Raw genomic sequence first — 459,938 nt, 5'->3', positions numbered from 1 at the left:
GTATCGGCGCGGTGCACTCCGTGGTGTTCGGCGGTTTTGCCGCCAAGGAACTCGCAACGCGTATCGACGACGCCGGCCCGGTGGTGCTGGTGACGGCGTCGGGCGGCCTCGAACCCGGGCGCACCATCGAATACCTGCCGATGGTCGAGAAGGCTCTGCAGCTTTCCGCCACTCCGGCGCACACCGTCATCGTGAAAAATCGTGAACAGATTCCCGGCTCCGCTGCCGACTACAAGTCCAGTGGCGCAGCGTGGTTCGACTGGGACGAGTTGATCGCCGACGCCACTCCAGCCGCTCCGGTCTCCGTTGCTGCGACGGATCCGCTCTACATCCTCTATACCTCGGGCACCACCGGTAAGCCCAAGGGCGTTGTTCGTGACAACGGCGGACACGCGGTGGCGCTCACGTGGACGATGAAGAATCTGTACAACATCGAACCCGGTCAAGTCTGGTGGACTGCTTCCGATGTCGGCTGGGTGGTCGGCCACTCCTACATCGTCTACGGCCCCTTGTTCGCGGGCGCAACCAGTGTCATGTACGAGGGCAAGCCCGTCGGAACCCCGGATGCCGGCGCTTTCTGGCGCATCATTTCCGACTACAAAGTATCGGCTTTGTTCACTGCCCCGACGGCAATTCGCGCTGTCCGCAAGATGGATCCCAATGCGGAAGAACTTGCGAAGTACGATATCTCGTCCCTGGACACGTTGTTCGCCGCCGGGGAGCGCCTCGATCCCGACACCTACGAGTGGGCGACACGTGTCCTGGATCGTCCCGTCGTCGACCACTGGTGGCAGACCGAAACCGGTTGGGCGATCTGTGCCAACCTCCGCGGTCTCGAACCCATGGAGATCAAGGCCGGCTCCCCCACCGTCGCCTGCCCCGGCTATCGCGTCGAAATCGTCGACGGCAAAGGCGAACTCGTCGGAGCGGGCACCGAGGGCAACATAGTCATCGGCCTGCCGCTACCTCCCGGAACCCTCGCCGGACTGTGGCGCGACGACGATCGGTACGTCAAGTCGTACCTCTCCACCTTCGACGGCTACTACCTCACCGGCGACTCGGGCTACATCGACGAGGACAACTACGTGTTTGTTCTCGGCCGCAGCGACGACGTGATCAACGTTGCCGGACACCGCCTTTCAACCGGAAGCATGGAAGCAGTTCTTGCCGGTCACCCGGCCGTCGCAGAGTGCGCGGTCATCGGCATCCACGACGAACTCAAAGGACAGCGGCCCAGCGGCTATGTCGTCCTCAAGTCCGGCGTCGACATCGATCCCGAAACGCTCCAGAAAGAACTGGTAGCCCGGGTCCGCGATCAAATCGGTGCCGTTGCCACGTTCCGCGACGTGACCGTCGTGCAGGCGCTCCCGAAAACTCGATCCGGCAAGATCCTGCGCAAGACGATGCGTCAGATCGCGGACAACGAGGAGTACACCGTACCGTCGACTATCGAAGACATGTCCGTTCTGGATGATCTGACGAAACTTCTTCGCGGATAGCAATTTTCACGATTCCCCTACCCGATCCAGCATGAGCACGCAGTATGAGGATGTTCTGCGATTTCAGTACTTCAATCGGGTAGGGGAAGTTACATGGGCACTTTGGACGGACAGGTAGCGTTCATCACCGGAGCAGCACGCGGTCAAGGCCGCGCGCATGCAGTCAAGCTTGCTTCGGAAGGCGCAGACATCATCGCGGTGGATCTCTGCGCGCCTGTTGCCACAGCCGGATACGACATGGCGACCGAATCGGATCTGGCCCAGACCGTGAAGCTGGTCGAGGCCCAGGGCCGACGCATTTCTGCCTCGGTCGCCGACACCCGTGATCTTGACGCTCTGAAGGAGGCAGTCGACGCCGGCGTCGAGAAGTTCGGGCGTCTCGACATCGTCATCGCGAACGCCGGCATCGCCGCGTCCGCGAAACTGTCGTGGGATCTCAGCCCCGAAGAGTTTCGCGAACTGATGGACATCAACGTCACCGGGGTCTGGTTGACCACCAAGGTATCGATCCCCCACATCATGAACGGCAACCGCGGCGGATCCATCGTGCTGATCAGCTCGATGGCAGGGTTGCGCGGCGTGCCGGGCATCGTCCATTACTCGGCTTCCAAACATGCCGTCCGCGGATTGGCGAAGTCACTGGCCAACGAACTCGGTTGGGCCGACATCCGCGTCAACTCCGTTCACCCCGGCAACGTACGCACCACGATGATCGACAACGAACCGATGGTCCGAGGATTCCGACCGGACCTGGAAAATCCGGTTCTGGAAGACACTGCGCCCATCATGTCGAAGCTGAACTTGCTGCCGCACCCGTGGGTGGAACCCGACGTGATCGCCGATGCGGTGTTTTATCTGGTGGGGCCGGCGGGACGGGGAATCACAGGAATCGCACTGCCAGTCGATCTGGGAACGTCCGAGAAGTTCGCCGGCGGATAAACGCAGGAGGGTTCGGGACACAAAAAAATTGCCGCTGCCGGATGGGTCTCGAGCACCATCCGGCAGAAGCAATTCTCGGCTTGATCAAGCCTTCGTAGCAACAGAACAAGTAGTCGGCAACCTCATAGGCGCTCCTCGTCTGAAGTAGGAAACTCATGTGTGGGATGCGCAACAAACCCAAGACCCACAATAGATCCATTTTCGCGAAACCGCGCGTCAAACGGCAGTATTTTTTCAGATTCAGACAATCGCGGCAAGCCTCTCATCACCTACGATCAACAGAAATCGCTCAATACAGGGGGAACGCGTCATGTCCGTCAGTTACACCGTGTCCGATCCGATTCATGGGGATGTCGACGTCCTGTTCGACCCCGAAATGGGCGTCGTAGAAGTCCGCAACGGAGGTTCCTGCGCGACCCTGACTCGCACAGTCAGCTCCCCACACCGTGAGGGTATTCCGATCGGTACCCGCACCCAGTCCGAACTGTCGCTCGCGCTCGACGGCGACACTGTGAAGCTCGAGGTGGGCAAGGGCGTTTTGTCACGTCGCTCGTACTCCGTGTCTGCTGTCGTCGACGGATCAACACTGACGTTGGTCCCCGTCGACGACGCAAACAGTGCCTTCACTCGCGACGGGGATCGTCTTGCATTGTTCTCGAAGGACGAGGAGACGGATCCTCGGCGCACGGACGCAGTCTGGACGACAACGCCGAGTCGCAACGAACTCGTCATCGGATACGCGCTGGCCGAGGCGTTCGATTGTGGAGCACTGAACGGGGCCGTAGCGCTATTCGAATCCCTGATACTCGGCACTCCGCAGTAGCCCTCAAAGCAGGTGAATCACCAGCAAGATCACTGCGATAGCCGGGAAAAACATCTGCACGACCGCTGCGCGGGCTTTGTCCGGCGAGGAGAGGATCAGGACGAGGCCGGCCGCAACCATCGAACCCGTGCCGGCCAATACAAGCGCGATTCCGACTGATGCAGAACCCGTTGCCGCGATCACGATGCCTATCACCGAGACAATGGCCAGGAAGAGGTTGTAAAAGCCCTGGTTGAAGGCCAGCGGCTTTGTGGTGAGCGCTTCTTCCTCGGACTTCACACCGAATGTCGCCCGAGTCTTCGGTGCCGTCCAGAGGATCGATTCGAGGACAAAAATGTACACATGTACAACGGCTGCGAGCGCCGCGAAGATGTAGCCGGCAACGTTCATCAGTGGGCTCCTGAGGGTGCGAATGAATTTTGTATCGGTCAGTTCAATATATACTGGATCGGACGATACAGAAAGGGTTGAGTTCGATGGGCCGATCACAGGAATTCGATACCAAGACCGTCGTTGCCGCAGCTCTCGACGTATTTTGGTCCCACGGATACGAGGGCGTGTCACTTACCGACCTCGAGACAGCAACCGGCCTGAGCCGGTCCAGCCTCTACAACTCCTTCGGCAACAAGCGCGGCCTCTTCGATGCCGCCGTCACGATGTACCTCGATTACGTCATACGTCCACGCCTGCGAGGACTGACCGAAAACCCGGGCGTCGACGCCATCGATAAATACCTCTACTCGCTGAGCGTTGCCATCGCCGCCATGACGCCGGAATCACCACGTCGCGGATGCCTGCTTCTGAACACAGCGACCGGCATGGGCGCACATGACGACGCACTCGCCGAAGTGGTCCGCAATTATCGCCGAGAACTCTCCGACGCACTCCGGTCCGGATTGATCGCGATATTTCCCGATGCACCGGCCCTCACACTCGATGATCGGACTCGAATTCTGTTGTCCTGCAAGATAAGCGCACTGATCCTCGCCCGAGTGGACACCCTGCAGGCAATCGCCATTCTCGATACTGCGCGCCGAACAACCAACGAGTGGCAGAGCTAAACCGAAACCTTCGACGCCAGAACCTGATCCACCAACTCGGAAACCCGTAACGGGGACAGTGGTTCGAGGTCGAACAATATGCGGTAGACAATCGGTGCGACAACGTGGTCCACCACCGAATCACCATCCACCGCAGAAGCTTCGGGCCAGCGCGCAAGTATCACGTCGATCTGGGTACGACAGAAATACGCACATTTGAACTTCTTCGTACCCTCGGACGCGAGAGCGTGATCGTCGCTCATCAGCACATCGCGAAGCGCGGCACGCCCCACCGGCGTCGACATCTCCTCGAGGTACTCCTGCGACCAGGCCGTCAAATCTCCACGCAGCGAACCGGTCTCACGTGGCGGAGCGTCGGGACGCAACTGTTCGATCGATACGTCGGCAAAGACCTCGTTGATGTCGCCCCAGCGCCGGTAGATCGTAGACGGAGTGACACCCGCATCACTCGCAATCATGGGCACCGTGATCTCGGCCCGCTCATGCCGCTCCAACAGCGCACGAGCAGACGCGCGCACGGCCTGTTGAATGCGTGCGCTGCGGCCACCAGGGCGCGGACCTGTGGTCGGAGTCATGGATCCGATACTAACGCAAAGATATTGCGTTAAGCCAGGGCTGGGCGTACCGTTCTAAAAGCAAAGAATTTGCGTTTGATCCCTTAGTCGTACCGAAAGCGCCACGCGATGACAACAACCGTTCTACAGAAGACTGTGGGCGCCACACGGCCCCGACTCGGCCGTGGCGCCACGTTCACGCTCATCGCAGTCATCATCGCTACCTTCCTCGGCGCGTCCGCTACTCCGACCCCTCTGTATGAGCATTACCAGCAACTGTGGGGGTTCTCCTCGCTTGGATCGACGCTCGTCTTCGGCATCTATGCTCTGGCACTGCTCGCGACGCTACTTACGGCCGGGTCGCTGTCCGACCACATCGGCCGCAGGCCAGTCCTCCTCGGAGCCCTTGTCCTCGAAGCATTTTCGTTGGTTCTCTTCGCGTCGGCCGACGGCTTGACAATGTTGCTGATTGCCCGCGTCATACAAGGCATCGCGACCGGCGCTGCCATCAGCACACTGGGTTCTGCCCTCATCGACCTCGAACGCACACCGGGACGGGGCTCCGTCATCAACAGTGTTGCTCCGACGGTTGGCCTGGCCGTCGGCGCCGTGGGTTCCAGCCTCATCACCGAACATCTCCCGCGCCCCACCAGCACTGTCTATCTTGTCCTCCTCGTCATCGTCATACTCGAGATCCTCGGAGTCTGGGCTGCTCCCGAAACCTCCGGTGGACGCCCCGGTGCCTGGAAATCCATGCGGCCCGCCCTCTCCGTTCCACGGGAGGCGCGCACGATGATCGCTCTGACCGCACCGTGCTTGATTGCAGTCTGGGCACTGGGTGGTTTTTACCTCTCACTCGGACCAGCCTTGGCGCGCAACGCACTTGACGTCCACAGCTCGCTGATCGGCGCGGTCATGGTCGCCACTCTCACCGGATTCGGTGCCGCCGCTGTGCTCACGTTCCGCAATCTCGGCGGCCGCACGGTCATGTTGATCGGCACCACCACGTTGATTCTGGGCGTCGGAATCACACTTTTGGGTGCCGAAATCTCTTCCACCGTGGCAATTTTTGCCGGAACTGCGATCGCGGGCATCGGATTCGGGGCCGGTTTCCAAGGCACGATTCTCACCGTTATGCCACTCGCCGACAACCACCAACGCGCCGGCCTTCTGTCCACCGTGTACGTCATCGCTTACCTCGCCAACAGCCTTCCGGCATTGCTCGCGGGCTATCTCGTCGGCAAGATCGGTTTGGTCGACACCACCCGCAGCTACGGCGCACTTGTCATGGCCTTGGCGGCAGTGGCACTGATCGGACTCTTGGTCACCGGCGAGCGGAAGAAGTCGGTGCCGTCGGTCATCGAGTAGTCGCCCCACTCAGCCCTTGATCTCGCCGTATCGCCGGAGCGCCTCCTCACGCTCGAGGGCGTGGTCCACGATCGGATCCGGATAGTCGGCTGGGCGCATCGCTTTCGGTGAATGCACTGCCTTTCCCGGAATCCCCCGCAGTTCGGGAACCCACCGCCGAACGTAGTTGCCGTCGGGATCGAACTTCTCGCCCTGAGTTGTCGGGTTGAACACCCGAAAGAACGGTGACGCATCGGTTCCCGAACCGGCGGTCCATTGCCAGCCATGCTGATTGGATGCCAGATCGCCGTCCACCAGATGCGCCATGAAGTAGCGAGCACCGCGCCACCACGGAATATGCAAGTCCTTCACCAGGAATGACGCAACAATCATTCGGACACGATTGTGCATCCAATGCTCGGTCGCCAGTTGACGCATCCCCGCGTCGACGATCGGAAAGCCTGTCCTACCCTCGCACCATGCCTGAAATGCCACGTCCGAATCGGCACCGCGGTCGTGGCGCAAACGGTCGAACTTCGCGTCGTAGTTTTCGCGCGCACTGTCCGGCCGCTGAAACAGGATGTCCGCGTAGAAATCTCGCCAGGCCAACTGCCGACGATAGGCCTGGGGTCCGTCGCCGGTACGTCTCGATAGATCGGCCAACATGGTTCGCGGATGAATGGTGCCGTACTTCAAAGGGATCGACATCCGGCTCGTCGTATCGAGGTCGGGCCGGTTGCGTTCGTCGTCGTACCGATCAAGACTGTTCTCGCAGTAGTCTTTCCACTGTTCGAGCGCGCTGACCTCACCGGCCGGGTAGAGATTCTTCCCGTTCGCCGCGGGAATTCCCTCACGCGCAGGGCCACCATCGCGATCATCCGGATCGAGCCATCGCACCGTCTGCGCATCTGTTGCAGCCGGTCCACGCCAGCCATGTTCCATCCACTGACGGAAGTACGGCGTGAAAACCTTGTACGGATTGCCGTCTGCTTTGGTGACGCGCCCCGGCGCAACGGCGTAGGGCGATCCCGTCGCGATCAGATCTATCTGCCTCGTCACTGCCGCATCTCGCCGCCGTCCGTACGGTCCGTAGTCGGCGCTGATGTGAACCTCGGTTGCCCCGACCGAGCGCGCCGCAACTGGCACCAACTCGACCGGATCACCGCGAACCACCGTCAGCCGTCCGCCGAGCTGCTGGTCGAGCGCCGCCAGATTGGCAAAAAGCTGATCCTGACGCGGCGCCCCCGCCGGCCCGAGCAAATTTTCATCGAGCACGAACAGCGCCAGCACTTCTCCCCCGGCGTCAGCTGCCGCCAGGAGTGAGGGAAGGTCGCTCACCCGGAGGTCACGGCGAAACCAGACGACGGAGTTGTCCACTCCGCCAAGCCTACCGACCACACCGAACCAACTAGACCAGGACAGGCTCGGACTCCGGCACTGGGGACGGAGCCTTCTTCATTCCTGCGACCACGCACAGCGTAATTCCGACGGCAATCCAGCACGCCAGCACCAGAATTGGCTTCGCCGCACCATGGCCGTCGAAGAACGCCAGAGAACGAACCGCAGCACCAGCAGCACCCGGCGGGAGCAGCTGCCCGAAGGCGCCCCAGCCTGCCGGCAGCCACGCGCCCGTGGTTGCCATTCCGGAAAGCGGGTTGGCCACGAACATCATCAGAACGGCCCCGAGCCCGAACCCCTTCATACCCAGCAAGGACTCGAGACCCAGAATGGTCAGGGAGATCGCGGAAATTCCCAGTGCGAGTGCCAATGAGGTGAGGACATAGTTGCCGTCCAGGCTGTGGGTACCGAACTGCAGGATGGCCGTCAAGGCAAAGCCTGCGACTACCGCGATACCGGCGGCGCCGGACACCCGCTTGCCGATACTGCGCGGAAACAGTTGCACCAGAACGATAGCGGGCATCATGCCGCCGAAGACGAGCGGCAAGGCGAGAGCGGTGAGCCCTGCGCCGGCCGGGTCGTCCTTCGTCAGAGGAACTACGTCTTCGACAACCACCTCGGTCCCGGAAGCTTCAGACAATGCACTCGCCACGCCGGTCAGTGTTTGAGCAATGGGTGCACCTCCGGCGGTAGCGATCAACATTCGTGGACCATTCGCATCCACGACAATTCCGCCGACCACCTCCCGGTTCCGGATTGCGTCGCGAACAGCGTCAGCGTCAGCGAACTGGTCGAACGCGAATGCACCAGGCTTGTTCTCGCCTAGCGACGCCGTGATCTGCGTCGTCGCCGGAGCAGGACCTGCGATTCCCAGCTTCAATTCGTGCGCGCCACTATTGACCGAAGGCAAGACAAACGCCAGGAGCATGAGGCCGATGACGGCGGAGAGGCCGAGCACCACGGCCAGTAGCTTCTTGCCGTCCTTCGGATCGGAGACAGTCTCCATGAATAACCCCTTCATAAGTGGAGGATTTCCCTCCGGCTCTTGTGGAAGATATTCCTCCGGTTATGATGGGTTGTCAATACCGGAGGTGGAAATGAGAGCCGATGCGCTCGAACGCAGGAATGCGATAGTCGGAGCCGCGCGCGCGGTGTTCACACAGCGTGGGCACGACGCGCCGCTCGACGCCGTTGCCGAACTCGCACATGTTGGCATCGCCACGCTCTACCGAAATTTTCCGACGCGCGAGGAACTGGTGACGGCCGTTGCCGTCGCGACGCTCACCGACGCCCGAGAAGCCGCCGAAACCGCACTCGCGGGAATGCCAACCGATCCGAGTCTGGCCTGGCAGAGCTTGGTGGACCGACTCGTAGAGCTGAAGTTGGGCGCGCTCATCCCGGCACTGGTCGAGCGTAGTTTCGCGGAGTTCCCTCCGGAGGTTCTCGAGGCCCGCGAACTGACCAAAACTCAGATGACCGCCGCAATCCGCGCCGCACAATCCGCCGGACTCGTCCGGCCTGACCTGCACCCCTTCGAGTTCGTCCTGGCTCTGGCCCGGCTGACCCGCCCCCACCCCGAACTGTCGGACGAGGCGATACCGAACCTCGTTCCACGGCTGGTTGCCATATTCGTGGCAGGCCTACGACCGGACGGCACCGACTTGCCGATCTGATAAACAAAACTGCCATTCCTGGCAGGGCACAATGGGACGGTGACCGACACACCGCTCATTCTCGTGGTCGACGACGACCCCGACGTCCGCACCTCGCTCGAACGGGGGCTGCGCCTTTCGGGGTTCTCGGTCCTGACCGCTGTCGACGGCGCAGACGCCCTCCGAGTGATCGCGAACAAGCACCCGGACGCGGTAGTTCTCGATATCAACATGCCCGTCCTCGACGGCACCGGTGTGGTGACGGCATTGCGCGCGGCCGGCAACGAGATACCCATCTGCGTGCTCAGCGCCAGAAACTCCGTCGACGACAGGATTGCCGGACTGGAATCCGGTGCCGACGATTACATGGTCAAACCGTTTGTCCTCGCCGAATTGGTCGCGCGCGTCCGCGCAATGCTGAGGCGGAGCAACGCCCCTGCCGGCGACCACTCCGGAGGCACTAACACCCTGCGCATCGGAAACCTCGACATCGACCTCTCCGGTCGACGGGTTCGCATCGACGGCAACGAAGTACCTCTGACCAAGCGCGAATTCGAATTGCTCGAAGTCCTGGCCCACAACTCGGGAATCGTCCTGACCCGCGAACGCCTCCTCGAACTCGTGTGGGGGTACGACTTCGTGGCGGACACCAACGTCGTCGACGTGTTCATCGGGTACCTTCGCCGAAAATTCGAGTCCGGCGGATCGCCTCGCCTGCTCCACACCGTCCGCGGCGTCGGATTTGTTCTTCGGGAGAACCCGTGAAGCGGCGGCGCTTCTCACTGCGAATCCGCGTCGCTGCCGCCGCAGCGCTGGGGGCGACGTTCATCGTTCTTGCACTCGGCGTTGTCGTTGCACTCGCGATCGCGCGAAACAATCTCGCGCAGTTGGATCGTCGACTCGAGACCGCGTCGACGGTTGTCGTGGCCAACGCCGCCACCGCAGGTCCGTTCCTCGGCGCTTTCGGCGATGCTGGTGCGTTCTCTGTGACCATCCGCAACGACACTGACGGCAAGGTCATGTCCAGTACCCCCACCAGGCTCCCGGCTCTGCCGGTGGGTTCGGAAACCGTCGAGGTTGACGGAACCATGTATCGCGCCTACACCGCCGAAGCTGATGGAATCAATGCTCTTGTCTCTCTGGCAGTTCCCTACGCGGAGGCCCGCGACATCACTGTCGATCAGCAAAAGCAGGTGGCATTGTTCGGGCTGGGTGCTGTGGCCGCTGCGGCCGCGCTGGGCTGGCTGTTCGGCGGACCGGCAGTGCGTCCACTCGTTGAATTGACACGCCGGATCGCCCGACGCGACCCTGACCTCGCCACCCAGGTCTCCGGCATTCGAGAAGCGGATGAGCTTGCGGCAGCCGCAGAATCGATGCTCAGGGACGTTGCCAGCGCACAGGCAGCCACGACGTCGGCTTTGGCCACAGCTCGAGATTTCGCCTCGGCAGCAGCACACGAACTCCGAACGCCGTTGACGGCCATGCGCACTGACATCGAAGTGCTGTCCATCCATGATCTGGATCAGTCACAAAGACACGAAATTCTGGTCGATCTCGCGCGCGCCCAAGGACGAGTGGAATCGACATTGCGCGACCTCGAGCGGCTAGCCAAGGGCGAGTTGTCCACGGCCGAGGATTTCAAGGACACCGATCTGATCGAAGTGTGCGATATTGCCGCCGACGAAGCGCAACGCCTCCATCCGAATCTGCGGGTGAGTGTCGAAACCACCGATTCGCCTCTGCCCTACCGCATTCACGCATTGCCGGGTGGCATCCGGTTGATCCTCGACAATGCCATCACCAATGCCGTGCGGCATGGCGGCGCCACCGAAGTGCGGATCACCCTGGGATGCCGTCCCGGCCCGCCCGCGACATTCACCATCACCATCGACGACAACGGGTCCGGCATTCCCGAAGGCGAGCGCGAGGCAGTGTTCGAGCGGTTCACCCGCGGCTCGACTGCCGGTAAATCCGGCTCAGGGCTGGGGCTGGCGCTGGTCGCTCAGCAAGCCTTCCTCCACGGCGGCAGCACCTCGCTTCACGACAGCCCGTTGGGCGGAGCACGTTTGTCTGTCGAACTCCGAGATGCGCCCGCGCAGAACTGAACCCAAGGTAGGAACGATGTCCGAACCCTATGTCGCGCAGCCTGATCGCTACGAGACCATGCCCTACCGTCGCACCGGCCGAAGCGGATTGAAACTACCCGCTATTTCGCTGGGACTGTGGCACAACTTCGGTGACGACGTTCCGATCGACCGCCAACGAGCAGTGCTACGACGCGCATTCGATCTCGGTATCACTCATTTCGACCTGGCCAACAACTACGGCCCGCCGTACGGCAGTGCCGAAACCAACTTCGGACGAATACTGCGGGAGGACTTCGCGTCGTATCGTGACGAGTTGATCATCTCGTCCAAGGCCGGCTGGGACATGTGGCCAGGCCCTTACGGTTTCGGTGGCTCCCGCAAATATCTGCTCTCGTCACTCGACCAGTCGCTGGGCCGGCTGGGCATCGACTACGTCGATATCTTCTACAGCCACCGCCCCGATGCGGAGACGCCGATCGAAGAAACTGCCGGAGCCCTCATCAGCGCCGTCCAGCAGGGCAAAGCGCTGTACGCCGGGATCAGCTCGTATTCTCCACAGCGCACCCGCGCCATCGCCGCCTTGCTTGACGCGGCCGGCGTTCCGCTACTCATTCACCAGCCGAGTTACTCGATGCTGAACCGCTGGATCGAGCAGGATCTGCTGAGTACGGTCGACGAACTCGGAGTCGGTGTGATTGCGTTCTCGCCCTTGGCGCAGGGGATGCTCACGGACAGATATCTGAACGGGATACCCGAGAATTCTCGTGCAGCACAGGGAAAATCATTGGATCCGTCGTGGCTCAGCGACGACGCACTCGAACACATCCGCGCCTTGGACGCTATCGCGAAAAGTCGAGGTCAATCGTTGGCGCAACTCGCGTTGAGTTGGGCATTGCGCGATCCGCGTGTCACCTCGGTGCTGATCGGGGCATCCAGCGTCGCGCAACTCGAGTCGAACGTCGGCGCACTGGACAACCTCGAGTTCAGTTCCGCCGAACTGGCCTCCATCGATCAGCATGCCCGCGACAGCGGCATCAATCTGTGGGCGGAGGCCAGTTCGATCTGAACCATCACAATCCGTGCGACTGCTAAATGCTCGGCAAAACCACGTTGACGTGCTCGCCCTCTTCGAAGATTGCGGAGGCCGGTCCCACGATCAAGGGATCCGGGGTTCCCACAAGCTTGTGATCCTTGTTGGGGTATTCGAAACTGGCGAGCACGTGACGCATCGCTTCGAGCCGTGCCCGCTTCTTGTCATTGCTCTTGATCACGGTCCACGGAGCGTCTCCTGTGTCCGTGTAGAAGAACATCGCTTCTTTGGCCTGGGTGTAGTCGTCCCACTTATCAAGGGAGGCAAGGTCTGTGGGTGACAGCTTCCACTGACGCACCGGATCTGTTCGGCGGGCGGCAAATCGCGCTAACTGCTCTTCTCGACTGACCGAGAACCACAATTTGTGCAGGTGAATCCCGGAGTTGACGAGCATCCGCTCGAATTCCGGTGCCTCACGCATGAATTCGAGATACTGGGTCGGGGTGCAATATCCCATCACGCGCTCGACGCCGGCGCGGTTGTACCAAGACCTGTCCATCATGACGATCTCGCCGCCGCTGGGCAGGTGCGCGACATACCGCTGGAAATACCACTGCGTACGCTCGATGTCCGTCGGCTTCTCGAGGGCGACGACGCGTGCCCCGCGAGGGTTGAGATGCTCGGTGAAACGCTTGATCGAGCCACCCTTGCCGGCCGCGTCGCGGCCTTCGAAGATGATCAGAACTTTCTGACCGGTGTCCTTGACCCACAGTTGCAGTTTGAGTAGTTCGATCTGAAGCCGACGCTTCTTCCGCTCGTACTCACGGCGCGACATCTTCTTCTCGTACGGATAGCCCTGTCTCCAGGCATCCGCGAATTCAGCAGATTCCAGCCCGCCAAGTTTGGCCGTCAGACTCGCGATCTCGTCGATCTCCTGCGCGTAGTCCTCGGTCACGGAAATTCTGGTTGCGGTAAGTGGCAGGTCAGGAACCCTTCCGTCCACACCATTCGACTCTGGACTCATAAAATGTGCGCTCCTTACCGTTGAGCATCCGGAATGTGAATTTTACGCGCTCCTGTCCGGACACGTACGATCTCTGCGGCAATTACCATCACGCCCGCAACCGACACGTCCTTGCATCGCAGCGCACCGATGCACGCACGGTACTTTGATTCGAGGTAGCCACGACGGCTGCCGCTCGAGCACGAGAGAGTTCTGAAAACATATGCGCGTTGACGGACGGGACATCCCGGTAACGGGAAGCCTTCTGCCGCCGCTGCAACGCAGAACCAGCGACATCATGCGTGTGGCCGTCGCTGCTGTACTCATGGGCGGTGTGATCGCCGGTTCATTGATTACACGCAGCCAGTGGGACGCTCTCGAGACGTCCGTTTCGAACATCGTCGGCGTTCTCTCCCCCAGCCTGTCGGACACCGTCTACCTTCTGTACGGCATCGCGATCCTGGCACTGCCGTTCGCGATTCTCATCGGACTGATTGTGGGTCGACGGTGGAAGCTGCTCGCGGGATACGCCGCCGCCGGGCTGATCGCGCTCGTAGCGCTGTCCTTCACCGGTACCGGACTCGCAGCCCCGAAATGGCATCTCGACGTACCTGACCGCCTTGACGCCACCTTCCTCTCACAGTTCCTCGACGACCCCCGCTGGATCGCGATGCTGGCCGCTGTTCTGACCGTATCGGGTCCATGGCTGCCCAAGAAGTGGCGTCGCGCCTGGTGGACCCTGCTCCTGCTGTTCGCCCCGATCCACCTTGTGGTCAGTGCGATCGTGCCGGCGAGGTCGATGCTCGGACTGTCCGTCGGTTACCTCATCGGTGCCGTGATCGTGCTCGTCGTCGGCACTCCGGGTCTCGAGGTTCCGTTGGATTCCGCGGTCCGGGTGCTGTCGAAACGCGGCTTCCGTGTCACGGCTTTCCGCGTGGTCAGCCCGTCGGGCATCGGCCCTCTCGTCCTGTCCGCGGCGATCGATCAATCCCCGGACGGCGAACTGTGCGACGCGTTGACCGTCGAACTGTACGGACAGAATCAGAGAAGCAGCGGGGCGATCCGCCAGACCTTCCGCTGGATCTCCTTCCGCAATCGTGAAACTCCCCCGCCCCACGGATCACTGCGCCGCGCCGTCGAACATCGCGCGTTGATGGGAATCGCCTTCGCCGATATCGGGCTCGCCAGCTCCAAAGCCGTCGCGATCTCGGTACTCGACCGCGGCTGGCAAATGTACGCGCGTCCCTCGCCACGCGGAATCCCCCTCTCCGTCGCCGCCCAGGAGCACAAGACCGAGGACCTCGACGCCGAAGGTGAGTCCTCGAAACTTATCGACGCACTGTGGCAGACACTGCACACCGCCCACATCCATCAGATGGCCCACGGCGACCTCCGCGCATCCGAGATCCACGTCGACGGCGGAACGGTCCTCTTCGGCGGTTACGCGTATTCCGAGTTCGGCGCCACCGAAGTGCAGATGCAGTCGGACAACGCACAACTTCTCCTGACGACTGCATCACTGTTCGGTGTCGATCAGGCAGTGGAGACGGCCATCCGAATTCAAGGCGCAGAAACCATTCTCGGGGCCAGTGGCCGGTTGACAACCGCGGCGATGCCGAACCGTATCCGCCGGGGAATCCCGGACTCCACCCCGCTGATGACCGAGATCCGCGACGAGGTCGGCGCCAAGAACGGCATCGAGAAAATCGCCCCCGCGCAGGTCACACGATTCAGCCGGAATCAGATCATCCAGTTGGTGCTGCTCATCGGATTGGTCTACGTCGCGTACCCATTCCTCAGCCAGGTACCGGCCTTCATCACCGAACTCAACACCGCAAACTGGTGGTGGGCACTCCTGGGACTTGCCGTCTCGGCACTGACCTACGTCGGCGCCGCAGCGGCCCTCTGGGCCTGCGCATCATCCATGGTCAGTTACCGACACCTCCTGATCATGCAGGTAGCCAACACATTTGCAGCGACGACGACGCCCGCCGGCGTCGGCGGCTTGGCACTCAGCGTCCGCTTCCTGCAAAAGGGCGGACTGGGCACCGTCCGAGCGACCGCAGCCGTTGCCCTGCAACAAACCGTTCAGGTAGTCACCCATGTCGGTCTGCTCATCTTCTTCTCGATCGTCGCCGGCCGAGACACCAATCTGTCGCACTTCATTCCGGGTTCGACGGTGCTCTACCTCATCGGCGGCATCGCACTGGGAATCCTGGGCGCCTTCATGTTCATTCCCAAACTCCGGCAATGGCTCAACAACGATCTCCGGCCACAGGTCACCGAAGTCCTCGGAGAGCTGAGCCAGTTGGCGCGCAACCCCACTCGATTCCTCATCATCGTCGGTGGAAGTGCCGCAACAACTCTCGGCGCAGCCCTCGCATTGTGGGCAAGCGTCGAAGCGTTCGGCGGCGGAACAACGTTCATTACCGTCACCATCGTTACCATGATCGGTGGAACTCTCGCGTCGGCCGCACCGACGCCCGGTGGTGTCGGCGCCGTCGAGGCCGCCCTCATCGGTGGACTGACTGCTTTCGGGCTGCCGCCGAGCATCGCAGTTCCGTCGGTGTTGCTCTACCGAGTACTGACGTGCTGGCTGCCCGTCTTCTGTGGCTGGCCGACTCTGCGGTGGCTGCAGAAAAACGACATGGTGTGATGCCGAAAACCCGTCGGTGACGAACACTTTCCAGCATGGAGGTCAGGAAAAACCACCGGAGCCTGATCGCCACCTGATCCATCGAGACGTCACACCGTCCTTCGGGATCGATGCACCAACTGTTCGACGCCGTCGAGAAGCAAGCCGAGCGAGAAGCCGAAGTCGATGTCTTCGGATTCTTCGGCAGCAGGCTCGTCTTCGAGCCCACCTTCTGCTATCACAGCACTCAGGTGGGGGAAATCTTCACGATTTACGACACGTGCAATGACGGCCTGGTACGCCGCTTCGTCGGCAACAGTTTGTGCGGCCAGATCTACGACAAAACGAGCACGGCCGATCACGAACAGCGAAACGTTGGTGATCACTTGAAACTTCGACGCCGCAGTCAGTTCCACACCCGCCAAGGCGCCCAATCCAGCGTCCAACCAGGCCATGTTGTTGGGTCCGGTCGGCGGAGCAGTGATCGGTAACTTCAGCCACCACGGCCGACTCACCATCATTGCGTATTCCTGATTTGCCCACGCCTCCAACTGAACTCGCCACGACGCATCCTTGGGAAGTACTGGCGGAGGTCCGACTACTCGATCCGAAATCAGTTCGAGCAGTTCGTCTTTGCTCGACACGTATCGATAGAGCGACATCGTGGTAAATCCGAGCGATTTGGCGACCCTGCCCATCGACAGGGCTGTAACGCCCTCGGCATCAGCAAGTTCGATCGCAGTGTCAAGAATTTGTTCGAGACTGAGACCGCGTTTGGGACCGCGCGTGCCCGGCTGGTCCAGACCCCAGGCCAACTCCACAACTTTCGGTAACGCGCCGTCGTCGCCGGTGTCCATACCGTCCCATCTCTTCGCTCTTGCCATCATCCTAGAACTGTGTACGCTATAAACACGAGTTTATGGTGTACACAGTTCTCTACCGGAGGTTCAGATGCCAACAAAAGTCCCCGCAATCTCAGCCCGCGGAATCCGTAAGCGCTACGGCGACCAGCACGTACTCGACGGACTCGACCTGTCAGTACCCTCCGGATCCGTCTACGCCCTACTCGGAGCAAACGGAGCCGGAAAGACCACGGCAGTCAAAATTCTCACAACCCTCATCCCGTTCGACTCCGGCGACATCACCGTCGCGGGACATTCACTTCGCGACGATCCTCAGAACGTTCGCCGACGGATAAGCGTCACCGGCCAGTACGCAGCGGTCGACACTCTGCTCACCGGAACCGAGAATCTGGTATTGCTCGGCGAGCTGAATCACCTGGGCCGGAAGGGTTCCCGACACCGCGCCGACGAATTGCTCCAACAATTCGACCTCACGGAATTCGGAGGCAAGCGTGCAGGCGAATACTCCGGCGGCATGCTCAGACGACTCGACATTGCAATGAGCCTGGTCGCGCAACCGGAGATTGTTTTTCTCGACGAACCCACGACGGGCTTGGATCCGCGCAGTCGCCACGAAATGTGGTCCATCGTCAGAACGCTCACGAAGTCGGGTGTCACAATCTTCCTGACCACCCAATACCTCGACGAGGCAGACGAGTTGGCAGACACCGTCGGCGTATTGAACGGCGGCCGACTGGTCGCCGAGGGAACACCGGACGAACTCAAACGGCTGGTTCCTGGTGGACACGTGGCGCTGCAATTCGAAAATCCGGCGCAACTCGACTACGCCGCAACAGTATTCCCCTACGCACACAAATCACCCGAAACTTTGACCCTGCAGATCCCGTCGGACGGGGCCGTGTCGTCGATCAGAACAATCCTCGACTCCATCGACGACCCAACGGTCACCGTCGAAAAATTCTCCGTGCACACACCCGACCTCGACGACGTGTTCTTCGCCTTGACCGCTCAATCCGAGATTGCGAGTGTCCGATGACAACAACAGCTACCACCGATTCCGCGGTGATGCTCCGGCGAAATCTCAAACATGTTCTACGCAGCCCGGATTCGATGATCACGGCAATAGCGCTACCGGTCATACTCATGCTGCTCTTCGTGTACGTGTTCGGCGGAGCCATCAACACCGGCAGCGAGTACATCGACTACGTAGTTCCCGGAATCATTCTGCTGTGCGCAGGTTTCGGCGCATCCACCACGGCGGTGAGCGTCTCGAGCGACATGAAGGACGGAATCATCGATCGCTTCCGGACCTTGGCGATCGCGCCGTCGTCGGTCCTGACCGGGCACGTGCTCGCCAGCGTCGTCCGCAACATTCTGACCACGGCAATCGTGATCGTAGTCGCCCTGATCATGGGATTTCGCCCAACCAGCGATCCACTGCGCTGGCTCGCTGTCGCCGGCGTGATTATCGCGTTCGTCTTCGCGATGTCATATCTTTCGACAGCACTGGGCCTCGTGGCCAAAAATCCTGAAGCCGCCGGCGGATTCACCTTCGCCATCATGTTTCTGCCCTACGTCAGCACCGCCTTCGTCCCCGCAGAATCCATGCCGTCCTGGCTTCAGGGATTTGCGCGGCATCAACCGGTCACACCGATCATCGAGACGGTGCGTGGGCTCCTGATGGGGACACCGATCGGAAACAGCGCCGTCATCGCACTCGCGTGGTGCCTGGGAATCGCGGTCATGGGATTTGTGTGGGCGAACTGGCTCTACCGACGCAAGACTACGAGTTGACCCGAGACCCGCGCGCGACCGGAGCCTAGACGCGTCTCCGGATCGCAGCGGCCAATTGGTCCACGGTCGGGTAGCCCTTCAACCCGTCCTCCGTCGGATAGACGCGACACGCCAAGTCGGTAACTCTGTCAGCGTCAGGGAAGGCGTCGACACCATCGATCAGAATCGTCGGCGATCCCGCGAACGGTACCGCCGCTGCCTCGTCATCGGTGGCCAGCAACCGGTACGACACTGCGACGTCGACCAGGCCGACCTCCGCCAACGCTTCCTTCACTCGTACACCGGCTTCGTCGGAGTTCGGGCACTGATCCACATACAAAATCTCGATGTCCATACCGTCATTATCGCCACTGCGACAAAAGAAGCGTCCTGCCCGACCAGACGGTCGAGCAGGACGCTTCTTGAAAATCTGTACCAGCGGTACTGCGACTTACTTGGCGTTGAGCAGATCGATCACGAACACCAAGGTCTTGCCGGAAAGCTGGTGGCCGGCCCCGGCCGGGCCGTAGGCGAGCTCCGGCGGGATGGTGAGCTGACGGCGTCCGCCGACCTTCATGCCGGGAATGCCGTCCTGCCAACCCTTGATCAGACCGCGGAGCGGGAACTGAATGGACTCGCCGCGGCTCCAGGAAGAGTCGAACTCTTCGCCGGATTCGAATTCGACACCGACGTAGTGAACGTCGACGGTGCCACCGGGAACGGCTTCGGTGCCTTCTCCGACAACCAGATCCTTGATGACCAGATCGGTAGGCGCGGGGCCTTCCTGGAATTCAATTACGGGCTTGCTACTCATGATGTCCTCCTGAACTACGATCCGGACAGGTCCGGGTGTCGAGGCGAAATTGTTTTGGTGAGTGAAACTAGCGGAAAGTCATGTCGCCAGTAGCGCGTTAGCGGGACGTCATGTCGCCAATAGCGCGTTAGCGGGACGTCATGTCTTTGTAGTCACGCTCGGTGTAGCCGGTGTAAATCTGACGAGGGCGGCCGATCTTGGTGGCCGGATCCTCGTGCATTTCACGCCAGTGTGCGATCCACCCGGGCAGACGGCCCATGGCGAAGAGCACGGTGAACATGCGCGGAGGGAAGCCCATCGCGCGGTAGATCAGACCTGTGTAGAAGTCCACGTTCGGGTACAGCTTGCGCTCGATGAAGTAGTCGTCGGTGAGAGCCGCTTCTTCGAGTTGCATTGCGATGTTGAGCAATTCGTCGTCGCCGCCGAGCTTGCCCAGGATGTTGTGCGCGGTCTCGCGGACCAGCGCAGCGCGCGGGTCGTAGTTGCGGTAGACGCGATGCCCGAAGCCCATGAGCTTCACGCCGTCTTCCTTGTTCTTGACCTTGCGGACGAACTCGGCTGCGGTGCTTCCGTTGGCCTTGATCTCGTCGAGCATCTCGAGCACGGCCTGGTTTGCGCCGCCGTGCAGCGGGCCCCAGAGTGCGTTGATACCGGCAGAGACCGACGTGAACATGTTGGCGTCGGAGGAACCGACCATGCGCACGGTGGAGGTGGAGCAGTTCTGCTCGTGGTCTGCGTGCAGGACCAGCAGCATGTCGAGTGCCTTGGCGACCTCGGGATCACCCTGGTACGGCTCGGCCGGGAAGCCGAACGTCATGCGCATGAAGTTCTCGACCAGGCTCAACGAGTTGTCCGGGTAGAGGAACGGCTGTCCGACGGACTTCTTGTACGCGTATGCCGCGATGGTCGGCAGCTTCGCAAGAAGACGGATGGTGGAAAGCTCCACCTGCTCCGGATCCTCGGGGTCCAGGGAATCCTGGTAGTACGCCGAGAGCGCATTGACTGCAGAGGACAGAACCGGCATCGGGTGTGCGTTGCGCGGGAAGCCGTCGAAGAACCGCTTGAGGTCCTCGTGCAGGAGCGTGTGGCGACGGATGCGGTCCGTGAAGGACTCGAGCTGGACCTCGGTGGGAAGCTCACCGTAGATCAGCAGGTAGCTGACCTCCATGAACGTCGACTTACCGGCCAACTGCTCGATGGGGTATCCGCGGTAACGCAGGATGCCCTTCTCGCCGTCGATGTAGGTGATTGCGGAACTGGTGGATGCAGTGTTCACAAAGCCGGGGTCAAGGGTGGTGTACCCCGTATTGGCCAGCAGCTTTCCCAGTTCGATGCCGTCATTGCCCTCGGTTGCCCTGGCAATGGACATCGTGTGCTCACCACCGGGGTAAGTAAGCGTGGGCTTTGTGTCATTGTCAGCGGGCACGAAGGATCCCTCTCAAGCTCAAACCAACGAGTAACTTCATACGATTCAACTAGAAACTAGTCGCACCGAACAAAACATGCCGAGGGAGGGTAGCTCCGCGAAGGATTTCAGCCCTCGATGAGTTAGACATATCCCCCGAAACTGAAACAAGTTTCATCGACTGGGGCGCGGACGCACGCGATCCGATGTTCACACTCGAAAACCTACCGTGAACTGCCCATTTGCCGACGGGTTGTCGTTTTGCACCACATCGGCCCGCCGTGAAACCCGCTTCACAGCCGAACTGCGTTCAACAACTCACCTCCATCGGGGTCGTCCACAGCTTCGTTACGCGCTCCCAGCATTTGGGATTGGAATCACAACGCGCGGATCCCCCACGTGCCCGTCCATGTCTTCCCCGGCCCGAGAACCAACATGTCGATTCCCGAATTGAAGGCGTCGGGTGGGCACGTCATCGGCTCGAGAGCCAACGCCCGTCCACGATCCGGATAACCCTTGTCGTTTGCGGGATCTGCGATGAACGCCTGAATCCAGGGGAACTCACGCGTCGTCCACAGCGCCGTCCCGGTGCCGTCGGGTGCGAGCAACTCGTGCTGCGTGCGTCCGCTGCCGTCGCCGACGTCCAACGCGCTGTACGGCGTATCCAACTGCACACCTTCGAGCGAACGCGGCGTCCGGAAATCGAAATCCGTGCCCGCAACAGGCTGCGAATACGCGTTGGGCAGCAACCGCTGCGGATCGATCGGCAACCGCGTCCCCGCAGCCAGATGGAGAGAACATTCGTCGAGCGGAAAATCGCCGGCCCGGATGAACGTGTGCATTCCCAGTCCGAACGGAGACGGCGTCGCGCCCTTGTTGGTCGCAGTGTGTGTCACGGTCAAGCCGCTCTCGTCCACCGCGTAGACGATCGTCAACTGCAACGGGTAGGGCCAACCCTTGTGTAATCCCACGTCGACGGACAATTCGACGCGACTGTACGTGTGGTTGACCAGACTCCAATTGCGTCGACGAACGAACCCGTGGCTGGCATTCCCCAAAGCCGGTTCCGTGATCTCGAGCTGATGTTCGATACCGTCGAACATGAAGTGGCCGTCACGGATCCGATTGGGCCAGGGCGCCAGCACCAGTCCGGCGGACAACGGCGGTTTCGAACCGAGCTCCCAGGTTTCGGTGAGCGCACGACGCCCTGACGGACCGTCGTGATCGAGCAATCGCAATCCGGCTCCCGCCGCCGCGATCTCAGCCCGATAGCCGCCACCACGGATCTCGAACCCACCTCTACCCGTGCTGTGCGGTTGCGTCATGGACTTAAGTTTCCACCACGAACCGTCCGCAAACCAGGACGTCAGGCGGCGCGTCCCACCTTGTACCGAACGAACGTCGGGAAGGCGATTGCCGCCACAACGACCCCGACAACCACCAGAACGCCACCGCCGGCCGCCGCCACCCCCGTTCCGAACAGGAAAGCCGCACCGCCGTGCAGGACGTCACCGATACGCGGGCCACCCGCCACAACGACGATGAAGACGCCCTGAAGCCGACCCCGCATGTCGTCCGTCGCAACTTGCTGGAGCATCGTGCTGCGGAAGGCTGCAGACACCATGTCGACGGCACCGCCGAATGCCAGGAATGCCACCGCTGCCCACAGATAAATCGCGCTGGAGCTCGGACTCGCGAAGTACACGGCCACACCGAATCCGATCATCGACAATCCCCACAAGACGATGCAGACCAGAATTGCCTTGCCCTGGTATTGAACTCGTGGCAACCACCCGGAGAAGACGCCGCCGAGTACGGCACCCGCCGACATCGCCGCGAACAGCAGTCCCAGAGCAAAACCGCCCTCGGGTGGGCCGCCGAAGGTTTCTTCCGCAATCTCCGGGAACAACGCCCGGGACATGCCGAACACCATGGCGATGATGTCGACGACAAAGGACGCGAGCAGCACCTTCTGTGTCGCGAGATAGGAAAACCCACTCAGGACTTCTCGGAAACCTGCGCGCTTCGACGTTCCGGTCGGCGGTATCGACGGGAGCTTCCACACGGCCCACAACGTGGCCAGCAGAAAGATCGAGTCCAGCAGGTACAGCAGAGCCAGACCGGCCGTCGGAATGAGCACACCCGCCAACAGCGGCCCGGCGATCGCACCGAACTGCACCACAGTCATGTTCAGTGAGTTCGCAGCCGGCAACTGCGCTCCCGGAATCAATCGCGGAATGATCGCGGCCCGAGTCGGCTGGTTGACCGCGAAAAACGCCTGTTGCACCGCGAACAGTGTGAGAACCAGCCAGACGTTGTTCACGTTCAGAGCAGCTTGAATCCAGAACAGCACCGACGTGACACCAAGGCCGATCGAACTGATCATCAACAGCCGTCGACGATCCATCACGTCGGCGAGGGCGCCACCCCACAACCCGAAAATGATCAGGGGAACAAGACCGAAGATTCCCGTCAAACCCACATAGCCGGAACTGCCGGTGATGACGTACACCTGCTGCGGGACTGCGACCACACTGAGTTGGGCGCCGATAACCGTGACGATTCCGGCGGTCCACAACCGTCGATAATCAGGATTCTCGAGCGGAGTCGTGTCCGCGAGAACACTCTTCACGGCTGGAGTCGAACTGCGGACCACCGACCGTCGACGACGGCAGTTCGGACCCGATTGTGCATGCGGTTGGCGCGGCCCTGCCAAAATTCGACGATCTCGGGGCGAATCAGGATCCCGCCCCAATGCGGTGGCACCGGAATCTCACCGTCGACGCCGAAGCGCGCAGCGACTTCACGGAGTTGTTCGTCCAACGCGGCCCGCGATTCGACGGGTTGTGATTGCGACGACGCCCAGGCCCCGAGCTGAGACCCCCGCGGCCGGGTGCGCCAATACTCTTGTGTCACTTGCTCACTCACATGCTCGGCCGCGCCTCGCACGATGACCTGCCGGGCGAGCGTCAGCCAGGTGAAATTCACCGACGCAAAGGGGTGGGCGTCGATCTGACGCGCTTTGTCGGAGCGATAGTTCGTGAAGAACAGAACCCCGGCTTCGGACAAGCCCTTACAGAGAACCGTCCGGGACGTCGGGTGCCCGTGCTCGTCGAGAGTGGACAGTGTCATCGCGTTCGGTTCTGGCGCCTCGGCCTCGACGGCGTCCTGCAGCCACTGACGCATGAGCGGAAGCCAGCCGTCCTCGACCTGACTCACATCCAATTCGACGCTCATCCGATCGTGCACAGCCTCTGATTCACTGCCAGGTTGCGGATACCCCACCCGCATCGCAGCCAGTTCGTTGTTCACTACCACCGGGTCCTGACGTTCCTTCGACACAGCCCAGAACGCTACTCCCGGGTACTCACCGGTCACCGGCCGTGCGGCACCCGCTAAAGTTTGCCGTGGCTAGACCCGATTCGAATCGCAGGCCGCATCAGCGACCGCAGCTGAATCGGGACGAGAAGATTGCGCAAGACAACGCGAAGTGCGTGCTCATCCCGCGAGCACTTGACGCGCAATCGCTGAAGGCTGAGGCAGTGCGACTCTGACCGGGCGCACTCGAACGAGGAGAGTCCACGAGAATGGCAGTGAGCGCAGGAATACCCGACGATTTCGTCAGCGGACTCGAAGGCGTAGTCGCCTTCACCAGTGACATCGCCGAGCCCGACAAAGACGGCGGCGCACTGCGCTACCGCGGCGTCGACATCGAAGATCTGGTCGGCCAGAAGGTTACCTTCGGTAATGTATGGGCCCTGCTCGTCGACGGACGCTTCGGCGCAGGCTTGCCGCCCGCCGAGCCGTTCCCCCTGCCCATCCACACCGGTGACGTCCGTGTCGACGTCCAGGCCGGACTCGCGATGCTGGCTCCCATCTGGGGCTACGAACCGCTACTCGACATCGACGACGAGACCGCCCGCGACCAGCTCGCACGCGCATCCGTCATGGCACTGTCCTACGTCGCACAGTCGGCGCGCGGCATCTACCAGCCCGCAGTTCCGCAGAAGCGCATCGACGAAGCCAAGACCGTCACCGAACGCTTCATGGTCCGCTGGCAGGGTGAGCCCAACCCGGCCCATGTCGAGGCAATCGACGCGTACTGGGTCTCCGCTGCCGAGCACGGCATGAACGCCTCCACCTTCACCGCCCGCGTCATCGCCTCCACCGGCGCTGACGTCGCGGCTTCCCTCTCCGGTGCCATCGGCGCTATGTCCGGCCCGCTGCACGGCGGCGCACCGGCACGCGTTCTCCCGATGATCGAAGAGACCGAGCGCACCGGCGACGCCCGCGCCCTGGTCAAGGGAATCCTGGACCGCAAGGAAAAGCTCATGGGCTTCGGGCACCGCGTTTACCGCGCCGAAGATCCCCGTGCACGCGTGCTCCGCGCCACGGCGAAGCGTCTCAACGCCACCCGCTACGAAGCCGCTGCAGCTCTCGAGCAGGCCGCTCTCACCGAACTGCGTGAGCGTCGTCCGGACCGCGCGATCGAGACCAACGTCGAGTTCTGGGCTGCTGTCATCCTGGACTTCGCCGAGGTTCCCGCGCACATGATGCCCGCCATGTTCACGTGTGGCCGCACCGCCGGCTGGTGTGCACACATCCTCGAACAGAAGCGTCTCGGTAAACTGGTTCGTCCGGCCGCCATCTACACCGGCCCGGCACCCCGCTCCCCCGAGTCCGTCGAGGGCTGGGATCAGATCAGCCACGCGTAACACCTGCTCTAATCACCAATCACGGTAGTACAGAACACAAGTGAAGGAACAGAAAGAAGCGATGACCTCCACACCGATCATCCCCGCCGATCTCAAGCCCGCTGACGGACGCTTCGGCTGCGGTCCTTCCAAGGTTCGCCCCGAGCAGCTGCAGTCCCTGGTCGACGTGGGCGCTTCGGTGTTCGGCACCAGCCACCGCCAGAAGCCGGTCAAGAACGTTGTCGCCAGCGTTCGTTCCGGCCTCGCCGATCTGTTCTCACTGCCCGAGGGCTACGAGGTCGTCCTCGGCAACGGTGGAACCACCGCGTTCTGGGATGCCGCAGCCTTCGGCCTCATCCGCGAGAAGTCGCTGCACCTGACCAACGGTGAGTTCAGCTCCAAGTTCGCTTCGGTTGCCAAGGCAAACCCGTTCATCGGTGACCCGATCGTCGTTTCCGCTGATCCGGGCAGCGCACCGGTGCCGGTTTCCGACCCGTCCGTCGACCTCATCGGCTGGGCACACAACGAGACCTCCACCGGTGTCGCAATCCCCGTCTCCCGCCCCGCGGGTTCGGAGAACGCCCTCATCGCCATCGACGCCACCTCGGGCGCCGGCGGACTGCCGGTCAACGTTGCCGATTCGGACGTCTACTACTTCGCTCCGCAGAAGTGCTTCGCCTCAGACGGTGGTCTGTGGATCGCGCTGATGAGCCCGGCCGCTCTCGAGCGCGTCGAGGAGATCAAGACCTCGGGTCGCTGGACCCCCGACTTCCTCTCCCTGCCCATCGCCGTGGACAACAGCTCCAAGGATCAGACGTACAACACCCCGGCGCTGGCAACCCTGTTGCTCTTCGCCAACCAGATCGAGTGGATGAACAGCAACGGCGGCCTCGACTGGGCCACCGGACGCACCGCTGATTCTTCCTCGCGCCTGTACAACTGGGCCGAGGCCAGCGAGTTCGCCACCCCGTTCGTCGCTGATCCGGCACACCGCTCGCAGGTTGTCGGCACCATCGACTTCAACGACAATGTCGATGCAGCAGAGGTTGCGAAGATTCTGCGCGCCAACGGAATTGTCGACACCGAGCCTTACCGCAAGCTCGGCCGCAACCAGCTGCGCGTCGGCATGTTCCCGGCCATCGATCCCGAAGACGTTTCCCAGCTCACCAAGAGCATCGACTGGGTCGTCTCACAGCTCGGCTGAGCCATTTCTCGACTCGTTCCATCTGCTGGCCCCCGATTCCTTTCGAATCGGGGCCAGCAGTGTATTCAGACCAATCCGACGGATTCCGACCTGAACAGCTGCCACGCGCACTAACATCCCAATTCTGAACTGAACTGGGATTATTGCCATCAATCAGACCGGGGGACCTTATGTCCGAATCAGAATTCGTCGATTCATCCGCCTCATACGGACAACCTGCCTCGAGCGGACTGGCAATGAAACGCCGAAACCCGTTTGCAGTGTGGATCGGTCTGCCCCTCATCACGCTCGGGATCTACGTATTCGTCTGGTACTACAAAATTCACAACGAGATGTCCGAATTCGATCGTCGCCGCAACATCCCCGTCGCCGGCCCGATGCTTGTCCTCCTTCTGCTCAGCTGGACGGTGATCGGACCGCTCATCAGTTTCCACAACGCCGGCGCACGTGTCCGCGACGCACAGATCGCGGCGGGACTGCCACCGACGTGCTCGCCGACACTGTCGTGGATTCTGGCGTTTGCCTTCGGACTGAACACGCTGTATTTGCAGATCGAACTGAACAAGATCGTCGATCGCTATCCCGGCGCCCTGCCGGAGACGCCGGTTCCGCTGTACGTGTGACGTAGGTCCGAGCGGCACACCCTTCGGGAGTGTCCTGCCGGACCGCTGATCACAAATGAATTACAGTAAATTGCGGCGCAAAGTCGCGAGCCGACGCGATAAGGGAGGTCAATGTGCGAGAGCTTCGAGTGATCGGACTTGAACCCGATGGATCGCATGTGGTGTGCGCGGACGCCCAAACCGGCGAGAAATTTCGTATCCCCGCCGATGACAAACTGCGTGCAGCATCTCGGGGCGATATGGCTCGACTGGGCCAGATCGAGATCGAGACCGACAGCCAGCTCCGCCCCCGGGAAATCCAGGCCCGCATCCGCTCCGGCGCTTCCGTCGAGCAGGTATCGAGAGAAGCCGGGATTCCCGTCAGCAAGGTCGAGCGATACGCCTACCCTGTCCTCCTGGAACGCTCCCGTGCAGCGGAAATGGCGCAAGGCGGCCACCCGATCCGCGATAACGGCCCAACTGTGCCGACCCTCGCAGAAATCGTGACTCACGCATTTCGTGCCCGCGGGCACACCATCGACGACGCCACGTGGGACGCCTGGCGCGACGAAGACAATCACTGGGTTGCCCAGTTGCAGTGGCAGGCCGGACGCAGCACCAATGCCGCGCATTGGCGTTACCAGCCGGACGCACACGGCGGGACGATCGTTGCACTCGACGACACCGCATTCGATCTGATCGATCCGGATTTCGGCCGTCCGCTACGTGGTCTGGCACCCGTCGTGGACGAGAAGCCTGAATTGTCACGGGTCGATAACGAATTCGTTCCGGTCGAAGAAGTCAAGACCGAAATCGATATCCAGACCGAGGTGGCGGTTGTCACCGAAATCCCGACGGTCACAGAAATCGCGGCTCCGGCAGAAATTTCAGCACCAGTCGAAATCGAGCCCGAACCCGTAGTTTCCGAAGAAATTCCGGAACCGGTGGCAGAGACCACACCCAAGACAGCACCGCAGCAACCATCCACCAAGGACAAGCGCGGAAAGCCTGCGCTCCCGTCGTGGGACGACGTTCTCCTCGGCGTACGTAGCAGCGGACGCTGACACTGCAACCCTGCGCCCCGACGGGCAAGCCGTCAGCCGATTCGTCGTATTCTTCTTAACAGCTAAGTACAGGAGAAAGGGCGATCGGTGGCCGCACGGGTATCAACAATCTGGTTTATCGACAGCAGTGACGCGCGCGCCGAACTGAGCACGTACCCCCAGCCCGATCAGAGCGCGGCGCTTGCGACGGCAAAGCGGTTGTACCCCGGCAAGGACTTCGAATCCCTCGGGCCACATCCACTCTCGACGGCCGCCACCGTACAACCCGGCTACGTCTTCGTCGGGGTGTACCAGAACATCAGCGTCGTCTGTAGCACCGAACTGAGTTCCGTCCTTCCTTCGGAACTGCCTGCAACGTGGTTACTTTCACCCCACGCACCGCGAACATTGCTGGTCAGTTCCGTCCCCGGCCGCGCTCAGGGTTCCTTCGCACTGTGGGAAGACGGCCAGTTGCGGCGTTCGTTCAGCGCACTGCCGATCGACATCGTCGAGAACATCGGTATCCCGGAAACCTGGGAATTGCCGTACTGGGCCGGCGAGCACCCGTTGCGCTATCCCCCGGGCGTATTGCCCGACCCGCAGTCTTTGCCGTTCCATCCCCAGCAGTTCGCTGAAGCCGCCAATGCAGAGTGGCTCGGCTTCCGGTACACGGGCACCCCTCATGACGACGACCTCGACAAGACACAAATCTTGTTGTGGGGCTTCAAGATTCACCAGAAGGTCGAAGCACCGAAGATCACGTTGGAGCTTGTGGCACCGAAGGCGAAGTTGGAACTTGCCGCCCCGAAGGTGGAGCCGGAACCCAAGACGGTTTCCATTCCGGAACCGGCACCCGCACCGGAGCCAGAGCCGACACCAGAGCCGACGCCAGAGCCAGAAGCGATCGAGGAACTTCATCCCCCGATCGAAGAACTCGAGACCGAGACTGTGGAACCGATTGCCGAAGCTGCGGAGCCGATTGTCGACGCGGCAGCACCGGAACCTTCAGCCCCAGAACCGGCAGCACCGGAACCTTCGGCGCCGCAACCGAAGAAGCGTGGCCGCCTGGCCCGGTACTTCGGTTTCCACTGACACGATCGGGCAGAACCGGATCCGATCAGGCCGCTATCGCAGCGATCCAGCCCAACGGAATACCCACTACCGCACCGTAAACCACCCACCGCCATACGGGAACCGCTCTCCACCGCCAGACCGTCGGCGCCAATCCTCCGACGGCAACGATGTTGACTAGGATCGCCAGTACCACGTTGACGTTTGCGAGCCCCTCACTGAATGCGGCCACGGCAACCGTAGACAGCATCGCGGCGAAAATCGAAACCGCGACTCCGGTAGCCCAGGGAGTTCGGCTCGGCATTACTGCATTGTCCTGACGCGTTCATAGAAGGCCATCGCGGCGGCAGTGGCGACGTTGAGCGAGTCGGTTCCCGGCGCCATGGGAATCTTGGCGCGAATGTCTGTGGCGCGCATGGCATGTTCGGTCAATCCCGGACCTTCAGCTCCAAGCAGCAATGCAACTTTGTCGCCGGTCATAGCCTGAGCCAGGGTCACGGCCTCAGGATTGGGCGTCAGAGAGATGAGCTGAAAATCGTTGCTGCGCAGTTCTTCCAGATCGTAGGGCCACTTTTCGACGTGTGCGAACGGCACTCGCAGAACATGGCCCATGGAGACGCGAACCGAACGGCGGTACAGCGGATCTGCACATCCTTTGCCGAACAGGATCGCATCGACACCGAGACCGGCGGCGTTGCGGAACATCGAGCCGAGGTTTTCGTGGTCGTTGACGCCCTCGAGGACGGCTACCGTTTTTGCGTCTCGCAAAACATCCGAGACGGCCAACGGCGAAGGCCGACCGGCTGCGGCAAGCACCCCACGATTGAGATGGAAGCCCACCACTTCGGCCATGACGTCAGCGGTTGTCCGGTAGAAGGGAACGTCGACGCCGTCGAGATCGTCGGCCAACTCGAGGAGTCGCCGCTCGACACCGAGCAGGCTGAGGGTCGGGAAGCGGGATGTGAGGAGTCTCTGCGTGACAAAAACTCCTTCGGCGATGACCAGACCCTTGCCTTCCGGCAGGTCCGGGCGGCGATCGGAAGAGTTGAGATCGCGAAAGTCATCCAGCCGAGGATCGGCGGGATCTGAAATATCGATAACGTGAACCACTGCTCTATCGTGCCGTATCGCGTACGGCAGTCAGTCACTGCTCCCGTTTGCCCTGAACATCGAAGCAAAATGGGCGTCGAGAACTTGCGCAACGGCGGCAGGATTCACTCTCCGCGGATCGTTGACGCCCTGCACAGCGAGACCGTCGACCACGGCGTGCAAACGCATCGCCTCGACGTCCACAACGGCGTCCGACCGAAGGAAGCCGTCGTTCTGCAGTGCCGCGACGAACTGACGGAAGTGATCGAACAAGACTTGATCGGTCCGATCGCGTACTGCGGTCAACGCTGAATCGGTTTGGGCTGCGGCCGCAAAGGCGATGGACACCTGCATTTCCTCGCGGCGATCATCGTCGAGCGGAACGAACTGATCTGCGAACTGACGGATGGCGCGCCGCATATCAGGGTCGAATTCGATAGCGCCGATCCGCTTTTCGACGCGGAGGACCACCAGCTCCATGGCGAAAACCAACAGCTCGGACTGGGTCGCGAAAAAATGCCGAAGCGAACCGGTAGACATTCCTGCCTCGTCGGCGACGGTCCGAACGCTGGTGGCCGCGATCCCGTCGCGTCTGATTACTCGCCAGACGGCTTCGGCTATCTGCTCGCGCCGCATCTCAGCGCTCATTCGTTTCACCACTTCACAAAACTAACACGACTGTGCTAGTTTTCCGTAACTAACACAGTCGTACTAGAAATGAGGTCTCATGATCATCCACCTGATCGTTGCCTGCGAGATAATGTTCTGGGTCTTCATCGCTGCGGGACTAGCCGCCCGCTATCTACTCCGAAAGCCGACGCTCGGTGCTGCACTGTTGATCTGCGCGCCGCTGGTCGATGTTGTACTCCTGGTCGCGACAGCCCTCGATCTGCGCGGCGGTGGCCAGGCAAACTTCAGCCACGGGCTCGCTGCCGCGTATATCGGCGTATCCGTCGCGTTCGGGCACAGCCTCGTCGCCTGGGCCGACGCCCAGTTCTCCTACCGATTTGCCGGCGGTCCCCGGCCCGTCGCGCCGCCGAAATACGGCACCCCGCGGGCACTGCGGGAGTGGCGCGAATTCGGAAAAGCAGCTCTGGCCTGGGCCATCTCGTGCGGCCTACTGACCGTCGCAATCTTCCTCGTCGACGACGCCGGTCGTACCGAAGCGCTCGAAGGTTGGATCAGCAACCTGACGCTGGTTCTCGGAATCTGGGCCGTCGTCGCGCTGAGCTACACGCTGTTTCCCAAACGAGAAAAGCTCACGGCACGCGGTTAGCTTCCACCGCTTGCTCTGCCGCATCACAGACAACAGCAGGCCGCACGTCGAAAACCGGCAACCTACCGCCGCCGTCGGGCATCTTCAGTCGTAGCTTCAGGCGCTCACTGCGCAGCAGATACACACCGGCCAAGGCACCCGCCAACAGGGAGATCGCTCCGCCCACGATCAGCGGTGCCCGAGGATCAACAGTGTCAGCCACCCAACCCAGCACCGGACTTCCGAGCGGTGTTCCGCCGAGGAAACTGAGCATGTAGATGCCCATGACCCGTCCGCGCATCTCCGAAGGCACCGACATCTGCAGGATGTTCATCGCCGACGTACTGAAGGTCAATGTGAGTGCGCCGGCGGGTATCAGCATCAACGCCACCAGCGGATAGGTCGGCATCAGGCCGACGGCTATTTCGAAGGCACCGAAGCCCGTGGCAGCAAAGAGGAACGTGCGCAAGCGGGGCGCTTCCTTACGCCGCGCGGCGTACACCGCTCCCGCCAACGTGCCGACCGCCAGCGTGGTGGAGAGCAGTCCGTAGGCGTCGGCGCCTCGATCGAATGTGGTTCGAGCCATCACCGCGAGGCTGATCGGAAAGTTCAGTCCGAACGTCGAGACCATGAAGACGGTCAGCGTGATCACGCGCAAATCCTTGCGCCCCCACACGTACCGGAATCCGTCGCGCACCTGCCCTTTGGCCCGAGGAGCGGGTTCTGACGGCGTCAGCTCCTTGGTGTTCATGAGCGAGAGCGCGATGAGAACGCCGGCAAACGTCGCAACATTGAGCAGGAACACCCACCCGGTGCCGATGACGTTGATCAGTACACCGGCAATTGCCGGGCCGATGATGCGAGCGGTGTTGAAGGTCATGGAGTTCAACGCAATTGCGTTGGACAGGTTTTCCTTGCCCACCATTTCGATGGTGAACGACTGCCGCACGGGAGCGTCCACCGCCGAGACGCATCCGAGAGCGAACGCAATCACGAAGACGTGCCACATTTCGACGATTCCGCCCACATCGAGCAGTCCCATCACGAGCGCGCACGACGCACTCGCCCACTGGGTGAAGATGAGGATTCGACGCTTGTCGTACCGATCGGCGAGGACGCCGCCCCACACCGAAAGAAACAGGGTGGGCCCGAACTGCAACGCCATCACGATGCCCACGGCCAACGCATTGCCGTCGGACAGCGTCAGTACCAGCCAGTCCTGGGCGATGCGCTGCATCCACGTTCCGACAAGCGAAACGATCTGCCCGGACGCCCAGAGCCGATAGTTTCGGTTGCGGAGTGCGGCAAACATGCCGGAGTCGGGATCACGGGGCACAGCCCCATCTTGCCCCTACGATCGTTCGTTCCGGTAATTATCTCGGACCGAAATGATGCGGCGAGGTTACTCGGGCGCGCTCACCATAACGGTGATGATCCCGACGGCGCCACGAAGTGTCGCGAGTTCGTCGGCGTTCAAGCCTGAAAGCTGCTCGTTCATCCAGGCCTCACGTGCGTGAGTCTCGTCAGCCAGCAAAGCCTGGCCGGCGTCGGACAACGTCACGATAATCTGACGCCCGTCGGTGGGGTGGGGCGAACGCTCCACCAACCCCTTCTCGGCCAAGGAAGCAACCACCCTGGTCATCGATGGCGGCTGAACCTTTTCGCGAGCCGCGAGGGCGCCGGGCGTCATCGGCCCGTCTTGGCTCAGGGTGGCCAGAGCAGAAAGCTGCGTCAGAGATACCTGCGCGTCGGCCCTTCGGCCTCGCAGGTGCCGACTGAGACGCACTACAGCCAACGACAAATCACTGGCCAACGCACGGGTTTCGGTGGTCACGCGAGAACAATACGTCAACAACTAGCCGGTAACCGGGTAATCGGGTACCGGCTAGTTGAAAGTTTTACGTAAGTGCGTCGGTAATCGGTCCAACCGTGAAGTAGGCCATGAAGAGAGCCGCCACGACCCACAGCAACGGGTGAATCTTCTTGGCTTCACCGCTGGCGGCGTTCAAGACGACCCACGAGATGAATCCGACGCCGATGCCGTTGGCAATCGAGTAGGTGAACGGCATGACGACCATGGTCAGGAATGCGGGCAGGGCAACCGAGAACTTCGTGAAATCGATGTCACGAACCTGCCCGATCATCAGTGCACCGACAATTACCAGCGCTGGTGCTGCTGCCTCGATCGGCACCACCGAATACAGCGGCGTCAGGAACATGGCGACCAGGAACAGCAAACCTGTCACGACATTCGCCAGACCTGTGCGGGCGCCCTCGGCGATACCCGAAGCCGATTCCACGAACACGGTGTTCGATGACGCCGAAGCTCCACCACCGACGATCGCACCGGCACCTTCGACGACCAGAGCGCGGCCGACATTGGGAAGGTTGCCGTCCTTGTCGGTCAGTCCTGCTTCTTTACCGAGGCCCGTCATGGTGCCCATGGCGTCGAAGAAATTGGCGAGAACAAGGGTGAACACCAGCAGGCTGGCAGCCAGAACTCCGATTCGAGTGAACGCGCCGAACAGGCTGACCTCACCGACCAGACTCAGGTCGGGCATGCCTCCGAACATGTCGGGGATCGCGGGAACACTCAGGTTCCAGCCCTTCGGGTTGGTTCCGAGCGACGGTCCGACGTCGGCAACTGCCTCGATGATCGCAGCCACGATGGTCGTCACGACGATGCCGATGAGCAGGCCACCGCGAACCTTGCGCACCACGAGGACGCCCATGAGAAGGACACCGAAGATGAAGACGGCAGTCGGCCACGATGCGATGGAACTGTTGATGCCGAGTCCGACGGGAACACTCGTGCCCGCGGCGTCCGGGATACGACGGACGAATCCGGCGTCGACAAAGCCGATGAAGGCGATGAACATACCGATACCAGCTGCGATCGCCGATTTGAGCGCGTTCGGAATCGCATTGAAGACCGCGGTTCGGAAACCGGTGAGCGCCAACACCACAATGATGATGCCGTCCAGGACCACCAGTCCCATGGCTTCGGGCCAGGTGACCTGCGGGGCGATCGTCACTGCGAGCAGGCTGTTGATACCCAGGCCGGCCGCAATGGCAAACGGGTAGTTGGCGATGACGCCGAAGGCGATGCTCATCAGTCCGGCGACCAACGCCGTGACGGCAGCCACCTGGTTGACCGGCAGGATGTTTCCGAGGACGTCGACCTTGGCGACGGCGTCGTCAGCCGAGAAACTGCCGAGGATCAGTGGGTTGAGCACCACGATGTATGCCATCGCGAAAAATGAGACAACACCGCCGCGAACCTCGGTGGAGATCGTGGACCCTCGTTCACTGATCTTGAAATATGTGTCGAGAATTTTCCCGGATGCCGCCATGTCTTCTTTCCTCATTGCCTCGGAGGTCGCCTTTACCGGCGCACATGAAGGCCGGTCGCACTAAGGGAGAGTAAGGCACGGTGGCACAGGTAGCGTTAATTTCGTGAACGAGACTCCGAACACAACAAACTTGATCGAGCGATTGTCCGCACCGGGACAAGCTCTCATCATCGGCACGGCGGTGTGGGTAGTTGCCACCGTCGTGGTCCTGCTGAGCGGCGACCGCTGGTCCGACGTTCTACCCGTCTGTTACGCCGGAATCGGCGTCGGGTTCCTCGGATACGGCCTGTTCTGGATTCAGCGCCGAGCAGCGCTGCGAGGCAGCAAAGGCGCCCAACAAGGTGCGGGTCTGACCGACTAGCTCAGGCGGGCTGCAGCTGCCGGCGCTGCAATCGACTCGAGCCCCAGATCCACAGCCCGGCCCACATGACTCCGAAGGCCCAGCCGGCCATAACGTCGGTCATCCAGTGCGCGGCCAGGTAGACACGAGAAAACCCGACGGCGACGGTATAGACCGCAAGCACAGTGAGCATGGCCACTTTTGCGAGCCTCGGCAATGTCAGACGAACGACCACGGCGGCCACCACCGTCGCGAGAATCGCCGTCATCATCGCGTGCCCCGACGGGAACGAATACGAATCGATCTCGACGAGCCGCTCCGGGATCGGCGGACGGGTCCGCGTGAAGATGTGTTTGAGTCCCGTCATCACCAGCAGCCCGGTGAGCATGGAACCGGCGACCATCAGAGCGTCGACGCGTCGGGCGCGCATCAGAAGTGTGATTGTCAGAACCGACGCGATCATCCACACGCTCAGGGTGCCGCCGCTGTCGGTGATGACGTCCACTGTGTCGACCAACCACGGCGTGCGCTGATGCACGGCTGTCTCCAGCACCCAATTGTCGAACGACACCTGTTCCCTCACATCTCCTCGGGCTGGGCCCACACACGCATCACGTGATGGACACCGTCGCCGTCCACCCACCAGGGGACGGTCACGGTTCCCTCGGCAGCGCCGCTCAGCCGGATCGTGAGCTCGTGGTGAATCACTACCTCGCCCTCGGGTACCTCTCGTCCGAGCGCGGCAAATGCCAGGACGGCCTGCGGCTCCTCGGCCCACAACCGGGTAACTCCACTGCTCGTGACCTGACCGTCGACAGCCGACGACGCAGTCGCGATGTCCAGCAGGTCAGCCAACGCTTCCGCAGTCTCGAAGCTGCCCAGGACAACTCGCTGCGCGGGCAACGCCGGACCGAACCACGGCCGATCGAGTACCAGGGCGTCGCCGGGTTCGACGAGGTCGCCGGACAGTCCGCGAACGAAGCTCGGCAAGCTCAGCTCGTCGAGATCGAGAACGCGACGCCGGGCGGCGTCTGCCAGGTGGCGATGAGCACGTGCAACGACGGCCGGCGTGGGCATCCGCAATGGATCCGCGAGTCGATCGAGGAGGAGCTGAGCCAGTTCCGGGTCGTCGACGGTATCCGCCGCCAATACTCCGCGCAGATCGTCAGCTTCCGGGTGGTCTGCTACGTCGAGCAATCCCTCGAATGTGCGGTCGTGGGGTGCTCGCAGCAAGCCCAGGATCTCGCCGCCCAGTTCGGCATTCGAACGCAGCCACCACGCGGTGTAGCCGCGGCGGTCACCCAGCAGCGGGCGCGTCGCGGGCGACTCCATGAGAAGCGACAACGCTGCTGCCCAACGGTTTTCGTCGACCAGATCGAGGTCACGCACAGCCTCGATGTGCTCGGGATCCTCACTCAGGGTGTCCCACCACTGATCCTCGGAATCGAGATCGTGATCCGGTCCGGACGGCAACTCTTCCCGGAAGACGGTGAAGCCCCAACCGACACCGACTACTCGAAGTGCCTGCTCCCCCACCTGTTCCACAAAACCTGGATCCACAATGCCGAACGGTGAATCGTCGACCAGCACGGTCGCCAACGGCGCTCCCGGCAGCAACAACTGATCGGCGGAACGCAGTTCCCCGTCAGAATCGGGAAGCAACACTTCACCGATCCATGACGGCAACGCACCCGGCGCGACATGCGCAGCCAAAGCCAACACCGTCGACGCCAATTCCGTTGCGACGGAATCATCCTGATCGGCGGCGTCTTCGATGAGTGCATGCAATGCGGGGTCGGACAGCAAATCCGTTGCAGTCGCACCCACTCCGCCCAACCGCGCAAGCAACGGGTGCGATGCCTGCGGGTGCACCAGCCGTGTCCACGGCACCGGCGGCACGGATTCACCGAGTTCACTACCCAGAACTACTGTTCGCGGGCCGGTGACAATTCGCCCGTCCGACAACGGGACCGGCAGCGTACCAAGCTCTTCCACGGCCAGCGCGTCGACGACAAGCGGCTCCAGAGCGCCGTAGAGACGCCACCACCACGACGGTTCCCGCTCCAGCCCGCTGAGCAGTTCCGCGATTCGAGCGAGCCCGATTCGGTGTGTCGACACTGCCGCCAGCGCGCGTTCGTGGCGCGGACCCGAAAGTTCCGGCACGACCAAGCCGCCGATGATGTCGGTGAGCAACTCTGCCAACTCGTCGCTGAGCCCCGGAACGACCGACGCACGTTGCGGCGCCCGGTCCGGTTCACCCACTACGGGAAGCCAGGGATTTTCCTGCAGCTCCTTCAGAAGCGCCTCGCGCAGAAGCGAATCCGTCTCACTACGTGCAAAGGCGGGCACCGGGACCAGTGTGGTTCGTTGATCGACCGGCAACGCTGCAACAAACTCGGCGTACCCCGCCGCGAGCGGCGCGATGGGCGCACCGGGCAGGATTCGTCGCCGATCCGGCTGCATCGCGATGTCTGCGACAACGAGCGTCGGAATAGACAGTTCTTCATCGGATCGCGTCGGCGCCCGAAGGACGTCGTCACCGACCGGCGCGGCCACTCCGTGCTTGACGGGAACAATCCAGCGAGCACGGGCAGTTCGATACTGCCACCACACCTGGGAATTGATCGAAATCTCGGTCAGTCCGGATTCCAGGACTCGCTCGGTTCGTTCAAAGGTTTTGTTGCCCAACCGAATCGAAGATAATCCGGGAAGTTCGAGAAGCAGATCGACTGCCTCGGCAGCCATCCGGGACACCAATGCGCCGCCGTCGATATCATCGCGAAGCGTCAGCACCACTTCGGAATCAGCACCGGCGCCGGGTCTCTCGTCCGACGGCCACACCAGCCGCAGCACAGGCACTCCCGAGTCCGGAACTCGAAGGCCGGCTTTCTCGATCTCTTCACGAGTCTTCTTGGCGGAGAACCGAATCGATCCGGTCGTCGACCGCAACTCGAGCTCGTCACTGACCGACAATACTGCCGAGAAACCGACACCGTACCGACCCACGACGCCATCGTCGGCGTCGACCTTGCCGGAAGCGCGGAGTGCAGTGAGTGCGTGAACACCGTCCTCGTCGAGCGGCCGGCCGGTATTGGCGACGGTCAGAACCTCACCGTCCAACACAACACTCAAGGATCCCGGTACGCCTGCTCTCGACGCCGCATCGGCAGCGTTCTGAGCCAACTCCGTCAGCAACCGGTCACGGTAACCCGCTGCGGCCAAATCGGATTCGGTGGCCGCGTCTTCACGTAATCGGGTAGGCGAATCCGCCCACGCCCGTAGCGTGGCCTCGCGGAGCGCCGCCGCCGCGAACGGGTCGTCTACTCGGTGGATACCGAATCCGAATCTTCGGCGACTGCATCATCTGCGGCCTGTGCCGGCATGGCAGTCATCTCGATAGCCCCGTCGTCATAGGCGTCGAAAGCCGGTGAACCGGCACCGAGAGGGAGGGTGGTGTCGGAATGCGCACCGCAGCCGTAATTCGCGTGCACAACACGGCCGTCAGCGGAAAGCTCGTTGCCGCAGACGCCGAATGCAGCACCGAGCGATCCTGCCAGCGGCAGGAAGAAGCCGCACAGCCCACACGTGGACGGAGCTGCCTTCGCCATTTCCGATTCAGGTCCGAAGTCGCCTTCGAACCAGCGCTGAGCCGCCTCGAGTCGACCCTCACGGCTCATGACCTTCTTGCGTCCGAAACCGAGTTCCAGTGCAACGTCGTCGACCTCGGGGTCACCAGTAGCGACGTATCCGGGGACGAGGCGCGGATCCTGCGCCGGCGGAGCCAAAAGATCGCCGACCGACAAGTCTCCGGGGCGAATCCGCTGATCCCAGGGCAGCCACGCGGGCGCCACCAATGCATCGGGGCCGGGCAACAAAGCGAGTTCGCTGATGGTGGCCCGGTGATCGTTCGGCCCGGCCGCTACGACAACGGCCCACTGCCACCCGTTGTAACCGGGAATGTCTGCGGCGAATCGATGGGTAGCGGCAAATTCATCCTCCGACGTGACGCCGAGGTATGCACCGACGCCACCCTCGTGCAGCTCTACAACAGCTGCTCGGGCAAGCTCGACGGCATCGGCCAGTACGGGGCGCGGCACTGCACGCTCTGGAGAAGTAGCAACACTCACTCCTCCAGTTTGCCGCACCACTAGAAGTCCGCAACGCACTGGGCTGCAATGCTGGATAGATGAGTAGGTCACGCGCCGGTTCTGCAGCTGTCGTCTCGGCACTCGCCGTGATCACTTCGGTCGTGACGGGCTGCTCTCCGACGGGTCCGGGAACCCCTGCTGCAGGAGACAACGGGCCGGTACCGACGTTGTCCGTCGAGGTCGTCGACGTCTATCCACACGACGCCGACGCCTTCACCCAAGGCTTGGAGATCGACGGCGACAGACTTTACGAAAGCACCGGGCGCGTCGGCGAGTCATGGGTGCGTTCGACGGAGATCGGTAGCGACCCGGGTTCCGGCCCCGAAATCGCCCGAGCGGATCTGGCGCCACCGTTGTTCGGTGAAGGCATCACGGTCTCCGGAAACTCACTGTGGCAATTGACGTGGAAGAACGGCGTCGCAATCGTCCGTGACAAGGACACTCTTGTCGAACGTGACAGATTTCCGCTCACCACTCAGGGTTGGGGCATCTGCGCGCTCGAGGATCGGTTGGTAACCAGCGACGGATCGTCCAGCCTGAGGTTTCACGATCCCGAGACCTTCGACGCGATCGGTTCCGTCGACGTCACTCGCGACGATAAGCCGCTCGCGAATCTGAACGAACTGGAATGCACCGACGACGGAACCGTCTTCGCCAACGTTTGGCAGACGGACACGATCGTGTCGATCGATCCGGAAGATGGCCAGGTGACCAGTGTGATCGACGCGTCGCCTCTGCGCGCCAGGCTGAACACCGATGGATCCACTCGCACCGTCGACGTGCTCAACGGAATCGCCCAGATACCCGGAACCGACCGCTTTCTTCTCACCGGTAAGTACTGGCCACAGATATTCGACGTGCGATTTGTGGCCTGAATCGACTTTGCCGCCCAACTCGTCAGGGGTGTGCGTGGTCGCCTCCGCAGTACTAGGACAGAATTGAGTGGTGACCGGACCGCGCGAACCCTACGACCCCGATACTCGGCGAATTCCGAACGAGTCTGCGGGGCAGACCGACTCCTCTGGTCAGGCAGTCCACCCGGGTTACGACAACTACCCGCCGGCTGCGCGGCCGTCCGGCCGACGTGCTCCGTTACCGCCGCTGCACCCCATTCCCGAGTCTCGTGACGAAGCTCCGGACACGTCCGATTCGAAGGGTTCCGGCTCGAAAGGCGATCCTGCCGACGCTCCCAAAGCCCCGCCGATGCCGCGCAAGCTCACGGTCACCCGAGTCGCGGCGATGCGCAGTCGGGAACTGACCAACAAAGGTATTGCGACGTTCCAGCGTGCAGCCAAGGCCGACGGCGCCGACAAGTCCGGCCTGACTGCTTTGACATACGCGGTGATGACCAACAACGCGACCGACGCCGCTCTCGCTGTGGCCCTGGCAAATACGTTGTTCTTTTCCGCGGCCACCGGCGAGGACAAAACGAAGGTCGCTCTCTACCTCCTGATCACCATCGCTCCGTTCGCGGTGATCGCACCGCTCATCGGACCGATGCTGGACCGGTTGCAGCGCGGGCGCAGAATCGCGCTGGCGTCGTCGTTCGGTATTCGAACGTTGTTGGCGCTGATCCTGGTGTTCAACTTCGACAGTTGGATCCTGTATCCGGCCGCACTCGGCATGATGGTTCTGAGTAAATCGTTCTCGGTACTCAAGAGCGCGGTCACTCCACGTGTGCTCCCGCCCGAAATAGACCTGGTCAGAGTCAATTCTCGGCTCACGGTTTTCGGATTGATCGGTGGGACTATCTGCGCCGGCGCCGTCGCGGGCGCACTGGCACTCGCGTTCAAATCTCCCGGAGCGCTCTGGTTCGCGGTGGTGGTCACCATTTTCGGCGCGTATCTGAGTATGCGAATTCCGTCGTGGGTCGAAGTCACCGAAGGCGAAGTTCCCGCCACCATCACCTACCACCCGGACGAGGCACATCACGCCGGCAGTGGACGTGCCCCTGGCATCAAGAGCGCCAAGGTACGTCAGCCACTCGGACGCGCCGTCATCATCGGTTTGTGGGGCAACGGAACAATTCGTGTTCTGACCGGTTTCCTGACGCTGTACATCGCGTTTGTCGCCAAATCCCGCACGGACCACGAGCCTTTGCAGCAGGCCATGATGCTCGGCTTGGTCGGTGCCGCTGCAGGCTTGGGCAACTTCGGCGGCAATGCGGCCGGTGCGCGACTCAAACTGGGGAGACCGGCCGTCGTCGTTCTTCGATGCACCGCCTCCGTCTGGATCATCGCGGTTATCGCGGCGCTGACCGACAACCTGATGACAGCCGCTCTGGCCACTCTGATCGCGTCGGCTGCGAGCGCTTTGGCGAAGGTTTCACTCGACGCGTCACTGCAGCACGATCTGCCCGAGGAATCGATCGCGTCCGGATTCGGTAGATCCGAAACCGTCCTTCAGTTGAGTTGGGTACTGGGTGGCGCGCTGGGCGTTCTGCTGCCTACTGAATACTGGATCGGGTTCACTGTCGTTTCCGTGTTCTTGACGATCGGTCTTCTGCAGACGTTCCTGTGTTACCGAGGCAGCTCACTTCTGCCCGGACTGGGCGGCAAGCGACCAGACCTGGCCGAGCAAGAAGTGACAGAAGTGATCTACACCGGCAAATCCGATCGAGGACAAGGAAGTACTCCGCAGTGATCATGCGTGCAAGAACAAAGAAGATCGTGGCTGCGATCAGTGTCCTGATGGTGGTGGCACTAGCTGTCTACGCCTCGGTTTTGTTCGTGATCATCAAGAACATCAACGACGAGCCCGACAAGCTCCCGCAGATCACTGCCTACGCTCACGGTCGGACCATCGAAACCCAGCCGGCGGGCTTCTGCACGATCGACCTGTCTCAGTGCGCTCAGATCGGCGAAATCTACGAACTCGACGTGCCGCAGGGCTCCGCGTTGCAGTTGTCGTTGTCGAAGGACGTCTCGACTGCGGAATGGGCGATGCTCGCCGTCTACCAAGACGCCGACGGCAATCAGTCCGGCGAACCCCGCTTCTTCAAGGCTGACGAGGCGATGGCAGTCACCGTCGAAGCGCTGCCGGAGAAGCAACTAGTGGGAGTGGAGATTCACCTTGCTGTCGGTGAAGGCAGCGAACAGGGACTCCTGATCTGGTCGATCAAGACCAGCTGATCCAGAAGAAAATGCCCGGCACACCAATTCGGTGTGCCGGGCATTTCTTTGTTCTCAGGCTGGTCAGCTGTCGAGCTCGCGGGCCACCGCGCGGACAACCTCGGAGATCCGCTGAGCAGTCTTGCGGTCCGGGTACTTTCCGTTGCGCAGGTCAGGCTGAACCTTGGCTTCGAGCAGCGTGATCATGTCCTCGACCATGCCGTGCAGTTCGTCCGGCGTGTGCTTGCGGACAATCGGCTCACGGCGCTGCGTCGACGCACCGCGCAGAGTCGGGGCAGGCTCGAGAACCTTCAGGCTCAGCGCCTGGGGGCCGCGTCGGCCGGCCGCCATGCCGAATTCGACCTTCTGGCCCGCCTTCAGGCCCTCGACACCTTCAGGAAGGGCAGAGGCACGTACATAGACGTCCTCCCCTTCTTCCTGCGACAGAAAGCCGAAACCCTTTTCGACGTCGTACCACTTCACCTTGCCGGTCGGCACCGCGTTCACCCGCTCATCACTCGACTGGGGCTTGTCGCCCCAATATTCTCGGGAGGCTCGAGTACGAGCCCCATGGTCCTGCTCAGCTTCGATCGAGAGGTTCGACCGAAGAATGCAAAAGAACGCGCCCCGAACTTGCTTGACGGGACGCGCAGTCACTCCACAGTCTACCTGTGAGCAACCGGTATCGGCACTCGCGTTTACGGGCACTACCCTTGTACCTGTGGACTCTCAACCGAACCCGAGCACTTCCGGAACCGGAAACGGTCTCTTTCGAATCGCAATCGGGCTGTTTCTTGTCGGGTTGCTCGCGATTGTCGCTATCTTCGCGGTAAAGATCTTCAGCGACACTCCTCCGGGATTGGTGCTGTACCTGTTCGCGTTGGCCTGCCCAGTCGGTTTCCTGCTGGCCATCGTCTACACGTTGAGGTCCGGTCGACGCGCACGCTGAATTCCCTCACGTACCTACCGAAAGGTCGCTGACCATGAGATTTATTCTGAATATCATCTGGTTGGTCCTCGGTGGTCTGTGGCTGGCGCTGGGGTATTTCATCGCCGGCATCATCTGCTGCATTCTCATCATCACGATTCCGTTCGGCATCGCGGCCTTCCGTATCGGCATCTATGCCCTCTGGCCGTTCGGTAAGACCGTTGTCGACAAGCCGACGGCCGGTGTCGGTTCGATGATCGGCAATGTCATCTGGTTCATCGTCGCCGGCATCTGGTTGGCGATCGGACACGTCGTCACGGCTGTCGCGATGGCGATCACGATCATCGGAATTCCCTTGGCCATCGCGAATCTGAAGATGATTCCGATCTGCTTGATGCCCCTGGGCAAGGAGATCGTCGACGTTGACCGCGTCAACTACGCATAAGCTCCACAGCTGTTCCAGATAACGGTGTGACCTTAATCACATTACGGATAGATAACGGAACAGCCACAGGAGAGCTGTCACTGCAGAACCCCCCGCTACCTGGGCAGAGTCTCCTGCGCATTTACCCCACGCTCTGCATCCCGATCGACGCGCCGCGTTATCAAATGGTGACACGGGCGAGCAGAGCCGTTACCGTGAATTTCGGCCGGGAAACTCGGCCACCTCCGGCCCGCCGCGCCAAGCCTTGTCCCGCGGGTACCGGAATTTCCTAAACAGACATTCCAGGGACGAGGACGGGGGACCCAAAGTCCTCTCGGACACCGGTTCGGTTGTTTTACACAGTCGAATCTTGGGGTGAAGCCAGACTCTTTCCAGCCAGGAAAGGCGAGGCCGGGCAACCTCTCAGCCCGAACCCGACAGCTGACCTCGCAGGCGCGTGTGGAGAGGAATTCACGATCATGAGCGGACGCCATCGCAAACCCACCACTGCAGGCCGCACTGTCGCCAAGGTCGCCGTCACCGGCGCCATCATGGGCGTAGCAGGACTCGCAGCCGCAGGTACCGCCAGCGCAGCGCCTGATTCCGACTGGGATCGCCTCGCACAGTGCGAAGCCGGCGGCAACTGGGGAATCAACACCGGCAACGGCTACCAGGGTGGACTGCAGTTCTCCCCCAGCACCTGGAACGCACACGGCGGCGGAGAATATGCCGCCACCGCCAACAACGCCTCTCGCGAGCAGCAGATCGTTGTTGCCGAGCGCGTTCTCGCCAACCAGGGATGGGGCGCCTGGCCGTCCTGCTCCTCGAGCCTCGGCCTGAACAGCGGCGCAACGCAGCGCTCCGCTCCGGCCACCGTGACCACTCCGGCTACCCAGGCACCCGCACCGGCACAGGCCGCTCAGGTCGTCGCACACCCGGTTTCCGAGGCCATCGACCAGGCCATCGCCTTCGCCGAGGACAACGGCATCGTTATCGATCCTCAGATCCTCGCAGCTGCAGATACCGCGAAGTCCTTCCTCAAGTAGGACCGCGATCTCGCGTTCCGCTCGAACGCACAGCACAAGAACATACGAAGAAGGCCCGCACCGGTTGGTGCGGGCCTTTTTCGTGGTTGGTCGTTAGCGGTTGATGACGGTGTACGGATGGATGTAAGGGAGTGACTCCACCGGCACGGGGAAGGTGGTGTCGTCACCGAACGGTGAAAGTCCACCTGAACGGGTCGATGACAATTCGGTCACTGCGTGATCTCCGTCTGCAGTTTCCGGCCATCCTGGATCTACATAGTGCTGCTTCGAATTGTTGGCCACGAAGCCATTTTGACAGGACGCCGTTACGCAGTACATACCAGGTCTCTAATCTGATAGGCGATGACCGAAATACGTGGCACCTCGACGGGCAATTCCCGAGCTGACAGCCTGACCGAATGGCTGTCGGCCCGCACTGACGCCGAGTTGACGGAACTACTGCGTCTTCGGCCCGACCTCGCGGTACCGCCGCCCAGCACAATGGTGGTTCTCGGCGGGCGTGCGCAGCAGCGTGCGTCGGTCAGTCGGGCAGCTGACGAGCTGGACACGCTCGATTTCGGGATCCTCGAACTGATGGCTCTGGCCGGGGCCGAGGAAACGCCGATGTCGCGCAAGGAGTTGAACGACGCTCTCGCCGAACGCGCCCTCACCGGCAAGGGCAAGGTCACCAAGAAGGCCGTCGACGCTTCTCTCGCGAAGATGCGTGCGACTGCGCTGATCTGGGGCACGGATCCGATCAGCATGGTCCCGGCTGTCATCGACAGCATTCCGTGGCGGGTCGGACGCGCTCTCGAGCCCGTCGAGTCCATGTCGGAAGCCGAGATCACCGCGGCACTGAACGCGCTCGAGAAGCGTGAGCGCGACCTACTCGAGACCCTGGCCAATTCCAGCCCCATCGGCAGAACCCGCGACGCCGCTCCGGAGACTCCCGCAGACCGCCCGGTGCAGAAGTTGCTTGCAGCCGGCTTGCTCCGCTGGCTGGACGAGCAGACCGTCGAACTACCGGCAACTGTGCGTCAAGCGATCCGCGGTGAACCTGTCTTCGATCCGACCACCCTCACCGCGCCGGTCATCACGGGCGACAAGCTCAAGCCGGCCGACGTCAATGCTGCGGCAGCCGGCGAGGCCCTCGAACTGGTTCGCCAGAGCGAAAAGGTTGTTGCCGTGCTCGGCGCGGCACCCGCTCCCGCATTGAGGGCCGGTGGGCTTGGCGTACGCGAACTCCGTCGCATCGCGAAGGCTGCCGAACTCGACGAGAGCCGGGTCAACTTGCTGGTCGAGCTTCTCTCGGCGGCCGGGTTGATCGCCAGCGGTACCCCCGACCCGACTCCGAGCGTCGACACCTCGGACGACTACTGGACGCCGACGGTGGCTGTGGACGGTTGGCTCAACGCCACTACGGCACGCCGGTGGGAGGTACTGGCGTCGGCCTGGATCGACGTTCCCCGGGTCCCCTGGATGATCGGGATGCGTGATCCGTCCGACAAGCCGATAGCTGCGCTGGCGGAGGAAGGCCGCGCGCCTTCCGCGCCTCGCGACCGTGCGTCGGTGCTGGGGTTGTTGGCCGAACTCGACAGCGGCCAGAGTGCTTCACCCGCCGAGGTCAGTCGCCTGCTGGCGTGGCGGCATCCGCGGCGGAGCGGGCGCCTTCGGACGTTGGCCGTCGAAAACACACTCGCCGAGGCGTCGGCGCTCGGATTGGTCGCTCGGGGTGCGCTGAGTTCGCCGGGTCGCGCAATGCTCCATGGCGGCGACGCCGAAGCCGAGATGGCGGCAGTGTTGCCCAAGCCCATCGATTACTTCCTCGTCCAAGCGGACCTGACGTTGGTGGCTCCCGGACCGCTGGTGCCGGACCTGCTCGAGCAGGTGACGTTGGTGGCGGATATCGAATCGGCCGGCTCGGCATCGATGTATCGCATCACGGAGGGCAGTATCCGCCGGGCACTCGATGCCGGGCTGACTGCGACAGAACTACAGACGATGTTCAGTACAAAATCCAAAACACCTGTTCCTCAATCACTTTCATACCTCATCGACGACGTTGCGCGCCGGCACGGCCGATTGCGCGCCGGAGTCGCGGCGTCGTTCATCCGATGCGAGGACGCCTCCCTCCTGGCTGAAGTACTGGCGTCCGCCGTCGCGGAAACGTTGGCCCTACGGGCCCTCGCACCCACTGTCGCCGTATCCCAGGCCCCACTTCGGGAAGTACTCGCGGAGCTGCGAGCCGCCGGGTTTGCGCCGGCCGGTGAGGATTCGTCCGGGGCCCTGGTCGATCTGCGACCACGCGGTGCACGGATACAGAATCGCCGTTTGCGGCAAACGCCGCGAACACAGTCGAGTCCATCGCCGGAACAACTCGAATCGCTGATACGAACGTTGCGCGCCGGTGACCGGGCGTCCAGCCCCGGCCGTGGTGGTGTTCGAGCGGACGGATCGAGGGAAAGCAGCGCCGCCGCCATCGCGTTGTTGTCCTCGGCAGCGAGAGCGGGCAAGAGCGTCAACATCGGCTACGTCGACGCCCAAGGCGTGGCTACGCATCGAATCGTCGACCCCGTCAGCGTGGGCGGTGGACAGCTGGATGCATTCGATCCGGCGAGTGGCGCAGTGCGCCGGTTCACACTTCACCGGATTACTTCGGTGACCCCGATCGACGAAAAAAAGTCGTAACTGGCTTTTTTCTGTAAATGAAGTATGGTCGTGGTCAGTTTGTGATTGCCACACTTCAAAAACTGAGGAGCGACAATGGCTGACAAGGCGCCGGGTAAGAATATGAAGAAACCCGCCCAGTCGATCAAGGAACGCCGCGCAGAAAAGCGCGAAAAAGCTGCGGATTCTTCGGAATTAATTCGCAAGAGAAAGCGGAGCTGATAAAAAGCCCTTCTTTTTCCACCGACGACAGATTCCATCATGCATACCGAAACTGACACGCTCAACCACCTCCACGAAACGTTCGACCAGTTCAGGTCCAGTAGCCGCGGCGCAGATCCCAGGTCACGTGGATACGCTGCCGGGATGACACTGGCTGCGGTCTGCGTCCTCGACGAGAACGCTCGACGGCCCGGAATCCTGTTATCGGGCCGTTCGTAGCACAAAGGATTTCTGCTGTGAAAAGAACTATCCACGCCCTCGACCGAATTCAAACTCGACTCGAATCGGAACTCGATTCGACGCCAGGCGACAGCGAAAAGAATATCGGCTATCGATCCGGAATTTCGGAGGCGATAACTCACGTCATGGAAATGCGAAAGACAGCCGTGGCCCAGAAATAAATAATCTCCTCCGCCAGGAATAGTCGTCAACTGTGCCACGTTGACGTAGGGGTGCCCCGAAACGGGCACCCCTATTTCGCGTGGTGTTATGCGTGCCACTTGGCGTATGCACTGCGATACCAGGACAATGGCAGGGTTGCCGCGCACGATGCCTGCGGTGCGCCGCACTGCCTCATCCGCCACACCAGGAGGACTCCGTGACCGACGGACCGTTGATCGTCCAATCCGACAAGACTCTGCTCTTGGAGGTCGATCACGAGCGCGCGGGCGAAGCCCGGCAAGCTATCGCGCCCTTCGCTGAGCTCGAGCGAGCGCCCGAGCACGTCCACACCTATCGCATCACTCCCCTGGCGCTGTGGAATGCTCGCGCTGCCGGACATGATGCCGAGCAAGTTGTCGACGCTCTGGTCTCGTTCTCCCGCTTCGCGGTTCCCCAGCCGCTACTCGTCGACATCGTCGACACGATGGCCCGGTACGGCCGACTGCAGTTGGTGAAGAGCCCGGTCCACGGCCTGATCTTGATCAGCCTCGACCGCGCGGTTCTCACCGAAATCATGCGGCACAAGAAGATTGCGCCGATGCTCGGCGACAAGGTCGACGACGACACCGTCATCGTCCATCCGAGCGAACGGGGCCGCCTCAAGCAGATGTTGCTCAAGGTGGGCTGGCCTGCCGAGGACCTCGCCGGGTACGTCGACGGAGAAGCTCATCCCATCGATCTTGCCTTCGAGGAAGGTCATTGGGAGCTGCGCGACTACCAGCAGATGGCTGCGGATTCGTTCTGGGCCGGCGGTTCGGGTGTCGTCGTACTCCCGTGTGGCGCAGGCAAGACCATGGTGGGCGCGGCCGCCATGGCAAAGGCCAAGGCAACCACTCTCATCCTGGTCACCAATACCGTCGCCGGGCGTCAGTGGAAGCGCGAGCTCATCGCACGGACGTCACTCACCGAAGAAGAAATCGGCGAGTATTCGGGTGAGCGCAAGGAAATTCGACCGGTCACGATCGCGACGTACCAGGTCATCACGCGTCGAACGAAGGGTGAGTACAAGCACCTCGAACTGTTCGACTCCCGAGACTGGGGCTTGGTGATCTACGACGAGGTGCACCTCCTCCCTGCTCCCGTGTTCCGGATGACGGCGGATCTACAGTCGCGTCGGCGCCTCGGACTGACCGCGACGTTGGTGCGTGAGGACGGCCGCGAGGGCGACGTCTTCTCACTGATCGGCCCCAAGCGGTACGACGCTCCGTGGAAGGACATCGAGGCGCAGGGGTGGATCGCTCCGGCTGACTGTGTCGAGGTGCGTGTGACCATGACCGACGCCGAGCGTATGGCGTATGCGGTTGCCGAACCCGAGGAACGGTACAAGCTGTGCTCGACGGCGCACACCAAAGTTGCTGTCGTGAAATCGATTCTGGCCAAGCATCCGAATGCGCCGACGTTGGTGATCGGCGCCTACCTCGATCAGCTCGATGAACTGGGCGAGGAATTGAATGCTCCGGTGATCAAGGGTTCGACCAAGAACAAGGAACGCGAGATCCTTTTCGATCAGTTCCGCAACGGGGAGATTCAGACCCTGGTGGTGAGCAAGGTTGCCAACTTCTCGATCGACCTTCCGGAAGCATCTGTTGCCGTTCAGGTTTCGGGAACCTTCGGCTCACGCCAGGAAGAGGCTCAGCGCCTCGGCCGACTGTTGCGCCCCAAGCACGACGGCGGACAGGCTCACTTCTATTCGGTGATCTCACGCGACACTCTCGACGCCGAGTACGCAGCGCACCGTCAGCGTTTCCTCGCGGAGCAGGGCTACGCCTACCGGATCACCGACGCAGACGACCTGCTTGGCCCCGCCATCGGCTAAACACGATTCTGTAACAAGTTTCAAATATTAATTGGACGTACGTCCATTTGTCGGTATGGTGCCCCGTGTCACAGTTGTGTTCAACGGCCGGGAGTCATGCATGCGCTCAATTACACGTCTACGTGGTCGACCGGGCGGAGTCGTTGCACTTCTGACGGCTTCGCTGCTGGCCACGACGTTGCTCGTCGCGGTCACCGGCGTCGGCACGGCAGCCCCGAGCGCCCCGGACAACACGGTGTACCAGCTCGCCAACGGTTGCTACGCCGTGCAGAGCGCGTCCGGCGACTTCGTGCGACGCGACGCCGCCGGGTATCGCGCGGATCGCGCGTCCGCCGACGAAGCTGAACCGTTCCGACTCCATGCGGCGCAACTGGGCCGGTTCATGTTCTACGGCGTCGACGGGTCCATGCTGGCCCACGACGGAACCAACACTGTGGTCGCCACTGCGGCCGCAACTCCGATGACGGACTGGACCGTGATGTCCAGCGACGAGAACTTTGTCCTCACCGCCACCACGAACGGCCGACAGTTGGTCACCCGTGACAATGCCTTGGCGATGGCCGAACCCGGAAGCCAACCGGATACCGGTTCGTTCACCCTGGTTCCTCGCACCGGCTGTGCCGATTTCCCGGAATCCGAAGTCAATGCCACCGGCAATCCCACCGAGATCGGACTGGGCGGTGAAGTACGCGGATTCATCGACACACACGTACACATGAATGCTTCCGAGTTCATGGGCGGAAACCTGCACTGCGGAAAGCCTTTCGATCCTCAGGGCGTGACCGCGGCACTGGTCGACTGCCCGGACCACCAGCCCAACGGTATGCCCGCCCTCCTGGAAAACGTTCTCTCCTACGGCAACCCGTTCGAAACCCACGACACCACCGGTTGGCCCACCTTCGCGGATTGGCCGGCCCAGGACTCCCTGACCCACGAGCAGACGTACTACAAGTGGGTTGAGCGAGCATGGCGCGGCGGACTGCGTATCTTCACCAATCTTTTTGTAGCCAACCGTGTTCTGTGCGAGCTGTATCCCAGTAAGCGCAATCCGTGCAACGAGATGGAAACGGTGCGCATTCAGGCCGAGCAGACCCGTGAACTCCAGGACTACATCGACGCGCAGTACGGCGGGCCGGGACGCGGCTGGTTCCGTATCGTGAGCTCCCCTGCCGAGGCCAGGCAGGTTGCGGCGGACGGAAAGCTCGCCGTCACATTGGGCGTCGAGGTTTCGGAGCCGTTCGGCTGCTCCCTCCGCAACGGTGTAGCGCAGTGCGACGAAAACGACATCGACCAAGGTTTGGACGAACTCTACGATCTGGGCGTCCGGCAGATGATCGTGACGCACAAATTCGACAATGCACTCGGTGGAACACGCTTCGACGGAGGCATTACCGGAGTTGCCGTCAATATCGGTAACTACCTGGGCACCGGAGAGTTCTGGCAGTCCGAGCCCTGCCAAGGTGTCGCTGAGGACAACGAGCTGCCCACCAAGGTGGACGGCGCCCAAAATCTGATCGGGATGCTTCCGCCCGGCGTGACACTCCCGGTGTACCCGGCCGGCCCGCAATGCAATTCACGCGGACTGACCTCGTTGGGCGAGCACATGATCCAGGGTTTGATGGACCGCGGAATGATCGTCGACATCGACCATTTGAGTGTCAAGGCTGCTGACGACGCCCTCACCATGCTCGAAGCTGCCCACTACTCGGGCGTCGTGTCGAGCCACAGCTGGAGTGACCCCAGCTATTACAAGCGGATTTACGCACTCGGCGGTTTCGTGGCTCTCTATGCCGGTCAACTGGAATCGTCCGACGGCACATCCGAGACCGACGGCAAACCCAAGGAAAAGGGTTTCATCCAGGCGTGGCGAGAAGCTCGGGAAATGCGTAGTGACGACTACTACTTCGGTTTCGGATACGGCGCCGACACCAACGGGTTCGGGCCCCAGGCAGCGCCCCGAGGCGATGCGGACGTCAATCCCCTGCAGTACCCGTACACCGCATTCGACGGCACCGTCATGGACAAGCAGCATGCCGGAACCCGCGTCTTCGATGTCAATACCGACGGTGTCGCGCAGTACGGACTGATTCCCGACTGGATTGCCGACATGCGTATCGCGGGTGGGCCTGACGGTGACACGATCATCGACGACATGAGCCGAGGCGCCGAGGCCTACCTGCAGATGTGGGAGCGCGCGCGGAACTAGCTACGCTGGTGGTGGCCCCTGAAAATCTCAGGGACCACCACCACCGCAGTTCCACCACCGCAGTTCCACCTTCGAAGGAATACATCAGTGGCTGAATTCGAGTTCACCGTCGACAAAGCTCACGCGAGGTCCGTCAACGACACGTTGGCCGACGTTCGTCGTCTGCAAATTTCTGCGGTGATCTTCGCCGTGTTGCTGGCCGCCGGAGGAACCTGGCTGATCCTCGTGGGAGACGTCTGGTCCATCATCGTCGGCGCTGTATTGGTCATCGGAGCCCTCAGCTCGCTGGGTGTTGCGTTGTGGGCACCACGCAAGGTAGGCAACGCCGAAAAGTTGTATCGCGAGAATCCTCTGGTCCCCGCGATCGTGAGCGAGATCCATCCCCGAGCTGCGACATTGACCGCGCTGATCGATATCGCGAAGCCGGCGGCGGGAACACCCAAATACGCACTGGTCAGCCGTAATGTCCGGCTCAACCCGAAGTGGAAGGTCGGCGATCGCATTCCGTCGGTAGCCCTGCGCTCGGATCGTTCCACTCGGAGCAAGGACGCCGTCTGGGAGATGGTCAGCCCGATGCCGATCGAATGGGGAACCAAGGACTCGGCGGTACTCGCCCGAGCGGTGGGCGCGATCAGCGACAGTGAGTGGAAATTCCTCCAGAGCCGAATCTCTGATTCCGAGGAAGTTCGCACCCACCCCGAACGCCGCGTCCTGGTCGATCCGGCCGACCTCCCGGACAACCTGCGCTAACGCGGTTTTTGTCTAGCGGCCTTCGCGAACGCGATTCCCTCTAGCGGCCTTCGCGGACGCGATTCCCTCTAGCGGAGAGCCGGCAGTACTTCGCGTTCGAACAATTCGATGCCCGACGTGTCGTAGGCGGCCTCGGGGAAGTAGAAGATTCCGTATTCGAGCCCTTGTGCTTTGAGTGCCGACAGATTCTCGATGATCTGTTCGGGGGTTCCCACTGCCGGCATTCCGCGGAAGGCGGCCAGCGACGCGTCGGCCGCGGCCTCACCGACCAGCGGCGTCAGACGAGACTTCAGCGTTTCCAGTCGCTGCGCCACTTCTGCTTCCGTTGCACCGATCGCGACGTTGTAGTTCGCCGAGCGCACGATGGCGTCGAAATCGGTACCCACTGTGTCGCAGTGCTTCTTCAGGATCTCCGACTTGCGGGCAAAAACTTCCGGTGTGCCGTCGAAGTTGGTGTACTGCGCGTACTTTGCCGCGATCTTCAGCGTGACCTTCTCGCCACCACCGGCGATCCACAAGGGAATTCCTCCCTCCTGCAACGGAAGCGGACGGCAGATGGCGCCGTCGACCTGGTAGTACTTGCCGTCCAGCGTCGCAGTGCCCGCGGACCAGGCCTGACGGAAAATCTGAATGCCCTCGTCGAGCCGACCGAGACGTTCACCGGCGGAGGGGAACCCGTAGCCGTAGGCATTCCACTCGTGCTCGTACCAGCCGCCGCCGATTCCCATCTCGACGCGCCCACCGCTGATCAAGTCCGTAGTGGCGGCAACCTTGGCCAGGTAGGCCGGGTTGCGGTAACCCATGGCCGTACACATCTGACCGAGCCGGATGCTCGACGTCGATGCGGCGAGCGCGGCCATCAGAGTCCACGCCTCGTGCGTGGCTTCTTCCGTCGGAGCCGGGACCGTATGGAAGTGGTCGTACACCCAGACCGACTCCCACGGGCCCGCTTCGGCACGCAGCGTGAAGTCGCGCATAACCTCCCATTGCTGAGCGGGGTCGATGCCGACCAGGTCGAGACGCCAGCCTTGAGGTACGAACAGTCCGAATCGCATGTGGCGAGAGTACCTACCTACCGCCATGTTGCGCGCGCGGAACCTCACTAGACTCGAAGGATGTACATGCCGACGACCACACAGGCCTTCGAATCACACCGCGGCCATCTGATGGCCGTCGCGTACCGCCTGACCGGTAGTTTCAGCGATGCCCAGGACGCCGTGCAGGAGTCGTGGATACGGCTACAGAATGCAGAATCCGAAAAGACTGCCGGGCACGAGATTCGGGAACTACGCGCGTGGCTCACCACCGTCGTCGGGAGAATCTGCCTCGATCGCCTGAAATCTGCGGCTGTTCGTCGAGAAAGTTATGTGGGACAGTGGCTTCCAGAACCGATCGTCACGTCGATCTCGGCATCCTCACCTCCCGATCCACTCGACTACGTCGTGCAGCAGGAAGAGAGCCGGCTAGCCGCACTGATCGTTCTCGACACCCTCACGCCCGCGCAACGAGTCGCGTTTGTCCTGCACGACGGCTTCGACGTGCCGTTCGCCGATATCGCCCGAATCCTGGGCATCGAAATTGCTGCCGCTCGCCAACTGGCGTCACGCGCACGCAAGGCCGCATCCGCGGCTCCCGAACCAGTAGGGAGCGAGGAACATTCGGCAGCAGTGGAACGCTTGGTCGCGGCCATCGCCGGCGGAAACTTGGATGATGTGATCGCAGCACTCGACCCGGATGCCGTATTGATCGGCGACGCCGACGGAAAGACCCGCACCGCAGTCAATATCGTGCGCGGCAGCGATCGGGTCGCACGGTTCTACCTGGGACTGGTACGCAAGTACGGACTGAACGCGGTGATGTCGATTTCGCCGGCCATGGTCAACGGTCAACTCGGCTGCGTCATCGCCGACTCCCCCGGCGACGACGACCACCCGCCGTTCCCGATGCGCGTTGCAGGATTCACAGTTCGCGGCGGTGTCGTGTGCGCGGCCTACGATCTGGCCAATCCGGACAAGCTCAGCGGCGTATCAGGACTCGATCACACGGAGTCCAAGCGCAGGTAGCGCGATTCCCATTCTTCGAGGTGCGGCCTGGAAACCTGTGTACCGAACCAAAGCCTATGCAGCACATCAGACCCCAGATGGTGGAGATCGGTGTGCTCCGCCCACCGCTGCGTAGCCCACTCCGGCTCGTTGTGTGCAGCATCGATTCCTGCCATCGCACTGCCCCGCAGTTCGAAATCCAAGTCACGACGCAACTCGGATAGTTCCGACCAATTTGCCTGCGTTGCATAGTGCCTTGTTCGAATTTCGGTGAGCAGCTTGTGCAGGACACTGCGCGCTCGGGCGTCAACCCAGGTCAAGGTTCGCCGATGCGCATGGCGGCCGACGCCCCACAACACAATCAACGCCACCGCTACTCCGACGGCAGTTTCCAGCATTCGACTCAGGATCAAGTGCTCAACTGTTCCGTGAGCACCACCGGCCGCACCGAGAAGAATGGCCATCGGGGTGATGAAAATGACTGCGACGCCATAGTTTCGCACGAGAAACATCTCGATACCCAGCATGAGAACCGCGAGTACCGCGACGAGCACGAGGCCCGTCGGACTCCACAAATACACCGCGCCGAGCACCAGTAGTCCCAGAATGGTCCCGCCGATCCGGTGAATGCCGCGATACGTTCCCAGAATTCGATCCGGTCCTTGATGAAGAACCATCGCCGCAGCGATCACAGCCCAGTCCGGCCTGTCGATTCCGAGCAGAACCGTCAGGCTGCCGGCGACGGTACAGGCCACCAACAAACGCAGAGCGGTTATCGTCGCACGACTCGACGGATTACACGCTCGCAAGAATCTGTATCGAATTTTCGGATCCGGCAACGGCGGGTGCGCTCCGATGTCGTCGACGTCGAATGCGGGGTCCGTCAGCAACTCCGGATCATGATCGCTGGAGATAGTCCTCGCCATCACTATCTGGGCGCGTTCCAGTTCGCGAGCGAGAGGGTGCTCCGTCCCGACGATTCCGCCGCGGTACAAGCACTGCCAGGCGTCGTGCAGTCGCAGTGCTGCCGCGTGACGCTTGTCCCTCACCGACTCCGGCGGGCGGTAATTCGGTTGTGCGGCAACGTACTCTTCGACGGCGGCAACAGCGGCTCGGACAGCGTTCTTCTCCACTGCTCGGGGCGCCCACAGGATTCCCGCCATGGACACAGCCAGCGCACTCGCGCCACCCACCGCAGTCCACAAGGCAACTTCCCGGGGCGGTTGCCCGGGCGTCGCAATAACCGAACTGATCTCGGTCGTCAGAAGCAGAAAGAACGCTCCCGGTGGCCCCAGCCGAAGTGCGTCAACGGTGAACGCACACGTCGACACGACGACAGCCATGACAAGAACGACGAGCACCAGAAGAGTTTCCGATGATCCCTCCGAAATCGCACGATGAACGGGTTCGCCTACCGAGGCGCCGATGAACGAGAGCGCCGTCAGCGCCAAGGCTGCGATACCGACTGCCTTCCATCGGCTCCGATACGGGCGGCCCTCGCCGTAGATCGACGCGAAGGCTCCCAAGCCGACCAGCAGTGACGAGGAGCCGTAGCCCAAGAGTGTCGCGATGGTCGCCGGTATCGCCAGGGCAAGCGCTACTCGGACTGCTCCGGGAAATCTGTTTCCGACCGGTGGTAGTCCGAACAGGACGCTGCGGGCCGGACGTGGCACTGGCACTGCGGCAACCCCTGGTCGTACTTCATCGGGGTCCACTATCTGTCCTTCGTGCCGTCGTATCTCGAATGGTGAGCATCCCTATCTGTGTCATCCCATTCTTGTCCTGCGGTACAGCCCACCGCGCAGCGGGTCCAGCCACGTGCGGCTTATTGACACTTCGTCAACAGTGTGGATGATTGATGGAGCGTCCCACGTACGGGTCGCACTGCACCGACCGGGAGAACGACGATGACGCAAGGATCCACAGCAACCCGCACGGACGAATTCCGTTCACCGTGGATGGACGACGAACTGGCCGCGGTCGCCGAACTGGCACAAAACTTCTTCGACAAGCATGTGACGCCACATCAGAAGCGATTTGCCGATCAAGGATTTCCCGACAAGTCGGTGTATCGGGAACTCGGAACCCTGGGCCTGGCAAGCATGTCCATTCCCACCGAGTACGGCGGTGGCGGCGGCACGTTTGCACACGACGCCGTGTTGTTCCACCAGCAGGTAATGGCCGGTGACCACTCACTCCAACTCGGCGTGCACTCGGGAATCGTTCCCCACTACCTCAATGCCTACGGCACCCATGAACAAAAACTGCACTGGCTACCCAAACTGGCGAGCGGCGAGTGGGTCGGCGCCATCGCGATGACGGAACCCGGCACCGGCTCGGACCTGCAGAACATCACCACCCGGGCCGTCCGCGACGGCGACGACTACCTGATCAGCGGCGCAAAGACATTCATCTCGAACGGGCGGAACTGCGATCTGGTGATCATTGCCGCCAAAACCGATCCGACGCTCGGAGCCCGTGGAGTGTCGCTGATCGTGGCCGAGGTCGATGACAACACAACAGGTTTCGAACGAGGCCGGATTCTCGAGAAGGTCGGACAGAAGGGCCAGGACACCACCGAACTGTTCTTCGACCAACTTCGCGTCCCGGCAACCAACCTCCTCGGCGACCGTGAGGGCGCAGGATTTGTGCAGTTGATGCAGCAGTTGCTACCGGAGCGCCTGATCTGCGGCGTGGCCGCCACCGCTGCGATCGAACGCGCTCTGGCACTGACCATCGAGTACACCAAGTCCCGAAACATGTTCGGGCAAACACTCTTCGACCTTCAGAACACCAGGTTCGAGCTAGCTGAATGCGCAGCAATCGCCAAGATCTCCCGAACATTCATCGACGATTGCATAGCCAAATACCTTGTCGGGCAACTCGACGCGTCAACCGCAGCCATGGCCAAGTACTGGCTCACCGATCAGCAGTGCGCGGTAATCGACCGATGCGTCCAATTGCATGGTGGATACGGCTACATTCTCGAATACCCCATCGCGCAGATGTACGCCGACGCACGCATCTCCCGGATCTACGCCGGATCGAACGAGACGATGAAGGATCTCATCGCGAGGTCGTTGTAGCCCCATTATCCGTTGCCAGAGTGGGGATTACGTCGCGGACGATGGCAAGCAAGCTGACCACCAACAACGTGTGCACTTGTTCACGCTCCAGCAACCCGGTGACAAGCCACTGCTTGCTGGCAGCCTTTGCCAGTCCGCCGTACGCGACGATGGCAGCGTGAACCTTAGCCGCATCTTCGCCACTCGGCCGCAGATCAAGGGCATCCATCATACGCTGCGCCGCAACAGAATCCGCATCCTGCAGAATCTGGTCCATTTCCGGGTCACGTCGAAGATCGTCGGACATGACCGTGGACATCCACATGCCGCGGTGCCGCCCGGCAACGTCGAGCCAGCGATCGATCACGGCATCGACGCGCTTCTCGGCACTTGTGGAGCCAGGAAGGCGTTCGACCGCCAATTCGGGGATGAAGACAAACCGTCGTACGACGTCCAGGTAGAGGTCACGTTTGGAGCCGAAATAGTGATTGAGGAGTGGACGTCCGACGCCGGCAGCCTTGGCCAACTCCGTCATCGACACGTCGGCGTACGACTTGTTCTCGAAAACCTCTGCGGCGCTGACAATGATCTGTTCGCGCCGGTCTTGCGGGCCAAGCCGTTTTCCGGTCACGCCTTGCCCGCCGGAGTGCTGTTCACCCTCGCCTGCGCCTCGATCATCAGCGAGATGTGCTCCACCAGACGCTTGCGCGAGATCTTGGAGGACTGAGTGTGCGCCTGATAGATGAACGCGAGTGCCCCGAACAGTCCGACCGAGTTGAGTTCGGAGTTGACGGCATCGCGCTTCTCGCCGCCGTACATCGCTTCGAGCGCGAAGGAAATCGGGTTGGTGAACTCTGCCATCAATTCCCGGCCACGGTCCCACAGGGCAGGTTCGGCCTGGGATTCGACAAACATGATGCGGCCGCGCCGCGGGTCCTTGGTGACGTAGGCGGTAAAGGCCTTGACAACATGTCGAATCAGCAAGGGTGGTTCGACGGGTGCGGTTTCGAGGGCGGCCAGAATTGTGTCTCGCGCGCCGAGAACAACCTCGTCGAGTACCGCGACCAGCAGTTCGTCCCGGCTACCGAAGCTCTCGTAGAAGTACCGCTCGGTCAGCGCAGCTTCGCGGCACGTCGCGCGCATGGTGGCCGCAGCAGCGCCTTCGGTGCCCATAATCTGCATTCCGGCTTCGATCAGCTGAGCACGCCGCGCAGCGCGTCGATCTTCCGGTTCCAGACCACGCCACCGTCTCGGGCCACTGCGTGCAGTCTCGGTGTCCGTCATGTCTCCATGTTCTCACTCCGGCGCGATAGCCAGGGCCTCAGGTTATCCATTCCATAACTGACATCACCATCTGTCAACAATTCCAATTCTGACATCAACCGCTGTTGACATCACCTGATGTCAGACTTACTCTTCGTTCAGTTGTTCGCGCACCAATCAGGAGGCGTCACACATGGTTGAGATCGACACAACCTCGAAGCAAGCCACTCCTCGAGATGACTCGAGAACTCGCCGCACCCGAGTGGTTGTCATCGGAGCCGGCTTCGGCGGGATCGGCACTGCTGTTCGCCTCACACAGGCTGGGATCGACGACTTCGTCATCCTCGAACGTGCCCAAGAACCCGGCGGAACGTGGCAGGTCAACACCTACCCTGGCGCACAGTGCGATATCCCGTCCATTCTGTATTCCTTCTCGTTTGCCCCAAATCCCAACTGGACCCGCCTGTACCCGCTGCAACCGGAGATCTACGACTACCTCCGCGATTGTGTGCGGAAATTCGGTCTCGAAGATCGACTGCACTGCGGCCAGGAGGTCACGGACGCGTCGTGGGACGAAGACAAACAACTCTGGCGGGTACACACTGAGGATTGCATCTGGGAAGCTCAGTTCCTGGTTGGCGCTACCGGCCCTTTCAGTGCGCCGGCCGTGCCGAACTTGCCGGGACTCGATTCCTTCGAGGGCCAGGTATTCCACACCGCAGACTGGAACCACGACCATGATTTGAACGGTGAACGCATCGCCGTAGTAGGCACGGGCGCTTCGGCAGTTCAGATCATTCCGCGGCTACAACCGATCGCCCAGGCGTTAACCGTCTTCCAGCGAACACCCACGTGGATCCTGCCTCATCCCGATCAGCCGATGACCGGTTGGCCCAGCACCCTGTTCGAGCGCGTACCGGCTGCCCAGCGCATCGCTCGGAAAAGCCTCGATCTGTTGCAAGAAGCCATGGTTCCGGGGTTCGTGTACAAACCTGCTTTGCTGAAAGGTTTGGGCGCCCTGGGCCGCGCACATCTGCGTCGTCAAGTCCGCGATCCCCAATTGCGCGCAAAGCTACTCCCCCAGTTCACATTCGGATGCAAGCGTCCGACCTTCTCCAATGCCTACTATCCCGCGCTGGCTTCAAGCAATGTCGATGTCGTAACCGACGGCATCACGGAAGTTCGTTCGAACGGAATCGTCACCGCCGACGGCGCACTCCACGAAGTCGACACCATCATCATGGGAACCGGTTTCAAGATGGGCGACAACCCGTCGTTCGGCATCATCAAGGGCCGCGACGGGCGCAGCATCGCCGAGGCGTGGAACGGCAGCGCCGAGGCTTTCCTGGGTACGACGATCAACGGTTTTCCCAACTTCTTCATGATCCTCGGACCCAACTCGGTGGTGTACACCTCGCAGGTCGTCACCATCGAGGCTCAGGTTGAATACATCTCGAGTTGCGTACAACAGATGGACGAGCAGGGAATTCGCACCATCGACGTGCGTGCCGACGTCCAGCAGCAGTTCGTGGACGAGACAGATCGGCGGCTCGCGACCAGCGTGTGGAACACCGGTGGTTGCAGCAGCTACTACCTCGTCGACGGCGGCCGCAACTTCACGTTCTACGGAGGATTCAACCGATCTTTCCGCGCCCGAACCCGACGAGCCGATCTGACGCATTACGAGCGCCGATGGCCGGTCGTCGAAGCGACGGGGAATTTCGACGCGGCGAGCGAAGCGACGGGGAATGTCGACGCGGCGAGCGAAGCGACGGGGAATTTCAGAGAATCCGTGAGGAGCCAGTGATGCTCGGAATCAAGACTTTTCGAGGTAAGCCCGTCGTAGCCGCGACCGGGGCCCGCCGCTATACGGACGAGGCTCACGCAATCGCTGCGCGCGACGTCGAATTCGACTGGGACGGTGTACCGCTGCACTATGTTCCGAACGAACCGATGGTCACCCACGTCATCAACTTCATGCATCTGGTCCTTCCCGAGGGCGAGCGCGCTATGTCCGCCACTCTTGCCGAAGCTCTACCGCTCATCGAGGATCCTCGGCTACACGAGGAAGTAGTGGGTTTCGTCGGCCAGGAAGCAACCCACGCGTCGTCGCACAAGGGCGCGCGTGAGCACCTTGCCGAACTCGGCATGAACATGGAACCGATGTCGAGCCGCATGGATTGGCTGGTGGACAAGATCCTGGGTGACAAGGGTTTGAGCGGAAAAGCCAAGCACGCGTGGCTCTGTGAGCGCTTGGGCTTGTTCGCTGCGATGGAGCACTTCACCGCGGTCTTCGGCGAATGGCTGCTCACCGATCCGGCATTGGAAAACGCCGGCATGCACCCGGTGATGCTGGACATGGTCAAATGGCACGGCGCCGAAGAAGTGGAACACCGCAACGTCGCTTTCGACGCCTATATGTACGTCGACGGCAGCTACGCGCGGCGCGTCCGAACGGCACTGCTCGCCAGCTTCACCCTGATCGTGCTGTTCGGTGCATCGATGAATTATCTGTTCCGCCAGGATCCGTCAAAAGCCAAGGGCCACTTCTGGCCTGTGCAATTGATCAGCGCGACGCGTCGCGGTCTGGTACCCAATCTCAAGTTCTTGATCACCGAAATGCCTCCCTACCTGCGACCGAGTTTTCACCCGTCACAGATCGGCGACATGGACGTCGCGATGCGCTATCTCGCGCGTTCGCCTGCCGCGAATCACTCCTCCTGAAAAGGGCTTACGGATGAACAAGACCAAGGCTGACAACGCCACGTCTTTCGACCCACCCCGGTCGCTTCGACTGGCGGCTCAGGCGACGGATGCCTACCGACGCATCTTTGCCGCCAGTGCCGCGGCGCCGCTGCTTTCCCGTCCGAAACCCGTTCGCTACAGCGGGTTCGACATGTTGCTCGATGTGTCGTCGGTACAGTCGGAATGCGAGGACGTTGTCAGCATTACCCTGACTGCTCCCGGCGGAGAAGCCCTTCCGGCGTGGATTCCCGGAGCACATCTCGACGTCCTCCTGCCCTCCGGCAAGCAGCGGCAGTATTCACTGTGCGGAGATCCCAGCGATCTGTCTTGCTATCGGATTGCGGTGCGGCGCATCGCCGACGGCAACGGCGGATCCCGCGAGATTCACCACGACGTTGCGCCTGGCATCCAATTGAATGTCCGCGGGCCACGAAACGCCTTCCCTCTCGTCGAAGCACCGTCGTACCTGTTCATTGCCGGCGGAATCGGCATCACACCCATTCTCCCCATGATTCGGCGCTGCCACGAGCGTGGAATACCGTGGAGCTTGGACTATCTCGGCCGATCTCGGGCCACGATGCCGTTCCTCGACGAGATCGCGGACTGCACCAGCGGACAGGTCACGATTCGACCCGACGACGAGTTCGGACTACCCGATATCGCATCGATAGTCTCCGCTTCCACGCCGGGCGCTGCGGTGTATATCTGCGGTCCGACGCCGCTGATGTCCTCGGCACGTGAAGTCATGGTGGCCGTCAACCCAACCGGTTCCCTGCACAGCGAACGCTTTTCCCCGCTGCCGGTGGTGGACGGAAACGAGTTCACTGTGCACCTGGCCAAAACTGGTGTCACCGTCGACGTGGGCGCCAAGGAGAGCACCTTGGCAGCCGTCAGACGCGTCCTCCCGGGCGTCGCCTACTCCTGTCAGCAGGGATTCTGCGGAACATGCAAAGTGCACGTTCTCTCCGGAAACGTCGATCACCGCGATACCTTGCTCACCGACACTGAACGGAGCGAATTCATGCTGACCTGCCAATCACGCGCTACCGGTGGAAGTTTGGTGTTGGACCTGTGAAGCGCTCCTACGCCCTCGAACAGGCAGACGGCGCATTCTTCCAATCCGCACCGATCAAGATCGTTCACGCGATCGAGAGTGACGTGGATCCCGAAAGCCTCTGGCGCACATTGACTGCCGATGACGCACTGGCGTCCTGGGCGCGTGGACTCACACGGGCAGACTGGACCTCCACCAGGCCGTTCGGGGTGGGCTCGACTCGCGTTGTAGAAGCCGCCGGCGGTGTTGCTTCGCTGAACGAAAAGTTCTTTCGCTGGGACGAAGGAACGCAGATGTCATTCTATGTCGAGGCTTCCTCACTTCCCGGATTCCGCAAGTTCGCCGAAGACGTCCTGGTGCAACAGATTCCGGGCGGAAGCCGCCTCACCTGGACCTTTGCCGTAGAACCACAGCGCTGGTTCTCGCCGGCCCTCGCGCTCTCACGGCCGGTCCTCCACCGTGTCACCAAGGGATGGGCGCAAGGCGCCATTGTCCACGCACGCCAAGGAGTCCGGAGATGAAGACAACTATCGAACGCGGCACCGATGTGGCCGACGCCGTTCGCATTGCTCGTGTCGCTGCTACGTGGTGGGCCGGACTGGCATTTAACGAGCGCGCCCAACTCCTGGACCGGTGGCGCGGAATCATCGCACGCCGAGCACCGGAACTAGCGGAGGTCATTCATCTCGAGATGGGTAAGCCGCGCCCCGACGCGATGCTCGAAATTGCGATGGCTCTCGAGCACCTCGCCTGGGCGTCGAAGAATGCGGGCAAGGTGCTCGGTCGACGGTCGGTCCGATCGAGCCCGAGCACCTCGCCTGGGCGTCGAAGAATGCGGGCAAGGTGCTCGGTCGACGGTCGGTCCGATCGAGCTTGCTCACGATCAATCAGGCTGCGAGCCTGGAGTACCGGCCACTCGGTGTGGTCGGGGTGATCGGCCCGTGGAACTATCCGATTTTCACTCCGCTGGGATCCATTTCGTTTGCCCTGGCTGCCGGCAATGCCGTGGTCTACAAGCCGAGCGAGTTCGCGCCGGGTGTCGGCGAGTGGTTGGGGCGTGTCTTCGCGGAAGTCGTACCCGAGCATTCGGTACTGCAGGTGATCACCGGAGACGGATCTGTCGGAGCAGAGTTATGCCGGTCCGGCGTGGACAAGATCGGTTTCACCGGATCTACGGCGACCGGCAAAAAGGTAATGGCAGCGTGCGCCGAGACTCTCACTCCCGTACTCATGGAGTGCGGCGGCAAAGACGCGTTGATTCTCGACTCGACCGGCAACGTCGATGCTGCGGCAGATGCCGCAGTCTGGGGCGCCCTGTCCAACTCGGGTCAGACCTGTCTCGGCATCGAGCGTGTCTACGTGCACGAAGACGTCTACGACGAGTTCCTCGACAAAACAATTGCTTTGGCGTCGAAGATCCGCGCAGGCTCGGGCGCGCAGGACAAGATCGGCCCCATCACGATGCCGTCGCAGGTGGATATCATCCGCCGTCATCTGACGGACGCGGTTGCCAAGGGTGGACGAGTAGTCCTCGGCGGGCCTGGTTCCATCTCAGGCCAATACGTACAGCCGACAATTCTGGTCGACGTGCCCGAAGACAGCCTTGCCGTCACCGAAGAAACCTTCGGTCCGACAATGACCATCACCAAAGTCCGCACCATGGACGAGGCGATCATGCACACCAACGCGTCGCGATATGCGCTAGGGCTCAGCGTATTCAGCAAGAACGGCGTTGCCATCGCAGACCGGATTCGGTCCGGAGGCGCTTCGGTGAATTCATACGTCATGTACGCCGCAATTCCCAGCCTTCCGCTCGGTGGTGTCGGCGAGTCCGGATTCGGACGTGTCCACGGCGCCGACGGACTCAAGGAATTCACCTACGCGCGGGCCTCGAGCCGCCAGCGTTTCCCCTCGTTGCTACCGCTGACGACATTCCGTCGTACCGCCCGAATCGATTCGCTGGTCAAGGTTCTCATTCGCGCACTACACGGAAGGCACTGAAAAGATGACAGGACGCTGGTCAGCAGTGACGGGCACGGTCCGGGATCTCGGAATTCCGTTGCCGGGTAGGCGAGTCGACTACGACCTCTCCGGAAAGGTCGTCCTGATCACCGGCGGCGGGGACGGCATCGGATTGGCCCTGGCTCGCACAGTGCACTCGCGCGGCGCAACTGTGGCGCTCGTCGATGTGAATGGATCGTCGCTCGCTGCAGCCAAGGCCGAGTTGGGTTCGGAGCGAGCAGTAACGGTGACGGCCGACGTTCGCGATCGGGAGGCCATGAGGGCAGCCGCGAATTCCGTGGTGACCCAACTCGGACGAGTCGACGTGGTGGTGGCTAATGCCGGAATCACGCCTCCCCCGGCAACATTGAGGCAGATCGACCCGGCTGAATTCGACCGGGTCATCGATGTCAATCTGATCGGTGTGTTCAACACCGTGCATCCACTGATCGACGAGGTCGTTCGCAATCGCGGGCACATCGTTGTCGTGTCGTCGGCAGCATCGTTTGCGCCGGGGGTTGGCGGGGCGTCGTACATGATCAGCAAGGCCGGGGTCGAAGCTCTCGGCCGCGCACTACGTTTGGAAGTAGCCGGTCGCGGCGCAACTGCCGGTGTCGCTTACTTCGGAATGGTCGATACAAAACTGGCGCGGGCGACGCTCGACGATGACGAGATCGGACGCAAACTTGACGCGATGCTTCCCGGTCCGCTGCGTCACCGGATCTCCCCGGAGCGCGCGGCAACAGTGATCGCCGACGCCATCGCGCGCCGCGCCGGCAGAACGCTGGCGCCCGCTGCCTGGGAACCGTGGGCGTGGGGCCGCGGCTTCGTCAACATCCTCGCCGACAGCTATCTGGCGCGGGATACGCAGACACAGCAGCTCATTCGCGAACTCGAGACAAGAACCGACAACACCACCAGATCCAGGAGCGCCTCATGACCACACTGTGTTCAGCCTTCCAACGAGTCTCCGCCGTGGCGCCCGACGCCGTCGCAGTGAGAACCATCGGTGGTACCCAGACTTTGACCTGGCGCGACTATGCCGATCAGGTCCGCGACGTTGCTGCTGGATTGACCGGGATCGGAGTCAAACGGGGTGACACCGTTGCCCTGATGATGGGCAACCGGATCGAGTTCTATCCGATCGACGTGGGTGCCCAGCACGTCGGAGTCACCGCTTTTTCCATCTACAACACATCTTCGCCCGAAGCCATCCGCTACATTCTCACCAACTCGGGTGCGCGGGTTCTTATCTGCGAAGCGAAATACGTGGAGAAGGTCAAGCAATCAGGGGCATCGGTAGAAACTATTGTCGTCATCGATGCCGATTCCGCCGATCTTCCGGACGGAATCCTGACACTTGATCAGCTGAAGGCCTCGGCTCCGGAGACATTCGACTTCGAATCAACTTGGAACGCAGTACAACCCACTGACGTCGCAACCTTGATCTACACGTCCGGAACCACCGGAAACCCCAAGGGCGTCGAGTCGACGCATACCGCCTTGCTGTTCGAAACCAACGCGGTAAGCAAAGTCCTACCCGTCGAATTCGGTGACCGCATCACGTCGTACATGCCATCCGCGCACATCGCGGATCGGATGACGTGCCTGTACATGCAGATGGTGTTCGGAACCGAAATCACCGTGGTACCCGACCCCTCGATGGTCGCGGCCGCGCTTCCGGACTGCCGACCCACCATCTGGGGCAGTGTTCCCCGAGTGTGGGAGAAGCTCAAGGTTGCAGTCGAATTGGCGGTAGCCAACGAACCTGACGACGCACGTCGCGGAGCGCTCCAGTGGGCCCTGGCCGTGGGAGGTAAGCGCCTCGCGCTCTTGCGGACGGGCGACGCTGTTCCCCCGGAACTGGAAGCGGAGTATGCCAAGGCAGATTCCATGGTCCTGTCCGCGTTGCGCGCAAAGCTCGGCTTCGCCGAATTGAAATGGGCCATTTCCGGTGCCGCCCCAATTCCACCGGACACGCTGGCATTCTTTGCCGCACTGGGTATTCAGATTTCCGAGATCTGGGGTATGTCCGAGCTGACCTGCATCGCCAGCACCGCGCCGGCTGATCCCACCAAACTCGGGACGGTCGGAAAACTTCTTCCCGGCATGGACATGCGCATCGAGTCCGACGGTGAACTGCTCGTACGCGGCCCACTGGTAATGAAGGGCTATCGCGGCGAGCCGGAAAAGACTGCTGAGGCACTCAGTTCCGACGGTTGGCTCTCGACCGGTGACATCGTTACCGCGGATTCCGACGGATACCTGACGGTGATCGATCGGAAGAAGGAACTGATCATCAACGCGTCGGGCAAGAACATGTCCCCGGCCGCAATCGAAACAGCCGTCAAGACATCGTCATCGCTCATCGGCGAGGTAGTCACAATCGGTGACGGCCGACCGTTCAACACTGCACTGATCACGCTCAAGGCGGAAGCTGCCCTGGATATTGCGCGAACGCTGGGACTGGCGGCAGATGCTGCCGTACTCGCCAAGGACTCCCGGATCGTCGACACCATCGCTACTGCTGTCGGAGAGGGGAATTCACGGCTGTCGAGGGCGGAGCAGATCAAACGCTTCTGCGTACTGCCCACGTTCTGGGAGCCGGGAAGCACCGAACTGACTCCGACGATGAAGCTGCGCCGCAAGCCCATCGCGGAGAAGTACTCTGCCGAAATCGCCGTTCTCTACACGGATTCCATGACCGGCGACTTCTACGAACCGGCGCCCTGCGCGTAGATCAGCGTTTCGGTAGCTTTCACGACAAAGGTAGCGGTCGAGCCTGGAACCAAATCCAGTTCGGCCGCTGCCGCAGTGGTGATGTCAGCTGACAAACCAGGTTGCCCCTCGTCGTCTTCGGCACGCACGCGAACTACCGATCCGCGATTTTCGATCTCCGCAACCGTGACGGTAAAGGCGTTACGCGGACTTCCATGCGGTGGGTCGAGAAACACTGATACGGCACGCGGCTCGAACATCGCAACCGCCGGGCTTCCCACTGCGACATCAACTTCGGTTCGTCCCGCAATGTCGGTACCGCCCGGCGTTCGCATTGTTCCCTCGTCGAGCATGTTTCCGCTTCGGAGATTGATTCCTGCGATCCTGGCTGCGAAGGTACTGCGGGGACGCGTCAGAACAGTTCGGACATCGCCGTATTCCACGACTCGCCCGCCATCGAGAACGACCACGGTATCCGCGAGCGCCAGAGCGTCGAGCGCGTCGTGGGTGACGAGGACTGCGGTGCGGTCGCCGGTTCGTAACACTCTGCGCAGCAACGACCGTAGGGCAGGTGCCGAGGCCACGTCCAGTGCCGCCATCGGCTCGTCGAGGAGAAGCAACTCCGGTTCTGCCGCCAGCGCCCGCGCGACGGCAACCCGCTGTGCCTGGCCCCCGGACAACTGCGACGGCTTCCGTTCTGCGAGTTCACCGGCATCAACGGCGTCAAGCCAGCGGCGGGCAATCTCCGCCGATTCGCGCCGCGATCGACCGGCACTGTGAGGTGCAAACGCAACGTTGTCCACCGCACTGAGATGAGGAAAGAGCAATGCGTCCTGGGCGAGAAGCACGGTACCGCGCTTGTGCGGCGGCAGGGCGATTCCGGCTGCGGTATCCGTGAGTACTCGCGAGTTGAGCTCGATCATCCCGCGATGCGGATGATGCAGTCCCGCAACAGCAGCCAGCACTGTGGATTTGCCGGCGCCGTTGGGCCCGAGAATCGCTGTCACTTCCCCGGCCACGACTTCGAACTTGGCGATAACGTCGCGTTCCGGTATCTCGACGTCGATGTGCAGTCCGCTCACAGTGATCCCGCTGTTCCGCGGCCGCGAACTGCAACGACGATCAACACTGCGACTACAACGAGTACCAGCGAAAGAGCCACGGCTGCATCTGGATCTGTCTCGCGCTGTAGATAAATTTCCAGCGGCAGGGTACGGGTCACACCTTGGAGGCTGCCGGCAAACGTCAGCGTCGCACCGAATTCTCCGAGTGCACGGGCAAACGCCAGGACCGCACCCGAAACGAGGCCGGGCAGCACCAGCGGAAGAGTCACTCTGCGAAGGACTGTGGTCGGTCTGGCACCGAGCGTCGCGGCCACGGCCTCGTAGCGAGTTCCTGCCGTACGCAGCGCACCTTCGAGGCTCACCACCAAAAAGGGCAGAGCGACAAAGGTTTGCGCCAACACGACAGCGGTTGTGGAGAAGGCGATCTGAATTCCGAGCACCTCCAACTGCTCACCGATCAGCCCTTTACGGCCGAAGGTGTAGAGCAATGCGATGCCGCCCACTACCGGCGGCAAAACAAGAGGAAGGAGGATCAGCGACCGCAGAACCGACAGACCCCGAAAACTGCTGCGCGCCAGCACCACAGCCATCGGGACGCCGAAGAGAATGCAGAGAATCGTGCTCATAGCAGCCGTCTTCAAGCTCAACTTCAACGCGGCAATCGACGATTCCGAGGTCACGAGTTGCCAGAACTGCGACCAGTGAACGGTCGACATCATCGCTATCAGCGGGACTATGACAAAAGCCCCGCCGATCAGCGCGGGGAGATAAATCCAGACCGGCAACCCGAGCGGAGCGCGAGTTGCCGGTTTGATTCGCATCACGGGGCGGCAAATCCTGCGTCACTCAGGACGGCCAGCCCCTTCGACCCCTTCACCAGATCAACAAACTTTGCTGCTGTTGATGCATTCTTCGAATCCTTCATCACCGCAATCTGGTACAGGTTGACCACCGTGACAGCTTCGGGAAATTCAACGGTCTCGACCTTGTCGCCGGCTGACTTCGCGTCCGTGACGTAAACGATTCCGGCATCAGCCTGACCTGAGGTGACCTTGTTCAGCACGTCGGTCACCGACGATTCCTCACTGACCGGCTCGAGTGTTTGACCGGTAGCGTCTTCGACCTTCTTCGTGGCTGCACCACACGGAACCTGCGGGGCACAGATCACCAAGTGTGTTCCCTCTTGCGCCAAATCAGCGAACGACGTGATGCCCTTCGGATTTCCTGGCGGAACAACAATCGTGAGGGTATTGCTCGCGAAGTCCGATGGTGTTCCTTCTACGACGCCGGCGTCGGTGGCCTTCTTCATGTTTGCGGCGTCCGCTGAGGCGAATACATCGGCCGGTGCACCCGCGATGATCTGTGCAACGAGGTCGGAAGAGCCGGCAAAACTGAAAGTTACTGTGGATCCCGGGTTCTCGGACTCGAATTCCTTACCGAGTTCGGTAAAAGTTCCCTTCAATGATGCTGCCGCAAAGACGGTGATGTTGCCGGTCACACTCGCCGGTACCGTCGATGTCGTTGAGGTGTCGGAGCTGCTGCAGCCAGTCACCAGAGTAAGCGAAAGTGCACCGGCGGCAACGATTCCGAGAATTTTCTTCACTTTTCCCTCACGGTGTTTCGACGATTACGGCGTTTCTACGATGACGGTGGTGGCTTTAACTACGGCAACGGCAATGCTGCCGACTTCGAGACCGAGTTCACGGACTGCGTCGGTACTCATGAGCGAAACCACGGTGAACGGACCACATTGCATCTCGACCTGCGCCATCACTTTGTCGGTGACAACTTTGGTGACGAGGCCCGCAAACCTGTTGCGCGCCGAACTCCCACCGCTCAGCGGATCCGTCGGAGTCGGCGCGGAGTTGGTGCGAGCAAACACCGCCAACTCGGCGCCGTCGATGACCTTACGGCCCGCGTCGTCCGTCGAGGCGCTCAGTTGACCTCCGTCGACCCAGCGCCGGACGGTGTCGTCACTGACACCGAGCAGGCCGGCCGCTTCCCGGATTCGTATGTTGGGCACCACGTGATCGTAGGGTGTGACGCTCCGCGAAACAAGACAATGCAACCGCACATGCGTGACAAATAGGTAAATTGAAACGCACCTGCGGATATGTCAGTGTCAGTCTTCTGCCCACGGGACACGGCAGGAATCAGTACTGAACCCTTGCTCGGTAATCCCGAGCGCGGAGTACATTCGCGAACGCATGTTCTCCAAGCCGATCTGGTAGGTCAACTCCACCACCCCCGCCTTTCCGAACCGGCGCTCCAGGTCCGCTACCTGCTCGTCGGTAACGCCGTGCTCACCGTGCGGATCCCCCGTCATCGCGTCGGCGTAGGCGATTGCTGCTTTTTCGTCATCGCTGTAGAGCGGTGAATCCTGGTAATGGGCAATCTCTTTCAACCTCTCCACATCGAGGCCGTCCAAGCGCGAGAGCATCGTGCCAAAGTCGACGCACCACGAACAACCCACCGTCCAGGCCACCCGGTAGACGGCAAGTTCGCGGACATTCACCGGTAGGACCTTCGACGCCTTCTTTACCGCCATTTCATGACGGGCTGCGGCGAGAAACAATTTCCGATGGTTGGCGAGAACTGCAAAAGGTTCGGGGACCTCACCGAACTGTCGGGCGGTGAACTTGTAGGCCACTTTGATCAGTGGGCCGGCATCAGTCGGCGCCACGGATGGAATACGCGTCATCACAAACCTCCAGATTTCCTCGGCCGCCGTAATTCGACGCCGTCTACAGCGTTGGACGAGGAAGCAGTTCTAAACGTGACAAAGCAGCCCTCCTGCGGCGATGTGAAGATGCAGCACTAGCCGACTAAGCTGCAGGGATGCCTTCGACGCCCCGCAACCGCACTGTCTCGCGTCTGCAGCCATTCGCGTCCACGATTTTCGCTGAGATGACGGCGCTGGCGACTCTTCACGACGCCGTCAACCTGGGTCAAGGATTTCCCGATACCGATGGCCCCGCTGCGATGCTCGAGGTAGCCAGGCGGGCAATCGCCGAGGGCGTCAATCAGTACCCGCCGGGACCGGGCATGCCCGTCCTGCGCCGGGCCATCGCTGCCGACAGACTTGCTCGTTACGGCCTGGGTTTCGACCCCGATTCCGAGGTGCTGGTCACGGTGGGTGCCACCGAAGCAATCAGTGCGGCAATCCTGGGTCTGGTCGAACCGGGAGAAGAAGTAGTTCTCATCGAACCGTATTACGACTCGTATGCCGCATCGGTGGCACTGGCCGGCGCCGTGCGTCGCACCGTTCCACTGGTCGCGTCGGGTGACAAGTTTGTCGTCGACCTCGATGCGGTCAAGGCAGCGATCACCTCGAACACGAAGATGCTGGTAGTCAACAGCCCACACAACCCCACGGGAACTGTGTTCACCGAGGCAGAATTGCGGGCAATCGCAGAGATTGCGTGCGAACGCGATCTGATCGTGTTGAGCGACGAGGTCTACGAGCATCTGGTGTTCGACGATCTCACGCACACCCCGATGGCATCGTTGCCCGGAATGCGCGAACGCACGGTCACAGTATCCAGCGCCGCAAAAACTTTCAACGTCACAGGCTGGAAGACGGGATGGGCGATCGGCCCCCGCGAGCTCATCGACGGAGTGCGCGCGGCCAAGCAGTTCATGTCATTTGTTGCGGGCGCTCCGTTCCAGCCGGCGGTGGCATACGCATTGACCAACGAACAGCAGTGGGTCGCAGACCTCCGAACAAGCCTGCAATCCAAGCGTGACGTGCTGAGCGACGCTCTGTCTGACGCGGGATTCACGGTGCATTCCGGCGGCGGCACCTACTTCCTCCTCGCGGACATTCGCCCCCTGGGCGAAACCGATGCCGGAGATTTCTGCCGTGCGCTTCCGGAACGCATCGGCGTCGCTGCCGTCCCGGTGGACGTCTTTGCCGATAACCGTGACAACTGGAAACACCTGGTGCGGTTCGCGTTCTGCAAGCAAGACCACATTCTCTCCGAAGCTGCACGCCGCCTCCACCTGCTTCAGGGAGCCGCTCACCCATGAGCGCCCGGACCATCCCCACAGCATTTGTCCAGCGCTACCTCATGTTCTCGCCCGACAACAACATCGATCTCTCGAATGCGTTGCGGGCAGCAGGGATCGACCTCGCTACGCTGTCCGACCCTCGCGCACGTCTGACCCCCGCTCAGGTGACAACCTTCGTTCAAACCACCTGGCAACTCACCGACGACGAATTATTCGGCCTCGGCGGCGCTCCCGTTCCGCGAGGAACATTTCGTCTGATCTGCCTGACATTGATTCACTGCCGTGATCTCGGTACCGCCTTCGCCCGGATGGCTGACGTAATCCGCGCATTGCCCGGCCTGGCACCCTTGTCAATCGAGACCGGCGAGGACAGCACCCGCATCAGTTTTTCCGTCCAACCAAGGGCTGAAATTTCCGAACCTGATGTGGCAGCACGTGTTACAACCGATTTTGTCCTCATTTTGCTTCACCGTTTTGCGGCCTGGCTGATCGGCAAACGCGTACGACTTCGCGCCATCGAATTCCCCTACGAAGCCCCAGACGCCCGGCTAGCTCAGGACTACGACTACATCTTCGGTGCACCCGTCACGTTCGGTACATCGCGCGCCGCTTTGGAATTCGACAACTCCGCTATGCGGGCACCGATAATCCAGACTGAGGAATCCCTGGAGGAGTATCTACGCGAATCTCCGATTCAGCTGATGTCTGAGCGCGACTACGACAGCACAGCATCAGCACAAGTGCGTCGAGTCATCGAACTCGGCGTGAAGGGTCGCACCTCGACGGCAGACGAGATTGCCGAGATGCTCTCGATCAGCGTGCCTCACCTGCGAAGGTTACTTCGCCGCGAAGGTACGTCACTGAATCAATTGCGCGAAGAAGTGCTCCGAGATATCGCGATCGCCGGACTGGGACGCGGCGAGTCCGTCGAACTACTCTCGTCCCGCCTCGGATTTTCCGAGCCCAGTGCGTTCCGCCGCGCCTTCAAGCGGTGGACGGGCGACACTCCCAGCTCCTACCGCTAGCTGACGCAGAACTCGTTGCCTTCCGGGTCCGACATGGTGATCCACACACTGGGGCCTTGTTGTCCACGGTGCAGAACCTTCGCGCCAACCGCCTCCAACTGGGCGGCCACGTCCTCGCGGTTGTCCCCCACCCGGATGTCGAAATGAAGGCGGTTCTTCACGGTCTTGGATTCCGGCACGAGCTGGAAGAGAACCCGCGGCCGTTCCGAATGCTCCGGATCGCTGATAGCCGCGCCTTCTCTCCAGACGAGCACGCCCTCGAACGTCGTGGTGTCGGATTCTTGCGCGTGACCCGCTGCGACGAGACCTCTGATGAAGTCCTCATCGCTCGGCTCAACTACCCATCCGAGTGCACTAGCCCACCATTTAGCCTGCTCATGCGGGTGTGCAGAATCTACTGTGACTTGAAATTCGTATCCCATGCTCTGACGTTAACGCTGCCCACCGACATTCCGTGTCCCCGCCAGAGCGAACGGCACGTTCAGTCGATCTGAGGCGATGAACATGCCGTTCGCACCAAAAAAGGGGCTCGAGTATCAGTCCACACTCTTGATCGTCTTCATCGTGATGAGAGAGGTCACCCGCGACACCGCCGGCAGGCCGCTGAGTTTGGTGGCCAGGAACTGTTCGTAGGTCGCGAGATCCTTGACTGCGACGCGGATGAAGTAGTCGGGGATCCCGAAGAGTCGTCGACATTCGATCACCTCGTCAAAGGCTGCCACGCGCGATTCGAAGTCCTCGATGGTGGCTTGGTCGTTGACACTGATCTCCGCGGTCACGATCACCTGAAACCCCCGGTCGAGGGCTTCCGGACTGACAACAGCCCGGTAGCCGGTGATGACACCGTCGGCCTCGAGTTTCTTGACCCGACGTAGGCACGGCGACGGCGTAAGCCCCACCAGATCCGCCAATTCCGTGTTGGTCAGACTGGAGTCCTGACGGAGGTGGAATAAAATTGCGTCATCCATGGCATCCATGCGGATATTATTGCGCAGAATTCAAAATTTGCGCATTCTGGGCAATCGTAAACCTCGCATTTTGTACTACATTTTCGTGGTGATCGAATCATCAACATCGACGGACACAACTGCCGTCGATGCCCACTCTCAGAGCCCGGCGTGGCGACGCGCCTTTCAGCTGTCGCTGCCCGTCGGCATCGGCCTGTTGCCGCTCGGCGTTGCCCTCGGCGTCCTCGTCGTACAACAGGGACTGAATCCTTGGTGGGCAATGGTTTTCACCTCGTTGATCTACGCCGGCTCACTCGAGTTCATTGCAGTCGGCATGGTTGCCGCAATGACCCCACTGCCGTACATCGCACTGACGGCATTGCTGGTCAACTTTCGACATGTCTTCTACGCGTTGAGCTTCCCGCTGAACAAGGTGCAGAATCCCCTCGCGCGCTTCTACAGCATGTTCGCCCTCACTGATGAGGCCTACGCAATGTCGGTCACCACCGACCCGAAAGCGCTGTCAGGCCGCGTCATCGTCTTCTCACAACTCTTCCTGCACAGCTACTGGGTTGGCGGCGCAATTCTCGGAGCTACGGCCGGGCAGTGGATTCCCGATTCCCTTGTCGGCCTGGACTTTGCGCTCACAGCACTGTTTGTCGTCTTGTCGATCGAGGCGATGCGTGCCCAGAGCGGATTCGTAATTCCCGCGGCAGCAGTAACCTGCGCTCTGCTGGCTCGTCTGATCGCACCCGAGCACGTCCTGCCAATCGCAATGGGCGGGTTTGTTGCGTTCCTGATCGTCCGCTACGTGGTCAACCAGCAAAAGGCGAGCACCGATGCCTGACACCACGTACATCTTCAGTGCCGTCGCTACGATGGCGATCGTCACATTCGCGTTGCGCGCCATACCGTTTGCAGTGTTGAAGCCTCTCCGTTCGTCGGCACTCGTCGCCTACCTCGGCATCTACATGCCGGCCGGAATCATGCTGATCCTGGTGATGTACTCGCTGAAGAACGTCTCGGTTACGGGCCCGTCGCACGGGATACCGGAATTGGTTGCCGTCGCGGTCACCGCCGGAATCCACTTGTGGCGCAAGAACGCGGTCCTGAGCATCGTCGTCGGCACAGCCTTGTACGTGGGCATGGTCAATACCGTTTTTGCGTGACTCATTGCCCATCCGGAAGCAAAGCACCTTTACTTCCAGATGGGCAATTTGTAACCTGAATACCCTTATCTGAACAGCTGAACACATATACGATTTTAGTGGTGCAAGTCGGCCCACAACTCGAAATCGGCGGTGTTCGATGACGATGACAAACGCGACAGGGACAAGAATCATCGGCGCGTGGCGGAGCTTGGACCGCCCCCAGCGTCGCAGCATCATCGGAATGACTGTCACAGTAGTGGCGCTCAACGCCCTCGGATGGGGCGTCCTCCTCGGACTGGTGGTGCCGGGGCACTTCACCATCGAAGGCAGCGTCTTCGGCATCGGACTGGGCGTCACTGCCTACACGCTCGGAATGCGGCATGCCTTCGACGCCGACCATATTGCGGCCATCGACAACACCACACGCAAACTGGTAGCCGACGGTAAAAAACCTATGTCCGTAGGGTTTTGGTTCTCGCTTGGGCATTCAACGATCGTCTTCGTACTCGTAGCCCTGCTTGCGCTGGGCGTCCGCCAGTTGGCGTCGAGCCTCTCCGACGACAATTCCGATCTCGCAAAGTGGACCGGCCTATTTGGAACCACCATTTCCGGCACCTTCCTCATCCTGATCGGCGTCCTGAATCTTGTGTCTCTCATCGGGATTCACCGCGTCTACACCAAATACAAGGCGGGAAATTTCGACGAGGAACAACTCGAGAAGGAGTTGGACAACCGCGGAGCCCTGAACAAGATTCTGGGACCGGTCATGAAAATGGTGCGCAAACCCTGGCACATGTACCCCGTCGGATTGCTTTTCGGTTTGGGCTTCGACACCGTCACCGAAGTCGGGCTCCTGGTGATAGCCGGCGGCGCCGCCGTGACCGGATTGCCCTGGTACTCGATCATGGTCCTGCCAATTCTCTTCTGCGCAGGCATGGCTCTGTTCGACTCGATCGACGGATCGTTCATGAACTTCGCCTATGGCTGGGCCTTTGCGCAGCCGGTCCGAAAGATCTACTACAACATGGTGATCACAGGCTTGTCCGTCGCAGTCGCCCTGCTCATCGGAACACAGGAAATCATCTCGATCTTCACCGAGAAACTCGATATCGATACCGGAATTCTAGGTGCCATCGGGAACCTCGATTTAGGTGCGATGGGTTTCATCATCGTGGGGTTATTCGTCGTCACCTGGCTCGTAGCCGTCACGGTATGGAAGTTGGGCCGTATCGAGGAGCGTTGGCAGGCGCAGTCTGCGGCGGCAGCTGAATCTGCGTAGGTTTCGCCGCCGAACTTCGTGGGTATAGAACGAGAGCGGCGGCAATTTCGGAGCGAGGGGTCTGCCGCAAAGTAGGTCTGCCGCCCGGCTGTCACTCGCCGGGAGGTGGGCCGCCCTCCACCTCCAGCAGAGAATCCACGACATTGAAGCATCTAAGCTCCGCCACAGTTATAGAACATATGTTCGATAACGGGTGTACCGTGGACCTTATGACCGCCATGATGCAACCGTCACTCTTCGACAACGGTGAACTCGGCGTCGAGTTGGCTGATCTCGACCACACCCTGGAGCGACGCCGCCTCACGGCAGGCGCGTGGGTCGATCATCGGCCGGCCTGGCTGACTGGGTCGGCAGCAGTGTTCGACAACCTCGAGAATTCCGTACCCTGGCGTGCCGAACGACGCCAGATGTACGACCGCGTCGTCGATGTCCCTCGTCTGGTGCATTTCTACAACGAGAACGAACCTCTGCCGGATCCCCTACTCGCCGAGGCGAAAAGCGCATTGAGCCGGCATTACCGCGACGAACTCGGCGAACCGTTCGCCACATCCGGCCTGTGCTTCTACCGCGACGGCTCCGACAGCGTCGCCTGGCACGGAGATGACACCGGGCGTAGTCGCACGGAAGACACGATGGTGGCCATCCTGTCGCTCGGCGCAGCCCGCCCGCTACTGCTTCGGCCGCGCGGCGGTGGTGAATCGATCCGCTTCAACCTCGGGCATGGCGATCTTCTGGTCATGGGCGGTTCATGCCAACGGACGTGGGAGCACTGCGTACCCAAGAGCGCCCGCGCACTCGGCCCTAGAATCAGCGTTCAGTTCCGCACACATGGAGTCAGATAGCGGCGGTCAAGACAGTCCCAGTCAGTCACACAAGGCCAGCCGCCGGACGCCGGCGACGGCCGCATCTCCAGGGCATCCTTGAGGAAACTGACCGGTTTCCCTGCATATGGGCGGTTTGACATTCGCATGTGAGCCACTCAACAATCATGCGAACAACCCGTGAACATGTGTTCGTTATACGAACATGGCTCTTCCGTCTATGTCCTGGAGAAAGCAATGAGCACTATCGAACGACCCGCGACACGCGTTCGCGCCGCGATGTGGGTCGCCCCACTGTGTTGGATCGCCGTCCTCCTCGACGGATTCGACCTCGTGGTCCTGGGTGCAGTCATCCCCTCGCTGCGCGAGTACGGCGACTGGAATCTGAGCACAAGCGCGATCACGATCATCTCGACGTTCGGCCTCGTCGGTATGACGATCGGTGCACTGACCATCGGCACCCTCACCGACATCATCGGTCGACGCAAGGCACTGATCTATTCAGTCGCGGCCTTCTCGCTGTTGACGCTGCTGTGCGCAGTTGCCCCCAACCCGTTTATCTTCGGAGCGCTCCGCTTCCTCGCTGGCGTCGGTCTCGGTGGCGCGCTGCCCACGGCGTTGGTACTGGTGAACGAGTTCTCGAAGAAGCAGGGCGGCGGCTCAGCCTCCACAATGCTGATGACCGGTTACCACGTCGGAGCCGTCGCCACCGCAGCCCTCGCCCTCGTGCTGATCGACCCGTTCGGCTGGCATTCGATGTTCATCGTCGGCGCAGCACCCGCGCTGGTGCTGATTCCGCTGATGATCAAGTACTTGCCGGAGTCGCCGGCTTACCTACTCGCCCACGGCCGTCGTGAAGAGGCCGAACAAATCGCCGCGCAGTACGGACTCGTGCTCGAGGCCGCGCCGGCCACCGATGCCGATGCCGATGCCGCCGTCGCAAGCGCAACCAACCCGGTGAAGATGCTCTTCTCGCCGAAGTTCCTGCGGAACAGCATCGCTATCTGGGTCACTTCGTTCATGGGTCTGCTTCTCGTCTACGGCCTCAACACCTGGCTACCGACGATCATGCGTGAGGCCGGCTACGAACTCGGCGCTGCTCTGACATTCCTGCTGATCCTCAATGCCGGTGCCGTCGTCGGCCTGCTCGTCGCGGGCCGTGTCGCCGACAAGGTCGGCCCCCGCACGGCTGCCGTCGTGTGGTTCACCGGTGCAGCCATCTTCCTCGCGCTGCTCAGTGTCAAGGCAGGGGGCGCCATCTACGTCATGGTGTTCCTGGCCGGCTGCTTCGTCTTCAGCGCCCAGGTGCTCGTGTATGCCTTCACCAGCGCCAATCACCCCGCGAATATTCGCGCGACGGCCCTGGGCTGGTCGGCCGGCGTCGGACGTCTCGGCGCAATCTGCGGCCCGATCCTCGGCGGCGCACTGCTCGGCGCCGGATACGCAGTGCCGTGGGGCTTCTACGCCTTTGCGCTGGTCGGCCTGATCGGTCTGGTTGCGATCTCCTCGACCCGCAACATCGGCACTGACGCCCCCTGACGTTCGGACCAGTTGGCAAGAGTCGGTAGACGAGACCCCCTCGTCTACCGACTTTTCTTGTACCTGGCCGAGATTCAACCTTGCGAGCCTCGGGAAATCACTACAAATCTCGAAACGACGGGGACGATTCCGTGAGCGTCAAAAAGTAAACTTTCACTCAGTGAAATTGGTACTAGCTAGGCAATGAGGTAAGAGGCGAAGGTAGTGGCAACGTTTCACCAATCCTCAGCACAACCAGGAGTTTTCACATGGCCACCACGCGTACCCAGGTCGGAATCATCGGAGGTGGCCCGGCCGGCCTCATGCTCTCGCACTTATTGCATCTGCAGGGCATTGATTCCGTGGTACTCGAATCCCGAACCCGCGTGGAGGTCGAAGGCACTATCCGTGCCGGCGTACTCGAGCAGAACACTGTCGATCTCATGGTGGACACCGGTCTCGGTGACCGGTTGAAGCGAGAAGGGTTGGAGCATCACGGAATCGAATTGCGTTTCGGTGGTCGTGGACATCGCATCGCGTTCGACGAGTTGACGGATGGTCGCGCGGTCACGGTCTATCCCCAGCACGAGGTGCTCAAGGATCTGATCGAACGTCGCCTTGCAGACGGCGGCGACATTCGCTTCGGTGTCTCCGAGGCCCGCGTCCACGGCCACGAATCAGATACCCCGAGTATCACTTTCGTCGATTCCGACGGAAACGAGCAGAAGCTCGATTGCGCTCTTGTAGCCGGTTGCGACGGTTCTCGAACCGAAACACGCAAGCTCATCCCCGAATCCACGGTACGGACCGATCATTTCCGCCAGTACCCGTTCGCCTGGTTCGGAATCCTCGCGGAAGCACCGCCGTCATCGGACGAACTGATCTATGCCAATCATGAGCGCGGTTTCGCACTGATCAGCACTCGCACTCCCGACGTTCAGCGCCACTACCTTCAGGTTGACCCCGACGATTCCGTCGACAACTGGTCCGACGATCGAATCTGGGATGAGTTGCACCTGCGCGTCGACGGCGAAGGCGCAGAGATCAAGGACGGCAAGATCTTTCAGAAGTCAATCCTTCAGTTCCGCAGTTTTGTCTGCGAGCCGATGCAGCACGGCAATCTGTTCCTCGCGGGTGACGCCGCACATACTGTGCCACCGACCGGCGCGAAGGGCATGAATCTTGCCATCGCAGACGTCTTTGTGCTCTCGAAGGCGATGGAACACTTCTTCGTGAACTCTGATCGAAAGCTGTTGGAGGCCTACACCGCAACCGTCCTGCCGAGAATCTGGCGGACGCAGCACTTCTCCTGGTGGATGTCGTCGATGCTTCATCGCCTGCCCGACGAATCAGGCTTCGGTCACCGCCGCCAGTTGGCTGAACTCGATATGGTGACCCGTTCTGTCGCGGGCCGCACACTGATTGCCGAGAACTACGTTGGCACACCCCTGATCTTCTAGTGGGGCTCGAATGGTCGTCGACTGTCAGTCACAATAAAGAGGTGACAGTCGACGACCGTTCCCTGATCGGCCGCGCATTTACCGTGCTCGGCGCATTCGACGCCGGCTCTCCCCGGTTGAGTCAATCCGAGATCAGTCGGCGTACCGGTCTGCCACTACCGACGGTCCATCGCCTGTGTGGGCAACTGATCGTCCATCGCGCGCTCGAGCGAATGGATGACGGCAAGTACGAGATCGGCGTGCGCCTCTGGGAACTCGGGGCACTCGCTCCGGGCGCCCACGGGTTGCGGCACGTGGCGTTGCCCTTCCTCGAAGATCTCTACGAAGCCACTCACGAGAACGTGCAGCTGGTAGTTCGTGAGGGCGTGGAGGCCTTGTATCTCGAGCGATTGTCGGCGCACACTGCGGTCTCCGTAGTCGGTCGGGCCGGCGGCAGGTTGCCCCTCCACGCGTCTAGCGGAGGTTTGATTCTTCTGGCCCACGGCGGTGCCGAACTCCTTGATCGAGTACTCGACCGAGGGCTGGAATCGTTTACCCCTCAAACGATTACCTCCGAACACGTGCTGCGCACCAAACTCGACGACATCCGTCGCACCGGCTTTGTCACCTGCCGTGAGCACTTGAACGCCGGAACACTCGCCTTGGCCGCACCGGTCCGAAAAGGTCGGGGGTCCGTCGTCGCGGCCGTGTCGATTGTTGTTCCGGTAGGGCATGATCCGGCTCCACTGGTCCCGGCATTGATTGCTGCGGCACGCGGCATCTCACGAAGAATTGATCTGGCATTCCTCGACTGATACGGCGCGGGAGCTATGCCGAACCCGCGCCGTATCAACCTCTGTCAGAGAATCAGTTTCGCACCGGTCGCAGCAACTACGTCGTCGACGCTCACACCCGGTGCCGTTTCGATCAGAACCAGACCCTCGGCAGTCACGTCGATGACAGCCATGTCGGTGATGATCCGCTGAACGCAGCCCTTGCCGGTCAACGGCAGTGAGCATTCTTCGACGATCTTGTGCTCACCCTTCTTGGAGACGTGTTCCATCATCACGATCACACGCTTGGCGCCGTGAACCAGATCCATTGCGCCGCCCATTCCCTTGACCATGTGGCCGGGAATCATCCAGTTCGCGAGGTCACCCGTTGCGCTGACCTGCATGGCGCCGAGCACCGCAACGTCCACCTGACCGCCGCGAATCATGCCGAACGACGCCGAGGAGTCGAAGAAGGACGCACCGGGAAGAACCGTGATGGTTTCCTTGCCCGCGTTGATCAGTTCGGGATCGAGTTCATCTTCGGTCGGGTACGGCCCGACACCCAAAACGCCGTTTTCCGAATGCAATACGACGGTGATGTCGGTAGGAAGGTAGTTCGGAACAAGCGTCGGCATGCCGATGCCGAGGTTCACGTACTGACCGTCCTCGAGTTCGCGTGCGACTCGCGCCGCCATCTCTTCACGGGTGAGTTTGGTAGGTGTCACTGCGGTCATGCCTTCACCGTCCGATTTTCGATTCCGACCGTCACGGGGCCGACGTGGACCACTCGCTGAACATGGATGCCGGGGGTGTGGATTTCGGCGGGGTCGAGTTCGCCCGGCTCGACGAGGTGCTCTACCTGAGCGATGGTGATCCGACCCGACGTTGCCGCAGCAGGATTGAAGTTCTGTGTGCTCGCGCGGTAGACGAGGTTGCCGTGGCGATCACCCTTCCACGCATGAACGAGTGCATAGTCCGCGACGATGCCGCGTTCCATCACATAGGTAACACCGTCGAACTCGCGAGTTTCCTTGGGCGGGCTGGCAAGTGCGATGCCGCCATTGCCGTCGTAGCGCAAGGGCAGGCCACCGTCGGCAACCTGAGTCCCGACACCGGCCGGAGTGAAGAATGCCGGAATGCCCGCTCCACCGGCGCGCATGCGCTCGGCTAGTGTGCCCTGCGGCGTGAGTTCGACTTCCAGTTCACCGCCGAGGTACTGGCGGGCGAACTCCTTGTTGGAGCCGACGTACGAGCTGATAGTCCGGCGGATCCGCCCGTGTTCGAGGAGCACACCAAGCCCGAAGCCGTCGGTACCGCAGTTGTTGCTCACGGTCTCGATCGACGTCGCGCCTTGCTCGAGCAGTGCATTGATGAGGATTTCCGGCACTCCGACGAGCCCGAATCCTCCGACAGCAATAGTGACGCCGTCCGGCACGTCCGCGACGGCCTCGGCTGCAGTGGGAATGACTTTGTCCATCATGTTTATGACAGTAGCGCGAAGCGTGCGTATTGTGAACCCCAGTACGCATTGCGAACACTGCTAGGGCTCAGCGTCTCACAGGAGACGCCCACAACTACCGCCCGAACTTTGCCGGACGTTTGTTCTGGAAAGCGCTGACACCTTCGGCAAAGTCGGCACCCGCCAGCAGTTCCAGCTGACCCGACCGCTCGCGCTCGAAAGCAGCGTCGAGTTGACCGAGCGTGGCGTCGTTGATCGCGTCTTTCGTCCTCTGGAAGGCAATTGCGGGGCCGTCGACCAGACGGCGAGCGAGAACCTCGACCTCCGCATCGAATTCACCGTCCGCATACACCTGGGCAATGAGCCCGGCCTGCAAAGCATCCGACGCTGTAAGGCGCTCAGCCAACAGCGACATTCGCATCGCCCGCGCGCGACCGATCGATGCCGCAACCAGTGCCGTGGCACCGCCGTCGGGCATCAGTCCGATCCTGGTGAAGGCCAGCAGGAAGTAGCTGGATTCGGAGGTCACCGTCAGATCGCAGGCCAACGCCAGCGACACTCCGACGCCGGCAGCCGGACCGCGCACAGCCCCGATCACCGGACGTGGAAATGCCCGAATGGACGCGACGACTCGATTGGCTGCGTCAATAACCTCAGGCGATGGCGGGTTGGACAGATCCACGCCCGCCAAGTCCGCACCGGTGCAGAAGGCCCGCCCGGAACCAGCGAGAACTGCGACCCGTACGTTCGGGGCGTCCGAATGCCGCTCGAATGCATCGACTATCGCGTCGAGCACTTCGACATTGACAGCATTCATGCTGGCAGGGCGGCTGATTGTGACGCGAAGAATGTTGCCCTCGACAGTGCAAACGACACCGGGATCGACGGTGGTCATGGCGAATTCCTTTACGTAGCGCTGGACACGAGAACCAGATTTTTGACCTGCGGCCGCCCAGATGGTAGCTATTTAGCGAGCGTTAAGTAACCATAGTACAGATTTAAGGAGTCCCTGTGGCCGACGAATCGATCACTGCCGAGCCCGCCGCTCTCTACGAGCGCCGAGGACCAATCGCAATCATCACCCTGAATCGTCCACGCGCGCTTAACGCGGTCAACGGCGAGCTGGCGACAGCCGTCGGCACACTGATCGAGCAGGCCGACACGGACAACGACGTCCGCGTCATCGTCATCACCGGCGCCGGACGCGCCTTCTGCGCGGGCGCCGATCTGAAAGCACTCGGCAGCGGCGCGTCGCTCGACGCCGACGGCCATCCGGAGTGGGGCTTCGCGGGGTACGCCCAGCATTGGGTGAGCAAGCCAACCATCGCTGCAGTCAACGGATTTGCGCTGGGCGGCGGCACAGAACTCGTCCTGGCATCGGACCTCGCCGTCATCGACGAGCAGGCACAACTGGGCCTGCCGGAGGTCAAGCGTGGACTGTTTGCCGCAGCCGGCGGCGTGATTCGCATGCAGCAGCAGATTCCCCGCAAGATCGCTCTGGAACTCGCACTCACCGGCGAGCCCATCAGCGCTGTCGACGGACTGGCCCTGGGTCTGGTCAACCGCGTCGCACCCGCTGGCACAGCCCTCGAGATGGCTCTCGAATTGGCGCAACAGATCGCTGCAAACGCACCCCTCTCGGTCCGCGAGTCGAAGGCCATGATCCACCACACCGCTACATCTTCGGACTGGGAACAGGACGCGTGGGACAAGAACGCTCAGGCCATGAAAGTGGTCTTCACCAGCGCCGACGCTCAGGAAGGCCCGAAGGCCTTCGCGGAAAAGCGTCCCCCGGTGTGGCAGGGACGCTGACCTCAGTCGAGTCATCTTCCGCTACAAGACAATCCCCCACACACGCCGGGTTCCCATCACAACCCGACGTGCCGAAATACCGAGCCTGAGGCAGAAAACCGATGCAACGTAAGCACTTCGAAGCCGACCACGAGGACTACCGCGCAACCGTCCGCGAATTCCTCGCCCGTGAGATCGAACCTCACTACGCGAAGTGGGAAGAGGATCGGCTTGTCGACCGCGCGGCGTGGCTCGCCGCCGGCGCATCCGGCATCCTCGGTCTCAACATCCCCGAAGAATACGGCGGCGCAGGCGTCACCGATTATCGGTTCCGGCATGTCGCGTTCGAAGAATTCGCCCGCACCGGCACCACGTCGTTCGGCTCCGGCCTTAGCGTGCACGACGACATCGTCGTCCCGTACATCCTGCATCTCGGCACCGAGGAACAGAAGGCCCGCTGGCTGCCTCGCATGGCTAGCGGTGAGGTGATCACCGCGATCGCCATGACCGAACCCGGTGCCGGCTCGGACCTGCAAGGCGTTCGGACTTCGGCAGTACGGGACGGCGACGAGTGGGTGATCAACGGCCAGAAGACGTTCATTACCAATGGAATCCACTCCGATTTCGTGATCGTCGTGTGCCGCACCGACCCTGAAGCCGGGTCGAGGGGCTTCTCACTGATTGCTGTCGAACGCGGGGCCCCCGGGTTCACCCGCGGACGCAAACTCCACAAGGTCGGACTGGCCGCTCAGGACACCGCAGAACTTGTCTTCGAGAACGTGCGCGTTCCGGCGGAGAACCTCCTCGGTACCGAAGGCAAGGGATTCCAGCACCTGATGGAAAACCTTCCGCTCGAGCGGATCTCCATCGCCGTGTCGGCAATCGTGGCTGCCCGCGCCGCCTACGAATGGACCAAGAACTACGTGTTCGAACGAAAGGCGTTCGGAAAGCCGATCGGCGATCTTCAGAACACCCGATTCGCCCTTGCGGAAATGCGTACGGAGATCGAGGTGACCGAATCCCATATCGACCGAGCAGTTATCGCTTTGAATGCCGGCGAGCTCACGGCAGTTGACGCGTCGATGAGCAAGTGGTGGGCGACGGAACTCCAGAAACGCATCGTCGACCGCTGCGTGCAGTTGCACGGCGGCTACGGCTACATGATGGAATACCCGATCGGCCGTGCCTACGTCGATTCCCGGATTCAGACCATCTACGGCGGCACCACCGAGATCATGAAGGAAATCATCGGCCGGGACATCGCCGCCGAGTTTCGCTGACTCGAGATCCTTGAACAGGATTGACGGACAAGGCCGTTCACGTCACTGATTGCCGAGCGGACCGATGCGCTCGGTCTCGGACTCACCAAGTTCGAGACCGAGTGCGCCGATACACATCTGATCCAGAGTGTCGAGCAGGCTCTCCTCGTCCGCTTCGTCGCCCTGGACAAGCCACAGATACAGCGTGTGGTCGACCATCGCCGCCATGGCGCGGGCAGCCATCACCGGATCGAGGGACGCTCGGACGTCGCCCTGTTCCTGCCAACGAGCGATGGCCCGGGCTGTCTTGTCGATCAACTGTCGACGGTGTTCGTGGCGAAGTTTGCGAAATTCGGTATTGAATGTCGCGACCTGTTCAACAATGGCCATGAGCTTCGCATTGCGGCGGTACGCCTGGTAGTACAGCCGGTTGGTGGCAATCAATCTCGCCGCCGGCGACAGATCGGGGTCGAGGGGTTCACGGCGATGCACGTCGTCGAAGAGCCGCTTGCTCAGCTCCTGGAACACATCGTCTTTCGACTCGAAGTACCGGTAGAAGGTCCCGTAGGATACGGATGCTTCCTGAGCTATCTGCTCAACGCGGGTTTCGAGAAACCCAACCTCCTCGAAAACCTTGCGCGCTGCGTCGAGCACACTGTCCCGCGTCTTTCGACCCCGTGCAGTCAGGGTGTCGACGGACGGCGGCGCTGAGGATGTGCCGGCAGATAACTTACTCACCGTCATGAGTGTCCAAGAAACTGACATGACTGTCAAGTCATGTCAACTCGACGAATACAAAGCGCTCGACCCCTCCAGCGTAGACATGCCACACGGGAAGGGTCGAGTCCAATTCGAAATCAATTGTGCGACAGCCGAAGCAAGTGCCGAGGATTCGCCACACGTAGCCGCGCGAGTACCGAGGTCGAGATCAACCGGCGAACGGCTGCGTCCGAGTACGAGACGGCTCCCACCCGAATTCGATCGGCCAGGTCAGCTTCGGATGTGCAATCGAGAGCTGCAAGCAAGTCCGCCAACTCCTCCGTGCTGTCTCCGGCACCGAGCTCTCGCCCTGCTATGCCCAGCAGGTTGACGCAGATCCTCAGCAGGTACCGTTCGCGTTCGTGCACCCCGTCGAGCACTGGAGCAACATCATCGCGAAGAGTGCCGGCGACAAGTTCAAGGATCTCCGACAGACTCGGACGGTCGTGTAGCGATGGAGCCGTCACATCCGGTAGCGACGGGGCGTCGTCGAGCAGACCGAGAATCAGAAGCAGGTCGTACTCGGACTCACACACTCGTCGTCCGATCGCGGCCAGTTCGATGGAGTTCTCGGCGCCACCGAGGTGCCGCTGCGACTGGAACTGACTCAGCACCAACCACCGCAGCGTGCCGTACGCCTCCCACCAGTGCAGTTCGGCGTCCGACGGCCGAATGCCCGTGGCGCGTTCATAACCATCGAGTAGTTGTTCGCGGGTACCGATGCCTGCGACTGGAGGCTGCGCGCCAAAACGCCACGCGCGCACGCAGAGCCAGCCGAGATCCTCGATCGGATCACCGAGGTGGGCGAGTTCCCAGTCCAGCACTCCGCGAATTCCGGCGTTGTCGACCAATACATTGCCGAGTCGGAAGTCGCCGTGCACCAACGCGTCCGGGCGCTTGGCCGGCCGGTTGTCCCGGAGCCATCGAAGTCCGACCTCAACAGCGGGACGAGGTTGGTCCATACCCCGGTACACAGCCTCGAGCGCGTCCAACGGGTCGCCGCTGTCGAGCATCCCGAGAGTCCCGGTGTCGGCACTGTGAATCTGCCCGAGCACGTAACCCATGTCCTCGGCGAGATGCGTCCGCACGTCGTCGAACTCGGGATCCCGCTGCAATTTACGCGGGATCGACTCACCGACAACCATGTCCATCACCAGATACGGAGCATCTATGCCCGGTGCCGTGTCCCCCGATGCAAGGACAGCCGGAACCGGAACTCCGACTGCGGAGGCTGCCCGCAGGCATGCCACCTCGGCCCGCATCCTGTCAGCGTCGCCGTGCCCGGGTGGGTCCCGTCGCAGCACAACGTCCTGCGATCGGCCGTCCGCGCCGCGAATCTCAACCGCCCAGATCTGACGGCTCGCGCCGCCGGTGAGCTGACGCGGATCGCCGACGGTTATTTCAGTGCCGAAAGCGTCACTGAGCGCACACCGGATTCCGTCACCGAGACTGCCGGCAGCGTGAGTCACAGCCATGGCGCGGCACTGGGGTCGCGTAGCAGTCGACGCGCGGTCGACATGCGGTGTACCTCGTCCGGACCGTCGTAGACGCGTGCGTAGCGAGCCTGGCGGTACATCCGTTCGAGTGGGGTGTCGGCGGTCAGTCCGAGTGCGCCGTGCACCTGGATGGCGCGATCGATGACGTCGTGCAGCATCCGGGCTCCCCAGAACTTCACGAGACCGATCTGGATTCGAGCATCCTCGCCGGAATCCATCACACGGGCCGCGTCGAGGGTCATCAGACGGGCTGCCTGAATCTGTGCCGCGGATTCCGCGATGTACCGGTGGATCTCGCCCTTCTCGGCAAGAAGCGACCCATGTACGTAGCGGGTATTCGCGCGCTCACACATCAACTCGAATGCGCGTTGCGCCTGACCGAGCCAGCGCATGCAGTGGAAAATACGGCCGGGTCCGAGACGGTCCTGGGCGACGACGAAGCCCTTGCCCCGTTCACCGAGAAGGTTGGCCGCCGGAACTCGAACGTCGGTGAGCCGGACCTCGTAGTGATCGCTGGGGTCGTGGCCCATGGTCGGGATCGACCGGACGATCTCGAACCCGGGGGTGTCGGTCGGCACGATGATCGCGCTGATCCGGGAGTGCCGGGGCGTCGACTCGGGCTCCGTGCGAGCGAAGACCGAGCAGTACCCCGCGTTCGCCACACCCGTGGTGAACCACTTGTGCCCGTTGATGACCCAGGTGTCGCCGTCGAGTTCCGCGTGGGTCTCGATCAGAGTGGGATCGGAGCCTGCGGTATCCGGCTCGGTCAAACCGACCGACGGCAGGAACTCTCCCGCGACAATCGGCGGGATCCACCGCTGCTTCTGCTCGTCGGTGCCGTGCTTGCGCAACATCAAGGTGTCCTGCATGGATACCGAGCCGACTGCCAACTGGCCGAATTCGGATCGGCCGATGACCTCGTTGAGGTAGACGAAGTCCAGGAACGGAACTCCGCCACCTCCGACGTCGCTCGGGTGCCCGAGTGCCCACAGGCCTAGTTCCTTTGCACGCGAGCGCAGTTGACCCAGAGCCTGGTGGGCGACCTCGTCCTCTTTCACGAGGACGGGTTCCATCGGAATTACCTCGTCGTCAATAAATGCGCGCAACCGAGTACGCAGTTCGGCGATGTCGCCTTCGGGTTGGTTCACAGTCATGAGTGCCTCCTTGTAGCAGCAGCAAGTTGCAGGGGCCGGGTGGCGGCCGAGTCGACGTACTCGTCGATGCGAGTGATCAACCCGTTTTCGACGCGGACGAACAGGCTGGCCGGAATCTCGAGTGGGCCGTGTCCCGGGAGAGTGCCGCGCACGACGTGCTGTTGAGCAAATCCGTCGGGCAGCATGTAGCGCCGGATGTCTTCGTAGCGGAAGTTCTCGAGGGTGCGGGAGAGCCAGCGCAGGGTGCGAAGATTCTCCGCAACCGTCTGCTCCAGCCCGTCGTCGTTATGCCAGATGCGTGCGTCCGGCGAATACAGTTCGGTGAGTGTCGCTTCATCACCACCGGAGACGGCGGCAAAGAACCGATTTGCGAAGTCCTTCATGCGAAAATGCTTCTCCTCAAGGCAGTTACAGCACACAAGCTACTGTCAACACCCCGCCCGCACGGAGCCGGGTGTTGACAGATGACGTGAATATGGACAAACTATCCAAGAACATGACATGACTGTCAAGTCACATTCTTGCCCCGTTTCGCGCCATGGCATTCCCTACATCCGGGGCAGCGCCTCGGACAACAACACAGCTAAGGATCGCAATGAACGCCAATCCGAAGTTCGAATTCCGCGGAATCAATCACCTCGCGCTCGTGTGCTCGGACATGCAGCGCACTGTCGACTTCTACTCGGGAACCCTGGGTATGCCGCTGGTCAAAACGCTCGATCTTCCCGGCAACCTCGGACAGCATTTCTTCTTCGATTGTGGAAACGGAGACACGCTGGCGTTTTTCTGGCTGGCGGATGCGCCCGACGCAGTTCCCGGAATCTCCGCCCCGGCCGGACTGCCTGACCGGGACGAACTCGTCAGCGCTGTCGGCTCGATGAATCACGTCGCGTTTGCCGTCCCGCCGGAGAAGTTCGACGAGTACCGCAAGCGACTCAAGGCCGACGGCGTGCCGCTGAGCATCACCCTCAACCACGACGACAGCCCGGAGGGCGCGTCGCGAGAGATCCATGAGGGAACCTTCGTCCGGTCCTTCTACTTCCAGGACCCCGATGGCGTCCTTCTCGAATTTGCTTGCTGGACGAAGGAGTTCACCGAGGCCGACGTCGCACACACACCGAAGACCGCCGCAGACCGCACCGTTCCCAGCGCTTCCTGATACCCCGAGCTTCCTGAAAACCCGAAAGGAACCAGCATGCCGCGTCTTCGCGAAATCCCCCGCTCCGAGGTAACCGACGAGAAGATCCTCTTCTTCTACGACCGTCTGTTCGGCGCCGACAAGGACCCCGCCGTCGATCACGGCACCATCCATGGCACCCCGGGCGACTGGTGGTCCGTGTTTGCTCAGTCCCCCGACGTGTTCCGCCATGCCGTCAAGGGATTCGCTCTGTACCGCAATGCAGACCTCGATCCACTCCTGCGCGAGCTCGGCCAGGCCCGCGCCGGATACGCACGCGGCAGCCAATTCGTCTTCTCCCAGCACTGCAAGCAGATGCGCTCCCTGGGCATGACCGAGGAGAAAATCGCGGCCCTCCCCCACTGGCAGGTCAGCGACCTGTTCAGCGACATCGAACGCGCCGTCCTCGCATACACCGACGGACTCGTCTACGACGGCGGCCGCGTACCCGACGAGGTATTCGCAGTCCTGAAAACGCACCTGTCCGACAAGCAGATCATGGAACTGACGTACATCACCTGCATGTACGACATGCACGCCACCATCTGCCGAGCTCTGAAACTCGAATTCGACGATCGCCCCGAACTCATCGAGGAAGTTCGAATTCCCGACGGCGTCGTTGTCGCCGACCTGTCCGCCGACCTCTCCGGGGAATGACCCGCTAGTCTTCATCGAGACTACCCACTACGTAAGGACTGAACATGGAACTTGTTGCCATCCTGGAACTTTCATTCAAGCCGGATTCCCTCGACGCCGCGCGTACTGTCATGACGCGAGTCCTCAAGGAAACACGAGCATTCTCCGGCTGCATTTCCGTGACGACAGTCGTCGACAGCAAAAGCCCCACTACGTGGCGATTCATCGAAACCTGGGAATCGGCCGAGCACGACGCCGAGTACCGCAAGTTCCGCGCCGGTGAGGGAGCTATCACCGATCTCGGACCGCTGCTTGCAGGCGCACCGTCGCTGACGACGGGAACCGTCGACCCCCAGGTCTGAAAAGAACATGCTCAGACGAAGGCCTCCTGTCGCGAAGTCACGACGGGAGGCCTTCGTCGTCACGTCAGTTGGTCGCTTGAACGGCGGTACCGGCGGACTTCAAGTCAGCCCATTGGCTGTCATCGATACCGGCCAGAGAGGCGAGGACTTCCCGAGTATGTTCGCCCAGACCAGGCCCCGGCACCGGAGTGGCCGGCTGCGACCGGGAGAACTTGGGTACGACGCCGGCGGCGGGAACTGCAACACCGAACTGGTTGACGAGGCGGACCACCATATCTCGCGCGGCATACTGCGGATCGGCGAGCATGTCCGGGGCCGTGTAGATTCGGCCGGCCGGAACGCTGTTGTCCTCCATGGTCTTCAACAGCACATCGCCGCTCATCGTCGATGTCCACTCACCGATAATGGCGTCGATCTCGGTCATGTTGTCGCCGCGCGGGCCATGGGTTGCAAACTTCGGATCGTCAGCCAACTCGGGACGACCCATTGCAGTGCAGAGCCGACGGAAGACGGTATCGGCATTCGCGGCGATAATGACCTCAGCTCCGTCCGACGTGGGATACACATTCGACGGCGCCACGCGGGGCAGCACCGATCCCGTACGCCCGCGCGTGATTCCGCCGATTTCATGATCGGCCATCGTTGATTCCATCAGGGCCGCCACTGCCTCGTAGATCGCGACGTCCACTTCCTGGCCCCGACCACTGACAGACCGCTCATGGACCGCTGCAAGAGTTCCGATCACCGCGAACAGCGCAGCCAAGGAGTCCCCGAGGCTGATGCCCACGCGGGTCGGAGGCAGTCCGGGATTGCCTGTCGTGTGACGGATTCCGCCCATCGCCTCACCGACGCTACCGAAACCTGCATCCGTCGAGCGCGGCCCGTTCTGACCGAACCCCGAGACATGAACGAGGATGACGCGCGGGTTGATTTCCGAGAGGGTCGGGTAGTCCATCCCCCACTTTGCGAGCGTGCCGGGCCTGAAGTTCTCGAGAACGATGTCAGCTTCGGCGACCAGCTTGCGCACCAGCTCGCGACCATCCGGCTGACGCAGGTCGATTGCTACCGACTTCTTGTTCCGTGCAATCGAGGGCCACCACAGGCTTTCGCCGTCCACCGTGACACCCCACCGCCGCATCGAGTCACCGGATTCGGGCGCCTCGATCTTGAGCACCTCGGCCCCGTAATCGCCCAACAACTGGCCCGCGAAAGGGCCGGCGATGAAGTTTCCCAGTTCGAGCACGCGCAGGCCGCTGAGCGGACCGGAAGTTGTAGTCATGGCGAAATTGTACACAATCTTGCAACAAAGCTCGATAATATCCCTGAAACACACCACTCCTGCATACAAAGACAGAAAGTCTGTCGGGATAGGCTTGTTTCGCATCAATCCCACATCAAACGAAGAGGCACCGTGGCAACCACACCGCAGGCACCGGGTCAGGTCGCCTACTCCCAGATCCGCCAGGCGATCGTCGAAGGACGCTACAAGCCTGGACAGCGTCTGATCGAACAACGGATCGCCGAGCAGTTCTCGCTGTCCCGCACACCGGTGCGCGAGGCGCTTCGGAGACTCGAGGCCGAAGGTCTTGTGCTCAGCGAGCCAAACCGGGGATCCATCGTCCGAACCCTGTCCGTGGAGGATGTCTCGGACCTGTACGGACTTCGCGCCCGCCTCGAGGCGTATGCCGCTGAACTGGCTGCCTCGCGCATCGACCCCGCCACTCAGAAGGTTCTCGACGCAGGGATCGAAGCTTTTGCGCTCGCCCTGACACTCACTTCGGTTGACCCTGTCGAGCAAGTTCGAGCAGTGGACACAGCAAACAGCCAGATCCACCGAGCCATCATGGCCGGTGCAAAGCACGAGCGACTGAGTCGCCTGCTCGAACGGACCACCGACGTTCCGTTGGTCTTCCAGGCGTTCCGCCAGTACGACCGCGCCCAGACCGAGCGGTCACACCTGTTCCATCAGCTCATTCGCGACGCGATCGTCGCCGGCGATGGAAGCCGGGCGTCCGCACTCATGCACGAGCACGTCCTTCAGGGCCGCGATGTACTTCTCGCCCACCTCGCGGTAACCAGCAGCGACGAGGTGGACGAGTTGTTCGGCGTCTCAGCGTGGGAAACCGCCGGCGCGGGCGAGCTGGCCGGGAACCTGAGCCCCGAGTACCCCGCCGAGCCAGTCTGACGCCGTGATCAACTCGGGAAGCAGAGCACCCGTGGCGATTCCACTGCGGTCGAGGAGATAGACCAGATCCTCAGTCGCGATGTTGCCGGTGGCATCCGGAGCGAAGGGGCATCCGCCAATTCCGCCGATCGACGAATCCAACACTGTCACACCTGAATCGATTGCTGCGACAGCGTTTGCATAGCCGGTGTTGCGTGTGTTGTGGAAGTGGGCGCGCAACCGAATTCCGGGCGCGATCGCGGCGGTCCCTGCGACCAATCGTGCTACCTGGGCAGGCACTCCCACCCCGATCGTGTCGGCCAGCGCGATCTCGTCCACCCCCAACTCGGCCACCTGCCCGGCCAGAGCAAGGACCGCAGACTCGGACACCTCTCCCTCGAACGGACAACCGAACGCGGTGGCGATGGTGACCGACACCCCGACGCCGGCGGAGCGGGCATCGTCGACGAGATCACGCACTATGTTTACCGAGTCCGCGACCGACATTCGTTGGTTGCGCTGACTGAAGGTTTCGGACGCAACGACGACGACGTTGACCTCGTTCACGCCTGCTGCCACCGCGCGATCGAAGCCGCGGCGATTGAGTACGAGACCGCTGTACGAAACATCGTCACGACGAGGCACCCCGGCCATGACGGCCTCCGCATCGGCCATCTGCGGCACCGCGGCCGGGTGCACGAAGCTGGTGGCCTCGATGCGACGTAGCCCGGAAGCAATGGCCCGCTCGATCAGCGCAATCTTGTTCGCCGTCGAAACATGTACTGCCTCGTTCTGCAGCCCGTCTCGCGGACTCACTTCAACAATCTCCACGGCATACCCTTCCTTTCCAGCACTGCTCGGCAAGCCATGTACCGATCACGAATTATTGTATACAAACTATTTTCTCCACCGGAGTTGGCAACATCGCGAAAACCGGTCACCGTCTGCACAGCACCACCATTCAACCTGCTGGACTTCAAGTCCGATCATTCAACCGCCTCCGGCATGCGCTTGTGATCCATGGCACTTCTGAGATAGATTGTGTGCAATTCACGGCCGCTTGATCTCGTTTCGACTGGAGCCCCACATGTTGTACAGCGATCTTCTACGGCGGAACGCCACTCGCTTCCCCCACAAGACAGCACTCGCAATGGATGACGGATCCGATACCCGGACCTACGCCCAACTCCACCAGCGCGCACTACGCCTGGCCAACGGTTTGAGCGGTCTTGCAGCTCCCGGCGACCGAGTGGCCCTGCTGTCCGAAAACAGTCTCGAGTACGTCGAGGCCTACTACGGTGTCCCGGCTGCCGGAATGGTCCTGACCCTGCTCAACTACCGGTTGCACCCCAAAGAGTGGGTCTGGATCCTCAACGATTCCGGGGCTCGGGTGCTGATGGTAGAAGCGAAGTATCTCGAGGTGATCGCCGACTATCGATCCGAGCTCACGAGCATCGAACACATCGTCGTGATCGGTGAGGGCGCAACGGGTTTCACGACCTACGAAAACGTCCTCCAGTCCGCGTCGACGATTGCCCCCCAGCTTCAGATCAGCGATGACGACGATGCCTGGATCCTGTACACGAGCGGAACGACAGGCAAGCCCAAGGGCGCCCGGTTGAGCCATCGCAACCTCAACACCGCCCTGATCCAGTCCGCAATCGAGTACGACCCGCGTCCGGATACCTGCTTCCTCAACGCAATGCCCCTGTGCCACATCGCGGGCTATCTGACCCCGCTGCACCAGTTCCACGGCGGATCAGTGGTGATGATGTCTGGCTGGGACCCCGAACGGTGGATGCAGTTGGTGCAGGACAACCGCGTAACCAGCGGCGGCTTCGCTCCGACAATGATGCAAATGCTTCTCGCACATCCGAAGATCAACGACTACGACCTGAGCAGCCTCGAATGGATGGGCTACGGGGCGTCGAAGATCCCGGCAGATGTGTTGCGCCAGACCATTGATCGGTTCGGGCCAGTTGTCTATGCGGGCATGGGAATGACAGAACTCGGCGGCAACATGCTCACGCTCGACAAGGCCGCGCATATCCGCGCAGCCAACGGCGAGGAGCACCTCCTCGACGCCGTCGGCAAGCCCATGTCCCTGGTCGATGTCCGCGTCGTCGACCCACTCGAAAATGACTGCCCCACCGGAGAAATCGGTGAGATCGTCGTTCGAGGCGACCAGGTGACCAATGGCTATTTCGGCAATCCCGAGGCGAATGCCCAGAGTTTCGAGGGCGGCTGGTTCCACACCGGCGACCTGGCACGTCAGGACGAAGAGGGCTTCCTCTACATCGTCGATCGCGCCAAGGACATGATCATCTCCGGCGGCGAGAACGTGTACTCCAGCGAGGTCGAGAACGCGATCTACACCAATCCCGACGTCCTGGGGGCCGCTGTCATCGGCACCCCCGACGAGAAGTGGGGCGAGATAGTCACCGCCGTCGTGGTCCGCAAGCCCGGCACCGCACTGACCGCCGACGACGTTGTCACCAGCTGCAAGTCGCAGCTCGCCGCCTTCAAGCAGCCCCGCAAGGTCATCTTCATCGACGAGATGCCCCAAACCGTCAGCGGCAAGATCCGCAAGAACGTCTTGCGCGATCAGTTCGCAATCAACTGACGCTAGCTCCCTGCAGTACCAGAACTCCCGCAGCACACGAACTCCCGCAGTACACGAACCGAGGAGACCCCGATGTCTTTCACAGTTGTCACCACCGGACTCAAGTTCCCGGAGGGGCCGGTGGCACTGCCCAACGGCGATGCATTGGTCGTCGAGATTCACCGTGGGACGCTCACCCGCGTAACCCCTGACGGGATCAACACGGTGGTCGCGGAAGTCGGCGGCGGCCCGAACGGCACCGCTATCGGCCCCGACGGCCGCGCGTACATCGCGAACTGCGGAGGGATGATCGCCACCGAAGTGTATGGATATGTCTTCGCCGGCGGCACCCCCGAGCACTACACCGGCGGCAGCATCCAAGCTGTCGATCTCGAAACCGGCGAGGTCGAGACGCTCTACACCGAGTGCGACGGCGTCCCCCTCCGCGGCCCCAACGATATTGTCTTCGACGCACACGGAGGCTTCTACTTCACAGACCACGGAAAGAGCAACGAGCAGGGCAGCGACCACGGCCGACTCTTCTACGGCACCAGCGACGGTTCTTCGATCCGTCTCGTCGCGTCAGAGATGAATGGCCCCAACGGAATCGGTCTCTCTCCCGACGGCACGCGCCTCTACGTCAGCGAGACCTACACCGCGCGCGTCTGGTGGTGGAACGTCACCGGTCCCGGCGAGATCGTCGGCGGCCAAACTCTTGCAGGCTCCGGAGGTGGCAACTTCCTCTGGGGTTCGCCAGACTTCCGCTACTTCGACTCCCTCGGAGTCGAAGCCAACGGCAACATCTGCGTCGCGTCACTGGCTACGCCCGGCATTTGCGTGATCAGTCCGGACGGCGAATTGGTCGAGTTCGTCAGCATCGACACCGACGGCGACCCCGGCATCACGAACATCTGCTGGGGCGGCGAGGACATGCGAACGGCATACGTCACCGCATCGAGCACCGGCAAACTGCTCCGATTCGACTGGCCCCGAGCCGGTCTCGTCCTCAACAACCAGGGTTCCTTGGTCTGACGGACGCACTATCGACAACGTGATGGCGTGAACTTGGCATAACAGCTGCCGAGGCCACGCCATCACGTCTATCCGTACCTATGCGACTGAAATGCCTGTCGCCGCATCGTCACCACCAATCGCAGCGACGATGCGGCGTGGAGATGTCGTCGAATGCTGCGTCGTCTCCGATCTGCCAACGCCGAAGGTCAGTCGAGATCCGAGATACCGCGTGGCGCCGCTCCCGCCGAAGATCACGCCGGCGACCCTCGCCGTCGTAGCAGAGCGAACAGCAGCAGATCCGGGTTCCGGTGTAAGTGAATGTCCAGCAGCAGGTTTCCTGCGACTGCGACCACCAGTCGAACACCGGGACAGCCGGGAGATCGCAGACTCCACCACGGTGATCATGGGTAGCTTCGATACCCACCTCACGTCGAGTCAGGCGAACCCACAGCGGTGCGTGTGAATCAGTACGGGACAAGGCAGTGCCTTTCGGGCTCGTGCGCCCCGACCCGCTATCCCCGAATGAGGACGGACCGGGGCGACGGTTGGTCACCCACGCCCAGTGCCTGCCGCAGCATGCACGTCCATCCGAATTGGGTCATGGCACCGATTCTGGCACAGTCCCCCGACAGATGACCTGTCAGCCGAACTCGATGTGCGCGCGAATCGCGCCGTCCTCTCGAAGCCAACCCTTCGCCCCCGCGTACTTCACCATCGCTTCGAAGCCTGCCAGCCAGTCGTCCCCAGCGCCGGCCTCGCCCGCAAGTCGCGTAACCGCAGCCGCGGATATCCACGCATGGCCATCCTCAACCTCACCCGCCGCAACAGCTCCGAGAGCCATTCCGACCCTCTCGACGTCGTAGCCGATGGGAGCACACACGGCAAAGGCCGTGAAAGTATCCCGATCCGCCAATCGAACACCACCGTGTTCATCCACCGTCACCTGCACGAGCATTCCTCCATTCAGAATATTTTCGACTCGCCGGGATGCGAGAAATCCACTGCCCCAACGTGTTAATTACTCAGTCGCCTCGATGTCCGTTCGCGAACTTCGTCATCTTAGGCCTTGACGAACACAAAAACTGAAACTACCGTCAGTTTTAGTTTTTACTGAATTCGGAAGGAACATCGCATGGAAATCGGTATTCTGAGCCTCGGCGACCACGTACCCAATCCCCACACGGGAGTCCGGAACTCGCAGCAGGACCGTCTGCGCTCCATCGTCGACAGCGCTGTCGCGGGCGAGGACATGGGCTTCTCCATGATCGCGCTGGGCGAGCACCACTTCAACGACTACATCATTTCCTCGCCCGAACTGATGCTCGCCGCGATCGCGGAGCGCACGGAGCGAATGCGTCTGGCTACCGCGGTGACCCTGCTCGCCACCTCGGACCCCGTCAAAGTGGCCGAGGATTTCGCGACCCTCGACCTGCTGTCCAATGGTCGTGCCGAGATCGTCGTCGGCCGCGGCATCAACCCGGAAACCTATGCGGCATTTGGCGGTCTGGACCCCAAGCAAGGTCACGCCATCATGGCCGAGAAGGTTCAACTGCTCGATCAGCTCTGGAAATCGAAGGAACCCTTCAGCTGGTCCGGCGAGTTCCGCGGCCCCCTGGACAACGTGCAACTCAAACCCTCGCCACTCGCGGGCGCACCCCGCCTGTGGATGGGGACCGGCACCACCGAGGAGTCCGTGCGCCGCACCGCCGCACAGGGATTGCCGCTGATGCTGCCGAGCATCTTCGCTCGCATCGACACCTGGGGACCCCTTGTGAAAATCTATCGCGAGCTCATGGAGGAGCAGGGTAAGCAGCCGATCGTAGGCTCCTGCAGCTACATTCACGTAGCGGAGAACGGCCAGACCGCGCGCGAGCAGTGGCGCCCCTACCTGACCGGCTACGTCTCGTGGGCGCGCAATCTGCTCGGCAGCAAGGCTCCGGTCGACTACCAAGACCTGATCGAGGGAACCGCACTGTGCGGCAACCCGGAAGAGGTCCTCGATCGCATGGGCACGTTCAAGGACGTCATAGATCCCGACATCCACCTCGCCGCCTTCGACTGCGGCGCACTCCCCCACGAGATGCTCATCGACACGATGGCGCTGTTCGCCTCCGAGGTCATGCCCAAGCTGTAAGGGCATCGACGTCAGCGATATCGATACAATCCAGGCCTGCAGCTACGAGATCTAAAGGGGCCATCAAGGTGCATACACCGAGTACCGAGCACGCGGGCACGAAGGGGCAGCAAACCGAGCAGCTCATCAAAGCCGCGGCGCGCACCGTCTTCAAGCGCGACGGTTACCTCAATGCCAGGATGACCGATATTGCTGACGAGGCCGGCAAATCTCCGGGAACGCTCTACAACTACTTCGACAACAAGCGGGAGATCCTCCACGCAATGTTGGAGGACTTCCTCAACCGCGTCCTCGACGATGGGAACCCTGATCCGCACGGTGTGTACACCGCGGAATCACTGAGATCCGCCGTCGCCGTGTTCTGGCGTACCTACACGGAGTTCATTCCCGAACTGGTCGGAATCACGCACGCGGCGGCGGTCGAGAACGAATTCATGCACGCGTGGATGCAGATCCGCGAAGTCGGCGTCCGACAGATTGCCGGACGAATCAAAGTGCTTCAGCGCGAAGGGACAACGGATCCAAGTGTGGATCCGTACGTTGCCGCGTCAGCTCTCTCGTCCATGCTCGAACACAGTTGTTATCTCTGGCTGGGCATGAATGTGCAAGGGGTAGGCCGACCCGAGTCCGATGACCAGGCGATCGACACCATCACCTATCTATGGTCGCGTGCGCTGGGAATCGAATAACCTTCACAACGAATGAGCGCCGGCGGTTCACCGGCGCTCATTCGTTGTACGTCAACGCAATACGACGCTCAGTTCAGTAGCGCCGCTACCACCGAAAGCGATGCATCCGCATCCCCGCGCTGCCCTCGCATACTCGACGGGGTTTGAGCCAGCGAGCCTTCCGCGACGTCGTGGTCATGACGCCACTCGACAAAGGTGCGGTGCTCGACCATGAGCCAGCGACCGTCTCGACGCTCGAACCGGTCGATGTACCGACCACCCGCAACGCCCTCGTAATCCTCGTTTCGGCCGTCCCAGAACGCATGTGCGGGAGCTGTGGGCGGAACACGGTGGTAGGCGGTGACGTACGTTTCAACTTCAGCGACGTCGCCGTCAAAGGAGAACAGCATGTTCCCCGTCTGGTGGTGAGTCCGTTCGAGAGAACCCATCGATACGCGTGCGTTCTCCACCATCTTCTGCCAGGGCAGCTCGTTTCCGATGAAGACAGTTTTCCCGTCCTCGTGGAATACGCTCGCCATCAGTTCCCAGCGGTTCCGATCCACGGCGTGGCAGAAGCGATTGACAACATCGGCGATTTCGGCGCGGTCAACAAGCCGACTGGAGTCCGCTCGGCCGAGATCATTTGTGCGCCAAGCCTCGACGACCGATCCTGAGATACCGTCCTCTCGCTGTCCCCGTGCCTGCGCAGTGACAGCAGCCAGGCCGCCTTCTCGCGACGGACGGTGATTGCGCCACTCCGTGAGCAGGCGCCGGTCCGCAATCCGCCAGCGACCGTCGCGGAGCTCGAATCGGTCGATATAGCGAGCACCGAGCATAACTTCGTATGCCTCACCGGTGCCACCGAAAGAACCACCGGCAGGCGCATCATGCGGCACTGCGTGAAACGCCGTCACATAGGTCTCGACATGTGCGACGGTCCCCTCGAACGCAATCATGATGTTGCCGACCTGGTGGTGCGTCGCGTCGACCGGCTCGAGAAGCGCGGAGCCTTGCGCGACGAATTCGCGCCAGCTTCCACCGATCGAAGACAATCGACAAGTGGCATCCTCGTGGAAAACCGAGTCCATCAACCACCAGCGCCGACGATCCGTCGCATGGCAGTACCGGTGGATCACATCTTCGATTTCTGCTCGGGCAGATAGTGATTCGAGCGTGTACGTAGTGCTCATGTGTCTCTGTCCGTCCTACGCTTCGGCAGGCACGCTTGCCGGCAGATCGCACGAAGCGGTGCCGTCGTCGTTGAGCACGCACACCGGGCAATCTTCCAGATCAGCACCGAGCGCGAGATCCGCCGCCTGCACCATCTCGGCAAAAAGCTCCTGACGCTCCGATCGCGGCACCCGCGGATCCCTCGCCGTGCGCAAGCCGAGCTCGATCAGCGTCTCGAGCTGGCGGTAGCCGGCCGTGGTCGGGTCCACGATGGGGACACTCGAGCGGGCAGCGAGGATCTCGGCGACCGGGCTCATGCAGTTGCAACCCAGAATGACCGACTTCGCGCCGTCCTGCACTGCGAGTTCGATCTCGACAAGGATGCGCTCGATGATGTCCTCGCGCCCGGCCTTCATCTGGGTGAGGAAGTTGTCTTCATCGGCCAGAGTGCTCTGCTCAGCATGGGTCGAGACGTAACGTACCGAGATGCACTGCCGTCCAACAGGATTATCGCGCAGGAGACGCTCGTAGACGAAGTCCATCGTCTCCGGCCAGATCGTGACGATGCTGAACTTCTCGCCGAGAGCCGCTGCGGCCAGCAGGCTGGCCTCACCACTACCGACCACCGGGATATCTGTGGCGGCGCGCGCTGCAGCCAGACCGTAGTCCGGAACCCCGCCGATGAGCACTCCGGCGTACCCGTCGCGAGCGGCCCGCATAGCAGCCTCGGCGTAAATGAAATCGGAGAGCAGGAGGTCGACCGGGTTGATCGGGGTCACTCGAATCCCCGTGAACACCGACTCGACGGAATAGCCGGGGGCGATCAGGCGCTCGGGGACGGGACTCTTCTGCTGGCCCGTATTCATTTCGAGATATGCGATCCGCTTGGTCAACTGAGTCTCCTTGACATCGAGGTGATTCGAGCCACTTCCAGCGACTCCTGTGAGGAGGCTATCAGAAGACATTTCTACTGTGAAGAAGGTGCATTCAATCTTCCAGAACACCGAAAGCCTTGAACAACAAGCAGATACAGCAAACCCTGGGCAGCGCAAGAATCACACTGCCCAGGATTTCATGAAACCTAGACGTCTCGGTAGAGATCCCCGTGCTGAACGCGCATGACCTTCTTGTCGAGCTTTCCGACACTCGTACGCGGAAGCGCGTCGACATACAAGATCGTGTCCGGGAGCTGCCATTTGGCGAAGGCACCGTGAAGCAATGTGTGGATCTCAGCGAGCGCAACGTCCTCACCATCCGTCGTCACCATGATGACGACCGGACGTTCCTGCCACTTCGGATGCTCGACACCGATCACTGCGGCCTCGGCTACCCGAGGATGCGCAATGATCGCGTTTTCCATGTCGATCGACGAAATCCATTCGCCGCCACTCTTGATGACATCTTTGAGCCGATCCGCAAGTTTGAGATAGCCGTTCTCATCGATGGTCCCGATGTCACCGCTTCGCCAGTAACCGTCAAGGAATCGGTCGGCGTCGTCGTCAAGCTTGTGGTATCTCGCGGTGATCCACGGCCCCTTCAGCAGGACCTCGCCCTGACTCTTGCCGTCGTGAGGCAAGTCGTTGTCCTCGGTATCCACGATCCGCACGTCGACACCGCCCGCGGGAAGACCCTGATAGCGCTTGATGTTCCACCATTCGTCCTCCGACACCTTGCCCTGCAAGGTCACCTTGCGGCCGTAGTTGACGAAAGCCATCGGGGCAGTCTCGGTAGCCCCGTAGGCATGGATGAAATCGGCGCCGGTCAAGTCGTAGAACCCACGCATGAGCGAAAGCGCGGGCTCGGTCGCGCCGGACAACAAGCGAGTTCGACTGAAATCCGGTTTGACGTCGAGAGTCTTGATGTAGTCGAGCATCGGCTGGAAGATTGCCGGAGCGCCATTCGCGACAGTCACACCCTCGGCGATCATCACATCCGCCAGCATGTCGGTGTCCTCAGCCGAATAGCGCCCGGGCAGAACGACCTTGGCCGCGACGTAGACAGCGGACTGCGGCAAACCCCAGGACTGACTGTGGAACATCGGCGTAATCAGCATGACCGCGTCGGCGGCGCTCATCCCGTAGGACGAGGCCTGCGTCAGGGTGTGCAAATAAATCGCTCGATGCGAGTAGTACACGCCCTTGGGCCGGCCGGTGGTCCCGGTCGTGTAGCAAGCACTGTAGGCGGAGCTCTCGTCGATCATCGGCCAGTCGATCTCCGGCGATGCCTTCGCGACGAGGTCTTCGAAATGACGGACATTCGGTAACGTTGTGGTGATGTCGGATAAAGGCTTGTCGGACATGACAACCCAGGTAACCTCCGGCGCGAAGGGTGCTACCGACTCCGCGACGCTCAGCAAACTCTCGTCCACCAGGACGACAGACGCACCGCCGTGCGTCGCGACATAGCCGACATCCTCAGGTGCCAGGCGCAGGTTCATTTGCAGCATCACTGCTCCGGTGCCGGGGATGGCCCAGTAGAGCTCGAAGTGCCGCTTGCTGTTCCAGTCCAGGATTCCCACGACGTCACCGGGCGCGACACCCAGATCGGTCAGGGCGTTCGCGATCCGCTTGATGCGTGCATACGCGTCGGCGTACGTGTAGCGGTCCCATCCCCCGTCACTCGTGCGATAGACGATCTCGCGCTCGGGGTAGTTACGCGCCGAATGACGGATCAACGTGGTGGTGTTGAGCTGATAAGAATCGTCATTCGTCGACGGATGTCCCTGGACAATCGCGGTCATTACGCACTCCTGGTATCCGGTTATACGAGGCGGCAGCGGCCGGGATGCCGACCCGCCAACGTGTGTCCTGGACTTGATATTTCGTCAGATTGAAAGTCAATCCCACGCATTATTCTGCAATGCAGAACGCTTCTCTGCACAAAGAATCGCACAGGCCGACTACGTTAGTCAAGGAATGAAGGCCGAAACCGTAAGCCGCCACAGCACTCTCAAGCAGCAACCATGGCCAACGCGAGATCGGCGTACTCCCTGGCGATCTCACGCGGCGACTGGCCGATTCCAGGCCGGTACCAATCAGCCACAGCGACGCACATCGTGACGATCGCCGTGGAGGTAGATGCTGCCGGCACCGTTCCCACCTGCCCCTCATCACGGCAGGCTTCGACGGCCGACTGAATAATGTCCCGGACCTTGCGTCGCAACTGGAGATGCAGCAACCGGCCAGGCTCGTCCAGGGACCGCAACTCCGTGGACGCGAGCACCGCCGAGGCCTGACGGTACGTGTGAAACAGGATCACGCACTCGACAAGATTCGTCACCCGCTGCGCCGGCGAATCTGCTTCGGCGTCTGCCGCTACGCATCGACTTATCAACTCAGCCATTGCGCCCTGCAACAATTCGGTAAGGAGAGCATCCTTGCTTTCCACGTGATAGTAAACGCCGGCCATCGACAATCCACACCGGTCGGCGATCATCCTGACCGTGGCAGCGTGATAACCCACTTCCACGAAGACATCCAGCGCCGCCCGGAAGACCGGGGCGAGGTCGAGCCGTTCAAAGTCCCGCCAATCCTCGAACGCTGGACTGGCGGGTTCGGCTGGACTCGGATCCAGCGGCACACCGAGTGCAGTTGCGAGTGCCTGCAGACGCTCAGCCCCCGGCATACTCTTGCCGTTCTCGAACTCGCTCAGCGAGGACGGACTCATGCCGATCTGCTGCGCCAGTTGCCTCAACCCCATCTCATGCTCGATGCGCGCTGCACGCATCCTGACGCCTAGCCCGTCCCCACTGATTCGTCCCACCACCGCCATGCGCACCACGGTATCCCGCCGACTCGCGATTACCCGGCTAGACGGCCGCCATCCAGAACGATGGTCTGCCCGGTCATGTACGCAGAGTCCTCGCTCGCGACAAATAGCACGGCGTCGGCGATCTCCCCCGGTTGACCGTGGCGTCCCAGGAGTTGATGCGCCCGGATGGGTCCGACCCGAGCGGGGTCGTTGAAGACATCCACGGTGGCCGGTGTCTCGATCAGCCCCGGAGCCACACCGTTGCATCGAATGCCCTGCTTGCCGAAGTCATACGCGACCGACCGAGTCAGGGCTACCACTCCGCCCTTCGCCGCAATGTAAGCGGCAAACGAAGGGCCTGCAATAAATGCCGCGGTGGAGGCGGTGTTCACGATGGCACCGCCGCCGTCCTTCACCATGTGCGGGATCGCATACTTGCAACCCAACCACACGCTCTTGAGCGTGACTGCCAGAGCCTGGTCCCACTCTTCCTCGGTGGTGTCGACGGCGCTGCGGTTCAGCGGAGCCCAGTAGGCGTTGTTGTGGAGAACATCGATGCGGCCGTACGCGTCGACTGCCCCCTCGACCATCAACTCGACCGACGCGGCGTTGGCAACGTCGACCACCGACACTCGCGCGGCGCCACCCTCAGCCTCGATTGCCGACACCGTCTCTTGTGCAGCCGTCTGGTTGATGTCGGCTACCGTCACCTGCGCGCCCTCTCTGGAGAAGGCCAGTGCAGTCTCGCGGCCGATGCCGGAGCCGGCACCCGTGACGATTACAGATTTACTCTCAAAGCGGTTGCGGCTAGTCATTCCGACGCTCTCTCCTGCACACTAATTCTGCCAAGCAGAAGTGATTTCTGACACAAGTAGAGTTGCACGTCCGACGGGCTTCCGTCAATAGCACGTTCCCCAATTGTTCGAAACTTAGCGATCGATAGTCCTTGACGAACCAAACAGGTGGCAATACGGTCATCATGAGATGTTCGAGCGATGCGGATCACACCATGAGGCGAATACTGGCCCACTGGCCCGGACCCGCCAACGATGCAACGCAGACGTCTCCCATCCCCGGCAAATACGTTCGGCGTCGTCCGTGACGCCCAGTCAGGAGCATTCCCATGAGCGACATCCTCGAGTTCGCCGACCAGTTCTTCAACGCCGTTGCGAGCGGTGACATCGACGCGGTGGCCAGCTTCTATCGCGACGACGTCACCGTCTGGCATAACTTCGACAACATCGACCAGTCCCGTGCGGACAACCTCGCAACCCTCGCTGGAATCTCCGGCCGCTACGACGCTTTCGGGTACGAGGATGTCCGCCACACCGCAGTCGAGGACGGCTTCCTCCGCCAGCACGTCATCAAGGCCACGATCGGAGAAAAGACCGTCAACGTCCCTGCAGTCCTGCGCGTGTACGTCGAGAGCGGAAAAATCCACCGCATCGAAGAGTACTTCGATCGCGGCCAGCTCAACGTCGTCTTCAGCTGATCCGACCCACACCGACGCCCCCCAAAAACGGAACAGGACGCAGGGCCCGATCGATACCACGATCATCATGACGTTCGAAACTTAGCGATCGTTAAATCTTGACGAACCGAACACCCGGTAATACCCTCGAACCGAGGTAGCGGCGCGACAGGCGTCACAAAGCAAGGAGAGTGTGAGATGACAAATACGGAATTCGAACTCGGTGGCGTGTGCCACCTGGCCCTGGTCTGCAAGGACATGGAACGCACTGTCGACTTTTACACCAACGTCCTGGGCATGAAGCTGTCCATGACACTCTCCATCCCCAACGGCGGCCAGCACTTCTTCTTCGACATGGGTGGCGGACAGTTCATCGCGTTCTTCTGGTTCGCCGACGCAGCCCCGTACGCTCCCGGCATCGCGTCACCGGCGGCAATCCCCGGCATCGGCAAGGAAATCGCGTCGGCGCACGGCTCCATGAACCACGTCTCGTTCAAGATCCCACTCGACAAGTTCGACGAGTACAAGGCCAAGCTCGAGGCCAAGGGCGTACAGACCGGGCCGATGCTCAACCACGACATGTCCGAGCGTGGAATCAGCTTCGGAGACAGTGACACCACCTATGTGAAGTCGATCTACTTCTTCGACCCCGACGGCATCCTGCTCGAGTTCGCAGCCTGGACGCGCGAACTGCGCGAAGACGACGTCAAGTACGCGCCTCGGACCGCAGACGGCGGCCTTGGCACCTCGGTCGGGGCTGCTGCCAAGTGAGCGAGATGCTCGCGCTCGCCGACAAGATGTTCGGAGCACTTGTGCTCGGTAATGTCGCCGTACTCGACGAGATCTATCACGACGACGTGAAGATCTGGCACAACTGGGACAACGCCGAGCAGTCCCGTGAGGACAACCTTCGCATCCTCTCGGGCATCCCTACCCGCTACGACGACTTCGGCTACGACGAGCCGCGCTGCGTCGCCCTCGAAGATGGCTTTATGCGCCAGCATGTCATCCGGGCGACCATCGGAGACAAGACTGTCAATGTGCCCACGATCTTTCGGGTATTCGTCGACGGTGGCAAGGTCCGCCGCATCGAGGAATACCTCGACTCAGGCCAACTCCGCAAGGTCTTCGCCTGAGTAGAACTCAGTCAATAGAAAAGCCCTGCCGATCAAACCGATCGGCAGGGCTTTTCGTTGTACCAGATTGCCGCACAAGAAGATTCACCCCGTCTAGAGATCGCAGAAAAGATGCAGCGGCGTAATCGACCTCACGACCGCGTGCGCACCCTCGTGGTTTCCTCTTCCAGGAAGAACTTACTTCTGCTAACGTGTTACATGTGATGTGAGTCTCGCTTGGTGGTCGGCGAGCCAACAGCATCCAATTCCCAGTCTCAGTGTGAACGCGCGCCTGGTCTATTGACACACCCTCTGAAGGATGGCAATGAAGCGAATAATTCAAAGGCGGGCGCTTTCCGCCTTCGTCCTCATATCGACTTGTGGGCTCATAGCCTCCGGATGCGCTTCCTCCGCCGGCTCATCTGACAGCAGCAACGCACCGAAACTCGTTAGGGCTGAGGTGATTGGCGAGCAGTCACCCGAGGGAACCGCCTTGGAAAATGCGACTCTGACGTATGCATCTCATGCGCTGACCAATACGCTCGACCCGATCAAGGGCAGAACCTCCGCCTGGCTCGGCGGCACCGAAATGGCCACAATTTACGACGTCCTGGTGCGGTGGGACCCAGAATCCGCAGGCATTGTCCCTCAGATGGCCGAGTCGATCACCGAGGCTCCCGACAGACTCTCGTGGACCGTCACACTTCGTGACGGGGTTAAGTTCAGCAATGGCGACACCCTGGACGCGGCGGCCGTTGTTGCCAGCACCAATCGCATGACCGAGGGCAATGCAACAAACACCGACCAGTTCCGGGCGAATGTACGGTCCATGGAGACGCCCGATCCGCGTACCGTGACCTACTACCTGAACAATCCGTGGAACGACTTTCCCACGCTCCTGACCTCCGGGTTCGGCATGATTACTCATCCGGACTCGTTCAAGGACGGGAAATTTGTCGAGCCGATCGGCGCTGGCCCGTTCACCGTCAAATCTGTCAATCCCGGAGTCGAACTCGTTCTTGCGCCACGCGAGGACTATTGGGGCGGGAAGCCGAGAATTGGCGGACTCAAGTTCGTAGACCTTCACGGTGAACAGCCAATGGTCGACGCACTCAAGACGGGCGAGGTGCAGATGGCGTACCTCAGAGGGGGTGAGGCCATCGAGACGATGCGGGCCGAGTTCCCCGGTTACTACGAGCCGGTAAGCATGGTCGACAACGGCATGATCAATATCAGGGAAGGCCGTGCCGCCCACGATATCCGGGTCCGGCAGGCAATTGCGAAGGCGATCGACCCTGCCGTGATCAATCAACGCGCCCGAAAAGGGCTGAACTCTCCGGGGCTCGAACTGTTCCAAGAGTGGTCCGCCATGCACGGGTCGATCCCCGGTCCCACTCAAGACGTCGAGGCCGCCCGCAAGCTCGTCAATGAGGCCAAAGCAGATGGCTACAACGGAAAATTGACGTTCGCCTCTCTGACAGATCCGGCGTCGATCGATCTGGCGCTGGCAATGCAGTCGCTGCTCCAAAATGTCGGCTTCGAGGTTGAAATCCAGCCCAATGCAACGAAAAACGATATTGCCAAGGTTTTTTATGTCACTCATGACTTCGATGTCAGCGTTGCCGGCACAGCGGTTCCCGACTCCGCCCCGCTCCTGCGGCTTCAAGGCCTGCTCACGACTGGATCCAGCCAAAATGTAAGTGGCTACGGCAATCCCAAGATGGATGACGTGATTTTTCGGATTCAGACTGCCGCCACTGTAGAGGCGCGCAGGGCTGGATTCGAGGAGATGCAAACGATCCTCAACGAGGATGTACCGATCGTGCCTTTGGGTTCGGGCGCAAACTTCATCACCTGGGCACCGAACGTCCATGACGCGAAGCCTGGCATGGACGGACTGACGCTCTTCGACAAGATCTGGATCTCAGACTAGGTAGCACCCGCCTCGACTTGTCGTGGACATTCGAGCAAACGAAGCAGCCCCGCCGATGAATTCGATCGGCGGGGCTGCTTCGTTGTATTACCCTGTTACACAATAATATTCATACCATCTCCAGATCACAGGAAGAACGCTGCGACCTCGTCTACCGCCTGGGCCAGGGCGTCCGCAATCTCCTCACGGGTCACCTCGGACATCCGACTCTTGGGCGTGGACACATTCAACGTGTAGCGCGCCCCGCCGTACTCGCCAAGCGAGACCGACACCGACGCAACTTCATCCTCGGACTCTTCGTCGCTGGTAGCGAAGCCAACTTTGCGAATCTCCGCGAGTTGGCGCAGCAGCGCCGAACGCTTGGTGATCGAGTGCGAGGTCAGGCCCGTCAGCTTCTCCTCGGGATACAACTCGCGCACCGCTCGGTCATCCAGCGCAGCGAGCAACGCCTTGCCGGAGGATGTGCAATGCGCCGGCATCGTCATCCCCATGCGGGACCCGACACGCACCGCCCTCGCGCTCTCGACCGAGTCCACGAAGGTCACCGTGTTCCCGTCAAGCCGGGCCAGATGGACCGTCTCACCCAGACTGGTCGAGAGACGCTCGAGCACCGGATGTACCCGTGCCCGTACGTCCGTCTGACGCAGGACCGCGAACGCTATCGTCGTCAAGGCGGGGCCCGGCTCGTAAGCCCGGGAGCCCTCGACCTGGCGGACGAAACCGCGGTACTGCAACATCGCCAGCAACCGGTGCGCGGTCGACGAGGCCACCGAGAGGTACTCACTCACATCGGTCAGCCGGATGCTGCGGCGTTCGCCCAGCAACAGCAGGATCCGAAGTGCGTTATCGACCGACTCGATCGGATACTGCGGACGGTTCGGAGATGAATCTTCCTTTACGGTCACGCAGGTAGCGTAACGGCAGAAGTGCGCAGAGCATTCTTTGTGACCTTGCCCGACGCGTTTCGTGGCAACATATCGACCACAACGAGGTCGGTCGGCAGCTTGTAGCGGGCCAACCTCTCCCCTGCCCAGACGCGCAATGCCTCGAGAGTCAACTCCACCGCGCCCGGCTTCAACGAGACCACCGCAACCGGAGTCTCACCCCACCGCTCGTGGGTCCGGCCGATCACGGCAACCTCGGCGATATCGGGGTGGCCTGCCAGCGCATTCTCGACCTCGGCGCAATAAATGTTCTCGCCGCCGGAGATGATCATGTCCTTCGCGCGGTCCACGACATAGATGAAGCCCTCTTCGTCCATCCGCACCAGGTCACCGGAGTGAAACCAGCCGCCGGCGAAAGCCTGTGCCGTCGCTTCCGGGTTGTTCCAGTACCCGGTCATGAGTCCCGTTCCGCGATAGACGATCTCGCCGACCTCTCCGGGCTTCACATCCGCCATGTCAGGGTCGACGATGCGAGCCCAGACCCCAGGCGCCGGGCGGCCGACGGAGCCCAGCTTGCGACGCGAGTCCTTGGCCTCGAGCACACACGTAACCGGGGACATCTCGGTCTGCCCGAAAAGCGCGAGGCTCGACGCGCCCGGCAGCACCTCGCCCATCTTGCGGAGCAAGGTGTCGCTGGCCGGCGCCGCGCCCCAGGAACTGACACGGAGCCGGGACAGATCACGCGGCGCCCGCTCCTGCTCGTCGCAGACCGCCTGCCATTGGGTGGGCACGAGGAACGTCGAGGTGACCCGCTCACGTTCCGCAACGTCGAGCAGGCCGCCCGCGTCGAAGGAGACGCTCGGCAGGATGACCATCGTCGCGCCCACCAGGATCGACGGGGCCACCAGGCCGATGGTTCCGATGTGGAACAGCGGCGCGGCGCAGAGACTGACCTCGTCGTGCATCTCGAAGCGGAACGCCATGAGGTTTGTGGTCGACTGCGCTGACAGGTTTCGGTGAGTGAGCACGGCGCCCTTGGGGCGTCCGGTGGTGCCCGAGGTGTACATCAGCAGCGCTGACTGTGCCTCTTCCACCTCCTCGACTGGTTCACTCGAACCGGAGTGAGAGAGAAGAACGTCGTATGACGTTGCACCATCAGTGCTCTCGCTACCGAGCTGGAACACCTGCACCGGACCCGAGGCCTCTGCAACTGCCGCAATTCCGGTGGCGCTTGCCTGTTCGTCCACGAAGAGGACGACAGACCCGCTGTTGTCGAGTGTGAACGCCACCTCACCGACGCTCAGCCGGAAGTTGATCGGCACCGCGATAGCACCGATTCTGTTGACGGCGATCATGATCTCGATGTATTCGGCCTGATTGCCCATCAGCAGTGCAACGCGGTCGCCCGGGCCCACGCCTCGCTCGGCGAGTGCGGAAGAGACGGCGACCACTCGCTCCTGAAGCTGCGCCCAGGTTATCCGGCGGTCGCCGAAGACGATGGCCGTCAAGTCGCCGCGTTCAAACGCATGCCGCGCAACCTGATTGACCCAATGCTGCTTTCGCGCAAGTGCCAGGTCGTCCATCTCGATGCTCGTAATCACCACTGCGCCTTAGGGAAACGGTCCGCGATCCAATCGCACATCACGTCGGCGACCGCTTCGCGGGTACCGGGCTCCTGGAAGTAGTGATCTCCGGGCAGGTCCTTACGCGACTTGTCTTCGCTCGCAATGGCACTGAACAGCGTGTCCGCGTCACTCGGGAACACACCGGAATCGCCATCCGGGTTGATGACCAACGCCGGCACCGTGATCTTCTCCATGTGCATTTCCGCGCGGCACTGGGATTCTTCGAGGCTCCACATGTGCAGCCAGCTCCGCAGTGTGGTCCCGGCGCTGAGCCCGCGGTCGCCGCGGTTAGCCGCAGGAGTCGCCCCGCGGTAGCACTGACCTTCCGGTCGACTGCTCGGCTCGAGCGTCGCATCCATCATTCGGGGATCCGCCCATGTACGCGGGACACCGAAATGACGGTCGTAGTAGCCCGCGGCGGTAACTCGGGCTAGCTCTTCCTGGGCCCAGGCGGTGATCCGGTGGTTGCGGGCAACCTGCGCGGCACGGTACTTCTCGATGAACTCCTCGGAGTACGGCGGACCGTTCTCGGGGTTGAACAGGTCAAGTTCGGGGTCCGTCAGCGTCGGGTCGTTCTCGTCGACGACGGCGGCGTCCAGCCAGTCGGTCAGCACATCGGGCCGACCGCCGTGCGCAGCGAGGGAAATGTAGGCATCGCCGGCAATGAGGTCGTTGATACCCACTGCGGGTTCCATATCGCGGGCAGGACGGATGCACGGCGAAGTGGCTTGCGCCTGGTAGGCCGCCATCAGTGAGCCGCCGCCGGAATTGCCAAGCAGGATAACCTGATCCACCCCTGCATGCTCCTTGAGCCAGCGCACACCCACGCCGATGTCGACCAGGGCTTGGTCGAGGTTGAAGAGCTCCTCGTAACCGCGGTAGCGGGTGTTCCAGCCCAGGAATCCAATGCCTCGCGCAGCCATGAACTCGGCGATGTAGTGCTCCGAGAAATCAATTTGGTAGTGCGTAGCGATCATCGCGATGCGCGGCTTCTTGCCGGCCGGCGTGTAGTACAGGCCCTGGCACGGGTAGCCGCCGGCCCCCGCGCGCTTCGCGCCGGGGGACTCGGTGCTGACAAATTCCTTGTGGATGGTCGGGCTGGTGGTAGCGCCGGTCATGGTTAGACAACCTCGTATTCGTTGAGACTTGCGTACTTCTTCAAATGCGTAAACATCAAATCGACCCGTTCGAGGACGATGGGATCCGTCAGCCGGCCTTGTTCGTCAAAGTGATTGGGCGCAAAGCTGAGGAGAATCTCGGGCCCCGGCAACACCGGTGACCGCGAGAAGACAAAGGTGTGACGCAGTTCGAACTGGCTGCGTGCTGTGCCGAGGCGGCCGGGCGTCGCGCCCATGATCGCCACCGGCTTGCGCTCGAGTACCGAGCGTCCGAGAGGAAGCGAGAGCCAGTCGAGTGCGTTCTTCAGAACACCGGGGACGCCACCGTTGTATTCCGGCGTGGCGATCACAAGAGCATCAGCGGCCTCGACCTCGGCGCGCAGTGCGTGGACGCTCTCGGCCTCGTTGCCGAAATCGTCTTCATTGAGCATCGGGATCTCGCCCAGCAGCTTCGTGATCCGCACGTCGACGTCGTCCGGCGCCATTGCCGCGGTCGCTTCGAGGAGCTTGCGGTTCCACGATTCTGCGCGGAGGCTGCCCGCAATCGCGCAGATTACAAATTTTCCGTCTTTCATCATGCAGCTCCCAGATAGGCCGCGACGACAGCTTCGTCGCGGATAACCTCAGCGGGCTTGCCGAGGGCAATTCGTTGACCAAAGTTGAGGACACAGACGCGATTCGAGATACCCATGACCATCTTCATGTCGTGCTCGACGAGCAGGATGGCCACGCCGAGATCCCGGTTCACCTGCACGATAGTCTCCGTCATCTCGGCGGTCTCGTCGTGGTTCATGCCCGCGACGGGCTCGTCGAGCATGATCAGCCGAGGTTCCATCGCCAGCGCCCGCGCCAACTCGATTCGCTTCTGTGTGCCGTGCGGCAGCGATCCGACCGGGGTGTCGGCCAGATGCTCGATCTGCATCAGCGCCGCAACCTCGCGAACCTTCGCCACCGCTGCCTTCTCCTCGCGCGCCGAGCGGCCCAGCCACAGCATGTTCTCGAGGGCCCCCGCGCGCATCGCGTTGTGCCGCGAGAGCAACAGGTTGTCCAGCACCGTCATGGCCGGGAAGACCTCCACGTTCTGGAAGGTCCGGGCGATGCCCTTCTTCGCGATCTTGTGAGCCGGTAATCCGAGGATTTCCGCGCCCGCGAAGCGCACCGAACCGGATTGCGGTGCGTACACGCCGGAGATGCAGTTGAACAACGAGGACTTACCGGCACCGTTCGGACCGATAACGGAAAACAACTCACCCTCGACGATTGAGAAGCTCACGCCGTCAATAGCTTTCACCCCAGCGAAGCTCAGAGAAAGATCCTCGATCTCCAACAGGTTTGCACGCGTCTCAGACATGCTGGATCGCTCCTTCGGTATCGATTCCCTTGTCCCGCACAGGCTCTGATGCTCCTACTGCCGATGCCCCCAGGTAGAGTTCGGCGATTTCCGCATCGCCACGCAGGTCCTCCGACTTGCCCTCCTTGACCACGCGGCCACCTTCGAGGACGTAGGCATACTGGGCAATTGCCATTGCCATCGCCGCGTTCTGCTCAACGAGCAGAATGGAGGTGCCCTCTTTGTTGATGGCAACGATCACGTCCCGGACATCAGCGACGATTTTCGGCGCCAAGCCGAGGCTTGGCTCGTCGAGCAGAAGTACCTTCGGCGCGGACATCATCGCCCGCCCGATCGCGAGCATCTGCTGCTCGCCGCCCGAGAGGTAACCGGCTTTGCGCTCCATCAGGTCGCCCAGCCGCGGGAAGTGGTGCAGCACCCTCTCGCGCGCCTCGAGCTCCTGGGCCTTGCGATAGCGCCGGACATAGGCGCCGCTCGCGAGGTTCTCGGCCACGGTCAGTCCGGGGAACACCTGTCGACCCTCGAGCGCCTGCGCGAGCCCGGCCTTGACACGCTTCGAGGAGCGCTCATTGGTGACGTCCTTGCCCAGCAGCTCGACCTTGCCCGAGGCGACGGCGCCGCCGTGCACGCCGAGCAAACCCGAGACGGCACGCATCAGCGTTGACTTGCCCGCGCCGTTGGGCCCGAGAAGGCTGACGATCTGACCTTCGGGAACCGTGAGGCTCACGTCTTCGAGCGCCAGCGACGCTGCGCCGTAGCGAACACTGAGCCTGTCGATAACCAGCGAGTTCATTTGCTACCTCCGGAAATTCGGGCTCGGATCCAGTCAATAGGTCGCTTGAAGAGTGCGACCAAACCCTTGGGCTCGAAGATAAGAACCAGCACGATCACGAAGCCGTACAGGAACTGCGAAAGCAGAGGCGCGGTAACGCCGCCGTCGGCGCTCGCGTCCTTCGAGACAAACGGGAGGTACGGCGAGAGAACGTTGACCATCTCCGGCATCGCCTTGATGAAAAACGCGCCGAGAATAGCGCCCGCGATCGTGCCCATACCACCGATGACAACCATGGCGATGAAGTCGACGGAAACCATCATCGTCCACTGACTCGGCGTGAAGTAACCCATGTAGGACACGAGTAGAGCGCCGGAAACACCGGCAAGAGCCGAGGAAATAACGAAGGCGACGACCTTGGTCCTGGTCACCGGTATACCGGCGACGCCGGCAGCGATGTCCCGGTCACGGACCGCCATAAAAGCGCGACCGAGGCGCGAGCGCTTGAGGTTCCAGGTCAGCACGGTGACGACGAGCAGCACTGCGAGCGCGAAGTACCACCATGCCTGGAACGACGTCAGGATTTCCTCGCCATCCGCCGACCAGTAGCCGTCCAACAGATCCTGACCGTTGATCTCAACCGCAGCGGCAGTTCGACCATTGACGCCACCGCTCATACTGGTCCAGGTCTCCCAGACGTACGTCCCGATGAAAATCAGGGCCAACGTCGCAACCGCCAGGTAAAGCCCGCGGATGCGCACTGCCGCCGGAGCGACCACTCCACCGGCAAGTCCGGCAACCACAGCGGCGGCGGGCAACCACACCCAGACCGGGAGTCCCTCATCGACTCCCAGCCAGGCTGAGGTGTACGCACCGATCGCCATGAATACCGCGTGGCCCATTGAGATCTGACCGGCAAATCCAGTGATGACCTGCATACCGAGCGCGCCGACTGCAGCGATCAGCGCGAAGATTCCCACGCCCATCCAGAGATCGGACTGCACCACCCACGGAACAACGAGCATCGCCGCGACCCACACTGCAACCCAGACGCGCGTGCTTCGCTTCTTCGTCCGCACGACCGGGGCGGGAGCACCTGCGGTGTCATCGTCGATGGGTGCGGGGGGTTCGAGAGTTGTTGTCATCGGTCAGACCCTTTCAATGCTTTTACTGCCGAAGAGTCCGTAGGGCCGGACCACCAGCACGGCAAACATGACGATGTAGGGCAGGACCTCGTGCAGTCGGCCGCCACCGATATCCGACAGGTAGTAAGACCCCATCACCTGGATCAGGCCGACGATCAGGCCGCCGACGATCGCACCGACCAACGAGTCCATGCCACCGATCACAATCGCGGGAATAGCAAGCAGCGCAACGACGCCCAAGGACGGAGAGACAACCCGAGGGAAGGACGCAAGGAAGACGCCGGCCACCACGGCAAGGAACGCCGCGAGACCCCACGAGAGTGCGAACATCCGCCGCACATCGATTCCCTGGGCTAGCGCCGCTTCCTGGTGACTGGCAGTCGCGCGGAGCGCCAGGCCGTACGGAGTCTTCTGGAAGAAGTAGGCCAGCCCGGCGAGGACCACCACGGAGGTGCCGATCGTCGCAATGCCACTCCACGGCAGAACCACTGAGCCGACATTCACGGTGCCGGAACCGACGGGGCCGGCCGAACCATGAGTGCCGACGCCCCAGATCATCAAGATCGCCTGGTGAAGCATGATCGAGATGCCCAGTGTCGCAAGTACAACGGTGGTAACGGATTTCCCGACCATGCGGCGCAAGAAGACCGCCTCGATCAGGACCGCAAGGACCACCGTGGTAATGACTGCGATGACGAACGCCAGCCCCCAAGGCATGACGGCCATCAAGGCCAGCACGGAGTAGGCACCAATCGCCACGATCTCTCCGTGGGCAAAGTTGAAAGTATGTGAGCCTTTGAACATGATCACGAACCCGAGGCCGATCAGTCCGTAGACCATTCCCAGGGCGATGCCCTGGAAGCCGAGCTGTAAGAAGAGCGACATTTCCCCTTCTACTCCTTTAGTCGAACAACATGTGGCACTTGTGGCTTCAGTCGAACAATGAGTAATACCTAGACAGCTAGAAGCCGTTTGCCTCGCCCCAGGCCTTCGCCTCGTCGGTGGCCTTGAAGTCTGCAACCGGGATCATCATCCCGTTGGCATCCACGCGGTTCACCCGCGTCTCGTAGCTGACGATCGAGTCGCCATCCTTGAGGTTGACGGCGGGCAGAATGCCACCGAAATCGACGTCGAGGTTTTCCATCGCCGCCAGCACGCCATCACGGGTGAGATCCTTGTTCTCACAAGCCTTTTCAAGCACCGCCTGAGTTGCCACGCCGCTGAGCCAACCGACTACCTGAAAGTTGCTCGGCTCCTCGTTCGGCGCGTACTTCGCCAAGGCCGCCTTCATGTCTGCGATGCCCTGAACATCGTCGGCGAGCACGCCGTAGCTGGCGGACACGTAAATGTTGTCCATCAGGCCAGCGAGCGGCTTGGCGAGCGCCGCGTTCCAGGCCGCCGAGTAGCCAACCCACTTGGGCTTGAAATCAAGCTGCGCCGACTGACCGACGATGCCGGCGGTCTGAGCCATCGTATTGCCGAGGATCACGACCTGAGCGCCGGACTGCTTCAGGTCGGCAACCTGAGCGGTGAAGTCGTTATCAGTGGGGGTGTAGGTCGCGCTAGCGACCACCTCCACTCCGTCGATCTTGTCCGCGGCGAACTTGACTGCGCCGGCGTAGATCTCGCCGTACTGATCCGCGGGGGTGATCACAGCGACCTTGAGCGGATTGGCGGCGCTGGCGCCGGCCTCCTGAGCAGCCCAGACGAGACCGTTGATCAGCTCCACTTCGAAGGGCGGGGTGTAGATGGAGACCTTGTCGAGCTTGATCGCAGAAGTGTTGAGAGAGGACGCGAAGGTAGGCATGTTGTCCTTCGCGATGTTGTCCTTGATGGCCATCATCGCCGGCGTGCCAACCAACTGCGGCATCATCAGCACCTTGTTGTTGATGGCACGGTACTGCTGCGTGGCGACCTGCGGGTCGTACTTGGTGTCCATCTTGTGCAGGACGAGTTGGCGTCCGCAAATTCCGCCCGCGGCATTGACTGCGTCGACCTGAACCTGCATGCCTAGCGTGCCCGAGGTCGCCGCCTGGGCAAGCGGACCGGAGTAGTCGGACAGCAGTCCCAGGTTGATTTCGGTGTCGGTCACACCAATACCCGTCTTGACGCCGCCGGCACTTGTGGAGGTGCCACTGTCCGACCCACCGCAAGCGGTGAGCGTGAGCATCGCAGCGACCGCGACAGCCGGAACCGTCTTCCTCAACATCATCAAAATGCCCCTTTTGCAATCTGTGACCTGACCCACATCGAATCAGTGCTCCTGTGCATTGAACAGCTCCACAGCCCTCTAGTCAAGGCCTGTCTAGCGATCGCTAAGTGCCAAACGTCAGTCTCGCTAGCTGCAGGTACTTGCAAATATTTCTCTGTGCAGAGAAGATTTCTGCCAAACGTGCAGGTCGTCGAGGCTCGGGCAGAGTTCCAGAAGTCGAGCTGTCCGGTCGTCCAAGCCACTCCCTGCATCCGGGATTCTCTGAGAGAAAATTCCGGTTGGGTCGGGTATGGCAAACACCTCCGGGGGTTCACGAAGACCGGAGCGTCAACGTCCTGGTCCTCGACGAACGGGAGCCTTTGGCCGCCCCCGCCGTGCACCTCCGGAGGTGTTTGCGAAGCACTAACTCAACTCAGATCGGTCGAACAGCGTCCGGTCCCCGACTGTCAGAAACCGTTTTCCGTGCCCCAAGCGCGAGCCTGATCGGTCTCGGACCAGTCAGTGATCGGGATCAGCAGGCCGTCTGCATTGATGCTGTTCATCCGACTCTTGTAGCTGACAATCGAGTCGCCGGTGCCGAGGTTGACAGCCGGCAGGATGCCACCGAAATCGATATCGAGGTCCTGCACCGCCGCCAGAACACCCTCACGGGTGAGATCCTTGTTCTCGCATGCCTTTTCCAACACTGCCACGGTGGCCACACCGCTCAGCCAGCCTGCGACCTGGAAGTTGCTCGGCTTCTCGTCCGGCGCGTACTGAGCCAGAGCTGCGTTCATATCCTTGATGCCCTGGACGTCATCGTTGAGAGCCCCATAGCTGGAGGAGATGAAGTAGTTGTCGATCAGGCCAGCGAGCGGCTTTGCCAGCGCTGCATTCCAAGAGCCCGAGTAACCGACCCACATCGGCTTGAAGCCGAGCTGGGCGGACTGACCGATCAAACCGGGCGTCTGAGCCATGGTGTTGGACAGCATTACGACCTGCGCACCGGAATTCTTGAGCTCCGTGGCCTGAGCGGTGAAGTCATTGTCCGTGGGGCTGTACGTCGGGCTGGAGACAACCTCGACGCCGGGGATCTGCTTCGCTGCAAACTTGACCGCACCCGCGTAGGTCGTGCCGTATTCGTCCGCCGCCGCGACGACGCCGACCTTGAGCGGATTGGCTGCGCTGGCGCCGACCTTCTGAGCGGCCCAAACAAGGCCGTTGATCAGCTCTACCTCGAAAGGCGGGGTGTAGATGGAAACATCCTCGAGCTTGAGCGACGACGAGTTGAGCGATGCCGAGAAGGTCAGGATGTCGTCCTTCGCAATGCTGTCCTTGATGGCCATCAGCGGCGCAGTACCCATCACCTGCGGGATCATCACGACCTTGTTCGCAATGGCGCGGTACTGCTGCGTGGTGACCTGGGGGTCGAACTTGGTGTCCATCTTGTGCAGAACGATCTGACGCCCGCAGATCCCTCCGGCAGCGTTGACCTGGTCCAGCTTGATCTCCAGGCCGATCGAGCCGGACGTAGCCGCTTGCGCGATCGGACCGGAGTAGTCGGTGAGGATCGCAAGGTTGATCTCGCTGTCGCTGACACCCTTCCCGGTCTTGACCCCATCCGAACTTGCGGAGTCTCCACCGGCCGACCCGCCACAAGCAGTCAACGTGAGCATCGTGGCGATTGCGAGGGCTGGAGCAGCTTTCCTCAACATCTTCAGTACGTCCCTTCGGGTTGTGACCTGACCCACATCGAAACTGTGGTCCTGAGCATTGAACAGGCATGAAGGCCGACAAGTCAAGACCAACTTATCGATCGCTAATCTCATTTCAACAATCACTTAACCTGGACTAATGTGAACAAATTTCTCTGTGCAGAGTAAGACTCTGCCGAACACCGAACCATTGGGCGCACAACCCACAGGGCCGAGCCAGCAGCGATGCCTAGCCGACTTCAGCGATGTCGACTGGAAATATTCGCCGACATGACGTAAAGCGAATCGGACCACACAACCCGAGCCGCATTCCACCGTCAATCCAAAACCAGAACCACTGTGAGCCAAGTCCCAGACAAAACAAGATTGTACACAATTTGCCAAATATTCCTATCAATGAGCATGAAACTTGCCATTTCTGCATACAAAGACCGTCACGGCCCTATGTGGACAGGAGCGGGACCGACACGTGCGACCGGTCAACCGACAAAGTCGAACTCGGCCCAGATTCGACAGCGGTAACCGTCGGACAAGAATCCGCTGCATCTCATCGAGTAGATAGACAACGTGCTACGAATCTTCTTGCTATACGCCAAGCTTCGTGACATCGGCCTGATCGAGCCAGTATGCGTCTCACGGTCACGTCTACAAGTGCTCTTCATGCGGCCGTATGTGGATTTCGCCAGGCGTTGGATCACGCCTTTGCGAAACAGACATGCCTGGCCGCTATCGCGTTCTCGGTTCTCCGACAAGCCGACGTGTGGGAACGACTGCGCCTAACAGAAGTTCGGACCGCCGAAACCAATTGCCATCGAACATATTCGATGATTTCCCACACCGTCGGCACCTAATCCGATTGTGAAGGATTTCGTTCGCTGAGCGAGCGAGATCCTTCACGATCAGCAGGGCACAACAGCTATTGACGTTCCACACAACACATGACTACTTTGATGTCGATGCGAAATATCTAATACTGCTACGCATTTCGATTCCCAGGTCCACAGCAAGCCCACAGAGGCGGCAGGCCCGTGGCGGCCGATGGACACACAAACCCAGACTTCGGGAGTTGTTGCATGAGTATCGATGTCGATAAACACATGATATCGGCGCGCACCGAGACGGAACCGGTGTTGCGCATGGAGGGGGTGTCGGTAGATTTCATCACCGACCATGGATGGACCCGCGTCGTCGACGGAATCGATCTGTCGATACCGGCGGGGTCGATTGTCGGTGTCGTCGGGGAATCCGGGTCCGGAAAAACGGTGACTTCGCTTGCAGCGATGGGCTTGTTGCCGGCCGCGACGTCGAAGGTAACGGGGTCGATCCGGGTGGCCGGACGGGAACTCGTCGGTCTGACGGATCGCGAATTGGCCGACGTCCGCGGTACGGAAATGTCGATGATCTTCCAGGAACCCCGGCGAAGCTTGGATCCCGCTTTCTCGGTCGGATCCCAGATCGCCGAGGTAGTGCGCCGGCACGACGGGGTAGGACGGAAAGCTGCGTGGGCGCGCGCGGTGGAGATGCTCGATGCGGTAGGAATCGACAACGCGGCGGTACGCGCCCGTGCCTACCCACACGAGTTCTCCGGCGGAATGTGCCAGCGTGTGATGCTGGCAATCGCCATGGTCTGCAAGCCTAAGCTGCTGATCGCCGACGAGCCGACCACCGCATTGGACGTTACGGTACAAGCGCAGATGCTCGAGTTGATGCGAGAAGTGCAGCAGCAGTTCGACGTTTCCATTTTGTTCATCACCCATGACCTCGGCGTCGTCGCGCAAATGTGTGACTCCGTCAACGTCATGTACGCAGGGCAGGTCATCGAGTCCGCGTCGGTCCGGGACCTCTTCCTGTCTCCGCAACATCCCTACACGCAGGGGTTGCTCGACGCGATTCCCGACCACCGCGACCGATCGGCCCCACTCAAGGCGATTCCCGGAGCAGTACCCGCACCCTGGGACTGGCCGCAGTCGTGCAGATTTGCGCCGAGATGCCCCCACTCCGGGACGGAATGCGAAGCCGGAACTATTCCGCTCGCCTCGAACACGTCGACAGAATCCGCGCGCGCAGTGCGGTGTGTGCGTGCGAATGATCTGGTGTTGGAAGGAATCACGGGATGAACCCACTACTCGAAGTATCAGATTTGGTGAAAACTTATCCGTCCAAGCGAGACCTGCTCGGACGCGTACGTGAACGCACCACAGTGACCGATCATGTCTCGTTCACCGTCGAGCGCGGCGAGACACTGGGGATCGTAGGCGAATCCGGCGCCGGCAAATCCACCGTCGGCCGACTTGCACTGCGATTGATCGAACCGGACTCAGGTTCCGTGAAATTCGACGGCCAGGACGTACTCGGAATGTCGAAGACGGAGCTGCGAACCTTCCGTCAACGGGCGCAGATGATCTTCCAGGATCCTTTCTCGTCCCTCGATCCGCACATGACAATCCGCGCCGCGGTGGGAGAACCCCTCACGATCCACCGTGGATTGAAGGGCGCGGACCGCGACGCCGCCGTTGTTGCGCTGTTGACGCGGGTCGGACTACGAGCCGATCAACTCGACAAGTATCCACGCGAGTTCTCCGGCGGACAGCTGCAACGCATCGCCATTGCACGTGCGCTCTCCACCGAGCCGGATTTCATCGTCTGCGACGAGCCGGTGGCCGCACTGGACGTGTCGATTCAGGCTCAGGTCCTCAACCTACTCATCGACCTGCAACGTGAGCGAGGATTGGCGTATGTGTTTGTCTCGCATGACCTGTCGCTGGTCAGATTCTTGGCACACCGAGTCGCGGTGATGCTCAAAGGCGTCATCGTCGAGACCGGCCCCACTGAGCAGGTCTTCACCGATCCTCAGCACCCGTATACCAAGACGTTGTTGCAGGCGATCCCAGATCCGCGGGCGCAGTTTCTCGATCTACGAACCGACGCCGTTGCAGGCCCAGCGATTTCCGGCACTGTGAAGGAGTTGTGATGCTCAACCTGATCGCCAAGCGAATCGCGTCGGCTGTCCCGATGTTGTTGCTCGTCAGCTTCTTCGTCTACGCACTGGTCGACCTCGTGCCGGGCGATGCAGCGGCCGTGCTGGCCGGTGACAATGCCACCCCCGAGCAGATCGAACAGACGCGGCAGGCACTCGGTCTGGATCAACCGTTGATCGTGCGGTATCTCGACTGGCTCGGTGGAGCGCTGACCGGAGATCTGGGAACCTCCCTGTACAGCTCTCAGAGTGTCGTACACATTCTCGGGGAACGGCTTCCGGTCACTCTCTCGTTGACACTCGTGACCATGCTCATCGTGATAGCCGTCGGACTGCCGGCGGGAATTTTTGCCGCCGTGCACCCGAACTCGTGGTTGGATCGGACTCTGACGGTGCTCTCGAGCGTGGCAATGGCAGTGCCGCCCTTCATCGTTGCGCTGGCGTTGGTGATCCCGCTGGCAATCCTCAGCCCGATCTTCCCGGCCACCGGATACGCGCCGTTGGCCGACGGAGCCGGTGTGTGGCTACAGCATCTGATCCTTCCGGCGATTGCGATTGCGGCTATCTCGGCCGCCGAACTCGCCCGGCAGACCCGCGCCTCACTCGTGGACGTACTGGGCAAGGACTACATCCGCACTACCCGCGCAAAAGGGTTGCTGCGGAGCACAATCATCGGCAAACACGGCCTCAAGAATGCCGGTGTACCGATTGTCACGGTGCTGGGACTGCAGGTCTCACGGGTACTCGCCGGAGCGGTGACCGTGGAGTTCGTCTTCGCCCTTCCCGGCCTGGGAACCCTCGCGGTAAGTTCCGTCTTCTCTCGCGATGTCCCGGTGATCCTCGGGATCGTCATGCTCTGCGCGGTGCTCATCGTGCTGATCAACGTGCTCGTCGATGCCACCTACGGCTACCTCAACCCCCGCGTCCGCGTCTGAAAGGCCGATCATCATGCACGACAAGACCGTTGCCGGTGTGACACGTCCACCGAATCCCTTTGTTCACTTCTGGACCACCAGCCGTCCGCTTCGATTGCTCCGAGGCAATCGACTCGCGATGGTCTCGTTGGGGTTCCTCGTCTTCGTCATCCTGCTGGCCGCCTTCGGTGGCCTGCTCGCACCGTACGATCCGAATGCGCAAGACCTGTCGAACAGCTTCGCCCCGGCGAGTGGATCCCACCTGCTCGGTACCGACATCTACGGCCGCGACATGCTCAGTCGACTCTTGGATGCGGCTTCGGTGACGCTGGCCGCGATCGTTCAAGCCGTCGGCGTCGCTGCAATATTGGGAATCCCGTTCGGATTGCTCGCCGGACTTGTCGGAGGCGCAGTCGGCACCGTGCTGTCTCGAATCTCCGACGCCTTGCAATCATTGCCGCCCCTGATCCTGGCCATCGCTATCGTCGGCATCCTGGGTCCTGGCCTGACAAACGCGATGCTCGCCATCGGTATCGTGTTGGCCCCCTCACTGTTCCGGCTCGCACGCGGCGCAGCCGAGTCTGTCGCTACCGAAACCTACATCGAGGCGTGCCGAGCACTGGGATGCTCCCAGTGGCGCCTACTGTGGCGACATGTCCTTCCCAACGCTGCATCGCCAATTCTGGTGCAGCTCACCTTCTCCGCCGGAGTTGCCATTGTCGCCGAGGCATCATTGAGCTTCCTCGGCCTCGGAGTTCAGTCGCCGCAGACATCTTGGGGCAGCATGCTTCGTGATGCGTTCGACAACGTCTACACCGCGCCAACCGCATTGATCGCTCCGGCGATCATGATCGTCGCGACCGTTCTCGCATTTTCGACGTTCGGCGACGGCCTTCGCGACGCCTTGGAAGGCACCGGCACCACTCGAAAGATCAGGCTGCTCAGCCGCAACAAGTAATATTCGGCGCCGCCATCTGCTGTTGCTGTGCGCCTTTATTAACCCTCCGCGGGTACCGGGGTCCGATCGACGACTAACTCACTTGTGAGCTGGTCCTCGATCGGACCCCACTCTTGTTCCCCGGGAAGTACATCACGCCATCACGGTTAGTGCAGCTACAACCAGTGGTACTCACTGTCCCCCACAATATTCCGCCACCGTCAGGACCAGCTGATGGATGGTTGTGATCCACCCAGAGAAATGCCACAGCGAACACGACTGTCAATCAGTCCTGTTCGCTGTGGCGAGTGAGCTGTATTCGGCTACCTAGCGGAGCGGTCTACTTCGCGATACCGACGTGGCGTAGATCGGGGACGCCCTGGATATGGGACATTGCCATATCGGTGGCTCCAATAACTTTGTCGGAGTATGCAAACTGAGTGGGTGTGGCGCAGATGAAGACGTTCATCGCCTGCTCGGTTGCGATCGAGGCTACGTCCTCGAGGGCTAGCGTCTGCTGATCCGCTGTGAGAGCCGGGTCGAAAGCACGGTCCAGAGTCTCGTCGAAACCGGCCGGACGGGGGCCCGGGAATAATGCCGGCGAACGGTACCAGTACTGGAACGACTGCAGCGAACTCGCCCGCGGCACGCGGCCGTTGAGTACCGCGTCGTAGGCGTCGCCTTGAGTGAATCGAGTGTTCATCTCTGCCTGATCGACCTCTTGATAGTTCACCTTGATCCCGACGTTCTCGAGCTGCGAGCGAACTGCAGTCGCGATTTCGACCACGGGTGAAACTCGCGCCGGAGACATCATGTCGATTTCGAGGTTGGTGACGCCTGCCGTTGCCAGGATCTGCCGGGCACGCTCGGGATCGAAGTCGTAGCGAATCGGTGGGTCCTCGAGGAATCCGACCTGTCCGGGCGTGGCGGCCTGCGGATTGGGCGTGCACTGACCGTGCAGGATCGACTTGTTGATCCCGTCCCGATCGATTGCGAAGTTCATCGCCTGGCGAATCTCCGGCCGAGCCATATCGGCGGAGTTGGTGTTCACATTGACGACGTAGGCCGTTGACGGCGGGTACGAGTAGAACCCGAATCCACGACCCAAATTCGATGCCTGAGTGTAGTCGCCGGGCATTGCGTACGCGAGGTCGATCTGGCCGGAGCGCAATGCGTTCATGCGTGCGTTGCCGTCAGCGAATCCTGTGATGGTGATCCGTTCCGGGAGTTGCGCTGACGGGTCCCAGTACCCGTCCCGACGCACATACGACACCGAGTCGCCGACGCGCAGAGTGTCGAGAACGTACGGGCCGGACCCGACGGGACGCACGTCAAGGTCGGGGTTGCCGACAGCCTTCGGGCTGATGAGCATTCCCTCGACGCCAGACAACACGTACGGAAGATCCGAAGCCGGACGATTCGTTCGTATCGTCACCGTCGACGCATCCGGAGTTTCGATGTCCGACACCATCGAGAAATAGCTGGCGACAGTCGATCCCGGCAAACTTCTCGCTCGTTCCAGGCAGGCCTTGACGGCCGCAGAATCGAGGACCGTGCCGTCGGAGAAGGTGACATCGTCGCGGAGCTTGAATGTCAGGGACCGCCCGTCCGGTCCGAATTCCCATCCGGTAGCAACCATGGGGGCGAGTTCGGACCCGTTCTCCCCGTTCACGATTTGGGTGAGACGATCGTAGAGCGGCGTCAGGTAAGGAAATGCCGCGACGGTCGAGGGGACCGTGTACGGATCCACCGGACGAGGCGGGAGGAAGTACCCCACTCGCAGATGACCCGACGGGTTCGCGGCCGAAGCATCGAGAGTCGCGAGTTCGCCATTGGACGCTGCACTTTGACCGCCACATCCGGTCACCGCCAATGCAAGTACCACTGCGGCACCGCATATCTTTACGCCTGGAAATCTCATAGATTGGTTCCTCTCACAGAAGTGATGTCGACGCCGGCACCCAGGGAACCGGGTACCGGTAGGGAATTGCTCTACAGATGCCCTACGAGCACTCAGGGCTAGCGCTGGAAGCGCTTTTCGATCCATTCGGCAATCACGTCAGCGACGTCCGAGCGGGTATCGGTGGGCTTGTCGAAATAGTGATCACCGGGCATCTCAACGGCAGACTTGTCCATCGACGCGAGGCCCTCGAAAAGTGCCGCTGCATCACTCGGGAACACACCGGTATCGGCTGCACCGTTGATGACGAAGCTAGGCACCGAGATGTTCGCCAAGTGCGGGCCGGCATTGCACTGCGAGGTTTCCTGACTCCACATCGAGAGCCACGTCCGCAGCGTGCACGAGGTCACCAAGCCCCACGTCGATCCGTTCGACTGCTTGGGCTCACCGTGGTAGCACCAGTCCGGCCTGCGATCATTGGCGTCGATGGTCGGATCGACAAACCGTGGATCCGCCCACGTCCTCGGAACCGTGAAAACGCGATCACGTTGGCCGGCTTCCGCCACGCGTCGCAGTTCTGCCTTGGCCCACGCTGTGATCCGCGCATTGCGGTCGCGCTGTGCCGCCCGGTAGCGGGTGAGGAATTCGGCAGTGAAGGGTCGCTCCAAGTCCGGATTCCACAGGTCCAGTTCAGGATCGATGAGCGTGGGGTCGTTCTCGTCGATAACTGAAGGGTCGAGCTGACTGGTCAACACGTCGGGGCGACCCTGGTGCGCCGCCAGCGCGATGAACGCGTCGCCGGCAATGAGCTCGTCGAGCCCCGGTGCGGGTCGCATCCCGGGCAGCGCAACAACATTCGGTGTAGTTGCATGGGACTGGTATGCCGCCATCAGTGAGCATCCCCCGGAGTTTCCCAGGATGATCACCGTCTCGACGCCCATTTCCTCACGGAGCCAACGCACTCCGACTCCGATATCGACGAGCGCCCGATCGAGAAGGAAGTGCAGCGGATCGTTGCGGAATCGGGTATTCCAACCCAAGAATCCGAATCCACGTGCCGCCAGATGCTCAGCGAGGTAGTGCTGGGAGAAGTCGACGTTGTAGTGGGTTGCAATCACGGCAACCTTCGGCCGCGTTCCCCGGGGCCGGTGGTAAACGCCCTGGCAGGGCCATCCACCTGCCCCGGCCCGGGACGCCCCGGGCGCCGCCAGACCGACGAACGTGGTCTCGATCTCGGATAGCTGCGTCACGAGTTTCTCATGCCTCCATCAGGAATGCGGCTCTGCCGAACTGGAGAGCCTGGTCAGGAATTGAACGAAAGTGCCTGGCGATTCGGCTGGGTGCACCCAGAGTTGCCGGCATGGCCCCCACGGAGACTGCGTCGGTGAATCAGTCGGCGGACCAAGAGTTTTAACCCCGGCAGTGGCGAACCGCTCTGCCAGCAGATCGACGTCGTCGACCTCGAATGTGGTCATGTAGTGGCCGGCCCGACCCGAATCGAGGGCACGTTGAAGCGCTGCCCCTTGAGGCTGCGTTGTATCGGTCGGGACGGTGATCTCGACGTTGGTGTCACCGGCCAGCTCGAACACCGTCGCCGAAAGGCCCCATTCCGGAACGTCGTACGACGGATTCGCGATCGCACCGAGCCCGGTCAGCGTCGCGAGCGCCGAGTCGACATCAGAAGCAACCAACACCTGAGTAAACGGTCTGGTACCGGGCGTCGTCTTCTCGAATTTCCTTGGTCCGTCATGAAGTTGGAGGAGTTGAGTGAACGCACCACCCATCGCCGCCGGTTTCAACCACAACATTTCGGCGCGCTCGCCCACCGATTCGGGGGCGAGCTGCGGCGGGCCCAGGACATCGATCCTGGCTTCTCGGACACGATCGTAAGCGGCTCCGATATCTGCCACGTCGTAGCACGACAAATATGTACGCGCACCGAAGCGCTCGACGAATGCAGCAATCGCGGCACCGTTGCGCTTGGTGGTGTCCACGCCACTGATCAGCTCGAGATAGCTCCCGTCGTCAAACCCGAATGTTGCTACCTTCGCACCCCATTCGGTGCGATACGCGAGGTCGGAGAGCACAAAACCCAGGCGCGAATACTGCTTCACCGCTGCGGTGAGGTCGGGAACGGCAATCGCCAGCCCGACATACCGACCAATGATCGAGGTGGGCGTCATGCCCTGGTCCGTGGCTGGTCTGCCGTGAGGCCGAGTATCTGCAGCGCACGCTGACGAACCTCGTTCTTGTGCACTTTGTTGGACATTCCGCGAGGGAGCGGATCATCCTGGAACAGAACGTATCTGGGCGCCTTGTATCGAGCTAATCGCTGACGGCAGTACTCGATCAGTTCGTCGGCCGTCGGGCCCCCTTCTGCGCGCCGTGCGATCAACGCCGGCACCTCTCCCCACTTCTCGTCGGGAGCCGCGATCACCACCAGTTCGAGGATTCCGGGATAGCCGGCAAGTACGCGTTCGATCTCGGCGGGGTAGATGTTGACGCCACCCGAGATCAGCATGTCCTTGGCGCGGTCGACCACGTAGTAGTACCCGTCCTCGTCCTGCCTCACGAGGTCGCCGGTGCGCAGCCAACCGTCGACAAACGCATCTTTCGTGGCCGCGGGATCGTCCCAGTACCGCTCCATGACCTGAGGCCCGCGCAGCAGCAGCTCGCCGACCTCACCGACGGCCACGTCCTCACCGAAACCGTCCACCACCCTCGTTGTCGTCTGCGGCGTCGGGATACCGGTGGAACCCAACTTCGCTTCCGCCATCGCACCAGGCAGAGCCAGACTCAATCCTCCGCATTCGGTCAGACCGTAGCCCTGGCACACGTGGAGACCTCGACGCCCGAATGCCTGCAGCATCGCAACCGAGATTGCCTGGCCACCGGTACCGAGGGTTCGCAGGCTCGACAAATCAGCCGTCTCGAAAGTTGTTGACTGCGTGATTGATTCCAGTATCGATCCGACTGCAATGAACGTGGTGATACTCCGCTCCGCGAAGACCTCGAGTGTCCGGGCCGGATCGAACTCGGCGTCGAGCACCGTCTGGCCGCCCACCGAGTACAGAGGCATCCACATCCCGATCAATCCACCGGTGAACGCGAGCGCGTAGGGGAAGTACGTGCTGTCCGTCCAATTCCAGGCATCGATCGCGATCCTCTCGGAGCACGCCGCGAGAACATTACGGTGGCTGAGCACCGCGCCCTTAGGTGCTCCGGTCGTTCCCGACGTGTAGCAGATGAATGCGGGGTGCTCGCCCGCAAAGTGCGCCTGTGGATCCTCCGGCACCGATTCCGTGACAAGTTCCTCGAACAAGATTTCGTCGGCTCGCGCCGACGTTGTCACGACCCGTCGAAGCCGATCGACGGATTCTTCGTCGCACCCGAGGAGTGCGTCGAGCATCGCGCGGTCTGCAACGATCACCGTCGTACCGCTACGTTCGATGATTTCGGCCAGCTCCGCGGGAGCCAGTCGGTAGTTCAGTGGCACAAACGTCGCGCCAATCTTGAAGCAGGCCAATACCGTTTCGCAGAACTCGATGCAGTTGGGTACCAGCGTCGCCACTCGATCGCCGAGCCCCACCCCGAGGCCGCGCAGTCCTTGCGCGAGCCTCGAGGTGCGATCGTCCAGTTCTGCCCACGTGAGTTCGCGATCGCCCAATGCAATCGCCATCCGATCCGGGTCTCGTTGCGCCCAGTATCGCAGTGGTCCAGCCAGATTCATGTGTTCTCCTGAAGAAATTCAGTGACGGACGAGGCGGCGGATGCTCCCGTCACCGTCGCATCCGATGATGATCGACCCGTCCTTGTCGATGGTCACCGACGACCGGCGACCGTCATCGGCCTGCAGGCGCGGCAGTCCGAGTGGAAGATCCACTGCAACCGCCTCGCGTCGCTCACCGTTGCGGCTCACACAGACGATCTGGCGCTCACCCGGATCTGCGACCACCACATAGTCTTCGGTGAGCGCCACGCCTTGCGGTCGTTTGAATCCATTCAGCGCCAGCGGTTCTCCGTCACCGAGAACGAGCACCGATCCTGCAGTCTCGTCACTGACGACGATTGCGCCGCTGAGTCCGGAAATCGCGGTGATCGTCGCGAGCCCCGACGACATTCGAGATACGACGGTGCCGTCCAGTTCCAGAACCACGACATCGCCGTGTCGCATACCGACCAACAACTGACCGTCACCGACACCAACAGCATTGACTCCGTCGGAATCCTGGCCGAAGTACTCGGAGTTCGCTCCATCGAGCGAACCGTAGATCTTGACCCACTCCCCCGAATCGTCCCGGCGGAACACTTCGCCGGCCTGGGTCAGCGCCACCAGGGTGCCCCCGACCTCGGCGATACCGACGGCAACAAACGGCTGGTCGAGTAGCAGTCGACTGATCCGCACGAGGTCGCCCTCGCTATCGACACGGCACACACTTCCATGGTCGGCAACAACAAAGCCTTCAGTGGCAGTGGCAATCTGGTAAGGACCCAGGAATGAACCTGCCGAAAGAACTTTGTCGAGCTCGCCGGTCTCCATCGAATACCGCGCCACACTGGCCTCCACAAAATTGGAGACGTAGATGTAGCCGCGTGTATCGATGTCGAAGTTGTCGACGCCCGGAGCGAGGCTGACCAACCTCGTCCAATCTCCGGTGTTCAGATCCACGGCTGTCACCTCACCGATACTTGCCTGGGTGACAACCAGCCGCCCGTCAGGTGCAAACTTGACCGCTGTCGGATGAGCGAGGCCTTCGACCACAGTCTCGATCGCGCCGGATTCAGGATCCACCGCCAGCACTGTTCCCGCAAACACCTGCGGCATATACAGTCTCCGGTCCGGACCCATTTCCAGGGCATTGAGCCAATCCAGGTTCTCGGCAATCACGCGAACCTTGTTGCGCTCGAACTTGTCGATCTCCAGGACCCGGCCGCCCTCGCGCATCTCGTCGACATACAGCTTGTCGGTCACAGGATCGACGGTGATGCCGTTCACGGCTGGGCATTCGTCGACCAGCACGAAGTACGTACCGTCGGCGCGCAGACCGGTGATTCGCCCGTTCATCGTTTCAGCGGCGTACACGGTCCCTTCGGAATCGAAGGCGATGTCGTCCGGGCCTCGGAGCTCAGAGCCCATCGGCGAAGCATTCGACAGGACGTCATTGTCCGCATCCCATGCTGAAAGATGTTCTCCGACAAGCTCCGAGATCCACAGCCTGCCGTCCGCATGAAGTCGCACGCCGTTCGCGCCGAACAACCGGGAAGGCTCCCGGACAGTCTCGATCGACCAACCGGTTGCCGCGCTCGGCGAAGTGTCCAGGTAGATGTCGAATCGAGAGACCTTGGCGTTACTCGAAGATTCACTCATCCGACATCCCCTAGACCACAGCGGCGGTGTCGGAGAATACGGCCTTGCGCTTCTGACGGAAGGCAAGCTCGCCCTCGGCCAGATCCTTGCTCAGAACGCACACGACCTGGGTGCGGTCCTCCATTGCCAATGCGGCCTCGAGGCTACCGATCTCCTGAGAAGCATTGAGTGCTTCCTTCGACATCCGCAGCGCCAAAGGCGCCTTGGCGGCGAGGATCTCAGCCAATTCCACGGCCTCGTCTACGACGTTGCCGGCACACACTCGGCTGACGAAACCGATACGTTCAGCCTCGTCGGCCTGCACGCGGCGACCGGTCATCAAGATCTCCGTTGCCCGGCCACCGATGATCCGCGGGAGAAAATAGCTGGCACCCATCTCCGAGACGGACTGGCCGATATTGATCTGTGCCGCAGAGAAATACGCCTCCGGAGCTGCCAACCTGATGTCACTTGCCATCGCGATCGAGAAGCCGCCACCGACAGCCGGCCCGTTGACGGCCGCGATCACCGGCTGGGGGATGCGGCGCAACTTGGCGATGACGCCGGAGTACCACGACTGAACGGCCGTCCAGTGCCGATTCGGGTCACCCTCGACACCCGTCGGGAAAACCTCGCCCGACAAGTCTGCACCCGAACAGAATCCACGGCCCGAGCCGGTGAGCACAACAACCTTGACGTCGTCGGCGCGCACCAATGCATCGAGCTCCTTGGTGAGTTCGATGATCAGGTCGGGGTTGAGAGCGTTCAGTCGACTGGGACGATTGAACGTAATCTGCTGAACTCCCGGAGCAGGCCTGGAAACGATAATTGGGCTATCAGCGGCCATGATAAGGACTCCAATCAGACGGCTAACGAGCCCTCGAAACCGTTGTTCGGCGCGGCTCGTTGCCTAGGGGGAAATTGGGATGGCGATCGCCCGGTTAACCGGTACCGGTTGTCACACAAAGCAATCGGCGCGATCAGAACACCACATGGTGCGATCGGCGCGGTCTGAGCATCGCACGAGATCGGACACGACACAAGTGATTGCAGAAATTCAATCTGCACACCAGAATCTGCTACGGTTCGTGATACACCACACATCAGTGGGGCAACTGTGATGTGCCCGCATCTGTCGGCGGCACATCATCCCTGCCCACATCCGTTTTTGGAGGACGTCATGAAACTGGGCCTGAACCTCGGATACTGGGGCTCCGGAAGAGATGACTGCCTTGATCTCGTAAAACTCGCAGAGGACGTGGGGTTCGATTGCGTGTGGTCCGGCGAGGCCTACGGGTCCGACGGTGTCACTCCCCTCGCCTGGCTGGCGGGCCAAACGTCCCGAATCGGGCTCGGCACAGCAGTTCTCGGAATTGCCGGCCGCTCCCCCGCACTCACCGCGCAGACCGCCGCCACCATGGACCATCTCTCCAACGGCCGATTCCGACTCGGTCTCGGTATGTCCGGACCGCAGGTCGTCGAAGGCTGGCACGGCATCCCCTACGGCAAGCCCCTGAAGCGAACCCGCGAGTACGTCGACGTAGTCCGCCAGGCGCTTCGCCGAGAGGCACCCCTCGAGCATCACGGCACGTACTACGACGTCCCCTACACGGGCAGCGACGGCACCGGCCTGGGCAAGCCGCTGAAGATGATCCTGCATCCCTACCGCGAGAACCTCCCGATCTATCTCGCGGCGATCGGGCCACGCAACATCGAACTGGCCTGCGACATTGCCGATGGATGGTTCCCCGTGTTCTTCTCGCCGCGCCGGTACGACGCCATCCTTCCTGCCGGGTTCACTCCTCGACCCGACTTCGACCTGTGCCCGATCCTCGATGTTGTGGTGGGAGACAACGCCGCCGAGTGCCGCGCCCAGGTCAAGCCGAGCATTGCGCTCTACGTCGGCGGAATGGGCGCTCGCGGAAAGAATTTTTACAACGACGTGGCGTGCCGATACGGCTACGCGGACGCAGCAGAGAAGATTCAAGACCTGTATCTGGCCGGACGCAAGGAAGAAGCGATTGCCGCGGTACCGGACGATCTCGTCGACGAAATCGCGCTGTGCGGACCGCCGGAACGCATCAAGGAATTGATTGAGCCGTGGACGTCCGCACCGATCACGTCCATGTCCCTCATGACCCGACAGCCCGAGGCCGTTCGCCTCATGGCCGACCTTCTCACTTAGGAGGATAATCGTGCAATTCGGTTTCACCCCAGAACAAGCCGCCCTCCGCGACGGCGTACGCCGCTTCCTCGACACCTCCGATCGGCAGCAGAATCGCCAGCTGGTCGACTCCGACCTCCCCTACGACACTGCAATGTGGCGCCGTGCAGCTGACGAACTCGGCTTGATGTCCGTACCGATTCCTGCCGAATTCGACGGTGCCGGTGGAGGAATGGTTGAACTCGCAATCATTTTGGAAGAGTTCGGGCAACGTCTCACGAGGTCCCCATTCCTCGCCACTGTCGGCCTTGCCTCGACAGCGCTGCTCGCGAGCGGCGACAGCACAGCCTGCGCTGAGTACCTTCCCCGCATCGCCAGCGGCGAGCTGATCGCCACTTTCGCACTCCCCGTCGGCGTCCATTCGATGGCACACCTTCCGGTCGACGCCAGTGATGACGGACGCCTGACCGGTGTCGCCGAAGCAGTCATCGACGCCGAGTCTGCAGATCTGCTCATCGTGCCGGCGCAAACGTCGTACGGCACCGACCTATTCGCTGTTCAGCGCGCCGACCTGGATATCCAGGCCGACGCTGCCGCTCCGGCCTACGACCTGGTTACCCGATCGAGCCGAATCCGATTCGACGACACCCCCGCCGTACGACTCGGCGCTCCGGACCCCGACAAGGTCGAGCGTGCGTTCGCACTTGCGATCATCGCATTGGCAGCCGAGCAGGTAGGCGGCGCTCAGGCGTGCCTCGACGACTGCGTCGAATACGCCAAGACCAGAACACAATTCGGACGTCCAATCGGATCGTTCCAGGCTATCAAGCACCGCTGCGCCGACGTTCTCGTCAAGGTCGAGGGAGCACGCTCCCTGCTGTACCACGCTGCCTGGTTGGCTGATCAAGGCGCGACCGAAGAACTTATTCTGGTGGCGGCGATGACGAAGGCGTGGTGTTCGGATACCTACGTGCTAGCCGCCGAGGCGAATCTCCTGACCCACGGCGGTATCGGGTTCACGTGGGAACACGATGCACACCTGCATTTCCGTAGATCCCGTAGCCGCGCACTGACACTCGGAAGCTCCGACGATCACCGCGATGCGGTTGCCGCTCGACTTCTGCTCGCTGAGACCCGCTAGGAGCACCCATGGATTTCTCTGATTCGCCGGATGACATCGCCTACCGGGAACGGGCCGCGGCGTGGCTTGCTGCCAATGCACCTGCCTTCGAAGAGCCGGAAACGGGAAGATTGAGCGTGTTCGGGTTTCGCTCGAGCACGGAATCCGTTTCTCACGTGGAACAGTCACTTGCCTGGCAGGCCCACAAGCACACAGAAGGCTGGGCGGGCATCGGCGTCGCGAAGGAGTACGGCGGCGCAGGCGGTAGCATCCCCCAAAAGCTCTTGTTCACCGAGGAAGAGGGCCGATACCGGCTACCACTCGATGCTCAGTCGGTCACGATGGGAATGGTCGTGCCGACCCTTGCCCAGTGGGGAACCTCCGAGCAGCGCGAGCGGTACCTCCTGCCACTCCTGTCCGGCCGACAACTGTCGTGCCAGCTGTTCTCCGAGCCTGACGCCGGATCCGACCTTGCCGCCATCCGAACCACCGCACGCAAGACCGCCGACGGCTGGGTGATCAACGGGCAGAAGATCTGGACGTCGTACGCTCAGTACGCATCCTTCGGCTACCTCCTCGCCCGCAGCGAGGACGCCCCTCGGCATCATGGTCTGACCGCGTTTCTCATCGACCTGAAGCAACCGGGAGTCACGGTTCGACCGCTGAAGCAGGCAACGGGGGCGCATACCTTCAACGAAGTCTTCTTCGATGACGCGGTGGTCCCGGATGACGCGGTCCTTGGCAAGCCGGGCCAGGGTTGGGCAGTAGCGATGAGCACCCTGATGGCCGAGCGCTACTCACTCGAACCGGAAATGGTTGGCGCGCAACCACTGCTGGAGCTTCTGCGCACCACCGACTATCCCGTAGACCCGACGATCAACCGACAGTTTGCCGACGTGTACACGATCCAGCACATCCTCGGCATCCTGAAGCTCCGACTGCGCACTGCGGCCGGCGAAGGCCGCGCACCGGGACCGGAGGGATCGATCACGAAGTTGCTCTCGACCGACGGACAGTACCTCGCGGCAGACACCGCGATACGTGCCCTCGGTCCGTCCGGGGTCCTCGCGAACCCGTGGACCGAATTGCTCACGGGCGCCCTCGGGATGCGCATTGGCGGCGGAACCGACGAGATCATGAAAAACGCTATAGCAGAACGGGTTTTGGGGCTTCCCCGCGAACCACGACCCCAACAGCAGTGAGAAAGGTCCTCGATAATGACCAGTGATGTGACCAGCCCCCGCAAGCTCCGCGCAGTTGCGATAGTAGGCAGCCTTCGAGCTGATTCCTACAATCAGTTGTTGCTGGACAACGTCATCCGCTTAAGCCCGGATGATCTGGAGATTTACCAGTTCCCCCGGTTTGCGGAAATTCCGTTGTTCAACGAGGACCAGGCCCGTCTGGGCCCGCCCGACGCCGTGGCCGAACTCCAGGCTGCAGTTCGCGCTGCCGACGCTCTGGTCATCGCGACGCCGGAGTACAACTACGGCGTACCCGGAGTGCTCAAGAATGCACTCGACTGGATCTCGATGCCACCCGGAAACTCCGGACTCGAGGGCAAGCCGATCGCCCTCGTGGGCGCATCGCCGAGCATCTTGGGTACGGCACGCGCGCAATCCCAACTGCGCCAGTCGTTTGTGGCAACGGATTCCCACGTAGTGAACAGTCCGGAGGTCTTTGTCACCCGCGCGCACACCCGATTCGAAGCCGGTGTTCTCACCGACCCGGGTGCCACGAAACTCATTGGGCGCCTGCTCGATAACCTTGTGCAACTGATTCGCATGGTCGACCCCGCCGACGTGCGACTCACCGAGCCGGTAGCCGCACGTTGAGCGGACCCCTGGCCGGGATTCGCGTGTTGGAACTGCAAGGCATGGGTCCGTTGCCTTTTGTCGGCATGCTGCTCTCGGATCTCGGCGCGGACGTTGTCCGCATTGATCGTGTCGGCCCCCGTACCGAGTCGCTCGTCGAGCACGAACCTGTTGCCCGAGGCCGACGCTCGGTGGCGCTCGATCTCAAGAATCCTGCGGGGGTGGAGACTCTCTTACGTCTGTGTGAGAGTGCAGATGCGTTGATCGAAGGCTTCCGTCCTGGCGTTGCAGAACGGCTAGGCATCGGCCCGGCAGCCTGCGCAGCGCGCAACCCGCGCCTGGTCTACGGCCGGATGACGGGCTGGGGCCAAGAAGGCCCGCTGGCCCAGACCGCCGGTCACGACATCAACTACATCGCACTTGCCGGCGCCCTCCACGGCATCGGTCCACGCGACCGGCCGGTCCCGCCCGGCAATGTGGTCGGCGACTTCGCCGGGGGCGGAATGCTTCTCGCTCTGGGCGTGGTGAGCGCATTGCTCGAGGCCAAGTCGTCCGGCCAGGGCCAAGTGATCGACGCTGCCATCGTGGACGGAGCTGCGCTCCTCACCACAGCGATGCACGAACTCATCAGCTCGGGGGAATGGTCCGAGGAGCGCGGCTCCAACGTCTTGGACGGCGGCGCCGCCTACTACGACGTATATGAGACAGCCGACCACCGATTTGTCACGATCGGCGCTCTCGAATCTCGGTTCTACGACGATCTGTGCACGCGTCTGGGTGTAGTTCTCGACCGCTCCGACGAAGCCTCGGCCCGCGCCGGGTTCGCCGAACTGTTTGCCGGCCGCACTCAGCAAGAGTGGTGCGATCTGCTCGAAGGCACCGATGCCTGCTTTGCGCCGGTGCTCACGCCGACGGAGGCCACCAAGCATCCAGCGAACCTAGCGCGAGATGTCTTCGTCGAGGTCGGCGGTGTCATCCAGCCGGCTCCGGCCCCCCGGTTCTCCCGGACGCCTTCTCCCATCCCCGTGCCCGGCGTTGGTCCAGGCACGAATACCCGTGCAGTTCTCAGCGATTGGGGCCTCGGTACTGCGGAGATCGACGGCCTACTCGCGACCGGAGCTGTCAGCCAGCGCGTCTAGTACCTGCATATGAAGGAGAACACTGAATGACCGACAAGACCTTCACCGCCGATGATCGTGCGGCAATCATCGAGACCTGCACGAAGATGACCTATTTCATCGACGAGCGCCAGTGGTCCGAACTCCACACGGTGTTCACCGAATCCATCACCCTCGACTACGGCGACCTTTTCGGTGGCCCTCCGACAGACACTCCCCGCGCGGTGTACGTCAAGAACGCCGAGCGCCTGCTCGGCAATCTGGATGCGACCCAGCACCTCGTGTCCGGGCACATGGTGAGCGGCTCCGGCGACGAAGCCCGGTGCATCTCCCAGGTAGTGGCAGTTCACGTGAAGCCCAACAACTCCGGGGATTCCATGTGGACCTCCGGCGGCCAGTACGACATGCGTCTACAGCGCTGCGAAGACGGATGGCGAATCAGCGCGGTGCGCGCAATCCAGCGCTGGTGCACCGGCAATCGCGAGGTACTAAGGCTGGGCAAGCTCAACGTCTAGGTGCATTTGCACCTGGACGCCGGATTACAACTCGAACTCAGAGACACACTCAGACAGTCTGCAAAGGAGAGAAACGTTGACCAACACGGAATTCGAACTCGGTGGAGTATGTCACCTTGCCCTCGTCTGTGAGGACATGGAGCGCACCGTCGACTTCTACACCAACATCCTGGGTATGAAGCTGGCGAAGACCGTCGCACTACCCGACGGCGGCCAGCATTTCTTCTTCGATATGGGCGCGGGCCAGTACTTGGCATTCTTCTGGTTCCGCAATGCGCCGAAACGCGCTCCCGGAATCGCCTCGGCGGCAAACATTCCCGGCCTCAGCTTCGAATTCGAGACTGCCCACGCGTCGATGAATCATGTGTCGTTCAAGATCCCGGTCGACAAATTCGACGAGTACAAGGCGAAGCTCGAGTCCAAGGGCATCGTGACCGGTCCGTTGCTGAACCACGACGACAGTGAACGCGGCGTCACGCGAGACGTACACGAAGGAACTTACGTTCGGTCGATCTACTTCTTCGATCCCGACGGCGTTCTCTTGGAGTTCGCTGCCTGGACGCGAGAGCTGCGCGAAGGCGACGTCGCCCACGCGCCGGTCAACAAGTACGGAGTCCCGTCGACCAGCATGAGCTGACGATCCAAGTGGTCAGTGCATCAGGATATTTGCACGCCAGATAAGACCTGAGCCGCAGGGCCTGAACCCGTTAGCACCGGGCTCAGGCCCTGGAGCTTGGTGGAGCCCACTTCCAGCCGAAATCCGGAACTCACCGCACTGACCGTCCAGCCCGGTGCCGACTCGGTTAGCTCGGCTGGTATGTAGCCGACTCGGTGCAGTATCTGTGCGGCTTCGCATTTCGGGTCGAGGCCGAACACTCGCATCTGTCCCGACGTCGGCCGGTACAGTCCGAGCAGAATCCGGATTGTTGTGGTCTTTCCGGCGCCGTTTGGGCCGAGGAATCCGAATACCTCGCCCGGCTCGATGTCGAATTCGACGTCGATGATCCCCCCGGCGAACACCGAACTTCCGGGTGAGGTGCTCGACGCTGACGATCGGTGTCCCGCTCGTGGCCACTCTCGAATGTGGTTCCCGAATCACGCTTCGCGGTGCAGGCACACGACCTACAGAGTGGGGTCGCCAGCGGAGCAGTGAGCTTCCCGGCCAACGGGACACACCCCACACGGCGGTGATGCAGATCACTATCATGTGGGATGTTTGCACATCCCGGTGCCGGAAGGAACATCGATGAACCTGAACACCCTGCTTTCGGAACGCGAGATCTCTCGCGCGGTCACCCGTTTTGCACGGGCGATGGACGACCGCGACTGGTCCGTGCTGCATGAAATCCTGCTGCCCGACGCGACCGCAGACCTGGGCACCGGAACGCTGCACGGCCCCGCCGAAGTGGTGGCGTTGATCCGATCGTTCCTCGACCACTGCGGGCCAACCCAACACATGCTGGGCAACCAGTTGATCGACGTCGACGGCAGCTCCGCCGTCAGTCGCACCTACGTGAGCGACATGCACCTCGGGGTCGGCGAGCACGAGGGCCTGACCTTCTCGACCCTCGGCGACTATGACGACCAGTGGGCACGGGTCGACGGTGTCTGGCGAATGAGTCACCGTACCAAGCGAATGAGCGGCACGAGAGGCTCGATCGAGGTGCTCCAACCTCAATCGACTGGCCGGGTTGCACCCAACTATCCCACCACCGACGTCGAAGCGATTATGCAGCTCAAAGCTCGCTACTTCCGTCTGATGGACACCAAAGACTGGGACGGATTGGCTGCCGTGTTCACCGAGGACGTCCTGATCGACATGATCGAATCCGGCGGTGCGATCACTCGTTCAGTGGACGAGTACATGCCATTCCTGCGTGCCAGCATCGAAGACGTCACCACCGTTCACCACGGCCATACGCCTGAGATCGCTCTCACCTCCCCGACTACCGCAACGGGCCTGTGGGCGATGGAAGACAACCTGTGGTGGCCTGACGGAGGTCCGATCGGCAATCTACGTGGCTACGGCCATTACCACGAGGAGTACCGCAAGACCCACAACGGCTGGCAGATTGCGTCCATGCGCCTGAGCAGGCTGCGTACCGACGTCACATCGGCCTGACTCGTCTGCCCCAGAAGTTGGACTGAGACACGCAGTTCCAACTTCCGGGGAGCAGTTTTTACGAACAGTTCGCGCTCAGCCGAGCCTGGATACCTCGTGACGCCACGCGGCTCCCAGGTTGAGGCCGGAGCCCAGGTTCGGCAAGTCAGCCAAGTCCTGGGCGCTGATCGGGCTCAGCGTGCCGCCTGCCGAGACGATGGTCAACGACAACGACGCGATCGTGTCGACCGAGATGGCGCGAAGCACCGCTTCCTGTACCGAAGTACCGGTGGAGGTGAGGCCGTGTCCGCGCATGAGAACCACGGGCCGGTCCCCCAGGGAATTAGCGACATCGTCACCGAGGCCGGCGTTGTGAATCAAAGCGGCCCGGGGGAATACGGGCACTCCCCCGTGAGCCAGGACGGCTCCCGGAATGTCGTAGGCGCCCACGATGGGCAAGATCGGCAGGCCGGCAAGATCGGCGGCCACAACATTGGCCGGGTGCGCGTGCACCACGGACATGACATCGGGGCGAGCAACGAGCACCCGACTGTGGAGCGGCAGTTCGTACGGCACGGTGTAGCCGTCGAGTTCACCGGGAGCGCCTGCTTCGCCGGTCAATTCGACCAACCGAATATCTTTCGCCGTCGTGTGCGCCAACCCGCGCTCTTGCGCGCCGCGGCACCGAACCAGCAGCTTCGTCTCGTCGATCCGGTAGCTGATGTGCCCGAGAATACCGGGCGCTAGTTGGCGAGCCGCCAAAACGCGGCAGCCTTCCGCAACCAGTTCGCGCAGTTCATTCAGTTCCGCAGACATCATCGCTTCACCGCCGGGGTAGAAAGTTGCGTATGCACCGCATCGGCGGGGCCGCCGGCAGCGATAGTCCGCCGGAGCTGAACCGACGCTTTGGGCCAGTTGACAGTAAATCCGCCACTTGCCCGGCCGTCGGAGTCCTGCCAGATCGCTGCCAATCGCAGTGGATCGGATTGCTCCACCACTAGCGGATCAGCCGTGGTGTCGCGGGTTCCGAACAACTGAATCTTCCAGTTGTACTGATCGCTCCACACATAGGCCACCGGATCGTGCGCCTGTAGATCATCGGGGTGAACAATATTGTGGGCCACCGTGTTTGCCTGCTCGACAGCGTTGGTCCAGTGCTCGACGCGCGCCGATTTGTCGAGCCGCGGTTGGTACCACTTCGAGATGTCACCAACGGCGTGAATGTGTGTGAACGTGGGCGTGCGGCCGTATTCGTCGCACACGACACCGTCGTCGAGTGTCAGGCCCGAGGACTCCAACCACCCGACATCGAGAACTGCACCAATTCCCACAACAACGGCGTCGACGGGGAATTCGGAGCCGTCGGAGAGCTGTGCCCGCAGACCTCCGTCAACGCGATCGAGTGTGCTGACCGTGGTACCGAACTTCGTCTCGACACCATTGGTCCGGTGCAGATCCGAAAGTCGTTCTCCCAATCCATCTCCGACAATACGAGCCATCGGGATGGGCGCCGGATCAACGATCGTGACTTCGATGCCTTGCTTACGTGCAAGTGAGGCCACCTCCGCACCGATAAACCCAGCACCGACGACGAGGAGACGGCTCGCACCCTGAAGGCTCTCACGCAGCGCGCGAGCGTCGGCAAGAGTGCGGAGTACATGCACACCAGGACCGGTCCACGGCGAGGGACGAGCAGCGGCGCCGGTAGCGATCACCAGCTCGTCGTAGTCGAGAACTACGCCGTCAGCGAGCACCAGCTGGTTGGTCTGCGCACGCAATTCGACTGCGACACTGCCTAACACCAGCTCGATGCCGAGCTCACGCGCCTCCTCGGCGGTGAGCAGCGGAACGTGTGCGTCGCCGTCGAGTGGCACTTTCGACAGCGGCGGCTTGTCGTACGGCAGATGCGACTCGGCCTCGACTACCGTTACAGCCCCGGCGTAGCCCTCATTACGCAACGCCCGGGCCGTACGGATTCCGCCGACGGAGCCGCCGACGATAAGAACCCCGCCGCTCACTCGTCCTCCAGCCAGAGGGCGTTGGCGGGGCAGCTCTTCGCCGCGGTCTCGACCCGCTGGCGGTCGGACTCGTCCACGCGGGCCTTGAGCAGCACCACCAGGCCGTCGTCGTCCATGTCGTAGACGTCGTCCGCCGCGACCACACAGTTTGCATAGCCTTGGCACAGGTCGAGATTCGCTTTGAGGATTGCCATTGAGGATTCTTCTTTCGGTAGGTCGCGTGGTGCGACTCTTAAACTTTGATGCCCATTCCGCCGTCCGAATGAACGACGCGGCCGGAAATGCCACGTGATCGGTCGGAGGCGAGGAATACGTAACTCCACGCATGGTCGATGCCGGAGAGGGCGACTCCCAACGGGTTTCGGCCGGCGAGTTCCTTCGCGCGGTCCGGTCCGTCGAGCCGATTCTCAGTCAGACCCAACGTCGCGAGCCCACTCAGATCGGTGTTCAGCGTGCCGCCGGGGGCGACGCCGTTGACACGGATGTCCGGCGCCAGCTCGTAGGCGAGGGTGGTTACCAATCCCCGGACAGCGAATTTGGATGCGACATAAAGGGTTCCACCACGACCTGGGTAGTAGGCCGACGTCGACTCGGTGAGCACGATGGAACCGCCCGACTCACGCAGCGCGGGCGTCGCGGCCTTGACACTGTGCAGGTGCGATTTGACGTTGATGGCAAATATTTCGTCGAATGCCTGGTCCAGCAAGTCGGCATCGATGCTCTCGAGCTTGCGGTAGAAGTCGAAGACACCGACGCAGTTCACCAGAATGTCCAGTCCACCAAAGCGATCCACGACTGCAGCGACCGCAGCCTGGTTCGCGGCAGCCTTGGTGGCGTCGCCCTGGACAACCTCGACCTCGGGGTGCTCGGCCGCGAGGGCCTCGCACTTGGCCGCGTCGAGCTCGAGAACACCGACGCTGGCGCCCTCGGCAAGGAAGGCGTCGACGACACCGCGCCCGATGCCCGAGCCGGCCCCGACGATAAGCGCACGCTTACCGTCGAGCCAGGCGGTCACGAAGCGTCCTCGGTGTCGAGGAGCGACTGGAACGGTTTCCCGACCATCGCGGACAGTGTCGTCTCGTTCTGCCACGTCAGAGCCTCGAGCTCGAGAGCGTCGAGAGTGATCCACTGACCGGACTTCGGTGATTCGATAAGCAGCCGAACGCCGTTGCGGGTGTGGACCTTCGAGATCCGCATATCTGCGAACTCGTTTGCGATGACGATGGTTTCACCGTCGCGCTGGTCCTGCAGCACGCCGAGCCGTGAGTTGGCCAGGGCTGCCGCGGCGGCGTCCTCGGCCTCGCCTTCCCAACCGAGCTTCACAGGAACACTGCCAGATTCTGCATGCGCAGCACGGACTCGTCGGCGGCGATGTGCCGACGGGCCAGACGCCAGACGCCGTCCTCGAGACGCAGCAGGTCAACGCGACCAACCGAGAGCAGCGAGGGCTCCAGCACGTCGCCGCGACTGCGGAACAACAGGACTGCCGACTCGACGACGAGCTCGTTCTCGTTCTCCGTCGCGAAAGTGCGGACGTTGGACAGGTGGTGGCGCAGTCGCGACGGGGGATCCTCGGCCCACGCGTGGCCGGTATCGAAACGCGCGACGCGGCGACTCAACGAGTACTTGTCCTCGTCGAAGTGCGCCATGTCCTTGGCCGTGTCGTAGCCGGTACCCAGCGCCGTCGTGACGCGGATCGGCATGAAGTAGTGGATGTCCTCGGCAAGCGTTTCCAGCCAGGCGTCGTAGTCCTGCCGGTCGAGGATGTATGTCTCCTCCACGAGCCAGCGGTGCGCTGTCAGGTGCCGCTGATCGTCGAACGCCAGCGATGGGCCCACGGCCGCGGTCTTCGACGCGTCCTGTCCGAGAGGCGAACTCGCGGAGTCGATGGGGATGTAGGTGCTCATGGTTACGCCTCCGCCTTCTCGCTGCTGCACTGCGCTGCCGTCTCACTGCTGCACTCACCATCGACATTGGGAGCACCGACGTGGATGTTCTCCGTCACGGGCGCCGGCTTCTCCAGGTAGTCGGCCCACTCGTTGAGTAGGTGCCGCTGGTTGTATTCGCCGTAGCCGACATGTGCGACGCCGGGACCGCAGAACTCGTCCTCGGTCAAGGGCTGCACTACCGGGCTGTCGTCGTGCAGCATGCCCATGCGGCCGTTGAGCAGCAGTCGACGGGCCATCGAGCCGCCGGCCGTGTTGGTCAGGGAAACCCAGTTCTCGACGTCATCCTGCTCGAACATGCCGCTCGAGCCGAAGCACATCAGGTAGGCCTTGTAGGAGAGCTTCTTGAACTCCTCCGGGGCTTCCTTGTCGACGACGAACCACGAGAGCACCTCGGTCTCGTCGGCGCTGATGGGCTGCCACTGGCGGATAGAGATGAAGGGCAGGACGTCGTCGCCTTCAGCGACCTTCGGCCAGTTGTGGACCAGGCTGATGTTCGGGAAGACAGATGCAGCCGAGATCATGAAGCCGTCGCGTCCGATGACGTCGACCTGCTCCTGGGACCACTGCTCCTTCATACGCTCGATCATCTCGTCGGGGTAGCCGACGTAGCTCATCTTCTCTTCGAAGGTTCCCGGAGGCAGCTTGTACGTGGTGCCGCCGCCCTTGCCGGCCCAGTACGTGTTGCCGTCCTTGCGCTTCTCCGCCTTCGGCTCGCGGAACAGGCCGATCTCGACGACGGAAGTGTGGGTCTGCGGCGTGTGGTACATGTCGCCGGCGAAGTTCTCGGCGCCGATCTTCCAGTTCGCCTTGACTCGCCAACGCTGCGGTCCGCGGATCTCGACGCCGCTGGCGCTCTGCTTCGTGTAGTAGTCGAGGTAGAACTTGAAGTCGCCGAGGAAGTCCTCCAGCGGCTCGGCGTCCGGGTCCATCGATACGAAGATCAGCCCGTTGTAGATGCCCAGACTGGGCGCGGGCAGCAGTCGCTGACCCTTGCGCGCGAAGCCTTCCTCGCCGCCGTAGGCCTCCTTGTGGAACGGCATGCCGACAATGCGGCCATCGTTCTTGTAGGACCAGCCGTGGTACGGGCACCGGAAGTGCGAGGCATTGCCCTGCTCGGCGCGGCACACCTGCATACCGCGGTGCAGGCACATGTTGAACATCGCGTGAATCTCGCCGGACTGGTCACGGCTGACGATGAACGAGTTCTCCATAACGCGGCGTACGACGTAGTCGCCGACCTGCGGCAACTCCGACTCGTGCGCAACGAACATCCATGCGCGGCTGAACAGTCGCTCCTTCTCGGCCTCGAAGACCTCTGCGTCGTTGTAGATGTGCGCAGGGAGCATGCCTCTTCGGACGTTCGCAATAACGTCATCCGCGTCACGCATGAGAAGCCTCATTTCGATAGTTTTCTGATGTACAGAAAGTTATTCTGCTTTCAGGAAGGGTCGATGTCAACCATCAGTTTTGTTCCGGCGCACCGAGTAGAGTCTCCGCAGAGAAGAATCAGTATCTGTAAAGCAGAGAAATCGAAGGCGGCTGAGTTTCCTGCTCCACGAAAAATAGCCACCGCACACTTACGTGCACGGTGGCTTCACACACTTACTTCCACGCCGCTTCACCACCCGGATCGCCAGGCCTGAGACGCGCGGTGAGGCTGTGGGGATTGCGAGAATCCCCCCAACTCACAAGACGTCCGCGAGTTCCTTGAGCAGCGCAGCCTTGCCCTTGGCGCCGACGATCGTCTTGATCGGCTTGCCGCCCTTGAACAGGATCAACGTCGGAATCGACATCACCTGGAAGTCGCGGGCCGACGCCGGGTTGGCGTCGATGTCGAGCTTGGCGATGGTCAGCTTGTCGCTGTTCTCACCGGCAATTTCCTCGAGCACCGGAGCGACCATCTTGCACGGGCCGCACCAGGTTGCCCAGAAGTCGACCAGAACGGGCTTGTCACTGCCCAGAACGTCCTGCTTGAACGAATCGTCGGTGATGGTGACGGTATTCGACACGATTACTCCTCGAAAGTGGTGAACGAGCTGCGGTCAGAAATCAGGGTGCGCCGACGACATCGACGGCATGACCGGCGGCGTCGAGGGTGTTGGCGGTGATGTCGCCGCGATCGGCCAGCCAACGTTCGGCGTCGATGGCGGCGGAACATCCGGTGCCGGCAGCGGTGATGGCCTGACGGTACGTGTGATCGACCAGGTCACCGGCCGCGAAGACACCGTCGACGGAGGTGGCCGTGGAACCGGGGGCGACGCGGACGTAGCCGGCGTCGTCGAGATCGACCTGGCCCTTGACGAGTTCACTGCGCGGATCGTGGCCGATGGCGACGAACATGCCCGTGATGGCGAGGGTGGAGGTTTCGCCGGTGACGGTGTCGCGGACCTTCAGGCCGGTGACACTGTTCTCGCCCAACACTTCGAGGGGTTCGGTGTTGATCAGGAACCGGATCTTCTCGTTCGCCTTGGCGCGTTCGAGCATGATGCGCGAGGCCCGGAACTCTTCGCGGCGGTGCACCAGGGTGACGGAGCGGGCGAAGCGGGTGAGGAAGGTGGCTTCTTCCATGGCGGAGTCGCCGCCGCCGACGACGACGATGTCCTGGTCGCGGAAGAAGAACCCGTCGCAGGTGGCGCAGGCGCTGACGCCGCGGCCGAGCAGGCGTTCTTCGCCGTCGATGCCGAGGTAACGGGCTGCGGCGCCCATGGCCAGGATGATCGCGTGGGCGGCGTAGGTTTCGCCGTTGGCGACGACGGTTTTGATCGGCTGGCGCAGGTCGATTTCGTCGACGTCTTCGGTGCGGATGTCGGTGTCGAAGCGCAGGGCTTGTTCGCGCATCTGTTCCATGAGGTCGGGGCCCATGATTCCTTCGCGGAATCCGGGGAAGTTTTCGACTTCGGTGGTGGTCATGAGGGCGCCGCCGAACTGGGTTCCCTCGAAGAGGAGGGGCTGGAGCTCGGCGCGCGCGGTGTAGACACCTGCGGTGTATCCGGCGGGGCCGGAACCGACAATGATGACGTCATGGACCGTTGACGGAGTGGTCATGCGAGCCTCTTTCACAGGGCAAATGGGAAGCTCGGGCGATCGCCCGATATCGACGGAGCCGCGACCTCGACGATCAGGGCCTACAGGCGGGATTTGACATCGGCACATTGGACCTGACTGATCCGGACAGCCGAACAGGTTGCCTAGCAAGACCATTCGGATACCGGGGGGTGCCAACACGCTCCCGAATGAACAGTGCCCGACTTCCTAGAGTCACTTGGCTGTCTATAGTTACGCATAATACCTCCATAGCGATCGCTAAGTAAATTCATCACTACGCGAGACATTGCAGGGCAATCCCGACTCCCTCAGACAGGACGACAAGAACTCTCATGATCTCAACAGCATTCACGGAAACGTTCGGCGTTCGCCACCCCATCGTGCAGGGCGGCATGCAATGGGTAGGACGAGCGGAACTCGTTGCCGCCGTTGCCAATGCCGGCGCACTCGGATTCATCACTGCACTGACCCAGCCCACACCGGCCGACCTGTCGAATGAAATTGCCCGATGCCGCGATCTCACAGATCAGCCATTTGGAGTCAACCTCACGATCCTTCCCTCCATCACTCCGCCCCCGTACGACGAATACCGCCAGGTGATCATCGACTCAGGAGTGAAGATCGTCGAAACCGCAGGCTCCAACCCCGGACCGCACCTGCCCATGTTCCACGACGCCGGAATCAAAGTTCTGCACAAATGCACCACCGTGCGTCACGCAGTGAAGGCTCAGGATCTCGGAGTCGACGGCATCAGCATCGACGGCTTCGAATGCGCCGGCCACCCCGGCGAGGACGACGTAGCCGGACTGGTCTTGATCCCCGCAGCGGCAGAGAAAATCTCGATTCCGATGGTCGCGTCGGGTGGATTCGCCGACGCCCGAGGACTCGTGGCCGCGCTGGCCCTCGGCGCCGATGGCATCAACATGGGCACACGCTTCATGTGCACCGCGGAATCCCCGATTCACCAGAACATCAAGGAAGCAATCGTCGCCGCCGACGAAACACATACCGAACTCATCTTCAGACCACTTCGAAACACCGCGCGTGTCGCAAGCAATACCGTAAGCCGCGAAGTTGTCGAAATACTCTCACGCGGAGGACAATTCGAAGATGTTCGGGAACTCGTCGCCGGCGCTCGCGGGCGCACCGTCTACGAAAAGGGCGACCCTGACGCAGGCATCTGGACCGTCGGCACCTCGCAGGGCCTCATCCACGACATCCCCACCGTCAACGAGTTGGTGCAGCGCATCATGTCCGAAGCCGAGGACATCATCGGCGCACGACTGCGCTCGATGACCGAAAGCATCTCGGTCTAGAACAGGCAGGTCGACAACGCCGTCCTTTTCGTCAACGACGGAGACCTGCCTCAACTGCAGTGAGGTGGACACCGTCCACCATCGTGATGACAGTCGCACCAAGTGTGCGTATTGTGAACCCAAGTACGTATTGCGAACAGAAACCGAACGACGAGGTTCCCCATGTTGCATCTACCGCCGCGGTACCAGCGGCCGACTGGCGTCAATGCCCCGGCCGATTTCGCGGACTACAAGACCACCTCTCTGCGCCACCCCAAGCAACCGCTGAAGCTGCTCCCCCAGCGCCTCACGGAACTGACCGGGCCGGTATTCGGCGAGGACCGCGTCGGCGCGGGCGAAAATGATCTGACCATCGCCAACGGCGGCGAAGCACAGGGCCAGCGCATCGTGGTTCACGGCCGTGTTCTCGACGGTGACGGCAAGCCCGTCCCCCACACACTGCTCGAGGTGTGGCAGGCCAACGCCGGCGGACGCTACCGCCACACCGGCGACAACTGGCCCGCTCCGCTCGACCCGTTCTTCAACGGTCTCGGTCGCTGCGTGACTGATGCAAACGGGCACTACTCGTTTACGACCGTCAAGCCCGGCGCCTACCCGTGGATGAACCACGACAACGCCTGGCGTCCCGCACACATCCACTTCTCGTTGTTCGGCACTGCCTTTACCCAGCGCCTCGTCACTCAGATGTACTTCCCGGACGATCCGATGTTCTTCCAGGACCCGATCTACAACGCGGTTCCCGAAGAGGCACGCCACCGTATGGTCAGCGTCTTCGACTACGACGCCACCGTCCCCAACTGGGCTCTGGGATTCCGCTTCGACATCGTCCTGCGCGGGCGCAATGCATCCGTATTCGAGAACGAGGAAGATCACGATGACTGAGAAGCCGGCACCCATCTACCCGGTTGTACCTGGAGATTTCACCACGACCCCCTTCGGCGTGACCCCTTCGCAGACCGTCGGACCTTACTGGCACATCGGCCTGCCGTGGACCGATGGCCCGGATGCAGCTCCCGAAGGCGCCGACGGCCGAATCACGCTGGCCATCACCGTTATCGACGGCAGCCGTGCCCCCATCTCCGACGTCATGATCGAGACGTGGCAGGCCGACGCACTCGGACGCTTCAACCATCCCGATGATCCGCGCGGCGTCGTGGAGCTCACTCCGGCCGGCTTCCGCGGGTTTGCCCGCAGCGCAGCCGATTCCACCGGAACGGCCCTGGTTAATACCGTCAAGCCCGGCGCGCTTCCTACCGAATCCGAGGTGGAGGAAGCTCCACACGTCAACGTCTCGGTATTCGCCCGCGGCATGCTCGACCGTCTTGTCACTCGGCTCTACTTCCCCGAAGACACTGACGCGCATGCGGTTGATCCTGTGCTGAGCTCGTTGACCGAACGCGAACGCGCGAAGTTGGTGGCTACCAAAGTCGACGGTGGGTACTCCTGGACGGTCTATGTTCAGGATGCCAACGCAGACGGCGTCGAGACGCCGTTCTTCGAACTGTAAGAGGAGTGCACATGCCCACCCGCGGCGACTTGTTCGATCCGGTGTTCGGAGCCAATAAGGTGGCCGAGCACCTGTCCGACCAGGCCTGGGTCACGGCCTTGCTCGACGTGGAGGCCGCGCTGAGTTGCGCAGCCGCCACGCTCGGGTTGGCCGACGGTGAGCACTGCGCTGCCGTAGCTTCGGCTGCTGCGGAGTTGTCACAGCCCGGCGGCCTCGACATCGCGGCGTTGGGGCGCGCCTCTGCTGCCGGCGGAAATCCCGTTATTCCGCTGGTGAAGATTCTGCGCGAGAGAGCGGCGCTAGCCGGGGTCCCCGGCAAGGTTGTGCATCCAGGCGCTACCAGCCAGGACATCATGGACAGCGCACTGATGTTGTTGGCACGACGGGCCGGTTCTGTCGTGCTCGCAGATCTGACCCGGGCCGCCGACGCCGCAGCACACCTCGCCCGGACCTACCGATCCACGCCGATGGTAGCGAGAACCCTGGGCCAACAAGCACTTCCGACTACCTTCGGCTTGCTCGCAACCAGTTGGTTCACTGCACTCGACTCTGCGGCTGCCCGACTCGACGCCGTATTGTCGACGCTTCCCGTTCAATTCGGCGGCGCGGCAGGCACACTCGCCGCGTCGTATCCAGACGGTCTCACCCTGGCCGACGCGTTTGCCGACGAGCTCGGGCTGGCCCGGCAGGTTGTGCCGTGGCATACCGATCGCGTGACCATCGCCGAGTTGGCCACCGCCCTGGGCATTGTGGCCGGCGCAGTATCCAAGCCCGCTACCGACATCACCACCATGGCCTCCACCGAGTTGTCCGAGGTAGCCGAAAATGCTCCCGGTGGTTCGTCTGCCATGCCGCACAAGCAGAATCCCGTCGCCGCAATCACCGCGCGCGCCGCAGCGAGACGCGTTCCCGCATTGGTCGCCACCGCCCTGTCCAATATGGACCATGAGTTCGCACGGGCGGCTGGTCCCTGGCATGCCGAGTGGGAAACCGTCACCGATCTCCTCCGACTGGCCGGCGGCGCAGCACACCAACTGTCGGTCAGTCTCACCGGCCTGCAGGTACATACCGATGCAATGGCACGCAATCTCGACATCACCGACGGCTTGATCCTGGCGGAGCGTGTCACCAAAGCGCTCTCGGCGCACACCGACCGTGCACGTGACATCGTTACTGCTGCAGCCGCTTCCGGCACTCGCCTGGATCAGGATCCGGCAATTACCGAACATCTGAACCTCGCCGAGCTTTCCGAACTTCTTGATCCAGCACACTATCTAGGCCACGCCACCGATCTGGTCGACAGAGCCCTGGCGGGGCGCCCCACAGGAGATTCACGATGAGCGTCGCCCTCAACTTTCAGCAGTCCGGCAATCCGGCGGCTCCCGCAGTGATCCTCCTCGGATCGCTCGGCTCCAATCTCTCCATGTGGCAGCCGCAGATTCATGCACTGTCGAATCGGTTCCGGGTCATTGCCGTCGATCATCGTGGCCACGGCCAGTCGCCGGTGCCGGCCGGTCCGTACACCGTCGCGGACCTCGGTGGGGACGTCATCGCGCTGCTCGATTCCCTCGAACTCGAGTCGGCGCATCTGGTCGGGCTCTCCCTCGGCGGCGCCGTCAGCCAATGGATTGCCGCGCACCACCCCACTCGCGTCGATACTCTGACCTTGCTCTGCACGTCGTCGCAGTTCGCCCCCGCCCAGCCGTGGATCGACCGCGCCGAGGCTGTGCGCACCGACGGGATTGCGTCAATCGCTGAGGCCGTAGTGGGACGCTGGTTCACCGCCGGTCTTACCGAGCAGGATCCCGAGTTGGTCGCTCGCCATATCGCGATGGTCAAAGCAACACCCGACGAGGGTTACGCCGCCTGCTGCGAAGCACTCTCGACCTGGGACGGCCGTGCCGACCTCGCCCGCATCGTGGCTCCGACGCTCCTCATCGCCGGCGAGCAGGACGTCGCTACTCCCCCGGCCACGGTGGCGGCAATCGCCGACGGTATCGCCGATTCCGTGATGCACGTCGTCAACCCTGGCGCGCATCTCGCTAGCGTCGAGCAGGCCGGACGCGTCACCAAACTCATTGCTGCGCATATTACTTCGAATACACCGGCTGTAGCTCAGCGCAGCGCAACCATCGAGGCCGGGATGACCGTCCGTCGTCAGGTCCTCGGCGACGCTCACGTCGATCGGTCCATCGCCGGGTCCACCGAGTTCACCGCACCGTTCCAGGATTTCATCACCCGCACGGCGTGGGGTGACATCTGGTCGCGCCCCGGCCTCGATCACCACACCCGCCGACTGCTCACGTTGGCGATCCTCACCGCTGTCGGTAACGAGCACGAACTCGACATGCACATCCGCGCCGCACTGCGTGCCGGGACAGATCCTGACGAACTCGTGGAAGTATTTCTCCATACCGCGGTCTACGCGGGCGTGCCGAACAGCAATCAGGCTTTTGCGCTGGGAAAGCAGGCCCTCGCCGATCTCACGCCGAAGCCCGAGGAGAACACCACATCATGAGCGAGAACGAGCAGTCGCCGGGACCGTCAACCGACTACGTCCAGTCGCTGGCCCGCGGACTGTCCGTCATCAAGGCGTTTGACGCCGAGAATCCGCGTCAAACGCTCAGTGATGTTGCCCGGCACACGGATCTCACACGTGCCACTGCGCGTCGGTTCCTGCTCACTCTCGTCGAACTCGAGTACGTTCGTACGGATGGTTCGGTGTTCTGGCTGACACCGCGCGTACTCGAACTCGGCTACAGCTACCTCTCCAGTTTGTCCCTGCCCGAAATCGCGGGCCCACATCTGGAAGCGTTGTCTGCCAAGGTCCGTGAATCGACCTCCGTGTCCATCCTCGACGGCGACGACGTCGTGTATGTGGCTCGTGTTCCGGTCAGTCGCATCATGACAGTCTCGATCACCATCGGCACTCGCTTCCCCGCCTACGCCACGTCCATGGGTCGCGTATTGCTCGCCGGGCTATCCGACGCCGCACTCGATGCGTACCTGACTCGGGTTTCCTTTACACGGCTCACCGGTAAGACTGTCTCCACTGCTGTAGGCCTGCGCGCCGAGCTGCAGAAGATCCGTGCCGACGGCTTCGCCGTAGTTGACCAGGAACTCGAAGAAGGATTGCGTTCGCTCGCCGCTCCCATTCGAGATGCAACCGGCGACGTGGTTGCGGCAGTGAACATCTCGACCCAGGCCGCTCGATACTCCGCCGAAGCCGTTCTCACCGAATTGGTGCCGGCAGCCCTCGCGACGGCGGATGCCATTTCCGTCGACCTCGGCCGCACCCAGTCCTCGAACAATCCCTCGACCGCGACTCGCTGATCGAGACACACCACAAGGAACCATCGTGCCTGACGTAGTTATCTGTGAACCCCTCCGAACCCCGGTAGGCCGCTTCGGCGGCGTCTTCCGTGACATCGCGCCAGAAGATCTTGCCTCGACCCTGATCGCCGAACTCATCACGCGCACTGGCATTTCCGGCGCTGATGTAGACGACGTCATTCTGGGACAAGCCTCTCCGGGAGGAGAGGCTCCCGCGATCGGACGCATCGCCGCGCTCAACAGCGGACTGGGCATTGACGTTCCGGGTATGCAGGTGGATCGCCGCTGTGGATCCGGATTGCAGGCAATTATCCAGGCAGTCATGCAGGTTCAGTCCGGCGGCAGCGATCTGGTTCTCGCCGGCGGCGCCGAATCGATGAGCCAAGCCGAGTTTTACGCCACCGGAATGCGTTGGGGCGTCAAGGGAGAAGCCGTTGCGCTCAGCGACCGGTTGGCCCGCGCCCGCGTCACTGCCGGTGGCCGCGACTTCCCGGTTCCCGGTGGCATGATCGAAACCGCCGAGAACCTGCGTGCCGAGTTCGCCATCAGTCGTGAGGATCAGGATGCACTGGCAGTGCAGTCGCATCAGCGCGCCGTAGCCGCCCAGAAGAACGGCATCTTTGCCGAAGAAATCGTTCCGGTCGCCGTTCCACAGCGCAAGGGCGACGCCCTTCTCATCGACACCGATGAGCATCCGCGTGCTGATACCTCGATGGAATCGCTTGCCCGCCTTCGCCCCATGCGCGGCAAGATCGACCCCGACGCGACCGTCACCGCCGGAAATGCGAGTGGCCAGAACGACGGTGCCGCACTGGCAATCGTCACCACAGCAGAGAAGGCACGTGCGCTGGGCCTACGCCCCCTTGCCCGCCTGGCGAGCTGGAGCGTCGCCGGTGTTCCTCCCCGCACCATGGGTATCGGCCCCGTCCCAGCCTCGGAGAAAGCACTGGGTCGCCTCGGACTGACCTTGGCCGATATGGACGTCATCGAACTCAACGAAGCCTTTGCCGCACAGGCACTTGCAGTTCTCCGCACCTGGAAGCTCGAACCCAACGACGCGCGGATCAACCCCAACGGTTCCGGCATCTCGCTCGGCCATCCGGTCGGCGCAACCGGTGGACGAATCCTGGCGACCTTGCTTCGCGAGATGGACCGTCGCGAAGCCCGCTACGGCCTCGAAACGATGTGCATCGGCGGCGGCCAGGGGCTGGCGGCAGTGTTCGAACGCCTCAGCTGACACACTGCGGAGAGCCGCCACCGAACGTAGGGCGACTCTCCGCAGGTCATGCGTCGTTGAGGCTGTCCCGCAGCGCTTTTCGGTTGAGCTTGCCCACAGCCGTTTTCGGAACCGATTCGGCAAAGACCACGCGTCGCGGCTTTTTGTACGACGCCAACCGCTCGCCGACGTGAGCTACCAATTCCGCCTGCAGTGCGTCATCCTCCGCAATCCCTTCCTTCAGCACCACCACGGCCGTCACAGCTTCCACCCATTTTGCATCCGCCGTACCGACCACTGCCACTTCGCGCACTGACGGATGTGTCAGTAGCGCATCCTCGACCTCACGCGGGTAGACGTTGTATCCGCCGCTGATGATCATGTCCGACGCACGATCCTTGAGGAACAGGAAACCTTCGGCGTCGAATTCACCGATGTCGCGGGTGTGTACCCAGCCGTCGTCCGTGAATGTCTCCGCATTGAGCTCGGGCGCGTTGAAGTAGCCGGAAATCGCGGACGTCGAACGGATGACGATTTCACCCGGTTCCCCTTGTGGCACTTCGTTGCCCTTGGAATCGAGCAGTCGAATCTCGACGTCGATGGCCGGCTGACCGCAGGACAGCAACCGTTCCGGGGTGTGATCTTCAGGCCGCAGAACGGCAATGCACAGGGGTGCTTCGGTCTGTCCGTAGTACTGCAGGAATCGATGCTGCCCCCAGGCGTCCATCGCTCGTTCGATGGTCGCGAGCGGCATCGGCGATGCACCGTAGATCACCGCTTTCAGGCTGGAGATATCGGCCGTGGTGAAATCCGGCCGTTCGACGAGCATTTGAATCATGGTCGGCACCAAGTTGATTGTGGTGGCCCGATGCTCGGTTATCGACGTCATGAACGTCGACGGATCGAATCCCGGGAGAATCACAGTCTTGCCGCCGCGCAGCCAGAACGGAAGGACGAAGACTCCGCTCGCGTGAATCAGTGATGCCGCATGCAGCATCGTATCGTCCGGTGTCACCGGCACGAGGTTGAGCAACACGTTTCGGCAGATTCCGGCGTAACTACTCTGCGTGTGCTGCGCCGCCTTGAGAGTTCCGGTAGTCCCGGAGGTGAACAGCGTAAGGATGACGTCCTCTGCCTCGACCTCGACGTCCGGAATGGTCGCGGGCATAGTCCGAGCCTGGTCCAGCAGAGAATCCATTCCGCCACTCGGTGTTTCGAGCCCGATGAACGTCCGATCCGGGAATCGCTCGGCGAGGTCAGATGCACGGTCTGCGAGGTCGGGGCCGAATACGATATAGGCACTGTCCGTGTCCTCGAGCATCCTCGAATGCTCGTCGAGTGAGAGTCTCGAGTTCAAAGGCACCCGGTTGATTCCGGCCTTCACGCACGCAAAATCTGTCGGCACACTGGCGAGAGAGTTGTTGACCAACAGTGCAACTCGCGATCCGCGCCCAACTCCCAGCGCAATCAACGCGTGCGCCAACCGGCTACTGAGTTCATCCACTTCGGTGAAGGTCATCGACTGATCGCCGAACACGACTGCCGTGCGCGGTCCATGCTGACGGGCGCCTCGAACGATCAAATCTCGGGTGATGGGCATCATGTGGCGTTCTCCTCGTTCGGATCGTTGTTTTCGAAGCGGCCGTGGCGTCCGGCACCAGCAGCAAATTCAGCGGCGCCGCGTGCGCCTTCGGCGGCAACAATCGGATTGCCGGCAACACCTTCTGCTCGAAGTGCCTCGGCGAGGGGAAGATCGAAAGATCGATAGGCCGACTCGCGGTCAGCCAGCATGCAGAGCTGAGGAAATGCCGTCAACTGACGCGCGAGTTCCTGTGCCGCAGCCAAGGACTCACCAACCGGAACAACACGATTCACGAGTCCGAAGGACTGCGCTTCCCTCGCATCAACCGGGCGGCCGGTCAAGATCATGTCAAGTGCGCGGCCTTGCCCGACGATCCGGGGCAGTCGCACCGTCCCACCATCGATCAGTGGCACTCCCCAACGTCGGCAGAAAACTCCGAAAACCGAGTCTTCCTCGCACACTCGTAGATCTGCAAGCAAGGACAGCTCCAATCCCCCAGCCACCGCGTATCCACTGACCGCAGCGATCAGAGGCTTGGACAGCGCCAACCGGGTGGGGCCCATCGGGCCGGTGCCGCCACCTTCGGGGTGCAGTTCATGCACGCGGGCAGGATCCGAGACAGCAGTCAAATCCGCTCCGGCGCAAAATGTTCCACCCGAACCCCAGAGAATCGCGACTCGCTGGGTGTCGTCGGCCTCGAACTCGAGGAACGCATCCCGCAGTTGTGCTGCCATCGGTCCGTCCACTGCATTCTTGCGATCCGGACGGTTCATGACGATGGTGGTGACGCCGTTGTCTCGCTCGACGTAGACATCTCTGCCCGGCTGATCGGAGTCGGTCACGATACTTCCTCACTTCTCACGGTTAAGGTTTCCCAATACCCACCATGCCACTTGTAACAAGATTTGTCAGGAGTTGTCGAAAAGTTGTTACAAATTGATCGAGCGTTGTCCGCCGGACGAGTTGTCCTGGATCTGGCGACGGCAAGCCCGGAGACCGAATTCAGCACGACAATGCTGACCCGAGCAGGCGAATTGATCGGCGTCACCGCGTCAAGCATCCGGGTGGCGGCCGGGCGCCTGTGCAAAGAAGGAAAGCTACGTCGCACAGCCCGCGGAACCTACATCCTCAACCCAGAGGGATTTCCGACCTACGGCGAGGTAGAAGGGTGGCGTACACGTGTGGATCGACTCCGGACCTGGGATGGGTCATGGATCGCTGTCGAACAATCTGCATTGAAGCGAAGCGACCGTACGGCCGCTCGCCGACACGACCAAGCACTTCGCCTGGCGGGCTACGCAGAATGGACGCCGACGCTGTCAGTACGTCCGAATAATCTCGACGGCGGCGTCGGCAACGCTCGATCGGCACTGCACAGGCTCGGCGCATCACCCGAGTCCATGGTCATGCGCGTCGACTCCCTGACCGACGACGACGACGCGGCCGTGCGCGGTTTGTGGGATTCAGACACCTTGCTCGCCGAAATCGCCGATGCCCGCGAGTCACTGACCACCGCCGAAAAACGCCGATTCTCGGTCAGCCGCGAAGAAGCCGCTCGCGAATCGTTGCTCCTCGGCAGCGCCGTGATAGCGGTGATCATCCGAAATCCACTCTTACCCGAGGAACTCGAACCCCAACAGCCGCTGAGGGACCTGATCACTCACATGCTCGAGTATCAGGTCGCCTCACGCGAATTGTGGTGGTCACTACTACAGCTCTGACGGTTGTGAGTCAGGCCCGCCGAGCTGCAACAGCCTGCGCCAGACGATCCAATTGCGCTGCAGTGGTGGACCAGTCGATGCACGCGTCGGTGATGGACTGTCCGTAGGTGAGCTCGTCGGCCTTGCCCAAGGTCAGGTCCTGACGACCGGCTTCGATGAAGCTCTCCAGCATGACGCCGGCAATTCCCTGCTCGCCTTCGGTGAGACGACGGGCGATGTCGTCGAGCACGATGACCTGACGCTCGTGGTCCTTGCTGCTGTTGCCGTGGCTCGCGTCGATGACCACGCGCTCCGGCAGATTCGACTTACGCAGTCGCGCAAGGGTATCGGCGACGGTCTCGGCATCGTAGTTCGGACCGTCGCTGCCGCCGCGAAGGATAACGTGACAATCCGGGTTTCCGGCGGTGCGGATCAGTGCGGCCTGACCATCGAGATCGGTGCCGGGGAAGACGTGACTTGCTGCCGCAGCGCGGGTTCCGTCGACGGCTACCTGCACATCACCTTCGGTGGAGTTCTTGATGCCAACGGGCATGGACAATGCGCTGCACAGCTGGCGATGCACCTGGCTGGCCGCAGTGCGGGCACCGATAGCTCCGTAGCTGACGAGGTCTGCGATGTACTGAGGCATGATCGGGTCGAGGAATTCGCAGCCGACCGGCAATCCGAGACCGGACACGTCGAGAAGCAGCTTGCGGCCGATACCGAGACCGGTATTGACGTCGTACGTGCCGTCGAGGTGCGGGTCGTTGAGCAGACCCTTCCAGCCCAGCGTCGTACGCGGCTTTTCGAAGTAGACGCGCATGACGATGTGCAGGTCATCGCGCAATTCTTCGGCCTTGGCGGCCAGTCGACGGGCGTAATCCATGGCAGCTTCGGGATCATGCACCGAGCACGGTCCGACGACGACGATGAGTCGGTCGTCATCGCCGTTGAGGATGTTGATGGTGTCGGCGCGACCGGTACGCACAGTTGCAGCCGCGACCTCGTCGGGAGCGTGCTGAGCACGGATAGTCGCCGGTGAGACGAGCGGACTGATACTGACAGTGCGCTGATCATCGAGGCTGTCCGATGTGGCTGTGGTGTTGATGGTGACAGTCATGGGGTTTCGGTTTCCTGTTCTCAGGCCGACCCCAGAGGTGAAATGAACTCCAGCGAGCCGGTCTGTAATCCGGCTCTTGGGTGGAGGTTGTCAGCGCATGGTTACGCTGGCAGGCCCACCCGGGGCCGGCCTGCTAAACCAGAAATACACGCGCTGCATGTCGGCCACCATACCTCGAGTTCAGCGTGAGTGTGAATGGCCACCGTAGGCCTGGCGGTCCAATCGATCAGAGGCTCGACATGAGCGTCGTGCGCATCGCGAGTCCACCGTGGGGCGGAGGGCACCTGTTCGAGCTCGATCGTGCGGCACCTCGATTCCAGATCGCAGGCGTCAGTCGGACGGCGTAATCGGCGTCGACCGAACCTTTTCGATGAATTGACGAGTTTCCTCGGCGTCCCGCGGACGGTAGACACGCATGCCGTAGTAGAACTTCTGCCCCTCGGTCGCGCAGATGACGTTCGGATTGTTCGCTACGCGATCGTCGCCGAACCAGACGCTGATGGTGCCGTCGTCGTTGCGGACCAGTTCGCTGTCGGAAAGGCCGGGTCGGTCAACGTCGAGCCAACCCATCCCGTCGTACTTGATCACCGAGAAGTATCCGTTGTGCTCGTAGTCCAGCGGCGGAACATCGAAGGTCCACACATCAGCACCGGTGGATGTGGCCTCAGCCTGGAAGTACTGTGCATCCTCGGGCGGCAGACCGCCCCAGCCCAGGCGGGCGGCCAGCAGGTGCTGGTAGGAGTCCGTGCTGGCTGGGGTACCGAAGCCCTGGGAGAAGTCCGCTTCAGCGGCATGGGTTTCCAGTTCGGCACCGACCGACTTACGGGTGTCCTCGTCGAACTCCCGACCTTGATACGGGTTGGCGGTCGCGGCGGTGATCCGGCGCGCGTCCTGTAATTCGTGGGCACGTTCGAGCCCACCGACAGTCGTGGTGCGGCCCGCGACATACACGTGTGTGCCGGCGGAGAGGTCGGTATTGCGCACCGTCAACGTCTCACCGGGGTAGATCACTCCGACGACGTAGTGGTTCTCGTCGATGATCTCCGCAACCTGGTATTCGCTGGACGGCGCGAGCGAGAAAGTGGCCTCCTCGGTCACGTCGACGACCGCGAAAGAGTAGATCAGGTCCACGTTCGACCGGATCACGACTTGGGTTTCGACGCTCACCGGTACCCGGGAGTGGAAGTACTCGTTGACTGGGGCCTTGGCGAGTTGCTCCCGGAAGTAGTGCGCGGTTTCAGCTTCGACGAAGTTGTCGCGGGTCACGATGTCGGCCACGGGCGTCCCTTCTCTCACGAACAGGTCAAGTCGACGTTAATCGCCCGTGGAACCGCTGGCGTCGCCCATCTCGGGTGAAGCCGCCGGCCTCACCTCGTTCAGCCAACCCGGCTACGCCTCCAGAAGAAATGCGCTGCGTACCTGACGCACACCATTGATCTGCACCTCGACGGCGTGCTCACCGGCGTAGTACTTGCGTGTGCTGATCGGCTTGAAGGAATGCCTCTTGGCGATGAGTGCGGGGACTCCGGGTGGAAGCGTTCGCGTAGTCAGCTTGAAGACCTTGGGCGTTGTCTGCCCGTTGGCCTTGACGTGATGAACGATGTAGTCGATCACCACGGTCACCGAGTCACTGCCGTTATTCGTGACGGCGAAGTCGAAGTTAAGTTCACCACCTGCATCGACGACGTCACGATCGATCACGAATTCCGAAACCACTACATTGACCGGCGGCGCGAACCCCAAGAGCGACAGTGCATCTGGGTCACCGGACTTCACCAATGTCCGTAGGGCATGTTTGACGACCTTGAGGGTGTTGGAATCGGAAGCCTGCAACCAACGCTTCGCAGTCGATACGGCCAGTGCTGCATCAGCACGACTGAGATCGTTGAGGTGGTTCGCGACCGATCGCCTCACGTACTCGGACTCGTCGCGGTACAACGCGTCGAGAATCGGAATCGTGGACTCGGGCTGCGCTGTCAGTGCCTTCACTCGCCGAGCCCACGGCAGCCGTGTCCGCGTTCCCTCGCTGGCAAGGCGTCGAACGTGCTCGTCCTCGTGATCAGTCCATCCGAGCACTATCTCCAACGCTCGCTCGAGATTCGCGTCGAGGAACGTACGAATCGCGAATTCACCGGTCAAACGGCAAGTCAGCTCGGCGAGTAACGCCATTCCGTCGTCGAATCGCTCAGGATCTTGTGTTGCCGACACTGCGACAGCTTCTGTGACCGGCCAGATCATCCACCCGGTGAATGCGTCCTCGGCCAAGGCTGCGCGAATGATCTGCGCGAAAGCCGAATAGTCGTCGGGAAGCTCGTTCAGCATCGCATCCCGGACAACCCGTGTGCGTTCACTCAGGCTCAATCCTTCGAATCCCGCGGCCGAGCCTCGCACGCCGTCCAGACGTTTTCGCCCCGTCGCGCGTTCGAGACAACGCGCCAAGTCCGCGACGACAGCCGTTCCGAGTAGTTCATCTGCGGTCGGCATCAGCACCACGCCGTGAGTTGGTCGGTCATGCGGGCAGAGTACGTCCAACGTCCGACAACCTTCGCCGTAAACCCATGACAGTTGTCATGGGTAAAAGGTGACGGACAGCCGAGGAACAACTCTCCCCGAGGCGGCAGATTGAACCTATGACCTCAGCACACGCACTACAGACACAGTCGAGAGTCTCGGCGGGTGACGCAGTCCGGTTGACCGGAGTCCGCAAGGAGTTCGGTTCCGTTGTCGCCGTCGACGGTATCGACCTGAGCATCGAACCCGGCGAGATTGTTGCGTTCCTCGGTCCCAACGGCGCCGGAAAGACCACCACGGTCGACATGATTCTCGGGCTGTCTCGGCCCACATCGGGCAAGGTCGACGTTTTCGGGATGCCACCTCATGCCGCCATCGCGCGGGGACTCGTCTCCGCTGTCATGCAGAGCGGCGGATTGCTCCCCGAGTTGACCGTTGCCGAGACCGTCGCCCTGACCGCGAGCCTCTACGCCCACGCGCGTCCGGTCGACGACGTCCTCGACCGGGCCGGAATCCTCGATATCTCCGGGCGACTCGTGAAAAAGTGCTCCGGCGGTCAGCAGCAGCGCCTCCGGTTTGCAATGGCACTTCTGTCGGATCCGCGGTTGTTGATTCTCGACGAACCGACGACCGGAATGGACGTGGAAGGGCGACGAGACTTCTGGTCGGCAATCCGGGCAGACGCCGACCAAGGTCGCACCGTGCTGTTTGCAACGCACTACCTCGAGGAGGCCGACGCGTATGCCGACCGAATCATTCTTGTTCGGCACGGCCGGATCGTTGCGGACGGGACAACATCGGAGATCAAGTCGATGGTCGCTGGGAGGACGCTGCGAGCGCACATCCCGAATCTGGATAAGCAAGCCCTGCAATCGATTCCGAACTGCGATTCGATCGAGCTGAACGGCGACACTCTCGTAGCCCATTCCCGGGACACCGATTCCGTCGCACGCTACCTGCTCACACACACGCAAGCACGCGACCTCGAAATCATCTCGCGCGGACTCGAAGACGCGTTCATCGCGCTCACCTCCGACACCACCGAAGGACAATTGTGATGACCCGAGTTTCCGAAACCCCCACTTACAGAGAAGATCGCGCCGTTGCACCGCTCGGCGGTTTCAATACAACCTTGCTGCGCATCGAGTTTCGACGCTTGACCCGCAATCGACGGACGATGATTTCACACTGATCATGCCGGTGGTGTTCTATCTCGTTTTCGGTCTGGGTCAGGGAAACGAGGATCACGGTATCGAACACGGAAATGTCGCTGCCTACATCATGATCAGTATGGCGCTGTACGGCGCGATGCTTGCCACGACCAGCGGGGGCGCAATGGTCTCCATCGAGCGCGCGTCGGGTTGGAGTCGCCAACTGAGGCTGACACCACTGACACCGGTGGCCTATATCGTCGTCAAACTGATCATGGCAATGACTCTCGGCCTCATCTCCATTCTCGTCGTATATCTCGCGGGTTCGTTCACCGGTGCGCAGATGGACGGATCGCTCTGGTTCACAACAGCATTGATCGCTTGGCTAGGTTCTGCCATCTTCGCCGCTTTCGGCTTGTTCATGGGCTATCTGCTGCCAAGTGAAAACGTCATGCAACTTCTCGGCCCCGGTCTGGCACTGCTGGCCTTCGGCGGCGGACTCTTCGTGCCCTTGCAAGACGGTTCGGTCTGGGCAACCATCGCTCAATTCACTCCGATGTTCGGCATCAACGCGCTGGCACACGCACCACTGACCGGCAATTCCCTTCATTGGACCTGGATCGCCAATATCCTGGTGTGGTTCGCCATCTTCGCCGTCGGCGCGGTCTGGCGATTCCAGCGAGATACGGAGCGTGTGTAGTTGTCCGAGACCACCCACCGAGCCGATTCCGTCGCACAACCGCGATGGAATCGTTTCGGCATTCTGTTTGCCGCCGTCTGGATGGTCTTTCTCGGTGGCCCGCTCATCGAAGGGTGGAATCACCGCGACGAACTGCGTGGTTGGGCGGGCATTCTCGCCACGCTCGGATTCAGCACGCTGTATCTCCACACCTTCTACCGAGCTCAGCAGCGTCGTCGGATCACAAGTACCGAGCCGACGCTTCTCTGGGCCGCTCTCACACTGGCGGGACTCACAGCGCTCGCTGCTGTGATGATCATCAGCCTCGGTCCGACCGGCCTTGCCGCTGCGCCCTACCTCGCTGTCACCGCCGTGACCATGCTGCCGACCGTGGCCGGCGGCGTCCTCACGTTGATATTTGCGGCGTCAGTGGAAATCGTCAGCGCTTCGGCCGGATGGGGAAACTATTCCGGCCTGTCACTCGGAGTGTGTGCCGCCGCTTTTGCCACGTGGGGCGTCATGTCCCTCATCCGGCGCAATTTCACGATGCTCCACGAACGCGAAGAACAGGAACATCGCGCTGTCATGGAGGAACGGGCAAGAATGGCCCGCGATCTTCACGACATCCTGGGGCACTCACTCACAGTCATCACCGTGAAAGCCGAGCTGGCCAACCGATTGCTCGACATCGACATAAACCGGGCCCGAAGTGAACTCGACGATCTCGAACGCCTTTCCCGCGATGCGTTGGCCGATGTGAGATCAGCAGTCGACGGTTTTCGCACTATCTCGCTTCCGATGGAGATAGCCCGTGCTCGCGAGGCCTTACGCGCCGCCGGCATCGAAGATCACACTCCGAACAGCACGGAAATGGTTCCCGGTCACCTCCGAGAGTTGTTCGCCTGGACAATTCGTGAAGGCGTCACCAACGTCGTACGCCACAGCGCCGCAACACAATGCACAATCACAGTGGACGCGAACAGCGTTGAAGTAACCGACAACGGTGTCGCTTCGGGGCGTGCGACGATCGGCAACGGATTGACCGGCCTACGTGAACGCGCAGCGTCCGCCGGAGCACGCGTCATCATCACGAGCCCGTCGCCACAAGGTTTTTCGCTACAGGTGCTGGAGCAGGAGACAACGTGACGATCCGCCTACTGCTCGCAGACGACCAAGCTCTGGTGAGAGGGGCGCTTGCCGCGCTCCTCGATCTCGAATCCGACCTGACGGTAGTTGCCGAAGTCGGCCGCGGCGACGAGGTGGTGGCAGCAGCGCTCGAGCACCAACCGGATGTGGCATTGCTGGACGTGGAAATGCCGGGGATGGATGGCATTGCAGCCGCTGCGGCACTGCGCGACGCAGTACCGACGACACGCATCCTGATCGTCACCACCTTCGGGCGCCCGGGGTACCTCCGGAAGGCACTACAAGCCGGGGCAGCCGGGTTCGTCGTCAAGGACACTCCCGCGCGACAACTCGCAGACGCGGTACGACGGGTGCACGCGGGATTGCGCGTCGTCGATCCGACGCTGGCAGCGGATAGCCTGGTCAGCGGAGAGTCGCCCTTGACCGACCGCGAGACCCAGGTCTTGCGCGCCGCCCGGACCGGCGCGCCCGTAGCCACCATCGCTGCGGAACTCTTTCTCACTGCCGGCACCGTTCGCAATCACCTGTCGTCGGCGATGGGCAAGACCGGTGGCACGACGCGCGCGGAGTCCGTTCGGATTGCGAACTCGAACGGGTGGCTTTGATCAGACACGCTCATTTGGTCGAGCAATTCCGTCGCAATTGACTGGTGTGCAATCCCCTCGTCCAGCGACGGCCAGAAATTCACGTATCCTCAACGTAGTTCCGCGAACTAGCAAGACATTGCCGCCCAGGGAAGGGTTGGCTCACAGTCTGGTTATGATGCAGTTACCAATAGGTCCGGGGTGGGCGATACAGGAGGGACGGGGGGTAGTGGTGCACAGGTTCAGCCAACGATTGAATTCGTTGTTCGAATCCGCTCCTAGCCACGTCACCAATGCACTTGTGGTACGAAGCATGACCGAACACGGCTGCCGTATTTCGACGCCCTATCTGTCACAACTCCGAACCGGAGTCCGAACCAATCCGTCACCTGAAGTTGTTGCCGCCCTCGCCGAATTCTTCGACGTAAACCCGGACTATTTTTTCAGCCCATCCCAGCAATTACCGTTCATCTCCAGCGGCGATGCTGATCTCTCGTTGCTGGAACAACTTCACAACGATCGTCTGCGTAACCTGGCGTCGCGCGTCATCGATTTGTCCCCCGCATCGCAGGCTCTGCTCGTCGAGATGGCAGAAAATCTCCGATCATCCGAAAATTTGCCGCGTGTACCACCGGACTCCAGCGCGTACACCTGGCGAACGTAGGACACCCCCGGTGCGCCTTTCCGGCAGTCCTCACTACCGAAAAGGCGCACGATGGTCAGCTCAACCAGGTATTACCGAAGAGCATGATGGCGTCCACGCTCGGTGTCACACCGTGCACGTTCTGGCCCCACGCAATGAACACCTTGCTGGAGTTCACTACTGCCATCGGAGCAGTGTCGTTGACCAACTTCTGGATGTCGTCGAGAACAGCCTTACGCTGGTCGACCCCCGCTGCTGCCTGCAACTTGCCCAACGACTGGTCCATCTGAGGGTTCTTGTACCCCAGGATATTTGACGGCGATTCACTGAACAGGTTGCCGTACATCCGCGTGTACGGAGACTGCTCCAAGACATTGAACCCCGTGTACGAGATATCGAAATCATGTTTTGCGAACTGCCGGGAGATCAAATCGTTGATGCTGGTGGCGTAGGAGATGTCGACGGTGAAACCGACTGCCTGCAACATCGACTGGAAGGCCAGCGCACTTCGTTGCGTCCCGGGATCATTCATCCCGACGTAGGTGAGCTTGCCGTCGTAACCGTCAGCTTTTGCCTCGGCCAGATACTTCTTTGCAGCCTCGGGATCGTAGCCGTTGCCCGGTACGGATCCATGCCACTTGGACCACGACGCAAACATGTCGGTTCCCGGCGACCCGAATCCGCCTTGAACTCGCTCGTTGAACGAATTCGGGTCCACTGCAGCAACAATCGCCTGACGGACACGCACGTCCTTCGCCGCGCGGTCATCGCGCTGGTTGATGGCCAACACACCGGCCATGCTCGCCGATGTCACAAATCCAGGATCGCCGGCCTCGAGAGCTTCGTGCATGTAGTCCGGTGACCGTAGGTACGCAACCTGAACTCCGTCCGTATGCAGGCCTTCAAGTTTGGCCTGCTCGTTCACAATTGCCGGGAAACGAAGCTTTTCGAGATACGGTGCGCCATCCCAGTACGTCGGACGCGCCGCGAGAACGAGTTCGTCCTGAGATGCGAACTTCTCGACCGTGAACGGACCCGCTCCGACGGGAGCAAAAGTACCGGTAGCCATCGACGACGGCGCAACGATCATGCCGGGACCGGTGGTGAACATGATCGGGAACTCGTCCCACGGCTGAACGAGAGTGAACACGATAGTGGTCGAATCAGGTGCATTCGTCTCTCGGACAGTCGTTTTCCACACCTGCGAGTGAGTGCCCTTCTTTTGCAGGTAATGGTCGATGCTCCAGAGAACAGCTGCACTGTCTACCGGGGTACCGTCACTGAACGTCGCGCCGTCTCGAAGCTTCAGCGTCCACACAGTGTTGTCGGCATTCGCGGACAAAGACTGCGCCAACTGCGGAACATATTGTCCGGCTTCGGTATCGAAGCGCATCAAGAGGTCGTAGATTGCGGCCATTTCACTACCGCCGGAGGCCCCACCGTCCTGCCGATCTGCTGGATCGAGGCTACTGATTCCGTTGTAGGTCGCAAACGACACCTCACCGCCGGACTTCGGATCCCCGCCGTCGCCTTGATTGCCGACGACGCCGATCGTGACGTCCGACGCATCCGTCGTCTCGCCGCCACTGTCACCGGCGCAGGACGTCACGACGAGTGCTGCCGACGCGAGTACAACCATCCAGATTCGAGCACGAACCCCGTACGAGCTTCTCATTCAACCTACTTTCAGCTTCCCGGATTCCGGCTCGTCACTGCCGTCCACCCCAATTGGTCATCGGTCCATTGATAGACGACCAGCGCAGTTTCTGTATGCGAATTCTAGAGATTGACCGAATCGTGCAGATCTGAACCAATGGCCGACACATCAGTAATTACTGCGAAAAGATGCTGTCAGCAGCTAATTTCCGTCGAATCGACTGAAAATCTTCTCGACTGAAGTTCTCAAAAAATGAAATCGCATTCTAAATTTTTTGTCAGTCTCGGAGAACCAGGGAGATGACGTCTTCGACATTGCGCTGCGCCTCGGCGAATCCGATCCGCCCACTGCTCCACAACGCCAGCGCAGTCACCATCGTGCCGCCAACAGCGAGGGAAGTAATTCGCGCGACCTCCGCCGGAACACCATCCATCAGTTCGAACATCACGGTCCGATGTGCAGCCGCACGTTGATCCAGCGTCTCGATCACGAATTCGTCTGCTGACGAATGAAGTTCGATCTCCAGACGGGCAAAGTTCGGTCGCCGTTGAAACGCCTTCATCTCACGGCGATGAAGGTGAAGTACACGCTCGCGGACATTGAGGTTGCACATCCGGGGGTCCTCCTGCACCACACGCCGTTCCACGTGAAGGCCACTCCACTCGACCATTGCCGCCGCGAGCAGTTGTTGCTTCTTCGGAAAGTAGCGGTACAGAGTTCCGAGAGCCACGCCCGATCGTTCGGATACGTCCTTCATCTGAATACGATCCGAAGGGATCTGCGTCAGCATGTCGATTACGGTGCACGTCAAGCGATGACGCCGCTCTAATTGACCGGCGTTCATGAGTTCCATGCTCATCGGGGGTTCATCGCTAGATGCAATCACGGAGTCACGGTAATTCACCTGGTTGCGGATCGGTGGCGATCCAGCGATATTCGCCGCGGCAATCTCGCCGTCCGATGCACTGTCGATTCGTGATGCTCACCGTTGGTTCGAGCCAATACCGGCGCGACGACGCGTCGCCTCGGCCACCGACGCCCAGAACTGCCGGACACAAGGGTTCCCCCTCACCGGGCAAGCGGTGCACCGACCCACAAACTAGTACATAAGTTAATTAACTGATGTACAAAGATCACCTTCCAGCCGCGATAGAGTGACGGCATGAAAGCCCAGGAGAGCACCGGCGAACTCAATTTTTGGTCGTTCATCGAGTTGGCGAACAAACGACTCGCTGACGAACACGGCTTTCGCCATCACCTGGCCACCGAGGTTCTACTGACTCTCAATCGCGCATCCAACGTGGTCACCTACGATCTCGAGTCGTCGATCCATCGGCCGCGCGGCTGGTCGTGGTCGTCCTTCCGCTTGCTGTTCGTAACCTGGCTGGCCGGACCGATCGAGCCGAAAGCCGCTGCTGAGCTCACCGGAATGAGCCGGGCCGCGGTCTCCAACCTGTCCAAGTCACTGGTCGCCGACGGCCTGATCGACCGACGCCCTACCGAGAACGACGGCCGATCCGTCCAGCTCTATCTGACCGACAAGGGCCGAGAAGCCATGGTCGAGGCGTTTCGAGAGCAGAACGAACGCGAACACGCCTGGGTCAGCGTCCTCAGCGAGGCTGAGCAGCGCATCCTTGTCATGCTCCTGGACAAACTGATCACCAATCGCAGCCAGTTCGACGTCCGCGGACGCAACTGACCTAGATCCGATCACGTTCAAGGGTTGCGCCTGTCACATCATTTTAGTTAATGTATTTACTATCTACTTGATGTGAGTCAGACGGAAACACCTCAGAAGGAGCCCAGTCATGGCGTTCTACCGACAACTCGGCAATATCCCACCGAAGCGTCACACGCAGCACCGTGACGAGACGGGCAACCTCTACTACGAAGAACTGATGGGCGAAGAGGGATTCTCCTCGGACTCGTCACTGCTCTACCACCGCGAGATTCCGTCGTCGATCGTGGACGCCACAGTCTGGGAACTGCGCGACCAGAGCACCACTCCCAATCACCCGCTCAAGCCGCGGCATCTGAAACTGCACACCTTGTTTCCCGAAAGCACCTGGGGACACACCGATGTCGTGACCGGTCGTCGGCTGATTCTCGGTAATGCCGACGTTCGACTCTCCTACGTCGTCGCAGCCGCCGCATCTCCCCTGTACCGCAATGCAATCGGCGACGAAATGGTCTACATCGAATCCGGTGAGGCCACCGTCGAAACCGTCTTCGGCGCACTCGAAGCACGTGAAGGCGACTACGTCCTCATTCCGATGTCCACCACCCATCGTTGGATCCCCAAGGGCGACAAGCCGTTGCGGGCATACGCGATCGAAGCCAACAGCCACATCGTTCCGCCCAAGCGGTACCTCTCACGATTCGGTCAACTTCTCGAGAATGCGCCGTTCTGCGAACGAGACCTTCACGGACCCACGGCGCCGATGATTGCCGAGGGCACCGACGTCGAGGTGCTGGTGAAGCACCGCACCTCGCACGGCATCGTCGGGACTCGAATGGTCTATCCCACGCATCCTTTCGACGTCGTCGGCTGGGACGGATGCCTGTACCCGTACACGTTCAACATCTCCGATTACGAGCCCATCACAGGCCGCGTTCACCAGCCGCCGCCGGCGCATCAGGCGTTCGAGGGCAACAACTTCGTGATCTGCAACTTCGTCCCCCGCAAGGTCGACTACCACCCGCTGTCGATCCCGGTTCCGTACTACCACTCCAACGTCGATTCCGACGAGATCATGTTCTACTGCGGTGGAGACTACGAGGCGCGCAAGGGATCCGGTATCGGTCAGGGTTCCATCTCGGTTCACCCGGGTGGCCACGCGCACGGCCCGCAGCCGGGTGCCTACGAACGCAGCATCGGGGCCGAGTTCTTCGACGAACTGGCCGTGATGGTCGATACGTTCAGACCGCTCGAGCTCGGTGAAGGCGCACTCGCGTGCGAAGACGACTCCTACGCCTGGAGCTGGGCCGGACGGGGGCCGCAGAAATGACGGTGATCTCGCCACTCCTACAAGGGCTCTGCGACGACGCCGCCCTGTTCCCGCCAGGCAATGCGCCTCTTGCCAAGGCGATTCCGGCCCACCATGCCTATCGTCGCGCTGACTACGCTGCACTTGTCGGGCCGTTCATCTTTCCGGCTCCGCGATTGGGCGAACTGGCTGCTCACCTGTCCGGTGACAGTTCCCTGTCATTGAGTCTCACGGTTCCGACGGGTCCGGCTGACACAGCGGCCGCGCTGGCGAGCGCCGTCGATCTCCCGGGGGTTCGTGTCATCGCCGTCGAGGTGGGAACACCCGCCGGGGTTACCGCTGACGAGGCCTTCGACGAACTCGCGCGCATTCGTTCCACGTATCCCGACATCGAAATTTTTGTGGAAGTTCCCCGTGACGGCCGGCGCGGTGACTACCTTGCTGCGCTGACAGCGGCCGGATACTCCGCGAAGTTTCGGACCGGAGGCATCGTCGCCGAAGCGTATCCGGATGAGGACGAGCTTGCCGACGCCATTATTTTTGTTGTTCGCGCAGGCATTCCGTTCAAGGCAACTGCCGGACTACACCATGCCGTGCGCAATACGGATCCCGAAACAGGATTCGAGCAACACGGCTTCCTCAACATCCTGACAGCTGTCACCGTCGCGGCCGCGGACGGCGATCGATCCGATGTTGTTGCAGCACTTGCCGAGCGTGATGGCTCCGCGATCGCGCGCGCCTTGAGCGGCATGACGGACAAGGCAGCTGCAGATGTTCGTCGACGGTTCCTCTCGTTCGGAACTTGCAGCATCACCGACCCCTTGACCGAACTCGAAAGCCTCGGACTGATCTCCGCCGGCCCGAAGACAGAAGGAACACTCGTATGACCACTACGACTATCGACATTCCCGCCGATTCCTTGTTCGGCATCAACAACCTTCCCTACGGAGTGTTCTCGCCGGCCGGCGGAGCGCCGCGTGTCGGTGTGCGAGTTGGCGAGGTGGTCATCGATCTGGCTGTAGCGCTGAATGATTCCGTCTTCGCGGAGCCGACCTTGAACGCCTTCATGGCTCAGGGCCGGGGACGCTGGGTGTCGGTACGTGAACAGATCACAGAACTCGTATCGGGTGAAATCCCCTCGGAAGCAGTATTTTCCGTCGACACCGTGACCCTGCATCTCCCCATCACCGTTGCCGACTACGTCGATTTCTACGCGTCGGAAAACCACGCCACCAACCTCGGTCGACTGTTCCGCCCGGATGCCGCTCCCCTGATGCCCAACTGGAAGCACCTCCCCGTCGGATACCACGGTCGCTCGAGCACCATCGTCGTCTCCGGTACCGACATCATCCGTCCGTGTGGTCAGCGCAAGACTCCCGATCAGGAGAACCCGGACTTCGGACCGTCCCGCCGGCTGGACATCGAAGCTGAGATGGGTTTCATCGTCGGAACTCCGTCGACAATGGGTGATCGCATCACTCCGGACGAGTTCTCCGAGCACGTCTTCGGCGCAGTTGTCGTCAACGACTGGTCTGCCCGTGACATTCAGGCATGGGAATACGTCCCCCTCGGCCCCAACCTCGGCAAAAGTTTCGCGACGTCGATCTCCCCGTGGGTCGTGCCGCTTCTCGCCCTCGAAGCAGCCCGGATCGATACTCCCGTCCAGGATCCGGAACCTCTGCCCTACCTGCGCGGTGACGAGAAGTGGGGCCTGGACATCGATTTGGCCGTCGAGTGGAACGGCCACGTAGTCTCACGGCCGCCGTACGCACAGATGTACTGGTCGCCGGCACAGATGCTTGCCCACACCACCGTCAACGGAGCCACCGCCAGCACCGGCGATCTCTTCGCTTCGGGAACGATTTCCGGCCCCGAGAAGAACCAGCGCGGTGCCTTCATCGAATTGACCTGGGGTGGCAAGGAACCCGTCGCCGTAGGCAGCGAGACGCGCACCTTCCTCGAAGACGGCGACACCATTTCCATCTCGGCGACCGCACCGGGCATCGGTGGATCGCGTATCGGGTTCGGCGAGGTTACGGCCGGCATCCTGCCCGCAAGGTTCTCAGCGTCTCACTGAGGCACCTGCAGGGCCTACATGCGAACACGGACCAACGCGATGAGGGCGTTGGTCCGTTTCGTCATGCCCAGATCAGAACGACTCGAAATCGTTGACATACAACGACATCAGCGCAACATGCTGCCGAGGTTGCGCGCCGCCGCGACGACCTCCGCACCCAAAGCGTCGCGGTCATCCGTGTCGAACACCGAGATTCCGAGGCTGGCGAGAGCGTCTCCGCGCCGACCGGGAATGACGGCCGAGATGCCGAGCACGGAGGGAATGAGCTCTCCGTCGGTCATTGCGTAGCCGCGAGCACGCGCCGCGGTAATCTCTTCACGCTCCCCTCCGACGGGTGGCAGCGAGGCAAGGATCGACAGGCCTGCCGATCCCCGATTAATCGGGTCGACCTGACCCGGGTGGAACGCCACATGGACTTTGGCGCTGCGTGGTTCGACAACCATCAGTGCGCGCACCTCACTCTCACTCTCGCGGACTACGAGGTGAGCGGTGGCCCCGGTAGCGTCGGCGAGCGCTTCGAGGATGGGGCGGGCCAATGTCCGCAGATCCTGCTCGACAGGCTCAGCCAGAGTGACCAGCCCGGCACCTAGCGTGACGCGCTTGAAGGAATCCTTGCGGCACAGGTGATGAGCCTCGAGCGTGCGAATCAGCCGGTGCGCCACAGTGCGGTGAACACCGATGCCGTCCGCGATGTCAGTGACCGAGAGACCATGCGGATACGACGTCAAGAGCTCCAGAACTGCAAGTCCGTGATGCAGCGTTTTTGACATGCTCGTGTCCACCTGAACTGCGCTTTTGCGCGGTCGATGCTCCTCGTTGAGTTCCGACATGGACTCCCCTTCTTGACGTATGTGAGGTGTGCCACCTACGCTTTGTTTATATCGCACACCACGTGCGATTATCGCACACAAACGAACGAGTTGCACATGTTTCGGCAAACGCATCGAATCGTGTCCGGAAAGAAGTTGTTCTGATGAGTGATCCCTGCTCCTTGGCGCCAGAGGTCATTACCTCGATTCACCAGCTCTACGGAATGCAGAGCCACCTCATCGATACCGGTCAGTCCGATTCCTGGGCAAAGACTTTTACAATCGACGGCGAGTTCCATTCACCCAGCTATCCGGAACCTGTCGTCGGATTCGCGGAGCTGACGGCCTTTGCCGACCGCTTCTGCTCAGGAGCATCAGCAGCGGGTGAAGTTCACCGCCACGTGCTGACCAACCTGGTGATCGAGGCGCACGAACCCGGCGTCGTCACCGTTCGGGGCTACTTGCAGATCGTGGCAACCGTCATCGGCGGCGAATCGCGACTGGTGCGGATGACGACGATCACCGACCGGGTGGTTCGAACCGGCGAAGGATGGCGAATCGCCCAGCGCATCGTCTCCCGCGACGACGCACCCCTCTCTTCGAACCACGCCTGAGCAACCAAAACTTTTTAGTACCTGACCATTTTCAGTAGGAGATACAATCATGACCGCAGTTGCTGACCAGTCCAATCCCGGCCGTACCGTCGCCACCCAACTGTTGGCGCTGTACCCGGAGTTGGCCGGCAAGGTCGCCGTCGTGACCGGTGCGGCGCAAGGAATGGGTGCGACGTTCACCGAAGGCTTGGCGACGCGCGGCATCAACGTAGTGGGCGCCGATATCAACGAAGAGCAGATGCTCGCCACCGCTGAAACCATCAATTCGGCACTGGCCTCGATGTCCTTGGCAGACAAGCCGGGCCGTGTAATCGGTGCCCGCGTCGACGTCACCAAGCCCGACGAGCATGAATTGCTCGCCCAGCTTGCCTTGAAGGAATTCGGCCAGGTGGACTTCTGGATCAACAATGCGGGCATCTTCCCGTTTGCACTCGCCGAGGAGATCACTCCCGAACAAATCGGCGCGACACTGAGCGTCAACGTCGAAGGCGTGCTGTACGGCGCTCAGGCTGCGGCCCGCCACATCAAGCCTGGCGGCGCCATCGTGAACATGTCTTCCGTGTCCGCTCTGCGCGTGCGTAAGGGCCGCGGGGCGTACTGCACTTCCAAGGCTGCTGTCGCCCACCTCACCGAATCGCTGGCAGTAGAGTTCGGCGACAAGGGAATTCGTGTCAATTCCATCGCTCCCGGCTACATCGACACCGCCATGACGAAGTGGGTGCAGGAAGACCCGATCGCACTCGCCAACGCACTCGATGCAGTGCCGCTGCACCGCCTGGGGTCACCCGAGGAGGTCTTCGGCCCGCTGCTGTTCCTGCTCTCGGACAGCTCGCGCTACGTCACCGGCCACAGCATCGCAGTCGACGGCGGGTCACGGCATGTCTGATCAAACGTCATACCCCGGAGTTGTTCTCGTCACCGGCGGCGCTGCCGGTATGGGTGCACATCATGCGCGCACCCTCGCAGCGCGTGGGTCGCACGTCTGTGTTGCCGATGTTGCCGATTCTTCGGAACTGATCGAAGAGATCACCGCCGCCGGCGGATCGGCTTCGGGGCACACTCTCGACGTCACCGATGCCGCAGCCTGGACGAGTCTGGTCGACGACATCCGCACCGCCCATGGCGAACTCGGCGGCCTGGTCAACAATGCCGGCATCTCGCGTCGACTCGAATTCATGGACACCCCGGACGAGATCTGGGAACTGACCATGAAGATCAACCTGTTCGGGCCGTTCTACGGAATGAAGGCCGTGGCGCCGTTGATGCGTGAAAGTGGTGGCGGTTCCATCGTCAACATCTCGTCCATCGCCGGTCAGATCGGTTACTTTTCACCCGCGTACTCCTCGAGCAAGTGGGGCCTCACCGGCCTGTCGAAGTCGGCTGCCGGCAACTTCGCCCAGTGGGGCATCCGCGTCAACTCGGTGCATCCGGGAATGGTCGGAACTGCCCTGCTCGGTACCACGAGCGACTTCATCGACGCGTCTCTGAAGTCAGTTCCCCTCGCGCGCATGGGAACTCTGAATGAAATTACCGAAGCCGTGCTCTTTCTGCTGTCGGACAAGTCGACGTACACCACCGGTACGGAAATGACGGTGGACGGCGGACTGGTCTCGAACGGCTTGTACCACCGCGTCATTGCGGAGACTGGAGAACTTTCATGAGTGACGACTGGGACGTCATTGTCATCGGAGGCGGTGGAGCCGGGCTGGCGGCTGCCGTATCGGCTGCCGAAGAAGGCGCGTCGGTGCTGCTGTTCGAGTCCGAAACCGAACTCGGCGGCTCCACCCAACTTTCTGCCGGAATTTTCACCGCAGCAGGCACGAGTGTGCAGGCCGGTCTCGGCATCGAAGACTCTGCGGAGAAGTTTTTCCAGCACTACATGGACCTCAACCAATGGCTGCTCGCACCCGGGTTGATCCGCGCCTTCTGCGAAAATGCCGGTCCGACACTGGAATGGCTCATCGAACTGGGCGTCGAAATCCCCACGTCGATCTCCGGCAATGCTCACCAACCTGGGCTTGCGCAAGCCGGCGTCGAAGATGTCTGGCGCGGCCACGTCCCGAAAGACCAAGGCTATGGTCTTGTTCAGACTCTGGACAAGGCGCGTCGTAAGCACGGTATCGAAGCAATCCTCGGCACACGGGTACAGAAGCTGATCAAGGAAGACGGTCGGGTTGTCGGTGTTGTTGCCGACGACATCGAAGTTCGCGCCGGAGCCGTCGTGGTAGCCACCGGTGGATTCGCACAGAACCCGGAACTTGTCGATCAGTACTTCCCCGTCGCTAACAAGGCGGGCGACGATTTGTTCGTCGTTGCAGCCGAAGGCAGTCGCGGAGACCACATTCGGTTCGCACATGAACTGGATATGCCCATCATCGGTGACGGCTGGGGCCTGATCATGCCCACCGTGTATTTCCAGCGGTTCCATCACTGGCAGTCCGGTTTCCCGCCGAAGTCGCGCATCTACGTCAACCAGAGCGGTCGCCGGTTCATGGACGAGGACGCATCGTATGCGGTCTCCACCGGAATCATCGATCAACAGGGCGGCTACGGCTGGATGATCTTCGATGAGAATGCTCGCGTCGGTCTTGCTCCCGGATACGCGGATTGGAACCCGGAGCGTGTCGAAGAGGAAGTTGCCGCCGGCAACACTCATCGCGCCGACACCGTCGAAGAACTTGCAACACTCATCGACGTCCCCGTCGCAACTCTTCAAGCGACGGTGAACAAGTGGAACGAACAACTACCGAACGGCCGTGACGACGACTACCTTCGTCATCGGACGCTGCGCAACAAGGGTGCTGTCGGCAATCCCGACAGCATCGGGACAGCACCGTTCTACGCGGCGAAAATCCTTCCCTCAGAGCTGGTCTGCACCCACGCCGGTATGGAAATCGACTCCACTGCGGCCGTACTCGGCCGCGAGGGAAACCCCGTCGAGGGTCTCTATGCAGCCGGTGAGGCCGGCGCCGGAATCCTCGGATTGCGATATGTAGGCGGAGGCAACGCCGTTGCCAACGCTCTGACCATGGGCCGCATCGCAGGACGTAATGCGGCGAAATTCACCCGGACCAGCGTTTCCGACGCAGCAGTCCATTCCTTTGCTCACGCCTGACGTCCATCGTCTGCGCAGCACCGAACCAAGTCAGTAGGGACCAAAATGTTAGAGAATGAGACCATGGCGCGAGCCGAGGACAGCGAGATCAGCGAAGTGACACCGCAGGGTCAGTCGACCACGAAGGTCATTCGCGCGGCTGTGGTCGGTACCGTCGTCGAGTACTACGACTTCGGTATCTACGGATACATGGCGACAACCATTGCGGCACTGTTCTTCGTGTCGCACGACCCGAACGCTGCGCTCCTCGGCACGTTCGCGGCATTTGCCGTCGCATTCTTCCTACGCGTTCCCGGTGGCATCTTCTTCGGCCACATCGGTGACAAGTACGGGCGAAAGAACGCCTTGTCGTGGACCATTCTGCTGATGGTGCTGGCCACCGCAGGCATGGGTCTACTGCCGACCTACGCCACGTTGGGTGTCTGGGCGACTTCGATTTTGGTGCTCGCTCGCTGCCTCCAAGGCTTTGCCGCGGGTGGAGAACTCGGTGGCGCCAACGCTTTCGTTTCCGAATCTGCACCGGCCCGCTGGCGCGCCACGCAAACCTCGATGGTCAATACCGGAACCTACCTGGGTTCGTTGGCAGCATCACTGATGGCATTGGGCCTGACCTCGGCCTTCACCCACGAGCAGATCCTCGAATGGGCCTGGCGAATTCCGTTCCTGCTCAGCCTCCTGATCGGTGGCATCGGTATCTGGATCCGTAGCCAGATGGAAGACACCCCGCAGTTCACCGAGCTCCAGGACAAGGGCGAGACGAAGAAGCTCCCCATCCGGGAACTGCTCAGCACCTCCGGCGGCAGCGTCGTCAAGATCATTCTGCTCGGCGCACTCATCACCGGCGGCTACTACATCGCATCCGTCTACGCGGCTACTTACCTCCAGACCACCGGCGGTCACTCCTCGCGAGTCGCATTCCTTTCGACTTCTCTTGCACTGGTACTCGGCGTCATTACGCTGCCCACCTCCGGATACCTGGCCGACAAGTACGGACGCCGTCCGGTGTTGTTCGCCGGTAGCGCCGCAGCAGTACTGCTCGGAATCCCGATGTTCATGATGATGGCCGGCGGAAGTGTCTGGCAGGCCGTGGTCGGGCAGTCCGTTCTGTTCATCTGTGTCTCCGTCGTGAACGGTGCGTCGTACGTGACCTACGTGGAAATGTTGAAAGCCTCTGTGCGATACAGCGGTCTGGCACTGGGCAACAATGTCACCAACATGTTCCTCGGCGGCACTGCACCTTTCATCGCGACGTACCTCATCACCCTGACCGGAAATTCGCTCGCCCCGGCCGGATACTTCGTATTCTGCGCCGTGATCACCTTCGTCACCGTGTTCTTCATCAAGGAAACCAAGGGCATCGCCCTGCAGGTCGACTGACCACACCGATTCCAGGACAGGAGATTTCACTGTGACCTTCGCCGACAAGCAAGCGATCACCGAAGTTCTGTACCGGTATGCCCGAGCGGTCGATCGAAAGGACTTCGACAGCGTCGGCCGCTGCTACTTCGACGACGCGATCGACAACCACGGTGGCTACATCGGAACCGTCGACGGGCTGATCGAAGATATGAAGATCCGCCACAAGACGATCGACTCGTCGATGCATGTCATTTCCAACATCTTGATCGACGTCAACGGCGATGTCGCGCAAGCGGAGTCATACTGCCTGTGCTACCTGCGCCAAGAACGCTCAGGCACGAACACCGCGCAGACACTTGCCACGATCAAATGTCGTTACGTCGACCGGTTCGAGCGACGACGCGGTGAATGGCGAATCGCCGATCGCATCGTGGTTTTCGACGAATCGCGTGAAGAGTTGGTCGAGAACGTGCTCCCGCAGAGCTGGGTCACATCACGGCGATCCTTCGAGGACCCGGTGTACACGCGGGTCCCCTGAGCACTCGCGGACGGTTTTTCACCACCCCCAACCGAGCGAACGTACCTTCCGTCGCATCTAAGGCGCCGAAAGGTACGTTCGCTCGGATTCTGTGTGCCTAACTAGCTGAACACCAACTCACCCTCGTCGACGCCGACAGTGATACTGCCGCCTTCTTCGAGGAGATCGTCGAGCAGCATGTCGGCGATCTTGTCGTCGACTACCCTCTGGATCGAACGACGCAACGGACGCGCCCCGAACTCCGGCTGATGACCATGTTCGGCGATCCAATCCACGGCGTCAGCCGTGAACTCGATCTCGATGCCCTTGGACTGCAGCCTCTTACGGCTGTCGTCGAGCAGCAAGTCCGTAATCCGGTGCAACTGCTCGGTATCGAGCTTGCGGAAGATCACGATCTCGTCGATCCGGTTCAGGAACTCCGGCCGCATCGACTCACGCAGTCGCGCCATCACACGATCACGCAATGGCTTTTCAGCCGATTCCGCGTCGCCGGTAATGAAGCCGAGCCCACCGGACTTGCTCGAGATGATGTCCGAGCCGAGGTTACTGGTCATGATCACTACGGCATTCTTGAAGTCCACCGTGCGACCCTGACCGTCGGTCAGACGGCCGTCGTCGAGCACCTGAAGCAAGGTGTTGAACACGTCCGGGTGCGCCTTCTCGATCTCGTCGAGCAGGATCACCGAGTACGGGTTACGACGCACTTGTTCCGTGAGCTGTCCGGCCTCGCCGTATCCGACGTATCCGGGAGGTGCACCGACCAACCTGCTGACCGTGTGCCTTTCGCCGAATTCACTCATGTCGAATCGCAGCATCTTGTTCTCGTCGCCGAAGAGTGTGGCAGCCAAAGCTTTTGCGAGCTCTGTCTTACCGACACCGGTCGGACCCAGGAACAAGAAGCTACCCACCGGACGATTCGGGTCACTCATGCCGGTGCGGCTACGACGCACTGCCCGCGCAATCGCGCGAACAGCGTCGTCCTGTCCGACGACACGACCGTGGAGTTCCTCTTCCAGACGGCGCAGGCGATCCTTCTCTGCCTGAGTCATCTGGCTGGCCGGGATACCCGTTGCGCGGGCGACAATTTCGGCGATCTGCTCGGCAGTCACGTCAGGTGTCTCTTCGGCCGGAGCCGCAGTTCCCGCCTTCTCGAGGCGCTGCGTCACGACGTTGATCTCGTCACGCACAGTGGAAGCCTTCTCGTACAACTCGTCGGCGACGGCTTTCTCCTTGTCGGATTCGAGCTGCTCGAGACGCTGCTGCAGTGCTGCGGTATCGACGGTCGCGGTCTTCAACCGCAATCGTGCGCCCGCCTGGTCGATGAGGTCAATTGCCTTGTCCGGCAGGAATCGATCGCCGATGTAGCGAGCGGACAGTTCAACCGCAGCGGTGATCGCCTCGTCGGTGTAGTGCACCTTGTGGTGATCCTCGTAGCGACTGCGCAAACCACTCAAGATCGCGATCGCGTCCTCGATCGACGGCTCCCCCACCTGAACAGGCTGGAAACGTCGCTCGAGTGCTGGGTCCTTCTCGATGTGCTTGCGGTATTCGTCGAGCGTGGTGGCCCCGACGATGTGGAGTTCACCGCGAGCGAGCTTGGGCTTGAGGATGTTTCCGGCATCCATCGCACCTTCGGCTCCGCCGCCGGCACCGGCGATGGTGTGCATCTCGTCGATGAAGACGATCAGTTCGTCTTTATGCTCCGTGATCTCGTCGATGACTTTGGTGAGTCGTTCTTCGAAATCACCGCGGTAGCGAGTACCCGAGACCATGTTGGAGAGCTCGAGTTGAACAATTCTCTTGCCCACCAAGGAATCCGGCACTTCGCCGTCGACGATGCGCTGAGCCAAGCCTTCGACGATCGCAGTCTTACCGACGCCCGCCTCGCCCACCAGAACAGGGTTGTTCTTGGTACGACGCGAGAGGATCTCGATAGTCTGCTCGATCTCATCAGCGCGGCCGATCACCGGATCGACACCACCGTTGCGTGCGCGGTCGGTGAGGTCCACGCCGAACTTGTCGAGCATCGGCGTAGTGGACTCCTCTTCTTCTGCAGGAACATCCGGGTTACGAACGGCATTCTGCAGCTTCTCCGGCGTAACGCCGGCAGAAGCGAGCAGACGACCGGGCGCGTGATCGAGATCGCCGGCGAGTGCAATGAAGAGGTGTTCCGGATCGATGTACGTCGATCCGAGGGCTCGGGCCAGTTGATGCGCCTCGAGTAAAGCAGTTTTGACGGCACTACTGAGCGCGGGTGCGGTGAATCCGACCTGCTCACGGCCTTGTGGGAGCCGCAAATCGACGGCGTCGACTACGGCTTTCGGGTCAGCCCCGGCGCGCTGCATTAGCGTGCGGACCGGGTCCTGCTCCGCCATGACGCGGAGAACGTGCAGTGCATCGAGATCCGAATCACCGCGAGCAGATGCTGTGCGTGCAGCTTCAGCCATGAGTTGCTGGGTGGCCCTGCTCATGAGCCGGGAAATATCGATACGACCGGGACCCTCCGGCCCGAAGAATGCTGGCATTCCGAAGCCTCCTTGCAGAAAGTTGAGCGTTACTCACTCAAGTAACATGCCCGAGGCGTAATCAATTCCCACGAGCTCGGACTACTTTCAGCAATGGAGGTCAGCCGGCTATTCCCTGCCTGTCACCATCGTCATTCGACGACGATCCGCGCCCCGACCGTGTGAACGACCTGCACGTCGGGATTCCACGGAATCAGCGCGTCGACGGATTTCTCGAGCTCGTCCAATGGCGGCAGTGTCTCAGGTCCGAGCACCGCTACGGTGGCGGTACTGCCCTGCCACGTGACACCGGTGACTTCTGCTCCGGGAGTGCCGTCGAGCCACTGTTCGGCTGCGGTCGCGATCTGCGTCGCCCACAACGACGACAGGGAATTGCCGACCATCGGAATTGCAACCACGATCAACAGGGCAGTCAGCAAGGCGTATGCCCGGCGGTGCGATGTCTTCGATATCCCGGCGTCGCGTGTGTACCCCGCGACGACGAATACGGCTGTCCCAGTGATGATCATGGCGACGACATTGGAGGCGAACAGTACGAACGCTCCCAGAGCCAGAGCCGGAGACCCGGATCCCAGACACACACCCACCACGGCCAAGGGAGGGACCAGCGAAATGGCGATGGCGACGCCGGGAAGTACGTCGCCGACGTCTTTACGCGCAACAGCGATAGCACCGACCAAACCGGTCGCCAAGGCGGCGGTCAAGTCCATCAACGTCGGCGAGGTGCGTCCGAGCACTTGCGAATTGGCCAGAACATTGGTCGGATTCGGCAGTATCTGCGCAAACACAATGCCCAATACGACGACGACGCAGATGCCACCAACGACGTACATCAGACTCCGACCGACCAACGCGCCGCGGCCGGTGGTTATGCCCAGGCCCACGCCGAGGATGGGCGTCGACAAGGGCGCGACGATCATCGCGCCGATCACGGTGGCGGTGGAATCGCTCACCACGCCGGCCACGGCGATCACCGCCGACAACGTCAGCATGACCCAGAACGCGGAACGTTTGGCCTCACTGTCCCCGACCGAAAGGTCGAGGCGTTCGTCGAGTTGCGCCAAAGTCCGTCGCTGCTCGTCGGGAATCACCCCACGCATCACGCCACCTCCGAAGAACTCCTCAAATCACCGGATACAGGATCGAAAACCTTTGCTGCATAATGCAGTTCAACTAGCACTGCCGAACGCCGGAGGAGTCGGGCGTACAGGATAAGCAGCAACGTCCATGATTACAGTGCCTTCGCACGGACCACTGTCGATCGTGGTGGTCCACGAGCCTGTCAGGGTGCCATCACTTTGCGGTGTGTAATACGCGAACGAGTGCGCCGGTGCCCATTCCTTCGGGACGCCCTCACCCATGTAGCAGTCCCATTGCCAGTCGTACGGATGAACCCAACGCGTCCCGTCCCACGTGTAGGTCGCGGGTTGCGGCAGGGTGTGATTGGCGGGCGGCGGCCCGCCGATCACGGTGGCAACGCAGGGACCGCCAGAACAATCCGTCTCGAACGTGTATGTGTCGGAGAAGTCAGGTTCCCACTGACTCGCCGCCAGACTCGTACCGTACTTCGACGCCGCAAAGCGTTTGAGTGAGTAGTCGCCGGACCAGGACGGCTGCGCCGCTCCCGCCGGCACAATTCCAGCGACCAACCCGACAGCCATGAGTGCAATCAGCAGTGCTTTTCTCATAAAAAAGTGAATCACGTGGGCCGCCCGGTATTCGAAAAATCGCTCAAATCGCCCAGACGGCCCACGTAACGGGCTCGCTCAGCCGCCGACGTACGCCGCGAGATGCTTTCCGGTGAGGGTGGAACCGTCGGCAACGAGGTCGGCGGGCGTTCCCTCGAAGACGATTTTTCCGCCGTCATGGCCGGCGCCGGGGCCTAGATCGATAATCCAGTCGGCGTGTGCCATGACTGCCTGATGATGCTCGATGACGATGACCGACTTACCGGAGTCGACAAGTTTGTCGAGCAGGCCGAGAAGCTGTTCGACGTCTGCAAGGTGGAGACCTGTCGTCGGCTCGTCAAGGACGTAGACGCCACCCTTCTCACCGAGGTGGGTAGCCAACTTGATTCGCTGCCGCTCGCCGCCGGACAGTGTCGTGAGCGGCTGGCCGATACGGAGGTAGCCCAGCCCGACGTCGACGAGTCGAACCAGAATTTTGTGGGCCGGCAACAGCTTTGCCTCGCCGGCGCCGAAGAACTCCTCAGCCTCGGCCACCGACATCGCGAGCACCTCGCTGATGTCCTTCCCACCGAACTTGTACTCCAGAACGTCGGCCTGGAATCGCTTGCCTTCGCACTCCTCGCAGATGGTCGCAACCCCGGCCATCATTGCCAAGTCACTGTAGATAACGCCGTTGCCGTTGCACGTCGGGCAGGCACCCTCGGAGTTGGCACTGAACAGCGCGGGCTTCACAGAGTTGGCCTTCGCGAATGCCTTACGAATCGGGTCGAGCAATCCGGTGTACGTCGCGGGGTTACTGCGCCGCGAGCCCCTGATCGCGCCCTGATCGATGGCAACCACACCATCGCGTTTCGACAGCGAACCGTGGATCAGCGAGCTCTTACCCGACCCTGCCACGCCGGTCACCACAACCAAAACACCAAGTGGCACATCGACATCGACGTTCTGCAAGTTGTGCGACGTGGCGCCGCGAATCTCCATCGCGCCGTTGGATTCACGCACACTTTCCTTGATCACAGCCCGGTCGTCGAAATGTCGGCCGGTGATGGTGTCACTGGCCCGCAACCCTTCGACACTCCCCTCGAAACAGACTGTGCCACCGCCACTACCGGCGCCGGGGCCAAGATCGACAATGTGGTCGGCGATCACAATCGTCTCCGGCTTGTGCTCGACGACGAGCACCGTGTTGCCCTTGTCTCGCAGGCGAAGCAACAGGTCGTTCATCCGTTGGATGTCGTGGGGATGCAGACCGGTAGTGGGCTCGTCGAAGACATAGGTGATGTCCGTGAGCGATGATCCGAGATGTCGAATCATCTTGGTACGCTGCGCTTCACCACCCGACAGCGTCCCGGAAGGCCGGTCCAGGCTCAGGTATCCCAACCCGATTTCGACAAAAGAATTGAGGGTGTCCGAAAGCGTCTCCAACAACGGAGCCACCGAGGGTTCCTTCACCCCAGCGACCCACACGGCGAGGTCACTGATCTGCATTGCACAGGCGTCGGCAATGCTGATGCCCTTGATCTTCGACGACCGGGCCGCCTCACTGAGACGGGTGCCGTCGCACTCCGGACAAGTGGCGAAGGTGATTGCCCGCTCCACGAACGCGCGGATATGCGGCTGCATCGCATCCACGTCCTTGGACAGGAACGACTTCTGGATCTGCGGAATCAGGCCCGTGTACGTCAGGTTGATTCCTTCGACCTTGATCTTGGTTGGCTCCTTGTAGAGGAGATCGTTCAGTTCCCTCTTGGTGTACTTCTTGATCGGCTTGTCGGGATCGAAGAAACCGCAGCCGCGGTAGATACGGCCGTACCAGCCGTCCATGCTGTAGCCGGGAATGGTGAGTGCGTTCTCGTTGAGCGACTTACTGTCGTCGTACAGCGCCGTCAGGTCGAAATCGCTGACCGAACCACGGCCCTCACATCGCGGACACATACCGCCGGTGATGCTGAAGCTCCGACGCTCCTTGGTCTCACGGCCGGCGCGCTCGATGGTGATCGCACCGGCGCCGGAGGCCGACGCGACATTGAAAGAGAACGCCTGAGACGAGCCGATGTGCGGCTTTCCGAGTCGGCTGAAAAGGATGCGAAGCATCGCGTTGGCATCGGTAGCGGTTCCGACCGTCGAACGGGGGTCGACGCCCATCCGCTGCTGGTCGACGATGATCGCGGTTGTCAGCCCGTCGAGAACATCGACGTCGGGCCGAGCCAACGTCGGCATGAAGCCCTGGACAAACGCGCTGTACGTCTCGTTGATCATCCGCTGCGACTCCGCAGCGATCGTGCTGAAGACCAGTGAACTCTTTCCCGAACCCGAAACGCCGGTGAACACTGTCAACCGTCGCTTCGGGATTTCGACACTGATGTCCTGGAGGTTGTTCACTCGCGCGCCCTGCACGCGGATGAGGTCGTGACTGTCGGCAAGATGCTGCGTGGTCGACGCGTCCACCTTCCCTCGCTTGGCTGTGCTCGTGGCAGTCCGCGCGGCAGTGCTCACTCTGGTCTCCATCTGTCAGTCGTGTCCGTCTATACAAATACTTAGCCGTGACGGCTGGATAGCTCAGCGCAATTCTCGGATGCAGTCACGATAGTTGCGATTCGGGCGTCGGCGCTTCTCGATTCCTGACCGGTCTTGTCACCTGTTTCGAGACGCACGACGGCAATCCCACCGTCGTTTGCGCAGCATCCCGTCGATAGACGCTGGGAGGAACTCCCACCAACTCGGTGAAACGACTACTGAAGGTACCGAGCGAGCTGCAACCGACCTCGAAACAGACCTCCGTGACGCTGAGGTCGCCGCGACGCAGCAACGCCATCGCGCGCTCGATGCGCCGCGTCATCAGATAGGCGTACGGAGGCTCTCCGTAGGCAAGACGGAATTGGCGGCTGAGGTGCCCGGCCGACATGTTCACGCCGCGCGCGAGCGCCTCGACATCCAGCGGCTTCGCGTACTCACGGTCGATCCGGTCACGAACGCGGCGCAGCAGCGCGAGATCGAGCAGTCGTTGTGCTTCGGCGGTTGTGCTGGTCACCTGATCGATCGTGCCACGTCTCAATCGCGTTGTGCACCCGAAGCCAATCGTTTCCAGAGCTTCTCGAGTGGCGTCGAAACCAGGAGCAACAGCAACGGGTAGTAAGTCGTGGCGGGAATCAGCACGCTGATCAGCAGCGCCACAACGAGGATCAACGTCGTGACTGTCGTCGCTGCAACGCTTGACGACGCATCGCCTTCACTCAGCTCCGGCTTCCGATCCAGGCCCCAAGCCATCACCGCGAGACATCCCGCGCTGACCGCCATCGTCCCGATATACAGCGCCCTCGTTGTCGTCTCCACGGATGCCGTAGCCACCAAAGCTGTGGGAAACGGCAGGAAGACGATTGTCAGCGCCCAGAGCGCCAAGCTCCGAACCACGGCTGCGTCGCCGTCGATCACGAAGCGAAGTAACCGATGCTGAGACCACCAAAACCGAAAGATGACCAGAAAACTGAGTCCGAAGGCATAGAACTGAGCCGCATGCTCCCGAAGTAGTTCCGCTGTCGTACCGTCGTGATCGCTGGTCAATTCGACCAGCGGAAGCACCAGCAGGGTGATCGCGATTGCCGCAATTGCATCGATGAAGGTGACGTACCGTTCGAAGTAACGTGTCCGTTCTGCAGTCTCTGCCATCGCGGAAGCATAAGCGCCACAAACGAAACCCGCAGGTCTCTGACTACTTCTCGACATTTACGACATTCGATAACGCCGTCACCAGATCCGCGGGTTCGTCGATGTACAAACTGACTCTGTCGACGGATCCACTGCGGCGATAGCGCGGAATCATCGACGGTAATCCAGCGGGAATCGGTTGTTTCAGAACAACATCGATGTTGGTACCGTCCAGGTTCGGCAGCACCAGTCGACCACCTTCCAACGCTGGTGCCGTATCGCCGTATCGGCGACTACAGCGGGCCGACGCAATGAGTGCGCGATCGATCGAGATGACAACCTTGCCCGATTGCCGCACCACAAAACGAGAATCGGTCACAAAGTGCGGGTGCACACGATGAACGGCGAGGTAGCCGAACAACGCGAGTAACGACCACACCGATACCACTGCGAGAATCGCACTGAGCCACATCCACGGAATCAGGAGATGCAGAACTGCAATTTCGACGACAGTGGCAATACCGAAAGCTACGGGGAGAACCAGTGATCCCCCACTGGCCCGAATGGGAATACCGCCGGACTCGACACCTTTGTCTCGTCCACGCAACCAGAACCACAACGACTGGTAGGCAAGGAGTTCCGTCCGAATCGGCCGCCAGAACGGGGAATCGCCGAGCACCTCGGATACCGAGGCGGTAGCTCCCAGTCCACGACGGCGGCACTCCACATACGCTCTCACGAACCCGAGGAGGACAAACAACGCCAACGGCGCTTCGACAGCGAGAAAGAGCAGTACCGCCTGCCCTGCCGTGAGAATGCCAGTCACGACGAATGCCCCGTTGATAAGGAAGACCAGAGCGGTTACTAATTGCATTCTTCGATGAAAAGCTTTGGTGCTCAGAGGTTTCATTTACGATCTCCCGTCACAGTCATTCTCGCGAGAAGAGCGCGTTGAACTCGCAGCACCTCCTCGCGTTGCGCCGGATCGGGAATGACATCTTCGAGCAAGACGGGCATCTGTGATCCGAAGCCGGCAGTATCAGCCTTCAGGTTTGAAACCGCCTGTTCATCGAATTGGTCGAGAAGTCTCCGCGAAAGTCCTTCGATTTCCTCCTCGACCAAATCCAATTCGCACCCTTCCAGATTCGACCAATCGGACAGGAGCGCAAGATAAATCGGTCGCGCCTTGTCGTCCGCAATTGCCGACGTGTAGGACAGCAGAAATTCCTCGGGAAGGTTGCCGGTCATTGCCAGCACTTCCAGGAGGTCTCGTTCACGTTCGAGCGCAACATGAACCGCGGTTGACTGGGCAGTGTCGATTGCATGTGTGAGAGCACGCGCAACCTCTGCGGGCAACGCGGAAATGGGTCGGCCGTTCTCCGCATCGGCGAGCATCGCAGTGAGCCCGCCGTGGCGCCGCGCCAACTTCGCCTGTTCAGCTTCCACCGACCCGATCAATGCACGCAGGTCGGCAACGGTATCGCTCATACCTTCGTCCAACTCATCGGCGGAAAACAGTGCCGCTATCGAGCCCAGCGGCACCCCGCGCTCAGCCAGCCACCGGATTCGAACCAGACGTACGACGTCGTCCATCGTGTACTCGCGGTACCCGTTCGCACGTCGATCCGCTTCTCGCAGTAGCCCGAGTCGGTGGTAGTGCCGCACGGTTCTCGGTGTGGTCTGTGCAGCATCGGCAAGCTGACCTATACGCATGCCCACAGTCTGAACCATGACGCTGCGTCAAGGTCAAGAATGACAGTGAACAGAGCTGTGCCCCAGCGAAGATAGTCGCTGGGGCACAGTCGTTCCTTACATCGAACTAGGCGGTGATACCGAGTTCACGCAGACGCTCCTTGTACAGCTCGATGTTTCCGAGCTTGACGTCCTCGTAGCCGCGAACCATGTCGGGCAGCCCTGCGATTTCCACTGCGCGGGCGTACCCGTCGGCAGCAAGTGTGCTGGACAGGTCACCGATCAGGCACTCGTACTGAGCCAGCAGTTCACGCTCGATCTTGCGGACATGCATGTAGCCGAAGGGATCGAGCTTGGTGCCGCGAAGCTTCTTGCCCTTTGCCAGAACTTTCAGTGCCACATGCGACTTGGGTCCGAGGCCGATCTTCTTCTTGCGTCCCATCACCTTGAGAATCGGCGGGTGGAGCTTGTAGGTCAGGTTCTCCCCGGCCGGAACCTGCGACTTGACGTCCTCGATGAAGGCGGGGTCAACCAGCATCCGAGCAACTTCGTACTCGTCCTTGTAGGCAGTGAACTTGAACAGACCGCGGGCGACCGCTTCACTGAAGTCGGTTCGCTCGGTTGCAGCGCGCTCAGCAGTCCAGACGGCTTGAACTTGGTCGATGTAACGCTTCGCAACCTTGACGGACTGGAACTCGATCAACTGTGCTGCACGCAGTTCCACCAATCGAAGTGTTTCTCCCGTGAGGCTTGTTCCGGCGAATACATGTGCCGGTACGACAACCGGTGCCCGAACGGACTTGGCCGGCGTGATGACGGCTTCGAATGCAGCGGGGTCGGCGATTGCGACGCGGCCCCAGCGGAACGCTGCGATATTCGACTCCACCGCAACACCATTGATTCCGATTGCTTCTTCGATCGACTCGGCTGGCAGACGGAGTCCACCGCTCTGGTAGGCCGCGCCGATCAACAAGAAGTTGGCAGCAGCGGTGTTACCGAACAACTCCTGCGCCGCGGCCAATGCGTCGAAGGAGCGCAGGGTCCGCGATACCTTGTCCAGGCGAGCCAGAAGAGATGTCTCTTCGGGGTAGCGAACAGCCTTGTCGTACACCATGTCGCCGGTGGGAGTCTGCGACGTCGACGCGATGGAGATGGTCGATTCGTGGTTTCCGTATTCGAGGTTCTTGTTGTCCGTCGCGGTCAGTAGATCGAACGCAACGATGCAGTTGGCACTGCCGGGAGTAAGTCGGTTGGACGGTTCGAGTGCTCCCTCACTGAAACGTAGGTGGGAGACAACGGGTCCGGCCTTCTGACTCAGTCCGATCTGGTCCAAACTTTCAACCTCGAGTCCGGCGCGCAGTGCCGCCGTTGCCAATACCTGGTTGACGGTCACGATGCCCGTGCCGCCGATACCCGCGAGAAACACGTTCTGCGTAGCCGTGAGTGGACCGAACTCCGGGTCGAGGACAACCGGCGGCTGCGGGCGAACTACCTTGGGCGCCTTCTTGCCCGGAACCAACTCCACGGTCACGAAGGACGGGCAATCGCCGTCGAGGCACGTGTAGTCGGTGTTGCAGGATGTCTGATCGATCTTCGTCTTGCGGCCGAATTCCGTGTCCACCGGCTGAACCGACAGGCAGTTGGACTTGACGCCGCAGTCGCCACAGCCTTCACACACTGCTTCGTTGATGACAACACGGGTGTTGCGCGTCGGCAGAGTGCCGCGCTTACGCTGACGACGCGCGTCGGCTGCACAGTGCTGGTCGTAGATCAGAACCGTGACGCCCTTGATCTCGCGGAGTTCCTTCTGCGCCTCGTCGAGACGATCACGATGCCAGAGCTTGGTGCCCTTGGCCAAAGCCCGTTTGCTGTGCCGCGCGGGATCGTCGGCGCAGATGATGATCGCTTTGACACCTTCGGTGGTCAACTTGTGGCTGAGCTGTGCAACGGAGAGCGCACCTTCCGCATCCTGCGCGCCGGTCATTGCCACTACCTCGTTGTAGAGCAACTTGTAGGTGATGTTCACACCGGCAGCAATGCACGCCTGGACCGCCAACTGGCCCGAGTGGAAGAAGGTTCCGTCGCCGACATTCTGAAACAGGTGCGGTACGTCGGTGAAAGGGGCCTGACCGATCCACTGACTACCCTCGCCGCCCATCTGGGTCAGCCCGGTGACTGCACTGTCCTCACGTCCGGACATCGTGACCAAGGTATGGCAACCGATTCCGCCACCGCCGATGGAACCCTCGGGGATCGCGGTGGATCGGTTATGGGGGCACCCGCTGCAGAAGTACGCGGTTCGCTTGGCGGAGAGGACATTCAGCGACAAGGGAGCGGGAAGGGTGCGCTTGAGTTCGACGTGCGGCTTCAGCACCCGGCGCAGCGGGGCCAGTAGCCGGCCGGCGGTAAGTTCGCCGCTGGCAGGCATGAGAAGGCGACCTTGACCATCGCGCTTGCCGATAATCCGGGGAGCGTCGTCGACGCCGTACAGGATTTCGCGGATCTGCGCCTCGATGAACGCAGTTTTGTCTTCGACCACGATGATCTGTTCGAGTCCGGCGGCGAACTCGCGCACCGTGTCTCCGACGACCGGGTACGGCATGCCGATACGGAACAAACGAATTCCGGCGCGGTGCAAAGCTTCATCGTCGACGCCCAGGTCTGCGAGAGCCTGACGCACGGAATCGAATGTGGTTCCGGTGGCCGCGATACCGATCTTTGCACCGGAGGGATCAACCTCGATGACGTCGAGATTGTTGGCGGCGCCGTACGCGTGAACCAGATCCCAACGCGGGCCGTACAAATCGGCTTCGGCAATCACACTGTCCGGCGGGGCTGCCATCTGCCGCTGCTTGTACACAAACGGCTTACCCTCGAACTGAACCTCGGGGACCACGATGTCGAAGTCCGCGATGCTGCCGTCCACCGTCCAGGCTCCGTCTGCGACGTCCGCGACAATCTTCAGTGCCACAACACAACCCGAGACACGGGAGAGCGCAACTGCATGCATGCCCATCGTGATGATCTCTTCGGCATTGCGGGGGAACAGAACCGGCACTCCCATTGCGGCGAGAGAGCGTTCACTCACTGCGGGAACCGTCGACGACTTGGATGCCGGGTCGTCACCGACCAGCAGCACCACTCCCCCTTTGGGGTTGACGCCGTACATGTTTGCGTGGCGGATGGCGTCGGTCGCGCGGTCGACGCCGGGCCCCTTGCCGTACCAAATTCCTGTGACACCGTCGTGTGTTGCTGTGCCCACTGGCAGATCGGTCTGGCTTCCCCAGACCGCAGTGGCAGCGAGTTCCTCGTTGAATCCGGGAACAAACGTGATGTCGTGTTCCGCCAGGACCTTGGGCATTCCGTGAAGCATCTTGTCGACGCCACCCAACGGGCTGCCTTGATATCCGGAGACGAAGGTAGCGATGCGCTTACCCGCACGGATGTCGCGGACGTGCTGTTCGACGAACCCGCGTGCAATTGCCTGAACACCGGTGAGCAACACCGGGCCCGATCCCGACCGGTACCGATCATCGAGGTCGTAGGGCTTGGTCTGGGCTACGCCCGACACCAGTTCAGTCATCGTGACCACCGTTCCCATCTGAAGCGCACCTGAACACACCCCATATTTCGATCTGTTCAGATGATCGTTATCCAGGTATGAAAAAGCGTCAACACTAGGGACTGGAACTATTCATTTCGCTCATTTGTGAGCTGGATCACGTTGCTTAGTTCATCGAAACTGCCAGTTGGAGACGCATTCGTGGCCACAACAGAAATCAGTCCCGAATTCGGCTTGACCTTGACGCAACGTCAACTTACATACTGAACTCAGGAATCAGGGCAAGAAAGGAAGGCAGCGTGGTGAACGAATGGTCCATCCAAGAGCTCGCGAAGGCCGCGGGAACCACCAGCAGAACCCTTCGCCACTACGGCGAACTCGGACTTCTCGAACCCAGCCGAACCGGCACCAACGGGTACCGCTTCTACAACGAGCACGCACTCATCCGCCTGCAACGGATCCTGCTGCTGCGAGAACTCGGACTGGGGCTACCGGCCATCGCGGAAATCCTTGCCGGTGAAAGAGATACGACAAGCGCGCTGCTTACTCATCTGGACCTGCTCGAGCAAGAGAGATCTCGCATCGAACGCCAGATCGAATCCGTGACAACGACATTGAAAAAAACACAGAGAGGCCAGGCACTCATGCCCGAGGAAATTTTCGACGGTTTCGACAACAACCAATACAAGGACGAGGTGATCGAACGTTGGGGTAAGGACGCGTACAGCCGCGGCGACACATGGTGGCGCTCGATGACCGAGAAAGACAAGAAATCGCACCACAGCGCACAGCAGGACATTGCCGCAGCCTTCGGCGACGCCGCAGTCCGGGGCCTCGGACCCACCGACCCCACTGTTCAAGAGATCACTCATCGACAGTTCGAGTGGATCAAAATCGGTTGGCAGGGAAGAACACCGAGAGCCGACGCATTCATCGGGCTAGGTCGAATGTATGTCGAAGATCCACGGTTCAGAGCCAACTACGACGCTCACGGCGGCGGGACAGCGGAGTTGATCCGCGATGCGATGGAGGTCTACGCCGAGAACCACTTACGCTGAATCTGCCCGACCAACCGTCAACTGAGAAGCGAAAGCCGGTGGGCAGCGGCAATCGCTTCGTCGCGAGAATGAACCCCGAGCTTTTGGTAGAGACTTCGGATGTGGCTCTTCAGAGTGTTGGGCGAGACAAACAACTTTTGCGCGATGTCCGCGCGGGAGAGATTGTCGGCCAGTTCCCGCAATACATCTGCTTCGCGACTTGTAAGCGTGACACGTTCGATAGCGGACGGGTAGATCTCGGCCACTTCGGAATCCAGAAATTCTGCAACCAGCACACCACCGTCAGGATCCTGAGCGTCGAGTTGCGTGATCAGGTCCCGCGGAACCGTGGCCAACGCCGACAATGCGCCCGAAGCAGCAATCGAGGCGCGAGCCGACGCCCACGAAGCGGACGCCTCCGGTTGCCTCCCCACGCTCTGATGCGCCATTGCTTCGATCAAGTGCGCTTCGACTCGAACCCTGGCGAAATGGTTTTCACTCCAGTCGATTTCACTGCACACACGTAGCGCCTGCTCGGGGTTTCCGGTCAGCAACTGTGCGCGTGCCGCCGATATGGCAACTATCGGCGGCGGGCTGTCGAAGGCACTGACCTCGTCAAGCGCCTTCTCCCCTTCCCCCGCTGCAAGCAACAGGTCGACTCGTGCTGCGGCGAGCATCGCAGTACCGATCGAACCGGGGCAGATGACGGGCGGTTCGTTGGTAGCGACCGCCCGCTGAAGAGTGACGAGTCCCCCGAAATCATCTCGGGTTGCCAGTGCCCAGCGCGCCCGGGCATACGCTGCGAATGCCCAGAGATCCCCCGCCGGCGAGATGCTGTCGAGAATCTCGATCGCCGAAGCGGCGCCTCGAAAATCCAACGCGTCCAGGGCAACCCACACCCGGGCGATTGCAGCGCCGATATGGGACGGAGGTCCTAGCCATCCCCGAACATTGGGATGGGTACTTTCTTCGTCGAGCCACCGCGACGCCTCCGAAAAGTTGCCGCGCAAGGTTTCGTTGAGTGCGGAATTTCCGGCCGCATGTCGTGCCACAAAGCACGGGCCGTACTCGAGCCCACCCCGGTACGCAATCGACAACACGTCCTGCGCCTCGTCGAAGTTGCCGACCAGTTGGTGCGAAACACCCCAGATCAGTTGCAGCGCCGGTAGCTGAACCCCGAAATCCTTTTTCTGCTCGCCGCTCAATCCAGCGGCCACATGGGAAAGCTTACGAGCGATCCCGGCAGAGCGTAGGTACTCACCGGAGGCCCGCAGAATCACGATCTGAACGGTTCCGCTGTTCAGTAGGGCGAGTGCGTCCGCACCGCCGCCCAGAGCTCGCAATTTCGAGACGTCCGACGGCAATGTGTTGTTGCCTGTCGACTGTGTACGCAATCGGCGCTCCAGTAGGTCGCGTCCGATCTGCATGGCGGGATATAACGACATGATGTGATCAGGCATGGACCACAAAGCTTTTCGGGCCAATCTGCCATGATCTACCAGGAGATCTGCCCAATACCTATCGAGGATCTCGGCCACCGTCGACCATGCTTGTGCATCGAGTGCGTAGCGCACCGCACCGGCAATGTCAGCCGATTCAAGGCAATGCTCGGAGAGCTGAACCAATCGAGCGGGAGAATCACCGCCGATATCGTCGCCGATCCTCATCAGTGCTTCTCGAACTGCCGGCGCAAAGTACCACCGCGCCGGACTCTCGTCTGCCATCCGGAAGAGAAGGCCGACCGATTCGAGTCTGCCGACCAGAGTCGCCGCGTCGTCGTTCCCGGTGACCAACCGAGCTATCTCGGGGGTCACGGTCCGTGCAACGGACAGTGTCAGCGCAAAGTTCGATAGCTCAGTCGGTTTCGATTCTCGGAGGGTCTGTCGCTTCATGTACACATACAGCGCCTGATCGATGCGTTGCTGAATTTTCTCGTGACTACGCAATCGCACCGGCAGCGCGTTCACGACATTCGATGCCAGCTTCATCAACGCCGGTACGCCTGCGAGTTGCTCACAGATTGAATGAACAATATTGGAGGACAGTGCGATTCCGGCGCTCGAGAACAACGCAACCGACTCTTCGAGGGTGTACCTCAAATCGTCTACGGACAGATACTCGTCGATAGCGACGCAGTCAAAAATGTCGCTGATCGATCGATCCTGGAGCGTCACAATCACTTTTAGACCCGATACCTCCGCCAGCAAGGAAGCGAGCTGGATTCCGAGGCCGACCCCGTCCACCAAATCGATTCGGTTGAACACGACAACAAACGGGATACTCGACGATAGAAGGTACTCGCGGACTGCACGTTCGGGATCTTCATGCTCGGCCGGCCCACTCAACGCCACGCAGGAATCCTGAATTACGGCGAGCGCGTTGTTCCAGTAGTCGATCCGATCCATCCGCTCCGTCGGCGCCGGCACCCACACCACCGGACGGGTCGGCACCGGACCCATCGCGGACAACCACAATCCGGCAAGTTCGGTTTTTCCGAAACCCTGTGGCGCATCGAGCACCGTCAACCCGGCGGGTGCCTGCATCCTCTCGATGAGTCGCGCCCGAAGCGTCGTCGATGTTGTTCCCACGAGCCTGCGCCGCAAGGAAACGTGACTGCGAAAACCCTGTCCGACGCGAGCCGATTTTGATCCGGATATCACGATGTACCTGACACCTCGTGTCGATCGGAAACAGATCTCGCGTCAAGGCAAGAAGTCCCCACAGATCCGCGCATGGTAACGACAATAGACATATCCGAATGGCATCGCGAGACTGCGCCGCGCCAAAATATGCCCGTTTTGTCTCATCCTGTGCACTCCGTCACTTATCGCGACCATTTTGTCGAAATACCATCTGACCTGGCGCAATTTCCTTATGATGCCCGGATCCCGAGAACTGACGACGCCCGGACCGCAACAAACCGTTAAACAGAAACCTCCACGGAGGCCTTGTCCTCCGGATCATGGCTGGCAGCGCCGAATACCGCGACCGCGACCGCGCCGGCGATGGCACCCACAAATCCCACGACTGCCAACCATTCCAGGCCGGGCCGTGACGCGTCACCGAGAATCATCACACCCACGATCCCCGGCACCACGGTTTCGCCGACGACAAGAGCCGCCGTCGCACCGTTCACCGAGCCGAGTTGCAACGCAACGGTGTGAAGATAAAAGCCACCGAGACCGGTGACCGCGATCGCCCAGGCCGCCGGATCTCGCAGCAGCACAGCAACATCGAAAGGGTCGATCCCTTCGACAACTCGAACTGCAATAGCCAGACCACCGAACAGGACTCCGGAGATCAATCCGGAGACGACGGCAGCTCGGGACCCGAGCCATCGGATCAGGCCCACGCCGATCAGCAGAACCGCAGTCGATCCGGCGAGAACTCCCCAATGCACTGCGGCATTCGAACTGCCTCCGCCGGCATCACCGGCCGAGACCCCGAGAAGTAGCAGCGACACGATCACGGCACTGATAGCGAACCAGTCGCGTCGGTGAAGTTGAATTCCGAGCACCACGGTGCCCAGGACCGCAGTGATGACCAAGTTGGCACTGATGACGGTCTGCGACAAGAAAAGTGGAATGAGTCGCGCGGACACGGCGCTGCCGGCGAAACCGACTACGTCGAGAAGCGTTCCGACGATGAAGGACACCGTCAGTACGGCCGCAAACGTCGAACGCATCGTCGGTCCACCCGACGCCGTCACATGGCGATCGTCCCCGCGAAGTTCCGCGGCGGCGGCAGACTTCCGCGCACCGTAGGCCTGCATCACCGACGCGACGCCGTAGCCCACGCAGGCAACCAAGGCCGCGATCAGGCCGATCAGCACGATAACCCAAGGTGAGGTCCGACATCGTCCGTCATCATGTCCACTCTGCCGCACCTTGCCCTGAAATTTGTCTGATTACTGCACACTCCCCCGGAACCCAGCAAGTCAATTTTGCACAACTAGGTTGTGCACAACTAAACATTGCGCTACAGTCTTCCTTGTGACCAACCCGCTCGCCCTCGACCACCAGGTGTGCTTCGCCCTCTACTCGGCGTCGCGTGCCACCACCGCCGCTTACCGAGCCATGCTCGACGACCTGGGAATCACCTACCCCCAGTACCTCGTCCTGCTGACGCTCTGGGAACGCGACGGCCGGGGAGTTCGCGACATTTGCGAAGCACTCGATCTCGACACCGGCACCCTCTCGCCGCTTCTCAAGCGGCTCGAAGGTTCAGGACTGATCGAGCGTCGACGCCTCTCCACCGACGAGCGGCGCGTCGAAATCCACCTGACCGAGGCCGGCGCAACGCTGCGTTCCAAGGCGGAAGACATCCCGGCCAGGCTCGCAGAAGCTACCGGTCTGAGCCTGAGTGAACTCGGCGAACTCCGCGAGGTTCTGGTCCGACTCGGCAAAACACTTCAATCATCGAACGCACACTCCGACGGAAAGAAGAAGCCATGAACATCGTGTACACCGCAGAAGCGCTCGCCACGGGCGAAGGACGCAACGGTCATGCTCGCACCTCCGACGGACGCCTCGATCTCAATCTGGCGATCCCCAAGGAAATGGGTGGTAGCGGCGACGGCACCAACCCCGAGCAGCTTTTTGCGGCCGGGTACGCAGCCTGCTTCCACTCTGCGCTGCAGATGGTCGCCCGCGCCGAGAAGGCAAACGTCGCAGATTCTGCTGTAGGCGCCCGCGTCGGCATCGGCCCCAACGGAGCCGGAGGCTTCGGTCTCGCTGTGACGCTTGAAGTTTCACTCCCACACTTGTCCCATGACCAGGCCGTCGAGCTGACGGAGAAGGCACACCAGGTGTGCCCGTACTCCAACGCAACTCGCGGCAATATCGAGGTCACCCTCGAAGTAACCAAGGAAGACGACTAATGAGCACCACCAACCCCACTGTCAGCCGCGAAATCCGACTCGCATCACGCCCCAACGGGTGGCCCACCGCCGAGAACTTCTCGCTGGAAGAGGCTGCGCTCCCCGAACTCGAAGACGGCCAGATCCTGGTGCGTAACATCGCAATTTCGGTTGATCCGTACATGCGTGGACGCATGAACGACGTGAAGTCGTACCTGCCGCCGTTCCAGATCGGAGCTCCGCTCGACGGCGGCGCTGTTGGCGAAGTTATTGCATCCAAGTCTCCTGACCGGGCTGTCGGCGACGTCGTCGTCCACGGTCTCGGATGGCGCGAATATGCCGTTGTCGACGCTGCGACGGCTGGGCCTGCCGATACGTCCATCGCTCCCGCCACGGCCTACCTGGGCGCGCTCGGCATGACCGGCCTGACCGCCTACGCCGGTCTCACTGCTGTGGCCGAGTTCAAAGAAGGCGATACCGTTTTCGTGTCCGGCGCAGCCGGAGCTGTCGGTTCGCTCGTGGGCCAGATCGCAAAGCTGTTGGGCGCCAAGCGCGTTATCGGTAGCGCGGGTTCACCGGCCAAGGTTGCACGTCTGCTCGAGCTTGGCTTCGATGCGGCGTTCAACTACCACGACGGCTCGGTCACCGAACTCCTTGCAGCAGCCGCACCGGAGGGCATCGACGTCTACTTCGACAACGTCGGCGGCGAACACCTCGAGGCAGCGATCAACTCCATGAACCAGGGTGGCCGAATTGCCCTGTGCGGAGCCATTGCTCAGTACAACACCACCGAGAAGCCCACGGCTCCCCACAACTTGGCGGCAGTTATCGGCAAGGGTCTCACGCTGCGCGGGTTCCTGGTCGGCGGCTACCGCCACCTCGGACCCGAATTCCGCACCCACATGGCAAGCTGGCTTGCCGACAACAAGATCGAGTGGGACGAGACGATCGTCGAAGGACTGGAGAACGCTCCGCAAGCCTTCATCGATCTGATGCGCGGCGCGAACACCGGCAAGATGGTTGTCACGCTGTAGCTTTCACAGGTACATCTTTCATGACCGGCGATGGCCGCGAATCACTGGGATTCGCGGCCATCGTCGTCGTGGATCAGATTCCGAACGACACTCCGGTCAACTTCTCGGACAAAGTCCACAGGCCGGCTGCGGTCTTCTTGTCATGTGACTTCTTGTTCGAGCCAACAACTTTCGGATATCCCCGCTGCTCGAACGGTCCGTCGGGCCCGATGTAGCTGCCACCGAACGCGTCGGGCGCCGTAGCCGCCCACAACTCCGGCAAGGCACCCATCTGCGCGGACTGCGCGACCAGATTGCCGATGCCCATCAGCTTGTCGTGGATCGACTCGGTGTGCCCCTGCAGGTTCGTCGCCGCATAACCGGGGTGCGACGCCAATGCCTTCAGCGTCGAACCGGAAGCCGCCAGCCTGCGTTGAAGTTCATACGTGAACAGAAGATTCGCGAGCTTGGACTGCCCGTAGGCGCGCCACCGGTTGTACTTGCGGTGCTCGAAATTGAGATCGTCGAGATCGATAGTGCCCAACTGATGCATCATGCTGGACATCGTGACGACGCGGTCGGTCAGCTTGTCCTTCAACAGTCCGGTCAGTGCGAAGTGGCCGAGATGGTTGGTACCGATCTGCATTTCGAAGCCGTCCACCGTTCGTCGGAACGGCACCGCCATCACCCCGGCGTTGTTCACCAGGACGTCAACGGCATCGGTGGCATCGGCGAACTCGCGTACCGACGACAGATCGGAGAGATCAAGTTTGCGCACCACGGCATTCGAGCCGATTTCAGCAGCGACTACATCCGCTTTCGATGTGTTCCGACACGCCAGCACGACGTCGGCGCCGGCTTTACCCAGCGCCCGCGCGACCACTTCCCCCAACCCACTGTTCGCGCCCGTCACGACAAATTTTCGTCCGGTCTGATCGACAACGTCATCTGCAGTCCACTTGGTCATGAAATCCAGCGTACGTGCGCTACCCAGCGGTAGGAATGGCTGAACTTCTGATCACTGTTTCCGTTTGGCTTTGATCGGCTTGGCACCCGGCGCCGGCGCTGTGGGTGCCGGCTTCGGCGCGGGTTCCACGTCGGCTTCGCGTTTCTCCGCGGCAATTTTGCCGTACACAAAATGCTGTTGAGCCAAGGTCCAGCAGTTGTTGCTGACGAAGTAGATCAGGATTGCGACCGGCGCGAAGGAACCGAACGCGATCACGCCGACCGGAAACACCCACAATGCGAGTTTGTTCATAATTGCCGTTTGCGGGTTGGCAATCCCGGAATCAACCTGCCGCGCGACCGATGCTCTCGACGTGAAATGTGTCGCCACGGCCGCAAAGACCATCAGGGGAACAGCGACCAGGACGATGGACAATCTGGTGACGTCGCCGAACGCTTCCAATTGGGCGGCCGGACTCGAAATCATGGCCGACAGCGGCGCCCCGAACAACTTCGCGTCAAGAAATGACTGCACGTCGGAAGCGCTGAAGAAATAGTTGGCCGTATTCGCATTGTCCGCGATCGACATTGGCTCGGTCGGGCTGAGAAACGGGAGGTGGGAGGCCGCTCCGGTCCGATTGAACGAGCGGAGGACGTGATAGAGCCCGATGAAAACAGGTGCCTGAACAAGCATCGGCAGACACCCGAGCAACGGGCTGTAGTTGTGCTCCTTCTGCAACTTGCTCATCTCCACGGCAAGTTTCTGCCGGTCGCCGGCGTACTTCTTCTGCATCACCTTGATCTGCGGTTGCAGCTTCTGCATCACCAGTTGAGTGCGAACCTGCTTGACAAAAGGTTTGAACAGAATCGCCCTGAGCGTGAACACCAGGAATACCACCGACAGCGCCCACACGATGCCGTTGTCCGGCGATCCGGAAACAAAAGAAAAGACCTTGTGCCAAAACCACAGAATTGCGGACACGGGGTAATAGATAAAATCGAGCATGATGAATGAACCTCGCCAAGAGGGACGTTCGGAGAATCCGAACGCGGGAATGGTCGTGGACTGAGCCAGAGAGACCGACCTACGACGGGTTCAACCCCGCACTACGTCGATCTAGCGACCAATTCCCGGTGCTCGAGGTTGCGGACGTCCCGGTGCGTCCGGGCTGCTCTGCCGACGGAAGGCACCACGCAAGCAGCGTTCATCGCCGGACGGACCCTGGGACGACACCGCGCGCAGTTGGAGTGCTTCGTACATCGGCGACGCCGACAACGCCGCGACGACAAACACCGCGATCGCGGTTCCCAATACGGCAGCACTGCCCGAGGAACTGAGCGGTGGAGCGGCAAGCAACGCGATGAACGGAAGCAGAAGTAGCAACAGTGACCGCGTCACCGTGCTCGCTCCCTGCTGATTCATGGAATCGAACGTACACGATTGTTCTGCGAGAAAAAATCACTCCGCGTGAACTTCCTTCGTCATTGCAATGTCACGCCGGCGCAACAACACTTTTCTACTCTGATATTCGTCGGAAAGGAGAGCACCATGCCGCCTCGCCGGAGATCAGTGCTGCTGACGCAACTGGTGATCGATGCTCCCGGAGGTTCTCAGCAAGCGATCCTCGACGAATTGCGCCGGGTCATCCTCTCTGGTTCAGCTCCTCCGGGCACACCCATTCCACTCAGTGAAGTTGCTGCGCTCTTCGGTGTCAGCCGGATACCGGTACGGGAGTCGCTCAAAACACTGATCGGTGAATCACTGGTCGATCACCGCCACCAATTCGGCTACACCGTCGCCCAATTGACTCACGCAGAACTACGCGAGATGTACATAGTCCGCGAGACGTTGGAATCAGCTGCACTGACACTGGCGGTCGAGCTGGCAACCGCCGACGACCACGCCTACGCCGTCGAGGTGAACTCTCGACTCGAAATCGCTCTGCGCTACGACGACTCGCATTCGTATCACTGTGAGAGCCGGAACTTCCATATGGCGCTGACACGACCCTCGCGCATGTATCGACTACTGCACATGTTCGAAGCCGCCTGGAACATCACCGAACCGGTCCAGCCGATGGTCCACGTTGCCGACGTCGACAGACAAGTCCTCCACGCCGATCACACCGCAATGCTCGACGCCTTTCTGCTCAGAGACGCGTCCGCGCTGTTGGCCGCATCCGAAATCCACCACAATCGACTCAACTCCGTGATTGCGACGCTTCCGGCCGACACCGGCCTGCTGGCCGAAAAAGATATACCGATCACGCAATAGCTGCGCAACAAAACGTGGATACCTTTCTCTCACCACAGTTTTCACCGACGACGCTGAGAGCTTGTCACTTCCACCACCTTCCTGCCCTGATGCACAGGAGCTGTCATGACCAATACACTTCCGTCTCCTACCACCTCAGCTCCATCAATGCCTACCGAGTCCGGCCACAGCGACCTGGTCGAGGCTGCCGGCCATCCCACGGGTAGCGGCCTGGTCAAGCCCGGCTACGACCCACGGTTGACCAACGAGGATCTAGCTCCTCTGAGGAAGCAGACCTGGTCGTCGTACAACATCTTCGCCTTCTGGATGTCCGATGTGCACAGCGTTGGTGGATATGTAACTGCTGGTAGCCTTTTCGCACTCGGGTTGGCCAGCTGGCAGGTACTTGTCGCGTTGCTGGTCGGCATCACGATCGTCTACTTCTTCTGCAATCTCGTAGCCAAACCAAGTCAGGCAACCGGCGTTCCCTACCCGGTGATCTGCCGCAGCGTGTTCGGCGTTCTCGGAGCGAACATCCCCGCCATCATTCGCGGCCTGATCGCAGTGGCCTGGTACGGAATCCAAACGTTCCTGGCCTCAGCAGCCCTCGATGTGGTACTGATCAAACTCTTTCCCTCACTGGCCCCTTATGCTGTTGTCGAAGACCACGGTTTTGCCGGACTATCCACCTTGGGTTGGGGCAGTTTCATGCTCCTTTGGGTACTGCAGGCTTGTGTGTTCTGGCGCGGAATGGAATCGATCCGCAAGTTCATCGACTTCTGCGGGCCGGCCGTCTACTTCGTCATGTTCATGTTGTGCGGCTATCTCATCTACAAGGCTGGTTGGAGCGCAATCGATCTCACCCTCGGCGATGTCAAGTACACCGGCTTCGACGCAGTTCCGGTAATGCTCGGTGCCATCGCTCTCGTGGTCTCGTATTTCTCCGGCCCGATGCTCAACTTCGGCGACTTCTCGCGCTACGGAAAGTCATTCACTGCTGTGAAGAAGGGAAACTTTCTCGGCTTGCCGGTTAACTTCCTCGTGTTCTCCGTACTCGTAGTAGTCACAGCCTCGTTGACCCTCCCGGTCTACGGCGAACTGATCACCGACCCGGTTGCCACTGTGGCGCGGATCGACAGCACCTTTGCGATAGTCCTCGGTGCACTCACCTTCGCAATCGCAACCATCGGTATCAACATCGTCGCCAACTTCATCTCACCGGCATTCGATTTCTCCAACGTCAGCCCGCAGAAGATCAGCTGGCGCGCCGGCGGCATGATCGCGGCGATCGGCTCTATTCTCATCACGCCGTGGAACCTCTACAGCAATCCCGATGTCATCCACTACACGCTGGAGACCCTCGGCGCATTCATCGGGCCACTGTTCGGCATCCTGATCGCCGATTACTACTTGATTCGCAAACAAAAGGTTGTCGTTGACGAACTTTTCAATATGTCGACCACCGGAACATACTGGTACAGAAAGGGTTACAATCCCGCTGCTGTAATTTCCACCGCTATCGGAGCCGTCGTCGCCATGATTCCCGTGCTCGGCAAAGATCTCACGGGAATGTACACCGCAGCACAGTACAGCTGGTTCATCGGCTGTGGACTCGGATTTGCCGTCTACTATCTGCTCGCCACCCGCACTGCCCTCGCGGTCAAGAACATTCCCGCGGAGGACCGGGCAGGAGTGAGCTGACCATCATGAAGATCAAGGTGATCAACCCCAACACCACATGGGCAATGACCGCCGAGATCGAAGAATGCGCCCGGGCCGCCTGCGGCCCGGGCGCATTCATCGAGGCCGTCAGCCCAGCGATGGGACCCTCATCCATCGAAAGTCACTACGATGAAGCACTCAGCGTTCCAGGAATTCTCGCCGAAATCATGGCCGGCGAAAGGGACGGTGCCGATGGATATGTCATTGCGTGCTTCGGTGATCCCGGTTTGGATGCGGCCCGCGAACTGGCTGCGGGCCCGGTCGTCGCCATTGCCGAAGCTGCCATGCACTATGCGGCATTCCTCGGCCGCGGATTCAGTATCGTCACGACACTCGGCCGAACCTGTGGTCGCGCAGCTGATCTTGTGGAGCGATACGGAATGCAGAGACATTGCCGAGGAATTCACTCCTGTGAGATTCCGGTTCTCGATCTCGACAACAATCCTGATGCCCGAAAGGTCATCACGGAAGCCTGTTTCGATGCCTTGGACCGCGACCACTCCGACGTGATCGTCTTGGGATGTGCAGGAATGGCCGACTTGTGTCGCGACCTGTCCGAGGAACTGGGAGTGCCGGTTGTCGACGGAGTCACTGCGGGCGTCACGATGGTTCAGTCATTGGTAACCCTCGGCCTATCCACAAGTGCCCACAACGAGTTCGCCCGTCCACTGCCCAAGGTTTACACCGGAATGCTTGCACCATTTTCGCTGTGAACTCACGAAACGACGACTAAGCAGGATGCACCGACTTCCAGTGCTGCGCGATGTCGATCCGACGCGTGACCCACACCTTCTCATGTGATTGAACGTGATCGAGGAAGCGTTCGAGGGCCGCCGCGCGGGCGGGCCGTCCGACAATGCGGCAATGCAATCCGACCGAAAGCATCTTCGGTGCCCCCGCCGCGCCTTCGGCATACAGAACGTCAAATGCATCCCGCAGATGAGCGAAGAATTGATCGCCGCTGGGAAAACCTGCCGGAGAAGCGAACCGCATGTCATTGGTATCGAGGGTATACGGAACAACCAGATGCTTGACCGTCTCGCCACCGCGCGGCACGTCGACCCAGTACGGGAGATCATCGGCGTAGGAATCCGAGTCGTAGACAAACCCGCCGTGCTCGACCACCAACTCACGGGTGTTCGGTGAATCGCGTCCGGTGTACCAACCGAGCGGCGCGGATCCGGTGAGGTCGCGCAGGATCGAGACGGCCTCGGCCATATCCGCGCGCTCACGCTCGATGTTGACCGATTGATACGACGCCCATCGCAGTCCATGACACGCGATCTCGTGGCCCAGGTCGCGAAAAGCGCTGACTGCTTCGGGATTACGCTCCATAGCGCGGGCGACGGCAAATATCGTGAGCGGTAGCCGCCGCTTTTCGAAAATACCGAGGACTCGCCACAACCCGGCCCGCGATCCGTACTCGTAGATCGATTCCATACTCATATGACGGTTCGGAAATGCCTCGGCCGGAGTCATTTCCGACAAGAATGTCTCCGACGCGTCATCACCGTCGAGAACATTCCGCTCCCCGCCCTCTTCGTAGTTGAGGACAAACTGAACGGCTATGTTCGCGCCGCTCGGCCACTGTGGGTGGGGAGGATTCTTGCCGTACCCCACCATGTCACGCGGATAGCTGTTCATGACAACACCTTTACCGTCACTGGCCGGAAATCGCAGCGCGAGCCGCCGCCGTCAAAGTACCGAAAACGCGCAAGCGCGCAAGCCCGCCATCCGGAAAGATGTCCAACCGCACATCCGTGACCGGAACATCACGCTCGATCAGGAATCGATGGCGCGTATCAGGTCGGAATACGGTGCGCGGCAACAGTTCGATCCACTCGCCGCTCGACGTGCGCCCGGATAGTGAACCGGCACCGGGAGCATTGCCGAGGAAGTACGACGTGTCGACCTCGACAAAACTCAACGAACCCTCGCCCGCGAGTTGTATCTGCACCCAATCGTTTCCGTCATCTCGGCGACGGGCTGTTTCCCATCCGTCACCCATCGACGCGGCACGACCCGGGAACAGGATGTTCTGGGGCGAGCTGAAGAACATGTTGGAGCAGTCCGTCACTCGTCCGCCGTTCTCCAACGCGGCAAGGTCGAGGGGGCCGGCGTCGAGGAAGCGTGGATCCGGCCGCGCCTCGCCGTGGACGCGGAATCGTGCCACACCACCGTCCGGGTAAATGGTGAGCTTGACGTGCGTCCACCTCTGATCGGACATCACCGCGAACGGATTCTCCGAGTCACCGGACACAGGTGAACGCTCCACAATGGTCTGCCAATCCCTGGACGTCGCCAACTCTTGCGGGTCCGGGTAGCCGTCCACACTGATCGCTTCCACCGAAATCTCGGGCGGATAGTTGCCCTTGAACCACGCGGTATCGACCACCACACCGCGGACCACACCGGGAACACCGAGTCGAACAATTGCCTCGTCGTGCCCGGCAACGCGACGTCGGCGAGTTTCCCAACCGTCGTAGACCTGACCTTTGTGTCCGAACGTAGCCGGTTGGTACCCAGCCTTCCCCGGCCGGATCAGCGCCTCACGCTCGGCAAATGCTTCGTCGTTAGCCCAGATCACGGCGCCGCCGAGCGTCCGCAACGCCAGATCGGGAAAGGTAGTGAAATCAGTGCCAACCATCAGTTCACTCCATTCGTCGCGGTAGTCCGTCCCACCAATTTTCGTAGCACCGCGACGTCTGCAGCCGGTGCGAGCGCAAGAATGTCGGATTCGGCGAATGCTCCTGCATCCACGCCGCGGAGGATCACAGCGGCCAGTGCCTGCGCCGTTGCCGGTTCATCCATCACACTCCCACCGCGGCGATCGAGGTAAGCCTGGACTCGCGGCGCGGCAGCAGCCAAGGCCGAGCGATAGAAACCGAAAGTCGCGAGCCACCGAGTGACCAGATGGCCCGGGTGCATGTCCCAGCCCTGGTAGTAGCCACGTTCGAGGGAACGCCTGACCAGACGGTGGTGCCGCCGGATCGCGTCGTGAATTGCATCGGAGGTTCCGACCGGGGCGATTTGAGTGGAACCGTCACACACCCACACTCCCGTCTGTGCGGCCGCGGCAAGCATGACAGCCTTCGCGTGATCTGCGACGGGATGTTCGAGGGATTGAAACTGCGATGCGATACCGCAGGCAGCGCTGTAATCGTAAGTGCCGTAATGCAAGCCGGTAAGGCGCCCCTCGGCGCGATGGATAGCCGGCGCAACCGCGACGGTTCCGTCAGCGGCAATCACTGCCTGCGGGCTCTCGATCTGCAATTCGAATCGAAGAGACCCAGCCGCCAGACCATGAGCCTTCTCCAACTCCTCACAGAGCATCACTGTCGCTGTAACCTGCTCTACAGCACGCAGTTTGGGTACCGTGAATACAAATCCCGCCGGCACTCCCCCGGCCGCGTCGAGAACAATTTCGAGAGTGCGAATAGAACGTCGACGTTCACTGGCGGGCAACCCCTTGAACCTGATGCCGCACCAGCTCGGACCCCGCGGGTCTTGACTGATCGCTGCCAACGTCCGGCCGGCATTGCGCGCTGCGGCATCCTCTTCCTGATCCTCGCGTCGCCCGTAGCCGTCCTCGAAATCGATTCGTAGGTCTTGGACGGGATTGCGGCCCAACAGAACCCGAACATCACCGAGCGCATTCTCGGTATCAAGACCGGCAATGACATGCGCATGGGCGTCGAGCAGCTGTATTGCCTGCTCACCCCACAGCCGAGGCGTATCGACGCTCGCGTCGGCCGCGCTGACATATACCGTGTGCACGGGTTGGATCTCGTCCCGATTGCCCGGGTACTGACTTTCGAGTCTCGCGTCGACCGGATCAAGCAACTGTGCCAGTCTGTCGTGGACGGTAGCGGGAAGACGATGCTCAGCCATCAGACAATCTTCGCAGAAAACGCGCCGGTGGTGGACCTCACAAGCACATATTTCCAATAATTGGTGCCCGCAGTGTCACGGATGCCCGATTGCCCGTCCCCTACCGCTACCGTCGAAGATGTGTCTCGATCTCCGCTACCTGTCCGCGACGGCCTCAACCCCAGTCGCATCCGTCAGCCCGACTCCGGGCTGTGGGAAACCACGCTGGAATACCTGCTCGAGCGGTTCCCCCAAGACGCGGAGCGGCTGCGTGAGAAGGTCGCCGCCCGCGAGGTCGTGGACGAAAAGGGCATCGGCATCGACGAGCAGACGGCGTTTGCACCCCGCCGCTTCGTCTACCTCTATCGCGATCCGCCCGTCGAAACCCGGGTGCCCTTCGAAATCGACATCCTGCACCGCGACGACAACATCCTCGTCGTCGACAAGCCTCACTTTCTGGCGAGCACGCCTCGCGGACGCTACATCGCCGAATCCGCTCTGGTTCGCCTGCGCCGAGACCTCGACCTGCCCGAACTAAGTCCGGCGCACCGACTCGACCGTGTGACGGCAGGTCTACTGCTGTTCACCGTCCATCAGCAGGCCAGACGCGGATACCAGACGATGTTCGCTGATCGTCTCGTGTCCAAGGAGTACGAAGCAATCGCGCGTTACGACGCCGATGTCGTGACACCTGCCGTTGTTCGGAGCCGGATCGTGAAAGAACGTGGAGTCCTGAAAGCCCAAGAGATCGAGGGCGATCCCAACAGCGAATCCCGGATCGAACTCGTCGAAACGCACGGCGAATACGCGCGATACCGGCTCATTCCGCACACCGGCAAGACGCACCAGTTGCGCCTACATATGACGTCTGTGGGCCTACCCATCCACGGCGACAACTTCTATCCCACTTTCTACGATGTTGCCGCAGAAGACTATTCGAATCCGCTACGACTACTGTCGAAAGTGCTCGAGTTCAAGGACCCGGTCAGTGGCGAGAATCGCCGATTCGAAAGCAAACTGACACTCTCGTGGCCGACCTGAGACCTGCAACTCTTCCCCTTCGCCTCCGTTACCGGAAGGATGGAGGCGCAGACACGCCGCACCGCATTGCACCGCAGAAGGAGAACAGATGAGCAAGACCGCTGCCGTACCCGGAGCCGTGTCGGAAGTCGAGCGAAAGTACGAAGCACCTGCAGAGCAGGAAGTTCCGGCACTCGACAACCTGCCGGGAGTCGTGGGCTCGCCGGTCCACGACTCGATTCAGCTCTCCGCCACGTATTACGACACGGTCGACTATCGATTGCTCGCCGAGAAGATAACGCTGCGCAAGCGTGAAGGTGGCGACGACGCGGGCTGGCACATGAAACTCCCCGGCGAAGGGGATGCTCGAACCGAGATTCAACTTCCTCCCGACGACGGAACCGAAGTGCCCGCGGCACTGTCGAGCCTGGTTCGGGCAATCACTCGCGGCAACGAACTGACCCCCATCGCACTGATCATCACCGACCGCGAGCGCACCCGGCTGAACGACGCCGACGGCACCCTGCTGGCCGAGGTGGTATCCGATACCGTAATCGCCTGCAAGGCCGACGGTTCCGAAGAATCAAGCTGGCAAGAGGTGGAGGTCGAGCAGGGCGCCGGCGGCCAGCCCCTGGCCGACGCTATCGAAGCAGTCCTGTTCGAGGCCGGACTCGAACGGTCGGCAAGTCCGTCCAAACTCAAGCGAGCATTGGGCACTTCCGTCACCCCGTACTCCGCAGCAGCAGGCACCGCAACCAAGTCGCCGAGCTCACGAATCCTGCTGCGCAATTACATTATCGAGCAGATTCGCGCTCTCACCGACGCCGATCTCGGAACCCGCCGACGCAATGAAGAAGCTGTTCACGACTTCCGCGTCGCGGCGCGCAGAATCCGCAGCGCCTTGCAATCGTATGCCGGAGATTCACCGCGCATCGACAGTCTCATCGCTGATCTTCGATGGTTGGGCGGCAAATTCGGCGACGCCCGTGACGTCGAGGTGCAGTGGCAGCGTCTCGTCGACAGCCTCGGTGAAATCGACATTCCGGAACAAGAAGCCGTGCGCGCCCGGATCGATGAATACTTCTCGGCCCGAGGAGAAACCGCCCTGGACAATGCACTCGGCGCACTGAACTCCGAGCGCTACCTGTCGCTGCTCGAGCAATTGGACGCCTACATCAGCGATCTGGAATTCGATACCGTCGGCCGCCGCGCAGACAAGAAGGTTTCGGCAAAAGAGTTGGCTCGCACCCTGCGCCATCTGTCACACAAGGTCGGTGGACGTGTCGACGATGTGGCCAAGGCGCACTCACGCGCGGAACGCGACGAGAGAATGCACCGAGCACGCAAGGGCGCCAAGCGAATGAAATATGCGATCGAAGTGATGGAGCCGTCGAGTAAGCGTCACGCTAAACGTGCACTCAAGCACTTCACCCATTTCCAGGATGTTCTCGGCGAACACCAGGATTCCGTTGTGGCACAGCACCATTTACTGGAAATGGCGTCGGAACACGAGCACACCTCGCTCACCAGTTTCAGTCTCGGAATTGTGTACCGACACGAACTCGACATCGCCGATGCGCAGGCGACATTGCTGAAGAAGACATGGAAGGAAGCTGCGAAGTCATCAGAAGCGCTGTGGCGGTAGCCGCCACCGCGGCAGTCGACGGATCTCGAACCTATTGAGGGAGTAGACATGACCACACTTGCCGGACACCAGGACATCGTTGTCGGTATCGACGGATCCGAAGCCTCGACGGCGGCCGCTCGATGGGCCGGGTCAATTGCACAGGCAGTCAATGCGCGACTGATTCTGGCGCACGCCTTGCCGCAGGAGGGTCCGATTTACAGCCCGGCCGCCGTCATGCTGCAGTCGCAATTCCTCAACCAGATCAGAGAAGACGGCGAAGCCATCACCGGCGTCGTCACGGATCTACTCGCAGACGAGTTCCCCTCCCTTGTCATCGAATCCGAGATCGCACCGGGACCACCGATGACACACATCCTCGAATGCGCCGAGACCGCACGGCTGATCGTGATGGGTTCGACGGGTTCCGGCGCCCTGCGTTCACGTCTGCTCGGCTCCACCGCACTGAAGGTTGCCAACCATGCCCCCTGCCCCGTGACGGTCTGGCGTGGGACTGCCCAGCATCCCGGGCCGGATCAACGCCCGGTGGTCGTCGGCGTCGACGGAAGTACTTTGAGCGAGAAGGCCGTCGAATACGCATTCCAGTATGCGGATCAGTTCGAGGCACCACTCTTTGCCGTTCACACGTGGCAAGGTGCGTCGACCTTCCGTGAGGGAGGCGCCGGAATCCTCATCGATTGGGAAGCCGTCGAACAGGAAGAGTCCGCGTTGTTGGCCGAAAACCTTGCCGGCATGTCGGATCAGTATCCGGATGTTGCGGTCACTCGCATCAGCGAACCCGGTGCTGCCGCACCCGTAATGCTCAAATATGCCGACGACGCCCAACTCCTGGTTGTCGGCAGTCACGGCCGGAGCGCTATGGCTGGTGCCGTAATGGGTTCCACGAGTCAGAACCTCTTGCACCACGCACCGTGTCCGGTGATGATCGCTCGCGGCTAAACCTGCTGTCAGCCCAGGCCCGTACCGACAAGCTGACCGACCCCGTACGTCACCGCCATCGCCAAGGCTCCACCGAGAACCACTCGCATGACCGCTCGGGACTTACGGGCACCGCCGAGCGTCGCGCTGATCGTCCCGGTCAAAGCCAGGGCGATCAGCACAGCGAAGAACGCAATCGGCACCCGACTTCCGGTTGCCGGCAAGAGAATTGCGATCAACGGAATTGCCGCACCGATGGTGAACGACACCGCCGACGAGATTGCAGCATGCCAGGGATTGGTCAGGTCATTCGGATCGATGCCCAACTCGACTTCGACATGTGCTGCGAAGGCGTCGTGTTCGGTAAGTTCCTCGGCAACTTTCCGAGCCGTCGCCGGACTCAATCCCTTGTCCTCGTAAATCCCGACGAGTTCGGCAAATTCCTCCTCGGGAGTCTCTTGAAGTTCTCGCTTTTCCTTCTTGAGCAGCGCACGCTCGGTATCGCGTTGCGCGCTGACCGAGACGTACTCGCCGAGCGCCATAGACACCGCACCCGCAACCAATCCCGCAAATCCTGCGGTGAAGATCGCCGAACGTTCCGTTGTTGCCGCCGCAACACCGACCACCAGGCCGGCGGTGGACACGATGCCGTCATTTGCGCCCAGAACACCCGCCCGGAGCCAGTTCAAACGATTGTTCAAGCTAGGAGTACTCGGCCGCGATCCCTCGCTGGGAACGTCACCGGTGACCTGCACACTATCGGACATACCCCTCAGATTAGGGTTCCGCCGCAGTCTGCGATAGCAATCTGAGGCTGCCCTCAGGAGACCCACGTCACCATACCAACCAAGCACTTGCTAGGTTAAGTGCGTCAGAAGGTTCAGCCACGCACAGCCAGGAGTAGACATGACTGCAACGCGCACCGCACTGATCAGCGGCGGAACCGGCGGCATCGGTTCGGCAATCGCTCTCATGCTTGCCGAACGCGGACACGACGTGGCCTTCACCTACCGAAACAATGCCGCCGCAGCAGCACAGTTGAGCGAGAAGATCCGCTCATTCGGGGTCTCGGCACACTCGTATCAAATGAATCTCGATCGCGAATCCTCCATCACCGCTGCCGCGAGCGCCGCGATCAACGACCTCGGATCCCTGACAACGCTCGTCCACGCGGCGGGTCCTCACGTCCCGATGACACACCTCTCGCGTGTGACGCCGGCTGTCTTCAGTGAACAGTTAAACGAAGAAGCCGCAGCGTTTTTCACCCTCGTACACACCGCACTACCAGCGCTGCGCGAATCCTCCGGCTCTACCGTTGCCGTCACCACAGCGGCAACCGACCGCTTCCCGGTCCGCGACGGGCTCTCGGCCGGCACCAAAGGTGCTGTCGAACAACTCATCCGGGGATTTGCCGCTGAAGAAGGACGCTACGGCGTGCGCTTCAACGCCGTCGGCCCCGGGATGCTCACCGATGGTATGGCCGAAAGACTCATCGCTTCAGCCGATCTCGACCCACACGCCCTCGACGTCACCATGAGCCGGATCCCACTCAAACGATTCGGATCAGCCGTCGACATCGCCGAAGCTGTCTGCTTCCTCGCCAGCGACGCAGCAGGTTTCATCAGTGGCCAGAAACTGAACGTCGATGGCGGATACACAGTCTGAGTGGCTAACCACCCAGTCTGCGAAACACCAAACGCACCGTAAATTCCAGGTGCGCCATCACCTGATCGGCGGTCATCCGACCCGCCACCCACGAGACCAGAGAAGACATCCAGACGTCGTCGATCACCTTGACCGCGTCCATCTGCGGCTGCGACACTTCCTCGACACCGATCGCCTTCGCGAACATCTCCGTCACCACGTTGCCCAGTGCGTTCAGTTCCGGCGTAGCCGATGCATCCGCAAACATGTACGCGCGGACCAAAGCTTCATAGAGTTGATGATTAGTCTCGAGAATATCGGTGTTCTTCCTCAACACGAACAGAATTCGGTCCGACGGCGTCTCGCCCGGAACCGTGAAATCCTGAAATCTGTCGCGCAACCCCTCGAACATCCACAACAACGCCACAATGAGCATGTGGTTCTTGGAGGGGAAATAGCGGTATACGGTCCCGATCGCGACGCCCGCACGTTCGGCAACCGATCTCATCTGAACTGCGTCGTACCCACCCTCGGATGCGGATTCCATTGCCGCGTCGATGATTCTGCTGAAACGCGCACGCTGCGAGGGCGTCGTACGACGCCCCGTGACCGAGCTTCTTTCCACTACAGACTGATCTGGCTTATCGCCACCTGACATGCCCACAACCTTCTCTGACGCCGATTTCAGTGTCCAATGTAGCCGCCCACCAGAGATCCCGACGCGGACTGGACAGATCAGGAAGCACGTCGAGGACGGGTTCCACCGCTGCGATATCGCGGATCGTCGTCGCCGTCGCGTCGCACGGAACGCCGTCGATCCGGCTGTTGCGCTCGCTGCGGTGCCCGCTGCCGATCCCGCTGCGGCGCCCGAGCAGGTGCCCGCCGAGCTTGCTGACGTTCCCGCGGCTTCGGCGGCGGCTTCTTCGCCTCACCGAAGCGCGGCTTACCGAAAACAAATGGAATCCATCCGCGGCCACTACTTTCGAGCGACGCTACGGCCTCCGGTTCACGGAACGCTGCGTGTGCGATCAAGCCGAACATCAACAGCGTCGTGATCATCGACGTTCCACCGGCCGAGATGAGCGGCAACTGCAAACCCGTCACAGGGATCAGTCCAACCACGTACGCGATATTGATGAAGGCCTGCATCACGATCAACGTCGTTGCGGTCGCTGTCATGACTTTGAGGAACGGATCGGTCGAACGCGTTGCGATTCTCAGACCGACCAGAAGGACTGCGACAAAAAGCGCTACCACGATCAGCGCACCGATCAGTCCGAGTTCTTCACCGATCACCGCGAAGATGAAGTCGTTGTGTGCCTGAGGAAGATAACTCCATTTGGCGTCGGACTGTCCGAGGCCGCGTCCGAAAATTCCGCCGTTCGCCAACGCGTACTTGGCTTGAGTGCTTTGAAAATTCAGGCCCTGCGGATCCAGATCAGGATTCAGATATGCCTTGATTCGATCCGAGCGGTAGCCGGCGGTAAGCCCGAGAACGAGGAAGGCGACGCCGGACCCCAATGTGAGAATGATGAACGTCTTGATCCGGAACAATCCGAACCATAGGACCGACATGAAGATGATGCCGATCGTGATCGTCGTGCCGAGGTCCTTCTCCAACACGACGAGAACGAGAACAAGAAGTGTGGTGCCACCGATGACCGGCAGGGCTCGATTGACGTCGAGTCGTGCATTCATGAACGACGCCACCGTCGCCGCCGACCAAATGGCCAGCGCAAGTTTGGCAAGTTCCGACGGCTGAAACGAGATTCCGGCGACGACGAACCAGCTTCGGGCGCCCATCTGTTCCGATCCGATACCCGGAATCAGAACCAGCACGAGTAGGACGAGACACACGATCAACAGCCACGGCGAGTATTTACGCATCAGTTCCGTAGGCACTCGTACGACAACTACGAACAACACCAGGCCGATCGCCGCGAACATACACTGCGGCCAGAACCGGGCATACGACGTGCCGGAGAGGACATACGATTCGATGCTCGACGACGAGAGCACCATCAACAAACCGAAGGCCACGATCAGGATGACCAAGCCGACCATCATGTTGAAGTCGAACAACGGACGATTGGTCCACATCGCTGCACGGGCACGGAAAGTCATCGGCTCGCCCCTGCGCGCTTTGCCTTTGTCGTCGCTCCGATCCGTCACCACTTCAATATCGTCCCACGACTTCTAACTCGTGGGTAACACTGGTCTCACGGGCCACACCCCGCACAGCACAAACCCCGCCCGACTCGCGTCGGACGGGGCTTGTCGGGGTGGCGGAAAGTTACTTCGCGCCCATCCATGCCTGATCGAACAGCATGATGCCGGTCGCGGTCGGAACCACACCGTGCACGTTCTTCTGCCATGCCCAGAACGAGGACAAACCACCGACCGGCGCCGACGGCACCGTCTCGTTCCACAAGGTCTGGATCTTGCTGATCACTGCCAACGCGGAAGCGTTGTCCTTGGTCTGCTGCAGTTCTGCGATCAACTGGTCCATCGCGGGATTGGCGTAACCCGCGGTGTTGGACTTCGAGGTGCTGTTGGTGGTCGAGAACAGTCCGAGGTCCGGAATCGACTCGTAGAGGCCGATGCCGGCGTGTGCGAGGTCGAAATCGTTCTTGACGTAGACGTTCTGAACGATGTCACCGGCGTTGTTGGCGAGAATCAAGTTGACCTCGAAGCCGACGGCCTGCAGAAGTGACTGCACGGCCAGGCCGATCGCGTGGTCCTTGGGCTCACTGAGAACGATGTAATTGAGCTTTCCGTTGTATCCATCGGCCTTGGCCTGGGTCAGAAGTTCCTTGGCCTTGGCCGAATCGTAGGCGATGCCCGGGGTGTCGACGTGCCACTGCGACGTCTTACCGAAGAGCTCGGATCCGGGCAGTCCTTCGCCGTTCTCGGCGCGCTGATCGATCAGCTCGGGATCCAGTGCATAGCCGATGGCCTGGCGGACCCGAACATCCGAACCCGGGCGACCCTCGCGGTTGTTGATGATTTCTGCGCTACCGGCGTTGAGAACGTCCATGTATCCGGGGTATCCGGCAGACTTCGCAGAGTTGATGGCTGATGTGAGACCACGAATGTATGCAACGTCCAACTGGCCGCTGTTGAGGGATTCGAGGTTGGCCTGCGGCCCGTTGAGCGCCACCATGCGCAACTTCTCAAGCTTCGGAGCGCCACCGTAGTACGCGGGGTTGGCCTTGAAAACTCGCTCGACGCTCGGGGTGAACAGATCTTCGGTGAACGGTCCGGCACCGATAGCGGTGAACTTGTCACCCTGCTGCGATGAGGGAGCGACGATCATACCGTGGCCGAGAGCAAGCATCGAGGGGAAACGCATCCACGGTGCTTTGAGGTGGAAGACAGCGGTGGAGGCGTCGACGGCGTCCATTGATGTGACGGAAGCGACCCACAGTTCCGCTCCGTTGCCCTTACCGGCGTTGTACCGATTGATGCTCGCAACGACTGCATTTGCATCGACCGGGGTTCCGTCGCTGAACTTCGCTCCGTCGCGGAGCTTCAAGGTCCACGTCGTGCCACCGTCGCTGGTTTCGAGTGACTTGGCGAGTTTCGGCTGAAAATCGCCGCTCGTCGTGTCGTAGTTCACCAGAACGTCGTACACGGCAGCCAGCGCCTCGCCGCCCGATCCGCCACGTGCTGCTGTCTTCGTCGGATCCAGAGTTGCCGCCAGGACCTGCACACCGTAAGTCAGTGTTCCGCCGGCCACGGCGGGGCCGGGGTCAGCCTGCGGGTTGACCATCCCGGTCAATGCAGCTGAGGCCGTGGAGTCACCGCCGGCAGAACTGGTGTCATTGTCGGTGCTGGCGCAGCCCACGAGCAATATGCCCGCAGCTGACAACGCAACCGCCACACGGCTGATTTTCCCGATGCGTCTGGATCTCGAGTTCGACACGTTCACTTCCCTCTTGTGCAGTAAAGAAGGGCCGACCATCGAGAGACGGTCGGACCACGCGCCGCCATGGAATGGGGCGCAGTGGCCAATACTGCTAACGGAAGGCAAGTGACGCACGGCACGTTCCCGCTGACCGGAATCTCTCAGGAAACTTACAGTCCGATCGGTCTCGAAGGCGAAACGATAGAACGCAATAAAAAAAGCTCCAGATTCGCGTTCTGAGAACGTCGAAACTGAAGCTTGATATATCGAGTTTTGGTGGCCAGGGCCGGGATCGAACCGGCGACCTTCCGCTTTTCAGGCGGACGCTCGTACCAACTGAGCTACCTGGCCGGACGGCACCCGAACCGAATGCCTACGCATTGCGTTGTTCTCAGTCAAATGACTGAGAACAACGCTTTGCGACCCTGACGGGACTCGAACCCGCGACCTCCGCCGTGACAGGGCGGCGCGCTAACCAACTGCGCCACAGGGCCTTGCTTTTTCCTTGCTGTGAAACCGTACTACATCTTCTCGCTGCTCCCAAACCACTGTCCTAGCTGGGCATTTCTGCAACTCAAAGCTTGTCGTGCGGGTCTTGCCGGTCAAACCATACTGCATCGTTTCGCTTTCGCAAAACGTACCCCCTACGGGATTCGAACCCGCGCTACCGCCTTGAAAGGGCGGCGTCCTAGGCCGCTAGACGAAGGGGGCCCGTCGGATCACTCCGAACTAGTTCCCCAACGGCATTCCGTTGGGAGCTTGGATAGCTTAAGACACGTAGCTGGAAAAACCCAAATCGCCAGGTCAGGCAGCGGAAATCGCACTATTGCTGCACGTAGGACTCAACCGGAGCCCATCCCTCGCGATGAAACTTCTCGAGCCATTCCGCACTGGCCATCGCTTCGAGCACTACTTCGAGGGACTCTTCGAACCAGTCCGCGAGATCACCGTTCTGCGAAGTCAGGTCCGCCATGTAGCGCTGGCCGGCAAGACTTGCAGCAAGGACACGTGTGAACTTCTCGGTATCCGCGCCTTCACGGAAGAGCCCTGCATCCTGCGCCAGTGTCGCGAACTGATGCGCTGAGCGCCCCCACACCTGACCGGCACCGGCCTGAACATCGGCGTAGAACTCAGGCTCGATGATCAGCCTGAACTCCGCCCGCACGATCACATTGGTGCGGAACAGCGTCGCGACGTCACGCACCAGACCGTGCAGAAGCTGAAACGGGTCAAGATCAGTGCGCTTCGCCCATTGATCGGTGACGTCGGTAAATAGCTCGATTGCGCCGGTAAGGATCGCCCTCGCCAGCTCTTCCTTCGACTGGAAATGGAAGTACATGGCGCCCTTGGTGGCTTGAGAGCCATCAAGAATCGCGTTGACCGAGGCGGCCGCGTATCCCCGCTTGGCGAACTCACTTGCAGCCGCTTCGACCAGGGAGGCGCGGGTACGCCGCGCACGCTCTTGTTGACGTGCCATTGGCGGTGTCATACCTCTCGACGAGTCGGTCTCCGAAAGATGCCGCCTGCGGCACCCACAATCCCCCGAAAGTTCACAATATCTTCTCGACATACGTCCCGTAAGTCATCACGTGACACCCACCAAAAGTACTAGTGGGTGTCAGTCAGTCAGATGACACCGAAAAGACGGCCGGTTCACATAACACACCGAGTGGTATTGTTTTGCTCGCTCGGGTGCGGCGCAGGGGGTGCGCATCCGAGCTTTCTTATTCCCCAAGGCCGACAATGGATCACTCACATTGCACGGATCTCAACGCAGGCCCACCTACTTGAACAACCAAAGGTACTATTTATTCCGGTAGAACATCCGGAAATCCAGGATTTTTGGATAAATTACACAGTTAGGCTGCCTAATTTAAGGGCGGTTGAGGAGTTGACAATGACCCAAGAAGAGATCGACATCCTGTGGGAAGACCTCGGCGTGTTCACACGACGCCTACGCACCGAACGCGGTGAACGCGGCCTCAGCCTCACCCATATCCAAGCCCTCGGACATCTCAACCGGAGCGGGCCGATGACCGCAAAAGATCTCGCGCAACTCGAGCGTGTCACGCCCCAATCGATCGCTAAAACGATCATGACGCTCGAGAAACAGCGGATGGTGACCCGTCGATCAGACCCGTCGGACGGCCGCGCCAATCTGATCGACCTCACGGATTTAGGGACATCGACACTCCGCGACGACCGAGTGCACATGACACGGTGGCTCACTGACACGCTCGACGTCGAGTGCACCGACGCCGAGCGCGATCTTCTCCTGATCGCCGGAAGAATCCTGCGCAGACTCGGCCATTCCACACCCTCCCCATCCCCTTCAGCCCAACCTCGAACTGCCTCCAAACCATGACGGACGCCAACACGGCATCGGCACCACGGGCGTCCGTCCCGCTTCGACTGAGCCTCGCCCTGGGATCCGGCACGATCCTGCAGCCACTGAACTCATCGATGATTGCCGTGGCGATCGTTCCCATCGCAATACATTTCGGTTCGAGTTCCGGCACAGCGTGGGTGATCTCCGCGCTCTACATCGCTACGGCAGTCGCCGCTCCGACTGCCGGGCGCCTGGGCTCAATCCTCGGAGCCAAGCGCACCTACCTCGCCGGCCTCGGCCTGATCGCCGCCGGCGCGATCCTCGGATCACTCGCCCCGTCGTTGGGCTGGCTCATCGCCGCACGAATACTCCTCGGAATCGGCACGGCCACGCAATATCCCAACGCCATGACCGTCGTCCGCCGGTACGCCGATCAGCACAAAGCTCAGACACGTTCCGCAGTAGCGACACTCACGATCTGCGCACAATCCGTCGTCGCGCTGGGACCAACTCTGGGCGGCTTACTGGTCGGAACACTCGGATGGCAGTCCATCATGTGGATCAACCTGCCGCTCGTAGTCGTCACCGGCCTCTGGGTCTCGTTCGCCACCCCCGCCGATCCACCACGACCGAACAAATCGAGCACTACCGCCTTCGTCCGCTCGTTGGATCCACTCGGCATCACACTCTTCCTGGTCCTTGTCACGACGACGATGCTTTTCCTTCTGTCTCTCTCCGACGGCCCGTCCTGGTATCTGCTGCCGGCAATCGCCGTATCCGGAATTTTGTTCACACTGTGGGAACGTCGAACGGACGCACCGTTCATCGACGTCCGCGCAGTCGCGGCCAACCATGCATTGAGCATGACCCTCGGCCGCGCCCTCCTGACCTACACCGCCTTCTACTGCATATTCTTCGGACTCCCCCAGTGGCTGCAGGTCGGGCGTGGCATGTCGCCCACCACCGCCGGTCTGTTCATGCTTCCCATCGCCGCCGTGGGAATCGTTTCCACCATGGCCGCATCCCGGACCTACGGCCTCTACGGCGCGAGAATCACCTTGCTGATCGGGACTGCAGCACTGGCCGTCGGAGGACTTCTCGTCGCTTTCGTGGAATCGAGCAGCACTCCCCTCGTTGTCCTACTTGTCGTCGCCGCGATCCTCGGCATCCCGAACGGCTTCAACAACATGGGGAATCAAAATCTCGTCAACTCCGTAACCACCTCCGCCGACGTCGGAATGGCTATCGGCCTCTACCGGACGATCCAGTACATCGGAGCCAACCTCGCGGCCGTCGTCATCGAACTGACCATGCGCGGAACTATCGACGATGCCGGTTTACACCGCACCGGAGGAGTCATCACGATCATCGGAATCACCCTATTAGTGGGGGTGGTGTTTTCACGCTCTCTTCGTTCTGGTTAGACTCTGCGCCGCGCCCCTATAGCTCAGTTGGTAGAGCTACGGACTTTTAATCCGCAGGTCGTAGGTTCGAGTCCTACTGGGGGCACCAACAGCAGCCTGGCACTTCTCTCCAGAGAGTGTCAGGCTGTTTTTGTTTCGGTATCCGCGTTGCCGTCGGCACGCCGCGGGCTCTCGATTTCCGCCCTTGATTGCGATTCGCATCGTTTCAGAATTGTTCGGTTTGCTACTTTTATGCGAGTGAGGGTCACCCCTCGGATTCGCTCGACCCAGCACCACAGTTCAGTGATTCCTCACGGAACTTCTTGTGCGCGAATGCCGTAACGAATTACGTCGCGAAAGCCAGAGGCAACAATGTCCGACATAGACACTCGTATGCCAGTGGCACCACCACCGGTACCGTACGAACCCGACGACCGCTGGGTTCCGGTGGACCGACGATGGTTCGGCCTCGACCGCGAAACGCTTGTACCGGCTGCGATAGTGCTCGCCATCGCGATTGTGATGAGCATTGTCATTCCGGCGATCAACGACTCGGTTCCCTACGACGACGGGGTCGTGGCCGGTGACGTCATGGAAATCGAAGGCGGCGTGACATTCATCCCGGCGCTCGGGTGGGGAATCACCGCTGGCGTTCGCGCAACCGACCTTCCGACTGCTGGTTCGTTCCCCCCGCGCGCGACCTTGGTCAACGGCGGTGCAATGTTCACGGTGTACACAGCGCCGTTTGCCGGCGAGGCGAACGCCCTCCTCGAACAGATCAAGAAGACATCGGACGCCCTCGCAACCGAGAAATCATTGCGAGTAAGCGACGATTCCACTGCGATCACTACAGTCGACGGGCTTCGCGGCGTGCTGACCAGTTATTCGAACTCGAACGCCGACGGCGTGATCGCAGCATTTGTCGTCGACGGCAAGGGCATCGAAGTGGTCTCCACCGGCCCGATCGACGTGGACCCCACGATCACCGACGACGTCGCTCGCATGATCGTGAGCATCAGCCATCAAACCGGAGAGGACTCACGATGAGCGCATCCACCGTCTCGACAGCAAGCGACCTCACCGCCGCCCGCACCGGCGCGATCGAAGACTCCGGATGGGGTCGGTCGTTCACGTTCTACCAACCACGTAACGCCGCATTCTGGGTCTATCTGATGCTGGTCGTCAGCGGAGCCTTCAAACTCTTCTCGATACTGTCCGCCTCGGCGGCTGCCTACGCAGATGCGATCGTGCTCTCCGTGGTGTTGTTCAGTGTGTACGGCGCAATTTTCTGGTGGTTCACACACCACATCGACCGCTATGCACGCCAGCCCGTCAAACTGATCGTGGTCGCCTTTCTGTGGGGAAGCTTCGCTGCAACGTGGGTGATGGCGGCCAACGCGAATGACGCGATCCTCTCCCTCTACGCCAAGGTGTTCGGACAAGCCTGGGCGTCCGACTGGGGCGCCGGCCTGGCGGCACCCTTCACCGAAGAAATCGCCAAGGGCGTCGGCATGCTGTTGCTCATCGCACTGGCATCACGCTTGGTGCGCACAGCATTCGACGGGTTCATCCTCGGAGCATTCATCGGACTGGGCTTCCAGATCTTCGAAGACGTTCTCTACGCACTGAACTCCGCCGCATCGCAGTTCGGTGCCGATCCGGTGGGCGCGGCAATGTCGACCATCATGCTGCGCATGGTCTTCGGTGTAGCTGCTCATACCCTCTACAGCGCGATCTTCTGCGCCGGTCTCGTCTATTTCCTCGGCCGCCCGGCCGAGCCACGCCGTGTGGGCCGCGGTCTCGCATTCATGGCAGCAGCCATGCTGCTCCATGGGCTCTGGGACTCTGCGGGCGCACTCGTGCAGGGCAAGAACGCACTCATCTTCCCACTGTTCATCATCATGATCGCGGCTGCGCTTACCCTCGTGGTCCGAGTGTTCCGGATGACGGTTCCTCGTGAGCGTCAGTTCCTTCGGGACATCCTGGCCCCTGAGGCCGAACACGGCGTCATCACTGGTGACGAGCTCACAGCATTGTGCGGCGACCGTAAGGCCCGCAAGGCCTTCCGTAAATCTGCTGGAACCCAGGCAGCCCGCAAGCGCAACGGGTACGTGCTCGAGGCCGCTGCAGATCTCGCCGACGCTCTGGCAGATTCACGCGGAACCGACACCGGTCGAGTCGAATTCACTCGATCCGAGGTAAGTCGGATCAGAAGCGGTCAGCCTTCGATCAAAGCCTGACCCCTATCGAACAGAAACCGCCGCAGATGACCTTGTCGGTCATCTGCGGCGGTTTGCGATCTAGCCCTCATCCTCTGGCTCAGCTTTGCATTGGATCCAGTGCAAGTATCCGATTTGCGATATTTCAGGGCGCTGCGCGAATTCACTGGATCGCGGCGTTAATATTTCGCAGTGAACACACAAAAGCACGAGGCTGCCCGACGCATCACCGGGCGCCAGCTTTCCTACCTTGCCTTCGCCATTGTGGTCATTGCGTACCTAGTGATAATCCAGTTCGGCGGCCGCCTCATTGCTGGATGGGGTAACGAGGACAACACCCTGACCACCCACGGGGTCGTCTTCACCCTGCTGATCCCACTCGGGCTCGCCCTGGTCTTCGTATACGGGGTCATCACAGCTTTGGGATGGTGGCGACCGGTAATCAAGGATGACCGCCCGGTCAACCGCTGGGTATGGGTCGTGCCCATCATTCTGCTTGTCGCCATCGTGGTGGGCATCGATTACAGTGCGCTCGCCGAGAAGGGTTGGCTATTCATCATCGTCCTCCTCATCGCCACACAGTTTGTCGGATGGGGTGAGGAAGGAATGTTCCGCGGCATCGGTGTGACTGTGTTGCGCAACCACGGCCTCCGCGAGGGCCAGGTTGCCCTGTGGTCCAGCCTCATCTTCGGCGCTGTCCACCTAACGAACGTCTTCGGAAATGGCGCTTCCACGGTCCCTCAGGCGATCATGGTCAGTCTCGCCGGGTACTTCTTCTATCTCACTCGCCGGGTCTCGGGCAGTAACGCGCTGAACTCCGTACTGCACGGACTCTTCGACTTTGCACTGCTCAGCGGTTCCGCGATCCTGCTGGACCAGCAGGGCTATGTCGGGGCCTTCGCTCCCATTCTTGCCTACCCGATCCTGGCAATCATTCTGCTTGTCAAACGCCGTGACATCGAACCGTCCCAGCCCGTCGATGCCTCGGCCCCATCCCACACGTAGATGCGCCGGCCCGGCGCAGCGAACCGCGCCGGGCCACTAGGGGTACATCTCGATGTGCGTTTCAACCGGTGCGCTAGCTGCAGTTTCTACCGAAAACAGCATTGTCAGCGCGCACAAGAATCTGTCGAAACACATGCAGCATCACAGTCAGGAACTCGCGATCAATCGCCGGACTGATTCGACTGCCGTCAGCCGGCGCTGAGCTGAAGTTCGAGAGACCTTCCCAGCACCGGGGCGAGACAAAGTCCTGGCGATCTCGGTAATCACGAACAGCAGTTCCGACGCATTCCATGCGGGATCGATGTGACCCTCCGCCTGTCCCCGACGAATTTCCTCGATCTTGGGCCGGAAAGTCCTACTACGTATGTCGTTGTCGCTCATAACATCCGGCGCTTCGAGATCTGCCCACTCCTGCAGACGAGCATTCTCGGGATGAGCCACGTAATTGTCGAAAAGCCGCCCCATGTATCCGGGCAGGTCGTCGCCGCGTAGTGCCGTTTCTGATGTGGTTTCGAGGGTCCACTGCGCCGTGACGGCAGCAAACAACTCTTCCTTGCTCGCGAAGTACGCGTACAGACGATCCTTGCTGGCGCGCGCGTCTGTGGCGATCCGATTGATCCGAGCGCCGGCCAGACCGTACCGGGCAAATTCTTCCTTCGCGGCCGCAAGAATGCGATCTCTGGTGGCTTCCCCGGCTGAACGCATGTGGACAGCTTAGATCGAATTACCCGTTGCCGAACCATCTGGTTCGGCGTAGCGTCCAGAGTTGGCGAACAGTTTGGTTCGCAAACTTGAACGACGACCGCAAGGATCCCCATGAATCTCGACGAGGCCCGCACTGCATTCACACGGCTCCGAGCGACTGAGAGCGGTGTGTCACCGACGGAACTCGACAAGATCTGGGCAGCACTCGACACCGTCGCAGCAGCAGACATCCTCGGCGAATGGAAGGGCGACGACTTCGCTACCGGCCACCGACTGCACGACGCACTGGCCGCGACCCGCTGGTACGGCAAGACATTCAACTCGCTCAACGACGCCAAGCCGCTGATCTGCCGCGACGAAGACGGCAACCTCTACTCCGACATCAAGGGCGGCAACGGAGAAGCGAGCCTGTGGAACATCGAATTTCGCGGCGAAGTGACCGCAACGATGGTCTACGACGGAGTATCGATCTTCGACCATTTCAAGAAGGTCGACGAACAGACACTCATGGGAATCATGAACGGCAAGTCGAAGTTGGTGTTCGACAACGGTCAGCACTACTACTTCCTGCTCGAGCGAGTTTGATTCACGCCGAACAGAACTCGACCTACGCCATGCAGATGACAGCGGCACTGTCTCGCGGTCCCGAATCGCCGTTCACACTCGAAACCGTCCAGATCGATGCCCCGCGTGCAGACGAGATATTGGTACGTGTTGTCGCGACCGGACTGTGCCACACAGACCTGTTCACCAAATCCTTACTGCCGGAAAAGGTTGGTGCCTGCCTGTTCGGGCACGAGGGTGCGGGAATCGTCGAGGCCGTGGGCTCCGAAATCACACACATCGCTCCCGGTGATCACGTACTCCTGAGCGTCCGTAGTTGCGGTACCTGCCGCCAATGCGTCGACGGACACCGAGCGTATTGTGAACGCTCCCACCAACTCAACAGCTCGGGTGTTCGCACCGACGGTTCGTCTCCGATCCAACAGAACGGTGCACCGATCAGAGCCGCCTACTTCGGGCAGTCCAGCTTCGCGCAATACGCGATCACAACAGCCGACAACACCGTTGTCATCGATCCGGCCGTCGACCTCACGGTTGTCGCTCCGCTGGGTTGCGGGTTTCAGACGGGCGCCGGCACTGTACTCAATATGCTTCGGCCCAAACCTGACTCGACGTTTGTCATCTTCGGAGCCGGCAGCGTCGGGTTCGCTGCCCTGTTGGCCGCAAGAACAGCCGGGGTCACCACCATCGTCGCAGTCGACCCGGTAACGGAACGTCGAAAACTTGCCGAAGAGTTCGGCGCAGTCACGATCGACCCGGCAACCGACAACGTCGTCGATGCTGTGCGCGCTGCCACCGACGGCGGATCCACGCATGCATTGGACACCACCGGAATTGGCGCAGTTATCAATCAAGGTGTCGCATCACTGCGTGCACGTGGAACGCTGGCCGTGGTCGGACTTGGTGCACGCGAAGTCGCTCTGAACATGGCAGACATCATGCTGAACGGGAAGACAGTTCGGGGGTGCATCGAAGGCGACTCGGACGTCACAACTTTCATTCCCCGACTCGTCGAACTCTTCAACGCCGGCAGCTTCCCGATTGATCGTCTGGTAACGCCCTATGCGTTCTCCGACATCAACCAAGCTGTCGCCGATCAAGCCTCGGGAAAGGTGATCAAACCCGTCCTGTTGTGGTGAACCAAGCGCCGGTTCACTTTTCGAGATTCGGACTCTCGACATTGGCCTCGGGCGCAACTTTCTTGTTGTCGCCCTTCTTGCCGTCGCCGCGCATCTTCGCGAGTTCCTTGCCTCGCTTGTTGTACATGTACCCCAGAAATACGATGCCGATGAACAACGCCACACCAATTACAGCGCCCAGCACCGAAGCACCGCGGAAGCCGGGGCCGTCGACATCGAGGACACGTTCGCCGGCGTGCGCGGCACTGCTGTTGCCGAGAACGATGCTCAGCGTCAGCAGGTTGGGCAAAGCAAAGATCACGCCGAGCACCAATGCACTGATCTGCATGACACGAGCATGCTTGCGCTTGCGTACCTGCCAGATCGCACGGAAGAAGAGCAGCGGAACCAACGTGCATACGAGCCCGAACATCACGCCCCACGCAATGCCTCCACTGAAACTGCCGTCGGCGAGCGACGCAATCCGCTGAGACCACCAGCGCGGGAGGTACGCGGCGAGAATCAAATACGTGATGACCAGTACTACTGCCGCCACCGCGATGGTTATGGCCTTCTTCGCCCACGGCGGCATTCCGGGTGCAGTTGTAGCCGGTGATGTTTCCGGTGTCGTCATGACAAATCCTCGTTTTGGTTCGGCACTGTTGTTGTCACGAATCTAACTGCTGGCCGCCGCGGGTATCTGCATCGAACACAATTCGGGCAAGCCGCTGGGGTGCCACCAGCGTGTAGGAGGTGTAGATCCATTCTTCGAGTTGATCCCACAGTTCTTCGGGGACGTCGGCACCGATGTCCAGAACGACCCAACCGTGCCTCCCCAGCCCGTAGCTCGCCGGACTGACAAAAGACTCCGTAGCCACAACAGCTTCGGCCTCTTCCTTGCTCAGCTTCACCGTCAGAGACGTCGCTTCGACATTGCAGAACACGAAGTTCTTGCCCCGCACCCGAAATGTGGGATGCCCGTCCCATGCCTCGATGTCGACGCGCTGAGCCTCGGGAAGACTCAGCGAGATCTCCTCGAGCCGAACCATGTTGTCCGTCATGACAGAAGATTGTGCACCTAGTTCTCGGCGCATCCCACCCGCAATCGCGTTAGGCTCCGTTCGACCGCGTTAGACGACCCCAATCCTTCGGGAGAGTGGCATGCGTACGTTTGTTCATGTGGTGCTGCTGATCTGCGGCATTGCCATTGCAGTCGGCTCATTCATGTCGATATTGGCCGGCGTGAAACCCATCAACGTCCGCCTCGAGGATTTGAGAGACGGGTTTCCGGTGGGCTGGGTGATCGAGCAGATCGGCGAACAATCCGTGACGTTCTATCGATCGATGATGATCCTGCTCCTTGCTGCCGCAGTGCTGATTCTCATTGCCGCGCTGTTCGGCTCGCGCATCGCGGCCTGGCTGGGAATCGTTGTCGGTTTGGGGACACTGGGCACGTTTTATTACCGCGTGAACGACCAATTCGGCAACGTCATCAGGGAAAACTACTCCACAGTCCTGACAAATCAGACAGGATTCATTTTGACCGCCGGTGGTCTGATTCTCGCGCTTCTTGCCTGCCTTGTTCCTCGCGAGAAGGCCGGATCCTGACCACAGAGCAACCTCAGGGTTACTCGAGGGTTGAACATTGACTAGTGTCTGCACCAACCGGGTGCGGACCAAGGAAACACCCCAGAAGAGGTAGGCATCAATGGCTTCGCTCGACGACCTTCTGTCACAGATCCCGATCGACCAGATTGCGCAGCAGCTGGGCGTAGATCGTGCAACTGCGGAAACCGCAGTGAAATCAGCACTTCCGACGCTTGTCGGTGGCCTCGGCGCCAACGCACAAGACGAGGCCGGAGCGGCTTCACTCGAGAGCGCATTGCAGGCGCACGCGAACACCACAATTCTCGACGACGGCATCGACATCAGCAAGGTCGACACCGAAGACGGACAGAAAATTGTCGCGAATATCTTCGGCAACAACACTGATCAGGTCGCCAGCACGCTCGGCGGAGTCGGCGGTGGCAACGATCTGGTGAAGCAACTTCTCCCGATTCTGGCACCGATCGTCCTGGCTTACCTCGCCAAGCAGTTCACAGGCGGTGGCGGCGGCAATGCAACGCAGACTCAGGCTTCAACCGGTGGCGGCGGCGGCCTCGGCGATCTATTGGGCGGATTGCTCGGCGGCGGTAATTCCGGCGGCGGCATCGGCGGCGCACTGGGTGGCCTCCTGGGAGGCTCCGGCGGAGGCGGTATCGGCGATCTACTGGGCGGGCTTCTCGGCGGCGGCAAGAAGTAATCTCACAGTGCGGCGACTCCCGAACCGGAGTCGCCGCACTGACTTCAGCCCACCGGCACGGATCTGAACATCTTCAGCGACAACGCCATTGCGACGAGCAGCAAGCAACCGACAAAGGTACTGACCCCATTCCACCCGCCTGCGGCGTAGGCGGCACCCGCCACGACACCGGCCACCGACGAGCCCCCGTAGTAGGCAAACAGATAGAGCGCCGACGCCTCCGCCCGATGAAGCTGGGCAAGCCGTCCCACCCACCCGCTTGCCACCGAGTGTGCCGCAAAGAATCCGCCGGTGAAGAGCAACATTCCCGCCAGAACCAGAACTAGATTGTCTGGAACGGTTAGTGCCAGACCCAATGCCGTCACTGACACGGAGCCCAGCAGTACCCACTTCCGCCCCAACTTGTCCGCGGCGATGCCGGCTACCGTCGAAGTGAATGTCCCGGCGAGGTAGAACAGGAACACCAAGCCCACAACAGTCTCGGAAAGTCCGAAAGGTGCACTGGAAAAACGAAATCCGAGAAAATTATAGACCGACACAAATGCACCCATCACGATGAAACCCAAGATGAAGAGCGTCCGTAACGATGAATCTTCAAGGTGAACACGAAGATTCGTGACCAACCTTCTCAGAGAGACCGGCTGGGGCCGGAAGAACTGTGATGTCGGCAAGGTACGAATCATGATGAGCGCAAACACCGTCGAGACCATTGCGACCGCAAACAAGGCCCAGTGCCACGTACTCACATCGATAACCGCCGACGGGATCAGCCTGCCGATCAATCCCCCGATCGTGGTGCCCGCGACGTATCGACCCATCGCAGCGCCCAAATCCTTCGGGTCGATCTCTTCTGCCAGGTAGGCCATCGCGACTGCGGGAATGCCGGCCAGTGCAGCACCTTGGAACGCCCGACCTACCAGGAGAACCTCGATCGTCGGACTGAGCGGCAAGAGTAGGCCGATCACACAGGAGGTGACGGCCCGGTATCCGCGCGACCCGCGCCGGTGCGGCACGACATTCGCGGCAACTTCTGTCGAAACACTCATCGAATTACCTCCGTCGCAAATCCTCCCGCCCCACCACAACAAATGAAAATGCATCAATGTCGGCTTATATATGCCTCAGACGCATATAGATTCACGGAGTGATGCTGACCGAAGATCTCGAATGGTTTGTTGTGCTTGCCGAAACCCAGCAGGTGACCGCCACGTCGGACCTCACCCATCTGTCGCAGCCCACACTGTCGCGCAAACTCGCACGACTCGAACAACAGATCGGCGTGCCGCTGTTCGACCGCCACGGGCGCCGGCTCACCCTCAACCGCTACGGCCGAATTCTCTACGAACACGCCGGTAGTGCACTGAAAAATCTCCAAGATGCGCAGCGTCGGATCGACACGCTTCACAGTCCCGACATCGGCACCGTTCGGCTCGACTTTCTCCATTCCTTCGGCACCTGGCTGGTTCCGCGGATGCTGCGGAGCTATCGGGTCGCACATCCCGATGTGCGGTTCGAACTGCACCAGGACCGCGCACAATTCCTGACCGATCGCATCTCGTCCGGCGAGACCGACCTCGCCATCGTCTCCCCACAACCGGACAACCCTGCGCTCGCGTGGACACAGATTGCGCAGCAAAGACTCGCTCTTGCCGTGCCGGTCGGGCATCGATTTGCCCAACTGCAGCAGGTCGAACTCTCACAGGCTGCGGACGAACAGTTCATCGGGATGCAATCCGACTTCGGCATACGAAGAATTCTCGACGAAATGTGCGCCGCTGCCGGTTTCACTCCCGAATTCGTATTCGAGAGCAGCGAACTCGCCACCGTCGGCGGTCTGGTCTCGGCGTCATTGGGAGTCGCGGTCATGCCGATCCAGGATCCGCCCATCTGGGCGGAAGGAATTGTCTATGTCCCCATCGCCGACGCCCAGCGCAAAATCGGCCTCATCTGGGCTGACGACCGGGCATTGCCCCGGCCTGCACTCGAATTCCGTGACTTCGTGCGGGGAAATACTTGGTCCTGAAATTCACACACACAACCTCACCAGCAGGTATGATTCCGATCACATGCGATCAGAACGGATCAGACAATTCGGTCGATCGACGAAACTGATCAATCAGCATCTAGCTACGGGTCGGTAACATTCGGTCCTGGGGGAAAATTCATGCCATTCTCTTCAAACCTACGGTGCCGTAGGCTGGGGCGAAGTCGGGCATTCACTCAACACGGAGGCAATCAATGACGAGGAATCTGACGCAGCTCGAGCTGCTACAGGAACTGCAGCCGGTCGCGGAAGAGAACGTCAACCGCCACATCTCCATGGCAAAAGAATGGCATCCCCACGACTACGTCCCGTGGGACGAAGGTCGCAACTTCGCAGCCATGGGCGGCGAAGACTGGAGCCTCGAACAGTCGCAGCTCGGTGAAGTAGCTCGCGCCGCGATGATCACCAATCTCCTCACCGAAGACAACCTGCCGTCGTACCACCGTGAGATCGCCGAGAACTTCTCGCAGGACGGCGCTTGGGGCACCTGGGTCGGTCGTTGGACCGCCGAGGAGAACCGTCACGGCATCGTGATGCGCGACTACCTCGTCGTGACCCGTGCCGTCGACCCCGTCGAACTCGAACGCCTCCGCATGGAACATATGGTCACCGGCTACAACCCGGCCGTCCCGGACGACGGAGCCGGCGTGCTGCACTCCGTGGCCTACGTGACGTTCCAGGAACTCGCGACGCGCGTCAGCCACCGCAACACCGGCAAGGCCTGCAACGAACCCGTCGCAGACAAGATGCTTCAGCGCATCGCTGCCGACGAGAACCTGCACATGATCTTCTACCGCAACATCTGTGCCGCAGCACTCGACCTCGCTCCCGACCAGACCCTGAGGTCGGTAGCGAATATCGTGCAGAACTTCGAGATGCCCGGCAGCGGAATGCCGAATTTCCGTCGCAACGGGGTCCTCATGGCGAAGCACGGAATCTACGATCTTCGCCAGCACATCGACGAAGTTATCTGGCCCGTCCTGCGCAAGTGGAACATCTTCGAACGCAACGATTTCAGCGCCGAAGGTGAGAACACGCGCGAGGAGTTGGCGGCATACCTCGAGAAACTTGACGGTCAGGCAACCAAGTTCGAGGAGCAGCGCGATCGCATGCTCGCCCGCGAAGCAGCAAAGCGCGAACAGCAGGCTTCTTAATTTCACCAGCTATTCTGTGCCCGGTACCGGATTCGGTACCGGGCACTTTCAATTGTCAGAAATATTTGTTCAGAGGTAGTCATGTCATCCCTTCGCATCGGTTCACTCGAGCTGCACAGCCCCGTGGTCCTCGCACCTATGGCAGGCGTCACCAACGTCGCCTTCCGCACGCTCTGCCGTGAACTCGAACTCGAACGGGCCGGCAGCACCTCCGGTCTTTACGTCTGCGAGATGGTCACGGCACGCGCTCTCGTCGAGCGCCAGCCGGCCACCTTGCACATGACAACCTTCGGCCCCACCGAAACTCCACGATCCCTGCAGCTGTACACCGTCGATCCGGACACGACGTACGCCGCAGCCAAGATGATCGTCGACGAGAACATGGCCGATCACATCGATATGAACTTCGGCTGTCCGGTCCCCAAGGTGACACGTAAGGGCGGCGGCTCAGCGCTGCCGTACAAGCGCCGTCTGTTCGGTCAGATCGTCGCGGCTGCAGTCCGCGCCACCGAAGGCACCAAAATCCCGGTCACGGTGAAGATGCGCGTCGGTATCGACGCCGACCACCACACGCATCTCGACGCCGGACGCATCGCTGCAGCTGAAGGTGCTGCCGCGATTGCTCTTCACGCCCGCACCGCGTCGCAGCGATACTCCGGAACTGCGGACTGGAACGAAATCGCACGCCTCAAAGAACACGTCACCGACGTTCCGATCCTCGGCAACGGCGATATTTTCGACGCCTCCGACGCGGCCCGGATGATGGACGAAACCGGATGCGACGGCGTCGTCGTGGGCCGTGGATGCCTCGGACGCCCCTGGTTGTTCGCCGAACTCAGCGCTGCCCTCAACGGCCAGACCATCGCCACTCCTCCGACGCTCGGTGAGGTCACCAAGATCATCGCCCGCCACGCGCAACTTCTGGCCGCGCACCACGGTGAGATGAAGGGACTGCGTGAGCTTCGTAAGCACGTTTCCTGGTACATGCGCGGCTTCCCGGTCGGATCAGATCTGCGGGTCTCGATGGCATTGGTCAGCACACTGACCGAACTCGACGATCTTCTCGGACAGCTCGACCACGACGTGCCGTTCCCCAAGGACGCCGAGGGCCCCCGCGGTCGCCAGGGCTCCCCTGGTCAGGTTGCTTTGCCTGACGGTTGGCTCGACGATCCCGAGGACGATGTGGTGCCTGTCGGCGCAGACATGATGCACTCGGGCGGATAGCTTTCAATGTGAATTCGGTCGATTCGTCGGCTTTCTGAGTGGATAACTCAGGATTCACCAGTAATATGGCTGCAGCTTCGCCAAAAGGTGTTGTTGTACAGCGGAAAACAGAACGAACTGTCCGAATCGGCAGTCGACGACGGGACAGGTTGCATCGGTGGGTGATGATCACGACTCGGGCCCGCCTTCGCCCGAAAGCCGGGCACCGTGGGAACGGCCACTCGCCGATCAGCGATACCGCAACCGCCGTTCGGAGCGCCCGAAACCGACACCTGAATCCGAGCCGAAAGCGCCGGGAACAGAACGTCGAATCGCCGGCCTGTTCGGTCGACGCGACTCCCCCAATACCGAAGACAGCATTTCGGTTGCGGAACTCGTCGCCCGAGTAGGCGACGCACCGACCGATTCGAATCTGCACAGTGGACCCGTTCCGACACCCCCGATAGCACCGGCTGCAGCCGAATGGATCTCCAGCGAGCCGCCCACGTCCGCGTCTCCTCGAGTCGTCAACGCAACCGGCGGTAGCAGGCTCGCGCTGAACAAGATCAAGCGTCGTCAGCGCCTCAAGGTGATCAGCAGATCAGCCGTCGCGTTCCTGGCCGTGATGTCCTTGACCTTGACAGGCGTCGTCTGGGGTTACCAGCACGCGACCGACGGCAAGTTCGAACAGATCGCAGCACTCGATACCAACTCCGACGACATCGTCGACGCACTCGGCCAGCTCGGCGACGAAACCTATTTGATCGTCGGTACCGACACACGTGCCGGAGCGAGCGGTGAGATCGGTGCCGGAACGGTCGACGACGCCGAAGGCGCCCGCGCCGACACTGTGATGCTGGTCAACATCCCAGCCGATCGAAGCCGCGTCGTCGCCGTCTCGTTCCCCCGTGACCTCGACGTCGACCGCCCGATGTGCAAAGCGTGGGACAACAACACCGGCACTTACACCAGCGAATACTTCCCCGCCGCAAGCGGTGAAAAACTGAATGCAACGTATGCACTCGGCGGACCCAACTGCCTGGTCAAGGTCATCCAGAAGATGTCCGGGCTCAAGATCGGCCACTTCGTCGGCATGGACTTCGCCGGATTCGAGCGCATGGTCGACACCGTCGGCGGCGTCAATATTTGTTCACCGGTCCCCATCGAAGACGGCATTCTCGGCACTGTCCTACCGACCAGCGGCAACCAATTGCTCGACGGCCGGACGGCACTCAACTACGTCCGCGCCCGCCACGTCGAAGCCGAGGGCAACGGCGACTACGGACGCATCACGAGACAGCAGAAATTCCTGTCCGCTCTCCTCCGGTCGGCGCTGTCCAACCAGGTGCTCCTCAATCCCGGCAAGCTCAACGGTTTCATCAACGCCTTCACCAGCGACACGTTTGTCGAGAACATCGATACGAAGTCACTGGTCACGCTGGGTCGATCGTTGCAGAACGTCGACGCCGGATCGGTCACGTTCCTGACCGTCCCCACCGACGGCACCAACGACTGGGGCAACGAGATCCCCCGGACCGACGAGATCAAAGCCCTGTTCCAGGCAATCATCGACGACGAACCCTTACCTGGTGAAGAGCGGCCAGCAGACGACGAACCGACGTCGAGCAGCACGACGCCGCCGACGTCGAGCGCCCCAATGCCGGATGCAACGACGGTCGAAGCAATGAGCGCATACAACGTCTCCCTCGATGTCTCGAATGCATCAGGAATTTCCGGCCGAGCCGCCACCATCGCAGAAGAACTCAAGGCCCAGGGCTTCCATATCGCCAACGTCGGCAATGCCGCCGCGGCCACCGGCCTGACCAACGTCAAGTCCACTCAGACTGTGGTGCGGTACGCGCCCGGCTACGAAGCAGAGGCCGCAACAGTGGCGTCCGCAGTCCCCGGTGCCGTCCTCGTGCTCACGCCGAGCATGGGCGAGATGATCGAGCTTGTGATCGGAAGCGATTTCTCCGGAACAGTCGTCACGCCGGCTGATCCTGGCACAACGCTCTCGGCCGAACCGAAATCCGTGGATACCAGTGCCTCGACATCACTTTCTCCCGACATCGCCGCAGTCAATGCCGGCGACACCGCCTGCATCTGACGAGCAGATCATTCACCTTGCGTTCACCTGTCGCTGGTGACTTGGCCTTTCAGGGCACGTAGGCTCTGACCTCATGCGCGTGGCTTACAACGAACAGATGACCGAGCTTGCTGACATGCTCGGCGAGATGGCAGGACTGGCAGGTACCGCCATGGAGCGCGCCACCCAGTCGCTGCTCCAAGCTGACCTATCCCTTGCCGAGCAGGTGATCGGAGAGCACGACAAGATCACCGACCTCAGCACCCTGTGCGAGGAGCGTGCCTTCGCGCTGCTCGCCTTGCAGGCTCCTGTTGCCGGCGATCTCCGATCGGTTGTCAGCGGAATCCAGATCGTCGCCGACATCGACCGCATGGGCGCCCTCGCCCTGCACGTTGCGAAAATCGCGCGTCGTCGTCACCCCAACCATGTGCTTCCTGAAGAAGTCAACGGCTACTTCGCCGAAATGGGGCGTATCGCCGTATCCATCGGCGCAGCGGCCAAGGAAGTTCTCGAATCTCGCGATCCCGAGCGCGCGGCACGTCTGGTCGAAGACGACGAGGCGATGGACGATCTCCACAGCCACCTGTTCACCGTCCTCATGGATCGTGACTGGAAGCACGGCGTTGCCGCTGCCATCGACATCACGTTGCTCGGCCGCTTCTACGAGCGCTTCGCCGACCACGCAGTCGAGGTCGGCCGACGAGTCATCTTCCTGGTTACCGGAAAGCTGCCGGAAGAACCCGAGAAGATCGAAAAGGTCGACAAGCTGACCTCGTACCCGAATCTGTAAACACTCCGCAAATGTGAGTTGAAGGCGGCCGTGCACCATGCACGGCCGCCTTTCCTATCAGCGTGCGCTCAACCACTCTTCCAACGTGGGACCCGCGGACATCGACCCCGGCCCGGGGAGCAAAGCTCCACTGCGCATGGCCTTTCCGGCACCGGGTACCGATATCGGAATCAATAATTTTCGCTGACCACGGCGTTGCAAGATCGTGCGTGTCATCGCCGGAATTTCCAGGTCCTCGGGTCCGGCAAGATCTGCCGCGCGCCCCGACGGACCTTGCTCGACGCAATTCAGCAGCGACCGGGCGACAGTCTTTGCCGCGACCGGTCGCGAGAGCATCCGCGGTACCAACGCCACTGGACCGAAACCCATGACGGATACGGTCTTTTCACCGAACTCGAACCATTGTGTCGATCGCAGAATCGTGAACGGGATTCCCGACGCTTCCACAGCGCGTTCTTGCGCTGCCTTGCCTTGGTAGTACCCGAATGCTTTCAGTCGAGGATCGTCGCAATTGACGATCGAGAGCAGCACATGGTGTTTCACCCCGGCCTTGCGTTCGGCCTTGGCAATATTTTCGGCCGCCGATTCGAAGAACGCCACAGCCTTCTTTGCGTTGTTGGTGACGTGATCGCTGACGTCGACTACTGCGTCGACACCATCGAACGCCGCGTCCATACCCATTCCGGTGCTGATGTCGACGCCGGTCGAGCGGGCAGCAATCACCACGTCGTGGCCTGCGTCCCTTGCCGCAGTGACAACAAGTTTTCCCATCAGGCCTGTTCCGCCTAGTACTGCAATCCGCATCATTGCCTCCGTCAACACATTCTGCCCTGTTCGCGTCAGTCGCGACATGAGATAGACGAGGCAACTACCCGGAATGTGACAAGCGGTCAGACCACGCTGTAGCGCCCGGCCACCGTTGCGTACCAATCCGCGCAGATCTCCTCCAAGGCAGCGGTCGCCTCATGGGCATGATCTGTAAGCGCGCGGGCCAACATGCCCGGACCGGCCAGAGGCGTGACGTGCCCGTCGACGGTGTCCGTGGTCTTCATCCCCAGCAGCATCGTGGTGCCGAGTACCCGGTGCCCACCGAGAACACCGGGAAGGCTGCGGCTGGAAACGTTTCGTAGATCCAGGGTTTCCACGAGCAACGGCGTCCCGTCGACAGTGATCCGCTGATCCGAACGCAAGGCTCCACCGATCTCCCCCGTACGACCCAGCACAACCATTTCGTCCAGCAGCGCAACCGCATCAGCTTCGAGTGAAAAATCAATGCGTCTACTGACATTCGCGCCGCCCGCCACCACGAACGGCGCTGCCCGCCACACCAGGGCGCCGCCTGCGCCCACCCGGGCAGTTGCAGTCCACGACGCATGACCACCACGCGCGTTGTATGCCACGGTGCCCGACGGTTCGATCACCTCGAGGAAAGTGCCCGGTGCGACGTCGAATTCGATCCGGAGGTCGTCACCAGCCAACAGCGTTGCACTGTGTCCTACCAAGGCAATTCGCACGTGCAGCCCACGGGAGCTCACAAATCGGGGGGCCAGAAAGTCTCCGGAGATCAACTCCGCGGCGGTGGCGGTATCCCCGGTTCGTTCGACAACGATCCTGGTTGCCCCAGACATGTTCATCAGTGACTGTGAGAGTGACTGTGCCCGTGACCATGTCCGTGCTCATGATCTTCTTCGTCTGCGTGGAAGTGCGGCGCCATCGGACCCGGATCCTGCGGAACATGGCTACCGGCGCGATGAGCGGCGATGACCTGACGGATCCAGGCACTGAGCTGATCGATGGTGGCGTGATCCTTCTGACTGAGAGCCAGGACCGGAAGTCCGTCACGTGCGGCGGTGGCATCCGCGACCATCAAGACTGCGTCGACATCAACGTACGGAGCAAGGTCGATCTTGTTGACCACCAAGAGATCTGCACGCTCGATACCGGGGCCACCCTTGCGTGCGACGTCACCGCCGCCGGCGACATCGATGACAAAGATCTGAGCATCGACCAGAGCCGGGCTGAAAGTAGCCGTCAGATTGTCGCCACCGCTCTCCACGATCACCATGTCGAGCGGGCTGAACTCCCGCTCGAGATCCTCCACCGCAATGAGATTGGGCGTGACGTCATCTCGAATTGCAGTGTGCGGGCAGGCGCCGGTCTCGACGGCGACAATGCGCTCGATGGGTAGGACGTTTGCCGCACGGAGCAACCGTGCGTCCTCATCCGTGTAGATGTCATTGGTGACAACCGCGATCTCGAATTCAGCTGCGAGTTCACGGCAGATGGTGGCGATCAGCGTGCTCTTACCCGTCCCGACGGGACCGGCGACACCGAGTCGCAATCCTCGGGCTGCGGTTGCGGTGTTCGGCGCGGGGGTGTTCAGATTGTCAAGCACGGAAAATCCTCCTGGATCGAGCGTTGTGTTCGAGTGACCATTGTTCGACCAACGGTCCGGTAGTTGCAGGTATATCTGCGGCGCAGTGCACTTCGACTGCAGCCCGGGCAATTCTCTCGATAGTCGGGGCAACCTGCAGCAGCCACTCGACCGGTTCTGCCGGATCCACCGGCAGCAACTTCAATGCCGCCGACGCCACAGTTTGAGCGTCGTCGTACAGGCATGATCGGGCTGCCGCCGTGTCGTCCATCCCAGCGACGGCGGTGAAGACTCCCAGCGCCAACGGCCGCATCGGATGCCCGGGCAGCGCCATCAGCAGTTGCACCGCATGATGCTGCGGCCACAACCGCGACGCCAACCTGGCGAGCCCTCGGCCGAGTTGGATCGACGCCTCACGTAATGGCGCGCTGGGCGTGCGGGCAAGCAGTTCGTTCGAAATGGCTTCGAGTTCACTTGCGCTTCCGCCGCTGACTGCCCAGCGCCTCGTGACAACTGTTGCCGCAGCTTCGACGACACCAACCGTTTCGAGTCGACCCCGGATGAAATCCGGAACCTGACTTTGACGCAGGCCAGCCGCCAATGCCGGTTCCAGCCCCGACGAGTGTGCATGCCCGCCTGTCGGTAATCGCCCGTCTGCCAGCAGCATCGACGCGATCTCGGCGGACACCGGCGTCAGAACAGCGTGTAGCGCTGAGCCATCGGCACTACGTCGACGGGATTGGGTCGGATCAGGTCACCGTCGACCTTGATGGCAAACGTCTCCGGATCGACGTCGATGGACGGCAGTGCCGTGTTGTTCGGCATGTCAGCTTTGGTGAGGTGCCTGGTGGGCCGGACTCCGGTGAGAGTTCGTGTGAGGCCAAGCCGATCTGCCAATCCGTCCTCGATGGCCATCGGCGAGACGAAGGTCGTGGACAGGTGCGGAGCCGAACCCGGCGCCGCTGCGATTGCCGGCCGAATGAACACCGGCTGCGGCGTCGGAATCGCAGCATTGGGATCACCCAGTGGCGCAGCAACAATCGCACCACCCTTGATCACTGCAGCCGGACGAACTCCGAAGAACGCCGGATCCCACAGCACCAGGTCTGCCATCTTCCCGGCCTCGATCGAGCCGACCTCATGGTCGATACCGTGCGCCACCGCCGGACAGATCGTGTACTTGGCGACGTAGCGACGGGCACGCTCGTTGTCCGCCGGCATGCTGGTACCCAACTTGCCGTGCTGCGCCTTCATCACGTGCGCTACCTGCCAGGTTCGCAATGTCACCTCACCGATGCGACCCATTGCCTGCGCGTCGGACGACGTGATGGAGATGGCACCGATGTCGTGCAGGAAGTCTTCGGCCGCAATGGTGGTCGGTCGAATTCGCGACTCGGCGAACGCAAGGTCTTCCGGCACACGAGGATTGAGTGCATGGCACACGATCAGCATGTCCAAATGCTCGGCCACCGTGTTGACGGTATGCGGCAACGTCGGATTAGTTGATGCCGGAAGAACATTCGCCTCTCCGGCCGTGACGATGATGTCGGGAGCGTGTCCGCCGCCGGCACCTTCCGCATGGAAAACGTGGATGCCTCGTCCGGCAATTGCGTCCAAAGTGTGCTGGACGTAACCGGTTTCATTGAGGCTGTCGGCATGCAGAGCAACTTGGAGACCGAATTCGTCCGCCGCTCGAAGCGCTGCGTCGATGGCGGCGGGCGTGGAACCCCAGTCCTCGTGCACCTTGAAACCGCCGGCGCCGGCGAGAGCCTCTTGACGAAGCGCCTCATGGCTGACGGTGCTGCCTTTGCCGAGGAGAAGAACGTTGAGGGGAATGTGGTCGAGCGCGCGGTGCATCATCGTCAGCGACCACGCGCCGGGCGTAACCGTCGTTGCCTTGCTGGCCTCGGTAGGGCCGGTTCCGCCGCCGGCAACCGTGGTCGTGCCGGTTGCCAGAGCCTCGAGCATCTCGATTTCGCTGAGGAAATGAACGTGCGTGTCGATTGCGCCGGCCGTGAGAATCTTTCCCTCCCCGGCGATCACGTCGGTGCTGGGTCCGATGAGCAACTTCGGATGGACACCGTTCATGATGTCGGGGTTACCCGACTTTCCGATCGCCACGATGCGGCCGTCACGAATTCCGACGTCTGCCCGGACAATTCCCCAGTGATCGAGAATCACCGCATTGGTGATGACCACGTCGAGGGCACCCTGATCACGAGTGGTCAGGCCCTGACCCATGGATTCGCGGATACTCTTGCCGCCGCCGAACACCATTTCGTCGCCGGTCGCCGTGTAGTCGTGTTCGATCTCGATCCACAGATCGGTATCTGCCAAACGGATTTGGTCGCCCGCTGTCGGGCCGTACAAGGAGGCGTATCCACGCCGATCGATCCTGCTCACTACGTAGTCACCCCATCCAAATCGGTATCAATGTCGAATTCGAGAACGCCGACACTGCCGAGATCACCGTCCGTCGAATCGTCCTCGACCGCGACATCACTGATTCGCACATTCACCGGCGACGCCCGCAGTGGTTCTTCCACCTCGATGCCCGGGGTACCGAAGGGCATCACCGTCTTGGGTTCCCTTGCGTGCGTGGGCAGTATGTTTTCGGGAAGAATCTGCAAACCCGGGACTCGTTTGAGTCCACCGAGTTCGATCAGCGTCACGGTGCGCGAGACACCAGGTTCGAACCGTACGGATGTCCCGGACGGGATATCGAGCCGGAAACCTTCGGCTTCGTCGCGATCGAATGTCAGCGCTGGATTGGCGGCCGGAAGGTGCAGATGCGAACCAATTTGAATCGGCCGGTCGCCGTCATTGACGACAACCAACGTGATCCGCACTGCCTCCGAACCGAATTCGAGCGGCTGCGTCGAAACTCGTACCTCACCGGGAATCATCGGATGGGTTCCGTGACGGTAACCAGCTTGCGTCCATCCGGGAAGGTGGCTTCTACTTGGACGTTGTTGATCATCTCGGGAACCCCTTCCATGACGTCGCTGCGCGTGAGCACCTGACGACCCGCGTTCATCAACTCCGCGACCGTCATCCCATCGCGCGCACGTTCGAGAATCCAACAGGAAATCAGTGCCATCGACTCGGGGTAATTCAGCAGCACTCCGCGCTCGCGCCGGTCTCGCGCAACCATGCCGGCGACGCTCAGCAGCAGCTTTTCGGTATCTGAAGGGGTGAGGTGCATGAATTGAGGCCCTTCCGGTCGTAGAGCAGTGCCGTCGGGGTCCAACAGCGCGCTGTCGGGGCGAGATTAGCATTCCCCGAAGCGTCGTCAGTATTGTCCACTTTGCCGAGTACGGCTACTCGAGCCGTCACAGATCACGCTTGTGCTGCTCATCGAATTATTCGCGCGCCCAACGACGCTCAGCGGTGGGGCGTCCGAGTGGGAACTATCACCAAACGCAAAAGTTTCACCCCCGTATCCGGGAGGAAACGGGGGTGAAACATGAACGTGCAGCGGCCTATCCGAAGCGGCCCGAGATGTAGTCCTCGGTAGCCTTCTGCGTCGGATTGGAGAAGATCTTCTCGGTGTCGTCGATTTCGACGAGTTGACCGGGCTTGCCGGTTGCCTCGAGGTTGAAGAACGCCGTCTGATCACTGACACGCGCAGCCTGCTGCATGTTGTGCGTGACGATGACGATGGTGAAATCCTTCTTCAACTCGGTGATCAGATCCTCGATCGCCAGAGTTGAAATCGGGTCCAGAGCCGAGCAGGGCTCATCCATGAGCAGGACGTCCGGAGACACCGCGATGGCACGCGCGATGCACAGACGCTGCTGCTGACCACCGGAGAGACCGCCGCCGGGCTTGTCGAGGCGGTCCTTCACCTCGTTCCACAGGTTCGCGCCGCGCAGGGAACGCTCGGCAACCTCGTCGAGCCGCTTCTTGTTGCGCTCGCCCTGCAACTTCAAACCGGCGACGACGTTGTCCTTGATCGACATCGTCGGGAACGGGTTCGGCCGCTGGAATACCATGCCGATGGTCTTACGGACACCCACCGGGTCGACGTTGGAACCGTAGATGTCCTCACCGTCGAGCAACACCGAACCCTCGACGCGCGCACCGGGAATCACTTCGTGCATGCGGTTGAGCGAGCGGAGAACAGTGGACTTACCGCAACCGGACGGGCCGATGAACGCGGTGACGCTGCGGGGTGGGACCGAGAGGCCCACATCTGCGACGGCGTGGAACTTGCCGTAGTAGATGTTGACGTCCTTGAGATCCAGACGCTTGGCCATTACCGGCTCCCTACTGAGTGGTTACAAAATGTACGTACGAACATGAACTGAGGCCGCGTCACTTGCTGCGAACCTGAGAGAAGTGACCGATCAGCTTCGCGATGATATTGAGAATCGCGATCATCAGAATCAGGGTCAGTGCGGCGCCCCAGATTCGGTTGGTGCCGGCATCGGTGGGGTTGTTCATCTCGGCGACCATGAGCGAAGGCAAGGTACCCATTTCGCCGTTGAACAGATCGAAGTTGATGAACGGTGCGTAGCCGACGAGGATCAGCAGCGGCGCGGTCTCACCGAGTACACGGGCCAGCGCGAGCATGACGCCTGTGATGATGCCGGGAAGTGCTGTCGGCAGAACAATTTTCGAGATGGTCTTCCACTTCGGCACACCGAGGGCGTACGACGCTTCACGCAGATCCATGGGGACGATGCGGAGCATTTCCTCGGTGGAGCGGATAACGACCGGGACCATCAGGAGGACCAGAGCAAGGGACACTGCGAAAGCCGACTTGGGGAAGCCGAACGTCGCGATCCACAGCGCGTAGATGAACAGTGCTGCCACGATGGACGGGACACCGCTGAGGATGTCGACCATGAAGGTAGTGAGCTTGCCCAGCTTGGACTTTCGGTCTGCGTACTCCACCAGGTAGATCGCGACGAAGATGCCGAGCGGGATGGAGAAGACCGCACACACGAGGCCTTGCATCAAAGTCCCGATCAAGGCGTGATAGACACCGCCGCCGGACGCCGATGCCGTCAGTCCACTCATCGAATTGGTGAACCATGTTGCAGACGTCAACGCGGGCAAGCCCTTTGCGACGACGGTGAACAGGACCCAGACGAGCGGAATGAGTGCAATGAGAACCGCGAGGCTGACCAGGATCGTGGCGGTGACGTCCTTGGCGCGGCGGGTTGCTCCGACGCCCTGGAATGTGGGCGCCTTGACGGGGCGGTCCAGAGTGGAAGTCATTGGTCAGTCCTTCTTTCCGGCGATTACAGCGCGGGCAGCAGCGTTGACCACGAAGGTCAGCACGAACAGGACCAGTCCGGCTGCGATGTACGCGCCGGCCTGGATGTCGTTGTTGAACTCCGCATATCCGAGGGCGATCTTCGAAGCGATGGTCGATCCGCCGTCGAACAACGACCAGCCGAACGACTGCGACGTGGTGCGCAGGATCAGGTACAGCGCCATCGTTTCACCGAGCGCGCGGCCGAGGCCGAGCATCGATCCGCTGATGTAGCCGGACTTACCGAACGGAATGACCGTGGTGCGAACAACTTCCCAGCGCGTCGCACCGAGCGCGAGTGCGGCTTCGATCTGCGAGCGCGGGGTCTGGATGAATACCTCGCGGGTCACTGCGGTGATCACGGGAAGAATCATGACGGCCAATACGATGCCAGCGGTGAAGATCGTGCCGCCGCCGGTGATGGAACCGCTACCGTCGGCGAAGAGCGGGAACCATCCGAAAGTTTTGTTGAGCCACACCGCAACCGGTGTGATTGCCGGAGCGAACACCAGCAAGCCCCACAGTCCGTAGACGATGGACGGGACCGCAGCGAGCAGGTCGATCGTGTAAGACAGTGGACGCGTCAGCCATTTGGGCGAGTACGACGTCAGGAAGATTGCGATGCCCAGTGCGATCGGCATTGCCAGCACCAGAGCGAAAAGTGATACGAGAACAGTGACCTGGAAGAGGTCGAGGACACCGAACGCCATGGCGTTGATGTCCTGCGTGACCCACTCGCGGCTCGTCAGGAAGTTGACCTGGTTGCGGCTCAGTGCGGGTACGGCCCGCCAGATCAGGAAGGCCCCGATCGCAGCGATCACGACGGTGATGAAGATCGCCGAACCCGACGCCAGAGAACTGAAGATCCGATCGCCCGGACGCGTCACGATCTTCGCGTTGCCGGAACCTGAACCTTCGCCTTTCGACGAAGGCTCGATCTCAGGGGCTTTGGTGGATGTAATCGTGTCCTCCGTGGTGCCGTTCGGACCGCCCACCCCGGCCCCGCTGGTTGCGGGGCCGGAGGAACGAGATGTCGATGTGATGGGCGCGTCATTCATGTGCGCTCACATTCCTTCACGTTTGAATGTAGATCCATGGGCCGGTCCGTACTAGTCCGCGTGTCGGTTCAGCTGATCGCGGAGATCGATGCGTTCAGCTTGTCCTTCACATTCGCAGGCAGCGGAACGTATCCCTGCTCTGCCAGATTGGCCTGGCCCTCGTTGGCTGCGCTGGTCAGGAACGACTTGACGGCAGCCGCGGTATCGGCGTCGTAGCCCTTGGAGCAGACGATGGAGTACGTGGCCAGCACCAGCGGGTAGGCACCGGCTTCGTTGGTCTTGAAGATCGACCCGAGGTCGAGCGTCAGGTCGCCGGTGGCGTCGGACTTGAACTTGGCGCCGGCGATCGACTTTGCCGCCGTCTCGTTGGTCAGTGCGACTGCTGCGGTGCCCGTGTTGATCTGGGCCATCGACAGCTTGTTCTGATCGGCAAACGACTTCTCGACGTACGTGATCGAGCCCGGTGCGGACTTGACTGCCTGCGCGACTCCGGCTGAACCCTTGGCGCCCTCACCGACGCCACCGGTGAAGTCGGAGCCTGCGCCCGACGTCCAGGCACCGCCTGACGCTGCCTCGAGGTACTTCTGGAAGTTGTCGGTGGTGCCCGAGGAATCGGAGCGGATCACCGGGTTGATCTTCAGATCAGGCAACTTTGCGCCCGAGTTGAGTGCGGCGATGGCCGGATCGTTCCAGTTGGTGATGCCGCCGTTGAAGATCTTTGCGAGAACCTCCGCGTTGAGCACGAGGTTGTCGACGCCGTCGATGTTGAAGGCGACTGCGATCGGACCGAAGACGAGGGGAAGGTTCCAGGCTTCGCCGCCGACGCAACGCTCCTTGGCCTTGTCTGCCTGCTCGTCCTTGATTGCCGAGTCGGAGCCGGCGAAGTCGATCTGGCCGGCGATGAACTGGGTACGGCCGTCACCGGAACCGCTGGGGTTGTAGGCGACGTTGACCGACTTGCCCTTGTCGTTGCACACGGCAATGTAGGTGGAGACAAACTGATCCATCGCGTTCTTCTGCGCGGACGAGCCTGCTGCGGAGATCTTTTCCTTACCTTCGCATGTAGCGGTGGAGGTGGACGTGTCCACACCACCAGACGACGCGTTGTTGTCGCTGCCACATGCGGCCAAGGTCATGGCACCTACGGCTACTACGCCGAGCAAGGCACCACTGCGCTTGAGATTCACCTAGATCCTCCGGAAATCGCTACCGCCGGGCCCACGATCAGGCGGCGACATGAGATGCAGGCACAGAGCCCGGCATCAGGCAGCGCGGCGCTGCCCATAGAGAAAAGTAGGGGGGCGCGGTGTCCGGCTGGACCACACATGGTTAACGGAGGATGAACAGACCGGAGATTTCTGCGTGTCCGGCAAGAAAATCAGATATTTCGGGCATATGCCACATCTATGTGGAACCTGCCGAAGCCCAATTTCTCGTATGTATTCAGGGCAGCCGCATTGTCACCTTCAACGTACAAAAGGACGGTTCCGAGACCACGATCACGCAGATAGTGCATACCGGCGAGTGTCAGCACCCGACCGAGACCTCGTCCCTGCGCTGCCGGATCGATACCGACGACATACACCTCGCCAAGTTCGGGTTCGTCGCCCTCCGGCGGGTGAACCTTGGTCCAGTGAAAGCCCAGGAGCGTATCCGGATCGGTGTCTGCGAATGCCAGGAACAGGCCCGCCGGATCGAACCACTCTTCGGCCGTGCGCTCATCGATCTCCGCTTGCGTCCAACCGCCCTGTTCAGGATGCCACGAGAACGCGGCGCTATTGACGCGAAGAATCTCCGGATCGTCTTCGCTGCCACCGTAGGTCCTGACGACAATGCCTTCCGGCACAACGATTTCGGGAAGCTGGGGCGCGTCGAGTGGCCGTCGCAACTGCAGCAGTTCGCGGGCCACAACAAGCCCCAGCGACTGCGCGAAAGCCTTTGCCGCGTCGACGTTTCCGTGCGCCCACACTGTGGCGCCAGGGCGCCCTTCGTCGAATACCGCAGCGGCAAGGGTGGTTCCGATCCCCTGCCGTCGATGCGCGGGATCAACTACCAACTCGGCCATGTCCGGGTGCTCACCCGAACCTGCTTGCAGCTGTGCATATCCCACAACATCGCCGTCGCCCTGAACGACAAAATGTCGAGCCGGACCACGACCGGCTATCGCGTGACGCCCCTGCTCGGACACCGGCGCCTTGCCGTCGAATTCCGTGGCGCGGTCGAGCAACGCCGACACTTGCCGAGCCTGATCCGGTTGCAGTGAATCGCTCCAACTCATGTCACACCACCGTTCCGTCCACCGATTCGTAATCGGCATCCTCGTCGTCCTCGAACCGGACAGGCGCAGCGGTGCCGTTCTTGGCCCTCGTGGGCCTTACGGCCTTGTATCCGACATTTCGGACTGTACCGATCAAGGATTCGTATTCAGTGCCAAGTTTGGCGCGCAAACGTCGCACATGGACATCCACCGTGCGGGTGCCACCGAAGAAGTCGTAACCCCACACCTCTTGCAACAACTGCGCCCGGGTGAAAACCCGTCCCGCATGCTGCGCCAGGTACTTGAGCAGCTCGAATTCCTTGTAAGTCAAATCAAGGGGCCGTCCACGCAGTCGTGCCGTGTACGTCCCCTCGTCGATAACCAATTCGCCCAGCGTGATCTTTCCCGACGCTTCCGGACTGGCAACACCGCCGCTGCGGGCCACCAACAATCGCAATCGGGCGTCCACCTCCGCCGGCCCGGTGCCGGGCAGCAGGATGTCGTCCAACCCCCAGTCCGCATTGACGGCAACAAGCCCGCCTTCGGTGAGAACAGCCACAACGGGTACAGCAGAACCTGTGCTTCCGAGCAATCGACACAAGCCGCGCGCAGCAGCCAGATCTATGCGTGCGTCCACCAGTGCGACGTCGGCAGAACTCGCTTCGAGCAGTGAGGAAACCTCAGTGGGAGCGGGCCTAACCGAGTGCGCCAGCAGCGCCAACGCCGGGAGAACTGCCTCCGGGTTGGGGTCGGAGGTGAGGAGAAGCAACTCCACACTGACTCCTATCTAGTAGCCCGTGCACCCCTGACAGGGCGACGCCCGAGTAATTCGACCCTTTTGGTCGGTCACTACATTAGCGCGCACAGTACCGGGGCCGTCGCACCGAACCTCGGCCCGAGTCGGTCACAATGGTGCAGTGCGCAAACTGATCATCGGCATCGTCTTCCTCCTCGGCCTCGGACTGGTCGCCGATTTCGGCGCTGCTGCGTACGCCGAATACCGCGTCTCACGCGAACTCCGAGCAGGTGCCTCACTCGACGCCGACCCCGAAGTCACGTTCAACGGCTTCCCATTCATCACTCAGGCGCTGAGCGGAAAATACAAGGACGTCTACATCCGAGCGACGGGCGTTCAGAGCAATATCGTCGGAGAGGTCACCGTCGAAGCAGATCTGCGCGGAGTTTCCGTCCCCTTCACCGATCTGATCAACGGAAACGTCACCCAACTCCCCGTCGACAAACTCGACGGCAGAATGGGTATCAACGCAACTGATCTCGGGAAGCTCCTCAACATCCCTGACCTGCAGGTTTCTTCACCACCGGCCGACAAATCCGACGGCACGGGCGGAAGTGGCGGCACGGGTGCAACCACAGCCGGAGCCGTCGTCCTGACCGGAACCGTCGCCGTAGGTCCCGTCGAAACCCCGGTCAGCGTTCAAGCGAACCTGGTCCTCGACGGAGGCCAGGTCAAGATCGTTGCCAGCAACCTCTACTTCGGGCCCGAAGGCGAAGCCGACTTCTCCATCCCCGCAGCACTCGAACCCACCATCCTGGGGATGTTCAGCTACACCATCGATCCCCAGTCACTCCCCTTCAACGTCAAGCCCAATCTCGTCTACGCAGAAGGCGGCCGCATCGTGATCGAAGGAAGTACCGAAAACACAGTCATCGACCTCGCGGAACTTCAGAACCCATGACCGGGATCACAATTCTGCTCGTCGCCCTTGTTGCCGTCGTCGCCGTCGGACTGTTTCTCAAATCGCGAAGCGGAACGGTTCGCGCCAGCGCAGCGGCGCCCCCGAACTCGACCCAGGGCCGGACCGAACTCCTTGTCGCGGCCGGTGTGCAGTCCACCGGCGGGCCCGTCGTCCTGCATTTTTCCGCGGATTGGTGCGGACCCTGCGCCGCGGTGCGCCGCGTAGTCGACCAGGTAGTGACGTCGATGGCCGACATGCCGCGACCACCCACCGATGTCGAACTCGACATCGACAAACACCCAGCGCTGGCCCGGGAAATGAGCGTCCTCTCCTTACCCACCACCTTCATCCTCGACGGCAACCTCGTCGAGAAATTCCGGGTGCCCGGAGTGCCGTCCACGACGGACCTGAGAAATGCGCTCACGCCTTTTTCGACGCCCGACGATCCAAATTCCTCGATTACGGGGTAAAGTCGCGAACGTGCAAACCCGCCACGAGCTGATGCTCACCCGACGCCGCGCAGTTGACCTGTGCCGCCTCGGTGGTTGTTGCTGTACCTGTTGTTGATCACCACACCCGTCGGCTCTCGCTGACATTCGAGCTTCTGCTCACGTGATCACTCCACCGAATCGGACTTTTTCGGTCCACAATTCTCGGTCCAGGCAAGCACCATGCAATCCAGCGCAGGAGCACTTCCGATGTCCACAACCGCAACCCAGATCCAGCAAGTAGACGTTCGTGGCCCGCGGTTCGCCGCCTGGGTCACCACCGCCGTACTGGTTCTGACGCTCGTCCTCTCGACGTTCTCCCTACCCGCAGCCACCGTCCTCCTTGCGCTGCAAGCAATCGTGTTCGCGATCGGCGCGGTAGCCGGCCCCAAGCGAAGCCCCTACGGACAGGTTTTCGGCAAGCTCGTCGCACCGAGGATTTCGCCCGTCACCGAACGTGAACCTGTTGCGCCACTGCGCTTCGCACAGTTCGTCGGCTTCGTCTTCGCAGTGGCCGGAACCGTCGGATTCCTTGCCGGATCCACGATCGTCGGGACCGTCGCCACCGGCTTCGCGCTCTTTGCCGCGTTGCTCAATGCTGCATTCGGCATCTGCCTCGGCTGCCAGATCTACCCTCTCGTTGCTCGGCTCCGAAACACTGGAAGAGCCTCGACAGCCTGAAAACGCTTCTCCCCCAACCTCCACCAAAAACGACCTAAGCAAGAACACACCGGAAGGAACACCATGGCTCGCTCCGACGTCCTAGTCTCCGCTGACTGGGCGCAGCAGAACCTCAATGCCCCCAAGACCGTTTTTGTCGAGGTCGACGAGGACACCAGTGCATACGACGGCGGCCACATCGAGGGCGCAGTCCGACTCGACTGGCGCAAGGACCTCCAGGACAGCGTCCGCCGCGACTTCCTCAACCAGGAGCAGTTCTCGGACCTGCTCTCGGCCAAGGGAATCGCCAACGACGACACCGTCGTTCTCTACGGTGGCAACAACAACTGGTTCGCCGCGTACGCCTACTGGTACTTCAAGCTGTACGGCCACCAGGACATCAAGCTCATCGACGGTGGCCGCAAGAAGTGGGAACTCGACGGACGCGAGCTGTCGAAGGACGAAGTCACCCGTCCCGCAACGCAGTACAAAGCCGAAGCACCCGACTTCTCGATCCGCGCATTCCGCGACGAGGTCATCAGCTCCATCGGTTCCGTGAACCTCGTCGACGTCCGTAGCCCCGACGAGTTCTCGGGCAAGATCCTCGCCCCCGCACACCTTCCGCAGGAGCAGGCGCAGCAGCGCGGCCACGTACCCACGGCCATCAACATCCCGTGGAGCACCACCGCCAACGAGGACGGCACCTTCAAGTCCGACACCGACCTTGCAAAGCTGTACGCCGACAAGGGCTTCGACGACACCAAGAACACCATCGCCTACTGCCGTATCGGCGAGCGTTCGAGCCACACCTGGTTCGTCCTGCAGGAGATCCTCGGCAAGAACAACGTCAAGAACTACGACGGCAGCTGGGTCGAATACGGCTCACTCGTCGGCGCACCGATCGAATTGGGAGCATAAGAATATGTGCGGAGCACCTACTCAGGGCCAGACCCTGCCTGCCGGCGTCGACGTCGAGAAGGAAACGGTCATCACCGGCCGCGTCCTCGCAGCTGACGGCCAGCCCATCGGCGGCGCATTCGTCCGCCTCCTCGACAGCACCGGCGAATTCACCGCCGAGGTCGTCGCTTCCGCTACCGGAGATTTCCGCTTCTTCTCCGCCCCCGGCGCCTGGACAGTGCGCGCACTGTCCAGCTCGGGCAACGGCACTGCAACAGTGAGCCCCGAAGGCTCGGGCATCCACAACGTGGACGTCACAGTCAGCAAGTAATTCACAAGCTCGAAAAGAGGCCCCGTACCAGTTCGGTACGGGGCCTTTCCCATCCCTCGGCGTCCCGATTTTTACGGTAGGTCGACGCGGTCTAAGATGACGTTGTGGTCATCTTCTTCGAGGTACTTCTCGCACTCGCATCCGTCATGATCGCTTGGTTCTCCGTGTACGTCGTGTACCGCTTGGTCACTGACGAGTCGTGAGCCAAGCTCCGGGTTCAGGGTCTGACGCGACCGCTGACGATTCCAGCACTGCCGGCGCTATCAAGCGCGGCAGTGGGGATGAGGCAGTCGCGATAGCTGTCGAACGCTCCAAGTCGACAGCTTCTCTCAACATTCCTACCCTTCCGGACCTTCCGTTGCCCGAGGACACCGCAAATCTGCGGCTCGGCCCGGATATCAACCCCGCCCTGCTCGCCCTTCTGCCGCTGGTCGGCGTCTGGCGCGGCGAAGGCGAGGGTCACGACCCCGAAACCGGCGACTATGTCTTCGGACAGCAAATCGTCATCTCCCACGACGGTGGCCCCTACCTGTGTTGGGAGTCCCGCTCCTGGGTTCTCGACGCCGAGGGCAAATACACCAAGCCTGACACCCGCGAAAGCGGTTACTGGCGCATGGGCGGCGACGGCATCCCGGGCAGCGTCAACGAGGAAGTAGTCGAACTACTCCTCACCCACAGCTCCGGCGTCGTGGAAATGTACTACGGCACCGCGCTCACACAGTCGTCGTGGGAACTCGCCACCGACGTCGTGATCCGCAGCCAGTCCGGCGCACACTACGGCGGCGCGAAGCGTCTTTACGGCATCGTCGAAGGCGGCGATCTCGCTTACGTCGAGGAACGAATCCTTGCTGACGGAGCTCTCGAGCCCCGTCTCTCAGCGCGTCTGACGCGCTACATCGGCTAGTTACACGAAGCGACCCCCGAGCCTTACCTGCGATTTCGCGCAGGTCCTGATCGGACTGATCGGGGGCTCAGGGGTCGGGTGGCTGCCTGGGATTCGCCGGCCGCTCGCGCGGTAAGTGAATTCCTTCAGCGATTGCGGCTAGCTGACAGCCACCTCACGCGTCCGTCTGTCATTCAATTTCAGACCACCTCCTTCCTTGTGTACTGGAGAAAGTACGCCGAGATCAGCGAGACGGCAACGTATTTTCCGCAGAAACCTTTCCGACGCGTATCACCTGGTCAGCGCTGGTGTCGGCGGGAAGTTGATGCGTGACGACGACAACTGTCCGCGAAGGTTCGAGCAGATTGCCCTGGTGGTCGAGTAGGTCGCGGATCAACTGGGCACCGGCTTCGGCATCCATGTGTTCGGTCGGTTCGTCGAGAAGCAGGATCTCTGCAGGCGAGATGAGCGCCCGCGCCAACAGCAACCGCCGACGCTCGCCGCCCGATACTGCTCGCATGCCGCCGACCAGGGCTGTATCGAGTCCATCAGGCAGGTTCCCCAGCCAATCGCCGAGACCGACGCGCCGGAGAACCGCCTCGGCGGCCGAGGGTGTGAGATCACCGCGGGAAACCCGTAGGTTTTCGAGCACGGAAGTCTCGAAGAGATGGGCGTCCTCCGCGAAGAATCCGATGTGCCGGCGCAGTTCGGCGGGTTCGATCTCCGAGATCGCTTCGCCGCCAACAGTTACAGTTCCGGAGATTGGCGCAAGGAGTCCGGCCAGAGTCATCAGTGCTGTGGTTTTTCCGGCGCCGCTTTCACCGATCAGTGCGATCCGAGAGCCGGGTCGCAAGTCGAACGTGAGCGGTTCGGTCACGTTTCCACCGGGCCATCCGGCGCGGAGTCCAGCTACGTGGAGAGCCGCAGCGTCCGGCCAGGCGCGATCACCTTCGACAACTTCCTCTTCCGCGCGGTCGACCACGGCCATGATTCGTGCCGACGCTAGCCTCGCCTTGGTCAATGCCACTGCAGCGCTGGGCAAAACCGCAGTTCCCTCGAATGCCGACAGCGGGAGCAGCACCAAGATGCCCAGGGCCATCGGTGACATGTCGGTCTCGCCGTACAACAGGATGCCGATCAGAAGTGATGCCAGTACGCTGACGCCTATCGCGAGAGGTGTTGCGGCAGCGGCAAAAGCGCTCGGCGCCGCGGCCCGATCAGTGGCGTCGACAACATCACGTTCGGCGGTGACTGCATCGTTCACCGCGCTGTCCAACCGTCCGGCCACTCGGAGTTCACTGGCATGATCCAGCGCTGTCACAGCAGATTTGCTGAATCTCACTGCAGCAGCTGAACTGTCGGCTTCGGCCATCTGCGCGGCCCGGGCCGACAACCACGGCGCCGCAATTCCGGAGACCGCCAGAGAGACTGCCAGAATCAGTGCCGCGGGAACGGAGATGAACAACAGAATGCCCACGGCTGCGACAGCCAGAATCGCCGATACCGCAATGGGAACAAGTGCTTTCACCACCACATCGCCAACCGCGTCGACATCGGCGCCGGTGCGCGCCAATAAGTCGCCTCGACGCAAACCGGCGGCTGCGGCCGGATCACCGGACGCCAGTCGCGAATACATTTGTGCGCGCGCTGCCGTGGTCCCCCGCAACGCAACGTCATGCGTCGTCAAGCGTTCGAGGTAGCGGAACACTCCTCGCGAGATGCCGAGGGCACGTACGGCAACCACAGCCACACTGAGGTCCAGCACGGGTGGCATTTCCCAAGCCCGGGTGATCAACCACGCCGACAAGGCTGCCAGCGCCAACGCACTTCCGAGGGTTGCTACGCCCGCCCCGATGGCCAGCAGAACGCGTCGCGGTTGTAATTCGAGTAGACCGAGTGCACGGAGCAACGGGTCTGAGCGGTCAGTTCTCATGTGCACGAACCTCGATGATCTGATCTGCGGCAGCAAGCACGCTCGGTCGGTGTCCGATCACGATGACGGTGTCACCACGTTCGGCTCGCGCTCGCAGAGACTCCAACACCATCTTTTCCGAATCCTCATCCAAATGAGCGGTGGGTTCGTCCAGGACAAGCACGGGCCTGTCCGATGCGAGGACTCGAGTCAATGCGAGTCGCTGACGCTGCCCCAGGGACAACCCGGAACCTCCGGCACCCACCACGCTGTCCAGGCCTGCAGAGAGTTCCGCGACAACTGCGTCGAATCCGGTTGCAGCAGAGGTCTTCTTTAAAGCTTCGGAATCGATAGGCCCGGAGAGAAACAGGTTCTCCCGGATCGTTCCCGGAAGTAGGACCGGATGCTGTGGGAGCCACGCTACCTGCGCCCACCACTGCGAATCGTCGATGTTTCGGACATCCGATCCGTCGACAGTCACCGATCCGCTGTCCGGTTCGATCAACCCCAGAAGTGCCTGCACTGCCGTTGTCTTACCGGAGCCGTTCGGACCGGTAAGCACAGTGATCGCGCCGGGTCTCACTGTCCCCGAAAGCTGGTACGGCGCAATACCACCACGTGAATTCACGCTCAACGCGCCGAAAACGATGTCGACTCCGCGGGCAACAACCAATTCACTTCCACCCGCCGGTGCATCCGATTCCGTCTCGATGATCTCGAAAGCCTTGTCAGCGGCGGCTATTCCGTCTTCTGCCGCATGGAACTGTGTCCCCACCATCCGAAGTGGCAGATAAACCTCGGGAGCAAGAATCAACGCGACGATGCCCGGCTCGAGGGACATGTTTCCGTACACGAGCCGAAGACCGATACTGACTGCGACCAATGCAACACACAGTGTGGCAAGGAGTTCCAGCACCATCGATGACAGGAATGCCACACGAAGTGCAGACATCGTGGTTCGACGATGCGACTCCCCGAGTTCCCGGACTCGCTCGGCTGGCCCCTCTTGACGACCGAGAGCCCGCAATGTGGGCAAGCCAGCCAGAAGATCGAGCAATTGTGAGGACAGAGTAGTCATCGCCGCGAGAGTTTTCTCGGACTTACCCTTTGTCAGAAGCCCGATCAGGATCATGAAGATCGGGATCAGGGGCAGGGTCACGAAGATGATGACTGCCGACGTCATGTCCTGCACGGCAATGACTATCAGCGTGATCGGTGTCAGTGTCACCGACAGGATCAGCGCGGGTAGATAGCCCGTCAGATAGGGAGCGAGACCGTCGACGCCGCGGGTGACAACGGTGGCAATCTCGTCGCGGCGTGGTTCGAGATCGCGAGGACTCATCGCCGTCGCCGACGCGAGCACTCCGTTCTTGATCTCCGCAACCACTCGGGTGGATGCGCGGTGAGCGAACCGCGCTTGCAGCCACGTGCCCAGTACCCGAATCGCGACAGCACCGGCGAGTACAACCAGTTCGGTTGCCCACGACGAAATATCGACGGTTCGGGTGGTGATGACTCCGGCCAGCACACGGCCGATCATGAGCGCCGTGACGATGACCATCACGACGTTCACCATCGACAGGACGACTGTCAGAATCAAATATCCGCGGGCAGAAGCGGAATGCTGCCAGAGCCGTGGATCGATCGGTCCCCGGCGACGCTCCCGAGTGGTGGGAGCGTCGCCTACCTCGATTGTCATTGGAATTCGACCGTCAATTCTTTCGAGGTTTCAATGTCACAACTACCACGACTTGGCTTTGAACTTCAGCCCGATCGACGGCGGAATCTGCTTGGAGGAGATTCGCGCTCGGAACACCCAGTACGTCCAGCCCTGGTACAGGATCACGACTGGTGTCATGAACGCTGCAGCCCAGGTCATCACCTTGAGCGTGTACGAACTCGACGACGCATTCTCGATGGTGAGGCTGTAGGCCGGATCAAGGGTGGACGGCATGACATTCGGGAACAGTGAGGCGAACAGCAACACTATGGTGGCGATGACGGCCACCGTGGTGAGAACAAATGCCCACCCTTCTCGCTCGGCGCGGGTCAGGAAGACCACACCGATGAGCGCAGCAGCTGCGAGACCAACCAGAATCCACGTCCAGCCCTTGCCGTAAGCGAGCTGTGTCCACAGGACGAATCCACCGGCCACGGGGATTGCCGGAATGGCTAGCCTTGCAGCAATCTTCACAGCATCTTCGCGAACCTCGTCAGCAGACTTGAGCGCCAGGAACACCGCGCCGTGCAGTGCAAACACCAGAGCAGTGGTCAAGCCGCCCAGCAGTGCGTACGGATTGAGCAGATCGAAGAACCCCGACACAACTTCCTTGTCGGCGTTGATCTCCACGCCCCGAACGATATTGGCGAAGGCGACACCCCACAGGACTGCGGGCACCCAGGAGCCGATGATGATGCCCCAGTCGCAGCGTCGGCGCCAGACGTCGTCGTCGATCTTGCTTCGCCATTCGATGGCGCAGATCCGAACGATCAAGGCCACCAGGATGATCAGTAGCGGCAGATAGAACCCGGAGAACAGCGTCGCGTACCACTCGGGGAATGCTGCGAACATCGCACCACCCGCTGTGATCAGCCAGACTTCGTTGCCGTCCCAGACCGGGCCGATGGTGTTGAGCGCTACGCGTCGACGCGTATCTGCCGGCACTCCACTACCTTTGCCGACAATCGGCATGAGCATTCCGACACCGAAGTCGAATCCTTCGAGAACGAAGTAGCCGACGAACAGCACTGCGACGAGCACGAACCATACTTCTTGAAGTCCCATGATCGCCTCCTAGTACGCGAACGACAGTTGTTTGGGGTTGTCCGGATCTTCCGGCTCGTCATGATCGATATCTCCCGGCGGATGCATGTCGTGCTCCAGCGGGCCTTCCTTGGCGTATCGCACGATCAGCTTGAACCAGACGACACCCAACGCGCCGTACAGAAGCGTGAATGTGATCAGCGAGGCCCAGACGGTTGCCGACGCATGGTTCGAAACACCTTGATCGACAGTCAGTCTGATCATGTCCACACCGGTCGGGTTGGGATGCACCACCCAGGGCTGGCGACCCATTTCGGTGAAGATCCAGCCGGCACTGTTCGCGAGGAACGGTGTGGGGATCGCGACGATACTGAGGATGCCGAACCATTTCTGGTCCGGGACACGGCCTCGGCGAGTCACCCACAGCCCGGCAAGTGCCAAAGCTGCAGAACCGGCGGCGAGGCCGATCATCGCACGGAAAGACCAGTACGTGACAAAGAGATTCGGGCGGTAGTTGCCGGGGCCGAAGTCCTGCTCGGCCTGTTCCTGCAACTGGTTGACGCCTTGGAGTTCGACGCCGGAGAACTTGCCTTCAGCCAAATACGACAACACGCCTGGCACCTTGAGGACGTGGGTTACGCCGTCACAGTTGTTGTGAGTACCGATCGTGAGAATCGAGAATGACGGATCCATCTCGGTGTCGCACAACGACTCTGCCGACGCCATCTTCATGGGTTGCTGCTGGAACATCAGCTTGGCCTGCACGTCACCGGTGTAGATGACTCCGATACCGGCAAAAATCATGACGATCAACGCGAATCGAGTGCCCGGACGGTACATCGTCCGTGCGTCGGACTCGAGTTTTGTGGCCTCGGCCGGTCCAGCTGTCTTGGCACGGCGCATGTTTCGCACCATCCACCAACCACAGATTCCCGCTACGAAGGTGCCTGCTGTCAGGAAGGCGCCGGCGACCGCGTGTGGAAATGCCGCGAGCGCAGTGTTGTTTGTCAACAACGCCCAGATACTTGTCAGCTCGGCGCGACCCGTCTCGGGGTTGTATTCAGCTCCGACGGGGTGCTGCATGAACGAGTTGGCCGCGATGATGAAGAAGGCCGACGCGTTTACACCGATCGCAACGAGCCAAATCGTCGCCAGGTGAACCAATTTGGGCAGCTTGCCCCAACCGAAAATCCACAGCCCGATGAAGACGGATTCGAGGAAGAAGGCGACCAGGCCTTCGAGGGCAAGGGGCGCACCGAATACGTCGCCGACGAATCGGGAGTACTCACTCCAGTTCATTCCGAACTGGAACTCCTGCACGATGCCGGTAGCAACACCGAGCGCAAAGTTGATGAGGAAGAGTTTGCCGAAGAACTTGGTGAGTCGGTACCAATGGTCTTTCTTGGTGACGACCCACATGGTCTGCATGAACGCGATCATCGGAGCAAGTCCGATGGTCAGCGGAACAAGGATGAAGTGGTAGACGGTAGTGATACCGAACTGCCACCGGGAGACGTCCAAAGTATCCATTGGCTACTCCGAGAGTAGGGCCCTGGGACAGGCTTCGGGGATCGAGACGCGGGCATTCGCTCGGCCCCTGCGGACACGGTACTGCTGTCCGGATTGGACCGCAGGACTTTGCTACTACCTAACGTAGTAGAGACCTGTCCGGTTTCCTATTCGCTCAAATCGGTCAAACCGGAACCGATTGCGCGTTCAACCAATTTTGCGAACTCACCAGCGACTTTGGTCCCTGGCAAAGTGAAGCCGTCAAGTGTATGAACCCGCGCAGCCAAGGTGACGCTCGAAACCATCCACACGCCATCCGCAGCAATCAAATCTGCAGGTCGCAGCGTTTCGTAGCGGCAATCGAAGCGCGCACTTCCGGCCACGTCGAACAAAGCACGCTGCGTCGTTCCCATCAAAATGCCCTGAGCCGGCGGCGGTGTGATTAATGTCCTGTCCCGCACGACCACCACCGTCGAGCGCGGGCCTTCCAGGACGTTTCCCTCCGAACTGACAAAAATCACATCGTCCGCACCCAAATTGGCGGCGTAGCGCAGTGCAGCCATGTTGGTTGCGTAGGACAAGGTCTTCGCCCCCAGCAGTTGCCACGGCGCCCGCGCCGACAAATCCACGGAGTAGCCGCGCTCGAGAGTGATCACCGACAGACCCGATTCACGGACCTCCCGAACTCGATCAGCCACTGGGCCCACCATCACGAACGCCGTCGGCTTGTCCCCGCTCTCACGCCCCCGAGTGAGAACCAGACGCAACGCACCTTCCTTCTCGCTTCCCCACTCCTCGACCGCGATCTCGATCGCCAGACGCCAGTCGTCGAGAACCGGCGCCGGCAACCCCAATGCCTCGGCACTGAGCGCCAGTCGACTCAGGTGCGCCTCGACCACCCGCGCGCGCCCACCACGAACCAACAACGTCTCGAAGACCCCGTCGCCTCGCACGACGGCCAAGTCGTCGGCATGCAGAAAAGGTGCGTCAGCATCGAGCACCTCATGGTCGAGAGTTACCAATACGCGATCAGACATACCTCAACACTAACGACCGGAACCCGCTATCTCTGCCCGCATTGAACCGCGGGGCCACCCACACTCCTAGACTGATGACGTGGTCGACAACGCTCTTGTGCCCAACAGTCCACTCATGACCTCCCCCGGCGCGGTCCCCGCCCCGGACGGGTCGGTCGACGTCGGGGTCGCCTGGCATCACGGCGATCCACTCGGTGAACAAAGAACCGCGGGACGTGCCGCGGTGGTCGTCGATCGTAGCCATCGATTTGTCATCGCCATTCCCGGCGAAGAACGCCTCACCTGGCTGCACACCATCTCCAGCCAGCACATCTCCGCCCTCCCCGACGGGAAGAGCGCAGAAAATCTCAGCCTCGACATCAACGGTCGCGTCGAACATCACTTCGTCCAGACAGATCTGGACGGCGTTACTTGGATCGACACCGAAGCCGATCGTGGCCCCGAACTCCTGTCCTTCCTGAAGAAGATGGTGTTCTGGTCCAAGGCCGAACCTCGCGACGGCAACGAATTGGCAGTGCTGAGCCTCCTCGGTCCCGAATCGACATCAGTCTTGGAAAAGGCCGCCGCATCGGTTCCTGCGGATGTCTACGACGCCGTCGCCCTCCCCGGCGGAGGATTCGTCCGCCGCATGCCGTGGCCGACCGCTGACTCCTTCGATCTCCTCGTTCCACGCGAGCAGCTGACGACGTGGTGGACAACGCTGACCGACGCCGGTGCCAAGCCGGCCGGAAGCTGGGCATTCGAAGCCCTCCGCGTCGAAGCAGCACGCCCCCGCATCGGACTCGACACCGACGAGAAGACCATTCCCCACGAGGTCCGGTGGATCGGCGGACCTGACGAACACGGTGCCGTGCACCTCGAGAAGGGTTGCTACCGCGGACAGGAAACCGTCGCCCGCGTACACAACCTCGGCAAGCCCCCGCGGCACCTCGTCCTCCTGCACCTCGACGGCAGCGCCGAGGCTCTGCCCGAACCCGGCGATCCCATCACGGCCGGTGGCCGCACAGTGGGCCGCGTCGGCACCGTCGTCAACCATCACGAACTCGGCCCGATCGCTCTGGCACTGATCAAACGCAACGTCCCCGCCGACACGGAATTGGTCGCCGGCCCCAGCGCCGCATCCATCGATCCGGATTCGATCGTCGACGACAACGCTCCGCAGGCAGGTCGTGAAGCCGTCAACCGATTGCGCGGGAAATGACGGCCACCGTCGACGCCGTGTGCGTCGTGTTTGCCGAGCGTGACAGCGGCGTCAAACGCGTCACCCGAACCGCCATCGACAAGCGTCCCGTCGACGGGCGCATTCCGGTGGGCCGACTCGGTCTGGGCGGCGACCACGTGTGCGATACCGAATTTCACGGCGGCCCGTATCAAGCTGTGTACGCCTACTCGAGCGAGGAAGCTGATCGCTGGTCCACGGAGTTGGGCCGACTCCTCGGTCCCGGCTGGTTCGGTGAGAACCTTCAGATCAGCGGCATGGATGTCACCGACGCAGTGATCGGTGAGGTCTGGACGATCAGTGGGCCCGACTCGTCTGACGTGCTGGAGCTCGAGGTCACCGGGCCGCGGGTGCCGTGCGGAACTTTCGGACTCTGGTCTGGCGAAAAAGGCTTCGTGAAACGGTTCACCGAGCAGTCCGATGTGGGCGCCTATCTGCGGGTGAACCGAACGGGCACCATCGCTGCCGGCGACACCGTCACCCGTGTCCACGTGCCCGGTCACGGAGCCACGGTCCGAGATGCCTTCACCGGCGCTCATCCGGACCGGCTGCGCAGGCTACTGCGCGATCACCAGGATCTTGCGCCCACTGTGCACGAACGAATCGTCAAACACATCGAACGAGCGGAAACACAGGTGCATTCGTGAGCGTCGAACTGGTGGAAGTTGTCCGCTCCGGATTCCGTGAGTGCGTACACCGTGGATCAGCCGTCATCCTCGACGGCAGCGGCGACGTCATTGCCGCTGTCGGCGAAGTCCACACTCCCATCTACCCGCGATCAGCGAACAAGCCGCTGCAGGCCGTCGCCGCCCTGCGCAACGGGTTCGAGCCCATCAGTCCCGAAGAACTGGCCGTTGCGGCGTCGTCTCACGCCGGCGAAGCCGATCACATCGAACTCGTCGCGGCGCTCCTCGATCGCTACCAACTCACCATCGATCAGTTGCAGTGCCCGTCGGATCTGCCGGGGAACGAACTCGCTCGCGCGGAAATGATCGCGGCCGGCGAACTGCCCAGTCAGATCTACATGACGTGCTCGGGCAAGCACTCCGCGATGCTCGCCACGTGCGTCGTGAACGACTGGCCGCTCGAGACATACATGGAGCCCACCCATCCCCTTCAGCTCGCGATCGCGGAGACGATCTTCGATCTCAGCGGCGAAGAGGAACAGGAACTCGGAATCGACGGGTGCGGTCTTCCGATCGTGCCGCTCTCGCTCACAAATCTGGCTCGTGCGTTCGGACGCCTTCCGTCCGCGCCGCCGGACTCACCGGAGCGCGCGGTAGCCGACGCCGTTCGCGCCAACCCGTTTCTCGTCTCCGGCACCGGGCGCAACGATCAGCGATTGATGTCAGCCGTCCCCGGGCTCTTCAGCAAAACCGGATACGACGGGATCTACGCGGGAGCACTCCCCGACGGTTCCGCGTTTGCCCTCAAGATCGACGACGGCCACGAGCGCGCGCTTCTACCGTTGGCGGCAGCTCTGCTCAAACGGATGGATACCGAATGGACCGAGGAGCTGGCCGCCCTCGCGTCAGCTCCGGTGTTCGGCGGGGATGCCCGAGTAGGCACGATCCGAGCAATTCCGGGAAACTTCTGAGTAGTTTTCGGAAACTTTTGCGCAGTTCTAACAAAGTTCTGAGCAGTTCTCTCAGCATCCTGGCAGCTCGCGGGCATAGTGAGAGCAAACAGACACGTCGACAGACCCCTCGTGGAAGCGGAAGAACCTTTTCCAGGCTAGAGTGTGTGTCAGGAAACTTACACACTCAAACGGGGCCGCCAAATTCCCCAGGCCGCCCCGCGAAAGCGCGAGGGGGTCAGCCATGGGCCGCGGCCGGGCTAAGGCAAAGCAGACCAAGGTTGCACGCGAATTGAAGTACAGCGTACCGACCACGGATTTCGATAGCCTGCAACGAGAGCTCGCAGGTGGATCGACCAACTCGCATCGGAGCAGTGTCCGATCGGACACGACTTCCGATAGGGAAGGGCATTCGCGAGAGGACGACTACGACGACTGGCGGCGTTGACCGCGCACTGCCATTTGCGCAGACTGTGAGATGAGGAAGAGCTGAGCGCTCTTCCTCATTTTTGCGTACCTGAACGAGCGCATTCGATCTGCTCGGAGATCGAAGACAAAACTGCCCCGCCGGATTCGATCCGGCGGGCAGCTTGTTATGTTCTACGACGTTCTACGACTCAGAAGCGCGGGTGATCTCCAGCGAGGAACGCGCGCTCTGCAGCGGCATCCGAAGCCTTCTTGATGCTTCCCAGCGTCCAGCAATCGATGTGGCGTGCGGTGAGCACGGCCAGTGCACGATCGACGTCCTCAGGAGCCACGACGGCAACCATGCCGACGCCCATGTTGAAGGTCTGCTCCATCTCGGAGCGCTCGACGCGTCCGCGCTGCGCGATCATCGCGAAGATCGGAGCCGGGCTCCAGGTGCCGCGATCGAGCTCTGCAACAAGGCCCTTGGGCATGACGCGCGCGAGGTTGTTCGCGAGTCCGCCGCCGGTGACGTGGCAGAAGGTGCGCACGTCGGTCTCGGCTGCGAGCGCGAGGCAATCCTTGGCGTAGATCTTGGTGGGCTCGAGAAGTTCTTCACCCAGGGTGCGACTGAACTCGTCGACGTGAGCGTTCAGGTTCATGCGGTCGATCTCGAGGAGAACCTTGCGTGCCAGCGAGTAACCGTTGGAGTGCAGTCCCGACGATCCCATCGCGATGACAACGTCACCGGGACGGACGCGGTCCGGTCCGAGCAGCTTCTCTGCTTCTACGACGCCAACGCCGGTAGCGGAGAGGTCGTAGTCACCATCGGCCATGATGCCGGGATGCTCGGCGGTCTCGCCACCGAGAAGTGCGCAGCCGGCCTGGATGCAACCTTCGGCGATGCCGCCGACGATTTCGGCAACGCGCTCGGGGATAACACGTCCGACTGCGATGTAGTCCTGAAGGAACAGCGGCTCGGCACCACACACGACGAGGTCGTCGACAACCATGGCGACGAGGTCGAGTCCGACGGTGTCGTGCTTGTCCATCGCCTGCGCGACGGCCAGCTTGGTTCCGACGCCGTCGGTGGAAGCTGCGAGCAAGGGCTCCTTGTAGTCACCCTTGAGCGAGAACAATCCGGCGAATCCGCCGAGGCCGCCCATGACCTCGGGGCGGCTGGCCTTCTTGGCCATCGGGGCGAAGAGTTCCACCGCCCGGTCTCCGGCGGCGATATCGACTCCTGCTGCTGCATAGGAGGCGCCTGCTGTGCGGTGACTGTCCTCGGTCATCGGATTACTACTCCAGCCTTGTATTTCTCGCGAGCACGTTTTTTGTTCGTGCACAGGTATGTGTTGTGTAACCCTCGTGACGCACCAAGAGGCTCGACTCGAGTCCTCAGCGCACACAAATACCGACGATTACGCCCTTACGCTACCGGACTGAGGCCGCTGACGAGACCTCGCGGCCGATCGACCTCAGTTCTGGAGCTGCGCACCGATCGAGGAATGCAGTGCTCGCAGACTGTTCTGCCCGAGCGCGACAGTCTCCGATTGGATGTGTTTGAGGAGGTGCCCGTCGTTGACGACCTTCTCACTCGACTGAATCAGCACCGTCCCGGAACCGGTGAAATCGAACTGCTTCTCTTCACCGGTATTGGCACCGAACATGGTCCCTCGGACCGAGCCCAGGAAGCTCTGCATCCAGTCCGCATCGAAGTGGTGGGACGGCGACGGACAGTCGGCCCAACCGACGAGCGCTTGCGGATCGATACGTAGCGGCGGCTCCGCGAACATGACCGGTCCATTGGACGACGCAAGGAACTTTCCGGTGCCCAACAGCGTCAAAAAGCCTGGCACGATGGATTGTTTGAGTTCGAGGCCAGTTTCGAACGCAAGAAGATTCGCCGCGCGGATCGTGAGATTTCCGTCGTCGAGGTCGTAGGAATTGATGTTGAATCCGCGGTCCCCGAGGATCAATTTTCCCTGCCCCTGAGCAAGCACCCAGTCGTCGGCGTAGAGCGGCGAAGAGAATCTGGCGGCGACGATCGCGGCCATGCTGGTGCGTCCCAGCGGCTCGAAATTGATGTTCCCGTAGTACGCGATCATCGCGCCTTTGGACGTGAACCACGGCTGCCCGGCCAGCTCGACACAGAAGGCGTAATCGTTGCCCGGGACGTTGTCGTTGGCAGGCAGAGTCGCTGGATTGTGAATTTCGATACCCATTCGATTTCTCCCTCTCAGAACTTCTTCTCGGACGCCTGGACCCAGACCGTGCCCGTGCCGGTCATCTTCAACTGAATGGACTCCCCCGAGCCCTTGCCGACGGCTTCACGCCAGCCGACGTTTGCCGAGATGTCGACATTGATCTGCCCGGTGTGGCACACGTATGCCTGTGGATCCACCACAACCTGAGGGTTGCTGGGGCCGACCTGCAACGCAATCGCTCCACCGTGTGAAAGCACCGCGACGCTTCCTTGACCGTGAAGTTGAGTCGTGAACAGACCTTGACCCGTCATCGCTCCTCGGACGACACCTCGCGCCCCACCTTGTGAACTCAGCGCCACGACGGAGCTTTGCAGGTAGGCGTCATGTGCAAGGAGGCGATCGGCTTCGACCGTGAGCATCGAGGAACCGTCGAGGTGGATGACGTCGACGTACAGGCCGGCATGTCCGTAGAAGACCTCACCCTGCCCCTCTGCGGCCATCATGTGTGCGCGTTCCCCGGACATCATCCGTCCGGCCATTCCCGCCATGCCACCCACGTTGGGCATCGCACCAGGGCCACCACCCATGCTGTGCGGGATGAATCGGACGTCGCCGGTGTAGTAGAGCATCGATCCGGTTCGGGCCAGCACGTTCTGTCCGGGACTGAGCGTCGACTTCACGACCTTGCTGTTCACTTGGTCCAAAGGCATGGGTCAGCGCTCCTCAGGCTGGATGTACACAACACCGGATCCGTCGAAGCGCAGCGAGAACGCTTCACCGCTGCCACCGCCGATCGCGGACCGCCACGTGACGTCGGTGACGAAGCTCTGATTCAGCTGGCCACGATGAGCGACAAAAGCGTCGGGATCGGCGACGAGCGGATACTGCGGGCTCACTTCGAGGGCGATAATCGGTCCGCCCTTCGACAGCAGCGCGACCATCCCACTGCCGCTGACTACCGTCGTGAAGAGTCCCTGTCCCGAGCCTGCGCCGCGCAAGCCGGCAAATTTCACGTCGGTGCGCAATTGGCCCGCAAGAGCGAGCAGTTGCGACGATTCGACGTGCAAGGCGTCGTTGCTGAGTTCGATGATCGTGATGTCCTGGGCATCGACGGCGAAGTACACGGTGCCCTGTCCACTGACTTCCATCAGAGACAGCGATTCACCGGCAGCCTTCTGCTTCAGCGCGGCTCGGAGCCCGCCACCTCCGCCCATGCCGGCATTCTTGAAGGTGACTGCACCCTCGTACGCCACCATTGATCCGCTGATCGCTTTGATGGTGTCCCCCATCAGGTCTGCGACCAAGACCCGATGCCCATCCATTCTCAATTGCGCCACGAGGGCACTATGCCAGATGTCTGTGACAGGCGTTGCAGTGAGAAAGACAAAATCTGCCGCCCACACCAGGTGGACGGCAGATTGTCGTAAATCGGTGAATCAGGGACGGCTGAGTGCGCTCGCATTGTCGTTTTCACGAGTTGCGGTCGAGCCCGCTGCGCTCTCGAGCATTCCTTCGAGGACGTTCTTGCCGATCGCGGATTCGTGTGGAAGCTCGATGGGGTACGAGCCTGTGAAACACGCCGTGCACAGTCGTGTCTCGGGCTGCTCGGTGGCGGCGATCATGCCCTCGGTGGAGATGTATCCGAGGGTGTCCGCGCCGATCGAACGACGAACGCCTTCGAGCATTTCCTCGAACGTGCTGGTCTGCCCGCCCGCTCCGTTTGCGATCAACTCTGCCGGCGAGGCGAAGTCGATGCCGTAGAAGCAGGGCCACTTGACCGGCGGCGACGCGATGCGGACGTGAATCTCGAGTGCACCGGCTTCCCGAAGCATCCGAATGAGAGCACGCTGCGTGTTACCGCGGACGATCGAATCATCTACCACCACAAGACGTTTCCCGCGAATAACTTCCTTCAGTGGGTTGAGCTTGAGTCGGATGCCGAGCTGACGAATGGTCTGCGACGGCTGAATGAAGGTACGGCCGACGTAGGCGTTCTTCATCAGACCCTGGCCGTAAGGAATGCCGGATCCTTGGGCATAACCGACAGCAGCCGGGGTGCCCGACTCGGGAACGGGAATCACCAGGTCGCCCTCGGCGGGATGTTCCGTGGCGAGCAGACGGCCGATCTCGACGCGAGTCGAGTGAACGGAACGTCCACCGATAACGCTGTCGGGGCGGGCCAGGTAGACGTACTCGAATACACAACCCTTGGGCGTGGGATTGGAGAAGCGCGAGGAACGGACACCATCGGCATCGATCGCGAGCAGTTCACCGGGCTCGATGTCACGAACGAAGGACGCGCCGACAATGTCGAGAGCTGCGGTTTCGCTGGCGACGACCCAGCCGCGATCGAGTCGACCGAGGCAGAGCGGGCGGACACCGTGCGGATCACGCGCTGCGTACAGGGTGTTCTCGTCCATGAAGGTGAGGCAGAACGCGCCCTTCAACGTGGGGAGCAACTCCATCGCAGCCTGCTCGATGGTGCGGTCTGCGGCAGCGTGCGCCAGCAGTCCACCGATGAGGTCGGAGTCCGACGTCGCCGCGTTGGGACGCTTGTCGTTGACCAGGCCGGCCGCGCGGGTACGGCTCGCGAGCTCCGCTGTGTTGACGAGGTTGCCGTTGTGTCCGAGCGCAATGCCCGTGCCCGCAACCGTGGTGCGGAAAATCGGCTGCGCGTTTTCCCACGTCGTGGACCCGGTGGTGGAGTAACGACAATGCCCGATGGCGACGTGTCCCGGCATTGCTGCCAGCGTCTGCTCATCGAATACCTGACTTACCAGGCCGAGATCCTTGAATACCAGCACCTGGGAGCCATCGGCTACCGCAATGCCGGCAGCTTCCTGACCACGGTGCTGCAGTGCGTACAGACCGTAATACGTGAGCTTCGCCACATCCTCTCCCGGCGCCCAAACGCCGAATACACCGCATTCTTCGCGGGGCTCGTTCTCGTCCTCATCGGACGGGCTCGTAGCGAGGAGATTTGGACTGTTGACCGAAAGATCGGCACGAGTCACGTGGCGCTCCCTTTGTGGGCAGGGGTTGGGGGGCATACACAGTCTACTGGCATTTTTGTGATGCCTCGCCGCAGGGCAACCTTGGTAAAGATTAAACCGATCAGTCTCTGTTACGGGGTCAACCTGAGCAACGGAAGCCAATGCGCGATCTCCGAGGCTCGGCTTCCGGAGGCGTCGACGCGGCCGTCGGCGGAAGCGTCGTGAAATTCGAGAAGTCCCGTCACCATCAACAACCACGTGCGCACATCGGTTTCGACGACGTTGGGCGGGGTTCCTCGCGTGTGCCGTGGACCTTCGATGCACTGCACGGCCACAAACGGCGGAACCCGCACCTCGACGCTTGATCCCGGCACGATCTGCTCGAGGGTGCGCGCACTCATCTTCACCGCAGCCCCGAGTTCTGCTCGCGACGGCTTCGGCAGTTCAGGATCTTTCAGCCAGGGGCCGACGGCAAGAAGCGCGGCCCTCAGTTCAGCGGGGGCGACTTTGCGACGCGGTGTCATCGATTCACTCCTGAATGCCTGGCTGTTGCAATTCGAACGGCAAGTGCCCCACCGGCGTTGGTTGCCAAATGCAGCAGCGCTGGGGCGAGAACACTTCCACCTCGACGGTGCAGCCACTCGAACAGCAGTGCCGACGCCCCCGTGAATGCAACTGCAGCGGGGACGTTGTCGCCGGCGCTGCGGGCCGGCGCAATGTGCCACATTCCGAAGGTGAACGCATGAATCGCCTGTGCGGCCGGGAGACTGAGTTCACGGTTCCACACTGCGGACATCGCGCTGCGGAACAACAGTTCTTCGGAGAGCACGGTGCCGAACGGGATGTGCAGAATGATCCATTCGAGGAAGTCCTCACGACCGTCGGCGCGCTCGTCGGCTGCCAGCGTTGCCCGCAACTGCGGAACTGCAAGCGCCACAGAGTAACCGGCGACAACTGCTCCACCGGCACTGGCGCCGAACTGCGCACCACCGCGAATACCGGTGTGAGCCAGTCCCAGCTCTTCGCGGGTGTAGCCGCGCGCAAGCAGAATTCCGATAGCCGACAACCCCACGGCAGTATTGACTACTGCCCTCGCCCTTGGCGACAAACCGAACGCCGGCAGCACCACGTTGCTCCACGCAATTGCTGCGGCGGAGAGCAGTAACGGCTTCACTTCTCGGGACCTTCCGACTTCACGGCGATCACCAACGCATCGCGCACACGCTCGGTATCGGCGGCTGTCCATCCTTCGGGTTGAGCGACACTGATCCAGCCGTCGAGTACGGAGGTTCCGTAGTTGTGACCATGACCGTCGGGCACTCCGGCAGCATTACCGAGATCGGCGGACACTTGCCAGAACGTGACGATCGGGAACCACTTCATCGACGGCGATCGGTCGAATCCCGGTATCTCCGTGAGCCATTGTGGCCTGTTGAACATCAGATCGGGTGACCACCACACAACGGGATCGGAGGGGTGTTGGATGAACAGCACGCGAGGGTCCGGCCACGACATGCCGGCAGTCGGAATGTCCTCGGGACGATCCGCGAACCGAACTCCAGCCAGACCGTCGGCGTAGACGGGGGCAACTTCGGTACTACCAGGGTCGCGTCGCTCCACTATCGAGCGCCACAACGGTGTCGCGTTGGGTGGACCCACCCACAGGATTCCGTCGGCGGTATCGCGTGCTGCTTGCAACGTATCGAACGCGCCGGCACCGGCCAGTACGCCGAGGCTTTCGCCGTAGACCATAAACTTGGGCCTGGTGGCTTCCGGTTCCTGGAGCCATCTTTCGTGAACTCGCTCGATCAGTAGTCGTCCGGCAGCTTGTGCCTTTTCCTGATCCGCGAGAAATGAGATCCAGCTCGGCAGATACGAATACTGGCTGGCGACAAGTGCTGTGTCACCGTTGCCGACAAGCTCGATCGCCTGTGCCGCTGTGGGATTGACCCACCCGGTGCCGGTCGTCGGAATGACGACCAGAACCTTGCGCTGAAAAGCGCCGGTCCGCTCGAGTTCCTTGATCACCAGATCCATACGTTCGTTCGGATCCTCGGCACTTTCCAGCCCCGCGTACACACGGATGGGATCCATTGCCGGTACACCCGTCGCGGCTGTCAGTTCCGTGGCGTCGAGTCCCCGCGAAACGAAATTACGTCCCTCGAACCCCAATGTGTCCCAAGGAGCGACAGATTCGGGACTGCCGGATTTCATCGGGTCCTGCGGCTCTACGACGCCGTCCCTGGTGGTGGAGTTCTGCAGACTGAAGATCGAGTTGGTGGCGGCGTAGATTCCGCGGACGAGGACGCCGTCGACAAGCATGAAAAAGAGCACTGTCACGACCACGATGCCGACCCCGTTGGCCACCGAGCGGGACCAGCGGAACCGTCGCATGAGTACGCGGGCAATCAGTTTCACCAGATCGTGCAGCACGCGCCAGATCGAGATGAGCAGGCCACCGATGAGCACGCTCAACCCGAGAGTTCGGATGTAGCCGCTGGTAGTCGTAGATTCGGCACCGGTCAGTGCGGCGATCTCCCGCTGCCAGCCGGCCGAGTACACGAGCATGATGATCGCCGCCACGATCGATGCGGCCGGAACAAACACCTTGATGGCGGTGGGGACGGGTTCGGGCAGCGGCCACCACCGTCGGCCGCGAAGCAGATACCGCTCCACGGCCCAGCCCACGGCAGTTCCGACGCCGTAACCGATTGCCGAGTTGATGCCACCGATCAGGCCTTGGAACAACCAATCGCGTGGCAGGAGAGACGGAGTCAGCGACCAGCAGAAAAAGAAGGCGGCGAAGGCGATGCCGGTGAAATCGAGTTTGAGTAGGCCCCAGGCCCACTCGGTGAAGCGATTGTCGAACCTCTCCAGAGATGCCGGAACAGCCAGCCGCAGGTGATGTTCCTGCGGCTGGCTGTCAGCGGAAATCAGTTCTCCGGAATCGACCATCGATCACCCGAACAGTGCGGGCAACGTTCCTTCGAAGGCCTCACGGAGCTTGGCCATCGTGACCGAGAAGTGACCCTGGATCTCGACGGAGTCGCTACCCTCGTCGACAACGCCGATGCGAGTCCACGGCAAACCTCGAGCGGTGCACATACCGGTGAAGCGGGTTTCTTCGGTCCGCGGAACAGCCACGAGGACGCGTCCCGAAGACTCCGAGAACAGTGCGACAAACGGATCTGCGCCCTCGGGAAGCAGGATGCGGCAACCGGTTTCGCCGGCCAGTGCAGCTTCGACAACAGCCTGAGCCAATCCACCTTCGGACAGGTCGTGGGCTGCGGTGACGAGGCCGTCACGCGACGACGACAGCAGGATATCTGCGAGCAACTGCTCACGAGCCAGATCGACCTTGGGCGGCACGCCACCGAGGTGGCCGTGCTCGACCTGCGACCAGATGGAACCGTCCAGCTCGTCGTGGGTATCACCGAGCAGGATCAGCGTCTCGCCGGGCTCGAGTCCGAGGCCCGTCGGGATACGGCGATGAACGTCGTCGATCACGCCGAGCACTGCAACCACCGGAGTGGGCAGAATTGCCGTGGAGCCGGTCTGGTTGTAGAAGCTGACGTTGCCGCCGGTGACGGGGATACCGAGTGTGGCGCAACCGTCGGCCAGGCCGCGAACAGCCTGCTGGAACTGCCACATGACGCCCGGATCCTCGGGGGAACCGAAGTTGAGGCAGTTACTGACGGCCTTGGGTGTCGCACCCGTGACTGCCACGTTTCGGAAAGCCTCGGCGAGAGCGAGCTGCGCACCCGTGTACGGATCGAGCGCGGTGTAGCGGCCCGAAGCGTCGGTGGACAGCGCGATACCGCGGCCCGTCTTCTCGTCGATGCGGATAACTCCGCCGTCGGCGTTCTCGGCCAGAACGGTGTTGCCGCGAACGTAGCGGTCGTACTGCTCGGTGATCCACTTACGGCTGCACAGCGCCGGTGAAGCAATCATCTTCATGAGCGTCGCTTCGAGCTCTTCGCTCGTCTCCGGACGCTTCAGTCCGGCCGTGGTGTTCGCGATCAGCGCGTCCTGGGTGGACGGACGCTCGACGGGACGGTGGTAGACCGGTCCGTCGTGAGCAACGGTGCGCGGCGGTACGTCGACGACGGTCTCGCCGTGCCAGGAGATGGTGAGGTGCTCACCGTCGGTGACCTCGCCGATGTCGGTGGCCAGGACGTCCCACTTCTTGCAGACCTCCATGAACGCGTCGACGTTCTCGGGGGTGACCACGGCGCACATGCGCTCCTGCGATTCGCTGGAGAGCACCTCGGCGGGGGTCATGCCGGTGGCGCGCATCGGAACGCGTTCGAGGTTGATGTGCATGCCGCCGTCGCCGGCTGCTGCCAGCTCGGAAGTGGCGCAGGACAGTCCGGCGCCGCCGAGGTCCTGGATACCGACAACGAGGCCGGCCTTGTAGAGGTCGAGGCAGCACTCGATGAGCACCTTCTCGGTGAAGGGGTCGCCCACCTGAACCGCGGGAAGCTTCTTGCGTCCGCCACCGTCGTCGTCGAACGTCGCCGATGCGAGAACCGAAACGCCACCGATGCCGTCGAGGCCGGTGCGAGCGCCGAACAGGATGATCTTGTTGCCGGCGCCGGAAGCGAAGGCCAGGTGCATGTCTTCGACGCGCATGACGCCTGCAGCAAGTGCATTGACCAGTGGGTTACCGGCGTACGACTCGTCGAAAACGGTCTCGCCGCCGATGTTGGGCAGGCCGAGGGAGTTTCCGTATCCACCGACGCCGCGCACGACACCGTCGACGACGCGACGGGTGTCGGGGGCGTCAGCAGCACCGAAACGCAGCTGATCCATGACCGCGATGGGACGAGCACCCATAGCCATGATGTCGCGGACGATGCCGCCGACTCCGGTAGCCGCGCCCTGGTAGGGCTCGACGTACGACGGGTGGTTGTGGCTCTCGACCTTGAATGTGACGGCCCAGCCGTCGCCGATGTCTACGACGCCGGCGTTCTCGCCGATACCGGCGAGCATGTTGGCGCGCATCTCATCGGTGGTGGTTTCGCCGAAGTATCCGAGGTGCACCTTGGAAGACTTGTAGGAGCAGTGCTCGCTCCACATGATCGAGTACATCGCCAGTTCGGCGTCCGTGGGACGGCGACCCAGGATCTCCTTGATGCGGGCGTATTCATCGTCCTTGAGCCCAAGCTCCTTGAACGGCTGAGCGGCATCGGGATCAGCCGATGCGTGCGTGACGGTATCGACCTGATGAGCAGACACTGGAGAGGGGTCCCTTCCCTACGGGAGTCAAGAGGCAAGCCGGAATGCCGCAGGACACCACAAATGTGCCCAACGAAAGAACGTGCCGGAAGACAGTCTATCGGGGATATCGGATCACTTCCGCAGACGGCAGCACCCTTCATACCGCTAGGCCTACGAAGCCAACCCGATCACGCTCGTTTACGGTTTCGGTAATACGGTCGGTTTTACCTCGAGTTCGGTTCCGTCCGATCCCAGAATGGAAGGTTCTTCATGCCTCAGGATGTGCGTCAGTCTGATGTCGCGGCACAATCTCAGTCAGTCACCACTCCCCTGACTCCGGCCGCAATTTTCCTGGTGGCGACGGTAAATCCCGGTGGTGAAGGCACCACACGCGAGCTTCTTGCCGACGTCGCCGGCCTGCAGCGAGCGGTCGGTCTGCGTGTTCCCGGGTCCGGCTTGGACGTCGTGACCAGCATTGGATCGGACGCCTGGGATCGCTTGTTCTCGGGGCCTCGTCCGGCGCTGCTGCGCCCATTCACCGCATTGCAGGGAGATGTCCATCACGCACCGTCGACGCCCGGCGACCTCCTTTTTCACATTCGCGCGATGAGCATGGATGCCTGCTTCGAGGTGGCCCGCCAGATCACGAAACGGCTGCACGGCGCGGCAACCGTCGTCGACGAAGTGCACGGCTTCCAGTACTTCGAGAACCGCGACCTCATCGGCTTTGTGGACGGCACCGAGAATCCGTCGGGCCGCGACGCGATTGCCGCTGTGACGGTCGGCGACGAGGACCCCGAGTTTGCCGGCGGCAGCTACGTCCACATCCAGCGCTACATCCACAAGATGCGTGATTGGGAGGCAATCAGCATCGAGGAGCAGGAGAACGTGATCGGCCGCAGCAAGCTCGAGGACATTGAGATGACGTCCGACGTGAAGCCTGCAAATTCACACGTCGCCCTCAATGCGATCAAGGATGACGACGGCAACGCGCTCGAGATCCTGCGTGCCAACATGCCGTACGGACGCCTCGGCGACGACGAGATCGGCACCTTCTTCATCGGATACTGCGCCACTCCCGCCATCACCGAGCGCATGCTCGAGAACATGTTCCTCGGCTTCCCTCGTGGCAACTACGACCGTCTGCTCGATTTCTCGACGGCCGTGACGGGGTCGATGTTCTTCACACCGACCACCGACTTCTTCGAGACGCTTCCCGCTATCCCCTCGGTGTGAGGAACGCACCCAGAGCGTCGGCATACATACGTATGTCTGCGGCGCCCATCAGCTCGCGAGCGGAATGCATCGCGAGCTGAGGCGCGCCCACGTCCACGGTGGACAGGCCGGTTCGCGACGCCGTGATGGGTCCGATGGTGGACCCGCACGGCAGGTCGGCCCGATGCACATAACGCTGCAAGGGAACTCCCGCCTGATCGCAGGCCAACGCGAACTCGCCGGCACCGGCTGCATCGGTGGCATACCGCAGGTTCTGGTTGACCTTGAGTACCGGGCCGCCGTTGATCTCGATGCGGTGAGCAGGCTCGTGACGGTCGGGATAGTTGGGGTGCGTGGCATGGGCCATGTCACCCGACGCGCACACTGATCCAGCCATCGCCTGCAGGAATTCTTCGCGTCCGCCGCCGCGCCCCAACACAATTCGTTCGAGCACAGTGTTCAGAAGATCAGAGAACGCCCCGCGATCGGACATGCTGCCAACCTCTTCGTGATCGAAGAGCGCGAGCACCGGAACATGACGCCCCGGGGATTTCGCAGCGGCCAGAAGCGCTTGCGTCCCGGCATAACACGTACCCTGGTTGTCCAACCGGGGCGCGCTGACGAGCTCCTGATCGACACCCACCACCATGCTGGGAGCAAGATCGTGGGTCATCAATTCCCAACCGAGCACTGAAGATTCAGCCACACCCGACTGGTTCGCGACAAACCCGATGAGGGACTTGGGCCTATTGCCCACTCCCCAGATTCCGTTGACGTGACGCTGCGGATCGAGCGTGACTCCCTTGCGGTCTTCGGACAGATGGATTGCCAGCTGCGGAACACGCAGAATCGGGTCGTCGATCCGAACCAGCTTCTGCTCCACAGTGTTTCCTACACGCACACTCAACCGACCGGAGATCCCAAGGTCGCGATCGAGCCACGAATTCAGGAGCGCCCCGCCATACGGTTCGAGGCCAACCATCTGCCAACCGGCCGACGTCAGGTCAGGATGCTGCTTGACGCGCAGGTTCGGACTGTCGGTGTGACCGCCGACGATCCGGAACGGTGCGGCGGGGTCGATATCCTCAGTACTCCAAGCGATGAGCGATCCACCGCGGATCAGGTAGTACCGCCCGGGCTTTGCCGGCCACGCAGCGGTTTCCTGCAGTTCCACAAATCCGTTGCCCGCCAGCTGCGCTGCGACCGTTGCACAGACATGAAAAGGAGACGGTGACGAGTCGACGAAGCTGCACAGTCCTTGGGCATCGGCCCCGGTCAAGGAAGTCATGCTCTTCATCATGCCCGACCGCGTTCTACTCAGCCGTGTGCACCGGAAACACAAAACTGGTTGCCGTCGGGATCGACAAGAGTCACCCAGCGGAAGCCGTCCATATTTTCGCGATGATGTTCCGTTGCTCCGGCTTCGATCAGGCGCGTCACTTCGGCGTCGAGATCGGCGCTGGACAGATCCAGATGGATGCGATTTTTGCCGGCAGTCGGATCCGGCACCTTCTGGAATGCAAAATTGGCGCTGCCGGGGACGTCGACGATGTAGAAAAAGCCGTCGTTCTCCTCTTTGAGGGTGCCACCCAACTGCTCTGCCCACCATCGCGCAAGGGGGCCCGGGTCGAGGCTGTCGAACGTGATCATTTCCAGATTCAGTGTCATGGGCTCACGCTAAACGATGACACCGACACAAACGTGACGTTCGAAGCATGATTTCGATCTACCGACGCTGCGAGAGGCTGAGATGAGACCATCCTCGAATGAGTCCGAGACCGCCGCAAGAACGTTCTGTGGAACCACTTGTCGCGGTATTCGCCGTCGTCGGACTACTACTGGGTTGCCTTGGAGTCCTGGGCTGGCGCTTTGCGACGTCTTCCCTGCTGACCGAGTACATCGGTATCCAACCGCCGCCACCGCCGCCAATGGAAGATGGCAAGACCGGATACATGTGGGTTGTCGACGGCTACAGCTACTTCGAGGGCCCGCACTGGTTCCCGGCAACGGGATGGTTCTTGACCCTCGGAACCGCGCTCGCTCTTGTGGTGTCCGCGTTATGCGTCGCTACCGGATGGAGAGTGACCCGCCATCATGAGGGAAACAAATGGTTTCTGGCGCTTACGCTTTCGGGATTCGGCGGACTCTACGGTCTGGCGGCTTCGGTTGCCGGACGAATCTTTCCGCCTACGTTCTACTCAATCGTCCTGCCAGAACCGCGCGACCCGGCGGACCCGTATCCAGACTCGCCGATCGTGCACTTTGATCTTGATCCGCCCCTGATCAGTTTCACCGCAATAGGTTTCACGATCGGAGCACTTCTGTCATTGCTACTTCTCGCATCGGGCTTCAGAGCCAGCCGCACCTATTCGAAGAGCTCTGATCGCATCAAATGAGCGTAGGCTTGAAACAGCAGTTCCAGTGATTCGCCCGAAAGTCCTTCTGCTGCACGCATGAACTTCATCGCCCACGGGTCCGACAACTCGATGTCGTCACAACCATCTACATCAGCCAGCAACTCGAGTCCGATATTTGCGGGCCAGGCAGAGCAGTACCGCTGGACTGCAATGGATTCCGTCCGCATTCCGTTTCCCTTGTCCCGCCGAGAATCGACAGACGACAGTGCTGTCGACAACTGCCGATGGTTCAGCACAGCTCCAGAATCAGCCGCCGATCGAAACAGGACGTTGAGCCGTTCAACCAAACCGTCATTGCTGGATGATTGAATGCAATTGCCGGACAGCAGATTCAAGCTCTCGAAACTCATCGGTCGAGAGGACGTGGGAATGCTTTCCATGGTGCTACCTCCATTGGTTTCACAAACGGTGACATTTGTATCGCCCTCATTCGAGGAGCGTTCATTAACCAAGCCACCTCGGTCACAACCATCGAGGCCGGCACACCAACTGCACCTGATACTGCCTAGCTTCGGGTGCCGTACACATTCGGTCTGCCTACCATCGGGCTGGTGGTTACAGGTTACCCAAATCTGTAAAGAAAGTGCAAGCGTTTTGTTACTTTAGTCCGAAAAGTTCTATCGGTCTGCATTGACCCGGTTTTACAGAGAACTGGTTGGTACATAACGCAAGATGTTGGAGGGAGGCATGCTCGGCACGTGCTGAGTAAGCACCGTGCGCACTCGAGTATGACTACGCATCCGCACGGTGCGATCGCGGACCAGACTTCAAATCATGAACACACCGACAGCACCCTCGAAGTCCACGGCAGCATTCTTCTTGCAGGCCGGAATAGCTTTTGCCGTCAGTTTTGTCGGCACTCTCGTGGGAATCGCCTACTTGCCCATCGACGCCTGGCAGCGCGGATTCCTCGGAATGTCCCTACTCTTCCTTGTCACCAGCACATTCACCTTGGCAAAGGTGATTCGCGACCAGCAGGAGGCGTCAACTGTTCGTGTTCGCGTCGACGAAGCGCGTCTCGACAAGCTGATCGCAGAACACGATCCCTTCAAGACTGCCGCGTAAGGACGCTTTCTGATCCGCGACAACGGATGGATACACAACGTGTACCTGTTCGGATACCCCGACAAGCTCGCCAGAACTATTCGCCTGCGAGCATCGCTGTCATCTGTGTGATTTCTGCTTGCTGACCAGCGATAATTTCCTCCGCCATCTTCTCGGCGGACGGATCGAGTCCGTCGGCGATCTCTGTCTCCGACATTGCGATTGCTCCAGCGTGGTGCTCGATCATCATCGTCAACCACATCTTGTCGAATTCTGCACCCGTTGCGTTGGTCAGAGCTGTCATATCGCCATCGGACATCATGCCCGGCATCTCTGCCATCCCGACGCCATGACCCGAGTGGTCCATGCCGTCCATCGACATCGACGACGGATCGGGGCGACCCCACTTAGTGAGTGTTTCCGTCATCTGCGCCATCTCGGGCCCCTGGGCACCCTCGATCTTTGCGGCCAACGCAACGAGCTCGGCGTTATCTGTACGCCCCTCAACCATTTTCGCCATATCAAGAGCCTGCGAATGGTGCGGGTACATGCCTTCCAGGAACTCGATATCGGTCGCATTGACGCCCGCCGGAATCGCGGACTGCCCAGCCGACACAGATGTCTCGGCGGAGGTCGGGGACGCAGAATCTCCGACATCCGAACAACCGGCGATCAACAGTGCTCCTGCTGCCAACACAGGAACAAACCGAACGGCACTACGCTTGGCCGAGAACATGACACCACTCCCAAAAATATCTGACTTCATACGAAACTTATTACTGTGCAACAACTTCGGATCATCATTCCCGTCCGAAGTAGGTAGTCACCACAGTACCGACGACGGTCAGGCGAAACCCGAAATATTCGACAGAAACGATGCACCTTCATCGAATCTTCATAGTCCCGCCAGGACTGCCTGTCGTGCGCCCCCACCTCGGCTAACCTGAATTCATGAATCCGGAATCGGTACCGCCACGGCACACCGAAGGAGCATCTCGAGTCTTGGCAGTGGAAGACGAACCGGCTTTGGCGAAGGTTGTCGCCAATTACCTTGCACGCGAAGGTTTTCAAGTTCGAATCGCCCTCGATGGACCCTCCGCCGTGGCGGCGGCGCACGAATTTGAACCTTCCCTCGTCGTCCTGGATCTGATGCTTCCAGGATTCGACGGCATGGAAGTGTGCCGTCGAATACGCAGCTTCTCCGACGCGTACATTCTGATGCTCTCGGCCCGCGGCGACGAGTCCGACAAAGTGATGGGTCTCGCTGCCGGGGCCGACGATTATGTGGTCAAACCCTTCGGACCTCGCGAACTCGTCGCCCGCGTCAAGGCGCTTCTGCGCAGACCTCGCGCGTCGAGCCTGATGCCCGAACCATTGCCGACGCCACCCGGTCTGGACATCGACGTGGTCGCACGCTCTGTGCTCGTCGACGGATCACTCGTCGACCTCACACCCACCGAGTTCGAACTACTGACCGCGCTGGCTGCCAGACCTGATACGGCACTGAGTCGGAGTGACATCATTGCCGCCGTGTGGGGTTCGTCCTGGTACGGAGATCAGCACATCGTCGACGTCCACATCCGCGCACTGCGACGCAAACTCGGAGACGACGCAAGCGACCCCCGGTTCATCCGCACCGTCCGCGGCATCGGCTACGCACTGAGGGCCTCATGAAGCGACTCGGACTCCGCGGCAAGTTGCTCGTCGCCCAGATCGTTGTTCTCCTGGCATCCTGCGTAACGATCGCTGCCGTGGCAATTGCCATCGGCGCACCGTTGTTCCACAATCACCTCGCGATGGCGGGTATCGAGGACGACAACGTCCGCCTACACACTGAAGAAGCCTTCAGCCAGACCATTTTCGTGGCACTGCTGAGCGGTGTGGCGGTTGCCCTCGTCGGGGCGAGTATCGCTGCGGCAATTGTGGTTCGGCGAATCACAGCGCCGATCAGCAGACTTGCTGTTGCTGCGCAGAGCGTCGCCGAAGGCGACTACGACGTCCAGATCGAGAGGTCCGACGTCGACTCGGATTTCACTCGACTGGAGTCTGCGTTTTCCGACATGGCCGCACGGCTCGATCATTCCGGCAATGTCCGCAAACGCCTGCTGGCTGATCTTGCTCACGAATTACGCACTCCTGTATCAACTTTGGCGGCATATGTCGACGGAATCGAGGACGGAATTCTCGAACCGGATGCCACATCGTGGGCAGTGATGCGCGATCAACTCGAGAGAATGCGGCGCCTCGCCCATGACTTGGCCGATGTTTCCGCAGCCGACGAGCACGCCTTGGGATTGATAATTCAGCCGGAGGATCTCAGCGACATCGTCTGCGCCGCAACAGCTGCCGCCGCACCGCGCTTCGAGGATCGCGGGGTTTCGCTGGCCATCCATGTCCCCGCGTCGACGGTCACTTCGCTGGTCGACCGTCAACGAATCGAACAGATTCTGGCTAACCTGCTGGAAAATGCACTGCGACACACACCAAGTGGCGGTACCGTCCGCGTCACTGTCGAAGAATCGGCAGGCCATGTTTCCGTATCTGTCACCGATACCGGAGAAGGAATTCCCGCAGATCAACTCGAGTCCGTCTTCGACAGATTCCATCGCGGCGACAGTTCGGACGGATCGGGGCTGGGGTTGACGATTGCCCGAAGTCTCGCAGTCGCACATGGCGGCACATTGACTGCGAGAGTTGGCAGCGACGGCGGCGGCACCACCTTGGAGTTGTGCCTACCGATCAGTGCCTGATCTGCACTCGATCTGCACTCGATCTGCACTCGATCTGCACTGAAGTCTGCCGAAATGTCCGAGTTCATCCGCCCCGACGTCGAGTGAACGTATCGCTTCCCCTGTTCAACAAGGGGAGCGATACGTTCACTCGGAAAAGGGCAAGAAAAAACAGCGCCGGTCAACCAGTGTTGCTGGCCGACCGACGCTGCTGAAAGCTGAAATCAGGCGTTGACGATGGAGTCCAAAGCCGAGTAGAACAGTCCGAGTCCGTCGTCACTGGGGCCGGTGAGGGCCTCGGTTGCGTGCTCGGGGTGCGGCATGAGTCCGACGACGCGACCGTTGGCGGAAGAAATGCCGGCGATACGACGCTGCGAACCGTTGGGGTTCTCTTCCGAGTAACGGAAGACGACGCGGCCTTCACCCTCGAGTTCGTCGAGAACGTTCTCGGGAGCCTGGAAGCGACCTTCACCCGACTTGAGGGGAACCAAGATCTGGGCACCCTTTTCGTAGCGCGAGGACCATGCGGAGTTGTTGGACTCCACAGTGAGCCACTCGTCGCGGCAGATGAAGTGCAGGCCCTGGTTGCGGGTCAATGCACCCGGAAGCAGACCAGCTTCGCAGAGGATCTGGAAACCGTTGCAGATACCGAGGACGGGCATGCCGCCCTTGGCTGCTTCGACGACCTTGCCCATGGCAGGCGCGAAACGTGCGATGGCTCCACAGCGAAGGTAGTCGCCGTAGGAGAATCCGCCGGGGACGATGACTGCGTCGACGCCCTTGAGGTCGGCGTCGCCGTGCCAGAGTGCGACGGCTTCACCGCCGGCCAGATTCACCGCTCGAGCTGCGTCGACGTCGTCAAGCGTGCCCGGAAAGGTGATGACTCCGATGCGTGCGCTCATGCCTCGACGCGCCTGACGGTCCAATCCTCGATCACCGTGTTGGCCAGCAGGCCTTCGGCGATCTTCTCGAGTTCGGCATCTTCGACGCTACCGTCGATTTCCAACTCGAACCGCTTGCCCTGACGGACATCGGATACTCCTGCAAAGCCCAGGCGAGACAGTGCCCCGACAATGGCCTGTCCCTGGGGGTCGAGAATCTCGGCCTTGGGCATGACTTCGACGACGACACGGGCCACGTGCTGCTCCTCGGTACTAGTGCGCGAACCCAGAGGGAAACACCGGGTAGTGACGAGTTTACCGGGCGAAGCCGGGAAGGTTCGCATCGAGTGAGCCGAGAGGTGACGCCGACCACCCGTAAATGGCGCATACTCGAAATCATGCGACTGACACATTTTGGCCATTCCTGTGTACTTGTCGAATTGAACGGCTCGAAGATTCTCTTCGATCCGGGCAACTTCTCCCACGGTTTCGAGGGCATCACCGGCCTCGACGCCATTCTGGTGACGCATCAGCACCCTGACCATGCGGACCCGGCACGACTCCCCGCTCTGGTCGACGCCAATCCACATGCTGCTTTGTACTGCGATCCGCAGACTGCAGCCCAACTGGCCGGTCGATGGAACGGTGTCCGGGCCGGCGACACGTTCACCATCGGCAATGTCGAGGTGACCGGAGCGGGCGGCGATCACGCGATCATCCACCCCGATCTCCCGATGATCGACAACACCGCATTCCTTCTCGGCGACGCCGTCAATCCCGCACAGTTCTTCCATCCGGGCGATTCACTTTTTGTCCCAGAACAGACCGTCGACGTCCTTGCTCTTCCCGCGGCCGCTCCGTGGCTCAAGATCTCGGAAGCCGTCGACTATCTCCGGGCGGTGGCACCTCGCGTCGCGGTGCCGATTCATCAGGGCATCATTCGTGACGAAGCGACAGGCATTTTCTATGGTCGTTACACGGACATGGCTCCCGCGGGCACGGAGTTCCGAGTACTCGGCGAAGAGTCGAGCGTCGAGGTCTCCTAGCTACGCCTTCACTAGCTACGCCTTCACGTCGACGATGATCCAGCCCGTGCTCGTTCCGCCGGATGCGTCGGTGAGGGTGTAGCGAACGCGATCGACACCCGGAGTCAACGGGGCCTGGTAGGCAACCTTGCCGCCTTCGAGCTTCACCGCGCCACCGAGCAGCGACGTCGCTTCGACACCGGTCACTGAGATCGAATCCCCATTGCTGTCATGGTCATTCGCAACGGTGTCGATGGTTGCCGAGGCGCCGAGTCGAACCGTTGCGGTATCGAGTGCGGCGTACGGAGGTATCGCCGTCGCGGTGTAGCGACCGATGTCGTCCAGGCGAGAGGATGCAATCTGCGCTGTTTCGGCAATCGACGCGAATTCGGTGCCGTCGAATCTGGACAGATTATTGCCGCTCATGATGGTGCGCCCCTCCGGGCCACCTTCCACATTCTCATTGTCGTCGGCATAGAAATTGTGACCGAGTTCGTGACGGAGAGTGAGGTCGAAGTTGCCGTCTACTTCACCGGAGACCTGCGCATAGCTGGCATCGAGCAAAAACTGCGAGAAGTATGCATTTCCACCGCCCGACTTGCACACAACGGTCGCTTGATCGACGGTAGTGCCGACCTGATCGGACCACGCCGCCTCCAAGGCAGGAAGGTTTTCACACGAACCCGCATACGGATCGCTGAGCGCATCAGCTCGGAGGACCACTCGGCCGAGGATCGGCTGGATTCCGAGGTCTCTGGTCCAGATCGCTGCGATCCGAACCATCGATTCCTCGGCCCGATCCAATGCCACTGCTGGGCTTCCGCTGCCGTGGGCCGAATACCATTCTCCGCTCAGGTTCAACCCGACTTCGAACTGCTTCAACGTTTTTCCGACATTCGCTGCCGAACTCGGCGCAGTCGGAAGGGTCGACAACGTGGGTAGCGGATCAATCGGGGCGGAACTGCGACTGACAACCCGCGAACCGACAAATTCGATCGAGGCGCCCCGATCGAAAGTTATCTGCCCGCGAAGAGTTCCGGTTGAATCGACGATGGCGGATACGACTGCATCGCCATGTCCGTCGACGCTCCCGAGGTACGAGCGGGGCGCCGGCAATGTCGAATCATCCAGGGCGCCACCGCTTTCCTGCACTACCATCGCAAAGCCGTCACCCCGCAGGTCAACCTTGTTCAGACGGAGCGCCTTGATTGTCCACAGTGGCTGTAACGATCCCCGAGTTCGGTTCGGACGGTTGACTAGTTCCGCTCGAACCGCTGCCCAGGCTGCCTGTAGACAACGAGCCTCCAAAATCGACAGGCGCTGCAGTCGCGACAACGGGAACCATCACAGCACTCGCAACTGCCCCCGCCGCGACAGCAAGAATTCGTTTGGTCAGCTTCGGAGACACTCGCATGTCGACACCCAGATTCTATCAGTAGCGAAGAATCAACTGAGCGGACAGTAACGTCAGAAATTGCAGACGAAGATACCCAAACGACATACATGGACTACCCGGACATCTCCGACTTGCAGCCAATACCCACAGCTCAGTCAGCAAAACGAGGAGAGACTCCCGGGGAAACCGGACACGCGCCCAATGCGCGACACAGTCAGCTATCGACAGTTGCCTATCCCGCGGTCAGGCCGCACCAAGTTGCGACGCAGGCGGCACCCAGCGGTAAACCTGTGGCGTTGCCTCGTGAAAGAGAGCGAGATCGACCGCGTCGAGCATTGCTCGACGCGGTCCTTCGTTCCCCAACTGCTTTGCCGAAATCGACAGGCGGACAAGACCTCCACGCCTTGCAGTGCGTCCGGCACCGAGAATGAGCGCCCGGCACCACCACGGTTCGACTTTGAATCCTTCACCGATTCCCAGGACACGACCTCGCTGCGACGTCCCCCGCGCAAGGTCGTGAACCGCTCCGAGTCCGGCCATCGTCCGAAAGCCTGTCTCCGGCAACACCGACATCGCCCCGGGTGAGACCATCCACCGCGGCGGAGCGAACACTCGCGTTCGCAAACCGGCCTGTTCCAGAACTCGATCTGCCGCCAACAGTCGGAGTTTCGCTTCGTGCTTCGAGAGTGTGGCGAACTCTGCGCGTCGACGCTTGGTTGCAGCTTGATCGTAGCCGTGCAGCACTATCGCGTCGCCGTGCTCACGACGCTCACGCAGCCAGGCTGCAGTGACGGCGTCGTCGGCCAGTCGATATTTGTCTTTGAGTCTCGGGGCCACGAGGAGGGAAAGGCGCACTCCCCTGGCATCCATCTCGTCTGCGAATCCTGCAGCGAGATAGCATGTCTCATCTCTGATTCCGGACACCGACACGATCAGTTCAGCGGACATACCCACGATAATGCCGCCTGCGGATGAACAACACACTGCCGCCGAATGATCATTCGGCGGCAGTGGGCGGTCAGTTGTGCGGCAGAACAGCTTCGATGGCGGCGAGAACCTCCGGCGCATCGGGCTCGGTGCGCGGGCCGAAGCGATTCACGACGGTGCCGTCGGGTGCGATGAGGAACTTCTCGAAGTTCCAGGTGATGTCGCCGGCCTTACCTTCGGCATCAGCGGTCTTGGTCAGTTCCGCGTACAGCGGGTGCCGGTTTTCGCCGTTGACCTCGATCTTCTCCATGAGAGGGAAGGTGACGCCGTAGGTGGTGGAGCAGAAGGTCTCGATCTCTTCCGCGGTGCCCGGCTCCTGCCCCATGAACTGGTTGCACGGGATGCCGATGACGGTGAGTCCGCGGTCTGCGTAGCCGCTGGCCAGCTTCTCGAGAGCCGAGTACTGCGGTGTGAGTCCGCACTTGGATGCCACGTTGACGACCAGCACTGCCCGTCCGTCGTATTCGCCCAGCGAGGTGGGTACGCCGCCGAGAGTGTTGATCGTGATGTTCTGTACTGGAGTTGTCATGCGTTCCAACCTAGCGACTGCTCGGCGACCGCGCAGCATTGCCGACAAGGCTCAGTACGCAACCACAGAACGAGACCGCCGCACGGTGGGTGCGACGGTCTCGTTCATCTACTTGCGACCAGGATCACTGATCGCAGAATGGGTTCCGCGGTACGGAAGTGCTCAAACCTTTAATGGTGACTGACAAATGACTGCTTGGTTCCGGCAGGCGCGGTTTCGAGCTTGTGCTGCTCTTCTTCGTCCTCGTCGTCGAGCATCGTGGCTTCGTTGAACGGAATCTTGCCGTCCAGAACCTCGACGACGCGTTCCTTGTCGATGGTCTTGGTCCAGACGCCGATAAGGAGCGTGGCGACGGCGTTGCCCGAGAAGTTGGTGATTGCTCGGGCTTCCGACATGAAGCGGTCGATACCGACGATCAGGCCCACGCCGTCGAGCAGTTCAGGACGATGACTCTGCAAACCGCCTGCAAGCGTTGCCAATCCGGCGCCGCTGACTCCTGCTGCACCCTTCGAGGCGATGATCATGAACACCAGCAAGGAGAGCTGCTCGCCGAGGGCCAGGGGCTGACCCATCGCGTCGGCGATGAAGATCGAGGCCATCGTCAGGTAGATCGCGGTGCCGTCGAGGTTGAAGGAGTAGCCGGTCGGAACGACGATGCCGACAGTGGTGCGCTCGACGCCGACGTGCTCCATCTTGGCGATCAGGCGCGGCAGCGCCGATTCGGAGGACGAGGTCGCGAAGATGAGCAGGTATTCGCGGGCCAAGTACTTGACCAGCTTGAAGATGTTGAATCCGGTCACCGCGCGCAGCAGGGTTCCGAGGACACCGAAGATGAAGATCAAGCAGGTCAGGTAGAAGCCGATCATCAAGGTCCCGAGCTGAACCACGGCACTCAGTCCGGTCTGGCCGACCACGCTGGCGATGGCGCCGAAAGCACCGATCGGGGCGAGCCACAGGATCATCGTGAGGATCTTGAACACGAGCTTCTGAATGTGGCCGATTCCCTTGAGGATCGGCTCGCCGGACTTGCCGAGCGACTGGATCGCAAAACCCACGAGCATCGCCACGAACAGCGTCTGCAGCACGCTGCCGGCGGTAAGAGAGGACAGCATCGACGTCGGAATGATCGACGCGACGAAGTCCCACGTCCCACCGGCACTGTGGGCGGCATCGGTGAGCTTGGCGACGGACGCCGAGTTGGGCGTGATGTTCAAGCCGCTACCGGGGTTCAGCAGGTTACCGACGCCCAAGCCGATCGCGAGAGCAACCGTCGACATGCCGATGAAGTAAGCAAGCGCGAGCCCGCCGACCTTGCCGACCTTCGCCGCAGCGCGTACCGAGCCGATTCCGAGCACAATGGTGCAGAAGATGACCGGGCTGATCATCATCTTGATCAAGCTGACGAACAACGTGCCGAGCACACCGACCGACTTGCCGAATTCGGGTGCGAGCCAACCGACGAGGATGCCGCCGATGACCGCGACGATGACGCTCATGTAGAGCCAATGCGTCTTGTCGCGCTTCGCCGGGGCGCCCTCGGGCTGTGGGGAAGCGTTTACTGTCCCTGTTGCCGTGATGCTCATGGGATGTCCTTTGGTGGGAAATCTGTGAAGTGATCGGGATCACTTTCAAGTCGTGGAGAATTCTTGCTGCAAATACTCGAGGCGTGAAGTTTGTGTTCATAACGTTCAGGAGTGGCCGATGGTCGAACTACACAGTCGCCGACGCATGAGCGTCGCTCGGCAGATTCTGCTACTGCAGTTGGCACTGTTGACGCTGGTCATTGCCGTCGGCGGCGCTTTGGCGATTGTCGACGAGCGTGGTGACAGCGACGACGCCATCCGTCGCCAGGTGAGTTCGATTGCGGAGACTCTGGCGCTGTCCGACTCCACTGCACAGGCTCTGACAAGCCCCGATCCCACCGCGATCCTGCAGCCTCAGACCGAGAAAATACGCCAAGCCACGGGCGTCGACTTCATCGTGGTGATGGCGCCGGACCGCACGCGCTACACGCACACCAACCCCGAACTGATCGGGGAATTGTTCACCGGCAACATCGATCGTGCATTGGCCGGCGAGACGTTCACCGAAACGTATGCCGGTTCGTTGGGTCCGTCGATTCGCGCGGTCACCCCGGTCTACGACGCGAGCGGCACACTGGTCGGCCTGGTGTCCGCCGGTGTCACGCGCGAGGAGATCAGCAAGCAGTTCGCCCAGAGCATCCCGACCATCCTGGCAATAACCGCGGCGGGATTAATTGCGGCGGTCTTGAGTTCTCTGCTCGTGAGTCGGCGGATCAGGCGTCAAACCCTCGGCCTGGCTCCCGACGAACTACTCACGATGTACGAGCATCACGACGCCGTTCTGCACAGCATCGGTGAAGGGTTGGTCGTGATCGGCCGCGGGCGAGGTGGACAAGCTCAGGTGGACATGGTCAACGACGAAGCCCGCCGCCTCCTCGACCTACCGGATGGACGGGTTGAACTTTCATCCCTTCCTTCCACCCTGCGTGATGTGGATGCCAGTTCGGCGAAGGATCAGGTTCATCTCACCGATGTACGAATACTCGTGGTCAATCAGCATCCGGTTGAGTGGGAGGGCAAGAGAATTGGAACGGTTCTGACAATTCGCGATCACACCGAGTTGCAGAATGTTCTGGGCGAACTTGATTCGATTCGAGGGTTCGCAGAATCACTGCGCTCACAGGCACACGAGAGCGCCAATCGACTACACACCATCATCACAATGGTGGAGTTGGGACGATACGACGACGCAGTTGCCTTTGCCACCAACGAGTTACGTGTTTCTCAGCAGCTGATCGATCGGTTGGTCAATGCGGTCCACGAGCCTGCACTAGCGGCTCTACTGCTCGGCAAACTGAGTGAGGCGACCGAGCGAGGGGTGGAGTTGACCGTCACCGAAGACACTGCACTCGGACCCGTTTCCACGCTCACCGCCCGTGAACTGGTCACGCTGGTCGGCAATCTGGTGGACAATGCCATAGACGCCGCCCGATCAGGCACAGACCCGTGGGTGGAAGTGACAGTGATGGAAGAGGATTCGATGATGGTGGTTGCCGTCGCCGACAGTGGTCCCGGAATGACACCGGACGCACTCGAAAAGGCAAAGGAACGTGGATATTCCACCAAGTCAGGCTCTCGCGGGATCGGCCTTGCTTTGGTCTCGCAGGTCGTGAAGCGTCACGGTGGCACCTTCGTGAGCGAACCCGGTCTCGGATCCATGCTGGTAGTTCGCATTCCGATTCGACACGAGAAGGCGTCACAATGATCCGGGTACTCATCGTCGAAGACGAACCTTTGATTGCCGCAGCGCATCGCTCCTACGTGGAGCGCGTGCCGGAGTTCGTGGTGCACAGCGTTGTTCACACCGGGCAGGCTGCGTTGCGCGCGGTAACCGAAGCCAACGCCACCCATCAACCCATCGACTTGGTGCTACTCGACATCGGACTCCCCGACGCCAGTGGACTCGACGTTGCGTCAGCACTGGGCGGGTTGCGCCCGAGTCCGGACATCATTGCCGTGACCTCGGCCCGAGACCTCGACGTAGTACGCAACGCCGTCGCGCGCGGAATCGTTCTCTACCTGCTCAAGCCGTTCACGTTTGCCGCTTTCCGAGACAAGCTCGAGAGGTACCGGGAGTACCGCACTGCGCTGCCCGCCGGCGAATCAGCCGTCAGTCAACACGATATCGACCGCGCAATGGCGGCACTCCGAACTTCTGACGACAGAGCGGCATCACCGAAAGGTATTTCGTCTCAGACTCTCGGATTGGTATCGGCATGCGTACGCGCGTCGGAGAGTCCGGTAACGGCCGCCGAGGTGGCAGCGTCCGTGGGTGTTTCCCGGGTGACCGCCTGGCGCTACCTCGAAAAACTGGCAGACGACGGATTACTCACCCGAGAAACCGAATACGGACGTGCGGGACGCCCACAGGTTCGGTACCGCAGGGCCTAGTTGGCACCGACGGTGTCGAGTACCCACGCGAACTCGAAGGCAACTTCTTTCCACTTCTCGTAGCGACCGCTGACGCCACCGTGTCCGGCGCTCATCTCGGTCTTGAGAAGTAGCGGAGCATCCCCGGTCTTGGTCTCGCGAAGTTTCGCAACCCACTTCGCAGGCTCGACGTAGAGGACACGGGTGTCGTTGATACTGGTGATCGCCAGAATCGCCGGGTAGTCCTTGGCTTCCACGTTCTCGTACGGACTGTACGAGTGCATGTACTCGTAGACGTCCTTGTTGTGCAAAGGGTCTCCCCATTCGTCCCACTCGATGACCGTGAGTGGCAACGACGGATCCAGGATCGACGTCAGTGGATCGACAAACGGCACGTTTGCAAGAATGCCCGCAAAAAGTTCCGGCGCGAGGTTGGCAACTGCGCCCATCAACAAGCCGCCCGCGCTGCCGCCATCCGCAACCATCCGATCAGCAGTGGTGACGCCGGTATCGATCAAATGCTGTGCACAAGAGACGAAGTCGGTGAAGGTGTTCTTCTTGGTAAGCGTCTTGCCGTTCTCGTACCAGTGCCGACCCATCTCGCCGCCGCCGCGTACGTGGGCGACAACAAAGACAACACCGCGATCGAGTAGAGACAAACGTGCCACCGAGAACGACGGGTCGATGCTCGCCTCGTAGGAACCGTAGCCGTACAACAACAACGGTGCCGGGCCTTCGGGTGCGCCGACGCGTCGAACGATGGACAACGGGATCCGAGTACCGTCTTCGGCCACTGCCCAATCACGGCGCTGCTCGTAGTTCTTCGCATCGAAGTCGCCGAGAACGGGCTGCGACTTACGTAGCGCCAGTTCACCGCTGTCGACGTAGTAGTCGTAGACCTGCCCCGGGGTGATGAAGGACGTGAAGCCGAGCCGGATGGTGGGCTGAGCCCATTCCGGGTTGGAGCCCATTCCGATACTGAACAGTTCTTCGTCGAAATCGATCTCGTGACGCTCGCCGTAGCCATCGGCTGTCAACGGCCACACGGCAACCCGAGTCAAAGCCTCGCGCCGGTAGCTCAGCACGATATGACCGGCAAAGGTGTCGGCCTCTTCCAGGCGCACGTCTTCGCTGTGTGCGATCAACATCGTCATATTGGTCGGATCCGAAACGGGAGCCTCGGCCAGCACGAAGTTCTCGGCCTTCACGCCGTCCACGACGTCGTTGTGGAGAATGAGGAAGCGATCCTCTCCCCCGATCACAGCGTGTTCGGCGCCGTACTCGACACCGTCCCGGCGGGGAATGATCACGCGGAAGTCACCTTCCGGGTTTGCGGATTCCAACATCCAGCCTTCGCTGGTCACCTTGGAACCGACCCAGATCATCAGGTACTTCTCGCTGCGAGTCGAACCTATCGACACCCAGTAGCGCTCGTCAGGCTCATGGAACACCGAAACATCTTGGCTCTGAGGTGTTCCCAGCTTGTGACGCCAGACGGTGTCCGGACGCCAGGACTCGTCGACAGTCATGTAGAAGACGTGACTGTGATCGAGTGCCCAGGTGGCGCCGGGGGCGGTGTCGGGAATCTCGTCGGCAAGGAGTTCGCCGGTCTCGAGGTTCTTGAACCGCAAGGTGTATCGCTCGTCGCCGAGCACGTCCACCGAGTACGCCAGCAGAGTGCCGTCTTCGCTGATCGAGAACGCGCCGAGCGAGAAGAAGTCGTGGCCTTCGGCCTCGAGATTGCCGTCCATGAGAATCTGTTCGCCGGCCAATTCGACACCGGGCATCAGATTGGGTGGCGTCCAATCGCTCTCGTCGGAGACTGGGCAGCGGCAGTGGACGTTGTACGACTTTCCCTCGACGCTGCGGGCGTAGTACCACCACTTCCCCATGCGGGTGGGTACCGACATATCCGTTTCCTGGGTGCGTGATTTGATCTCCTGGAAGATCTTCTCGCGCAACGGCTCCAGATGAGCGGTCTGCTGATCGGTGTACGCATTCTCGGACTCGAGGTAGGCAACCACCTCGGCATTTTCCTTGTCCCGCAGCCACTCGTAGTCATCGACGAACGTGTGTCCGTGATGGGTACGTTCAGCGGGAACCTTCTTCGCGACTGGCGGGACGAGGCTCATGCGCTGGGACCGACCCAATCGGCGAAGGACAATCCGGAAATACGTTCGTAGGCTTCGATGTAACGCGCACGGGTCGCGTCGACAATTTCCTGCGGGAGCGGCGGCGGCGTGGTGTCCGATGCTCGGTCCCAGCCGGATTCCGCACTGGTCAGCCAGTTTCGGACGAACTGCTTGTCGAAGCTGGGCTGAACCTTGCCGGCCTCGTAGCCGTCGGCCGGCCAGTAACGCGACGAGTCCGGAGTGAGCACCTCGTCGGCGAGCACCAGGTTGCCGGCGGCATCGAGACCGAATTCGAGCTTGGTGTCCGCGAGGATGATTCCGCGGTCTGCCGCGAAGTTCGATGCGCGGGCGTACACGTCGAGGGTGTCTTCACGGAGTTGGATCGCGAGCGGCTGACCAACCTTCTCGACGACCTCGGCGAAACTGATGTTCTCGTCGTGATCACCCATGGCAGCTTTGGACGCGGGGGTGAAGATGGGGTCGGGCAGCTGACTGGCCTCGACCAAACCAGCGGGCAGGGACACACCGCAGACGGCTCCGGTGTTGTTGTAGTCGACCAGTCCGGATCCGGTGAGGTAGCCGCGGACGACGCATTCGACCTGCACCATGTTCAGCTTCTTCACTACCAGCGCACGCCCCAGAACCTCTTCGGGGATGCGATCGTCGTCGGGCTCACCGGCGAGGTGATTGTTGCCGCCGAGGACGTTGAAGAAGAACACGCTCATCGCGGTGAGGACACGGCCCTTGTCCGGAATCGGCGTGCTGAGCACGTGGTCGTAGGCCGAGATCCGATCACTCGCAACAAGCAGCAGGTGCTCGTCGTCGATCGTGTAAAGGTCACGGACCTTGCCACCGGCCAGATGAGTGTAGGAATCAAGTGTAGGACGCACGATGCCACCCTATCGGGAGTTACCGACTCACACAGAACCGTGGTAACCGAAACTCACCGTTCGGAGAGGCTCCCGGCCCGCTGACCTGGATATGCGGATGGTTTCTCGCCTACAAGTGAGAGTCCACTGTCACAGTCGCCCGATGCTGATGAATCAACGGTTTCCTGCAGTGCTGGCCAAGCGCAAGAGAACCAGTTTTCCCATTGGACGGGAGAGGTACCGAAATCCGGCATTTTTGCAGCACACACTCAGATCACTTCATTCATCGCAATCAGATTCCCGCTTCACGAAAGGGTTTACAGATGCCTCGAACTTCACGCAGTGCCGGTTTCCGCGCCGCCGCAACACTGGCAATCACGGGCAGCCTCCTGATTACCGGTATCGGCGGCACTGCGCTCGCCCAGGCCGATTCACTTCGGTCCGCCGGATTCGGCTCACTGGACTTCGGTTCGCTCGGTCTCGGCAGTTCGCAGCAGGCTCCCGACGCCCCGCGTCTTGTGGGTATCGACAACTTCCGCGATGTCGCAGGCACCGGAGACGGATATGAGGGATCCGGCTACACGGGATCCCTCGGCCAGCATCTCAACAAGGGCGTCTTCTACCGAGCCAACGCGTTCACCCCGAAGGGTGACGATATGGCGGCCCTCGTAAAGCTTGATTTGGCAAAGGTTTACGACCTCCGTACCGATGGCGAAATCGCCAAGGTGCCGGATGTTCTGCCGCCCGGAGTCGCCTCCGAGCACGTCTCAATCCTGGCAAAGGATGTGGATATAACGGCGATGATGGCCACAATCCGCACCCCGGAGGACATGCGCGCCGCGATGCAAGAAATGAACCGCATGTTTGTTACCGGCACAGTCGAGCGCGCCGGGTTGAAGACACTCCTCACCAACATGGCGGCAACCGATGGCCCGCAGGTCTTTCACTGCACCTCAGGTAAGGACCGCACAGGCTGGACCGCAATGCTGCTGCTCAGCATCGCCGGCGTCGACGATGCCACCATCATGAGCGACTATCTTCTGACCAACGAGTACTCGATCAACAGCATCGCCGCCGCCACGGCATATATCAAAGCCACGTACGGCGAGGGCGCAGCAGCAATCGCCGCACCGGCACTCGGAGTGGAGGCCAGTTTCCTCCAAGCCGGCCTCGACCAGGTGAAGGCGGATTACGGAACCATTGACAACTACCTGACGCAGGGCCTGGGACTGAGCCAGGACACCATCACGGCGCTGAAGGCAAAACTGCTCGGCTGAGTTTCGACACAGGCATCGCATACGAGGCGTATCCGAGTTCATGTCCGCTACCGGACGTGAACTCGGGTACGCCTATTCTGTCGAAAACTCGCGCACAACATCGTTCTGATACGCCCAGATGACAATTTGTACCCTCGTACGCACATCGAGTTTCCGGCAGATATTGCTGATATGTGACTTGACGGTGCTCAATTCCAGTTCCATCACGTCAGCCACTTCACCATTACCCAAGCCTCTCGCGAGATGCTGGACAACTTCCATTTCACGCAGGCTCAGGTCGTGACCGGGAAGCAATACCCCGACCGCCTGCTTTCGTTTGCCAAATTCCACTATCAACCTGCGCGTGAGTCGCGGCGAAAGTACCGAACCACCTTCTGCCGCAGCAATGACTGCCGCTACCAAGTCTTTCGGATCCGTGTCCTTGAGCAAGAACCCCGCCGCCCCCATGTCGAGAGCGCCGAACACGTACTCGTCGAGATCGAAAGTCGTGACAACAACGACGCGAGTATTCGGGAACTCTTTCAAAACCTCGCGAGTCGCCGTCAGCCCGTCACCGTGTGGCATTCTGATATCCATCAGCACCACGTCCGGTCGAAGTAGCCGAACTTGTTCCACCGCTTGAGTTCCCGAACTTGCATGACCGACCACCTTGATACGAGGGTCGTCACGAAGGAAAAGGTCGAACCCTTGCCGGACAACCACCTGATCGTCGGCAATAAGTACTGAGATCATGCGATAATCCTCCCGCTAATCGGCATCGTCGCCCGTACTGTCCATCCACCGATCCCATCGGGTCCGGCTGAGAATTCTCCGCCCAAAAGCGTTGTTCGTTCCCTCATTCCAGGGATACCGAAGCCCTGACCGCGCATAGCGGCCGTACTGATTCCGTCCTCGTTGTCGATCGCAACGACTACCGATGCATGATCACGACGAACATTCACGTGAACCGGACTGGTCGGCGCATGCCGAAGTGCATTCGACAATGCCTCCTGAACAATCCGATAACACGATAGCTGCACCGCACTGTCGAGTTCGGCAAAACTGCCCTCCAGTTCGAAAGTCAACGGCGAACCCGCTGCCCGACATCCGTCAATCATTTCCGGGATATCGGCGATCATCGGCTGCGGGTAATCGGGATCCCCTTCACCCAACCGCAGGATTCCCACGATCTGACGCAAACTGTCGAGTGCTCGCTGCCCTTGGTCAATTGCTCCGTCGAGCATTGCTTGCACATCGTCCGGATGGCTCGCAAGGACCTTGTTCGCCGATTTTGTCTGGATGAGCATTCCGGTGAGGTGATGGGCTGCAACATCATGCAGTTCACGTGCCATGTTCTGCCGCTCAGACGCGATTGCATCATTCAACTTTGCCTCGTGTTCCTGCCGAAGTTGTTCGATGGCAGCACTACTGGTCGATGAATACGTACGGAACTTCGCAATGACCAGACCAAAGGCAACAAGCATTCCATAGGTGAACAGAACATTGACAATCTGCACGATGATCAAATGCTGAGGCGTGTGTACCTCGCCAAGATTTTTGGTCGGCTCCAGTCCGCGTACTGCGGTCACGGCCACGTCCGTCGCCATTGCCAGCACAGTCAGCAAAACAAGTTTCATTCCCTGTGTGCGAATCGCCAGTGTCACGATCGCAAAAAGGTACAGCGGCGTCAAACCCATAGATCGGTCGTCCAGCAGCAACGTCAGGCCCGCTGTGCTGACCATCGCCACCAGAAATGAACCAACCGGAAATACGCGACGTAGACAAGCGGCAAACGTAAGAATGACGATGAGCATCAGCGCTTGAATAATCAGCGACGGCGAATGCAAGAGTCTCATTCCGACGTCACCGGCCAACTTCGTAGCCACAATTCCGAAGAGCCACACCACACTCAAAACGCCGAGCACTACCGCAGCGATTGCCGGATTACTCGGGGTCAACCGATTGATCTGAACCGAATACATCTGCTCCGACGGCAAAAACTGGCGGAAGTGCACTGACATCCGACTCCGTTCAATATCAGGCTCCCCCGGCACCCGTAGAATACTCGAGTCGAAACGATTACCAGCAGCTTGTACACCCAGTTTTACACAGGATCGGCCTTCGAAACTGCACATTCACCTGAGTCCTTCAGGGCCTCGACCAATCATGGCCGTTCACGCGCGATCCTACGAAGGAATTGTGCTCGGGAAAATGCAGTCACGCGATCTGGACTATGTAATCAATCCGAGTCGATCGCGGTACGACCGATAGACAACCACATCGCAGTTGACTGCCTCGAAGACGTTGGTATCAACCGTCAGGTCAACGCTTCCCGGATCACGGCTGCCGTGCTGTCGAGTATCGCCCGATGAGGCGTGCGGGGTTGAGCGCGCAGACCGAAGCCGTCGCCACGATTCCGGGGGATGACATGCAGGTGGACGTGGAAAACTTCCTGCCCCGCGACAGCTCCGTCGGAGAGATGAAGATTGACGCCGTCGATCGGAAGTGGTCCGGCGCGCATGGCCGTCGCGATTTTCTGCGCAACAGCGAAGATCCTGGCACCGTCGTCGGGATCCATCGTCGACAATCCACTGGCATGACGTTTCGGCACGACGAGAAGATGACCTGACGTGAACGGCCGAATATCCATGAAGGCAAGGACATTCGCGTCGTCGTAGACGACGCTGGCGGCGGCCTCGCCGGCGATGATGGCGCAGAAGATGCAGTTCATAGCCTTCGACCCTGTGCGCCTTTTTGGTAGCGGCGACTACCAGAAAGGCGCACGGGGGCGTAGCCCCTACAGAATCGGCGACGGCGCGTACGCCGCAGCTTCGGGGTTGGCGTCGACAAGCTTCTGCACCTCGGCGACAACGGATTCGACCTGAGCCGACGCGGCGCCGATGAAGGCAGCCTTGTCTTCGAGGGCTGCATCGAGCGCCGCACGATCGAGCGGCAGACGGTCGTCGGCAGCGAGGCGATCCAGAAGATCAGGTTCCTTGCCCTCTTCACGCATCGCAAGTGCCACGGCGACGGCATTTTCCTTGATGGCCTCGTGCGCGGTCTCGCGTCCGACGCCGGCGCGCACAGCTGCCATGAGTACGCGAGTGGTGGCGAGGAACGGCAGGTAGCGCGTCAGTTCCTTCTCGATGACGGCCGGGTAGGCGCCCATTTCGGCGAGCACGGTCAAGAAGGTCTCGAACATGCCGTCGATCGCGAAGAAAGCGTCGGGCAGCGCAACGCGGCGAATCACCGAGCAGAAGACGTCGCCTTCGTTCCACTGAGCGCCGGCCATCTCGGCTGCCATGGAACCGTAGCCGCGCAGGATGACCTGCAGTCCGTTGACGCGCTCGCAAGAGCGGGTGTTCATCTTGTGCGGCATCGCGGAGCTGCCGACCTGGCCGGGCTGGAAACCCTCGGTGACGAGTTCGTGGCCGGCCATGAGGCGCATGGTGTGTGCGAAGGACGACGGCGCGGCACCGACCTGGACGAGGGCGGAGATGACGTCGTGGTCGAGGGAACGCGGGTAGATCTGGCCGACGCTGGTCAGAACATTGGTGAATCCGAGGTGCTCGGCGACCTTCGTCTCGAGCTGATCCAGCTTGGCTGCGTCACCGTCCAGAAGATCGAGCATGTCCTGCGCGGTGCCCATCGGGCCCTTGATTCCGCGGAGCGGGTAGCGGTCGATCAGCTGACGCAGACGGGTCAGTGCAACCAGCAGTTCGTCGGCAGCCGACGCGAAGCGCTTACCCAAAGTTGTGGCCTGAGCTGCGACGTTGTGCGAGCGACCGGCCATCACGATGGACGAGTACTCGGCAGCGCGCTCACCCAGACGGGCGGCGACGGCAATGCCGTGGTTGTAGACGTGCTCGAGGGAGCGGACGATCTGCAACTGCTCGACGTTCTCGGTGAGGTCACGGCTGGTCATGCCCTTGTGAACCTGCTCGTGGCCGGCGAGAGCGTTGAACTCCTCGATGCGAGCCTTCACGTCGTGGCGGGTTACACGCTCACGATCGGCGATGGACTGCAGGTCGACGTTGTCGATGACCCGCTCGTAATCGGCAACGGCGTCGGCCGGAATGTCGATGCCCAGCTCGGCTTGAGCTCGCAACACCGCCACCCACAGCTGGCGCTCGAGCACGATCTTGTACTCCGGCGACCACAGAGCGGCAAGCTCCGGGCTGGCGTAACGGTTGGCAAGGACATTCGGGATGCGGCTCACGAGGCCTCAGTCTAACGGTGGAAAATCCGAACTGTTACCCCTGCACAGGTGGGGCCATCACATCGATCGATTCGAGAAGCATCCCGCGGGCCAAACCACGCGGGTCGGGGTCGTACTCCCCCAATGCCGTGATCATTGCGCCGTCGACCATCGCTACCAGCCGTCGCAGTTGACCGTCGGCAGTTGAGCGGCCCGAGCGCCTCAACGCCTCGGTCAGCACTTCGTCCAATTGCGCGCGCAACCTCAACTGCACGTCCCGTAAAGCTGGGTGCCGAGCGCAGGCAACGGATCTTTCGTACCGCGAGATCAACCGTTCGCGGCTGTCCGGTTGACTTTCGTCCACACCGAGCAGCAGTTCCACCAGCAGATCGACGGTGGATTCGGAGCCCCGCCGACGCATGGTCACTTCGTCGACACGGGCATGCGCAGCTTCCATCTCCGCCTTGCCGTTCAATTCGACGGCGCAGGCAATGAGGTCGTCGAGCGAATCGAAGTAGTAGGTGGTCGATGCCAGCGGTAGTCCTGCCCGCGTTGCGACGGCGCGGTGACGGACCGCGTCGAACCCGCCTTCCAGCAAAAGCTCAGCAGCGGACGCCACCAGCGCTTGGCGGCGTTTTTCTCCCTTGGGTGTTGCTGCTCCCGACACCGTTCCATCGTGCCAGTTGGATAGGTACCAGCATCGGAAAACAGCGCGAACGCCCTGCTGTTTGTTACCCGAGCCACGATTCGAGGCGTCGAAGCGCCTCTTCGATGTCCGCTGTGGCACCCGCAAACGAGAGCCGGACCATCCGGTTTCCGTGCACGGTGTCGAAGTCGATTCCCGGCGCCAACGCGACTCCGGTATCGGTCAGCAACCTTGAACACCAGGCAGTCGCGCCCTCGTCGCCGCAGAGATGTCCGATATCGGCGTACACGTAGAACGCGCCGTCGGCGGGGGCCAGATCGGTAATGCCGAGCCTCGGCAACCCGGTCAGCAGAAGCTCACGGTTGCGCGCATAGCGCTCGACATGACTATCCAATTCGACCTTCGAGTCGGCCGAGAAAGCTTCGATCGCGGCGTACTGCGAAATCGCGGGCGGGCACACCGTCATGTTCGACGCGAGTCGCTGCAGCGGTCGACGCAAGTAGGTAGGCACCAGCATCCAGCCGAGTCGCCAGCCCGTCATCGAGAAGTACTTGGACACCGAGCCGATGACAACCGATTCGCGTGAGGTTTCCCAGGCACTCGACGTCGGCTGATCGCCGTACCCGATGCCGTGGTAAATCTCGTCGGAAATCAGGAGAGTTCCGTGCTCGTCGCACCATTGTGCGAGTGCTGCCAACTCGTCGGGTGCGATGACCGTTCCGGTCGGGTTGGCGGGACTTGCGACGATCAAGCCGGCTGGCGGCGACGGCAGCGCTTCGAGCATCTCGACCGTCGGCTGATAGCGCGTCGCCGGTCCACAATCCAGTTCGACGACGTTGCAACCCAGCGCCGCAAGGGTATTGCGATAGGCCGGGTATCCCGGACGGGCGACGACGACGGTATCGCCTTCGTCGAATGCAGCCAGGAAGAGCAAGGTGAACGCGCCCGACGAACCTGTCGTCACGACCACGTCGTCGGCGTCGACGGTGATTCCTGAACGCTCGGAGTGGTAGCCCGCGATGGCTTCGCGGAGCGCCAAGATACCGAATGTCTCGGTGTACCCGAGAAGTTCCGTACCCAGGATCTCCTGCGTTGCACGCAATACCGGTGCCGGCGCCGGTGTCGACGGCTGACCGGCCGCCAACGTGAGGACGTCGCCATGCGTCCGCTGGCGTTCGGTGGCGGCTTTCCACACATCCATGACGTGGAAGGTCTGGATGTTCGATCGACGAGATTCTGAGCGCACACCTCGACGGTAGTCGGTACCGCCCATCGGGCGTCAGTGGGTTCTCGTTCAGTAGTTTCGACCTTACCGACCGTAATGACGGCACCGAACAGGATTGCCGACTTTGCATATCCCAGATTGATCTGCCGTGCGATCAGGTCACCCGCCCCGTGTCGAGCCCGAAGGTGAAGATTCCGGTACTCACTTCCACGGGCACGCCGAAGGTGTCGGTGAGGATGTCGGTGATCAACGTTCCCACCGCACTGATCAGCACCACGACCAACCAATAGGCCCATGGCACATACTGTTTCCGAGTGAACTGGATCGCCAGGGCGATCACCCTATGATCCAGAAATACAGAGTTACCTCGGGACCTTGCTTGCCAGCTCACATGTGAGAGTCATGTGGGTCAGAGTTGTGGGTGGTTGTTGAAAGGAAGCTGAGAACACTCGTCGCTCCCGGCCCGGACAGTAGAGACTGAACGTATGAACTTCGCGTCGTCGATTCTCCATCCATCCCAGTGGAGTGTCCGTATCCGCTCGACTGTGGCGTCGACGCTGGTCATCGCATTCTGTCTCGTGATCGCGGGAGTGGCTCTCGTATTCGTTCTCGCGAACTCGCTCCAACTGTCGGCGATAGACAGTTCCGATGCGCGGGCCACGCAACTCGCTCAACAACTCAGTGGAGAAAGTGCCACCGATCTCGACCCGTCACTCCTCTCGACGGACAGCCAGATCGGAATCGTTCAGATCGTGGGAGCTGATCACCAAGTTCTGGCCCAATCACCCGGGACCGAGAACGGAGTGCTCTCGCAGCGAGTTCTCGAACCTGATCAATCCGAATCCTTCGGCCGCGTCAAACTGTCCGACAACAGCGACTACTGGTTGATCGGCCGCGGTGTCGCGACCCCGACCGGGCTGGTCACGATCTTCGTCGGAGCTGATCGTGAACCTGTCGAGACCGTAGTGACCACTGTGGCAATACTTTTGGCGGTAGTCGGGCCCCTCGTTCTCGCGCTGGCGGCCTTCGCGACGTACCGGCTTGTAGGTTCCGCGCTCGCGCCGGTGGAACGTATCCGGACGAGAGTCGCGTCGATTTCGAGTGGTAGTCACGGCGAACGAGTGCCGGTACCGTCGGGAAATGACGAAATAGCGCGACTGGCAAAAACTATGAATGACATGTTGGCCCGCCTCGACGAAGGCGCACAGGCTCAGCAGCGCTTTATCAGCGACGCCAGCCATGAGCTGCGAAGTCCTTTGTCCACCATCACCACTGCACTCGAACTGGCACACCGCCGCCCCGAACTACTCGACGACGCGTTGATCGAGGATGCACTACTCCCCGAAGCCAGGAGGATGCGGCAACTGATCGAGGATCTCCTGACCTTGGCACGCGTCGACGAAAGCGATGTGAAACAAACGAAACTCGCTGTGGACGTGGATATCGACGACATCCTGTTCAACGAAAAGAAGCGGATCTCCGGAATCTCGGATGTCACCGTGACTGCGGCAATAGTGCCGGTTCGTGTCAACGGGGACCCGCGTTCACTGACGCGTTTGGTGCGCAATCTCGTCGACAACGCCGTTCGTCATGCGGAAACCCAAGTGTGGCTGAGCTGTTCCGAGACTGGGGGCACAGCCCACATCGTGGTCGAAGACGACGGACCCGGCATCCCGGCATCCGAGAGGGAAAGAATCTTCGGACGCTTCGTCAGGCTCGACTCCCCTCGATCGAGAGAGGGCGGCGGCTCCGGACTCGGGTTGGCTATCGCGTCGGACATCGCTGTCGCACACGCGGGAACCATCACAGTGACCGAAAGACCAGGCGGTGGAAGCAGTTTCGACATCGCTATCCCGACAAATCAGGACTGAGAATTCGAATCTGACGTGCATCGGTAGCCCACGCCGCGCACAGTCTCGATGCTGTGTGTCCCGAACGGCACGTCTACCTTTTTTCTCAAGTAGCCGATGTAAACCTCGACGATGTTCTCGTCACCCTCGTAGTTGGTGTCCCAAACGGATCGAACAATCTCGCTCTTGGTCACGACTACCCCATTGTTGCGCATCAGAAATTCGAGAACGCTGTACTCGCGGGGAGTCAAAGACAACTCAGTCGCGCCCCGGGTCACCTGATGCCTCGCAGGATCGAGCGCCAAATCGCCGACGGTCAATACCGTCGGCCGTTGCGGTGCGCCCCGCCGTACCAATGCACGCAGGCGCGCAAGAAGCACCACGAAAGAAAAGGGTTTGACCAGATAGTCGTCGGCACCGAGGTCGAACGCATCAGCCAGGTCGTACTCCCCGTCCTTCGCTGACAGCATCAGGATCGGCGTCCAGATCCGGCGGGCTCGCAGTTCGCGAACTATCTCGTAACCACTTTTCCCCGGCAACATGATGTCGAGAACAATCACATCGAACTCGTCGCTGCCCGCCGCGACAAGTCCGTCGTCACCGTTGTGTTCGACGGCAGCCACAAATCCTTCGGCGACCAACCCCCGACGAATCGTCTCCGCCAGTCGTACCTCGTCCTCAACTACCAGTACTCGCACCTTAGGCCCCCTTTCCGAACTCAGTACAACAGATTACGCACCGTCACCGAACGTGCATTCAGCGTTTCTTCAGCATTGGATGGGCAGACTTCGATCCATGCTTGCATCTGTCACGTCCCCGCATGCCGTGGTCACCGAAGTGCTGACCGAAAGCACCACCGCGGAAATCGCCGTCACGGCAATCGTCGTTGCTGCCGCACTTTTCGGATTCGGATCGATTTATCGGTCAGCCGACGTGCGATCGACGATCTTTCGAGTTGTCGGACTAACGGTAGCCCTGATGACCCTGTCGGTGCAGGTAGTTCAGAAGGGATGGCTGACAAGGTTCGACGGTCCCACAACCGATTGGATGGTGGCGCATCGAAGCAGCGGACTCAACCACGTTGCCGTTGCTGTCACCGACCTCGGTAGCCCCATAGCGACGGCAGTCCTCGGCATCGCGGCCGGCGCCTTCCTCTCGTGGCGCGCGCGGTCCGTGATTCCAGGCATCGCCGTCATCGGTACTGTCGGCGCTGCCGCTGTAGCGAGCACAGTGCTGAAAGCGATAGTCGGGCGTGAGCGTCCGCCTACCGCCACTCAGGTTCTCCTCGAGACCGACCATTCATTTCCTTCCGGCCATGTCACGGGCACAGCAGCTTTGATCGGCATCATCGTTCTCGTTGTGGCCACGCAGTACACCCCAGCGGTGAAACGCCTACTGATGCTCCTGACCGTCGTTGTCACGGTTATCGTTGCGCTCACCCGGGTATATCTCGGCGTGCACTGGCTCACCGACGTTATTGCGGGAGCCGTACTGGCAACTCTTGCAGTCACCATCGGCGGCGCAGTATTTCACTTCCTGAACAGCCGCTGGCCAGCACGGCACGGCGCACTCGCCGAGTCGGAGAACGGCGTCCTCGTATGAATCTCGCACTCTCCACCGGCGTCCTCAATCCCGACACCTTGGTTGCAACCTTCGGCCTGATCGGTTTGCTCGCAGCCGTCTTCATCGAGACGGGTCTGCTTGTCGGCTTCTTCCTCCCCGGAGACTCGCTACTGTTCACAGCGGGCGTTCTTGTTGCGCAGGAACATCCGTTTGTCCCACTGTGGGTCCTGCTACTCACCATTCCCATTGCCGCCATCGCCGGAGATCAGTGCGGTTACCTTATCGGCCGAGCTGCGGGCCCGGCTGTCTTCGAGCGCCCCGGCGCCAAACGCCTCGGACCCGCACAGTTGGCCCGTGCCGAAGCCTTCTTTGCCAAACACGGACCCCGCACCATTGTTCTGGCACGGTTCGTTCCGGTTGTACGGACGATAACTCCTGTCTTGGCCGGCGCCTCGGGAATGCCATACCGAACCTTCTTGACGTACAACATCATCGGCGGTGTGCTGTGGGGTGTTACCGTCCCGGTTCTGGGATACTTGCTCGGCGGAATCGACTTCGTCCGGGCCCACATCGAGATCATCCTCATCGCGGTTGTCGTGATCTCGGTTCTTCCCATGGCAGTGAACTACCTCCTCTCGCTGAGAAAGCCATCAAAGTCACTTGCCGAAATCGCTGATCAGTAGAATCAGAGTATGGAAGACCCCGACGCCTTGTTGACGTCCGTTCTCGAGTGGGCGGCGAATGATCCACGTATCGGCGCGGTGATAGCAACCGGCTCACGGGGACGTGGCGAGCGAGTAGACGAGTATTCCGATTTCGATCTCGAAATCATCACTCCTCAATGGCAGGAACTGTCTGCCGACCCGAGCTGGGTGCACAATTTCGGCGAAGTACTCCTGTGCATGTCATTCGACCAGATCGACAGTCTTTGGCCTGCACCGAAACTGGTTGTGTACGAGCAGGGACGTAAGTGCGACTTCATGATTGCCGGCCCGGAGCGGGTGAAATCCATGATCGACGACGGGCTCGACGCACTGTACAACCGCGGCTATACCGTTCTGTTCGATCGCGACGGCATCACCGACAAGCTACCAACTCCGGCCGGTGCACCGGCGCCGAAGTTGCCCAGTGCGGCGCAGTTTCACGAAACCGTCGAGGAATTCTGGTACGAGGCAACACAAATTCCGGTCTACATCAAACGTGCCGATCTCTGGGTTGTGAAGTTCCGCGACAACACCACAAAAGAAGACCTACTCACAATGCTCGAATGGTATGCCGCCACCGATCCCGACGGCCCTCCCGACACCTGGCACATCGGGCATCACATGAGCGAATGGTTGCCGGCAGAGATCTGGGACCGAGTGCAGCAGACTTACGGCGGAATGAGTGTCGACGAAAGTTGGCGTTCGCTTGATGCCACAGTCGCACTCTTTGCGGAGATCTCCGAAACAGTTTCCCAACGTTGTGGATTCGACTCACCTACGCCCCTGGCTACCCGGGCGAGACGACTGATCGATACCTACCGAAGTCCACACATTTCCACATAGCAACAATTCGAATACTGCTGCATATCAATAAGTCTCACCTGAACATTGCACAAATCTGTCCGGAATGTCTCTAGGAATCGAAATCCTGTTCGATTAGAATTAGCGCATGGGGAATCGGGAAGCGTGGCAGTAGGACAGCGAGGGCCTCCAAGTTGAGGTTCTCGACCTGGTCCGCGCCCGGCACGATATGCAATCACGCATGGTGCACCTCGTTGTCGAGATGTTCACCCGTGACGCTCTCCCCGACACGGGCTTTCGGGCTATCACCCAGTGGTTGCACCGGTCCACCAACCTCGAGATCGGCGAATGCAGCCAACTGGTCAGCCTCGCGCGGTTGTTCATGCTTGAACCTGTAGTCGCACAGTCCTTTCACGATGGTGACATCGACGCTCTCAAGGCGCGGCAGGTGGCCCAGTTCTGCCAGCACCCACCCAAGAACATGCATACCGCGGACATCGAGAAGGCCCGCAAAATCCTTCTGGACCTCGCCTCGAAAAAAGTTTCCGACTGCGACGCCATCCGGGCAGCCATCCGGCGCATCGAAAAGCAGTACGGCAACCGCGACGACGGCGTCCCCGTCGGAGAGGATTCCGAGCGCAACGAGTTCTACGCGTCCAAAGGTTTGTACGGGCGTGTCAGCGTGAAAGGTGACCTCGATGCCGTCAACGGCGTCCGGTTGATCGCGCTGCTGTCAGGCCTCTCGAAGCCGACTCCCGAAATTGACGGTGTGAAAGATCTTCGTACTCCGGCGCTTCGACGCGCTGACGGTTTCTGTGAACTCCTGCGCCGCTTCGAGATGGCCGGCCTCGGCCCCGTCGAAGGTGGCGTCAAACCGCACCTGACGATCACGGCCACCGCGAAAGACCTCACGGACCTGCTGGCTCTCAAAGACTTGTTGCCGTCCACTGAAGAACTCGGTTATGCGATCACCAACTGGGCGGCCCCATCAGTCTCGACAGTGCCCGCATGCTGGCCTGCGACTGCACGGTCACCCGAATCCTGCTCGACCACAACGGTATTTACGCGGGGCTCGACGAGCGAACCGCAACAGTCCCGCAGCGGCGAGCTTTGGCGGTCAGGGATGGTGGATGCGCATTCCCGGGGTGCGGTACCCCTCCCGGATGGTGCGACGCCCACCATATTGTCCATTGGATGGACAGTGGTCCAACGGATTTCGACAACCTCATACTTTTGTGCGGCCATCACCATCGGTTGCTGCACCATACCGAGTGGAGTGTCGAGATCGGGGATGATCGGAGAACCCGGTTCTATCCACCGATGTCGGTGGATCCGTATCAGGTTCCGATACCGGGAAACAGTCCACCGACAGCAGCGTGAACAGCCGAATACGCAAGGTGCACACCGGGGAAGAAACATGCCCCGGTGTGCACGTCGCGTTCACAAGCTAGTTCATGTCGTTCGCGATGATGTTCTCGATATTCCGTTCTGCCAACGCGGTGATGGTGACAAACGGGTTGACACCGACATTGCCCGGAACGAGGGCACCGTCCATGACATAGAGCCCGGGGTACTCGGGAAGTCGTCCGTAGTTGTCAGTCGCCTTACCCAGAACACATCCACCGAGCGGGTGGTACGTGAGCTGATCGCCCCAGGTCTGCACCGGGCCGAAGAGATCGGTTCGGTAGATGGTGCCTTCCTTCGAGTTGATCTTGTCGAACATCTTCTTCGCCATGTTGATCGACGGCTGGTTCTGCGAGCGTTGCCAATTCAGCCCGACCTTGCCGGTTGTCGAATTGAACTGGAACTGCGCACGTTCGGGGTTCTTGGCAATTGCCAGGTACAGACTCACCCATAGTTCCGTACCGGCCGGGAAGGGCGCGATTTCTGCGAATACGGGCGCCGTGGGATCAGCCCAGTTATCGATGCCCATCACGGGTATCGATGCTTGCTTCCCTCCGGTTGCGTCCCACATGTGGTTGGCGCGGCCCACCATGACGTTTCCGTTATGGCCCCATTCCTGGCCGACTGCGCCGGGTAGGTTCGCCAGTTGCCCTTGCGCTTTCATCGATACCAGCAGCTTGCTCGTTCCGACACTGCCGGCGGCGAAGAAGACCTTGTCTGCCGTCACGGTCTTGGTGCCGATGACATTGCCCTGCTCGTTGATCTGATTCATCACCACCTGGTATCCACCACCGGTGGTTGCCGGCTTCACCTCGGTCACGACGTGCAGCGTGGTGATCGTGAGTCTGCCGGTGGCCGATGCCTGCGCGAGGTAGGTCTTGTCGAGGGACTTCTTGCCGGCGTTGTTTCCGTAGATGACCTCGGATGCCAACGCAGACTTGGTCACCTGACCGGCGGCTTCCTGCTTCATGTAGTTGAAGTCGTACACGTTGGGCACGAATACCGTTGAGAATCCGGATCTCTGAGCGGTCTTGCGGCCCGTTCTCGCAAACTGGTAGTACTCGGTCGACTCGAACCACGCCGGATCGATGTTGTTTACTCCCAGTGCAGCGTTCGCCTTGGGGAAGTAGGTCGAGTACATCTCGTCGGAGTCGACGTCGGGCAAGATTTCTTCGAAGTAGTTGCGCTTCGGCGTCACTGCCATGCCGCCGTTGACCAGCGACCCACCGCCTACCCCGCGGCCCTGGTAGACCTTGATCCCGCCAAAGTCTTCGGCATCGAGAACGCCGACGTATTTGCTGATGTTCTTGTCAACCGAACCACCGGAGAAATGCGAAACCGGTTGCACTGTACGATCTCTGAGCCACGTCGACCGACCGTCCGGCGATAGCGTCGGGCAGAAGATCTTTCCGTCCGATCCCGGCGTGGTCCAGGCCTTGCCCATCTCGACCATGTGCGTGTCGATACCGGCTTGCGTCAGTCGGAGCGCTGTGACGGCTCCGCCGTAGCCACTGCCGATGACAAGCGCGGGTACACGATCGCCGTCACCCAATGCCCGACGCGGTGCGGCTGCCGCAGTTGTCCACGTGGATGACAGCGCCGCAGCACCTACAGCTAATCCTGTTGCGGCAAGGAAGTTTCTGCGCGACAGCGCCGAAGTGGTACGCCCGTGTCGATCCTTTGATCCAGTGCGAATGCTCAAGTGATTCCTTCTCGTTCGGTAGCCCCCTCGCAGAGGTATACCTTCCGAAACGGAACCGGCGGGGCATTACTGATCAGTAATATAGAACAAGTGTCACTTTTTCGTAAGAAATGGCCGGCGAACACAAGGTTCACCGGCCATTGCAAGAGAAAACGGATCAGGGTAGAGCAATACGTCCTTCGACAGCGCCAAGCCCGATATCGGTCCGGAAGTGCCCACCGGGAAGCTTCACATTCGCAATCTTGGCGTACGCGTCGTCACGCGCTTCGGTGAGATCTTTGCCCACTCCGACAACACTCAGCACACGCCCGCCGGCAGAGACGACGGCACCGTCTTCACGCGTCTTGGTACCCGCGTGCAGAACGCCGGCGGCGTCCGCTCCGGTAATCACGTCGCCCGTGCGCGGAGTTGCCGGGTAGTTCTCGGCAGCAATCACCACAGTGACGGCACTACCGTCACGCCACTGAAGCGGGCCGACGGAACCGAGGGTGCCGGTGGATGTCGCGTTGAGGAGTTCGCCCAGCGGTGTTTCGAGCAGCGCCAGAACAGCTTGAGTTTCCGGGTCACCGAATCGGCAGTTGAACTCGACTACAGCCGGGCCGTCGACGCCCATGGCAAGACCGGCGTAGAGAAGTCCGGAGAAGCCACTTCCGCGCGCAACCAACTCTGCTGCGACAGGCTTCACGACGTCGTCGACGATCTGCGTGACCATCTCGTCAGGCAACCACGGCAAAGGCGTGTAAGCACCCATACCGCCGGTGTTGGGGCCACTGTCGCCGTCGCCGACGCGCTTGTGATCCTGTGCCGGCAGCAGCGGGACAACCGTCTCGCCGTCAACGAGGCAGAAGAGGGAAACCTCGGGACCGTCGAGGAAGGATTCGAGTAGGACGGGGTGTCCGAGTTCGAGCAATTCAGCAGCGTGGTCGCGGGCTGCGACGCGGTCTGTGGTGACCACAACGCCCTTGCCTGCGGCGAGCCCGTCGTCCTTGACCACCCAGTTGGGGCCGAAACGATCGAGAGCTTCGTCGAGCTTGGCCGGGTTGTCGACAATCTCGCTGTGAGCGGTCTTCACACCGGCGACAGCCATCACGTCCTTGGCAAATGCCTTGGATCCTTCGATGCGGGCTGCATCAGCTGACGGTCCGAAGCAGGCGATACCAGCGGCGCGCACTGCGTCGGCGACACCGAGGACCAGCGGAACCTCAGGACCGATGACAACGAGGTCGGCTTCGACCTTCTGCGCCAAAGCAGTGACGGCTTCACCTGAAGCTACGTCGATCGGGTGTTGCTCGGCGATTTTTGCGATCCCGGCATTGCCAGGTGCGCAGATCAGGGCCGTGACACCTGGATCGCGAGCGAGAGAGAGAAGGAGGGCATGTTCACGGGCTCCGGAGCCGATTACGAGTACGCGCACGTGAACAGACTACGGCCCGGCACTGCCCACGCTGTCAGTGTGTTCCACCTGAGCCTTCTTGCACCAGCCTGAACCGACTTCCCACGACGGGCGAAATATCCGGATCGAGATGACATCATATGAATATCTGAATAGGTGAACAGATGTAATGGACGTCTGTCCGTCACGAAAGGACACCAGTGAATCTGACCCGAACCAGCGTTCTGACACTCACCGGCGCACTGTTGGTCGCCTCCTGCAGTAGTCCCTCGGCCCCCTCCGGCGACGGACTCGTCCTTGCCGACGGCTACGAACTTGGCGGATACAATCCCGTCGCCGGCTTCGGAGCGGCCGGCGAAGCCAAGATGTACGACGGTCTGGTCCGCCTCACCGGCGGAGCCGGAATGCCCGGTTTCGAGCCGGCGCTCGCCGCAAAAGTTCCGACGGCCAACGCAGACGCCACCATCTGGACCGTCGAACTCCGTGACGGTGTCACATTCTCCGACGGCTCCACTTTCAACGCTGCCGACGTCGCCGCCACCTACAAAGCGATCCTCGATCCGGCATCGGCGTCCGAAGCGAAGTCGTCGTTCGACATGATCCGCGATGTCGTCGCGGTAGACGAGCGCACAGTGGAGTTCCGTCTGGCGTACTCCTACGCTCCATTGCTCACCAAGATGCTGATCGGCATAGTGCCGTCGGAGTCCGTCGCGACACCCGGCCTTGCTGCCGAGTCGACGCTGAACACCCAACCGATCGGCACCGGCCCGTACACATTGGTGGACCTGTCACCGGATCGTGCGGTGTTCGCGGCCAACAAAAACTACTGGGGCGGCGAACCCCGGATCAAGAAACTCACGCTCTTGTACGTTCCCGACGACAACACCCGAGCCCAGCGCATGGTGTCCGGCGAGATCGACGGAACCAATCTTCCTCCGCTCCTGGCGAATACGTTCGCCAATCGTGACGGCATGTCGGTCACCGCTCATCAGTCGGCAGACTGGCGTGGAGTCTCCCTGCCGACAAACAACCCTGTGGTCGGCGACAAGGCGATGCGCCTGGCTCTGAACCTCGCAGCCGACCGGCAGTCCATGATCGACAACGTTCTCGCCGGGCACGGCCGCGTCGCCGCCACTCCGATTCCCGAGGTCTACGGCTCGTCCTACAACCCGAATGCCACGTTTGCCTACGACCCGGACCGCGCCGAGCAGATCCTCACCGACGCCGGCTGGATCGAAGGCAGCGACGGCATCCGTTCGAAGAGCGGGCAGCGCGCTCAATTCACGATCATGTACAACTCCGTGGATACCGTCCGTCGAGATCTCGCGCAGGCCTTCGCTTCCGATGCACTCGGCATCGGCGTCGAGGTAGATCTGGAAGCACTGTCGTGGGATCGCATCGACCCGCGAATCAACCTGGACTCCACCCTGCTCGGAGGCGGCGACGAGCCCTTCGACCCCGATACTCAGGCCTACAACGCCCTCGATTCGAAGTACATCGCGCCCGGGGTTGGAAGCATCTACAGCAATCCGAGTGATTACTCGAACCCCGTTGTCGACGCCGGACTCGACGTCGGCCGACGCAGCCTCGACCCGGCCATTCGCGACGCCGCGTACCGAGATGTGCAGCAGGCGTACGTCGATGATCCTGGCTACGTGTACCTGGTCTTCCTCGACCACACCTATGTCTCGAAAGATTCCGATTGGAAGATGTCCGGACCGGTACTCGAACCTCACGCGCACGGTGTGACGTGGGGTCCGTGGTGGTCCCTGCAGAGCTGGACGCAAGACCAGTGACAGCCGTCGACGTCCGAACTGGCACCCCGGCAACACATCCGGTTCGAACCCACAACTCTCGCCGACGGGCCATCCTCACGATGGCCGTTCGGCGGATGTTGTTCGTGGTTCCCGTAATCGCGATCGTGTCCGCCGGATTGTTTGCTGCCGCAGCGATTTCACCTTTCGATCCTCTGGTGGGCTATCTCGGTTCGCGCTACATGACCACCAGCGAGGTAGACAAGGCTCTGATCGCCTCACAGATGGGCTTCGACAACCCCTGGTACAGCACGTACTGGACGTGGCTGCAGGGAGTGCTCAACGGAAATCTGGGAATCTCCCGATCGTTCAATCAACCTGTTTCCCAGGTCATTTCCGAGCGACTACCGTGGACGCTCCTTCTGGTCGGCATCAGCCTGGTGATCGCGATTCTCGTCTCACTCATGCTGGGTGTGCTCGCCGGAATTCGCAAGGGCGGACTCCTGGACAAAACCGTGTCCGGTCTGTGCGTCGCCGTACAGGGCCTTCCTCCGTTTGTCATGTCGCTCGGCGCAATTGCGCTCTTCGCGTTAACCCTCGGCTGGTTACCCGTCGCCGGATTGACAGATGGCGGTGCCGATCCCACAGCGGGACAGGTCATTCGACACCTGATACTTCCGGTGGCAGTGCTCGCGATCTCACAAATGCCGTGGCTGCTACTGGCTGTCCGCGAGTCCGTAGCGGGGGCGACCGGAGAAGGTTTTGTGGCGGGCGCCGTCGCACGTGGGATCCCGGCACCGACAATCACGAAGCGTCATATCCTTCCGACGTCACTCGCTCCGTTCGTCAACATCATCGGGGTGCGTTTACCCGAGTTGATCGTCGGCGCAGTACTGGTCGAGGAAGTGTTCAGTTGGCCGGGAATCGCCGGTGCCATCGTCTCGTCGGCTCGCGATCTCGACATGGCACTGCTCGCATTCCTCACCATCGGAACAACGTTGACCGTCATGCTCGGGTCGCTACTTGCCGACGTCGTTGTTGCCGTACTCGACCCAAGAGTGAGCACAGATGGCTGAGAGACGTTTCAAGATCGCCGTCGGTGTCCTGATCCTCATTGCGCTCTATGCGGCATTGGTTCCGTGGATCGCGGATGTCGACGACCGTGTCACCGACTTCGCCCAAGCACGGTTGGCGCCGTCGCTCACGCATCCGTTCGGCACGGACTCGGCCGGCCGAGACCTGTTTGTACGCATCGCCGCCGGCATTCGCACGTCCCTGCTCATCGCCCTCGCTTGTGCCCTGTTGGCCACCGTGATCGGTGTAGCCGTCGGCACCACCGCGGGTTTGATCGGCGGCTGGGTAGACCGGTTTGTCATGCGCGCCACCGACGCCGTCAACGCCCTCCCCCATCTACTGCTCGGCATCGTCATCGTCGCGATGTTCCGCGGAAGCATCGCGGCCATCGTGCTGTCGATCGCGCTCACCCACTGGACTCAGGTGGCGCGCATCATTCGCGGCGAAATCTTGAGCCTGCGCGAGCGACCGTACATCGATGCAGCCATCCTTGCAGGCGCGAGTCGGCGGCACGTAATCATGCGTCACCTCGTCCCCGCCGCTGCACCCCAGGCACTGATCGCTGTGGTTCTTCTCCTCCCCCACGCGGTGTGGCACGAGTCGACCCTGTCGTTCCTCGGATTCGGCTTGCCGCCCCACAAACCCAGTCTGGGAACACTTCTCGAAGAAGCTCGAGGCTCCCTACTGCTCGGCGGCTGGTGGACTCTGGTATTCCCGGCAGCCGTACTCGTGATCACAACCGTCGCAGTAGCAATCGCTGGTTCGGCGCTGCGATCAATGCTCACACCCCCGCGACCTTCGGAGTTGAGACTGTGACAACCGGCCTACAGATCAACTCGCTTACCGTCAGAATCCCCCTGGCCGACGGCTCGGTTGTCCACGCCGCCAGCGATATCGACCTCGCCGTCCCCGCAGGAACGGTCACTGCACTTGTCGGCGAGTCCGGCTGTGGCAAGTCCATCATCGCTACATCGGTGATGAATATGCTGCCACCGGATACGCAAAGAACAGGCAGCATCACGGTCGGAGATATCGACGTCTTCTCCGGCACTCCATTCCGGGGCCGGCATGCTGCGCTCGTTCCTCAATCTGCCGCAACATATCTCACCCCGGTGCGGACCGCGCGATCACAACTGCAGGAGGCGATCAGTGCTCTCGGCAGCAATCACACCTGCGACGGTTTGGCGAGGCGAGTCGGACTCGAACCGTCAGCTCTCGACTGCTACCCCCATGAACTCTCCGGCGGTATGGCGCAGCGAGTTGCCATCGCCTGCGCTCTGGCCGGAAATCCGTCGGTGATCGTGGCCGACGAACCAACGGCCAACCTCGACCGCGCCCTCACCGACCATATCCTCGTTCTCCTCCGCGAATGCGCCGACGAAGGCGCCGCCGTCCTGCTCATTACCCATGACCTGTCGTCCTTGATCCGCAGCAAGATCGCGGATCGCCTGGCCGTCATGTACGCCTCACGCATCATGGAAATCGGGCCTGCCGCGCAGGTGCTGCAGGATCCACTCCACGACTACACCCAGGACTTGCTCGGTGCCTTGCCGTCTCGCGGACTGAATCCCATTCCCGGATCACCACCACAGTTGACGGACCTTCCCGACGACTGCGTCTACTACTTGCGTCGACCGGAGTCCACTCAATCCGGCGGACCGACCGAACTTGTCACGCTCGGCGAACGCACCTACCGCACACTGCGAAAGGTGATCTGAGATGAGCGTGCACGGGCGCAACATCACTTTCGGCTACGAGCGTGGTCGGCCGGTACTCGACAACGTCTCTCTCGAGATCCCGGCCGGACGATTGATCGGCTTGACCGGCCCGTCCGGCACCGGAAAATCCACGTTGGCACGGATTCTCGCCTCTTTGGACGCCCCGTGGTCGGGCGAAGTTCATATCGACGGCAGCCTCGTCACCGGCACCAAATTCGGTGTACCCGGTGCGCTGAGGGGCACCGTCTCCATTCTCTTCCAGTCTCCTCGTGCCGCAACAGATCCCCGCCACACGTTGTCTCGCATCATCAGCCAACCTGCCGACATTGCTCGGCGAACGGTCGACATCGAAGCCCTTGCATCAGAGGTCGGGCTCACTCCCGATCTCTTGACGCGTCGTCCCCATCAGGTGAGCGACGGCCAGCTGCAACGCGCAGCGCTCGCGAGATCATTGGCGCAGCAACCCAAGTACCTCATCTGCGACGAGGCAACCGCGATGCTCGACGCTGCGACCACCGCATCCCTCGTGCGATTGATCGAGCGCCGAGCCACCGAATCCGGCCTGGGAGTGCTATTCATCAGTCATGATCGTGACCTGCTCGACGCCTGCTGCGAGCAGGTACACGACCTCGCCAGCCTTCGGGCGTAGCGGGATCAGGCAGTAAGGTCGTAGAGGGTCACACCGTCTACCGTTGTGGCTGTGAAGTTCTCAGTCACCCAGGTTGATATCGCGGTCGCCGTACCCTCGGCGTTCATCCCGCCACCCATTCCGCCGCCACCGATGAAGAAGTGAATCTTCCCGTCGGCGACATACTGCTGGAACTGTTCGAGTGTGGGCGACGGATCACTACCGTTGAATCCGCCGATCGCCATCACCGGAGACTGGGTCGCAAGTTGATAGCCGGATGCACTGTTCGACCCGATTGCTGCTGCTACCCACGTGAATTGGTCGGCGTTGTCCTCGAGCTTCGCCACCAAAGCCTCACTGGGAGTGCTGCCCTGCAGTAGGCCACCCCCGGCACCGCCTCGCATTGCACCGACGGCACCTTCAGTGGCAACTCCCGGGGCCTGGCCCATTTGAGTAGGCGCTGTACCCACTCCAGGAACTGTCGCCGCACCGGCACTGCCGCGACGACCACCGTCCGGCATACCGCCGAATCCACCATTTCCACCGAAGCCACCGAAGCCACCGCGGCCACCCATTCCGCCCTGGACACTCGGACCGGCCGAGACTATCGAGCCGGTATGCGGAGTATTGATCGTGTCGATCGCAAAGGCGGTCGGACCAGCAAGCCCAGTGAACAATGCCGCGAGTATCACCGCCACCCCGACTCGCCCTCGGGTTACCTTCGGGATCATCATCGCAACTGCGGCCACAATGCCGACTACCAGAATGGTCCACCTCAGCCACGGGACATATGACGGTGCACGTCCGAGCAGCACCCACGCCATCGCCACCGTTGCAGCCAACGAGAGAGCCAATACACAACGAACCCAGAATGTTTCGCGGTGACGCCACAGCAGTACGGAGCCAGATCCGATCAGTGCGGCAATCGCCGGTGCCAGCGCCACCGTGTAGTAGGCGTGGAAGATACCGGCCATGAAACTGAAGGTCAGTCCGGTGACCAGGAGCCAGAGTCCCCACACCATGAACGACGCACGTTGAGTGTCAACGCGAGGAGCCTTGCCTCGCACTACAATTCCTGCAACCACAAGAATCAGAGCTGCAGGGATCAACCACGCAATCTGTCCCCCCTGCGCGGATTCGAACAATCGGGTGATGCCGGTGGAGCCCCACATGCCGCCGCCTGCTCCGCCAGTTGCTCCGCCGCCCGGCGCAAATCCACCGGCAACAGCGCCCGCGGTATCTCCGGCAGACCGCATTCTGCCGCCACCGACACTGCCGGTCTCGTTGCCACTCAATCGCCCCAATCCGTTGTAACCGAAAGTTAATTCGAGGATGGAGTTGTTCTGTGAACCGCCAATCCAGGGACGTGAATCCGCCGGCCACAATTCGACGATCGCCAACCACCAGCCGGCGGAGACGATCATGCCGCCGAGCGCGGCAAACAATTGCAGCACGCGCCTACCCAGCTTCGGTGGGCCGGCAATCAGATAGGTCAGTGCCAACGGCGGCACGACGAGCATGACCTGCAACTGCTTGGTCAAAAATCCGAGGCCACAGAACACCCCGACCAACACGAGCCATCGGGTACGTCCGTCCTGGACGGCACGCATCATCGCCCACACCGCGGCGATCATGAGGAGAACCAGCATCGCGTCCGGATTGTTGAACCGGAACATCAGTGCGGCGACAGGAGTGAGAGCCAAGACCAGCCCCGCCAGCAGCCCGGCCGCAGCACCGAAGTACCGGCGAACAGTGGCCCAGAGCAGTGCCACCGAACCGACGCCCAGCAGCGCTTGCGGCACCAGCATCGCCCAGGAGTTGAGCCCGAAGATTCTCACCGACAACGACATCAACCACAGCGACATCGGCGGCTTGTCGACGGTGATCGAATTCGCCGAGTCGGAGGAGCCGAAGAAAAAGGCCTTCCACGACACCGAACCAGCCTGCACGGCAGCCGCATAGAAGGAATTTGCCCAACCGGAAGCTCCGAGGCCCCAGATGTAGGCAACACCGGTACCGAGCAGAAGTGCACCTAGCGCCCAGGGTTCCCAACGTACCCAATGCGACGGTTCGGGTACGGGCGTGGCGACGCTTTCCCGCTCGGCAATGGCTGTCATTGATTGACTCCTACAGATTGTGTGGAACGGAAGACCCAGCGCAGTGCGATAAATCGACTCACTGTGGCAACAAGATTGGCGATCACGAGTACGGCAAGTTCAACGTGCTTGGACGCTCCCGGGGCAAGAGAATGCAGGAGGAACAGCGATCCGCTGGTGAGAAGGAGCCCGAATCCGAAGACGAGCAGCCCCTGCATCTGTTGTCGCGCAGAGCCTTCCACACCGCGAACGCCGAAGGTGAACGCACGGTTGGCCGCCGTATTGAAAACGGCCGTAATGAGCAGTGAAATTGCGTTGGCCCACTGAGCGCCCATGACCGAATGCAACGCCAGGTACAACAGTGCATAAGCCACCGTGGAGATGACACCGACGACGGCAAACCTCGCCAGCTGCCCCACCATCCCGCGAGGTACACCGGGAACTAGCGGTTCCCGGCCGAAACTCACGCGAAGCTCTGCCATCGGCAATGAGCCTGTCGACAATGCCCGCCCCACACGCACTACCCCTTTGAGGTCTGCGACGGCGGTGGCCACGATGTCGACGCGACTGTCCGGGTCGTCGACCCAGTCCACCGGAACTTCGTGAATCCGCATCCCGGCACGCTCCGCCAATACCAACAACTCGGTGTCGAAGAACCAGCCGGTGTCTTCGACCAACGGAAGTAGTTGGCGCGCAACGTCGACGCGCATGGCTTTGAAACCACACTGAGCGTCGGAGAACCGTGCATGCAGCGCACTGCGCAAGATGAGATTGTAACTGCGCGAGATGAATTCGCGCTTGGGACCACGGACCACCCGAGACGAACGTGCCAATCGAGAACCGATCGCGATGTCCGAATGGCCGGACAGTAAGGGCGCGATCAACGGCATCAGTGCATTGAGGTCGGTGGAAAGATCCACGTCCATGTAGGCCACGACGTCCGCGTCGGATGCACTCCAGACCTGACGCAACGCCCGGCCGCGCCCCTTCTCCTCGAGATGCACGACGCGGACATCGTCGAATTCGTCCGCCAACTTCTGCGCAATCGCCAGTGTCCGGTCGACACTGGCGTTATCGGCGACCGTGATTCGGGCTGGAAAGGGAACCTGCGTGCGGAGATGGTGGCGCAGGCGCCGAACGCATGTTTCGAGCCCGGTTTCCTCGTTGTATACCGGAACGACCACGTCCAGCACTACCGTTTTCGCGGCGACCGCGTCGGCGTCCGTGCTGCCCGCAGTCTGCATGGCTTCAGTCGTCATGCGTCCCAGGATTGACCGACAGGCTCCGGCCACTCTGGATACAGCCTGGGAGTTTCCTGGCAACCACTGTGCGGGATAACCTTCGAGGTATGCCTTCAGTCTTCAGCGCCATCATCAACGGAGATATACCAGGACGTTTCGTATGGGAAGACGACGACGTCGTAGCGTTTCTCACGATCGCTCCGGTCACGCAGGGCCACGTACTGGTGGTTCCACGCGCCGAGGTCGATCAGTGGCAGGACGTCGATCCTGAACTCTTCGCCAAAGTCACCTCGGTTGCCCGCACGATGGGGCAGGCCGTGCGCAAAGCATTCGACGCGCCCCGCGCGGGACTTCTGATCGCCGGGTTGGAAGTTCCACATCTGCATGTCCATGTTTTTCCGGCCTACGACATGGGCAATTTCGACATCAGTGGCGCGGATCCCTCGCCGTCTGCCGAGTCTCTCGACGACGCACAATCACGACTCAAGGCTGCGCTCGGGGAACTCGGTCACGCGAGCAAAGTATCGACGCGCTGACGGTTAGCTGAGAACGCCCGTCGCAATCCCCCCAAAGTCGCGACGGTCCATTTTGTCTCGCTCACCGACCATGACCTGCTATTCCACATTCCGAACAGTCCGTTTCCGCAGTCGCACAACAACGAGTTTCGCTGCTACCGTTGGGCACTGGTCGAAGGACCTAAGGCCCAACGGGCATCAGTCGGGGATCACTCGGAGGAAACGGAACCAAATGCAGGAACGTGCCAAAATCAGTCGCCAACAGATTCTCCGTGGTGCGGCTGACCGGTTCGAAATTACTGGATACGGCAGCACCAGCATGAACGACATCGTGTCGGCATCACGGATGACCAAGGGCGCGGTCTACTTTCATTTCTCTTCCAAAGATGACTTGGCTCAGGCCATCATCGAAGAGCAGCATCGGATATCTCTCGCGTCGTTCACCGACGTGGCTGCCACGGGAGCGCCGGCATTGGAGCAGGTCATCATGGTCTGCAATGAAATCGCTCGGCAGTTGACCTCCGATCCCGTAGTACGCGCCGGCATTCGTCTCACTCTGGAACTCAACGCGACTGACGGGCAACTCGATCCGTATCTCAGCTGGATTCGAGAACTGCAACGACTGTCGGAAATCGCTCAACGCCAGGGTGACATCCGCGCCGAGATCACTCCGGAATCGATGGGTCGCGTTATCACGTCAACTTTCATGGGTGTGCAACTGATCTCGAACATCTTGACCCGACGAGCCGACCTCGACGAACGCATCGACGAACTATTCGCGTTGCTTCTTGCCGGTGTTGTGTCGGACAAGCGCCGCAACGACATCGACGCAATTGTTCGAACCCGACTCGACTCCTACGCAGCCTGAAGTTTCGTCGCCGGAAGTTCGCCGTCTACCGACAAGTAACCGACGATCTTTCCGGCGATGAACTGATCAATCGTCATGCCCGTCGCGTGGCAGTTCGACGCGGAAGGTTGCTCCCTCGCCAGGTCTACTCGTCACGGTTACCGTTCCTTGGTGAGCCGCAACCAGAGCCGACACGATGGACAACCCTAGACCTGCTCCGCCGGTCTCTCGTGTGCGAGACGTGTCTGCCCGATAGAATCTCTCGAAGATTCGGGAAGCGTCTTCCTCGCTCAAACCATGTCCGGTATCCGAAACTTCGATCACGGCATTGCTTTCGGTTGTACCCAATCGGATGGTGATCTCAGCCTCCGGTGGCGTGTGTTTGATTGCGTTGCCGACTAGATTTGCAACGATCTGCCGAAGTCGTGCCTCGTCACCGATCACTTCAGGGGTGCCGGGGCCTCCGGTGATGTGCAACGTGACCGTTCTGTCCGGCGCAATCGCTCGGGCAGCCTGAACCGAATCTGCGGCAACGGCAAGGAGATCCACCTGCCTCTTCTCGAGAGGCCGCTGCTCGTCGAGCCTTGCGAGCATCAAGAGGTCTTCGACCAGCAGACCCATCCGCGACGCCTCACCTTCGATGCGATTCATCAGCGTTGCCGTATCCGTCATAGCTCCTTGGCGATACAACTCGGCGAATCCGCGAATCGTGGTCAGTGGGGTTCGTAACTCGTGGCTGGCGTCACCGACAAAACGACGCATCTTCTCTTCCGATCGTCGCGCCGATTCCTCCGAAGCCTCTGTTGAGGAGAATGCACTCTGGATTTGAGTCAGCATTCCGTTGAGCGCCACGGACAATCGTCCAACTTCTGTACGCTCGTCCCATTCCGGGACACGCCGATGCAGATCGCCGGCGGCGATAGCTGCTGCGGTCTCCTCGACTTCCACGAGCGGTCGCAAACTTCGACCGACGACAACGTACGCACCCCCTCCGAGCACGAGCAACACCACGATGCCGATGCCGAATTGCAGTCGGATCAAATCGTCGACGGTTTGCTCGATATCCGTGAGGCGTACCGCAATTGTTGTGGTCGTTCCGTCTCTCACGGTTGTCAGCACACGCCATTGAACATCGGAACCGTCGTTCGACCCGGTCGTAACGGGACCGTTTGTCGCGTCGACCGACAAGTCGGGCTCAGTCCGCGTCGAAGGTTGATCGTTGAGGACGATGACGCGTCCGTCGGCGGTTACGGTTCGAACGAAAAACGGACTTGGTGGTCTGGTATTTGGTCCGACATCGCTGGGGGGCTGGACATCTCGCGAATGCGGCTTCGCCCAACCGTCGATGGCCTCGTACAGCGTCTTGTCGGTTCGTTGCGTCAACGAGTTCTCGAGCGCGGACGTAACCGCAACTCCCGAGGCAAGCAATCCGAGACCAGCCAATACCAGCAGGGCGGCTACGAGCGTGAATCGGAGCGGAAGCCCATGCAATCGGAAAAGCCCTCTTGAAGAGGACTTTTCGGATTTCGAGTTCGTGGTCATTGCCTGGGTTCGCGCATCACGTAACCGACGCCGCGCAAGGTATGAATCAACGGAGTCTCGCCGGTGTCGACTTTTCGTCGTAGGTAGGAAACGTAAGACTCGACCACCCCGACCTCACCGCCGAAGTCGTAGTTCCAGACGTGATCGAGGATGCGCGGCTTGCTCAGTACCGTTCCGGCATTGACCATGAAGTACCGCAGCAGCGTGAACTCGGTCGGCGAGAGCGACACAAGTTCGCCGCCCTTCCACACCTCGCGCGTATCGTCGTCGAGTTCGATGTCTGCAAATTTCACCCGAGCCGACTGTTCCGGCGCGACGCCGCGCCCCGCCCGGCGCAGGATTACCCGCAGTCTGGTCACTACCTCTTCGAGACTGAAAGGCTTGGTCACATAGTCGTCGGCGCCGAGAGTGAGTCCGGTGATCTTGTCATCGAGTGCGTCCTTCGCCGTGAGAAAGAGAACCGGGGCGTCGACGCCGTCCGCGCGTAGGCGGCGGAGCAGACCGAAGCCGTCCATTCCCGGCATCATCACGTCCAGAATTATGGCGTCGGGGCGGAACCCGCGCGCCACGTCGAGCCCCTCGGCGCCACCCGATGCGGTGGCTACCTCGAATCCTTGAAAGCGGAGGCTCACGGAGAGCAACTCCACAATGGTGGGCTCATCGTCGACAACGAGGATTCGGGCTTCAACGCTCTTGTCAGTCACAAGTTCATCTTCTCCCCTCCCTCTGGATTCACACTGTGCATTCCCTGGGAGATTCCTGTGAGCGACGTTCGCGGTGACCGATCTGACCACAAAGTTAGACAAATATCGCATGATCGGTTGCTATCGTGAAGTACGTCGAGAATGACATCCGGACGAGCGCACCGTACCCGGCCAGCGACAAGACGGTGCCGAGGAGTTGTTTTTGTCATGGCTTGGATCGTTCTCGTCATTTCCGGTTTGTTCGAAGCTGTGTGGGCGACCGCACTGGGAAAGTCCGAAGGATTCAGCAAGCTTGCACCCACTGTGGTGTTTGTCCTGGGCCTCATCGTCAGCATGGCCGGACTCGCATATGCCATGCGCACGCTGCCGATCGGCACGGCGTACGCCGTCTGGGTCGGCATCGGTGCCTCATTGACCGTCGGCTACGCCATGCTGACCGGCACCGAATCGTCCTCGATCATGAAGGTTCTGTTGATCCTCGTCATCATCGGCGCAGTGGTCGGACTGAAGGTTCTGCACTAGCTCCAGTATTTGTGTGTTACCGGTTACAGTTAATCTATGAACCTGGCCGAGATACTCAAGCTCCCGTTACGGGCGGGTATCGCTGCTACAAAAATTAGCCTGGGTATTGCCGAACTTACGGTGACAACGCTGCGGATGGTCGTCACCAACCCCGGCGCGGCCACCGTCGGCGCAGCGTCCCTGGCCAATCCCCGCGGCCCCTTGCAGATGATTCAGCAACTGTCCTCGCTGACTGCGGATGATCGCCCGATCGGTCAGGCTCTCGCCGCCGGCGGACCGCTCGACAGACTCTTGGCACCCGGCGGTCCGGTCGACAAGTTGACCGCTCCCGACGGCACACTCGAACGCCTTCTCGCACCCGGCGGTCCGCTCGAACGTCTTCTCGCACCGGGTGGCCCACTGGATCGTGTACTTGCCGAGGACGGCGCGTTGGATCGCCTTCTCGCACCGGGCGGACTCCTCGATCGAATGATGGCCGAAGACGGACCGCTCGAGAGACTGACTGCACAAGACGGCGCAGTCGAACGATTGACGGCCAAGAACGGCGTCATCGATCGTGCACTCGCAGAAAACGGAATCCTCGAAACACTGCTCGCCGAGAACGGCGCATTCGAACGACTCATCGCCGAAGGCGGCCCTCTCGACCAGATCGTTGCACTCTCCGACACCTTGACCTCATTGGCACCCAACCTCGAACGCATGAGTGCAAGCATCGAAATACTTCAGGAAACCGTCGAAATACTCAGCGCGGCAGTCGGTCCCCTCGGAGAGCTCGCCGGCAAACTCCCCAATCGGTGGCTCAAGGGAAAGAGTGAACGCCCGGGAACCGACCTGCCAATCGAGTCCGCATAACAGATCCGACCCGTGAGATCAGTTGTTGATCACGATATTGAGATTGATGATGATTCCACCGAAAGTCAGGATCGTGTTCGCGAGGCCGAGCGTGAAACCACTGTTCAGAGCGGCAATTAATCCGTTCATTGTCGTATCCCCTTTACTGTCTTCGGGTTAGACGTACAAGATTGTGCGCTGGCGCTGAGAATAGGCCATATCGGCGACGTTCGTGCAGTTGCTGAGAATCTTGCACCACAGTCACATCTTTGCTCGCCATATGTTGCAGCCCAACAGATTTAACACAACTGACGTGTCTACCCATTTTGATTCGAAGTCAAACATAACAATTGCGATACAGCGCCGAGGATCTATAACAGTAGGAACCGATTCGGCCGCAATCCACCCCAACCGCGAAGAACATACCGCACGGCAGCTATTTTAGTGCACAATGGACAAATGGCCCGCACATGCCGGGACAAAAGGAAGGGTGAGCCAGTCAATGACGCCTCAGGACCCCGATCGAAACATCGGGACAGCTTCCAGCACAAGACATTTCGCTTCATCATCCAAGTTGGATGCCACGTCCGAAGCATTGCGGTCACTGTATTCGCAACTCGATCCCCCCACCCACTTCCTCGACCAACTCTGCAAACACGCTGTCGACCTTGTCGACGACGCGCACATGGCCGGCATCACCGTCGCCGAATCCGATTCCGTTCACCACACCCTCGCCGCCACCGATCGCCTCGTCCATACCGTCGACCTAATTCAGTTCAAACTCCGCACTGGGCCCGCCCTGGTATCCGCGAACTCGATGTCTGTCGTACATGCACATTCCGACGAAGCCTGCAGTCGGTGGCCCCAATTTTTCAGCGCAGCAAAAACTTTTGGGATATCGAGCTTCCTGTCAGTGCCGCTACCCGGCCATGGCGGACCCCTCCGAACATTGAACCTGTACAGCCGCGACAACCGTGGATTCACCGGAACCGATGTCGCACTGATCCAACTCTTCGCTCTCACCGCGGCCTACGCCCTCCACAGTTCACAGCGTCTGTACCTGGCTCACACACGCGCGAAGGACCTCGATCTCGCCCTCGAATCCCGCGGAATCATAGATCAGGCCAAGGGCATCATCATGGGCACTCGACACGTCGATGCCGAGCATGCCTTCTCGATCCTCATTCAGGAGTCGCAGAAGAGCAACATCAAACTTCGCGTCATCGCACAGCAGCACATCGCCGCAACTGTCGGCGCGGGCCACGCCGGGACCGAAATCCGCGACTCTCGATCGGCCGACAACTAGAGTCGGAGCCGAACCATTCCTTCCAGAGGGTTCAGACAGGCCGTCGGGTGCTCAGGCAACCGGCGGCCTTTCACTATTCACTATGCAATCCGAACCTTCGAGCCGGTGAAAGTGTGAGGTCCTGTCGTAGCAGTATCGGGTGATAGCCCTGAGAAACCCGGTGGGGATAACCGCTAGCATCACGCCATGGAACTTGGGGTGCATTTCGCGCTGTCAGACCGCGTGGCAGCGGAACTTCTTGACGCGCGTGGCGATGACGACAGACTCGACGCGGTGGTCGAGGACATCGAGGAGACGGGGCGCTCCGAGTTCTCGTGCGACACGGACAAGGCGTGGGACGCGATCCTGTGCTCGCTCTCCAATAGCGGGTACCAGCGCGCGCCCGAGAACTGGCCGGCATGTGGCGTGATCTTGGGGGACGAGGACCTCAACACGGACACCGACGACCAACTGATTACCTATATGGCGCCCGATCGGGTCGCCGAAGTCGCCTCGTACCTGGCGGGAATCACCGAATTCGAGTTCGGCGCACGCTATGACGCGATGCCGCTCGACGATCGCAACCCCGAGTACGGCGTGGACGAGCGCACGTACGCCTGGGTTTGGTTGCAGGAAGTGGTTGACTTTTTCCAGCGCGCGGCCGGCGACGATCGGCACGTGGTGTTCACCGTGCGGTTCTGATGCCCACCGGGGCGCCGTTCCGATCGCTGGTATCTCAGCGTGGCTCGGACACAGTGATAGCACCTTCACCGGGCGCACGTACATGCATTCGCAGACGATGCATTGAAAGCCGCTGCGGCGAGTTTGCAAGCACTTGTGACATTTCGTGACAATGACGCCGGGTAGTGACAACAAAAAAGGGCACCCACCTGGCTTGTCGCCTGGTAGATGCCCTTTTTGTGGAGCCTCCTGTCGGGATTGAACCGACGACCTTTCGCTTACAAGGCGAGTGCTCTACCACTGAGCTAAGGAGGCGAAATTAGATGCGTCGCCGCGAACTAACTTTGCGGAGCCATCATATCCAAGCCATCTCAGTGGCCGCGCCCGGGTCACATTAGATACCGTTGCCCCCATGTGCACCCCCCGGAGTCGGCGAGCAGCCCGCCGCCCCTGATGTCCAAACTCACCGAAGCCCTTACCCGATTGACCGGGCACCGCCAGGCAACTGTCGACACTGTCACCTCAGCACCCGCACCGCTACAACCGATCGACCTGACCGACGACGCCGTCGTCGCAGAAGTCCTCGATCTGGCGGTGCGGGTCGGTGAGGTACTCCTCGCATCCGGAACTGCGGCCATGGATACCGCCGAGCAAGTCCAGTTCATTGCAGCGACGTACGGGCTGGCCCAATGCGATGTCGATGTCACGTACAACTCGATAGTCCTGTCCGCGTATCGCGGTCCGACACGGCCGCCGGCAAGCACGATGCGAATCGTGCATTACCGCTCGATGGACTTCACTCGTCTTGCTGCCGTGGATCGTCTGACCCGCCGTATTCGACGCGAAGCCATCACCCCCGGACAGGCGCACGACGCCCTGACTGCGATCACAACCGCACCGCATCCGTACAGTCGCTGGACCGCGACTCTGGCATGGGCGGCGATGGCAGCATCGGTGTCCGTACTCCTCGGAGGCGGACTCCTGGTTGCCACGGTCGCATTCCTGACGACGATGGTGATCGACCGCGTCAATCGAGTTCTGAACCGTTTCGGATTGCCGTTCTTCTTTCAGCAGGTGATGGGCGGTTTGATCGCCGCTGCGCCGGCCGCCACTCTCTATACCTTCCAAGAACAGTTGGGCATCACCATCAGACCGTCGTTGGTCATCGCGGCCGGGGTCGTGGTTCTGCTCTCGGGGCTGTCATTGGTGGGCTCGGTGCAGGACGCCATCATGGGCGCACCTATCACCGCGGTTGCACGTTTCTTCGAGGTCGTGATGATGACCGGCGGCATTATTGCCGGTGTTGCCATTTCGCTGCGAGTCACCGGATTGCTCGGTTCGACGCTGCCGCCGATCAACGTCGAAGCTCTCCCCATTACTCAACTGCCCGTTCTGATGTTCTCGGGCGCTTTCGCGTCCGTGTTCTATGCTCTGGCCTGCTACGCGGAGAAGAGGGCCCTGACGGCCGCATTCCTCGGCGGTGCAGCGGGCAGTGGTGTGTCCGTGTTCGTGCAGACGCTCAATGTCGGCCCTGTGATCGCAGCGGCAATCGCCGCTACCGTCGTCGGACTCGCCGGCGGTCTGATGGCCCGCCGGGCGTTGACACCGCCGCTCGTCGTAGCGGTTGCCGGCATCACTCCACTGCTTCCTGGTCTGGCGCTGTACAAAGGCCTGTACTCGCTACTCGACGATCAAGTCGTGGTGGGCTTGACGGCGCTGTTGTCCGCGTTCGGCATCGGCTGCGCGTTGGCTGCGGGCGTCACGCTCGGTGAATGGGTGGCCCGTACGCTCCGCCGCCCGCGCATCCTGCTTCGAGTGGACTCACTGCGTCGTCCGATGATCCTCAAGCGCAAACGCCGCCTGCCGGCAAACGGCAAATAGTCCCGGTAAGACACGAAGAGCTGGGCACCGGTAGGTGCCCAGCTCTTCGATCGTTGTGCGGAGCGGTCAGCTCTCCGTTGTGCGCCCGGCAGCAGCTTGATCTGCTTCCATTGCTTCGCGCAGACTCTTCGGACGCATATCGGTCCAGTTCTTTTCTACGTACTCGAGGCACGCTGCTCGGCTGTCTTCGCCGAATACGACACGCCAGCCCGCGGGGACCTCGGAGAACGTGGGCCACAGCGAATGCTGGTCCTCGTCGTTCACCAACACGTAGAAGCGTCCGTCTTCGTCATCGAAAGGATTAGTGCTCATCTCGCCTCACTTCTTACGTACGTTTCTTGTGCGCTCAGACTAGCAAGCGCACCGGTCACTTTTGGTGGGTCCGAATCGACGGTGTCAGTCCGCGTGTCTGTATTCATTCCACTCTGCAAGTAGATACCGCCTGTCACGTCGTCCGTTACAGCCAATCGGTAGTCACAAGTTACGGTACGCGGAACCGGACTGATCGGGCACCAGTTTCACCCAAAACTGGCCAATGGTCCGTAGGTCAGTCCTGCCACGGCCCGAATTCGAGCAGAATATCGATTGCCAACCCGCCGTCTTGCGGGCGAACCACATGTTCGAGTGCATACACACGTGAGCTTTCGGCTGCGCGGGCCAGATCGGAAATGCCAGGCAGAATTTCCGGTTCCGGCGGACCCCCCACCCCGCGGTGATAGTTCTCGATGGAATGGCCGAGGTACACCACTCGCCCGCCGGGAGCGACCCATCCCCCGACGCGAGCCAGCGTGTCAACGAGCTCGGCCAGCGGCATGTGCAGAAAACTGACCAGGACCAGATCGACTTTGCTCTCCGGCTTCCACGACGTCGCGTCGCCAACCCTCCAGTCGACGCCCTTCTCGGCGTCACTCGACCGCGCAAGGTCTATCGCCACTGACGAATAGTCGACGCCCGTGACGGACCAGCCATTCTGGGCCATCCAGCGTGCATGGCGCCCGTCGCCACAAGCCAGGTCGATCGCAGATCCGGGTTTCAAGCCTGCCACTCGCGTGGCGACGGTTCCTGCGGGGTCGATTCCCCACGGCTCCGTCACAGCCCGGTACCGCTCGTCCCAATCCGATGCGTCCAATTTCTTGCCCTTCAGTCTCTGCCGGCCACCGTCCGGCGACAGTGTAGAGAATCCCGGCGGCTGCCGAACCCACCTTGTCGATCGCGCCATCCAAACTCGTCAGCGTGACAAAACTATACCCCCATGGGTATACATGGATGGAGCTCAGAATACCCCCACCCGTATTAGGAATGACGATGACAATCACCAGAAATACCGACAGCGCGCCACCCGCTGCACCACCTGACGAGGGAATACTTGCCCGGCTCGGCCGCACGATGGCCACAAACATGCGCTGGGTGATCGGCGTCTGGTTGATCGCACTCGTTGCGCTCGGCGCCGCGGCACCGAGTGTTTTCACTTCGCTCGCCGGCGCAGGCTGGCAGGCCAACGGATCCGAATCCGTACAGGTCCGCGAGCTGGCCGAGCAGCATTTCGGCGGAAATTCCTCCGCGGCCGTCCAGGTCGTCGTGCACTCGGACACCCATCAGGTCACTGACCCCGCGATGCAACAGACACTCGCTGACGCCACGGACCTGTTCACGAAAGACAGCCGTTTCGGTGCCGTCGTCGCCCCTCAACCAGGGATGACGATCAGTCCCGACGGACACACCGGCATCCTGATCGCCGGCGCCAATGCGAGCACCGACGCCATGGTCAGCGCGGTCGACCAACTCGGCAAGGAACTCACCGCACTGTCCACCGATTCGATCGAGGTCTACCCGACCGGCGCATCAGCGTTGTGGAGTGACTTCAACAAGGCCAATCACGAGGCCATGATCAAAGCCGAAATGATGTCGTGGCCAGTCACTCTCGCGATCATGGTCTTGGCATTCGGCTCCCTTGTCGCAGCCGGATTGCCCCTCCTCCTGACCCTGGCAGGCCTGGTTGCCTCAGCGGGCGGACTCGTGATCCTCAACGAGATCACGCCGATTTCGGTGTGGGCCATGAACTTTGCGATGATGTTCGCTCTCGCCCTCGGCATCGACTATGCACTCTTCCTCGTCGCCAGATTCCGTGACGCACTCGCAAAAAACCCCGATCCAAGGGCCGCCGTGGCCGAAACAATGGACACTGCAGGCAAAGCCGTCGTTCTCTCCGGCTTGACAGTCCTGGTCAGCCTGTCGGCAGTTCTCATCGTTCCCGCACCGGCCGTCCGCACGATGGCCGTGGGAATCATGCTCGCCGTGATCTTCGTCCTAGCCGCAACTCTGACGCTTCTACCGGCTGTCCTCGGAAAAATTGGCGCCAAGGTCAACGGTGGATCCCTCCCGTACGCAAAACGCCAGCAGCACCGTTCCCCACTATTCGCGTCGTGGGCATCACTACTGCACCGACACCCGTGGCCTTTCGGAATCGGCGCTGTGGTCATCCTGATCGCGCTGATCATTCCGGTCTTCGGCCTCAAGGTCGCCATGCCGTCCATCGCGGTGGTTCCCGAAGACGCGCCGGTCCGCCAGGGCTACGAACTGGTACAGGAGCAATTCGGCGACGGTGCACCCGGCATGTTGCAGATCATCACCTCCCCCGACGACGCACCCGAAACTGCCCGCATCGCCGGAACTGTGGACGGCGTCGCGATGGTCACTCCTCCGCAGCCTGCCGCCGATGGATCCGACCTGGTTATGCTGCAAGCAGTTCCGAGTGTTGATCCCTCGGATCATGCGATGGGGAAGATTGTCGGCGACCTACGGGCACAACTGCCCGAATCCGCACTGGTCGGCGGCGCGCCGGCCGAGAACCTCGATCTCCAGCAAGCGTTGAACGACTATCTTCCGATCGTGATCGCCGTGATCCTGACACTCGGATTCCTGTTGCTACTGGTTGCATTGCAGGCACCACTGATCGCGATCATCGGCACGCTGGTGAGCTTGCTGTCCACCGGCGCCGCTTTCGGTGTCGCAAAGCTGATCTTCCAGGACGGTCACGGATCCGGCCTGCTCGGCTTCGAACCACAAGGCTTCTTGAACGGTTGGGGTCCGGTGTTCTTCTTCGCCATGATCTTTGCCATCGCGATGGACTACACCGTCTTCCTACTCGCGAGCGCGAAGGAGCACTATGAGCGAACCGGCGATCCGAAGATCGCTCACATCGACGGCCTCGCACATTCAGGACGCGTCATCGCCGCCGCAGCTGCAGTGATGGTGGCAGTCTTCTTTACCTTTGCCCTGGCAGATCCCTTGCCTCCCAAAGAAATGGGAATCATTCTGGGTGTAGCAGTTCTGCTGGATGCCGTCCTGGTTCGACTGATCCTGCTGCCCGTGATGCTGCGCCTGACAGGCAAGGCCGCCTGGTGGTCACCGGCATGGCTGCGACGCGCCCTGCCGAAGATCAGCTTCTCGCACGGCTAGGTCGTGTACCCGAAGTCACTGCACGAACCATACCCCTGGGGGTATGGTGGAATTAAGACGACAAAGGAGAAACTCCCATGGACATCGCCATCGGCACCAAGGTCAGCGGAACATTCGACGACGTCGTGGCACGCACGCGCCAGGCTCTGTCGGAACAAGGTTTCGGCGTCCTCACCGAAATCGACATGCAAGCCACCCTCAAAGCCAAGCTGGGCGAGGACATGGAGAAGTACCTCATCCTGGGCGCCTGTAATCCGACCCTCGCACATCGCGCGGTAACAGTCGACCGACAGATCGGGCTACTGCTGCCCTGCAATGTCGTCGTGAGAGAAGACACCGAGGCTGAGAACTCGTTTTTCGTCGAAGCCATGAACCCGGACCTGATGGTGCAGGTTTCCGGTGATGCGGGCTTGGAGTCCGTTGCAGCGGATGCGGCCGTCAAACTCCGCGCAGCCATCGAAGCGCTCTAATCCTGAAGGATTTCGTTCGCTGAGCGAGCACTATCCTTCACGATCAGAGCCAAAACATCCGAGAAAGGGCCATCATGACCGGCGATGAAGAGAGCCAAGCGCTCGTATTGAACAGACTGCGCCGAGCTCACGGCCAACTCGCGGGAGTGATCTCGATGATCGAGAACGGTCGAGACTGCAAGGCTGTAGTCACCCAATTGGCGGCTGTGTCCAAGGCGCTCGACCGCGCCGGATTCAAGATCGTTGCCAGTGGCCTACGCGAATGCCTGTCCGGCGACGGCGCAGACGCACAGGAGCCGCTGACCGAGGCAGAACTCGAGAAGCTGTTCCTCGCGCTGGCCTAAACCGCTGAACCGCTGAACCGAAACGCCGCAGGGCCGAACCCGAATCACGGGTCCGGCCCTGCGGCGCATGGTCTTACGAAGCCAAGAAGTCGATCAACACCTTGTTCACGGCATCCGGACGCTCCAAGTACCCGTAGTGGCCGGTATCCGGAATCTCCTCGTACGTCGCAGTCACGATGCAGTCCGCAACCTCACGCGAGAGGTAGGGCGGAATCATCCGGTCGTCGGCGAAGGCAACCGACAGGCACGGACGCATGATTGCCCGGTAGTCCCGACGGCGATCGAAGGTACGGTCCATCGCGAGCTGCGCTCGAACACCGGGTGATGTTGCACCGCCGGTGAATTCGAAGATGTCCATCCAGTCGCGGGCCGCGTGTTCATCGGCCAGGGTGGCGGGCGACAGATTCATCACCGCAGTCACCGCCGCACGATACTTTGCGGGCAGTTCGACGCCACTGTCCGTCAACTCACGCTCGCCCTGGGACAAGGTCTGCTGGAAATGATCCATCCGGGCATGGCCCGCGAGGAAAACAGCTTTGCGCACCAGATCAGGACGAGCCAACGTAAGTTCCTGCGCCACTCGGGCGCCCATCGACGTACCGATCACAAAGGCGGGTCCACCGCCCAGATGCTCGATCAGTGCGGCGGTGTCGGCAACCATGTCAGGCATCGTGATGCCGCTGGTGCTCTCACCGGAAGGCGCGATTCCGCGGTTGTCGAACGTGCAGACGCGGTAACCCGCGGCAACCAGCGCCGGAGTCTGATGAAGGTCCCAGACACGCCCCGGACTGCCCGTCCCCATGATGAGCACCACCAGATCCCCATCACCCTTGACCTGGTAATTGATCGGGATTCCGTTGATTGTGGCGACCGTCATGTCTGCCTTCCTCCTCATATTCTGAAACCGTGTTCGCAATGCTGGTGTGGGTTGACCGAAGCGCCCCCGCTTGCCGCAACCCTAGCGCGTCTCGCGCCCTTCCCATGCGGCCCACAACTGTGAATATCGACCGCCCGCGGACACCAGTTCGCGGTGCGGGCCTTCCTCGACGATCCGGCCGTGTTCGAGGACGATCACACGATCGGCCGCTGCCGCCTGTGTAAGACGGTGCGCAACAACCAGAGTCGTCCGTCCGGCCGTCGCCGCGTCTGCCGCTGATTCCAATTCGCGAGCGCCGGCGCTACCCGCTTCCGCAGTAGCTTCGTCCAGCACCGCAACGGCTGGATCCACCAGCACCAACCGCGCCAACGCCAACTGCTGCGCTTGCGCGGCGGTGATCTCGTGGCCGCCTTCACCGACGACGGTCTCGACCCCCTCGCTCAGTGCCGCTACCCATTGCTCCGCGCCGACGGTCTTCAACGCCGACGCCATGTCCTCGTCCGAAGCGTCGGGGGCGGCCAAGCGCAGGTCCTCGATCAGCGGTCCGGCAAATACGTGAACTTCCTGGCTGACGATGGCGACGTGACGTCGCACGTCGTCGACGCCAGACAGCGGAACACCACCGATCGACACACTCCCCGAGGTCGGAGTTATCGAACCGGCCGCGATGGCTGCAACCGTCGTCTTGCCGGCGCCGGTCGAACCGACCAGAGCCACCCGCTCCCCCGCGGCCACGGTGAGACTGACTCCGTGGAGTACCTCGCGGCCGTCATAGCTGTGCCGGACGTCGACCAACGTCAGCGAACCGTCGGCGGGCACGAAACCCGTACCGGACGTGCGATCGGTGTCCGGAATCTCGACAACACCAACCAGACGCGCAAGGCTCGCACCGGCGGACTGCACTTCGTCGAAGGTGTACAACAAGGCACCGATCGGGTTGAACAAGCGGTGGAACAGCAGAGCCGCAGTGGTTGTCTGGCCGACGGTCACGATGTCGCCGCGAACCAGGAGAAATCCCACGACGAGGATCGCGGACAAGCCCACGAATTCCGCTCGATTGCCGCGGCCGGCAAACCTGGTGAACAAGCCGAAGACGCCTACTGACAGATCGCGAGCCTTCCCCGACGCGTCGTCGATCCTGCCCAGATGCTCCTTCTCGAGCCCGTAAGCGCGGACAGTGCGAACTCCGTGCACGCTGCTGATCAAAGCCTGCGCCCGTGTCCCCATCGCCACTCGCTGAGCCGCGTAGATCGGGGCGGAGCGCGGCAGATACCACTTCAGAGCGAGGACGTACATCGGTAGTGCCACCAGTCCGGCCAGCCCCAACCGCCAGTCGATACCGAGCATGGTGAGCATGCTCAGAGCTACGAGGAGAAGGGATGAAACCAGGCTCGGGATCACGTCGCCGACAGCCCTCGCGATCACTGCCACGTCGTCGCCGACCCGCGACAGCAGGTCTCCGGTCCCGACCTTCTCGACAGTCTGCACCGGAAGCCGAAGTGCACGGCCGACTGCCCGCTCACGCAGCGTTGCCAGAATCGTCTCGCCAAGTCGTTTGACCAGGTACGCCGCGACGCCGGTGAAAATTCCGCCGACGATTGCGGCCGCGGCGATCACGATGACCACTCCGACGATGGTCGAGGTCGGCGCGTTTTCACGGACCCGGTCGACGAGTACTCCGAAGACGTAGAGCGGGATCAGTGCCATCGCCGACGCCACCGTCGAGGCCGCGACGGCAAGGACGGCCGCGGTTCGGTGTTCAGCGAGTGCAGAACGCAACCACCGCCAGGTTTCACGGCCACTGGCAATCGGTAGCAGTTCGCGTTCGGTTGTGGTCATCGCAGCACCGCTCCTCGGTAGTTCTCGTCGGTGGCGGCAAGTTCGTTGTGAGTACCTACTGAGGCCACAACTCCGCGGTCCAGGACGATCACCCGGTCCGTCGCTGCCAGCAGTGCCGGACTGCTGGTGATCAGGATCGTGGTGCTCTGCCCGTTGCTCGGATGTCCGTGACGCAGCCGCGCAATTCCTTCGGCGATCGACGCCTCCGTCACGGCGTCCACTGCCGTCGTGGGATCGTGCAGGACCATCACCGGCGTCCGGGTAAGCAGGGCCCGCGCCAACGCGACCCGCTGGCGTTGGCCACCGGACAAGCTGGCTCCGCGATCGGTGACCTCGAGTTCCAGTCCGTCGGGATGAGCATCGACGACGTCTGCGGCCGCGGACGCGGACAACGCTTTCGTTACATCTGCCGAAGGTGCGCCGCCGGCCCTGAGATTCGATGCGAGAGTGCCGCCGAAGAGATCGGAGATATGCGGTTCCACCAGAACCGTGCGCCGGGAAAGCGCCAAGTCCATGTCGGACAGAGACACTCCGCCGACGCTGACCGAACCTCGATACTCGTCCGACGCCAATTGGCCGGACAGTACCGCGGCCAACGCTTCGCCATCCTGCGGCTGGTAAGCGACGATTCCCAGCAATTCACCTGCTGCACAATGTAAATCAACTCCGGCGAGCGTGCGAAATTCGATACCGTCGAGCGTCAGATCAGTACCGTCGAGGTCCGTCACCGAGCCCGCCTTCACTATCGGTTCGGCATCGAGGACCAAGGCCAATCGGTCCGACGACGCCCGGGCCACCGCAAAATAGCCGGGTAGCGAAGCAAGGAGTCCGAGCGGTTCGATGAAAAACTGCGCCAGCCCGACGACGGTGATCAACTCACCGACGGTGATCCTGCCTTGCAGCGCGAAGTAGCCCGCAAGACCGGCGATCGCGACCGCGAGCAGCGCGCTGATCGTGGTCGACAACCCGGTGTAGATCGAGGTTGCCCGCGCGGTATCGATCGTCGAGGCGAGGGCATCTCGACTGACTTTGCGATACCGCTCCGACGCGGATTCCTCGGCACCGATTCCCCGAAGTGGCCGTAATCCGCTCACCAGATCCGTCGCCGTCGCCGACGCACGTGCAATCGACTCCTGCTGCCCTTTTGCCCGAGACGTGATCAACGGCGCAGCACGTTGCAGCAAACCCAGAATGACGGGAGTGCCGATCAGTACGGCCAACCCCAGGGGGATGTCGATCCACAGCAGTGCGATGGCCGACGCCACCGCAGCGGTCGATGCCGCAACGGCCCGCGGGACGATGTCGGCGATCCACGACGTGTGCTCGGCGTCGGAGGTCGACACCGTCAGCAGTTCACCGGCGCGCAGGTCTGTTCGCACGCCTCGCGGATCGAGAATCCGGTGAGCGACTTCGAGCCGTAGCCGATGCGACTCCTCCTCCATCGCCTTCACGATGAACCTCGCACCGAGCCTCCAGGCCGCGGTGAGCACCAGAAACAGCATGCCGAGCGCACAGATCGAGACAACGAGAGCAGTGGTGTCCGAAGTCTCGATTGCTCGATCGATGATCACACCGATCGAGATCGGCACCGCGGTTTCGGCGAGCTGATGGACACAAACCAGCACAGTGCCGATGGCCAGCGGTCCCCGGTTGCGCACCAGAACTCGTCGCAAGATCGCAGCACCATTGTGTTTACCGGTGTCGGATTCACCCGAATCGACGGCGGTACTGGCGGAGGTCGAACTCATGAAACTCCAAGCATTGACAGGAACAAGAACGCCGAGCGGCGAATCAAGTAAGTCGACCCTAATACATGAGCAACTAGCGTTGACGTGCCCAGTTCTCATAGAGTCGCAAGTAAGAACCATTGCCTGCGACGTGCAGGCAACCCCGAGAGGAACATGATGTCTGAGAACACGACCGTCGAAACCGAAGTCGAGATCGCGGACGAGGAAATCGAGACCGTGGCCGAAGAGACCGCTCGCATGGCGCAGCGCGTTGTCGCTGCCTACGCAGAGGATGCCGACGAGTGCAGGATGCTGCTCTCGATGCTCGGCATCAGCCCCGTCAGCAAAGTCGACTGAGTCTCGACCGAGTCTTTCCCTATTCCCCAACGAGAAGGAACCACGTGTCTGTCAGTCCGGAATCGGCCAGCCCCACCCCTTCTGACAGCGTAAGTGCACCTTCCCCGGAGAAGACCGTGTCCGGGCAGGCCGAGTTCGTGGTTGTTGCGAACCGCCTGCCCGTAGACCTCGAGCGACTCCCCGACGGCACTACACGGTGGAAGCGCAGTCCCGGCGGATTGGTGACTGCACTGGAACCGATCCTGCGCAGCAATCAGGGCGCCTGGGTGGGCTGGGCAGGCGTTGCCGACGCCGATATGGACCCCATCGTCGAAGACGGCCTCGAACTCTACCCAGTGCCGCTCAGCGCCACCGAGATCAACGAGTACTACGAGGGCTTCTCCAACGCCACACTCTGGCCGCTCTACCACGACGTCATCGTCAAGCCCGAGTATCACCGCGAGTGGTGGAACGCGTACGTCGAGATCAACCGACGCTTCGCCGAAGCTACGTCCAAGGCCGCCGCCCACGGCGCCACTGTCTGGATTCAGGACTACCAACTCCAGCTGGTACCGAAGATGCTGCGAATGCTGCGTCCCGACCTCACAATCGGCTTCTTCCTTCACATTCCGTTTCCGCCGGTCGAACTGTTCATGCAGATGCCGTGGCGCACCGAGATCATCGAGGGCCTTCTGGGCGCCGATCTCATCGGCTTCCACCTCCCCGGCGGCGCCCAGAACTTCCTGTTCCTCGCCAGGCGCCTTGCCGGACAACAGACTTCACGCGGCAATGTCGGCGTGCGCTCCAAACTTGGTGTCGTACAGGTGGGTTTCCGCACGGTTCGCGTCGGTGCCTTCCCCATCTCCATCGACTCCGGCAAGCTCGACGAACGGTCACGCTCCAAGGCAATTCGCGACCGCGCCAAGCAGATTCGCAAAGAAATCGGCAACCCCAAGAACATCATGCTCGGCATCGACCGCCTCGATTACACCAAGGGCATCGACGTCCGTTTGAATGCTCTCCACGAACTCTTGATCGACGGCCGGATCGACCCAGCCGAGACCGTCATGATCCAGTTGGCGACGCCCAGTCGTGAGCGCGTCGAAAGCTACGTCCAGATGCGTGGTGACATCGAACAGATGGTTTCCCGCATCAACGGTGAGTTCAGTGAAGTCGGACGCCCTGTTGTCCACTACATCCACCGACCCGTCGACCGCGACGAGCTGATCGCATTCTTCGTTGCCGCTGACCTCATGCTCGTCACGCCTCTGCGCGACGGCATGAACCTGGTTGCCAAGGAATACGTGGCCTGCCGCAGCGATCTGGGCGGGGCGCTACTGCTGAGCGAATTCACCGGTGCCGCAGCAGAACTGCGCCAAGCATTCCTCTGCAATCCCCATGATCTTGACGACGTCAAGGATTCCATGGTGAAGGCTCTCAATCAGCCCAAGGAAGACGGTCGACGCCACATGCGTGCGCTGCGTCGTCAGGTGCTCACCCACGACGTGGACCGCTGGGCCCGCTCGTTCCTCGACGCACTTGCCCACGGCGGCGCTGCCGGACCGGCACTGATCGCACCTGACGAGGCCAACGAAGCCGAAGAGAACCACTGACTTCGTACACATGAGAAAACCCGGCCGAGATAACTTCTCGGCCGGGTTCTTTCATGTATCGGTCAGAACGGTTGGACGCTGTTCACAAGCCAGTGACCGTCTTGCTTCTCCAAGCCCATCTTGACGCGACTGCCACTTGCCACGGCTTCGGGTGAATCCTTCGACGTTGTGATCTGGTTGAGGAACAGCATCGTGGTGGCCGTATCGGGCCCCACGTCCAGAATTGACGCACCCTGCACAACCACCTGGACGGTCAGCGCCTTCTCTTGCGCGCCGGGAATGATCGCAGACTCGATCAACTTGGTGAACGTGTTCTGAAATTCTCCGGTCAATCCATCTGTCGCCGCATGCAACTGCTGGTCCACGTTGTTGTGGTCGTACTGGAACATTGCGACGGCTTGGTCCGAGGAAACCTGAGTAACTTCCGCTCGGGCTTGATCGATCGCCGCGATGTCACGGGCACCGCCGGGTCCGAAGTAGAGCCAGGCCGATACCGCGGCCAAAGCGATTGCCACTGCACTGATTACGCAGAGGACGATTGTCAGTACCGACACTCGGCTGGACGGCGAAGGAATTGGGGCAAACTCTGTCGTTGTCTGAGTCATGGCACGAACTCCACATTCGAGGCAAGGAGTTGCCCATCGGTATCGCACATGGTGATTCGCAGGCGATAGTTGCGTTCCTCAGGCTCCGGCTGGTCTTTGTTCTTCTGCATGGCCTTCACGGCAACGAGGGACGTTCCACAGCCGCTGTCAGACTTCTCGAAACCTGCTTCGAGGATCTCGCCATCCGTCTGGACACCGACCTGCCCGAGAACACTGATAAACGAATCCTTACGCCCGTCGAGCTGCGATTGGAATTCCTTCGTCGTACCCGCCAGGAACTTGTCGAGATCGGCAGCGGCCGTATCGGAATGCAAAGTGGTCAGGTTCAACGCCGTTGTTCGAGCGCCGGCCACGTAGCCTGCGCGCTCTTCGTCCGCGTTGGAAGCATTGTTTCGGTCCACCAGGAGCATCGCCGACACGGCAGCAAACGCCAACGCGGCGATCGAGGCAAGAACTATCCCGCTGACCAATTTTCGCGAACTGCGCGGCGCAGGCACGATTGTTACCGGTACTGGTGTCTGCTCCTGAAGCGTCGGGTAAACCTGTGCCGGCACGCTAGCAGCAGCTTCGACCTTCGGCGGCGCATCTTTCCGGAGAGTCAACCTTGCGACGGTCTCTTCAACCGGCTTTTCTATCGGCTTGCTGTCAGGCACGACCGTCGATGCCGCGTCCGTATCCGCACCCGTCGGTCCGGCACTGCGGGATGCACGACGGCGCACCCGCTGACCGGCCTGTGGATTTTCGTCTGTCATCAACCCTGCTGACCCTTCATGAACTGTTCAAGACTTACGTCGCCGCCGCCGAGGTTCGGCTGCGAGTACGTTCTTCCGTCGGGTCCAAGGTACGTGCCTGTTGCCTTGTCGTACCGACGCGCCGTGACGGTCGGCCCTGTTGTGTCAGAACTGGGGGTGGCGGTGATCGGGCCGGGAGGGCCTGTCTGCGGGTTGGTTCCCAGCGGGGTGTAGCCGCCCGTACGGCATTGCTCCACAGTTGGTGCGCGCCTGCCGGGGTACTCCTGACACGGCAGGTTTCTGAGTCCGCGCACCGCGATCGGCGAGTCCTGAGCAACCTGGCAGAACAGGTCCGACGGTGTATCGATGGGAGATTCGTCGTCGGGACTGCGCCATTGGTCGGCCGGCAGGAATCCGGTAGTGCACGGCGGCGGGTCGTTGACAGCCATGTGGAAGTCCACCAACGCTCCGTCTGCCGCGGGTCCGGATCCTGCAATGGTGACCAGCGCAGCAGTCAGCGCCGGGTAGATCACCAGGATCTGCTCGATAGAGCTGTTGTAGATGACACCGACTTCTCCGACAGAGACAAGATTGGCAAGGAGAATCGGCAGTGTCGGCTGAAGATCCTGCAACAGGGCATTGGCCTCCGACGCTGCCGCCGGCCCCTTCTGGATGATGGCCCGCAAATCCGGGTCACTGGCCCGAAGCTGATCCGTGAAGGTCACCAGATCGGTTGTCCACGAACGGATTGCGTCACTGCTCACGATCTGGGTGTCGAGCAGCGGGCCAGCCTGCTCGATCAACGTCTTGGTAGCGTCGGAACTGTTGTTCGCTTCTTCGACGAACAAGCGTGCGGAGTCGATGAGCTTCTGCAAATCGGGGCCGGCGCCGTTGAATGCCTTGAAGGATTCGTCGATGACGGTTTTGAGCTTGGTGTCGGAAATGCTCTGCAGCAACAGATCTGCCTGATTCAGCATCTCCCCGACGTCTTGCGGGGTGCTGGTCCGATCGACGGGGATGACCGAGCCGTTCTCCAGATGGCCAGACACCACGATCGAACCGGAACTGTCGGTGTGCGGAATCAGATCGACAAACTGCTCGCCGATCGCAGACACACTCTTAACCGCTGCATCGACGTCGTCGGGCACCTTGACGCTGCTGTCGAGGGACAGTTGAGCGTTGACGCCCGTCGAGGACAACTCGACTGACTTGACCACCCCGACTGTCTGGCCACGGAAGGTGACGTTCGAGTTCTTGTACAAGCCTCCCGTAGAAGCCAATTCGACGGTGACGTCGTAGCGCCCGATCCCGACCATGGCCGGAACCCGAACGTACTGCGTCGCCATCACGACCAGACCAATGACGGTCAGCACCGAGAAGATGACAAGCTGAATTCGGACGAACTTTGTGAGCATCATGGTGCCGGTGCCCCCTGAGGAAGTCCTGGAATGGTGATCGGCGGAAGTCCTGGGATCTCAATGGTATTGGGATCGGATGCCGGTGCGTCTGCTGCCGGAGCCGGCGCAGCGGCCGGCTTGAGCGGATCATGCAACGGATCGCCGGTCTGAGCTCCGAGTCCCGCTTGTTTGCCCAACACCCCTTCCGGCCCTCCGAGACTGCCCGCGAGGGGTGTCCCCGACAGGAAGTTCAGGTCGAGACGTGGCAACGTAAAGTCGAGAGTCATCGAGAGGTTCGCAAAGTCGCCCCGGAAGACGTTGTTGATGCCGTTCTGTGGGAACGGGAACGTCAGTAGTACTCCGAGAACCTGAGTCAATGCGTTGCCCGAGTCTGCCAACGCCTTGAACGTCGGGGACAAAGCCCGCACGTTAGTCGCAAAATCCTCGCCGCTCTCGTCGATCACGCGGCTGGCAACGTCGCTGAGCCCGCCGAGGGAGACGAGGGCATTGGTGATGTCTTGCCGCTGTGCGACAAGAACGTCCAGCGCCGGCGGAATTCCGTCGAGCGCTTTGTTCAGAGTGTCGCGCTGGGCCTCGACCGTCGAGGACAAGGTGTCGATGCCCTCCATCGCCGAGATGATGTCGCCGCGTTGCTTGTCCAGGCTTCCCACCAACTGATCGAGCTGTGGGAGGAGGTCGTGAACGGCTTCCTCACGTCCACCGAGTGCCGCATTGAGTTCCTTGGTAATGTCCTGAACCTGTGCCAGGCCACCACCATTGAGTACGACGGACAACGAGGACAGCGTCTGCTCGGTGGTCGGGTATGCACCCGCCCGCTCGATGGGAATTACGTCGCCGGCCTCGAGCCGACCCTTGGGTTCTTCCCCCACCGGCGGCGCCAATTCGATGTGCTGCGACCCGAGCAAGCTCGTCTGGCCGATCTTCGCCGTGGCATTGGCCGGCAGTTGAACATCCGGATTCAGCGAAACCGTGACCAACGCATTCCAGCCCTGCACTTCGATGTTCGAGACGCTGCCCACCGCGACATCGTCGACTCGAACAGGCGAATTCTGCGACAGGGTAGTCACATTGGGCATCTGGATCTGAACTTCGTAGGATCCTTCGCCCCGTCCCTGGGTTCCGGGCATGGGCACGGAGTTCAGGCCGTTCCATTCACAGCCGCTCGCTCCGAGCGCGACGCCCGCAGCCAGCATCACGACAGTCGCCTTACGCATGACCTGCATCAGTTACCTCCGCCCACATTGAACAGATCGTTGAGATCCTTGGGCACATTCGTCATCGGGACACCGTCCAACGGACCTGCCGCCGGTGCGACATCCGTTCCGCCCTGACCCTGATTCGCTGCCGTTTCCAACCCCGGCGGGGAATAGACGAGCTGGTCTGGGAAGGCCTGGACACCCGCCACGGGATTGAACAAGAATCCCGGGTAGTTTCCGATCATGGTGCTGAGCACCGGACCGAGATACTGCTTGCATAGGTCTGCGCTGTTCTGGGAGGTGTCATTTCTGATGCCTTCGATCGAACCGCAGATCCACTGAATGGGATTCTTAAAGTTGCTCAACGCAATTGCGCCGGTCATGCTGCCCGTCGCAGGCTTGTAGATCTGATAGAAGTTGGCCAGCGACGTAGGTCCGGCATGGAGAACCTGCTCGATTTCAGGCCGATTGTCGGCCAAGATCTGAGTGACACCGGCGAGACGCTCCACGGATTCGGTGAGTCCGTCGCGATTCTCCTTGACGAAGCGTTGTACGTCGCCGACTGCAAGGTCGAGATCGGAAAGCGCAATTCCCAATTCATCGGAACTGTTTGCAAGAACGCTCGAGACGGAGGCAAGGTTGCCGCTGAACTGAACGATCTGCTGATTACTGGACGAAAGGGCAGTCACGAACGCCTGCAGGTTCCGAATCGTGGAAAACAGATCGGTGCGTCCTTCGGACAACGTGTGCATGGTGTCCGACAGTTCATGCAGCGTCTTACGAATAGAGTCTCCGTTGCCTTCGAGATTGGCGCCGAGGGTGTCGATGAAGCGCCCCAGGGAGCCTTGGTCGTCGAGTCCTTCGGGACCCAGTGATTCGGAGAGTTTGGTGAGTTCGGTCTTGATCTCGTCCCATTCGACCGGAACCGCGGTGTGCTCGATCGGGATTTCCCCACCGTTCGACATCTTGTCACCGCCGGAGTAGACGGGCGTCAACTGGATGAATCGCGCGGACACGAGACTCTGAGCAATGATGAGCGCCTTGGCATCCGCCGGAATCGACACACTCGAATCGACCTTCATCTCGACGTACGTATCGCGATCACGCGGTTCAATCTTGGTGACCTTACCGACGTTGACGCCGAGCACGCGCACTTCATCGCCCTCGTACAGCCCTGTGGTCGAGGTGAAGTGTGCTGAGATCTTGTTCTTGCCCAAGCCCGGTATGAACAGATACGCGGCGCCGGCGAGCAGCACTGCAACCATCGCACCGGCTCCGACGAAGATCCACTTCTTGCGTGGATTCGTGGACACGTTTGTTTCGGTCATTCTCCCGGCCCCCTGATGCTCGGCGGTGTAACCGGAAGCATGTTCTGGAAATCTTGCGGCAGCTGGCTGGGATCAACAGCGCTGTCCACCGCGGTCTTCCACCATTGACTTGGCAGAATGTTGGTGATGAAGGCTTCGAAGAAGGGCCCGCTGGCCACCGACTCGCCCAGCGCACTCATATACGGAATGAGTCCGTCGAGCGACGCACTGATGTTGTCCCGGTTCTGCTGAAGCGTTTCCGACACCGCATTCAGCTTCTCGAGAGTGGGCCCCATCTGAGCCTCGTTGTCCTGCACCAGCCCCGAGAGCTGACGAGACACCGCCGAGGTGTTGACGATCAACTGACTGATCGAATCACGCCGCAGGCTGAGTTCGGCAAAAAGCTGATTTCCATCGACCAACAATGAATCGATCTGCCCACTACGGTCCGCAAGAATCTTCGTGACGTCCTCGGCGCGCGACAGCAACTGCAGCAGGCTCTCGTCCCGCGAGTTGATGCTCTGCGACAACCTGGTCATTCCGTCGAGTGCACCGCGCAGTTCCGGAGGTGTGTCCGCGAGAGTGTCCGAGATCGCGTTGAGCGAATCATTGACCTGCACGGTGTCGAGTTCGGACACGGTAGTTCCGAGATCACCCAACGCGTCGTTGAACGAATAGGGAGAGTTGGTGCGTTCCAACGGAATCGGGGTGCTGGTTCGCAGCAGTCCCGAACCCTCAGGTCGAACCGCGAGGGACTTCCGCCCCAGCACGGTATTGGTCTTGATGTCCGCCGCCGTCTGCTCGCCCAGTGCAATACCGTCCTTGACGGTGAAGGTGACCAGCACACTCTGATCGTCAAGTTCGACGTCGCTGACCTTGCCGACGTTCACGCCGGCCAACGTCACGTTGTCACCGGCAAGCAGTCCGCCGGCGTCCTGGAAGTACGCGGAATATCGAATTCCACCGGAGAGGAATTGAAGCTGATCGTATTGGAGTGTGGCGCTGACCGTAGCGACGGCGAGCACCACACCGATCACACCGATCTGGACAGGATTTCGTTCACGGGTAGGACTCATTCGACCTTCGCACACCTTCCCGTGGTCTGTTCTGCGGTGGGCAGGATGATCGTAGATCCGTCCGGGCCCGAGAACTTGAATGTGTTGGAGCACAGATAGAACTGGAAGAACGAGCCGTAGGAACCGGTTCGGATCAACTTCTTGTAGTCATCCGGCAAGCGTGCAAGGGCGGTGTTGATATCTTCCTTGCCGAGATCCAACTGCGTCGCCACCCGGTTGGTCTGAGCAATCAAAGTCTGGATATCGGGTCGAGTTCCTTGCAGCAACGACGCGAGGTCACCGGTTGCCCCGGCAATCGACGTAATGGAATTCCCGATCGGACCGCTGTCCTTTGCCAGCCCGCTGACCAATTGCTGGAGTTGATCGATCGTGGTGGAGAACTGATCGCCCTTGTCGTTGATCGTGCCCAGGACGTCGTTGAGGTTACCGATCACGTCACCGATCAACTGATCTCGGTCGGCCAGGGTATTGGTGAATGAATTGGTGTTTCCCAGAAGGGAAACCAACGTTCCGCCCTGACCCTGCAGCACCTGCAGCAGTGCACCCGAAAGATCGTTGACCTGTTGCGGATCGAGCGCACGCAGGAGCGGCTTGAACCCGCCCAGGAGCAAATCCAAATCGAGTGCCGGCGAAGTCTGATCGACCGGGATCGAGCCGCCGGCCGATAGTGTTTCCGCCGAACCCGTCCCTTCGAGCAGTTCCATGTAACGATCGCCGACCAAGTTCTCGTAGCGCACCGTCGCTTTGGTGCTCTTCATCAACGAGTATTTGGAATCGACATCGAACTTGACCTCGGCCTGATTGGAATCACTGATCGAGACGCCGCTCACCGAACCCACCGGGACCCCGGCAATCCGGACCTTGTCACCGGACTTCAGCCCCGAGACATCGGAAAAGGTGGCATGAAAGCCGTTGCTGCTACTGAAGCGCACCTGGCTGAACACGATAGCGAGCCCGGCGAGGATCACCGACATCACAACAGTGAAGATCAAGAGTTTTACCGTAGTCGGTCTCATCACTTCCCCGTCTCGTAGCTGTCACCGAAGAGGTACTGGAAAATCGTCGGAACCATCACCTTAAATTCGGTATTGGGTACAAACGGAACATTTCCGGTGTCTGTCACCACGAACGGTGCGGGTCCGTCGACCCTCGGATCGAATTCCGGCAGGCCGTAACAGTTCGGTCCGCCGGACGCACCTACCTTCGGGAGGCTCTGCGGATTCTTGTATGCCTCCGTGCCCCACATGAAACTCGCGCTGAGCGTGAACGACGGCCTCAGTCCGGTTCCGGTCATCGGTTCGAACTTGATACGTCCATCGTTCAAGCCGACGATGAAGCACGTCAGACCCGGCGAGTACTCGGCAAGGAGAGTCGTGGTGTCGGTCAAGGTATCGAGCGCCGTGGTCAGGTTTTGCTCGTTGTCGGTCAGCAAGGCGTTGCCTGTGTTCGCGAGGCCAGTGACGTTGAGCAGCAACAGATCGAGATTGGCCTGCTCGGCAACGATCGAACCGCTGGTGGCGGTTGCGTTGTCGAGGATCCGCATCAGATCGGGTGCTACGTCGGCGTACAGATTGGTGACATCGGATGCCTTCGCCAGATCCTGTTGCAGCTGCGGCAGGCTGGGATTCATCTTGGTCAGATACGTGTTGCCGAGTTCGAGGACCTCGCCCAACGATTCACCGCGACCGTTCAGCGCTGTGGAGATAGCGCCGAGAGTGGCGTTCAGCTTTTCCGGCTCGACTTGGGCCAACAATTCGGAAAGATGCTCGAACACACTGTTGAACTCGACAGTGACGCTGTCCGAGGCAATGACTGCACCCTCTTGAATGGGTGTGGTCGACGGATCCTCCGGAATCACGATGTTGACGTACTTCGATCCGAACACCGTGGTGGACTTGATCTCCACGCGTGCATTGGACGGAATCATCTCCATCTGCCCCGGGTTCATCGCCAGCTTCAGGTTTGCTTCGTCACCGTCGAGCGAAATCGATTCGACGCGGCCCACCTGGACGCCGCGCAGTTTCACCTTCGCGTCGGGATCCATGACAAGACCGGCTCGCGACGACGTCACCGTAATGGGCGTGCTTTTGGTGAAACCGCCCGAGAACATGGTAAGTGCCACGACCACGATGGCAACGAGTCCGAGGATCAGGCCTGCTGCGGCAAGTTTCTTGTGCCAACTGGGAACAGTCATAGTCTCGCCCCCTATCCCGACAGGTTGAAGTTGCCGGACCCGCCGTAAATGGCGAGTGAGATGAGAAGCGTGACCGTGACTACCGCAATCAGGGAAGCGCGCACCGCATTACCCACAGCGACGCCGACGCCCACCGGACCACCGGTTGCGTTGAAGCCGTAGTAGGTGTGGATGAGCATGACGGCCAGCGCCATGACTATCGCTTGGGCGAATGACCACAATATGTCCGTGGGTATCAGGAACGTCGTGAAGTAGTGGTCGTACACGCCGCCCGACTGGTTGTAGAGGAACACCGTCGCAAACCGACTGGCGATGAACGATGCGATCACAGCCAGCGAGTACAGCGGGATGATGGCGATCATGCCGGCCATCACACGGGTGCTGACGAGGTACGGGATGGACGGAATCGCCATGGTCTCGAGTGCGTCGATCTCTTCGGAGACGCGCATAGCGCCGAGCTGCGCTGTGGAGCCGGCACCGATTGTGGCTGCCAGGCCGATGCCCGCGATGACAGGTGCGGCAATGCGCACGTTGATGAAGGCTGCGAAGAAGCCCGTCAGTGCTTCGACGCCGATGTTGCCGAGCGAACTGTAGCCCTGCACGGCGATGGTTCCGCCGGTGAAGAGTGTCAGGAAGCCGACGATCACGACGGTGCCGCCGATCACGGCCAGGGCGCCGGTTCCCATGCTGATCTCGGCGATCAACCGCAAAGTCTCACGCGGGTAACGCATCAGCGCCTTGGGTGCATATCCGAGTGCTTTCGCGAAGAACAGTGCCTGATCACCGATGCCGTCGATGCCGCGCGAGACGGATCGGATCTGCCGGCGGGTGCGGGGGAAGCGTCCTGCTGCTGCCAGTGCCATCAGTACCCCTCCCGTCCGTAGTTAGTTGCTGTGTCGGTGTTAATTGCTCTGCGCCTCATCCGGCCGTCAACTTGATGCCGATGGTGGTGATGAGCACGTTGACGACGAACAGTGCCATGAACGCGAACACGACGGTCTGGTTGACGGCGTCACCGACGCTCTTGGCGCCACCCTTGACGTTGAGTCCGAGGTAGGAGGCGACGAGGCCGGCGATCATGCCGAACAGTCCGGCTTTGACCATCGAGAGCATCAGCTCGCCGAAACCGGTGAGAAGTGTGATGCCGTTGACGAAGGCGCCGGGGTTCACATCCTGGATGAAAACCGAGAACACGAATCCGCCGAGGATGCCGATGGTGCAGACCAAGCCGTTCAGCAGCAGCGCCACTGCGGTGGACGCGAGAACCCGGGGAACGACCAACCGCTGGATCGGGTTGATACCGAGCACCTTCATGGCATCGATTTCTTCACGAATGGTGCGCGCCGAGAGGTCCGCGCAGATCGCGGTAGCGCCGGCGCCGGCCACGATCAGAACGGTCACGATCGGTCCGATCTGGGTGACGGTGCCGAGTGCGGCTCCGGCGCCACTGAGGTCGGCTGCACCGATCTCGCGAAGCAGGATGTTGATGGTGAAGCTGACGAGCACCGTGAACGGGATGGCGACCAGCACGGTCGGCAGCATCGAGACGCGCGCTACGAACCACGCTTGATCGATGAATTCTTGACGCTGAAATGGACGAGAGAAGACTGCCCGCAAAGTTTCGGCTGACATCTGAAAGAAGCCACCGACCGCTCGCAACGGTACCTCGACGAGGTCTACCATTCGTCCTCCTCGTCCATGATTGCCGCAGTACTGTGTGTTCTCATTGGTCCAGCCCCCGACAGCTTGTGACTGACGTCATATTAACTAGAACGTGTTCACCTGTCAAAGAATGCGACAGGCGCGAGTGAATCTTGAAAACTGCAGAAAGGTCCAGCTCCCGCAACGAAGACTCTCAGTGTCCGGGATGCCAGCAGATTTGTTCGAAATACCGTGCAAATTAGTACTTTTGGATGACTCGACACGGTCGCACCGCAGTCGAACGCTCACCACGGCCGACCGGCGATCCGGCCGCCCCGACCTCCATTGCAGAGTGAACCGACAGTAAAAATAGAACACGGTCTAGTTTTTTCGAGACCGAAAGTCTCACTGACAACCCCAGCAAACAACCTGGCCGGCGAGACAGGCGAACACGGTATTTCTACCAAGGATCAGTCAAATCGCCCCGTTGCCCGCGACAACGAGTTTCGTGTCGCGGGCAAAGGGTTGGCAAAGAAGATCAGCGCGAAGCTCTCAGCCCAGCGCGCGAAGCTCTCAGCCCAGCGCGCGAAGCGCGGCTGAAGCCGAAAACATCTTGCCCGGATCTCGATCGGCAAAGTAATCACCCATCGCTGCGGACAATGCTTCCGGAGACCAGGCGTCGCCGGCCGCATCGAACCGCTGCTCCACGACCGGTGCTGCCATCAAGGCGACCATCGGACCGTAAACGACAAAGACCTGCCCGTTGACGGCGTCTGCCGCCGGTGAAGCCAAGTACGAGACCAATGACGCCACATGCTCAGGCGAGAGCGGATCGATACCGTCGACCGGTGCGTCACCGAACACGCCTTCAGTCATCGTCGTACGGGCCCGCGGGCAAATCGCGTTGGCGCGAACCCCGTAGCGGGACAGTCCGCGAGCCGCCGAGAGGGTCAGCGCGGTGATTCCGGCCTTGGCCGCACCGTAGTTCGGTTGACCTTCCGGACCGAGCAGCCCGGCCTCGGACGATGTATTGATAATTCGCCCGTATACCGGAGCGCCGGCCGCCTTCGATTTTGCCCGCCAGTACGTCGCTGCGTTGCGGCACAACAGGAAGTGCCCGCGCAGGTGAACTTCGAGGACCAGATCCCAGTCCTCGTCGGACATGTTGAACAGCATCCGGTCACGGACGACGCCGGCGTTGTTGACGATGATGTCGACGCTGCCAAACTGGCCTTCGGCCCTCTCCATGAGAGCGTCGGCGGTGGAACGTTCACCGACATTGCCGGCGACGAACTCGACCTTGGCGCCCAGTCCCCGAATCTCTTCGAGCGTGGCTTCGACGGCCTCGCTGGGTGCCAGATCGTTGACAACCACCGATGCACCGGCCTTGGCCAGGCCGATGGCCTCGAACTTTCCGAGTCCCGATCCGGCACCGGTCACGATGGCGACCTTGCCTTCGAGACTGGTTTCTGGGCTGTTCACAGCATTCATCGACGCGTTCTCCCGGTTCTATGCGGTCATGGGTCGAATCCCGTTCGGCCGAGTTGCCGTGACCCACAGATCCGCAACTTTAGAACGTGTTCCTGTTTTGAGCAATAGCCCTCAGGGATGCTCGGTCAGCGCCGCACGCGGACACTGCGCGATAGCGGACCGGACATCTTCCCATCGATCCTCCGACGGACGTGCGGAACTGATCACGAGCTCCTCATTGTCGTCGAGGTCGAAAATATCGGGGGCGATACCGACACACACCCCGTTTGCCTCGCAACGGTCCAGATCAACCCTGACCTCCATGAACGTTCCTCTTCTCTACTCACATACGCACGTACGAACACAGGTCCGGAACAGCCGCCTCGGGGCTGCGATGCGCACTGTTCCTCCCGTAACACTAGAACCTGTTCCAGTCCTGTGCAATGATTCGAAAAAGTAGTGAAAACCGACGCCTTCGATCAGTCGACGTCACAGGCTGAACCGCTGGACCTATCGATAGAACTTGTGTCAAAACAAACGATTTGTATCTCTACCGGAGAGGCAACAATGCACATCACCTACACCCCTGAACAGCAAGCGCTTCAGGAGGAGTTACGTGCCTACTTCGCCAAACTCATGACACCGGCTCGCCGCGAGGCTCTCGCCGCAACCACCGGCGAGTACGGCGAAGGCAACGTCTACCGCGAGGTTGTCGCACAGATGGGGCAGGACGGCTGGCTCACGCTCGGCTGGCCCAAGGAATACGGCGGGCAGGAACGCTCCGCGATGGACCAGCTGATCTTCACCGACGAAGCAGCCATTGCCGGCGCACCGGTACCCTTCCTGACGATCAACTCCGTAGCTCCGACAATCATGCACTTCGGCACACAAGAGCAGAAGGATTTCTTCCTTCCCAAGATCTCGCGCGGCGAACTGCATTTCGCGATCGGATACTCCGAACCCGGCGCCGGCACAGACCTGGCGTCGCTGCGCACGTCCGCGGTCAAGGACGGCGACGACTACATCATCAACGGCCAGAAGATGTGGACCAGCCTCATCCAGTACGCGGATTACATCTGGCTCGCGTGCCGCACGGACCAGGAAGCCAAGAAGCACAAGGGAATCAGCATGCTGATCGTCCCGACCACCGCCGAAGGCTTCTCGTACACACCGGTCCACACGATGGCCGGACCCGACACCAGCGCCACCTACTATCAGGACGTACGAGTTCCGGCGTCGTCGATCGTCGGTCAGGAACACGGTGGCTGGGGTCTGATCACCAATCAGCTCAACCACGAACGCGTCGCACTCACCTCTGCCGGCCCCATTCTGACCGCTCAGCGTGAGGTCCGGGAATGGGCACAGAACACCAAGCTGCCCGACGGCCGACGCATGATCGATCAGGAATGGGTGCAGATCAATCTGGCACGCGTCCACGCCAAGGCCGAGTACCTCAAGCTCATGAACTGGGAAATCGCGTCGATGACCGACCATTCGCCCGGACCTGAGGCGGCGTCAGCCAACAAGGTCTTCGGCACCGAATTCGCCACCGAGGCTTACCGTTTGCTGATGGAAATCCTCGGATCTTCCGCAGTGATCCGGCAGAACTCCCCCGGCGCGCTTCTGCGTGGACGCATCGAACGCATGCACCGCTCCGCTTTGATCCTGACCTTCGGCGGCGGAACCAACGAAGTGCAGCGCGACATCATCGGCATGACGGCCCTGGGCTTGCCGCCCTCAAAGCGATAAGGACTGTTCGAGACATGGATTTCACCTTGACAGAGGCCCAGAACGATCTGGCCGGCCTCACCCGCGGAATTGTCAGCGAACTGGTCACCAATGATCGCCTGCGGGTACTCGACGCAGCCGAAGACCGGACCGATCTGGCCCTCTGGACCACCCTCGCGTCCTCCGGCGTGCTCAGCGCCGCACTACCGGAGTCGGTAGGCGGCGACGGATTCGGAGTCCTCGAGCAGTGCAGCATCCTGGTCGAATTGGGCCGCGGCGTAGCCGCTGTGCCCTTCTTGACCTCGATCATGACGTCTGCCAGCGCAATTGCAGAATTCGGCGACGACGCACAACGCACCGAGTGGGCCGCACCTGCGGCTTCCGGCGAAAAGATTCTCACGGCAGCATTGGCCGAGGAGTTCAACGACAATCCGGCCCTTCCGACCACCCGCGCTTCCCGGACCGCCGACGGTTGGACCCTCCAGGGATCCAAGATCATCGTCGACAGCGCACCGGTCGCCGATCTCTTCCTGGTACCGGCTCTGACCGACGACGGCGTTGTCGTATTCCTGGTGCAGCCCAGCGATTCCGGAGTCTCGATCACACGCGAGTCCGTGGTCGATTTCGGCAGCGTCGGCCAGGTCGACTTCGATTCGGTCCAGCTTTCCGACGCCCGAGTCCTCGGCTCGCCGGCTCAGGGCGCCGAGATCACCGACTGGATCGTCGAACGCGCACGACTCGGTTCCAGTGCCTACCAATACGGCGTCCTTGATCAGGCGCTGAAGCTGACCGCCGAGTACGCACGCGAGCGAGTACAGTTCGGCCGTCCGATCGGCAGTTTCCAGGCTGTAGCGCAGCGCCTCGCCGACGGATATATCGACGTCAAGGGCGTTCGACTGACGCTGTGGGCTGCTGCCTGGCGCCTGAGTGAAGGCCTACCGGCCGCTGAGGCAGTCCAGACCGCCAAGTTCTGGGCAGCCGACGCCGGGCATCGAGTCGCGCACACCGCTGTTCACGTTCACGGCGGCGTCGGACTGGACGAGGACCACCCGGTTCACCGGTACTTCCTCGCGGCCAAGCGCCAAGAGTTCTTCCTGGGAAGCGCCACCGACCAGTTGCGCATTCTCGGTAAGGAATTGGCAAGCGTTCCCGCTTGATTCGTCCCACCGAGTGGAAACTACCGACCTGATCCTCGACGAAACGACAATGATGCAGTTATGAGTGAGAGCCCCACTGTTTCCGATCTACTCCTCGGAGTCAGCGAGATCGACACGTACGGCATCAGCTTCGAGGATCAGGTCCTCAGTTGGCGTGAGCACATTCAGTACTCGTTCGACCGCGCCGCCTTGCTCGATTCACTTCTCGATCACGACAGCCCCCGACACTTCGGGCTGTTGATGGACAACATTCCGGAGTTCTCACTTCTGCTCGGTGCCGCAGCATTTTCCGGCACCGTCGCAGCCGGACTCAACACCACCCGGCGTGGCCCCGCATTGGCTCGCGACGTCGAACTCTCCGACTGCCAGATCATCTTTACCGAAGACAGTCAGGCTCATCTGCTCGACGGTGTCGATCTCGGCGATGTTCGTGTCTTCAATGTGGATTCACCGCAGTGGCAGGAACTGCTGGCACCTTTCGTCGATTCGCCGCAACGCCCTGTTGCTGCAGCACCCGACGACCTCCTGATGCTCATCTTCACCTCCGGAACGAGCGGCGACCCCAAGGCTGTCCGCTGCACCCACCACAAGATCGCGGGTCCCGCGATCATGCTCGGTGATCGTTTCGGGCTCGGGCCGGAAGATGTCGTCTACATGGCGATGCCCATGTTCCACTCCAATGCCATCATGGCTGCCTGGGCGATCGCACTTCACCGCAAGTGCGCAATTGGCATGCGTCGCAAGTTCTCTGCCTCAGGTTTTCTGCCCGACGTCCGCAAGTTCGGGATCACGTTTTCCAACTACGTCGGTAAACCTCTCTCGTTCATTGCATCGACTCCCGAGCAGCCTGACGATCACGACAACACGCTCAAGATCATGTACGGCAACGAAGGCTCAGCTCCAGCGGTCGCCACGTTCGTCCGACGCTTCGGCGCGCGTGTCATCGACGGCTTCGGTTCCACTGAAGGTGGCGTTTCGATCGGTGCGGCGCCGGTTCCCCGCGCCGGCGCCCTCGGACTGTTGCCGGACAGCGTGAAGATCCTCCATCCCGACACCGGAGTTCCCTGCCCGCCTGCACAATTCGACTCCGACGGCCGAATCACCAACGCCGACGAGGCAACCGGCGAAATGGTCAACGTCAGCGGACCGGGCACCTTCGCCGGCTACTACAAGAATCCCGAAGCCGACGCCGAGCGCATGCGCGGCGGCCAGTACTGGAGTGGCGACCTCGCCTACGCCGACGCCGACGGCTACGTCTACTTCGCCGGCCGCAGTTCGGGTTGGCTGCGCGTCGACGGTGAGAACATCGGCGCGGCGCCCATCGAGCGCGCACTAACCGGGTTCCCCGGGTTTGCGCATGTCTCCGTCTACGCCGTTCCGGACAGTGATGTCGGAGACCGCGTCATGGTGTCGGTGATCCCGGTGGGCGATGTCTCGAACTTCGACCCCGAAGCGGTTGCCGCCTACATAGATTCGCGTCCCGAACTCGGCCCGAAACAGAAACCCACCCTCATTCGGGTCTGTAGCGAATTCCCACGAACCGCGACGTTCAAGGTAGTCACTCGAACCCAGAGCGCCGAACGGTGGAACACCACCGATCCGGTGTGGATCCGTCAGCGGGGCGAAAAGGACTTCCAATTACTCACGCCGGAGCGGGCCCTCACCCTCGAAAAGATTCGCGTGGACGCCGCACTGTCGACTCAGTAGTGGGTGCCTGGATAGATTTACGACACTCTCTCCCCCACGCCGGCGGTTCTCGAGGCAAAATTACATCTATGAAGAATCCGAACCTGACACCATCACGCATCCTTGCGCTCGTTGCTGCTGCAGCCCTGGTTATCTTCGTGATTGCACGTCGCCGCGACGACGGCGTGCTCAGTCGCGGGGAATGGTTGTCGGACAGCGTCGGACCTGACGATTTAGCCGGCTGAAACTACACATGAGAGGCCCTCGACCGATTTCCCGGTCGAGGGCCTCTCATGTGCTTCAGAGCGCTGCTTACTTCATGGAATCCAGGCGTGCTCGCGCTTCCTCGAATCCGGAAACCAGCTCGGCCATGACTTCGGCGACCGGGCGGATCTCGTTCATCCGTCCCACGATCTGACCGACGGGCATTGCCACGACGTCAGGGTTATCCGAGGCCGAAATACGTTGATGCGCATCACTGACCAGAAGATTCTGCAACGGCATCGGCAGAGCATCCGGTGCGTCGGGCTTGGACCAAGCCTCGGTCCACTTCGTCTTGAGCAACCGCGCGGGCTTGCCCGAGTAGATCCGTGAACGCACCGTATCCGACGACGTCGCCTTGAGCAGTGCCCGCTGAATGGCCGACGGGCCCTCACCGGAAGCGCTGCCCAGCTTGTACTCGGACGTGGTGAGCCAGTACGACCCCATCCAGACGCCCTGGGCACCCAAGGCCAACGCTGCCGCAACCTGACGCCCACTGCCGATACCACCGGCAGCCAACACAGGCGCACTGTCGCCTAGTGCGTCGACGATTTCGGGAACCAACACCATCGATGCGATCTCGCCGGTGTGCCCGCCCGCCTCGTAGCCCTGAGCGATCACGATGTCTACACCGTTCTCGACGTGGCGACGAGCATGTTCGACGGTTCCTGCCAGAGCTGCGACCGGCACACCCTTGGCGTGAGCCTGATCGATGACGTCCTTCGGCGGTGAGCCGAGCGCGTTCGCGATCAGGGCAATCCGGTGGCCCAGCGCGACATCGACGTGCGAACGTGCCACCGAGTGCAGCCAGCCCAACGTGCCGGTGTTGTGCTCGACATCATCGGACAGCGGCGGTACTCCGAGGTCTGCGAGTGTGCGATCGACGAAGGCCCGGTGCTCCGCCGGGATCAGCTTGTCGAGATCGACAGCGCCACCCTCGGTGGGAACCTTTGCCGGCATGACGATGTCGACGCCGTACGGCTTACCGTCGGTGTTCTCGTCCATCCAGGTCAGTACTGCTTCGAGTTCTGCCGGATCGTTGAACCGAACGCAGCCAAGTACTCCCAGGCCGCCCGCGCGACTGATAGCTGCCGCAACATGTTCCGACGGCGTGAAGCCGACGATCGGATATTCGACGCCGAACTTGTCGGCCAGGTCAGATCGCATCAGGCGTCTACACTTTCTGCTGTTGCTGCCTCGGAAGCACCATTGCCGTTGTGGTCATCGGCCTCACGCGACTCGGTTTCGGCCTTGGCCCAACGGTAATCGGGCTTGCCCGCCGGGTTGCGCTTGACCTGGTCCACGAACCACACGCTGCGCGGAATCTTGTATCCGGCAATCTCTTTGCGAGCCGCAGTGGCAATGTCACGCAGTGTCGGCGACGTACCTTCACGGACCTGGATAACCGCAGCAACGCGCTGACCGAATCGCTCGTCCGGAACGCCGACGACAAGCACGTCGAAGATGTCGGGGTGCGACTTCAGTGCGCCTTCAACCTCTTCCGGGTAAACCTTCTCGCCACCACTGTTGATCGATACCGAACCGCGGCCGAGCATCGTGACCGTGCCGTCGGCTTCGACCTGTGCGTAGTCACCCGGGATCGAGTACCGCACACCGTTGATCGTGCGGAACGTTTCTGCTGTCTTGACTTCGTCCTTGTAGTAGCCGAGCGGGATGTTGCCCTTGCGCGCAAGCATTCCGCGCTTGCCGGAACCAGGCTCGACCTCGTTGCCCTCGTCGTCGAGAACCGTTGTGGAGGCATCGATCTTGACCGTCGGACCGCCGGTGTGCTTCTGACCCTTGGCGAGTACTGCCAGGCCACCGAAACCGGTCTCGGAAGAGCCGATCGAGTCGGTAAGCAGACGGTTGGGAAGCAATTCGAGGAACTGCTCCTGGATGCTCGGAGAGAACAGCGCAGCACTGCTGGCCATCACGTACAGCGTCGAAAGATCGTACGGTTCACCGGTTTCGGGGTTTCCGGCGATCAGAGCGTCGAGCATCGGACGGCCCATTGCGTCGCCGGTGATGAAGATCAGGTTGATCTTGTACTTGTCGATGTTCTTCCACACCTCGTGTGCGTCGAACTCCGGGTGCATCAGAAGTGTTCCGCCGCCGAAAAGGCTGTGGAAGACAGCCGACTGCGAACCACCGTGAATCATCGGCGGGATCGGGTAGCGAATCATGCTCGGGTTGGCAGCGCCGACCTTCGCCATCTCGTACTCGTCTTCGACGGGAACGCCGGTGACGAAGTTGATTCCGCCGCCGAGTACGCGCCACCAGTCCTCGTGACGCCACATGACGCCCTTCGGGTTACCAGTCGTGCCACCGGTGTAGAGCATGAAGATGTCGTCGTTGCTGCGCGGCCCGAAATCACGCTCACCTGAACTCTGCGCCAGAGCTGCTTCGTATTCGATGCCGAACGACGAGTAGTCGATATCGGTGCCGTCTTCGACGACGACGACAGACTTGACGAGGGGGCTGTTCGGAAGGACATTTGCGATCTTGTCGGCGTAGCGACGTTCTGCAACCAGAGCAACCATGTCCGAATTGTCGAAGATGTATTGCAACTCGTTCTCGACGTAGCGGTAGTTGATGTTGACCATCACCGCCCGGATCTTGAAGACTGCAACCATGGCTTCGATGGCCTCGGGGACGTTGCGGCAGTAGATGCCGACCTTGTCACCTGGCTTGACGCCATGTTCGAGCAGGTAGTGACCGAGCCTGTTGGCACGGTCTTCCAGTTGCGCGTATGTCACCTCTCCGGCATCGGAGACCAGTGCCACCCGGTCCGGATTGAGGTCGATCGAGTGCTCTACGAAGTCTGCGATGTTAAGGGCCACACCGTTCAAAGTAGAACGTGTTACCGTTTCTGGCAAGACCCAATTTGAGAGCCAGCTCACAAACCGCCCAGGAGTCATCAGTGTCCTCAACGACGACCGAAAAATCCGACACGTCGGAAACAGCGCCGCACGCCCTCGTCGAGAAGCGCGGTCACGTCCTGATCATCACCATGAACCGCCCCGAACGTAAGAACGCCATCACCGGCGAGATGATGGCGATCATGGTCGACGCGTGGAATCAGGTCGACAACGACCCCGACATTCGCGTCGCCGTCCTCACCGGAGCCGGCGGCGATTTCTGCGCCGGAGCTGATCTCAAGAACATGGCCGCCAAGCCCCCCGGAGACGCCTTCGCCGAGGGCGGAGTCGACATGTCCAAGATCGAGGGTCTCCTCAAGGGTCGTCGCCTCACCAAGCCTCTCATCGCCGCCGTCGAGGGCGCTGCCATCGCGGGCGGCACCGAAATCCTTCAGGGCACCGACATTCGCGTTGCCGGCGAGAGCGCCAAGTTCGGTGTCTCCGAAGCCAAGTGGGGCCTCTTCCCCATGGGCGGCTCCGCAGTGCGTCTGGTCCGCCAGATTCCGTACACGATTGCTGCTGACATCCTGCTGACCGGCCGCCACATCAAGGCGTCCGAAGCCAAGGAAATGGGCCTCATCGGTCACGTCGTCCCGGACGGTCAGGCACTGGACAAGGCACTCGAACTTGCCGAACTCGTCGCTGCCAACGGCCCTCTCGCCGTCCAGGCCATCCTCAAGACCATCCGCGACACCGAGGGAATGCATGAGGAAGCCGCATTCCAGATCGACTCGAAGTTGGGCCAGACGGTCTTCATGAGCGCTGACGCGAAGGAAGGCCCCCGAGCCTTCGGCGAGAGGCGAGCGCCCAACTTCAAGGGCGCCTGAGCGCTCCTGCAGTCCCCTGCCCCCCTTTCCGAGCGAACGTACCTTTCGGCGCATCTAAGGCGACGAAAGGTGCGTTCGCTCGGTCTGTTTCGGTCCGCTTCATCCGATATGTATCGATTTCCGTTCATCGCGCGACGGCTGACACCGGTGGTCGTGGACGGGAGCAGGCCAGCGCGTAGTGCCGTTGAAGGTCGTCAATCACCCGCGCCGGGTCAGTTCGCAGCGCACTCGGCACAGTCGGCAGCACGATGATGCCGGCGTTTTGCATGCGCGTCCGACGCTCGACGGTGCGCTTGTAGTCCGTCGGCGACAGATGCCATTCCAGTGAATCGATGTCCCAGGCGAATGCCACAGAGTCGATCCATCCGTCCGGAATTGCGATGAACTTCCTGTCTGCATCCCGTATTTCACGGTTGAAGAGCATCTCCGGCAGGCCACTTCGCCTCCACAATTCCCTCGCCTCGATTTCGGGGACGGAGTGCAGATTGGCGTTCACCTCACGCAACACCGCGCGTGGAAGGGCAGATCCACGACAGCTCCCCGCATCCAGTTCTTTGGCGAGTTCACGCACAGACGCATCACCGCGCTGAATAACCTCGGCGATCAGCGACCGAGTGGGATCCAACGCTTTGCATCGCCGTGCAGCATCGAGCAGCGCCCTGGGTAACGGCGCGCACCGAACACCGTTCCGCATCACTGGTTCAGGCAATCGAATTGTTCGCTCCGCCACCACAAATCCCACCGATTGAGCACGTCGATGCATCGGGATGAGCACCTGTACATCACTCGAGTTGCTTCGGTACCCGTATTCGGACAGCGCTGATCTGCCAGTGAGCATCGCGCCGTCGCCACTGAACATGAGCGCCGCTACTGCTCGCTGCCTCGGCGTCGGCTGACCATTTCCAAGCAGGATGACGCCCGGAAGTATCCGTTGCCACGGCCCACCCGCACGGCATCGTCCGTGAACTGCTGAATTCGAGACCTTCAGTCGCGCAAGTTCCGACGTTCGAATCACGCCACTTGTGCTGGCTCGGTAGATCTGGTCGGGGTCCCGGCCCCATTCTCCTCGACGCATAGTTGCAGCATGGTGCAGACGCAGACACCACCCCATGTGTCGACCTGGGGTTTTACAGTGGCCTGTGGATAACTTTTGTGGTGCGAAAGTGGCGTTGATCGCCTTAGATACGCCGAAAGGTACGTTCGCTCAAAAGAAGGTGGGCATCCGACAATCCAGCTAGCGCCCCTTCGGCATACTGGGGAATAGTCGCTGCCGTCAGCCCAGCACTGCTTCCGCCAATGACCGCACATGATCGGCGCTGCGGCAGGTCACCAGCAGCATGGTGACGCCGGCATCCTCCCAGCGTTTGACGTCGGCTCGTACCTCGTCGATGTTGCCGATGATCATGGTTTCCGTGACCATTTCGTCGGGGACGACGGCAGCGGCTTCTTCCTTACGGCCGGACATGAAGAGGCGGCCGATCTCGTCGACCTCCTTCTCGTAGCCCATCCGCTTGTAAACCTGGGCGTGAAAGTTCAACTCCGGGGCGCCCATTCCGCCGACGTACAGGGCGGTCATCGGCTTGAGAGCATCAATGGTGGCGGCGCGATCATCGGTGACGACGACCTGACAGGTGGCGGCTACCTCGAAGTTTTCGCGGGTACGACGCGCGCCCTCCCGAGCGAAGCCTTCGTCGAGCCACTTGTTGTACATCGGTGCGAGGCGCGGGGTGTAGTAGATCGCGAGCCACCCGTCGGCGATTTCTCCCGCGAGCGCAACGTTTTTCGGGCCTTCGGCGCCGAGCCAGATGGGGATGTCTGCGCGCACCGGGTGCGTAATGGGCTTGAGTGGCTTGCCGAGGCCCGAACTGCCGGGTCCGTTGTAGGGCAGAGGGTAGTGCGGTCCGGCACTGGTCACGGGCGCCTCACGGGCGAGAACCTGGCGGACGATCGACACGTATTCGCGAGTGCGCGCGAGTGGCTTCTCGAAGGGTTGGCCATACCAGCCTTCGACGACCTGGGGTCCGGATACTCCCAGCCCCAGGATCGTTCGACCGCCACTGAGGTGGTCGAGTGTGAGTGCGTGCATCGCGCAGCTCGTTGGCGTCCGTGCGGAAATTTGCACGACGGACGTACCCAGTTTGACCTTCTCGGTCCGGGACCCCCACCACGCCAATGGCGTGAATGCGTCCGACCCCCAGGATTCGGCGGCGAAGACGGCGTCGAAACCCGCACCTTCGGCGGCCTCGATCAACTCCGGGGCGTTCGTGGGCGGCTGTGCGCCCCAGTATCCGAGTTGCAACCCAAGCTTCATCTCGCGCCTCCGTATCACCGGTGATCAGTCGTGACTCTTGCCACATTCACTAGAACCTGTTCTACTCGATCTTGTGACCATGGGAAAGAGCGGGGTGGCAGAGAAGCCACTGAGCGCACCACTAAAGCTGGAATTCAACTACACCCGATCAACGGGTCCGACCATTGGCGCGTTCGTGAGTGCGCTGCGTAATCGCAAGGTGATCGGGGCTCTCGGGTCCGATGGCCGCGTGTTTGTACCACCGCAGGAATTTGATCCGATTACCGCTGAACCTCTCACGGAATTCGTCGGAGTTTCCGACGGCGGCACCGTGGTGAGCTGGACGTGGAATGCCGAGCCGCTCGAAGGGCAGCCTCTCGCCAAGCCGTTTGCGTGGGCTCTCATCAAGCTCGACGGCGCAGATACCACGATGCTCCACGCTGTGGACGTCGATTCGTCTGATGCGATCAGCACCGGCCTGCGGGTTCGCGCCCGCTGGGCAGCCGAGCGTGTCGGGCAGATCCAGGATATCGAGTGCTTCGAACCGGGCGAGACCGAAAATGGTGTCGCGACACTGGATTCCGAAGGGGATCCGGTCACTATGATCACCACCCCAATTTCGCTCGACTTCATGCATACGGCATCACTCGGCGAAAGTTTCTACCTGCGCGGGTTGGCTGAAGGCAAGCTGATCGGTGGCCGCTCCGGCCCCAACGACAAGGTCTACATCCCGCCTCGCGGAACCAACCCGACCAACGGACGCCCCATCACCGAGCAGGTCGAGTTGCCGGACCGCGGCATCATCACCACGTTCTGCATCGTCAACGTTCCGTTCCTCGGACAGCAGATCAAGCCGCCCTATGTCGCGGCCTACGTACTTCTCGACGGCGCCGACATCGCGTTCCTACACCTGATTCTCGAATGCGACGCGGCCGACGTGCGAATGGGTATGCGCGTCGAAGCCAAGTGGAAGCCTCGCGAGGAGTGGGGTTACGGCCTCGAAAACATCGAGTACTTCCGGCCGACGGGTGAACCCGACGCCGAGTACGACACCTACAAGCACCATCTGTAAAGGGCTCAGACATGACCGACATCGCAGTCGTGGGCTTCGCGCAGGCCCCACACGTTCGTGAAACAACCGGCACCACCAATGGTGTCGAAATGCTCGTCCCCTGCTTCGATCAGTTGTATTCGGAATTGGGAATCACCAAGACCGACATCGGTTTCTGGTGCTCCGGGTCCTCCGACTACCTCGCAGGTCGCTCATTCTCGTTCATCGCCGCAATCGATGCGATCGGCGCAGTTCCGCCGATCAACGAATCTCACGTCGAGATGGATGCTGCTTGGGCTCTCTACGAGGCCTGGGTCAAGATCATGACCGGCGAGGTCGAGACCGCGTTGGTCTACGGCTTCGGCAAGTCATCGGCCGGAAATCTGCGCAAAATCCTTGCGATGCAGCTTGATCCGTATGTTGTTGCTCCGCTGTGGCCGGACTCTGTCGCTATCGCCGGTCTCCAGGCGCGCCTGGGTCTCGACGCCGGCAAGTGGACGGAAGAGGAAATGGCGGAGGTTGCCGTTCGCAGCCGTCGTAACGCGAAGAACAATCCCAACGCGCAGCTCTCCGGCGACGTAATCGCCGAATCTCTGCTCGCCAGCCCGTTTTTGGCAGATCCGCTGCGTATGCACGATTGTGCGCCCATCACCGACGGCGCCGCAGCCATCGTCCTGGCCTCGGGTAATCGCGCCCGCGACCTGTGCGAGCGTCCGGCGTGGATCACCGGCATCGAGCATCGGATCGACTCCCCCAACCTCGGTGGCCGCGACCTCACGATCTCGGCCTCTACCGCTTCGGCAGCCAAAGCTGCGACGCGCGGCAATGTCGCCGACATCGACATCGCGGAACTGCATGCACCGTTCACCCACCAGGAGCTGATCCTGCGTGAGGCAATCGGTCTCACCGACGCCACGGCGATCAACCCTTCGGGTGGTTCGCTGAGCGGCAACGCCATGTTTGCCGGCGGGCTGGAACGAATCGGCTACGCGGCCAAGGCAATTATCGACGGCAACGCAAACCGCGCGTTGGCTCACGCAACCAGTGGCCCTGCGCTGCAGCAGAACCTGGTAGCAGTATTGGAGGGACGTAACTGATGGCCGGATCGCCTCAACTCGCAGCCGTGCTCGGCACCGGCCAAACCCATTATGTCGCCAAGCGGCACGATGTCTCCATGGCGGGACTGGTCCGCGAGGCCATCGACCGCGCTATGGAAGACGCCCACGTCGGCTGGGACGACATCGACGCGATCGTCATCGGCAAGGCCCCTGACCTGTTCGAGGGTTCGATGATGCCGGAGCTCGCGATGGCGGATGCTCTGGGCGCCAACGGAAAACCGCTCATTCGCGTACACACTGCAGGTTCGGTGGGTGGCTCGACGGCCATCGTTGCATCCAGTTTGGTGAAATCGGGTGTGCACAAGCGGGTTCTGACTGTCGCTTGGGAGAAGCAGTCCGAGTCCAATGCAATGTGGGCCTTGTCCACTCCCGTTCCGTTCTTGATGCCCGTGGGCGCCGGAGCCGGTGGCTACTTCGCGCCGCACGTCCGTTCGTACATCCGCCGCTCGGGTGCTCCGTCGCACATCGGTTCCATTGTCGCGGCGAAGGATCGCCTCAACGGCAGCATCAATCCGTACGCACACCTCAAGCAACCCGACATCACCCCCGAGTCCGTCCAGGCTTCGCAGATGCTGTGGGACCCGATCCGTTTCGACGAGACCTGCCCGTCCTCGGACGGCGCTTGCGCGATAGTGATCGGCAACGAAGAAGCTGCCGCCGAGGCCGAAGCTGACGGTCGCACCGTGGCCTGGATCCATGCCACGGCCATGCGCACCGAACCGACGTTCTTCGCCGGACGCGACCAGGTGAACCCGCAGGCCGGCCGCGACGCCGCGGCAGCGCTGTGGAAAGCCGCCGGTATCACCGATCCGATCAACGAGATCGACTGCGCCGAAATCTATGTGCCGTTCTCCTGGTTCGAGCCGATGTGGCTCGAGAACCTCGGCTTCGCAGCCGAAGGTGAAGGGTGGAAACTGAGCGAGGCCGGCGAGACCGCGATCGGCGGCAAGCTGCCCGTCAACGCGTCGGGTGGCGTTCTCTCGTCCAACCCGATCGGCGCTTCGGGCATGATTCGTTTCGCTGAATCTGCCATCCAGGTCATGGGTCGCGCAGGCGCACACCAGGTAGCCGGCGCGCGTAAGGCCCTCGGTCATGCGTACGGCGGAGGTTCGCAGTACTTCTCGATGTGGGTGGTCGGTTCCGATCGCCCCACCAACTAAGGGGTAGTCAATATGAAGTTCACCGTCGGGGTTGCCATGATCCCCCTGGATCAGCTGCCCGGTATTGCCAAAACCGCTGAGGAGTGCGGCTACTCGTCGATTGCTCTGCCGGATTCACTGTTCTTTATGGAAACCCAGACGGCGGACTACCCGTACACCCCGGACGGGTCTCGGATGTGGAATGCCGAGACCCCCTGGGTTGATCCACTCATCGCTGCCGCCGCCATGGGCGCTGTCACCGAGAAGATCGAGTTCTACACGCAGGTACTCAAGCTCGGTAGCCGCAATCCCGTCCTCCTGGCTCGCCAGGTCGGATCGGTTGCCGCACTGACGAACAACCGATTCGGCTTCGGCGTCGGAATCGGTTGGGCGCCGGAAGAGTTCGAGTGGTGCGGGGCTCCGTACAAGCGTCGCGGCGCTCGTGTCGACGAAATGATCGACGTCATCAAGCTCATCCTCAGCGGCGGGATGGTCGAATACCATGGCGAATTCTTCGATTTCGATCGTCTCCAGATGAGCCCGACACCCACCAAACCTGTTCCGTTCTATGTCGGCGGGCACACCGAGGTGGCACTCAAGCGTGCCGCTCGCGTCGGCGACGGGTGGACGTCGGCGATGATCAAGTTCGACGATCTGGTCGGCGTCATCGCACGACTGAAAGAGCTTCGCACCGAATACGGCCGCGAGAACGAGCCGTTCGAGATCCAGACCGTGTGCATCGACCGCTTCGGCAAGTCCGGTTACGCCGAACTCGAAGAGGCCGGAGTGACCGACATCATCACGGTTCCTTGGGCTTTCGACGGCATCGCGTTTGATGCTCCGCTCGAAGCCAAGCAGGAATCATTGCGCAAGTTCGCCGACCAGTACATCAAGTAAGGGACACGATGACCACTGAGCACCCCGCCCGCGTCGCCGGCAACGCCTCCCGCGCTGCGGCAATCGCCAAGAACAAGGACGAGTGGCTTGCACTCTTCGCCGAGGACGGCTGGGTCGAAGATCCCGTCGGCCCTTCGGGTTTCGATCCCGAAGGCAAGGGCCACCACGGCCGCGAAGCCATCTCCAAGTTCTACGACATGACCATCGCCACCGCCGATTCGCTCGAGTTCCTCATCGACGATTCTCTGGTGTGCGGCAATGAGAACGTCAACATCGGGAAGATCCGGACCAGTGTCGGCGGCATGATGATTGACGCCGAGGGCGTCTTCGTCTATCGCGTCAACGACGAGGGAAAGATCCAGTCGTTGCGTGCGTTCTGGGAAGTTGATCGTGCAATGAAGACTGCTCGCAAGGTCTGAATCGACAACTCGAAGACTGCTCGCAAGGTCTGAATCGACAGCAACTTCGTACGGCCCCGGTCATGGACCGGGGCCGTACGAGGTTGCGCTGCAAGGGCCGAAATGGTTTCCTGGGTATCAACGTCGCGTGTCGATGGCGGACTGCGCCAGGCATGGAGGCGTCGTACTTCAAGGGGTCGACAGATGACCATTTCGTTCAACCACACCATTGTTGCCGCACAAGACCGTCAAGAGTCGGCATGGTTCTTCACCCACATGTTCGGCCTGCCCGGCCCGGTAGAGGTTGGGCACTTTCTTGCCGTCGCGCTCGATCATCGAGTTTCCTTGGATTTCGTCCAGGTTGAGAAGGACGCCGAGATAGCGCCTCAGCACTACGCATTCTTGGTCTCCGAGAAGGACTTCGACGGTATCTACCAGCGGATCACAGACTTGAAACTTGATCACTGGGCGGATCCACGCCAGTCGAGCACCGGCTTCAACACCAACGACGGTGGACGCGGCGTGTACTTCCTCGACCCGTCGGGCCATTTCCTCGAAGCCATCACCAAACCGTACGGCGGCTGAAACTCCAAGGGCCGATTGGAACTACAAAAGCGGCGCCTGCGGGAGATGAGGGATCCCACAGACGCCGCCCTAGTTCCGAATTACCCGACTAAGGGCCATCCGAAACGTTCAGATGTAGTTCTGTGTAGGCGGGAGCGATAAACGTTGCTCCCGCGACCTACACAAACCTACTCGCCGGTTACTAACTCAGTATAGAGCTAGTTTCAGTGCTTAACCGGACAACCGGCAGTCTTGTAATCAACCTGAAACTCTTTGATGCCGTTGAGCCAACCGGAACGCAGGCGACGGGGGTCTCCGAGCCGGGTGATGTCCGGAAGGTGGTCGGCAATCGCATTGAAAATCAGATCGATTTCGAGGCGTGCAAGGTTCGCGCCGACGCAGTAGTGCGCACCGGTGCCACCGAAGCCGACATGCGGATTGGGATCGCGCATGATGTCGAACTTCGTCGGGTTCTCGAAGGCTTCTTCGTCAAAGTTGGCCGACGCGTACATCATCACTACGCGGTCGCCCTTCTTGATCTTCTGGCCACCGACCTCGGTGTCCTCGAGCGCGGTGCGCTGGAAGGACGTAACCGGGGTTGCCCAACGAACGATCTCGTCAGCAGCGGTCTTCGGCCGTTCCTTCTTGTACAGCTCCCACTGGTCGGGATTGTCGAGGAACGCGACCATGCCGTGTGTGATGGCATTGCGAGTGGTCTCGTTGCCCGCGACCGCGAGCAGGATCACGAAGAAGCCGAATTCCTCTGGGGAGAGCTCATTTCCGTCGATGTCAGCTTCGATGAGCTTGGTGACGATATCGTCAGCCGGGCACTTCTTGCGCGCGTCGGCCATCTGGTAGGCGTAGCCGAGGATCTCCATGGATGCGACGTTCGGATCGATGTCGAACTCGGGGTCGTCGTACGACGTCATCTGGTTGGACCAGTCGAAGAGCTTCACGCGGTCTTCTTGCGGCACACCGAGAAGTTCCGCGATTGCCTGAAGCGGAAGCTCCGAAGCGACCTGGGTGACGAAGTCGCCGGCACCGCTCTCGGCGGCCGCCTTCACAATCTTCTCGGCACGCTCGGTGAGCTCGTCACGCAGGCTGTTAATGGCCCGAGGCGTGAAGCCGCGGGAAACCAGCTTGCGAAGCTTGGTGTGTTCCGGAGCATCCTTGTTGATGAGGATGAAGCGCTGCATCTCGACGTTCTCACGCGGGATGTCGTCTGCGAAGCGCGGAATCGCGGTGTTCTCGTGCGTCGAGAAGACGTCGTTGCGCTGCGAGACGTCGCGGACGTCTTCGTTCCGGCTGACGACCCAGTAACCCTCGTCCTGGAATCCACCGACCTCGGGCGGCTGCGGGTTCCACCACACGGGGGCGGTCTTCCGCAGTTCGGCGAATTCCTCGAAAGGCATCCGATCCGCGTAGATATCAGGGTCCGTGAAGTCGAATCCCTCGGGCAATGCGGGCTGTGCCACTACGTCTCTCCTAGCCTGAGCCTTTTCATCACCGGGGGTGATGCGTATCCGTGATGTGTAACACGTTCTACTTACATTGAAACACAACCCTGCTTACTAGGGAAGGAAAGGTAGTCAGGTCTTGCTTCCAGCAGAGAACTTGTTCTACTTTTCATAACAAGGAAAGGAGCCCCACTATGGGCAACCCAGTAATCGTCGAGGCCGTTCGCACCCCCATCGGAAAGCGTGGAGGTTGGCTCGCCGGCGTTCATGCGGCCGAGATCCTCGGCGCAGCACAGAAGGGTGTCCTCGAGCGTTCGGGAATCGACCCGATGCTGATCGAGCAGGTCATCGGCGGCTGTGTCACGCAGGCCGGCGCGCAGTCCAACAACATCACACGCACCGCTTGGCTGCATGCCGGACTGCCCTGGCAGACCGGTGCCACCACCGTCGACTGCCAGTGTGGATCTGCGCAGCAGGCCAACCACTTGATCGCCGGCCTGATCGCCACCGGCGCTATCGACGCAGGCGTCGCCTGTGGCGTCGAAGCAATGAGCCAGGTTCCCCTCGGAGCAAACGTCGGCGACAAAGCCGGCCCCCGTCGTCCGGCTTCGTGGGACGTCGACCTGCCGGCCCAGTTCGAAGCTGCCGAGCGCATCGCGCGTCGACGCGGACTGACCCGCGACGACCTCGATGCCCTCGGTGTCCGCTCGCAGGCACTGGCAAAGCAAGCTTGGGACGAAGGCCGCTTCGACCGTGAGGTGCTCGAACTTTCCGCACCCCAGATCGACAAGGAAGGAAACCTGACGGGCGAGACCAAGCTGGTCAACCGCGATCAGGGTCTGCGCGATACGACGACAGAAGCACTGGCTCGCTTGAAGCCGGTCATGGAAGGCGCAATCCACACTGCCGGAACGTCTTCGCAGATTTCCGACGGCGCAGCCGCCATCCTGTTGATGGACGAGGACAAGGCTCGCGCGCTCGGCCTCAAGCCCCGTGCCCGCATCATCTCGCAGGCTCTCGTCGGCGCCGAAACCGAGTTCCACCTCGACGGCCCGGTGCAGGCCACGACCAAGGTCCTCGAGAAGAGCGGCATGAAGATCGGCGATCTCGATCTGTTCGAGGTCAATGAAGCATTTGCCGCGGTCGCGCTGTCCTGGGCTCAGGTTCACGGACCGGACTTCGACAAGGTCAACGTCAACGGCGGCGCCCTCGCTCTCGGACACCCCGTCGGCAGCACCGGCTCGCGGTTGATTACGACCGCTCTGCACGAACTCGAGCGTCGTGACGGTTCCACCGCGTTGATCACGATGTGCGCCGGCGGCGCACTGGCAACCGGCACGATCATCGAGCGCATCTGAAATGAGCACTCCCCCAGTTAAACCCAAGGGACTCGACGCACCGGCGACGGTCACCATCATCAAGTGGATGTCGAAGGCAAACGTCGCGATGTATCGAGCGACTGGTGGAAAGCTGGGCAGCACGTGGCGGGTCGGCAGTGCGTTTCGACGCGGACTGCCGATCTGCCTGCTCACCACAACGGGCCGCAAATCCGGCGAGGAGCGCATCAGTCCGTTGCTGTTTCTCGAGGACAGCGACAACGTGATTCTGGTGGCGTCGCAAGGCGGGCTCCCCAAGAACCCGATGTGGTACCTCAACGTCAAGGCCGATCCCGTGGTGACGGTGCAGATCAAGTCGCGGACCCGGTCGATGAAGGCCCGCGTTGCGACGGATGAGGAGCGCGCTGCGCTGTGGCCGAAATTGACGGCGATGTACGCCGACTTCGACAACTACCAAGCCTGGACGGATCGAGTCATCCCGGTGATCGTGTGTGAGCCGTTGCAACAGGCGTGAGACGCGTTCCACCCCGTGTCGTGAGACCAACGGGTGCCATCTGCGGCGAAGTGACGCAGTATTGAGTCGTAACGGTCCGCACGACACTACGTTTGCAGCCTCGAACAGCAAGGAGTCTTTATGACGACGCACATTCAAGATCAGATCCTGGACCGTCGAGAGCTCACCGCCGCGCTCGTTCGCGCGTTGGAACGACGGCACGAGGTCCTGGATGCCGTCGTCGACAGCGCTGATCATCAGGCTGCCGTGACGACGGTTGCAGAACTGCTCGGCACCTCCGCCACTAACGCAGAAGCCGTGTTGGGCCTCAAGTTCAGTGCCCTGACCAAAGCGGCACGCGACCGCATCCAGAGCGAACTCGAGAACCTCGACGCCACCCTGGAATGGACCACCGTGGATCGTCCCGCCAGCAGCGGCGCGCACTTCAATCTGCGCCCGTTCAGCACCAGCCCGGAGGACGCGGCTCTGTTCGCTACACGTTCGGCAGAACAGCTCGACGAGAACGGCGCTCCGTGGGCCGAAGATCGAATCGGAGCGGAGCGGACAGCAGGCTTGGGTCGCATCGAAGACGAAAGCGCAGCTTGGTTTGTCGCCGAAGATGTTTCAGCCGGTGTTCCGGAGAGCGTCGGCCTGGTTTTCGGTGAGCTCACCGATCAGGAAGTGAATGTCGCGATCTGGATCGCTCCGCAGGCCCGTAAGAAGGGTTACGGCACGGCCTGCATCAAGCATGCACGCCGCGAGCTGGCTGCGGAGTTCCCCGGCACGGTTCTGGTGGTTCGGGCGAAGGCTTAGGGGCAAAGCCCCTGTGCGCCTTTTTGGTAGTGGTCGCTACCAAAAAGGCGCACAGGGCCGAAGGCCCTAGCGGGCATACATGATCACTCCGACTCCGACGAGGCAGATCACCGCACCGGCGATATCGAAACGGTCCGGCCGGAAGCCGTCCATCACCACTGCCCAGAGCAATGAACCGGCAACGAATATTCCGCCGTACGCAGCCAGGATTCGACCGAAATTGGCGTCGGGTTGCATAGTCGCAACCAAACCGTAGAGACCCAGCGAGATCACGCCGAGGCCGACCCAGATCCAGCCTTTGTGCTCACGAATCCCCTGCCATACCAACCATGCCCCACCGATTTCGAGTACGGCGGCAAGGACGAACAGCAGTAGCGAGCGAGCGACGGTCATGCCGCACAGACTAGCGTTCCGCCATCGCGCACCTGTTTCCGCGACGAAACGTACGCCTCGTCCGGATACGAAAAAGACCCGGTGCGAATACTTCTCGCACCGGGCCTTCGTCAGAATATTGTCAGCGGTTCCAGTCGCCCAATCCGTCGGTGCCGCTGAGGACTCCGCCGGCTGTGTTCTGCACGATCACGGGATCACCCTTGCCCGCATTGTCGAAGAACCATTTGGCGTTCTCGGTACTGACATTGAGGCAACCGTGGCTCACGTTGGTGAACCCCTGCTGCGCTACCGACCAGGGTGCCGCGTGAACGAAGATGCCACTGTAGGAGATTCGCGACGCGTACTCGACGTAGGTGCGATAGCCCTCGGGCGAGTTGATCGGAACGCCATAGGTAGACGAGTCCATGTACATATCGCGCAGTTGCTCGCCGACGATGTAGGTGCCGTTCGGGGTTTCGTGGCCGGGCTTACCGAAGGACGTCGGCATGGTGCGAACCACTTCACCATTGCGTGTGACGGTGATCTGCTTGGTGTTGTCGTCGGCGACGGTGACGAGTGCATCACCGATGTTGAACGTGGAGTGCGAATCTCCGGCGTCGACGGTCACGGAGATATTGGCCGGCCAGAACTGCGCCGGCTTCCAGCGAACCTGGCTGTCGTTGATCCAGTAGAAGCTACCGTCGACAGCTGGGTTGGTCGTGACGCGAATTGCGCGTTCCGCGGTAGCACGGTCACCGATCGCTTCGTTGAATCGAATGATGACGGGCTGGGCAATTCCGACGCGCTCACCGTTGGACGGGTTGACCGACGGCGCCGAGAAGTTGGGGACACCGATGGGCGGGACCGGAATCTGCGCCGGAGTACCCAGGAAGCCGGGCATCGCCGGATCCAATCCGGGAATGCCGGCAACGACGGGCACCGGAACATCCGGTCCACCCGGATAAAGCGGGAAAGCCGCGGCAGGTCCGGCAAGAGCGAGTCCGGCCGCCACTACCCCGACAATTGCCACGGCGATCCGTGACGTCCGACGTACTCGTTTGCTGACCATGTCACTTCTTTCGTTCGTTCACGTGCATACGCATGCCATGCGAGGCGGCGTCGGCACCCGCCTGGTGCCGACGCCAACGTCCCTGTTCTCCGCTTAACGGCCAACAGGCACGATCGGGAGCAAACCTCACATTCCCCTTGTTATTAACACACAAAACGGAAAATCGGGCAATACGAGTGTTCGCTGGACCGTAGCTACCGCGGGTGCGCACGTTTGACGACACGCATTTCGGTCAACCCGCAAGTAGCTTCCGTATCTGACGGGATCGGCTTTCCGTTTTCACGACGGAGGTGCACGGTGAACTGGAGCAGCGCCGTACCTGACAGCGCGCTGTGGCTGGCCAAGGCCTACGCGATCACTGTGGTGATTCTGGCGATCACGGTGATGCTGCTGGCGCGTTTCACCCGTTGGGGACGCCAGTTTCGACGGATGGCGTGGCCGTACTTCAATCCTCGGCGTACCCCGGTTCCGATGCTGATCCTCGCAGTCTTGTTGCTGCTCACCGTCTTCGGTGTCCGCGTGACCGTGCTGTTCTCCTACTGGTTCAAGGATTTCTACGACACCATCCAAAACCTCGACGAAGACGGATTCTGGCACTACCTCGGAGTATTCGCCATCCTGGCCGTCATCCACGTCGTGACTTCTCTGGTCACCTACCTGGTGGGGCAAACCCTCGAGATCAAGTGGCGTATCTGGCTCAACGATCAACTGACCGACGATTGGCTCGACGGCCGGGCCTACTACCGAGGAAATTTTCTGGCGGACCCGATCGACAATCCTGATCAGCGCATCCAGACGGACATCACAACCTTCGTGGCATCTTCGGACACGCTGTCGATGGGCGCTGTCACCGCGATGGTGTCGATCGTGAGCTTCACCAGAATCTTGTGGGATCTCTCCGGACCGCTGACCATCTTCGGTACCGAGATCCCGCGGGCCATGATCTTCCTGGTCTACATCTACGTGCTGGTGAGCACGGCGCTCGCGTTCTGGATCGGCCGTCCGCTGATCATGCTGAACTTCATGAACGAGAAACTCGGGGCAACCTTCCGCTACGCCTTGGTGCGTCTGCGCGAATACGGTGAAAGCATCGCCTTCTATCGCGGCGAGAACGTCGAACGCCGAACACTGGGAACGCGTTTCGCTGCCGTTATCCGCAACATGTGGGCCATCGTTTTTCGGACGCTCAAATTCAGCGGTTTCAATCTGGCGGTGAATCAGACTGCGGTCATCTTCCCCTTCCTGGTGCAGGGGTCGCGGCTGTTCAAAGGTCAGGTGACGTTCGGCGACGTCATGCAGACCGCGCAAGCCTTTGGCCAAGTTCATGATTCACTGTCGTTCTTCCGTGAGTCGTACGCAGATTTCGCGAGTTTCCGGGCCACCCTCATCCGCCTTACCGGCCTCGCCAACGCCAATCAGCGTGCCCGCGCACTACCGATACTCGACGTCTCCGAGTCCGGGGACCAACTCGTCATCCGTAGACTCGACGTGCGCGTGCCTTCCGGTGAAACCTTGATCTCCGAACTTGACCTGACTCTGGTTTCCGGCGACGCCCTACTGGTCAAAGGTGCGTCGGGCAGCGGCAAGACCACCCTGCTACGCAGTCTCGCGCAGTTGTGGCCGTACGCGGACGGATCCGTGACGCGGCCGACCGGCGAAACCCTTTTCCTCTCACAACGCCCGTATCTGCCCCTCGGCTCGCTGCGCGCGGGGTTGGCATATCCGGATCAGCAGGCCGCCGACGACGGCACACTCCGGGCGGTCCTGGATAAGGTGCAACTCACTCATCTGGCCGACCGACTCGACGAGGTGGCCGATTGGACCCGGATTCTTTCACCCGGCGAACAACAGCGACTGGCATTCGCGCGGGTTGTGTTGGTCCACCCCCGGACCGTGTTCCTCGACGAGGCAACGTCCGCGATCGACGAAGGACTCGAATACTCGTTGTACAGGATGCTCCGCGACGAGTTGCCCGACAGCATTGTCGTCAGCGTGGGTCATCGCAGCACGCTGAACATTTTCCACAATCGCCAACTCGAACTGCAGGGTTCGGGACAGTGGTCACTCACCGAACAGGTGGAGTGAGACGGTCCCGAACCTGCAGTCGTCAGCTCTCGGCGCGAGCTGCTGCGAGCATCGATTCAATGGAGATGAACTTGGTTCGCGGGCGCCCCACGGCAGCACCGGAAGCGCGTTCTGCCTTGTCGATACGCTGCCATCCCTGATAGTCCACCTGATCCGGCGAGCGATCCGCGAGCAGGACCGTCAGCTTCTCGGAATCAGCTTCGGGAGTTGCCAGGCGTCCACTGGCAAAGTCGTCGAAAATCATCGACACAGTCTCGGCCGAGCAGTACTTGTTCGTGCCGATCACGCCGCTGGGTCCGCGCTTGATCCAGCCTGCAACGTAGACACCCGGTATCGGAGTTCCGGATTCCGTATCGATGACCCGGCCGTTCTCGTTGGGAATGACGCCCCGCGCCTCGTCGAACGGCAGATCTGCGACGGGAGTTCCGCGGTAGCCGACGGACCGTAGGACCAGTCCGGTGTCGATGGTTTCGGTTTCCGAGGTGGCCCGCGCCGAGAGCTGACCCGTCGGCGTTGCTACCAGCTCGTTTTTCACGATGCGCACCTGCTCCACAGCACCGTCTCCGAGAATCTCCACCGGCGAGGCGAGGAACCGCAGCACGATGCGCTTGCGTGCGGGATCAGCGGTGCGCGACGCGAATTCCTGCGCCTGCTTGACCTTGAGCAGCACCGACGGTTCTGCTGCGTCACTCTCGACAAATGCGCGGCTGGCGTCGTCGAGTTCGGCCTCAGCCGGATCGACCACCACGTCGACATCGGCCATCAGACCCAGCGCCAACAGTTCGGGGTTGGTGTAAGCGGCCTGCGCCGGACCGCGACGCCCCAGGATCACAACTTCACGAATATTGCTCTTACGCAACGCTTCCAGTGCATGGTCGGCAAGGTCAGTCTTTGCAAGCACGTCGGGATCCGTAACCAGAATGCGTGCGACATCGAGGGCGACATTGCCGTTGCCAACGATGACGGCCCGCTCACCGGACAGATCGAACGTGCGGTCCGCGTAACTCGGGTGACCGTTGTACCAGGCCACGAACTCTGTCGCGGCGTGACTCCCCGGCAGATCCTCACCGGGGATATCGAGCTTGCGGTCGCCGGCTGCACCGACCGCGTAGATCACTGCATGGTGATGCTCGAGCAGTTCGGCATGCGAGATGTGGTTTCCCACCTCGACATTGAAATGGCAATGCACGGTTTTCTTGGCGACGACGGCACGGAACTGGTCGGTGACGCCCTTGGTGCCCGGATGGTCCGGGGCAACGCCCGCGCGAACCAATCCGTACGGCGTGGGCAGGCGATCGAAGATGTCGACCTCGACGCGAGGCTTGCCGGTCAGTTCCATTGCGGCGTAACAGGCTGCCGGACCGGAGCCGACGATAGCAACCTTCAATGTTCCCAGTTCGGCATCGATCTTGGCCATCTTGATCGGCTCGGGCCAGTCCGGACCCATCGGATGCTTTTCGAAGTACGACGCGTTCATTGCGAGGTACGGCGCGTCAGCTTCGCTGAGCTCGTTGTCGGGGAAAATGGCCTCGACCGGGCACTCGTCCACACACGCACCGCAGTCGATGCAGGTGTCGGGGTCGATGTAGAGCATTTCGGTGGTCGCGAATTGCGCTTCGTCCGGTGTCGGATGAATGCAGTTGACCGGACACACGTCAACACACGAGGCGTCGTTGCAGCACGGCTGCGTGATCACATACGCCATAGCTTTCCCCTATCCCTGAAACACGAGCACATCTATGTCCAGACTATAACGTGTTCCAATTCGGCGCGAGAATCGTTGTCAGACGACTCCATTGCATTTCAACACGAAAATGGCCTTCACCGTGGCATGACCACGCCATTCCAGCGTCGCGGCCGGTGAATAACTGTCGAAATCCACGCTCCACCCACCATCGGCCTGCTGCCGGGACGCCAGGGCCGACAGTTCAGCGGACATCACCTCCGCATCGAAAAGGGAACGCGAGGGGCCACCGGGAAACGGAGAGAAATCGAGTGGCCGCATGTTCTCGTCCACCGCTCCACCTTCGACGTGAACCACACCGTTCCGCGGAATCCGAACACCAAGCTTCTCCGTCAACGATTCGACCTCGGGATACTGCCGATCAATCGAATCGAGAAATTGCAGCGCGAACGCCAACTCGAGAGCGCCCAGAACCCCGGCACTGTTGATCGCATCGAGACAGAACCGAACTGCCGCACCGAACCACGGATGCTGCGCCACCACGGGATCGAACTCGGCAACCCTCGCCGCAGCCGCGCACACAATTGCGGTGATCTGCAACGACGATGCACTCGGATCGGCACTCACCCAGAACGGAGCGCACGCCGCCGGATCCGAAATCGGAAGTGCAAACGGCAAACCACCGTCCGCGAGCGAGACCGACTGCAACCAGTCGCACAGTTCGCGGGCCTGTGGCGTCGGCGCACCGACATCTGCAAACACCTCGAAGGCGTGCAGCGCACCTCCCGGCTGACTGGATGCCGAACGCAGATCGGGTTCGAGGCCCCAGCCGTATCCACCGTCGAGGTTGCGATAACCGTCGACGGCCGCCAGTGCCGCGTCGCGATTTCCCTGCCCGAGCACAAGATTCAGTCGATGCCGATCGACGGTCCGGGCATGTCCGGCCATGAATTGGACTGCGGCCGAAAGGTCAACGCCCACACATCACCTCGAAACTCAGATTTCGCCGTTGTCGATTCGGAATCCGACCTTCAACGTGACCTGAAAATGAGCCACCACACCGTTCTCGATGTGGCCGCGAGTTTCCACCACCTCGAACCATTCGAGATTGCGCACAGTCTCGTTGGCCCGGGCGATTGCCGTACGGATTGCCGCGTCACTGCTTTCCGTGGACGAACCGACAATCTCCGTCACGCGATACACGTTGCTGCTCATAATGTTCCCTTCAGTTGTCAGGCCCGGCGTGCCAACTCCTGCGCCTCCGCACCCAATCGTGCCAATCGAAGATCACCCAGCGCTGTCACCGCGCTACCCAGCCTGTTGGTAGTAAAGCCCAACGAGAGACCGCTGTCGAGATCTGCATACGCTCCCGAACCGCCAACACCGTAGTGTCCGATGGCGTTACGCGGTTGTCGACGCGCAGCAATGATCGGCGGGTGATACCCGAGTGCCCAGTTAGGCCGCACCGCAAGCACGTAGTCACGATCACGCGTCTGGATCGTTGCCATCTGTTCGATGGTCGATTCCTTCAGGAACCGCTTCCCGTCGATCATGCCGCCGTTTGCGATGGCGCCGTACATCTTTGCCAGGGCCCGGGCGCTGAACACGCCGTTCCAGCCTGGCATCACCGCGTCGTGTACCGCCGGGTTACGCACCATGACGTCGAATCCGTCGGGCATCGCCGCCTCGGCCAGTCCGCGGGTCGGTCCGACGTGAGAGAGCACAGTTGAAGCAAACGCCCAGTTGAGTCCGGCAGGGTTGATGTGCGGGAACAGCTTTGCGATGCGTGTTCGCTCGGATTCAGGTACGCGATACCAGAACTCGTCGATGCCGAGCGGCTTCGCAATTTCAGCATCGACAACATCCGTGAAGGGCATACCCGTCACCCGGGAAACCAATTCGGCGACCAGCCAGCCGTAGGTCACAGCGTGATAGCCGGGGCCCTTGAGCCGACGCGGATCCGGTTTGCTGGCCGCCAACGCCGCTACGACGGCGTCGTAGTTCATGAGATCGAGCGGACGTGGCATCAGACCACGCACTTTGTGTAGTCCGGCTCGGTGCGACATCAATTCACGGACGGTGATCTCCTCTTTGCCGGCCGCCCCGAATTCCGGCCAGTACTGAGCTACCGGTGCGTCGTAGTCGATGAGCCCACGCTCGGCCAACCGATGTACGACGGTGCTGGCCACACCTTTACCGGTGGAAAACGAGAGTGCGACGGTGTCGTGGTCCCAACGACGATCCCGGTCGGCGTATCCAGCCCAGATGTCGAGTACTTTCTCGCCGCCCTGGTACGCGACCAGCGCGCCGCCGCCTTGCTGCGGTTGCCGGTACATCGCAAAGAATCGGTCGGCCAGCGGCAGGAATCGCCGATCCACATGCAGTTCGGTTCGAGCGGGCACCTCTGCGTGTGCGAGTGAACCGCGTCGAGCATTGGCAGTCATCGCGTCCTCCGATCCCGTAGATCAAGACAAACCGCCTGATCGACCACTACAGCTTTACATCATTGTGACCGGTGTCACGATGTGAACTGTAGCGCCGGGCCCAGTCAGGGCAGCGCCCAGGTCGAGGTTCCGTCGTTGAAACACCCCTGACCAGTTGCGACGTTGAAAACCAACGAGGGTCCGCCGTCACAGATCGCTCCCACGTCAGCGTCTCCAACGGCGGCTCGGCCACCGGGACCACTCAGAACCACCGAGAAGGGCGACGACGTGGTGCGGCCGAGCGCAAGCGAGTCCGGCCCGAAGGCAAATGCCGCCAGCATTCCGCCTCGGGCCTCCGCCGCGCCTACCCCGCCGAACAGTCCGAAACCGGCAGCCAGACCCCCGTCTCTGGCGTCAGCAGCTCCGATTCCGTCCTGTTCGACGTGAGAGATCGCTGAACTGGTGGGATCGACCACCGCCCGGCAGGCCGAGTGGCCGTCCACCATCGTTTGATCCTGGCCGTTGCGATCGCCACCCCTGGCCGCACAATCCAACGTGGCGGCCGATGCGGGGGAACCTGCGATCAGTATTCCTGAGGCTGCGACGGCCGCACCACCGGCGGCCGACGCGACTATTCGATAAATCCGGCGATCCATGCCAACCCCCACGATGCACTGACTGTTCCGATATGTCCGGTTCAGACGCTACCCGTCTTCGTGCGGTCTATCTCGGTCTCGGCTCGGCTGCACGCGTTTCGGTTCGCCCGGCATCTTGGGATAGTTCGGTGGATACGGAAGATCACCCAGCCCCGCAGCGAGGTCCTTCTCATACATCTCGAGCAGGATTTCGAGTGAAAATGCCTTGTCGTGCATCGCAGCCATCGGATCGCCGCGCTCGGCCAGTAGGCCCGGAACCGTGGAAATCGTGCAATCGTCAGGATGCACGTCGCGTAACTCTTCCCAGGTCACCGGGGTAGATACCGTCGCGATGGGAGTTTTGCGCGCAGAATACGCAGCCGCAATGGTTCGGTCCCGAGCATTCTGATTGAAGTCGACGAATATCCGTTGACCGCGCTCCTCTTTCCACCAGGCCGTCGTCGCTCGATCGCCGCTGCGGCGCTCCATCTCTCGGGCCAGGGCGATGCCGGCATGTCGAACCTCGACAAAATCCCAGCGAGGTTCGAGCGGAATGTAGACGTGTACCCCACGCCCGCCAGAGGTCTTGGCGAAGCCTTCCAACCCGAGTTCCTCGAGCAGCGGACGCAACACCTCATCCGCGATGGCAACGGCGTCGGCGAAGTCCGTTCCGGGTTGCGGATCAAGATCGATTCGAAGCTCATCCGGATGATCGGTGTCGGGGCACTTGACGGCCCACGGGTGGAACGTGATGGTTCCGAGGTTTGCCGCCCACACGATGTTTGCGGCGCTCTGCACCCGCAATACGTCGGCCTTTCGCCCGGACGGAAAGGTGACCTCACACGATTCCACGTGCTCAGGACGCTTGGCGGGCAACCGTTTTTGATACACCTCTTCGCCTTCGATTCCGTCGGGGAACCGTTGGAGGTGTGTGGGTCGATCCTTGAGTGCCCGCAGCGCTGCACCCTGGAGAGCGACGGTCCGGTAGTACTCCACCAGATGACGTTTGGTGCCACCCTCGGTGCCGAGCTTGGGGTAGTAGATCTTGTCGGGGCTGGAGAGACGGACCGCGATACCGTCGACATCCAGTTCTTCTGCCGGACTAGCCATCACACACCACCTGCAAGGACATCTGCGAAGTCGTACCGCACGGGAACCTCCAACTGATCGAATGTGCACTCGTCGGGCACTCGGTCCGGACGCCAACGCAGGAACCGCGCGGCATGCCGGAAACGCGCCCCTTCCATCTGGTCGTACGCCACTTCCAGCACCCGCTCCGGACGGAGCGGTATCCAGGAACGATCAGCGGCCGACCGCCACCTGCTGGCCTCACCCTCCGCTACGACGTCGTCACCGACGCGCAACGGTTCGAGTTCAGCCAGCAACTCGATACGTCGTGCGGCGGTGAATGCAGAAGCGCCACCGACCATCTTCAATTCCGTACCGTCGAACAAACCCAGGAGCATGGAACCGATACCCGGTTGGCTCTTGTGCGGACGGTAGCCGAGCAGTACGACATCCGCAGTCCGGGCATGCTTGACCTTGATCATCTCGCGCTTGTTCGGTAGGTAAGGCCCGACGAGCTTTTTGGCGACCACGCCGTCCAGACCCGCGCCTTCGAACATCTCGAACCAACGCATCGCTTCACCAGAGTCGGAGGTGGCGGCTGTGACGTGGCAACTCGGACCCCCACCGATACTGTCGACCAACAACTTCCGTCGTTCCCCGAAGTCCTCGACCGAGGTGTCCCGATCGCCTAACGCCAAGAGATCGAACCCGACAAATTGCGCCGGAGTCTGCTCGGCGAGAAGTGCCACTCGACTTGCCGCCGGATGAATACGCTCCGACAACGCTTCCCAGCTCAGACGCGTCACCCCGTCGACGTCCTGCGGCACCAGCAGCTCGCCGTCCACGACGCAGCGCTCGGGTAATTCGGCCCGGACGGCGGCGACCATTTCCGGAAAGTACCGAGCCAGGTCTTTGCCTCCGCGTGATCCGAGGACCACGTCGTCGCCGTCCCGAAAGATGATTGCCCGAAAGCCGTCCCATTTCGGTTCGTACGACCACGTCAGTTCACCGGACTCTGGCTGCACTGGCACGGTGGCCGCAGCCTTGGCCAACATGGGAGCGAGCGGCGGCATCAAAGGAAGGTCCACCCACCCATCCTGACAGTCCGGTTCGCAATTCGACTACCGATGTAATGGAATAGGTCCCAAACAATCCAAGAACGAAGAAGCGAGGAACCCCATGTCCGAAATCGTCCGGAGACTATGCGCTGCGGTGATCGCAACGTCAGCCATTGCGGCTTTCACGGTCGGTTGCAGTTCAGATATCGAGCCCAAGGCCATCGCGGAATCATCATCCGTGGTGACTGAGACGACGATCCCCACTACCTCCAAGATCAACGGTCAAGAAGGCGTCGACGACGGCGGCGACGTCGACATCGATGTGGCGATCGGCGACTGCGTCGAACTCAGCGGCACCGCCCACGATGCGAAAATCGACAATGCAGACTGCGGAAGCATGGAATCCAACTACAAGGTGGTCTCCAAAGCGCCGACGTCCGACGACTGTGCCACTGATGTCGATTCTGCGTACTACGAAACGTTTGCCGGCGACGAGCAAGGCGCTGTATGTCTGGATATCGACTGGGTTGTCGGTGGCTGCATCGACATGGGCACCGACTCGAATGACGATCAACCGGTCCGTATCGATTGCTCGTCGAGCGGCGGAACCAATCCCGTTCGGGTAGTAGAGATTCTGCAGAATTCCAGCTCGTACACGGACTGCAGTGGCGAAGCCGATTCGGGACTCGAGTACCCGGAGCGAAACTTCACGGTGTGTATCGCGGAACTGTAAAACACTGTGCGCCTTTATTACCCGCGGGCGGGTAATAAAGGCGCACAGCAGGTTAGAGCCAGCCCCGCCTCTTGAAGACCGTATACAGAGTTCCGCACGTCAACACCATCATCGAGAGCGCAAACGGATACCCCAACTGCCAGTGCAGTTCCGGCATATCGTCGAAGTTCATTCCGTACACGGTTCCGATCAAGGTCGGGGCGAAGAGAATCGCTGCCCACGCCGAGACCTTCTTGATTTCCTCGTTCTGCGCATAGCTCGCATGCGTGAGGTTGCGCATTTCTTCATTCTGGTTCTGCGACACCAACGTTGCGTTCACGGTCAAGATATTGCCGAGGAGCTGACGAAATCCGTCGGCCTGCTCCACAACCGTCGTCGCATGGTCGGTGACGTCGCGGAGATAGCGCTGCAACTCTTCATCTGTGTGGTACTTGTCGAATCCGGCCGACAATCCTCGAAGCATGCCCAGCAGCGGCCGTGTGGCCCGCTGAAATTCGATCACTTCTCGGGTCAACTCATAGATACGACGCGATACCCCGGGGTCACCACTGAAAACTTCGGTTTCGATCTCGTCGATGTCGTTCTGCAAACCGGCGACGACGGGCGCGTATCCGTCGACCACGGCGTCGAGGATTGCATAGAGAACTGCCTCGGTACCGAGTCGGAGCAGATCGGGATCGCTCTCCATCCTGGTCCGCACCGCGGAGAGATCCGGGGACTCACTGTGGCGAACTGTGAGAATGAAGTTGGGACCGCAAAAGATATGCAGCTCACCGAATTCGACGCGCTCGGTCTCGTCGCGGTACCGAGCGGCACGCAGGACAACGAACAGCGTTTCTCCGTATCGCTCGAGTTTGGGCCGCTGATGCGCAACGATCGCGTCCTCGACTGCCAGCTCGTGAAGATCGAAATGCTGTGCCGCGGCGTACAACTGAGCATCGTCGGGCCGATACATACCGATCCAGGCCATCGACTGCGAGTCCGGAAGACACGACAGCGCTTCGGCCAGCGTCGACGGCGTGGCGATCCGCTCACCGTCGCGATACACACCACTGTTGACGATGGTGGATTCAACCGGCGCGACGTCATCGACCGACGACGGCTTCACGACGACGCGAGCACCGCGGTTGTGACCGGAACGCGATTCACCGAAACCGGCAGAACGACGAGGCAAAGCTGACCGGGAAAACTTGAATTCGGGCATGCTGCAACAGCTTTCAAAGGAAGTGAACGGCAGTGCCCCCAGGACGCAATGGGCCCGAAGCAGTAACCGATGAACGCACGATGAAGCTACGGCGAAACATCCAGTGACCTGGTGCGCGGTAGCTTCAGTTGGTACTCGGAGGTTGGCCTCTCATTACAAGCCACACCTCCTCTTCCCTAAATTCTCATTCGAACGTCAGTCGAGCCTCGAGCCCTGACCGCACACGACGCCCACACTTTACCCCGCCTTCAGGCATTGGACAAACCGAGCGCGGGAATCACCAACCGTGAATACACCTTTCAGGGTGCGGTGCCGATATCTTCGTTCCACAGATCTGGCTGGGCCTCGATAAATTCGGCCATCAGCTCGATGCAGCGCCGATCGGCGAGAACCGTGACCGACACATTGTTTTCGCGAAGCCACTCATGCCCACCGGTAAACGTCACGCTCTCCCCGACGATCAGCGAACCGATATTGAACTGACGCACCAACCCACTGCAGTACCAACAAGGTGAGAGCGTCGTCACCATGGTGGTCGACCGATAATCACGTTGACGTCCCGCGGCCCGGAATGCATCGGTCTCACCGTGCACCGAAGGATCATCGTGTTGAACGCGGCGATTACGGCCGCTACCGAGGAGGGTCCCGTCGGAGGCGAAGAGCGCCGCGCCGATCGGAATTCCGCCTTCACGTTTCCCCAACTCTGCCTGGGCAATCGCGATCTCCAGCATCTGCTCGGGATCAAGCATCTCCGTCTTCGCCATGGCTCATACTCTGGGCGCAATATCCGACCAATACAACAGTCGGACTCAGGCGCGTAGGCCTCCGATCAACAGTTCCACGATCTCGTCGGCCAGCGCCTCGGTTTCTGCGAGCGCCTGACCTTCGCGATGCCGATACCAGAGGTCGACGCCATTGAGACTGCTGAGCAGGACTTTTGCGGCCATTCGCGGCGACGCCACCCGAACTGAACCGTCTGCGACGCCTTCAGCCATCACCTCTTCGAAGAGGTTCTCGTAGTCGAGTCGGAGAGCGTTCAACTCCACCAGCGCCTGCCGCTGCCGCGGTTTGAGCGCCGAACTCATCTGCCCGCGAACGCCTTGATGGATTGCGTGATGGTGGCCGAGGTGCGTCATCAGATTGATCAGATGCGCCCGCGACATCGCTTGAAGCCGCTCGAGTCCGGTTCCTCCCGCACTCACTTCCTCGTCGATCTCGGCCCGGAGCCGGTTCATACCGTGCTCGAAGACTGCGAGGTAGATGTCGAACTTCGACCGAAAGTGGTAATAGACAAGACCTTTGGTAGCGCCGATGCGGTCTGCCAGATCGTCGATCGTGGTCGAGGCGTAGCCGTCGGCAGCAAAAGCGTCGGCCGCTGCCCTGATGATCACGGAGCGCATATCCGGCACGTCAGCACTCATCATTCACCGTTCCCTACCTTGACTGTTGATGCCCTTTGGCATAGTAATACTCAGTAGTATCCCAGATCAGAGAGGTTTTCCCATGTCGTTGGATTTCTCAGGCAAGGTCGCAATCATCACCGGCGCCGGCGGTGGCCTCGGCCGTGCCCACGCGCTGGCACTCGCATCACGCGGCGCACGCGTCGTCGTCAATGACATGGGAGGCTCCGTCAACGGCAGCGGCAGCGGCGGCGCCGACACCGCAGCAGCCAAGGTCGTCGCGGAAATCATCGAACAGGGCGGCGAAGCGATTGCCGATCACTGCGACATCACCAACGCCGACGCCGTTGCCGCAATGGTCGCCGCCGCAATCGAGAAGTGGGGCCGCGTCGACATTCTGATCAACAACGCCGGAATCCTGCGCGACAAGTCCTTCATCAAGGCCGAACTCGACGACTTCCGCAAGGTCATCGACGTTCACCTCATGGGTTCCGTCATCTGCTCCAAGGCAGTCTGGCCGCACATGGTCGAGCAGAACTACGGCCGCATCCTCATGACGACGTCCGCCTCGGGCATCTACGGCAACTTCGGTCAGGCCAACTACGGCGCCGCCAAGTCCGGCGTCGTCGGCCTGATGAACGTGCTTTCCATCGAAGGCGAGCGCAAGGGCATTCGCGTCAACTCCCTCGCACCGACGGCTGCGACCCGCATGACCGAGGATCTTCTCGACGAGGCGACTCTCGCTCTCCTCGCCCCCGAGTCGATTTCACCCGGCGCACTGTTCATGGTCTCCGACGACGCCCCCACCAAAACGATCCTCAGCGCCGGCGCGGGTGTGTTTGCGATCGCCCGTATGGAGGAGTCGCAGGGCGTCTATATCCCCCAGGATGCGCTCTCCCCCGAGGTCGTTGCCGAGCGCTGGGCCGAGATCAGTGACATGACCGATTCCGTCCAGGTGGCTGCAGCCTTCGATCAGACTCGTCGTTTCGTCGAAAAGGCAGTGGCCGAGAAATCTGCCGTCTGATGTAGTCGGCACGGTGTCCGACGAGAGTGATCGGGCACCGTGTCGGTACCTCGGTGCATAGTGATCCGGACATGATCTTTGCACCGAAAGGCCCACGATGAGTAGCTGGTCAGATCGCCCGATCTGCGCGTTCGACCTCGAGACCACCGGGCGCGATCCCTCCACCGCCCGGATCGTCAGCGCGTGCGTTGCTGTCGTGGACGGATCTCAGGTCGAAACACGCACCTGGCTACTCGATCCCGGCGTCGACATACCGGCCGGCGCAATCGCGATCCACGGAATTACCACCGAGTATGCGGCCGAGCACGGGCAGAATTACGCCGAGGGCTACGAAGAAATTCGTGAAGCGCTCCACAATTCGTGGGCCCGCGACCACGCCGTCGTCGCGTTCAATGCGTCCTACGACCTCACGGTCATGCACGCGGAGGGTCTTCGAATCGGTAAGCCCGCTCTAGTTCCCGGCCTGGTCATCGATCCGTACGTCATCGATCGTGCGATGGATAAATTCCGCAAGGGGAAACGCAGCTTGGCCGCAGTATGCGAGTTCTACGGAATTGCGCTCGAATCCGCACATGAGGCGGAGGCCGACGCAATGGCCGCAGCTCACCTCGCGCACGCACTGGCGGTTCGTTTTCCCGAGCTCGCCGAGCTGGATCTCATGGTGGATCAAGCGGATTGGCACGGCGAACGCCAGCGCGATTTTGCGCAGTACCTGATCGATCAGGGCAAGGATGCGTCAGACGTCGACGACCAGTGGCCTATTCGCACCATCGCATGATGCGAATCGCGCCTCAGAGCCGTTCCGAAATCTGCTTCCGAAGTTCCTCTCGAGACTGTTTCCCGGTGTGCGTTCTCGGCAGCATTTCCAATTCGACGTAGACACGCGGCACCTTGTACGCATTCAATCGTTCACGGCAAAAATCGATCAGATCATCGGAATCGACGCGGCGGCTGGGAATCGGAATCACGCACGCGACAAGTCGTTGGCCCTGGCGTTCGTCTGCCACTCCGATCACCACAGCTTCGAGGATCAGGGGATGCTGCAACAAGACCGTCTCGACTTCTTGTGGGTACACGTTGAATCCGCTGACGATCACCATGTCTTTGGCACGCGAAACGACATAGAGATTTCCGTCGTCATCCGTCCATCCGATGTCACCGGTCCTTAACCATCCGTCGCTGTCCACAGTGTTGTCGATCGTCGATTCCGAGACTTCGCCCGCTTCGAGGTAGCCGGACATGACGTTGTAGCCGGAGCAGAGAACGTGACCGTCGACATCCGGCGGGAGTGGGTAGCCGTAGTCGTCGACGATCCGGATATCAAGGCCGTCAATGGGAGTCAGCATTGCGAGCGAACCCGGCCCACCCTCGATGATGCTGCCGATCGCGACGGTTCCGCAGGCTTCGGTAAGTCCGTAGCCGACGAACATGCGTGTGATACCGAGCTCGCGGCAGGCTGCTCGCATGCGATCGAGCGGAACCTCGGAACCGCCGCTCACTGCCATCCGGCATACCGTTCCGATGTCCTCCCTGCCACTGTTCACGAGATCGAACAGAATGGTCGGCGGACCCATCACCACGCTGACTCGGTCGCGGACTATGACATCGGCAAGGTCTGATCGGTTGTACTGCTCGACCACCCGGACTGATGCTCCTACAGCCATTGCAGTCAGCAGCACTCCGTTGAATCCGAACGAATGGGCAAACGGGACCGCGCCGATCACGCGATCAGCACTCGTCAACTCGAGCCTGTCTGCCACTGCGGCGTACAACCGTGTCAACTGTCCGTGAGTCATGGGAACCTGTTTGGACGCACCCGTCGAACCAGACGTGGACAGAATCAGAGCGACATCGTCGCGCTCGGCAACCCTCCGGTCGGCTCGAGGCCGTGTGATTTTCGCAGAGCGCATGACGTCCACAATTCGGGAGTCGTCGATGACCAACACCGGAACTGTGACATTCAGAATTCGTGAATACTCCAGGCCGCTGACACCGTGCCCGATGGGAACGGCTGTTGCGCCGGCGCAGATGATCCCCAGGGCGATGCAGACCCAATCCATGGAGTTCCGACCAGCGAGAACCACACGGTCTCCCGGTTGTACACCCGAATTCGCGAGAACGGACGCGACTCGCAAGGCGTGGTCCGCAAGTTCGCCGTAAGTGATTTCCCGACGGCCGTCGAGCAGCGCCACCCGGTCTCGGTACCGCTCCGCCAAGACCAAGCAGAGCTCGTCGAGCGTCTGCGCGGGAAAATCACGCTGCATGCCTGCATTCAAGCATTCACCCTGCGCAGGATTCGACGGACCTCCCGGTGAGCGGTGTCCCCATTCTGCACCGATATTACTTTTCAAAATATTTCTAACAGAACTACTTTGCAATGGCCTACCGACGGGTAATCTTCGATCATGGCCAAGGACGAAACGCCCACAGATGTGCCCTCTCTGAGACCCACGAGTTGGGCTGTTCTCGGTCTGTTGTCCTTCGGATCCGAACTTTCGGGATACGACCTCAAGAAGTGGGCAGACTGGAGCCTGCGTTTCTTCTACTGGGCTCCGTCGTACAGTCAGATCTACAGCGAACTCAAAAGCCTCGAAGCGCACGGCTTTGCAACATCGCGCGTCGTGAGTACCAACGACGTCAAAAGTAAGCGACTCTACAAAATCACACCCGCTGGAACCGACGCTGCGGCTCTGTGGGCGAACGAATCCCCAGTCGAACCCGCTGTACTCAAACACGGTGTCATGCTTCGAATGTGGCTCGGCCATCTCGCAGACCCCGACAAGTTGCAATCCGCTCTCACCGAGCATCGAGACCAATCGGAGAAGATGCGAATACGCGCCATCGCCGATGCCGAAGGCGCTTCCGAAGAGCCCGGCTGGGCCTATCCAGAACTCGTATTGCGCTGGTCGGAAATGTATTACGAATCCGAACGAGATCGCGCAAACTGGATGTTGGAGAACATGTCCCGACTCGCCCTGGATAAATCCTCAGCGGGGCGTGCACGACGAAAGAAGCCGACACCACTGACACCGAACGAGCTTCGCAAGCACGACAACTGAATCGACACTCACGCCGCCGCAACCGGCCGATATCGAAGCAGCGTGATGTCCCGCTCCGGATAGTCGCAGAATACGGGTTCCACGCGCATACCTACGCTCAGTTCCACATCACCGACATCCACCAATTCGGTACTGAACCGTGGCCCCTCGTCCCACTGCACAACCGCCAGGAATTGCGGCAACGAATCCGACCACGGCGGCGCCGTCGGGCGGTCTGCAACCGTGTAGGTATACAGCGTGCCCATCCCACTGATTTCGCGCCATTCGAGGTCGTCAGCCAGCGTGCGAGGGGCCAAAACACGCGGGTAGAACACAAATGCTTCCGAAGACGGCGAATATTGGATTCTGATCTTGTTCTCTCGCAATGCATCCCAGAATGGAGCAGAAACGGGGGTCGGTTCCGGAAACGGCTTTTCGATCGACATCACTAATCTCCTTGGAGGATCAACGCAACTTGTTCACTCATGATGCCGCCGTTGCCGGTGATGAAAGCCGTATTGCAGTCGTCGACCTGCGCGTCACCGGACCTGCCCATCAACTGCCGGACACCGTCGCACACATGGTGCATTCCACCGGCCATTCCTGCTTGCCCGAAGGACAATTGGCCGCCGGCCGTATTCAGGGGGAAGTCACCACGGAAGGTCAGGTCCCGCGAGGACACCCACTCCATACCCTTCCCCTTCTCGCAGAAGCCTGCGTCCTCGAGGCTCATCACTACCGTGATCGTGTAGCAGTCGTAGATCGACGCCATATCCACTGCCGAACGCGAGATACCGGCCATGTCGAACGCCGTGTTTGCCGCCTTCGCAATGGGCGTCCGCACCATGTCTTCTGCATAAGTCGGCGTCTTGAATGACACGTGCTCACCGAATCCCTTGATCCACACCGGCCGATTGCGACCACGACGTGCGATATCCGCGTTGGCGACGACGACACCTGCCCCGCCCTGGACCCGCATGACCACTTCGAGCATCCGAATGGGGTCTGCAATCATCGGACTCGCCAACACGTCTTCGATGGTGATCGGCTTTCCGTGGAACACAGCGCCGGGGGTAGCGCAGGCATTGGTCCGCTGGTCCACCGCGATCTTTGCGGTAGCTCGCTCGTCGTACCCGAATTCCGCGGCATACCGCTGAGCAATCTGCGCGTAGGGCGCGTTCTGACCGAGATTGCCGTACGGAATCTCGAATTCTGCCTGAGGAGAACCGAACTTGCCGCTCGAGGCGCCGAGATACCCCGGATCCACAGCCGGCTGAATTCGAGATTTCGGGGTCATGAACGAGCCCGGAACGATCACCAACACCGCGTCGCAGATACCCAATTCGACGGCAGCTGCAGCGCGCCACACCATTCCGGCGGCCGTAGCACCACCGAGGTCGACACGTTCACCGAAATTCAGTGGAATTCCGAGATACTCGGAGAGCGTGGCGGGAGCAAACATCTCGGATTCCGCAATCCCGTGCGTGACAAGACCGTTGATCTGCGATGCCTCGAGCCCAGCATCGTCGATCGCCATTTTGGAGAGCATCGCCCACTGCTCGATGGTGAACTGTTCCGGTCGAGTCTGCTTACGTTGCGCCGGCAATTCACAGAATCCGACTATTGCAGCTTCACCGCGCAGACCGGACATCAGGAGACTCCATTCGATGGAAATTCGGGTCGACGAGGCAAAGACACGGTCGCCGTTCCCGGCATCAGGATCGTGCCGTCACGTACACCGGCGAGCTCCAGATCGACCAGCGTCCTTCCGTTCTCGTCCCGCTTGCCCGTCACGATGCCCGTGAACTCCAACGGTTCCTCCGGGAAAGCAACGGCCCGATTGGATGCCGAGAAGTTCACCAACGACCCAGCGCCACCGATCCAATCTGTGACGACCCGGGCAAGCAGCGCTGCTTGGAGCGGACCCTGCACCACAACGTCCGGATACCCCTCGACATCTACGGCCCAGCTACGGTCGTAGTGGATTCGGTGCCCGTTGTAAGTCGCTGCACTGAAAAGGAACATCTGTAATTGGTTGACGCTCACATGGAGGACCGGGATCGAATCGCCGGTCTGTACGTCGTCGAAATACACCTGCGGTGACATGACTGCCATCTCTCCCTCGCTACGGACGCGCGATCATCGAGGTGGTGGCCTCGGCCAGCACCTCGTCGTTCTGATTTGTGTACGTGGTTCTCCAGGTCACCAGTACGAACCGGCCGGAGCGTCCACGCTTCTCCTCCACCGAATCCACTACACGCACACTGGTGACCACATCGCCGTCGTAGCCTGGCCCGAAGAATGTGGTGTTCTCTCCGCCTGCCATACGTTTGGGGCACAACGGGAAAACCAGATTTCCGGAGGCCGCGCCGGAAGATCCATCCACTCGGAGCTCCGGAATCGGAGTCACCCCGAGGATCGCGTACTGCAAATACAGTGGAGGACAGACGATACCGCGATACCCGTGGGCTCGAGCGTAGGCACCGTCAAAGTACAACGCGTTGGTCTCACCGACGGACACAGCCCACCGTTGCCAATCCCGTGCGACGACGGCACCGGTGGCCTCGGAGACAACATCCCCGATTCGCGCTGCGACTTCGTCGGGAATCAGGGATTCCGAATCCGCAATCAAGATCAAATTCTCAGTCATAGTCTTTCTCTCTCAAGCTATTTGATGGTCGGTCACTAGTCCGGAATCCTCGAGTTCGGCATACTTCTCGTCGGAATATCCGAGAACCTTCTTGTAGACGTACTCGTTGTCCTCACCGAATCCCGGAAGCACTCGACCGAAAGCCAGATCGAATCCCTCAGCCCGCCAGGGATGTCCCGGATATCGATAGGTTCCCACCGAAGGATGTGATCGTTCCTGGAACCACTCACGTTCACGGAGGTGGGGATCCACCAGTACGGCGCACTCGTTCATGACCACGCCGGAAGGGATTCCCAATTCCTGCAGATCACGAACGATACTGTCCGCTCCCAATTCGCGAGTCCATCGAGAAATGCGATCCCGGATACCCACTGAATTCGATAGTCGGGCAGGCGCATCCGAACCGGACTCCGCGAAACCGTCGCCACCGACCACTCCTGCCAACGCCACCCAGTCCCGATCGTCTCGTACAGAGATCGCAACCCAGACATCTTCGTCCGCGCTGAGGAAAACATCCTGCAGCACATGGGGATCCGCGTTTCCGAGTATCTCCGGAACTCTGTCGTTGACCTGGGCGTCGAGTACGAACTCACCGATCTCCGCCATGACATTCTCGGCTTGCGCGAACTCGACCAGACCACCGACACCCGTGTGCTCCCGGTCCCAGAGCGCGGCCATCACGGCGAAGGCCAGCCCCGCCGGCGCCGCTTCGTCCATGTGGTAGTTCTCTCCGGCGGAATCCGGCTCCTCACCCTCGTAACCGTCCATCGCCGCTATTCCGACCAGCGAGTTGAAGTTGGGCCCGTAACCGAGGTAGTCACTCATCGGACCGGTCATACCGAGCGGAGGCATTCGAGCGACGATCAACCGCGGATTGATCTCGAGCAGACGCTCGTGTCCCAGCCCCAACTTCTCCAACGTGCCATTCGAATTATTCTCCACCAGAACGTCACTGACTTTGATCAGCTCGATCGCCGCAGCGCGGCCTTCCTCGGTGTCGAGGTTCATGCACGCCGACAGCTTGTTCCGGGAATGCCAGTTGAACAGCGCAGTACGGTCGTAAGGCCGCTCGCCGGGATCCTTATCCGGATAGGTGCCACCGTGGTAGCCGGTCTGCGCGATCGACTCCTTCGTGGTCTTCGCCGAGACCTGCCTGCTGATCCGGTTGTTTCCTTCCAGGCGAATCACTTCCGCGCCCAGGTCACCCAACAATGCGGTAGCCCCCGGACCCGACCAAACGACGGTCAAATCCACGACGCGGATACCTTCGAGTGGGTAGTTCATTCGGATCCTCCTGCAGTCGTGAAGGACTCACGGATCTCTGGCCCATGTTGGTCGAGTGTCGGCGCGGTGTGGCGCAACCGGAACCCGTTGGCCATCCGCCACGGCGCTCCGGTGTAGTCCAACGTTCCGGCGACGGGATGGGAACCACGAACGAAAGCACCTCTGCTACGAAAGTGCTCGTGACGGAGCAGTTCCGAAACGTCGAGATACGCAGTGACGGGGATACGCGCCGCTTCGCACCGCTCCATTATCGCCACCTTCGGGCGCACGGCAAACCACTCGGTGACGTAGTCCATGAACTCTTCACGATCGGTACCGACAATCGTTTCCCGCCCGTGATAGCGCGAATGGAATTCACGATCGTCCTCACTCACGATGTCGACCAGTCGATTCCAGAAGGCCTGATTGGTCACGTACAGCATCACAAAACCGTCATTGGCCCGGAACGGGCCGGTGAAGGTCACGCCGTGCCGATGCGGACTACGAACTCCGCGTGGGGCATTCATGCCGGAATAGGCCGCAGACACCAGATACGACGCTCGACGATCCGCTCCCGCTAGCAGAACCTCCTGACCGGATACGTCGATCACCGATCCCCCGCCAGTACGCCGCGCACTGAACAGCCCTGCCATCGTGGCCTCTCCGGCGGTACGTCCGATCGTGTAGTGCTCGAGCAGACCAGGCTTTCGCAACGGGGCACGATCTGCTCCGCCGGTCGCGTTCATCGGCCCACCGGCAGCTTGAAGAACCAAACCTGTCGCTTCACGATCCCGATACGGTCCACTCTGACCGAATGCACTGATTCGTGTGATCACCAGACGAGGGTTTCTCGCCTGCAACACATCCGGGCCCAGACCCAGCTTCTCCAGGTGGCCCGGCCGGAAGGACTCCACAACGGCGTCGGCAGTGTCGATGAGGCGCAGCAGTACCTCGCGGTCCGAGTCCGATTCCAGGTCCAGAACCAGAGACTTCTTGTTGGTGTTCAGATGCAGGAAGAGTGCGCTTCGTTCCGGATCGGGAACATCTCCGGGGAAGGGCCCCCAGGACCGTGTCAGGCTTCCGGTGCCAGGCTTTTCGATCTTCACGACGTCCGCACCGAAGTCGGCAAACATCTTTGTGGCGTACTCACCAGCTACCCACCGAGAAAGATCCAGGATTCGCAGGTCTTGGAGAGCCTGACGTGGTTCCGCGCGCGATTCATCGGACAAGACCAAGCTCCTTCTGCAACCAGGTGGCAGCGATATCTGCTGTGCCGAAGCGTATTTCCGTGACCTTTGCTCGTTCGGACCACAGATGCAGGTCAGTCTCGAGGACATACCCCATTCCGCCGTGCAACTGATGACCGTCGAGCGTCGCCCGCTTGTACGCTTCGCTGCAGTGCATTTTCGCGATTGCGACTGCACGTGTGGCCGATTCTCCCCGGGCAACCCACCAGACCGCCTGCGCAGCCGCCAACCGGGCGCCTTCTATCGAAATGTGCATATCGGCGACAATGTGTTGCGCAGCTTGAAAACTGCCGATCGACCGCCCGAACTGCTCGCGCTGGGCGACGTAGTTCACCGTCCGTTCCAGGACTGCGGCGGCGCCCCCCACCATCTCCATGCATTGCAGAGCCACCGCCGCGTCCGCAACCCAACGGACATCGTCGCGGCTCAGCCCCTTCCCACTCTCGCCGAGAGAAACCGCGTCGTCCGATACGTAGACATCGACCAGTTCCACACGACTGATCTTCTCGCCGGACATTGTCGAGAGCACGACACTGTTCCAGCCCGCGTCGGCCGGATTCACGAAGGCGCCGATCAGTCGTTCGGGTTCGGCGAACACCGTCGTACGGGCGGTCAACAGAACCACGTCCGCGATCGAAGTATTCACGGCAAACGCGATAGTGCCGTTGAGTAGCCATCCACCCGGAGCCGGCGTTGCGGTTACGGCGGGACGGATATCCGCTGCATCGGACGGATTCCAGGCCGCGACGGTGGCGCGAAGGTCGCCGCCGGCCACACCGGACAGATACCGACTGCGTTGCTCCGGTGAGGCCAGACGGCCGACGGCTACACCGAATTGCAATGTGCTGTAGACAATTGACGGGCACAGTACCCGTCCGCCTTCACGGAAGAACACACCGAGTTCGTACAACCCCGCACCACCGCCGCCGTACTCTTCGTCTATCGCCAAACCCAGCACGCCGACCTCTGCCAGCGCCGCCATCAACTTGTCGGGAATTCCGTCCGACGTCGGCCCCGCCAATTCACGCACCAGGCTGGTCGGACATTGTTTAGCCAGTACCGCGCTCACCATCGCCTGCAGATCGAGTTGATCTTGGGTCGCAACAAGTTTCATCAGCGATCTCCTACGCGGTCGAGGAATGTCAAGGTCATGTCAGCGTCCGTAACTCGGCAGGCCGTGTCCGCGCTGCGCTATGACGTCTCGCAGAACCTCGTTTGCACCGGCGCCGAATCGAAGCAACGGGGCAGCGCGGTACAAACGCTCGAACTTGCCGGCCATCACAGCATTCGGATCGGAACCCGCGATCAAGCCGGCCGGACCGAGCATCGATGTTCCGATGTCAGCGATTCTCTGTCTGAGCTCACTGGAGAACACCTTCTCCGTGCTCACGAGCACCGACGGAATGGTTCCGCTTTCCAACAGTGACGAAGCTTCGAAACCCATGAGCTGTGCAAGTTCGACATCGGCGTCCAACTGCGCAAGCTTGCGTCGTACGTCTGCGCTGTCGACGGGGCGCGTTCCGTCCTCACGGATCTCGCGGGAGAGAATCAAGAGATCGTCGACCGCCCGTCGGAGGTCGCCCGCATTGGTGAGTGCACCCCGCTCGAGGTCCAATGCGCCGGTGATGTACTTCCAACCCTTGTCGACCTCACCGATCAAGTTCGTCACGGGGACACGGACGTTGTCGAAAAACGTCTCGTTGGTTCGATACCCGGACCATGCCGTGATCGGGCGAATCACGATGCCCGGCGCATCGATCGGTACGATGATCACCGAAATTCCCTTGTGCTTGGGCACTTCGGTATTGGTACGGACACACAGCCATTCGTGAGTGACCCGCTGCGCCATACTGTTCCAGATCTTGGAACCGTTGATCACCCACTCGTCCCCTTCACGTACTGCCCGTGTCTTCAAACTCGCCAGGTCGGTACCCGCATTGGGTTCGGAATACCCGACTGCGCAAGTCAACTCGCCTCGAGCGATAGGCGGAAGGAACTCCTCCCGATTCTGCCGAGTGCCGTGACGCATGATCATCGGAGCCACCGAGGTGACCGTCAGATCTGGGCCCGGCACACCCCAGTACTCGAATTCGCTCACCAACAGATGCTGGTAAACGGCTCCCAGCCCGAGCCCGCCGAATTCCTCGGGCCAGTTCAGTCCGAACCATCCTTTGGCTCCGATCTTTCGGCGGAAGGCAGTGAGCTCTCCGCCGATGAATTCGAGATCGTGTTCGGCCATCTCCGCACGTAGTTCCGGTGTGACGTTCTCAGCGAGAAATGCGCGCACCTCTTCACGCCAGGCTCGTTGGTTCGCGTCGAGTTCAAAGTCCATGATCATCCGTTCCGATTCCACCGTTGATGACAGAGCGACATACCCTCAGTTGCACGATTCGATGCTCTCGAAAAGCTCAGGGTCGGAACGCAGAACGGCCCGTACTGCCGATTCCCAGAACCCGTAGTAGCTGTTGCCGTCACTTCCGGCCATACGATCGAGCCACCAATTGGGCAACGATGTCTTCGACGGCCCGTCGGCTACTCGAATCATCCAGGCGTTCTTGCAACGCTGTTCGAGTGCGACCGCTCGCAGGTAGACAGCGGCGGCAGTGCTCCCGGTTACGAAGACGCCATGCCCGGCCAGAAGTGCCCGATCAGCCTGTCCGATCGACCGTATCGCGGATTCAGCCGCATCCATGCTGTCGACGGCACCTTCGTATTCGTCGACGAGGACCACTTCACCGCCGCCGAGGCTCGAACTCTGATCGTAGGCCGGCGGAACCTCGCCCAAATCTGCCCAGACCGTGCCGAATTCGGAATGATTGTGCAACGCGATACCCACGTCCGGCCGTGCTCGGTGCAGTGCAAGATGCAGCGGAATCCCCAAGGGAACAGGCCAATCACCTTCAAGGACCTTACCGTCCAGATCGATGCGAATGATGTCGGCCGGGAGAATCTCCTCCCAGGTCAGAAGCCACGGATTGCACAGCATGGTGCCGTCTCCGAGGTTGTAGGTGATGTGTCCGGCGAGATGATCCCGATAACCCTCATTCCACAGTGCACGGGCAAGAACGACAATCTGTTCCGCCGGCGTCAGATCCGGGATCAGTTGCGCCACAGACGGCTTGAACTTTTTCACATCGACCTCTCGATACTTCGCAGGTTCGGAAAGTGCACGTCGAAGGCAATTGCAGGAGATCCGTTGCACCACAAGTATCCCTATGTGATACTGTGTATCAATTCTGTATCAACAATAGGGGTGAGCCAGATCTCAGTCAAGACAATCAGCGGTCTCACGCGTGGTCTTCACGTCATCGAGGCCATAGCAGCCCATCAACCCATCGGGTTGACAGCGCTCGCCCGCCTACTCGACATCGACAAGAGCGCCATGCAGCGCACCCTGGCGACTCTTCATGAAGCCCAATGGATTCGCCCCGCCGGCGACGCCCCACCCCGGTGGGAACTCTCCACCCGCTGCGTGGTCGTCGCTGGCCAGGTCTACAACGGCTCGTCACTTACCGCACGCGCACAACCGGTCATGACCGAGCTCCGCAATGCAACCGGAGAGAGCGTTCACCTCGCCGTTGCCGAGAACAAACACATGATCGTGCTCGGCGTAGTCGACGGCAACCAGATGGTCCGTACAGCACTGAAGGTCGGACAAGTACACGCGCCCGAGACCAGCGCTTCCGGACGTGTGATCCACGCCTATCTCACACAGCAAGAACGCGAAAATGGCTCGAGCGAACCACATTTGTTGCTCAGCCCGGAGGAATACCAAGAGATTCGCTCTCGCGGATGGTCCGTCAGCGCCGGTGCAGTGCAGCAGGGATCAACCAGTCTCGCGGCAGCGATCCTCGACGTATCAGGCTCACCGATCGGCGCGGTAGTGATCAGCGGGCCCGAAACTCGAGTCACGGAAGATCACTTCGCTCATTACGGCGAGTTGCTCCGGACCGCCGCCGACCAGCTCGGAGGGACGCACTGAGCAGTCGTCAGTCGGCTTGCGTCGAAAATGCGACTACGGCCAGACGGACCTGTTCGGATTGTGCCGTAACACCTTTCAAAGCCAGCGCGGTCTCGAACGGGATCAGGCTTCCGGTCGGCAGTGATCGACCACCGAGGTCGGCTGTACCGGAGAGCACCACAACGTACCCTCGGCCGTCACATCGACGCAATGCCTCGGCAGACAGTGCCACGCCCGGGACAAGCGCGACACCGAACGCCGAAGCACCACGACGAGTGCGGGCCAGCAGATTCAACTCGCCTGTCTCACTGCCGCCCTCGTCGACGCTGCAGGTGAAGTGCTCGCCGGCACGAGTCTCGCCTTTAACCCGCGATTCGGGCATGTAGTTCAGTCCCACTGCAGGATCGAGCCGCAGAGTGAAGTACGACAGACCGTCCGGGCCGTCGGCAAAGATCGGGCCGTACACCGTGTACGCATCGCTGTAATGCACCGTGCCCGAACCTATTGCGTGCCTACCCAATCGGCCGTCACCGTCCAATACCACCTGAAATTGATCGACCTCGTGGTAGTGCGGCCGAAGTACCGGAGCTTTCTGCCCAACGAGATAGGCCTGAAAGCCGCCGTCGTCCGAGCCGTCCGAATGCCCTCCCAGGTAGTCGCTCATCAAGAAATCACCAGCGTCCGTGGTCCTCAGGACCGTTCGGGACTGCTCTGGCGTGACTGCATCAAGTGCCGAGCTCATCAGATCCCCCGTCATCCCACGGTTTCCGCAGGAACCACGCCGAAGCCCCGTTCGCGAGCCGAACGTGGCACCGGTACGGGAATCGCTTCGAGCAGGGTCCGGGTGTACTCCTGCTGCGGATTCCGGAAGATGTCTGCAACCGGCCCACTCTCGACCACCTCGCCGCTCGCCATCACCAGGACACGGTCCGCGATGACTTCGATCAATGCCAAGTCATGGCACACGAAGAGATAGGCAAGCCCGAGTTCCTCCTGAAGGTCTCGCAGGAGATTGAGCACCTGAGCACGAACCGAAACATCCAGTGCTGCAACGGGCTCATCGCAGACGATCATCTTGGGATTCAACGTCAATGCGCGCGCAATGGCCACGCGCTGAAGCTGCCCACCCGACAATTCCGCTGGATATCTACCGAAATAGCGTGAGCCGATACCGACTTTGTCCAACATCTGCGTCGCCAGCTTTTCGCGCGCAACCCGGTCCATATCGGTGTGGACGACAAGTGGTTCGATTACTGCATCCACCACTGTCATTCGTGGATTGAGTGAACTGTGCGGATCCTGGAAGATCATCTGCATCCCGCGTCGCATCTTGCGTAGGTCAGCCGGCCTGGCCGCCCGCACGTCGACGCCGTCGAACGTGATCGAGCCGGTATCGGGTTCGATCAACCTGAGTGCAATACGGCCGACCGTCGATTTGCCGGCACCCGACTCCCCCACGACTGCAAGACATTCGCCGGCCTCGAGGGTGAAGCTGACATCCTTGACCGCGTGTGACCACTTCGTCCGACGCCCGAGGAAGTCGCGTCCGGATGAAAACGATTTCGAAACATTCGAAACTTCGAGAAGACTCATCGCACGCTCACTCCTTGCAGATCGAGATCCTGAACACGCAGGCATCGCGCTTCTCCGGTGGGAACACTCGCCATCGGTGGGTGCTGCACGTCGCAGACACCCGGAGTGGCATGCCCGCATCTCGGCGCGAAACGGCAACCCGTCGGCCAATCTGCGGCCGCGGGGATTCCTCCGGGAATCGCAACCAGTCTGCGATCCGTATTCAGTCCAGGCTGCGGTATCGACGCAAGGAGCCCAGATGTGTAGGGGTGCTGCGGTCGGAAGAAGACTTCTTCTGCAGCAGCATTTTCCGCGATCTCGCCGGCATACATGACCACAACACGCTGGCAGAGTTCCGCAACCACAGCAAGATCGTGACTGACGAAGAGTAGCGCCACTCCCGTCTGCTCCTGCAGATCTCGCAGCAGATCGAGGATTTTCGCTTGCACGGTCACATCGAGCGCGGTGGTGGGTTCGTCGGCGATCAGCAACCGCGGATTGCATGCCATCACCATTGCGATCATTACTCGCTGGCACATGCCACCACTGAACGCATGCGGGTACTCGGTCACCCGCTCCTTGGCTCGGGGAATCTGTACCAGTTCGAGCATCTCCACTGCCCTCGCCAGAGCAGCCTTGCGATCCAAACCCAGATGCTTGCGAACGGATTCCGCGATCTGATCGCCGACCGTATAGGCAGGATTGAGACTACGAATGGGCTGCTGGAAGATCATGCCCATTCCCGTACCGCGCAGCTTTCGCCACTCGCGCTCGGGAACCTTGGTCAGATCTCGTCCGTCGAATTCTATGGACCCTCTCGCAATCCGGCCACCGGTTGCCGCAGTCAATCCCATTACCGCCAGCGACGAAACAGTCTTCCCGGAACCGGATTCACCCACCAGCGCCACGGATTCTCCGGCGCCGACATCGAACGAGACGCCGTCGACCGTCGTTTGCCATCCGCCGGCACTCGGAAACTCGATCGTCAGATCTCGAACCCGTAGAAGCGGTTCACCTTTCGCGCCGAGCCCCGCTGATGTGCGGGTGTCATCACTAATTGTCACCATTGCGACTCCGTAGAAGGGACCGACGAACACCGTCGCCCAGGTAGGTGAAGGACAGGACGGTCAGAAAGATCATCACGCCGGGCGGCCAAACGAGGTACGGCGCAATCTGCATATTCGACGCCGCGGTGCTGAGCATCGAACCCCAACTCGCGGCCGGGGCCTTTGCACCGAGACCGAGGAAACTCAAGCTAGCTTCAGCCGCGACGGCTGCGCCGAGTGACACCGAGATGACCAGCACGACAGGCGGCAAGACATTCGGGAGGATGTGGCGAACAATTGTCCTGATCGGCAAACATCCCAGTGCAATTGCGGCCTCGATGTAGGTCTCCTGACGCACGTCCATGGTGGAAGCCCTTGCGACACGGAAGAATCTGGGCGCCATCACCAAACCGATGGCGAGCATCGCATTGGTGATTCCGGATCCGAGGACCGCAACGATCGTAATTGCGAGCACGAGCGCCGGGGCACTCATCAACGCGTCCATCACTCGGGTGATCAGGGAATCAACCCAGCCACCTCGATAGCCCGCCATAACGCCCAGGGGAAGCCCCAGAATCAGTGCCACGCTCACAGCTTGGAGGGATGCTGTCAGGGAGATTCGAGCGCCGTAGATCAATCTGCTCAGCACATCTCGCCCGTAGTCGTCGGTTCCCAAGAGATGATCTGCGCTCGGTGGCTGCAGGCGGTTGACAACTTCCTGCAAGTACGGGTCGTGCGGAGCCAGGATCGGGGCAAAAACAGCCATGAGCACCAGCAGCAGAAGAAAGACACCTGCCACCAATGTAACCGGCTTCTGCAGCAGAACTTTCAGCCCGCGATTGCGACTGGAACGCTTCGTCGTAGCGCTCTCCGTAAGTGCCTCAGGGTCAGTCATGCGCGAACCTTAGGGTTGAAGTAGCCATAGGAAATATCGACAAGCAGATTCACCACCACCACGACCACGGTCGTGAAGAGTACGAATCCGAGCAGTACCGGAATATCACGGTTCTGGACGCTGTCCACCGCCAGACTTCCGAGACCTGGCATGCCGTAGATGATTTCGATGGTCACTGCTCCGCCCAGTACTTCGGAGACCCGGAAGCCCAGCACCGTGACCACCGGGATACACGCGTTCTTAAGTCCGTGTTTGAAGACGACGCTGGCGCGACTGAGGCCCTTCGCCTCCGCGTTGAGAATGTAGTCACTCTTCAGGACTTGTCCCAGCGACGAGCGTAATTGAAGTGTCACTTCCGCGGCGGGCAGCAAGGCCAGCGCAGTACCGGGCAAGATCAGGTGCTGAATCCAAGGAACAAAACCGGCGGACAGCGGGGCGTACCCGAAGGCCGGAAAGATCTGATTCGTTACGGCAAAGACGGATACCAATACCAGGCCGAACCAGAACGCCGGAATGGCAATCGCGATGGATGCCACGACGTTGACCATGCGGTCGACGATTCCGCCAGGGCGCAGCGATGCGACAACGCCGAGGATCACGCCGACCGTCACCGCAAGCACCATCGTGAAGATCACCAGTGACAGCGTTGTCGCCATCCTCCGCAATATCAGATCCGTAACCGACTGGTGGGAGAGGAACGACGTTCCCAAATCTCCTTGCAACACGCCCCCGACCCATCGGAGATATCGCAGGAAGATGTTGTCGTCCAAATGAAGTGACGAACGGATCTCGGCCAGCCGCTCGGGCGTCGGATTTTCTCCGGCGAGAATGACCGCCGGATCTCCGGGCGACAGATCGATCAACAAGAAGATCATCAAGGGCACGATCAACAGAAGCGGCACAGCCGCCAACAGCCGTCGCCCGGCATAACGCAACATAAGCACCCCTCACCGGCGCTTACAGCCGGTCCGTGTCGGCGGTTCCGCCTCCGGGTACGTGCAGATTGCAGATACCCGGAAGCGAACCGGTCTTCATCGAGAACGATCTGAATTCAGCAGTTCTACTTGGTCAATCCGACGTATCGCAGATCGAAGATTCCGGTATCGACCCACGGGATGTTGTCGGCATTGACAACCTTGCCACTGAATATCGTGGCGTTCGTCTGGTTGCAGATCGGCACCCACATGGCTTCCGCGAGTGTCTTCGACCAAATCTCGTGGTACAGGTCAGCGCGAGCGTCCTGCGACAACGTCGGGTCGGAGGCCTTCTTTGCCAGTGCTGCAACTTCGGGATTGCCGTTGCTCATGTCGTAGGGACCCACGACAAACGTATTGACAGTTTCGGCCGGATCGACCTTCGGGCTGAAGCTGTTGGACACCATCGACTGGTAGTTGCCGGCAATGTATCCCGGTTCGTTCTGCGTGTTCGGCACCGGCTCGAGCTCGGCATCGAATCCCGCTGCAGCCAAAGAAGACTGAATCACGTTGGTGGGCTTCTCGGTGTTGGTTCCGGCAGCGAAGGTCAATGAGATCTTCGCTCCACCCGCACCTTGAACAAGGCTCTTGGCCTTCTCCAGATCAAAGGTATACGGGTACTTGTAGGAGGGATCCGCTGCCCAGCTGGATTCGGGATACATCTGACGGTACGGCGTGCAGGTACCCGAGAAGAGCGCACTGATTGCCTCCGGGTCGATTGCATGTGCAACTGCCTGGCGCACTTCAGGTTTCGCCAAGTCATCGCGTGCGCGCATGAAGACACCGAGCACGTTGCGGAACTTCACCTTGTCAACGCCGATGACATTGCGGTCCGCAAGCGTCTGGGACTGGACGATCTCGTTGGCAGAGCTAACCCAGCTGATGTCCGTGGCACCGGTCTGCAGGCCGTTCAGGCGTGTCGTTGCATCGGGCATCCACTTGAACTGGATCCCACCGAGCAATCCCGCTGCCGAATCCCAGTATGTTCCCTCGGCGCGTGTGACATCAAGAGATTCTTCCGGCACGTACTTCGTTACGATGTACGGTCCGGATCCGCCCTGGCCGGGATCGTTCCGAATGTCAGTACCGGCTTCTATAACCTTGGGGCTGACCATCATTCCGACATTGGTGCTGAACAGTCCGGGCAATTCCACCCCGGATCCCTTGACGAGGTTCAAACGCACCGTCGTCGGATCTACAGCCTCAATCGAGGTGATGTCGTCGAGCGCTGCGACAACCGTGCTACCGGCCATTGTCTTTCCGCGTTGGAAGTTCGCGGCGACAGCTGCGGCATCGAACTTGGATCCGTCATGGAACGTGACGTCGTCCCGCAGCTTCAATTCGAGATACGCGCCGTCGGGGGCAAACTCCCATGACTTAGCAAGTCCTGGAATGAGATTGCCGTCCTTGTCGACCATCGTCAAACGATCGAACATCGGAGTCAGGTAGCCCCATCCGCCATAGCTTGCCTGCAGGTACGGGTCCAGATTTCGAGTCGGCGCCGCCGCCGTCACCCGAAGGACGGCACTGCGATCGATATCCGCTGCCGACGCAGTCGAGCCGCCGGCCGTGGTTGTTCCGCCACCTCCGCCGCACCCGGCCACTGCCAGCGCAGTCACCAACGCCACGGCGGCAACTTTGCCTCTGCCGTTCCATTTTCCGGTCATCGAATTCCTCTCGAAGTGAATCTCTACCGATCAGAAACCCCGTACGCACACAGCCGCTCAGGTCTACTTGGCAGACTAACGCGAATATACCTATTAGGTATACGTTTTTTGGAACTCAGTTTGAGTTTCGATCCAGAGTGAAAATTCACCAACCCCGAATCCCGCTCAACGAGACGGAAATTCGGGACGAAGGACCTAGTCAGGGCCCTGGCTGATCTCGCAATGCCTTCTTATCCACCTTGCCCAACGCGGTCAATGGAAGGCTGTCCACGATGTGAATCCGCTTCGGGGCTTGGACCGACCCTTTGCGTTGCTTGACCAACGCCACCAACTCGGACTCATCGACGATTGCGCCGGGCCGTAGAACTACCGACGCCGTCACGGCTTCACCCCATTTGTCGTCCGGGGTTCCGTACACTGCGGCGCTGGATACAGATTCATGGGAGGTCAACGCATCCTCGACCTCTTTGGGATAGACATTGAACCCACCGCTGATGATCATGTCCTTCTTACGATCGACGATGTACAGGTATCCCCGATCATCGGCACGCGCGATATCGCCGGTATGCAACCAACCGTCCACGAGCGTTTCTGCCGTCAACTCGTCGTTCTTCCAGTAGCCATCCATTGTGGCACCGTCGCGCACGCACACTTCTCCGAGTTCGCCCGTGGGGACCTCCTGTCCCTCGGCGTCCCGTACCGAAACGGTGAATGGACTGAGCGGAAATCCACAGGACGAGAGCAGATCCGGGTCGCTCGGATCGTGGTCTGACTTTTTCAGTAGTGCGATCGGATAACACTCGGTCTGTCCGTACAGTTGCGAAAATACCGGACCTACTCGATCCAGACCCTCCATCAACCGGGACGGCGACATCGGCGATGCACCGTACAGGATCAACTCCAGCGAAGAAAGATCCGCGCCGTCGATGGCGGGGTCGTCGAGCATCGAGTAGATCATCGACGGCACAAGGAGCGTGAAGTTCGATCGCTCACGCTCTATCGCAGCGAAGACACGCTCCGGGGTGAATCCGTTGATCAGATGCACGCTGCCACCACGAATGAAGGTGGACAACACTTTCGACCCACCGACATGACTCAAGGGTGCTACCGAAAGGTAACGAGGGCTGTCCGGAATCTCGAAGTCGCTCAAAATGCCGGCCGTCGCCCGGACAGCAGACGCATGGCGACGCATCACGCCTTTCGGTTTTCCGGTAGTTCCGCCGGTATACGCGATCACTGCGATGTCCGATCGCGAGGCAAGGTCTACTGCCCGCGAACTTCCGACCGAATTCGCCAAATCTTCCAGATCACAGGCAAAGTCGCACGGTCCGAAACTGAAAACAGCAGTGACATCGTCTACGCACGCGGCGGCCAATTGCCCGGCACGCTCACTGTGATGGCGTTCATCGACCACCACGCCGTCTACTTCGGCGTCGCGTATCTGGAACATCTGATCGTCGAACGAGCCCATCGGATGCAACCATGACGTCGCGATTCCGGAAGCATGCGCGGCTGCGCCGATACACCAGGCTTCGGCACGGTTGCCGGCCAATATCGCGAGGGTAGATCCTCGACCTAATCCCTTGCGCTGCAGTACATGTTGATAGCGTCCGATCAGATCGGCCGCACCGGCATAGGAGAGCCTCCCGCCGTCCCAGGAGAACGCCAGCCGTTCCGGATATCGACGTAGCGCCCGAATCGTCAGCGAACCCATCGTCTGGCCGGGGCCGGAGATTCCCGCATTCCGATTTCCTGCAGATATCACTGAAGTTCCTCCAGCGCAGTCACGTTCGCCTGCATCTCGAGCATCGAACGGGTTCTCGCACGGGCACTGTCGTACTCGTTTCGCGTATCTCGGACGAGGTCCGATACCGGCCCTCGCCGCTTCACACCCGACACCGTGTGTCCGGCACTCCAGACGTCGGTCCATCGCACCGGACCAGCGGCCGGCGCCTTCGCCCCGAACAGTTCGGCCGAATCCTTCACGGAGATCTGCTCGTTCAATTTTCCGGGATCGAGCCCCTGCGCCCTGATGGACGGCTCGAGCATGTTCGTGCGCAACCCTGTGAACGCGTTGGTCAGAAGTACATCGTCCATCGTGCTGGCGACCAACATGTCCTTGTACGCCGGGGCACCGGCACTCTCGTCCGTGGCAATGAACCGAGTACCCATGTAGGCCGCGTCGTATCCCGCCACCTCCGCGGCCCACAAGGCGTGTCCGTCCGAGATTCCTCCTGCGAGAATAACTGTGCCCTCGAAGAATTCGCGAACCGCGCGAACAAAGACGAACGGGTTCATCCAACCCGTCTGACCACCGGCCCCCGCGGACAACAACACGAGTCCGTCTGCTCCGGCCGCAACTGCTTTCTCGGCGTGACGAAGAGTTCCGACGTCGGCAAAGACCTTGGCACCGATGTCGTGAAGGGGACCGATGATCGGCGCGGGAGACCCTACACTCGCAATTACCAATTCCACCCGGTGTCGGAGTAGACACGCAAGATCGTCTGCCAGTCGAGGTTGCCTGATGATCAGGTTGGGGCAGTACGGGGCGATTGTTCCACCGCTCTCCGCCTGCTCGCGATCGAAGATCGTCAGCCAGTTATCGAGTTCCTCCACGGTGCGAGCGTTAGCCGTCGGAAAGGCACCGACTACTCCCGCGGCACAGGCGGCCGAGACAAGTTCAATCCCGCTCACCCTGAGCATCGGAGCTGCGATGACGGGGATCCTCAGACGGCTGCCGAACATATTCCGAAAGATGTGCGTCGTATCGGACTCTTCAACACCGGCTGCACTCAGGCTCACAAATCTTCTCCAATTCTCTTGCAATACAAACGATCAGGGCAAGTATCCAGTACGCATGACGGGACTGGCGGGCTCCGAATCACGGCCGGCCGAGAGTCGCAGCGCCCCGAGCAGCGCGTTGCGCAATTCGCGCGGGTCAATCACATCGTCATAGGTCACCGAACTTGCCAGACGCCACGGACCTGCGGCCTCGTTCTCGATCAATGCGCGCTGTGTGCGCTCGTCCGCTTTCGCGGTTCGCCCACCCACGGCGGCCGGAATTCCACCCAGCATGCCGCCGGGGAAGGACAGCGAAATCGTCTGATGGTCAAAAGCATTCTGCCCCATAACAGATCCCCCGAAGCCGAACGCTTTCCGCACTGTCACATGCATTTTCGGCACCGTTGACCGATGCTGAGCCGCAAACATTCGAGCGCTCGCGCGAAGTATCCCGTCTCGTTCGGACTTACTTCCCGCCAGAACGCCCGGGTTATCGGCCAGGAAAATCAACGGCAGATGAAAAGCGCCGGTCATCTCGATGAACCGCGTTGCCTTCTCCGCCGCTGCAACGTCGAGCGCACCAGCTAGTACCAGCGGCTGATTGGCGACGACGGCGACTGCTCGACCACCCATCCTGGCCAGTGCAGTGATCACGGAAGAACCGTGGTGTGGCTGTAGCTCGAAGAGACTGCCGTCGTCCACCATCACTGACAACACATCTCGCATGTCGTACGGGATACGAGGATTCGGAGGAAGGATGTCGAGAAGAGTTTCGAGTGACCGTGGTGCCGCAATGGGCGCTTCGGTATCCGAGTGTTCCGTGCGACTCCAGGCATTCGACGGAAAATACGACAGGTAGCGCCGAGCCATTGCGAGCGCAGAGTCGATGTCTGCGGCCACATTGTCTGCGACACCACTCTGCACGGCGTGCACGTGCGGCCCACCGAGATCTTCCTTGGTCACCTTTTCACCCAGCGACGCCTCCACCAATGGTGGGCCCGCAGTAAACAGTGCGCCGTGACCTTCGATCATCACCACAAAATCAGACATGGGCGCAGCGAGCGCACCATGGCCCGCCGAGGGGCCACAGACTATCGAGACCGTCGGAACGAGTCCTGAAAGTTCCGCCATCGCTTGAAGATCGTTGGGTGCCGGCCGATGCGGGTGCAGTGCATTGGTGGCCCGATGCCCCGCGCCTTCCAGCAACATGATCAACGGAGCACGCTCCCGCTTGGCAAGTTCCGCGATGCGGGCACGTTTGGTCGCGGCCGCAGTTCCGATCGATCCGCCGGCAACCGTGAAATCCTCCGAACCGACCAGAACCGGTCGACCGTCGACGAGACCGGATCCGGCAACAAATCCATCCGACGGTATCGATGTATCGCCGCCGAGAATGCCGATTTCCTGGAAAGTGCCGTGATCCAACAGCTTCGCTATGCGCTCGCGGGAATCCACCCGACCGAATCGCCGGTAGCGCAGCAACTTGTCCGGCCCACCCATTGCCCGAGCCGCCACGCGGCGCTCATCGAGCGCAGCCAGCAACGGTGCCCAGGCATGACGATTCTCCGAGACCATCGACGGTTCCGCTTCGACATCGAGTTGTTTGCGTACCACTTTTCCGGTTGCATTGCGCGGTAACGGTTCAGTTGTCAGTCGCCATCGCGACGGAACCTTGTACTTGGCGAGGCGTTCCCGTAGGTACCCGAGCAGCTCCACCTCCGTGACAGATCCCGGCTCCTCGACCACAACGATCGCAGCCACCTCTTCGCCCAAATCTTCATGCGAAACCCCGACGACAGCGCATTCCTGTACCGCCGGGTGCTCACTGAGGACGTTCTCGACCTCGACCGGGTAGATATTCTCGCCACCACGCAGAATCAGATCGGAACGACGGCTGCTTACACGAAGGTGACCGTCTGCCATGAACCCCAGATCTCCGGTGCGCAGCCATCCTTCTTCGTCGAGTGCCGCCGACGTCGCAGATTCGTTGTTCCAGTAACCCACCATGACGTGCGGCCCGCGCAGGCATATCTCACCCTCGTAACCGTCCGGGAGCCGATGACCGTTGTCGTCCCGGATCTCGACACTCATCGTGACGACGGGGCGACCCACGGAATCGGGGTAGTCCTCGAGATCGGCTGCTGTCGCCAATGTGGCTCCGGTGGACGACTCGGTGAGCCCGTACGTCGTCCCCAACGAACGCCCTGCCACCGGCAACAGTTCGCGGACCTTCTCCTTCAGCACCGTCGACGACGGCGCCGATCCCAGTGACATCGTCTTGAGTGAGGACAGATCGTATCGGGACAGATCACCGTGTGAAACAAGGCGATTCGCCATCGTCGGAACAGCTCCCCAGTTGGTGACCTGCTCACGCTCGATCAATCGCAGCACGCGGTCGATGTCGAAGCGCCCGCTGTAGATGACGGCGGTGTCACCGATCGACAACCGTGGAACGGCGAGATTGTGCAGTGACGCGATGTGGAACAGCGGATTCGACAGGAGAAACCGCCGGTCCGCGGGTGTGCTTCCGAGATGCGTTGCCAACGCGTCGTTGAATCGGTGAAAGTCGTTTGCCGTGATGACGTTCCGATGCGAGTGTGTTGCACCCTTCGGTCGACCGGTTGTGCCGCTGGTGTACAAGATGACGGCGGGATCGTCCTCGTCAATAGCGCAGGTCGGCAGTTCTGCGGCCACGTGCACCGTGGACAACCGCGGTACGTCGGATTCGACGGACAGCACCGGCACGTTCACATCACCGAGCAGTTCTCGTCGTTTTGCATCGGCGACAACAAGTTTCGGAGTGGAGTGCTTCATGCCGTAATCGATCTCGGGAGCGGACCACATCGCGTTCATCCCGACCACGATTGCCCCGAGCGACGTTGCCGCCCAGAACGTGACGATCCACTGGGCGTTGTTCGCCGACAGAATCGCCACGCGGTCGCCCTTGCCGATCGAGTACGTGCGTCGCAACTCCTCCGCTAGTGACGCCACGCGAGAGAAATGATCGGCGAACGTGATCCGCAGTTCGTCACACACCAGATACTCGGCATCGCCGTACCGGACCGATGCCGCCAGAATCTCACGAAGCGTGTGCGCCCGGTTCGTGAACACCGGCATGACATGGCCGCGCACGGATTCGTCAGCCACCTCGAACAACTGCCCCGGGCCTGTCAGTTCTTCCACGGCCAGAGAACGCCGGTGTGCCATGTCCGCTTGAACGACCATCCTTTATCCATTTCTGTGACAACGCAGTTCGGTCGCGCTGGGAGAAAACTCGATGTGGATCGACGCCTGATCGTTCCACTCGAGGCGGCTACTCACCACCGCACATTGTGGATACTACGCAGAAGGGTCGTTCGATATGGGATATTTCGATTAGAAATACTTTTGAGTTCCGGGAGCCCGTCGAACCCCGCTCGATGCACGACAAAACGGCCCGGCAGTGTGCAAAGAACACACCGCCAAACCGTTTTGTCGCGCTGTTATCCCTGGGTCGGCGGCCACACCGGGGCGATGGACCACGGACGTGCCGTTTCGAGTTGCGACGCAACTTGAATCAGCAAATCTTCGCGCCCGAACGCGGCAACCAACTGCACGCCGATAGGCACGCCAGCCGAGTCATGACCCATCGGCAAGGAAATCGCCGGCTGACCAGAGCTGTTGAACGGACTGGTCAAACCGCTGTATCCGGCCGAGTGCTCCCAGATCGACATGGGATTCGCCGTATCGAGCAGACCCAGAGGTGCGGCCGGCCGAGCCATCGTCGGGGTAAGCAACAGATCGTGATCGACGAAGAACGCGCCGATCACCTGGGCCGCCCGCTCGAGTTCCTGCAGTGCTTTGACGACGTTGGTCGCACTCTCGGTCTTCGCGCGGTCGTAGATCATCCGAGCCATCGGCTCGAGGTCGTCGTCGCGGATTGCGCGGTTCACGGCCTCGAGTCGTGCGTCGACCTCAATGGTCATGGGAATGCCCATCAACACGGAAAGCCCAGCAGTGAGCGCATCGAGCGGAAAGTCCGGGGCACCTTCGGTGACATGGTGACCGAGTTCTTCGAGCAGACCGGCAACGCTCGTGGTGACGGCCGCGCACTCCGGGTCCACCGGTGTGCCGTCCGGCAACGCGTTACTCAGAGCGATCCGCAACCGTCCGGGATCCGCGCCCACCTCCTCGACGTACGGCCGCTTCGGCGCCAGGATCACGTACGGATCGCCCACCGTCGGCCCGGCGGCAAGATCGAGGAGCAACGCGGTGTCCCGCACACTTCGGGTGAGCGCGTGGTGAACGCCCATCGGCGACGCGAACAGAGTTCGTGCCGGCGCCGTCGGCGTTCGACCGCGACTGGGCTTGAGACCAACCAGACCGCAGGCGGACGCCGGGATGCGGATCGATCCCCCGCCGTCACTGGCATGGCCGGCGGGCACGATTCCTACTGCAACAGCTACAGCCGTTCCGCCCGACGACCCACCGGGGGAACGATCGAGGGCATACGGGTTGCGGGTTGGACCGAACAGCGCAGGTTCGGTGCTCGCGTTCTTGCCGAACTCCGGAGTGTTCGTCTTACCGACAATCACCAGCCCGGCACGACGGTATCGTTCAACGAGCGTCGAATCCGCCTGCGCCACAGCGTCGGCGAACAAACGAGATCCGTTGGTGCTCGGTAAGCCTGCGACGTCCAGTCCGAGGTCCTTGATCACGAACGGGATACCGTGGAGTGGACCTTCGGGAAGACCGGCAGCGACCTCGTTCCGAGCTTCGTCGCGGCGCTCGCTGATCACTGCATTGACGGCAGGGTTCCGCTCGTCGAGCCGGTCAAGGCTGAACTCCAGGACCTCCTTGGCAGATACGTCCCCCTCGCGAATCGCCCCGGCCAGGCCAGTCATGTCACTGTTGTCGAACAAATCCTGCATCGATGCCCTCATCACTCGTGTGCTGCATTGTGCGATTGTGAGGTCCGTCATATCAACCACAACGGGCGACAGGCCTTAAGGATTCCGCTTACCGGGACTGACGCGAGGGCGCATGGCAATCGCAGGAGTCGTCGACGCCACAGGCGAGAGCACCGTCGACAATTGTCGGGAGCAGCCCGGAATGTTTGTTTTGCGACTCCACACTCACCCGCACCTTACTGGCCGGGTAAAAGGTTCCGAGGGACATCATCTTTCCCCTCTCCCTCAAACTCCGATGCGCAAGGTTCTCAAGTTCGAACTGCGGGCGTCGAAATAGATCACGGTTGCCCACAGCGCTACTTTTTGCGCGAACCTCGAAATTCCCGGCGAGGCAGATACTCCCGCCAGGGTGCCTTACATTTCCGGCCGAGAGTCAACGCGGACAAGTGGGGCGAGGACGCAGATCGACAGGCTGTCCATCGGAGGGGGACGGTAATGACGTGAAGTTAAGCGGGGCAACGTAGTCGGCGTCGACGTGCCAGTCGAAGCGTAGGAGAAGGTGATGCACGATTGCTTTGATCTCGGCACCGGCGAAATGCATTCCGAGGCATTTGTGCACACCACCGCCGAACGGCTCCCAGGCGAATCGATGCACCTTGTCTTCGCGTCGATGCTCTGCGAAGCGCTCGGGATCGAAACGCTCGGGATCAGGCCAGTACTGCGACATGTGGTGGGTGAAATGAGGAGCAACCGCGACATACGTTCCCGCAGGAACGAAGTGCCCCTGCACTTGGGTATCGCGAATCGCTCGGCGCGCCACAACCGGCACCGGAGAGACGATCCGGAGGCATTCCTTCATGACCAGATCAAGGCTGCCGAGTCCGTCGAGATCTGCATAACTCGGCGTCGACGTCCCCAACGCGAGCGACTCTGCCCGGCACTTGTCCTGCCACTGTGGGTGTTGACCCAGGTATTGCATCATCGTGGAGATGGTGATCGTGGAGGTGTCGTGCGCGGCCATCAGAAGGAAAATCATGTGGTCGATCACCTCGTCGTCACTGAAGCGTTGTCCCGCTTCGGATTCGATGTGACAAAGCACGGAGAACAGATCGTCAGTTTCTCGATTTCGGCGCGCCGGCAGGTAGCGACGAAAGAAGGCTTCGAGGACTCGGCGGCCGTCCAGTCCTCGCTTCCATCGAGTCCCGGGTACACGATAACGGACCACCGAGGTTGCCGCCTGGACACAATCGACGAAAGCCTTTTTCACTGCGGATATTTCGCTTTCGGTGCTTCCTTCCGCCCCGCCCATAAAGATGTCGGTGGCGAGGTCGAGAGTGAGCGTCTTCAGTGCCGTGTAAGCACGAAATCCGTCTGTGGGCGCCCAGGCGTCGAGTGCCGAATCGATCGCCGGGTTGAGAACGTCGACGGTCTTCTCGAGTCGTGATCGGGTGAACGCCTGCTGCATGATTCGACGGTGTCGTAGATGTTCTTCCGAATCGAGAAGCATCAGTCCACCGTGAAAGAAGGGGCCGATCAGCACTGACCAACCGTCACTGTTGACGAAAGCCCGATCTTTGTTCTGCAGCACTTCTTGACACGCATCAGGTCCGAGAACAGCGATCCATCGCCGACCGACCATCGAGAACCAGGAGACCTCGCCGTAACGATCCCAGTTCTCTTGCATCAAAGCGAGTGGATCGCGGATGTATGCAAGTGCGTGCCCGACGAGGGGCAGCCCTGACCGGCCCGAAATCGGGCGCAACTCCGAACGTGCGGGTGGGCGAGCCAGGATCTTGGACACTACGACCTCTACTCCCATTCAATCTGACAGCGCATCCTGTCAGATTAATGTAGTCTGCGTCACAGTGAGCGCGTCTGTCAATATCGACCTATGACTCCTCCTACGCCGCGTCGATATGCCGGCCTGAGCGGCGACCAGCGCTCAGCACTGCGGCGCGAAAGCTTGCTCGAGGCAGGGCTGGAAGTATTTGCAGCCGCAGGCAATCGAGGCGCCACGATGACCGCAATCTGCGCACAGGCCAAGCTGACGGAACGATACTTCTACGAAAGTTTCACCAGTAGAGACGAACTACTGCAGAAGGTCCTGGACGGACTTGCCGACGAGGTCCGCGACGCCGGCCTGGCCGCACTTCGGGCGAGCGACGGGACGCTCGAGCAGCGCGTACGACATGCCATCACGTCGTTCGTCAGCATCCTCACCGACGATCCACGCAAGGGTCGTGTCGCGATGATCGAATCAGCTGCATTCGAACCCCTGCGCACTCACCGACGCGCAGTACTGCGAGGCTTTGCTCAGATGGTCGCGGACGAAGCCACACGAATGTACGGCGATCGAGCTTGGCCACCACATCAAGGTCAGATCAACGGACTGCTGTTTGTGGGCGGCCTTGCCGAGCTGGTCACCGCGTGGTTGAACGATGAGATCGCTATTACGCCTGAGGAGATCGTCGAGGCGGCAACATACCAATTCATATCCACCGCACACCGTTGAGTGACAGCCGATCCGACACCTGGCAACTGCCCCGTCACACCAGGCAAGTGGCCGCAGGCGCGATACTTGTCCCTATGAGTGAACGCGCAGACATCCCCGGAACCGACCCGGCGCAGTTCCGGGTTCATGTCGCGTCCCAGGCGATTCGACTGTTCTCCGAGAACGGGTACGAAGCCACCACAGTCGAACAGATCGCCGCTGCTGCCGGGGTGTCTCGTCGTACGTTCTTCCGGCAGTTCCGTTCCAAAGAGGACGTGATCTTCGCCGATCACGAGTCACTTCTAGAGCACGTAGCGGAGTTCCTGTCGGCTGATTCCGCCGATCCGTGGGCGTCGGTGTGTAAGGCCGCCGGATTGGTGTTCGATTTCTTCCAGAAGAACCGCGACCTGTCGATGCGGCGGTACCGCGTCGTCCAGCATGTTCCTGCGCTGCGTGACCGCGAACTGGTCACCGGTTTCCGCTACGAACGACTCTTCGTCGATTACCTGCGCAGCGCTGTGCCTCGCGAACCGGTACTCAAAGTCGTCGGTTTTGCCGCCGCTGTCACTGCGTGCCACAACTACCTTTTGCGAAGCATGATCAAGGGCGATTCCGATGCCACGGCCGACGCACTGCGTCAAGCACTGCTTGATGTGCGTCGTACGTACGGGGTGGTACCAGGATCCCAGGAAGTTGCTGCTACGGAGAAGTCTGTACTGGTAGTCGCATTTTCTCCGGGAACTTCCGCCGAAGAAATCAGCAGAAAGATCCACGAACAGCTCGGCTGAGACGCACCATACCGACACCCACTCCTTGACCTGGCACTGAGTGCCGTGTTTGACTGACTGCATTGGCACCAGTCTGCTGACGAGCCATGCTGGTCTTGTCGGCGCCGCACGACCCACCTTCCAACAAGGAGCATTCCCATGGCAGGAAACCCGGACTTCAATCTCTTCAAGCTGAACGAAGAGCACGACGAGCTGCGGGCTGCTATCCGCGGACTCTCCGAGAAGGAAATTGCGCCCTACGCCAAGGACGTCGACGAGAACGCACGTTTTCCCGAAGAAGCACTGACCGCGCTCAACGCGTCGGGCTTCAATGCCATCCACGTCCCCGAGGCGTACGACGGCCAGGGCGCAGATTCCGTCGCGACCTGCATCGTCATCGAAGAAGTTGCCCGGGTCTGTGGATCGTCCTCCCTGATCCCCGCCGTCAACAAGCTCGGCACCATGGGCCTCATCCTCAAGGGTTCCGAAGAGCTCAAGGCCAAGGTCCTCCCGGATCTCGTCAACGGCGGAATGGCGTCGTACGCCCTCTCCGAGCGTGAGGCCGGCTCCGACGCCGCCGCCATGCGTACCCGCGCGAAGGCCGACGGCGACGACTGGATCCTCAACGGCTCCAAGTGCTGGATCACCAACGGCGGCAAGTCAACCTGGTACACCGTCATGGCTGTCACCGACCCCGACAAGGGCGCCAACGGCATCTCTTCCTTCATGGTTCACAAGGACGACGAAGGCTTCGTCGTGGGCCCCAAGGAGAAGAAGCTCGGAATCAAGGGCTCCCCCACCGCTGAGCTGTACTTCGAGAACTGCCGCATCCCCGGCGACCGCATCATCGGCGCACCGGGCACCGGCTTCAAGACGGCACTCGAAACCCTCGATCACACGCGCCCCACCATCGGTGCGCAGGCCGTCGGCCTCGCCCAGGGCGCACTCGATGCGGCATTGGCATACACCAAGGACCGCAAGCAGTTCGGCAAGTCCATCAGCGACTTCCAGGCTGTGCAGTTCATGCTCGCCGACATGGCGATGAAGGTCGAAGCCGCTCGTCTGATGGTTTACACCTCCGCAGCGCGCGCCGAGCGCGGCGAGAAGAACCTCGGCTTCATCTCCGCAGCAGCCAAGTGCTTTGCATCCGACGTTGCCATGGAGGTCACCACCGACGCAGTTCAGCTGTTTGGCGGCGCCGGCTACACCACCGATTTCCCGGTCGAGCGCATGATGCGCGACGCAAAGATCACGCAGATCTACGAAGGCACCAACCAGATCCAGCGTGTCGTGATGTCGCGCGCACTGCTTAAGTAGGGTCTACGACCCTGTGCGCCTTTTTGGTAGTTACGACTGCCGAAAAGGCGCACAGGGACTTCGTCCCAAAATCGATTGAGGAGAATTGTGGAACTCGTAGGCGTTATCGGCGGCGGCACCATGGGTGCAGGCATTGCTGAGATTTGTGCAAAAGCCGGCAGCTCGGTGCTGGTGCTCGAAACCAAAGAAGAATTCGCTGCTGCTGCGCGCGAACGCATCTCGAAGTCGATCAACCGCGGCGTCGCCAAGGGCAAGATCACTCAGGAAGATGCAGATGCGGCAATCGCTCGCGTCCGCGTCACCCTGGACATGGAAGAGTTCGCCGATCGTGATCTGGTGATCGAAGCTGCTCCCGAGATCGAAGCCCTCAAATACGAGATCTTCGGCAAGCTCGACAAAATCGTCAAGCCGTCCGGCATTCTGGCGACCAACACGTCGTCGATCCCCGTCATCAAGATCGCCAAGGCCACTTCGCGTCCCGGCCAGGTTGTCGGTGTTCACTTCTTCAACCCCGTGCCGGTCATGCCGCTCGTGGAGATCGTGGTCAGCCTGACCACGTCCGAGGAAACCGTCCTCGCTGTCACCGATTACGCCAAGAACACGTTGCGTAAGAAGACAGTTCGTGCGGGCGACCGTTCGGGCTTCATCGTCAACGCCCTGCTCATCCCGTACCTCTGCCAGGCTGTCCGGATGCTCGATTCCGGTTACGCCACAGCAGAAGACATCGACGAGGCCATGAAGGGCGGCTGCGGCTACCCGATGGGCCCGCTGACGCTCCTCGACACTGTCGGCCTCGATGTTGCTCTTGCAGCGGCCGAGTCGCTGTACGCGGAATTCGCCGAGCCGCACTACGCTCCCCCGGCACTGCTGCGTCGCATGGTCGACGCCGGCCGCCTCGGCAAGAAGACCGGTCGCGGGTTCTACGACTACGCGTAACCACTTCACCTTTCACCTTCGGTCCCATACCTTTCGACGGTATGGGGCCGGATGTGTATTCGAGTGAGTCACCTCAGTGCTTGCGGTCCCCGTCTGCAGCGGTGAACGCTGCGCCGGAAGACAGTTCGTTCCAATGCCCCTCACTGGTACACACCTCGACGATCTCGCCACCTTCGGACGCACTTGTACCAGCCAGCACTCCGAACTCGAGAGCTTCGATCGCCCGAAAACCGGTTCACCGTCCGCCGTGAAATGCACACTCGCATCGGGCGGTAGGTGAAGCGTCGCTGGAGGCCTAGCTACCATCCCTCGAAAGCGTCACGCGCGGAGATGTTTTGACCGACCCCGCTCGGCGTTCTATGCAGATTGAGCGAATCTCTCTAACAACGTGACGAAAGTCGACACATCCTCTTGCGTCCACCCCTCGAGCATGTCGGCGATCCCGTCACGCCTGTCCTTGCTCACGTCCCCGAACTTCGCTGCCGCTTCCAGCGTCGGCGAAAACAGCGCCACCCTGCCGTCTCGAGGGTCAGGTTCGGAGACCAGATAGCCCTCCTTGACCAGAGCAGTCAACTGTCGACTCACCACACTTCTGGCTAATCCCGTGGCAGCAATAATCGCCGCTGGTGACATTGGAGCCACGTCCGCAATTCGCGCCATAATGACAAACGCGGCGGGCGCCATCCCTGGCGCAACCGTTCCCGCACTGGTCAACACAGCCTTCCGAGAACTCCGCACAAGCTTGCTGATTGCCTCTTGAATCGCCCGGATATCCGTCTCAGATTTTGTCGAACTCACCTGATCAGCATAGAGGCCGCGACGTGTCCCGAGTCTCACCCTCCACAAATATAGTTGCATGATGTAACTAAATATTATTGACTATGGTCACATACTTTTTGTCAGCGGAGCAAGGAACCTCATGAAGGTAACGACAGTCGATAACAGTCCGACCACGACAATGTCTCGACGCCAGGTAAACGAAGCCTTCGGCGGAATTCTCATGGGAATGCTCGTCGCCATTTTGTCGACTTCCGTCATCAACACCTCCCTCCCTCGCATCGTCACCGATCTCGACGGCAATCAATCGACGCTTACCTGGGTCGTCACCGGATCGTTGCTCGCGGTCACCGTGAGCACCCCGATTTGGGGCAAGCTCGCCGATCTCTTCAACCGAAAACGTCTTCTGCAAATCTCGCTGGCAATCTTCATGGCAGGCTCACTCACTGCCGGACTGGCGCAAACGCCCATGATGATGATCGCTGCGCGCGTGGCACAGGGAATTGGAACCGGCGGACTCCTTGCCCTCTCCCAAGTCGCGATCGCTGACATCATCAGCCCTCGCGAACGCGGAAAGTACATGGGCTTCCTCGGTGCTGTCGTCGTGGCCGGCACGGCCGGCGGACCACTCCTCGGCGGCTTCGTCACCGATACGTTCGGCTGGCGCTGGAACTTCTACATCGTCATTCCCGTTGCCGTCATCGCGATGATCGTCATCCAGCTCAAGCTCATCGTGGCCACACCCAAAGGCGCCGCTCGCATCGACTACATCGGGTCGGTCCTACTCACCGCCGCAATTTCGACGCTTCTCATCTGGCTCTCGCTCGGCGGCAACGAATTCGCGTGGGACTCCACATTGTCGTGGGGACTGGGCGTCGGCACAGCGGTGCTGATCGCAGTGACGTTGATCGTAGAGAGCAAGGTGAAGAACCCTGTCCTCCCCTTACACATGTTCCGGGAAAGAACCTTCACCTTGGCGATCATCGCCAGCCTGTCCGTTGGCATCGTCCTCTACAGCGTCTCCGTCTTCTTCAGCCAGTACATGCAGCTCAGCCGCGGCGCCACCGCCAGCGGCGCCGGCCTGATGACACTCCCGCAGGTCGCCGGCAACCTCATCGCCTCTACCGTCGTCGGCGCCCTCATCAGTCGTACCGGCAAGTGGAAGCCTGCACTGATCGCCGGAGCGTCGCTACTCGTCGTCGGCACCATCCTGCTCTCGACTCTGCGGGTGGACAGCCCGTACGCCGTAATCTTCCTTGCCACACCGATCATCGGACTCGGCCTCGGCATCATGTCGCAAAACCTTGTCCTGGTCGTGCAGAATGCCGCGAACGTGCTCGAGATCGGCGCGGCCAGCTCTGCCGCCGCATTCTTCCGCAGCCTCGGCGGCGCCCTCGCCGTAGCAGTGCTCGGAGCAGTACTCTCCACACGCGTCGATACCGAGATCGACAACGGCCTTCAAGAATCAGACATAGCAAGATCAGCGAGTGGGCTTATGGACGGAACGCTCCCCGACTTGCATACCTTGCCCGACGCAGTGCGCAACATAGTCGAATCCGCGTACGGACAGGGCATCGGAGAAGTCTTCCTCATCGCCGTTCCGTTCGCCGTGATCGCCCTGATCTGCGTCATCTTCATCCCGAACGCAGCTCTTGGCAACAAATCAGGTATCGAGCAGCTCGCCGACATCGAACAAGACGAGTCCGTAGAAGCTCCCGCTGCCGTCAAGGTGTCCTAGCCACTTCGGCAAACATTATGTGGCCGACGACTGACATGTCGTCGGCCACGTGGCCGGTATCGTCGTTGCCATGGCCCAATTACCTTCCGACGCGATCAGTGTCCGTGTAGACAGTTGGACCTGGGCTGTCCGCCTGTTCAAGACCCGTTCGCAAGCTGCGGCAGCGTGTCGCTCCGGACACGTCCGCGTGAACGGAACCTCGGCGAAGGCTGCTCAGCAGGTCAAGGCCGGCGACGAAGTTCGGGTGCGGGTGTCCGGCGTCGAACGCATCGTTCTCGTGGTCAAACCGATCACCAAACGCGTCGGCGCGGTTCTGGTTGCCGACTGTTTGAAAGACAATTCACCGCCACCCCCACCGCCGGAACTTCTGGCATCGATACCGATGCGCGATCGTGGCGCGGGCCGCCCCACCAAGCGGGAACGGCGAGATCTCGAGAAGCTTCGCGGTCTAGATCTCTGACGTCGGTATATCAGCCACTACATAGGTCGATTCCAGCAGTAGGGTGTCCGTGACACGGATACCGGTGACGGCTTCGCACAGTGCGAAAGTTGCTTCGTCATCTAGGTATTCGTCCGGCTCCGTCTCCGGAGAGTCGAGATGGAAGCCACCGATTTCTGACATCAGCGACAACAACGCGTCCGGATCGGTACCTTCGCGAGAATCCGCGAACAGCGGCTCGAACGATGTTCGCAACGACCCGTCTACAAACCAGTAAAAATGGGAGACCCCGTGTCCGCCAGAATAATTGCAGACAATCTCTCGTCCGGAAGATAGCGGCTGCATAATCGTCGGATTGATACCGAGCGCTCCGTTGGGTTCGAACATGACAACCGAAGATTTGTACTCGAGCAGTCCCACGACGTCGGGCGCTCCCCGACCGACGTTGTCGAACGCACGCTCATCCAGGTCCGAGTATGTGCCGATCAGCGTGCTCGCGGGGGTCGGGAGGGCAGCAAGAACCTGTTCCGCAGTGACGTTCGGGATGATGCTCAGGCAGAATGCCTCGAAGAGGTCCGGACGATCTCTGGTCCAAGCGTAGTCACGATATGTGGGAACCGACATATCGGTCGACGTTACAGCGTTGGGGCAGCTGGCGTGATCGTTTCAGTTCTATCCCCGAACATTGACCTAGTTTCTGAGCGCAAGCCCCGTCCATGAGGCGGGGTCAGCGAGGTTGCCGTTTCGGTTTCCCCCGGCGCACGCGAAGATTCGCGCTGATCGCGAACATACGCGGCGACCCGCTCCAACGGCGCACCACCGATGGACGTCACGAAATAAGACGGCGACCAGAAGCGATCACCCCACAGAGTGTGCGTCACTTCGGGAAAGTTCTCCCGCCGCACCCACAGCGACGTACTCGTCTTGATAGCCCCCACCAACTTCGAGAGCGACAACTCCGAGTGTGTCGTAGGGGTGTGGGAGTCTCTCGAGCATGAGCATCGTGCAGCGAGTCTACCCCGCCGAGGGTGCGCAGCTCGATGCGCTGACCATGCACTGCGATCACGCCCGCTACGTCTACAACCTCGGGTTGGAGCAGCGTTCGTGGTGGACCCCTTCGCGCCGTCATTTCCGGCAGAAGATCACGGCCGCTTCGCAGATGCGGGACCTGACCGAAGCCCGGCGCGAATTCGACTGGCTCCGTGCCGGTTCCACGGTCGTGCAGCAGGGTGCGCTGCGTGATCTGGATCGGGCATTCACCAACTTCTTTGCCCGACGCAGCGGGTATCCGACATTCAAGAAACGGTCCGGTTCCCGGCAGGGTTTCGTGGTGCGTGATCTGGTGGTGCGGCGCATCAACCGGAAGTGGGGTGAGATTCTGGTGCCGAAGGCCGGGTGGGTGCGGTTCCGGATTTCCCGCGCCTGGACCGACATCTGCGCGGCGTCGTCGGCTCGGATCGCCTTGGCGAACGGCCGGTGGACGGTGAGCCTGACGACGACGCCGGTGCCTCGTCGGGAAGCGTCCACCACGGCGGTGGTGGTGGGGATCGATCGGGGGGTGGCGAATTCGGTGGCCACGAGCGACGGCCGGATGTTTCATGCCCCCGGTTTCTCTGCCGGGGAGCAGGTTCGGTTCGTGGCCCTGCAACGACAACTCTCCCGTCAGCAGAAGGGTTCGGCGAACCTGGACCGGACGAAAGCGAAGTTGGGGCGGATGCGGTTGCGACTGGCTGATCGGCGGGGTGATTGGATCGAGCAGACCACGACCGTCCTCGCGAACACGTACAGCGGGGCGGCGGTCGAGAATCTGCCGATCCGGAACATGACTCGGCGGGCGAAACCGAAACCGGACCCCGACAATCCGGGAGTTTTCCTGCCGAACGGTGGGCGGGCGAAGTCCGGCCTGAACCGGGCGATCCTCGCGTCGTGTTGGGGGAAGTTCGCGCAACGCCTCGACCACAAGATGTCGGTGATCGCGGTTCCGGCCGCGTACACCTCGCAGGAGTGCTCGAACTGCGGTCATATCTGTCCGGAGAATCGCGAGAGTCAAGCGGTTTTCCGGTGTCGGGGCTGCGGTTTCGAGCATCATGCGGATACCAATGCTGCGATCAATATTCGCGATCGTGGGTTCGATCTCGAGTATCAACCCGGGGGCATTCTGGGGGATCGGGTGTGTCAGTCACGGAAACGTGCCGCATCAACCGTCTCGGTAGTGTGAGCTATCGAGGAATCCTCGTCCGTAAGGGCGGGGAGGATGTCAATTATGATCGATGCGGTGAGTACCCCCGTGTCGCCAGAGACAACAACCGAGCTCGATTCGCAAACGACTCGCAATCCATTGCGCGCAGTCACAATCACCGCGATGCTCGTCTCCATCCTGCTGATCCTTTTTGCTGTCCCCTGGTGGACGCTGGTGATGTCAGGGACAGACTGGCCCACACCCGTCACCGCATTGGGAACTGCAGCCTTCGCACTGACCCTGGTAACGCTTCCGGTGACGTTGATTCTGAGCCACGGCCGACGCCACCTCGATTGGGCCGGGCTGGTGGGTGACTCCATTCTGGGCGGCATCTGGGTGCTGTTCGCGTGGTCTGTGATCGGTAATCTCGTGCGATTCGTACTCGGGCTGGCAGGTGTGGACGACCCGGCGCGCTCCCGCGGGGTAGCCGGGGCCGTCATCATCGTTTCCGCGATTCTCGTGATCTGGGGCAATCGGGAAGCTATGCGAGTACCTCGAATCAAGTATGTGGACGTGACGATTCCCCGCCTCGGCAAAGGATTCGACGGCACCCGAGTTGTTGCCGTCACCGACACACATTTCGGCCCGATCAACCGCACGAAATGGTCTGAAGGCGTCGCTGCCGCCGTGAACGAACTGCGCCCCGACATCGTCGCCCACGTCGGCGATATCGCCGACGGTACCGTCGAGCAACGACGCGGACAGGCGGCCCCACTTGCCACAATTCGAGCGGAACTCGCCAGCGTCTACGTGACCGGCAACCACGAATACCCTCGCGAGGCTCAAGGCTGGCTTGACTACATGGATTCCATTGGCTGGGAACCGCTGCACAACAAGCACATTGTCGTCGAACGTGGTGGTGACAGCTTGATCATCGCGGGTGTCGACGACGCCACCGCCAAGTCGTCAAAGATGGCCGGTCATGGCGCAAACTTCGAAATGGCTCTTGCCGGAACCGATCCTGATCTGCCGGTACTGATGCTGGCGCACCAGCCCAAGCAAGTTTTCCAGTCCGAAACTGCGGGCGTCGACCTACAAATTGCAGGCCACACACACGGCGGGCAGATCTGGCCGTTCAACTTCTTGGTCCGCCTCGATCAGCCCACCGTCCACGGGTTGAGCCGCCATGGCGAACGCACCCAGCTGTACACGAGCCGTGGTTCAGGGTTCTGGGGTCCACCCTTGCGCATCTTCGCACCCAGCGAAATCACTGTGCTGACACTGCATTCGACTTAACCAGTTCGCGGAGTTCCAGTTCACGACGCAATTCTTCGCTTCCGACATGTTCGAGAGAACCGTGGCCAGACCGCTCGGCAAGGAGTTGAACCTGCTCGGCCAGGTCTGCAACCTGTTTGCGTGTAGCACTCTGCGCTGCGTCGTCCTGTTCCGCAATCTGCTCGAGCAACCACGAAGCCAAAGTGGCAGTCACGATGCCCAGCAAGGCGATTCCACCGATCATCAGACTCGCTGCGATCAAACGTCCTGTCGTCGTAACCGGTGAAATATCGCCGTAGCCGACGGTTGTCACGGTCACGATCGCCCACCAGAGTGCCTGGCCGTAGGTTCTGATCTCGGATCCGTCGGCATGACGTTCGGCGTCCAACATGGCAAGTGCCGCAACGCCGATCAACAGCGCGGTCGCCGAGATCGCGTAGAAAACGACGCGGCCGCGAAGCGTAGCGCCGCTGGAACGATGCATCACTGCGAGGAGGGTGACAAGTTTCAACAGTCGCAAGGGCCTGAACATCGGCAGCACCACCAACGCCAAATCAAGCAAGTGATGCACAAACCAGTTCCAGCGGTTGCTCGCCAGAGACAATCGGACCAGATAGTCGACGGTAAACACTACCCACGCGGCGATGAGCGACCACCGGATCAAGGAACCCATTAGACCGGCAGGTTGGGCCAGTACCTGAAATGCGTACGCGAACAGATAGAACAGCGCAGTCGCGATCAACGGCATGTCAGTGGTGCCCTGCCACCGTTCGCTTGTCCACGCACCCTGACCAAGTGCACGCTCAGCCGACTTCGAGTTATCGATCACCATCGCAGAAGTGTCGCATCAGTGTTCGCCATACAAAGGCAAGACATTCAGTTGGTCGGTGGACTCGATACGTTCAGTCCGCGTTCATCTCGCAGACTCGATGAGTATCTTGGCTATACAACTTGCTCCCGCAAAGTCTGTTTCGCTTGGCTGCCACATCGCAGCGAACTCGAACTCAGATTGGAATCCAACGTGCGCAAGGCAACGTTTCGAACAGCGGGAATGGCCCTTTTGGCAGGCACGCTGATCCTCGGTGGGACCGCCTGCACCAAGAAGGCTGATGCGAGTGCGTCGCCCGCTGCCACCGCCACGTCTGCTGCCGACCTCGGCGGGATGGACGCGCTGGTTGCTGCTGCGAAGGCGGAAGGATCACTGAATCTCATTGCACTGCCACGTGACTGGGCAGGGTACGGCGACTTGCTCGATAACTTCGGCGCCAAGTACGGCATCACTGTCACCGTCGACAACCCGGAGGCCAGTAGCGCCGACGCCGTCAATGCGATCAAGTCCCTCGAAGGGCAGAAGCGCGCACCGGACGCCGTTGACGTCGGCACCGCTTTCGCGATCAACGGAGCCAAGGAAGGCCTCTACGCGCCGTACCGGGTCGCGACGTGGGACGACATCCCCGAATCGCAGAAGTCGCCCGACGGTACGTGGTTCGCGGACTACGGCGGATACATCTCGATCGGCTGCGATGCCGCAAAGGTGACCGTCTGTCCGGCGTCGTTCGCCGACCTGGCCAAGCCCGAATACAAGGGCAAGGTCGCGCTGACCGGCGATCCGCTCAAGAGTAATTCGGCTCTGATGGCGGTATGGTCTGCGGCTTTGGCCAACGGAGGTTCACTCGACGACATCGCGCCGGGCATCGACTACTTCGGCGAGCTCAAGGCCAGCGGAAACTACGTCCCGGTGAAGGCAACAGCTGCCACGATCCAGTCCGGTGAGACACCCATCGTCGTCGACTGGGATTATCTGAATGCGGCTAAGACCAAGGATCTGGCAGCAGCCGGAGTCAACTGGACTGTCGCGGTTTCGAGTGACGCCACAATCGGTTCGTACTACGCGCAGGCGATCAGTGCCACGGCGCCTCACCCGGCCGCCGCACGTCTCTGGCAGGAATACCTCTACAGCGACGAAGGCCAGAACGGTTACCTCGCAGGCTATGCACGCCCGGCGCGACTGCCGGCCATGGAGGCCTCCGGCACTGTCGACGCTTCGCTCGCGGGCAACCTGCCGAAGGTTGACGTCAAGGCCGAATTCCCTACGGATGCAGAGGCAACCGCAGCGAAGAATACGTTGACGCAGACGTGGGCTAGTGCGGTCAAGTAGTGAAAACTGAATCTGTCACGCGGCGCCCCGTGCTGCGGTGGAGTTGGTTCGGGCTGGTGCCGTTCTTCGGCTACGTAGCCATCTTCTTCATCCTCCCCACCGCCGTCATCGCGTACTCCGCCTTCCGCGTCAGCGGTGAAGGGGGTGCCAGCGCATTCAGCGGCGCGAACATGACCACCGCACTCAGCGGCCCCTATTTGGATGCGCTGTGGAACAGCACGAAGATGTCGCTGGTGTCCGCGCTGATTGCCGCCGTCCTCGGAGTTGTGCTCGCGTACGCCGTGGCCACCAGTCGGGGCGGCATGCTGCCCCGACTGGTTTCCACCAGCGCGGCGGTTCTCGCAAACTTCGGCGGGCTGCCACTGGCCTTTCTCTTCGTCGCCGCGATCGGCAACGCCGGCGTGCTCACTTCCTTTGTGCAGCAACGCCTGGGACTGTCATTGCGTGATGACCTGGGACTGGACCTGTACTCGCAAAGTGGGGTCCAGTTTGTCTACCTGTATTTCTTGATCCCGCTGATGGTCCTCGTCATTACTCCCGCGCTGGAGGGTCTACGCCCCGAGTGGCGAGAAGCCTCCGACGGTCTGGGTGCACACGGCTGGCAGTACTGGCGCTACGTCGCCGGTCCAGCACTGCTACCTCACTTCCTCGGTAGCCTCGCGCTACTGTTCTGCACCTCGTTCTCGTCGTACGCGACGGCCGAGGCACTCACCAACGGCACCTTGGCGATCACCCCACTCCGAATCGACAGCGCACTGTCCGGGAATGTCCTTGCCGGACAAGAAAACCTGGGCGCAGCACTCGCCCTCTCGATGATTGTGGTGGTGGTCCCGTTGACCCTGCTCTACCAACTGATGCAGCGTAGGAGTTCACGATGGTTGCAGTAATGGACACACCGGCGACGACGAGCACAAAGACTCCTGCCCCAGCTCCGCAACGCCGTCGAGTCAGCCAGAACGAGCCTCCCGTGCGCTACTGGCGCGGCGGGGTGCTCGGACTTGCCGGCATCTACTTTCTCGGACCTGTCTTGGTTGCCCTGTGGTTCACCGTGGACGGTCTCGACGGTCTGAGCCTGGCGGCCTACACGCGCATCTTCTCCGCACCCGGATTCCTGGACTCGATGACCAGTTCCCTGCTACTCGGATTGATCGCGGTGGCAATAACTTTGGCCATCATGGTGCCGACGATGCTGCTGGTGCACCTTCGGTTGCCGCGGGCGCGCCCCTACTTCGAGGTGTTCTCGCTACTCCCGTTGGTCATTCCGCCGGTAGCCCTCGTCGTCGGCGTACGCGGAGTACTCGGCTGGGGCAACGGCAGTGAGTTCGTCGAGATCTCCACGTTCTTCACTGCACTGCAAGACAAATCACTGCCGCTGGTGCTTGCACTCATGTACGTCGTTATCGCCTTGCCCTTCACCTACCGCAGCCTCGACGCAGGCCTGCGGGGATCGAAGGTAACCGTCCTGGTGGAAGCCGCCCTGAATCTGGGTGCGCGATGGCCGACGGTGTTGTGGCGTGTTGTACTCCCGGCACTGCGTACATCGATACTCAACGGCGCCTTCCTCGCCTTCGCATTGGTGATGGGCGAGTACACAATTGCAAAATCTTGATCTTCCCAACATTCCCGGTCTGGCTCGCCCAATCCGGTGCCACCGACGGCCAACTGCAGGTCGCCCTGGCCCTACTCAGCCTGGTCTTCACCTGGGCACTGCTGCTGATCGTCGTAGCGATCGCCGGCCGCACACGAAAGGCACGACCATGACAAATCCACGCACCCTCCTCGCTACCGACGGCACGGCTGTCAGCTTCGTCGACGTACGACGCACTTTCGGTGCCGTCAACGCATTGGACGGCCTGAGCCTCGACCTCGCACCGGGAGAACTCGTTGCTCTTCTCGGGCCGTCTGGTTGCGGAAAGACCACCGCGCTAAGGATTCTCGCCGGTTTCGACCAGCCGGACGGCGGGCAGGTACTTGTCGACGGAGCCGACGCGTCCGCCCTACCCGCCAACCGACGTGACATGGGCATGGTCTTCCAGTCGTACAGCCTGTTCCCCACGATGAGCGCCCAGGACAACGTGGCTTTCGGTCTACGCCTGCGTGGCCGAAGCGAACGTGGACGCGGCCGGTTGGCCCGCGCCCGCGAACTTCTCGACCTGGTCGGGCTTGCCGACCACGTGGCCAAGTTCCCGCACCAACTCTCCGGCGGCCAGCAGCAACGGGTGGCTTTGGCTCGGGCACTGGCGATCTCGCCCCGCGTCCTCCTACTCGACGAACCGTTGTCGGCGCTCGACGCGAAGGTCCGCTACCAATTGCGTGAAGAGATCCGCCGGATCCAGCTCGACCTGGGCGTGACCACGCTCCTGGTCACCCATGACCAGGAAGAGGCTCTCGCCATCGCAGACCGGGTCGCCGTGATGCGCGCCGGCAGGCTCGAACAGTGCGCGCCGCCCAACGAGGTGTATCAGCGTCCGGCGACGCCGTTCGTTGCAGAATTTGTCGGGACCATGAACCACATTCCGGCAGTGGCCGTGGATCGCGGCACCGTCCAGGTCGGCGAGCAGATCCTGGACTGCGACGGCGAATGGCCCGGTGCCGGCGCTGTAACCGTGCTCGCTCGTCCCGAAGCGGTACTGGTACACGAGGCTCACGATGGCGACACGATCGTTTCTACCGCAACCTTTTACGGCGCCTCGACGCGGCTGCGACTGACCCGGCCGGATGGCGCAGTGCTGCTCGCCGACGTCGCCAGCCATCGCGGCGGGGTGCTGACGCCCGGTACCCGCGTGCACGTGTCCCTGCTCGACCGACCGGTGTTGCTGGCATGAGCGGGTCAATCGAAACAGCTGCCGGACTACCGCTCTATCGGTCGATTGCCGGGGACATCCAGACCGCGATCGAGCGTGGGGACTTCGCCGACGGATCGACAATGCCGTCGGAGAACGAACTGACGGTGAGGTACAGCGTCTCCCGCGGGACTATCCGTCAGGCTTTCGCCTTCTTGCGCTCCACGGGTGTCGTGTCCTCGCGGCGAGGTGCGCGACGGCAAATCCGAAGTGGCCCACGGGTGCAGCCGATGACCGAACTGGTCAGCTTCTCACTCTGGGCACGCAGCCTCGGCGAGATTCCGAGTAGCCGGACGCTGAGCATCGGAGTGGTGCCGGCGTCCGGAATAGTTGCGCACAAGCTGGGGGTTACCGAGGGCAACAACGTTTTTCACACCGAACGCGTGAGGCTTCTGAGCGACGTGCCGACGATGTTGGAGAGCACCTACTACCCGGAGTCTCTTGCGCCGTTGATCGCCGCCATCGACCTCGACACTCAGTCGATCACCGATCGCCTGGCCGATCACGGCATCGTGTTCGCTGAAGCAGAGCATGCAATCGACGCGGTCGCAGCGACGCCCGAGGAAGCCGAATTGCTCGGCCTTGCACCGGGATCACCGCTGCTGCGCACGATCCGACGGACAACAAATCCGGTGGGAGACGTCCTCGAGTGTTCCATCGACCTGTACGCCGGCGAATCCGTCGCGTTTGTGGTCCGCAACTCGCTGGCCGCTGGGGCGACCAGCCGAGTCAGTTCCAGGATCGAGAACTAAATACCAGTCTTGGCCGTTCGCCGCTGCCGAGTCTTTCAACATCACGGCACGAGTTGACCTTCAAGTTGGATGAAGGGCAACAATCGAGTCCATGGACGGAACCACGGAACTCATGAGCATCAGCGCCTTCGCGCGACGGGTAGGTCTCGCGCCGAGCGCCTTGCGCTTCTACGACGACTGCCGTGTCCTGCAGCCGGCGTGGGTTGACGGCGCGACGGGATACCGCTTCTACAGTCCCGCGCAGGAGGCCCGTGCCGCTCTCCTGCGCAGTCTGCGAGATGCGGGAGTGCCGCTAGCTGAGGTTGCCGTCGTGCTCGACGGGACCGAACGCGAGGGTCGAGAGGTACTGGAGCGGCACTTGGAGAAGATGCGGGACCAGACGCAGACGGCCAAGACTGCCGTCGCGGTGGCTCTGCGTTCCCTCGCGCCTGCCGGCAGCATGACCGAAGCGCGAATCGGCGGAGTGGAGTTGGCCAGCGCTGTCCGCCAGGTGGTGTCGGCCGCAGCCTCTGACCTGGAACACCCGGCGCTTGGCTGTGTGCTCATTGAGATCGATGACGGCGAGGTTCGCCTGGTGGCTACCGATCGCTATCGCCTCTCGATGCGTGTCCTGAGGTCGGCGGCACTCGACGGAGAGCCCTGCCGTCTGCTGGTGCACGCGACTGACCTGATCGAGTTCGGGCAATGGGCGGCACGAGTCCACCAGGTCACTATCCAGGCCGGACCGGACGGGACCCGGGCACGCAGTTCGTCAGAGTCCCGAGTCCTGCCGACGGTCGATGACCAGTTCCCGGCCTACCGCGACATGCTCTCAGCGCTGGCCCCGCCCGAATACCGCGTGATCGTGGATCGCCTGGCCTTCCGCGACGCGGTCAACAGCCACGGCAACGCTCCCTTCATCGCGCTGAGCTTCGCCGGCGACGAGGTGACCATCTCACTTCCCGATCACTCCAACGCCGCCGCCCTGCCCGGAATCTGCCATCAAGACCTGCCCCAGCGGATCGGCTTCGACCCTGCCGTCCTGGCTCCCGCTCTGGAGGCCAGCGTCGGGCCCGACGTCCTGCTGGAGATCTCCGCAGTGGACCGACCTGTCGTGGTGCGTTCCGCAGACCAGGGCAGCTTCACCACCCTGGTCATGCCGGTCGCCCTCAACACCTCCAGCTGACGGTCCCTCAACACCGGGCATTGCCATTCACCAACTGAACGCCATGGACGCTAAAGCGTCCGGTCCAGCGCCTCGATATCCGCCCGGAAGTCGGCGAGGGTCACGACAGATGCGTCGGGATCCTTGCCGAGATCGTCGAACCTTCGCAGCTGGCACGCAGCCTCGGAGTAGGGCTCGGCTGCGAATGCCGCAATCTCGCCGGCGTTCATCGAACCGCCCTGCACCGCCATGGTGAATTTCGAAGCGTCGGAGAGCTTGTCGTAGTACGCGGGCTCGGTGGCACACAGATAGCGTTTGGCCGCGACATGCAACCGCACGGGCTCGGTGACCTCGGGCGCGAACCACGTGGACAGCCACTCTGCAGCGACATCGTCGTGATGGTTGTCGTTGCCCGACATGAGGTCTCGTCCGCTGATCGCACCGGAGAAGTGGCCGACGTCGTGCAGCACTGCCGCCACTACGAGCGCGGTGGGAGCGCCGGCTTCCCGAGCCGCTCGTCCGGTCTGGAGCATGTGCTGCGCCATGGACACCCGCTCGCCGAGGTACTCCTGCCCACCCTCGCCGTCGAACATCAGGGTCAGAGCATCGTAGGCGTTGGTCATCAGTTCTCCTCGTGAATGTGCAGGGCGCTCAGCAGTCCGTCCAGGTCTGCGTACGTTCCCTGGAGGTGGCGGCCACCGGTCGCCGCAAAAGCGGTGCGCGCGTGGAGCAGTCGCGTATTGTCGAAGATCAGGCAATCGCCGGCGTCGAGTTGGAAGTTGAGCTGAGCATCGGGGGCGTACAGCAACTCGGCGAAAGTGCGGTAGGCGTTGTAGAACTCGCGAGAAACATCGGGTTCCAGACGCGGCGCCACCATCGACCGATTGTTGAATCGAATTTCGCAGATCCGGCCGGAATGATCGAGCGTGATCATCGGAGCCACCGTACTCAGATGGGCGTCGGCACTGTCGAAGCGGAAGGTCACCGGGGTACTGGTGAGGATGTCGAATGCACGAGGATCCTTCTCGCGCAACGTCGCCGCGGCAGCGAAACCGTCGACAAGTCCGGATTCGCCGCCGACGGTCGAGTTGTGGATGCAGTGGAGCAACTGGAGAGTGGGCACCGGATCCCGGTACGGGTTGTCGGTATGCGGGCTGATCGCAAGACCTGTGAAGGCGAGGTTGACGGGGTTCTCCTCGACGCGGACGTCGAAGATGGTTCCGTAGTTTGTCTTTCGGACAAATCCGAAGGTCTCGGCAACGGCGACCACCTGCCCCAACTCTGTCGGGACGCCCGTCAGCAGTGCGAAACCTTCATCGACGACGGCGCGTAGCGCGGGCGCCGGATCTGCGAGGTAGTCAGACCAGGCACTCCACTGCAGGGGAGATACTTCTGAAGCTTTGCGCCACAACCGCTTTGCTGACTCACTTCTCGCATCCGCCAAACGAGGAGGTGCGTCGGCCGCGATCAGATCCTCGACATCGAATACGCCGCGGTGCCCGTCCGGAGAGAACTCGACCTCGACGTTCCGGCCCACGATCCGAACCCGCTCGACCTGGGTGTCCGCGGGCAGATCGACGATGTTGAACAACTTCTGGCCATTGCCGACACCTCGGCTTTCCGGGCAGGGACAACTGTCGCGCAACCAGATTGCTGCGATATCGACCTGGGTGTCCCCCACCCTCAAGTGCAGGTCTCCGTCTACGACCAATGCGGAAACGCTTAGATTTTCACCAACGTGGCTGTACATGTTGGACATGGTGCACGGCTATCGCCACCAGCCGACAAAGCTGCGGTGAACGTCGGGTGTCCGGCGCGTGCCTATTCGAGGCAGCGTTCACAACGCGCGATTACCGACCTACCGCCGCAGCGACAGTCAGGATATTGCGCGGTTCATGCGGCAAAAGTTTCTCCAGGTCAGTCTGAGTACCACCGAAGAACCCGGCTGCCACCGCCGAGAAGACTGACATGAGCATCGGCGGTTGGAACGGCAGAAGTCCCCCGGCGTCGAGGCTCGCCCGAGTGGCCGAAAGCGAACCGGGCTCATAGACCGCCCCGATCTCCTTCGCCAGATCTGCAGCCGTGATCGCCTGTGCGCCTGCGAGTTCGTACACCGTGTTCCGGTGCAGCGACGGATTCGACGCCACCGCTGCCGCAACGTCGGCCAGATCTTCTCGAGCGACTGCGGCCAATGCGCCATCACCAAAAGGTGCGCTGATTACCCCGTCAGCCGGTATTGCCAACAGCCCGAACAACTCTGCGTACAGCCCATTGCGCAGGATCGTCCATGACAGTGTGCTCGCGTGAAGTCTGCGTTCGGTCCAGCGATGAGCCAGCGCAAAGGCAAGGTGGTCGCCGGCGCCGGTCAGGCTTGTGTAAATGACATGTCCGACACCGTATTTTTCTGCGGCGGAAATGACCCTGTCGTGGCGTGCGATGACGACGTCGTCCTCGGCGTAGCCCGCGGAGATGAGAACCAACGTCTCCACTCCGGTGAGGTCCAGGCTAGTTTCGTCGTCAAAGTCCATCGCTCGTCCGAGTGCACCGAAACGTGCGGGTTCGCGGGTCCCCGCCAATGGATCAAGTCCCAGATCTACAAGTCGAGAATGGATGAGCGAGCCGAGTTGTCCGGAAGCGCCGGTAACAAGAAGCATGTAATAGGCCGTTCTGCTGGTTCTGATGAGTAACTAGACTCATCGTCGGTAACCACGGCAGATCGCACAAGGAGGCACTTTGATGTCACTAGGGCACACGGAAGTAACCGCGCTGGTCGAGCCGTGCGGACTGCCCGAACACCCGGACTGCGGAATCCGAGACGTACTCGACCGCATCGGCGACAAGTGGTCGGTACTGGCTATCGTCGAACTCGCCTCGGGACCACGTAGATTCCGTGTACTCCAGCGCGCGATCCATGGCATCTCTCAGCGCATGTTGACGCTCACCCTGCGAAGGCTCGAGCGGGACGGCCTAGTTCTACGCACGGCGTATCCCACCGTGCCGGTATCCGTGACATATGAGTTGACCGACCGCGGCGAAAGTCTGACCCATCTCGTGAAGCAATTGGCCGACTGGTCATTGGCGAACAAAGATGCCATCGCCGTGTCCCGTCATCAATGGGACACAGCGCATCCGGATTCCGGCATCAGCTGAAACCTGGTCAACACGACCCATGAGCAGGTGGGCGGCAACCACGGCAGTCCCTTGCTCAGCAAGCTACCTACTGCTACCTTGCTGAGCATGAGTGTTGTGGAACGGCGAAGCCTCGTACTTCGAGGCGTCTTGGACCTGTGCCTGCTGGCACTGCTGCGAGATCGACCGGTGTACGGGTATGAACTCACCCAACGACTCGCCGAGCAGGACTTGCTCGTCTCGGGCGGTTCCACGTATCCCCTGCTTGCACGGCTCGAGAAGGCGGGCCTCGTCGTAACGGAGATGCGCCCGTCGTCGTCAGGACCTCCACGAAAGTACTACTCGCTCAGCAATGCCGGCGCCGAAGCACTCGAGGGCGGCACTACTGAATGGCTCGCCGTCTCGACCAGCGTCACCGCACTTCTGCAGTCTTCCGCCAAAGCCGAACTCAGAACGGACACGCCATGAATGCCGCAATCGCCGCACGCAACAACAGCATCGAACGCTACGAAGTCATCCGTCAGGCCAACCGCCTCTGGCGACGTGCCGGCGTCCGCGGCACCGATCGGAAACTGCTACTCGCCGAGCTCGAGACCGAACTGAGCGGTGCAGCTCAAGACGGCCACAGCTTGACGGCCGTGCTGGGCGAAGATAGCGCCGAGATGCTCCAATCCTGGGCAGATGAGCGTGGAATGTCCGGTCGCGCAGTACGATTGGGCCTGATAGTTCCTGCAGCACTCGGCGGAATCGTAGCCGGGCTCGCAGTCATCATTGTTGCGCTCGTGGATGGGTTCACCGGCTCCTCGAACTTCGACCCAGGTTCATTCATCTTGCCGCTGTACGCAACTGCCGGCCTGCTGGGCTACCTGTGCGCCCTGTTGGCAGTGTCAACAGTCCTCCGCACCTTCGGAGATCCGCGTGCATCGTCAACTACACATTGGCTCGCGGCTCTACTCCCAGTTGGGGCAGCACTCAGCGGCTCCGTTGGATTCGTCATCGCCTGGTCGAGAAACTTCAGTACGTCTCCGAAAGTCTTTCTGGCCGTGATCGGAGTGGTTGTGGTCGGACTCGCGCTGACGGTTACGCTCTCGCGATACCTCGCCGTTCGAGCGCCGCGCGAGACCGAGTCCGAGTCCGACCACAACTGAGCTCACACCGGTACGGCAGTCAAGATCCTCAATGCCGCCGGAACTGCTTCGATCGTGACAGGCAGCGGACCGACCCGATCACCGTCGGCGTACGCGATGATGCCGTCGGATTCGAGCCGAAGCTTCTTCGATCGGTAGGTCTGCACGGCATCGAGGTCGATGTGAGTTCCCTTGTATACCTTGGGGAACAACCTCATCAGACGCAGCCTGGAGGTGTGCGTGACCACAGTGACATCGAGTAGACCGTCAGACTTGGATGCGCCGGGGGTGATGAGCATGCCGCCGCCGTACGACCGCCCGTTACCGACTGCGACAAGAGTGGCGTCGACGGTGACAACCTCGTCGTCGAGTTCGATTCGATACTTCAGCGGACGCAACTTGGCCAGTTCCGCCACCATGGCCAAGTTGTACCGCATCGGTCCCTTTGGCCAGGACATCTGGTTGGCCCGTTCGGTGACAATCGAGTCGAAGCCGCTGGCGATGATCGTTCCCGACCACACGATGCTTCCGTCGCCCAAGGTGATCTTCGCGAGATCGGATTGCTGAACGATCCCATCGGCGATAACGTCGGCCGCCGCCTCCGGATTGCCTGTGGGAATACCGAATTCACGGGCATGGTCGTTGCCCGTACCGGCCGGAATGAGTCCGATCGGGGTATCGGTCAACGCTGCCGCCTGCAATCCGATGCTGATGGCACCGTCACCGCCGACTACGACCAGGGCGTCGGTACCCTCTGCGATCGCACGCTTCGCGAGCTTCTTGGCGTCGTCGGCATCGGTGCCGATAATCTCGGTGACGGCAATTCCGCGAGAACGCAGTTGCGCAACACCTTTACGACCAGCTTCGGGCGCATGCCCATGTCCCGCCATCGGATTGATGAGGACGGTAACCTTCTCGATCTGACAGCGGGTTTCGGTCATGGAATGAGCTTCCCAGGGTTGAGGATTCCGGCAGGGTCAACTGCATTCTTTACTGCACGAAGAATATTCGCGCCCAATTCGCCGATTTCGTCTTTCATCCACGGGCGATGGTCCGCGCCGACGGCATGGTGGTGGGTAATCGTGCCACCGGCAGCGATGATGGCGTCACCGGCAGCGGTCTTCGCCTTCTTCCACTGTTCGAGGGGATCGGCAGTCTGAGCGCAGACAACTGTGAAGTACAGCGACGCACCGGTCTTGTAGGTGTGCGAAATATGGCACATCACGAGCGGCTGAGTTCCCTGCTCGACCAATGCCGTTGTCACGGCCGCGGTAACAGCCGAGCGCAGATTCGCGAGGTTTCCCCAGGTCGTCGCAGTTTCAAATGTTTCACACAACGCACCGGCGTCGAGTAGTGCATCGCGCAGATACGGCGCGTTGAATCGTCCGTGTTCCCAACTGTTTCCGGGCTCTTCACCGAGTGAGGTGCCGCCCTGCGCCGTCAGGATTGCGCGGGCCTCTGCCATTCGCTCAGCCGTGTGCGACGCCGTACCTTCGTAGGTAGTAATGCCGAGACATCCACCGGTGAAAGCACTTTCACCGATTTTTTCGGTAGTCGCCAGGTTGACGCCACTCTCCGCCTCGTCGGACAACCTCAATACCGTCGGCGCCGAACCTTCCTGGACCAACTCACGCAATGCTGCGGCGCCGGTAGCGAAGTCGGGGAAACTCCAGCCTTCGCGAACTGTCGTCTCAGGCAACGCGTGAACTCGAACACGCACGTGCGTGATAACGCCGAATGTTCCCTCGGAACCGACAAACAATTCCCCGAGATCCGGGCCGGCTGCCGATGCCGGTGCCCGGCCCGTTTCGAGCACACCACTCGGTGTGACGATAGTGAGGCCCTGAACCATGTCCTCGAAGCGTCCGTACCCGGCCGAGGCCTGTCCGGAAGAACGAGTCGCGGCAAATCCGCCGAGTGTCGCGAAAAGGAAACTCTGCGGGAAATGACCCACCGAGAATCCGTGTTCGCGGAGCAGTTCCTCAGCGCGGGGACCGGTTGTGCCGCCGCCGAACGTCGCGATGCCGGACTCTTCGTCCAGGTCGGTCAGCTCATCGAACCGGCGCAGATCCAACGAAAGCACCGCGTCGAATCCGTCGCGGATGGGATCGAGCCCACCGACAACGCTGGTACCCCCACCGAAGGGAACGACGGCGATGGCGTTGGCCGAGCAGTACCGAAGAATCTGCTCGACCTCGGCATCGGTTCCCGGGGTGACCACCGCGTCGGGAGCCTCCTGCGGCTCCGTACTGCGTCGGCGGAGCAGATCCGGAGTGCTCTTGCCGCCCGCTCGCAAGATCCGCGAGACGTCGTCGACCCTGACGAAGTCCGCACCGACAATCTCGACGAGTGCATCGACATGCCCTTGCGCGAGCGCGGACGGCACCACCAGGACGTCGTCGAGGCTCTTCCGTGGTTCCGTCGGGGCTGAGACACCCAGGAACTGCGTCAGGAGAGACTGAACGGCCTCCGACAGTGAGCGTTTCTTGGACGCGTCGCCCCAGGCGTCCCACTGCATCGGAGGCTGAAGCGAAGATTTTTCAGTGCTCATGCCTACAAGTGTTACACATTTAGTCAATGTGTAACGGAATTTCGGACATTAACCCATTGTCTTGGAACCGTCGATCGCTTCGCGCAGCATGTCTGCATGACCCGCATGCTGCGCAGTTTCGGCGATGATGTGCAAAATCGCACGGCGCGCCGACCACTTCGCACCCGGCTCGAACCACGGCGCACTCGGCAGCGGGTGCGCGATATCGAGACTTTCCAATGACTCCACCAGGTCGTCGGTACGGGCGGCGATTCGCTCGTAGTCGGCCACGATGGATTCCAATGTGTCGTCTCCGACCATCGCGAACCCGTTCGCACGCTCTTTCTGCATCTCTTCCGACCACAGGGACGGATCAAAATCTCCGCCCAATCCGGCCGGCCCTTCCACTATGAATTTGGCCCATCCTCGCTCTGACTCCCCCACATGCTTGATCAATCCGCCGAGGCACAGTTCGCTCACAGTCGGATGCGACGCAGCCTGTTCGTCGGTGAGGCTCTTGACGGTAAACAAAAGGAATTCGCGATGCTGACGCAAACTCTGAAGAAGGTCTGCGCGCTCGCCCGTGACGGTCCTGATCGGTGCGTTCATCGTGATGTCCTTTTCCTGGCGGTTCTTGCTCGTAGGAACAACGTTAGAAGCTAATGCGGACAGAAACGGTCCTCATTAGAAACTTCGCATAAAAAACTCCCGGTATCGCGTGGATACCGGGAGTTTGTCGAGCTCAAACAAGGATCAGACTGTGCGAGCCAAACGATCAGCAAGCAGACGCGTGAAGTGAGCGGGATCGCTCAACTCGCCCCCCTCGGCAAGCAATGCCATTCCATACAGCAATTGAGCTGTCTCGGTGAGGTTCTCGGCACTACCTTCCGCCGCCTGGGCGGCGCGCAGACCCGTCACGAGCGGATGAGACGGGTTGAGTTCGAGGATCCGCTTGCTGTGCGGAACCGGCTGGCCCGATGCCCGGTACATCTTCTCGAGCGTCGGCGACATGCTGAACGCGTCACCCACGATGCAGGCAGCCGACGTGGTGAGGCGCGTCGACAACCGCGTTTCCTTGATGTCGTCAGAGAGGGTTTCGGTCAGCCACGTCAGCAGTGCACCGAATTCCTTTTCCTTCTCTTCACGCTCGGCCTCGGCCGCCTTCTTCTCGTCTTCGGTGTCGAGGTCGACCTCACCCTTGGCAATCGACTGGAAGGTCTTGCCGTCGAAGTCGGAAACCGCGTCGACCCACATCTCGTCGACGGGATCGGTGAGAACGAGAACCTCGAGGCCCTTGGCCTTGAAAGCCTCCATGTGCGGGGAGCTTTCGATGAGGTGGCGAGATTCGCCGGTCATGAAGTAGATCTGTTCCTGACCGTCCTTCATCCGCTCGACGTACTCGGCGAGAGTGGTGACGCCCTCTTCGCTGTTGGTGGAGGCAAAGGAAGAGATGTCGAGCAACGTCTTACGGTTGTCGGCATCGGCCATCAGACCTTCCTTGAGTGCACGCCCGAACTCGGACCAGAAGGTCGAGTACTTCTCGGGCGCGTTCGCCTTCATGTCCTTGATCGTCGAGAGGACCTTCTTGGTCAGACGGCGACGGATGGCCGCGATCTGACGGTCCTGCTGCAGAATCTCACGAGAGACGTTGAGCGAGAGGTCTTGTGCGTCGACGACACCCTTCACGAAGCGCAGGTAATCGGGCACCAACTCTTCACAGTCATCCATGATGAAGACACGCTTGACGTACAGGTGAATACCCGCATTGCGCTCACGCATGAAAAGATCGAACGGCGCCGTCGACGGGATGAACAGCAGCGCTTGATATTCGAATGTGCCTTCCGCCTTCATCGGGATAACCTCGAGAGGCTCGTCCCAAGCGTGGCTGACGTGACGATAGAACTCCTTGTACTCTTCCTCGGACACCTCGTCCTTGGAGCGAGTCCACAGAGCCTTCATCGAGTTGATCGTCTCGGTGACAATCGTGACAACGGGCTCCGCGCCCTCCGACGTAACCTCAGGCTCTTCACCCTCGGCCGGCGTCGACGTGCGCACGACATCCATGCGGATAGGCCACGCGATGAAGTCGGAGTACTTCTTGACCAGTTCCTTGATCTTCCATTCCGACGTGTAGTCGTGCAGGCCGTTCTCGGAATCCTCGGGCATCAGGTGGAGCGTCACGGAGCTACCCTGCGGCGCCTCGTTGACATGCTCGAGCGTGTACGTGCCCGCGCCGGTGGACTCCCAGCGCGTTGCGTGGTCTTCGCCGGCGCGACGGGTCAGCAGTGTGACCTTCTCGGCAACCATGAAGGTGGAGTAGAAGCCGATACCGAACTGACCGATCAGCTCCTCGGATGCCGCGGCGTCCTTGGCTTCCTTGAGTTTACGACGCACCTCGGCGGTACCGGACTTGGCGAGCGTGCCGATCAGGTCGATGACCTCGTCACGCGACATGCCAATTCCGTTGTCGCGGATAGTGAGAGTGCGTGCTTCCTTGTCGATGTCGACCTCGATGTGGAGGTCGGAGACGTCAACGTTGAGGTCCTTGTCGTGGTATGACTCGAGACGGAGTTTGTCCAGCGCGTCCGAAGCGTTGGAGATCAGCTCACGAAGGAAACTGTCCTTGTTCGTATAGATTGAATGAACCATCAGATCCAGCAGCTGACGTGTTTCTGCTTGGAACTCGAGCTGCTCGGTATGCGCGGTCACTTCGATCCCTTTCTCTTCTCGGACTGGTCACCGGCATTTTACGCCACCTCACAAACCACGAATCTGACCCTCCGGATACGAGGGAAGGCCACGCAGAAAACTGCGTGGCCTTCTCCGGGGAATTCGTGCTACTCGCCGACGTTGACCATCGAGTAGTTCGAAACATTGCCGGCAAGCACACGCAGGTGATCGTCTGACGCACCCAATGTGTGTTCGATAGCAACCAGCCGCGAGACATAATGTCCGACTGGATATTCGGCCGTCATGCCGATTCCACCGTGCATCTGAATGGCTTCCTGACCGATCTGATGCGCTGCGCGCCCGACAGCCAGTTTTGCCCGCGACGCAACAACGGGATCGATCACACCGTCCGCGATAGACATCGTGGCGTACAGGCTCATGCTGGTCGCAAGTTCGAGCGTCACGTACATATCCGCGGCGCGATGCGTCAGCGCCTGGAACTTCGAGAGCGGAACACCGAACTGCTTACGCTGCTTCAGGTATTCCGTTGTCAAACGCAATGCCTCCGTCATGATGCCGATTGCTTCGGCGCACAAAGCTGCCTGCGCCCGCACTTCTGCCTCGACTATCGCTGCGGTGGCGTCGCCGCCCTCACCGAGCGGCTCTGCGACAGCATCGGTGAATGCGAACTGCGCGCCGCGTCGGCCGTCATGTGTGGTGTACGTGGTGCGTGAAACACCGGCGCCCTCGGTATCCACCAGGAAGAGTCCGGTGCCACCGTCAGGCAGAGTCGCGCTCACGATTACGACATCGGCACTGTCACCCTGCAGGACAGGGTTTTTGACGCCGTTGATTGTCCATCCTGCTGTGGACGCCGTTGCCGTGGTCGTCACAGCCGTAACAGGCCAGCGCGTACCGGGTTCTGCGTGAGCGAAGGCAGCCAGTGCAGTTCCCTCACTGAGCAATGGCAGGTAGCGCGACCGTTGGTCAGCGGAACCGACTGCGGCAATAACACCGCCCGGCGTCAGAACGCCGCCCAGATACGGCTCCGGAGCGAGTGTACGGCCGAGTTCGGTCATCACGACCATGGTCTCGACCGGACCGGCCCCCATGCCGCCGTCAGCTTCGGCGAACGGCAGACCGAGCAGACCCAACTCCGCCAACTGTTTCCACACATCGGCACTCCACCCTGCCTCGGTGGCCGACACAGCGTTGCGCTTCTCGGCGTCGTAACTGCGACTGAGCAGCTCACGTGTGGTGTCGCGCAGCATCGTCTGTTCGTCGTTGAGTTCGAAATCCATGTCAGATACTCACAATCCGAGAATCGAGGAGGCAATGATGGAGCGCTGCACCTCACTTGATCCGCTGTAGATGGAAACCTTCCGGTAGTTCAGGTAGCGCGGTACCGACTGCTGCGCCCACTCGGGCGAGCTGATGTCGGCAGCGTCCACCGGCAGTGAATCCGGTCCGGCAACATCGGCCAGCAGTTCGGTTGCGGCCTGCTGCAGTTCGGAGCCTCGGAGCTTGAGCAGCGACGACGCCGGATTCGGTTTGCCGTCTGCTGAACTCGCGACGACGCGAAGTTGTGTCAGATCCAGGGCCAGGAGTTCATTTTCCAACTCCACGACTCGGGCCGCGAACAACGGATCCTCGAGCAGGGTTCCGGCTCCGACGCGGACTTCACTAGCCTTCTCTTTTGCTTTGGCGACAAGGGTTTTGGAGTATCCGACGCGGGCAACTCCGGTGCGCTCGTTTCCGAGAAGGAACTTGCCGTAGTCCCAACCCTTGTTCTCCTCACCGACAAGATTCTCGGCCGGAACGCGCACATTGTCGAAGAACACCTCGTTGACCTCGACGCTACCGTCGATCAACTTGATGGGGCGAACGGTAATACCGGGGGTTGCCAGGTCGATCAGCAGGAAAGAAATTCCGGCCTGACGCTTCGCTGCACCCGAGTCCGTGCGGACGAGGCAGAAGATCCAATCAGCGTGCTGGGCCAGGGTTGTCCACGTCTTCTGTCCGTTGACGATGTAGTCGTCACCGTCACGAACAGCGGTTGTTTTCAGCGACGCCAGGTCGGAACCCGATTCGGGCTCCGAAAACCCTTGACACCACCAGATATCCAAGTTGGCCGTCGCGGGAAGGAACTTCTCCTTCTGTTCCTGCGAACCGAAAGCTGCGATAACCGGGCCGACCATACTCACGTTGAACGGCAGCGGGTTGGGCACTGATGCCAACTGCATTTCGTCGGTATAGATGTGGCGCTGAACCGGAGTCCAGTCCTTTCCGCCCCACTCGACGGGCCAATGCGGAACCGCAAGTCCGTGGGCGTTGAGGACCTTCTGGCTCGCGACAAGATCTTCGCGACTCAGTTTTCCGAAACCTCCTGCACGCTCACGGAGTTCGGCCGAAATTTCAGTGGTGAAGAAGGTTCGCAGCTCGTCGCGGAACGCTGCTTCCTCGCTGGTGAGTTCAAGATTCACAGAAGACAACTTTCTTGTACAGGAGAGTCAGAAGAAGATTCGTGTCACTGTTATCGCCACAACAGCAGGCTTGTCCGAGCCTTCGATCTCCACAGTGTTGGTGACCTGGCTCTGCAGCGAACCGTTGGGCAATTCTTCGACCGAAGTCAGGACGACGGTGTTGCGAACCCTGGAACCCACCGGGACGGGACTGGGGAATCGCACTTTGTCGGAACCGTAGTTGACCAGGAGTTTCGGACCTTTGATCCGGTACACGCTCTTGGAGAGGACCGGGATGAGCGAGAGGGTCAGGTAGCCGTGCGCAATCGGTCCGCCGAAAGGAGATTCGCGCTTCGCTCGTTCGTCGTCAACGTGAATCCACTGATGATCACCGGTCGCGTCGGCAAACTGGTGCACCATCTCGCGCGTGATCTCGAGCCACTCACTTGTCCCCAGCGTCTCACCGACCGCGCCCAGAAGATCACTCTTGCTCTCGAATACACGTGCCATCGAATTCTCCGTCTTTTCCGAACGCTGTTAGGTATGTCCGATCATAAACTCACAGTGTAAGGTTGTCCAGTACATCCAAGGAGGCTGATCATGATGGCGCGACCGCGCATTCCACTGCTGAGCAGGCAAATCATCAGAGATGCAGCCCTCACGCTGGTCGACGAGAAGGGCCTCAACGACTTCTCGATGCGCAAGTTGGCCGCCGCCCTGAGCGTCCAAGCCCCGTCTCTGTACAGCCATTACGCCAACAAAGACGAGCTTCTCGACGACGTCGCCAACACGATCATGGAATCCGTCGACGTCAGCGGATTCGCCTCCGACGATTGGCGTTCGGCACTGCAGACCTGGGGGCGTTCCTACCGCGCCGCCCTCGCCGCACACCCGAACATCGCGCCGTTTCTCGCTTACGGGCCGAGTTTGCGTCCGAGCGCGCTGGAACGGGCGAACGCCATCCACGGCGGGCTTGTCCGCGCCGGTTGGCCGCAACGCACCGCCACCCTGATCGGTGCATCAGTGAAATATCTGGTTGTCGGCGCCGCGATGTCGACCTTCTCCGGCGGTTTCGTCGACGACCCGGATATCTACGACGAACGATATCCCCATCTCACCCGGGCCCATCTCCTTCGTGAGCGTGCAGCTGAAATCGACGGCGCCAGTTTCGAACTCGCACTCGATTCACTCCTCGACGGGCTCGAGGCTCGACATTCGAAGATGGCCCCCCGCAGCCAAGCCTGATCCGCGCTTGATCCCCGGCACGCTTTCCCATGGTCGGCGCCCCGCGAGGCGTCGACCAACAGGCCTCAGACTTTCAGCGCCTCCCGCAACGGCGGAGCGACGATGCCCTCCGGAATGGGATGGTCAGACGGCGTTTTCGCCGTCTGAGTCTGGAATTCCACCGTGGCGTCGTCCAGCACATTTTTGTTGACGATCATGTCAATCGCAGTGCACGCCATAATCTTTGCCGCATGCAACATTCCCTTGTGTGCCGCCGGTAGCTTTCCCTGAGCGACGAGTTGCCACGAATGCATGCCTGTCTCGATTGCTGCCACTGCTACACCGCATTGAATGGTCGGCACGATCCAACTCACATCACCGACATCCGTCGATCCCCCCATTTGAAAGCGCAGTCCATTCGGTTCGAACGATTCGACGCCGGTGTGCAACGGGAACTCGTCAGTCACTCCCGCAGCACGGCGACTCCCAGCGACCTCCGATGGGGCCAACGTGCCGAGGAACGGAAGTGCACGGGTGAAGTCGGTGTCCTGGCACCCGGCGAGTACACCGCTACATCTCCCACCACTGAAGCCGACACACGGATCGCTGCCTACCTCGCCGAGGACGGACGCAGAAGCAGCGCAGAAATATCCGAATTGGTCGACTTGAGCGAGGCGACGGTGAGGCGACGGATCTCCCGTCTCCAAAGTAGCGGGCAACTGACTTTGCGTTGCGATGTCGCCCGTGAGTCCAGCGGCTACCCCATCGGCGTGTGGTACTTATGCCGGATTCCGTCTGACAAGATCACCGCCGCCGGCACTGCCCTGGGCAAACTGGCACCAGTGCGGATGTGCACCGCCGTCGACGGCTCCGCGAATCTGATAATTCAAGCCTGGGTCCAGAATCTCGAACAGGTCAGCGCCTTCGAATCGAAGCATTCTCTTACACACTGTCAAGCGTGTCGGTCGACTGATCGGCGCGCAAGGCCAAGCAATCTGAAGTACCCGCGAGTCGGACAGAACTGAACCCGCCGGTCTGCTTCTATGGAGACCATGCAGACCGAAACAGCGACGCCCCGCCGAGCACTCTTGCGTCGGCTTGCCGCCGTTGTCGGAGTTGTGGGAGTCGTGGTCGGACTCATCGGATTGCTTGCCACGAGGCTCGACGTCGACCACAACGTGGTGATCATCCTTGCGTCGTTCGCGCCGTTGTTGATGATTGCTCCGTTGATCGGCGGCTTGGTCGCCGGAATCGGTCGCCAGTGGATCGTGTGTGCAGCTTCGGTAATTGTCTTGAGCGCCTTCGGATGGTTTGTCGGCCCGCTGTACGTGGGTGGTCCGACTGCGGTGGCAGATGGTCCGTCGATTCGGATCATGCAAGCCAATCTGATGGTCGGTTCGGCAAATCCGGAATCTCTCGTCGCCACAGTCCGTGACCGAAACGTAGATGTGGTGACCATTGACGAGTTGACGTCACATGAGGCCGACGCTTTGAAAGCCGCCGGGCTGGAGACACTCCTACCGTTCCAGTTCTTGGTGCCCTATGCAGGCGGCGGCGGTGGCGGCGGAATTTACAGCCGATTCCCGCTGTCGAATACACGCAGCCTGGACGGCTTCTCACCCGAAACCTTGGCCGCTGAGCTGAACATCGGCCTACCGCAACCAGTCACGTTGTTTGCCGTGCATACTGCCGCGCCGTACATCTCACCCGCTACGGTATGGGCTGCGGAACAACGCAAGCTCGGCAGCTACATGTCGGAGGTGGCCGGCCACGACAATGTGATTGTCAGCGGCGACTTCAATGCGACTTACTCGCACAAGCAGTTTCGCGATCTACTCACCAACGGCTACTCGAGCGCCGCTGACCAGGTGGGCGCCGGACTCATACCCACCTACCCCACGGACAAGTCGTACCCCGCGATAGTGGGCATCGATCACATCATCACCAAAGGTGCAGTGGCCACATCTCTCGAACGTATCGATATCGAGGGATCCGACCATCACGGACTGATTGCCGACATCACGTTGGCGTGACTATCGCAAAATCCGGGTCCGGTTCATCCAGGTAGCCGGCAAGTTCCGCGAGTTTGGCTGGATCACCTTCCACGACAACACTTCCGTCGCCGATAGCAGCGGCTAGATCTGCGCCACCCAGCAGCACACCCAGCAACATGGGCCGTGCCAGAGTGAACGCCGCATCCGCTGGGGCGGCATCGGCCGGCCTGTCGAAGTGAACCAGTACACCGTTGTTCAGTTCGGTTCGATACAAAAGTTCTTCGTCGGTGATGTTCCAATCGATGACGATGTGCGCACCCCAGGCTCGTGGACCGTCGACCCGCAGCGAGATCGCGTCGAACACCTGGCTCACCGACAGCGCCATCACGATGTCGGGAGCCGACGCCTGTGTCGGCGTTCCGACCGATCCGTTGCGCAGTTCGTACGCCCCGGTGAGATAGAAGTTGCGCCAGGTTCCGTTCTCGGCGCCGTATCCGAGTTGTTCCAGCGTATCGGCTTGCAGATTCCTGGCCTCGACATTCTCGGGTTCCGCAAAAACTACGTAGTTGACTACCTGTGCAACCCACCGGAAGTCGCCTTGATCGAATGATTCACGCGCCTTGCGGAGAACCTCGGCAGAGCCTCCCATGAATTCGACGTGACGCTGGGCGGACTCAACCGGTGGATGCTCCCACAGGTGAGCAGGATTGCCGTCAAACCACCCCATGTACCGCTGATAGATGGCTTTGACATTGTGGCTGACCGAACCGTAGTACCCGTGGGTGTGCCACGCCTGCTCCAAGGCCGGAGGTAGTTCGATAGCCTCGGCGATCTCGATACCAGTCCAGCCCTGGTTGATTCGACGCAGCGTTTGATCGTGCAGGTATCCGTAGAGATCGCGTTGCAGAGACAAGAATTCGGTGAGGCGTCCGGTTCCCCAAGTGGGCCAATGGTGGGACGCGAACAACACGTCCGAACGCGCCGCATAGCGATTGATCGCTTCCGTGAGATACGACGACCAGACGTGCGGATCCCTGACCAAGGCGCCGCGCAGCGTGAGCAGGTTGTGCAAGTTGTGAGTTGCGTTCTCCGCCATACACAGTGCGCGCAAGTCCGGGAAGTAGAAATTCATCTCGGACGGCGCTTCGGTACCGGGAGTCATCTGGAACTCGATACGAACACCGTCGAGGGTTTCGGTGTGGCCGGTCGTCGAAATCGAATGGGTCGGCGCAATGAGCGTCGGCGTTCCTTTCGACGTCGTCTGCCCTAATCCGGCACCGACCGCTCCGCGCGGCCCACGCGGCAACGCTGCGCCGTACATGTACGCCGCCCGCCGGGCCATAGCCGTTCCCGCATATACGTTTTCCTCGACGGCATGTTCCACGAAGCCTGTGGGAGCCAACACGACACACCGCCCCGCCGCAACATCCTCCGCAGTCGTGACACCTTTGACGCCACCAAAATGGTCGATGTGCGAATGGGTGTAGATCACCGCTTTCACCGGGCGATCTCCACGATGCTTCCGATAGAGAGCAAGCGCTGCGGCGCCGGTCTCCTGGCTGATCAACGGATCGATGACGATGACACCGGTCTCGCCCTCGATCAGCGTCATGTTCGACAGGTCGAGCCCTCGAACCTGATAGATCGTTTCCGACACCTCGTACAATCCTTGCCTTGCCACCAAACCGGACTGACGCCACAGGCTCGGATTGACTGTCGGCGGGCACTCCTCACGGAGGAAAGCGTAAGAATCGTTGTCCCAAATAGTTTTCCCGTTACCGTCGATCACCGTTCCGGGGTCGAGTGCAGCGATGAGCCCTCGGTCCGCGTCATCCATATCAGCGGTGTCGGAGAAGGGAAGTGAATCAACTACTTTCGCGTTTGCCGATACGATCGCATCGGAGGCGTCGCGAGGATCAGTCATGAATGTGAGCCTTTCAACGGTGAACTAACCGAGTCAACGGTGAACTAACCGAGTAATTGCGCTTTCGCCGCCGTGAATTCCTGGTCCGAGAGAACCCCGGACTCGTGCAGTTTCCCGAGTTCTTGCAGTTTCGACACCAGATCGCCCCCAGCCGACGGGGCTGCCGGCTGTGCCACCGGCTGCTGTTGCTGATAGGCCTGCTGCTCCGCTGCCTGCTGCTGTTGTTGATAGGCCTGTTGCTCAGCTGCCTTCTGCTGGCCGCGCCGATCCATCGCATTGGACGTCGCTTTTGCTGTTCCCGCGACCACAGCGGTTCGCGCTACGGTGCCCAGCAAACCGGGCCTTCCTCTACGTCCACCTCGAAAAACCATGCCGATCTCCTCTACTTAAGCTACTGAAGCGCCGCGTCGACAGCGGCCACTACGACGTCGTGCGGGATCTGAACGTGCAGGACCACTTCTCCGCCGCCGGCCCGAGCCTTCGACGCAAAGTCTCGTGCCCACGTCTGCTCGTAAACGATGATCGCAGCCGACGTTCCCGGCTCGAGAGACTCACGGACCACATCGAGATCCTCGTCGCTGATCAACGCTTTTGCCTCGATCGACAGTATTTCGAGCCCGATGTCGGTGAGGTCTTCATCGACATCGACCTGCCGGATGTTGCCTTCGGTGTCTTTGGCGATGTAGACGAGATCAAGCAGCGTCACAAACCCCCGCTCAACAATGTTCTGCAAGGCCGCGACGGTGTCCGGGTCCACTCTCGAACCGGGGAACGCCACCACCACCAACTCGACTGGACCGACGTTGCGTGCTTCGTTCATGTGTTCAGCGTGGCATCGTCGCCGTCGCGGATCCTCACCCGCAGAGGATGAAATTGTCAGCGACGGCGTAGAACCTCACGCATCGAACGCACGTGAACTCCGTCGGCGGCAAGTTCACGTCGAGCCTTTCCTCGCGTGACCAGCACCCCGATAATGCCGATGATCCAGACCGGATATTGAACCATCCACGCCACGCGGAAGCCGTCGAAGGTGTAGCCGCCCATGTTCCCGAGGATCACGCCCATCACCTGAATCACGATCAGGGACGCCAGGAATCCGCCGATATTCACCATGCCCTGAGCGGTACCCATGTTGGAGCTGGGGTTGAATGCGCGGGCGTAATCGAATCCGATCATCGAACCGGGCCCGCCGATGGAGATCACCACGATCAGAATCACCAGTAGCCACAACGGTGCCGGATGGTCCAGCGACAACACGATGGTCCACATCGCGGCATTGCTGATCATGATGGACAGCACCAACCACGATCGACGCATCGGGAAACGACCGCTGAGAATGCCGAAGATCGGGCCTGCGACAATCGCCGAGATCACCGAAAGTGTCAGCAACGAACCAACTGTGGCGTCGTCAAGACCTTGCGCCGACGACAGATACGGCACGCCCCACAGCAAGGCGAACGTGGTGATCGAGAACTGAGTGCCCATGTGGGTAAAGAAACCGAGACGCGTACCCGGACGCATCCACACCACCCGGATCTGTCGGGCGACGTCGCGTGCACCGGCCGGCACTGTTTTGACGTCGGCGCCCGGCGGTGCGTCGCGGATGATCGACAGCGCAAGAACAAAGGCGAGCAGTCCCAGGGATGCCGCACTACCATACGCGATCGTCCACCCGAAACCATTGAGCAACAACATGAACGGCAAGGCCGAGAGAACCTGTCCGATCTGACCGAGAATGCCGGTGAACTGCGAAACCAGTGGTACCTGACGTGCCGGGAACCACTGCGGCACGAGTCGCAGAACCGAGATGAAGGTGAGCGCGTCACCGGCACCGACCGCGATGCGCGCACCGATCGCAATCGGCAGCGATTCGGTGAGAGCAAGGGTGAATTGAGCCGACATCATGATTGCGGCACCGACCGCAATCATGATGCGCGAACCGAAGCGGTCCAGGAGCACGCCGGCCGGAATTTGCATGCCGGCATAGACCACGATCTGCAAGACGACAAAGCTCGAAAGGACACTCGGACTGATCGAGAACCGTTCTGATGCAACGAGGCCCGAGACTCCGAAAGACGTGCGATGAAGCACGGCGATCATGTAGGCGAAAACACCGATACCCCAGACCAACCATACTTTTTTCATCGAGCAGTAATGCTACGCCTCTCGTTCGGGGGCCTCAGGACGTGACTATTCGCGCCCCTGCGAGATCCAGTTGAGGTCGTCCGAGCGGTAGCCGTCGGTGATCGCGGCCAGCGAGTCGAGGCGCGAAATCTGATCTTCGGTGAGCTCGATATCCAGAGCACCGGCATTCTCCGTGACGCGCTTCGCGAAGCGAGTGCCCGGAATGGATACCGACGGAAGACCGAAGTGCCTGCCCTTGGCGTCGAGCCACGCGAGTGACACCTGAGCCGGCGTCGCACCAAGTTCGGCGCCCACCTCGCGCACGACGTCGAGAACCTTCTGGTTGGCGACCATCGCCGCATCGGTGTACCGGGGGAAGCGTCGACGCAGATCGTTGTCGCCCAGTGAATCGGCGTCGAACGAACCGGCCAGGAACCCACGGCCGACGGGCGAGAACGGAACGAAGCCCACGCCGAGTTCAGCAGCAGCGGGCACCACTTTGTTCTCCACGTCCCGGCTCCAGATGCTCCACTCGGATTGGATCGCGGCAATGGGATGAACCGCGTAGGCCCGACGCAATTCGTCGCCCGTTGCTTCCGACAATCCGATGTGGCGGATCTTGCCGGCCTTCACCTGCTCGGCCATCGCGCCGACGGAGTCCTCGATCGGAACGTTCGGATCAACTCGATGCAGGTAGTACAGGTCGACATGATCGACGCCTAACCGTCCGAGGGAAGCGTCGAGAGCCTGCGACATGTACGCCGGATCACCGTTGATCCCCCGCCGACCGGTCGCGGGATTGGTGACCAAACCGAATTTGGTGGCCAACTGCACCTCGTCCCGACGGGTTTCGAGAAGCTTGCCCACTGCCAGTTCACTGGCACCCTCGCCGTAGATGTTCGCGGTATCGATGAAGGTGATCCCGATATCCACGGCGTGATGGAGCGTCGCCAGTGCTTCCACCGGATCTACGGGCCCATACACCGGCGCCACGGACATCGCGCCATACCCCTGTGCGCTGACGGTGAGGCCTTCGGCCAGAGTGACGGTGGAAACGGACATGAAATCTCCTTCGGTTCGGATCAGTACAACCTTCACAGTCTCTACCGGAATATTCGCGGGCGCACCAGCAGTACAACCTCACCTCTGGTCGAGCACGGTGCCGTCGGGTTACCCTCGATTGATGGCTTTCGATTGGCTCGAACTCGTGCTCACAGCCCACCGTGAATTCGGTTCGCGACTCACCTTGGTCGAGGACTGGAATGCACCGACGCCGGATTCCGACTGGCATGTGGAACATCTGGTTCGCCATGTGATCGAAGAACAGCAGTGGGTGCCGCCGCTTCTGGCCGGCCTGACAGTTGGTGAGGCGACGCCCGACATCGTTCCGGTCGGTGACGATCTGTGGACCGAGTGGCAGAAATATTCCGAAGCCGCCATTGCTGCCTGGAAATCCACCGACCTCTCGGCCCGAGTTCACCTGTCCTACGGCACTGTGGATATGGAACCGTATCTGCGCCAGCAGACCTCGGATGTCACCATCCACAGCTGGGATCTCGGCCGAGCCGTCGGGGCCGAAGAACCGCTGGACCCGACACTCGTCGAAGCGGTCTGGTCCGACCTGGACGGTCAGCGCGACATGCTGGCCGAAAGTGGTTTTTTTGCAGAGCCGGTCGATATTCCTGACGAATCCACGTTGCAGGACAAGCTGATTGCACTGACGGGCCGCGATCCTCGCTAAGCCTGATCGATCTCCGAGAAGTGGGCTCGCAGCGTCATGCCGATCTCGGCATGACGGAGTAGGAACGCTTTCTCGTCATAACCTTTCCGACGCAACCAGAGTGTGACTTCGCTGTTGCACTTGCTGGCATTGCACGACGCGCAGGCCGGCGCAATATTGTCGAGGGTGTAGCGGCCACCGCGCGAGATCGCCAGGACGCAATCACGCTGTAGCGGCTTGTCTTGCACAGCGCAGTACGCGCAGCCGTCCCACGCTGATGTGAGCGCAGACCACTGCTCGCTGCTGAGGTCATGTTCGACGCTATCCATCCGACGTTTGCGTCGGCGCGCGTAGGTGGCTTTGCGACTGCGGTTGATCGTCACCACAGAATCGTACCGGCACCTGGCACCCGTCTCCCACTGCGCGGAACGGACAGTTCTGCAGGATTCGGATCGCAGTAGGTTACGGATATGGCAGGCGAAAAGGTGTACGTGATCGACCGGATCATCACGAAACCAGGATGCGGGAAGAAGTTCGTCGATGCATACCTGGCCGAGTACGTGCCGGACGCACAGCGCCGAAGCATGACTCTCGCAAGTGTTCTCGTCAGTCCCCCACTCTGGACCGACAACGAATCCAACGTAGTGACGATTACCTGGACGGTGGAGGGCACGGCCGGTTGGTGGGCGATGACACGCCAAGGGCGAGGTGATCCCACGATCGGTCAGTGGTGGGAACGCAACGCTCCCTTGATCGTGGAACGCAGTCGCACCATGGCTGCAGACGCCGCCGATATCGAAGGACTGAGCAATGTATAGCGTCACACGGATCGTCCAGGCTGCCGATGGCTGTGCACCCGACGAGTGGGCCGCCGCCGTCATCGCCGTCACGTCGGCCGCCGAATCATGCGGCGCTGCACGACACATCGTTTCCGAAACACTGCCGGGAGTTATCAACGGCGGAGATCTGATAATCCACGCAGAGTTCACCGACAAATCTTCGTGGCAGAGCGCTGGTACTGCATTCGACGGAAGCCTCGACCACCCGGCCGTCGAAGGTTTTCATGGTGTCGAGTACCAGAACGGAACCAGCGGGCGATCGACTACCGATACCCGAACCGGCATCTACCGGGCACTATTCGTTCGGGTCGCCCCCGACACCCCGCCGACAGCCATCGAGCACTTCGAACGCGATCTACTTCGGATGCCGGCACTCGTGTCGTCGATCGGAGCGTGGCGGCTCAGCCGGGTCAGTGCGTCGATTGGTCCAACGCAGTGGACACACGTGTGGGAGCAAGAATTCACCGACCACGAATCGTTGTCGGGGCAGTACCTCGATCATCCGATTCACTGGGGCGTTGTGGACCGTTGGTTCGATCCGGAATGCACCGAGGTCATCATTCGCGATCGGGTCTGCCACACCTTCTGTGCGCTCGATACGCCAATCTTGCTCGGCAGCTAGAGAATTCACCACAGAGTTCCACAAGCGCGAAACCCGGAATCGAATGACTGTCGATTCCGGGTCGCGAATGGCCTCTATCCCACGTCGAGCGCGGCTCGCATCATGTCCCAGACCTCGCGTCGAGCAGGCTCAGTGAACGAGAGCGAGGGCATAGTCAGGAATCCGTGGAAGAGCCCGTCGAATCGGCGATGCCGGACGGATACACCCGCCTCGCCGAGCATCTGCGCATAAGAATCACCCGATGCGCAGGGCGGATCCAACTCTGCAGTGACAACCACCGCCGACGGTAGGCCGGCCAGAGTTTCCGCCCGTGTGGGAACCAGACGAACGTCATCAGTTCCGCCGGGGGCGTACTGCTCCCAGTACCACTTCATCGCCGAGGCAGTGTTGTAGTAACCGGAGCCGTACTGCCGATACGACTGTGTGTCGAAGTCATCATCGATCACCGGGTAGATGAGAACCTGCGCAACCACATCCGGGCCTCCTCGATCCCGGGCGGCTATGGACACCGTTGCGGCCAGGTTTCCACCGGCACTGTCTCCGGCCAAGGCAATCCTCGTCGGATCTCCGCCGAACTCGCCCGCATTCTTCGCGGTCCACTCCAAAGCTGCATACACGTCGTCGTGGGCTGCCGGCGCTTGATATTCCGGAGCCAGTCGATAGTCGACGGAAACTACAACGGCACCAACGCCTTCCGCCATCGACCGGCAGAACTCGTCGTGACTGTCGAGGTCGCAGAACACAAACCCGCCGCCATGGGCGAATACCACCACAGGCATAGGAATGTCACCACCGTGCGGTCGGAAGACTCGCAGCGATAGATCGCCACCCGGACCGTCTATCGCGAGGTCGTGAACCTCGCGCATATCCGGAAGTCGTTGCAGTGGTGCACGCCGGCCACGAATCAACGCCCGTAATTCAACCGGCGGAACACTCGACACATCAGGGAAACCTGCTTCCAGGACAGCGAGCATTTCGGTTACTTCTGGAAGCAGTGTCATGGCCGGTCTCCTGATCGTCGCCGATGCCCGCCACCCGGCGCATCGTGTGTCGCCACGATAAGTCGCCCGACCACCGATGAGAACCAAGCCTCCCGCCCAGCGGGTCATCCACCACGACACTAGGCAGGCACGGCGACCCCGGCTGTGCGGGCGACTCCGTCCCAACCACCGACCGGTGCACCCAGTCCCAACAACGCAGCAACTGTCGGGGCCACATCGATGGTGCGCGCCTGCTCAGCCATGGCTCGTCCACCGTCGAGTGCGGGATGCCCTCCGCTGAGGAAGAACGGGATGGGGAGTGTCACGGAGTGACCGTGATTTCCGGGGATCGGATTGGACAGTGGCGTCGGATCACTGAACCGCCAACCCTGCGAGCAGAATGCGACCACGTCACCCGCATTGGCACCGAGGTTGAATTCGGCCGGTAGATGGCTTGATTCGACACCAGCAACTGAACCGACGATCTGCTGAATGCGCGCGATGGCCTCGCTACGGTCCTCATCCGGCCCCACGAAGTAAATCAGATCCGCGCCGCCGTTCTGTGCGATCCGAATCTTCCCGGCCAACAACGGATCCGCGTTGAGTGGACGATCCAGCCCCACGAGCCGCGTCGGCTCCGACCAGTCCATGGAATGATCGGCCAACACTATGACGATGCTGCGGTTCCAGCGACCGGTCGCGTGGAGGAAATCGACAAAGCGACGTACCTGATTGTCGGTGTTCTGTAACGCGGCCGTGCGAGCGATACGAATAGACGGTCCCGAAAGATCAAGGTGACCAACGCGATCGACGTCGCCGAGGTTGGTGAACGACAATCGCGGCGAGCTCTCGCCGACAATGCGGATCAGAGCATCGATCGTGAAGTTGTCCGGAGCGTGCGCGGTGCCGGGAAGCAGTGGCTGCGGATCCCAGACGACGGACGCACGATCACCGAACAGTCCGTGCAGGTAATGCTTGGACAGCACACTCGCAGTGGTCAATCCGAGTTCGATACGTACCCGTTCGAGGACGGTCGACGTCTGCAGATCAGATGCACGATCAAGATCACGGGCCTTGCCGACGGCAGGGTCGTAGACGGAATTGGCGGGCACTCCCGAACGAGCCGGGTAGACGCCGGTCATCATGGCCGTGTGATTGGGGAGCGTCTCGGCGATGTTGATCGCGCTGGCATTCGGGTAGTGAATGCCGCCCGCAGCCAAACCCGTGAGCATGGGGGTGAGGTCTGCGCGCAACTCGTCGGGGCGCATACCGTCGACAACCATGACGTACACGTCGACGTCAGGAATACCCCGGCTTGTCGACACACCGGCAAATGCCGGAGAACCGAGCAAAGCTGTTCCCGCAACAATACTTCCGCCGATCAGAACCTGACGACGTGAAACGTCCGAACTCACTGAGATGCTCCTGGTCGGTACGAGGCGGGATCAAGTGGAATCGACGAATGTGAAACTCTGGCACCGACTCCGGCGGGTAGCCCGTAGCTGGTCGCATAGTGCGCGTCGCTCTGAGGATCGGTGAGACTGTCGACGTAGTACCAGTCCATCTGGGTACTGCCGCGCGAGATCTCGAATACCCCGTAGCCGTGTGAGTCCAACTCGACGTATCGAACGTGCCGATTGACCACCTTGAATGCTTCTTCTGCGGCAACGGATACCGTGCGCGGCGGCACTTTCAGCGAGTCGTCGATATTGGGTGACGTCACCGAAGGGACCACGAACTCCGCGCCGACGGTCGGGCCGCCGGGATAGTTCGCGGCATTGGTCGGCAGATCGCACGCCCAGGACGTGTGGATGTCGCCCGTGATGAAGACCGTGTTGTCGATGTTGTTCGAGGTGATGGCATCGAAGAGCCTTGCCCGGTCAGCGGTGTAGCCGTCCCACTGATCGGTGTTGTACGGGTATCCGCCCTGCGGGATTCCGACCAACTCGGTGATCGCCGCAGTGGTCGCCGGCTCCAGAGGCGGGAACACACACGGAGTGATCATTACCGGATTTCCGACGATCTTCCATTGGGTGGGCGAGCTGACAATCCCGTTGGTGAGCCAATCCATTTGTGCGCGTCCGGTTATGCTGCGCGCCGGATCGTCTACCTGCCGCATCGTGGGCTGCTCGTCGCGGTAGGTACGCAGATCGAGCATCGAAATTTCGGCAAGGTTACCGAAACGGAACCGGCGATAGAGTTGTGTTGCCGAGCCGCTGCCCGACGGCCGGACCGGCATCCACTCGAAATAGGCTTTGGCTGAGTTGGCCTTTCGATCAGCCCAATCGCCTTCGGCTCCGAGAGTGTGGTTTTCGGCTCCACCGTTGTACGCATTGTCGGCCGATTCGTGATCATCCCAGGTGGTGATGAACGGCAACTTCCGGTGCAGTGCGGCGAGGTCAGGATCAGTCTTGTACTGCGCGTGCCTGATTCGATAGTCGGCCAGTGAGATGATCTCGTGCGCGGGCTCATGCAACCGCACCGAACCATCCTTGGCGCCGTACTCCCCTTGGCCGTACTCGTAGATGTAGTCGCCGAGATGGATGATCGCGTCGAGGTCATCGCGGAATCCGAGGTGGCGGTAGGCACTGAAATAGCCTGCCTCCCAGTTGGAGCAGGACACCACTCCGAAGCGTAGGCGCTCGAGGTCCGCGGAATTCGACGGAGCAGTACGGGTGCGGCCTACCGGCGAGACTGCCGAGCCTGCTGTGAATCGGTACCAGTAGGCGGTAGACGAATCGAGTCCGGTCACATCAATTTTGGCAGTGTGATCGGAATTAACCGAAGCCACAACACTTCCCGACGCTGCGATGTTTGCAAAGCCTTCGTCGGTTGCAACCTGCCAGTTCAGCGTCACCGCCGGTCCGACCCCGGAACCCGGTGTGGCCGCAGCAACCGGTGTGACGCGCGTCCAGATGATCACGGAGTCCGGCAACGGATCTCCGGAGGCGACACCGTGCGCAAAACTCGCGGCCACCTCAGCGCCGGCGCGGTTCGCTCCGACAACACCGAGGGTTGCCGCACCGGCAAGTACGGCCGAACTCTGCAGGAGTCCACGTCTGGTTATTCGTTCAAAGGCATTCGGATGCACGCTAGGAGTGAACCCACAATTGGACGGCCGTACAAGAGAGTTTCGCGATGTTCACCCAGGCTTCGCCTGTGCGCCTTTTTGGTAGGGCGAGTTCAACCGGTCGTCGCAACATCCCAGGCAGTAGAGGATGTCGACATGATGAAGATCGGAAGACCACCCGCATCAGCAGGCACGGGCACGGTTCTGGCAATGCCGTAGCGCAGGAGAAACCACGGTAGCGGCGGCCTGCGAGGCCGCAGTCGCAACAGCGACCGCGCAACGATGGATCGTGGAGTCCGGCGGGGTACGACCCCGCCGGACTCCACCTCCATCAGGCCGGTACCTCTGTAATTCTGCGTCAGTACTTTCCGAAGGGCACGGATCTGTCCGTGCACTCGGAGGAGCGACTTCGGTTCGTGGCGGATGAACTCAACGAACGTATCCGTGAGACGCTCGACTGGGATACTCCAGCCGAGCGTCTCAATAGATTGATCGTTGCGACGACCGCATGAATCCGCACTGTCCCAACTACCAAAAAGGCGCACAGGGGCCGGAGGCCCCTAGAGCCAGGTATCTTCCGTGATCGTGGTCAGGAACGCTTCCAGATCGTCCCGCCACTGAGCCGGCACGGTCTTGTCCGGCTCGATACCCGTGTACTGCCCGCGGTAGAACAACAGCGGGCGTTCGGTTTTGATCTCACTCATTGACGAGACGCGACCGAAGACGACGTAGTGATCGCCGCCGTCGTGGACGGTTTCGACGGTGCAGTCGATGTGTGCCAGCGAGTTGTCGATGATCGGCGAACCCAATGGTGAAGGTGTCCAGTCGATACCGGCAAACTTGTCCGGCTCACGCGAGCCGAAACGCGCACACACGGACTGCTGCTCTTCTGCCAACACGTTGACAGCGAACTTGCCGGTCTTCTCGATTGCCGCCCAGGATCGAGAACCCTTGGTGGGGCAGAACAACACCAGGGGCGGATCGAGGGAGAGCGCGGCAAAAGACTGGCAGGCAAAGCCCACGGGCTCACCATCGTCAACTGTCGTGATGATGGTGACCCCGGTGCAGAACTGACCCAGAACTGTGCGGAACTGCCGTGGGTCGAGCGCGGGGGTACTCACGGCTTCATTCCGACGGTGAAGTCGTGACCCCACAGACTTACTGCCGTACTTTCACGCGCAATCCAGCTTTCGTCTTCGACTTCGAGTCCCTCACAGCCGAATTCGATGTCGAATCCGCCCGGTGTCTTCATGTAGAAGGACAACATTTCGTCGTTGACGTGGCGCCCGAGCGTCGCGGACATCTTGACGTTCTTGCGCAGCGCACGGTCCAGGCACAGCCCGACGTCGTCGGAGTTCTCCACCTCGAGCATCAGGTGCACGATGCCCGTCGGGTTGGGGAACGGCAGGAACGCGAGGCTGTGATGGCGCGGGTTGCAGCCGAGGAACCGGAGCCAGGCCGGATCTCCGTCTGCAGGCCGGCCGACCATCTGCGGTGGCAGACGCATCGAGTCCCGCAACGTGAATCCGAGGACGTCACGGTAGAACCGCAGCGAAGCGTCGTCGTCGTCGGTGGTGAGTACGACGTGGCCGAGGCCCTGCTCACCCGTCACGAACTTGTGTCCGTACGGGCTCACGATGCGTCGATGTTCAAGCGCGACACCGTGGAACACTTCGAGGGAGTTACCCGAGGTGTCCTCGAATGCGATCAGTTCGACAACGCGCCGGTCCTTCAACTGCTCCGCTGTGCCCTCTTTGAAGGGAACGCCGGCAGCGGACAGACGATCACGAATGTCTTGCAGCTCCGCTGCATTCGCGGTCTCCCAGCCCGAGACGAGAAGTCGATCCGTCTCGTTCGGAACTATGACGAGGCGCGCCGGAAAATCGTCCATCCGCAGGTACAGCGAATTCGCGTCGACGCCCTTGCCCTCGTTCATGCCGAGGACCTTGAGGCCGTAATCACGCCACGCGGCCATGTCGGTGGCCCCGATGCGCATGTATGCCAGTGAACGAATACCCATCACTTACCTCCGTCGAGCAAGAAATCGGTTGCGAGCCGGTTGAATTCGTCAAATTTTTCGAGCTGCGCCCAGTGGCCACAGCCGCCGAAGACGTGAAGCTGCGCACGCGGAATCATCTTGAGTGCGACCAGCGCACCGTCGAGCGGATTGACGCGATCTTCGCGGCCCCAGATCAGGAGCACACGCTGGCGAAGCTTGTACGCCTCACGCCAGAGCATACCGAGTTCGAAGTCGCCGCTGGAGAAGGACTTCCCCATTGCCTTGGTTGCGGCAAGTGACTCCGGCGTGCTGGCAGCAGCAAACCGCTCGTCGACGAGTTCCGGCGTGATGAGCTTCTGATCGAAGACCATGATGCGCAGGAATGCTTCGAGGTTTTCACGCGTCGGCTGGTAGCTGAACTTTCCGAGGTTCTTGACACCCTCGGTGGGATCCGGCGAAAAGAGGTTGACGCTGAGTCCGCCGGGGCCCATGAGGACAAGCCGTCCGGCGCGATCCGGGTAGTCGAGCGCAAAGCGGACCGCAGCGCCACCACCGAGCGAATTACCCAGTAGGTCTACGCGTCCCGTGATCTCGAGAGTGTCCAGGAGATCGTTGAGCGCCGACGCGCTGTGCGCGAAGTACTGCGGATGCTCGGTTGGCTTGTCGGACTGACCGTAGCCGGGCTGATCAACCGCGATGACGTGAAAGTTCTTCGCCAACACCGGAATGTTGCGTGCGAAGTTCGACCACGACGATGCGCCGGGTCCACCGCCGTGCAGCAGCACGATGGTTTGGTCGTTGCCGACGCCGGCTTCGTGGAAGTGCAGTTTCAGATCGGGGCGTACCTGCGCGAAACGCGAGGTGGACTCGTAGGTGAGTGATTCTTCGGTGGTGGTCACTGCGTCTCCCCTAGACCATCGTGTCGGTGATCGGAAGGCCGAACTCGCCCGTGCCGAACATGACGTAGGCACGCTCGGGGTCGTTGGCTGCGTGGACACGGCCGGCGTGAGCGTCACGCCAGAAGCGCTGGATCGGCGTGCCGTTCTGCAGCGCTGTGGCACCGGAGTTCTCGAAGAGCTTGTCGATCGACGCGATGGCACGACCGGTGGCGCGCACCTGGTCGCGGCGGGCGCGCAGACGCAGTTCCATCGGAACCTCTTCGCCTGCAAGGATCAACGCGTACTCGTCGGCGACGTTGCCGACAAGCTGACGCCAGGCTGCATCGATGTCGCTGGAAGCCTCGGCGATACGAACCTTCGCGAACGGATCGTCCTTGGACTTCTCGCCGGCGAACGCTGCACGAACACGCTTGCCCTGATGCTCGACGTGGGCTTCGTAAGCGCCGTATGCCATTCCGACGATGGGCGCGGAAATCGTGGTGGGGTGAACGGTTCCCCACGGCATCTTGTACACGGGAGCCGTGTTGTTCTCGAGGCCCGGAGCGGTCAGTTCACTCATAGCGCGGAAGCTGAGAACGCGGTGCGACGGGACAAAAGCATCCTTGACCACAACGGTATTGGAGCCGGTTCCGCGCAGGCCGACTACGTTCCAGACGTCGTCGATCTGGTAGTCCTCGCGAGGAATCAGGTAGCTCACGAAGTCGACGGGTCGACCGTCTTTGATGACCGGTCCGCCGAGTACGACCCAACTTGCGTGGTCGCAGCCCGAAGACCATGCCCATGCGCCGTTGACCTTGTAGCCGCCTTCGACAACTTCGCCCATTCCCATCGGTGCATAGGAGGACGAGATGCGGACGTCAGAGTCGTTGCCCCACACGTCTTCCTGCGCTTGCTGAGGGAAGAGAGCAAGGTGCCAGTTGTGTACACCGATGATCGAGGAGACCCAACCTGTCGATCCGCAGGCACTGGCAATCTTCTTCACTGCCGAGTAGAACAGCGTGGGATCGGCTTCGTATCCGCCCCACTGCTTCGGCTGGAGGAGTCGGAAGAAGCCCGTCTCCTGCAGAGCCTTGATGGACTCGTCGGGAATACGACGAAGGTCCTCTGCTTCCTGTGC

General features: G+C 61.1%; 455 protein-coding genes, 5 tRNA genes, 5 pseudogenes and 2 riboswitches (2 of these 467 only partly in view). Of the genes and pseudogenes, 213 read left to right on the top strand and 252 right to left on the bottom strand.

From position 1 onward, the window contains the following. The 3 genes from BDB13_RS09755 to BDB13_RS09745 all read left to right on the top strand — a co-directional run. Positions 1–1,499, top strand: partial view of a propionyl-CoA synthetase gene (locus tag BDB13_RS09755; protein ID WP_094271461.1) — the 3' portion only. It extends 436 nt beyond the left edge of the window; 1,499 of the gene's 1,935 nt are visible here — the last part of the coding sequence; its start codon lies beyond the left edge, outside the window; its stop codon occupies positions 1,497–1,499. Positions 1,500–1,592: 93 nt separating this feature from the next. After that, positions 1,593–2,438, top strand: coding sequence for a mycofactocin-coupled SDR family oxidoreductase (locus BDB13_RS09750; RefSeq protein WP_094271460.1), 846 nt, complete (start codon positions 1,593–1,595; stop codon positions 2,436–2,438). A gap of 310 nt (positions 2,439–2,748) precedes the next feature. Then, a complete protein-coding gene (locus BDB13_RS09745; protein ID WP_094271459.1) occupies positions 2,749–3,261 on the top strand; it encodes a hypothetical protein in 513 nt (170 codons plus the stop codon). 3 nt (positions 3,262–3,264) lie between these two features. On the opposite strand, the gene BDB13_RS09740 is transcribed toward BDB13_RS09745, so the two are convergent. Continuing rightward, positions 3,265–3,651 carry a DUF1304 domain-containing protein gene (locus BDB13_RS09740; protein WP_094271458.1) on the bottom strand — a complete coding sequence of 129 codons (387 nt, stop codon included), beginning with the start codon at positions 3,649–3,651 and terminating at the stop codon, positions 3,265–3,267. 86 nt (positions 3,652–3,737) lie between these two features. Here BDB13_RS09740 and BDB13_RS09735 point away from each other — a divergent pair, with 86 nt between their 5' ends. Next, complete coding sequence (locus BDB13_RS09735; RefSeq protein ID WP_094271457.1) at positions 3,738–4,322, top strand: TetR/AcrR family transcriptional regulator; 585 nt, start codon at positions 3,738–3,740, stop codon at positions 4,320–4,322. On the opposite strand, the gene BDB13_RS09730 is transcribed toward BDB13_RS09735, so the two are convergent. Continuing rightward, positions 4,319–4,897 carry a TetR/AcrR family transcriptional regulator gene (locus BDB13_RS09730; RefSeq protein ID WP_094271456.1) on the bottom strand — a complete coding sequence of 193 codons (579 nt, stop codon included), beginning with the start codon at positions 4,895–4,897 and terminating at the stop codon, positions 4,319–4,321. The two genes, BDB13_RS09735 and BDB13_RS09730, sit on opposite strands and share 4 nt — an antisense overlap. 108 nt (positions 4,898–5,005) lie before the next feature. Here BDB13_RS09730 and BDB13_RS09725 point away from each other — a divergent pair, with 108 nt between their 5' ends. Then, positions 5,006–6,244, top strand: a complete 1,239-nt coding sequence (locus BDB13_RS09725; protein WP_094271455.1) for an MFS transporter — start codon at positions 5,006–5,008, stop codon at positions 6,242–6,244. Between the two features lie 9 nt (positions 6,245–6,253). On the opposite strand, the gene BDB13_RS09720 is transcribed toward BDB13_RS09725, so the two are convergent. Both BDB13_RS09720 and BDB13_RS09715 read right to left on the bottom strand, forming a co-directional pair. Next, positions 6,254–7,600, bottom strand: coding sequence for a cryptochrome/photolyase family protein (locus BDB13_RS09720; protein WP_094271454.1), 1,347 nt, complete (start codon positions 7,598–7,600; stop codon positions 6,254–6,256). 31 nt (positions 7,601–7,631) lie between these two features. After that, positions 7,632–8,627, bottom strand: a complete 996-nt coding sequence (locus BDB13_RS09715) for a hypothetical protein (protein ID WP_094271453.1) — start codon at positions 8,625–8,627, stop codon at positions 7,632–7,634. Positions 8,628–8,718: 91 nt separating this feature from the next. Here BDB13_RS09715 and BDB13_RS09710 point away from each other — a divergent pair, with 91 nt between their 5' ends. From BDB13_RS09710 to mgrA, 4 genes are read left to right on the top strand one after another with little or no spacing between them, the layout of a single operon-like run. Further along, complete coding sequence (locus BDB13_RS09710) at positions 8,719–9,294, top strand: TetR/AcrR family transcriptional regulator (RefSeq protein ID WP_094271452.1); 576 nt, start codon at positions 8,719–8,721, stop codon at positions 9,292–9,294. 39 nt (positions 9,295–9,333) lie between these two features. Next, positions 9,334–10,038 (top strand): response regulator transcription factor, encoded by a 705-nt coding sequence (locus tag BDB13_RS09705; RefSeq protein WP_094271451.1) that lies wholly within the window; start codon positions 9,334–9,336, stop codon positions 10,036–10,038. Further along, entirely contained in the window at positions 10,035–11,378 is a 1,344-nt protein-coding gene (locus tag BDB13_RS09700; protein WP_094271450.1) for a sensor histidine kinase, read from the top strand. Before BDB13_RS09705 ends, BDB13_RS09700 begins: the two co-directional genes overlap by 4 nt. Before the next feature lie 16 nt (positions 11,379–11,394). Then, a complete protein-coding gene (mgrA, locus tag BDB13_RS09695) occupies positions 11,395–12,426 on the top strand; it encodes an L-glyceraldehyde 3-phosphate reductase (RefSeq protein WP_094274808.1) in 1,032 nt (343 codons plus the stop codon). A gap of 22 nt (positions 12,427–12,448) precedes the next feature. Here mgrA and ppk2 read toward each other — a convergent pair whose 3' ends face one another. Further along, entirely contained in the window at positions 12,449–13,414 is a 966-nt protein-coding gene (ppk2, locus tag BDB13_RS09690; protein ID WP_254922774.1) for a polyphosphate kinase 2, read from the bottom strand. A 202-nt stretch (positions 13,415–13,616) separates the two neighbouring features. Between ppk2 and BDB13_RS09685 the strand changes: the two genes are divergently transcribed. After that, positions 13,617–16,049, top strand: a complete 2,433-nt coding sequence (locus tag BDB13_RS09685; protein ID WP_094271449.1) for a lysylphosphatidylglycerol synthase transmembrane domain-containing protein — start codon at positions 13,617–13,619, stop codon at positions 16,047–16,049. An 89-nt stretch (positions 16,050–16,138) separates the two neighbouring features. Here BDB13_RS09685 and BDB13_RS09680 read toward each other — a convergent pair whose 3' ends face one another. Next, positions 16,139–16,915 (bottom strand): TetR/AcrR family transcriptional regulator, encoded by a 777-nt coding sequence (locus tag BDB13_RS09680; RefSeq protein WP_254922773.1) that lies wholly within the window; start codon positions 16,913–16,915, stop codon positions 16,139–16,141. A 64-nt stretch (positions 16,916–16,979) separates the two neighbouring features. Here BDB13_RS09680 and BDB13_RS09675 point away from each other — a divergent pair, with 64 nt between their 5' ends. Beyond that, positions 16,980–17,927: an ATP-binding cassette domain-containing protein gene (locus BDB13_RS09675; protein ID WP_094271447.1), complete on the top strand. Its 948-nt coding sequence runs from the start codon at positions 16,980–16,982 to the stop codon at positions 17,925–17,927. Next, positions 17,924–18,685: an ABC transporter permease gene (locus tag BDB13_RS09670; RefSeq protein WP_094271446.1), complete on the top strand. Its 762-nt coding sequence runs from the start codon at positions 17,924–17,926 to the stop codon at positions 18,683–18,685. The genes BDB13_RS09675 and BDB13_RS09670 overlap by 4 nt, the downstream gene beginning before the upstream one ends. Positions 18,686–18,710: 25 nt before the next feature. Here the strand turns inward: BDB13_RS09670 and BDB13_RS09665 are convergent, their stop codons facing one another. The 6 genes from BDB13_RS09665 to pdxH all read right to left on the bottom strand — a co-directional run bounded on the left by BDB13_RS09665 (position 18,711) and on the right by pdxH (position 24,225). Beyond that, positions 18,711–19,019, bottom strand: a complete 309-nt coding sequence (locus BDB13_RS09665; RefSeq protein WP_094271445.1) for an alkylmercury lyase — start codon at positions 19,017–19,019, stop codon at positions 18,711–18,713. A 96-nt stretch (positions 19,020–19,115) separates the two neighbouring features. After that, on the bottom strand, positions 19,116–19,478 hold the full coding sequence (locus tag BDB13_RS09660; RefSeq protein WP_094271444.1) for an FKBP-type peptidyl-prolyl cis-trans isomerase: 363 nt from the start codon (positions 19,476–19,478) through the stop codon (positions 19,116–19,118). Between the two features lie 127 nt (positions 19,479–19,605). Then, positions 19,606–20,904: a citrate synthase gene (locus tag BDB13_RS09655; RefSeq protein ID WP_094271443.1), complete on the bottom strand. Its 1,299-nt coding sequence runs from the start codon at positions 20,902–20,904 to the stop codon at positions 19,606–19,608. A 356-nt stretch (positions 20,905–21,260) separates the two neighbouring features. After that, positions 21,261–22,208 carry an aldose 1-epimerase family protein gene (locus BDB13_RS09650; RefSeq protein WP_094271442.1) on the bottom strand — a complete coding sequence of 316 codons (948 nt, stop codon included), beginning with the start codon at positions 22,206–22,208 and terminating at the stop codon, positions 21,261–21,263. Between the two features lie 41 nt (positions 22,209–22,249). Then, positions 22,250–23,515, bottom strand: a complete 1,266-nt coding sequence (locus BDB13_RS09645) for an MFS transporter (RefSeq protein ID WP_094271441.1) — start codon at positions 23,513–23,515, stop codon at positions 22,250–22,252. After that, on the bottom strand, positions 23,512–24,225 hold the full coding sequence (gene pdxH / locus BDB13_RS09640) for a pyridoxamine 5'-phosphate oxidase (protein ID WP_094274806.1): 714 nt from the start codon (positions 24,223–24,225) through the stop codon (positions 23,512–23,514). Before pdxH ends, BDB13_RS09645 begins: the two co-directional genes overlap by 4 nt. Before the next feature lie 245 nt (positions 24,226–24,470). Between pdxH and BDB13_RS09635 the strand changes: the two genes are divergently transcribed. From BDB13_RS09635 to BDB13_RS09615, 5 genes are all read left to right on the top strand, one after another. Then, positions 24,471–25,598, top strand: a complete 1,128-nt coding sequence (locus tag BDB13_RS09635) for a citrate synthase 2 (protein WP_094271440.1) — start codon at positions 24,471–24,473, stop codon at positions 25,596–25,598. Positions 25,599–25,659: 61 nt separating this feature from the next. Then, positions 25,660–26,781, top strand: a complete 1,122-nt coding sequence (gene serC / locus BDB13_RS09630; protein ID WP_094274805.1) for a phosphoserine transaminase — start codon at positions 25,660–25,662, stop codon at positions 26,779–26,781. Positions 26,782–27,017: 236 nt separating this feature from the next. Next, positions 27,018–27,404, top strand: a complete 387-nt coding sequence (locus BDB13_RS09625; RefSeq protein WP_254922772.1) for a DUF4234 domain-containing protein — start codon at positions 27,018–27,020, stop codon at positions 27,402–27,404. Between the two features lie 113 nt (positions 27,405–27,517). Continuing rightward, on the top strand, positions 27,518–28,447 hold the full coding sequence (sepH, locus tag BDB13_RS09620) for a septation protein SepH (RefSeq protein WP_094271438.1): 930 nt from the start codon (positions 27,518–27,520) through the stop codon (positions 28,445–28,447). An 87-nt stretch (positions 28,448–28,534) separates the two neighbouring features. Then, a complete protein-coding gene (locus BDB13_RS09615) occupies positions 28,535–29,518 on the top strand; it encodes a DUF6928 family protein (RefSeq protein ID WP_254922771.1) in 984 nt (327 codons plus the stop codon). A 25-nt stretch (positions 29,519–29,543) separates the two neighbouring features. Here the strand turns inward: BDB13_RS09615 and BDB13_RS09610 are convergent, their stop codons facing one another. The 3 genes from BDB13_RS09610 to BDB13_RS09600 are packed head-to-tail and all read right to left on the bottom strand — an operon-like array spanning position 29,544 to position 31,234. Continuing rightward, positions 29,544–29,801, bottom strand: coding sequence for a DUF2537 domain-containing protein (locus BDB13_RS09610; RefSeq protein ID WP_094271437.1), 258 nt, complete (start codon positions 29,799–29,801; stop codon positions 29,544–29,546). Then, a complete protein-coding gene (locus BDB13_RS09605) occupies positions 29,801–30,607 on the bottom strand; it encodes a TrmH family RNA methyltransferase (RefSeq protein ID WP_094271436.1) in 807 nt (268 codons plus the stop codon). Before BDB13_RS09605 ends, BDB13_RS09610 begins: the two co-directional genes overlap by 1 nt. A gap of 30 nt (positions 30,608–30,637) precedes the next feature. Next, the gene (locus tag BDB13_RS09600; RefSeq protein WP_206041705.1) at positions 30,638–31,234 is read right to left on the bottom strand and encodes a TetR/AcrR family transcriptional regulator; all 597 of its coding nucleotides are present in this window, start codon (positions 31,232–31,234) and stop codon (positions 30,638–30,640) included. 79 nt (positions 31,235–31,313) lie between these two features. On the opposite strand from BDB13_RS09600, the gene BDB13_RS09595 reads away from it, so the two are divergent. Then, entirely contained in the window at positions 31,314–31,862 is a 549-nt protein-coding gene (locus BDB13_RS09595; RefSeq protein ID WP_094271435.1) for a hypothetical protein, read from the top strand. On the opposite strand, the gene BDB13_RS09590 is transcribed toward BDB13_RS09595, so the two are convergent. The 3 genes from BDB13_RS09590 to BDB13_RS09580 all read right to left on the bottom strand — a co-directional run bounded on the left by BDB13_RS09590 (position 31,846) and on the right by BDB13_RS09580 (position 35,194). After that, positions 31,846–33,153: an MFS transporter gene (locus BDB13_RS09590; RefSeq protein WP_094274803.1), complete on the bottom strand. Its 1,308-nt coding sequence runs from the start codon at positions 33,151–33,153 to the stop codon at positions 31,846–31,848. The two genes, BDB13_RS09595 and BDB13_RS09590, sit on opposite strands and share 17 nt — an antisense overlap. 90 nt (positions 33,154–33,243) lie before the next feature. Next, a complete protein-coding gene (locus BDB13_RS09585; RefSeq protein ID WP_094271434.1) occupies positions 33,244–33,675 on the bottom strand; it encodes a MarR family winged helix-turn-helix transcriptional regulator in 432 nt (143 codons plus the stop codon). Positions 33,676–33,739: 64 nt separating this feature from the next. Next, complete coding sequence (locus BDB13_RS09580) at positions 33,740–35,194, bottom strand: NCS2 family permease (RefSeq protein ID WP_094271433.1); 1,455 nt, start codon at positions 35,192–35,194, stop codon at positions 33,740–33,742. A gap of 103 nt (positions 35,195–35,297) precedes the next feature. On the opposite strand from BDB13_RS09580, the gene BDB13_RS09575 reads away from it, so the two are divergent. Beyond that, on the top strand, positions 35,298–35,555 hold the full coding sequence (locus tag BDB13_RS09575) for a DUF2530 domain-containing protein (RefSeq protein ID WP_094271432.1): 258 nt from the start codon (positions 35,298–35,300) through the stop codon (positions 35,553–35,555). 1 nt (position 35,556) lies between these two features. Here the strand turns inward: BDB13_RS09575 and BDB13_RS09570 are convergent, their stop codons facing one another. The 3 genes from BDB13_RS09570 to BDB13_RS09560 all read right to left on the bottom strand — a co-directional run bounded on the left by BDB13_RS09570 (position 35,557) and on the right by BDB13_RS09560 (position 39,682). Further along, the gene (locus tag BDB13_RS09570; protein WP_094271431.1) at positions 35,557–36,105 is read right to left on the bottom strand and encodes a phosphatase PAP2 family protein; all 549 of its coding nucleotides are present in this window, start codon (positions 36,103–36,105) and stop codon (positions 35,557–35,559) included. Between the two features lie 8 nt (positions 36,106–36,113). Further along, positions 36,114–38,729: a sacsin N-terminal ATP-binding-like domain-containing protein gene (locus BDB13_RS09565; protein WP_254923006.1), complete on the bottom strand. Its 2,616-nt coding sequence runs from the start codon at positions 38,727–38,729 to the stop codon at positions 36,114–36,116. A gap of 125 nt (positions 38,730–38,854) precedes the next feature. Beyond that, positions 38,855–39,682, bottom strand: coding sequence for a DUF3027 domain-containing protein (locus BDB13_RS09560; protein WP_094271429.1), 828 nt, complete (start codon positions 39,680–39,682; stop codon positions 38,855–38,857). A 38-nt stretch (positions 39,683–39,720) separates the two neighbouring features. On the opposite strand from BDB13_RS09560, the gene BDB13_RS09555 reads away from it, so the two are divergent. From BDB13_RS09555 to BDB13_RS09545, 3 genes are all read left to right on the top strand, one after another. Continuing rightward, positions 39,721–40,557, top strand: coding sequence for a glutaminyl-peptide cyclotransferase (locus tag BDB13_RS09555; protein WP_094271428.1), 837 nt, complete (start codon positions 39,721–39,723; stop codon positions 40,555–40,557). Positions 40,558–40,627: 70 nt separating this feature from the next. After that, complete coding sequence (locus tag BDB13_RS09550; protein WP_176459557.1) at positions 40,628–42,325, top strand: MFS transporter; 1,698 nt, start codon at positions 40,628–40,630, stop codon at positions 42,323–42,325. A gap of 2 nt (positions 42,326–42,327) precedes the next feature. Next, entirely contained in the window at positions 42,328–42,813 is a 486-nt protein-coding gene (locus BDB13_RS09545) for a DUF2771 family protein (protein WP_206041702.1), read from the top strand. Positions 42,814–42,876: 63 nt separating this feature from the next. Here BDB13_RS09545 and BDB13_RS09540 read toward each other — a convergent pair whose 3' ends face one another. Further along, positions 42,877–43,290 carry a cold-shock protein gene (locus BDB13_RS09540; RefSeq protein ID WP_169634150.1) on the bottom strand — a complete coding sequence of 138 codons (414 nt, stop codon included), beginning with the start codon at positions 43,288–43,290 and terminating at the stop codon, positions 42,877–42,879. A 223-nt stretch (positions 43,291–43,513) separates the two neighbouring features. On the opposite strand from BDB13_RS09540, the gene BDB13_RS09535 reads away from it, so the two are divergent. The 3 genes from BDB13_RS09535 (at position 43,514) to BDB13_RS09525 (ending at position 45,190) form a co-directional block, all read left to right on the top strand. After that, complete coding sequence (locus BDB13_RS09535; RefSeq protein WP_094271425.1) at positions 43,514–43,741, top strand: hypothetical protein; 228 nt, start codon at positions 43,514–43,516, stop codon at positions 43,739–43,741. A gap of 34 nt (positions 43,742–43,775) precedes the next feature. Next, a complete protein-coding gene (locus BDB13_RS09530) occupies positions 43,776–44,165 on the top strand; it encodes a YccF domain-containing protein (RefSeq protein WP_094271424.1) in 390 nt (129 codons plus the stop codon). A gap of 264 nt (positions 44,166–44,429) precedes the next feature. Continuing rightward, positions 44,430–44,616: riboswitch (cyclic di-AMP (ydaO/yuaA leader) on the top strand. Positions 44,617–44,623: 7 nt separating this feature from the next. Next, on the top strand, positions 44,624–45,190 hold the full coding sequence (locus tag BDB13_RS09525; protein ID WP_094271423.1) for a transglycosylase family protein: 567 nt from the start codon (positions 44,624–44,626) through the stop codon (positions 45,188–45,190). Between the two features lie 93 nt (positions 45,191–45,283). On the opposite strand, the gene BDB13_RS09520 is transcribed toward BDB13_RS09525, so the two are convergent. Next, positions 45,284–45,472, bottom strand: a complete 189-nt coding sequence (locus tag BDB13_RS09520) for a hypothetical protein (RefSeq protein WP_094274801.1) — start codon at positions 45,470–45,472, stop codon at positions 45,284–45,286. Positions 45,473–45,532: 60 nt separating this feature from the next. Between BDB13_RS09520 and BDB13_RS09515 the strand changes: the two genes are divergently transcribed. The 5 genes from BDB13_RS09515 (at position 45,533) to BDB13_RS09495 (ending at position 53,271) form a co-directional block, all read left to right on the top strand. Further along, positions 45,533–47,857, top strand: a complete 2,325-nt coding sequence (locus BDB13_RS09515) for a helicase-associated domain-containing protein (protein WP_094271422.1) — start codon at positions 45,533–45,535, stop codon at positions 47,855–47,857. 75 nt (positions 47,858–47,932) lie between these two features. After that, positions 47,933–48,058 (top strand): hypothetical protein, encoded by a 126-nt coding sequence (locus tag BDB13_RS32905; RefSeq protein ID WP_254922770.1) that lies wholly within the window; start codon positions 47,933–47,935, stop codon positions 48,056–48,058. 598 nt (positions 48,059–48,656) lie between these two features. Next, a complete protein-coding gene (locus BDB13_RS09505) occupies positions 48,657–50,315 on the top strand; it encodes a DNA repair helicase XPB (RefSeq protein ID WP_094271420.1) in 1,659 nt (552 codons plus the stop codon). Positions 50,316–50,415: 100 nt separating this feature from the next. Continuing rightward, on the top strand, positions 50,416–52,521 hold the full coding sequence (locus tag BDB13_RS09500) for a membrane dipeptidase (RefSeq protein ID WP_094274800.1): 2,106 nt from the start codon (positions 50,416–50,418) through the stop codon (positions 52,519–52,521). Positions 52,522–52,608: 87 nt separating this feature from the next. Then, positions 52,609–53,271, top strand: coding sequence for a DUF3239 domain-containing protein (locus tag BDB13_RS09495; RefSeq protein ID WP_094271419.1), 663 nt, complete (start codon positions 52,609–52,611; stop codon positions 53,269–53,271). A gap of 68 nt (positions 53,272–53,339) precedes the next feature. On the opposite strand, the gene BDB13_RS09490 is transcribed toward BDB13_RS09495, so the two are convergent. After that, positions 53,340–54,326, bottom strand: a complete 987-nt coding sequence (locus tag BDB13_RS09490; protein ID WP_094271418.1) for an LLM class F420-dependent oxidoreductase — start codon at positions 54,324–54,326, stop codon at positions 53,340–53,342. A 60-nt stretch (positions 54,327–54,386) separates the two neighbouring features. On the opposite strand from BDB13_RS09490, the gene BDB13_RS09485 reads away from it, so the two are divergent. Further along, positions 54,387–55,334, top strand: coding sequence for a sigma-70 family RNA polymerase sigma factor (locus tag BDB13_RS09485; RefSeq protein ID WP_094271417.1), 948 nt, complete (start codon positions 54,387–54,389; stop codon positions 55,332–55,334). Here BDB13_RS09485 and BDB13_RS09480 read toward each other — a convergent pair. Then, positions 55,310–56,992 carry an FUSC family protein gene (locus tag BDB13_RS09480; protein WP_254922769.1) on the bottom strand — a complete coding sequence of 561 codons (1,683 nt, stop codon included), beginning with the start codon at positions 56,990–56,992 and terminating at the stop codon, positions 55,310–55,312. The two genes, BDB13_RS09485 and BDB13_RS09480, sit on opposite strands and share 25 nt — an antisense overlap. Positions 56,993–57,220: 228 nt before the next feature. On the opposite strand from BDB13_RS09480, the gene BDB13_RS09475 reads away from it, so the two are divergent. Further along, a complete protein-coding gene (locus BDB13_RS09475; protein ID WP_094271415.1) occupies positions 57,221–58,399 on the top strand; it encodes an acyl-CoA dehydrogenase family protein in 1,179 nt (392 codons plus the stop codon). Here the strand turns inward: BDB13_RS09475 and BDB13_RS09470 are convergent. Together BDB13_RS09470 and BDB13_RS09465 are read right to left on the bottom strand one after the other, a co-directional pair. Beyond that, on the bottom strand, positions 58,380–59,009 hold the full coding sequence (locus BDB13_RS09470; RefSeq protein ID WP_094271414.1) for a TetR/AcrR family transcriptional regulator: 630 nt from the start codon (positions 59,007–59,009) through the stop codon (positions 58,380–58,382). The two genes, BDB13_RS09475 and BDB13_RS09470, sit on opposite strands and share 20 nt — an antisense overlap. Beyond that, positions 59,006–59,662, bottom strand: coding sequence for a TetR/AcrR family transcriptional regulator (locus BDB13_RS09465; protein WP_094271413.1), 657 nt, complete (start codon positions 59,660–59,662; stop codon positions 59,006–59,008). Before BDB13_RS09465 ends, BDB13_RS09470 begins: the two co-directional genes overlap by 4 nt. Positions 59,663–59,834: 172 nt before the next feature. On the opposite strand from BDB13_RS09465, the gene BDB13_RS09460 reads away from it, so the two are divergent. Genes BDB13_RS09460 through fadD11 form a run of 8 tightly spaced genes read left to right on the top strand, consistent with a single transcriptional unit; the run spans position 59,835 to position 68,180 of the window. Next, a complete protein-coding gene (locus tag BDB13_RS09460) occupies positions 59,835–61,448 on the top strand; it encodes a flavin-containing monooxygenase (RefSeq protein ID WP_094271412.1) in 1,614 nt (537 codons plus the stop codon). Continuing rightward, positions 61,448–62,365, top strand: a complete 918-nt coding sequence (locus tag BDB13_RS09455; protein WP_094271411.1) for a metal-dependent hydrolase — start codon at positions 61,448–61,450, stop codon at positions 62,363–62,365. Before BDB13_RS09460 ends, BDB13_RS09455 begins: the two co-directional genes overlap by 1 nt. Before the next feature lie 13 nt (positions 62,366–62,378). Beyond that, positions 62,379–63,461 (top strand): PDR/VanB family oxidoreductase, encoded by a 1,083-nt coding sequence (locus tag BDB13_RS09450; RefSeq protein ID WP_094271410.1) that lies wholly within the window; start codon positions 62,379–62,381, stop codon positions 63,459–63,461. Further along, positions 63,458–63,961, top strand: coding sequence for an SRPBCC family protein (locus tag BDB13_RS09445; protein WP_094271409.1), 504 nt, complete (start codon positions 63,458–63,460; stop codon positions 63,959–63,961). Before BDB13_RS09450 ends, BDB13_RS09445 begins: the two co-directional genes overlap by 4 nt. After that, positions 63,958–64,374, top strand: a complete 417-nt coding sequence (locus BDB13_RS32900; RefSeq protein WP_254922768.1) for an aldehyde dehydrogenase family protein — start codon at positions 63,958–63,960, stop codon at positions 64,372–64,374. Before BDB13_RS09445 ends, BDB13_RS32900 begins: the two co-directional genes overlap by 4 nt. After that, complete coding sequence (locus BDB13_RS09440) at positions 64,314–65,441, top strand: aldehyde dehydrogenase family protein (protein WP_369597448.1); 1,128 nt, start codon at positions 64,314–64,316, stop codon at positions 65,439–65,441. The genes BDB13_RS32900 and BDB13_RS09440 overlap by 61 nt, the downstream gene beginning before the upstream one ends. A 4-nt stretch (positions 65,442–65,445) precedes the next feature. Next, a complete protein-coding gene (locus BDB13_RS09435; protein ID WP_094271408.1) occupies positions 65,446–66,381 on the top strand; it encodes an SDR family oxidoreductase in 936 nt (311 codons plus the stop codon). Further along, complete coding sequence (fadD11, locus tag BDB13_RS09430; RefSeq protein WP_094271407.1) at positions 66,378–68,180, top strand: fatty acid--CoA ligase FadD11; 1,803 nt, start codon at positions 66,378–66,380, stop codon at positions 68,178–68,180. Before BDB13_RS09435 ends, fadD11 begins: the two co-directional genes overlap by 4 nt. On the opposite strand, the gene BDB13_RS09425 is transcribed toward fadD11, so the two are convergent. From BDB13_RS09425 to BDB13_RS09405, 5 genes are all read right to left on the bottom strand, one after another. Next, positions 68,156–69,241 (bottom strand): sulfate/molybdate ABC transporter ATP-binding protein, encoded by a 1,086-nt coding sequence (locus tag BDB13_RS09425; protein ID WP_094271406.1) that lies wholly within the window; start codon positions 69,239–69,241, stop codon positions 68,156–68,158. The two genes, fadD11 and BDB13_RS09425, sit on opposite strands and share 25 nt — an antisense overlap. Continuing rightward, positions 69,238–70,044, bottom strand: a complete 807-nt coding sequence (locus BDB13_RS09420; protein WP_094271405.1) for an ABC transporter permease — start codon at positions 70,042–70,044, stop codon at positions 69,238–69,240. The genes BDB13_RS09425 and BDB13_RS09420 overlap by 4 nt, the downstream gene beginning before the upstream one ends. Continuing rightward, positions 70,044–70,826: a molybdate ABC transporter substrate-binding protein gene (gene modA / locus BDB13_RS09415; RefSeq protein ID WP_094271404.1), complete on the bottom strand. Its 783-nt coding sequence runs from the start codon at positions 70,824–70,826 to the stop codon at positions 70,044–70,046. The genes BDB13_RS09420 and modA overlap by 1 nt, the downstream gene beginning before the upstream one ends. Before the next feature lie 24 nt (positions 70,827–70,850). Continuing rightward, complete coding sequence (locus tag BDB13_RS09410; RefSeq protein WP_094274799.1) at positions 70,851–71,246, bottom strand: TOBE domain-containing protein; 396 nt, start codon at positions 71,244–71,246, stop codon at positions 70,851–70,853. Between the two features lie 99 nt (positions 71,247–71,345). Next, positions 71,346–71,924: a carboxymuconolactone decarboxylase family protein gene (locus BDB13_RS09405; protein ID WP_094271403.1), complete on the bottom strand. Its 579-nt coding sequence runs from the start codon at positions 71,922–71,924 to the stop codon at positions 71,346–71,348. A gap of 137 nt (positions 71,925–72,061) precedes the next feature. On the opposite strand from BDB13_RS09405, the gene BDB13_RS09400 reads away from it, so the two are divergent. Together BDB13_RS09400 and BDB13_RS09395 are read left to right on the top strand one after the other, a co-directional pair. Beyond that, positions 72,062–73,252, top strand: a complete 1,191-nt coding sequence (locus tag BDB13_RS09400) for a pyridoxal phosphate-dependent aminotransferase (RefSeq protein ID WP_094271402.1) — start codon at positions 72,062–72,064, stop codon at positions 73,250–73,252. Next, positions 73,249–74,259 carry an AraC family transcriptional regulator gene (locus tag BDB13_RS09395; protein WP_094271401.1) on the top strand — a complete coding sequence of 337 codons (1,011 nt, stop codon included), beginning with the start codon at positions 73,249–73,251 and terminating at the stop codon, positions 74,257–74,259. The genes BDB13_RS09400 and BDB13_RS09395 overlap by 4 nt, the downstream gene beginning before the upstream one ends. Here BDB13_RS09395 and BDB13_RS09390 read toward each other — a convergent pair. Together BDB13_RS09390 and BDB13_RS09385 are read right to left on the bottom strand one after the other, a co-directional pair. Next, positions 74,256–74,681, bottom strand: coding sequence for a VOC family protein (locus tag BDB13_RS09390; RefSeq protein ID WP_094271400.1), 426 nt, complete (start codon positions 74,679–74,681; stop codon positions 74,256–74,258). The two genes, BDB13_RS09395 and BDB13_RS09390, sit on opposite strands and share 4 nt — an antisense overlap. Before the next feature lie 114 nt (positions 74,682–74,795). Further along, positions 74,796–75,236, bottom strand: coding sequence for an Lrp/AsnC family transcriptional regulator (locus tag BDB13_RS09385; RefSeq protein ID WP_094271399.1), 441 nt, complete (start codon positions 75,234–75,236; stop codon positions 74,796–74,798). A gap of 79 nt (positions 75,237–75,315) precedes the next feature. Here BDB13_RS09385 and BDB13_RS09380 point away from each other — a divergent pair, with 79 nt between their 5' ends. The 7 genes from BDB13_RS09380 to BDB13_RS09350 all read left to right on the top strand — a co-directional run bounded on the left by BDB13_RS09380 (position 75,316) and on the right by BDB13_RS09350 (position 82,229). Next, entirely contained in the window at positions 75,316–76,053 is a 738-nt protein-coding gene (locus tag BDB13_RS09380; protein WP_094274798.1) for an AzlC family ABC transporter permease, read from the top strand. Then, positions 76,046–76,375 carry a branched-chain amino acid transporter permease gene (locus tag BDB13_RS09375; protein WP_094271398.1) on the top strand — a complete coding sequence of 110 codons (330 nt, stop codon included), beginning with the start codon at positions 76,046–76,048 and terminating at the stop codon, positions 76,373–76,375. Before BDB13_RS09380 ends, BDB13_RS09375 begins: the two co-directional genes overlap by 8 nt. Positions 76,376–76,565: 190 nt before the next feature. Further along, positions 76,566–77,636 (top strand): HoxN/HupN/NixA family nickel/cobalt transporter, encoded by a 1,071-nt coding sequence (locus tag BDB13_RS09370; protein ID WP_254923005.1) that lies wholly within the window; start codon positions 76,566–76,568, stop codon positions 77,634–77,636. A 209-nt stretch (positions 77,637–77,845) separates the two neighbouring features. Next, positions 77,846–78,478 carry an alpha-ketoglutarate-dependent dioxygenase AlkB gene (locus tag BDB13_RS09365; RefSeq protein ID WP_094271396.1) on the top strand — a complete coding sequence of 211 codons (633 nt, stop codon included), beginning with the start codon at positions 77,846–77,848 and terminating at the stop codon, positions 78,476–78,478. Positions 78,479–78,694: 216 nt separating this feature from the next. Next, entirely contained in the window at positions 78,695–79,996 is a 1,302-nt protein-coding gene (locus tag BDB13_RS09360; RefSeq protein WP_094271395.1) for an MFS transporter, read from the top strand. A 248-nt stretch (positions 79,997–80,244) separates the two neighbouring features. Then, on the top strand, positions 80,245–81,435 hold the full coding sequence (locus tag BDB13_RS09355; RefSeq protein WP_094271394.1) for a 4-hydroxybenzoate 3-monooxygenase: 1,191 nt from the start codon (positions 80,245–80,247) through the stop codon (positions 81,433–81,435). Positions 81,436–81,476: 41 nt separating this feature from the next. Next, positions 81,477–82,229, top strand: coding sequence for an IclR family transcriptional regulator (locus BDB13_RS09350; RefSeq protein ID WP_094271393.1), 753 nt, complete (start codon positions 81,477–81,479; stop codon positions 82,227–82,229). 44 nt (positions 82,230–82,273) lie between these two features. Here the strand turns inward: BDB13_RS09350 and BDB13_RS09345 are convergent, their stop codons facing one another. From BDB13_RS09345 to BDB13_RS09335, 3 genes are all read right to left on the bottom strand, one after another. Next, entirely contained in the window at positions 82,274–82,921 is a 648-nt protein-coding gene (locus tag BDB13_RS09345) for a CoA transferase subunit B (protein ID WP_094271392.1), read from the bottom strand. Further along, the gene (locus tag BDB13_RS09340; RefSeq protein WP_094274797.1) at positions 82,918–83,664 is read right to left on the bottom strand and encodes a CoA transferase subunit A; all 747 of its coding nucleotides are present in this window, start codon (positions 83,662–83,664) and stop codon (positions 82,918–82,920) included. Before BDB13_RS09340 ends, BDB13_RS09345 begins: the two co-directional genes overlap by 4 nt. A gap of 97 nt (positions 83,665–83,761) precedes the next feature. Next, on the bottom strand, positions 83,762–84,541 hold the full coding sequence (locus BDB13_RS09335; protein ID WP_094271391.1) for an enoyl-CoA hydratase: 780 nt from the start codon (positions 84,539–84,541) through the stop codon (positions 83,762–83,764). A gap of 116 nt (positions 84,542–84,657) precedes the next feature. Between BDB13_RS09335 and BDB13_RS09330 the strand changes: the two genes are divergently transcribed. Together BDB13_RS09330 and BDB13_RS09325 are read left to right on the top strand one after the other, a co-directional pair. Further along, positions 84,658–85,458, top strand: coding sequence for a crotonase/enoyl-CoA hydratase family protein (locus tag BDB13_RS09330; protein ID WP_094271390.1), 801 nt, complete (start codon positions 84,658–84,660; stop codon positions 85,456–85,458). Positions 85,459–85,559: 101 nt separating this feature from the next. Then, positions 85,560–86,717 (top strand): acyl-CoA dehydrogenase family protein, encoded by a 1,158-nt coding sequence (locus BDB13_RS09325; protein WP_094271389.1) that lies wholly within the window; start codon positions 85,560–85,562, stop codon positions 86,715–86,717. Between the two features lie 42 nt (positions 86,718–86,759). On the opposite strand, the gene BDB13_RS09320 is transcribed toward BDB13_RS09325, so the two are convergent. The 4 genes from BDB13_RS09320 to BDB13_RS09305 form a co-directional block, all read right to left on the bottom strand. Next, entirely contained in the window at positions 86,760–87,440 is a 681-nt protein-coding gene (locus BDB13_RS09320; protein WP_094271388.1) for a TetR/AcrR family transcriptional regulator, read from the bottom strand. Positions 87,441–87,553: 113 nt separating this feature from the next. Continuing rightward, entirely contained in the window at positions 87,554–88,930 is a 1,377-nt protein-coding gene (locus tag BDB13_RS09315) for a phosphotransferase family protein (protein ID WP_094271387.1), read from the bottom strand. Beyond that, the gene (locus BDB13_RS09310) at positions 88,921–90,105 is read right to left on the bottom strand and encodes an acyl-CoA dehydrogenase family protein (RefSeq protein WP_176459555.1); all 1,185 of its coding nucleotides are present in this window, start codon (positions 90,103–90,105) and stop codon (positions 88,921–88,923) included. Before BDB13_RS09310 ends, BDB13_RS09315 begins: the two co-directional genes overlap by 10 nt. Continuing rightward, on the bottom strand, positions 90,102–90,488 hold the full coding sequence (locus BDB13_RS09305) for a nuclear transport factor 2 family protein (RefSeq protein ID WP_094271386.1): 387 nt from the start codon (positions 90,486–90,488) through the stop codon (positions 90,102–90,104). Before BDB13_RS09305 ends, BDB13_RS09310 begins: the two co-directional genes overlap by 4 nt. Before the next feature lie 212 nt (positions 90,489–90,700). Between BDB13_RS09305 and BDB13_RS09300 the strand changes: the two genes are divergently transcribed. The 3 genes from BDB13_RS09300 to BDB13_RS09290 are packed head-to-tail and all read left to right on the top strand — an operon-like array spanning position 90,701 to position 92,280. Further along, on the top strand, positions 90,701–91,264 hold the full coding sequence (locus BDB13_RS09300; RefSeq protein WP_094271385.1) for a VOC family protein: 564 nt from the start codon (positions 90,701–90,703) through the stop codon (positions 91,262–91,264). Positions 91,265–91,300: 36 nt separating this feature from the next. Then, entirely contained in the window at positions 91,301–91,939 is a 639-nt protein-coding gene (locus BDB13_RS09295) for a carboxymuconolactone decarboxylase family protein (protein WP_094271384.1), read from the top strand. Positions 91,940–91,983: 44 nt separating this feature from the next. Further along, complete coding sequence (locus BDB13_RS09290; RefSeq protein WP_094271383.1) at positions 91,984–92,280, top strand: putative quinol monooxygenase; 297 nt, start codon at positions 91,984–91,986, stop codon at positions 92,278–92,280. A gap of 64 nt (positions 92,281–92,344) precedes the next feature. Here the strand turns inward: BDB13_RS09290 and BDB13_RS09285 are convergent, their stop codons facing one another. After that, positions 92,345–93,559, bottom strand: a complete 1,215-nt coding sequence (locus BDB13_RS09285; RefSeq protein WP_094274795.1) for a CaiB/BaiF CoA transferase family protein — start codon at positions 93,557–93,559, stop codon at positions 92,345–92,347. 132 nt (positions 93,560–93,691) lie between these two features. Here BDB13_RS09285 and BDB13_RS09280 point away from each other — a divergent pair, with 132 nt between their 5' ends. Further along, on the top strand, positions 93,692–94,465 hold the full coding sequence (locus BDB13_RS09280; protein ID WP_169634112.1) for a GntR family transcriptional regulator: 774 nt from the start codon (positions 93,692–93,694) through the stop codon (positions 94,463–94,465). On the opposite strand, the gene BDB13_RS09275 is transcribed toward BDB13_RS09280, so the two are convergent. Then, positions 94,391–95,275 carry a hydroxymethylglutaryl-CoA lyase gene (locus tag BDB13_RS09275; RefSeq protein WP_094271382.1) on the bottom strand — a complete coding sequence of 295 codons (885 nt, stop codon included), beginning with the start codon at positions 95,273–95,275 and terminating at the stop codon, positions 94,391–94,393. The genes BDB13_RS09280 and BDB13_RS09275 overlap by 75 nt on opposite strands. A 256-nt stretch (positions 95,276–95,531) precedes the next feature. Here BDB13_RS09275 and BDB13_RS09270 point away from each other — a divergent pair, with 256 nt between their 5' ends. The 3 genes from BDB13_RS09270 to BDB13_RS31655 all read left to right on the top strand — a co-directional run bounded on the left by BDB13_RS09270 (position 95,532) and on the right by BDB13_RS31655 (position 98,523). Next, positions 95,532–97,067 (top strand): class I adenylate-forming enzyme family protein, encoded by a 1,536-nt coding sequence (locus BDB13_RS09270; protein WP_094271381.1) that lies wholly within the window; start codon positions 95,532–95,534, stop codon positions 97,065–97,067. 72 nt (positions 97,068–97,139) lie between these two features. Continuing rightward, positions 97,140–98,078, top strand: coding sequence for an SMP-30/gluconolactonase/LRE family protein (locus BDB13_RS09265; RefSeq protein WP_094271380.1), 939 nt, complete (start codon positions 97,140–97,142; stop codon positions 98,076–98,078). Positions 98,079–98,169: 91 nt separating this feature from the next. Further along, positions 98,170–98,523: a hypothetical protein gene (locus tag BDB13_RS31655; protein WP_141210629.1), complete on the top strand. Its 354-nt coding sequence runs from the start codon at positions 98,170–98,172 to the stop codon at positions 98,521–98,523. Between the two features lie 177 nt (positions 98,524–98,700). On the opposite strand, the gene BDB13_RS09255 is transcribed toward BDB13_RS31655, so the two are convergent. Continuing rightward, positions 98,701–99,015 carry a hypothetical protein gene (locus BDB13_RS09255; RefSeq protein ID WP_094271378.1) on the bottom strand — a complete coding sequence of 105 codons (315 nt, stop codon included), beginning with the start codon at positions 99,013–99,015 and terminating at the stop codon, positions 98,701–98,703. Between the two features lie 177 nt (positions 99,016–99,192). Here BDB13_RS09255 and BDB13_RS09250 point away from each other — a divergent pair, with 177 nt between their 5' ends. Both BDB13_RS09250 and BDB13_RS09245 read left to right on the top strand, forming a co-directional pair. Beyond that, positions 99,193–100,194: an LLM class flavin-dependent oxidoreductase gene (locus BDB13_RS09250; RefSeq protein WP_094271377.1), complete on the top strand. Its 1,002-nt coding sequence runs from the start codon at positions 99,193–99,195 to the stop codon at positions 100,192–100,194. Positions 100,195–100,262: 68 nt separating this feature from the next. Beyond that, entirely contained in the window at positions 100,263–100,883 is a 621-nt protein-coding gene (locus tag BDB13_RS09245) for a TetR/AcrR family transcriptional regulator (RefSeq protein WP_176459553.1), read from the top strand. 68 nt (positions 100,884–100,951) lie between these two features. Here the strand turns inward: BDB13_RS09245 and BDB13_RS09240 are convergent, their stop codons facing one another. The 5 genes from BDB13_RS09240 to BDB13_RS09220 form a co-directional block, all read right to left on the bottom strand. After that, positions 100,952–102,052 carry a nuclear transport factor 2 family protein gene (locus BDB13_RS09240; protein ID WP_094271375.1) on the bottom strand — a complete coding sequence of 367 codons (1,101 nt, stop codon included), beginning with the start codon at positions 102,050–102,052 and terminating at the stop codon, positions 100,952–100,954. A 15-nt stretch (positions 102,053–102,067) separates the two neighbouring features. Further along, the gene (locus BDB13_RS09235) at positions 102,068–102,925 is read right to left on the bottom strand and encodes an aspartate/glutamate racemase family protein (protein ID WP_141210627.1); all 858 of its coding nucleotides are present in this window, start codon (positions 102,923–102,925) and stop codon (positions 102,068–102,070) included. A gap of 188 nt (positions 102,926–103,113) precedes the next feature. Next, on the bottom strand, positions 103,114–104,772 hold the full coding sequence (locus BDB13_RS09230) for a long-chain-fatty-acid--CoA ligase (protein WP_094271373.1): 1,659 nt from the start codon (positions 104,770–104,772) through the stop codon (positions 103,114–103,116). Positions 104,773–104,981: 209 nt separating this feature from the next. Continuing rightward, entirely contained in the window at positions 104,982–105,803 is an 822-nt protein-coding gene (locus BDB13_RS09225; RefSeq protein ID WP_094271372.1) for a helix-turn-helix domain-containing protein, read from the bottom strand. A gap of 29 nt (positions 105,804–105,832) precedes the next feature. Beyond that, positions 105,833–106,597 (bottom strand): SDR family NAD(P)-dependent oxidoreductase, encoded by a 765-nt coding sequence (locus BDB13_RS09220; protein WP_094271371.1) that lies wholly within the window; start codon positions 106,595–106,597, stop codon positions 105,833–105,835. A 308-nt stretch (positions 106,598–106,905) separates the two neighbouring features. Here BDB13_RS09220 and BDB13_RS09215 point away from each other — a divergent pair, with 308 nt between their 5' ends. The 4 genes from BDB13_RS09215 to BDB13_RS09200 all read left to right on the top strand — a co-directional run bounded on the left by BDB13_RS09215 (position 106,906) and on the right by BDB13_RS09200 (position 110,301). Further along, positions 106,906–107,274 (top strand): nuclear transport factor 2 family protein, encoded by a 369-nt coding sequence (locus BDB13_RS09215; RefSeq protein ID WP_094271370.1) that lies wholly within the window; start codon positions 106,906–106,908, stop codon positions 107,272–107,274. 177 nt (positions 107,275–107,451) lie between these two features. Further along, entirely contained in the window at positions 107,452–108,024 is a 573-nt protein-coding gene (locus tag BDB13_RS09210; protein ID WP_094271369.1) for a VOC family protein, read from the top strand. Continuing rightward, on the top strand, positions 108,021–108,389 hold the full coding sequence (locus BDB13_RS09205) for a nuclear transport factor 2 family protein (protein ID WP_094271368.1): 369 nt from the start codon (positions 108,021–108,023) through the stop codon (positions 108,387–108,389). Before BDB13_RS09210 ends, BDB13_RS09205 begins: the two co-directional genes overlap by 4 nt. A 472-nt stretch (positions 108,390–108,861) precedes the next feature. Continuing rightward, entirely contained in the window at positions 108,862–110,301 is a 1,440-nt protein-coding gene (locus tag BDB13_RS09200; protein WP_176459552.1) for an ABC transporter substrate-binding protein, read from the top strand. Between the two features lie 125 nt (positions 110,302–110,426). Here the strand turns inward: BDB13_RS09200 and BDB13_RS09195 are convergent, their stop codons facing one another. The 10 genes from BDB13_RS09195 to BDB13_RS09145 all read right to left on the bottom strand — a co-directional run bounded on the left by BDB13_RS09195 (position 110,427) and on the right by BDB13_RS09145 (position 121,138). Further along, on the bottom strand, positions 110,427–111,206 hold the full coding sequence (locus BDB13_RS09195) for an IclR family transcriptional regulator (RefSeq protein ID WP_094271366.1): 780 nt from the start codon (positions 111,204–111,206) through the stop codon (positions 110,427–110,429). Beyond that, entirely contained in the window at positions 111,203–112,768 is a 1,566-nt protein-coding gene (locus BDB13_RS09190) for a long-chain-fatty-acid--CoA ligase (RefSeq protein WP_094274793.1), read from the bottom strand. The genes BDB13_RS09195 and BDB13_RS09190 overlap by 4 nt, the downstream gene beginning before the upstream one ends. A 14-nt stretch (positions 112,769–112,782) precedes the next feature. Continuing rightward, positions 112,783–113,928, bottom strand: a complete 1,146-nt coding sequence (locus BDB13_RS09185) for an alpha/beta hydrolase (RefSeq protein WP_094271365.1) — start codon at positions 113,926–113,928, stop codon at positions 112,783–112,785. A 2-nt stretch (positions 113,929–113,930) separates the two neighbouring features. Then, entirely contained in the window at positions 113,931–114,506 is a 576-nt protein-coding gene (locus BDB13_RS09180; RefSeq protein WP_094271364.1) for an NADPH-dependent FMN reductase, read from the bottom strand. After that, on the bottom strand, positions 114,503–115,279 hold the full coding sequence (locus tag BDB13_RS09175; RefSeq protein ID WP_094271363.1) for an ABC transporter ATP-binding protein: 777 nt from the start codon (positions 115,277–115,279) through the stop codon (positions 114,503–114,505). Before BDB13_RS09175 ends, BDB13_RS09180 begins: the two co-directional genes overlap by 4 nt. Continuing rightward, the gene (locus BDB13_RS09170) at positions 115,272–116,072 is read right to left on the bottom strand and encodes an ABC transporter ATP-binding protein (protein ID WP_094271362.1); all 801 of its coding nucleotides are present in this window, start codon (positions 116,070–116,072) and stop codon (positions 115,272–115,274) included. The genes BDB13_RS09175 and BDB13_RS09170 overlap by 8 nt, the downstream gene beginning before the upstream one ends. Next, positions 116,069–117,196, bottom strand: coding sequence for a branched-chain amino acid ABC transporter permease (locus tag BDB13_RS09165; RefSeq protein ID WP_094271361.1), 1,128 nt, complete (start codon positions 117,194–117,196; stop codon positions 116,069–116,071). Before BDB13_RS09165 ends, BDB13_RS09170 begins: the two co-directional genes overlap by 4 nt. Before the next feature lie 3 nt (positions 117,197–117,199). Beyond that, a complete protein-coding gene (locus tag BDB13_RS09160; RefSeq protein ID WP_094271360.1) occupies positions 117,200–118,081 on the bottom strand; it encodes a branched-chain amino acid ABC transporter permease in 882 nt (293 codons plus the stop codon). A 76-nt stretch (positions 118,082–118,157) separates the two neighbouring features. Next, positions 118,158–119,444, bottom strand: coding sequence for an ABC transporter substrate-binding protein (locus BDB13_RS09155; protein WP_141210626.1), 1,287 nt, complete (start codon positions 119,442–119,444; stop codon positions 118,158–118,160). Positions 119,445–119,854: 410 nt separating this feature from the next. Further along, a complete protein-coding gene (locus tag BDB13_RS09145; protein WP_176459551.1) occupies positions 119,855–121,138 on the bottom strand; it encodes an ABC transporter substrate-binding protein in 1,284 nt (427 codons plus the stop codon). Positions 121,139–122,175: 1,037 nt separating this feature from the next. On the opposite strand from BDB13_RS09145, the gene BDB13_RS09140 reads away from it, so the two are divergent. From BDB13_RS09140 to BDB13_RS09125, 4 genes are read left to right on the top strand one after another with little or no spacing between them, the layout of a single operon-like run. After that, positions 122,176–123,219, top strand: a complete 1,044-nt coding sequence (locus BDB13_RS09140) for an ABC transporter ATP-binding protein (RefSeq protein WP_254922767.1) — start codon at positions 122,176–122,178, stop codon at positions 123,217–123,219. Further along, positions 123,216–124,073, top strand: a complete 858-nt coding sequence (locus tag BDB13_RS09135) for an ABC transporter ATP-binding protein (protein ID WP_094271356.1) — start codon at positions 123,216–123,218, stop codon at positions 124,071–124,073. The genes BDB13_RS09140 and BDB13_RS09135 overlap by 4 nt, the downstream gene beginning before the upstream one ends. Next, complete coding sequence (locus BDB13_RS09130; RefSeq protein ID WP_094271355.1) at positions 124,073–125,014, top strand: ABC transporter permease; 942 nt, start codon at positions 124,073–124,075, stop codon at positions 125,012–125,014. The genes BDB13_RS09135 and BDB13_RS09130 overlap by 1 nt, the downstream gene beginning before the upstream one ends. Positions 125,015–125,027: 13 nt before the next feature. After that, complete coding sequence (locus BDB13_RS09125; protein WP_094271354.1) at positions 125,028–125,951, top strand: ABC transporter permease; 924 nt, start codon at positions 125,028–125,030, stop codon at positions 125,949–125,951. Between the two features lie 319 nt (positions 125,952–126,270). On the opposite strand, the gene BDB13_RS09120 is transcribed toward BDB13_RS09125, so the two are convergent. The 6 genes from BDB13_RS09120 to BDB13_RS09095 form a co-directional block, all read right to left on the bottom strand. Further along, positions 126,271–127,851, bottom strand: coding sequence for an ABC transporter substrate-binding protein (locus BDB13_RS09120; protein ID WP_176459550.1), 1,581 nt, complete (start codon positions 127,849–127,851; stop codon positions 126,271–126,273). Between the two features lie 98 nt (positions 127,852–127,949). After that, positions 127,950–129,080 carry an alpha/beta hydrolase family protein gene (locus BDB13_RS09115; RefSeq protein WP_254922766.1) on the bottom strand — a complete coding sequence of 377 codons (1,131 nt, stop codon included), beginning with the start codon at positions 129,078–129,080 and terminating at the stop codon, positions 127,950–127,952. 18 nt (positions 129,081–129,098) lie between these two features. Further along, the gene (locus BDB13_RS09110) at positions 129,099–130,013 is read right to left on the bottom strand and encodes a VOC family protein (RefSeq protein ID WP_094271352.1); all 915 of its coding nucleotides are present in this window, start codon (positions 130,011–130,013) and stop codon (positions 129,099–129,101) included. Continuing rightward, positions 130,010–131,560 carry a class I adenylate-forming enzyme family protein gene (locus tag BDB13_RS09105; protein WP_094271351.1) on the bottom strand — a complete coding sequence of 517 codons (1,551 nt, stop codon included), beginning with the start codon at positions 131,558–131,560 and terminating at the stop codon, positions 130,010–130,012. The genes BDB13_RS09110 and BDB13_RS09105 overlap by 4 nt, the downstream gene beginning before the upstream one ends. An 18-nt stretch (positions 131,561–131,578) precedes the next feature. Continuing rightward, entirely contained in the window at positions 131,579–133,198 is a 1,620-nt protein-coding gene (locus BDB13_RS09100) for a hypothetical protein (RefSeq protein WP_094271350.1), read from the bottom strand. 10 nt (positions 133,199–133,208) lie between these two features. Beyond that, entirely contained in the window at positions 133,209–134,024 is an 816-nt protein-coding gene (locus tag BDB13_RS09095; RefSeq protein ID WP_094271349.1) for an enoyl-CoA hydratase/isomerase family protein, read from the bottom strand. A 333-nt stretch (positions 134,025–134,357) separates the two neighbouring features. Between BDB13_RS09095 and BDB13_RS09090 the strand changes: the two genes are divergently transcribed. The 7 genes from BDB13_RS09090 (at position 134,358) to BDB13_RS09060 (ending at position 140,542) form a co-directional block, all read left to right on the top strand. Then, positions 134,358–135,362: an LLM class F420-dependent oxidoreductase gene (locus tag BDB13_RS09090; protein ID WP_094271348.1), complete on the top strand. Its 1,005-nt coding sequence runs from the start codon at positions 134,358–134,360 to the stop codon at positions 135,360–135,362. A gap of 10 nt (positions 135,363–135,372) precedes the next feature. Continuing rightward, the gene (locus BDB13_RS09085; RefSeq protein ID WP_094271347.1) at positions 135,373–136,482 is read left to right on the top strand and encodes an acyl-CoA dehydrogenase family protein; all 1,110 of its coding nucleotides are present in this window, start codon (positions 135,373–135,375) and stop codon (positions 136,480–136,482) included. Between the two features lie 8 nt (positions 136,483–136,490). Then, on the top strand, positions 136,491–137,663 hold the full coding sequence (locus BDB13_RS09080; RefSeq protein WP_094271346.1) for an acyl-CoA dehydrogenase family protein: 1,173 nt from the start codon (positions 136,491–136,493) through the stop codon (positions 137,661–137,663). Positions 137,664–137,678: 15 nt separating this feature from the next. Then, positions 137,679–138,293 (top strand): NADPH-dependent FMN reductase, encoded by a 615-nt coding sequence (locus BDB13_RS09075; protein ID WP_094271345.1) that lies wholly within the window; start codon positions 137,679–137,681, stop codon positions 138,291–138,293. Next, positions 138,290–139,411, top strand: coding sequence for a CaiB/BaiF CoA transferase family protein (locus BDB13_RS09070; protein WP_094271344.1), 1,122 nt, complete (start codon positions 138,290–138,292; stop codon positions 139,409–139,411). The genes BDB13_RS09075 and BDB13_RS09070 overlap by 4 nt, the downstream gene beginning before the upstream one ends. A 26-nt stretch (positions 139,412–139,437) precedes the next feature. After that, positions 139,438–139,905, top strand: coding sequence for a nuclear transport factor 2 family protein (locus tag BDB13_RS09065; RefSeq protein ID WP_094271343.1), 468 nt, complete (start codon positions 139,438–139,440; stop codon positions 139,903–139,905). Between the two features lie 76 nt (positions 139,906–139,981). Further along, positions 139,982–140,542 carry a VOC family protein gene (locus tag BDB13_RS09060; RefSeq protein ID WP_254922765.1) on the top strand — a complete coding sequence of 187 codons (561 nt, stop codon included), beginning with the start codon at positions 139,982–139,984 and terminating at the stop codon, positions 140,540–140,542. A 20-nt stretch (positions 140,543–140,562) separates the two neighbouring features. On the opposite strand, the gene BDB13_RS33495 is transcribed toward BDB13_RS09060, so the two are convergent. Continuing rightward, positions 140,563–140,925, bottom strand: a complete 363-nt coding sequence (locus tag BDB13_RS33495; RefSeq protein ID WP_303396281.1) for an ATP-binding cassette domain-containing protein — start codon at positions 140,923–140,925, stop codon at positions 140,563–140,565. 226 nt (positions 140,926–141,151) lie between these two features. Here BDB13_RS33495 and BDB13_RS33560 point away from each other — a divergent pair, with 226 nt between their 5' ends. Next, entirely contained in the window at positions 141,152–142,027 is an 876-nt protein-coding gene (locus BDB13_RS33560; protein ID WP_094271341.1) for a nuclear transport factor 2 family protein, read from the top strand. A gap of 75 nt (positions 142,028–142,102) precedes the next feature. Here the strand turns inward: BDB13_RS33560 and BDB13_RS09045 are convergent, their stop codons facing one another. The 9 genes from BDB13_RS09045 to trxB form a co-directional block, all read right to left on the bottom strand. Then, positions 142,103–142,822: a class II aldolase/adducin family protein gene (locus tag BDB13_RS09045; protein ID WP_206041709.1), complete on the bottom strand. Its 720-nt coding sequence runs from the start codon at positions 142,820–142,822 to the stop codon at positions 142,103–142,105. Beyond that, the gene (locus tag BDB13_RS09040; protein WP_094271339.1) at positions 142,822–144,024 is read right to left on the bottom strand and encodes an NAD(P)/FAD-dependent oxidoreductase; all 1,203 of its coding nucleotides are present in this window, start codon (positions 144,022–144,024) and stop codon (positions 142,822–142,824) included. Before BDB13_RS09040 ends, BDB13_RS09045 begins: the two co-directional genes overlap by 1 nt. Continuing rightward, complete coding sequence (locus tag BDB13_RS09035; protein WP_094271338.1) at positions 144,021–144,218, bottom strand: ferredoxin; 198 nt, start codon at positions 144,216–144,218, stop codon at positions 144,021–144,023. Before BDB13_RS09035 ends, BDB13_RS09040 begins: the two co-directional genes overlap by 4 nt. Before the next feature lie 38 nt (positions 144,219–144,256). Further along, positions 144,257–145,039, bottom strand: coding sequence for a 3-(cis-5,6-dihydroxycyclohexa-1,3-dien-1-yl)propanoate dehydrogenase (gene hcaB, locus BDB13_RS09030; protein WP_094271337.1), 783 nt, complete (start codon positions 145,037–145,039; stop codon positions 144,257–144,259). After that, entirely contained in the window at positions 145,036–145,347 is a 312-nt protein-coding gene (locus BDB13_RS09025) for a hypothetical protein (RefSeq protein WP_094271336.1), read from the bottom strand. The genes hcaB and BDB13_RS09025 overlap by 4 nt, the downstream gene beginning before the upstream one ends. Continuing rightward, complete coding sequence (locus tag BDB13_RS09020) at positions 145,344–145,931, bottom strand: 3-phenylpropionate/cinnamic acid dioxygenase subunit beta (RefSeq protein ID WP_094271335.1); 588 nt, start codon at positions 145,929–145,931, stop codon at positions 145,344–145,346. The genes BDB13_RS09025 and BDB13_RS09020 overlap by 4 nt, the downstream gene beginning before the upstream one ends. A 2-nt stretch (positions 145,932–145,933) precedes the next feature. Beyond that, the gene (locus BDB13_RS09015) at positions 145,934–147,361 is read right to left on the bottom strand and encodes an aromatic ring-hydroxylating oxygenase subunit alpha (protein WP_254922764.1); all 1,428 of its coding nucleotides are present in this window, start codon (positions 147,359–147,361) and stop codon (positions 145,934–145,936) included. Positions 147,362–147,658: 297 nt separating this feature from the next. Then, positions 147,659–147,982: a thioredoxin gene (gene trxA, locus BDB13_RS09010; RefSeq protein ID WP_094270576.1), complete on the bottom strand. Its 324-nt coding sequence runs from the start codon at positions 147,980–147,982 to the stop codon at positions 147,659–147,661. Between the two features lie 40 nt (positions 147,983–148,022). After that, positions 148,023–149,018 (bottom strand): thioredoxin-disulfide reductase, encoded by a 996-nt coding sequence (gene trxB, locus BDB13_RS09005; RefSeq protein WP_094270575.1) that lies wholly within the window; start codon positions 149,016–149,018, stop codon positions 148,023–148,025. A gap of 332 nt (positions 149,019–149,350) precedes the next feature. On the opposite strand from trxB, the gene BDB13_RS09000 reads away from it, so the two are divergent. From BDB13_RS09000 to BDB13_RS08970, 7 genes are all read left to right on the top strand, one after another. Then, a complete protein-coding gene (locus BDB13_RS09000; protein WP_094271334.1) occupies positions 149,351–150,334 on the top strand; it encodes an NAD(P)H-dependent flavin oxidoreductase in 984 nt (327 codons plus the stop codon). A gap of 162 nt (positions 150,335–150,496) precedes the next feature. Next, complete coding sequence (pcaH, locus tag BDB13_RS08995; RefSeq protein ID WP_094271333.1) at positions 150,497–151,216, top strand: protocatechuate 3,4-dioxygenase subunit beta; 720 nt, start codon at positions 150,497–150,499, stop codon at positions 151,214–151,216. Continuing rightward, positions 151,209–151,841: a protocatechuate 3,4-dioxygenase subunit alpha gene (gene pcaG / locus BDB13_RS08990; RefSeq protein WP_094271332.1), complete on the top strand. Its 633-nt coding sequence runs from the start codon at positions 151,209–151,211 to the stop codon at positions 151,839–151,841. The genes pcaH and pcaG overlap by 8 nt, the downstream gene beginning before the upstream one ends. 11 nt (positions 151,842–151,852) lie before the next feature. Further along, positions 151,853–153,181 (top strand): 3-carboxy-cis,cis-muconate cycloisomerase, encoded by a 1,329-nt coding sequence (gene pcaB, locus BDB13_RS08985; RefSeq protein ID WP_094271331.1) that lies wholly within the window; start codon positions 151,853–151,855, stop codon positions 153,179–153,181. Beyond that, positions 153,178–154,359 (top strand): bifunctional 3-oxoadipate enol-lactonase/4-carboxymuconolactone decarboxylase PcaDC, encoded by a 1,182-nt coding sequence (pcaDC, locus tag BDB13_RS08980; protein WP_094271330.1) that lies wholly within the window; start codon positions 153,178–153,180, stop codon positions 154,357–154,359. Before pcaB ends, pcaDC begins: the two co-directional genes overlap by 4 nt. Further along, positions 154,356–155,174 carry an IclR family transcriptional regulator domain-containing protein gene (locus BDB13_RS08975; protein WP_094271329.1) on the top strand — a complete coding sequence of 273 codons (819 nt, stop codon included), beginning with the start codon at positions 154,356–154,358 and terminating at the stop codon, positions 155,172–155,174. The genes pcaDC and BDB13_RS08975 overlap by 4 nt, the downstream gene beginning before the upstream one ends. A gap of 25 nt (positions 155,175–155,199) precedes the next feature. Continuing rightward, the gene (locus BDB13_RS08970; RefSeq protein ID WP_094271328.1) at positions 155,200–156,411 is read left to right on the top strand and encodes an acetyl-CoA C-acetyltransferase; all 1,212 of its coding nucleotides are present in this window, start codon (positions 155,200–155,202) and stop codon (positions 156,409–156,411) included. 46 nt (positions 156,412–156,457) lie between these two features. On the opposite strand, the gene BDB13_RS08965 is transcribed toward BDB13_RS08970, so the two are convergent. Together BDB13_RS08965 and BDB13_RS08960 are read right to left on the bottom strand one after the other, a co-directional pair. Then, positions 156,458–157,993 carry an AMP-binding protein gene (locus BDB13_RS08965; protein ID WP_094271327.1) on the bottom strand — a complete coding sequence of 512 codons (1,536 nt, stop codon included), beginning with the start codon at positions 157,991–157,993 and terminating at the stop codon, positions 156,458–156,460. Continuing rightward, positions 157,990–158,814: a crotonase/enoyl-CoA hydratase family protein gene (locus BDB13_RS08960; RefSeq protein WP_094271326.1), complete on the bottom strand. Its 825-nt coding sequence runs from the start codon at positions 158,812–158,814 to the stop codon at positions 157,990–157,992. Before BDB13_RS08960 ends, BDB13_RS08965 begins: the two co-directional genes overlap by 4 nt. A gap of 84 nt (positions 158,815–158,898) precedes the next feature. Here BDB13_RS08960 and BDB13_RS08955 point away from each other — a divergent pair, with 84 nt between their 5' ends. After that, entirely contained in the window at positions 158,899–159,693 is a 795-nt protein-coding gene (locus BDB13_RS08955; RefSeq protein WP_254922763.1) for a hypothetical protein, read from the top strand. A gap of 10 nt (positions 159,694–159,703) precedes the next feature. Here BDB13_RS08955 and BDB13_RS08950 read toward each other — a convergent pair whose 3' ends face one another. The 3 genes from BDB13_RS08950 to BDB13_RS08940 all read right to left on the bottom strand — a co-directional run bounded on the left by BDB13_RS08950 (position 159,704) and on the right by BDB13_RS08940 (position 163,276). Continuing rightward, entirely contained in the window at positions 159,704–160,792 is a 1,089-nt protein-coding gene (locus BDB13_RS08950; protein ID WP_094271324.1) for a 3-deoxy-7-phosphoheptulonate synthase, read from the bottom strand. A gap of 330 nt (positions 160,793–161,122) precedes the next feature. Next, positions 161,123–162,070: a hypothetical protein gene (locus BDB13_RS08945; RefSeq protein ID WP_094271323.1), complete on the bottom strand. Its 948-nt coding sequence runs from the start codon at positions 162,068–162,070 to the stop codon at positions 161,123–161,125. 111 nt (positions 162,071–162,181) lie between these two features. Further along, positions 162,182–163,276 carry a DNA alkylation repair protein gene (locus tag BDB13_RS08940; RefSeq protein WP_094274790.1) on the bottom strand — a complete coding sequence of 365 codons (1,095 nt, stop codon included), beginning with the start codon at positions 163,274–163,276 and terminating at the stop codon, positions 162,182–162,184. Positions 163,277–163,422: 146 nt separating this feature from the next. Between BDB13_RS08940 and BDB13_RS08935 the strand changes: the two genes are divergently transcribed. From BDB13_RS08935 to BDB13_RS08915, 5 genes and pseudogenes are all read left to right on the top strand, one after another. Next, a complete protein-coding gene (locus BDB13_RS08935) occupies positions 163,423–164,361 on the top strand; it encodes an ABC transporter ATP-binding protein (protein ID WP_094271322.1) in 939 nt (312 codons plus the stop codon). Beyond that, a pseudogene (locus tag BDB13_RS08930) lies at positions 164,361–165,154 on the top strand (ABC transporter permease). The gene BDB13_RS08935 and the pseudogene BDB13_RS08930 overlap by 1 nt, the downstream one beginning before the upstream one ends. Further along, the gene (locus BDB13_RS08925; protein WP_094271321.1) at positions 165,155–166,279 is read left to right on the top strand and encodes a sensor histidine kinase; all 1,125 of its coding nucleotides are present in this window, start codon (positions 165,155–165,157) and stop codon (positions 166,277–166,279) included. Next, entirely contained in the window at positions 166,276–166,884 is a 609-nt protein-coding gene (locus BDB13_RS08920; RefSeq protein WP_094271320.1) for a response regulator transcription factor, read from the top strand. The genes BDB13_RS08925 and BDB13_RS08920 overlap by 4 nt, the downstream gene beginning before the upstream one ends. Before the next feature lie 157 nt (positions 166,885–167,041). After that, positions 167,042–167,527, top strand: a complete 486-nt coding sequence (locus tag BDB13_RS08915; protein ID WP_206040958.1) for a helix-turn-helix domain-containing protein — start codon at positions 167,042–167,044, stop codon at positions 167,525–167,527. 55 nt (positions 167,528–167,582) lie between these two features. On the opposite strand, the gene BDB13_RS08910 is transcribed toward BDB13_RS08915, so the two are convergent. Together BDB13_RS08910 and BDB13_RS08905 are read right to left on the bottom strand one after the other, a co-directional pair. Beyond that, complete coding sequence (locus tag BDB13_RS08910) at positions 167,583–169,181, bottom strand: ABC transporter substrate-binding protein (RefSeq protein WP_094271318.1); 1,599 nt, start codon at positions 169,179–169,181, stop codon at positions 167,583–167,585. Between the two features lie 259 nt (positions 169,182–169,440). Beyond that, positions 169,441–170,022 (bottom strand): TetR/AcrR family transcriptional regulator, encoded by a 582-nt coding sequence (locus BDB13_RS08905; protein WP_094271317.1) that lies wholly within the window; start codon positions 170,020–170,022, stop codon positions 169,441–169,443. A 303-nt stretch (positions 170,023–170,325) separates the two neighbouring features. On the opposite strand from BDB13_RS08905, the gene BDB13_RS08900 reads away from it, so the two are divergent. The 4 genes from BDB13_RS08900 to fahA all read left to right on the top strand — a co-directional run bounded on the left by BDB13_RS08900 (position 170,326) and on the right by fahA (position 174,227). Beyond that, positions 170,326–170,862: a MarR family winged helix-turn-helix transcriptional regulator gene (locus BDB13_RS08900; RefSeq protein ID WP_094271316.1), complete on the top strand. Its 537-nt coding sequence runs from the start codon at positions 170,326–170,328 to the stop codon at positions 170,860–170,862. Between the two features lie 109 nt (positions 170,863–170,971). After that, positions 170,972–172,171: a homogentisate 1,2-dioxygenase gene (locus tag BDB13_RS08895; RefSeq protein ID WP_094271315.1), complete on the top strand. Its 1,200-nt coding sequence runs from the start codon at positions 170,972–170,974 to the stop codon at positions 172,169–172,171. Then, positions 172,168–173,037, top strand: coding sequence for a hypothetical protein (locus BDB13_RS08890; protein WP_094271314.1), 870 nt, complete (start codon positions 172,168–172,170; stop codon positions 173,035–173,037). The genes BDB13_RS08895 and BDB13_RS08890 overlap by 4 nt, the downstream gene beginning before the upstream one ends. Beyond that, positions 173,034–174,227 carry a fumarylacetoacetase gene (gene fahA / locus BDB13_RS08885; protein ID WP_094271313.1) on the top strand — a complete coding sequence of 398 codons (1,194 nt, stop codon included), beginning with the start codon at positions 173,034–173,036 and terminating at the stop codon, positions 174,225–174,227. The genes BDB13_RS08890 and fahA overlap by 4 nt, the downstream gene beginning before the upstream one ends. Before the next feature lie 107 nt (positions 174,228–174,334). Here the strand turns inward: fahA and BDB13_RS08880 are convergent, their stop codons facing one another. Next, on the bottom strand, positions 174,335–175,057 hold the full coding sequence (locus BDB13_RS08880) for an IclR family transcriptional regulator (RefSeq protein WP_094271312.1): 723 nt from the start codon (positions 175,055–175,057) through the stop codon (positions 174,335–174,337). 143 nt (positions 175,058–175,200) lie between these two features. On the opposite strand from BDB13_RS08880, the gene BDB13_RS08875 reads away from it, so the two are divergent. The 6 genes from BDB13_RS08875 (at position 175,201) to BDB13_RS08850 (ending at position 180,662) form a co-directional block, all read left to right on the top strand. Then, positions 175,201–175,650, top strand: coding sequence for a nuclear transport factor 2 family protein (locus tag BDB13_RS08875; protein ID WP_094271311.1), 450 nt, complete (start codon positions 175,201–175,203; stop codon positions 175,648–175,650). 49 nt (positions 175,651–175,699) lie between these two features. Continuing rightward, complete coding sequence (locus tag BDB13_RS08870; RefSeq protein WP_094271310.1) at positions 175,700–176,536, top strand: SDR family NAD(P)-dependent oxidoreductase; 837 nt, start codon at positions 175,700–175,702, stop codon at positions 176,534–176,536. Further along, complete coding sequence (locus tag BDB13_RS08865; protein ID WP_094271309.1) at positions 176,529–177,311, top strand: SDR family NAD(P)-dependent oxidoreductase; 783 nt, start codon at positions 176,529–176,531, stop codon at positions 177,309–177,311. Before BDB13_RS08870 ends, BDB13_RS08865 begins: the two co-directional genes overlap by 8 nt. Beyond that, a complete protein-coding gene (locus tag BDB13_RS08860) occupies positions 177,308–178,765 on the top strand; it encodes an FAD-dependent oxidoreductase (protein WP_094271308.1) in 1,458 nt (485 codons plus the stop codon). Before BDB13_RS08865 ends, BDB13_RS08860 begins: the two co-directional genes overlap by 4 nt. A 63-nt stretch (positions 178,766–178,828) precedes the next feature. Further along, positions 178,829–180,142 (top strand): MFS transporter, encoded by a 1,314-nt coding sequence (locus BDB13_RS08855; protein WP_094274789.1) that lies wholly within the window; start codon positions 178,829–178,831, stop codon positions 180,140–180,142. A gap of 31 nt (positions 180,143–180,173) precedes the next feature. Continuing rightward, positions 180,174–180,662: a nuclear transport factor 2 family protein gene (locus BDB13_RS08850; protein WP_094271307.1), complete on the top strand. Its 489-nt coding sequence runs from the start codon at positions 180,174–180,176 to the stop codon at positions 180,660–180,662. A gap of 101 nt (positions 180,663–180,763) precedes the next feature. Here BDB13_RS08850 and BDB13_RS08845 read toward each other — a convergent pair whose 3' ends face one another. From BDB13_RS08845 to BDB13_RS08805, 9 genes are all read right to left on the bottom strand, one after another. Further along, positions 180,764–183,187, bottom strand: a complete 2,424-nt coding sequence (locus BDB13_RS08845; RefSeq protein WP_094271306.1) for an ATP-dependent Clp protease ATP-binding subunit — start codon at positions 183,185–183,187, stop codon at positions 180,764–180,766. Between the two features lie 131 nt (positions 183,188–183,318). Continuing rightward, positions 183,319–184,287 carry a TIGR00341 family protein gene (locus tag BDB13_RS08840; RefSeq protein ID WP_094271305.1) on the bottom strand — a complete coding sequence of 323 codons (969 nt, stop codon included), beginning with the start codon at positions 184,285–184,287 and terminating at the stop codon, positions 183,319–183,321. A gap of 69 nt (positions 184,288–184,356) precedes the next feature. Continuing rightward, positions 184,357–184,875, bottom strand: a complete 519-nt coding sequence (locus BDB13_RS08835; protein ID WP_094271304.1) for a hypothetical protein — start codon at positions 184,873–184,875, stop codon at positions 184,357–184,359. A 78-nt stretch (positions 184,876–184,953) separates the two neighbouring features. Continuing rightward, positions 184,954–187,371 carry an ATP-binding cassette domain-containing protein gene (locus BDB13_RS08830; protein ID WP_441347184.1) on the bottom strand — a complete coding sequence of 806 codons (2,418 nt, stop codon included), beginning with the start codon at positions 187,369–187,371 and terminating at the stop codon, positions 184,954–184,956. An 85-nt stretch (positions 187,372–187,456) separates the two neighbouring features. Further along, positions 187,457–187,906, bottom strand: coding sequence for a helix-turn-helix transcriptional regulator (locus BDB13_RS08825; RefSeq protein WP_094271303.1), 450 nt, complete (start codon positions 187,904–187,906; stop codon positions 187,457–187,459). 20 nt (positions 187,907–187,926) lie between these two features. Then, entirely contained in the window at positions 187,927–188,541 is a 615-nt protein-coding gene (locus BDB13_RS08820; RefSeq protein WP_094271302.1) for a TMEM175 family protein, read from the bottom strand. 43 nt (positions 188,542–188,584) lie between these two features. After that, positions 188,585–189,430, bottom strand: coding sequence for a hypothetical protein (locus BDB13_RS08815; RefSeq protein WP_254922762.1), 846 nt, complete (start codon positions 189,428–189,430; stop codon positions 188,585–188,587). Further along, a complete protein-coding gene (locus tag BDB13_RS08810; RefSeq protein ID WP_254922761.1) occupies positions 189,427–190,233 on the bottom strand; it encodes a MerR family transcriptional regulator in 807 nt (268 codons plus the stop codon). The genes BDB13_RS08815 and BDB13_RS08810 overlap by 4 nt, the downstream gene beginning before the upstream one ends. Positions 190,234–190,339: 106 nt before the next feature. After that, positions 190,340–193,795, bottom strand: a complete 3,456-nt coding sequence (locus BDB13_RS08805; protein WP_094274787.1) for an indolepyruvate ferredoxin oxidoreductase family protein — start codon at positions 193,793–193,795, stop codon at positions 190,340–190,342. Positions 193,796–194,076: 281 nt separating this feature from the next. Here BDB13_RS08805 and BDB13_RS08800 point away from each other — a divergent pair, with 281 nt between their 5' ends. Continuing rightward, entirely contained in the window at positions 194,077–194,832 is a 756-nt protein-coding gene (locus BDB13_RS08800; RefSeq protein WP_094274786.1) for a MerR family transcriptional regulator, read from the top strand. A 17-nt stretch (positions 194,833–194,849) separates the two neighbouring features. Here the strand turns inward: BDB13_RS08800 and BDB13_RS08795 are convergent, their stop codons facing one another. Together BDB13_RS08795 and BDB13_RS08790 are read right to left on the bottom strand one after the other, a co-directional pair. Beyond that, on the bottom strand, positions 194,850–197,399 hold the full coding sequence (locus BDB13_RS08795) for a helix-turn-helix transcriptional regulator (protein WP_254922760.1): 2,550 nt from the start codon (positions 197,397–197,399) through the stop codon (positions 194,850–194,852). 335 nt (positions 197,400–197,734) lie between these two features. Further along, positions 197,735–198,643, bottom strand: a complete 909-nt coding sequence (locus BDB13_RS08790; protein WP_094271298.1) for a hypothetical protein — start codon at positions 198,641–198,643, stop codon at positions 197,735–197,737. 160 nt (positions 198,644–198,803) lie between these two features. On the opposite strand from BDB13_RS08790, the gene BDB13_RS08785 reads away from it, so the two are divergent. Genes BDB13_RS08785 through BDB13_RS08775 form a run of 3 tightly spaced genes read left to right on the top strand, consistent with a single transcriptional unit; the run spans position 198,804 to position 200,703 of the window. Beyond that, on the top strand, positions 198,804–199,265 hold the full coding sequence (locus BDB13_RS08785) for a MarR family winged helix-turn-helix transcriptional regulator (RefSeq protein ID WP_094271297.1): 462 nt from the start codon (positions 198,804–198,806) through the stop codon (positions 199,263–199,265). Continuing rightward, positions 199,262–199,690, top strand: coding sequence for an organic hydroperoxide resistance protein (locus tag BDB13_RS08780; protein ID WP_094271296.1), 429 nt, complete (start codon positions 199,262–199,264; stop codon positions 199,688–199,690). Before BDB13_RS08785 ends, BDB13_RS08780 begins: the two co-directional genes overlap by 4 nt. Further along, positions 199,690–200,703, top strand: a complete 1,014-nt coding sequence (locus BDB13_RS08775; RefSeq protein ID WP_094271295.1) for an NADP-dependent oxidoreductase — start codon at positions 199,690–199,692, stop codon at positions 200,701–200,703. The genes BDB13_RS08780 and BDB13_RS08775 overlap by 1 nt, the downstream gene beginning before the upstream one ends. A gap of 73 nt (positions 200,704–200,776) precedes the next feature. Here the strand turns inward: BDB13_RS08775 and BDB13_RS08770 are convergent, their stop codons facing one another. The 3 genes and pseudogenes from BDB13_RS08770 to BDB13_RS08760 form a co-directional block, all read right to left on the bottom strand. Then, on the bottom strand, positions 200,777–201,649 hold the full coding sequence (locus tag BDB13_RS08770; protein WP_094271294.1) for an oxidoreductase: 873 nt from the start codon (positions 201,647–201,649) through the stop codon (positions 200,777–200,779). 54 nt (positions 201,650–201,703) lie between these two features. Then, positions 201,704–202,633 (bottom strand): annotated as a pseudogene (gene yidC, locus BDB13_RS08765) (membrane protein insertase YidC); the annotation flags it as partial. 111 nt (positions 202,634–202,744) lie between these two features. Continuing rightward, positions 202,745–203,050, bottom strand: coding sequence for a DUF6412 domain-containing protein (locus BDB13_RS08760; protein ID WP_206040933.1), 306 nt, complete (start codon positions 203,048–203,050; stop codon positions 202,745–202,747). Between the two features lie 126 nt (positions 203,051–203,176). Here BDB13_RS08760 and BDB13_RS08755 point away from each other — a divergent pair, with 126 nt between their 5' ends. The 3 genes from BDB13_RS08755 (at position 203,177) to BDB13_RS08745 (ending at position 206,316) form a co-directional block, all read left to right on the top strand. Then, positions 203,177–203,902, top strand: coding sequence for a GntR family transcriptional regulator (locus BDB13_RS08755; RefSeq protein ID WP_094271292.1), 726 nt, complete (start codon positions 203,177–203,179; stop codon positions 203,900–203,902). 105 nt (positions 203,903–204,007) lie between these two features. Next, a complete protein-coding gene (locus BDB13_RS08750; RefSeq protein WP_176459547.1) occupies positions 204,008–205,582 on the top strand; it encodes an NCS1 family nucleobase:cation symporter-1 in 1,575 nt (524 codons plus the stop codon). A gap of 5 nt (positions 205,583–205,587) precedes the next feature. Next, positions 205,588–206,316 carry an aspartate/glutamate racemase family protein gene (locus BDB13_RS08745; protein ID WP_094271291.1) on the top strand — a complete coding sequence of 243 codons (729 nt, stop codon included), beginning with the start codon at positions 205,588–205,590 and terminating at the stop codon, positions 206,314–206,316. 16 nt (positions 206,317–206,332) lie between these two features. Here BDB13_RS08745 and puuE read toward each other — a convergent pair whose 3' ends face one another. The 3 genes from puuE to BDB13_RS08730 are packed head-to-tail and all read right to left on the bottom strand — an operon-like array spanning position 206,333 to position 209,494. Further along, positions 206,333–207,247 carry an allantoinase PuuE gene (gene puuE / locus BDB13_RS08740; RefSeq protein WP_094271290.1) on the bottom strand — a complete coding sequence of 305 codons (915 nt, stop codon included), beginning with the start codon at positions 207,245–207,247 and terminating at the stop codon, positions 206,333–206,335. Between the two features lie 16 nt (positions 207,248–207,263). Then, positions 207,264–208,250, bottom strand: coding sequence for an allantoicase (alc, locus tag BDB13_RS08735; protein WP_094271289.1), 987 nt, complete (start codon positions 208,248–208,250; stop codon positions 207,264–207,266). Next, positions 208,250–209,494 carry a DUF6986 family protein gene (locus BDB13_RS08730; RefSeq protein WP_094271288.1) on the bottom strand — a complete coding sequence of 415 codons (1,245 nt, stop codon included), beginning with the start codon at positions 209,492–209,494 and terminating at the stop codon, positions 208,250–208,252. Before BDB13_RS08730 ends, alc begins: the two co-directional genes overlap by 1 nt. Before the next feature lie 120 nt (positions 209,495–209,614). Here BDB13_RS08730 and BDB13_RS08725 point away from each other — a divergent pair, with 120 nt between their 5' ends. The 3 genes from BDB13_RS08725 (at position 209,615) to BDB13_RS08715 (ending at position 213,077) form a co-directional block, all read left to right on the top strand. After that, on the top strand, positions 209,615–210,514 hold the full coding sequence (locus BDB13_RS08725; protein WP_094271287.1) for a pseudouridine synthase: 900 nt from the start codon (positions 209,615–209,617) through the stop codon (positions 210,512–210,514). 88 nt (positions 210,515–210,602) lie between these two features. Beyond that, a complete protein-coding gene (locus BDB13_RS08720) occupies positions 210,603–212,138 on the top strand; it encodes a CYTH and CHAD domain-containing protein (protein WP_094271286.1) in 1,536 nt (511 codons plus the stop codon). Positions 212,139–212,186: 48 nt separating this feature from the next. Then, positions 212,187–213,077 (top strand): universal stress protein, encoded by an 891-nt coding sequence (locus BDB13_RS08715; protein ID WP_094271285.1) that lies wholly within the window; start codon positions 212,187–212,189, stop codon positions 213,075–213,077. Positions 213,078–213,085: 8 nt separating this feature from the next. Here BDB13_RS08715 and BDB13_RS08710 read toward each other — a convergent pair whose 3' ends face one another. Then, positions 213,086–213,823, bottom strand: coding sequence for a VIT1/CCC1 transporter family protein (locus BDB13_RS08710; RefSeq protein WP_094271284.1), 738 nt, complete (start codon positions 213,821–213,823; stop codon positions 213,086–213,088). A gap of 139 nt (positions 213,824–213,962) precedes the next feature. Here BDB13_RS08710 and BDB13_RS08705 point away from each other — a divergent pair, with 139 nt between their 5' ends. After that, a complete protein-coding gene (locus BDB13_RS08705) occupies positions 213,963–214,721 on the top strand; it encodes an SDR family NAD(P)-dependent oxidoreductase (RefSeq protein ID WP_094271283.1) in 759 nt (252 codons plus the stop codon). A 4-nt stretch (positions 214,722–214,725) separates the two neighbouring features. Here the strand turns inward: BDB13_RS08705 and BDB13_RS08700 are convergent, their stop codons facing one another. From BDB13_RS08700 to BDB13_RS08670, 7 genes are all read right to left on the bottom strand, one after another. Further along, on the bottom strand, positions 214,726–215,358 hold the full coding sequence (locus tag BDB13_RS08700) for a TetR family transcriptional regulator (protein ID WP_206040936.1): 633 nt from the start codon (positions 215,356–215,358) through the stop codon (positions 214,726–214,728). A 77-nt stretch (positions 215,359–215,435) separates the two neighbouring features. Next, the gene (gene ftsW / locus BDB13_RS08695; RefSeq protein WP_254922759.1) at positions 215,436–216,824 is read right to left on the bottom strand and encodes a putative lipid II flippase FtsW; all 1,389 of its coding nucleotides are present in this window, start codon (positions 216,822–216,824) and stop codon (positions 215,436–215,438) included. A 169-nt stretch (positions 216,825–216,993) separates the two neighbouring features. Continuing rightward, positions 216,994–218,583: an ABC transporter substrate-binding protein gene (locus BDB13_RS08690; protein WP_254922758.1), complete on the bottom strand. Its 1,590-nt coding sequence runs from the start codon at positions 218,581–218,583 to the stop codon at positions 216,994–216,996. A 298-nt stretch (positions 218,584–218,881) separates the two neighbouring features. Beyond that, positions 218,882–218,958, bottom strand: a tRNA-Phe gene (locus tag BDB13_RS08685). A gap of 69 nt (positions 218,959–219,027) precedes the next feature. Next, a tRNA-Asp gene (locus BDB13_RS08680) sits at positions 219,028–219,101 on the bottom strand. A 144-nt stretch (positions 219,102–219,245) separates the two neighbouring features. Next, positions 219,246–219,318, bottom strand: a tRNA-Glu gene (locus BDB13_RS08675). 112 nt (positions 219,319–219,430) lie between these two features. Then, positions 219,431–220,084, bottom strand: coding sequence for a TetR/AcrR family transcriptional regulator (locus BDB13_RS08670; RefSeq protein ID WP_094271281.1), 654 nt, complete (start codon positions 220,082–220,084; stop codon positions 219,431–219,433). A gap of 420 nt (positions 220,085–220,504) precedes the next feature. On the opposite strand from BDB13_RS08670, the gene BDB13_RS08665 reads away from it, so the two are divergent. The 6 genes from BDB13_RS08665 to BDB13_RS08640 all read left to right on the top strand — a co-directional run bounded on the left by BDB13_RS08665 (position 220,505) and on the right by BDB13_RS08640 (position 225,563). Next, the gene (locus tag BDB13_RS08665) at positions 220,505–220,972 is read left to right on the top strand and encodes a MarR family winged helix-turn-helix transcriptional regulator (protein WP_094271280.1); all 468 of its coding nucleotides are present in this window, start codon (positions 220,505–220,507) and stop codon (positions 220,970–220,972) included. After that, entirely contained in the window at positions 220,969–222,360 is a 1,392-nt protein-coding gene (locus BDB13_RS08660) for an MFS transporter (RefSeq protein ID WP_094271279.1), read from the top strand. Before BDB13_RS08665 ends, BDB13_RS08660 begins: the two co-directional genes overlap by 4 nt. 12 nt (positions 222,361–222,372) lie before the next feature. Next, a tRNA-Lys gene (locus BDB13_RS08655) sits at positions 222,373–222,448 on the top strand. Between the two features lie 284 nt (positions 222,449–222,732). Further along, positions 222,733–223,386, top strand: coding sequence for a hypothetical protein (locus BDB13_RS08650; RefSeq protein WP_254922757.1), 654 nt, complete (start codon positions 222,733–222,735; stop codon positions 223,384–223,386). After that, complete coding sequence (locus BDB13_RS08645) at positions 223,383–224,579, top strand: PrsW family intramembrane metalloprotease (protein ID WP_094271277.1); 1,197 nt, start codon at positions 223,383–223,385, stop codon at positions 224,577–224,579. The genes BDB13_RS08650 and BDB13_RS08645 overlap by 4 nt, the downstream gene beginning before the upstream one ends. Positions 224,580–224,750: 171 nt before the next feature. Beyond that, on the top strand, positions 224,751–225,563 hold the full coding sequence (locus BDB13_RS08640) for a CPBP family intramembrane glutamic endopeptidase (RefSeq protein WP_094271276.1): 813 nt from the start codon (positions 224,751–224,753) through the stop codon (positions 225,561–225,563). A gap of 147 nt (positions 225,564–225,710) precedes the next feature. On the opposite strand, the gene BDB13_RS08635 is transcribed toward BDB13_RS08640, so the two are convergent. Continuing rightward, the gene (locus BDB13_RS08635) at positions 225,711–226,268 is read right to left on the bottom strand and encodes a TetR/AcrR family transcriptional regulator (RefSeq protein ID WP_094271275.1); all 558 of its coding nucleotides are present in this window, start codon (positions 226,266–226,268) and stop codon (positions 225,711–225,713) included. A 111-nt stretch (positions 226,269–226,379) separates the two neighbouring features. Here BDB13_RS08635 and BDB13_RS08630 point away from each other — a divergent pair, with 111 nt between their 5' ends. Both BDB13_RS08630 and BDB13_RS08625 read left to right on the top strand, forming a co-directional pair. Further along, complete coding sequence (locus BDB13_RS08630) at positions 226,380–226,853, top strand: DUF4334 domain-containing protein (protein ID WP_094271274.1); 474 nt, start codon at positions 226,380–226,382, stop codon at positions 226,851–226,853. Positions 226,854–226,882: 29 nt separating this feature from the next. Beyond that, positions 226,883–227,971 (top strand): NAD(P)-dependent alcohol dehydrogenase, encoded by a 1,089-nt coding sequence (locus BDB13_RS08625; RefSeq protein ID WP_176459708.1) that lies wholly within the window; start codon positions 226,883–226,885, stop codon positions 227,969–227,971. A 13-nt stretch (positions 227,972–227,984) separates the two neighbouring features. On the opposite strand, the gene BDB13_RS08620 is transcribed toward BDB13_RS08625, so the two are convergent. Both BDB13_RS08620 and BDB13_RS08615 read right to left on the bottom strand, forming a co-directional pair. Beyond that, positions 227,985–228,584, bottom strand: coding sequence for a hypothetical protein (locus BDB13_RS08620; protein ID WP_094271272.1), 600 nt, complete (start codon positions 228,582–228,584; stop codon positions 227,985–227,987). 34 nt (positions 228,585–228,618) lie between these two features. Continuing rightward, positions 228,619–229,011, bottom strand: coding sequence for an MmcQ/YjbR family DNA-binding protein (locus BDB13_RS08615; RefSeq protein WP_094274781.1), 393 nt, complete (start codon positions 229,009–229,011; stop codon positions 228,619–228,621). Positions 229,012–229,111: 100 nt separating this feature from the next. Here BDB13_RS08615 and BDB13_RS08610 point away from each other — a divergent pair, with 100 nt between their 5' ends. Both BDB13_RS08610 and BDB13_RS08605 read left to right on the top strand, forming a co-directional pair. After that, the gene (locus tag BDB13_RS08610; protein WP_094271271.1) at positions 229,112–229,558 is read left to right on the top strand and encodes a hypothetical protein; all 447 of its coding nucleotides are present in this window, start codon (positions 229,112–229,114) and stop codon (positions 229,556–229,558) included. Positions 229,559–229,658: 100 nt separating this feature from the next. Continuing rightward, on the top strand, positions 229,659–230,252 hold the full coding sequence (locus BDB13_RS08605; protein WP_094271270.1) for a DUF937 domain-containing protein: 594 nt from the start codon (positions 229,659–229,661) through the stop codon (positions 230,250–230,252). Positions 230,253–230,296: 44 nt separating this feature from the next. Here the strand turns inward: BDB13_RS08605 and BDB13_RS08600 are convergent, their stop codons facing one another. Continuing rightward, complete coding sequence (locus tag BDB13_RS08600) at positions 230,297–231,298, bottom strand: MFS transporter (RefSeq protein WP_254922756.1); 1,002 nt, start codon at positions 231,296–231,298, stop codon at positions 230,297–230,299. 98 nt (positions 231,299–231,396) lie between these two features. On the opposite strand from BDB13_RS08600, the gene BDB13_RS08595 reads away from it, so the two are divergent. The 5 genes from BDB13_RS08595 to phoU all read left to right on the top strand — a co-directional run bounded on the left by BDB13_RS08595 (position 231,397) and on the right by phoU (position 237,529). Continuing rightward, positions 231,397–232,275: a LysR family transcriptional regulator gene (locus tag BDB13_RS08595; protein WP_094271268.1), complete on the top strand. Its 879-nt coding sequence runs from the start codon at positions 231,397–231,399 to the stop codon at positions 232,273–232,275. Between the two features lie 215 nt (positions 232,276–232,490). Then, entirely contained in the window at positions 232,491–233,450 is a 960-nt protein-coding gene (locus tag BDB13_RS08590) for an acyl-ACP desaturase (protein ID WP_094271267.1), read from the top strand. A gap of 81 nt (positions 233,451–233,531) precedes the next feature. Next, the gene (gene dusB / locus BDB13_RS08585; protein WP_094271266.1) at positions 233,532–234,674 is read left to right on the top strand and encodes a tRNA dihydrouridine synthase DusB; all 1,143 of its coding nucleotides are present in this window, start codon (positions 233,532–233,534) and stop codon (positions 234,672–234,674) included. A 157-nt stretch (positions 234,675–234,831) separates the two neighbouring features. Continuing rightward, on the top strand, positions 234,832–236,760 hold the full coding sequence (locus BDB13_RS08580) for an LCP family protein (protein ID WP_094271265.1): 1,929 nt from the start codon (positions 234,832–234,834) through the stop codon (positions 236,758–236,760). Positions 236,761–236,833: 73 nt separating this feature from the next. Next, the gene (gene phoU / locus BDB13_RS08575) at positions 236,834–237,529 is read left to right on the top strand and encodes a phosphate signaling complex protein PhoU (RefSeq protein ID WP_094271264.1); all 696 of its coding nucleotides are present in this window, start codon (positions 236,834–236,836) and stop codon (positions 237,527–237,529) included. Positions 237,530–237,586: 57 nt separating this feature from the next. Here the strand turns inward: phoU and BDB13_RS08570 are convergent, their stop codons facing one another. The 13 genes from BDB13_RS08570 to BDB13_RS08510 form a co-directional block, all read right to left on the bottom strand. Further along, on the bottom strand, positions 237,587–238,381 hold the full coding sequence (locus BDB13_RS08570; protein ID WP_254922755.1) for an SDR family oxidoreductase: 795 nt from the start codon (positions 238,379–238,381) through the stop codon (positions 237,587–237,589). Between the two features lie 38 nt (positions 238,382–238,419). Then, complete coding sequence (locus BDB13_RS08565) at positions 238,420–239,163, bottom strand: urease accessory protein UreD (protein ID WP_254922754.1); 744 nt, start codon at positions 239,161–239,163, stop codon at positions 238,420–238,422. Further along, positions 239,163–239,924, bottom strand: coding sequence for an urease accessory protein UreG (ureG, locus tag BDB13_RS08560; protein ID WP_094271262.1), 762 nt, complete (start codon positions 239,922–239,924; stop codon positions 239,163–239,165). The genes BDB13_RS08565 and ureG overlap by 1 nt, the downstream gene beginning before the upstream one ends. After that, a complete protein-coding gene (locus tag BDB13_RS08555; RefSeq protein ID WP_254922753.1) occupies positions 239,917–240,591 on the bottom strand; it encodes an urease accessory protein UreF in 675 nt (224 codons plus the stop codon). Before BDB13_RS08555 ends, ureG begins: the two co-directional genes overlap by 8 nt. A gap of 5 nt (positions 240,592–240,596) precedes the next feature. Continuing rightward, positions 240,597–242,306, bottom strand: a complete 1,710-nt coding sequence (locus BDB13_RS08550) for an urease subunit alpha (RefSeq protein WP_094271261.1) — start codon at positions 242,304–242,306, stop codon at positions 240,597–240,599. Further along, the gene (ureB, locus tag BDB13_RS08545; RefSeq protein ID WP_094271260.1) at positions 242,306–242,809 is read right to left on the bottom strand and encodes an urease subunit beta; all 504 of its coding nucleotides are present in this window, start codon (positions 242,807–242,809) and stop codon (positions 242,306–242,308) included. The genes BDB13_RS08550 and ureB overlap by 1 nt, the downstream gene beginning before the upstream one ends. Further along, complete coding sequence (ureA, locus tag BDB13_RS08540; RefSeq protein ID WP_094271259.1) at positions 242,806–243,108, bottom strand: urease subunit gamma; 303 nt, start codon at positions 243,106–243,108, stop codon at positions 242,806–242,808. Before ureA ends, ureB begins: the two co-directional genes overlap by 4 nt. A gap of 277 nt (positions 243,109–243,385) precedes the next feature. Next, the gene (gene pstB, locus BDB13_RS08535) at positions 243,386–244,162 is read right to left on the bottom strand and encodes a phosphate ABC transporter ATP-binding protein PstB (protein ID WP_033233969.1); all 777 of its coding nucleotides are present in this window, start codon (positions 244,160–244,162) and stop codon (positions 243,386–243,388) included. A gap of 58 nt (positions 244,163–244,220) precedes the next feature. Then, entirely contained in the window at positions 244,221–245,129 is a 909-nt protein-coding gene (gene pstA / locus BDB13_RS08530) for a phosphate ABC transporter permease PstA (protein ID WP_094271258.1), read from the bottom strand. A 3-nt stretch (positions 245,130–245,132) separates the two neighbouring features. Next, entirely contained in the window at positions 245,133–246,224 is a 1,092-nt protein-coding gene (gene pstC, locus BDB13_RS08525) for a phosphate ABC transporter permease subunit PstC (protein WP_094271257.1), read from the bottom strand. 68 nt (positions 246,225–246,292) lie between these two features. Then, entirely contained in the window at positions 246,293–247,411 is a 1,119-nt protein-coding gene (gene pstS / locus BDB13_RS08520; RefSeq protein WP_094271256.1) for a phosphate ABC transporter substrate-binding protein PstS, read from the bottom strand. Between the two features lie 191 nt (positions 247,412–247,602). Next, a complete protein-coding gene (mshD, locus tag BDB13_RS08515; protein WP_094271255.1) occupies positions 247,603–248,502 on the bottom strand; it encodes a mycothiol synthase in 900 nt (299 codons plus the stop codon). Between the two features lies 1 nt (position 248,503). Continuing rightward, positions 248,504–249,256, bottom strand: a complete 753-nt coding sequence (locus BDB13_RS08510) for a winged helix-turn-helix transcriptional regulator (RefSeq protein ID WP_094271254.1) — start codon at positions 249,254–249,256, stop codon at positions 248,504–248,506. A 142-nt stretch (positions 249,257–249,398) separates the two neighbouring features. Here BDB13_RS08510 and BDB13_RS08505 point away from each other — a divergent pair, with 142 nt between their 5' ends. The 7 genes from BDB13_RS08505 to BDB13_RS08475 all read left to right on the top strand — a co-directional run bounded on the left by BDB13_RS08505 (position 249,399) and on the right by BDB13_RS08475 (position 253,458). Beyond that, positions 249,399–250,178 carry an LmeA family phospholipid-binding protein gene (locus BDB13_RS08505; RefSeq protein WP_094271253.1) on the top strand — a complete coding sequence of 260 codons (780 nt, stop codon included), beginning with the start codon at positions 249,399–249,401 and terminating at the stop codon, positions 250,176–250,178. After that, entirely contained in the window at positions 250,175–250,648 is a 474-nt protein-coding gene (locus BDB13_RS08500) for a thioredoxin family protein (RefSeq protein WP_094271252.1), read from the top strand. Before BDB13_RS08505 ends, BDB13_RS08500 begins: the two co-directional genes overlap by 4 nt. Next, positions 250,593–250,745 carry a putative leader peptide gene (locus BDB13_RS33555; protein WP_369597447.1) on the top strand — a complete coding sequence of 51 codons (153 nt, stop codon included), beginning with the start codon at positions 250,593–250,595 and terminating at the stop codon, positions 250,743–250,745. The genes BDB13_RS08500 and BDB13_RS33555 overlap by 56 nt, the downstream gene beginning before the upstream one ends. A gap of 131 nt (positions 250,746–250,876) precedes the next feature. Beyond that, positions 250,877–251,347, top strand: a complete 471-nt coding sequence (locus BDB13_RS08495) for a DUF4395 domain-containing protein (protein ID WP_094274778.1) — start codon at positions 250,877–250,879, stop codon at positions 251,345–251,347. Positions 251,348–251,410: 63 nt separating this feature from the next. Further along, positions 251,411–252,244 carry a sulfurtransferase gene (locus BDB13_RS08490; RefSeq protein ID WP_094271251.1) on the top strand — a complete coding sequence of 278 codons (834 nt, stop codon included), beginning with the start codon at positions 251,411–251,413 and terminating at the stop codon, positions 252,242–252,244. A 4-nt stretch (positions 252,245–252,248) separates the two neighbouring features. After that, positions 252,249–252,554 carry a DUF1416 domain-containing protein gene (locus BDB13_RS08485; RefSeq protein WP_094271250.1) on the top strand — a complete coding sequence of 102 codons (306 nt, stop codon included), beginning with the start codon at positions 252,249–252,251 and terminating at the stop codon, positions 252,552–252,554. 262 nt (positions 252,555–252,816) lie between these two features. After that, positions 252,817–253,458, top strand: a complete 642-nt coding sequence (locus BDB13_RS08475) for an FABP family protein (RefSeq protein ID WP_094274777.1) — start codon at positions 252,817–252,819, stop codon at positions 253,456–253,458. Positions 253,459–253,681: 223 nt separating this feature from the next. On the opposite strand, the gene cydC is transcribed toward BDB13_RS08475, so the two are convergent. From cydC to BDB13_RS08450, 5 genes are all read right to left on the bottom strand, one after another. Continuing rightward, complete coding sequence (gene cydC / locus BDB13_RS08470; RefSeq protein WP_094271249.1) at positions 253,682–255,370, bottom strand: thiol reductant ABC exporter subunit CydC; 1,689 nt, start codon at positions 255,368–255,370, stop codon at positions 253,682–253,684. Continuing rightward, positions 255,360–257,048, bottom strand: a complete 1,689-nt coding sequence (gene cydD / locus BDB13_RS08465) for a thiol reductant ABC exporter subunit CydD (protein WP_094271248.1) — start codon at positions 257,046–257,048, stop codon at positions 255,360–255,362. Before cydD ends, cydC begins: the two co-directional genes overlap by 11 nt. Positions 257,049–257,090: 42 nt before the next feature. Continuing rightward, positions 257,091–258,134 carry a cytochrome d ubiquinol oxidase subunit II gene (gene cydB, locus BDB13_RS08460; protein ID WP_094271247.1) on the bottom strand — a complete coding sequence of 348 codons (1,044 nt, stop codon included), beginning with the start codon at positions 258,132–258,134 and terminating at the stop codon, positions 257,091–257,093. A 9-nt stretch (positions 258,135–258,143) separates the two neighbouring features. Next, positions 258,144–259,643, bottom strand: coding sequence for a cytochrome ubiquinol oxidase subunit I (locus tag BDB13_RS08455; protein ID WP_094271246.1), 1,500 nt, complete (start codon positions 259,641–259,643; stop codon positions 258,144–258,146). 146 nt (positions 259,644–259,789) lie between these two features. After that, positions 259,790–260,659 (bottom strand): aminodeoxychorismate lyase, encoded by an 870-nt coding sequence (locus BDB13_RS08450; protein ID WP_094271245.1) that lies wholly within the window; start codon positions 260,657–260,659, stop codon positions 259,790–259,792. 115 nt (positions 260,660–260,774) lie between these two features. On the opposite strand from BDB13_RS08450, the gene ygfZ reads away from it, so the two are divergent. The 4 genes from ygfZ (at position 260,775) to BDB13_RS08430 (ending at position 263,902) form a co-directional block, all read left to right on the top strand. Continuing rightward, complete coding sequence (ygfZ, locus tag BDB13_RS08445; RefSeq protein WP_094274776.1) at positions 260,775–261,860, top strand: CAF17-like 4Fe-4S cluster assembly/insertion protein YgfZ; 1,086 nt, start codon at positions 260,775–260,777, stop codon at positions 261,858–261,860. After that, complete coding sequence (locus BDB13_RS08440; RefSeq protein ID WP_094271244.1) at positions 261,857–262,525, top strand: MOSC domain-containing protein; 669 nt, start codon at positions 261,857–261,859, stop codon at positions 262,523–262,525. Before ygfZ ends, BDB13_RS08440 begins: the two co-directional genes overlap by 4 nt. Continuing rightward, complete coding sequence (locus tag BDB13_RS08435) at positions 262,522–263,475, top strand: asparaginase (RefSeq protein WP_094271243.1); 954 nt, start codon at positions 262,522–262,524, stop codon at positions 263,473–263,475. The genes BDB13_RS08440 and BDB13_RS08435 overlap by 4 nt, the downstream gene beginning before the upstream one ends. A gap of 223 nt (positions 263,476–263,698) precedes the next feature. Then, the gene (locus tag BDB13_RS08430) at positions 263,699–263,902 is read left to right on the top strand and encodes a DUF3073 domain-containing protein (RefSeq protein WP_094271242.1); all 204 of its coding nucleotides are present in this window, start codon (positions 263,699–263,701) and stop codon (positions 263,900–263,902) included. A gap of 169 nt (positions 263,903–264,071) precedes the next feature. Here BDB13_RS08430 and purM read toward each other — a convergent pair whose 3' ends face one another. The 9 genes from purM to purL form a co-directional block, all read right to left on the bottom strand. Continuing rightward, positions 264,072–265,151 carry a phosphoribosylformylglycinamidine cyclo-ligase gene (gene purM / locus BDB13_RS08425; protein ID WP_094271241.1) on the bottom strand — a complete coding sequence of 360 codons (1,080 nt, stop codon included), beginning with the start codon at positions 265,149–265,151 and terminating at the stop codon, positions 264,072–264,074. A 186-nt stretch (positions 265,152–265,337) separates the two neighbouring features. Beyond that, positions 265,338–266,084 (bottom strand): AIM24 family protein, encoded by a 747-nt coding sequence (locus BDB13_RS08420; RefSeq protein WP_094271240.1) that lies wholly within the window; start codon positions 266,082–266,084, stop codon positions 265,338–265,340. Positions 266,085–266,098: 14 nt separating this feature from the next. Then, positions 266,099–266,776: an AIM24 family protein gene (locus tag BDB13_RS08415; protein ID WP_094271239.1), complete on the bottom strand. Its 678-nt coding sequence runs from the start codon at positions 266,774–266,776 to the stop codon at positions 266,099–266,101. A 3-nt stretch (positions 266,777–266,779) separates the two neighbouring features. Beyond that, positions 266,780–267,388: an AIM24 family protein gene (locus BDB13_RS08410; protein WP_094274775.1), complete on the bottom strand. Its 609-nt coding sequence runs from the start codon at positions 267,386–267,388 to the stop codon at positions 266,780–266,782. A 114-nt stretch (positions 267,389–267,502) separates the two neighbouring features. Beyond that, positions 267,503–269,080, bottom strand: coding sequence for an amidophosphoribosyltransferase (gene purF / locus BDB13_RS08405; RefSeq protein ID WP_094271238.1), 1,578 nt, complete (start codon positions 269,078–269,080; stop codon positions 267,503–267,505). Positions 269,081–269,190: 110 nt separating this feature from the next. Further along, positions 269,191–269,583 carry a sterol carrier family protein gene (locus BDB13_RS08400; RefSeq protein WP_094271237.1) on the bottom strand — a complete coding sequence of 131 codons (393 nt, stop codon included), beginning with the start codon at positions 269,581–269,583 and terminating at the stop codon, positions 269,191–269,193. Beyond that, positions 269,580–270,233, bottom strand: a complete 654-nt coding sequence (locus tag BDB13_RS08395) for a CPBP family intramembrane glutamic endopeptidase (protein ID WP_254922752.1) — start codon at positions 270,231–270,233, stop codon at positions 269,580–269,582. The genes BDB13_RS08400 and BDB13_RS08395 overlap by 4 nt, the downstream gene beginning before the upstream one ends. Beyond that, positions 270,230–272,014 (bottom strand): alpha/beta hydrolase, encoded by a 1,785-nt coding sequence (locus BDB13_RS08390; protein ID WP_094271236.1) that lies wholly within the window; start codon positions 272,012–272,014, stop codon positions 270,230–270,232. The genes BDB13_RS08395 and BDB13_RS08390 overlap by 4 nt, the downstream gene beginning before the upstream one ends. A 3-nt stretch (positions 272,015–272,017) precedes the next feature. After that, positions 272,018–274,297 (bottom strand): phosphoribosylformylglycinamidine synthase subunit PurL, encoded by a 2,280-nt coding sequence (gene purL / locus BDB13_RS08385; RefSeq protein WP_094271235.1) that lies wholly within the window; start codon positions 274,295–274,297, stop codon positions 272,018–272,020. Positions 274,298–274,549: 252 nt separating this feature from the next. Here purL and BDB13_RS08380 point away from each other — a divergent pair, with 252 nt between their 5' ends. Next, a complete protein-coding gene (locus tag BDB13_RS08380; protein WP_094271234.1) occupies positions 274,550–275,515 on the top strand; it encodes a Dyp-type peroxidase in 966 nt (321 codons plus the stop codon). On the opposite strand, the gene BDB13_RS08375 is transcribed toward BDB13_RS08380, so the two are convergent. Then, positions 275,499–276,782 carry a M18 family aminopeptidase gene (locus BDB13_RS08375; protein ID WP_176459546.1) on the bottom strand — a complete coding sequence of 428 codons (1,284 nt, stop codon included), beginning with the start codon at positions 276,780–276,782 and terminating at the stop codon, positions 275,499–275,501. The genes BDB13_RS08380 and BDB13_RS08375 overlap by 17 nt on opposite strands. Before the next feature lie 29 nt (positions 276,783–276,811). Then, positions 276,812–277,162, bottom strand: a complete 351-nt coding sequence (locus BDB13_RS08370; protein ID WP_094271233.1) for a VOC family protein — start codon at positions 277,160–277,162, stop codon at positions 276,812–276,814. A gap of 98 nt (positions 277,163–277,260) precedes the next feature. Here BDB13_RS08370 and BDB13_RS08365 point away from each other — a divergent pair, with 98 nt between their 5' ends. Next, positions 277,261–277,890, top strand: a complete 630-nt coding sequence (locus tag BDB13_RS08365) for a hypothetical protein (protein ID WP_141210625.1) — start codon at positions 277,261–277,263, stop codon at positions 277,888–277,890. Here the strand turns inward: BDB13_RS08365 and BDB13_RS08360 are convergent. Then, positions 277,860–278,291 carry a hypothetical protein gene (locus BDB13_RS08360; protein ID WP_141210624.1) on the bottom strand — a complete coding sequence of 144 codons (432 nt, stop codon included), beginning with the start codon at positions 278,289–278,291 and terminating at the stop codon, positions 277,860–277,862. The two genes, BDB13_RS08365 and BDB13_RS08360, sit on opposite strands and share 31 nt — an antisense overlap. A 394-nt stretch (positions 278,292–278,685) precedes the next feature. Here BDB13_RS08360 and BDB13_RS08355 point away from each other — a divergent pair, with 394 nt between their 5' ends. After that, positions 278,686–278,976: a YiaA/YiaB family inner membrane protein gene (locus BDB13_RS08355; RefSeq protein WP_094271230.1), complete on the top strand. Its 291-nt coding sequence runs from the start codon at positions 278,686–278,688 to the stop codon at positions 278,974–278,976. Positions 278,977–279,052: 76 nt separating this feature from the next. Here BDB13_RS08355 and BDB13_RS08350 read toward each other — a convergent pair whose 3' ends face one another. Beyond that, positions 279,053–279,691, bottom strand: a complete 639-nt coding sequence (locus tag BDB13_RS08350) for a DUF305 domain-containing protein (protein ID WP_094271229.1) — start codon at positions 279,689–279,691, stop codon at positions 279,053–279,055. Between the two features lie 215 nt (positions 279,692–279,906). Here BDB13_RS08350 and BDB13_RS08345 point away from each other — a divergent pair, with 215 nt between their 5' ends. Both BDB13_RS08345 and BDB13_RS08340 read left to right on the top strand, forming a co-directional pair. Next, positions 279,907–280,629: a response regulator transcription factor gene (locus BDB13_RS08345; RefSeq protein WP_094271228.1), complete on the top strand. Its 723-nt coding sequence runs from the start codon at positions 279,907–279,909 to the stop codon at positions 280,627–280,629. Continuing rightward, a complete protein-coding gene (locus BDB13_RS08340) occupies positions 280,626–281,705 on the top strand; it encodes a sensor histidine kinase (RefSeq protein WP_094271227.1) in 1,080 nt (359 codons plus the stop codon). The genes BDB13_RS08345 and BDB13_RS08340 overlap by 4 nt, the downstream gene beginning before the upstream one ends. A gap of 203 nt (positions 281,706–281,908) precedes the next feature. On the opposite strand, the gene purQ is transcribed toward BDB13_RS08340, so the two are convergent. After that, a complete protein-coding gene (gene purQ, locus BDB13_RS08335) occupies positions 281,909–282,586 on the bottom strand; it encodes a phosphoribosylformylglycinamidine synthase subunit PurQ (protein WP_094271226.1) in 678 nt (225 codons plus the stop codon). Next, the gene (gene purS, locus BDB13_RS08330; RefSeq protein WP_003945817.1) at positions 282,583–282,822 is read right to left on the bottom strand and encodes a phosphoribosylformylglycinamidine synthase subunit PurS; all 240 of its coding nucleotides are present in this window, start codon (positions 282,820–282,822) and stop codon (positions 282,583–282,585) included. Before purS ends, purQ begins: the two co-directional genes overlap by 4 nt. 141 nt (positions 282,823–282,963) lie before the next feature. Between purS and BDB13_RS08325 the strand changes: the two genes are divergently transcribed. After that, positions 282,964–283,611: an MBL fold metallo-hydrolase gene (locus BDB13_RS08325; protein ID WP_094271225.1), complete on the top strand. Its 648-nt coding sequence runs from the start codon at positions 282,964–282,966 to the stop codon at positions 283,609–283,611. A 15-nt stretch (positions 283,612–283,626) separates the two neighbouring features. Here BDB13_RS08325 and BDB13_RS08320 read toward each other — a convergent pair whose 3' ends face one another. The 3 genes from BDB13_RS08320 to BDB13_RS08310 all read right to left on the bottom strand — a co-directional run bounded on the left by BDB13_RS08320 (position 283,627) and on the right by BDB13_RS08310 (position 286,502). Then, positions 283,627–284,748: an Ig-like domain-containing protein gene (locus tag BDB13_RS08320; protein WP_254922751.1), complete on the bottom strand. Its 1,122-nt coding sequence runs from the start codon at positions 284,746–284,748 to the stop codon at positions 283,627–283,629. 481 nt (positions 284,749–285,229) lie between these two features. Then, positions 285,230–285,934, bottom strand: coding sequence for a DUF2334 domain-containing protein (locus BDB13_RS08315; protein WP_094271224.1), 705 nt, complete (start codon positions 285,932–285,934; stop codon positions 285,230–285,232). Between the two features lie 70 nt (positions 285,935–286,004). Further along, positions 286,005–286,502, bottom strand: coding sequence for a glutathione peroxidase (locus BDB13_RS08310; RefSeq protein ID WP_094271223.1), 498 nt, complete (start codon positions 286,500–286,502; stop codon positions 286,005–286,007). Here BDB13_RS08310 and BDB13_RS08305 point away from each other — a divergent pair. After that, on the top strand, positions 286,501–286,686 hold the full coding sequence (locus BDB13_RS08305; RefSeq protein WP_094271222.1) for a hypothetical protein: 186 nt from the start codon (positions 286,501–286,503) through the stop codon (positions 286,684–286,686). The two genes, BDB13_RS08310 and BDB13_RS08305, sit on opposite strands and share 2 nt — an antisense overlap. Here the strand turns inward: BDB13_RS08305 and BDB13_RS08300 are convergent. Beyond that, positions 286,673–288,085: a cation:dicarboxylate symporter family transporter gene (locus BDB13_RS08300; RefSeq protein ID WP_094271221.1), complete on the bottom strand. Its 1,413-nt coding sequence runs from the start codon at positions 288,083–288,085 to the stop codon at positions 286,673–286,675. The two genes, BDB13_RS08305 and BDB13_RS08300, sit on opposite strands and share 14 nt — an antisense overlap. A gap of 118 nt (positions 288,086–288,203) precedes the next feature. Here BDB13_RS08300 and BDB13_RS08295 point away from each other — a divergent pair, with 118 nt between their 5' ends. After that, positions 288,204–289,790, top strand: a complete 1,587-nt coding sequence (locus BDB13_RS08295) for an ATP-binding protein (RefSeq protein ID WP_094271220.1) — start codon at positions 288,204–288,206, stop codon at positions 289,788–289,790. Beyond that, entirely contained in the window at positions 289,787–290,476 is a 690-nt protein-coding gene (locus BDB13_RS08290) for a response regulator (protein ID WP_094271219.1), read from the top strand. The genes BDB13_RS08295 and BDB13_RS08290 overlap by 4 nt, the downstream gene beginning before the upstream one ends. Here the strand turns inward: BDB13_RS08290 and BDB13_RS08285 are convergent. Beyond that, entirely contained in the window at positions 290,473–292,587 is a 2,115-nt protein-coding gene (locus BDB13_RS08285) for a S9 family peptidase (RefSeq protein WP_094271218.1), read from the bottom strand. The genes BDB13_RS08290 and BDB13_RS08285 overlap by 4 nt on opposite strands. Beyond that, a complete protein-coding gene (locus BDB13_RS08280) occupies positions 292,584–293,477 on the bottom strand; it encodes a phosphoribosylaminoimidazolesuccinocarboxamide synthase (protein WP_094271217.1) in 894 nt (297 codons plus the stop codon). Before BDB13_RS08280 ends, BDB13_RS08285 begins: the two co-directional genes overlap by 4 nt. Before the next feature lie 302 nt (positions 293,478–293,779). Here BDB13_RS08280 and BDB13_RS08275 point away from each other — a divergent pair, with 302 nt between their 5' ends. Then, positions 293,780–294,733, top strand: a complete 954-nt coding sequence (locus tag BDB13_RS08275; RefSeq protein ID WP_094271216.1) for a tyrosine-protein phosphatase — start codon at positions 293,780–293,782, stop codon at positions 294,731–294,733. Positions 294,734–294,805: 72 nt separating this feature from the next. Here BDB13_RS08275 and BDB13_RS08270 read toward each other — a convergent pair whose 3' ends face one another. The 7 genes from BDB13_RS08270 to BDB13_RS08240 all read right to left on the bottom strand — a co-directional run bounded on the left by BDB13_RS08270 (position 294,806) and on the right by BDB13_RS08240 (position 301,121). Next, positions 294,806–295,465, bottom strand: a complete 660-nt coding sequence (locus tag BDB13_RS08270) for a response regulator transcription factor (protein WP_094271215.1) — start codon at positions 295,463–295,465, stop codon at positions 294,806–294,808. Then, entirely contained in the window at positions 295,462–296,733 is a 1,272-nt protein-coding gene (locus tag BDB13_RS08265; protein WP_176459545.1) for a sensor histidine kinase, read from the bottom strand. The genes BDB13_RS08270 and BDB13_RS08265 overlap by 4 nt, the downstream gene beginning before the upstream one ends. Before the next feature lie 296 nt (positions 296,734–297,029). Continuing rightward, positions 297,030–297,443 carry an HIT family protein gene (locus BDB13_RS08260; protein ID WP_094271213.1) on the bottom strand — a complete coding sequence of 138 codons (414 nt, stop codon included), beginning with the start codon at positions 297,441–297,443 and terminating at the stop codon, positions 297,030–297,032. Positions 297,444–297,509: 66 nt separating this feature from the next. After that, positions 297,510–298,931, bottom strand: coding sequence for an adenylosuccinate lyase (purB, locus tag BDB13_RS08255; protein WP_094271212.1), 1,422 nt, complete (start codon positions 298,929–298,931; stop codon positions 297,510–297,512). 34 nt (positions 298,932–298,965) lie between these two features. Continuing rightward, positions 298,966–299,577 carry a TetR/AcrR family transcriptional regulator gene (locus BDB13_RS08250; protein WP_094271211.1) on the bottom strand — a complete coding sequence of 204 codons (612 nt, stop codon included), beginning with the start codon at positions 299,575–299,577 and terminating at the stop codon, positions 298,966–298,968. Positions 299,578–299,641: 64 nt separating this feature from the next. After that, entirely contained in the window at positions 299,642–300,802 is a 1,161-nt protein-coding gene (locus BDB13_RS08245; protein WP_094274772.1) for a pyridoxal phosphate-dependent aminotransferase, read from the bottom strand. 133 nt (positions 300,803–300,935) lie between these two features. Further along, positions 300,936–301,121: a hypothetical protein gene (locus BDB13_RS08240; RefSeq protein ID WP_094271210.1), complete on the bottom strand. Its 186-nt coding sequence runs from the start codon at positions 301,119–301,121 to the stop codon at positions 300,936–300,938. A 145-nt stretch (positions 301,122–301,266) separates the two neighbouring features. On the opposite strand from BDB13_RS08240, the gene BDB13_RS08235 reads away from it, so the two are divergent. Further along, on the top strand, positions 301,267–302,652 hold the full coding sequence (locus BDB13_RS08235) for a sensor histidine kinase (protein WP_094271209.1): 1,386 nt from the start codon (positions 301,267–301,269) through the stop codon (positions 302,650–302,652). On the opposite strand, the gene BDB13_RS08230 is transcribed toward BDB13_RS08235, so the two are convergent. Further along, positions 302,643–303,329: a response regulator transcription factor gene (locus BDB13_RS08230; protein ID WP_094271208.1), complete on the bottom strand. Its 687-nt coding sequence runs from the start codon at positions 303,327–303,329 to the stop codon at positions 302,643–302,645. The genes BDB13_RS08235 and BDB13_RS08230 overlap by 10 nt on opposite strands. A gap of 97 nt (positions 303,330–303,426) precedes the next feature. Here BDB13_RS08230 and BDB13_RS08225 point away from each other — a divergent pair, with 97 nt between their 5' ends. From BDB13_RS08225 to BDB13_RS33550, 4 genes and pseudogenes are all read left to right on the top strand, one after another. Continuing rightward, entirely contained in the window at positions 303,427–304,233 is an 807-nt protein-coding gene (locus BDB13_RS08225) for a phosphatase PAP2 family protein (RefSeq protein ID WP_094271207.1), read from the top strand. Next, on the top strand, positions 304,230–304,877 hold the full coding sequence (locus BDB13_RS08220) for a DedA family protein (protein WP_094271206.1): 648 nt from the start codon (positions 304,230–304,232) through the stop codon (positions 304,875–304,877). Before BDB13_RS08225 ends, BDB13_RS08220 begins: the two co-directional genes overlap by 4 nt. A gap of 9 nt (positions 304,878–304,886) precedes the next feature. Beyond that, positions 304,887–305,741: an aminoglycoside 6-adenylyltransferase gene (locus BDB13_RS08215; RefSeq protein ID WP_094271205.1), complete on the top strand. Its 855-nt coding sequence runs from the start codon at positions 304,887–304,889 to the stop codon at positions 305,739–305,741. Between the two features lie 166 nt (positions 305,742–305,907). Continuing rightward, positions 305,908–307,079, top strand: a pseudogene (locus BDB13_RS33550) (DUF222 domain-containing protein). 67 nt (positions 307,080–307,146) lie between these two features. Here BDB13_RS33550 and BDB13_RS08205 read toward each other — a convergent pair. Then, the gene (locus tag BDB13_RS08205) at positions 307,147–308,805 is read right to left on the bottom strand and encodes a GMC oxidoreductase (RefSeq protein ID WP_094271204.1); all 1,659 of its coding nucleotides are present in this window, start codon (positions 308,803–308,805) and stop codon (positions 307,147–307,149) included. 157 nt (positions 308,806–308,962) lie between these two features. Further along, positions 308,963–310,219, bottom strand: a complete 1,257-nt coding sequence (gene purD / locus BDB13_RS08200) for a phosphoribosylamine--glycine ligase (protein WP_094271203.1) — start codon at positions 310,217–310,219, stop codon at positions 308,963–308,965. 179 nt (positions 310,220–310,398) lie between these two features. On the opposite strand from purD, the gene BDB13_RS08195 reads away from it, so the two are divergent. The 5 genes from BDB13_RS08195 to BDB13_RS08175 are packed head-to-tail and all read left to right on the top strand — an operon-like array spanning position 310,399 to position 315,393. After that, on the top strand, positions 310,399–311,994 hold the full coding sequence (locus tag BDB13_RS08195; RefSeq protein WP_254922749.1) for an ABC transporter substrate-binding protein: 1,596 nt from the start codon (positions 310,399–310,401) through the stop codon (positions 311,992–311,994). Beyond that, positions 311,991–313,028 carry an ABC transporter permease gene (locus tag BDB13_RS08190; protein ID WP_441347183.1) on the top strand — a complete coding sequence of 346 codons (1,038 nt, stop codon included), beginning with the start codon at positions 311,991–311,993 and terminating at the stop codon, positions 313,026–313,028. Before BDB13_RS08195 ends, BDB13_RS08190 begins: the two co-directional genes overlap by 4 nt. Then, on the top strand, positions 313,021–313,842 hold the full coding sequence (locus BDB13_RS08185; protein ID WP_094271201.1) for an ABC transporter permease: 822 nt from the start codon (positions 313,021–313,023) through the stop codon (positions 313,840–313,842). The genes BDB13_RS08190 and BDB13_RS08185 overlap by 8 nt, the downstream gene beginning before the upstream one ends. After that, a complete protein-coding gene (locus BDB13_RS08180; protein ID WP_094271200.1) occupies positions 313,839–314,744 on the top strand; it encodes an oligopeptide/dipeptide ABC transporter ATP-binding protein in 906 nt (301 codons plus the stop codon). The genes BDB13_RS08185 and BDB13_RS08180 overlap by 4 nt, the downstream gene beginning before the upstream one ends. Position 314,745: 1 nt before the next feature. Further along, positions 314,746–315,393 carry an ABC transporter ATP-binding protein gene (locus tag BDB13_RS08175; RefSeq protein ID WP_094271199.1) on the top strand — a complete coding sequence of 216 codons (648 nt, stop codon included), beginning with the start codon at positions 314,746–314,748 and terminating at the stop codon, positions 315,391–315,393. A 5-nt stretch (positions 315,394–315,398) separates the two neighbouring features. On the opposite strand, the gene BDB13_RS08170 is transcribed toward BDB13_RS08175, so the two are convergent. Both BDB13_RS08170 and BDB13_RS08165 read right to left on the bottom strand, forming a co-directional pair. Continuing rightward, positions 315,399–317,489, bottom strand: coding sequence for an ArnT family glycosyltransferase (locus BDB13_RS08170; RefSeq protein ID WP_094271198.1), 2,091 nt, complete (start codon positions 317,487–317,489; stop codon positions 315,399–315,401). Further along, on the bottom strand, positions 317,486–318,712 hold the full coding sequence (locus tag BDB13_RS08165; RefSeq protein WP_254923001.1) for a bifunctional glycosyltransferase family 2/GtrA family protein: 1,227 nt from the start codon (positions 318,710–318,712) through the stop codon (positions 317,486–317,488). Before BDB13_RS08165 ends, BDB13_RS08170 begins: the two co-directional genes overlap by 4 nt. A gap of 104 nt (positions 318,713–318,816) precedes the next feature. On the opposite strand from BDB13_RS08165, the gene BDB13_RS08160 reads away from it, so the two are divergent. Then, positions 318,817–319,245, top strand: a complete 429-nt coding sequence (locus tag BDB13_RS08160) for an HIT family protein (RefSeq protein ID WP_094271196.1) — start codon at positions 318,817–318,819, stop codon at positions 319,243–319,245. Positions 319,246–319,456: 211 nt separating this feature from the next. Next, entirely contained in the window at positions 319,457–320,092 is a 636-nt protein-coding gene (locus BDB13_RS08155; protein ID WP_094271195.1) for a ScbR family autoregulator-binding transcription factor, read from the top strand. Between the two features lie 66 nt (positions 320,093–320,158). Here BDB13_RS08155 and BDB13_RS08150 read toward each other — a convergent pair whose 3' ends face one another. Together BDB13_RS08150 and BDB13_RS08145 are read right to left on the bottom strand one after the other, a co-directional pair. After that, entirely contained in the window at positions 320,159–321,613 is a 1,455-nt protein-coding gene (locus BDB13_RS08150; RefSeq protein ID WP_094271194.1) for a sensor histidine kinase, read from the bottom strand. Beyond that, the gene (locus BDB13_RS08145; protein WP_094271193.1) at positions 321,610–322,317 is read right to left on the bottom strand and encodes a response regulator transcription factor; all 708 of its coding nucleotides are present in this window, start codon (positions 322,315–322,317) and stop codon (positions 321,610–321,612) included. The genes BDB13_RS08150 and BDB13_RS08145 overlap by 4 nt, the downstream gene beginning before the upstream one ends. A 129-nt stretch (positions 322,318–322,446) precedes the next feature. Further along, a riboswitch (guanidine-III (ykkC-III) riboswitch) is annotated at positions 322,447–322,509 on the top strand. Between the two features lie 15 nt (positions 322,510–322,524). Between BDB13_RS08145 and BDB13_RS08140 the strand changes: the two genes are divergently transcribed. Both BDB13_RS08140 and BDB13_RS08135 read left to right on the top strand, forming a co-directional pair. Continuing rightward, entirely contained in the window at positions 322,525–322,839 is a 315-nt protein-coding gene (locus BDB13_RS08140) for a DMT family transporter (RefSeq protein WP_094271192.1), read from the top strand. A gap of 36 nt (positions 322,840–322,875) precedes the next feature. Then, positions 322,876–323,691, top strand: coding sequence for an ABC transporter (locus BDB13_RS08135; RefSeq protein ID WP_094271191.1), 816 nt, complete (start codon positions 322,876–322,878; stop codon positions 323,689–323,691). A gap of 580 nt (positions 323,692–324,271) precedes the next feature. Here the strand turns inward: BDB13_RS08135 and BDB13_RS32870 are convergent. Next, positions 324,272–324,427, bottom strand: a complete 156-nt coding sequence (locus tag BDB13_RS32870) for a hypothetical protein (RefSeq protein ID WP_254923068.1) — start codon at positions 324,425–324,427, stop codon at positions 324,272–324,274. On the opposite strand from BDB13_RS32870, the gene BDB13_RS08130 reads away from it, so the two are divergent. Next, on the top strand, positions 324,356–324,976 hold the full coding sequence (locus BDB13_RS08130) for a GAF and ANTAR domain-containing protein (protein ID WP_254923000.1): 621 nt from the start codon (positions 324,356–324,358) through the stop codon (positions 324,974–324,976). The genes BDB13_RS32870 and BDB13_RS08130 overlap by 72 nt on opposite strands. Positions 324,977–325,162: 186 nt before the next feature. Next, positions 325,163–325,657, top strand: coding sequence for a DUF1877 family protein (locus BDB13_RS08125; RefSeq protein WP_094271189.1), 495 nt, complete (start codon positions 325,163–325,165; stop codon positions 325,655–325,657). A 219-nt stretch (positions 325,658–325,876) separates the two neighbouring features. Here BDB13_RS08125 and BDB13_RS08120 read toward each other — a convergent pair. Then, positions 325,877–325,951, bottom strand: a tRNA-Thr gene (locus tag BDB13_RS08120). A gap of 138 nt (positions 325,952–326,089) precedes the next feature. On the opposite strand from BDB13_RS08120, the gene BDB13_RS08115 reads away from it, so the two are divergent. Then, positions 326,090–327,517, top strand: coding sequence for a threonine/serine ThrE exporter family protein (locus BDB13_RS08115; RefSeq protein WP_094271188.1), 1,428 nt, complete (start codon positions 326,090–326,092; stop codon positions 327,515–327,517). Positions 327,518–327,583: 66 nt separating this feature from the next. Here the strand turns inward: BDB13_RS08115 and BDB13_RS08110 are convergent, their stop codons facing one another. Both BDB13_RS08110 and BDB13_RS08105 read right to left on the bottom strand, forming a co-directional pair. Beyond that, positions 327,584–327,829, bottom strand: coding sequence for an MbtH family protein (locus BDB13_RS08110; protein WP_094271187.1), 246 nt, complete (start codon positions 327,827–327,829; stop codon positions 327,584–327,586). Positions 327,830–328,064: 235 nt separating this feature from the next. Beyond that, entirely contained in the window at positions 328,065–328,646 is a 582-nt protein-coding gene (locus BDB13_RS08105; RefSeq protein WP_094274770.1) for a class I SAM-dependent methyltransferase, read from the bottom strand. A 170-nt stretch (positions 328,647–328,816) separates the two neighbouring features. Here BDB13_RS08105 and BDB13_RS08100 point away from each other — a divergent pair, with 170 nt between their 5' ends. The 3 genes from BDB13_RS08100 (at position 328,817) to BDB13_RS08090 (ending at position 331,790) form a co-directional block, all read left to right on the top strand. Further along, positions 328,817–330,976: an MMPL family transporter gene (locus tag BDB13_RS08100; RefSeq protein ID WP_094271186.1), complete on the top strand. Its 2,160-nt coding sequence runs from the start codon at positions 328,817–328,819 to the stop codon at positions 330,974–330,976. A gap of 77 nt (positions 330,977–331,053) precedes the next feature. Beyond that, positions 331,054–331,446, top strand: coding sequence for a DUF302 domain-containing protein (locus BDB13_RS08095; protein ID WP_094271185.1), 393 nt, complete (start codon positions 331,054–331,056; stop codon positions 331,444–331,446). A 74-nt stretch (positions 331,447–331,520) separates the two neighbouring features. After that, positions 331,521–331,790: a metal-sensitive transcriptional regulator gene (locus BDB13_RS08090; RefSeq protein WP_094271184.1), complete on the top strand. Its 270-nt coding sequence runs from the start codon at positions 331,521–331,523 to the stop codon at positions 331,788–331,790. 73 nt (positions 331,791–331,863) lie between these two features. Here BDB13_RS08090 and BDB13_RS08085 read toward each other — a convergent pair whose 3' ends face one another. The 3 genes from BDB13_RS08085 to BDB13_RS08075 all read right to left on the bottom strand — a co-directional run bounded on the left by BDB13_RS08085 (position 331,864) and on the right by BDB13_RS08075 (position 336,254). Beyond that, positions 331,864–332,667: an alpha/beta fold hydrolase gene (locus BDB13_RS08085; protein WP_094271183.1), complete on the bottom strand. Its 804-nt coding sequence runs from the start codon at positions 332,665–332,667 to the stop codon at positions 331,864–331,866. Positions 332,668–332,748: 81 nt separating this feature from the next. Beyond that, positions 332,749–334,506: an ABC transporter ATP-binding protein gene (locus BDB13_RS08080; RefSeq protein ID WP_094271182.1), complete on the bottom strand. Its 1,758-nt coding sequence runs from the start codon at positions 334,504–334,506 to the stop codon at positions 332,749–332,751. Next, positions 334,503–336,254, bottom strand: a complete 1,752-nt coding sequence (locus BDB13_RS08075) for an ABC transporter ATP-binding protein (protein ID WP_094271181.1) — start codon at positions 336,252–336,254, stop codon at positions 334,503–334,505. The genes BDB13_RS08080 and BDB13_RS08075 overlap by 4 nt, the downstream gene beginning before the upstream one ends. Before the next feature lie 156 nt (positions 336,255–336,410). On the opposite strand from BDB13_RS08075, the gene BDB13_RS08070 reads away from it, so the two are divergent. Further along, a complete protein-coding gene (locus tag BDB13_RS08070; RefSeq protein ID WP_169632072.1) occupies positions 336,411–336,590 on the top strand; it encodes a hypothetical protein in 180 nt (59 codons plus the stop codon). 116 nt (positions 336,591–336,706) lie between these two features. After that, positions 336,707–338,182, top strand: coding sequence for an alpha,alpha-trehalose-phosphate synthase (UDP-forming) (locus BDB13_RS08065; protein ID WP_094271179.1), 1,476 nt, complete (start codon positions 336,707–336,709; stop codon positions 338,180–338,182). Between the two features lie 62 nt (positions 338,183–338,244). On the opposite strand, the gene BDB13_RS08060 is transcribed toward BDB13_RS08065, so the two are convergent. The 12 genes from BDB13_RS08060 to BDB13_RS08005 form a co-directional block, all read right to left on the bottom strand. Then, positions 338,245–338,787: a twin-arginine translocation pathway signal gene (locus tag BDB13_RS08060; RefSeq protein ID WP_094271178.1), complete on the bottom strand. Its 543-nt coding sequence runs from the start codon at positions 338,785–338,787 to the stop codon at positions 338,245–338,247. Then, positions 338,784–339,539 (bottom strand): hypothetical protein, encoded by a 756-nt coding sequence (locus BDB13_RS08055; protein ID WP_094271177.1) that lies wholly within the window; start codon positions 339,537–339,539, stop codon positions 338,784–338,786. The genes BDB13_RS08060 and BDB13_RS08055 overlap by 4 nt, the downstream gene beginning before the upstream one ends. Then, a complete protein-coding gene (locus BDB13_RS08050; RefSeq protein ID WP_094271176.1) occupies positions 339,539–340,936 on the bottom strand; it encodes an MCE family protein in 1,398 nt (465 codons plus the stop codon). The genes BDB13_RS08055 and BDB13_RS08050 overlap by 1 nt, the downstream gene beginning before the upstream one ends. Then, a complete protein-coding gene (locus BDB13_RS08045; RefSeq protein WP_094271175.1) occupies positions 340,933–342,159 on the bottom strand; it encodes an MCE family protein in 1,227 nt (408 codons plus the stop codon). Before BDB13_RS08045 ends, BDB13_RS08050 begins: the two co-directional genes overlap by 4 nt. Next, positions 342,159–343,460 carry an MCE family protein gene (locus BDB13_RS08040; RefSeq protein WP_094271174.1) on the bottom strand — a complete coding sequence of 434 codons (1,302 nt, stop codon included), beginning with the start codon at positions 343,458–343,460 and terminating at the stop codon, positions 342,159–342,161. The genes BDB13_RS08045 and BDB13_RS08040 overlap by 1 nt, the downstream gene beginning before the upstream one ends. Then, complete coding sequence (locus tag BDB13_RS08035; RefSeq protein WP_094271173.1) at positions 343,457–344,515, bottom strand: MCE family protein; 1,059 nt, start codon at positions 344,513–344,515, stop codon at positions 343,457–343,459. Before BDB13_RS08035 ends, BDB13_RS08040 begins: the two co-directional genes overlap by 4 nt. Further along, positions 344,512–345,531 (bottom strand): MCE family protein, encoded by a 1,020-nt coding sequence (locus BDB13_RS08030; RefSeq protein ID WP_094271172.1) that lies wholly within the window; start codon positions 345,529–345,531, stop codon positions 344,512–344,514. The genes BDB13_RS08035 and BDB13_RS08030 overlap by 4 nt, the downstream gene beginning before the upstream one ends. Beyond that, positions 345,531–346,709 carry an MCE family protein gene (locus tag BDB13_RS08025; protein ID WP_094271171.1) on the bottom strand — a complete coding sequence of 393 codons (1,179 nt, stop codon included), beginning with the start codon at positions 346,707–346,709 and terminating at the stop codon, positions 345,531–345,533. Before BDB13_RS08025 ends, BDB13_RS08030 begins: the two co-directional genes overlap by 1 nt. Positions 346,710–346,720: 11 nt before the next feature. After that, the gene (locus BDB13_RS08020) at positions 346,721–347,572 is read right to left on the bottom strand and encodes an MlaE family ABC transporter permease (RefSeq protein ID WP_094271170.1); all 852 of its coding nucleotides are present in this window, start codon (positions 347,570–347,572) and stop codon (positions 346,721–346,723) included. 55 nt (positions 347,573–347,627) lie between these two features. Further along, on the bottom strand, positions 347,628–348,392 hold the full coding sequence (locus BDB13_RS08015; RefSeq protein ID WP_094271169.1) for an MlaE family ABC transporter permease: 765 nt from the start codon (positions 348,390–348,392) through the stop codon (positions 347,628–347,630). 531 nt (positions 348,393–348,923) lie between these two features. Beyond that, a complete protein-coding gene (locus BDB13_RS08010; protein ID WP_094271168.1) occupies positions 348,924–349,841 on the bottom strand; it encodes a 3-oxoacyl-ACP reductase in 918 nt (305 codons plus the stop codon). Positions 349,842–349,952: 111 nt separating this feature from the next. Then, positions 349,953–350,144: a ferredoxin gene (locus tag BDB13_RS08005; protein ID WP_094271167.1), complete on the bottom strand. Its 192-nt coding sequence runs from the start codon at positions 350,142–350,144 to the stop codon at positions 349,953–349,955. 243 nt (positions 350,145–350,387) lie between these two features. Here BDB13_RS08005 and BDB13_RS08000 point away from each other — a divergent pair, with 243 nt between their 5' ends. From BDB13_RS08000 to BDB13_RS32065, 4 genes are all read left to right on the top strand, one after another. Further along, entirely contained in the window at positions 350,388–351,569 is a 1,182-nt protein-coding gene (locus BDB13_RS08000; protein ID WP_094274769.1) for an acyl-CoA dehydrogenase family protein, read from the top strand. Positions 351,570–351,583: 14 nt separating this feature from the next. Beyond that, complete coding sequence (locus BDB13_RS07995; protein WP_094271166.1) at positions 351,584–352,705, top strand: acyl-CoA dehydrogenase family protein; 1,122 nt, start codon at positions 351,584–351,586, stop codon at positions 352,703–352,705. 60 nt (positions 352,706–352,765) lie between these two features. Beyond that, positions 352,766–354,412 carry a long-chain-fatty-acid--CoA ligase gene (locus tag BDB13_RS07990; protein WP_094271165.1) on the top strand — a complete coding sequence of 549 codons (1,647 nt, stop codon included), beginning with the start codon at positions 352,766–352,768 and terminating at the stop codon, positions 354,410–354,412. 68 nt (positions 354,413–354,480) lie between these two features. Then, positions 354,481–354,636, top strand: coding sequence for a hypothetical protein (locus BDB13_RS32065; RefSeq protein ID WP_169632010.1), 156 nt, complete (start codon positions 354,481–354,483; stop codon positions 354,634–354,636). Positions 354,637–354,703: 67 nt separating this feature from the next. On the opposite strand, the gene BDB13_RS07985 is transcribed toward BDB13_RS32065, so the two are convergent. Together BDB13_RS07985 and BDB13_RS07980 are read right to left on the bottom strand one after the other, a co-directional pair. Continuing rightward, the gene (locus BDB13_RS07985; protein ID WP_094271164.1) at positions 354,704–355,819 is read right to left on the bottom strand and encodes an NAD(P)H-dependent flavin oxidoreductase; all 1,116 of its coding nucleotides are present in this window, start codon (positions 355,817–355,819) and stop codon (positions 354,704–354,706) included. After that, positions 355,819–357,492, bottom strand: coding sequence for an acyl-CoA synthetase (locus BDB13_RS07980; protein WP_094271163.1), 1,674 nt, complete (start codon positions 357,490–357,492; stop codon positions 355,819–355,821). The genes BDB13_RS07985 and BDB13_RS07980 overlap by 1 nt, the downstream gene beginning before the upstream one ends. A gap of 80 nt (positions 357,493–357,572) precedes the next feature. Between BDB13_RS07980 and BDB13_RS07975 the strand changes: the two genes are divergently transcribed. Continuing rightward, positions 357,573–358,397 carry a crotonase/enoyl-CoA hydratase family protein gene (locus tag BDB13_RS07975; RefSeq protein WP_094271162.1) on the top strand — a complete coding sequence of 275 codons (825 nt, stop codon included), beginning with the start codon at positions 357,573–357,575 and terminating at the stop codon, positions 358,395–358,397. Between the two features lie 124 nt (positions 358,398–358,521). Here BDB13_RS07975 and BDB13_RS07970 read toward each other — a convergent pair whose 3' ends face one another. Then, positions 358,522–359,472, bottom strand: a complete 951-nt coding sequence (locus BDB13_RS07970; protein WP_094274768.1) for a hypothetical protein — start codon at positions 359,470–359,472, stop codon at positions 358,522–358,524. A gap of 198 nt (positions 359,473–359,670) precedes the next feature. Beyond that, positions 359,671–360,708 (bottom strand): LLM class F420-dependent oxidoreductase, encoded by a 1,038-nt coding sequence (locus tag BDB13_RS07965; protein WP_094271161.1) that lies wholly within the window; start codon positions 360,706–360,708, stop codon positions 359,671–359,673. A 79-nt stretch (positions 360,709–360,787) separates the two neighbouring features. On the opposite strand from BDB13_RS07965, the gene BDB13_RS07960 reads away from it, so the two are divergent. From BDB13_RS07960 to BDB13_RS07935, 6 genes are all read left to right on the top strand, one after another. After that, a complete protein-coding gene (locus BDB13_RS07960) occupies positions 360,788–361,759 on the top strand; it encodes a Zn-ribbon domain-containing OB-fold protein (protein ID WP_094271160.1) in 972 nt (323 codons plus the stop codon). 11 nt (positions 361,760–361,770) lie between these two features. Beyond that, positions 361,771–362,835 (top strand): thiolase domain-containing protein, encoded by a 1,065-nt coding sequence (locus BDB13_RS07955; protein WP_094271159.1) that lies wholly within the window; start codon positions 361,771–361,773, stop codon positions 362,833–362,835. Then, positions 362,835–364,016 (top strand): thiolase domain-containing protein, encoded by a 1,182-nt coding sequence (locus BDB13_RS07950; RefSeq protein WP_094271158.1) that lies wholly within the window; start codon positions 362,835–362,837, stop codon positions 364,014–364,016. Before BDB13_RS07955 ends, BDB13_RS07950 begins: the two co-directional genes overlap by 1 nt. A gap of 12 nt (positions 364,017–364,028) precedes the next feature. Then, positions 364,029–364,892, top strand: coding sequence for a TIGR03619 family F420-dependent LLM class oxidoreductase (locus tag BDB13_RS07945; RefSeq protein WP_094271157.1), 864 nt, complete (start codon positions 364,029–364,031; stop codon positions 364,890–364,892). Between the two features lie 8 nt (positions 364,893–364,900). Next, positions 364,901–365,311: a nuclear transport factor 2 family protein gene (locus BDB13_RS07940; RefSeq protein ID WP_094271156.1), complete on the top strand. Its 411-nt coding sequence runs from the start codon at positions 364,901–364,903 to the stop codon at positions 365,309–365,311. 183 nt (positions 365,312–365,494) lie between these two features. After that, on the top strand, positions 365,495–365,875 hold the full coding sequence (locus BDB13_RS07935) for a VOC family protein (protein ID WP_094271155.1): 381 nt from the start codon (positions 365,495–365,497) through the stop codon (positions 365,873–365,875). A gap of 203 nt (positions 365,876–366,078) precedes the next feature. On the opposite strand, the gene BDB13_RS07930 is transcribed toward BDB13_RS07935, so the two are convergent. Next, a complete protein-coding gene (locus BDB13_RS07930; RefSeq protein ID WP_094271154.1) occupies positions 366,079–367,329 on the bottom strand; it encodes a cytochrome P450 in 1,251 nt (416 codons plus the stop codon). Between the two features lie 176 nt (positions 367,330–367,505). On the opposite strand from BDB13_RS07930, the gene BDB13_RS07925 reads away from it, so the two are divergent. From BDB13_RS07925 to BDB13_RS07915, 3 genes are all read left to right on the top strand, one after another. Further along, positions 367,506–368,669, top strand: a complete 1,164-nt coding sequence (locus tag BDB13_RS07925; protein ID WP_094271153.1) for a steroid 3-ketoacyl-CoA thiolase — start codon at positions 367,506–367,508, stop codon at positions 368,667–368,669. A 1-nt stretch (position 368,670) separates the two neighbouring features. Further along, on the top strand, positions 368,671–369,162 hold the full coding sequence (locus tag BDB13_RS07920; RefSeq protein ID WP_094271152.1) for a nitroreductase family deazaflavin-dependent oxidoreductase: 492 nt from the start codon (positions 368,671–368,673) through the stop codon (positions 369,160–369,162). 120 nt (positions 369,163–369,282) lie between these two features. Further along, entirely contained in the window at positions 369,283–369,954 is a 672-nt protein-coding gene (locus BDB13_RS07915) for a GNAT family N-acetyltransferase (RefSeq protein ID WP_094271151.1), read from the top strand. A 66-nt stretch (positions 369,955–370,020) separates the two neighbouring features. Here the strand turns inward: BDB13_RS07915 and BDB13_RS07910 are convergent, their stop codons facing one another. Both BDB13_RS07910 and BDB13_RS07905 read right to left on the bottom strand, forming a co-directional pair. Continuing rightward, complete coding sequence (locus BDB13_RS07910; protein WP_094271150.1) at positions 370,021–370,347, bottom strand: YnfA family protein; 327 nt, start codon at positions 370,345–370,347, stop codon at positions 370,021–370,023. 121 nt (positions 370,348–370,468) lie between these two features. Next, on the bottom strand, positions 370,469–371,395 hold the full coding sequence (locus tag BDB13_RS07905; protein ID WP_094271149.1) for a L,D-transpeptidase: 927 nt from the start codon (positions 371,393–371,395) through the stop codon (positions 370,469–370,471). Between the two features lie 297 nt (positions 371,396–371,692). On the opposite strand from BDB13_RS07905, the gene BDB13_RS07900 reads away from it, so the two are divergent. Next, a complete protein-coding gene (locus BDB13_RS07900) occupies positions 371,693–373,480 on the top strand; it encodes an ABC transporter ATP-binding protein/permease (protein ID WP_094271148.1) in 1,788 nt (595 codons plus the stop codon). A 22-nt stretch (positions 373,481–373,502) separates the two neighbouring features. On the opposite strand, the gene BDB13_RS07895 is transcribed toward BDB13_RS07900, so the two are convergent. The 7 genes from BDB13_RS07895 to BDB13_RS07865 form a co-directional block, all read right to left on the bottom strand. Continuing rightward, positions 373,503–375,185 (bottom strand): FAD-dependent oxidoreductase, encoded by a 1,683-nt coding sequence (locus BDB13_RS07895; RefSeq protein ID WP_094271147.1) that lies wholly within the window; start codon positions 375,183–375,185, stop codon positions 373,503–373,505. Positions 375,186–375,263: 78 nt separating this feature from the next. Beyond that, positions 375,264–376,145, bottom strand: coding sequence for a hypothetical protein (locus tag BDB13_RS07890; protein ID WP_094271146.1), 882 nt, complete (start codon positions 376,143–376,145; stop codon positions 375,264–375,266). A 15-nt stretch (positions 376,146–376,160) separates the two neighbouring features. Beyond that, the gene (locus tag BDB13_RS07885; RefSeq protein ID WP_094271145.1) at positions 376,161–376,379 is read right to left on the bottom strand and encodes a dodecin; all 219 of its coding nucleotides are present in this window, start codon (positions 376,377–376,379) and stop codon (positions 376,161–376,163) included. A 17-nt stretch (positions 376,380–376,396) separates the two neighbouring features. Further along, a complete protein-coding gene (locus BDB13_RS07880) occupies positions 376,397–377,608 on the bottom strand; it encodes a serine hydrolase domain-containing protein (protein ID WP_094271144.1) in 1,212 nt (403 codons plus the stop codon). Positions 377,609–377,712: 104 nt separating this feature from the next. Beyond that, positions 377,713–378,243 (bottom strand): DUF6764 family protein, encoded by a 531-nt coding sequence (locus BDB13_RS07875; protein ID WP_094271143.1) that lies wholly within the window; start codon positions 378,241–378,243, stop codon positions 377,713–377,715. 48 nt (positions 378,244–378,291) lie between these two features. Then, positions 378,292–379,332 carry a non-homologous end-joining DNA ligase gene (ligD, locus tag BDB13_RS07870; RefSeq protein ID WP_094271142.1) on the bottom strand — a complete coding sequence of 347 codons (1,041 nt, stop codon included), beginning with the start codon at positions 379,330–379,332 and terminating at the stop codon, positions 378,292–378,294. Then, a complete protein-coding gene (locus BDB13_RS07865; protein WP_094271141.1) occupies positions 379,332–380,378 on the bottom strand; it encodes an ATP-dependent DNA ligase in 1,047 nt (348 codons plus the stop codon). Before BDB13_RS07865 ends, ligD begins: the two co-directional genes overlap by 1 nt. Before the next feature lie 91 nt (positions 380,379–380,469). Between BDB13_RS07865 and lppU the strand changes: the two genes are divergently transcribed. Further along, complete coding sequence (lppU, locus tag BDB13_RS07860; protein ID WP_094271140.1) at positions 380,470–381,081, top strand: LppU family putative lipoprotein; 612 nt, start codon at positions 380,470–380,472, stop codon at positions 381,079–381,081. 52 nt (positions 381,082–381,133) lie between these two features. Here lppU and BDB13_RS07855 read toward each other — a convergent pair whose 3' ends face one another. The 3 genes from BDB13_RS07855 to BDB13_RS07845 all read right to left on the bottom strand — a co-directional run bounded on the left by BDB13_RS07855 (position 381,134) and on the right by BDB13_RS07845 (position 383,706). Continuing rightward, complete coding sequence (locus BDB13_RS07855; protein ID WP_094271139.1) at positions 381,134–382,285, bottom strand: magnesium and cobalt transport protein CorA; 1,152 nt, start codon at positions 382,283–382,285, stop codon at positions 381,134–381,136. A gap of 299 nt (positions 382,286–382,584) precedes the next feature. Further along, positions 382,585–383,049 carry a nucleoside deaminase gene (locus BDB13_RS07850; RefSeq protein WP_094271138.1) on the bottom strand — a complete coding sequence of 155 codons (465 nt, stop codon included), beginning with the start codon at positions 383,047–383,049 and terminating at the stop codon, positions 382,585–382,587. Between the two features lie 45 nt (positions 383,050–383,094). Next, the gene (locus BDB13_RS07845) at positions 383,095–383,706 is read right to left on the bottom strand and encodes a TetR/AcrR family transcriptional regulator (RefSeq protein WP_094274767.1); all 612 of its coding nucleotides are present in this window, start codon (positions 383,704–383,706) and stop codon (positions 383,095–383,097) included. An 82-nt stretch (positions 383,707–383,788) separates the two neighbouring features. Between BDB13_RS07845 and BDB13_RS07840 the strand changes: the two genes are divergently transcribed. After that, complete coding sequence (locus BDB13_RS07840) at positions 383,789–384,709, top strand: SDR family NAD(P)-dependent oxidoreductase (protein WP_094271137.1); 921 nt, start codon at positions 383,789–383,791, stop codon at positions 384,707–384,709. Positions 384,710–384,806: 97 nt separating this feature from the next. After that, positions 384,807–385,487 carry a 3'-5' exonuclease gene (locus BDB13_RS07835; protein ID WP_094271136.1) on the top strand — a complete coding sequence of 227 codons (681 nt, stop codon included), beginning with the start codon at positions 384,807–384,809 and terminating at the stop codon, positions 385,485–385,487. Between the two features lie 13 nt (positions 385,488–385,500). Here BDB13_RS07835 and BDB13_RS07830 read toward each other — a convergent pair whose 3' ends face one another. Continuing rightward, positions 385,501–386,973: a class I adenylate-forming enzyme family protein gene (locus tag BDB13_RS07830; protein ID WP_094271135.1), complete on the bottom strand. Its 1,473-nt coding sequence runs from the start codon at positions 386,971–386,973 to the stop codon at positions 385,501–385,503. Positions 386,974–387,114: 141 nt separating this feature from the next. Between BDB13_RS07830 and BDB13_RS07825 the strand changes: the two genes are divergently transcribed. Continuing rightward, on the top strand, positions 387,115–387,768 hold the full coding sequence (locus BDB13_RS07825) for a PadR family transcriptional regulator (RefSeq protein ID WP_094271134.1): 654 nt from the start codon (positions 387,115–387,117) through the stop codon (positions 387,766–387,768). 8 nt (positions 387,769–387,776) lie between these two features. On the opposite strand, the gene BDB13_RS07820 is transcribed toward BDB13_RS07825, so the two are convergent. The 9 genes from BDB13_RS07820 to BDB13_RS07780 are packed head-to-tail and all read right to left on the bottom strand — an operon-like array spanning position 387,777 to position 396,040. Beyond that, positions 387,777–388,193 carry a Zn-ribbon domain-containing OB-fold protein gene (locus BDB13_RS07820; protein ID WP_206040946.1) on the bottom strand — a complete coding sequence of 139 codons (417 nt, stop codon included), beginning with the start codon at positions 388,191–388,193 and terminating at the stop codon, positions 387,777–387,779. Positions 388,194–388,195: 2 nt separating this feature from the next. After that, complete coding sequence (locus tag BDB13_RS07815; protein WP_094271132.1) at positions 388,196–389,398, bottom strand: thiolase family protein; 1,203 nt, start codon at positions 389,396–389,398, stop codon at positions 388,196–388,198. Further along, a complete protein-coding gene (locus tag BDB13_RS07810; protein WP_141210704.1) occupies positions 389,398–389,853 on the bottom strand; it encodes a MaoC/PaaZ C-terminal domain-containing protein in 456 nt (151 codons plus the stop codon). Before BDB13_RS07810 ends, BDB13_RS07815 begins: the two co-directional genes overlap by 1 nt. A 19-nt stretch (positions 389,854–389,872) precedes the next feature. Further along, positions 389,873–390,397: an FAS1-like dehydratase domain-containing protein gene (locus tag BDB13_RS07805; protein ID WP_094271130.1), complete on the bottom strand. Its 525-nt coding sequence runs from the start codon at positions 390,395–390,397 to the stop codon at positions 389,873–389,875. A 12-nt stretch (positions 390,398–390,409) separates the two neighbouring features. Beyond that, positions 390,410–391,681: a CaiB/BaiF CoA transferase family protein gene (locus BDB13_RS07800; RefSeq protein WP_094271129.1), complete on the bottom strand. Its 1,272-nt coding sequence runs from the start codon at positions 391,679–391,681 to the stop codon at positions 390,410–390,412. Beyond that, positions 391,678–392,889, bottom strand: a complete 1,212-nt coding sequence (locus BDB13_RS07795) for a CaiB/BaiF CoA transferase family protein (protein WP_176459544.1) — start codon at positions 392,887–392,889, stop codon at positions 391,678–391,680. The genes BDB13_RS07800 and BDB13_RS07795 overlap by 4 nt, the downstream gene beginning before the upstream one ends. Beyond that, entirely contained in the window at positions 392,879–394,021 is a 1,143-nt protein-coding gene (locus tag BDB13_RS07790; protein ID WP_094271128.1) for an acyl-CoA dehydrogenase family protein, read from the bottom strand. Before BDB13_RS07790 ends, BDB13_RS07795 begins: the two co-directional genes overlap by 11 nt. Before the next feature lie 39 nt (positions 394,022–394,060). Further along, complete coding sequence (locus BDB13_RS07785; protein WP_094274765.1) at positions 394,061–395,239, bottom strand: acyl-CoA dehydrogenase family protein; 1,179 nt, start codon at positions 395,237–395,239, stop codon at positions 394,061–394,063. A gap of 45 nt (positions 395,240–395,284) precedes the next feature. Then, positions 395,285–396,040 carry a class II aldolase/adducin family protein gene (locus BDB13_RS07780; protein ID WP_094274764.1) on the bottom strand — a complete coding sequence of 252 codons (756 nt, stop codon included), beginning with the start codon at positions 396,038–396,040 and terminating at the stop codon, positions 395,285–395,287. A 120-nt stretch (positions 396,041–396,160) separates the two neighbouring features. On the opposite strand from BDB13_RS07780, the gene BDB13_RS07775 reads away from it, so the two are divergent. Next, positions 396,161–396,889 (top strand): IclR family transcriptional regulator, encoded by a 729-nt coding sequence (locus BDB13_RS07775; RefSeq protein WP_094271127.1) that lies wholly within the window; start codon positions 396,161–396,163, stop codon positions 396,887–396,889. Between the two features lie 7 nt (positions 396,890–396,896). On the opposite strand, the gene BDB13_RS07770 is transcribed toward BDB13_RS07775, so the two are convergent. From BDB13_RS07770 to BDB13_RS07715, 12 genes and pseudogenes are all read right to left on the bottom strand, one after another. Further along, entirely contained in the window at positions 396,897–397,532 is a 636-nt protein-coding gene (locus BDB13_RS07770; protein ID WP_141210622.1) for a hypothetical protein, read from the bottom strand. 89 nt (positions 397,533–397,621) lie between these two features. Beyond that, complete coding sequence (locus tag BDB13_RS07765; protein ID WP_094271125.1) at positions 397,622–398,461, bottom strand: ATP-binding cassette domain-containing protein; 840 nt, start codon at positions 398,459–398,461, stop codon at positions 397,622–397,624. Beyond that, the gene (locus BDB13_RS07760; RefSeq protein ID WP_094274763.1) at positions 398,458–399,507 is read right to left on the bottom strand and encodes an ABC transporter ATP-binding protein; all 1,050 of its coding nucleotides are present in this window, start codon (positions 399,505–399,507) and stop codon (positions 398,458–398,460) included. The genes BDB13_RS07765 and BDB13_RS07760 overlap by 4 nt, the downstream gene beginning before the upstream one ends. Next, the gene (locus tag BDB13_RS07755; RefSeq protein WP_094274762.1) at positions 399,494–400,381 is read right to left on the bottom strand and encodes an ABC transporter permease; all 888 of its coding nucleotides are present in this window, start codon (positions 400,379–400,381) and stop codon (positions 399,494–399,496) included. Before BDB13_RS07755 ends, BDB13_RS07760 begins: the two co-directional genes overlap by 14 nt. Continuing rightward, positions 400,378–401,319 carry an ABC transporter permease gene (locus BDB13_RS07750; RefSeq protein ID WP_094271124.1) on the bottom strand — a complete coding sequence of 314 codons (942 nt, stop codon included), beginning with the start codon at positions 401,317–401,319 and terminating at the stop codon, positions 400,378–400,380. The genes BDB13_RS07755 and BDB13_RS07750 overlap by 4 nt, the downstream gene beginning before the upstream one ends. Before the next feature lie 122 nt (positions 401,320–401,441). After that, positions 401,442–403,022: an ABC transporter substrate-binding protein gene (locus tag BDB13_RS07745; protein ID WP_094271123.1), complete on the bottom strand. Its 1,581-nt coding sequence runs from the start codon at positions 403,020–403,022 to the stop codon at positions 401,442–401,444. 199 nt (positions 403,023–403,221) lie between these two features. Next, the gene (locus BDB13_RS07740; RefSeq protein ID WP_217902121.1) at positions 403,222–404,787 is read right to left on the bottom strand and encodes an AMP-binding protein; all 1,566 of its coding nucleotides are present in this window, start codon (positions 404,785–404,787) and stop codon (positions 403,222–403,224) included. Further along, entirely contained in the window at positions 404,784–405,824 is a 1,041-nt protein-coding gene (locus BDB13_RS07735) for an NAD(P)H-dependent flavin oxidoreductase (RefSeq protein WP_254922748.1), read from the bottom strand. The genes BDB13_RS07740 and BDB13_RS07735 overlap by 4 nt, the downstream gene beginning before the upstream one ends. Positions 405,825–405,857: 33 nt before the next feature. Beyond that, positions 405,858–407,378 (bottom strand): carboxyl transferase domain-containing protein, encoded by a 1,521-nt coding sequence (locus BDB13_RS33795; protein WP_094274760.1) that lies wholly within the window; start codon positions 407,376–407,378, stop codon positions 405,858–405,860. A 51-nt stretch (positions 407,379–407,429) separates the two neighbouring features. Next, positions 407,430–408,920, bottom strand: a pseudogene (locus tag BDB13_RS33790) (class I adenylate-forming enzyme family protein); the annotation flags it as partial. A gap of 365 nt (positions 408,921–409,285) precedes the next feature. Beyond that, complete coding sequence (locus BDB13_RS07720) at positions 409,286–410,713, bottom strand: amidase (RefSeq protein WP_094271121.1); 1,428 nt, start codon at positions 410,711–410,713, stop codon at positions 409,286–409,288. 412 nt (positions 410,714–411,125) lie between these two features. After that, on the bottom strand, positions 411,126–412,493 hold the full coding sequence (locus BDB13_RS07715) for a cytochrome P450 (protein WP_094271120.1): 1,368 nt from the start codon (positions 412,491–412,493) through the stop codon (positions 411,126–411,128). 90 nt (positions 412,494–412,583) lie between these two features. Here BDB13_RS07715 and BDB13_RS07710 point away from each other — a divergent pair, with 90 nt between their 5' ends. The 4 genes from BDB13_RS07710 (at position 412,584) to BDB13_RS07695 (ending at position 416,203) form a co-directional block, all read left to right on the top strand. After that, entirely contained in the window at positions 412,584–413,204 is a 621-nt protein-coding gene (locus tag BDB13_RS07710; protein ID WP_094271119.1) for a TetR/AcrR family transcriptional regulator, read from the top strand. 74 nt (positions 413,205–413,278) lie between these two features. Then, entirely contained in the window at positions 413,279–413,971 is a 693-nt protein-coding gene (locus tag BDB13_RS07705; protein WP_094271118.1) for a TetR family transcriptional regulator, read from the top strand. Positions 413,972–414,109: 138 nt separating this feature from the next. Next, entirely contained in the window at positions 414,110–415,267 is a 1,158-nt protein-coding gene (locus BDB13_RS07700; protein WP_094271117.1) for an acyl-CoA dehydrogenase, read from the top strand. 87 nt (positions 415,268–415,354) lie between these two features. Beyond that, a complete protein-coding gene (locus tag BDB13_RS07695) occupies positions 415,355–416,203 on the top strand; it encodes a 3-hydroxybutyryl-CoA dehydrogenase (RefSeq protein ID WP_094271116.1) in 849 nt (282 codons plus the stop codon). Between the two features lie 73 nt (positions 416,204–416,276). Here the strand turns inward: BDB13_RS07695 and BDB13_RS32860 are convergent, their stop codons facing one another. Together BDB13_RS32860 and BDB13_RS07690 are read right to left on the bottom strand one after the other, a co-directional pair. Next, the gene (locus tag BDB13_RS32860) at positions 416,277–416,402 is read right to left on the bottom strand and encodes a hypothetical protein (RefSeq protein ID WP_254922747.1); all 126 of its coding nucleotides are present in this window, start codon (positions 416,400–416,402) and stop codon (positions 416,277–416,279) included. Between the two features lie 158 nt (positions 416,403–416,560). Continuing rightward, positions 416,561–417,001 (bottom strand): MarR family winged helix-turn-helix transcriptional regulator, encoded by a 441-nt coding sequence (locus tag BDB13_RS07690; protein ID WP_169632033.1) that lies wholly within the window; start codon positions 416,999–417,001, stop codon positions 416,561–416,563. A 121-nt stretch (positions 417,002–417,122) separates the two neighbouring features. On the opposite strand from BDB13_RS07690, the gene BDB13_RS07685 reads away from it, so the two are divergent. Together BDB13_RS07685 and BDB13_RS07680 are read left to right on the top strand one after the other, a co-directional pair. Then, the gene (locus BDB13_RS07685; protein WP_094271114.1) at positions 417,123–418,718 is read left to right on the top strand and encodes an MFS transporter; all 1,596 of its coding nucleotides are present in this window, start codon (positions 417,123–417,125) and stop codon (positions 418,716–418,718) included. 70 nt (positions 418,719–418,788) lie between these two features. Continuing rightward, on the top strand, positions 418,789–419,178 hold the full coding sequence (locus tag BDB13_RS07680) for an RNA-binding S4 domain-containing protein (protein WP_094274759.1): 390 nt from the start codon (positions 418,789–418,791) through the stop codon (positions 419,176–419,178). On the opposite strand, the gene BDB13_RS07675 is transcribed toward BDB13_RS07680, so the two are convergent. Together BDB13_RS07675 and BDB13_RS33540 are read right to left on the bottom strand one after the other, a co-directional pair. After that, a complete protein-coding gene (locus BDB13_RS07675; protein ID WP_094271113.1) occupies positions 419,167–419,781 on the bottom strand; it encodes a DUF6461 domain-containing protein in 615 nt (204 codons plus the stop codon). The two genes, BDB13_RS07680 and BDB13_RS07675, sit on opposite strands and share 12 nt — an antisense overlap. Before the next feature lie 11 nt (positions 419,782–419,792). Further along, positions 419,793–420,113 carry a transposase gene (locus tag BDB13_RS33540; RefSeq protein ID WP_094271112.1) on the bottom strand — a complete coding sequence of 107 codons (321 nt, stop codon included), beginning with the start codon at positions 420,111–420,113 and terminating at the stop codon, positions 419,793–419,795. Positions 420,114–420,151: 38 nt separating this feature from the next. Between BDB13_RS33540 and BDB13_RS07665 the strand changes: the two genes are divergently transcribed. Together BDB13_RS07665 and BDB13_RS07660 are read left to right on the top strand one after the other, a co-directional pair. Continuing rightward, on the top strand, positions 420,152–421,375 hold the full coding sequence (locus BDB13_RS07665) for an RNA-guided endonuclease InsQ/TnpB family protein (RefSeq protein WP_094271111.1): 1,224 nt from the start codon (positions 420,152–420,154) through the stop codon (positions 421,373–421,375). A gap of 144 nt (positions 421,376–421,519) precedes the next feature. Continuing rightward, on the top strand, positions 421,520–422,632 hold the full coding sequence (locus tag BDB13_RS07660; RefSeq protein WP_254922998.1) for a metallophosphoesterase: 1,113 nt from the start codon (positions 421,520–421,522) through the stop codon (positions 422,630–422,632). Here BDB13_RS07660 and BDB13_RS07655 read toward each other — a convergent pair. Next, on the bottom strand, positions 422,604–423,443 hold the full coding sequence (locus BDB13_RS07655; protein ID WP_176459543.1) for a potassium channel family protein: 840 nt from the start codon (positions 423,441–423,443) through the stop codon (positions 422,604–422,606). The genes BDB13_RS07660 and BDB13_RS07655 overlap by 29 nt on opposite strands. A 219-nt stretch (positions 423,444–423,662) precedes the next feature. Between BDB13_RS07655 and BDB13_RS07650 the strand changes: the two genes are divergently transcribed. The 7 genes from BDB13_RS07650 (at position 423,663) to BDB13_RS07625 (ending at position 429,529) form a co-directional block, all read left to right on the top strand. After that, entirely contained in the window at positions 423,663–424,769 is a 1,107-nt protein-coding gene (locus BDB13_RS07650; RefSeq protein ID WP_094274756.1) for an ABC transporter substrate-binding protein, read from the top strand. Beyond that, complete coding sequence (locus BDB13_RS07645) at positions 424,769–425,656, top strand: ABC transporter permease (protein WP_254922746.1); 888 nt, start codon at positions 424,769–424,771, stop codon at positions 425,654–425,656. The genes BDB13_RS07650 and BDB13_RS07645 overlap by 1 nt, the downstream gene beginning before the upstream one ends. Beyond that, a complete protein-coding gene (locus tag BDB13_RS07640) occupies positions 425,644–426,378 on the top strand; it encodes an ABC transporter permease (RefSeq protein ID WP_094271110.1) in 735 nt (244 codons plus the stop codon). Before BDB13_RS07645 ends, BDB13_RS07640 begins: the two co-directional genes overlap by 13 nt. Continuing rightward, positions 426,375–426,530 (top strand): hypothetical protein, encoded by a 156-nt coding sequence (locus BDB13_RS32060; RefSeq protein ID WP_176459542.1) that lies wholly within the window; start codon positions 426,375–426,377, stop codon positions 426,528–426,530. The genes BDB13_RS07640 and BDB13_RS32060 overlap by 4 nt, the downstream gene beginning before the upstream one ends. After that, on the top strand, positions 426,527–427,594 hold the full coding sequence (locus BDB13_RS07635; RefSeq protein ID WP_094271109.1) for an ABC transporter ATP-binding protein: 1,068 nt from the start codon (positions 426,527–426,529) through the stop codon (positions 427,592–427,594). The genes BDB13_RS32060 and BDB13_RS07635 overlap by 4 nt, the downstream gene beginning before the upstream one ends. Beyond that, positions 427,591–428,364, top strand: a complete 774-nt coding sequence (locus tag BDB13_RS07630; protein WP_094271108.1) for a GntR family transcriptional regulator — start codon at positions 427,591–427,593, stop codon at positions 428,362–428,364. The genes BDB13_RS07635 and BDB13_RS07630 overlap by 4 nt, the downstream gene beginning before the upstream one ends. A 91-nt stretch (positions 428,365–428,455) precedes the next feature. After that, positions 428,456–429,529 (top strand): MerR family transcriptional regulator, encoded by a 1,074-nt coding sequence (locus BDB13_RS07625; protein WP_094271107.1) that lies wholly within the window; start codon positions 428,456–428,458, stop codon positions 429,527–429,529. Positions 429,530–429,579: 50 nt separating this feature from the next. On the opposite strand, the gene BDB13_RS32570 is transcribed toward BDB13_RS07625, so the two are convergent. From BDB13_RS32570 to BDB13_RS07615, 3 genes are all read right to left on the bottom strand, one after another. Next, positions 429,580–430,131: an HD domain-containing protein gene (locus BDB13_RS32570; protein WP_217902120.1), complete on the bottom strand. Its 552-nt coding sequence runs from the start codon at positions 430,129–430,131 to the stop codon at positions 429,580–429,582. Next, positions 430,131–431,258, bottom strand: a complete 1,128-nt coding sequence (gene tmpA, locus BDB13_RS07620; protein ID WP_217902119.1) for a 2-trimethylaminoethylphosphonate dioxygenase — start codon at positions 431,256–431,258, stop codon at positions 430,131–430,133. The genes BDB13_RS32570 and tmpA overlap by 1 nt, the downstream gene beginning before the upstream one ends. A 100-nt stretch (positions 431,259–431,358) precedes the next feature. After that, positions 431,359–432,162, bottom strand: a complete 804-nt coding sequence (locus tag BDB13_RS07615; RefSeq protein WP_094271106.1) for an NAD(P)H-binding protein — start codon at positions 432,160–432,162, stop codon at positions 431,359–431,361. An 82-nt stretch (positions 432,163–432,244) separates the two neighbouring features. On the opposite strand from BDB13_RS07615, the gene BDB13_RS07610 reads away from it, so the two are divergent. From BDB13_RS07610 to BDB13_RS07600, 3 genes are all read left to right on the top strand, one after another. Next, on the top strand, positions 432,245–432,658 hold the full coding sequence (locus BDB13_RS07610; RefSeq protein WP_094271105.1) for a winged helix-turn-helix transcriptional regulator: 414 nt from the start codon (positions 432,245–432,247) through the stop codon (positions 432,656–432,658). A gap of 87 nt (positions 432,659–432,745) precedes the next feature. Beyond that, positions 432,746–433,105 carry a PadR family transcriptional regulator gene (locus tag BDB13_RS07605; RefSeq protein WP_094274754.1) on the top strand — a complete coding sequence of 120 codons (360 nt, stop codon included), beginning with the start codon at positions 432,746–432,748 and terminating at the stop codon, positions 433,103–433,105. Then, positions 433,102–433,785, top strand: coding sequence for a hypothetical protein (locus BDB13_RS07600; RefSeq protein ID WP_094271104.1), 684 nt, complete (start codon positions 433,102–433,104; stop codon positions 433,783–433,785). Before BDB13_RS07605 ends, BDB13_RS07600 begins: the two co-directional genes overlap by 4 nt. Positions 433,786–433,787: 2 nt before the next feature. Here BDB13_RS07600 and BDB13_RS07595 read toward each other — a convergent pair whose 3' ends face one another. From BDB13_RS07595 to BDB13_RS07565, 7 genes are all read right to left on the bottom strand, one after another. Continuing rightward, entirely contained in the window at positions 433,788–434,705 is a 918-nt protein-coding gene (locus BDB13_RS07595) for a diacylglycerol kinase (RefSeq protein ID WP_094271103.1), read from the bottom strand. After that, complete coding sequence (locus BDB13_RS07590; RefSeq protein WP_441347182.1) at positions 434,702–436,315, bottom strand: FAD-binding oxidoreductase; 1,614 nt, start codon at positions 436,313–436,315, stop codon at positions 434,702–434,704. Before BDB13_RS07590 ends, BDB13_RS07595 begins: the two co-directional genes overlap by 4 nt. A gap of 48 nt (positions 436,316–436,363) precedes the next feature. Further along, positions 436,364–436,903 (bottom strand): DinB family protein, encoded by a 540-nt coding sequence (locus BDB13_RS07585; RefSeq protein ID WP_094271101.1) that lies wholly within the window; start codon positions 436,901–436,903, stop codon positions 436,364–436,366. 144 nt (positions 436,904–437,047) lie between these two features. Continuing rightward, on the bottom strand, positions 437,048–439,003 hold the full coding sequence (htpG, locus tag BDB13_RS07580) for a molecular chaperone HtpG (protein WP_094271100.1): 1,956 nt from the start codon (positions 439,001–439,003) through the stop codon (positions 437,048–437,050). 128 nt (positions 439,004–439,131) lie between these two features. Beyond that, a complete protein-coding gene (locus BDB13_RS07575) occupies positions 439,132–440,265 on the bottom strand; it encodes an acyl-CoA dehydrogenase family protein (protein ID WP_094271099.1) in 1,134 nt (377 codons plus the stop codon). Positions 440,266–440,274: 9 nt separating this feature from the next. Beyond that, positions 440,275–441,447: an acyl-CoA dehydrogenase family protein gene (locus BDB13_RS07570; RefSeq protein WP_094271098.1), complete on the bottom strand. Its 1,173-nt coding sequence runs from the start codon at positions 441,445–441,447 to the stop codon at positions 440,275–440,277. 27 nt (positions 441,448–441,474) lie between these two features. Next, positions 441,475–441,936 carry a MaoC family dehydratase gene (locus BDB13_RS07565; RefSeq protein ID WP_094271097.1) on the bottom strand — a complete coding sequence of 154 codons (462 nt, stop codon included), beginning with the start codon at positions 441,934–441,936 and terminating at the stop codon, positions 441,475–441,477. Between the two features lie 93 nt (positions 441,937–442,029). Between BDB13_RS07565 and BDB13_RS07560 the strand changes: the two genes are divergently transcribed. Further along, positions 442,030–442,671 (top strand): TetR/AcrR family transcriptional regulator C-terminal domain-containing protein, encoded by a 642-nt coding sequence (locus BDB13_RS07560; RefSeq protein ID WP_094274753.1) that lies wholly within the window; start codon positions 442,030–442,032, stop codon positions 442,669–442,671. Positions 442,672–442,736: 65 nt separating this feature from the next. Here BDB13_RS07560 and BDB13_RS32855 read toward each other — a convergent pair whose 3' ends face one another. Beyond that, on the bottom strand, positions 442,737–443,369 hold the full coding sequence (locus BDB13_RS32855; RefSeq protein WP_254922745.1) for a hypothetical protein: 633 nt from the start codon (positions 443,367–443,369) through the stop codon (positions 442,737–442,739). Here BDB13_RS32855 and BDB13_RS33535 point away from each other — a divergent pair. Next, complete coding sequence (locus BDB13_RS33535) at positions 443,253–443,675, top strand: Lrp/AsnC family transcriptional regulator (protein ID WP_369597468.1); 423 nt, start codon at positions 443,253–443,255, stop codon at positions 443,673–443,675. The genes BDB13_RS32855 and BDB13_RS33535 overlap by 117 nt on opposite strands. A 27-nt stretch (positions 443,676–443,702) precedes the next feature. Further along, positions 443,703–444,683: an endonuclease/exonuclease/phosphatase family protein gene (locus BDB13_RS07545; RefSeq protein ID WP_441347181.1), complete on the top strand. Its 981-nt coding sequence runs from the start codon at positions 443,703–443,705 to the stop codon at positions 444,681–444,683. Here the strand turns inward: BDB13_RS07545 and BDB13_RS07540 are convergent. The 5 genes from BDB13_RS07540 to BDB13_RS07520 are packed head-to-tail and all read right to left on the bottom strand — an operon-like array spanning position 444,670 to position 449,754. After that, positions 444,670–446,568, bottom strand: coding sequence for an alkyl/aryl-sulfatase (locus tag BDB13_RS07540; protein WP_094271093.1), 1,899 nt, complete (start codon positions 446,566–446,568; stop codon positions 444,670–444,672). The genes BDB13_RS07545 and BDB13_RS07540 overlap by 14 nt on opposite strands. Before the next feature lie 44 nt (positions 446,569–446,612). Continuing rightward, the gene (locus BDB13_RS07535; protein WP_094271092.1) at positions 446,613–446,939 is read right to left on the bottom strand and encodes an SHOCT domain-containing protein; all 327 of its coding nucleotides are present in this window, start codon (positions 446,937–446,939) and stop codon (positions 446,613–446,615) included. 20 nt (positions 446,940–446,959) lie between these two features. Further along, positions 446,960–447,388 (bottom strand): DUF6325 family protein, encoded by a 429-nt coding sequence (locus BDB13_RS07530; protein WP_094271091.1) that lies wholly within the window; start codon positions 447,386–447,388, stop codon positions 446,960–446,962. A gap of 56 nt (positions 447,389–447,444) precedes the next feature. Then, complete coding sequence (locus BDB13_RS07525) at positions 447,445–448,713, bottom strand: MFS transporter (protein ID WP_094271090.1); 1,269 nt, start codon at positions 448,711–448,713, stop codon at positions 447,445–447,447. Positions 448,714–448,758: 45 nt separating this feature from the next. Then, a complete protein-coding gene (locus tag BDB13_RS07520; protein WP_094274752.1) occupies positions 448,759–449,754 on the bottom strand; it encodes an aldo/keto reductase in 996 nt (331 codons plus the stop codon). 121 nt (positions 449,755–449,875) lie between these two features. On the opposite strand from BDB13_RS07520, the gene BDB13_RS07515 reads away from it, so the two are divergent. After that, entirely contained in the window at positions 449,876–450,433 is a 558-nt protein-coding gene (locus BDB13_RS07515) for a TIGR03086 family metal-binding protein (RefSeq protein WP_094271089.1), read from the top strand. On the opposite strand, the gene BDB13_RS07510 is transcribed toward BDB13_RS07515, so the two are convergent. Next, positions 450,430–450,741, bottom strand: coding sequence for an HNH endonuclease (locus BDB13_RS07510; protein ID WP_094274751.1), 312 nt, complete (start codon positions 450,739–450,741; stop codon positions 450,430–450,432). The genes BDB13_RS07515 and BDB13_RS07510 overlap by 4 nt on opposite strands. A gap of 141 nt (positions 450,742–450,882) precedes the next feature. On the opposite strand from BDB13_RS07510, the gene BDB13_RS07505 reads away from it, so the two are divergent. Further along, positions 450,883–451,230 carry a hypothetical protein gene (locus BDB13_RS07505; protein ID WP_094271088.1) on the top strand — a complete coding sequence of 116 codons (348 nt, stop codon included), beginning with the start codon at positions 450,883–450,885 and terminating at the stop codon, positions 451,228–451,230. Further along, positions 451,223–451,873: a Dabb family protein gene (locus BDB13_RS07500; RefSeq protein ID WP_094271087.1), complete on the top strand. Its 651-nt coding sequence runs from the start codon at positions 451,223–451,225 to the stop codon at positions 451,871–451,873. The genes BDB13_RS07505 and BDB13_RS07500 overlap by 8 nt, the downstream gene beginning before the upstream one ends. A gap of 74 nt (positions 451,874–451,947) precedes the next feature. Here the strand turns inward: BDB13_RS07500 and BDB13_RS07495 are convergent, their stop codons facing one another. The 3 genes from BDB13_RS07495 to BDB13_RS07485 all read right to left on the bottom strand — a co-directional run bounded on the left by BDB13_RS07495 (position 451,948) and on the right by BDB13_RS07485 (position 455,944). Beyond that, entirely contained in the window at positions 451,948–452,874 is a 927-nt protein-coding gene (locus BDB13_RS07495) for an alpha/beta hydrolase (RefSeq protein WP_094271086.1), read from the bottom strand. A gap of 119 nt (positions 452,875–452,993) precedes the next feature. After that, positions 452,994–454,268 carry an alkaline phosphatase family protein gene (locus BDB13_RS07490; protein WP_094271085.1) on the bottom strand — a complete coding sequence of 425 codons (1,275 nt, stop codon included), beginning with the start codon at positions 454,266–454,268 and terminating at the stop codon, positions 452,994–452,996. Next, complete coding sequence (locus BDB13_RS07485) at positions 454,265–455,944, bottom strand: alkaline phosphatase D family protein (RefSeq protein WP_094271084.1); 1,680 nt, start codon at positions 455,942–455,944, stop codon at positions 454,265–454,267. Before BDB13_RS07485 ends, BDB13_RS07490 begins: the two co-directional genes overlap by 4 nt. A 320-nt stretch (positions 455,945–456,264) precedes the next feature. On the opposite strand from BDB13_RS07485, the pseudogene BDB13_RS32845 reads away from it, so the two are divergent. Next, positions 456,265–456,435: pseudogene (locus tag BDB13_RS32845) on the top strand (IS30 family transposase); the annotation flags it as partial. 48 nt (positions 456,436–456,483) lie between these two features. Here the strand turns inward: BDB13_RS32845 and hsaB are convergent. The 4 genes in view from hsaB to hsaA are tightly spaced (at most 10 nt apart) and all read right to left on the bottom strand, a layout consistent with a single transcriptional unit that may run on beyond the window. Further along, positions 456,484–457,044, bottom strand: a complete 561-nt coding sequence (gene hsaB / locus BDB13_RS07475; RefSeq protein WP_094271082.1) for a 3-hydroxy-9,10-secoandrosta-1,3,5(10)-triene-9,17-dione monooxygenase reductase subunit — start codon at positions 457,042–457,044, stop codon at positions 456,484–456,486. After that, positions 457,041–457,943 (bottom strand): iron-dependent extradiol dioxygenase HsaC, encoded by a 903-nt coding sequence (hsaC, locus tag BDB13_RS07470; RefSeq protein ID WP_094271081.1) that lies wholly within the window; start codon positions 457,941–457,943, stop codon positions 457,041–457,043. Before hsaC ends, hsaB begins: the two co-directional genes overlap by 4 nt. After that, positions 457,943–458,821: a 4,5:9,10-diseco-3-hydroxy-5,9,17-trioxoandrosta-1(10),2-diene-4-oate hydrolase gene (gene hsaD / locus BDB13_RS07465; RefSeq protein WP_094271080.1), complete on the bottom strand. Its 879-nt coding sequence runs from the start codon at positions 458,819–458,821 to the stop codon at positions 457,943–457,945. The genes hsaC and hsaD overlap by 1 nt, the downstream gene beginning before the upstream one ends. Before the next feature lie 10 nt (positions 458,822–458,831). After that, positions 458,832–459,938: the 3' portion of a 3-hydroxy-9,10-secoandrosta-1,3,5(10)-triene-9,17-dione monooxygenase oxygenase subunit gene (gene hsaA, locus BDB13_RS07460; RefSeq protein WP_094274750.1), read on the bottom strand. The gene runs 69 nt beyond the window's last position; 1,107 of the gene's 1,176 nt are visible here — the last part of the coding sequence; its start codon lies beyond the right edge, outside the window; it ends in the stop codon at positions 458,832–458,834.

The organism is Rhodococcus sp. OK302 (assembly GCF_002245895.1).
In the GTDB taxonomy this organism is placed as follows: domain Bacteria; phylum Actinomycetota; class Actinomycetes; order Mycobacteriales; family Mycobacteriaceae; genus Rhodococcus_F.
This window is presented reverse-complemented; position numbering and strand designations above follow the sequence as displayed.

Bases quoted from the DNA above. Each gene is read 5' to 3' on its own strand.
- BDB13_RS32570 (WP_217902120.1), bottom strand. From the start codon at position 430,131: ATGACCAACGCCTACGATGCTCTGACCCTGATGTTCGACGGCGAGGGT.
- BDB13_RS08745 (WP_094271291.1), top strand. From the start codon at position 205,588: ATGAAGATCAAGGTGATCAACCCCAACACCACATGGGCAATGACCGCC.
- BDB13_RS07515 (WP_094271089.1), top strand. From the start codon at position 449,876: ATGGCTTTCGATTGGCTCGAACTCGTGCTCACAGCCCACCGTGAATTC.
- alc (WP_094271289.1), bottom strand. From the start codon at position 208,250: ATGGTTGGCACTGATTTCACTACCTTTCCCGATCTGGCGTTGCGGACG.
- BDB13_RS08430 (WP_094271242.1), top strand. From the start codon at position 263,699: ATGGGCCGCGGCCGGGCTAAGGCAAAGCAGACCAAGGTTGCACGCGAA.
- BDB13_RS07990 (WP_094271165.1), top strand. From the start codon at position 352,766: ATGAGTGAGAGCCCCACTGTTTCCGATCTACTCCTCGGAGTCAGCGAG.
- BDB13_RS08600 (WP_254922756.1), bottom strand. From the start codon at position 231,298: ATGAGTGTTTCGACAGAAGTTGCCGCGAATGTCGTGCCGCACCGGCGC.
- BDB13_RS08630 (WP_094271274.1), top strand. From the start codon at position 226,380: ATGAATCTCGACGAGGCCCGCACTGCATTCACACGGCTCCGAGCGACT.
- BDB13_RS09295 (WP_094271384.1), top strand. From the start codon at position 91,301: ATGCCGCGTCTTCGCGAAATCCCCCGCTCCGAGGTAACCGACGAGAAG.
- BDB13_RS07675 (WP_094271113.1), bottom strand. From the start codon at position 419,781: ATGTCGGTTCCCACATATCGTGACTACGCTTGGACCAGAGATCGTCCG.
- BDB13_RS08150 (WP_094271194.1), bottom strand. From the start codon at position 321,613: ATGACCACGAACTCGAAATCCGAAAAGTCCTCTTCAAGAGGGCTTTTC.
- BDB13_RS07945 (WP_094271157.1), top strand. From the start codon at position 364,029: ATGAAGTTCACCGTCGGGGTTGCCATGATCCCCCTGGATCAGCTGCCC.
- BDB13_RS08285 (WP_094271218.1), bottom strand. From the start codon at position 292,587: ATGAGCCTCGTCCCGCCAGTCGCGAAGAAGGTTCCCGCTGAACGTACC.
- BDB13_RS08965 (WP_094271327.1), bottom strand. From the start codon at position 157,993: ATGATGCCCATCACCCGAGATTTGATCGTTCGAGGCGCCCGTCAGCAT.
- BDB13_RS08900 (WP_094271316.1), top strand. From the start codon at position 170,326: ATGAAAGCCCAGGAGAGCACCGGCGAACTCAATTTTTGGTCGTTCATC.
- BDB13_RS07830 (WP_094271135.1), bottom strand. From the start codon at position 386,973: ATGCAGCGTGATTTTCCCGCGCAGACGCTCGACGAGCTCTGCTTGGTC.
- pstC (WP_094271257.1), bottom strand. From the start codon at position 246,224: ATGAATGACGCGCCCATCACATCGACATCTCGTTCCTCCGGCCCCGCA.
- BDB13_RS09325 (WP_094271389.1), top strand. From the start codon at position 85,560: ATGCAACGTAAGCACTTCGAAGCCGACCACGAGGACTACCGCGCAACC.
- BDB13_RS08620 (WP_094271272.1), bottom strand. From the start codon at position 228,584: ATGACGACACCGGAAACATCACCGGCTACAACTGCACCCGGAATGCCG.
- purM (WP_094271241.1), bottom strand. From the start codon at position 265,151: ATGACCGAGGACAGTCACCGCACAGCAGGCGCCTCCTATGCAGCAGCA.
- BDB13_RS09740 (WP_094271458.1), bottom strand. From the start codon at position 3,651: ATGAACGTTGCCGGCTACATCTTCGCGGCGCTCGCAGCCGTTGTACAT.
- BDB13_RS08175 (WP_094271199.1), top strand. From the start codon at position 314,746: ATGAGCGTGCACGGGCGCAACATCACTTTCGGCTACGAGCGTGGTCGG.
- BDB13_RS08070 (WP_169632072.1), top strand. From the start codon at position 336,411: ATGTCTGAGAACACGACCGTCGAAACCGAAGTCGAGATCGCGGACGAG.
- BDB13_RS08155 (WP_094271195.1), top strand. From the start codon at position 319,457: ATGCAGGAACGTGCCAAAATCAGTCGCCAACAGATTCTCCGTGGTGCG.
- ureB (WP_094271260.1), bottom strand. From the start codon at position 242,809: ATGATTCCCGGTGAGGTACGAGTTTCGACGCAGCCGCTCGAATTCGGT.
- BDB13_RS08220 (WP_094271206.1), top strand. From the start codon at position 304,230: ATGAATCTCGCACTCTCCACCGGCGTCCTCAATCCCGACACCTTGGTT.
- BDB13_RS08110 (WP_094271187.1), bottom strand. From the start codon at position 327,829: ATGAGCACTAATCCTTTCGATGACGAAGACGGACGCTTCTACGTGTTG.
- BDB13_RS09170 (WP_094271362.1), bottom strand. From the start codon at position 116,072: ATGAACTCGCTGGTTATCGACAGGCTCAGTGTTCGCTACGGCGCAGCG.
- BDB13_RS09515 (WP_094271422.1), top strand. From the start codon at position 45,533: ATGACCGAAATACGTGGCACCTCGACGGGCAATTCCCGAGCTGACAGC.
- BDB13_RS07840 (WP_094271137.1), top strand. From the start codon at position 383,789: ATGTCGTTGGATTTCTCAGGCAAGGTCGCAATCATCACCGGCGCCGGC.
- BDB13_RS08720 (WP_094271286.1), top strand. From the start codon at position 210,603: ATGAGCAAGACCGCTGCCGTACCCGGAGCCGTGTCGGAAGTCGAGCGA.
- BDB13_RS07655 (WP_176459543.1), bottom strand. From the start codon at position 423,443: ATGGTGATCGATAACTCGAAGTCGGCTGAGCGTGCACTTGGTCAGGGT.
- BDB13_RS09365 (WP_094271396.1), top strand. From the start codon at position 77,846: ATGACCGCCATGATGCAACCGTCACTCTTCGACAACGGTGAACTCGGC.
- BDB13_RS09385 (WP_094271399.1), bottom strand. From the start codon at position 75,236: ATGGATGCCATGGATGACGCAATTTTATTCCACCTCCGTCAGGACTCC.
- BDB13_RS08610 (WP_094271271.1), top strand. From the start codon at position 229,112: ATGCGTACGTTTGTTCATGTGGTGCTGCTGATCTGCGGCATTGCCATT.
- BDB13_RS09455 (WP_094271411.1), top strand. From the start codon at position 61,448: ATGCTCGGAATCAAGACTTTTCGAGGTAAGCCCGTCGTAGCCGCGACC.
- BDB13_RS08015 (WP_094271169.1), bottom strand. From the start codon at position 348,392: ATGGTAGACCTCGTCGAGGTACCGTTGCGAGCGGTCGGTGGCTTCTTT.
- BDB13_RS07800 (WP_094271129.1), bottom strand. From the start codon at position 391,681: ATGAACTACCCACTCGAAGGTATCCGCGTCGTGGATTTGACCGTCGTT.
- BDB13_RS08030 (WP_094271172.1), bottom strand. From the start codon at position 345,531: ATGAGACCGACTACGGTAAAACTCTTGATCTTCACTGTTGTGATGTCG.
- BDB13_RS08755 (WP_094271292.1), top strand. From the start codon at position 203,177: ATGCCGCCTCGCCGGAGATCAGTGCTGCTGACGCAACTGGTGATCGAT.
- BDB13_RS08760 (WP_206040933.1), bottom strand. From the start codon at position 203,050: ATGAATCAGCAGGGAGCGAGCACGGTGACGCGGTCACTGTTGCTACTT.
- BDB13_RS09320 (WP_094271388.1), bottom strand. From the start codon at position 87,440: ATGACGGTGAGTAAGTTATCTGCCGGCACATCCTCAGCGCCGCCGTCC.
- BDB13_RS08860 (WP_094271308.1), top strand. From the start codon at position 177,308: ATGAGTGACGACTGGGACGTCATTGTCATCGGAGGCGGTGGAGCCGGG.
- BDB13_RS08880 (WP_094271312.1), bottom strand. From the start codon at position 175,057: ATGTCGGAACTCAACGAGGAGCATCGACCGCGCAAAAGCGCAGTTCAG.
- BDB13_RS08160 (WP_094271196.1), top strand. From the start codon at position 318,817: ATGCCTTCAGTCTTCAGCGCCATCATCAACGGAGATATACCAGGACGT.
- BDB13_RS09175 (WP_094271363.1), bottom strand. From the start codon at position 115,279: ATGTCTGAGACGCGTGCAAACCTGTTGGAGATCGAGGATCTTTCTCTG.
- phoU (WP_094271264.1), top strand. From the start codon at position 236,834: ATGCGCGTGGCTTACAACGAACAGATGACCGAGCTTGCTGACATGCTC.
- ppk2 (WP_254922774.1), bottom strand. From the start codon at position 13,414: ATGAGTCCAGAGTCGAATGGTGTGGACGGAAGGGTTCCTGACCTGCCA.
- BDB13_RS08370 (WP_094271233.1), bottom strand. From the start codon at position 277,162: ATGACACTGAATCTGGAAATGATCACGTTCGACAGCCTCGACCCGGGC.
- BDB13_RS07590 (WP_441347182.1), bottom strand. From the start codon at position 436,315: ATGAGCACTGAAAAATCTTCGCTTCAGCCTCCGATGCAGTGGGACGCC.
- BDB13_RS07625 (WP_094271107.1), top strand. From the start codon at position 428,456: ATGGACGGAACCACGGAACTCATGAGCATCAGCGCCTTCGCGCGACGG.
- BDB13_RS08570 (WP_254922755.1), bottom strand. From the start codon at position 238,381: ATGTCGCGACTGACGCGAACAGGGCAGAATGTGTTGACGGAGGCAATG.
- mshD (WP_094271255.1), bottom strand. From the start codon at position 248,502: ATGAGTTGGAGCGATTCACTGCAACCGGATCAGGCTCGGCAAGTGTCG.
- BDB13_RS08060 (WP_094271178.1), bottom strand. From the start codon at position 338,787: ATGACTCAGACAACGACAGAGTTTGCCCCAATTCCTTCGCCGTCCAGC.
- BDB13_RS08775 (WP_094271295.1), top strand. From the start codon at position 199,690: ATGAGCACCACCAACCCCACTGTCAGCCGCGAAATCCGACTCGCATCA.
- BDB13_RS09660 (WP_094271444.1), bottom strand. From the start codon at position 19,478: ATGAGTAGCAAGCCCGTAATTGAATTCCAGGAAGGCCCCGCGCCTACC.
- BDB13_RS07770 (WP_141210622.1), bottom strand. From the start codon at position 397,532: ATGAGCGACTACCTGGGAGGGCATTCGGACGGCTCGGACGACGGCGGC.
- BDB13_RS07815 (WP_094271132.1), bottom strand. From the start codon at position 389,398: ATGTCCGGTCTGCGCGGTGAAGCTGCAATAGTCGGATTCTGTGAATTG.
- BDB13_RS08295 (WP_094271220.1), top strand. From the start codon at position 288,204: ATGGTCGAACTACACAGTCGCCGACGCATGAGCGTCGCTCGGCAGATT.
- BDB13_RS08390 (WP_094271236.1), bottom strand. From the start codon at position 272,014: ATGGTCGATTCCGGAGAACTGATTTCCGCTGACAGCCAGCCGCAGGAA.
- BDB13_RS08125 (WP_094271189.1), top strand. From the start codon at position 325,163: ATGGAACTTGGGGTGCATTTCGCGCTGTCAGACCGCGTGGCAGCGGAA.
- BDB13_RS07520 (WP_094274752.1), bottom strand. From the start codon at position 449,754: ATGTCCGTTTCCACCGTCACTCTGGCCGAAGGCCTCACCGTCAGCGCA.
- BDB13_RS08290 (WP_094271219.1), top strand. From the start codon at position 289,787: ATGATCCGGGTACTCATCGTCGAAGACGAACCTTTGATTGCCGCAGCG.
- BDB13_RS09395 (WP_094271401.1), top strand. From the start codon at position 73,249: ATGAGCGCCCGGACCATCCCCACAGCATTTGTCCAGCGCTACCTCATG.
- BDB13_RS07760 (WP_094274763.1), bottom strand. From the start codon at position 399,507: ATGGTGACAATTAGTGATGACACCCGCACATCAGCGGGGCTCGGCGCG.
- BDB13_RS09555 (WP_094271428.1), top strand. From the start codon at position 39,721: ATGAGTAGGTCACGCGCCGGTTCTGCAGCTGTCGTCTCGGCACTCGCC.
- BDB13_RS07630 (WP_094271108.1), top strand. From the start codon at position 427,591: ATGAGCGGGTCAATCGAAACAGCTGCCGGACTACCGCTCTATCGGTCG.
- BDB13_RS07915 (WP_094271151.1), top strand. From the start codon at position 369,283: ATGACGACGCACATTCAAGATCAGATCCTGGACCGTCGAGAGCTCACC.
- BDB13_RS08615 (WP_094274781.1), bottom strand. From the start codon at position 229,011: ATGACGGACAACATGGTTCGGCTCGAGGAGATCTCGCTGAGTCTTCCC.
- BDB13_RS09160 (WP_094271360.1), bottom strand. From the start codon at position 118,081: ATGTCGCTCTTCTTACAGCTCGGCTTCCAGGGCATCGCCCTGGGAATG.
- ureA (WP_094271259.1), bottom strand. From the start codon at position 243,108: ATGCACCTCACCCCTTCAGATACCGAAAAGCTGCTGCTGAGCGTCGCC.
- BDB13_RS09125 (WP_094271354.1), top strand. From the start codon at position 125,028: ATGCACGACAAGACCGTTGCCGGTGTGACACGTCCACCGAATCCCTTT.
- BDB13_RS08815 (WP_254922762.1), bottom strand. From the start codon at position 189,430: ATGAAACCTCTGAGCACCAAAGCTTTTCATCGAAGAATGCAATTAGTA.
- BDB13_RS07845 (WP_094274767.1), bottom strand. From the start codon at position 383,706: ATGAGTGCTGACGTGCCGGATATGCGCTCCGTGATCATCAGGGCAGCG.
- BDB13_RS09545 (WP_206041702.1), top strand. From the start codon at position 42,328: ATGCGTGCAAGAACAAAGAAGATCGTGGCTGCGATCAGTGTCCTGATG.
- BDB13_RS09580 (WP_094271433.1), bottom strand. From the start codon at position 35,194: ATGGCGGCATCCGGGAAAATTCTCGACACATATTTCAAGATCAGTGAA.
- BDB13_RS08670 (WP_094271281.1), bottom strand. From the start codon at position 220,084: ATGGCACGTCAACAAGAGCGTGCGCGGCGTACCCGCGCCTCCCTGGTC.
- BDB13_RS08840 (WP_094271305.1), bottom strand. From the start codon at position 184,287: ATGCGTGGGGTGATTCCCGACGAGCAGCGACGGACTTTGGCGCAACTC.
- ligD (WP_094271142.1), bottom strand. From the start codon at position 379,332: ATGGCTAGTCCGGCAGAAGAACTGGATGTCGACGGTATCGCGGTCCGT.
- BDB13_RS07595 (WP_094271103.1), bottom strand. From the start codon at position 434,705: ATGACCGAAACCCGCTGTCAGATCGAGAAGGTTACCGTCCTCATCAAT.
- BDB13_RS08500 (WP_094271252.1), top strand. From the start codon at position 250,175: ATGACCGGGATCACAATTCTGCTCGTCGCCCTTGTTGCCGTCGTCGCC.
- BDB13_RS09075 (WP_094271345.1), top strand. From the start codon at position 137,679: ATGACCAGTGATGTGACCAGCCCCCGCAAGCTCCGCGCAGTTGCGATA.
- BDB13_RS07985 (WP_094271164.1), bottom strand. From the start codon at position 355,819: ATGCGATCTGACCTGGCCGACAAGTTCGGCGTCGAATATCCGATCGTC.
- BDB13_RS09405 (WP_094271403.1), bottom strand. From the start codon at position 71,924: ATGACGCGTATTCCATCCGTGGCGCCGACTGATGCCGGCCCACTGATC.
- BDB13_RS08635 (WP_094271275.1), bottom strand. From the start codon at position 226,268: ATGCGTTCAGCCGGGGAAGCCACCAGAGATCGCATTCTTGCGGCCGCG.
- BDB13_RS31655 (WP_141210629.1), top strand. From the start codon at position 98,170: ATGCCTGTCGCCGCATCGTCACCACCAATCGCAGCGACGATGCGGCGT.
- BDB13_RS09715 (WP_094271453.1), bottom strand. From the start codon at position 8,627: ATGGAGACTGTCTCCGATCCGAAGGACGGCAAGAAGCTACTGGCCGTG.
- BDB13_RS08225 (WP_094271207.1), top strand. From the start codon at position 303,427: ATGCTTGCATCTGTCACGTCCCCGCATGCCGTGGTCACCGAAGTGCTG.
- BDB13_RS09225 (WP_094271372.1), bottom strand. From the start codon at position 105,803: ATGGCGGTGGTGGGACGAATCAGTGGGGACGGGCTAGGCGTCAGGATG.
- BDB13_RS33560 (WP_094271341.1), top strand. From the start codon at position 141,152: ATGAACCTGAACACCCTGCTTTCGGAACGCGAGATCTCTCGCGCGGTC.
- BDB13_RS09255 (WP_094271378.1), bottom strand. From the start codon at position 99,015: ATGCTCGTGCAGGTGACGGTGGATGAACACGGTGGTGTTCGATTGGCG.
- BDB13_RS08215 (WP_094271205.1), top strand. From the start codon at position 304,887: ATGGAAGACCCCGACGCCTTGTTGACGTCCGTTCTCGAGTGGGCGGCG.
- BDB13_RS09450 (WP_094271410.1), top strand. From the start codon at position 62,379: ATGAACAAGACCAAGGCTGACAACGCCACGTCTTTCGACCCACCCCGG.
- BDB13_RS07950 (WP_094271158.1), top strand. From the start codon at position 362,835: ATGGCCGGATCGCCTCAACTCGCAGCCGTGCTCGGCACCGGCCAAACC.
- BDB13_RS08485 (WP_094271250.1), top strand. From the start codon at position 252,249: ATGTGCGGAGCACCTACTCAGGGCCAGACCCTGCCTGCCGGCGTCGAC.
- BDB13_RS08650 (WP_254922757.1), top strand. From the start codon at position 222,733: ATGCCAGTGGCACCACCACCGGTACCGTACGAACCCGACGACCGCTGG.
- BDB13_RS07575 (WP_094271099.1), bottom strand. From the start codon at position 440,265: ATGGATTTCGAACTCAACGACGAACAGACGATGCTGCGCGACACCACA.
- BDB13_RS08165 (WP_254923001.1), bottom strand. From the start codon at position 318,712: ATGCAGACTGCGGGCAGCACGGACGCCGACGCGGTCGCCGCGAAAACG.
- BDB13_RS08975 (WP_094271329.1), top strand. From the start codon at position 154,356: ATGAGCGAGAACGAGCAGTCGCCGGGACCGTCAACCGACTACGTCCAG.
- cydB (WP_094271247.1), bottom strand. From the start codon at position 258,134: ATGGGACTTCAAGAAGTATGGTTCGTGCTCGTCGCAGTGCTGTTCGTC.
- BDB13_RS09490 (WP_094271418.1), bottom strand. From the start codon at position 54,326: ATGCGATTCGGACTGTTCGTACCTCAAGGCTGGCGTCTCGACCTGGTC.
- BDB13_RS08710 (WP_094271284.1), bottom strand. From the start codon at position 213,823: ATGTCCGATAGTGTGCAGGTCACCGGTGACGTTCCCAGCGAGGGATCG.
- BDB13_RS09100 (WP_094271350.1), bottom strand. From the start codon at position 133,198: ATGAGTGAATCTTCGAGTAACGCCAAGGTCTCTCGATTCGACATCTAC.
- BDB13_RS07720 (WP_094271121.1), bottom strand. From the start codon at position 410,713: ATGCAGGATTTGTTCGACAACAGTGACATGACTGGCCTGGCCGGGGCG.
- BDB13_RS07635 (WP_094271109.1), top strand. From the start codon at position 426,527: ATGACAAATCCACGCACCCTCCTCGCTACCGACGGCACGGCTGTCAGC.
- BDB13_RS09650 (WP_094271442.1), bottom strand. From the start codon at position 22,208: ATGACGCAACCGCACAGCACGGGTAGAGGTGGGTTCGAGATCCGTGGT.
- pcaH (WP_094271333.1), top strand. From the start codon at position 150,497: ATGTTGCATCTACCGCCGCGGTACCAGCGGCCGACTGGCGTCAATGCC.
- BDB13_RS09355 (WP_094271394.1), top strand. From the start codon at position 80,245: ATGGCCACCACGCGTACCCAGGTCGGAATCATCGGAGGTGGCCCGGCC.
- BDB13_RS08025 (WP_094271171.1), bottom strand. From the start codon at position 346,709: ATGACTGTTCCCAGTTGGCACAAGAAACTTGCCGCAGCAGGCCTGATC.
- BDB13_RS09420 (WP_094271405.1), bottom strand. From the start codon at position 70,044: ATGCGAATCAAACCGGCAACTCGCGCTCCGCTCGGGTTGCCGGTCTGG.
- BDB13_RS09460 (WP_094271412.1), top strand. From the start codon at position 59,835: ATGGTTGAGATCGACACAACCTCGAAGCAAGCCACTCCTCGAGATGAC.
- BDB13_RS08890 (WP_094271314.1), top strand. From the start codon at position 172,168: ATGACGGTGATCTCGCCACTCCTACAAGGGCTCTGCGACGACGCCGCC.
- BDB13_RS09020 (WP_094271335.1), bottom strand. From the start codon at position 145,931: ATGAGCACCTACATCCCCATCGACTCCGCGAGTTCGCCTCTCGGACAG.
- BDB13_RS09670 (WP_094271446.1), top strand. From the start codon at position 17,924: ATGACAACAACAGCTACCACCGATTCCGCGGTGATGCTCCGGCGAAAT.
- BDB13_RS07500 (WP_094271087.1), top strand. From the start codon at position 451,223: ATGTATAGCGTCACACGGATCGTCCAGGCTGCCGATGGCTGTGCACCC.
- BDB13_RS08265 (WP_176459545.1), bottom strand. From the start codon at position 296,733: ATGTCAGTGCACTTCCGCCAGTTTTTGCCGTCGGAGCAGATGTATTCG.
- BDB13_RS09215 (WP_094271370.1), top strand. From the start codon at position 106,906: ATGAGCGACATCCTCGAGTTCGCCGACCAGTTCTTCAACGCCGTTGCG.
- puuE (WP_094271290.1), bottom strand. From the start codon at position 207,247: ATGAACAGCTATCCGCGTGACATGGTGGGGTACGGCAAGAATCCTCCC.
- BDB13_RS08350 (WP_094271229.1), bottom strand. From the start codon at position 279,691: ATGTTCTCGGCCAAGCGTAGTGCCGTTCGGTTTGTTCCTGTGTTGGCA.
- BDB13_RS08845 (WP_094271306.1), bottom strand. From the start codon at position 183,187: ATGCCAGCATTCTTCGGGCCGGAGGGTCCCGGTCGTATCGATATTTCC.
- ygfZ (WP_094274776.1), top strand. From the start codon at position 260,775: ATGACCTCCCCCGGCGCGGTCCCCGCCCCGGACGGGTCGGTCGACGTC.
- BDB13_RS08865 (WP_094271309.1), top strand. From the start codon at position 176,529: ATGTCTGATCAAACGTCATACCCCGGAGTTGTTCTCGTCACCGGCGGC.
- fadD11 (WP_094271407.1), top strand. From the start codon at position 66,378: ATGACCACACTGTGTTCAGCCTTCCAACGAGTCTCCGCCGTGGCGCCC.
- BDB13_RS33795 (WP_094274760.1), bottom strand. From the start codon at position 407,378: ATGGTCTCGGAGAATCGTCATGCCTGGGCACCGTTGCTGGCTGCGCTC.
- BDB13_RS08700 (WP_206040936.1), bottom strand. From the start codon at position 215,358: ATGTCAGGTGGCGATAAGCCAGATCAGTCTGTAGTGGAAAGAAGCTCG.
- BDB13_RS09610 (WP_094271437.1), bottom strand. From the start codon at position 29,801: ATGCCGAGCCGAACTCCCTGGGCTACCGGAGTCGCGGTTTCGATTTTC.
- BDB13_RS08380 (WP_094271234.1), top strand. From the start codon at position 274,550: ATGCCTCAGGATGTGCGTCAGTCTGATGTCGCGGCACAATCTCAGTCA.
- BDB13_RS09340 (WP_094274797.1), bottom strand. From the start codon at position 83,664: ATGGACAAAGTCATTCCCACTGCAGCCGAGGCCGTCGCGGACGTGCCG.
- BDB13_RS09015 (WP_254922764.1), bottom strand. From the start codon at position 147,361: ATGCGTGACGCGGATGACGTTATTGCGAACGTCCGAAGAGGCATGCTC.
- fahA (WP_094271313.1), top strand. From the start codon at position 173,034: ATGACCACTACGACTATCGACATTCCCGCCGATTCCTTGTTCGGCATC.
- BDB13_RS08085 (WP_094271183.1), bottom strand. From the start codon at position 332,667: ATGACGGTCGCCACAATCAACGGAATCCCGATCAATTACCAGGTCAAG.
- BDB13_RS09065 (WP_094271343.1), top strand. From the start codon at position 139,438: ATGACCGACAAGACCTTCACCGCCGATGATCGTGCGGCAATCATCGAG.
- BDB13_RS07875 (WP_094271143.1), bottom strand. From the start codon at position 378,243: ATGGATCGCCGGATTTATCGAATAGTCGCGTCGGCCGCCGGTGGTGCG.
- BDB13_RS07920 (WP_094271152.1), top strand. From the start codon at position 368,671: ATGAGCACTCCCCCAGTTAAACCCAAGGGACTCGACGCACCGGCGACG.
- BDB13_RS07535 (WP_094271092.1), bottom strand. From the start codon at position 446,939: ATGGTTTTTCGAGGTGGACGTAGAGGAAGGCCCGGTTTGCTGGGCACC.
- BDB13_RS07585 (WP_094271101.1), bottom strand. From the start codon at position 436,903: ATGAACGCACCGATCAGGACCGTCACGGGCGAGCGCGCAGACCTTCTT.
- BDB13_RS09675 (WP_094271447.1), top strand. From the start codon at position 16,980: ATGCCAACAAAAGTCCCCGCAATCTCAGCCCGCGGAATCCGTAAGCGC.
- BDB13_RS08605 (WP_094271270.1), top strand. From the start codon at position 229,659: ATGGCTTCGCTCGACGACCTTCTGTCACAGATCCCGATCGACCAGATT.
- BDB13_RS07650 (WP_094274756.1), top strand. From the start codon at position 423,663: ATGGCCCTTTTGGCAGGCACGCTGATCCTCGGTGGGACCGCCTGCACC.
- BDB13_RS09250 (WP_094271377.1), top strand. From the start codon at position 99,193: ATGGAAATCGGTATTCTGAGCCTCGGCGACCACGTACCCAATCCCCAC.
- BDB13_RS08010 (WP_094271168.1), bottom strand. From the start codon at position 349,841: ATGAATGCTGTGAACAGCCCAGAAACCAGTCTCGAAGGCAAGGTCGCC.
- BDB13_RS08275 (WP_094271216.1), top strand. From the start codon at position 293,780: ATGCCTCGAACTTCACGCAGTGCCGGTTTCCGCGCCGCCGCAACACTG.
- BDB13_RS09035 (WP_094271338.1), bottom strand. From the start codon at position 144,218: ATGGCAATCCTCAAAGCGAATCTCGACCTGTGCCAAGGCTATGCAAAC.
- BDB13_RS08895 (WP_094271315.1), top strand. From the start codon at position 170,972: ATGGCGTTCTACCGACAACTCGGCAATATCCCACCGAAGCGTCACACG.
- BDB13_RS08940 (WP_094274790.1), bottom strand. From the start codon at position 163,276: ATGCCGACCGCAGATGAACTACTCGGAACGGCTGTCGTCGCGGACTTG.
- BDB13_RS08115 (WP_094271188.1), top strand. From the start codon at position 326,090: ATGTCCAAACTCACCGAAGCCCTTACCCGATTGACCGGGCACCGCCAG.
- BDB13_RS08870 (WP_094271310.1), top strand. From the start codon at position 175,700: ATGACCGCAGTTGCTGACCAGTCCAATCCCGGCCGTACCGTCGCCACC.
- BDB13_RS09635 (WP_094271440.1), top strand. From the start codon at position 24,471: ATGGCAGTGAGCGCAGGAATACCCGACGATTTCGTCAGCGGACTCGAA.
- BDB13_RS08045 (WP_094271175.1), bottom strand. From the start codon at position 342,159: ATGCAGGTCATGCGTAAGGCGACTGTCGTGATGCTGGCTGCGGGCGTC.
- BDB13_RS07905 (WP_094271149.1), bottom strand. From the start codon at position 371,395: ATGGTCAGCAAACGAGTACGTCGGACGTCACGGATCGCCGTGGCAATT.
- BDB13_RS07685 (WP_094271114.1), top strand. From the start codon at position 417,123: ATGAAGGTAACGACAGTCGATAACAGTCCGACCACGACAATGTCTCGA.
- trxB (WP_094270575.1), bottom strand. From the start codon at position 149,018: ATGACCACTCCGTCAACGGTCCATGACGTCATCATTGTCGGTTCCGGC.
- BDB13_RS07755 (WP_094274762.1), bottom strand. From the start codon at position 400,381: ATGACTGACCCTGAGGCACTTACGGAGAGCGCTACGACGAAGCGTTCC.
- BDB13_RS07700 (WP_094271117.1), top strand. From the start codon at position 414,110: ATGGCAGGAAACCCGGACTTCAATCTCTTCAAGCTGAACGAAGAGCAC.
- BDB13_RS09710 (WP_094271452.1), top strand. From the start codon at position 8,719: ATGAGAGCCGATGCGCTCGAACGCAGGAATGCGATAGTCGGAGCCGCG.
- BDB13_RS08415 (WP_094271239.1), bottom strand. From the start codon at position 266,776: ATGCCTTTGGACCAAGTGAACAGCAAGGTCGTGAAGTCGACGCTCAGT.
- BDB13_RS08090 (WP_094271184.1), top strand. From the start codon at position 331,521: ATGACCGGCGATGAAGAGAGCCAAGCGCTCGTATTGAACAGACTGCGC.
- BDB13_RS32905 (WP_254922770.1), top strand. From the start codon at position 47,933: ATGGCTGACAAGGCGCCGGGTAAGAATATGAAGAAACCCGCCCAGTCG.
- BDB13_RS09000 (WP_094271334.1), top strand. From the start codon at position 149,351: ATGATCTCAACAGCATTCACGGAAACGTTCGGCGTTCGCCACCCCATC.
- BDB13_RS08950 (WP_094271324.1), bottom strand. From the start codon at position 160,792: ATGACTGTCACCATCAACACCACAGCCACATCGGACAGCCTCGATGAT.
- BDB13_RS07965 (WP_094271161.1), bottom strand. From the start codon at position 360,708: ATGAAGCTTGGGTTGCAACTCGGATACTGGGGCGCACAGCCGCCCACG.
- BDB13_RS07940 (WP_094271156.1), top strand. From the start codon at position 364,901: ATGACCACTGAGCACCCCGCCCGCGTCGCCGGCAACGCCTCCCGCGCT.
- BDB13_RS07810 (WP_141210704.1), bottom strand. From the start codon at position 389,853: ATGTCACCGCAGGTGTATTTCGACGACGTACAGACCGGCGATTCGATC.
- BDB13_RS08915 (WP_206040958.1), top strand. From the start codon at position 167,042: ATGCAGTTACCAATAGGTCCGGGGTGGGCGATACAGGAGGGACGGGGG.
- BDB13_RS08310 (WP_094271223.1), bottom strand. From the start codon at position 286,502: ATGACAACTCCAGTACAGAACATCACGATCAACACTCTCGGCGGCGTA.
- BDB13_RS08750 (WP_176459547.1), top strand. From the start codon at position 204,008: ATGACCAATACACTTCCGTCTCCTACCACCTCAGCTCCATCAATGCCT.
- BDB13_RS08660 (WP_094271279.1), top strand. From the start codon at position 220,969: ATGACGGACGCCAACACGGCATCGGCACCACGGGCGTCCGTCCCGCTT.
- BDB13_RS07545 (WP_441347181.1), top strand. From the start codon at position 443,703: ATGCAGACCGAAACAGCGACGCCCCGCCGAGCACTCTTGCGTCGGCTT.
- BDB13_RS07495 (WP_094271086.1), bottom strand. From the start codon at position 452,874: ATGACACTGCTTCCAGAAGTAACCGAAATGCTCGCTGTCCTGGAAGCA.
- BDB13_RS08270 (WP_094271215.1), bottom strand. From the start codon at position 295,465: ATGATCTCAGTACTTATTGCCGACGATCAGGTGGTTGTCCGGCAAGGG.
- BDB13_RS09590 (WP_094274803.1), bottom strand. From the start codon at position 33,153: ATGTTTGCCGCACTCCGCAACCGAAACTATCGGCTCTGGGCGTCCGGG.
- BDB13_RS08805 (WP_094274787.1), bottom strand. From the start codon at position 193,795: ATGACTGAACTGGTGTCGGGCGTAGCCCAGACCAAGCCCTACGACCTC.
- pcaG (WP_094271332.1), top strand. From the start codon at position 151,209: ATGACTGAGAAGCCGGCACCCATCTACCCGGTTGTACCTGGAGATTTC.
- BDB13_RS08100 (WP_094271186.1), top strand. From the start codon at position 328,817: ATGACGATGACAATCACCAGAAATACCGACAGCGCGCCACCCGCTGCA.
- BDB13_RS08450 (WP_094271245.1), bottom strand. From the start codon at position 260,659: ATGTCTGATCGCGTATTGGTAACTCTCGACCATGAGGTGCTCGATGCT.
- BDB13_RS08780 (WP_094271296.1), top strand. From the start codon at position 199,262: ATGAACATCGTGTACACCGCAGAAGCGCTCGCCACGGGCGAAGGACGC.
- cydC (WP_094271249.1), bottom strand. From the start codon at position 255,370: ATGAGAACTGACCGCTCAGACCCGTTGCTCCGTGCACTCGGTCTACTC.
- BDB13_RS08340 (WP_094271227.1), top strand. From the start codon at position 280,626: ATGAAGCGACTCGGACTCCGCGGCAAGTTGCTCGTCGCCCAGATCGTT.
- BDB13_RS09475 (WP_094271415.1), top strand. From the start codon at position 57,221: ATGACGCAAGGATCCACAGCAACCCGCACGGACGAATTCCGTTCACCG.
- BDB13_RS07640 (WP_094271110.1), top strand. From the start codon at position 425,644: ATGGTTGCAGTAATGGACACACCGGCGACGACGAGCACAAAGACTCCT.
- BDB13_RS08440 (WP_094271244.1), top strand. From the start codon at position 261,857: ATGACGGCCACCGTCGACGCCGTGTGCGTCGTGTTTGCCGAGCGTGAC.
- BDB13_RS08130 (WP_254923000.1), top strand. From the start codon at position 324,356: ATGGCCGGCATCACCGTCGCCGAATCCGATTCCGTTCACCACACCCTC.
- BDB13_RS08325 (WP_094271225.1), top strand. From the start codon at position 282,964: ATGCGACTGACACATTTTGGCCATTCCTGTGTACTTGTCGAATTGAAC.
- BDB13_RS09110 (WP_094271352.1), bottom strand. From the start codon at position 130,013: ATGACGCCCACCTCGATCATTGGTCGGTATGTCGGGCTGGCGATTGCC.
- BDB13_RS08365 (WP_141210625.1), top strand. From the start codon at position 277,261: ATGAGTCCGAGACCGCCGCAAGAACGTTCTGTGGAACCACTTGTCGCG.
- BDB13_RS08905 (WP_094271317.1), bottom strand. From the start codon at position 170,022: ATGAGCATGGAACTCATGAACGCCGGTCAATTAGAGCGGCGTCATCGC.
- BDB13_RS09485 (WP_094271417.1), top strand. From the start codon at position 54,387: ATGTACATGCCGACGACCACACAGGCCTTCGAATCACACCGCGGCCAT.
- BDB13_RS07745 (WP_094271123.1), bottom strand. From the start codon at position 403,022: ATGACCGGAAAATGGAACGGCAGAGGCAAAGTTGCCGCCGTGGCGTTG.
- BDB13_RS07705 (WP_094271118.1), top strand. From the start codon at position 413,279: ATGAGTGAACGCGCAGACATCCCCGGAACCGACCCGGCGCAGTTCCGG.
- BDB13_RS08565 (WP_254922754.1), bottom strand. From the start codon at position 239,163: ATGAACATGTCTGGGGCAACCAGGATCGTTGTCGAACGAACCGGGGAT.
- BDB13_RS07710 (WP_094271119.1), top strand. From the start codon at position 412,584: ATGACTCCTCCTACGCCGCGTCGATATGCCGGCCTGAGCGGCGACCAG.
- BDB13_RS09375 (WP_094271398.1), top strand. From the start codon at position 76,046: ATGCCTGACACCACGTACATCTTCAGTGCCGTCGCTACGATGGCGATC.
- BDB13_RS08855 (WP_094274789.1), top strand. From the start codon at position 178,829: ATGGCGCGAGCCGAGGACAGCGAGATCAGCGAAGTGACACCGCAGGGT.
- BDB13_RS08315 (WP_094271224.1), bottom strand. From the start codon at position 285,934: ATGTCCGCTGAACTGATCGTGTCGGTGTCCGGAATCAGAGATGAGACA.
- BDB13_RS08730 (WP_094271288.1), bottom strand. From the start codon at position 209,494: ATGGCTGAGCATCGTCTTCCCGCTACCGTCCACGACAGACTGGCACAG.
- BDB13_RS09335 (WP_094271391.1), bottom strand. From the start codon at position 84,541: ATGACCACCGTCGATCCCGGTGTCGTTTGCACTGTCGAGGGCAACATT.
- BDB13_RS08375 (WP_176459546.1), bottom strand. From the start codon at position 276,782: ATGACTTCCTTGACCGGGGCCGATGCCCAAGGACTGTGCAGCTTCGTC.
- BDB13_RS08320 (WP_254922751.1), bottom strand. From the start codon at position 284,748: ATGGTAGTGCAGGAAAGCGGTGGCGCCCTGGATGATTCGACATTGCCG.
- BDB13_RS07895 (WP_094271147.1), bottom strand. From the start codon at position 375,185: ATGGCGTATGTGATCACGCAGCCGTGCTGCAACGACGCCTCGTGTGTT.
- BDB13_RS08910 (WP_094271318.1), bottom strand. From the start codon at position 169,181: ATGAGAAGCTCGTACGGGGTTCGTGCTCGAATCTGGATGGTTGTACTC.
- BDB13_RS09270 (WP_094271381.1), top strand. From the start codon at position 95,532: ATGTTGTACAGCGATCTTCTACGGCGGAACGCCACTCGCTTCCCCCAC.
- BDB13_RS07510 (WP_094274751.1), bottom strand. From the start codon at position 450,741: ATGGATAGCGTCGAACATGACCTCAGCAGCGAGCAGTGGTCTGCGCTC.
- BDB13_RS08080 (WP_094271182.1), bottom strand. From the start codon at position 334,506: ATGACCACAACCGAACGCGAACTGCTACCGATTGCCAGTGGCCGTGAA.
- BDB13_RS32065 (WP_169632010.1), top strand. From the start codon at position 354,481: ATGAAGAATCCGAACCTGACACCATCACGCATCCTTGCGCTCGTTGCT.
- BDB13_RS09315 (WP_094271387.1), bottom strand. From the start codon at position 88,930: ATGGCTGTGACTCACGCTGCCGGCAGTCTCGGTGACGGAATCCGGTGT.
- cydD (WP_094271248.1), bottom strand. From the start codon at position 257,048: ATGACAATCGAGGTAGGCGACGCTCCCACCACTCGGGAGCGTCGCCGG.
- BDB13_RS07825 (WP_094271134.1), top strand. From the start codon at position 387,115: ATGGCCAAGGACGAAACGCCCACAGATGTGCCCTCTCTGAGACCCACG.
- BDB13_RS08590 (WP_094271267.1), top strand. From the start codon at position 232,491: ATGACGAGGAATCTGACGCAGCTCGAGCTGCTACAGGAACTGCAGCCG.
- BDB13_RS09135 (WP_094271356.1), top strand. From the start codon at position 123,216: ATGAACCCACTACTCGAAGTATCAGATTTGGTGAAAACTTATCCGTCC.
- BDB13_RS07835 (WP_094271136.1), top strand. From the start codon at position 384,807: ATGAGTAGCTGGTCAGATCGCCCGATCTGCGCGTTCGACCTCGAGACC.
- pstA (WP_094271258.1), bottom strand. From the start codon at position 245,129: ATGACTTCCACTCTGGACCGCCCCGTCAAGGCGCCCACATTCCAGGGC.
- BDB13_RS09265 (WP_094271380.1), top strand. From the start codon at position 97,140: ATGTCTTTCACAGTTGTCACCACCGGACTCAAGTTCCCGGAGGGGCCG.
- BDB13_RS32870 (WP_254923068.1), bottom strand. From the start codon at position 324,427: ATGGACGAGGCGATCGGTGGCGGCGAGGGTGTGGTGAACGGAATCGGA.
- mgrA (WP_094274808.1), top strand. From the start codon at position 11,395: ATGTCCGAACCCTATGTCGCGCAGCCTGATCGCTACGAGACCATGCCC.
- BDB13_RS09210 (WP_094271369.1), top strand. From the start codon at position 107,452: ATGACAAATACGGAATTCGAACTCGGTGGCGTGTGCCACCTGGCCCTG.
- BDB13_RS09600 (WP_206041705.1), bottom strand. From the start codon at position 31,234: ATGAGCGCTGAGATGCGGCGCGAGCAGATAGCCGAAGCCGTCTGGCGA.
- BDB13_RS07525 (WP_094271090.1), bottom strand. From the start codon at position 448,713: ATGAAAAAAGTATGGTTGGTCTGGGGTATCGGTGTTTTCGCCTACATG.
- BDB13_RS09500 (WP_094274800.1), top strand. From the start codon at position 50,416: ATGCGCTCAATTACACGTCTACGTGGTCGACCGGGCGGAGTCGTTGCA.
- BDB13_RS08665 (WP_094271280.1), top strand. From the start codon at position 220,505: ATGACCCAAGAAGAGATCGACATCCTGTGGGAAGACCTCGGCGTGTTC.
- BDB13_RS09625 (WP_254922772.1), top strand. From the start codon at position 27,018: ATGAAACGCCGAAACCCGTTTGCAGTGTGGATCGGTCTGCCCCTCATC.
- BDB13_RS07540 (WP_094271093.1), bottom strand. From the start codon at position 446,568: ATGACTGATCCTCGCGACGCCTCCGATGCGATCGTATCGGCAAACGCG.
- BDB13_RS08040 (WP_094271174.1), bottom strand. From the start codon at position 343,460: ATGACCGAAACAAACGTGTCCACGAATCCACGCAAGAAGTGGATCTTC.
- BDB13_RS08095 (WP_094271185.1), top strand. From the start codon at position 331,054: ATGGACATCGCCATCGGCACCAAGGTCAGCGGAACATTCGACGACGTC.
- BDB13_RS09120 (WP_176459550.1), bottom strand. From the start codon at position 127,851: ATGAGATTTCCAGGCGTAAAGATATGCGGTGCCGCAGTGGTACTTGCA.
- BDB13_RS09180 (WP_094271364.1), bottom strand. From the start codon at position 114,506: ATGATGAAAGACGGAAAATTTGTAATCTGCGCGATTGCGGGCAGCCTC.
- BDB13_RS08495 (WP_094274778.1), top strand. From the start codon at position 250,877: ATGTCCACAACCGCAACCCAGATCCAGCAAGTAGACGTTCGTGGCCCG.
- pstB (WP_033233969.1), bottom strand. From the start codon at position 244,162: ATGGCCAAGCGTCTGGATCTCAAGGACGTCAACATCTACTACGGCAAG.
- BDB13_RS09240 (WP_094271375.1), bottom strand. From the start codon at position 102,052: ATGAGCACTACGTACACGCTCGAATCACTATCTGCCCGAGCAGAAATC.
- BDB13_RS09725 (WP_094271455.1), top strand. From the start codon at position 5,006: ATGACAACAACCGTTCTACAGAAGACTGTGGGCGCCACACGGCCCCGA.
- BDB13_RS08810 (WP_254922761.1), bottom strand. From the start codon at position 190,233: ATGCGTATAGGTCAGCTTGCCGATGCTGCACAGACCACACCGAGAACC.
- BDB13_RS09105 (WP_094271351.1), bottom strand. From the start codon at position 131,560: ATGAATCTGGCTGGACCACTGCGATACTGGGCGCAACGAGACCCGGAT.
- BDB13_RS33555 (WP_369597447.1), top strand. From the start codon at position 250,593: ATGCGCTCACGCCTTTTTCGACGCCCGACGATCCAAATTCCTCGATTA.
- BDB13_RS07600 (WP_094271104.1), top strand. From the start codon at position 433,102: ATGAATGCCGCAATCGCCGCACGCAACAACAGCATCGAACGCTACGAA.
- BDB13_RS09290 (WP_094271383.1), top strand. From the start codon at position 91,984: ATGGAACTTGTTGCCATCCTGGAACTTTCATTCAAGCCGGATTCCCTC.
- BDB13_RS08770 (WP_094271294.1), bottom strand. From the start codon at position 201,649: ATGACCAAGTGGACTGCAGATGACGTTGTCGATCAGACCGGACGAAAA.
- BDB13_RS09360 (WP_094271395.1), top strand. From the start codon at position 78,695: ATGAGCACTATCGAACGACCCGCGACACGCGTTCGCGCCGCGATGTGG.
- BDB13_RS09680 (WP_254922773.1), bottom strand. From the start codon at position 16,915: ATGATGGCAAGAGCGAAGAGATGGGACGGTATGGACACCGGCGACGAC.
- BDB13_RS09300 (WP_094271385.1), top strand. From the start codon at position 90,701: ATGAACGCCAATCCGAAGTTCGAATTCCGCGGAATCAATCACCTCGCG.
- BDB13_RS09220 (WP_094271371.1), bottom strand. From the start codon at position 106,597: ATGACTAGCCGCAACCGCTTTGAGAGTAAATCTGTAATCGTCACGGGT.
- BDB13_RS09525 (WP_094271423.1), top strand. From the start codon at position 44,624: ATGAGCGGACGCCATCGCAAACCCACCACTGCAGGCCGCACTGTCGCC.
- BDB13_RS07605 (WP_094274754.1), top strand. From the start codon at position 432,746: ATGAGTGTTGTGGAACGGCGAAGCCTCGTACTTCGAGGCGTCTTGGAC.
- BDB13_RS08050 (WP_094271176.1), bottom strand. From the start codon at position 340,936: ATGATGCTCACAAAGTTCGTCCGAATTCAGCTTGTCATCTTCTCGGTG.
- BDB13_RS08400 (WP_094271237.1), bottom strand. From the start codon at position 269,583: ATGACACCGCGTCGCAAAGTCGCCCCCGCTGAACTGAGGGCCGCGCTT.
- BDB13_RS09310 (WP_176459555.1), bottom strand. From the start codon at position 90,105: ATGACTGTGAACCAACCCGAAGGCGACATCGCCGAACTGCGTACTCGG.
- BDB13_RS09080 (WP_094271346.1), top strand. From the start codon at position 136,491: ATGGATTTCTCTGATTCGCCGGATGACATCGCCTACCGGGAACGGGCC.
- BDB13_RS09390 (WP_094271400.1), bottom strand. From the start codon at position 74,681: ATGGGATACGAATTTCAAGTCACAGTAGATTCTGCACACCCGCATGAG.
- BDB13_RS08455 (WP_094271246.1), bottom strand. From the start codon at position 259,643: ATGGATACTTTGGACGTCTCCCGGTGGCAGTTCGGTATCACTACCGTC.
- BDB13_RS08035 (WP_094271173.1), bottom strand. From the start codon at position 344,515: ATGAGTCCTACCCGTGAACGAAATCCTGTCCAGATCGGTGTGATCGGT.
- BDB13_RS07880 (WP_094271144.1), bottom strand. From the start codon at position 377,608: ATGACTGCCAATGCTCGACGCGGTTCACTCGCACACGCAGAGGTGCCC.
- BDB13_RS07935 (WP_094271155.1), top strand. From the start codon at position 365,495: ATGACCATTTCGTTCAACCACACCATTGTTGCCGCACAAGACCGTCAA.
- BDB13_RS08020 (WP_094271170.1), bottom strand. From the start codon at position 347,572: ATGGCACTGGCAGCAGCAGGACGCTTCCCCCGCACCCGCCGGCAGATC.
- BDB13_RS09750 (WP_094271460.1), top strand. From the start codon at position 1,593: ATGGGCACTTTGGACGGACAGGTAGCGTTCATCACCGGAGCAGCACGC.
- BDB13_RS07560 (WP_094274753.1), top strand. From the start codon at position 442,030: ATGGCGCGACCGCGCATTCCACTGCTGAGCAGGCAAATCATCAGAGAT.
- BDB13_RS09745 (WP_094271459.1), top strand. From the start codon at position 2,749: ATGTCCGTCAGTTACACCGTGTCCGATCCGATTCATGGGGATGTCGAC.
- BDB13_RS07885 (WP_094271145.1), bottom strand. From the start codon at position 376,379: ATGAGCAGCAACGTGTATCGCGTGACGGAGATTGTCGGTTCGTCCACG.
- BDB13_RS07615 (WP_094271106.1), bottom strand. From the start codon at position 432,162: ATGCTTCTTGTTACCGGCGCTTCCGGACAACTCGGCTCGCTCATCCAT.
- BDB13_RS07765 (WP_094271125.1), bottom strand. From the start codon at position 398,461: ATGAGTCTTCTCGAAGTTTCGAATGTTTCGAAATCGTTTTCATCCGGA.
- BDB13_RS09400 (WP_094271402.1), top strand. From the start codon at position 72,062: ATGCCTTCGACGCCCCGCAACCGCACTGTCTCGCGTCTGCAGCCATTC.
- BDB13_RS07565 (WP_094271097.1), bottom strand. From the start codon at position 441,936: ATGGCACGTGTATTCGAGAGCAAGAGTGATCTTCTGGGCGCGGTCGGT.
- BDB13_RS09045 (WP_206041709.1), bottom strand. From the start codon at position 142,822: ATGTCTGCGGAACTGAATGAACTGCGCGAACTGGTTGCGGAAGGCTGC.
- lppU (WP_094271140.1), top strand. From the start codon at position 380,470: ATGTCCGAAATCGTCCGGAGACTATGCGCTGCGGTGATCGCAACGTCA.
- BDB13_RS08490 (WP_094271251.1), top strand. From the start codon at position 251,411: ATGGCTCGCTCCGACGTCCTAGTCTCCGCTGACTGGGCGCAGCAGAAC.
- BDB13_RS09435 (WP_094271408.1), top strand. From the start codon at position 65,446: ATGACAGGACGCTGGTCAGCAGTGACGGGCACGGTCCGGGATCTCGGA.
- BDB13_RS08235 (WP_094271209.1), top strand. From the start codon at position 301,267: ATGAACTTCGCGTCGTCGATTCTCCATCCATCCCAGTGGAGTGTCCGT.
- purQ (WP_094271226.1), bottom strand. From the start codon at position 282,586: ATGAGCGCACGCATCGGAGTCATCACCTTTCCGGGCACGCTTGACGAC.
- BDB13_RS08360 (WP_141210624.1), bottom strand. From the start codon at position 278,291: ATGGAAAGCATTCCCACGTCCTCTCGACCGATGAGTTTCGAGAGCTTG.
- BDB13_RS32900 (WP_254922768.1), top strand. From the start codon at position 63,958: ATGAAGACAACTATCGAACGCGGCACCGATGTGGCCGACGCCGTTCGC.
- BDB13_RS07970 (WP_094274768.1), bottom strand. From the start codon at position 359,472: ATGCGTCGAGGAGAATGGGGCCGGGACCCCGACCAGATCTACCGAGCC.
- BDB13_RS08055 (WP_094271177.1), bottom strand. From the start codon at position 339,539: ATGACAGACGAAAATCCACAGGCCGGTCAGCGGGTGCGCCGTCGTGCA.
- BDB13_RS09685 (WP_094271449.1), top strand. From the start codon at position 13,617: ATGCGCGTTGACGGACGGGACATCCCGGTAACGGGAAGCCTTCTGCCG.
- BDB13_RS09730 (WP_094271456.1), bottom strand. From the start codon at position 4,897: ATGACTCCGACCACAGGTCCGCGCCCTGGTGGCCGCAGCGCACGCATT.
- BDB13_RS08875 (WP_094271311.1), top strand. From the start codon at position 175,201: ATGAGTGATCCCTGCTCCTTGGCGCCAGAGGTCATTACCTCGATTCAC.
- BDB13_RS08645 (WP_094271277.1), top strand. From the start codon at position 223,383: ATGAGCGCATCCACCGTCTCGACAGCAAGCGACCTCACCGCCGCCCGC.
- BDB13_RS09530 (WP_094271424.1), top strand. From the start codon at position 43,776: ATGAGATTTATTCTGAATATCATCTGGTTGGTCCTCGGTGGTCTGTGG.
- BDB13_RS07925 (WP_094271153.1), top strand. From the start codon at position 367,506: ATGGGCAACCCAGTAATCGTCGAGGCCGTTCGCACCCCCATCGGAAAG.
- pcaDC (WP_094271330.1), top strand. From the start codon at position 153,178: ATGAGCGTCGCCCTCAACTTTCAGCAGTCCGGCAATCCGGCGGCTCCC.
- BDB13_RS08625 (WP_176459708.1), top strand. From the start codon at position 226,883: ATGCAGATGACAGCGGCACTGTCTCGCGGTCCCGAATCGCCGTTCACA.
- BDB13_RS07855 (WP_094271139.1), bottom strand. From the start codon at position 382,285: ATGCCCGAATTCAAGTTTTCCCGGTCAGCTTTGCCTCGTCGTTCTGCC.
- BDB13_RS09305 (WP_094271386.1), bottom strand. From the start codon at position 90,488: ATGAAGGACTTCGCAAATCGGTTCTTTGCCGCCGTCTCCGGTGGTGAT.
- BDB13_RS08935 (WP_094271322.1), top strand. From the start codon at position 163,423: ATGACCTCAGCACACGCACTACAGACACAGTCGAGAGTCTCGGCGGGT.
- BDB13_RS07530 (WP_094271091.1), bottom strand. From the start codon at position 447,388: ATGAACGAAGCACGCAACGTCGGTCCAGTCGAGTTGGTGGTGGTGGCG.
- BDB13_RS07610 (WP_094271105.1), top strand. From the start codon at position 432,245: ATGTCACTAGGGCACACGGAAGTAACCGCGCTGGTCGAGCCGTGCGGA.
- BDB13_RS07995 (WP_094271166.1), top strand. From the start codon at position 351,584: ATGGATTTCACCTTGACAGAGGCCCAGAACGATCTGGCCGGCCTCACC.
- hsaC (WP_094271081.1), bottom strand. From the start codon at position 457,943: ATGGGTATTCGTTCACTGGCATACATGCGCATCGGGGCCACCGACATG.
- serC (WP_094274805.1), top strand. From the start codon at position 25,660: ATGACCTCCACACCGATCATCCCCGCCGATCTCAAGCCCGCTGACGGA.
- BDB13_RS07805 (WP_094271130.1), bottom strand. From the start codon at position 390,397: ATGACTGAGAATTTGATCTTGATTGCGGATTCGGAATCCCTGATTCCC.
- BDB13_RS08000 (WP_094274769.1), top strand. From the start codon at position 350,388: ATGCACATCACCTACACCCCTGAACAGCAAGCGCTTCAGGAGGAGTTA.
- BDB13_RS08420 (WP_094271240.1), bottom strand. From the start codon at position 266,084: ATGGGTATCGAAATTCACAATCCAGCGACTCTGCCTGCCAACGACAAC.
- BDB13_RS07960 (WP_094271160.1), top strand. From the start codon at position 360,788: ATGGGAAAGAGCGGGGTGGCAGAGAAGCCACTGAGCGCACCACTAAAG.
- BDB13_RS09140 (WP_254922767.1), top strand. From the start codon at position 122,176: ATGAGTATCGATGTCGATAAACACATGATATCGGCGCGCACCGAGACG.
- BDB13_RS07910 (WP_094271150.1), bottom strand. From the start codon at position 370,347: ATGACCGTCGCTCGCTCGCTACTGCTGTTCGTCCTTGCCGCCGTACTC.
- BDB13_RS09090 (WP_094271348.1), top strand. From the start codon at position 134,358: ATGAAACTGGGCCTGAACCTCGGATACTGGGGCTCCGGAAGAGATGAC.
- BDB13_RS07680 (WP_094274759.1), top strand. From the start codon at position 418,789: ATGGCCCAATTACCTTCCGACGCGATCAGTGTCCGTGTAGACAGTTGG.
- BDB13_RS08185 (WP_094271201.1), top strand. From the start codon at position 313,021: ATGGCTGAGAGACGTTTCAAGATCGCCGTCGGTGTCCTGATCCTCATT.
- BDB13_RS08820 (WP_094271302.1), bottom strand. From the start codon at position 188,541: ATGGCAGAGACTGCAGAACGGACACGTTACTTCGAACGGTACGTCACC.
- ftsW (WP_254922759.1), bottom strand. From the start codon at position 216,824: ATGACTTTCCGTGCCCGTGCAGCGATGTGGACCAATCGTCCGTTGTTC.
- BDB13_RS09345 (WP_094271392.1), bottom strand. From the start codon at position 82,921: ATGACCGCAGTGACACCTACCAAACTCACCCGTGAAGAGATGGCGGCG.
- BDB13_RS08355 (WP_094271230.1), top strand. From the start codon at position 278,686: ATGAACACACCGACAGCACCCTCGAAGTCCACGGCAGCATTCTTCTTG.
- BDB13_RS08075 (WP_094271181.1), bottom strand. From the start codon at position 336,254: ATGAGTTCGACCTCCGCCAGTACCGCCGTCGATTCGGGTGAATCCGAC.
- BDB13_RS08410 (WP_094274775.1), bottom strand. From the start codon at position 267,388: ATGGATGGGCATCGGGTCTTGGTCGCAGACCTGATGGGGGACACCATC.
- BDB13_RS09230 (WP_094271373.1), bottom strand. From the start codon at position 104,772: ATGACCGCGATTGTCCAGGGACATCCGTCGACGAATGACGATTCTTAT.
- BDB13_RS09285 (WP_094274795.1), bottom strand. From the start codon at position 93,559: ATGACTACAACTTCCGGTCCGCTCAGCGGCCTGCGCGTGCTCGAACTG.
- BDB13_RS09165 (WP_094271361.1), bottom strand. From the start codon at position 117,196: ATGACAACAACTCTCGAACCCCCCGCACCCATCGACGATGACACCGCA.
- BDB13_RS08715 (WP_094271285.1), top strand. From the start codon at position 212,187: ATGACCACACTTGCCGGACACCAGGACATCGTTGTCGGTATCGACGGA.
- BDB13_RS07955 (WP_094271159.1), top strand. From the start codon at position 361,771: ATGACCGACATCGCAGTCGTGGGCTTCGCGCAGGCCCCACACGTTCGT.
- BDB13_RS07750 (WP_094271124.1), bottom strand. From the start codon at position 401,319: ATGTTGCGTTATGCCGGGCGACGGCTGTTGGCGGCTGTGCCGCTTCTG.
- pcaB (WP_094271331.1), top strand. From the start codon at position 151,853: ATGCCCACCCGCGGCGACTTGTTCGATCCGGTGTTCGGAGCCAATAAG.
- BDB13_RS09595 (WP_094271435.1), top strand. From the start codon at position 31,314: ATGATCATCCACCTGATCGTTGCCTGCGAGATAATGTTCTGGGTCTTC.
- BDB13_RS08345 (WP_094271228.1), top strand. From the start codon at position 279,907: ATGAATCCGGAATCGGTACCGCCACGGCACACCGAAGGAGCATCTCGA.
- BDB13_RS08005 (WP_094271167.1), bottom strand. From the start codon at position 350,144: ATGGAGGTCAGGGTTGATCTGGACCGTTGCGAGGCAAACGGGGTGTGT.
- BDB13_RS09190 (WP_094274793.1), bottom strand. From the start codon at position 112,768: ATGGACGACCTGGCACTTGCGCGAAAGCAGCATTGGGTCAATCAGGTT.
- BDB13_RS08835 (WP_094271304.1), bottom strand. From the start codon at position 184,875: ATGAGAAAAGCACTGCTGATTGCACTCATGGCTGTCGGGTTGGTCGCT.
- BDB13_RS08305 (WP_094271222.1), top strand. From the start codon at position 286,501: ATGCGTTCCAACCTAGCGACTGCTCGGCGACCGCGCAGCATTGCCGAC.
- BDB13_RS07660 (WP_254922998.1), top strand. From the start codon at position 421,520: ATGCTCGTCTCCATCCTGCTGATCCTTTTTGCTGTCCCCTGGTGGACG.
- BDB13_RS07665 (WP_094271111.1), top strand. From the start codon at position 420,152: ATGAGCATCGTGCAGCGAGTCTACCCCGCCGAGGGTGCGCAGCTCGAT.
- BDB13_RS07785 (WP_094274765.1), bottom strand. From the start codon at position 395,239: ATGGACTTTGAACTCGACGCGAACCAACGAGCCTGGCGTGAAGAGGTG.
- BDB13_RS09095 (WP_094271349.1), bottom strand. From the start codon at position 134,024: ATGGCCGCTGATAGCCCAATTATCGTTTCCAGGCCTGCTCCGGGAGTT.
- BDB13_RS07505 (WP_094271088.1), top strand. From the start codon at position 450,883: ATGGCAGGCGAAAAGGTGTACGTGATCGACCGGATCATCACGAAACCA.
- BDB13_RS07790 (WP_094271128.1), bottom strand. From the start codon at position 394,021: ATGAAACTTGTTGCGACCCAAGATCAACTCGATCTGCAGGCGATGGTG.
- BDB13_RS09665 (WP_094271445.1), bottom strand. From the start codon at position 19,019: ATGGACATCGAGATTTTGTATGTGGATCAGTGCCCGAACTCCGACGAA.
- dusB (WP_094271266.1), top strand. From the start codon at position 233,532: ATGTCATCCCTTCGCATCGGTTCACTCGAGCTGCACAGCCCCGTGGTC.
- BDB13_RS08135 (WP_094271191.1), top strand. From the start codon at position 322,876: ATGAACCTGGCCGAGATACTCAAGCTCCCGTTACGGGCGGGTATCGCT.
- tmpA (WP_217902119.1), bottom strand. From the start codon at position 431,258: ATGTACAGCCACGTTGGTGAAAATCTAAGCGTTTCCGCATTGGTCGTA.
- BDB13_RS09130 (WP_094271355.1), top strand. From the start codon at position 124,073: ATGCTCAACCTGATCGCCAAGCGAATCGCGTCGGCTGTCCCGATGTTG.
- BDB13_RS08260 (WP_094271213.1), bottom strand. From the start codon at position 297,443: ATGAACTGCATCTTCTGCGCCATCATCGCCGGCGAGGCCGCCGCCAGC.
- BDB13_RS09185 (WP_094271365.1), bottom strand. From the start codon at position 113,928: ATGACCGGCGCTACCACCAGCCCGACCATCCACAAGGAATTTGTCAGC.
- BDB13_RS08140 (WP_094271192.1), top strand. From the start codon at position 322,525: ATGGCTTGGATCGTTCTCGTCATTTCCGGTTTGTTCGAAGCTGTGTGG.
- BDB13_RS09465 (WP_094271413.1), bottom strand. From the start codon at position 59,662: ATGACGGACACCGAGACTGCACGCAGTGGCCCGAGACGGTGGCGTGGT.
- BDB13_RS07820 (WP_206040946.1), bottom strand. From the start codon at position 388,193: ATGTCGATCGAAAAGCCGTTTCCGGAACCGACCCCCGTTTCTGCTCCA.
- BDB13_RS08170 (WP_094271198.1), bottom strand. From the start codon at position 317,489: ATGACAGCCATTGCCGAGCGGGAAAGCGTCGCCACGCCCGTACCCGAA.
- BDB13_RS08705 (WP_094271283.1), top strand. From the start codon at position 213,963: ATGACTGCAACGCGCACCGCACTGATCAGCGGCGGAACCGGCGGCATC.
- BDB13_RS09735 (WP_094271457.1), top strand. From the start codon at position 3,738: ATGGGCCGATCACAGGAATTCGATACCAAGACCGTCGTTGCCGCAGCT.
- BDB13_RS08300 (WP_094271221.1), bottom strand. From the start codon at position 288,085: ATGAGCATCACGGCAACAGGGACAGTAAACGCTTCCCCACAGCCCGAG.
- BDB13_RS07850 (WP_094271138.1), bottom strand. From the start codon at position 383,049: ATGGCGAAGACGGAGATGCTTGATCCCGAGCAGATGCTGGAGATCGCG.